The sequence below is a fragment of the Streptomyces sp. 71268 genome (assembly GCF_029392895.1).
Classification (GTDB): domain Bacteria; phylum Actinomycetota; class Actinomycetes; order Streptomycetales; family Streptomycetaceae; genus Streptomyces.
Genome location: NZ_CP114200.1, coordinates 7,534,194 through 7,995,566, shown reverse-complemented (window position 1 = coordinate 7,995,566; position 461,373 = coordinate 7,534,194). Strand labels below are relative to the sequence as shown.

The window sequence follows — 461,373 nt, the reverse complement described above, 5'->3', positions numbered from 1 at the left end:
CGCCCCCGGCGGCTCCCGCCAGGGCCAGGAACCGTGCCCGACTGATCCCGTCGCTGCGCACCGCGCCTCCTTCGTGTCGTCCCGCGATCGGTCCACGCCCGGACCCGCCGGGCGTGGCTCCAGTGTGGGAAGCGCGGGTACGACCCCGCGTCATCCCTCGGGCCAGCGCAGGGCGACCAAGGGATGAGCGGGGTGGGGAGACTCGCTACCTAAGTCGGTCAGGTGGCGCTCAGTACCGGTGGTTCACCCCGCGCTCGGCCTCCAGGCGTGACTCGTGCACGCTGCGGCCCACGGTGTCCACGCGCTCGGTGAGGTCGTCGAGCCGCGCGTCCAGTCGCTCCAGGTGGCGCCGCATCGCGGCGACGGCGTGCACCAGGGAGCGGACCGTGGGGTCCAGCTCCGGATCGGCCACCACGACCCCCGGCGTCAGCAGGTTCTCCAGGAGCACCCCGTCATCGGCGAGCCGCTGGTAGGCGGTGGCGACCGCCCTGGTGAGCACGCCCAACTCGGCGGCCAGTTCCTCGGGTTCCGGTAGGGCGTCACCGGGCCGGTAGACGCCGTCGGCGATGTCGCGCCGCACCCGCGCCACGACCTCGTCCGACCTCAGCAACTTTCGCATCCGCTCCATGCCCCGAACGTAACCCCTCACCCGCCCGCCCGTGCGGGCGCGTTCCGGGTTGACCACGGGGCACGGCGCGAGCGCGCCCCGCGGGCGGGGCGGAGCAGCCGCCGCCGTCCACGCAACCCCCCTCGGGCGTGCTTGGCGCGGGCGGACAGCGGCCTCTCCAGGCTGCGGCTTCCCCTGGCCGCAGCGGCGCGGGCCGCGCCGCTCGTCCTGCTCAGCGGTCGCGGTGGCGCCGGCGCAGTGGGCTGGCCGGGCGTGGCGACCTGGTCGCGTCGTGTCCGCGGACGAAGCGACCGGGCGGTTACCCCCGTGCTCCGGGCCGTGTGGCCCCCTGCTGAACGGCGAGCCGGAGGTGGTGCCTTGAAGACGTGTCCCGCTCCCCGTTCACGGTCCACTGTGCCGCGCGGGCGGTCGGCTCGTCATGGGCTCAGAGTGCACGGTTCCTTGGCATGGCGTGCACCCGGGTCACGACGGGAGGGCAGCCGCCGTGTGGCGTGCGGTCGGCTCACGCGTGGCGCGCGCGTACGGCGAGCGCCGCGGCCAGGGCGGTCGGCAGCAGGAGCAGCGCGAAGGCGGCGGCGTACCCGGCCGGGTCCGATGAGCCGGCGCCCAGGCAGGCGTTGAACAGGGCGGCGGTGAGGCCGAGGACGCCGATCTGGCCCAGGTTCTGGTTGGTCTGCATCGCGCTGCTGGCGTAACCCTGCCGGCCCGGCGGGCTGTGGGCGAGCGAGAGCACGGTGAGGGAGGGGGCGTACATGCCCATGCCGACGGCCGCCACGGGCATGGCCGCCGCGGCGGTGTACGCGGGCACTGCCGCCAGCGTCCCGACGGCGGCGATCACCACGGCCACCATCTGCACCAACGCGCCGGCCACCACCAGCCGGTGGCGGGGGCAGCGCGGAAGCAGGTGGCCCTGCACCCAGGAGGAGGCGGCCCAGGCCAGGGCGGCTCCGGTGAAGGCCAGGCCGATCACCATGGGGGGCGCGTCGCGGTCGGTCACCAACAGCAGCGGAACGAACGCCTCCAGCGTGAAGAAGACGCCCGAACCCAGTCCGCACAGCAACACGGTGGCCGGCAGGCCGCGCGCCGCGCGCCAGGTGCCCGACGGCAGCAGTCGCGGTGCGAAGAGGACGAGGAGTGCGATCCCGCCCGCCGCGAACAGCAGGTGGCGCGGGTCCCAGGCCGAGACGCCGTACTGGGCGAGCGCCGCGCCCACGCTCACGCCCAGGGCGACCAGCAGCGCGGGGCGCGCGGGTTGGTCGGCGTCCGGCTCGTCGGAGCGCGGGCGGGAGTGGCCGCGCAGCGCCGCCATGACGACCAGCGTGGGCAGCAGGGTGAGGCCGGCCAGGCCGAAGAACACGGCGCGCCAGGACCACCATTCGGTGACCAGGCCGGCCAGCGGCGGGCCGACCAGCGACGGGACGATCCAGCAGGCGCTCATCAGCGCGAGCGCGCGCGGGCGCAGGGACTCGGGATACGCCTGGCCGATGGCGGTGTTGATCGCCACCGCGACCATGCCGCCGGCCACGCCGTCCAGGAAGCGTCCGGCGGCCAGTTGCCAGATGGTGGTGCTGGCGCCGGAGACGAGGAGGGTGGCCACGGCCAGCACCAGGCCGACGGCCAGCGGGCGGTGCGCCCCGGCGCGGTCGGCCCAGTGCCCGCCCAGCACGCCGCCGAGCAGGCTCGCGGCCACGAAACACCCGGCGACCAGGGGGTAGAGACTCACCCCGTCCAGGGCCCGGGCCGCGGTCGGCAGGGTGGGCACCACGGCCAGCGCGGCCAGCCCGGTCAGGAACATCACCGCGGCGAAGCTGGCGGTGGCGGTCGCGTACGTCCGGGAGAACAGGCGCTCGTCGGTGGCTTCGGCCGGGGCCAGCGCGCGGTCAGTCATCGCCGCCCGCGCGCCGGATGCCGTCGCCCGCGAGGCGCTCGCGGTGGGGGTCGGCGGGACGCGGCCCGAAGCCCCTCGGGCGCGGGCGGGCCGGCGCGGTGGCAGGGCGGAGGGCGGCGCCGGGCAGGAGGCACCCGAGGCCGTGGTGGGCGTCAGTCACAGCGGGACCCTAGCCCGTGGGTCCGGGGGCGTCGATCGATTTGTGGGGCGGAAGGGGCGGCGGAGCGACGGGCGTGACCCGCGTTGTTCAGGGGGCGCGACGCGGCTTGCTGAACAATCCGCGCGCCGCTGACCTGTGTTGGGCCGGCGCCCCCGGGCGCGGGGCAGGGCATCCGGCGCCGCTGGCTCCGGGGCGCCCCGGGAGGGGGCCCGGCAGGCAGGGTGGAAACAGGCCCACCCCGTACTCCACAGCGTCGTGTGCGGTGTGCTGCGCACCGCCGAGAGGGGTCGTGAACATGCGGAAGAAGGGCAGCCCGGGTATAGCCCGAGGGGTGTTGGCCGCCGTCTCGGTGGCGGCGCTCGTGGTGGCGGTGCCGGCGGACGACGGCACCGCGACGCCGGCCGGGCCGGCGCTCAACGAGGCGGCGCGCACGGCCGCGGTGCGCCACGGCTGGGGCCCACCGCTGGGCAGGTGGTCGGACGAGTTCGACTACGGCTCGGCCGGCAGGCCGGCCGTGCCCGACCTGGACAAGTGGAAGCCGGCGGGCGGCGGGGTCGGCAGGTGCTGGCCCGGGCACGCGGGCAACGGCAGACGGTGCGACAAGAACACCCGGGTGTACGGCGGGGTGTTGCGCCAGATTGGCGAGGCGGACGGCGACAGCGGCTGGCTCGCCTCGCGGTACGGGCAGCGTTACGGCCGCTGGGAGGCGCGGGTGCGCTCCGAGGGCGTCGGCGAGAACAACGGCCGCCAGTACCACCCGCTGTTGATCCTGTGGCCGGACTCGGAGCGGTGGCCGCAGGACGGGGAGTACGACTACCTGGAGAACGGCGCGCCGGGCGAGGAGTGCACGGAGGCGTTCATCCACTACCGCACGATCCCGACGTGCCGGTGCAGCAGGAGTTCGCGCGCAAGTGCGGCGTCGACCTGTCGGCGTGGCACAACATCGCCATCGAGTGGACGCCCGACCACGTGCGCGGCTTCGTCGACGGCGTCCAGTGGTACAGCTTCTCCGGTGGCGCGAACGCCGACCGCGAGTGCGTCCAGTGCGCCCGGTCCATGCACCAGACGATCCAGCTCGACAACGTCTACGGCTCGACCTTGCAGGGCGCGGTGTACGAGGTGGACTGGGCGCGGGTCTACCCGTACTCCCCCGCCTCATCCTGACACCCGGCTCTCCCCGACCCACCCGGGGTAGTCGGCGGCCGGGGCGAGGGCGACCGGTCAGCGGCAGGGTGGGTCGTAGGGCAGGTGGTGGACGTGACGCCGCCAGGTGGCGCGGGTGAGGGTGGCGCCGGAGGCGGCGCACGTGCGGGCGAGCGCGTGGGTGACGGGGAGCAGCCAGACGCGGGTGGTGGCGTCGTAGCTGCCGGTGGCCAGGGCGGTGCCGCTCGGGTGGTAGGCGATGGAGGTCACGGAGTCGTTGTGGCCGGTGATCCCGTCTCCCACGGGGCGCGCGGCGGCCGGTCGGCTGGTGTCCCACAGCCGTACGGCGTTGTCGCTGGCGGCGCTGGCCAGTTGGCGCCCGTCGGGCCTGAAGGCCAGGGCGTGCACGGGTTCCTCGTGCCCGGTCAGCGGCCTACCGACCGGCGTTGGCCGCCGGCGGTCGGTGACGTTCCACAGGCGGATCCTGCGGTCGACACTGCCGGTGGCGAGCGTCGCGCCGTCCGGGCTGAACGCCACGGAGGTGACGAAGCCGTCGTGGTCGGCCAACGGACCGCCCAGCGGACGGGGGCGGTCCGGCGCGGCCACGTCCCACAGGCGCGCGGTGTCGTCCTCGGCGCCGCTGGCGAGGGTGCGCCCGTCGGGGCTGAAGGCCACGGCGGTCGGCTTGTCCCGGTGGCCGGTGAGCCGGCGCCCGGTGCGTCGCGGGTGGCGTGGGTCGGCCAGGCTCCACAGCCGGATCGTGTCGTCATCGCCGGCGCTGGCCAACAGGCGGCCGTCTGGCCGGAAGGCCAGGGCGGTGACGGGGGCGTGGTGGTCGGCGAGCGGCTCACCCGCCGGTCGCGGGTGGGCAGGGTCGGCCACGTCCCACAGCCGCACCGTCTCGTCCTGGCCGGCACTGGCCAGGTAGCGGCCGTCGGGGCTGAAGGCGAGAGAGGTCACCGCGCCCTGGTGTCCGACGAGGTCGGCGGCCCCGCGCGGCCGGGCCGGGTGAGAGGTGTCCCACAGCCGGATGTCGCCCCCCGTGCCGGCGCTGGCCAGCAACCCTCCCCGGGGGTGGAAGGCGACCGTGTTGACGGGTTGGGTGTGCCCGGTCAGCAGCGCGTCGGGCAGGCGCCACAGCCGTACGGTCTGGTCCCGGCCCGCGCTGGCCAGGGTGCGGCCGTCGGCGGCGAACGCGACCGTCCACACTCCGTCGGTGTGGTCGGTCAGCGGCCGGCCCAGTACGCGCGGGTAGTCCGGGTTCCTCACGTACCACAGCCGTACGGTGTCATCGAGTCCGGCGCTGGCCAGGGTGTGGCCGTCCGGGCTGAAAGCCAGCGACCAGACGGCGTCGTCGTGGCCCGTCACCGGCTCGCCCCGCGGCCGTGGCTGGTCGGGGTCGGTCACGTTCCACAGCCGGACGCTCCGGTCGTAGCCGGCGCTGGCCAGCGTGCGTCCGTCCGGGCTGAAGGCCAGGGCCCACACCGGCTCCTGGTGCCCGGTGAGCGGACGGTCGCGCGGGGTCGGGCGGGCGGGGTCGGTCATGTCCCACAGGCGGACGCTCTCGTCGAAGCCGGCGCTGGCCAGCGTCGCCCCGTCCGGGCTGAAGGCCACGGCGCGCACGCCGTCGGCGCCGTCGGCGACCAGGGGCTTGCCGAGCGGGCGGGCCCGCTCCGGCCGGCTGAGGTCCCAGCGCCGTACGGTGCTGTCATCGCTGCCGCTGGCCAGGGTCCGCCCGTCGGGTGAGAACGAGAGCGAGATGACGCCGTCCTCGTGCCCCAGCAGGGGCCGGCCCACCGGGACCGCGCGGGCCGGGTCGGAGACGTCCCACAGTCGCACCGCGTTGTCGTGCCCGGCGCTGGCGAGCAACGCGCGGTCGGGGCTGAACGCCAGGGCGCGCGGCCCCTCGTCGCCGTGTCCGGCCAGCGGTCGCCCCACGGGCCTGCGCCGCCCGTCGGAGACATCCCAGAGCCGGATCGTACGGTCCTGGCTGGCGCTGGCCAGCAGCCGCCCGTCGGTGCTGAAGGCCACGGCGGGGATGAACCCCCGGTGGCCGGTGAGCGGTGCGGACAGCGGGCCGTGGGCGTCGGTGACCAGGCGGGTGTAGAGCCGGTCGCTCGCGCGCCGGTGGTAGGCGGTCGCGTCGAGTTGGGCGGCCAGCGAGGTCCGCGAGCCGCGCAGCGCGTCAGCCTCGGCGGTGATCTGGTGGAAGACGGCGGTGTCGCGCTCGGAGCGTGCCGTGCCGCGCTGTTGGACGGCGACGACGGCGGCGCCGGTGGCCAGCAGGGCCAGGGTGGCGAGGCCGGCGATGGCCGAGCGTCGCAGCCGTAGGGAGCGCCGGTGGTGGCGCACCGACGCGGCGAGGAACGACTGTTCCAGCGCGGTGAGTTCGCGCTGGCCGCCCGCCGGGAACGCCTCGGTGGCGGCGGCCAGCCGGCTGCCTCGGTACAGGCTGCCCGGGTCGCGGTCCAGGTCGTGCCAGGCCCGGGCCGCGTCGGTGAGCCTGCGGTGCAGGCGCAGCCGGTCGCGTTCGGCCTCCACCCAGCGGCGCAGCCGGGGCCAGGAGCTGATCAAGGCCTCGTGGGCCAGCTCGACGGTGTCGCCGTCGATGACGAGCAGCCGGGCGGCGGCCAGCCGCTCCACCACGGCGGTGGCGTCCTCGGCCGCCTCGAAGTCGAGTTCGCCCCAGTCGATGGGTCGGCGGGTGGCCGCCGCGCCCCGTCCCGGAGCCACCATGCGGAGCAGGATCTGCCGGGCCAGCTCGGCCTGGCTGGGGGTGAACCGTCCGTAGGCGTCCTCCGCGGTGCGCGCGATGGCGCCGCGCAGCCCCCCGGCGGCCTCGTACGCGACCTCGTTGAGCGCCGCGCCCTTGCGCCGGCGCCAGGTCTCCAGGAGGGCGTGCGACATCAGCGGCAGGCCGCCCGGCTCGCCCTGGACCTCAGCCAGGACGCGGTCGGTCAGAGAGCGCTGGACGACCAGGCCCCGGCTGCGGGCGGGCCTGGTGATCGCCTCCCGCAGCTCCGCGTCGCTCATCGGCCCCACCAGCACGGTGGCGTCCTGCATGGCGGCGGTCAGCCCCGGGTGTTCGGTGCACCGGTCGAGGAAGTCGGCCCGTACGGTGATCACCACGCCCAGCCGGTGTCGCGGCTCGCGCGCGGCCAGCAGGCGGTCCAGGAACGCGGAGCGTTCGGCGGGGTCGTCGCACAGCGTGAACAGCTCCTCGAACTGGTCGACCAGCAACCAGGTGTCGCCCACGCCATCGGCTGCCTCCAGGCGCGCGGCGTGCGTACGCAGCGGGTGGGCGCCGGGGGTGAGGATGCGGACCGCGGCCACCGGGCGCCGGGCGTCGTCGCCCGCGCGCAGCCGGGGTACGAGGCCGGCCCGCAGCAGCGACGACTTGCCGCTGCCGGACGGCCCGAAGACGGCGATGAAGCGGTGCTCGCGCGCGAGGTCCGCCAGGCGTTCGGTGAGCGCCTGGCGGCCGAAGAACACGTCGGCGTCGTCCACGTCGAAGCGGGTGAGCCCCCGGTAGGGCGCGCTGGTCTCGTCCTGCTCCGCGGAGCGCGGCACCGCCTGGTCGACCCGGCGCCAGCGGCCCTCCCACTCGGCGGGGTCCGCCGCGCAGGCCCGTACGTACGCGAGCGTGACCGCCAGCGACGGCAGCTTCTCCCCCGCGGCGGCCTGCGACAGGGCGGTGACCGAGTAGCCGGCGCGCTGCGCCATGGCCCGGTAGGTGGGGCTCCCCGCCCCGCGCCGCAGCTCGCGGAGCGCGTGCGCGAACCCCTGTACCGGGCCGGCACCGGGGTCCAACGGAATCTCACGACGTCCCACGCTGCCCGCCCACCGCTTCCAACGCACCACGCCCGTCCGCCGGTTGAGCCGCGCGAACGCACCGGACGGCTCTTACGGTAGGGCATCCGCCAGCGCGCTGCGCGACCGAGCGCTCACGCTCCGAGCGCCCCCAACGGAAAGGGCTTCTGGTGTCGCGTCAGGCCCGGCTCGCGTCCGTGCCCGCGGCCTGCCGCGACCGCGCGGCAAGCGCGTGCGCACGCACGCGCCCCCGGGGGTGGGACGCGCGCCCCGACCCGGATCAGCCGGTCGGTGGTCAGGTGTCGCGAGGAACTCCCACAAGATCGGTCGCCGTTCCTGACCTGTCGAATTCCGGCCCGGCGGCGGTAGCCTGGGCCGCATAAAGCGCGGGGACCACGGCACCACGAATACGCTGCAGGGTGACGAAGGCGGGGGAATGACTATGGTGTCCAACGCGGCGGGGTGGAAGACGAGGGCCGAGTTATCGCCGGCGGCCCGGGCCGAAGTGGCCGAGCAATTCTTTCGGCGGCTGCGGATCATCGGCAGCCCCCTGGTCAGCGAGGCATCGCTGAGCGAATTGTTACGCAGACAGGTCCGGTTACTCCTGGGCGATCTCGGTCGCGATGACGCGGCCGGGGACGGGCATCGTTCGCGACCGAGCGAGGAATCGCTGCGGAGCGCCGCCGAATTCAGCCGAAGACGTGCCTCCCTCGAGATCCATCCGACCGAGACCGTGCGCGCCGCCGGCCTCTTCTACGAGCTGACGCTGCCCGTGCTGGTCCGCGAGACGCTGGGCGACGCGGCCGCGCCCGAGGCGGTGCTCGATCTGGCGCTGGACCTGCACGACGCGGTGATGACGCAGATCGCGCTCGGCTGCGTCGGGTACATCACGTTCCTGCGCGAGAAGATCCACAGTTCGCACCGCGACGAGCGCCGCCGCATCGCCCGGGACCTGCACGACCGGGTCTCGCACGAGATCCTGGTGGCGCTGCTCAGCACCGAACTGTGTGACGGGGCGCTGGCCCGTGATCCGGAACTCGTCCGTACCCGGCTCAAATCGACCGAACAGGCGCTCCGCGAGGCGCTGCGGGTGATCAGCGAACTCTCCGGCGAGCTTCGCGATTCGACGTCGGACACGGACTTGGAACGCTCGCTCAAGCAGTTTCTCGAATCCGCAATTCCGGAGGATGTGCGGGTCGATTTCGTGGCCACCGGAGACGTTGGCGGACTGCCCGCGCCGGTGGCGGAAGAGTTGTACTACATGCTGCGGGAGGCGATCAGAAACGCGCTGCGACATTCCGCTCCGCGCCGCATCCGGATCACGCTGCGCGTGTCGGGATTGCTCGTGCGGGCCCTGGTCTCCGACGACGGCAGGGGATTCGACGTACGGACGGCCTCGCGGGCGCGACACGACGGACTCACCTCCCTCCGTGAACGGAGCGAACTGCTCGGCGGAAAGGCGCGGGTACACAGCGCGGTGGGGCGCGGCACCACCGTCGGCGTGTCCATTCCACTGGTCAACTGGTGACCGATGACCGAGACCACCGAACCCACCGAAACCACTGAGACCACCGGCCCTACCGACCGGACGAGGGCCATCGTGGTCGACGACCACACGCTCTTCCGGGAGTTGCTGGCCGGCCTCCTCGCCCAGGAACCCTGGCTCGACGTGGTGGCCCAGGGGGACAGCGGCCCGGCGGCCGTGGCCCTGGCCCGGCGGCACCGGCCGGACATCGCGCTGCTTGACGTGCAGATGCCGGGCCCGGGCATCCGCACCACCGTCCTGGAGATCCACCGACACAGCCCGCGGACCCACTGCGTCGTGCTGACGATGCGCGACGACCCGGCGCTCCTGCGAAGCCTGATCGACGCCGGAGCCGCCGCCTACCTGCTGAAGTCCGTCTCCAGCCGGGAGTTGCTCGCCTCCATCCGCTCGGTGGTCACCGCCCCGGACCGCATCCACCTCTCCATCTCGCGCGCCATGATCAAGGCGTTCGACGCGCCGGACGGCGGCACCCCGCCGCTGTCCACCCGGGAGGTGGAGATCCTGCGCCACGTCGCCCAGGCGCACAGCAACGCGGAGGTCGCGGCGGCGCTGTTCCTGGCCGAGACGACCGTCAAGCGGCATCTGACCAACATCTACCGCAAGTTGGGGGCCACCTCGCGGGTCGACGCGATCCGCCGCGCCCACGAGGCGGGAATCCTGGAGCCCTACCCGTAACGCGGCACGGGCCGGGCGTGCCACCGAGCGGCCGCCACGGCGGCGCGGTGCGTGGCGCACCGCGTCGCCGGGACCGGCGAAGCGCCGCGCGGTGGCGGTCGACGCCGACCGGGCCCCGGCCGCCACCTCAGGACTCGTGCGGGAGGGCGACGGTGAGCCGGTAGCCGCACGCGCCCGTGTGGGCCAGTTGGCACAGCCCGACGCCGGGGTCGATCTCGGCGGGCAGGTCCATGGCCTGCAACCAGCCGGTGAGGCGCTCGCCCGGACCGCAGTGGTAGACCTTCTCGATCCCGGCGCGCTTGACCCCCTTGTACGCGAAGCAGGTGGTCACCTCCAGGTGCTGGACGCCGTCCGCGTACGACTCGCGCGCCGCGAACAGCGAGCCGAGGTAGAGGTCCACCGCCGTCTGGAACAGACGGCGGTACTGCTCGACGGTCTCGACCTTCTCGATGCCGAGGCCGCGCATCAGCCGCACCATCTCCTGCCGCCCGAACTCGCGCACCACCTCGATGTTCGCCTCGTTGGCCCCGTCGATGCCGCGCTGGGTGGCGGTCTGGTAGTACCAGAGCCCGTCGGTGGCCATCCACGAGCGGCGCAGGAGTTCCTCTCGCTGCGTGGCCGTGAGGTGCTCCGGCGGCTGTGCCGCGTCGGTCATGGTCTCTTCCTCCGGTCCGTGGGCCCGCGTCACCGGCTGGCCCGCTCCTCGGCATCCAGCAGGGCCCCGATGCCGTGTCGTTGTAGCTTTCCGCTGGAGGTACGCGGCAGGGCGCCCCTGCGAGCCAGGACGACCTTCCGCGGCGAGATGCCGACCGCGTCGGAGACGGCGTTCCTGAGCTGGCTGACGAGTTCGGCCCGTACCGTCGGATCAGACTCCTTGGTCTCGGCGACCAGGGCAAGCCCCTCGCCGTCGGGCGTGGCGAGGGAGGTGGCCAGAACGGCGTGGTTGGCCACCCCGGGCACTCGGCCGGCGACCAACTCGATGTCGCTGGCGTGGTAGTTCTGCCCGAAGACGATGATCACCTCCTTGGTGCGGCCCACGATGAAGAGTTCGCCGTCGTGCCGCAGCCCGAGGTCCCCGGTGGACACCCACCCGTCCGCGTGCACCACGCCACGGTTGGCGGCCTCGCCCGCCTCGTACGTGCTCATCACCGCGGCGCCCCGGATCTGGACCTCACCCACCCGCCCCTCGCCGGCGGGCTCGCCCCCCGGGCCGGCGACGAGACGTACCTCGGTGTCGGCCACCGGGTACCCGACCGAGACCAGCTCCCGGGCCGTGGCGGCGTCACCGACACCCGCGTCACCCGCGCCACCAGCGCCCACCCCGCCCGTACCGGCGCTCCCGGCGGCCTGCTCGGGCACCGGCTCCACCACTCCGTCGGCGAGCGGCCCGCGGCGTACCCACAGGCTGCGCACCGGACGTCCGAGCGGCGGGAAGGTGACCGCGAGGCTGCCCTCGGCCAGGCCGTACACCGGCAGGAAGGCCGTCGGGCGGAAGCCGACCGGGGCGAAGTGCGCGGAGAACCGGCGCAGCATGTCCGGGTCGATGGCCTCCGCCCCGTTCAGGGCGACCCGCCAGGACGACAGGTCGAGCCCGCGTACCTCGGACGGGGGCACCTTGCGCATCGCGTACAGGTAGCCGGAGTTGGGGGCGGTGGCGGCGGTCGCCCGGTGGCGGCTGATCAGGCGCAGCCAGCGGCCGGGGTCGCGCAGGAAGTCCTCGGGTGGCAGCAGCAGGGTCTGCGCGCCGTGCAGCGCGGGGGTGAGCAGCATGCCGATCAACCCCATGTCGTGGAAGAGGGGCAGCCAGCTACAGGAGACCTCCGCCTCGGTGACGCCGAGCGCCTTGCCGATGGCCGTGACGTTGGCCAGCAGGTTGGCGTGGCTGAGCACCACGCCCTTGGGGTGCGCGCTGGTCCCCGAGGTGTACTGGACGAGCCCGGGTTCCTGGTCGGACACCTCCAGGTGGTGGGCCGTGGCGGCCACGGTGCGCGCCACGTCGAGAACTTCGAACTCTCCTGCGTCTCCGCCGAGTTCGGGCCCGATCAGTCGGCCCAGCGTGGCGTCGGAGAGCACCACGCGCACCTGGGACTGTCGCATGGCCAGCGCGATCCGGCGCAGGTGGATGTCGAGCGAGGCGAACCGTACGGGCGGCGGTAGCGGGACGGCCACCGCGCCCGCCGCCCACACGCCGAACAGCGCCCGGGCGAAGTCGATCGAGGTGGGCAGGGCGATGGCCACCCGCTCGCCCCGCCGCACCCCGCGCTCCAGCAGCCCCTGGGCCAGCCTCCCGGCCTCCTCGTACAACTGGTCGTAGCTGACGTGCTCGGCCTCCGCGTCGCCACGGAACAGCCGGATGCCGTGCCCGGTGTCGCGGCCCGCCACCTCGGCCAGCGCGCGGACCAGGCTCACGCGGCGGCTCGCTGCCGGTACAGCTCGGCGACCAGCTTCTGGAACTCGCCTACGGTCTGGATGCGGAAGGTGACGTCGTCCTCGATCTCGATGTCGAAGGCTTTCTCCGTCTTCAGGATGACCTGGAGCACCCGCATCGAGTCGACGTTGGGCAGGGCCCGGAAGTGCTGGTCGCCCGACAGGTCGGTGACCGGTACGTCGATCTCCTGGGCGATGATCTCAAGGACCTTCTCGTGGACGTCCATCTGGCTCATTCCCCCTGGTTGGCTGGTTGGTTGGCGGTACGTAGCGCGGTGACGAGCCGGCTCGGCAGGTGCCGGCCCTGGTCGGTCAGGACCTGCTCGGTGAGCAGGCGGAAGGTGCCGTCAGCCGCGGCGACGAGGTCTCGGCCGTGCAGCAGTTCGCCGCTGGCCCGCACGGCGTGCTCGTCGCGGCGGGTGATCTCGGCGCGTGCGGTGTACTCGACGCCGGTCTCCATGGGCTTGCCGTAGCGGACGCGCAGGCCGGTGGTGAACGCCGAGATCCAGCCGGCCCGGTAGACGGCCTGGGCCAGGGTCTCGTCGAGGATGGTGGCGACGATGCCGCCGTGGATGACGCCGGGGAAGGACTCGTAGTCGCGGCCGAGCGTGAACCGCGTGCGGAAGCCGTCGCCGTCGGCGTCGAAGTGGAGTCGGAGGCCGATGGGGTTGTGCTGGGCACAGCCGAAGCAGTTGGACGGGTTGTCGGTCCGTGGGTCGAAGGAGGCTGACTCCGGCAAGCGACTCACTCCTCGTCAGGGTGGGTGGTACGGGCTGGCCCGGGCCGTGGGCGCCCGGCCTGTTCCCGCCGGCCCGGGGCCGGGTCGGCGGGTGCGCGGGCGCGGTGGCGCGGGCCGGCGTGGGCCGGTGGTGTCAGATGAGCGAGCGCAGCTTGCGCTTGATGTCCCGCGACGATTCGATCGAGTCGTCCTCGACCAGGCGCCGCAGCATCTGCAACACCTTGCCGTCGGCGGAGTCGGTGGCCTCCTGCTTGACCGACTCGATGCGTCGGATGCCCTTGGCCGAAGTGGAGTGCGGGTAGAAGTGGCCGGCCGGGTGCTTGAGCCCCTCGCTGCGGTCGGCCAGCCAGACGTAGGCCATCTTGAGCGCGGCGATCTGGCTCGCGCGGTTGTCGTCGCACAGTTCCTGGGCGAAGACGAAGAAGGCGCGCGCGTGCCGCGACTCGTCCCGCCCGAGCAGCTTCCAGATGTTGCGGACCACGGGTTCCCTGGTCTCGGCGGCCAGGCACCGGTACAGCTCGGCCGCGCGGGCCTCGGAGATGATGTTCATCATGAGGGTGCCGGTGCGGGTGTCGCCGATCGGGTACGGCTCGCGCTTGTACAGCGCGTGCTTGGAGCGCACCTTGATGCCCAGCTTGTCCAGGCAGCGGGCCTGTACCAGCGAGTGCCTTGCCTCCTCCGCGCCCCAGCTCAGCGCCCAGGAGGAGAAGCTGGTCTCACCCTGCCACTCGCGCAGGAAGTTGTGCGCGCCGGGCAGGGTGCCGAACTCGATGATGGCGGCCTCGGTGAGGAAGTCGACCTCCTCCGGACTCATCAGGTGCGGGTCGAGCCGGTCGAGGTCGAGCTCGCGCCAGTCCCAGCGGGTGGTCTCGAACCAGTCGAAGATCTTGTTCCACGTCATGTCGAGGTAGAAGTCGGTGTACAGCGGGTCAAGGACCAGCGAGTTGTACGCCCGCAGGCCGATCTCGACCGTGTCGGTGAACCCGAACCCCTCAAGGGCGGAGGGGGCCACGATGTCCTCGACGTCCAACGCCTCGGCCCAGCCGGGCACGGGGCCGCCCGCGGCCTCGCCGACGACGAACACCCGGGTCTTGGTGAACTCCGTCTTGCCGCGCAGCGTGCGCACCGCCGACGGTATGGAGGTGCCGTTGCCGCCGACGTACGCCACGGCGAGTTCGGTGCCCGGCTCCAGCTCGTGCAGGTAGCGCTCGAAGGTGTCCGGCTGGGAGCGGTCGAGGCCGATCTCGCCGAAGCGGGCCAGGGAGAGCTGCTCGGCGAGCGTGACGCCGGGCAGGCAGTCGACGAAGACGATGCGTGTCGTGCTCATGGTATTTCCCTTCGGAGTGGAGGTGCTGGGCGCTCCTCGGCGGGCCCGGCGGGCACTCGCCCGGCGGCGGTACGCGGCGCCATGCCGAGGGCGGCCAGGGCACCGAGCAGCATGAGCGCCCCGATCGCGACCCAGGCGTGCACGAAGGCCCGGTGCGTCGCGTCGTAGGTGTGCGGGGTGCCGAGGATCGCGATCAACAGGCTGATGCCGAGCACGCTGCCGATCTGCCGGCTCATGTTGACCACCGCGCTGCCCGTGGAGAACCGGGCCTCGGGCAGGTCCGCCGTGGCCGACGCCAGGACCGTGGGCAGCGCGAGCCCCACGCCGACGCCGCCGATCAGCCAGCCGGGCAGCAGTTCGGTGGCGTAGTGCGGGGTGCGCCCGATGCCGAGCGCCAGCGTCGCTGCGCCGACGGCGCACAGCAGGCAGCCCGCCGCCGTCAGCACCCCGGGCGCGAGACGCGGTGCCAGGCTGCCGGCGACGAGCGCAGCGACGGGCACCATCAGGGGGCCGGGCGCGATGCCGAGCCCGGTGCGCAGGGCCGAGTAGTCCCACACCTGCTGCATCCACAGGGTGGCGGTCAGCAGGTTGGCCGCGAAGGCCGCGGTGAAGACCAGCGCCGTGACGTTCGACCAGGCGAAGGCCCGTACGCGCAACAGGGCCGGCTCGATGACGGGCGCGGGATGGTGGAGCGAGCGCCGCCAGAAGGCCGCGACGCCGGCAGCGGCGGCGACCAGCAGCGTCGAGGTGAGGCCGGCGGACCAGTCGTTGACCTTGACCAGGCCCAGGGCCAGCAGCCCGATCGAGCCGGTCAGCAGGCAGGTCCCGGCCAGGTCGGGCAGGTGGCGCGCGGTGGCCTCGCGCGATTCGGGCAGCACCCGTACGGCCACCAGCAGGGCCAGCGCGCCAATCGGAATGTTGACCAGGAAGACCCACCGCCAGGACGCGCTGACCAGCAGGCCCCCGAAGACGGGACCGGCCGCGGCGGCCAACGCCGCGCTGGCCGACCAGACGCGCACCGCCGCCTGTCGCCGCTCCGCCGGGAAGACCGACAGCAGCAGGCCGAGGCTGGCAGGGGTCAGGGCGGCGGCGCCCACGGCCTGGAGCACCCGGCAGACGACCAGGGTCCACAGCCCACCCGCCAGGGCGCAGGCGGCCGACGCGGCCGTGAACAGCGCGAGGCCCAGCACGAAGACGCGCTTGCGGCCGAGGCGGTCGGAGAGCCGGCCGAGGGGGACCAACAGGGCGGCGAAGACGATCGCGTAACCGTTGAGCACCCAGGAGAGGTCCGCCAGCGCGGCACCGCCGAAGTCCCGGCTGATGGCCTCGAAGGCCACGTTGACGATGAACAGGTCGAGCCCGGCCACGAAGGCCGCCACCGACAGCACGGCCAGCGACAGGCCGAGCCGCTGCGGCGCGACCACTGGCGGCCTCGCCCCCGGCAGCGGGCGCGCCTCGGGCGGCCTCGGCTGATCTGGACCGATCTGGGTCGACACGACGAGCGGCTCCCGGGGCGCGGGGTGATCGGCGGGCCACTACGCCACCCGCCGCGTGCGCCCCCAGCCCATGCGAGGCGGACGTCTCCCGCAACGGGCCGCGACGGGGTCGGTCCCTACCGCCACCCGAAAGCGCCCTTGGTGGGAGCGGGGATTACTACCTTGGTAGTAGCCCCCGCTCCACGTCAGGCCAACCCCGTTGACCGGCCGGGCGTCAGGAGCCCCGCGCCGCGATCCCCTCCCGTACGACACGCGCCGTCGAGGTGGCGCGCCTGGTCACGACCGAGCAGTGACGGGTCCGACCGGTCGTCAGGTGTCGGGCCGAGTCCGTGGGCTCCGTCCGCCGGTAGTCACCGGAAGCCCGCCGGATCGGCGGCCCCGGCAGCCCGCAGTCGCCAGTCGACAGTCGGCAGTCGGCAGTCGGCAGTCGGCAGGAGAGTCCGATGATGGCGATCGCCTCGCCCCGGGCACGGTGCCCACGACCTTCCGCGTCCACGCCCGTACGTCCGTACGTCGGTTGGCCTGGATTCGTCACCAGTCGCGTCGCACTCAGATTCCCGGCCGAACAGGACATTTACATCGGCTGGAAGGTGCGGAAATCACTAGTCTTCCGCCGACCGAGGCGCGAGACGTGGCGGCGGCGACGTCGCGTGCGTACGGTGAGCAGAGCCTCGGCGGGACACCTGAACAAGCGTCGAGACCGGGCAGGCAGGGACCCTGAACGGGCAGACTCGGGCGTTGTGGAGGGACGGTGGCCGTGCCGCAATGCAGGAAGAGTCGAATTCCCGAAAGCCGGTTCCAACGGATTGCTTTTTCTTACGCGCCGTTAACGCGACACATACGCCTCCGCGACGGCACATGGCCAACGGGGGCGGGAACACGGTCGGCCCGCCGGCCGGCGACATCGAACGCGTGTTGGAAAAAGCGTCGATGCCTGCCGACCGGCGAGCCGGTCACGGGGTCACTCGATGAGTTCCGGCCGCACCACGGGAGGCCAGGCGCCGATGGTGAGAACACCGGTGGAGTAGGCGCGCGAAACGAGAGCCGCGCGGTTGGGAACGCGGTGCTTGCGCAACAGCGACGAGACGCGGTACTCGATTCCCTGGCGGCTCAGGTGCAGTCTGGCCGCGAGCTGGATGGTGGACGCACCGGCCGCGATGCCTTCCAGTATCCGAGCGTCGAGCGGGGCGAGTGCCCGCGTCTCACGCACCGGCCTGGAGGGCTGCGTGGCGACGGCGTCCGGCCGCACGATGACGGTCACACCGCTCATCGCCCCGGTGTCGGAGTGAGTGGCTATGGCGGTCAGATGGCCGGTGAACTGGCCGCCTTCGGGGTCGATGCCCACCAGGTAGTCGGTGAAGGCGGAGCGGTGACCGCTGGCGAGCCGGCCGAAGTGGCGGCGGGCCCGCTCCTGCGTGCCGGGGTTGAGAAATGCGAGAAAGCTTTTCCCGGAGTAGCTTGTGGCAGCGCCGGAGAAGTGGTAGATGAATTCCCGATTGGCCTCCAGGAGGCGCAACTCGGGGTCCAGGTTCGCGATGCATAGGCCGGAGTACTGCAGGATGGCGTGCCCGACCTGGGCGTAGTCGACGGCCTTGCTCGACCCTCCTCTGTTCGCCGAGTGCGTCAGCTCGGAAGTGCGGAAACTTACCTCTTGTGTCACTAGACCTTGTCATCCCTTCGCGTGGCCTCTGAGCAGTGCCATGCGGATCGACCGTAAAGCCGATAGAGCGACGCCCGGAATGGCCTATTCCGACGCGGACATATCAAGTGGGCTGGGAATTGCGGTGTTCGTTGTTCGATTCGATCCGACGTTAGCCCCAGCCGCACGGCCCGTTCCACCCCGGCCCGCTGTGGACATTTGCCGTTTTGCCAGGGGATTCACTAGGGGTGTGTTATGCGGCGAGGCACTATGGCGCGAATGTCCAACTATTCGCCGGAGCAAATGCCATGAGCGCTCGCAACCTGGGAGAGTGCTGTGGAAATTGCATAAGCAATTGAAACAATTCGTCATATCGCGACCCGGGCCCCACCGCAGGGCGCTTGAGTGCGCCAGCGATATATCGCGCCCGTTTGTGGTCCAACCATGCCCGATCTATGACCGCTTCGGACACGTCTCCTCCCATACCCCGCGAAGACGCCCTCCGAGCTGTCCACACCTAGTGAGACAACTTGCTCCGTAGCTGATCAGCGGCCTGACCATCGCGATTCTGGCGTGATCATGTGAGATGTCCCTCACCCCGCGAGCGCCCACTCACCCCATGCGAATCAGACAACTTGGCTGGATGTAGCCCAGCGCATGGGTGTGTGGTGACCGCTACTGAGGCCCGCTCGCGCCCCCTGCGGTCGCGATCGGGTGCGGCAGTCGGGCACGCCGGGCACCCGGCCGGAACCAGACACTCCGTCACCCCGCCACACCACACCGTCGTACCGCTCCCCCACCACGAGTGCCCGCGGTAGCCGCCCGTACTCACGAGCGCCCGCACGTCCCGACGCACCCGTGGGTCGGAGCGGGCCGAACCGAGCCACGGTGCGCCGGCCGGCGGGCGCGCTCGGCTCCCGCCATACGACTTTCGTCGTGCGGCGGCGCGCCGAACGGCGATCGTGGCCGGCCTGGGGGTGTGTCTAACGTGACCAGGTGATGCGTGCGCAGGGTGTGGCGAAGGCCCGACAGGCTGGGGCGACAGGATGGAGCGGGGCGGTCAGGTGGTTGGCCGGGCCCGTGCGGCGGCTGTTCACCCGCGGCATGTGGCCGCCCCGACGCGTGGTCGGGGAAGTCCTGTTGATGGTGGTCGCGGCGGTGCTGGCGGCCGGTGCCGAACTGGCGCTGGACGGCAGTGGCCCGCGGGTGACCGCGGTGACGCTGGCCACGGCGCTGGTCGCGCCGTTGCGCCGGGTGCTGCCCGCGACGGTCCTGCTGGCGGTCATCGCGGCCTCGACCGAGTTCGCCGGGCTCGCCCCGCTGGTGCCCGTGCTCGCGTGGTCGGCGGGGCGGCGGATCGCCGGGGTCGGCGCGGCCGTCGGCACCTTCGCCGCCGCCTACCTCACCGGCCTCGTCCTGACAGCGGTGACGGACCTGCCCCGGACGCCGGCGGCCTGGGTGTTCGCGGCCCTCCTGCTGCTGGTCTTCGTCGTGCTGCCCGGCCTCGTCGGCCGCTACTCCGCGCAGCGCCGCGCGCTGGTGGACACCTTCCGGGAGTACAACGCCCAGTTGCTGCGCGAGCGCGAGATGACCGCGGAGCAGGCGCGGCTGCGCGAACGCCAGCGCATCGCCCAGGACATGCACGACAGCCTCGGTCACCAGCTCGTGTTGATGTCCGTGCACAGCGGCGCGCTCGAAGTGGACCGCGAGTTGACGGACCGGCAACGCGAGGCCGTACGCGTGCTGCGCGAGGCGTCGGTGGCGGCGATGCACGAGCTGCGCGAGGTGGTCGGGCTGCTGCGGGACGGCACGCCGGTCCCCGAGTCGCCGGAGGAGGCCGAGGCGGCGACGCGCGGCGTGGCCGGCGTCGAGGACCTGGTGGCCGCGTCCCGGCGGGCCGGGACCACGGTGGAGCTGCGGAGTTCCGGCAGGCCCCGCCCGCTGGCGCCGGCCGTCGACCACGCGGCGTACCGGGTGGCGCAGGAGGGGTTGACCAACGCGCACAAGCACGCCCCGGGCGCCGCCATCACCGTGGCCCTGCGCTACGAGCCGGACTCCCTGATCGTCGAGGTCGCCAACGGCCCCGCGACGTCGGAGGCCGCGCACGGCGTGGTCAGTGGCGGCCAGGGGCTGACCGGGCTGGGCGAGCGTACGCGGCTGGTCGGCGGCATGGTGCACGCGGGCCCGACGGCGGGCGGCGGCTTCCGGCTGGCCGGGGTCCTGCCGTACACCCCGGCGGAGAGCGCCGCACCGGTGCGCGCGGCACGCGGTGCGACGGCGACCTTCGTCGACGCTTCGGGCGACGTTCGGCGGCAGTTCCCGTCCGGCCCCGGCGGTGAGGGTGGTCCGGTCATCGACGAGGACGGTCTGCCGAAGGAGCTGGTGAAGGCGATGAGGGAGAGCAGGCGACGCGGTCGCGTGGCGGTCGGCTGCGGGGTGGCGGTCGGGATCGGACTGCTGCTCGTGGTCGCCGCGGGGGTGGGCGTGTGGTTCCTGGCGCAGGAGGCCGAGAAGGCCATGATCGACCGCGGGGAGTTCGACGCGGTGCGGGTGGGCCAGTCCGAGGCCGAGGTGCGTGACCGGTTGCCCGACGGGAAGTCGTTCCTGGCCGAGGACCTGACCAAGGGCGCGCCACCCGAGCCGGCCGGTTCGACGTGCCTGACCCTGATGTCCACGGAGGTCGGCGGCTGGGACACCGAGCCGGTGTTCCGGTTCTGTTTCAGGGACGGCAAGCTGATCGAGAAGAAGTCCTTCGACGTCGACACGTGAGGCGCGGTGTGGGTGTCGGCACCCCGTATCGGTACCTCGGTATCGACACCCCGGTGCCAGTGCCTGAGTGTCGGTGCCCGGGTGACGGCGGTTACGGCGGGGGGCTTCGCCGGGTGCCCGGCCGGCCCGGCGCCCTGATCGGGGATGATGTCCCGTGGCCGGATGGATGATCGCTTCGAGGGAGCCCGGGAGAGTCGTGATCAAGGTTCTCGTCACGGATGACGAGCCGCTCATACGAGCGGGCATCCGGATGATCCTGGCCTCGGCGGACGACATCGACGTCGTCGGCGAGGCGGCGAACGGGCGCGAGGCCGTCCAGCGGGCCCAGTCCGGTCGCGTCGACGTCGTCCTGCTCGACCTCCAGATGCCGGTGATGGACGGCCTGACCGCCCTGGCCGAGCTGCGGCGGACCGTGCCGGAGACGAACGTGCTGGTCCTCACCACGTTCGGCGAGCAGCAGAACGTGCTGCGCTCGCTGGCGGAGGGCAGTGCGGGGTTCCTGCTGAAGGACTCGGCGCCGGCCGAGCTCATCGGTGCGGTACGGGCCGCGGCGGCCGGCGACGCCTACCTGTCCCCCGCCGCCACCCGACACGTCGTGAACTCGCTGGCCTCGGGCCAGCACGCGCGCCGCGCCGAGCAGGCCCGCCGCCGCCTGGAGGCGCTGTCCGCCCGCGAGGGCGAGGTCCTCGCGCTGCTCGGCGAGGGCCTGTCGAACGCGGACGCCGGCCAGCGGCTACACATGAGCGAGGCGACGGTGAAGACGTACGTGAGCCGCATCCTGGCCAAGCTGGGCTGCGAGAACCGCGTGCAGGCCGCGCTGCTGGCCCGCGACGCGGGCCTGGGTGTGTGAGCCTCACCCGCGACGGGCGGGCCGGGCGCGCGGGCCGACGCGCCCGTCGCGGGCACCGGAGAGTTCAGGGGAGGCGGGCGACGGCGGCGTAGCCGGGGACGTGCTCGTGCTGTTCGGTCGCGGCGTCGGGGCGCCACCGGGGCCAGGTGACCAGCCCGGGTTCGACCAGTTCCCACCCCTCGAAGAAGCGGGCGATGGTCTCCCGGTCCCGCAGGACGTACGGGATCGCGCCGCTCTCGTTGTACGCCTCCTGGGCCGCGACGGCGGCTGGGTCGCCGGGCGTGGCGTGGCTGAGGGCGAGGTAGCTGCCGGTGGGCAGGGCGGTGGCGAGGCGGCGTACGACGGCGTGTGCCTCGTCGTCCGCGACGATGTGGCCGAGCACGTCGGACAGGACCAGGCCGACGGGGCGGCTGAGGTCGAGGGTGCGGCTCGCGGCGCCGAGGACGGTGGCGGTGTCGCGCATGTCGGCCTCGACGTACGCCGTGGCGCCCTCGGGGGCGCTGGTCAGCAGCGCCCCCACGTGCAGCAGGACCATCGGGTCGTGGTCGACGTAGACGATGCGGGACTGTGGGGCGACGCTCTGCGCGATCTCGTGCGTGTTGTACGCGGTGGGCAGGCCGGCGCCGACGTCGAGGAACTGGCGCACCCCCGCTTCCGCCGCCAGGTAGCGCACGCTGCGCGTGAGGAACCCGCGGCCGGACCTGGCGTAGGCGCGGACCTTGGGTATCGCCTCCTCGAAGGCCGCGGCGGCCTGCCGGTCGACGGCGTAGTGGTTCTTGCCGCCCAACAGGCAGTCCCAGACGCGTGCCGAGTGCGGCACGGAGGGGTCCACGCCGGTGGGCACGTGGTGGTCGGAGGGCGCTGGCTGGTGCGGCTCGGCCGGCTGGGCCGGGGCGGCGGATGTCATCGCTGTGCAGCCTTTCCTTCGAGTCCTTCGGGTCCGTCGAGTCCTTGGAGTTCTTCGGGTCCGTCGAGGGTGGGGAGCGGGGTCGCGGGGGGCGGGGCCGAGGCACAGGCGGCGTCCAGGCGTTGACGTAGCGCGCCCACGGTGTCCGGGGCGTCGGTGACCTCCTCGTTCCCGCCGGGTGACTGCCACACCGCGTGGTCGTCGATCTCGGGCGCCGGGATGCGCAGCAGCCGTAGCGGCGGCGTCTCGCTCAGCGGGTGGGGTGGCGCGGCCAGCGGCATGACCTGCACCGTGCAACCCGCGCGCCGGGCCGCCTCGCACAACGCCTGGCGCTGTTCGGCCATCACCTCCGCGTCGCCGACCACGGCGTGCAGGGCCGCCTCGCCGAGCAGCGCCCACACGCGTACGCCGCGCTCGCGCAGTCGCCGCTGGCGTGCCAGCAGGAAGGCGACGGCCTCGTCGGTCGAAGCCGTGCTGGTCCCGGGGCACAGCGCGTGCAGGGCGGCGGCGTAGCGGGGGGTGCGCAGCACGTCGGGCACCAGGCTGGGGTGCCAGAGGCGGATGAAGGAGGCCGACGACTCGATGCCGATCCACCGGTGTTGGCCGGGTGGCATGGCGGCGCGGTGGCGGTGCCACCAGCCCGCCCGGCTCGCCGCCGCGACCTGCGTCAGCGTCGCGTCGATCTCGTGGGGTGGCACGCCGTACAGCCGCAGCAGGGTCTCGATCTGGCCGATGTCCAGGGCGGTTTCGGCGGCCTCGATGCGCCGCACGGTCATGGTGTGCTTGCCCAGTTCAGCGGCGGCGTCGGCCAGTGACTTGCCGGCCACCTCACGCAGGAGCCGCAGTCGTGCGGCGAGCACCCGGTGCTCCACCGTCGGCCCCGACCGTGGCCTGCTCACGTCACTCCTCCACGCTCGCCGGGCCGGTCTCCGCACCACACGAAAACCGATCATCGCGAATCGTACTGTGTGAATTGCATGGCATGTGATTCACACGCATGGTGGTGGCTATGGCTGACGAGGCGTTCACCCCCGAGTCCCCCCGCGATCGTCAACGCCGTCGCGGGGGCGAGGGTGGTGACTGTTCGCGCTGGATTCCGGCCGTGCCCGAGGGGGCGTCGATCGCGCGCGAGCACGTGCGAAGTGCCCTACGCCACTGGCGACTTGACGAGCACTCCGTGGAGCGGGCGGCCCTGTTGGTCAGCGAGCTGGTCACCAACGCGATCGTGCACGGCGCGCGCCACCGGGGCAGCCCGCCGCGCTTGGTGTGGTGTCACATCCAACGCACCACCGACACGGTGCGGTTGAGCGTGTGGGGACCACCGGGCACCACCGTTCCCAGCCCCCGGCGCTCCCCCGAGGTCAGCCCGGGCGAGGTCCGTGCGTTGCCGGAATCCGGGCGCGGGCTGCTGATCGTGGCGGCCATGTCCCGCGCCTGGGGCACCCGGATGGGACGCGTCAACCGTCTGGTCTGGGCCGAGCTGTAACCCCACCCCCCGCGAGAAGGAGCGCCCATGCCGCCCGACCCCAGGCACGATGTGCACGCCGCCGAGATCGAGCGTGCCGTACGCGACCTCCAGGACGCGCTCACCCGCCTGGAGGCCCTGGGCCAGACCCCGTATCCGGTCGGCGACCCCACCGGGTGTGCCCCCTCGCCCGCCATCGGCGGTTGGGGGGAAATGGGTGTGCTGCTGCCCGGTGAGGCGCTGATCTGGTCCCCACCCAGCGCGGACGCGCACGAGCCGGGACTGTGGGTGCGCTGGCCACACGCCTGGACCCCACCCGAACACCGGCCGTGAGACCGTCGCGACTGGCGTGCCACAACTCGCGGCGGATGTGACCCTTTTGGGGCTCGTACGGGACCTGGACGTCGGCCCGTCGCGAGGGGCGGACCGGCGGCGCGGGGCGCGAAGGGTGGGGTCAGGTGCGCGGCGCGCGGCGGGGCAGGGATCATGAGGCCAGTCCGTGCCCCGCGTTGGGCCCGTCCCGAGGAGCCGTTCATGCGCCGTCGCCACCCCGCCGAGCGGCGTGCGGCGCGCGTGTCGGCGTGGCGGAAGGTTGGCGCGTCACTGTCCGGGTTGGCGGATCGCCGCCTCGCTGACCTGCTGGCTGGCGCCACGCCGCTCGGCTCCGGTATCGGCGGCAGGTCGTCCGTGCTGGAGGTCGAGGGGGTGCCGGTGTTCGTGAAGCGGGTACCGCTCACGGAACGCGAACTTCGCCCGGAGCACGCCCGGTCGACGGCCAACCTGTTCGGCCTGCCCACCTGGTACCAGTACGGGGTGGGCCTGGAGGACTGGTTGGCGGGTCGGTCGCGAAGGGTGGTGAGCGCCGAGCACGGCGCGGTCATCGACCGCCACGCGCGGGTCGCCCTGTCGCTGCACGACTTCCACCACGACCTGCTGACGGTCAGCAAGCGCACGCCGTTCCCGGCCACGCTGTCAGGCGGAGAGGAACCGCCGCCATGAGGGCGCGCCACCCAACTCCCGTGCGTTGGGCACGGATGAGCGACGAGCCGTACCCAACCGACCGTAGGATGCGGGACCCTGCACGTGGTCCCTGTGGACGCCGCGTCCACGCGCACGCCGACGAAGGGTCAGGGCCCGGGTGCCCAGGGTTGGTCACCCACCACGGAACACGGAAGACATCGGAAGGCAGACGGACATGACGGGCAACAACGCCGAGCGCATCGACCTCTCCCGGGCACACTCGGCGCGGGTGTACGACTTCATCCTGGGCGGCAAGGACAACTACGAGGCCGATCGGGCGGCGGCGGCCGCGGCGCTCGAAGCCTGGCCCGGGCTGCGGACCAGCATGCACATCAACCGCGCGGTGATGCACCGGATGGCCAACTGGCTGGCGTCCGAGGCGAAGGTCGACCAGTTCCTGGACATCGGCACGGGAATCCCCACCGCCCCCAACCTGCACCAGGTGGTGCAGGGTGTGACGCCCGAGGCGCGGGTCGTGTACGTGGACAACGACCCGATCGTGCTGGCCCACGCGCGCGCCCTGCTGACCGGCACGCCCGAGGGTCGCACGGCCTACATCGAGGCCGACATGCGCGAGCCGGACAACATCCTCTCCGCCCCCGACCTGCACGAGACGCTGGACCTGAGCCGACCGGTCGCGCTCACCATCATCGCGGTGCTGCAGTTCGTGGAGGACGCCGGCGGGCTCATCCAGCGCCTGCTGGAGCCGTTGGCGTCCGGCAGCTACCTCGCGCTCACCCTCGCGACCGCCGAACTCGCTCCCGAATCGGCCGCGTTGGCCGCCACCTACACGCGTCGCGGCATCCCCATGTATCTCCGCACCCGCTCCGATGTCGAGGAGTTGTTCACGGGGGCGGGGTTGGAACTCCTGTCCCCCGGCGTCGTGCCCATGCACCACTGGCGGCCCGAGCCGGGCGAGGAACTGGCGGAGGCGACAGCCGTGAACATGTACGCGGGCGTCGGGCGCAAGCCGTAGCGCGCCGGGGCGGTCGCGACGGCGCGCTACGGGTGCGTCGCCGGCCCGCGCGCCGTGCGGCGGGGGCCGCGCCGGCCGTGGCCGGTCGCGGCGCGGGCGGCTGGGACGCGCGGGCGGGCGCGCGTCAGCCAGGCGTACGGTCGCCCCGGCGCACGCCGGGCGTGATGCTGGGCCGGGTGCGGAGCAGCCGGCGGATCGGACGGATCGCGGCCTCCAGGGGGACGCTCCGCAAGGCGAGGTCGCGGGCCAACGAGTAAGCGCGACCGCCGCGGAACATAAGCTTGGCCAGGTCGCGCGAATTGGTCTGCGCCGCCTCCACCCGGGGGCGCTGGGCCCGCTCGTAGCCGCGCAGTCGGCGCGGCACCTCGTCGCGGGCGGCGCCGTCGAGGTGGGCGGCGAGCACGCCGGCCGACTCCATGGCCATGCAGGCTCCGATGCCGGCGGTGGGCAGGAACCCGGCCGCCGCGTCGCCGACGAGCACCACCCTGCCGTCCGCCCAGCGGGCCGCGCGGCAGTCGGTGAGCGGCCAGAAGTAGGTCTGGTCGCCGTGCGCCACCTGGCGCAGGGCCCGGTCCAGCCGGGCGTCCACCCCGTCGAGGCCGGCACGGGCGTGCGCGACGAAGGGGCGGGGTCCGTGCCGGGTGGTGGCGCGCGGCCCGCACACGATGACGCCGACCCGGTCCTTGACCGGGTAGGTACCGATGAACATCCCCGTCCCCCAGATCTCCCAGCCCAGGTCGGGCTCCGCGTCCGGGTCCGCCCAGCCGACCCAGCCACCCCAGCCGGTGTCGTAGGTGCTGACCTCCGTGGGCGCGAGGACGAGTTGGCGCGTGCTGGAGTGCAGGCCGTCGGCGGCGACGACGAGGTCGAAGGCGCCGGCGTACGACCGCCCGCGTGTGTCGAGGGTGACGCGCGCTGCGGTCGGCGTCTGTTCGATGGCGGTGACCGTGGTGTGGTGGGTGACGGTGCCGCCCGGGGAGGCGAGCACGTCCATGAGCGCACCCCGGGAGATGCCACGGTAGTGGCCGGCCTCGCTCAGCAGGCGGCCCATGGGGTATTCGCGCAGGGGCTGTCCGTGCCGCCCACGGATGCGGTAGCGGCGCATCGGGGTGCTGTGGCGCAGGTACGCGTCCATGGCGCCGAGGGCGTCGAGTACAGGGTCGGCCAGGGGCATCAGGGCCAGCATGTAACCGGCGGCGGCGTGCGGGGCGGCCTTGTCCACCAGGACGGGGTGCAGGCCCTGCCGGCGCAGGAGTTGTGCCAGCGTCAGCCCCGCGGCGCCGGCGCCGACGACCAGCACGCGCAACCGGTCGGTCGCGGCGGCCGCCAACTGACTCTCCAGACTGGCGTGTTCGAGCATGGTGTACCTCCGATGGGCTCCGGCCGACCGACCGGGCCGGCATGGTTCGGCGCGCCGTGGCGCCCGTGCGCCAGGCGGGCGCCCCGTCGCCGCGCCAGGGTGGGCCGGTCACCGCGCCGGGGTGGGCCGAGGGAACGAGACAGCTCAAACACCCTCCCCCGGGGCGCGGGTCGTGGCGCCCAGGCCGACGGCGTAGAGGTCGAGCACCTCCGGCGCCCAGCGGGCCATGCCCTCGCGCGTCAGCGGATCGACGCCCAGCACGTCGGCGAGGCGCTCGCGCAGCAGCAGGACGGCGAGGTCGTTGGCGAGGAGGAGCGCGGCGCGAACCGCCGGATCGGGACCCGGTTCCGCCCGTCCGGCGCGGGCCAGGTCGTCGAGCGCGGCCCGGCTCACCGCGTACAGCCGCCGGAACAGCAGCCGCCCGGCCTCCTCGTCGGACATCAGCAGCCCGCGCAGGTACGCGGGCAGGGGCGAGTCGGGAGGCAGGTGGCGCACCAGCGCCTCGTGCAGCGAGCCGGTCGCCTCCGGGTCCCGGGCCGCCCCGCCCTCCTCGCGGGTGAGCTCGCCGAGCAGGTTCTCGAAGGTCTCCACCGCCCAGCGGTCGCACTCCGCGCGAAGCCCGTCCTTGGACCCGAAGTGGTGCACCACCAGGCCCGGCGAGACCCCGGCAGCGGTGGCGATCTGGCGCACCGTGACCCTGTCCGGGCCGTGTGCGGCGAACAACCGCGAGGCCTCGTCCCGAATGGTCGCCCGAGCGGTCCTGTCATCCGAAGCTGAACACACGTTCAATAGATTAAACGCTTGTTCAGTCGCTGTCGAACGACAACCCGGCCGACGGGCTCGCGCCGGCGCGCGGGGTGGTGCGGGGGCGTGGCGCGACGGCGCGGCTTCGCTGGCGGAATCCGGCCGTGTTCGGGAGACGGAACACGGGGGCGTCGCGGGCGGGCATCATGCCGCCATGACGGCCAAGGGCACACTCTTTGACTTCTCCGGAACCCTCTTCCGCGTCGAGCCGGCCGAGCGCTGGCTGCGCGCCGGACTGGACGCGGTGGGGCTCGACCTGGCGCCACCGGAGTTCGCCCGCGCCCTCCACGAGTTGCGGGCCGTGGGCGCCCAACCCGGGGGCACCGCGCCGCGCGACGTGCCCGCCCACCTGGCCGCCGACTGGCACGCGCGCGACCTGAGCGGCAGCCAGCACCGCGCCGCCTATCTCGCGCAGGCCCGCCAGGTCAGCCTCCCGTACGCGGGGCTCCACGAGGCGCTGTACGAGCGCCACAAGGACCCGGTGGCCTGGGAGCCGTACCCCGACGCCGCCGAGGTGCTGGCCGGGCTGCGGGAGCGCGGGGTACGGATAGCCGTGGTGAGCAACATCGGGTGGGACCTGCGCCCGGTCTTCCACCGGCACGGGCTCGACCGGTTCGTCGACGCCTACCTGCTCTCCTTCGAGCACGGCATCACGAAACCGAACCCCGCCCTGTTCCAGCTCGCCTGCGCCACCCTCGGGACGAGCGCGCCCGAGACGGTCATGGTCGGTGACAGCCGGCGGGCGGACGGCGGCGCGGCGGCGATCGGCTGCCAGGTGCACTTCGTGGACCACCTCCCGGTGGACCAGCGCCCCGACGGCCTGCGGCCCGTGCTCGACCTCGCCGGTTGAGGCCCGAGCCGGTCGCGGCCACCGCCCGGGCCCACCCCGGGCGGTGGCCGGCGGGCACACGCGGGCGCGCGCCCCGGTACGGCACTGGGCCCCGGCCCGGCAGCCGGGCCGAGGGCGTCACCCCTGCCGGCCGCGATGGGCGGGGCGGCGAGGCGGGCTCGCCGCCGGGCGGTCAGCCGGCGGCGTCGTGCCGGGCCTCGTGGGCGAGGATGCTGGCGCGCCAGCGCGCGATGACCTCCTCGCGGTCGGAGCCGGCGTGGTCGGCCTCGGTGACGAGCGCCTCGGCGGCCATCGCGGCCAGCCGGACGACGACGTGGCGCAGGTCACGGTCGTCCAGGGGCTCCAGTAGGGCGCCCGCGCCGTCGCTGTCGTTGGCGAGTGCGCAAGCGATCATGGCCATCGTCGTGCGATCCCACTCGTATGCGTTCACGCGGTCAGCCTTCCCGTAGCCGCCCGGGCGAGAACGCCTACTCGCGGGTAGACCGGGGTCCCGGGGACGGGAGAGTGCTGCGTGGCGGGGGTGCGTGCTGGGTGCGCGGTGCGAGGGTGGGGTCACCGAGGCCGGTGCGACAGCGCGGTCATGTCGACCCGCTTGCCGGCCGGCGGTTTCCGCCGCCGCGGCCCAATCGAGAGCGCCGGGCCGACCGCGAGTCCGCTTCCACCCACGGCTGTGACCACGGTCGCTGGCTGTCTTGCCCTCGTAGCGACCGCCGATTTCGGACGATCCCCCGCGTCGCCCGAAATCGGCGGCCAAACCGGCGTTCGCCCTGTTCAGAAGGGGCGGACAACCGGAGACCCACTGAGTATATTGGCTTCGAGCCAGTCAACGCAGGAGTTACAGCATGTCCCCGCGCAGCGCATCGGTCAATGAGGAGTTGCGCCGACGCTCCCAACAGCGTCTGCTCCAGGCGACCGTCGATCTTGTCGATGAGTACGGCTACGAGGCCACGACGCTCGCGAGCATCGCCGATCGCGCGGGCGCCGCACGCGGCCTGGTGTCGTACTACTTTCCCGGGAAGCGCCAGCTCCTCCAGTCCGCCGTGCACCGGCTGATGCACACCGAACTGGCGGCGGCGCTGGCCCGCGAACCCGTACCGACCGGCGACGACGCGGGGCGCGAGCTGCTGGCCCGGGCCATCGACGCGATCCTCGGCCTCGCCCGGGACCGGCCCCGGCTGATGCGTACGCACATGGCGGGCATCCTGCAGGCGGAGGGCTTCATCCAGTGCGCCGAGCAGCAACGGCTGGCCGAGCTGCTTCGGGAGACGGTGGTCGCGTACGGCAGTGACGACCCCGACACCGACTACCGGCTGCTGCGCGCCCTCCTGATGGGCGCCGTCGTGGCCGTCCTGCTGCCCGGTGCGCCGATGCCGACGGCGCGGCTGCGCGCGGAACTCTTCCACCGCTACGGCCTCGACTGGGAACAGGGTGACCCGCCGGCCTCGGACGACGCGCCGGACGCGCCCACCGGAGCCCCGCAACGTACGTCCGCCCCGCAGGCGTCCGCCCCGCCGACCACGCCGGCCGGCCGGAGCGGGCCCACGCCCGCCTCCGATGACGACGCGGACGCTGCCGGGCCCGCGGTGTCCCACACCTGACCGCCGGGGAGCGTACGCCGGCGCGTGCTCCGAGCGGCGGCCCGTGGGCTCGGGTGAGCTCGGCGGCGGGGCGCCCGGCGCCCGAGCCGCGGTCGCGCCGGTGGTGGGGGCGGTCGGCTCCGGTGGGCGCACGCCTCCCGCCGCGCCCGCGCCGGTGCCATGCTGGAAACCCAGCGGGAAGGAGTTCCGCCGTGCTCCGCGTCGCCGTCGTCGGTTCGGGTCCCAGCGGTGTGTACACCGCACAGGCCCTCCTCCAACAAACCGTCGTGCCCGATATCGTCGTCCACGTCCTCGACCGACTGCCCTGCCCCTTCGGGCTGGTGCGCTACGGGGTGGCTCCCGACCACGAGAAGATCAAGTCGCTCCAGGGCAACCTGCGCACCGTCCTTGAGGACCCCCGGGTCACCTTCCTCGGCCACGTGCGCGTCGGCGACCCCGGTCTGTCGCCACAGCAACTGCGCGAGCTCTACCACGCGGTGGTCTACTGCGTAGGCGCCGCCGCCGACCGCCACCTCGGGGTGCCGGGCGAGGAGCTTCCGGGGAGCCGTTCGGCCACCGACTTCGTCTCCTGGTACAGCGCGCACCCGGACGCTGAGGCGGACGAGTTCGCGCTCGCCACCCCGTCCGCCGTGGTGATCGGCGTCGGCAACGTGGCGGTGGACGTGGCCCGGGTGCTCGCCAGGGACGCGGCGGAGCTGCGTACCACCGACGTGCCCGCGGGCGCGCTCACCGCGCTCGGACGCAGCCGGGTGCGCGACATCCACGTGGTGGGCCGGCGCGGACCGTCGCAGGCCAAGTTCACCACCAAGGAGCTGCGCGAGCTGGGCGCGCTGCCCGGGGCGAGCGTGCGGGTGCGCCCCGAGGAGCTGGCGCTCGATCCGGCGTTCGCCGACCCGTCGGGCCTGCCCGCCGTGAACCGGCGCAACGTGGACGTGCTGCGCACCTGGGCGACCCAGCCTCCGGCCGACCGGCCGCGCCGCATCCACCTGCGCTTCTTCCTGCGCCCCGTGGCACTCCTCGGCCACGGCAGCGCGCCGTCCACCGGCGCGGCGGGCCCGGCCGTCGAGCGCGGGGCGGCCGGCGGCGTCGGGGTGCGCGCGGTGCGCTTCGAGCGCACGACGCCCGACGGCCGCGGCGGGGTGGTGGGCACCGGGCGGTACGAGGACATCGACGCGCGCCTGGTGCTGCGCTCGGTCGGGTACCGCGGGGTGCCGCTACCGGGCCTGCCGTTCGACGCGGAGCGCGGCACGGTACCCCACCGGGCGGGCCGGGTGCTGCGGGAGGGGGAACCGTCACCGGGCGAGTACGTGGCGGGCTGGATCAAGCGCGGACCCACGGGTGTGATCGGCACCAACCGGCCCTGCGCGAAGGAGACCGTCAACTCGCTGCTCGCCGACGCGCCGCGGCTCGCCTCGCGGGAGGTGGCCGCCGACCCGCTGGCGGCGCTGCGCCGGCTGGGCCAGGAGCCGGTGGAGTGGCCCGGCTGGTTGCGGATCGAGGAGGCGGAGGCCGCGCTGGGCCGGGAGTTGGGGCGTGCGCAGGTCAAGATCCCCGACTGGGAGGGGCTGTTGGACGCGGCGCGCGCCCGGCCCTGAGGGCACGGGGCCCCCGCCGTCGGCCCGGTCGGCCGCGGCGGGGCTCGTGGTTCAGCGCGCGGCCAGGCGCTGTTCCTGGTGGTGGGCGGCGGTCAGCACGCTGTCCAACAGGCCGGGGAACAGGCGCTCCAGCTCCTGCTCGCGCAGCAGGCTCATCTTGGCGGTGCCGCGGTAGATCTGCTGGATGACGCCGCTCTCGCGCAGCACGCGGAAGTGGTGGGTACAGGTGGACTTGCTCACCGGCAGGTCGAAGACGGAGCAGGCCAGCTCGCCGCCGTCGGTGGCGAGCCGGCACACGATGCGCAGGCGCATGGGGTCGGACAGCGCGTGCAGCACGTGTTCGAGGCGGATCTCGTCGACGTCCGGGTGGTCGAGTACCCGGCCCGACGGGGCGGGGGCCTGCTGAGTTGCCACGGCTGCTCCTCACGCTGCTCCGAACGGCGGGGCACGGCAGGGGCGCGCCGTATTTTGCCATCCGCCGTACTACGACGGAAATCGTACAACACCGCCCGGGAAAAGCGAAGGGCCTTCGTCGTCTCGATACGGGACCCGCGCTCCTCGCCGCCGACGACGATCGCGCGTGAAAGTCGCTCGATATGCTTTTCGTTTTCGCGTTCCGGGCCACGACTGCAAATGAGTGAAAGATCGCCGGCCGGTTTGTTCATGTCCCGCCCCTGTCGGGACACTTGAGGCCGCGCGCACAGCGCTTTGAGAACGCGCAGCACCACCAGGCGAGGAGTGCACATCGATGAGCGATGCCTTTGGCGTCATCACGGAAATTCTGGCCGAACAGTTCGAGGTGGACCAGGCCGTACTGCGCCCGGAAGCCACGCTTGAGGAGTTGGAGCTGGATTCCCTCGCCCTTTTGGAATTCTCCCTGGTGCTCGCGGAACGCACGGGCCTGCGGGTCAGCGACGAGGACGTCACCCGCGACCTCACCCTGCGGCAGATCGCGGAATGGATCGAGACCGGCCGCGACCTCGCCGAGGCCGGACTGCGGACCTGACAGGGCGCGCGACCGACGCCCGGCGGCCGACTGACAGTGGGCGACCCGGGCGGCGACCCGACGGCGGAGGCGCGGCGTGCGTCGTCGGCGCCCGCCCCGCGCGGTGCCGCGCGGCCCGAGTCGCCGCCGAACGTGCCACCGATCACTCCTGAGGAGAAAGGCGCGGATTCTTGACGCGCAAGAGCACGATGCTCGGCGAAGGCGAAAGCGAAAGCGGGAGCGAGCAACGAACCGGGCACATCCCCGGGGCGGCCGCCCTGCTTTCGAGTCTGTCCGGGCACGCCCCCCTGGCCGTCGCGTTTTCCGGCGGCGTCGATTCCACGGTGGTCCTCGCCGCCGCGGTACGGACCTGGGGTCGTACGGGCACACTCGCGGTCATCGCGGACTCCCCGGCTCTGGCCAGGGACGAACTGCGCGGCGCCCGGCGCGCGGCGGCGGAGATCGGCGCCGAGCTAGTCGTGGTGGCCACCGACGAGTGGACGGTCCCCGGCTACCGGGAGAATTCCGGGGACCGCTGCTACTTCTGCAAGCGCACCGTGCTGGCGCGCGTGGCCGACGTGGCGGCCGAGCGCGGGTTCCACGGCGTCGCGACGGGCACGCACCGCGACGACCGGCGGGCCGCGCACCGGCCGGGGCTGCGCGCGGCGGCGGAACTCGGCGTCGCCGAGCCGCTGGCCGACGCCGGCCTGGGCAAGCGCGAGGTGCGCGCCGTGGCCGCCGCGTGGGGACTGTCGGTCGCGGAGAAGCCGGGCACGCCCTGCCTCTCGTCGCGGGTGGCGGTCGGGGTGCCGGTGACGCGCGAGCGGCTCGCGCTGGTGGAGCGGGCCGAGGAGTTGGTCCGCGCGGAGCTGGCGGCCGGCCGCGTACCGGTCACCGACGTACGGGTGCGACTTCTGGCGGCGGACTTCCGTGTCGAGCTGGGGCCGCCCGCGTACGACTGGCTCGACGGGCGGCCGGAGCGGGCCGGCGCGTTGCTGCGCCGCGTGGCGGTGGCGACGCGGCTCGGCCCGGGCTCGGTGGCCCGCTACCGCTCCGGCGCCGTGAGCCTCGGGCCGGGGCACGCCGGACCTGGTCTTGGGCCCGGCCCCGGGCGGTGCCGTACGGGGCGCGCCGGCCCTCTCGTGCCGCGGCCCGCCGGCCCGCGGCAGGGTGGCGCCCCGCGCGCGGTGGTCGAGGGCGCCTCGTGAGCGAGACCGAGGCCCTGCGGGTGGCCGACTACGCCAGGCTCGATGTGGCGCGGCGCGACCGGACCGGGGTGCCGGAGGTGGTGTTCGCGCAGGCCAAGACGGTGGCCCAGACGTTGCGGCTGCTGGCCGAGCTGCGCGCGGGTGACCCGGGCGCGCCGGCCCTGGCAACCCGGTGCCCGAAGGAGGTGCTGGCCGCCGCGCCCACCGCGTTCGGCACCGACCCCGTACGCGTGGACGAGGTGGCGCGGACGGTCACGGTGGGCCCGCTGCCGCCGCCGCGCGGGAGGGTCGGCGTGCTGACGGCCGGAACTTGCGACCTGCCGGTGGCGCGCGAGTGCCTGGCCACGCTGGCGGCGCTGGGGGTGGGGGCCACGCTCGTGGACGACGTGGGCGTCGCGGGTATCGGCCGGCTGTTCGCGCAGTTGCCACGGTTGCACGACGTCGACTGCGCGCTCGTCGTAGCCGGCATGGACGGCGCCCTGCCCAGCGTGGTGGCCGGACTGTTGCGCGCGCCGGTGGTCGGGGTGCCCACGAGCGTGGGGTACGGGGTGGCGTCGGGTGGCGTCACCGCCCTGGGCTCGATGCTCTCCGCCTGCGCGCCCGGCCTGACGGTCGTCAACATCGACAACGGCTTCGGGGCCGCGGTCCACGCGGCGAAGGTGATCAACGCGGTGCACGGTGACTGAGCCGGGTCCGGCCCACGGCGCGCGGCCGCTGGGCGCGGGGCCCGCTCGGCCCGGGACGGACGAGGCGTACCAGGCGCCACTGGCCCGCGTGGACAGCGGGCCGCGACACGACATGGAGACGCACGCGATGAGCGAACCCCCCGAGGCGGGGCCGGCCTCGACCACGCCCACGGAGCGACCGGCGCCCACCGCGCCGCAGCCGCCGCAGGCTCCCCCGCGCGCCGGGTCCCGCCCGGTGGCCGAGCCCCGGCAGGGCTCCGCGCCACCGGCCGTGCCCGCCGCCCCGGAGCCCTGCGACACGGCCGAGCCGCAGGGGCCGCCGGGCACCGAGGCGGCCCCGGGCGCGTCGGCGCCGGCGGGCGTGGACGGCGCGCCGGTGCGGGCGGCGCACCTGGACTGCACCGCCGGCGTCGCGGGCGACATGCTGCTGGCCGCGCTGGTGGACGCGGGGGCCGACCCGCGCGTGGTGGCCGACGCGGTGGCCGCCCTCGACGTGCCCGGCCTCGCGGTGCGCACCCGGCCCGCGCGGCGCGGTGGGTTCGCCTGCCTGCGGGCCCACGTGGAACAGCCGTCCGTCCCCGATCGGGCCCGGCGTCTGCCGCAGGTGCTCGCGCTGCTCGCCGCCGCGCGCCTCGCGCCCGATGTCGCCCGCTTCGCGCGCCGGGTCTTCGAACTGCTCGCGGAGGCCGAGGCGCGGGTGCACGGCACGACGCCGGAGCAGGTGCACTTCCACGAGGTCGGCGCGCACGACGCGCTGGCGGACGTGGTGGGTTGCGCGGCGGCCCTGGCCGACCTGGGGTTGCTGGCCGCGGACGCCCAGGTGACGTGCTCCGCGCTGGCGGCGGGCAGCGGGCACGTCGACAGCGCCCACGGCCAACTGCCGGTGCCGGTGCCCGCCGTGCTCCGTATCGCCGCGCGGCACGGGCTCGCGCTGGCCGCGGGCGAGCTGACCGGGGAGCGTACGACGCCGACCGGGGCCGCGCTGGTGGCGGCGGTGGCCACGCCGGGGCCCATGCCCGCGATGACGGTGCGCGCGGTCGGCGTCGGCGGGGGCGGCCGGGACACCGCCGAGGGGCCCAACATCACCCGCGTCGTGCTGGGCGAGGCGCTTGACGTGCCGTCGGCCGCGGTCTCGGGTGAGGTCGTGGTGGTCGAGAGCACCGTGGACGACCTGGACCCGCGGTTGTGGCCGTCGGTGCTCGACGCGTTGCGCGCGGCCGGGGCGTGGGACTGCTGGACGATCGGTACCGTCGGCCGCCGTGGTCGGCCGGGTCGGCTGGTGACGGCGCTGTGCGCGGCCGAGGTGCGGCCCGCCGTCACCGACGTACTGCTGCGGCACACCACGACGTTGGGCGTGCGCTGGTCCGTGCAGCGGCGTACGACGTTGCCGCGCCGGGTGGTAACGGTGGCCGTCGGTCCGCCAGGGCGGGAGCAGTACGTGCCGGTCAAGATCGCCGACGTGCCGGGCGGTGAGGTCACGGTGCAGCCGGAGCTGGCCGACGCGGAGCGCGCCGCGCGGGCCCTTGGGTGGCCGGTCCGGCAGGTCTGCGCGGCGGCCATCAGCAACTACCTGCGCGAGCCCCCCGCCCGCGCGGTCCCGCGCCAGCCGCCGGGCCACACCTGATCAGCCACCGGCCCCCCTCACCTCCCCGCGCGGGGCGCACGCCGGCCACCGACCGCACGCGGCCACCACCGCTCGGCCGCTCCCCCACGGCCGCCTCCCGCCGACAGCCTCGCGGCGGGAGGCTGGTGCCCGCGCCGTCGCCATGTCATCCGCCGGCGCGCCGCGCCGTGCCCGCGTCCCCTCCCCGTCCCCCGTCATCGCCGACCCAGAGGAAGCCATGCCGCGCACCTACGCCGTCACCAGCCTGGAGGGGGCGCACGTCCTCCTCACCGGGGCCACCGGGTTCATCGGGCAGGCCGTGTTGGAGCGGCTGCTCGCCGACCATCCCGACACCCGCGTCAGCCTCCTGTTGCGCGGCCGGGGCGGGTGTGGTGGCCGTGACCGCCTGGTGCGGCTGCTCCGGAAGGACGTGTTCCGGCGGTGGCACGAACGGCCGGGCGGTGACGACGAGTTGGCCGAGGCGGCGCGCCGGGTCCAGGTCGTCGAGGGTGACCTGGAGAGCGTGACGGGGCTGCCGGACGACCTGGACACGGTCATCCACTGCGCGTCGGCGGTCACCTTCGACCCGCCCATCGACGAGGCGTTCGGCTCCAACGTCGCCGGGGCCGTCCGGCTCTGCGAGCAGTTGGCCCGCCAGCCCGTGCCGCCGCACCTGGTCTACGTCTCCACCGCCTACGTGTCGGCGCCCGGCCACGGAACGGTGCGCGAGGAGCCGCTGCGGCACACGGTGGACTGGCGGGAGGAGCTGGCCGCCAGCGAGACCGTACGCGCGGAGGTCGAGCGGGACTCGCGGCGCCCCGAGGTGCTGCGCCGGCTGCTGCGGGAGGCGGGCCGGGCGCACGCGCCGTGCGGCAACCAGGTGGTGGCCGGGCACGCCGAGGAGGCCAGGCGGGCGTGGGTGGCGCGGCGGCTGGTCGCCTACGGGCGGGCCCGGGCCAACGCGCTGGGGTGGACGGACGTGTACACCTTCACCAAGGCGCTGGCCGAGCGGGCCACCGAGGAGGGCTGGGCCGGGCGACCGCTGACGGTGTTGCGGCCGGCCATCGTCGAGAGCGCGCTGCGCCACCCGTACCCGGGCTGGATCGACGGGCACAAGATGCTCGACCCGCTGATCATCGACTACGGGACGGGGGCCATGTGGGACCTGCCGGGCGATCCGGACGCCGTCCTGGACGTCATCCCGGCGGACCTGGTGGTCAACGCGATCCTGGCCGCCGCCGCCGCGGTGCCGCCGGCGGACGCGCCGCACTACTTCCACGTCGGCTCGGGCGCCGGCAACCCGCTGACCTACGGGGCGCTCCACGACCACCTGGACGCGTACTTCACCCGGCATCCGCTGCCCGATCCGTCGGGGCGCGGTCACCTGCGGCACGCGCGGTGGCGGTTCCAGAGCCCGGCGCGCGTGCGGACGGCGCTCGACCTCGCCGACCGGGCCGTCGCGGCGGCCGGTAGCGCGCTGGAGTGGCTGCCCGGTGGCGAGCGGGTCCAGGAGCGGGAGCGCGGGCTGCGCCACCGGCGCGGCGAACTCGCCCGTCAGCGGCACTACTTCGAGGTGTACCAGCCGTACACCGGCGCGCAGGGCCGCTATGACGACCGGGAGTTGATGGCCCTGCACCGCTCCCTGCCGCCACGGCTCGCGGCCGAGCGCGGCTTCGACCCGCGCGGGCTGGACTGGCGCGACTACCTGGAGGAGGTGCACTGCCCGGCGGTGACCCGGCGGCTGCGCGACGCCATGGGGTTGCGCGGGGCGGCGGCCGGGCGCGGTCGCGCGGCGCCCCGCGCGCTGCCGCCGGCGGACGACGTCGCCGCCGTCTTCGACCTCGACGGCACCTTCGTGGCCGCCGACATGGTCGAGTCCTACCTGTGGGCCCGCCTCGGCTCCGGCTCGCTGCCCGGCCACGCGGCCGAGCTGCTCGACCTGGCCCGCGCGGTCCCCCGCTACCTGCGCGCGGAGCGCACCGACCGGGCGGCGTTCGTCCGCGCCTTCCTGCGCCGCTACCAGGGCGCCGACGCCGCCGCGCTGCGGGACCTGGTGCGGGACGCGCTGGCGGACGCGATGCTGCGGCGGGCGCTGCCGGAGGCGGTGCGCCGGGCGCGCGAGCACCGCGCGGCCGGGCACCGCACCGTCCTGGTCACCGGCAGCCTCGACCTGCTGGTCGAGCCGCTGCGCCCGCTCTTCGACGACATCGTGGCCTGCCGGATGGAGAGCCGGGGCGGCGTGCTCTCCGGCCGGCTGGTGGCCCCACCGGTGGTCGGCGAGGCGCGCGCCGCGTGGCTGCGCGAGTACGCGCGCGAGCACGGGCTGTCCCTGCGGCGTTCGTACGCGTACGCCGACAGCTACTCCGACCGGCCCTTCCTGGCCTCGGTCGGCCGGCCCTGCGCGGTCAATCCCGACCTGCGGCTGTACCGGTACGCCGCGCGCCGGCACTGGCCCGTCGTGCGCTGGGGCGCGCACGCGGGCACCCGGTGGGAGGCGCTGACCGAGACGGTGCGGGCCGGCGGTGCCAGCACAGCGACAAGGAGCTACGCGTGAGCAGACCCGGACTGGTCCTCGAAGTCGACGAGCGCACACCGCCGTTGCTGGTGTGTGAGGGGGAGGGCTTCCGACTCGAACAGTTGCCGCACGGCGCTCGGGTCGTCTACCCGCCCGCGTGCCTGCCCGGCATCCGGGACCTGGACGCGGCGATCACACGGGCGCTGCACCAGCCGCACGGCAGCGATCCGCTGCCCGCGCTGCTGCGCCCCGGCATGCGGCTGACCATCGTCTTCGACGACCTGTCGCTGCCGCTGCCGCCCATGCGCAGCCCGGACATCCGGCAGCGGATCATCGAGCACGTGCTGGAGCTGGCCGCCGCGCACCGGGTAGACGACGTGGAGCTGATCGCGGCCAACGCGCTGCACCGGCGCATGACGCCGGCCGAGCTGCGGCACGTGGTGGGCGACCGGGTCTTCCGCTCGTTCTTCCCCCAGCACCTGCGCAACCACGACGCGGAGGACCAGGAGAACCTGCTCCACCTCGGCCAGACCGGGCACGGCGAGGACGTGGAGATCAACCGCCGGGCGGCGGAGAGCGATCTCATCGTGTACGTGAACATCACGCTGGTGGCGATGAACGGCGGGCCGAAGTCGGTGTCGGTGGGCCTGGCCAGCTACCGCAGCCTGCGCCACCACCACAACGTGGACACCCTGCGGAACTCGCGCTCCTTCAACGACCCGGCCCACTCGGCCATGCACCGCTCCTACGACCGCATGCAGGACCTGATCGGCGGTCAGGTCAGGGTGTTCACGATCGAGACCGCGCTGAACAACGACGCCTTCCCGCAGCCGCTGGGCTTCCTCAGCAAGCGCGAGTGGGAGTGGAACGCGGCGGACCAGGCGGCGTTCATCGGTGCGCGGCGCGGCTCCCGGCTGCTCCCGCCCGCGCTGCGCCGGCGCGCCTTCCACCGGGTGGCCGCACCCTGGGGCGTGACCAGCGTCGCCGCGGGCGCGCCGAGCGCGGTGCACCCCATCACACTGCGACACGTGCACCGGCAACAGGTCACGCCGGTGTCGGGCCAGGCGGACGTGGGGGTGTTCGGCGTGCCGTACCTGTGCCCGTACAACGTCAACTCGGTGATGAACCCGATCCTGGTGGCCTCGATGGGCCTCGGCTACCTGTTCAACATGTACCTGAACAAGCCCATCGTCCGGCGTGGTGGGGTGGGCATCTTCTACCACCCGCTGCCGAACGAGTTCCACACCGTGCACCACCCGAGCTACCTCGACTTCTACGAGGACGTGCTGACCCAGTCGACCGACCCGGCCGTGGTGGAGGGCAAGTTCGAGGAGCAGTTCGCGACCGATCCGTGGTACGTCCACCTGTACCGCAGGAGCTACGCGTACCACGGGGTGCACCCGTTCTACATGTGGTACTGGTGCGCGCACGCCAGGGAGCACCTGGGCGACGTCATCTTCGTCGGTGCCGATCCGGCGGTCGCCTCCCGCCTCGGGTTCCGCGCGGCCAGCACGTTGGCCGACGCCCTCCAGTTGGCCTCGCACACGGTGGGCGGCAGTCCGGAGATCACCTATCTGCACGCCCCGCCGCTGACCCTGGCGGACGTCTCGTGACGGGCGGACGGGAGGGCGGGCCCGGCAACCGGGCCGCCCGGTGGCTCGGCGGCGCGGCGCGCGGGAACGGCGGGGGCCTGCGCCGTGACCTGGCCCTGTTGCGCCAGGGACGCGACTGGCGGGGGCGGGCCAGGCCGCCGCGCGGACTGCCGCCCGAGCAGTACGCGGCGCGGGCGCCGTTCCGTACCGCCTGGGCCCGGTCGGCGCCGGCCGCGCTGGCTCGTGACGCGCTGCGCACCGGCGTGCTGAAGCCGCTGCTGTGGGCGCACGTCCGGCCCGTGGTGACGGGGCGCGAGCACCTGGCGGGGCTGCGCGGACCGGTGGTGTTCGTGGCCAACCACGCCAGCCACCTCGACACGCCGTTGATCCTGGGGGCGCTGCCGGGGCCCGTCGCGGCCCGGACGACGGTGGGCGCGGCGGCCGACCACTTCTTCGCCTCGCGGCTGACCGGGGTGACGACGGCGTTGCTGTTCAACGCCTTCCCGGTGGACCGGCGCCGCGACCGGGGGGCCGGGCGGCGCGGCCACGGCGCCGGGTTGGCGACGCGGCTGATCGGCAGTGGTTGGAGCGTGTTGCTGTTCCCCGAGGGGTCGCGCTCCCGCGACGGCTGGATGAGTTGGTTCCGGCTGGGCGCCGCGCGGCTGTGCCTGGACACCGGGGTGCCGGCCGTGCCGGTGGCGGTACGGGGCACGTTCGCGGCGCTGCCGCCGGGTGACGTGCTGCCCCGGCGCGACGCCGCGCCGATCAGCGTGCGCTTCGGCCGGCCGATCGTGGCGGGCCCCGACGAGACGGCGCCGGCCTTCCGCGATCGCATGATGCGCGAGGTCAACGCGTTGTGGGCGGAGACGGACGTGGGGTGGTACGGAGCGCTGCGCGGCGCGGTGGAGGCCGCCGACGCGCCGCCGACCCCCGCCTCGGCGCCGCCGACGGCCGGGGTACGGCGCGCGGCGCGGTGGCGCCGGGTCTGGGAGTCCACGCGCGCTGCGGAGCGGCCGGGACGGCGTCGCGTGTGGGGCGGCCCGGTGCCGGCCTGGCCCAAGCAGCGGGGCGCGGGCGGCGGGGCGGCCGACGGGGCGCGGGGCGCATCGCGGGTGTCGTAAGGGGCGCGCACCCGGGGGCGGGCGGGATGGCGTGGGGCGGGGTGGAGGCGTGGGGCCCCACCTCGCCCCACGGCGTTTGTACGAGGGGTCTCGTAATTTGATGAGCGACGTACTACGATCAGCACCGTACAAACCCGCACCCCGTCGCCCCGCGAAGTGGAGTAGTCGTGAGCGCCCTGTTCGAGCCGTACACCCTGCGGACACTGACCATCCCGAACCGCGTCTGGATGGCCCCGATGTGCCAGTACTCCGCCGAGGTCTTCGGGCCGAACGCCGGCGTGGCCGGTGACTGGCACCACACGCACTACACCTCGCGGGCCGTCGGCGGCGCCGGCCTCATCCTGGTCGAGGCCACCGCCGTCTCCCCCGAGGGCCGGATCAGCCCCGCCGACCTGGGCATCTGGAACGACACCCAGGTCGAGGCGCTGCGCCGGATCACCGCATCGCTCAAGGAGCACGGCACCGTCCCGGGCATCCAGATCGCACATGCCGGGCGCAAGGCGAGCACCGACCGCCCCTGGCGCGGCGGCGCCCCGATCACCGACCCCGCGCAGCACGGCTGGCAGCCGGTCGGGCCGAGCCCCATCGCCTTCGACGCCGACCACCCGGTCCCCGACGAGCTGACGGAGGAGCGTATAGACGAGATCGTCGGCCAGTTCGCGGACGCGGCCCGGCGCGCGCTCGCCGCCGGCTTCGAGGTCGTCGAGGTGCACGGCGCGCACGGGTACCTGATCGGCGAGTTCCTCTCCCCGCACAGCAACCACCGCACGGACGCGTACGGCGGCTCGTACGAGAACCGCACCCGCTTCGCGCTGCGGGTGGTGGACGCGGTACGCGCGGTGTGGCCCAAGGAGTTGCCGGTCTTCTTCCGGATCTCGGCGACCGACTGGTTGCAGGAGACCGCGCGGGCGGACGGCGCCGAGGCCGATGGCCCGCTCGGCTGGACGGCCGACGACACGGTGCGCTTCGCGCGCGACCTGCACGCCCACGGCGTGGACCTGCTCGACGTCTCCACCGGCGGGAACGCCACCGGCGTCCACATCCCCACCGGCCCCGGCTACCAGGTCCCCTTCGCGGCCCGGGTGAAGGCGGAGACCGACCTTCCGGTCGCGGCCGTCGGCAAGATCACCGAGCCGGAGCAGGCCGAGAAGGTGCTCCAGTCCGGCGAGGCGGACGCGGTCCTGCTCGGCCGGGAGCTGCTGCGCGACCCGTACTGGCCGCACCGCGCGGCGCGCGCCCTCGGTCGCACTCCGAGCTACCCCGACCCCTACTCCTGGGCCGCCTGACCTCCGCTCCGTAACCGCGCCGACCTGCGCGGGCACACTCCGGGAACGCCGTTGTCAGTGGCCGGGCGCACACTGGCGGCAGCAGGCGACGGCTGGGACGGCGGCGTCCCGGAGGTGAGGACCGGGCCGGACGGGGCCGTTCCGCTGCGTCGGCCGGGGCGGGATCCTCGACGGTGACACCCGGCGCCCGCCCGCCACCTGCCGGTGTGCCGCGCGTACGGGCGGCCACGGTCGGGTGAGCGGGCCCCTCGTGGGCCAGTAGAGTGACGGCCGTGGCTGGACGACCGTTGAACGAAATCGTAGAACCCGGCTGGGCCAAGGCACTTGAGCCCGTAGCCGAACGCATCACGGCGATGGGGACCTTCCTGCGCACCGAGATCGCGGCGGGCCGTACGTACCTGCCGGCGGGCCAGCACGTCCTGCGTGCTTTCCAACAACCCTTCGACGACGTCCGGGTGCTGATCGTCGGGCAGGACCCCTACCCCACCCCGGGGCACGCCGTCGGGCTCAGCTTCGCGGTCGCCCCCGAGGTACGCCCGCTGCCCGGCAGCCTGCAGAACATCTTCCAGGAACTGCACACCGACCTCGGCCACCCCCGGCCCTCCAACGGGGACTTGACCCCCTGGACCGAGCAGGGCGTGCTGCTGCTCAACAGGGCGCTCACCACCGCCCCGCGCAAGCCCGCGGCCCACCGGGGCAAGGGCTGGGAAGAGGTCACCGAGCAGGCCATCCGGGCGCTGGTCGAGCGCGGCAAGCCGCTGGTGTCGATCCTGTGGGGGCGCGACGCGCGCAACCTGCGCCCGCTGCTCGGCAACCTGCCCGCCGTCGAGTCCGCCCACCCCTCACCCATGTCGGCCGACCGGGGCTTCTTCGGCTCACGCCCGTTCAGCCGGGCCAACGACCTGCTGGTGCGGCAGGGGTCGCAGCCGGTGGAGTGGCGACTGCCCTGACCCCGCGCGCCCGCGCGAACCTGCACGCGGCGCGCCCGCGCGTGAACCGCTGCCTGACCGCCCGCGCGCGCACCGCCGCCCGACCGCCCGCGCGTCGCGGTGCCTCACGCCTGGCCGGCCGCGTTCGGAAGTACGAGCGATAGTGTCGGGGCATGACAACGCACAACGCCACGCCCGCCGGCTGGTACGCCGACCCCCAGGGCACCCCTCACCTGCTGCGCTGGTGGGACGGCGCCCAGTGGACCCAGCACACGCACCCGGGCCAGCCCGGCCAGGCCGCCCAGCAGCCGGCCGCCGGGCCGCCGCCCGAGAAGATCCAGCGTCAGGTCCAGCAGCAGGCCGGGCTCGGCACCTCGACCCCGCAGGGCGGCGGGACGCTGTTCACCGAGCCGGTGCTGGTGGTGAACCAGAAGGCCAAGCTCATCGAGCTGACCAACGAGTACAGCGTCTTCGACCAGCACGGCCAGACCATCGGCTCGGTGGTCCAGGTGGGGCAGAGCACGCTGAAGAAGGTGGCGCGCTTCGTCTCCAGCCTTGACCAGTTCATGACCCACCGGCTGGAGATCCGGGACGCCCACGGGCAGCCGCACCTGGTGATGACCCGGCCGGCCAAGTTCATGAAGTCCAAGGTCCTGGTCGCCCGCCCGGACGGCCAGCCGGTCGGCGAGATCCACCAGCAGAACGTGATCGGGAAGATCAACTTCGCGATCATGGCGCAGGGACAGCAGGTCGGCGCCATCAAGGCGGAGAACTGGCGCGCCTGGAACTTCGCCATCGTCGACCACACCGACCGCGAGATCGCCCGGATCACCAAGACCTGGGAGGGCCTCGCCAAGACCATGTTCACCACTGCGGACAACTACGTGCTGCAGATCCACCAGCAGCTCCCCGAGCCGCTGCTCAGCCTCGTGGTGGCGACCGCGCTGACGGTGGACACGGCGTTGAAGCAGGACGCCCGCGGGTTCGGATGAGCCGATGAGCGCCCTCGACCCCCAGCCGGCCCCGGCCGCCGGCCACGCCCCCGAGCCCGGCCCGCGCGCCCCCGCCGTCCACTACGCCCTGGGCATCGACTCCGGCGGCTCGGGCGTACGCATCGCCCTCGGCTCCGTCGGGCCGCTGGGCGCCCCCGCCACCGAGCCGCTGACCTGGCACTCCCCCAGCCCCGCCCTCGTCGGGGAGCACGGCATCGACGCCGCCGGGCTGCTCGCCCGGGTGCTGCCGGCGGCCCAGCGGCTGCTGCGCCAGGTCGGCGCCGAGCGGGTGGCCGCCGTCTGCGTGGGCGCGGCCGGCATGGCCAGCCTCGGCGACGACCTGCGGGCCCACCTGCCCGCCGCGCTCACCGACGCCCTCGGCTTGCGACGGCTCGCGCTGGCGGCCGACGGCGTCACGGCCTACGTCGGGGCGCTCGGCCAGCGCCCGGGCGCCGTCGTGGCGGCTGGCACCGGCATGATCGCCCTCGGCACCGACCTCGGTGACGGCCCGCACGGCGCCTGGCGGCGCGTGGACGGCTGGGGTCACCTGCTGGGCGACTGCGGCGGTGGCGCGTGGATCGGCCGGGCCGGACTCGAGGCGGCCATGCGCGCCCACGACGGGCGGGCGGGCGGCTCGCAGCCGCTGCTGTCCCGCCTCGAGGCCGTGTTCGGGCCGCCGGAGCACCTGCCGGGGCTGCTGTACCCGCGCCCCGACCGGCCAGCCGTGCTGGCCTCCTTCGCCCCGGAGGTCGGCCGTTGCGCGGCCACCGACCCGGTGGCGGCCGCCATCCTGCACGAGGCGGCGGACCACATCGCACGCGCCGCGCAGGCCGCCTTCCCCCACCCGCCCAGCACCGACCAGGCGGCGCGCGGCGACGACGCCGGGGCGCTGGCGCTGACCGGCGGGCTCTTCCGGATGGGGGCGCCGCTGGTCGACCCGGTACGGCGGGAGTTGGCCCGCCGCCTGCCCGGAGTGCCGGTCACGGAGGCGGCCGGCGACCCGCTGGCGGGGGCGCTGCGCGTGGCGTCGGCGCTCGCGGCGGACGCGCTGCGGCTACCGGTGGACGGGGAACTGCTCCAGGTGCTCTAGCCGTTGCCCGCGAGGGCCGGGGCGGTCGCGCCCCGGCCCCGGGACCGGCCCGTAGTCACCGCTGCATTTCGGGTAGCGCGCCACACACGACCCAAAACGCCGGATAAAACGGGACGGATTCGGCCTAGTTATACCCACCTGAACAGCGCTCCTCGTCAAACGGCTAACATGCGGCGCCATGAGTTCCCCCACCGGGCCCGCGTCCGGCCTGCCTGTACGAACGCCACGACCTCGCCAGTCCGGACGGCACCGGCGACCCGAGCCCGCCGCGGCGCCCGTCGGCGCGCCGCCGCTGGTGCTCGCCGTGCCCGGGGCTCCCGACCCCGTGACGCGCGCGGTGGTCGACGAGGTGCTGAGCATCGCGCGCTCCGAGCTGCCCGGCCTCGACGCCCGGGTCGGCTACGTCGGCGGCGCCGACGAGCAGGCCCCGGCCTTGGAGGCGACGCTGGCTCAGGCCGCGCGCGACCGCGCGGCCCTGCTCGCCGCCGCGCAGACCAGCGCCGCGGGCCAGCCGAGCGAGGCGGCCACGGACGCGTCCGACGCCGCGGCCCAGGAGGCGGCGTACGGCGCCCAGCGACAGGCCGCGATCGACGCGGACGGGCCGGCGGCCGTGGTGGTACCGCTCCTCGCCGGTCCCGACAGCGAGTTGGTGGCCCGCGCGCGGCAGGCCGTCGAGGGCAGCGGCTGCGCCGCCCTGTTCACCGACCCGCTCGGCCCGCACCCGCTGCTCGCCGAGGCGCTGCACGTGCGGCTCTCGGAGGCCGGGCTCGCCCGCGCCGACCGCGCCCGCCTGTTCACGGTGGCCACCGCGGCCGACGGCATCATCCTGGCCACCGTCGGTGGTCCGGAGGCCGTGCAGGCGGCGGGCATCACCGGCATGTTGCTCTCGGCGCGCCTCGCCGTGCCGGTACTGGCCGCGCCGCTCGACGAGAAGGGCGCCGTGGCCCGCACCGCCGAGCAGTTGCTCGGCGCCGGTTCGCAGCGCCTCGCGCTGGCCCCGTACCTGATCGGCCCCGAGGTGTCCGCCGAGCTGATCGAGACGGCGGCCAACGAGGCGGGCTGCGCGGCGGCCGAGCCGCTGGGCGCCTACCCGGCCGTGGGCCGCCTGGTGCTGTCCGCGTACGCCGCGGCGCTCGGCCTCACGCTCCCCGGCACGCCCAACCGCTAGCCCGCCGGCCGGCCAGGCCGTGGCCGCCGGCCCGGGCGGTACGCGGACCGCACCGGGCCGACACGGACGGCCCCAGGCTCCTGCCACCAGCGGTGCAGCCGGTCGACGCCGGTGACGGCGCCTCACCGTGCGCCGCCCGTACGCCACCTCGCGCGCGGCTCGCCCGAACCCGGCGTCGGAACCAGGACACATGGAAGGACCCGGCTCGCCGCCCCTCGTGGGCGGGCCGCCCCAGGTGGGGGCGGTACGAGCCGGGTCCTTCGCCGCGTTCCTTCCGAATTCCCCCTGGCCGGCGAACGGGCACCGCACCCCGTGTCCGGGGCGCGGTGCCCGTCGCCGGTCGGCGCGCGGCCGGTGTCAGGCGAGCACCACGCACGACGCCGCGGGGGCGTCGACCGAGCCCGACCAGGTCGGGACCCCCGTCTCGGCGTCGACGGTGAACCAGGCCACCCCGCCGGAGCGTTCGTTGGCCACGTACAGCCGCTCCCCCGTCGCCGACAGCGCGAGGTGCCGGGGCCAGTGCCCGCCGCAGTCCACCGTGGTCCGCAGCTCAAGCTGGTCGCCCGTCGCGTTGAGGGCGAGGACGGCGATGCTGTCGTGGCCTCGGTTGGCGACCCACACGAACCGCCCGTCGGGCGCGACGACCAGCTCGGACGGGTAGTTGCGCGGCAGGTCCTCGCCCTCCCGTGGCGGCAGCACGCTGACCGCCGCGCCGGGGGTCAGCTCGCCCGTGGCGGCGTCCCAGCGGCAGACGGTGACCGTGGAGTCCAGTTCGTTGGTCACGTAGGCCCACTCACCGCCCGGGTGGAAGGCCAGGCTGCGCGGGCCGGCGCCCGGCGTGAAGCGGGCGGCGTGGTGCGGGCGCAGGGTGCCCCGCTCGGCGTCCAGCTCGTAGCTGTGGACCGTGTCCGTGCCCAGGTCAACGGCGAGCACCCAGCGCCCGGACGGGTCGGGCAGCACGGCGTGCGCGTGCGGGCCCCGCTGCCGCTCCGGGTCGGGGCCCGACCCCTCGTGCTGTCGTACGTCGGTGGGCCGGGCCAGGCCACACCAGGTGCCGTGCCCCTCCGGGTCCAGGAGGTAGGGCAGGACGCTGATGGTGCCCGACGAGTAGTGGGCGGTCAGCACGTGGCCCTCGGTCAGCGACAGGTGCGTGGGGTCGTCGCCGCCGACGGCCGCCGGCAGGCCGAGGGGGGCCGGCCGGTCGGGGTCGCCCAGGGAGAAGGCCGCGCCATAGCCGTCGGGCGTCTCGCTCACCGCGTACAACACCCCCTGCTCCCGTGAGAGGGCCAGGTAGGAGGGGTTCTCCACGATGTCGGTCGAGTACTTGACGGTCAGGGCCCCGCTGTCCGGTTCGACCGTGGCGACGCTGACGCCCCAGCCTCCCGCCGAGGTGAACGAGCCGATGTACGCCCGCTGGTCACCGGGGGTCGCCCCGTCGCCGGTCTTGCTCTCATCGCTCGTGGCGCTCGCCATGTCGCACCTTTCTCGGCCCGCCGGATGAGGACGGGCCGTAGCCGTAGGTCCGGACCAGGATGCCCGGTTCACCCGCACGGCTCTAGATGCATGCGACCACGACGGAGATCGGGTAGCACGGAGGGGAGCGGCGGATGGGCGGAAAAGCCTCGGGGGGAGGTCTGCTGAGACCCGAGGAGGCGGCAACGATGCTGTACATGGTGCAGTTGTTCGGCAGTGCCACGCGGTGGGACGAGGAGATCGCCGCGTACTCGCCCGAGGAGTTCCAGGCGATGGTCGAGCACATGGGGCGGCTCAACGAGGAGTTGTCCGCCTCCGGCGAGCTGGTGGAGGCGCGCGGCCTCGGCGGTCCGGCGCTGGTGACCAGCGTGTGGGCCAGGGACGACGGGCCCCCACGGGTCAGTGACGGCACGCACGACGGGCGGGAGAAGCTGCTGGCCGGCTACTGGGTGGTGGACGTCGCCGACCTCGACCGGGCGGTCGAGATCGCCGCCCGGGCGTCGGCCGCGCCCGGCCCCGGCGACTCGCACAACTTCCCCGTGGAGGTGCACGAGCTGCCCACGGACCTGCCGCGCTGACGTCGCCCGGCGAGCGCGTACGCGAACGGGCCCGTACCCGGTACGTGACCGGGTACGGGCCCGTTGCCCTCGGCGGAGGCGGCCGGCGCGTCGGGGCGGCCGGTCAGGCGTCGGCCAGGGGCGCGCGCGGGGAGCTGCGCAACGGGGCGGCGAGCTCGGTCAGCGCCCGCTCCAAGCCGTGCAGGTGGACCAGCGCGGGCTCCGTCGCGACCGGTTGCGCCGCGGCGGCCGGGGCCGGCGACACCACCTCGCGGACCCGGTCCGGGGTGGTCAGCGACTCGACGGCGGCCTCGACGCGCTGACAGGCGGCGGTGAGCCGGGCGTCGTGGGACGCCTCCGGGTCGCCGGCGATGGAGGCGAGGCCGCGCACCTCGCGGGCGCAGTCGTCGAGCAGGGCCAGCACCTGCCGGGCGCGCGCCTTGCGGGCGCGCAGCGGGCTCAGCGGGTGCACCAGCGGGGCGAGCGACAGCCGCACCTTGCCGAGGAGTGCCTCCAGTTCGGCGACGCGCGGCGCGGGGTCGGCGGTGGCCGAGCCGGCCAGGCGCGCCGCCGCCTCGGCGGTGCAGGCGTGCACGCAGCGCACGGCCCGCTGGACCCAGGCGTCGGTGGTGGCGTGCGTGGTGACGGGCAGCACGCACAGCACGGCCAGCGCGGCGCCGAGCGCGCCCACGGCGGTCTCGGTCACCCGCAGCCCGAGCAGCCCCGGGTCCAGCACGCCCAGCGACCCGTAGAGGAGCCCCGCCATGAGGGTCACCGCGAGCATCATCCAGGTGTAGGAGACGGCGGCCGTGTAGAAGATGCCGAACACGCAGAGGGCGACGAGGATCGCGGTGGGGACGGGGGCTCCGTCCAGCGGCACGGCGATGACCAGGCCGAGGGCGACGCCGATGACGGTGCCGAGCGCCCGGCGGAAGCCGCGGACCAGGGTCTCGCCCCGCGACGCGGTGTTCACGAACACCCACCAGGTGGCGCCGACGGCCCAGTACCAACGCTCGTGCGAGAGCACCTGGCCCACGACGAGCGCGAACGCCCCGCCGGCGGTCGCCTGGACCGCCTGCCGGGTGGTGATCCGGGCCAGGCCCCGGCCCTCGGGTGGCGCGGGGGCCGGGACGGCGGGCGGCGGCAGGCGCCGCTCGTAGCACCACAGGCCGAAGCGGACGAGGGAGGCGGCGAGCAGGGAGAGCGTGACGGCCGCGTACAGCTCCGGTAGCTGTCCCGGCACCGTGTGCAGGAACTGCGTCGCGAAGAAGGTCATGAACGCGAACACGCCCAGGGAATGGCCGCGCGGGCCCCAGCGGCGCGCGTACACGCCCGCCCCGACGACGGCCAGGAAGGCGATGTCACGGGCCAGCGGATAGTCGTGCAGCCCGGCCGCGAGGGCCAGCACGGGGAAGCCGGCCACGGGCAGCAGCGCGGTGGTGACGGCCTGCCCGCGCACCGTCGTGTCGAGGACCGTGAAGAGTGCGAGCAAGGCGGCGAGCCCGCCGGTGATGGCGGCCACGAGCGAGTGGCCGGCGAGGCCGCACACGGCGACCGCCAAACCGATGCCGAGGACGGACCGGGCCGCGCTGCGCAGGCGCAGCCGCCCCGGGTCCGGAGCCACGAACATCTTCTTGAGCACGGTTTCCCACCCCTTCTGTCATCCAGCGCGAACAGCGGACGGCGCGCGTTCCCACGGTCCGCGCGCGTCAGCACGAAAAATGACGCCGCGGAGGGTTCCGCAGCGCCATCGACGGGACCATCACAGCATTGACGTCCTCGTTGGCTCAACACACCCCGCGACCGCTGGGCCATTGGCCCACTATCGGCCGCTCCGACCGGGCCAGAAGCGAGCCAACGGACCACAGAGCCGGGCCACGCACGCACCTGTGTCACCACGGCGCCCACCACCCACCGCCGTCACCCACCGCCCCGGCCCGCGACGAGCCCGCGCCGCCCGCGCCCCACCGCGTGGCTGGCGCCCCGCGCGAGCCGGCGGATTCGTCGGGCCCAGGGGTGGTGCGCCCCGGCGAGGGTGGGTACCCGGCCGGCGGGCACGCCTCGGCGCCCGCGCGCCGGGCCCCGGCACCGGGCGCAGGCGTGGCCGGCCGGGTCGCGGGCCCGGCGCCGTACGCCGACCGTCACGGGTCGGCCGGCGACATCCCGTACCCGAGAACCAGGAACCGAGAGCCGGCATCCGGCGCCGGCCGCCCGACACGGGCGAGCCGGGCCCGGTAGCCACCGAGCCAGACGCGACAGCAGCACACGCCGGACCGTCCGGAGGTTTCCCCGGCGGGCGGTCGGGCGGGGTGGGAGGCATCCAGCATGGCGACGACAGCCACCACGACGCAGGCCATCAGCGTGGACGTCGATGACGTGGCGCTGCCGGGCGACCTCACGCTGCCCGCCGAACCACTCGGCGTGGTCGCCTTCGCGCACGGCAGCGGCAGCTCGCGGCACAGCCCGCGGAACCGGGCGGTGGCCGGGACGCTGCACGAGGCCGGTCTCGGCACCGTACTCGTCGACCTGCTCAGCCCGGAGGAGGAGCGCGTCGACCAGGTGACGGCCGAGTTGCGGTTCGACATCCCGATGCTGGCCCGACGCGTCGCGGCGGTCGTGGACTGGCTCGACCGCCGGGCCGACACGCACGAGGTCCCGGTGGGCCTCTTCGGCGCCAGTACCGGGGCCGCGGCGGCGCTCGTCGCGGCGGCCGAGCGGGCCGACCGGGTGGCCGCCGTGGTCTCCCGTGGTGGGCGCCCGGACCTGGCGGGCCCGGCGTTGACCGCCGTACGGGCGCCGGTACTGCTCGTCGTCGGCGGCGCGGACCCGCGGGTGCTGCGCCTGAACGAGGAGGCGGCCGAGCGCCTGACCGCCCCGTGGACCCTGCGCGTCGTGCCGGGCGCCGGACACCTCTTCGCGGAGCCGGGTGCCCTGGAGGTCGTCGCGCACGCCGCCCGGGACTGGTTCCTCGGCATGCGCCGCGGGGACGACCGATGACCGTGCCCGTGCGGCGCCGGGGCGACCGGGCGCCGCACGGGCGGAAGGGAGGAACCGCCATGCTCTTCTCCGATCGCCGGGCAGCCGGCCGGGAGCTGGCCGCCCAGCTCGCCGACCGCGAACTCCACTCCGAGGTCGCCAGCCCCTTCGTGCTGGCCCTGCCGCGCGGCGGGGTGCCGGTGGCCGACGAGGTGGCCAGGGTCCTGCACGCGCCGCTGGACGTCCTGGTGGTGCGCAAGATCGGCCCACCGTTCAACCCCGAACTCGGTGTCGGGGCCCTGACCGGCGAGGACCCGCCGCTGTACGACGAGCGGGCGTTGGCCATGCTGGACCTGACGGCGGACCGACTGGGCGCGCAGGTCGCGCGGGCGCGCACCGAGCTGCACCGCCGCGAGGACCTGTACCGGGGCGGGCGTCCGGCGCCCGACCTGCGCGGCCGCACGGTCATCGTGGTGGACGACGGGCTCGCCACCGGCGTCACGGCCCACGCCGCGCTGCGGGCGGTGCGCCGCATGCGGCCGGCCCGGGTGGTGCTCGCGGCCCCGGTCTGCTCCGTCGAGGCCGCCACCGCGCTCGGCCCCGAGGCCGACGACGTGGTGTGCGCGCACCAGCCACGACCCTTCGGCTCGGTCGGCCAGTGGTACGCGGACTTCGAGCAGGTCAGCGACGACGAGGTGATCGACACCCTGCGGGCCGCCCACGCCCCCGGATGACGGGCGTGACCCCGCGCGGCGCCCGGGCCACCGGGGGCCGTTGGTACAGTCACCAGGCCGCATAGGGGACCTTCTGGGCCCGTGCGGACGAGCGGGACGAGCAACGACGAACAGGAGCCGGTGGCCCGTGGCCGTGGACGCCCTCGACGCGAAGATCCTGCGGCTGCTCCTGGAGCAGCCGCGCACCAGCGTGCGGGAGTACGCCCGGCTGCTCGGCGTCGCCCGCGGCACCCTGCAGGCACGGCTCGACCGGCTGGAGCGCGACGGGGTGATCACCGGTAGCGGGCCACGCCTGTCGGCCGCCGCCCTGGGCCATCCGGTGCTGGCCTTCGTGCACGTCGAGGTGACCCAGGGGCACCTGGACGACGTGGGGGACGCGCTCGCCGAGGTGCCGGAGATCATCGAGGCGTTCTCGATCACCGGCGGCGGCGACCTCATGACGCGGGTGGTGGCGCGGGACGCGGGCCACCTGGAGGACATCGTCCAGCGCCTGATCCAGCTTCCCGGCGTGGTCCGTACCCGCACCGAGATCGCGTTGCGCCAGCGGGTGCCGTACCGGATGTTGCCGCTGGTGGACGCGGTGGGCGCGGAGGCGGGCCGGCAGCGGTAGCCGTGGCGGGTTCCGGTCCGCCCGTGCGTACGCCGCGTCCGCCTGATTGGCATGCTGTGCCCATGAGCACTTCCCCCACCACCGCGGTCATCTTCGATCTCGACGGCACGCTCGTGGACAGCGAGCCGCACTACTTCGAAGCCGGGCGGCGCACCCTGGCCGCGTACGGGGTGACCGACTTCGACTGGGCCGAACACACCCGCTTCATCGGCATCGGCACCCGCGAGACGCTGACCATCCTGCGGTCCGAGCACGGAATCGAGGCGTCCGTCGACGAGTTGCTGGCGGCCAAGAACCGGCACTACCTGGAGTTGGTGGGCGCCTCGACCGGGGCGTTCCCGAAGATGCGCGCGTTCGTGGAGCGGTTGTCCACGCGGGGCCACCCGATCGCCGTGGCGTCCGGTTCGTCGCGCGCCGCGATCGAGGCCGTGCTCGGCGCCACGGGGCTCGACGCGCACTTCGCCACGTACGTCTCGGCCGAGGAGGTGCCGCACGGCAAGCCGGAGCCGGACGTCTTCCTGGAGGCGGCCCGGCGCCTGGGCGTGCCGCCGGCCGACTGCGCGGTGGTCGAGGACGCTCCGCCGGGCGCGGAGGCGGCGCGCCGGGCCGGGATGCGGTGCGTCGCGGTGCCGTACGTGCCGGCGACCGCGGACGATCCGTGGTTCGCCGCCGCGGGGCTCCGGTTCTCGGGTGGCCAGGGTGAGTTCGACGCGGAGCGCGCGTACGCCTGGCTGACCGGGTCCGGCTGACTGCTCGACACCCCCACCTTTCTGGCGTAAATGACCTAATGAGAGCATTCGCTCGCACGATCAACGCGCAAGACGAAGTGGAGCTCATATGGAACGACGTGGGGGACGCGCGGCCTACCGGTGGGGAGCTACGGTGGTCGCCTCTACAGCGGCGCTCGCCGTGCTCGTCCCGACGAGCAGCGCGCAGGCGGCGAGCGGGCCCTCGGGCATCACCGCCCGCGGTGCGTACCTGCTCGACAGTGGCGCCAACAAGCAGTTGTGGGCCAAGGACGCGGACACCAAGCGTCAGATGGCGAGCACCACCAAGATCATGACCGCGATGGTGGTGCTCGACACGAAGAAGGTGAACCTGAACAAGCAGGTCACCATCAAGAAGGAGTACCGCGACTACGTCGCCAAGGAAGGCGCTAGCACCGCCGACCTGAAGGTGGGCGACAAGGTGACGGTGCGCCAACTGCTGTACGGGCTGATGCTGCCCTCGGGCTGTGACGCCGCGTACGCGCTGGCCGACACCTTCGGGTCGGGCAGCAGCATCGCCGCCCGGAAGAAGTCGTTCATCACCAAGATGAACGACCGGGCCAAGGCGCTGGGGCTGAAGAACACCAAGTACGACTCGTTCGACGGCATCTCGGCCAAGGGCTCCAACTACACCACGCCGCGCGACCTGGCGAAGTTGACCCGGCACGCGATCGGCAACAGCACCTTCAAGACGGTCGTGAAGGCGCAGAGCACCAAGCAGAAGGCCACCAACGGCCGCACGTACACCTGGTACAACACGAACAAGCTGCTCGGCTCGTACCAGGGCACGTTCGGCGTCAAGACCGGTACCGGCACGGCCGCCGGTCCGTGCCTGGTCTTCGCCACGACGAAGGGCAAGCGCACCGTGGTGGGCGTCATCCTCAATGACGGCAACCGCTACGCGGACGCGAAGAAGATGCTCGACTGGTCCTTCAAGACCAAGACCAAGGTCGCCTGGCGCGCGCTGCCCAACAGCGCACAGCAGGACTAGGGTCCCTCGGCGCTCCCGCCACCGCGCGCGAACCCGCTTCGAGGCGGATCGCTCGCGACGGTCGGGGCCGACCTCGGGTCCGACCCGGTCGTTCGGTGCCCCGCTCGGTACTCTCCCGGGCGGGGCATCGTGCTGAGCAACCCCTCTTTCGGCATGGTCCAGACCTCTTGACGAGAGGTCTGGACCAACTTACCGTGTGGCCCACCACACACCCATGCCCCATCTTCGGGTCCACCCCCGGCTCAGGAGGTACGCGTGCCTTCCCCCACGCCTCCTCACGTGTCATGTGCACACCCACTGCCGCACACCGGCACGGCTGCGCCCGGCGGTCCCCACGTACGTGCCCGAAGACACGCCACCGCGGACCGCGCGCCCATCCGGTGCCGATGTTCGCGGCCAGAAGGGAGCACAGCATGATCGGTCGGACGTTACGCCTGCTGGGAGTCGGCCTCGCGCTGGCCTTCGCCGCCCAAGTACCCGCCGCCCAGGCGGCCGAGACGCCTGACACCCCACGCGCCGACACCTGCGAGGTCAAGTCCAGGCCCACCGGCAAGGTGCTCCAGGGTTACTGGGAGAACTGGGACGGCGCGGCCAACGGCGTCCACCCGCCCTTCGGGTGGGTCCCGATCAACGACAAGCGCATCCGCGACCACGGCTACAACGTGATCAACGCCGCGTTCCCGGTCATCCGCTCGGACGGCACCGTCCTGTGGGAGGACGGGATGGACGCGACGGTGAAGGTCTCGACGCCGGCCGAGATGTGCGACGCCAAGGCCAACGGCGCCACGCTGCTGATGTCCATCGGCGGCGCAGCGGCCGGCATCGACCTCAGTTCCAGCAAGGTCGCCGACCGGTTCGTCGAGACGGTGGTGCCGATCCTGAAGAAGTACAACTTCGACGGCATCGACATCGACATCGAGACGGGCCTCACCGGCAGCGGCAACATCAACCAGCTCTCCGCCTCGCAGTCCAACCTGATCCGCATCATCGACGGCGTGCTCGCCAAGATGCCGTCCAACTTCGGCCTGACGATGGCCCCCGAGACGGCGTACGTCACCGGCGGCAGCGTCACCTACGGCTCGATCTGGGGCGCCTACCTGCCGATCATCAAGAAGTACGCGGACAACGGCCGGCTGTGGTGGCTGAACATGCAGTACTACAACGGCAGCATGTACGGCTGCTCCGGTGACTCGTACCAGGCCGGCACGGTCCAGGGCTTCACCGCGCAGACCGACTGCCTCAACAAGGGCCTGGTCATCCAGGGCACCACCATCAAGGTCCCCTACGACAAGCAGGTTCCCGGGCTGCCCGCCCAGCCCGGCGCCGGCGGCGGCTACATGTCGCCGAGCCTGGTGAGCCAGGCGTGGGGCAAGTACAGCGGTGGCCTCAAGGGCCTGATGACCTGGTCCATCAACTGGGACGGCAGCCGGTCCTGGAGCTTCGGCAACAACGTCAAGTCCCTCCAGGGGCGCTGACCCGGCCGAGCGCCCACACCAGGGACGGCGCCCCGCCGTCCCCCACACGAGCCGACCCGCGCCACACGGCCCCGGCGCGGGTCGGCTTCGCCGTGCCCGGCGGACCCTCCACGGCGACTCCTCGCCTCACCGCTCCCACGGGACCCGCCCGCCCCACCCGCGAAGACGACTCCCGCCGGAGCACCCCCGGGGATTTCCGGAAAGCGGCCGGAGCGGGAAAAGAGCGCGTCGGAGAACGGGTTCGGGAACATGCCACGGCGACCAGGGAATTCCGTTCCCATTCCCGATCTCCCCTTGCGCGGAGGAATTCCTGGATCACCCTTATTCGGCCACCGCTCATCGGCCGGATATCCGCCGTCGTCGAGCTTTTTCACGGTTACCCAACATGGCGTGTTCCGGCGTGTGTTGGAGCAGGGCGTCGGGTATCGAGAGTTCTTGACACGGTGATCTTTGACATCAGGAGTGGTCCGATGACAGCGAGGTCCGGGGCCGTGCACCACGCCGCGCGGGAATACCGCGGGGACGCGCGATGATCGGCGAATTACCCGAGCCCGAGCCCGAGCGAGGACGGGCCGGGGCGCACACCGCCGCCGAAGCCAACACCATCACCGACACCGGCACGCACACTGGCACCGGCGCCGCCGACACCGCCGACACCGACAGCGATCACCGCGCCGACGCGGCCACACCGCTGCTGGACGGGGAACGGCTGTTCCACGAGCTGGTGGTCGACCAGGCGCGCCGCACCCCGACCGCGCTCGCCGTACGTTGCGGGACTCGCCGTCTGACGTACGCGGAGCTGGACCGGGCCAGCGACCGGCTCGCCGAGCGGCTCGGCGGGCAACCGGGCGGGCCCGGGCAGCCCGTCGCCGTTCTGGTGGACCGCTCGGTCGACCTCGTCGTGGCGCTGCTCGGCGTACTGAAGGCGGGGCACGCGTTCGTGCCGCTCGACCCGTCGTACCCCGCCGCACGGCGCCGGCACATGCTCGCGGACTCCAGGGCCACGGTGGTGGTGAGCGTCGCGCGCCTCGCGGAGCGCGCGGCGGACGCCGCGACCGCCGGGTCCGCCGGCGGCGACGGCGTAGCGAGCCCGGACGTCGTACTGTGCGACGCCCCGAGCCCGGCGCGCGTGCGGTACGAGCGGGCCCCGGCCGGGCCGGACGACCTCGCGTACGTGATGTACACCTCCGGTTCGACGGGCCGGCCCAAAGGGGTGGCGGTCGACCAGCGCTGCCTGCTGCGGGGTGTGTTGGCGATGACCTCGGTGGTGCGGCCGGCCCCGGGTGACGTGTGGGCCTGTGTGACGTCACCGTCCTTCGACCCGCTGATCGCCGACCTGTTCCTGCCCTTGGTCCGCGGCGCGGCGGTGCTGCTGGCCACGGACATCGAGGTGCGCGACCCGCACGCGCTGGCGGACCTGTTCACCGCCGGCGGTGCCACCATCGGGCAGGCGACTCCGTTGGTGTGGCGGGCGCTTCTTGAGGCCGGCTGGGCGGGCGGCCTGCGGGTCGCCCTGAGCGGCGGCGAGCCGCTGCCGGTGCCGCTGGCGACGGAACTCCGCGCGCGCTGCGCGTCGGTGTGGAACCTCTACGGCCCCACCGAGACCACCGTCTGGTCCACGGGCCACCGCTTCGACCCGCGCGACGGGCGCGCGGTGCCGGTGGGCCGCCCGCTGCCGGGCACCACGCTGCACGTGCTCGACACCGAACTACGGCCGGTGCCCGCCGGGCGATTGGGCGAGGTCTGGATCGGCGGCGACAAGGTGGCCCGGGGCTACCACCGACTGCCGGACCTCACTGACGAGCGCTTTCGGCCCGACCCGTACGGGCCGCCGGGCGCCCGGTTCTACCGCACCGGGGACCTCGGCCGGCTGCGGCCCGACGGCGTGCTTGAGCTCTCGGGGCGCGCCGACCGCCAGGTCAAGATCCGGGGCCACCGCGTGGAGCCCGGCGAGGTCGAGGTCTGCCTCACCGAGCATCCCGAGGTCGTGCACGCCGTGGTGGTCGCCCGGCCGGATGCCGACGGGCCACGGCTGGTGGCGCACGTCCAGACGGCCCGCGACACGCCCCCGGTCCCCGACGACCTGCACGCGCACGCGCGGGCGACGCTGCCCGAGCACGCGGTGCCCAGCGCGTTCGCGCACGTACGGCAATGGCCCCGGACGCCCAACGGGAAGATCGACCACGCCGCCCTGGTCAAGGTCCTGGAGGCTCCCTCGGCGGGCCGGGACGCGGAATCAGGTACGGGCGCGGTCGCTGGCTCGGGCTCGGGCGCGGGCGCGGCGGAGGGTGGGAACGGCGGGCCGGTGACGGCGGACACACGGGGTCAACTGGGCTCCCTGTGGCAGGAGTTGCTGGACGTTCCGCGCCCCGGGCTCGATGACGACTTCTTCGCCCTGGGCGGCCACTCCCTCCTCGTCATGCGCATGGTCGCCGCCATCAGGAAGCGGTTCGGCGTGCGCGTCTCCACCCTGGACGTCATGAACCGGCCGACCGTGCGCCAACTCGCCGAGCTGATCGACGCGGAACGGGCCGGCCTCGGTGACCACCCCCACCCACGGTGAGCCACGCCCCGCCCACCTGTGACCCGGCCGGTCAGTCAGCCAACCAGCCAGCCGAGCTGTCCGTCCGGTCAACCGGTCGGCGGGCCGGTCCCGGCCTCCCGTACGCGCCGCCGCCCTCGTCCATCCGCACTGGAGGTGATGCCGCATGACCTGCCCATCGACCAGTCCGCCCGGCACGCCGGCACCGCGCCCCGCCGAGCGGGACCACGCCGGCGCCACGGCGCCGCTGCCCGCGCTGCTGCGCCCGCTCTGGCTCGCCTCCCGCGTGGCGGCGGACAGCGCCCTCTACAACGAGCCCGCCGCCTTCGTGCTGCGCGGACCACTCGACACCGGGGCGCTGCGCCGCGCCCTGGACGCCGTGTACGAGCGGCACGCCGCCCTGCGCACGGTCGTGGTCGGCGACGACCACGACCCGCGGATCGCCGTCCTGGCCCCCCACCCGTTCCCGCTGGAGGAGCGCGACCTGCGCGCCCACGGCCCCGGGTCCGCCCGGCACCTGGCCGAGGAGTGGGCCGCGACCGCCGCCCGGCGCCCCTTCGACCTCGAACGGGGGCCGCTGGCCCGGGCGGGGTTGCTCCGGTGCGCCGACCAGGAATGGGTCCTGGTGGTGGTGTTGCACCACCTGGTCTGCGACGGCTACTCGCTGGGCCTGTTCTTCGCCGAGATCGGGGAGGCGTACGCGCGGGACGCCGCGCCACCCACCGTCGTGGCGGCGCACTGTGCCCAACAAGAGCTGGCGTCGTCCGTGAGCCCCGAGCAGCTCGCCGCCGACCGCGCCTACTGGGAGCGGCGGTTGGCCGGCGTGCCCGCGCGCATGCCGCTGCCCACCGACCGGCCCGAGCCGGCCACGCCGCGGCGCACCGGCCACCGCGTCCCGATCCCGCTGCCGCCCGACTGGTTCGCCTCGGCCCGCGCGGCGGCGGCCGAACTGCGTACCCCGCCGTTCGCGCTGGCACTGGCCGCGTTGGCGCGCGTGGTCGGCGCGCTGGCCGACGCCGAGGACGTCGTGATCGGCACCACGGTCAACGTGCGGGCGGAGGCCGAGGCCGAGGAGGCCGTCGGCTACTTCCTCAAGACCATCCCGCTGCGGCTGCGCGTACCACCGGGGCGCACGGTCGCCGACGCGGTGCGCCACGCGCACGACGTGGTGCTCGCGGCGATCTCGCACACCGGCTGCGAGTTCGACGACATCCTCGCCGCCGCCGAGGCGCGGGGCGGCGGCCGGCCGGCGCTGTTGCAGGTCGCCCTTGAGCTCCAGTACGAGCCGGCGGAACTCACCCTCGCCGGCGCGTCCGCCACCCGGCTGGCCGTGCACACCGGCACCGCCAAGTCCGAACTCACCTTCCACCTCAGCGCCGCGCCGGGCACGCCGAGCGAGTTGGAGTACGCCACCGAGCTGTACGACGAACGGACGGCCACCAGCCTGGCCGCGGCGTTCGCGACGGTGGTGGCCGGCGTGCGGGCGGGGGCGGCGCTGGACGCGTTGGTGTGGGACGAGCTTCCGCTGACCGACGGGGAGGCGCGGCGCGAGGTGACGGCCCTGGCGGAGGGCGAGCCGCTCAAGCCGCCGCGCTGGGCCCTGCTGCCCGAGGCCGTGCGCGAGCGCGCCCTGCTCCACCCCGAGCGGCCGGCCGTGGTAGCGGCCCCGGGCAGCGGCGCCCCGACCGTGCTCACGTACGCCGAACTCGACGCGCGGGCCGGAGCGTTGGGCCGACGGTTGCGGGCAGCGGGGGTCGGCCGGGGCACGGCGGTCGGCATCCTCGCCGCCCGCCCGGAGCGGCGGATCGCCGCCGTGTTCGGGGCGTGGCGGGTCGGCGCGGTGTGCGTGGCGCTCGACCCGGACCTGCCGGCCCTGCGGCTGCGGCACCTGGTGGAGGCGGCGGAGGTGCGGGTGCTGGTCCTTGAGGAGGAGCAGGACGACGCGTTCGCTCCGCCCGGCGTACGACGGCTGCGCTGGACGGAGCCGCCACGGCCCGACGCCATGGCCGACGCGGGCCCGGAGTCCGTCGATGCCACGCCGGACGACACCGCGTACATCATCTTCACCTCCGGCAGTTCGGGGCAGCCCAAGGCGGTGGCGGTGCGGCACGGCAGCCTCGCCGCCTTCGGCCAGGCGATGCGCCAACTGGCCTTCGCTGACTTGGAGAACGTCTCGCGGGAGGAGGCCGACGGCACCGGAGCGCGGGCGGACGGGGAGCCGCTGCGCGTCGCCCAGAACGCGTCGCCGTCCTTCGACGCCTCCTGGCAGTCCACCCTGCTGCTCGGCTCGGGCCACACCCTCTACCCCGTGCCGAGCGCGCTGCGCTCCGATGGCGAGGCGTTCGTGGCCTTCCTGCGCGCCCACCGCGTCGACCTGCTGGACGCCACGCCCACGCACGCCCAGCACCTGGTCCGCGCCGGCCTCCTCGCCCCCGGCAAGCCGGCCCCGCGACTCCTGGTACTCGGCGGCGAGGCCGTCCCGCAGGGGCTGTGGGACCGGCTGGCCAGCGGCCCGGTGCGGGCCGTGAACGTGTACGGGCCGACCGAGTTCACCGTGAACGCCACGGGCTGCCCGATCGGGCCCGCCCACCCACGACCCGTCATCGGCCGGCCGCTGGCCGGGGTCACGGCCCAGGTGATGGACCGCCACCGGCGCCCGGTGCCGCGCGGCTTCCCCGGCGAGCTGTACCTGTCCGGGCCGCAACTCGCCGTCGGTTACCACGGGCGACCGGACCTGACCGGGGAGCGCTTCGTCACCCTGCCCGACGGCCGCCGGGCCTACGCCACGGGCGACCTGGCCCGCTGGCGGGCCGACGGGACCCTGGAGTTCCTGGGCCGCCGCGACGGCCAGATCAAGCTGCGCGGGCACCGCATCGAACTGGACGAGGTGGCCGAGACGCTGCGCGGCGCGCCCCTGGTGGCCGACGCGGCGGCCACGGTGGTCGACACGTCGACGGAGCGGCCGGTGCTCGTCGGCTGCCTGGTCCCGGCCGGGCCCGGCCTGGCACCGGAAGCGGTGCGCGCCTACGCCGCCGCGCGCCTGCCGGCGTACATGGTGCCGGCCGCCTGCCACGTCGTGGACGCGCTGCCCCGCACCGCGGCGGGCAAGCTCGACCGGCCGGCGCTGCACGCCCTGATCGCCGCGCGGCGCGAGGCGGGCGGGCCCACCGCCGACGCGGGGTCGACGGCCGGCCCGGCCGACGGTCCGCTGGCCGCCCTGTGGTGCCGTCTGTTGCGGCGCGAGAGCGTGTGCCACGACGACGACTTCTTCGCGTTGGGCGGCCACTCCCTGCTGGCCACCCAGTTGGCCCGGGAGGCGCGGGCGACGCTCGGCGTGCGGCTGCCGTTGCGCGTCATTTTCGAGCACCGCACCCTGGCCGCGATGGAGGCCGCGCTCGCCGGCACCGCCCCGGAAGCGACGCCCGACGCGGCCCCGGGCCCGGACTCCGGGCCGGGGGCGACGGCCGCGCCGCGCCCCGACGGCCGGCAGACCACACCCGCCGGGCGGACGCGGACCCCCGGCCGTGGACTGGTCGTACCACTTGCGCCGACCGGGCCCGCCGGCTCGGCACCCGACACCGTCCCGCTGGTGCTGGTCCATCCGCTGGGCGGCACCCTGCACGCGTACGAACCGCTGCTGCGCCTGCTGCCGCGGACGCTGCCGGTGTGGGGCGTGCGGTCGCCGGCGATGTCCGGCGCGGGGGCAGAGCCCGACACCGTCGACGACCTGGCGCGGCGCTACGCCGCCGCGTTGGTCGAGCGGCCGGGGGTGGGCGCGCTCGCCCTGTTCGGCTGGTCCCTGGGCGGGCTCGCCGCGCTCGCCGTCGCCGACGCCCTGGAGCGGCGCGGGGTCGAGGTCACGGCGGTGGAGCTGTGGGACTGCGGGATCGGCGGCCGGGAGCCGGAGGGCGACCGGGAGTCGCTGCGGCTGGCCCTCAACGCCACCTACGGTGCTGTCGACACGCCGGCCCTCCGGCGCGTCCTCGACGTCGTCCCGGAGGGCGCCACCGCGGACGAGGCGGCGCTGCGCCGGGCCTGGGACCTCGCGGGGCCGCTCGGCGAGGCGGACCGGAACGCCCTGGAACACAACTTCCGCACCATCCGCCACCAGAGCGACCTGTTCCGCGGCTGGCGTCCCTCGTTCCGGCTGCGGGCGCCGGTGCACGCCGTCTACGCCCGGGAGACCATCCGCACCGACACCGTCGCGGACACGGACTGGGCGCTCTGGACGCGCGGGGGCTGGAGCACCGACACGGTCGAAACCGACCACTACGGCATGATGCGTCCGCCCCATGTCGCGCTGGCCGCCCGGCGACTACTGAGCCGACCGCACATCGGGAGGACGCCATGAACGCGCGCGACGAGATGGGCGCCGAGACCACACGGCAGCCGGCGGCCGAGCGGGACGCGGGGCGGCCGGCCGCCGAACAGGGCGCGGGGCGGCCGGAAGTGCGGGAGGCGGAGACGCGGAGGGCGGAGGTGCGCCGCCTGTACGAGCGCTTCCCCTATCCCTCCCCCACCGCGGAGTCCGGGCTCCTGCACGACGTGGCCAACGCGATGGGGTTCCTGCTGGCGGACGGGCGGCTCGGCGAGCGGCGCGTCCTGGACGCGGGCTGTGGCACCGGCCACCGCCTGGTCGCCCTCGCCAAGGGCCACCCCGAGGCCCGGTTCGTCGGAGTGGACGCCTCCGCCGCGTCGCTCGCCGTCGCCCGCGCGTTGGCCGACCGGCACGGGGTGCGCAACGTGGAGTTCCGGCAGGGCCTGGTGCCGGGCCTGACCTTGCCCGAAACGTTCGACCTCGTCGTGTGCACCGGCCTCGTGCACCACCTGCCCGACCCGCGGGCCGGTCTGCGCTGGCTGGTCGAGCGGCTCGCGGACGACGGCCTGTTGTACCTGTGGCTCTACCACGCGCTCGGCGAACACGACCGGTTGCTCGACCGGGAGCTGGTCCGCCTGCTCGACGACGCCTCGGGCACCGGGTCGGGGCTGGAGACCGTACGGGCCCTCGGGCTCACGCTGGCCGAGGGGCGTTACGGCGCCAACAGCGAGAGCGCCGCGACCGCCGAGACCCGGCACGTCATCGACGCGGACGCCTACCTGCACCCCGTCGTGCACGCCTGGCGCTTCGGCGACCTGCCCGGGCTGCTGGCCGGTCTCGACCTGGACTGGGTGTCGGCGTTCAGCGTGAACTACGAGGGCGGCAGCCGGTTCGTCGACCTGGCCGGGCTGGAGGACGACCCCTACCTGTGCGTGACCGGCGCGGAGTCCCTCCCGTACGAGCTGGCCGACCGGCTGACCGGACTGTCGAACCCGCGCCAGCTCCAGGTGCTGGAGCTGAGACTGCGCCCGACCGGGTTCAGCCTGGCGGCCGGTCGGGGCGACAGCCTGCGGCAGTGCGCGCCCCGGGTCGCCGGCAGCCGCTTCCTGGACCGCCGAACGACCGCCCCCACCGAACCCACGGCGGCGGGCCCGCGCGGCGACCGGGGCCGATGATTGCGGGAGAACGCACCAGTACCGGACGCCCAGCGAGGAACGCATGCCCACCGCCGCCCCCTTCCAGCTCCATCCGGGAGCACCCGACTCCCCCGTGCTCCTGCACGTCCCGCACTCCTCACGGACCGTGCCCGCGGCCGTCCGCGCCGGGATCGTGCTTAACGACCGGGAGTTGGCGATCGAGTTGGACCACATCACCGACGCCCACACGGCGCGCGTCGCCGCCCGCGCGGCCGAGAGGGCGCACCCCGCCCCCTGGCGGTTCGTCAACCAGCTCTCCCGCCTGGTCGTCGACCCCGAACGGTTCCCCGACGAGCGCGAGGAGATGCTGAGCCGCGGCATGGGCGCGGTCTACACCCGCACCACGCACCAGGCCGACCTGCGCCCGGCCGACTTCGACGGGCGCCCCCTGGTCGAGCGCTACTTCCACCCGTACGCCAAGGCCATGACCGACGCGGTGGCCGACCGGCTGGCCGCCGTCGGGCGTGCCGTGATCATCGACGTCCACTCGTACCCGTCCAGGCCCCTGCCCTACGAACTGCACGGCGCGGGTCCGCGCCCGCCGATCTGCCTCGGCACGGACGCCTTCCACACGCCGGCCCCGCTGCTGGCGGCGGCCCGGCGGGCGTTCGCGGGGTTCGGCGGCGTCGGCCTGGACAGCCCCTTCGCGGGGACGTACGTGCCGCTGCCGTACTACGGGAAGGACGCGACGGTCAGCGCGCTCATGGTGGAGATCCGGCGCGACCTGTACATGGCCGAGCCGGGCGGGCCCGCGGGCCCCGGCCTGGACGCGCTGGCCGAGGCGCTGGCCGACCTCGTCGCGCGGGTGTCCGCCTGACGGGCGGGTGTAGTGGAGCGCCGCCCGTCGGCCCGCCCCGAAGGCGCGGGGCGGGCCGACAGGCGGCACGGGCGGTCAGCGGTGGCCGCTCACGCGGCGTTCGGGCCGACGTCCGCCGGGGTGAGGGGGGCGCGTACGGGGGCTGCCGTCGCGTACTCGTCCGCACCGATGTCGCGCTTGTCGCCGCGCGGGTGGCCGTCGATGTCCTCGGCCACGGCCGGGCTCTTGAGCGTGGCGGCGCCGATCGCCGGGCTGCCCGCCGCGAGCCGGTAGATCCCGTCGGACGCCTTGCGCAGCCGGGGGTCGACGCGGGTGTAACCGCCGGTGGGAACGGTGCCGTTGGACGCCGCGCCCCACAGGATGTTGCTCTGCCAGGTGAAGCCGGTGGACTTCGGCACCGCGACGAGGCTGCCCACGTCGCCCACCAGGAGGTTGTCGGCGACCACCACGTCGCGGGGCTCGTGCGGCTTGCCGTCGCTGGAGAGCGTGCCGCGGTTGTTCAGCAGGGTGTTGTGCGCGATCACCGCGCGGTCGCAGGCGTCGTGGCCGCGCCGCTCGTCCTCGCTCTCGCCGGGGTGGTGGTCGCGGGTGCTGCCGCTGCCGATCACCAGGGCGTCGTCCGACAACCCACTGAGGTAGTTGTTGACGATCAGGTGGTCGTTGCCGTAGACGCGCACCCCGTCGGCCCCGCCGATCAGGTAGTTGCCCTCGACCGTTGAGCGGTTGCCGTGGCGCAGCACGATGCCGCCCCGGCTGTCGCGGATCGTGTTGTATCGGATGGTGTTGTCCGACGACTTCACCGAGATGGCCTCGGGGTCCCCGTCGCACCGCTCGAAGAGGTTGTACTCCACCACCGCGTTCGCGCTGGCCAGCGCCCGGCTGCTGACGCCGAGCCGGATCGCCTCGCCGCCGTTGAGGCCGCTGAAGCTGTGGTCGGAGAAGTGGTTGCGGAAGATGTGCGACCGCTGGGCCATGGTGGCCTCGTCCGGCCCGTCGATCACAACGAAGATGCCCGAGGTGGTCTTGTGGTGGAAGTGGTTGCGGTCGATCTTGGTGTCGTCGCCCCGCACCACCACCCAGTACAGCTTGGTCAGGTCCGCGAGCTGGAAGTCGTTGCGGGTCAGCCGGATGCGTTGGCAACTCCCCGGGATCTCCAGGCTGGTGGACTGCCGGAAGGCGAAGCCGCTGACGGTGACGTTGCTCGACGCGTCGAAGACGAAGCCGCGCTCCCCCTTGAGCACCACGCCGCCGCGCGACTCCGCGGTGATGGTGATGGGCGCGCTGGTCGTGCCGTGCTTGCCGGACACCCGGATGCCGCCCGAGGGAACGGTGTACGTCCCGTTGGCCACGACGATGCGGGCGCCGGGCGCCGCGCGGTCGATCGCGCTCTGCAGCTCCTTCAGGGAGGTGACCGGCGCCGCCGACGCGCTGGCCGGCAGCACGGCCGTGAGGACCGCGGCGCCCAACACGGTGCCGGCGAGAAAGGTGCGTCTGTGCATGGTGCCTCCTGGGGGAACGGGACGGTGCGGGTCGACGGGGTGGCCGAGCCCGCCACTGAGCGGCGGGTACGGGCCGCGACCGAGGGGACGTGGGTGGGCGCCGGTCACCCGGTGCCCATCCACGTCCCACGGCCGAGACCTGTCTGACCACAGCTTCGGGCCCGGTGCTGCCGTTCCGCTGACGTGCCGCTAACGCCGGCGACATCTCGGGCGCCGGGGCCGCGCGCGCCGCCCTGCCCCCGCCTCGCGCACGCCGCCCCCGACGCCGCGCGCGGCGGGACCATCCCGCGCCGGGGCTCGGCCGTCCGACGGATTCGCTCCTCGGGCGGGCCGCTGAGCGGCTGGGTCACCGGGAGGTTCCCGAGTCACCGAAAAGTGCGTTCTCCCATGTCAGCGGCCACTCTCCTACAGTCATCCAGTAACCACGAGAGACCAAGGGCGCCGTGGATCGGCGGACGTGCGTCCGCGGGGCCCGTACGACGAGGAGACGCGCACCATGGCCATCACCCTGACCAACCCCAGCGGACTGCCGGCGGTCGACGCGTACCGGCAGGTGTCCATCGCCACCGGGTCGAAGCTGATCTCCGTCGCGGGCCAGGTCGCCTGGGACGCCGAGGGCAACACGGTCGGCGTGGGTGACCTCGCCGCCCAGGTCGAGCAGTGCTACCTCAACGTCAACACCGCCCTGGCCTCGGTCGGCGCCACCTTCGCCGACGTGACCCGGCTCACCGTCTACGTCGTCGACTGGACGCCCGACAAGATGCCCCTGTTCCTGGAGGGCGCCATGCGCGCGGGCGCGCGACTGGGAGCCACCCCGGTGCCGCCGGGCACCCTGCTGGGCGTCGCGGCGCTGGACGTGCCCGAGCACCTGGTGGAGATCGAGGCCACCGCCGTCATCGACTGACCGACGCCGCGCTCACCCGGCGCGCCCACCCCTCCCCCGCGAACCGGCGCCCGAGCGCCCGGTCAGTACGGGTGCTTGTCCGGCTTGTGCTTCCACGCCGCGTAGGGGATGGCGCCGAGTTCGGGGAGGATCTGCCTGATCGGGATGAGGCGCTGGTCGAGCGGCTTCTTGAAGTCCTCGTACTGGTAGGCGTCGCTGAAGCCGATCTCCGCGGTGGCCTTGAGGTCGCAGGCGAAGTAGACGGCGTCCAGCCGTGCCCAGTAGATGGCGCTCATGCACATCGGACAGGGCGCGCCGCTGGTGTAGATCGTGCACCCCTTGAGCATGCGGGCCCGCCTGGGGAGCGGGTCGGGCGACCCCTCCTCGCGCGGGATGAGCTTGAGCGTGCTGGCGTCCTGACGGTTCTTGGCGACCGAGGGTGCCGACGGGTTGAGGATCTGGATGGCCTTGCGGATGGCCTCGACCTCGCCGTGCGCGGTGGGGTCCGCGGTCAGCAGGACCCGGTTCTGGCCCCGGGCGACGATCTTCCCGTCCCGGACGATGACCGCCCCGAACGGGCCGCCCCAGTTGTTCTCCACCGACTCCGTCGCCAACCGCACGGCCTCGGCCATAAAACGCAGGTGCTTTGACATGCCCTGTCTCCGTCCCGACGCGCTCAGCCCGTCGCACAGATGCCCGGTAAGCCCCTTTTACGACCATATGCGATGGGGTCGGGACGGCAACTTCGTCGGCCTGCCCCGGCCCCGGCCCAACGCCCCCGCCGCTCGCGGGTGCGAGACCGCCGGGAGCCGGGGTGCGCCCCGGCCAGGCCGCCCCCAACGGGTGTCCGAAACCCACCCCTGGGCGCCGGCTTGTGGGAGCACACGGCCGGCGCCCGCCCGGCGCCCGTAGCATTCTCGTGCGTCGGCGCGCCCTCGCCCGAGGGGTGGCCCATGCCAGGGGCAGGGGCCAGAGTTCACGGTGCTCTGTCCAAGCTGTCGAAACCCGGGAGGACATGGTGTCCGCACGACCGTACGTGACGGTGATCGCCGCCCTCGGACTGCTCGGTGCCGCCGCCGGCGCCACGCAGGCCACAACGAGCCACCAGCACAGCGCGACCAGCACGACGAAGCCTGCCAGCCAGACCCGCGGCGTCGACGACGGGAGCTTCGAGTACCCCACGGTGCCCGCGAACAGGTTCACCAACGTGACGACGGGCGGGACAATAGGCCCGTGGACCGTCACTCGTGGCAACGTGGACCACATCGGACGCGGATTCTGGCAGGCGGCGGAGCGGAACCAGTCCGTCGACCTCAACGGCGGGGCGCCGGGAACGATCAGCCAGACGTTCCCGACCACCCCCGGCACCACGTACTCGATCACCTACGCCCTCGCCGGCAACCCCGGCGACTCGCCGGTCAAGACGGGTCGCGTCCTTATCGACGGGCAGACCATCCAGGACTTCACCTTCGACATCACCGGCAAGACCAGGACGAACATGGGTTACGTGGGACGCCAGGTCACCTTCGTCGCCCGGTCCACCTCCACCACCCTCTCCTTCGCCAGCACCACGGCCAACAGCGCGCAGGGCCCGGTGATCGACGACGTGGTGGTCCGGGCCGCCTGCTGTTCCTGCTCCTGCGACCGGGGAGCGACCGACAAGCACTGACCGGACTCGCGCGGCCCCGCCCCACCGGGGCCGCCCAACCGACGACCAGCCATCAACACCCCAACTGACCAGCACGACCCAGCGGGGCCCCGGCGTCACCGGACGCCGGGGCCCCGCGCGCTTCCCTGGCCGAACCACGGCGAACCGCCCCCGGCCCACCCGGACAAGCGCCTCCGTGTCGTCAGCCGCCCTCACGACGTCAGCCGTCCTCGGTCGCCGGGTCGGGCAACAGCGGGAAGAGTCGGGCGATGAGGGCGACCGGCTCGGCACCGGCGGGACGCGCCGCGGGCCGCTGCTCCCGGTCCTGGTACGGGGCGAGCGTCCGGCGCACCGCATCGGCGACCGCGCCCATCTCCTCGGGCGTCAGGTAGGCCACCGCGCTGAACGCCTCGTCCCGCCGCCACGCCGGCGGGGCCAGGTCGCGCCGGGCCAGCCACCGCTGGTAGCTCTCGTCCTCCAACCCACGGGCGAGTTGCCCGAACCCCGCCACGGGGGACGGATCGGCCGGCGCCGCCTCCTGTCGCAGGCGCCAAGGCCGGGCTCGCCCGCCCGCCCGGGGGACCTCCTCGATGTGCCCGTAGCGCGCGAGTTGGCGCAGATGGAACGAGCACAGGCCGGAGCTGTAACCGAGCCGCTCGGCCGCCTCGGTGGCCGTGACGGTGCCCACCTCGGCGAGCAGGTCCAGCAGGGCCCGACGCACCCGATGCTCGGGCAGACCGCCGGCGGTGGGGGCGGGGCCGCCGGCCGTCACAGACGCCGGCGCGTTGACACCTTCTTCAGTCACTTTGCAAAGTCTGCTACTTTGCAAAGCCCTTGGCAAGCAGCCACCGGCTTCGCCACTCACCCCCAGGCGTTCTCACGCTGAGGAAGGATGATGTCCACGGTGTCCGTACGTGACGACCAGCCCGGCCCTGTCGACCGTCGGGTCCGGGTGCAGGGTCAGCCCGTCGACTCCTATCCGGCGCTGCCGCCCGAGGCGGAGCGCGGGGCGATCCGGCGCATCACGGTGCTGGGCGAGGAGGTGCTGCACCGCCCGTGCCGGGAGGTGACCGACTTCGGCACGCCCGAGCTGTCGGCCCTGATCGACGACATGTTCCTGACCATGCACGCCGCCGACGGCGCCGGCCTCGCCGCCAACCAGGTCGACGTGGACCTGCGGATCTTCGTCTACGACTGCCCCGACGACCACGGTGTTCGCCACGTCGGACACATCTTCAACCCGGTGCTCGACGAACTCCCGTCCACCGGGCGGCAGTTGATCGACGAGGGTGAGGGGTGCCTGTCCGTACCGGGGGCGACCATGAACGTCCCCCGCCTGGACCGCGCCGTGGTCCGCGGCGTCGACCGGGACGGCAAGCCGCTGGTCATCGAGGGGACGGGGTACTTCGCCCGGTGCCTCCAGCACGAGAGCGACCATCTCGACGGGCGGCTGTACGTGGAGCGCCTCGCCAAGCGGGACCAGAAGGACGCGCTGCGGCAGATGGCCGACCGCCGCGAGCGGGTCTTCGCCCAGCGGGCCGCCAAGGCGGCCAGGCTGGGTCGCGCGCCGGGCGCAGCGCCCACCACGCCGGCCGCGCCGGAGCGCTGAGCCGGCCCGGCAGCCCCTCTCCCCTGCCGTCCCGTTACCGGGTCCGCAGGCTCATCGCCGGGCTCCGTCCGGCGGGTCGGATGGCACGATCGCGTTCAACTTGACTCGCAGATGGGCGTGTTCGGGCTTGCTGCCGGCCAGGGCGAGGGCCCGCCGGTAGGCCGCTGCGGCTTCCGGCAGCCGGCCGAGCCGGTGCAGCAGGTCCCCACGGGCGGCCTGGTACGGGTGGTACGCCTGGAGCTGTCGTTCGCCGGCCAGGCCGTCGAGCAGCGCCAGGCCCGCCAGTGGTCCGTCGCGCATCGCCACCGCCACCGCCCGGCCCAGCGCCACCACGGGGGACGGCGTCAGCGCGAGCAGCACGTCGTAGAGCGCCACCAGTTGTGACCAGTCGGTGCTGGCGAGGTCGGCGGCCTCGTCGTGCAGGGCGGCGATGGCCGCCTGGACGCCGTACGGTCCGGGCGGCCCGCCTCGCAGCGCGCGCACCACCAGGTCCCGGCCCTCTTCGATCATCGGCCGGTCCCAGCGCGTGCGGTCCTGCTCGTCGAGGAGGACGAGCGCGCCGTCCGGGCCGGTCCTGGCCGCGCGCCGGGCGTGGACCAGCAACAGCAGCGCGAGCAGGCCGGCCACCTCGCGCTCGGCCGGCAGCAGTCGGCGCAGGATGCGCGCCAACCGGACGGCCTCGCTCGCCAGGTCGAGCCGCTGCAACGCGGGGCCCGAGCTGGCCGCGTACCCCTCGGTGAAGACCGAGTAGATGACCTGGAGCACGCCGGGCAGGCGCTCGGGCAGTTCGTCGGGGCCCGGCACCCGGAACGGGATGCGCGCCTCGCGGATCTTCTTCTTCGCCCGCACGATCCGTTGGGCCATCGTCGCGGGCGGCACCAGGAAGGCCCGCGCGACCTCGGGTGTCGTCAGGCCGGCCAGGCAACGCAGGGTGATCGCGACGCGGTCCTCGGCGGCCAGGGCAGGGTGGGCACAGGTGAAGAACATCTGCAACCGCTCGTCGGGCAACTCCCCGTCGGCGTCGGCGGGCGGGGCGGGATCGGCCCGCTCCGCCTCCACGTGCAGAACGGCAAGCCGGGCCGCGTACGCCTGGTCGCGGCGCAGGCGGTCGACGGCCTTGCGCCGCGCGGTGGTCAGCAGCCAGGCGCCGGGGCGGGTGGGGACACTCTCGGTCGGCCAGTGCAGCAGTGCCGCTTCGACGGCCTCGGAGGTGACCTCCTCGGCCAGGTCGAGGTCGCCGAAGCGGCGGACGAGGGAGGCGAGCAGCCGTCCGCGCTCTTCCCGGAAGACCGCTTCCACGGACGCCCGCGCGGCAGACCGCTGGGTCGTGGCGATTGGTGTGCCGTTCTCGGCACGCTGCTCGTCTCCCACGGTCAGGCGCCGAAGTCGGCGATCGGGCGGACGACGACCGAGCCGCTGCCGCGCGCGCCGGGACAGCGGGCGGCCCAGTCGAGCGCGACGTCCAGGTCGGGTACGTCGATCACGTAGAAGCCGCCGAGCACCTCGCGGGTCTCCGCGAACGGCCCGTCGGTGATCGTGCGCCTGCCGTCCGGTTCGACCCGCACCGCCGTGGCGGTGACCAGGTCCGCCAGCGACTCCCCGGAGACGAAGATCCCCGCGTCCCTGACCTCCTTGTCGTAGCTCATCCAGTCCTCGACGGTGCATTCGGCCGCCGTGCCGTCCTCGCCGATCGTGCCCGCGTTGATCAGCAGCATGTACTTCATGGTTCGACTCCTGTCATTCCGTGGTCCGTGCGTGCGGCGAGTCGCCGTACACCATGACGACGAACGGACAGCGGCCCGATCGACACCGCCCCGAAAGATTCTTCCGCGCGCGCTCGCGCCCCCGCCGCGGGCGGCCCGCGCCGAGCCGCCCCCGTCCCACCCCACCAGCGACGATACGGGCTCCGCCACACCGCCGCCGGCGAACCGGGGCCGCCCGCACAGCGGAGGCGGGCGGGGGACGCGATCGCGGGTGGACCGGCCGGCGCCGTGCCGTACGCGCGACCGTCGTCTACTCGGAACCGGCTCGCACGGCGCGAGGGTGCGGCGGACTCAGCGGAACGCGGCCACGTTCTCCGCGACCCACTGCTGGAAGGAGCGGCCCGGCGCGCCGGTGAGCCGTGGCACCGTGTCCCGGACGCGGAGCAGCTCGTCGGTGACGTCACCGCCCGTGACGTCGAGCACCGCGTCCGCGGCCTCGGGGCCGAAGGCCGCGACCATCCACGTGCGGGCCTCGCGCCGGCTGACCTCGGCGAACGGCACCTGCCTGCCCAGGGCCGCCGCGATGGTCGCCACCTGTTGCCGGGCGGAGACGGGCGCCGGGCCCGTCAGCTCGTACGTCTTGCCATGGTGGCCCGGCTCGGTCAGGGCTACCCGGGCCACCGAGGCGATGTCCGCCGGGTGGATGGTGGGCAGCGCGGTGTCCGCGTACGCCACGCGCACGGTCCCGGACTCGCGGATGGTGTCGGCCCACAGCAGGGAGTTCGAGGCGAACTGCGTCGGCCGCAGGATCGTCCAGGCCATGCCGCTGTCCTGGAGGAGCCGCTCGACCGCCAGGTGCTCGGCGGCGGGGGCCAGGTGTGGGTGGGTCCGCACGGTGATGGAGGAGACCGACACCACGTGCTCCACACCCGCCAGCCGGGCGGCCCGCAGGATGTCGGCGTCCGGGCCCAGATGCGGGACGAGGAACAGCGAGCGCACCCCCTCCAGCGCGGGCCGCAGCGACGCCGGGCGCGCGAGGTCCGCCTCCACGACGGCGATGCCGTCGGGAAGGGTGGCCCGCGCGGCGCTCCGGGTGAGCCCCCGCAACGGCCCGACGCCGCTCGCGTGCAACTCCTCCAACAGACGGCTGCCGATGTTTCCGGTGGCTCCGGCGACGAGGATCATGAGCGTGTGTCTCCCGTTGTCAGGTGATCGACTGCCGGGAACGCTAGAAGTTCAATCGCGCTTGAAGTCAAGGCGGCGCTCTCCCTCGTCACGCGGCCGAACACGCCCCCGGCCGGGTCCCGGGGCCGTGACGAACCCGCCGTGACCGGCGGACCGTACCGAGGGGCCGGAAACAGTCCATGCCGAGGGACCGCGATCGGTCCGTACCGAGGGGCCGGAAAGACGAGGGCAGGGGGAGAAAAAGAAAAGGGAAAGGAGGTCACCGCTCCTTTCCACTCTCAACGTATAGCGCACCGGGGGGCTTGCGGCAAGGGCCAGGTCGTCCTGCACAATCACCCGCCGAAGGAAGAACCGGACGATCTGGGAGTCACATGGCACGGGTGTGGGGGCGGGACGCATGGGTCGCGCCCGATGGCGAGCAGGGTGACACCGTGACCGACGGTGCGCCGTGCCGGGCGCGTCCGAGCGGACACCGCGCGGGGTGACGCGGGCGCCGGGCCATCCGTGGCCCACCCGGGCCCGGAACACGAGATCCACCCCTGGCACCCCGCCCGGACCACGGGACCACATCAGGCGGGACGTCGCTCACCAGGGCTGACCCAGCCACCACCTCGATCCACACGTCGTACCGCGAACCCCCCGTCGTACCGCGCGCCCACGGGCCGCGAGCAACCTGACATCGGAGACATGCCGTGCACCCCCTGAAGACCAGTGTCTTCAACCTTCCCGACCGCCTCTCCGCCAAGGCCGACCCGGCCCTGATCGCCGCCGACGAGCGGCACTTCGCGGCCATCGCCGACTGTCTCGAGCAGGCGATCGCCGAACTCTCCGCCCAACTCGACGCCGAGCGCAGGGCGCCCGGTGGCGTCGGGCGCGAGGCGATGGACCGGGACACGGAGATCCACCGGTTGACCGCCCGACTGCGCGCCCTGCGCCGCTTCGGCCTGGATCTGTGTTTGGGACACATGGTCAGCGCGGACGACCCCGAGCCGGTGTACGTGGGGCGGCTCGGCCTGACCGACAGCGCGGGGCGCCAACTGCTGCTCGACTGGCGCTCCCCCGCCGCCGAACCCTTCTTCGGGGCGACCCACGCCAACCCGATGGGGTTGGCCAGCCGCCGCCGGTACCGGTGGTCCCACGGCCGGATCGGGGACTACTGGGACGAGGTGTTCGCCTCGGAGGGGTTCGCCGGCCATGCCGCGCTCGACGACCAGTCAGCCTTCATCGCCAGCCTGGGTGGCAACCGGTCGGCCCGCATGCGCGACGTGCTCGGCACCATCCAGGCCGACCAGGACGCCATCATCCGCGCGGGCTCGCGCGGCGCCCTCGTGGTCGACGGTGGCCCGGGCACGGGGAAGACCGTCGTCGCCCTGCACCGCTCCGCCTACCTGCTGTACTCCGACCCCCGCCTCGGGCACCGTCGCGGCGGCGTGTTGTTCGTCGGTCCGCACCAGCCCTACCTGGCGTACGTGGCCGACGTGCTGCCCAGCCTGGGTGAGGAGGGTGTGCGAACGTGCACCCTGCGAGGCCTGGTCACCGAGGGCGCCGACGCGACGGTCGAGGCCGATCCGGCGGTGGCCCGGCTGAAGTCGACCGCGGACATGGTGGGTGCGATCGAACCGGCCGTCGGCATCTACGAGGAGCCACCCACCCGCGGGATGACGGTCTCCACCCCCTGGTCGGAGATCTGGCTCGGCCCCGACGACTGGGCCGCCGCGTTCGACGCGCCGGAGCCGGGCACCCCGCACAACGAGGCGCGCGACCAGGTCTGGGACGAGCTGGTCACGATCCTGTGGGACAAGTACGAGGGTGAGGAGGTCTCTCCCGAGTTGTTCCGCAGGGCGCTCGCGCAGGATCGGGAGTTGGTCACCACCCTCAAGCGCGCGTGGCCGCTGATCGACGCGGCCGACCTGGTCGGCGACCTGTGGTCGGTCCCCGCCTACCTGCGCAAGTGCGCTCCCTGGCTCAGCCCGGACGAGGTGCGCGCGCTCCAGCGCGCGGACCCGCAGGCGTGGACGCTGTCCGACCTGCCGCTCCTCGACGCGGCCCGGCACCGGCTCGGCGACCCGGAGGTGGCGCGGCGCCGGCGCGCCCACCAGGCCGCCGTGGAAGCCGAACGCCGGCGCATGGCCGACGTCATCGACAACGTGCTCGCGGCCGAGGACGACGGTGAGGGCGCGGTGACGATGCTGCGCGGCCAGGACCTCCAGGACACCCTGGTCGACCAGAGCGCGCTGCCCCGCACCGACCCGGACCAGCTCGCCGGCCCGTTCGCGCACGTCGTCGTGGACGAGGCCCAGGAGTTGACCGACGCGGAGTGGCACATGCTGCTGGCGCGCTGCCCGTCCCGCAGTTTCACCATCGTCGGGGACCGCGCCCAGGCACGGCACGGGTTCACGGAGTCGTGGCGGGAGCGGTTGGAGCGGCTCGGGCTCAGCCACATCAACGTGGCGTCCCTCAGCATCAACTACCGGACGCCGGCCGAGGTCATGGCGGAGGCCGAGCCGGTCATCCAGGCCGCGCTCCCGGACGCCAACGTGCCGACGTCCATCCGCGCCAGCGGCATCCCCGTCACGCACGGCCACGTCACGGAGTTGGACGCGGTACTCGACGGCTGGCTCGCCGAGCACGCCGAGGGCGTCGCCTGCGTCATCGGCGCCCCCACCTTCCGGGCCACGCCCCGCGTCCGGTCGCTGACCCCGGAGCTGGCGAAGGGGTTGGAGTTCGACCTGGTCGTCCTCGTCGACCCACAGGCGTTCGGCACCGGCATCGAGGGGGCCGTCGACCGCTACGTGGCGATGACGCGGGCGACCCAGCGACTGGTCATCCTGACCAGCGCGTAGCACGCCGCCGTGGGCCCGGCTCCCCCACCTGGTCGCGGTCTCGTCAGGGTGGGGGGGCGGCCTCGGCCGGGCGCCGCGAGGAGGGCGGGGTCAGGTGCCGACCAGCGGCGCGGACTCGCCGGCCCGCGCGGTCACCGGCTGGTGCGGGTAGGCCGGCGAGCGGCCCTGGTACGACAGGATGCCGAGGTTCAGGACGACGCCGTGCCGCATCTCGACGGCCCGCCGGACCGTCTCGTGGGTGTGCCACTTCTCGCGGTCGACGATGACCGGCAGATACGGCAGGGTGCTCTGGCTCTGTTCCCAGGTGGCGGAGTCCCACAGCAGCGAGGGGCTGTGGTCCACGGCGTAGTAGTGCACGTTCCCACCCACCGTGATGGTGGGTTGGTCGAAGGAGGTGGGACGCGCCCATCCGAACCCCATGCCCTTGTCACACGAGACGTCCACGATGAGGGACCCGGGAGCGAAACGGTCGAGGTCGTCGGTGGTGAGGTACACCTCGGGGGCGGCGATGTCCTGCAACGCGCAGTTGACGACGATGTCGTGCTCGGCCAGGAAGGCGACGAGGGGCACCTCGCCCTCCGCGAGCCGTACCGTGCTGTCGCGCGAGCGGGACGGGTCGTAGTGCAACTGGCCCATCCGGGTGGTGCCCGCCGGCGGGCTGACGGCGGCGCTGGGGCGCCGGGTCACCACGCTCAGCTCCGACACACCCTGGGCCCTCAGCGCCGCCACCGCGCCCCGCCCCGTGGAGCCGTAGCCGATGACGACGGCGCTGAGCGGACGGCCCCACGCCCCGGTCCTGCCCACGCACTGGGTGGCGTGCTGGACGGAGCAGTAGCCGGCGATCTCGCTGACCCGGTAGAAGGCGAAGCGGTCGCGCGTGCCGTCCGTCGGCCAGTGCCGCATGGCCTCCAGGGAGATCACGGTCAGCCGCTTGTCGATGGCCAGTTGGGTGGTCTCCATGTTCTGCGCGAAGTGCGGGGCGCCCACCAGGACCTGTCCCTCGCGCAGTTCGGCGACGTCCTGGGGTGTCACCTTGAACAGCATGACGGCCTCACAGTCTCGGATCAGTTCCGCCCGGGGTACGACGCCCGCGACGTGCGGCCTCAGATCGTCGTCCGAGAAGCCGAACCACCTGCCGTAACCGCGCTCCAGGTACAGCCTGGCGCGAATGTCGGCGTCCAGGAGCGGCAGATGGGCGGGGTGCAGCGGTACGCGCTTCTCGTGCTTCTTGCCGGTGGTCGCCACCACGCCCAGGCTCAACGTACCCATGACCCACCTTCTTCTTACGCGACGCGTTCTTGTGATTACGCTAACGTGACACGAATGAAGCAGACATTTGAGACAGCAAAGAGCAACTTGGACAGTCATGGATATGCGCTGGTGGAGGGCCCCCTGGAGCCCTCCGAGGCCACCGCCCTGCTGCGGCATCTGGGGGAGCTGGTTCCGCAGACCACCGGGGAGGTGGCCTACGACATCAAGGCCCACGCGGGGTTCGAGGCGCTGCGGGACACCAGGAGCCCCCACACCCTGCGGCCGCACACGGAGGCGCCGGGCCAGAGCCTGCCGCCGCGCTACCTGGCGCTGCACTGCCGGACCCAGGCCACCTGCGGCGGCGGTCGCACCCTGCTCGCCGACGGGCGCCACTTCCTCACCACCCTGGACGAGGACCTCCAACGCCTCGCCCACCAGCACCCCGTCTACTGGCCCTCGTACGAGGAGCGCCCCGACGCCGTGGGCGTCCGCAAGCCGGTCGTGGACCGCACCCCCTCCCGGACCGTCATCCGCATGAGCTCCACCCTGCTACGGGTCGGGGCGTACTCGGAGACCCTCGACCAACCCACCGCCGACTCCCAACCCCTGGGCTCGGGTGGCGTCGCCCTCGCCGAACGAGCCGTCGACTTCGTCGAAACCGGCGGCACCTCCGTGCTCATCCCGGAGGACGCGCTGCTGATCTGGGACAACCACCGGATGTTCCACGCCCGGACCGGCTTCTCCGACACCCGCCGACGCCTGACCCGCTACTGGGTCGCCGAGCCGACGCGGGAGGGCGCGCCGTGACCATGCCCGGGCACTGTCGCGTCCCCATGTCTCGCGCGCACCCACCCTCCCGCACGCTCACAGCCTCACGGCTTACGGGTGGCTGACAGTTGACTGCCGACCGTCCGGTGGGAGCGGGGGAGCCGTAAGCGGTCTGCCACTCCCGGTCAGCCCAGTACGCTCGTCAACAGCCCGACCTTCTCTCCCAGTCAGGCGCGACGACGAACGTAGGAGTGAACATGTCCTTCCATGATGTGGAGATCGGCGCCCTCGGCGGCGGTTCGGCCGACCTCGCCCAGTACCGCGGCAAGGCCGTCCTGGTCGTCAACGTGGCCTCCAAGTGCGGCCTGACCCCGCAGTACGCGGCGCTGGAGAAGCTGCACGAGCGTTACGCGGCGCGCGGCTTCACCGTCCTCGGCGTGCCGTGCAACCAGTTCGCGGGCCAGGAGCCCGGCAGCGCCGAGGAGATCGCCACCTTCTGCTCCAGCACGTACGGCGTCACCTTCCCGCTCACCGAGAAGACCGACGTCAACGGCGCCGAGCGGCACCCGCTGTACGCGGAACTCGTCGGCACGGCCGACGCCGAAGGCCACAGCGGCGACATCCGCTGGAACTTCGAGAAGTTCCTCATCGCCCCCGACGGCACCGTCACCGCGCGCTTCGGCCCCCGCACCGAGCCGGACGCCCCGGAGGTCACCACCGCCATCGAGGCCACCCTGCCGGCCTGACACCCGCGCGGCGCGGCGGCCCGAGCCGTCAGGGGCTGGCGACGAGCAACCCGAGTCGCCTGGCCAGCCACGGCCTGCGCCCGCCGGCTCGCAGGTGGCCGCGTGCCACCGCCTTCCAGATGGGGGTGCGCCGGAAGGAGACCAGCAGGAACGCGGTGGGGGTCGCCGTGATCCGGCAGTCGTAGGCGCGGGGTGGGGCGTCGCGGGTCACCGTCATCGTCCCGTCGTTGACGACGGCCGCGAGCCGTGGGCCGCCCTTGATCGCGAGGTCGAACGCGATGCTCACACCCCGCGCCCGCGACGTGTCCAGGGCCATCCGCATCATCGTCGGCATCGACTGCCCGAGCACCAGGCGCGCCTCGTCCTGTCCGATCGGCCAGGGGAGCCTGGCGCCGCGCGCGATGTCCAGGCCGTGTACGAGGGTCTCGCTGAGCACGAGCCCCGTGGCGGTCGCCACCGTGATCTCCCGCCCCAACCAGGGTGCGTGGACGAGGGTGTCCGGGGCCAGGCCCTCGGTGTCCCGCAGGAACATCTCGCCCCGCTCGGCGAGGAGTTCGCCCAGGCGGGCGCGTTCCTCGCGGCTGAGCAGGCCGATGGACGCGGCGTTCACGGCCCCGACGCGTTCACTGAGCGACGTCTCGCCCGGCGGCACGATCCGGTCCCACTCCACGGGCGCGTCGGGGTGGGCGATGGCGTGGTAGGCGAGGTACACGGCCGCCAGGTGCGCCCCGACGTCGCCGACCGTCCACACCGGGACGCCCGAGGCCGCGTCGAGGTCGGGCACGTCACGTACCAGCCGGACCAGTCGCGGAAGGGCGTCACCCAGCGCGGCACGGGTCCGCGTGTGCTCGGCGACGGGATCGAAACGCGTGACGGCGCCCATGCCACTCCCCCTTGCGGTCGGGACCGCAGATTACCGCCGGGTAGCGAGGTGGCGACAGGCATCGTCGCCGCCCGATCGCGGCGGCCCACCCGACGCGCCGCGTCCGCCGCCGCGGCACCCGTACGACCGAAGGACTCTGCCCCCTTCAGCCGTACGAGGATGCCGACCAGCGGCATGGCGTCACCCTGCGTGTGGGTCAGGGCTTGGGGCACTGCTTCCAGGCGAGCCGGTAGACGGTGTTGATGTCACCGTCCGTGGAGTCCATGGTCATGAAGCTGGTCTTCTTCGGGTCCGAGGTGCCCGCGTTCACGCGCAGTTCGGTGTTGATGTTGAAGTTGCGCCGCGCGCCGCACGGCGCCCAGACCATTTGGCCCCAGTCGGTCTTGTCGGTGACCTGCCAGTTGTCGTCCTGCGGGCCCTTGAACGGGTGGGAGCGGGCGGCCGTGTCCGGTGATCCCTGGAAGTAGTACGACGCCTTCTGCTCGCTGGTGGCGCCGGGTTGCAGAGACGCGTAACCACGGTAGTCGGCGCTGGCGACGGCGTAGGTGAAGCCGCTGGGGACGTACACGACGAGGCTGAGCTGACAGTTCTTCCGGTATTCCGTTGGATCGGAGGTGCCGCCGACTCTCGCCAGGTAGCGGCTGTACGTCACGGTGAACGCGGTGTTGTCCGGGGAGACGGCCACCTCGGCCGTCCCCTTGGGGCATCCGGAGCCGTTCACCGTCGCGACCTCGATCACGATCTTGTCGGCGGGCGGGTTCTCGATGGTGGCGGGGCTCTGGGGCGAGAGGGTCGCGCCGAACAGGCCAACTACCGCGCTGGTTGCGAGTATGCCGGTGTGCATGGTGATCCAGTCCTTTGCCTTGGGGATCGGGGCAGTCAGGGCAGGCAGGGGTCGCCGAGGTGTGCTGGGGACGTGCTGTGCGCGAGAGGCGACCGCCGGAACCCGTGACGGGCGGAGCGATGAGGCGGAGGCGCATGTGATCCGATCGGACATGCGCATGCCAATTGAGCGAGATGTTAAGGAACCGTGGAGGCACCGCCTAGGGCGAACTCAGGCCAATACTCGGGTTACCTCCGTGACCTGGCGTGACGCGCCCCCACCACGCCCCAGGCGCCACATGCCGCACCTCACGCCCCACGCCTCGGCACACGGGGTTCGCCAGGTGAGCCGATACGGGTGCGGTGAACGTGGCGGCCCCGCGCGCCGCGCGCGGCGAGTGTCACCCACGAGCCGGGCTACGACATGACATAACGTCAGATTCCTGTACACGCTTGGTCGTTACGCCAGTCCCACTCGGCGATCGTGGTGCGCATCAGTTGGGCCGCCGTCGACAGGTGACCGTCGGCGGCCCAGCACAGGGTGACGGTGCGGCGGCAGTCCGGGCTGTCGACGGGCACCCATACCAATGGCGTACGCGGGTTCTTGCGGCGGGCGAAGGAGGGGACCAGGCCGATGCCGAGGCCCGCGCCGATCAGGTCCGCGATGGCGCTGTGCTCGTCGCTCTCACAGCCGATCCTCGGGGCGAGGCCCTGGGTGGCGAAGAGCTGGTCGAGCAATCGACGCAGCCAGTGCCCCGCGCGGGCGGTGACGAAGGGGTACGCGGCGAGTTCGTGGAGGCTCACGGGCGCACGGCCCGCGAGCGGGTGGTCGGGTGGCACGGCCACCCCCACCACGTCCTCGAAGAGTCGCGCCGTCGCGACACCCTCGGCGCGGATCGGCTGCGAGGCGACACACAGATCGACGTCCCGGGCCCGCAGCCGGCGGGCCATGTCCTCGGCCGGCGACCACTGGAGTTCCAGCTCCACGGCGGGGTGGTCACGCTTGTAGGCCGCCAGCGGCCCGGTGAGGGTGAGGAAGGTCTCCGATGCCAGCCGCACGGTGCCCAGGCCCTCGCTGGTGGCCTGGGCGACGGCGAGCTGTCCGGCCCGCAGCTCGCCGAGGGCGCGTTCGACGTACGCGCGAAAGAGCCTGCCCGCGTCGTTGAGTCGCAGCCGGCCGCTCCGGTCGAACAGCGGGGTACCCAGTTCAGCTTCCAGGCGCGCGATGGTGCGGCTCAACGACGGCTGTGCCACGCGCAGTTCGTCGGCCGCCCGGCTGAGGTGCTCCAGTCGCGCCACCACCAGGAACTGCCTGAGCGCGTTCAGCTCCATCACGCCTCCGAGAAGATGACGCCATAGCGGTAGTGACCCTAGACAAGGCGACGCGGGAATCACGGCGGCGGGGTGTGTGCGCGGAGGTGGCCGCGGCGAGGGGCCACGGCGGGGCGGCATCGCGATCGTCGGCGCGGGCAGCTCGCCCAGGCGGCGAGAAGGGTCGAAGGATCTTCCGAGGGCGGCGGGAATGAGTCAGGGCGCTCGTACCGCCACCCGGGGCGGACGACGCGGGGCCTGACCACGGCAGGGCTCACGCACGGGGTGGTGACGGCGCGGTCGCGAGCGGTAGGGGCCCGCCGCTTGCCCCGGCCGTCACCAGGGTAGGTGCGGTATCACCCCGTGTGGGGTCTCACATGGTGGGTGGCCGGACCCAGGTACTAGTCAAGATGTTTATATGGGCGTCACACTTACTTTGCCCCGCGTGCGGCAATGGCGCCGAGCGCTCACCGATGGACCGGGCCCGAGCGAGTCACACTCCTGCCGGCACCGGTCACAGCCGCGCCAGAAAGGCATTCTGTGGCGACGCGATCCGACATGCAGAGCGTACTCGGCACCCTCCTGACCGAGATCGAGCAGCGCAACCCGGCCCAGCCCGAGTTCCACCAGGCCGTACACGAGGTCCTGGAGTCCCTGGCGCCGGTGCTCGCGGCCCACCCCCGGTACGCCGAAGCGGGACTCATCGAGCGGCTGTGTGAGCCGGAACGCCAGGTCATGTTCCGCGTGCCGTGGCAGGACGACCACGGACGGGTCCAGGTCAACCGGGGGTTCCGCGTCGAGTTCAACAGCGCGCTTGGCCCGTACAAGGGCGGCCTGCGCTTCCACTCGTCGGTCAACCTCGGGGTCATCAAGTTCCTCGGCTTCGAGCAGATCTTCAAGAACGCGCTGACCGGTCTCGGCATCGGGGGCGGCAAGGGCGGCAGCGACTTCGACCCGCACGGGCGCAGCGACGCCGAGGTCATGCGGTTCTGCCAGTCCTTCATGACGGAGCTGTACCGGCACATCGGCGAGCACACGGACGTGCCGGCCGGTGACATCGGCGTCGGCGGCCGGGAGATCGGCTACCTCTTCGGCCAGTACCGGCGCATCACCAACCGCTGGGAGGCCGGCGTGCTGACCGGCAAGGGACAGGGTTGGGGCGGCTCGCTGATCCGTCCGGAGGCGACCGGGTACGGCAACGTGCTGTTCGCCGGGGCGATGCTGCACGAGCGCGGCGAGGACCTCGAGGGCCAGACGGTGGTGGTCTCGGGCTCCGGCAACGTCGCGATCCACACCATCGAGAAGCTGCGCGCCCTCGGCGCGAACCCCGTGACCTGTTCGGACTCCTCCGGGTACGTCGTGGACGAGAAGGGCATCGACGTCGAGCTGCTCAAGCAGGTCAAGGAGGTCGAGCGCGGTCGCGTCGACACGTACGCCGAGCGGCGGGGCGCCTCCGCCCGCTTCGTGCCCGGTGGCAGCGTCTGGGACGTCCCCGCCGATGTCGCGCTCCCGTCGGCCACGCAGAACGAGCTGGACGAGAACGCCGCCGCCGCGCTGATCCGCAACGGCGTGAAGGCGGTCTCCGAGGGCGCGAACATGCCCACGACCCCCGCGGCCGTCCACCTGTTCCAGCAGGCCGGCGTGGCGTTCGGCCCCGGCAAGGCGGCCAACGCGGGCGGCGTCGCGGTCAGCGCGCTGGAGATGGCACAGAACCACGCCCGGACCTCGTGGTCGGCGCGGCGGGTCGAGGACGAGTTGACGCACATCATGAACGACATCCACGCCACGTGCCACGAAACCGCCGAGCGCTACGGCTCCCCCGGCGACTATGTGACGGGCGCCAACATCGCCGGCTTCGAGCGGGTAGCCGACGCGATGCTGGCGCAGGGCGTCATCTGACACCAGGTGCCCGGCGGACCCAGGCGCCTCGCGCCGACCGCCGGGCACGGTCGTCCGATCCGTGGCCCCGGGGCGCGTCAGCGCGCCGCGCGGGTCACGGAACGGTTGGCCTTGCGGATGGCGTCGAGCAGTCCGGCCTTCGTCATGCGCGACCGGCCCTCGACGCCCAGGCACCGCGCGACGCCGTAGAGGTGTTCCTTGGTGGCGCTCTCGTCGACGCCCTCACCGCTGCGTCCGCCCCGCTGCCGGGGCCGCGCCTGAAGGTGGCGGCGGCTTCCCCGTCGCGCCGCGCGGGTCGCCCGGGCGGCCGAAAGCGGCGCGCCTGCCCGTCCGGGCCGGCGCTGTCGCGGCATAGTCCTGGTGAGGTCCGGCCACACGGCGACCGGATATCGGTGCGCGCGGGGGCGTGCTCGCCGGTCCCACAGCGGCGGGTCGGCGGCACCGACCGTCCCCTGGTCGCCCCTCCCCCGCCCCGCCCGAGATCGGTGAAGGAAGTACGCCATGAACGATGAGAGCCCGAGGCGTCACGAGCGCCCGGTGCCGCGCGGGCGTTCCGGCGTGATCGGCCGCCGCTTCGCCCGATCCGGGACCGAGCCCGTCACCGCGCAGAGCGCGCTCGGGCTGCGGCGGGTCCTGTCGACCGTGTTCCTGCCGTTGTTCGGCGGGGCGGCCGTGGTCTTCGGGGTGTGGGCGGCGATGTCGGACGCCGACGACAACCCCGGACGCGGCCCGCTCGTCACCCTGGCCGCGGTGTGCGCGGCCCTCACCCTCTTCGCGGCGGCCGACCTGCTGGTCGTCACCCGCAGGCTCAGGCGCGAGCGCGACACCCGACCACCGGCCGAGTGAGCGTGCCGCGCGCCGAGTGAGCGTGCCGCGTGTCTTCGACCGCCGCGCACCGTCAGCGGTGGTAGAGCGCCACCAGGTTGCCGCTGGCGAGCTGCCGTGGGTCGACCGCCTGGTGCACCTGTTCGGCGCTGGGCGCGTCGGGCAGGACACACGGTTCCGCGAGCGCGTAGAGACGGAAGAAGTAGCGGTGCGCCTCGTCTCCGGGAGGCGGGTGTGGCCCGCCCCAGCCCCGTTCGCCGAAGCCGTTGACCAACTCCGTGCCGCCGGGTGGCGTCTGTCCCGCCTCGACGCCGTCGCTGCGGGGATCGATGCCGACCACGACCTGGTGCACGAACGTGCCCGAGGGCGCGTCGGGATCCTCACACAGTAGGACCAGCTCGGAAGCGTCGTCCGGGACACCGCGCCACGTCAGGGGCGGCGAGGTGTTCGCGCCTTCGAACGCGTACTGACGGGCCAGGAAGGCGTGGTCGTTGAACGCGTCGCTGATGAGTTCGATGCCAGCCATGGCCTCCGGGTTACCTCCGTCGCGTCCGGGCAAACGCGTCGATCACCCGAGCTTTCCCCGACAGGGTTGCTCGCCCCCACCGCGCGCACGTCGAGGCGGTCCGACGCCGCGGACACCTCCCGTACGGAAGCGCGGAACGCGGTGGGCGCGGTGCCCGACGAAGCGCCGCCCGCGCCACCGGCACACCGAGCCACCGGGCTACGGCACACCACACCGAGCCACCGGCACACCCGGCCACCAGCTTCATGGCACTCAGCCGGTATGCGCGATCTGCGAGTTGACCGCGCACCACTGGCCCTTCTCCATGTTCCCGGTCTTGTTGTCCGGTACGTCGAACGCGGCCACGGCACCCGGCTGGAAGACCAGGACCATGCTGGAGCCGCCATAGCTGAAACGCCCCAGCTCGTCTCCCTTGTTGACCTGCTGCCCGGGGGTGACCCCGATGGTGAGCGAGGAGATCTCGGTGATGCCGACGGGCATCACGCACACGACGCCGATGGGGTCGGCGCTCTGGATGAAGATCAGGGCCCGGGCGTTGACCGAGGCTTCGTAGATCTGTGACTGGGTTCCGGCGTCCGGGTCGAAACCCGCCGATTCGAGTTCGGTGAACGTCAGCCCCTCGACCACCCGGGCGCTGATGACCGTGCCGCTGACCGGGGCGCGCCAGCGGTGGTAGTCGCTGCCGGCGAGGAAGGACTGGTAGACGTCGCCTCCGACGAAGCCGGTCGTCAGGTCACTGCCGTCCAGCATGTCGTGGAGGGAGTAGCGCTGGCCCTTGATCCAGAACTCGTCGGTGCGCCGCACGTTTCCCTGAATCTTTACCACCCTGCCGTCGTTGGGGGCCACGATGATCCTGGGGTCCGCTCCGCCCGCGATCGGGCGCCTGTCGGGCTTGATCTCCCGGTGGAAGAAGTCGTTGAACGAGGCCAACCCGCCGTAGGGCAGCGTGAAGTCGATCTCGAAGTCGTCGAGCTTGAGTTCCTCCCGGGCGCTCTGCGACAGCCACTGGTCGGCGGTCAGCACGTCGCGGCTGGCGGGGCTGTCCAGATACGTACACCACTCCCGAAGGATTCCGACGAGCGCCTGGTTGAGGCCCCTGTCGCGGAAGATCGCCAGCCCGGCCGGCGTGTACATCATGTAGACGAACAGGGCGGACATCGGGAAGTGGATCTTGTCGGTGTAGCGCGGGGCCCAGGTGACGATGGTGTCGAGGTGGTCGAGCAGGTCGGGGATGTCGCGCACCCCGCCCTTCCAGCGGTCCCGAGCCTGTTCGATCATCAGGCTCACGTACATCCGCGTCACGGGGTCCCGGTCGATCAGCCTCGCCAGGCCGGCCACGGAGTCGTGCCGTACGAGGGCGTTCTGCGCCCGCTTGCGTTCGACTGCTCTGCCGATCTCGTCCAGCCAGGCGTGGACGACGGCCCTGTCCGCTGGCAGATACCCGGCGATCCGGCCGAACGAGTTCTGGTAGCTGGCCTCGATGGACCGCTCGGTGGGTTGGCCACCGCTGACGTGCGTCACTGGATTCCCTCCGCCCTGGATGGCGAACTGACCGCGGCTTGAGGGTCTGACGCAGCACCCGCGCTCGGAGGCGCACGATCTCGCTCCGTGAAACGCGGTTCCGCACGGGCCGGACGAGGCTCTGTCGAGACGACGTGAACCGGCCCACCCTCAAAGCATTATTTGTTCACGATCTATTCGATGTCCACTCGAACAGCCACAAACACACCACCTCCCGCGACGACGCGAGCTGTCACGCGTCGCCACCCCGAGCGCCACGCCGACGACGGGGACAACTGCGCCGCATTGATGATCGTTTTGCTTCAGCAACATTGCGGCAGCCACGCCAAGATTGCAGCCGCGTGGCGAAACGAGCCAAAAGATGGTGTGGGCATCTACTTCGGGCCAAGCTGACATCCGCCCCTCGTGGCACCACCCCACGCCCGTACGCCTCAGAAAGTCCCACCTCACATGCGTTCAACCTGTCCCTCAAGCGTCGTCCCGGCGCATCCCGCGCGTGTGGTGAGGGGGCGGTCCGCGTCATGCGCTACGTAGCGCGCAAGGCGGGCGGCTGGCTCCTGATGATTGCGATCGCGACCAACGCGACGTACTTCCTGGCCAGTTGGTTCCTGGACCCGCGATCGAACTACAAGGAGCTGCGGCCCGCCCGCAGCGAGGAACAGATCGCCCACTCCCTCGCCCCGTACAACCTCGACCCCGGGGTGCCGCTCGTGCAGCGGTGGTGGAACTGGCTCACCTCGGTGATCCTCGACTTCGACTGGGGCAGGTCACCCACCGGCGTGTCCGTCGGCGACGAGGTGGGCTACCGCGCCCTGGTCAGTGCCGAGTTGGTCGTCACGGCGACCGTTCTGTCCGTCGTCATCGGTGTCGCGCTCGCCGTCTACACCGCCGCGCGCCAGTACGGGGTGGCCGACCGCGTGACCCAGGCCATCTCCATCGCGGTGTTCAACATCCCGACGTCTGTCGCCGCGCTCGCGGTGGTCTACGTCGCCATCTGGCTCAACCAGCACGCGGGGTGGGACTTCCTCTACGTCGCCGGGGAGAACTCACCCAATGTCGAGGGGCTGCTCCCCACGATCGGCGACCGCCTCCTGCACCTGATCCTGCCGACCCTGACCCTGACCCTGATCGGTTACGTGGGTTACCACCTGACGCAGCGCTCGCTGCTGCTCGACACGATCAACGCCGACTTCGTGCGCACGGCCCAGGCCACCGGACTCACCCGGGGCCAGGCTGTCCGTCGGCACGCCCTGCGGGCCGCGCTGATTCCGACGGCGGCCTCCGTGGCGTTCAGCGTGCCCGCCATCTTCACCGGCGCCATCATCACCGAGACGATCTTCGGCTGGAACGGCATGGGGCGCTACTTCATCCAGACCATCAGCAAGAACGACGTGCACGGCACGGTCGCGGTGGCCGCGTTCGCCGCGGTGCTCACCGCGATCGGCGCGATCCTCGCGGACATCGCCACGGTCTTCCTCGACCCGAGAGTGCGGGTGAACTGACATGGCGACAGCAACCGACGCCACCGCCGCCCGGGCGCCAGGCGACCTCGGCCGCGGCCGGCTCTACCTGCGACGCTTCCTGCGCAACCGGCTCGCGGTCGCCGGAGTCGTGATCTTCGTACTGCTGGTGCTGTTCAGCCTTATAGGCGGCCTGCTCACCCCGTACGCACACACCGACGCCGACTTCGCCGCGCTCACCCAACCGCCGAGCGACGTGCACTGGTTCGGCACCAACCAGGGTGGCAACGATGTCTACGCCAGTGCGGTGCACGGGCTACAGCGCTCGTTGGTGATCGCCGTGAGCGTGTCCGTCCTCACGGTCCTGGTCGCCGCGGTCATCGGTTCGAGCGCCGCGTACTTCGGCGGCCGGGTGGAGCGGCTGACGCTGGCCGTCATCCACTTCCTGCTGATCGTCCCCTCGTTCCTCATCCTCGCCCTGGTCTCCAACCGGGTGGCCGGCGACTGGCGCGTCCTGATCATCGTGCTGACCGTGTTCGGCTGGATGTCCACCGCCAGGATCGTGTGGTCCGTCTCGACCTCGCTGCGCGAACGGGACTACGTGACGGCCGCGGAGTTCATGGGCGTCCGCCCGCTACGCATCATCCTGCGCCACATCATCCCCAACCTCGGCTCCCTGCTCATCGTCAACCTGACGCTCGGCGTCGTCGCGACCGTACTGAGCGAGACCGCGCTCTCGTTCCTCGGGTTCGGCGTCCAGACCCCGGACGTGTCCCTGGGCACGATGCTCGCCGACGGGGCGACCACCGTCACCAGCGCCCCCTGGCTCTTCGCCTTTCCGGCGGGCCTGGTCGTCCTGCTCACCGTCTCGATGACGTTCATCGGCGACGGGTTGCGCGACGCCCTGGACCCCACCTCAGTGACCGGCGCGACGGGAGGCCGACGATGACCCTCACCACTGCCCTACGGGACGACCCGGCCACCCCCGCCGGCGCCACCCCCGTGCTCTCCGTACGGGACCTGCGGGTCTCCTTTCCCTCCGAGGCGGGCCCGGTCGAAGCGGTGCGCGGCGTCAGCTTCGACCTGCTGCCGGGCCGGACCCTCGGCATCGTCGGCGAGTCCGGCTCGGGCAAGTCGGCCACCGCGATGGGTGTGATGGGCCTGCTGCCGCCCACCGCAGACCTACGCGGCCAGGTCCTGCTCGACGGGCGGAACCTGATCGGTCTCGACGACCGGGCGCTGTCGCGGGTCCGGGGCGCGTCCATCGGCATGGTCTTCCAGGACCCGCTGTCCGCGCTCACCCCCATCTTCTCCGTGGGCAGGTTGCTGTCCGACGCGCTCCGCGTCCACCAGGACCTGTCCAGGAAGGCGGCCTGGGAGCAGGCCGTCGAACTGCTCGACCTCGTCGGCATCCCCGACCCGCGCAACCGCGCCGCGGCCTTCCCGCACGAGTTCTCCGGCGGCATGCGCCAGCGCGTGGTCATCGCCCTGGCGATCGCCAACCGGCCCAGCGTGCTGGTGGCCGACGAGCCCACCACCGCGCTCGACGTCACCGTGCAGGCCCAGATCCTGGACGTCCTGCGGCTGGCGCAGCGGGAGACCGGCGCCGGGCTCGTCCTGATCACCCACGACCTCGGGGTCGTGGCCGGCCACGCGGACGACGTCGCCGTGATGTACGCGGGCCGCTTCGTGGAGAAGACGGACGTGCGCGCGCTGTTCCGGCGCCCGACGATGCCCTACACCGCCCGGCTCCTGGCCGCGGTGCCGACCGTGGACGGCGGGGTCCGGCGCCCCCTGGTACCGATCGGCGGCGAGCCACCCGCCCTGTCCGGCCTGCCGACCGGCTGCCCCTTCGCGAGCCGGTGCGCCGTCGCGCTCGACGCGTGCCGCTCCGATGAGCCGGAGCTACGCCAGATCGCCGGGCACGGGGATGTGGCCTGCCTGCGCGCGGCCGAGATCGCCGACGGCACGCTGGACCCGGCCGGGGAGGCCGCGCCCGGGGACGTGCTTCCCGGGGGCGAGGAGACGGGCACGCGGCAGCCCGCGAGCGGCGATGTGGTGCTCCGCGTCGAGGACCTCGTCAAGACGTTTCCCGTCACCAAGGGCGCGTTCGTCAAGCGTCGGGTCGGGACGCTGCACGCGGTCAACGGGGTCAGCTTCGAGCTGCGGACGGGCGAGACGCTGGGCCTGGTGGGCGAGTCCGGCAGCGGCAAGACGACGACGCTGATGGAGATCCTGCGGCTCAGGCGGCTCGAGGGTGGCCGGATCGAGATCGCGGGTCGGGAGATCGGGGCCACGGCCGGCGGGGACGCCGGTGCCAGGGGCGGCACCGCCGGCGGCCCGGCCGGTCCCGGCCAGGGTGGGCGTACCCTGCGACACGACGTGCAGATGGTCATGCAGGACCCGCTGGGCGCCCTGGACCCGCGCCTGCCCGTCTACCAACTGCTCGCCGAGCCCCTGCGCGCCATCGGCCGTGACCGGGCCGCGATCCGCTCCCGCGTCCACGAACTGCTGACGCTCGTGGGGCTGGACTCCTCGGTGAGCGACCGCTTCCCCGCCGCGCTCTCCGGCGGGCAGCGCCAACGCGTCGGCATCGCCCGCGCCCTGGCCACGGGCCCCAGGCTGCTCGCCCTCGACGAACCGCTCTCCGCCCTGGACGTGTCGGTCCAGGCCGGGGTGATCAACCTGCTTGCCCGGCTCAAGCGTGAACTGGGGCTCGCCTACCTGATGGTGGCCCACGACCTGGCCGTGGTCCGCTACCTCTGCGACCGCGTCGCGGTGATGTACCTGGGGCACGTCGTGGAGAGCGGCGACACGGAGTCCCTCTTCTCCCACCCGAAGCACCCCTACACCCGAGCCCTGCTGTCGGCGATCCCGGTACCCGACCCGGAACGCGAACGCGCCCGCGAGCGCATCGTCCTGCACGGCGAGCAGCCGAGCGCCACGAACCTGCCGCCCGGCTGTGTGTTCGTCGACCGCTGCCCGCTGTACCGCCTGGCCGACCCGGCCGTCCGGGAGCGCTGCCGCACGGAGCGCCCCGCGCTCAGGCCGGCGCCGGGGCAGCCGGGCCACGCGTACGCCTGCCACGCCGCGTGACCGGGTCCCAGGCCCCCTGCCACACGCCACCGACGACCGACTCCCACCCTCACCCCCTACCACCCACACAAGGACGCTCTCCCATGCGCGCACGACTGGCCCTGCCCATCGCCCTCATCGCAGCCATCTCCGTCACCGCCACCGCGTGCCAGTCATCCTCCGGTTCCGGCGCCGGCGGCTCGGACGGGAAGGACACCCCGTCCACCGCGTCGGGAGCCGCCGACTACAACCCGACGCCGTACGACAAGGTGAGGGACGGCGGGACCTACACGACGGTGGGGACCTTCGACGAGCAGGGCAACCCCTTCAACGTCAACGGCACGCTCACGGCGTCCCGGGTGTGGGCCTGGTACAACGCGAACGCGATCACCTACTCCCCCACCGGCGAGGTGCGGTACAACCCCGACTACTTCAGCGACGTGAAGGTGTCTGTCGAGGGAGGCAGGCAGAAGGTCGTCCTGACCATCAACGAGAAGGCCACCTTCAACGACGGCACACCGATCGACTGGACCGCGATCAGGGCCACGTGGCAGGCCAACAACGGCTCCGACAAGGACTTCGCGGCCTCCACCACCGACGGCTACGACCAGATCACCGACGTCGCGCGCGGCGAGGACGACAAGCAGGCCGTCATCACCTTCAAGGGCGTCTACCCCTTCTGGTCGACGCTGTTCTCCACGTTCCTGCACCCGAAGGCGGCGACGGTCGACAACTTCAACCGGGCGTACGTGAAGAAGGCACACCCCGAGTGGGGCGCGGGCCCGTACACCGTCGGCAAGTGGGACACCCACTCGGGCAACATCACCTTCGTCCGCAACCCCAAGTGGTGGGGCAAGAGAGGCAAGCTCGACAAGCGCGTCTACGTGAACCTGGAGTCGACCGCGGGGATCAACGCCTTCAAGAACGGTCAGCTCGACTACGTCTCCGCGGTCGACGCCGAGAGCCTGAAGCAGGTGAAGGGGCTGGACGGCACCGAGATCCGCCGCGGTGGCAGCCCGTTCGAGTACTCGCTCCACTTCAACACCAGGTCGCCGATCCTGGCGGACAAGGCGGTACGCAAGGCGATCCAGGAGAGCATCGACCGCACCCAGATCGCGAAGATCCAGTTCCAGGGCCTGGACTACAAGGAGCCGCTGCCCGGCTCGGCCGTACTCTACAGCTTCCAGAAGGGGTACCAGGACAACGTCTCAGCCGTCCTGAAGTACGGCCCCGACCAGGCGAAGAAGGAACTCGACGCGGCGGGCTGGAAGCCGGGGAGCGACGGCGTCCGCGAGAAGGACGGCAAGAAGCTGGAGATCGGGTACACCCTCCTGGGCGACGGCCCACTGGACAAGGCCACCGCCGGCGCGTTGACCGCGATGCTGAAGCCTATCGGCGTACGCCTCACCATCGAGAAGGCCGACGACGCGGACTTCGCCAACATCCTCAACGAGCGCAAGTTCGACCTGATCCTCTCGGGCAACCGCTCCATGGACCCCTTCGGAACCCGCTACCTGTGCGACACCTACTGCTCGCACCGTGACTCCAACCTCACGGGCGCCGGGTCGCCGGCGCTGGACAAGGAGATCCGCGCCACGGCGAACATCGCCGACCTGGACAAGCAGACGGCGGAGGTCAACCGGGTCGAGCGGAAGGCGCTCCAGGAGTACGCCCAACTCCCGCTGTTCAGCGGCCCGTCCACGTACAGCGTAAAGAAGGGCCTGGCCAACGTGGGCGCGACCATCTTCCACAACCCGCTTCCGGAGACGGTGGGTTGGGAGAAGTATCCCCCGGGGCCTGCCGCCCCTCGGTGACGACTGGCGTGCCGTAACCCCCACGAGTGTCGGGTGACAGGTGCCGGGTATCGGGTGTCGGCGGAGGGTTGGAGGGGTCGGCAGGCCCGGTGGGCCCGCACGGTGTCGACGGCGGCGACGTCGACACCGTGCGGGCCGTTGGCCGCCAGCAGCACGCTCCACCGCGGGGGCCCGCCCTCCCCCTCGGCGCTGCCGGCCGCGTTCCTACGGTCGGGGCGAGGTCGTGGTCAGGAAGTCCAGGACCAGGGGGCTGGCGTGGGTACGGGCTTCCTCGAAGTAGGCGTGGCGGGTGCCGGGTATCAGGTGGAGTCGGGCGCCGGGGATGCGGTCGGCGAGCAGGGGCGCGTTGGCGGTGGGGTTGAGCAGGTCGTCGGTTCCGTGGAGGACCAGGGTGGGTGCGCTGATGCCGGGGAGCAGGTCCCAGGCGTCGTGGCGGTTGCTGGCCGTGAGGTGGTGGCGCCGGGAACGGGCGGGCATGCGGGGGTCGCCGAGGGTGTGGTGCGGGCCGGGATGGTCGGCGAGCCAACCGGGCGTGTACATGAAATTCAGCAGGGCTTGTCGCGCGGCTGCGGGGTGTGGCTGGGCCAGTGCCTGCCGGACGTCGTTGCCGCGTTCCACGCTGTGCGGGCCGCCGGGTGAGGTGCAGCCCAGGACCAGGGCGCGGACTCGGTGCGGATGGCGGGCGGCGAGTTGCTGGGCGACACGCCCGCCCATGGACGTGCCGTAGACGTCGGCCCGCTCAATGCCGAGATCGTCGAGGACGGCGATGACGTCCTGGGCGAACAGTTCGGTGCTGTGAGGCGTGTCGGGCTTGTCACTGTCGCCGGTGCCCCGGTAGTCGAGCGTCAGGGTGGAGCGGGCGGGGTGGAAGTCAGCGCGCACCGCCTCCCACCAGAGGTGGCTGTTGGCCTGACCAGCCAGCAGCACGAGTGGCGGCCCCTCACCTTCGAGTTGGTAGGCGATGCGGGCCCCGTCGGGTGCCGTCGCGTACGTCATCGGCCTGGCCTCCTCAACTCCGGTGCGGGCGGGGCGCAGCGCTCCGCGCGGGCCGCGCGTCGCGGGGGCCACGGGCGCGGGGGAGGCTGGCCACGGCTCATCCGCGGAAGCGTACCGAGGGTTGGTGCTCCCGCACGGTGCCGAAACCTCCCCGCTGCGCGACCTCTACCGCGCGCGGGACGCGGCCGTACCGCGCCGGGCGTGATCTCCCGGTGCGGTATTCGGGTCGCTCGGTCCCCGGTCGGCGACGACGATCAGGCTCGGGAGGCGTCCTCGTACGGCGTGCCGTCCCAGTCGCCGTAGCTGGTGGCCGTGGCGAAGCCGGCTTCGCGGCACAGGGCGGTGAACTCCTGGGGAGAGTAGATCCGCATGTCGTAGGGGGTCATCGGATGTTGGGTCCCGTCGCTGTCCACGATCATCCACTCGCCGAACTCCCTGCCGGTGCGCGGGTCGAGTCGGCGGCGCGAGACCAGGGTGCGGCCACTGGTCAGACGGCGCCGCTCACGTCGAGGAAACCGGGGTTGATGTCGAGGCCGACCACGTCCATCCCGTGGCGGGCGAGTGCGACGCTGTGGCGGCCGTAGCCGCACGGGCAGTCCAACACCCCTGCCCCCTCGGCCAGTTCGCACAGCCGGATGACGCCGTCCACCTCGGCCGCCGTCCGCTCGTCCAGTCCGGCTTCGTCCCCGAAGAACGTACGCAGCGAGTCGTCGGCCTCCCGGTACAGGTCCCCGAAGAACCCACCCTCCGGTTCCCACCACGACTTGCCGGGCTGCGCCGCGTCCGCGATCGGTTCCGTCCCGTTCCACTCCTTGAGCACACGCGCCCCGGAAGGACGCACCGACCATCACCCACATGACAGTAGGTGGCTGTTTTGTCATGGTATGGAGTGGTGGGCGGATCGACGTGGTGCCGAGGGTTGCCCGGGTGTGTCCGGGTGCGTCCGGGAGGCCGCCTCATCCCGTACGCGGGGCAGGGGACCCGGGGGCGGGTTGCGCCGTGCGGGTGAGCGCCGGGTCCGATACGGAGGAGGGGGCGGACAACTCGGGCGGGGCCTTGGTGCGTGCGACCAGGTCGTCGACCACGGCGCGCGGGGAGCCCTCTCGGGCGAACGCGGCACGCTGCCGCTCCGCGCCGCCGCCCTCGCGGGCCAGACCTCCCAGCACACCGGCGACCCAGCACCACTCCCCCCGGGCCTCCATGCCGGGTCGCACCAGGTTCAGCAGTCGCCGGGCCATGTGCGCGGCGGGTACCGGTCTGCCGCTGTGCTGGTCGACACCCTGCCCCGACCAGCCGTCGCGCGCGCTGCGCCAGTACGCCGCGCGCAGCCAGGCTTCCTCGACCGCCGGTCCCGGGTCTCCCAGCTCCACCCGCTCCAGGGCCTCCATCACCAACGCCCGCACCAGCAGCGCGAACGCCACCGTCTCCGCCAGGCCGGCGTTGACGTCCATCGCCCGGACCTCCACGGTGCTCAGGCGGTCGCACGGTCGGACGTCCCAGAAAAGGTTGTGTTCGTCGAGCGCGGCGCCGGTGTCGAGAAGGCGCGCGACGAGACGGTCGTGATCGGCGGCGTCACGGAAGAAGGGAGGCGGGCCCGCGATCGGCCACTGCGCCAGGGCGACGGCCCGCCAGCTCGCGTACCCGCTGTCGCGCCCGGCCCGGAAGGGTGAGTTCGCCGCGATCGCCACCAGCGTCGGCAGCCAGGGCCGCAGGTGATTGCCCACCAGCACCGCGGCCTCGCGCCCGGGCACCGCCACATGCGTCTGCAGGGCGGAGAACGCGAACGATTCCTGTAGGCCCCGATACGCCCGGACGCCGGCGTCGTACCGCGGGTCCGCCCGCACCGGCACCGGGTCCGCGGCCCCCAGGACCGGCGTTCCCGAGGCCATGACGCACAGGCCCTCGGCCCCCGCGGCCGCCGACAGGGCCGCGCGCACGCGGGCGACCTGCGACAGGAGACCGGCCCCGTCCGAGCAGGGAGGCGTCTTGCCCTCGACCTGGTACTCGCTGAACTCGCCGGAGACCAACTCACCCACCGCCGCGCCCGCTCCGGCCAGTACGCGTGAGCCAGCCTCGCGCACACACCCGTCGTCCGGGTCGACGAGGAAGAACTCCTCCTCGACGCCCAGCGTCGGGACCGGTCCACTCCTGGCCGACATGCGCACCCCGTGCTCCACCGAGTCCAAGGCGGTGGGACGCACCACCCGGCGCCCAGCATGCCTCGCGCGCGGACGAGGACCGACCCGACACGCCCACCTCACACCGCCCCCACCCGGGCTGGAGTCCCACGGCCTCCCCCTCGCACACCGTGGACAGACCCGTCACGCGAGGCATCGTCGTCTCCCCCACCCGCCCTCTTCTGCGTCCGCGGGCAAGGGGCAGTGCGCTGCCTGACAACCGGCGACGCGCCATGCGGCATAGCGTGACCGAGTCCGCTTCGCACCCATCACTCGTAAGCGAGGAAGCAACACATGCCGTACATCACCGTGGGCCAGGAGAACTCCACCACCATCGACCTCTACTACGAGGACCACGGAACCGGGCAGCCGGTCGTCCTCATCCACGGGTTCCCGCTCGACGGCCACTCCTGGGAGCGGCAGAGCGCCGTGCTGCTCGACGCCGGCTACCGCGTGATCACGTACGACCGCCGCGGTTTCGGGCAGTCCAGCCAGCCGACGACCGGATACGACTACGACACCTTCGCGGCCGACCTGAACACCGTGATGGAGACCCTCGACCTGACCGACGCCGTCCTCGTCGGCTTCTCGATGGGCACCGGCGAGGTCGCCCGATACGTGGCCCGCTACGGTTCCACCAGGGTGGCCAAGGTCGCCTTCCTGGCCTCGCTGGAGCCCTGCCTGCTCAAGAGCGACGACAACCCGGACGGGGTGGCCCCCAAGGAGTTCTTCGACGGTGTCGTCGCGGCCGTCAAGGCGGACCGCTACGCCTACTACACCAACTTCTACAAGGACTTCTACAACCTCGACGAGAACCTCGGCACCCGCATCAGCGAAGAGGCCGTCCGTAACAGCTGGAACGTCGCGGCGGGCGGCGGCTTCTACGCGGCGGCCGCCGCGCCGGCGACCTGGTACACCGACTTCCGCGCCGACATCCCGGCCATCGACGTGCCCGCCCTGATCCTGCACGGCACGGGCGACCGCATCCTGCCCGTCGAGGGCACCGCGCGGCCGTTCCGCAAGGCGCTCCCGTCCGCCGACTACGTGGAGATCGAGGGCGCCCCGCACGGCCTGCTGTGGACCCACGCGGAGGAGGTCAACGCGGCGCTCCTCACCTTCCTGGGGAAGTGACCGAACGGGAGCCGGGTCGCCTTCGAGGGCGACCCGGCTCCCGCGCGTTCGCGGCTGTTCAGCCCCGTCCATCGCGCACCCCGGGCCGGATAGCAAGCGGGAATGAAACGACGGGGAATTACCTCATGCGCTCTCCAACAAGGCGCGCGCGTCGTCCGATCCAGGGTATGTCACAGGGAACACCCACGAGAGGCCAACGAACGGGGCGCGAATGAGCAAGCCTTTTCCCGTTCCGCTGACGAGATCACGATCAGCCACGGGGTAGTGGCGCACCCCAGCATTACCGCCATCAGACTCGGTGCGAGGCGTCGTCACTGAGACCAGGTAGGGCACTGACGGACAAGTCCCGCTGCGCGCACAGGCACGGTGGTCGCCCCCCTGATGCCTACATTTCTGAAAACCCCTTATCGCTGAATAAAGAGGTCCTCATGCAGTTCGGAATATTCTCGGTCGGGGACGTGACCCCCGACCCGACCAACGGCCGTACCCCGTCAGAGAGCGAACGCATCAAGGCGACGGTCGCCATCGCGTTGAAGGCGGAGGAGGTCGGCCTGGACGTCTTCGCGACCGGCGAGCACCACAACCCGCCGTTCGTGCCCTCGTCCCCGACCACCATGCTTGGGTACATCGCCGCCCGCACCGAGAAGCTGATCCTCTCCACCGCGACGACCCTGATCACCACCAACGATCCGGTGAAGATCGCCGAGGACTACGCGATGCTCCAGCACCTAGCCGACGGCCGGGTCGACCTGATGATGGGCCGCGGCAACACCGGCCCCGTCTACCCCTGGTTCGGGCAGGACATCCGGCAGGGCATCAACCTCGCCAAGGAGAACTACGCGCTGCTGCGCCGGCTGTGGCGGGAAGACGTCGTCGACGGGGAGGGCACATTCCGTACCCCCCTGCAAGGGTTCACGTCCACGCCCCGGCCGCTCGACGGCGTGCCGCCGTTCGTGTGGCACGGCTCCATCCGCTCACCGGAGATCGCCGAGCAGGCGGCCTTCTACGGTGACGGCTTCTTCCACAACAACATCTTCTGGCCCGCCGACCACACCAGGCGGATGGTCCAGCTCTACCGGCGACGGTACGCCTTCCACGGCCACGGCCTGCCCAACGAGGCCGTCGTGGGTCTCGGCGGCCAGGCGTTCATACGGAAGAACTCGCAGGACGCCGTACGGGAGTTCCGCCCCTACTTCGACAACGCGCCCGTCTACGGACACGGGCCGTCGCTGGAGGAGTTCACCGAGCAGACCCCGCTCACCGTGGGTTCGCCGCAGCAGGTCATCGAGCGGACGCTGTCGTTCCGCGAGACCGTCGGCGACTACCAGCGGCAGTTGTTCCTGATGGACCACGCGGGGTTGCCCCTGAAGACCGTCTTGGAACAGCTCGACATCCTCGGTGAGGAGGTGGTGCCCGTGCTGCGTGAGGAGTTCGCGGCCGCCCGCCCGGCCGGCGTGCCGGACGCTCCCACCCACGCGTCGCTGCGGGCCGTCCAGGAGGTGTCCGCCGCATGAGAATCGTCGCCGTTTCCGGGGGGCTGAGCAACCCTTCTTCCACCCGTCTCCTCGCCGACCGTCTCACCGAGTCCGCCCGCGACGCTCTCGTTGCCTCAGGTCACGAGGTGGAGACGGAGGTCATCGAGTTGCGGGGCCTGGCCGTCGCCGTCGCCAACAACCTCGTGACCGGCTTCCCCCCGCCCCAACTGGCCACCGCCATCGACGCGGTGACGGGCGCTGACGGGCTGATCGCGGTGACCCCCGTGTTCACCGCCTCCTACAGCGGGCTGTTCAAGTCCTTCTTCGACCTGATCGACCCGGACGCCCTGGCCGGCAAGCCGGTCCTCATCGCGGCCACCGGCGGCACGGCCCGCCACTCGCTGGTCCTCGAACACGCGCTGCGCCCGCTTTTCGCGTACCTGCGCACCACGGTCGCCCCCACCACGGTGTTCGCGGCGTCCGAGGACTGGGGCACCGGCGGCGACGAGTACACCACCGGTCTGCCCTCCCGCATCCGGCGGGCGGCCGGCGAGCTGGCCGCCCTGGTGGCCGCGCGACCGGCCCAGGAGACGCCGCGGGACGACATCACCGCCCTCGAACGGCAGCTTTCCGACCTGCGCTTCGACTGAGCCGGACCGGGCCGTGCGCGCCCCACGGCCCGGTTCGACCGAGCCGGACCGGGCCGTGGGGCGCGCACATCCGTTGGCCCCGCCGCGCCACCAGCCTGACGACGCGGAGCCCTCACTCAGCCGGGCGCCGCTCGTCGGACAGGCCGTGCAGTTGCCAATCGCGGGGAGACACACCGTAAGCGGCACGGAAGACACGACTGAAGTGGCTGGGGCTCACGAAACCCCAGCGTCGGGCGACGGCCGCCACCCCGGGTCCCTGGGCCGGGGAGCGAAGAAGGTCCCGACGGCACCGCTCTAGGCGCTGCATCCTGACCCACTCCCCGGCGGTGGTCCCCTCCGACTGGAACAACTTGTGCAGGTAGCGCACCGAGATGAAGTGGGCGGCGGCGATCGCGGTGGGTGACAGGTCCGGGTTGGAGAGGTTGCGCAGGATGTGGTCCTTCACCCGCACCATCATGGCCGCCGCGGTATCGGGCGTCTGGGGCCTGTAGCGGCCGCTGCGCTCGTCGATGAGCAGTGCCAGCAGGTCGAGCCCGGTGGCGACAGCCTGACGGCCCACGCAGTCGTCGAACCCCGCTGCTTCGCGCGCCATGGACGAGAAGTAGGTCGCCACCAGTGCGGCACTTCCGTCGCTACCCGAGAACGCTCTCGCGGTCAGCGTCCGCAGGTCCTCGTCCCGCACGCGGAGCTCCTTGCGCGGGAACTGAAAGGAGGTGAAGCAGAACTCGCCCCGCACCTTCTTCCTGAACACCCGGGACGAATCAGAAACGGAGAAGTCCCCCGGCTGTATCAGGCACTGTCTCCCGTCCTGCTCCTTGACGGCGCTGCCCCTGCGCTGAACGGTGAGGATGACGAATTCTTTTCCGTCCCGGGCGATCAGGCGCTTGCTGCGCGTCACCTCCTGGGGCCCGGCCTGGACGTGCGACACCTGCGTGGCACCCCACTGGTAGGTGACGATGCTTCCCGGCGACGGGTCCTCCTCCAGAGTTTTGACGTCGAGCGGTATGAACGTCCGGGACACCGCTTCATGCCAGCGCTCCATGCGGTCGGCCGCGGACAGCGACGCGGTGGAAAGGACGGTGGACATCTGACTCCCTTGACATCCTGATCAACAGGCGGTTCGGCACCGGTCACCCGACGGCCTGGTGACCGAGACCCGGTGTGCTTCCAGAACACCGTGCCAGCCGGCTCGGGCCGGCACATCGCGTGAATCCGCTAGATCAGGGACGCCGGACGAAGTGGCCCCCGCCTGAGGGCTCCGCCGCGTGGGACCCCAGCGGTGCGCCGACGGCGACGTAACGCCGTCGTTGGTCAGGGCTCCGCGCGGAGGTGTGTGGTCACCTCTTTCCCCCCGCTCACAAGGGCTGCCGCGACGGGTAGCCGTCGCCGCGGCCCGTGCTCTGTTCGGCGGCTTCCCGGATCATCGCGACCACGGCGTCGGGCCGCGACAGGGCGACGGCGTGTGAGCCGTCCAGCACGTGTTCGGTGGCCGCCATGCGTTGTGCCATGAAGCGCTGAGCGGTGGGGCTGAGCATCCGGTCGGCGGTCGCGATGGCGTACCAGGACGGTTTGGAGGCCCATGCCGGCGGGCCGGATCTGCTGGTCAGCGCGCGGTGGGCGATCGGGCGCTGGGCCACGGACATCACGTTCCGCACGTGGAGCGGCAGATCGGCGGCGTACACCTGGGGGAACCGCCCCTCGCTGATGTGGAGCTCGCTGTCCGGGCCGCCGGGAAGGTGGGCCGGGAAGTCGACGGCGCACGTCGCGTCGGCCGCCGGCGTGGGCGGAAACCGGCTCGTGATGTCCAGGACGCACTCGCCGATGTCGAGGCCGAACGCCGCGACATAGCACAGCGCCACGACGTTGTCGGCGTCGGTGGCGGCGTGCGTGATGACCGCGCCGCCGTAGCCGTGGCCCACCAGCACGACAGGGGCATCGATATCGCGCACCACGTTCCTGAGGGAGGCGGCGTCATGGGCGAGGTCGCGCAGCGGGTTCGCCGGGGCGCGCACGGTGGAACCCGTGGCGTGCAGGAGGCTGATGACCCCCGCCCAGGACGAGGCATCGGTGAACGCCCCGTGCACGAGCACGATGGTGGGCGGTGGGGAGATCGATGGCATGGCGGTGCCCTCCTAGTGGGTTCGCCGACCCAGCCAAGTGGGTCCGGGCGCGGAGAGGCATCGCGTGAACGTACCAATCACTCACCGGTTCGCTCGGTGTCGGGCAGGGCCGTGACCAGGTTGGCGAGCTGGACCCGGGAGTTCACCCCCAGCTTGCGGAAGGCGGAGGTCAGGTGCGTGTTGACGGTGTGTGGGGAGACGAAGAGCAGATCGGCGGCCGACCGGTTGGTGTGGCCGTCGGCGACCAAACGCGCGACCTTCTGCTCCGAGGCCGTGAGGGCGCCCCATCCCTGGACGGGGCGCTGCCTGGCCACCACCCGGCCGCCGCCGGCCCCCGCACCATCCAGGTCGCGCTGCAGGCGGGCCGCCACGGCGTGGGCGCCTGACTCGGCGAACACGGCACGGGCCCGCGTCAGGGCGGCCACCGCCTGGGGTCTGTGCCCCGCCGCCAGGAGTGCCTGTCCGAGGTCGGCGTCGGCGGCGGCCCGGACCAGCGGGCGCGGGCTCGCCGCGAGCAGTGCCACCGATTCCTCCAGCAGGGCGAGATCGTTTGTGACGAGCCCGAGGGCCTGCGCCGCGATGCCCGTGGCGGTCGGCACGGTGGGGTTGCGCGCGGCGTGTGTCCGCGCCTGTGAGGCCAGGTCCTCGGCGAGTTCGTGGTCCGCTCCGCGCAGGGCCATGCGTATCGCGGTGTCGACCCAGTCGCGCAACAGCCGCCAGCGCATGAGGACACCTTGCTGCTGCACCTGTCGGATCTTGTCGACGGCGAGTTCGGTGTCCCCGTCGGCCTCGGCGTGGACGGCCTCCAGGAAGCGCACCGCGGCCGTGTTGCCCGGGTTCGGTTTGGCCGCCAGCCTTCTCCGCGCCGCGACCAGGTGCTCCCGGGCCGCGTCCCGGTCGCCGCGCAGCAGGGCGATCCGGGAGCGGATCACGCGGGCGTTCACCTGCTGGACGGGGACGTGTACGTCGTCCTCCAGGCGCTCCATGGTGGCGAAGCCGGCGTCGGCGTCGTCGAGCCGGCCCAGCCCCAGATCGTGCTGGCCCTGTGCCCAGAGCAACATCGCCTGACGCGTCTTACCGGCGTTGTCCGCCGCCCGCAGGAGCAGCCGGTCGCCGGAGGCGAAGTCGTCCATGTGCAGGTGCGCGACGATCTCTTCGGGCAGGAAAGCGGGTTCGATGGTGCTGAGCCTGGCGAAGTGCTCCAGCGCGACGGCGTTCTCCCCCGCGTTCTGCGCGATCTCACCGAGCCCGGACAGGGCCAGGACGTGTGCCTCCCGGTCACCGATCGCGGTGGCGGCCCGCAGTGCGGTCTCGCCGGCCTCACGCGCCGCGACGAGGTCATGTCCCCGGGACAGGGCCAGCGCCCGCAGGGCGGCCAGCCTCGCCGCCGCCTCCGGGGCCGCGCCTTCGACGGCGAGGGCCGATTCGGTCCGGCGGCGCAGCTCCTCGGCGAGGTCCATGTTCCACAGCGCCCCGCCGAGGGCGGCCTGCAACCGGCTGAAGACGTCCAGCGGCGGTCGGCAGGCCAGCAGCCGATCGCCGGTCGACAGCGCTTCCCGACTCCTGCCGGCCTGGGTCAGGTAGCGGATCGCCTGCTCACCCACCTCGAACCGCAGCGGCGAGGCGGGCGGCACCAGTTCCAGGGCACGCGTCATCAGGTCGGCCGCCAGCCCCGGCGTGACCGGCAGCACGTCCTCGGCTGCTCGCCGCAGCAGCGCCACGCATTCCACGTCTCCGACCTCGGCGCCCCTGAGGATGTGCGGCACCGCGTCGATCGGCCGGCCGCCCGCGGCCACGAGGTGGCTGGCGGCCTCCCGGTGCAGGACCTTCCGGGCTGAGGGTGTGATGTCGACGTAGACGGCCTGGCGCAGCAGGTCATGGCGGAAGACGAGGTCGTCACCGTCGTCGTCCAGAAGCCCGGCACACATCGCCTCCTCCAGCGCCGGGATCAACGTGGCGGGCGGCTGGCCGCACAACGCGGCGGCGTCGTGGAGGCTGAACCTGCGCCCGAGCACGGCTCCCATCCGCAGGAAGCGCAGGGTGTCGGGTCGCAGGGATCTGAGCCTGCCGCGCACGCCCACCACGAGCGTGGAGGGTACGAGATCGCCCGACGTCTCGGCGGCCCCCAGTCCCGCGAGCATCTCGACCGCGAGGAAGGGGTTCCCGCCGGCCCCGTCGAGCAGGTCCCGTACCCGCTCGTCGACGGCTGCCCCCAGGGTGTCATCGGTCAGTTGACGGATGGCCGCGCCGGACAGCGGTCCCAGGGGCACGGTGACCGTCGCCAGCGCTTCGGCCGCGGCCGCGAGGATGTCCTCCGCCGGGCCGGCGGGGTCCGGTCGTCCAGCCAGCAGCCACAGCACCGGCGAGGTCCGCAGTCGTGCCGGGAGCTGTCTCAGGGCGAACCGGCTGAGCGGGTCGGCCCACTGCACGTCGTCCAGACCGATCAGGACCGGCGCGCCGCATGCTCTGGCTTCGATCGCCTCCGCGAGCCGCTCCACCAGCCAGATCCGCTGGTCCTGGTTCCGCGTGAGATCGGCGAAGGCGTCGCCGGAGAGCAGCGGCTGTTCGCCGTGCAGGAGGGAGGCCGCCAACGAGGAGAGGGGCACGATGTGGTGCAGTTCGTCGGCCTTGCCGAGGCCGACGGAGAATCCCGCCGCCCTGGCCGTGGTGACGGCCTCGGCGAGCAGCGTGGTCTTGCCGATGCCCGGCTCCCCCTGGATCAGGGCCAACGCGCCGCTCCCGGTGCGGGGCACCTCGGTGATCAGGGTGCGCAGTTCCGCGAGTTCGGCCTCTCGGCCACGCAGGCCGCTACGGGTCAGCGATTCGCCCGACCCCACCACTCATGCACCTTTCCAACCCGCACCGTCCGTCGGAGCCGGGCCCACCCCGTGTCGCCGGATGACCGCACCCGTCGGTAGCGGTCCTCCTCCCCCGAAGCGGCGGCCCCGCCGGTGGGCGGTCGGACGCGCGCATCACACGGGTCCGGCCGCCCGCGAGGGTGGCGTGGCACACGAGCCAGTCACCCCGCGCGTTCGCGGGCGACCACCAGACGGGCGAGGTCGGCCCGGAAAGTGATGCCGAGTGCGCGGCTGGGAGGAGCCGGAACGCGGAGGACCAGGTGAGTGGCGCCACAGCGGGCCATGGTACTTCACCTGCGAAACAGCACCGTTCGTCGGACGAGGTGCCTCCTGTCCGCACGGCTGGCCTGGCTCCCCGAGCGCCTGTCGGACGCCGGCCGGCGTGACGGGCTCGCGGTATCCGGCTTCGCGGGGCCGCTGTCCGGGCGAGCGCGGGGCTCGCCGTTCACGGCCAGACACCGCCGCGGTCCGTTCTGTGACCGACCCGGGCGCGGAGGCCTCCTCTCGTGCGCTTAGTCTGACCGAGTTGTCCCGGGATCAGGATCTCGCCATCAGCCCCCGAGACGGAAACAACGGATTCGCAGGTCACGCACGTCGCTCGGAAACAGGCCCCACCATGATCTTTCCGGTCAGACCGCCGGCACGGCGGCTCACCGCCCTCCTCGCAACCGTCGCCTTGGCCCTGGCCGCCAGCGGATGCGGTGACGGAACAGGTAACGGGTCCGCCACGGGCAAGGTCACATCCATCACCGCACTCGACTACTACACCGACGAAGTCGAACACGCCCAGTGGAGCGAGCGGCTCAGCGAGTGCGGCAGGACCGTCGGCGTGAAGGTCGAGCACTCAAGCGTTCCCGGGCCGTCGCTCGTCCCCAAGGTCCTGCGACAGGCGTCGTCCCGTACGCTCCCCGACCTGCTGATGCTGGACAACGCGGACCTGCAGCAGATCGCGCGGACCGGCGCGCTGACCCCACTGGACCAGTACGGCGTCGACTCCAGCGGCTTCGCCGAGGGCATCCTCTCGGCCGGCACGTACGAGGGGAAGGTGTACGGGCTGGCGCCCACGGTCAGCACGGTCGCGCTCGTCTACAACAAGGACATGCTCGCCGAGGCCGGTGTCGCGGTGCCCAGAACCTGGGAGCAGCTCAGGGCGGCGGCGGCCAAGCTGACCCGCCCTGGTCGCTACGGCATGGCGGTCGACGCGAACGCCACCTTCGAGGGGAGCTGGCAGTTCCTGCCCTTCCTGTGGTCCAACGGCGGGGACGAGCGACGCCTGGACACCCCGCAGGCCGCGCAGGCACTCCAGCTGTGGGCCGACCTGGTCGAGAGCGGATCGATGTCGAGGTCGGTGCTGAACTGGAACCAGGCCGACCTCCACGACCAGTTCGTCGCCGGCAAGACAGCCATGATGATCAACGGTCCCTGGCGCATCCCGGCCATGAACGAGGCCGAGAACCTGCGCTGGGGGGTGGCCCCCGTGCCCGTTCCCCGGGCGGGGCAGGCCCCTGTCACCCCGCTCGGCGGCGAGGTGTGGACCGTTCCGCGGAGCGCCTCCGCGGCGAAGCGGGAGAAGGCGGCGCGGGTGGTCGCCTGTCTGAACGACTCCGCGAACATGCTCGCCCAGGCCGAGCAGAGGTTCACCGTGCCGTCCCGTGCCGTGGTGGCCGCCCGGTACGCCCAGCGGGTCCCGTCGATGGCGGCCTTCGTCGAGAGCGTCGAGAAAGCCCGGTCCCGTACCGGCGAACTGGGCGTCAGGTGGCCCAGGGCGGCGACCGGTATCTACACCGCCGTCCAGTTGGCGCTGACGGGTGAGCAGACGCCACGAGAGGCGCTGAAGCGTGCGCAGCGGATCGCGACCAGTTCCTGAGAAGGGCCTGGGCGGCACAAGCCGGAGTGCGGCCCGGGCACGCCTTTGGCAGTCGCTCACGCGGTGGATGTTCGTCGTGCCCGCTGGGACGTACCTGCTGCTGTTCTTCGGTTACCCGAGCGTCAAGAACGTCGTGATGAGCTTCCAGCAGTACACGACCACGACCTTCTACACCGGTGCCGCGCCGTTCGTGGGACTGCGGAACTACGCGACGGTCCTGTCGTCGGAGCTGTTCTCCCAGGCGCTGGTGACGACGGCCCTGTTCGCGGCCGGTTCGATCATCGGGCAGTTCGTGCTCGGCCTGGCCATGGCCCTCTTCTTCCAGCGCCGCTTTCCGCTCAACGGCGTTCTGCGGTCGCTCCTGATGTTGCCGTGGCTGCTGCCGCTGGTCGCCTCCGCCACGACGTGGAAGTGGATGCTCGACACCGACTCGGGAGTCGTCAACGACGCACTGGGCGGACTCCACCTCGTCTCGTCCGGCGTCCCCTGGCTCACCGGCACCTCCGAGGCGCTGGTGTCGGTGATCCTCGTCAACATCTGGGTGGGCGTGCCCTTCAACACCGCGATCCTGTACGGCGGTCTGCGGGACATCCCGCCCCACCTGTACGAGGCGGCGAAGCTGGACGGCGCCGGCCCGGTGGCGTCGTTCCGCCACGTCACCTGGCCACTGCTGCGCCCTGTGGTCGGCGTCGTGCTGGTGCTGGGCGTGGTCTACACGCTCAAGGTGCTGGACATCATCCTCGTGGTGACGGGCGGAGGGCCGGCCAACGCCACGCAGACCCTCGCCACCCAGTCCTACGAACTGTCCTTCCAACAGTTCGACTTCGGACGCGGCGCCGCGATGAGCAACGTGCTCATCGTCCTGTCGCTCGTCTTCGCCCTCGTCTACCTGCGCGCCCACCGGCGCGCCCTGCACGCCTGAGAGGGAGTTCGTGAAGCGCGCACCGAGCCGTGGCTGGCCGTCCACGATCATCGGCGTCCTGCTGCTCGCGGTGATGCTGTTTCCCGTCTACTGGATGGTGAACGCCTCCCTGCAACCGGCGGGGAACACCCTGCGGGGAGGCTGGTTCCCCCTCCACCCGGACTTCAGCGGTTACGCCACCGCGCTGCGCGACCAAGGCACCAACCTCGTCACCAGCCTGGTGGTGGCGCTGGGCAGCGTGGCCCTCAGCCTCGGCCTGGCCGCGCCGGCGGCCTACGCGCTGGCTCACTTCCCCCTACGAGGTACCGACCTCGTCCTCTTCGGCGTCCTGGTCACCCAGATGGTGCCAGGCATCGCCGTGGCGAACGCGCTCTACGGCTCCTACAACGACCTGGGGCTGCTGAACTCCCACCTCGGGCTGATCCTCGCCGACTCGACCGCGGGGGTCCCCTTCGCGATCCTCGTCCTGCGTTCGTTCATGCGGAGCATCCCCAAGGAGATCATCGAGGCCGCGCGGGTGGACGGTGCGGGCAACTGGCGTGCGTTCCGCTCCGTGGTGCTCCCGGTCAGCGCCAACGCGTTGATCACGGCCGGCGTCTTCACCTTCCTCTTCACGTGGAGCGACTTCCTCTTCGCCCTCACGCTGACCACCACGGAGACGGTGCGGCCGATCACCCTGGGCATCTACGAGTACATCGGCGCGCACACGAACCGGTGGAACGCCGTCATGGCCACCTCGGTTCTGGCGTCCGCCCCGGCAGCCGTGCTGCTCGCCGTCGCTCAGCGCTATGTCGCCACCGGGACCACCAGCGGAGCCGTCAGGTGAGAGGCGGGGAATGGTTATGCCGGGGGCCTCGGCCGTGACCTCAACTCGCTCTCCAGCCATTCCTGGACCTCCGGGGTGACCGGGTCGGTGATGTCGTCGCACTCCTCGTGCCGGGTCAGGTACTTGGCCACGTAGGGGCAGACCGGCACGACGCGCTTGCCTGACGCGCGTACGTCGGTGAGTGCCTCCTGGATCAGCCGCGCGGCCAGACCCTGGCCGGCGAACGCCTCGTCGATCTCCGTGTGGAAGAAGACACGCTGCTCACCGCGGTCGCGGTAGGCGGTCAGACCGGCGCGTTTCCCGTCGACGAGGATGACGTATCGGTGCCGCTCGTCCACTCGCTCGACGGTGGGGGCGGCGGAAGGCTGGGTCATGGGGTAGGTCCTTTCGGGTGGGTGCGGGTCAGCGGCGCGGGGGGTTTCCGCGCGGTGCGATGACGGCGTTCGGCAGGGCCGGGGCGGGGAGGCGGTCACCGTCGTAGCCCTCGACCGTGCCGAACCGGTCGGAGGCGTTCCGCCAGTCCTCCCGGGCCCGCACGATGTCCTCGTGGCTACGGCCGATGAAGTTCCACCACATGACGATCCGCTCCTCGAACGGTGTCCCGCCGAGCAGGACGGTCCGGGCCGGGCCGTCCGATGCGTTGGTCAACGTCAGGGTGTCTGTTCCCGGGCCGGCGTACCCCAGTTCCGCCGGTCGCAGCAGCGTGTCGGCCATCCGGACCGGGCCCGTGTCGACCAGCAGGCCGTGCTCGAAGCCGGGCTCGACGGCGAGCGTGACGGTCGCCCCGGGCCACAGGACGATCTCCGCACCGAGCAGGGGGGTGAACGTCGCCACGGGGGACACGTCCCCGGCGAGGGAGCCCAGGAACACCCGCACCTCGGCCCCGGCGATCCGCACCGGCTCGGGCACGTGGTGCTGGAAGTCGCGTTCGGTGTGTCTGTGTCGTTCGGGCAGCGCCACCCACAGCTGCACGCCGTGCAGGATCGTGGCGCGCGCGGTCGAGACCTCCGAGTGGCTGATGCCGTACCCGCCCGTCATCAGGTTCAGCTCGCCCGGTCGTACGAGCGCGTGGCTGCCGAGACTGTCGCGGTGCTCGATCTCGCCGCTGAACAACCAGCTCACCGTCTGTAGTCCGGTGTGCGGGTGCGGGGCGACGTCCATGCCGCCCGTGTCGGCGACATCGTCGGGGCCGTAGTGGTCGGCGAAGCACCAGGCGCCGATCAGGGTCCGGGCGCGCTGCGGCAGCGTGCGCCGTACCCGCATCGCCCGTGGGCCACCGAGAGGGACGTCGCGTGGGGCGAGTACGTCGACGTGCGGGGCCCGCGTGCTCCGTTCGCCCGCGACCGGCGCTCCGCCGTGTTGCTCGCTCTGCTCTGTTTCGACGTTGCTCACCGGGCATCGTCTCCTTTCTCCAACTGGTTCGTCGCCTGCTGGTGGTGACCCTCCACCGTGCCACGGAGGCCCGGGTACGGGGTCACACCCTCCCCCGGAACGACGGGGCCCGAGGACGCGTCGAAGGCATGGGTGACTTCTGGCCGGGTGCCCGGGACGAGGAGACGGCGTGCCCGCTCCTCGTGTCGGCGGTCGGTGAGGGTGAGTCTGTCACTGTGCTGGGCGAGGTGCTCGGCCCAGGAGGCGACGAGGTAGTTCTCGATGAAGTGCCCGGGGTCCTGTCCGTCCTGGTACAGGCCCCAGGTAAGGGCTCCGGTGCGCCGCCGGGAGCGGGCGACGTGCTCCATCCGGTCGCTGAAGGCGGTCACGTCTCCCGGGGCTACGCGGTAGGAGACGGTGACGAGCACGGGGCCGGTGGTCGGTCCCGGCTCGAACACCAGGGGTGGGACCGGCCAGTGCGCGGAGGGGGAGGGGTCGACCCCCTCCGCCCCGTACAGCGGCCAGCGGCGCAGGCTGAGGGCGCTGACGAGCAGCAACCCACTACCGGCCAGCAGCGGCACGGCAAGCCCCAGCCGCGCGGCGAGGGCACCCCACAGCGGCGCCGCCAGCCCCTGGCCACCCTGGAAGACGAGGAGGTAGACGGCGAGCCCGCGGGCACTGACCCAGCCGGGAAGCCGCGTCTGCATGGCCGCGTTGAGGGTGGACAGCACACCGATCCACGCCACACCCGCGAACAGCAGCGCCACCGCCACCAGCCAGGTGTCGCGTACGGCGACCAGTACCACCAGGACGCCCGCGAAGACCAGGGCCCCGCCGCCCAGGGTGCCGTTGGCGCCGAGCACCCGGTTCGTGTGGGGCAGCGCGAAGGCGCCCGCGACCGCTCCGACGCCGACGGCACCCAGCAGCAGTCCGTAGCCTCCGGAGCCCAGGTGCAGGGAGCGGCTCGCGACCAGCGGCAGCAACGCCCACAGGGCGGCGCCACCGGGGACGAACAGGACCACGCGCAGGAGGACCCGGCGGATGCCCGGCGCGTACCACACGTAGCGGCGGCCCGCGTCGAGGGCGGTCAGCAGCTTCTCCCCTCCCGTCGCGGGGGCGACCGTCTTGGGGCGTCGCCAGAGCAGCAGGACGGCGGCGATGCCGAGATAGGAGGCTGTGTTGAAGGCGAAGACCCACCCGGCGCCCGCCGCGGCCACGACCACTCCGCCAAGGGCCGGCCCGAGGGCGCGGGCCAGGTTCATGTTCACGCCGCCGAGCGCGGCGGCCTGGCCGAGCTGGTGGCGTTCCACCAGCTCCGGCTGGATCGCCTGCCAGGCCGGGCCCATCAGGGCGGTGCCGCACCCCAGCAGGAAGGTGAGGAGGAGCAGCGGCGTCGGGGTGAGGGCGTCCGCGAACGCCAGCACCGTCAGCGTGCCGGAGACCGCGAGCATGGCGAACTGCGCGGCCAGGAGCACGCCCCGACGCTCGTAGCGGTCGGCGACCACGCCCGAGGGCAGGGCCAGGAGCACGACGGGCAGGCTGGAGGCCGTCTGGACCAGCGTCACCAGTGCCGCGTCGTGCCCGATCAGCAGCCACTGCGCCCCGATCATCTGCATCCAGCTACCGATGTTGGAGACCAACTGGGCGATCCACAGCGCCCGGAAGAGGCGTGCCGCGAGCGGCGCCCATGCCGAGTCCGACCTTGGCGGCTGTGTAGGCGGGGAGGGAGGTACGGGGCTCATGCTGGTCCATGCGGGGTGAGTACGGACGCCTCCACACCGGCAGGTGTCGAGGTGCCTCAGGCGGCTGGTGTCGTGGTCGGGCTGGGATCGGACCAACGGTGGCTGTCGCCGCTCGGCGCGCCGGTTGTCGTTCGTCGGTGCGGCCGGCCACCGGTGGGCCGGTGTGTCGTTCGGGGTGTGTTGTTCGGGGTGTGTTGTTCGGGGGTGTGTCGTTCGGGGCCGAGGTCGGAGCCGGGTCGCTTCGGCGATCGAGAGCGGAGGCGTTGCCCGCGCGCCGCGTAGCTGACGGCGTCGACCTGCCCGACGCACCGGGTCGGGATCAGTGACCAGCCCGGCGCACCGGGTCGGCGTCAGCGGCGGAGGCGGCGGGCCGGGACGGCCCGCCGCGCGCGGCGCCAGGGTGTCCGAACGCCTCAGTCAGCGGCCTTCGCGTACCGCGTCCCCTGGCCCGCGAGGGTGGGCCGGTGCAGCACCACCCGGGTGAGCAGGCCGCTGACCGGCCCCACGATGACCGCGGCGACGCAGACCCACACCGGCCACGGAGTGACGGTCAGCGCGTGGTCCACGGACCATCGCCCAGGCCCGGTGAGGGCCAGCGCGGCGGAGGCCGCGACCAGGACCAGGGGGTATTCGTAGCCGTCGTTCTGCACCCACAGCCCCTTGGGCCACTTGACGGTGCCAGCGACCGTCATCACGCCCATGGCGGCCATCGCCGCCATGGGCGTGAGCAGGCCGGCGGCCAGGAACAGGCCGGAACCGATCTGGCTGGCTCCCGCGACGACGGCGGTCAGTCGGCCGCCGCGGAACCCGTCGTGGCGGAACTCCTCGGTCCCGCCCGCGAGGCCGTTGCCTCCGAGCCGGAAGCTCACCTTCTGCACCCCGTGCCCGGCGATGAGCAGCCCCACCACCAGCCGGAGGACCAACAGTCCAGCGTCCATCGTCCCTACCTGTCCCTGACGTTCGAGTACCGGTGTGTGGGTCAACCGGCGGCGTGGGCGCCGATGATGGCCTGCGCGTACACCATCCCGAGCCCGTAGGTGCCGCCGTGCTCCTTGACCACGTCGCCCACGGCGGCGTAGGTCTCCGTGCGGGCCCAGTCACGCTGGAGCTCCAGCAGCACCTGCACCCAGGTGACCGGGACGGCCCCGGCCTGGATCACGCGCTGGACGGCGTGCTCGTGGGCCTGCGGGCTGACCCCACCGGACGCGTCGGTGACGACGTAGACCTCGTAGCCCTGGGCGATGGCGGACAGTGCGGGCAGCACGACGCAGACCTCGGTCCACAGACCCGCGATGACCAGCTTCTTACGGCCGGTCGCCTTGACCGCCTCGACGAAGTTCTCGTCCTCCCAGGCGTTCATCGTGGTGCGGTCCACGATCTGCTGCTCGGGGAAGACCTCGGCCAGCCGCGGCATGAGCGGGCCGGAGAAGGACTCGGCGGCCACGGTGCTCAGCACGACCGGCACGTCGAACACCTTCGCGGACTTCGCCAGGCCCACGGTGGAGTTGAGGATGGCGGTGCGGTCGCCGCTGCCGGTGCCGAAGAACATCTGCGGCTGGTGGTCGATGAAGAGCACCGCGCAGTTGTCCGGGGTGAGCAGGTCGGGGCTGGGGGCAGCGGTGACCTCGGAGATGTTGACCATGATGGTGAGCCTTTCTCGGCGATGGCGGCGCGGATCGCTGTCCGTGCCGTGGTGGGAAGAACCGTCCGTCGGGACGGAGTTGGTGGGTGGTGTCCCGGAACGGGCGGCTCGGTGTCCGTGCCCTTCCGGGAGTTCACAGGTCGAAGCAGGGATCGAAGGGGGTGCTCGCGGTGTCGGGAGCCAGGCCGCGCGCGACGCGCCACTGGCGGTGCCGCTCCGACTCGGCGACGACCTGGCCGAGTGCCTCCGCCTGGTCGGCGCCGGAGCGGGCCGTCCGGCGGGAGGCCAGGTAACCGCCGAAGTGCGCCACGGGGCTCCACGCGGGGCTGACGGGTGGCAGTTCCTCGTCGAGTCCCTCGTACTCGGCGGCGGCGTACACGATGCGGCCACCGGCCACCGTCAGCAGCGACTCGATGTGCGCGATGTCCGGCTCGGGCACGCTGAAGAAGTCCTCGGACAGCACCGCCAGGTCCGCGTAACAGCCCGGCCTGAGGACGCCCTTGACCTCGTCCTCGCCGGTCAGCGCGGCGCCGGCGCGCGTGAACATCGCCAGCGCGGTCCCCCGGTCGACGCGGTTCGCCGGCGGGCGCAGCGCCAGGTCGCCGACCGAGCGACCGCTGAAGAGCCAGTGCAGGGCGACCCAGGGGTTGTAGGAGGAGACCCGGGTCGCGTCGGTGCCGGCGCCCACGGTCAGGCCACGGTCCAGCATGGCGCGAATCGGCGGGGCGTCCGCGGCGGCGCCGGGGCCGTAACGCCGCAGGAACGCTTCGCCCTGGAAGGACAGTCGGTTCTGCACGGACATCGCCCCGCCGAGCGCGGCGATACGGTCGAGGCTGTCCGCGGAGGCGGTCTCCGCGTGGTCGAACAGCCACCGGTTCCCAGCCGGGAAGAGCCCTTCCGCGGCGAGCTTCTCGAACACCGCGAGGTCACGGCGGATGGTCTCGTCGTAGGTGGCGTGCAGCCGGAACCCCCACCCGTTCTCCATGAGCAGGCGCACCGCCTTCTCGAACTCCGACTCGTAGTCCGGGGCGAGTTCCGGACGCGGCTCGGCGAAGTTCTCGAAATCGGCAGCCGACCAGGTGAGGTTCTCACCCGCGCCGTTCAGCCGCAGCCATGCGTCCCCGTCGCCGGGGCGGGCCGTTTCGACCCAGCGGGTGAGATCGTCGATCTCCTGCCCCGGAGTCTGCGGAAAGAGGTGGTAGGCGATACGCAGCGAGAGCTGGCCGGCCTTGGCGAGTTCGATGACGGTGGCGTAGTTGTCGGGGAAGTTCTGGAATCCGCCGGCGGCGTCGATCGCCGAGGTGAGCCCGAACCTGTTCAGCTCGCGCAGGAAATGCCGCGTGGAGGTCTTCTTCTCCTCCTCACTCCGCAACACCGGCGCCTTGGCCAGGGTCGAGTAGAGGATGAGGGCGCTGGGCGCGGCCAGCAGCATGCCGGTGGGCTCCCCGCCCCGGCCCCGCACGATCTGCCCTCCCTTGGGGTCGGGCGTGTCCTTGGTGAAGCCGGCGGCCTTCAGCGCCGCCCGGTTCAACACGGCCGACTGGTACAGGTGCAGGACGAACACCGGCGTGTCCGGGGCGGCGGCGTTCAGCTCGGCGACGGTCGGCAGCCGACGCTCGGCGAACTGCTCCGCCGACCAGCCTCCCACCACCCGCACCCACTGGCCCTTCGGGGTGCGAGCGGCCTGCTCACGCAGCATCGCCAACCCCTGACGCAGGCTACGCACACCGTCCCAGCGCAGCTCCAGTACGTAGTTCAGGCCCCCTCTGATCACATGCAGGTGGGAGTCGTTGAGGCCCGGGACCACCCGCCGCCCGAGCGCGTCGACCACCTTGGTGCCCGGGCCGATGTGTCCGGCCACGTCCCTGTCGTCACCGACGACCGTGATGAGGCCGTCGCGGATGGCCAGCGCCTCGGCGTACGGGCGGCCCGGGTCTCCCGTGTGGATCTTCGCGTTGCGGACGACGAGGTCCGTGGCATTGTCGACGGCATGCGGAACCAGCCCGCCGACGGGCATTGTTGACATTTACGTGAGACTCCCTGTGGGAAAACGACTTCGCTACGAGTCACGGGCCGGCACTGGCGAACTTCGGCGATTCAGCCACGCTCGGATGCCCCGTTACCCGAATCGGATCGAGTGGCCTTCCACCGACATCGTCGTGCCTGAGAAAGAGGGTCAACCCTGTTCGCGAGGGGGGGCTCGACCGCTTCGCCATCACAATAGGCACGGCAGGCACGCGCCCATGCCCCGTCAGCGCACAGGGATTTGCCTCACCGCGCACCGGTGTCGCGTGCGCCCGGTCCGGTCCGGTCGACCACCGTGACGACCACGACCAGGGCCGCCGCCGACAGACCGGCCACCAGAGCCGGTGCCGGGGAGAGAGCGGCCGCCAGGACGGCGACCGCGCCGACGGGAATCGCGAACTGCCCGACCCCGCTCTGCCGGTGCGGCCGGACGTGTACGGCCCACACGGTCATCAGGAAGGTCGCCAGTGGCAGGGTGACCGCCACACCCGCCGCCACCGACGGGACATCGGTGCGCCGCGTGACCAACCCCGCGTACGCCGCCAGACCGGCTCTCTCGGCTCCTGCCGAGGCGAAGACCAGGTAGTGGCCGTACGCCCAGGTGAACCTCCTGCGATGGCTCTGGTGCGTTGAGGTGAGCAGCGTGTACGCCGGCCTGGCGAAGTACAGCCACCACATGGCGAAGACCATGAGCAGGCCGCCCGCGGCCAGCAGGTACAGCGCACCCGCGTTGTGGCCCCGGTCGAAGGCGCCGCGGACCGCCGCCGCGGCGGCCGCGACGGACTCACCGAGCACGATGAGGGTGAACAGTTCGTAGCGTTCCGCGATGTGGTGTGGATGCCACGGGGTCATTCCGGCGGACTGCGCCCACACCGGGACGGAGATCTCGGCGATGATCAGCACGATGATGGCCGGCAGTCGCGCCGACTCGGGCAGGAGGAGCGTCCCGACCCAGCCGACCTGGCAGCTCGTCACCCCGACGGCGAAGCGTAGTGCCGTCCGCCGCCGGCCGGGGTCCGATCGTGCGGCACGCAGCCACAGGACGGCCAGGGCCGTGCGCAGCACGGCGTATCCCAACGTGATGACGCGCAGGTCACCTTCCTCGAACGCCCGGGGCACGCCGGCGGCGAGGATGAGGGACCCCGTGATCTGGACCAGCACCACCAACCGGTAGGGGATGTCGTCCGGGTCGTAGGCCGAGGCGAACCACGTGAAGTTCATCCACGCCCACCAGATGGTGAAGAACACCAGCGCGTAGCGCAGGAGGCCGGTGACGTACTGCCCGTCGATCACCGCTGTGCACAGGCTCGCGGACGCCTGTGCCACCGCGATGACGACGCACAGGTCGAAGAGGAGTTCCAGCGACGTGGCGGTCCTGTGCGGTTCACCGGGGTCCCGACCCGACATACTGCCCCCGGGTCTCCCCCGCCACCGCCCGGTCTTCCGCATGCCCCCGGGCGCGAGGCGGTTCGACGCGGAACCCGTGTACTCGCCTCCGTGTTCCACGCCACGCACAACCACGCCGGCCTGCTCGCTCGCCCTCATACCTCTCCTTGCCGCTCGTCGGCTCACACCATCCGCGAGAGGCTAGAAGCGGCGAGGCAGCGGGACGTGCCCGTCAGCGCACGCGGACTCGCCCAGGAACGAACCACGGGGCCCAGCCGCGTCCACTGTGCGCTGCCGCGCACCATCGCGTGCGCTCCCGGGCAACCAGTCCGCCGCACCGGCTCATAGCGTCGTCCGCACACAGAGAGCGGATCGCCGGAGGCGGAACATGACCACCAGCTCGCGACATGGGAGCAGCCAGCCACGGTCGCGGCAGACGGGCGAGAGCGTCCAGGAGTTCGGGACCGTCAGGCAGTTCCCGCTCGGCCTGTCCCACGAAGCCCGTATGTACTCCTGTCAGCGGCTCGACAAGGCCCTGGCCGACACACAGATCCTCTACGGCCGCTAGTCGAGCTGCGGGCCGCAACCGCCGCCGCATGCCGACTGTCGCGGTGGTCGGTCCCCGCTCCCTCACCAGAACGACTTACAGGAGAGTTCACCATGACAGACAGTCCCGAACAGCTGGGGGAGCAGGCCGCGCCGACAGGCGTACATTTCGAACCGTCCCTGCGCCCGATGACCCGCATCAACCTCCACCCCATCGCCTCCCCCATGCCGGTCGGTTTCTTCGCGGTGGCGATCGCCTCCGTGGTCGTCGCCAGCCTCCAGTTGGGCTTCCTGGGCGACGACGCTCATCGAGCCGTGGCCTTGACGATCTTTCCGGCCTTCATCCTGCAACTGATCGTCAGCATCCTGGCGTTCGGGGCACGGGATGTCCTCGCGGCGACACTCATGGCCTGTTTCTCCGGTACCTGGCTGGCGAGTTCCCTGGTGCTGGCCATCGATCCGCCGTCGGGCACCGAGGTGCTTGGCGTGCTCAACCTCGTGTTCGCCGTCTTCGCCCTGATGATGGCGACCATCGCGTCCCGCAAGCGGGTGATGTGGGTCGTGCTCTGTGTGGCGGTACCGCGCTTCGCCGTGGCCGCGTTCTCCAACTTCACCGGTGCCACATGGCTCGGCTACACCTCCGGTGCCCTCGGCCTGCTCCTCGCGGCGGTGGCCATGTATGCCGCGTTCGCCCTCCTGCTGGAGGACATGAGGGGCGAGGAGCTTCTGCCCGTAGGACGTCTCGGCCCGGCCCACGACGCCGTGGCCGGGGACCTGTCGGTGCAGCTGAACAACCTCGAACGTCAGGCGGGCGTGCGCCGGACCCTGTGAGGCGGCTGGGCCTCGGCTACGGCCTGCCGGACACGCCGCTGCGCGCGTGCGCCGACGCCCCTTCCGAGGGGAGCGGCCTGTCCGCTGGTCAGGAGCTTTCGCGACGGTGGCGATGGCCCCCAGGCACGGGCCACGTTGGGAATCGGTCGGTAGCGGAGGGACCGTACCCGCCATGCGGGAATGGCCCCACCGCGGCCCTGACGCGGCCGGTGAACCCGGAACGACGGCCCGTGCTGGTCAGGCGTCGCTGGTGTCAGCGGGCGTCAGTGGGTGTCGCCTCGCCGAGCATGGCGAGGGTCAGCACGGTGCCGGAGATGCCCCAGCCGCCGTCGGCGACCTCTTCGATCAGCACCATGGTGTTGTCGCGGGCGCGCTCGCCGTAGATCTCGACGTACAGCTCGGTGGTGCGGGTGACGATCTCCTCCTTCTGCCTCGGGGTGAGGGTCTTCTCGGGGACCTTGAAGTTCGCGAAAGGCATGACTGGTTGTTCCTTTTCTCAGTGGGGTCTTACAGAGGCTGTCTACGGTGAGCAGGCTGTCCCGCAGGCGGCTCAGACGATTCCGCCGTTGGCGCGAATGACCTGTCCGTTGATCCAGTGGCCGGCCGGGGAGGCCAGGAACGCGACGACCTCGGCGATGTCGGCCGGGGTACCGAGGCGCTCCAGCGGGGGCTGGGCGGCCAGGCGTGCGATGGTCTCCTCGTCCTTGCCGTCCAGGAACAGGTTGGTGGCCGTGGGGCCGGGCGCGACGGTGTTGACGGTGACGTCCCGGCCCCGCAGCTCCCGGGCCAGGATCAGCGTCAGCGCCTCGACGGCACCCTTGCTGGCGGCGTACGCGCCGTAACCCGGGAAGGCCAGTCCCACCACGGACGTGGAGAAGGTCACGATCGCGCCACCGGGACGCACCCGACGAGCGGCCTGCTGGGCAACGACGAACGTGCCGCGGATGTTGGTGCGGTGCAGGTCGTCCAGGGCGGCCAGGTCCAGCTCGGCTATCGGCGCCAGGTGCATTCGCCCGGCCGCGTGCACGACGACGTCGACCCCGCCGAACTCCGCTTCGGCCGCGTCGAACAGGGCCGCGACCGCGCGTTCGTCGGCGACGTCCGCGCGCACCGCGATCGCCCGGCCACCGACAGCGGCGGCCTCCCGCACGGCGACCTCGGCCTCGTCCCGGTTGCCCGCGTAGCCGACCACGACGGCGTATCCGTCGGCGACCAGCCGGCCGACAGTCTGGCGGCCGATGCCGCGCGAGCCGCCGACGACGATCGCGACACGGGGTGAGTCGGAGGGTTGGGCCGGGGACGCGGTCCCGTCGGGGGACGTGGGGAGGGGCATGGCTGTCTCCTGTGGTGGATGGGGGGCGGGCCACGGCCTCGCCGTCGCCCTGCTGTGGCCTCCACGATCGACCGGCCCGCCGCCCCCAGCCAGGGCTGTGTCTACCCAGGGGTTGCCACCCCCTGGCTGCGCTCTGTCCTACGAGCGACGATGGAGGGGTGAACCTTCCAGAACTCGGCGCCTTCCTCAGGACCCGCCGCGACCGCATCCGCCCCGGCGAGGTCGGCCTCCCGCAAGGCCCGCGCCGACGCGTCCCCGGGTTGCGCCGCGAGGAGGTCGCACAGCTGGCAGGGCTGTCCGTCGACTACTACACCGAGCTGGAACGCGGCAGCGCCAAGAACGGCGTGCAACCCTCGGCCCAGACCCTGGCCGCCCTCGCCCGCGCCCTGCGCCTGAACGGCGACGAGCGCGACCACCTGTACCACCTGGCCGAACGGCCGATCCCGCCGTCCGCACACGGAACGTCAGCACACGTGCAGCCCGCGCTCCTCGGGCTCCTGGACCGGCTCTCCAACACCCCGGCACGCGTCATCACCGACCTGCACGAGACCCTGGTGGAGAACGACCTGGCTCGGGCCCTGCTCGGCAGGTCCCCGGCACACCGTGGCCCGGCGGCGAGCTTCGTGTACCGCTGGTTCACCGACCCGCGGGCGCGCGAGATGTACCCGCCCGAGGACCACCCGCACCACTCCCGGGTGTTCGTGGCCGACCTCCAGGCTGCGGCCGCCCGGCGCGGCCGGGACGCGGAGGTCACGAAGATGGTGGCCGTGCTGCGTCGCCGCAGCCAGGAGTTCGCGGACCTGTGGGACACCCACGACGTCGCGGTGCGCCGCATGGACCGCAAGCGGATCGTCCACCCCCTGCTGGGCGTCGTCGAACTCGACTGCTACAACCTCTTCAGCGAGGACGGACGGCAACGACTGCTGTGGTTCACCGCCCCACCCGGAAGCCGGGGGGCCGAGCAGTTGGAGCTGCTGTCCGTCATAGGGGCGCAGGAACTGGGCGCCACGGAGGGCCTGGCATCGGAGAGGCTGTCATCGGCGGAATCCGGATCACAGCGCTGACCCGCGCCGCCGGAGGACCGCCTCCCCGGCGGCGTGGCGGCCACTCCCCCGGTAAGTCGCTCATGCTGGTCAGACCGCCTGTCCGTGACTTGGCTGGGTGTCGCGTCCGCCGCTGACCGGGCACACGCCGCGATCCGCAGTTCCGCCTGTTGGGCGCCACACGCCGTTTCCTCACCCGCCGCCCTCGTCACCTGTGCGCGGGGTCGGCGAGGAAGCCGTACGCGGCACTGGGCACGCCGGCTGTCAGACCGTCGGCGCCCAGGCCGCTCGCGATACGGAGTGCGACACGGATTGCTACCGGTCCCCGCACACCGTCAAGGTAGGCCCGTCAGCCGGCGCCGTCGTACCTCCCACACTCCCGACGGCGTTGGTGGCGGACTCCTCGTTCGGCTCGACCACACATCGGGCCGGACGGCGCCTCCGACCGGGGGCGATGGACAGCGGCACGGGCCAGGCGGCGGGCGACGCCGTGTCGGGTCGCCGCCGCCGCGACAGTGTCCGCGACGGTCGGCACCGGTTCGGCGAGCGCCACCACCGGTGACGGCGACCTCGCCCAGGCCGTGAGCCTCGGCGCGGGACGGGCAGAGGCGTTACGCACCGTCGTCTCGTCCCACCGGGTCCGCTCGCGCCGGGCGAGTGGTCGAGCACCTCGCGACGGCGGCGGCCGTCTGGTCGCGGCCGCCGATCGGAGCCGGGGCACGTCCGTCTCCCATCGCGGACGCGTCCCTCCCGCCGACGCTCGTGGCGAGCGGCACGAACGGGCTCCGGCACCTCTCGCCTGCCATCGGTTGTCCGTCCGTTCCCGCCGGCTGTGCGCCGTGTACCGCCGGCGTTCCACCGACGTACCAGGCACCCCACACCAAGACGGAAAGGCAGACACACCCACGATGAGAACCGCGACAAGGACCTACCGCTGGTTGACGGCATGTTGTACCGGGCTCGCCGTCACCGCCGCGCTGGCCGTGGCCGGCGCACCCGCCCAGGCCACCGGGGACAGCGGCGGCACGGCCGCCGAAGGAAGGGTCGTCAACGCCGGGGTCCCCGGTGCCATCGACGGCCTGTACATCGTCTCGCTCAAGGGCGCCACCTCGGTCTCCGCGGCTGCCGAGACCGCCGTCACCGACCAGGCCGACCGGCTCACCGATCGCTACGGCGGCGTCGCCGATCGGGTCTACACCGCGGCCCTGCGCGGTTTCTCGGCCAGGATGACGCCCGGCCAGGCCAAGCGGCTGGCGGCGGACCCCGAGGTCGCCTACGTGCAGCAGTCCTTGCTGGTGCGCGCGACCGGGGGCGGCAGCCAACCCAACCCGCCGTCCTGGGGCTTGGACGCCGTGGACGGCAAGCAGGACAAGGCGTACGACTACCCGGGCACGGGCACGGGTGTCACCGCGTACGTCATCGACTCCGGCGCCCGGTTCTCGCACCAGACCTTCGAGGGCCGCGCCTCGTCCGGCTACGACTTCCTCGACGACGACAACGACGCCGCCGACTGCTACGGCCATGGCACGCATGTGGCCGGCACCGTCGCCGGCAAGGAGTACGGCGTCGCCAAGCAGGCCAAGATCGTCGCCGTACGGGTGCTCGACTGTCAGGGCAGTGGTCCCGACGCGGACACCATCGCGGGCATCGACTGGGTCGTCAAGAACGGCAAGAAGCCCGGCGTCATCAACATGAGCCTGGGCTCCGGCGGTCCGAACGCCGACCCGCAGGGCATGCGGGACGCGACCAAGCGAGCCGTGCAGGCCGGGTTCCCGACCGCGATCTCGGCGGGCAACGCCAACCAGGACGCGTGCGGCACCTCGCCCGGCGACACACCCGAGGCTTTGTCGCTCGGCTCCACCGACAGCAACAACGCGCGGTCCAGCTTCTCCAACTACGGGCGTTGTATCGACCTGTTCGCCCCCGGCGGCAACATCACCTCGGCCAGTAACAGCTCCGACACGGGCAAGACCACGATGGGTGGCACCTCCATGGCCGCGCCGCACGCCGCCGGCGCGCTCGCTCTCTACCTGGAGAACAACCCGAAGGCGAGCAGCGCGCAGGCCACCGACGCGGTGATCGCCGCCGCGCGGGACGGCGTGGTCACCAACCCGGGCACGGGCTCGCCCAACAAGTTCCTCGACGTGACCAAGCTCGGTGCCCCCGCCGACCCCGGCAAGCCGACCGCGGAGTTCACACCCACCTGCTCGCAGACCAGCACGACGTGCGCCTTCGACGCGTCCGCGTCGAAGGACCCGGACGGTTCGATCTCCTCGTACGCGTGGGAGTTCGGTGACGGCAGGACCGGCGAGGGCGCCAAGCCGTCGCACACCTACGACAAGGCCGGTTCGTACGAGGTCAAGCTGACGGTGACCGACAACAGCGGCAAGACCGGGACCGTCACCAGGAAGGTGGCCGTCGGCAAGCCTGCGGGCGAGCCGCCGGTGGCACGGTTCACCGTCTCCTGCCGGAACGACGCGTGCGCCTTCGACGCCTCCCGCTCCACCGACAAGGACGGTGACATCTCCTCGTACGCCTGGAAGTTCGGCGACGGCGAGACCGGCGAGGGCAGGACCGCCAAGAACACCTACCCGGCGGGTCAGAAGACCTACACGGCGGAGCTCACGGTCACCGACCGGGCAGGCAACGCCGGCACCGCGACCAAGCAGATCCAGTGCCGCGACTACGGCAGCCAGACCGTCTGCTTCGGTAACTGACCCCACCACCGCTCGACAGGCCAGCTGACCCTCCCACCCACCACGGCTGACTGCCTTCCCGCACCAGCCGCCGAGCCTCCCAATCATCGACGGCTACCGCTCGTCCCTCGGAGGTCGGGCCGTCCCACACCCGACCTCCGAGACAGACCACCCGCAGCGTGCGGGGCCCCCAGGGGCCCCGCACCGACGTGTGGCGGCGTACGCGACCCGCGACGCTCCGGTCGGCGTACGCGAAGCAGTGGGCGCGGAAGTCAACCACCCCACGACCACGCCGCACGGACCGGCGAGGCCAACAGAGGCGACAGTGGTCAGTAGGCGTCCGTTGGCACCTCGCTTCGGGAGGTGAGGTTGAGCTTGTGCAGCACCCGCGCCACGTGCTGCTCGACCGTCCGTGGCGACAGGAAGAGCACGTCGGCGATCTCCCGGTTCGTGCGCCCCGTGGCCACGAGGCGGGCCACCTCCTTCTCGCGCGGCGTGAGTTGGTCGCCGTAGCCGCGCCGACCGCGTCGCGCGGAGATGCTGACACCGTTATCACGCAACACCCGACGGCACCGGGCCGCGTCCCGCGTGGCGCCCAGTGCGGCGAAGCGCTCGGCGAGTTCGGTCAGCTCCCTGGCGATCCGCGCCCCGGACCTACCCTCCGCGCGGCCGGCACCGCCGCGCCCCGCCGTACCGGCAAGGCCGGCCTTGCCCCCAAGGCCCCCCGTAGCGAGACCGCAGCGCAGCGCGGCTTCAGCGGCGCGGGCCGCCGAGTACGGTCTGGGCAGCGCCGCGTACCGAGCGCTCGCCGTCTCGTAGGCCGCGATGGCCGTGGCCAGGTGGCCCTGTGCGTACGCCACCGCCCCCCGGCATGCCTCCAGTGCGGCGGCGGCCAGCGGCGCGTCGCGGCCGGCGATGCCCGCGGCGTACTCCGCGACCAGGGCGTCCGCCTCCGGCACCCGTCCGTGACGTACGAGCACGGCGACCGCCGTCGGCATGAGGTCCGCGCCCCAGACCCACATCCCCTTGCGTCGGACCCTGGCAACGGCCCGTTCCGCCTCCGTCCGGGCCGCCCCCATCTCGCCACGGGCCATCCACACCCGGATCATCGCCCCCGTGGCGGCGGCCAGGACGGGGGCCCGGGCGTTGACCGGGTCACCGAGGGCGGCGGCTTCGAGTGCGTCGGCGGCCTCGTCCCACTCACCGCGTGCGATGGCGAGGAGGCCGAGGACCAGGTACGCGTCGGCCGCGGTGCCGGACACACCCTGCACCATGTCGAGCACCTGGCGCGCACGCGTGGCCAGGTCACGCCAGTTGCCCAGGCTCCATTCCAGCCGCAGCGAGGTGCCGTCGACGATCCCCTGGAGCCAGGGCGACCCACACTCGGCGGCGAGTCGCTCTCCCACCCGTCGGAACCGCTGCGCCGCCGCGTAGTGGCCGAGCCAGGTGGTGGCCTCGGCCAGGTTGCCGGACAGCCGGGCGAGCTGGAGGCACTCTTCGGGGCTCCGCCCGGTGCCCATCATCTCCTCTGCCTCGGCCCAGACCGTGGGATCGCCGGCCATCATGCGCAGGACGACGTGGTTGCCCCGTACGGCCAGCCGCAGGGCCGGGTCCGACCGGTCGGTGAGGAGCCCCTCGGCGCGGGCGATCCACCGCTGGTACGACCCGTACGGCTGCTCGCCGGAGCTCGCCATGGCCAGCGCGGCCATGGCCCGGGCGGCGAGTTCGGGCGAGTCGCGCAGCTCCCGGACCGCGATCTCGGTGTCCAGCCAACCCTGCTCGTACTGTCCGGCCTGGTTCCTGAGCAACAGCCCGAGGTTGAGCCGGACCTCGCCGCGTACGACGTCGGGGAGGTCGCCGTCGCGCACGATGTCGCGCAACAGCGCGACGGCCCTGCGGTAGGCGAGGCCCAACACCGCGACCCGGCTGAGCTGGACGGCGAACCTGGCCCGGTCGCTGTCGCGCAGTCGAGGGTCGGACAGCAACCCCTCCAGTATCTCGGCCGCGACGGCGGTGTCGCCCAGCTCGCGGGCGGCGTCCACCGCCGCCTCGCTGTACCGCAACCAGGCATCGAGGTCGCCGACCTGCCGTGCGTGGTAGGCGAGTTGCACCAGCGGCGGCGGATCGACGTCGACGAGCACGGCCATCACACGGCGGTGCAGTCGCCGCCGGTCCAGGCTCGGCAGTGCGTCGTAGGCCGCCTGCTGGGCGAGGGAGTGCCGAAAGCCGTAGCGGTCACCGCCGAAGTCGTGGAGCACGCCCGCCAGCAGCGCCTCCCTGATCCCACCGCCCGCGTCGACGCCGCTCGGGGGCCGGGGCACGCGGGGGTACGCGCCACCGCCAGCCCCGCCAGCACCGTGCCCCGACAGCGCGCCCGGCGCGTCCCCGCGCGTACCCGCTCGGCCGGCGCTCGCGAAGGACCGAGGGTCATCGGCTTCGGCGAGAGCGGGCTCGGCGCTGGCGACAGCGGTGATCAGGTCCTCGGCGGCGGGGACGCGCAGCACGGCAGCCGCACGCACCACGGCCATGGCGTTCGCCGAGAACCCCGTCGTCTGGTCCACCATCGCCTCGCGCAGCAGCCGGGGCACCTCCATCGCGTCGAGTGTCTCCCGCTGCGCGCCCCAGCCCGCCGGTAGACCGCCGACGGTGAGCGCGCGGACGACCTCCTCCAGGACGAACGGGATGCCGGCGGTGCGTTCGTGCAGTTCGGCGGCGAGGTCGGCGGGTACGGTCTCGCCGCCGGTGATGGCGGTGGCGAGACTACGGACGGCCGACACGTCCAGGGGCCCGAGCGGGATCAGGGCGGAGGTGGTACCGGGCGGGTGCCGATAGGCGCGGCCTAGTTGCAGCCCGATGTTCGCGAGGTCCTCGCGGCGGTAGCTGAGCACCATCGCCAGGTCGGCGGGCGGGTCCTCGACGAGGAAGCCGACCAGGTCGCGGGTGCCGTCGTCCGCCCAGTGCAGGTCCTCCACGACCACGACGACCTGGCCGAGCGAGGCGAGGAGTGCGCGCACCGCGCGGAAGAGCCGGTGTCGGCGAGCCTGGTGGTCGTGCAGTGTCTCCGGCGTGGGCGGCAACGCGTCGGCCAACTCCGGCAGGTAGGGCCGCAGCGCGCCGCACACCGGGTTGAGAGCGCGGGGTAACTGGCCTTCGAGTTGCCGTAGCAGGTCGAAGAACGGGCCGTAGGGGAAGGGTTCGCGCAGCGGCTGGCATGTGCCGAGCAGCACGCGGCGGCCTCGTACGGACGGGTGGCCCAGCGTCTCCCGGATCAGCCGGGTCTTGCCTATCCCGGCCTCTCCCTCGACGAAGGCGACCGCGGGAGGGTGGTTGATGGCGTCGAGCAGCGCGCGCAGTTCTCCGGTGCGCCCGACGAGGGCCGGAACGCCCGAACGGCGAAGAAGTGGACTGGTCATGGGGGACTCCGTGCCCGAGGGAAGGCCGAGGCCGTGGCTCACGGTGGCAGACGGACGGCGACGCACCCGGACTGGCCGTCTCGGTCGTGGCCGTAGGTCTGTGGAGACTGCACCGGTGTTTCCGGTCGTCATCCATCGGCGGAGACCGCACCGGTGTTTCCGGTCGTCACCCATCGGCTGTCTCTTCCGGCTCGCCCGTAGCCAGTCGGCCACCGCGGTAACGCGAAGCTACTTTCCGTGGGCCGCCGGAGCAAGAGGGGAAGACTCCGCCGGTATGCGGTACGGCCGAACCTGTGACCGGTGCACGGCGTGGGACGCGGCTGTCTCACAGGGGCGCCGCGCGGGCTGTGCCGCGAACTCCCGGGTGTGTCCGGGCCGCTGGTCGGGGGCGGTGTCAACGCCCGTGCGGGGTGGCGCGCCTGGCGCGTCCAGGTACGGATGAAATCACGGATTGTCCCCCTCCCGTGCCGCCTCTACGGTCCCTTCATCCCCCCACCACGACATGCACCCGACAAGGTTCCCCGTAGCGAGCCGGGCCCAGGCGTCCTGAGACCGGGACCAGACGCCAGAGCCCGTACCGCGACGGGAACCAGGACCTCACAGCGCCTACAGCGCGCCACGCACCACGCGGCTCGACGCCACACCAGCGCGACGGGTCCATGGAGCCGGGGTCAACGGGTGCGGTCAGCCGGTCGGGGGCCGCCCGCCCCATGGCGGGCATCCACGGAGAGAGGAACAGCATGAGCACAGCCAAGCGGCTGACCCAGGTGGCCAGCCTCACGGTCGCGGCCCTCGCCTTCGCACCACTGTTGTCCGGGGGCGCTCAGGCGGCGACCGACGACACCACCCACCGCACGCGGGCGGTCAACCCGACCGACACGGCGCCCGCGCCCAGCGAGGCGCACACCAGAATCGTCGGGGGCCAGCCGACCACGGTCGCCGAGTACCCCTACATCATCGCCGCGCTGCGCGAGGGCGGGCAGCGCCCGATGGGCCAGACCTGTACGGGATCGGTGATCGGCCCGAAGACGATCCTGATCGCCGCGCACTGCAAGAACGGCGACGGTGCCAAGTCCTTCTTCTACGGAGCCGACGACCTCACCAAGCCGGAAGGAGGCGTGAAGATCGACGTCGAGTCCTACACCCAGCACCCCAAGTACTCGTCGCCGGACGGTCGGCCGACCGGCTACGACGTGGCCGTCGTCAAGACCAAGCAGACGATCCCGGTCAAGGGCGGCCAGTACGCCAGGTTCGCCACGTCGGCCGACAGCGGCCTGTCCAAGCCGGGCAAGACCGGTACCGCGGTCGGCTACGGCCGCGTACGCCTCGGTGAGAACCAGTACGCGCGGGTGAAGAAGGCCAACCTGCCGATCGTGGACGGGCGCAACACGTGCGGCTCCTTCGGTGACTTCAAGGACGCGACCATGGTCTGTGCCGGGTACGCGAACGGCCGCGACGGCATCTGTCAGGGCGACAGCGGTGGCCCGCTGGTCGTGGACGGTGTCGTGGTCGGCGTCGCCTCGTGGGTGAAGACCGGCTGCACGAGCTACGGCGCGTGGGGACGGCTCACCAACGAGATGGGTGACTGGGTCAAGACCCAGTTGGCCAGGGGCTGACCGCGGGGCCCGTCGCTCACACCTGCCCGGCTGACCGGAACGGTCACCCGAAACCGCCCACCGCCGGACGGGTGGCGGGCACAGGCCCCATCCCACAACGACGCCACCTCCAGCGCCCGGGCCGCCGCGCCTGTGGGCCGGCGGTCGACTCCACGGTCACATCGCACGGTGCGGGGCCCTTACCCGGGGCCCCGCACACGCGCGGGGCGGCGCAGGGTGTTCCTGGTATGCGGCTGGGTGTTGAGACCGGTGATGCGCCGGAAGGGCGGCTGCTGGTGGTGCGCACGGGAGGTGGCGGCGAGGGTGCCCGCGCGCTGTCGTATCACGAGGGCGAGGAGCTGGTCCTGCGGCCGCGCCTGCGCGCATGGGGCACCGCCAGGCTGAGTACCTGGCCGAACATGATCTGGAGCTGTGCCGCGAGGCGGTCGTCGGCCGGGCCGCCCTCGGCGTCGAGCGCGGCGGACGGGCCCGTGGCCGCCACGCCCAGCGGTGTCGGCCAGGCCCGCAGCGCGTGGGCGATGGTGCGCAGCGTGGTCAGCGTGGCGGTCGCGCCCTGGTCGCCCGCGGCCACCGCGACGCAGCCGACGGGGCGGCCGTCGAGGAACGGGCGGGGTTCGCCGATGAGGTCGTTCACGTAGTCGAGGGCGTTCTTCAGTAGGCCGGACACGGTGCCGTGGTACGTGGGGGAGATCAGGACGACGCCGTCGGCCTCCTTGAGGTCCTCCAGGTAGCGCTGTAAGGGCTTGTCCCGCTCGGCGGGCAGTATGCGGTAGTGCGGGAACTCGATGTCGGCGCCTCGGTAGAGGACCACGTCCGCGCCCAGGTCACCGAGGGCCGTGGCGCACCACAGCGCCAGGCGTTCGGTCTTGGAGTCCGGCGGCAGCGAACCGCTGACGCACACCACCTTGGGGCGGGGGCTGCTCATGGCCATGGTGTTCCGTTTCCCTTCCACGCATGTCTGGCTGCGCCGTCCGCGCCCCTCAACTCGCCTGCTCCACCGGCTTCTCCGGCGCCGCGCCGGCGCTTCGCCACGGGCCCTGGAACGCCGCCGCGACGAGGCAGCCGAGGAGGCACATGCCCGCCGCGAGCAGGAAGCCGGGCTCCGCGCGCTCCGAGACGAGGAGACCGGCGAGCGTCGCACCCGCCGCCGAGCCCGCCGAAGTCATCGCGTTGAGCCAGCCGAACGACTCGGTGATCATCTCCGGTGGCGCCACGTCGTCCATGGCGGAGAACTGCGCGGTGATCGCGGGGTTGAGCACCAGACCGGCGAGCAGCAGCAGACCGCCGAGGACCCAGGGGTTCCGCGTCACGGCGAGCAGTCCCCAGCCCGCGCCCAGGGCGCCGAGGAGGACGACGAGCTGCTGGACGTGCGTGCCGGGTTGGCGCCGTGCCCCCCAGTAGAGTCCGCCTGCCACACCGCCCACCGAGAGCACCGCGATCAGCACGCCGGACAGGCTGGGCGTGCCCCTGATGTCGGCGAAGGACACGAGCGTCACCTCGATGGCGACGATGCTGCCGATCAACAGGAACCCGACGGGCAGCAGGCCGAGTACGGCGCGGAACCGCAGGGGTCCAAGCCAGTGCCGGTCGCCCTGCTCGGCGGGTGGGACGGCCCTGGCCTGCGGGCTGACGGCCACCAGGACGCAGCCGACGGCCGTCGCCACCGCGGCCGCCACCAGCGCGAGGCCGGGGTCGGCGACCGCCATCACGGCGGCCACCAGGAAGGGGCCGACGATGAAGACCAGGTCGGTGACGACGGATTCGTACGCGAAGGCCGTCGTCTTGAGCTCGGACCCGCTGAACATCCGTGACCAGAGGGACCGCATCACGGCGTTCAGCGGCGGAAGCAGCACCCCGCACAGGGCGGCGAGCAGCACCAGGAGTACGGCGCTGCGGTCCTCGCCGGTCAGTACGGCGGCGGCGACGAGGAGCAGGGCGCTCTGCGCGATGCCGGTGCCGGCCAGCACGGCGCGCGCGCCGAGGCGGTCGACGCCTCGGCTCCACAGGGGGTTGCCGAGGGCGGTGCCCACCGTGTAGCAGGCGGCGGCGGCCCCGGCGATGGCGTAGGACCCGGTGCTTTCGGCGGTGGCCAGGACGAAGACCAGGCTCAGCATGCCGTTCGGCAGCCGTCCCACCAGGCCGAAGGACGCCAGCCACGGCACGCCGGGGCGGGCGAAGAAGGTCCGGTAGTGGCCGATCACGGTGCCGTCCTCTCGCCTGCCGAGTCGGTGTGGCCATCCGTCGCGCCGTCGCGGTCACCCGCTTCGTCGACGTGGCCGTCCACCGCGCGCAAGAACTGTACTCGCAGCTCGCACGTGTAGTGCCCGCGCTCGTCTCGGAGCCAGAGGTCCTCGGGTGCCGGATACATCTCCTCGGCCCGGCAGCGGTCGACGTCCCGTGCCAGGTGGCAGAGCACGTCCACGGCGAAGGGCGACCAGGAGTCGATGAGGAGGGGTTTGCGTTCGCTCTCCGCGCGGACGAAGAAGAACCGGGGCAGCCCGGTGCGGCGCGCGGTGCGGCGCAGCCACCGGAAGGCCGCGCTGCCGCGCAGGCCGCGCAGTTCCGTCAGCTCCAGTTCCCAGCGGGCCCGTTGGTAGACGGCGTCGCCGACCCGCACTCGCCCGAGGGCCCGCCCCGGGTCGGCCTGCCGGACCGGCAGGTGCAGGACGGGGGCGTCCGTCAGGGCCGCGATCGGCGGGTACGTGGTGAGGTCGGCGAGCATCGGGTACAGCAGCACGCGGTGCCCGTCCGGGTCGGTGAGCTGCGGCGCGCCGTCGCGCAGCCGTACGGTCAGCCGGTCGCCCGCCACCGTGTCGGTGCCGCCCTCGTGGTCGACGTGCGCGATGAGGACGCGTCGCCCCGGGAACCGGTAGAAGCCCTTGTTGCGCCGGGTGGTGGCGAGCGCGGCGAGCTGCCGTCCGGGGGCGGTGCCGGTGAGCCAGGTCCGTACTTGCCGGGTGATGCGGTCGGGGTCGTCCCAGAAGGTGGTGAGCCAGCCCTCCAGGAGCAGGTGGTGGTGCACGCGGGCGAGCAGGACACCGGGGCGGGGGCCGAACGGGGAGGTCAGGCAGATGTCGGGGAGTGCGTAGCGCTGGGGCGCCGCGAGCTCGGCCGGGGCGGGCAGGGTGACGTCGTCCCCCGGCGGCACGTCGACGGTGGTGGTGTGCTGGTGGCCGCCGAAGCTTGAGCTCATCTCCCCCTGGGGCTTGGCGGCGGCCGCGTACTCGGTGAACCGCGCCGAGCCCCCCAGCTCCCGCAGCACGGCGGCCATCCGCTCCTGGTAGTCGCGCTGGACGGCGGTGCCCGCGGCGGCGGAGAGGTCGAGTCCGTCGGCCACCTGGCGTTCGACACTCCGCGCGAGGTCGTCTCCGACCCTGAGGTGGAAGGGGGAGGACGCCTCCTCGAAGAGGATGAGGCGGTCCGCGTAGACGTCTCCGGCCCCACGGCGGGCGGGGACTCCGGTCAGTTCCGTGAACCTGGTCTCCAGCGCGGTCAGGAGGCGTGCGCGTTGGTCCACCCCGGCCGCGGCGAACGCCCGCAGGCCGTCGGCGAAGGCGTCCAGCTCGGCCAACCAGACGTCACGGCCCGGTACTTCGGGCAGCGCCGCGACCGCGTCGCGCAGCCCGGCGAGGCCGTCGACGACGTCGGCGGGGAACAGCAGCCCCCGGTGTAGCCGTCCGTCCGCGAGCAGCGGGCGCAGTTGCCGTCCGGTCTCGGCGACGGAGGTGCCGAGGCGGTCGGCGAGCGCGGCGGGCGACAGCGGGCCGTCGGCCAGCGCGTCCCACAGGGCCCGCTCCGGTGGCGTGCGCGGCGTCCGGTCCGAGTCCGCCGACGTGGTCAGGAGGGGGCGGCGCACCGGGATGTGACGGCGCAGTGCGGCATCCCGTGCCAGGGCGCGGGCCAGTTCCTCCAGTGCCCAGCGCGCGGGCAGGACCTTGCGGCGCTGTGCGCGCCGCTCGACGCGCAGGCCCTCGCCGTCGTCCCGTTCGCCGTATCCCATCGGGCCGAAGGTGCTGGTGGTCTCGTTCTTGCCGCAGAACCGCTGGAGGTAGAGGTAGATCTGTCGCTCGACGCGCCGGAAGCGCGCGTTGTCCGGTATCTCGTCCCGGTCCAGGTATCCGCGCAGCATGCCCTCGTACATGCCGGGGTTGGAGAGGAACACGGCGGCGCGGAACTCCTCGTGGCGTGCCCGCCGGTGCAACTCCGCGCGCAGGCGGGCACGTTCGGTCGCGTACGCGTCGTCGAAGCGGGCGGTGGCGTCGGCGTCGTCGTCCTCCGCGTGGTCGGCGAGCCGCACCAGTTCGGCGGGGAAGGCGACGTCGGCCAGCCACTCCCAGGGCATCCCCGCGTGGCGCAGCACGAAGACCGGCGACATGCGCCACGCCCCGCTCACGCGACCCCCACCAGGACGTCGCCGTCGCGCAGCGCGGACAGCTGCGGCCCGGGCAGCGCCGCGAGGACGGCGCGGACGGCGTCCGCTCGCCGCGCGGGGGGCCGGGTGAGGAGTGCGGTCATCTCGCTGCCGATCTTGGTGCAGGCGCCGGTGCGCAGGTTGACGGCGATGCCCTTGCCGGTCCGGGCGCTGTGGGCGCCGAGCACCACGTCGGGGTCGAGCCCGAGGCCCGGGCCGGTGCGGGCGGGCGGGGCGCTGAGGTAGGCGGCCGCGACCCTGCCGGGAACCAGCTCTCCGGCGCGTGCCAGCGGTCCGGCCAGGGCGGTGACGAGTGCGGTGAGTTCGGCCGGCGGCGGCTGTCCGCGCAGGCTGTGGTGGCGGGCCAGGTCGTGGCCGGTCTTCTCGTACGTCACCGGGTACGGGCCCCAGCGGGGCGTGGTCCAGCCGACCGGCCAGTCGAAGACGCAAAGTCCGGCGACGCGGTCCACGGTGTCCGCCACGGCCCGCAGGCCCCGCGTGGCTTCGTCGGGTGCGCAGCCCGGGGCGCCGATCCACACTTCGGCGAGGACGCGGGTGCCCTGGGCGCGCAGCACCTCCACGGCCCTGGCCAGCTCCGGCCAGGTGGCGGTGGAGCCGCCGCGGCCGAGGACGCGTTCGCCGCTGGCGCACAGTCCGAGGACGGCCGTGCGGGCGCCCGCGGCGTCCCCCGCGAGGACGTGGCGCAGGGCGACCCGGCCCGCCCAGGGGCCGTGCGGCCGTGGGTCGGCGGCCCGCTCCCGCCAGCGGAGGCCGGGCGGGGCATCGGGCCGGAAGGGGTCGACGACGAGCCAGGGCAGCCCGCGGGGGGTGGGGGCGAGCGTCGCGTCCGCGCAGGGTGGCAGGGTGCGCAGCACGGGCCAGCAGGCGGTGGCGTAGCGACCGGTCACCCGCACGGTGCGGGGTGGTGCCGCGCGCAGTTCGCCGAGGAGCCACAGCGCGGCGGGCAGTTGTTGGTCGCGTTCGATGACGACGGTGACCTCGCGATGGGTACGGGCGTGGTCGGCGGCGCGGGCCAGGGCGGCCTGGTAGGGGGCGGGTGCGGCGGCGGCGCGGAGCACGTCGGCGCTGCTCTGGGTGGTTCCCTCGGTCAGTTCGAGGTCGTCGAGGCGCAGGTGTACGCCGTGTGCCGGGGTGGCGAGGCTGGCGAGGACGGGGCCGAGGCCGCGCAGCCGGTGCACGGTGTCGGCGTGTCTGTTGCCCAGTGCGGCGGTCCCCGCCGTCCGCATCAGCGCGGCGCCCCGGTCGGCGGGTTCGGCGCCGTCGAAGGGCTTTCCGTCCTCTGCCGCCGCCACCAGCTCGGCCACGAACTCGACGGTGATGTCGAGGAGTTCACCGTCCTCGGGGTGGTGGGCGAGGCGGAGGCTGGGGTCTCCGTACGGGGGCACGACCGTGATCACGCGCGGCCTCCCGTCACCCGGGACATGGACAGGCGCAGCTCGCTGGTGAAGGCGCCGGTGGAGCGGCGCAGCCAGAGCTGGTCGGGCGCGGGGAGCATCTCCACCAGGGACAGGGGCCCGCGTTCGGCTTGCTGTCGCAGCGCGTACTGGCTGTGGACGCAGTCGAGGTCCAGGTAGAGGGGCTTGATCTCGCCCGCGCCGAGGGAGAAGAGATGTCTGGGCAGGCCGAGGGCGCGGCGCAACGAGGCGACGGCCACGGGCAGTTGCTCGGTGGTGGCCGCCACGAGGGCCTCACGGTGGGTGTCACCGGGCCGCCAGGCCGCGCGCTGCACCACGACGTCACCGACGACGACCCTCGGGGTGCGTTCGCCGAAGGCTAGCCGGGCCACTTCGACCTGGGCGGGGGCGAAGACGCGCAGGTGCGGGTGGTCCGCCTCGCCGACGTACAGCTCCAGCGGGCCGTCCGGGCCGAGCAGCGTGGGCTCGCCGTCGCGCAGGGTGACCCGCAGGTCGTTGATGGGCACGCGGCGGGGTGCGCTGCGCGCGGTGCCGGTGACCTCGATGAACGTGCCCGGGAAGCGGTTGGTGATCAGACCCTTGTGGCGCCTGCGGTGCAGCACGGTGGCGAGCCGGTCGGGGCCGCCCCAGGCGGGCAGGAGCCCGGCCAGTTCCTGCCGCAGCGCCTCCGGGTCGGGGGCGAAGCCACCCTGGAGGCCCCAGCCGAAGACGTACGGGTGGATCTCGCCGAGCACGAGGGGACCTTCGCCGTGCCGGGCGCCGGTGAGCAGCAGGTCCGGGCTGACGAAGGCGGGGGTGTCGTCCGGCCGCCCGAGTGCGGCCAGCCGGTCGGGGTCGAGGCGGGCGGTGCGGCCGTCGCTCGCGTCGGTGACCAGGCTCCGGTAGGCGTCGTGGAGCCGTTCCACCGGGGCGAGCGCCGGGCGCAGGCGGCCTTCTTCGACGGCGCGGGTGAGCCGCGCGGCGAATTCGAGGAAGGGCAACTCGCCCGTATCGGCGAGCAGTTCGGTGGCAAGCTGGCGGTGGGCGGTGCGCACCCGCTGTCCGACGGTGAGGCCGAAGTCGAGCACGGGGCGCAGTTCGTGCTGGATGCGCTGCCGCAGGCGCTCTGGGAGGATGAGGGGCTGGCCGTCTCCGTGGCAGTCCTCGAAGAGGACGAGCCGGTCGGCGTAGGTGCCGCCCGCGTTGCGTCGGGCGGGAGTGCCCGTGAGGGTTTCGAAGGCCCGCTCGGCGCGGCGGAGCGCGGCGCGGCGCGCGTCGGGCGGGCTGGTGGCGAAGGCGGCGACGAGATCGGCGAACTCCCTCGCCGCGGCGGTGAACGCGTGCAGTTCGGGGGTGTCGGGGAGTTGGTCGAGTACGTCGTGCAGCGGGTCGAGGTTGGTGGAGCACGGCTCGCAGCGCCGCTGGATGAGCGCGGAGCGCTCCAGGGCGGCGAGGGCCGTGCGGGTGGCGGCGATGTCGAGCCGGGTGGCGTCGGCGACGCCCCGGGCGTCGCGGGTGCCGTCGCAGGCGTGCAGCACGCTCAGCTCGGTCTCGGAGAGCTGGACGGGCGGGCGGCCGGGCAGGGTCGCCAGGTCGCCGGCGAGGTGGACGGCGGGCAAGCGGCGCGCCGGGACGAGGTCGCGCACGGCCGCGCTGCGGGTCGCGGCGCGGCCGATGGCCACGGCGGCCCAGAACGAGACGAAGGCGACGCGTTCGCGTACGCCGGCGGGGAGTTCCGCGCCCGTCTCCGGTGCGTCGACCGCGCCGAAGGAGCCGAAGGTCACGGGACCGAAGGCGCTGGTGGTCTCGTTCTTGGCGGCGAGGCGCTGCAGGTAGGACCACAGGCGCCGGTCGTGCGCCCGGGACGCCGCGTCGGCGCGCCGGTCGTCGGCGAGGTGGCGCGTGGTGGCTTCGTGGAAGTCGGGCGAGAGTTGGAGGAGGGCGTCGGAGATGTCCTCGCGCTCGGCGAGTTCGCGCAGGCCGCGGCCCGCGCTCTCCCAGGCGGGCGCCACGGCGCGTCGCGCCTCCGCGGCCAGCTGAGTGGCTTGGTCGGCCTGTTCCGCCCAGGCGCGGTGGGCTTGGGTCAGCTCGTCGTCGAGGCCCGGTGGTGCGGGGCGGACCCGGCGGCGGCCGACCGAGCGGCGCAGCGCGGACAGGCCGCGCAGCGCCGCTCGGTCCTCGCGCTTGCGGGCCCGTTCCACGGCGGCGGGGAACAGCTCGCCAAGCAGTGTCCGGCGCCGCCGCTCGGCCTCCTCCGTGACGTCGGCCCAGCGCAGGGCGATGCGGGCGAGGTCGGTGGCGGCGAACCCGTCGAGCAGGTCGAAGGGAAAGCCGGCCCGCCGCAGCAGGAAGGTGTCGCTGAGCTTCCAGCTCATGCGCGCTCCGGGAAGGCCAGCCGCACGGTGGCGAAGGGCCGGTTGAGTTTGGTTCTGGGAGCGGGCAGGAAGGCGCGCAGTTCCTCGTCGGTGCCGTCGGTGAGCGCGGCGGCGAGCCGGGCGCTCTGCTCGGGGTACGAGGTGGAGGCTTCCAGGAGTGCCGCCGCTTCGTGTCGGGGCGCGTCGCCGATCTGTCCGGCCGCCGCCGCGCCGCCGACGACCGCGAGCGCGCGCAGGTAGGGGTCGCCGAGCGCGATGGCGTGGTCCCTCGCGTCGGCGAAGGCCCGTGCGGCTTGGTCGGGGTCGGCCGTGAGCAGCAACGTGCCGCGTTCCAGGGCCATGTGGGCGCCGTAGAAGTCGTCGTGGGCGAGTTCGGCGAGTCGGCGGGATTCGGCGAGGAGGGGCCGCGCCTGCTCGACGTCTCCGGCGGCGACCAGGAGTCCCGCCTCGCGGTAGGCGTGGTGCTTGAAGAAGGTGTCGCCCCATTCGGTGCTGCGCCGGGAGAAGCGGCGCCACGCCTGTACGGCGGCCTCGGGCTGGCGCGCGTACTCCTTGAGGACGCTGATGTTCGAGATGAGGTTGACCTTGAGGTGGGTGGCGTCGGTGTTGGTCAGCTTCCCGATGAGGCGGACCGCGATCCTCTCCTCGGCCATCGCCGCGCTCCCGTCGCGGAGCTGGACGTGGCCGAGCGCCTTGACGTTGTGCAACCAGGCCGCCTCCACTACGGCGGCCGGGGAGGTGTCGCCCGCCAGGGCGGCCAGGCCGGCGTCGGCCGCGGCGAAGCCTTCCGGGACCCGCCGCACGCGCTTGATGAGCAGGAGCGCGAGCAGCAGCTGGGCCCGGGCGCGCACGACGGCCGGGCCGAGGTCGGCGGCGCGGCGCAGGTGTGCGGCGCCGGTGCGGTAGTCGAGTACGAAGACGTGCACCATGCCCAGGTAGCGGTGGGCGAGGCTGCGCAGGGCGTCGGCGCTGGTGACGGCGCTGGCGTCGACGCCGACGGACCCGGGGTCGTCGCCGAGGTCCCACTCCTCCAGCAGGAGTTGGACGGCGCGGGTGTCCAGCACGGGGTGCTGGTCGGCCTCGGCGAGGAGCCGGTGGGCGGCGAGGACGCCGATGTCGTGGTGGGTGTTGAAGAACGCGGCGCGCATCAGGGCGATGGCCGCCGCGACGGCGGCTTCGGGTGAGGCGGCGGCCCGCAGGGCGTCGAGGGCTTCGCGTTCGCGGCTCGGTGGTCGGACCGCTGGTGCGGCCGGCGTGCTGGTTGCCAGGGCGGGGTCACCGGGTTCCACCGGGACGCCGAGGCGGTCGATGAGGGCGGTGAGGTAGAGGCGGCGGATCGCGGAGCGTTCCCGCGCGGCGTCGCCGAAGCCGTCGGGGACCGCGTCAGGCCCGTCGGCGCTCAGTTCGGCACCGTCGGCGTTCGCGTCGGGCCCGTCGGGGTCGAGTTCGGCGAGGACGAGGCGCAGCGGGGCTCCGCAGAGCGCGGCTCTCTCCACCAGATGCGGAATGGCCCGCAGGGTCGGCAGGTCGAGGGCCGCGGCCCGGCGGAGTACCAGCGTGAGCGGCTCGGCCTGGGCGGCGGCTGTCACCGCCTGGCCGACCGCTGTGATGACCCGGAATACCTGCTCGCTTTCGGCGTGCAGGCGCCGCTCGGAACAGGTCGCGGCGATGACGGGAAGTGGGGCGGCGTCGGGGAACTCTCCGGGAAAGAGAATGTTCCATTCAGCGGCGCGCCGTTCGGCGACTTTCCGGATCGCAGCCGCGCGGTTCGCGTCCGATGCGGTCAGTTTCAGCAGGATGTGACGCATGCCGTCCAACCCGGCAGGGAGGCCGGGGCCGATATTGATTTCCGCCACGTCACCTTCATAAAGGGATACTGGCGGTGCGCCCAGCAACAGAAGCGTCGGCGGTACCTTCACGCCGTTCTGCCTTCGCAGCATATGGGGAATGTTCTCAGGCCAGCGGGGCGATGCGGTTCTCGATCTCGTCGAGCATGAATTCCATGTCGTCGAGATCGTCGTCGAGGCCGTCGTCAAGACCGTCCTGCTGTGCCGCTTCAGTGGGCTCGGTGGCTGCCGTAGGGGTTAACTCCTCGGCATTGTCCACTTCGCCCGTAGCCGATTCGGCCCCCTCGACCACATCGGCGGTGCTCGCGTCCAGGACCTTCTCGCTGTCGGACATGACGATCCTCTCGTTGTATCCGGTGTTTTATCGATTCCCGCCCCGACGCCCTGACGTTATGCGGAACCGCTCGGACCAGTCAGGGCGCACTCCGGTCAGGGCGCACTCGAAGAAGACGAGCAAGGCGTAGCCGAAGAAACTGTAGGGGCCGTCACTATTGACACGCAAGGCCCCCAAATGAAATCTTTCCGATCATGGAGTGGTTCCACGCTGACCTCGTGGCTCCCGAGGGAGGGCAATGCCCGAGATCATTACGCCCGGGATTACAGGAAAGTGGCGTCCCGTATTCCGTTTTCTTATTCGGAGCGCTGGATTCCCGATTGAGCTGACGGAATGCGGTGCGGCCGAGGTCGTCGAGGCCCTGGATCGCGTAGCGAAACCCCGTGCGCGGGCGGCCCAGTTGCTGCGGCAGTGGCCGGAGCGGTTCGATGCCGCCGTGGACCGGCTCGAACACCGGCCGGACGGCGCCCCGCGGGCCGACCGCCCCTTGTTCAGGGCCGTGTACAAGGCGCGGCGGGAGGTCACGTCCCTGCGCCCGGTCCCCGAGGCCGTCGCCGAGCACTTCGACGCCGCCTGGGTCCGCGACTGGCACGCCTGCCTCGCTCTGCTCGACAGCGCCGAACAGGAGTTGGACGACGCGGTCCGTCGCGCCGCGCAACACGGCCGCGACGCGCTCCGCGCGCTCCTCGCCGACCGCCGCTTCGCCGCCGCGCTCACGGTCTCCAATCCGGGGGCCGCGGCCATCATGGCCCGCACCATGCGGGCCGACCCCCAGGGGCGCCGCTCGGCCACCCGGCAGGCCGAGCGGACGGTGTACGCGTACGCCCAGCGCTTCGCCACCAAGAACGAGACGGTCAGCTTCTTCGGCCCCGTCGATTACGGCGCCTTCGACACGGGCGACACCCGCGACACCGGTGAGAGAGCCGCGAAGGCCGAGAACGGCGACAGCGGCGAAGCGGCGACCACACGGCTTCGCTACGCCCGTCGGCCCGTACAGGCACGCAGCGTCCGGCTCGCCCACTGGGCGGTCCAGGCGCTCGCCGACCGCGCCGCCCGGGACCCCGCCCTCGCGGAGCGCCTTCCGGTGCGGCTGCGCGACGGTTGCGCACTGACCCCTGACGGGCAACTCCTGATCGCCGCGACCGACCGTCGCGTGCGCCTCGGCGCGCACCACGCGGCTGTGCTGCGCCGCGCCGCGCCGGGACGGTACAGCTGTGCGGAGCTTCGGTCCTGGTGCCCCGACCCCTCGGTGGTGGAGGAGTTACTGACCCACGGCCTGCTCACCTGCCGCCCGCTGGTCCCCACCGCACTGGACGACCCGGGCGCCTGGCTCCTCGGCCAACTGGACGACCTCGTGCGCTCGGGCGCCACCGTGGCCGAGCCGTGGCGCGACACGGTGGCCGCGCTGGTCCGCGAGGCGACGGAGTCGACCGGAGGGGCTGAGGCCGAGCCCGGCCACGTTCCCCACCTCGACGCGCTGGAAGCCGCCTTCACCCAGGCCACCGGTGAGCCCGCCCGGCGCGGGGCCGGGGACCACTTCGCCGATCGGCTGCTCGTCACCGAGGACTACCGGGGCGGGGTGACCGAGTGCGCCGTGCCGGCCGGGGAGACCGAGACCCTCATCCGCAGGCTCTCCCCCGCGCTGCTGCTGTGCGCCTCCTACAGCACCGTCGTGCAACGCGCGGTCCACGACCGGGCATTGGCGCTCCACGCCGAGCTGTCCCGCGGCGGCCCGGTGAGCTATCTGCGGCTCGTGGCGGAGCTGGACGCCGCGCTACCGGTCGCCGACGCCCAGGCCGCCCCCGGCCCCATCGCCTGGCTCGACCGGCTCGACGCGCTGATCGACTCCCGCACCATCGACGGCACCGCCCACCTCGAACCGGCCGCGCTCGCGCCCCTGTTGACCGAGCCGCCGCCCGGCCTCGTCGTCTCCCCCGACATCTTCCTGTGCGCCGACCCCGCCCGTACGTCCATGGCGGACAACCCCCTCGTCATCGGCGAGGTCCACCACGGCGCCCAGGTGTGGTCCCAGCTGTCCGTGCTCGACCCCGAACCGTCGGCCACGGAGGCCGCGGTGGCCGCCGTGACCTCGGGGACCATGGGGACCTCGTCGGCCGGGGCGGGCCCCGAGGTCGCCTCTCTCGTCTGCCGCCGCACCCAGGGCAAGGCCTTCGAACGGGAACTGCCGGGTCCCGCGGTGCGGTTCCGCGCCGCTCTCGCCCAGCCGCACCCCCGCGTGTGGGACGCGGCACAGCTCACCGTCCACGAGAGCGGCGGTGTCCTGCGCCTCGCCGCCCCGGACGGCACTCCCGTACGACTGCGCGCCAGGCACCCGCGCAGCCCCGCCAACTGGCTGTTCGGGCCGCCGCCGGTGATCGCCCCGCTGCCGCTGCGCGAGGCCGCGTACGCGCCCCGCGTCCTGGTCGGCGACGTGGTGGCCTGGCGTCGCCGGTGGCGTCTCGACGCCGACCGGACGCGCGAGTTGGCGGCGGCCCGCGACCCGGTGCCGCTCGTGCGGGCGGCGGCTGAAATGAGGGAACAACTGGGCCTGCCCCGACGGGTGTTCGCCAAGTCACCGGCCGCCCGCAAACCCGTCTTCGCTGACCTGCACTGCCCCACCAGCCTGCTGCACCTCTCGCACTACCTGCGCAAGTCCCCGACCGTCGACCTGACCGAGATGCTGCCCGAGCCCGGGCAGTGGTGGCTGCGCCCCGCGGGACGACCCGTCAGCTGCGAGTGGCGGTTGACCGTGGGTTGGGAAGCCTCCTCGCCCGCCTCTGATCCGACTGTCCCTGGCTCGACCGTCCCTGATGCGGAGCACCATGTCTGACAAGAGCGCTGCCCGGCGGCCGGACGTGATCGTCGTGGGCGCCGGTGTGGTCGGCGCCTCCACGGCGCGCGAACTGGCCCACGCGGGCGCCCGCGTACTGCTGATCGAGCGTGACCAAGAGCCGGGAGCCGGTTCCCGCGCCGCCGCCGGGGTGGGCGTACCCTCCGTGCGGCTCCTCCAGGACCCGCCCATGCTCGCCTTCGCGCTCCGCGGTCAGCGGACCCTGGCCAAGGACCTCGACCGACTCGCGACGCCGGCACGCCCGCTGTCGGGGGCCTGCGGAGTGCTGCGGCCCGTCGCCGACGAGGCGGCCGCGGACCGCCTGGCCGCGCTCGCGGCCGAGCACCCCGGATTCCTCGGCTCCTGGGCCTCCCCGGACGAGGTCGCCGCTCTGGAGCCCACGATGCGGAAGGCCGCGCACGGCGCCTACGTCGATCCCGGTGCCACCGTCGTCGACGCCCCCGCCTACGTGGACGCCCTCGTCGCCGAGGCACGCCGGGCCGGTGTCACCGTGCGCACCGACTGCCCGCTCCTCGGCCTACGCTCCGACGACCAGGGCGTGACCGCCGAGCTGCCCGACGGTCCGGTCCGCGCCGACACCCTGGTCCTGGCGGCGGGCGCCTGGGCCGGCGCGCTGCCCGGCCTGCCCGCGCTTCCCGTACGACCCCTCAGGGGCCAGATGCTCCGCCTCGCCCCCGAGTCGGCGGACCAGCGCCCCCGCCACATCGTCTCCGGCCCGCTCTACCTCGCCCCGGCACCCGACGGACGCACGGTGCTGGTCGGGGCCACGGAGGAGGACACCGGTCTCACGCCGGGGCCCACGGTCGAAGGCACCCTGATGCTGCTCGCCCACGTCGCCCGGAACTGGCCCGCGCTCCGCACGGCCCGGGTGGTCGACACCTGGTACGGCTTCCGCGCCGCGACCAAGGACGGCCGCCCCCTGATCGGCGGACTGCCCGGCCACCCCCGCGTCGTCGTCGCCACGGGCCACGGCGGCCAGGGCATCCTCACCGGGGGCCGCACCGGCGAGCTGGTGGCCGCGCTGGTCTCCGGTGAACAGCCCGCGGAACTGGTGGACTTCGACCCGGCGAGGACCACCTTATGAGCGGTCGATGGCTGCTCCACGACCACGCGATCCTCCGCAGCACGGGCTTCCCCTGGCAGCTCGTCGAAGCCCTCGACTGGCCGCGCACCGACGCCGCCCTCGCTGACCTCGACCGGGCCGAGTCGGACCTCGCGGACGCGGTCACCGGGGTGGTCGCCGCCATACGGGCCGACCCGTCGGCGGTGGAGCCGCGCCTCTCCCGCAAGCTGCGCAAGGCGCTGAGCCGCCACGACGACGCACCCGACGAGCTGTACACCGCCGTCGACAGCCAGCCGGTGCGCTCGGCCCTCCAGGAGTACGCGAAGCGCCTCGCGGCCGTGCGGGACGCGCGGCACACCGCCGGGTGGTGCGCGGACGAGGAGACCGGGGAGAGCCACCGGGCGCTCGTCGAGGCCGTCGCGGACCCCGCCCTGCGCGAGGCCGTGTGGCTGTCCAGCCCCTCGATGCACGACCGTGGCATCGGCGAACTGTCCGCCCTGGCGGCACGCCCCTCCCGGGGCCCCGCCCGCAGACTGCGCCGCCAGTTCGCCGCGTACCTGCAGCGGCTGTCCGCCAAGAACGAGACCACGTCGTTCTTCGGCCCCGTCAACTACGCCGAGTTCGGCCAGGAGCCGACCGGCACCGAGCCCCTCGTCTCGGCCCCGGCGCTGCGTTCGGCCTCGCTCGCGTACTGGGCGGTGGTGGTCCTCGCCGACGCGGTCGCGGCCGATCCCGCCGTCCAGCCGTACCTGCGCCCGCGCACCAGCGGCCTCGTCTCCCGCGCGGAGCCGCTCACCGTCGCGGGCAAGCGGCCGAGCCTGCCGCCCGCCACCCTGGCACTGCTGCGCGCCGCCGACGGCCGCCACACGGTGACGGAACTGGCCCGGTCGCTCGGCGCCTCCCCCGACACGGTCCTCGCGACGGCGCGGCACGCGGCGGACCGCGGCCTGCTCCTCCTCGACTGCCGCCCGCCGGTAACCGTCACCGACGCGCTCGGGTGGCTGCGCGCGGAGGTCGCCTCGTTCCCCACCGGGGCGGACTGGCTCCACCTTCTGGACCGTGTCCAGGGGCGGTTGGCGGCCTTCGGCACGGCGGGCCTTGAGCGACGGCGGGAGCTGCTCGCCGAGCTGGAGCGGGAGATCGCCCGCCAGGGAGACGGAGCGGTGCGCCGTGGCGGCGGCGAGTGGTACGCGGACCGCCTGGTGGTGCACGAGGAGGCGCTGGGCAGTGTCAGCCCGCTGCCGCTCGGGCGCGCGCTGCGGGACCGGCTGCGCGATCGGCTCGCACCGGCGCTCGACCTGCTCGCCGCCGAGGCCGTGGCCCGCCACGCCCGGCTCACCCGACAGTTCCTGGAGCGCCACCCCGAACTCGCCTCGGGCGCCACGGTCCCGCTGCTCACCCTGCTGCGTACGCCCGCACCAGACGCGACAGACGCGGCACCACCGGACGACGGGCCGCTCACGCCCGCGGGTCTGCGCCTGGCGGAACTCGTGGAGCGGGCGGCACACACCGATCCCGACCGCCCGCTGCGCGTCGACCCGGCCGACCTCCCCCCGGTGGACCTCGGTACCGACCCGCTGATCGCCTCGCCCGACGTGATGTTCCGGGCCGAAAGCCTCGCCGACGTCCTCGCGGGCGACGGCGACCTGGTGCTCGCCGAGTGCCACGACACCCTGCTGATCTGGGGGTGGGCGCTGCAGTTCCACCCCCAGCGGCAGCAGGTCCAGGAGGCGGGCGCCGACCTCCTGCGCCGCGCCTGCGCGGACACCACGATGGCGGTCGTGCTCGGCTCCCGCCGGGCGAAGATCGTGCCGTTCGACTTCCCCGGCCCGGTGGTCGACCTCGGCAGTACGCCGCCGCACGGCGACCGGCCGCGCCTGCCGCTGGCCGACGTGGGGGTCGTGCTGCGCGGCGGCAGGCTGGTGTGCACCGCGCCCGGCGTACCGCACTTCCTCCTCCATCACGGCGAGTTGGACTCCGACGTGCACAACGTCCTCGCCCCACCCCGGGTCCGTCCCGTCCGCTTCGGGCAGTCCCCTCGCACACCGCGCGTGGTGCTCGGCGATGTCGTCCTGGCGCGGGCCCGCTGGGAGGTGGACCGCGCCGAGCTGTTCCCACGGCAGGGCGAGGCGGTCGACGAACTGCGGCTTCTTCGCACCGCCCGCGCGGCGGCCACCGCCCACGGGCTGCCGCGCCGTGGCTTCCTCAAGGTGCCGGGCGAGCGCAAGCCCGTACTCCTCGACCTGCGGGCGCCCGCGCTGCTCGACCTGGGCCGCCACCTCTCGGCCCGGGCGGTGCGGGACCACGTGGTCCTCACGGAGCTGCTGCCGGGACCCGACGGGCTGTGGTTGCGCGGAGAGCGGGGCAGACACTGCGCCGAACTGCGTACGACGATGGTGCTCGACCGGACGAACGGCCCGGGACAACCGGGACCACCAGGAGTGTCGGCGCGCCTGGGAGAGACCGGACGAGGGGACGCGGAGTGAGCCCCGCCGAGCTGTTCGGCGACGGCGAGCACGCCGCGCTGGCTCCGGTGCTGCGCGAACTGGGCCCGGCCACCCTCGCGTTGCTGCGCCGCGGCGCCACGCAGCAGACCGCCCTGCGCGGTGACGCCGTCACCTCGACCCGGCACAGCACCGCGGGCTCGGCCCTGGAGACCGTCGGCCCCGGCGCGCGCCGCCACACGTTCACCGGCGCCTGCTCGGCCGCCGCACTGCACCGCCTCGCCGAGGCCGCCCAGGGCTCCGGCGCGGCCGCCGCTCCCGAGGCCGCCGGGCGGGAGGCGCTGGACGCCGGGGACGAGCTGCCCGCCGAGGTGGCGGCGGCGCTGCCGCGCCTCGCCGGACAGCTGGCCGACCGCATGCTCAGCGGTGGCCACCCGGGGCTCGTTCCGCTGATCAACGCCGACGCCACCCGTACCCGTATCGCCGTTCTGCGCGCCGACGGGACCCTGGCCACCGACGACCGGCTGTATCTGGAGCTGCGCGTTGGGGCGCGGATCGCCGGCGCCCCGGCGACCGCGCGCGGCCTGCGCATCGTCTCCGCCACGTCCCTGGAGCTGCTGCTCAAGGGCGACCGGCACCTGGCCGCCGCCGACGAGGTGGTACGCGCCGCCCTGGCGCGGACCGACGCGGTCGACCCGCCCGAGGGCGAACTGCCGGTGGTCCTCGGGCCCGCCGGGCCCGCCGCGCTGCTGCACGAGGTGTGCGGGCACGGCCTGGAGGCCGACGTGGCGTGCGCGCCCGGGGGCGCCTACCAGGACCTGCTCGGCCGACGCGTGGCCTCGCCCCTGGTGACCGTCGTCGACGACCCCGGCATGCCGAGCTGGGCGCCGCTGTACCGGGTCGACGACGAGGGCCGGGCCGCCGGGCCGACCCCCCTCATCGACCGGGGCGTGCTCGCGGGATACCTCGCCGACGGCGAGGTGTCCCGGCGTACCGGCCACCCCGCGACCGGCAACGGCCGACGCCTCGACCACGCCCACCCCGCGCTGTCCCGGATGAGCTGTACGTATCTCGCGGCGGGCCAGGCCCCGCCGGAGGAGGCGCTCGCGGGCATCCGTCGCGGGCTGTACGTGCGGTCCGTCGTGACCGGCGAGACCGACATGAGCGGCGGCGAGTTCACCGCCGACGTCACCGAGAGCTTCCTCGTCGAGAACGGCCGCATCACCGCTCCCGTACGGTCGGCGACCCTGCACGGCTCCGGCACGGACGTCCTGCGGCGGATCGACGTCGTCTGCGACGACCTGGACTTCCTGGCGTACGGCTACCACTGCAACAAACAGGGGCAGTTCCCGCTCAAAGTGTCGGTCGGGCAGCCCACCGTCCGCATCCGTGCCCTGGGGGTCACCGGCGCATGACCGACATCCCGCCCGCCGACCGGCTCGCCCGGCGGATCGCCGCGCACCGGGCCGCACACGACGCGGACGAGGTACGCGTCCGCGTCACGGACTCCGTCACCTCCGCGTACCGCACCGGCTACGACGGGGCGGTCTCCCAGCGCGGCGGCACCCACCGCTCCGTCGTGGTGTCGGTGCGGACCGGCTCCCACTGGTCCACCGACCTCACCGACGGCGCCGCGCCGCCGCTACCGCACCCACCGCCGACGGACGCGGCGGAGCGGGTGTCCGCGTGCCTCCTCGACCCCGCCACCGGACAGCCCTGCCCCGAGGTCGTCGACGCCGAGTACGCCGAGACGTCCAGCGAGGTCACCGTCCTGGACGCCGACGGGCTGACCCGGTGGGAGCACACGCACCGGCGGCTGCGGCACTGGGTCGGCGGCGCCGGGGGGCAGCACCTGGAGGGCGCCGTCACCTGGGGGGATCGGCTGCCCGACCCGCTGGTTCCGCGCGAGGAGCGCCTCGGACTGCTCGCGGTGCGGGACGCCGGGTCGGGGCTACGGGGCACGATGCCGGTCCTGTTGCGCCCGGCCGTCGCCCTGCACCTGGTCAACCTCCTCGCCAGCATGGTCAACGGCACCAACGTGCTGGGCGGCATGCGGGCCCTGCGGGAGCGGGTCGGCCGCCGGATCGCCGCCCCGGCCGTCACGGTGGTGGACGACGGGCGCCTGGACGGGCCGTACGGCTCCCTCGTCGACGACGAAGGCGTGCCCACGGCGCGTAACGTCCTTCTGGAGTCCGGCGTCCTGCGCGGGTTCCTGCACTCGCGGGCGACGGCCGCCGCCTTCGGGTGCCCGCCCAACGGCTGTGCGGTGCGCAGCCAGCCGGACGGCCCCACAGGGCCCGCCGTCCGCGGCTTCGCGCTGCTGCCACAGGGCGGTGGCGGGGCCGGTGCGAGCGGTGGTTCCGACGGAGTGGACGAGCTGCGCACCCTCCTCGGCACCGGGCTCGAAGCGGTCACCGTGTGCCGCCCCGCCGTACGGACCGACGGCGGCCGGAAGATCCGCCTGGAGCTGTTCGGCTGGCACGTGCGCGCCGGCGAGCGCGACCGTCCCGTCGGCCCGGTCACGTTGGAGGTGGGGCTCTTCGGCTGGCTCCGTACGGTGGTGGCGTGCGGCCCGACGCTGCACCACTCGGCGGTCTTCCGCGGCCTGGCCGCCCCCGCCGTGCTCCTTTCCGAGGGGAGCGTCGGGTGACGGACACGACGGGCGGCTGGTCGGTGTACCCGGAGGCCGCCCTGCGGATGGCCGGATTCCCCTTCTCCTGGTGGGAGCGGCTGTCCCCTCCCCCGCTGCTCGCCGCGCAGGCCGAGCTGGACGCGCGCTGGGCGGCCGCCCGTCAGCACCGGGCCGAGCTGCTGACCGCCGCGTTCCCCGCCGCCGTCGACGCGGCCGGTGACCCCGAGACGCGCCGCGTGCTCAGCAAGTGCCGTACGGCGGTGGGCAAGAACCGCCCGGTGGCGGCACCGGAGGCGGCACCGGCCGGCGTACGAGACGCGCTGCGGGAGTGGAACGGACGGCTTGAGGCGGTACGGGAAGCCGAGTCCCGCCTGTCCGGGAGTTGGACCGAAGGCGTCCCGACGCTACGGCGGCGGCTGCACGAACTTGCCAGCGGGGAAACGCTGTTGGAGGCCGTCGGCCTGCTCAGCCCGTCCTTCGGCGAGGCGCTCCACCGCTTCGCGCACGCCCCGCTGCCCCCGACGCGCACCAGCCGCGTCCGCAGCCTGGAGCACCGGTTCCTGCTGTATCTACAGCGCCTGGTCGCCAAGAACGAGACCAACAGCTACTTCGGACCGATCGGTGCCGCCACCTTCCGCCCGGACGCGCCGGAGCCGCTGCGCGTCGACGGCACGCCCGGGCACGGGCCTCCGGTGGTGTTCAGCAGCCCCCGAACGGTCCGCGAATTGGCCGAACTAATCGCCGCCGAGCCGGAGTTCGCCCACCACCTGGTGCTGCGCAGGTCGCCGATGTTCACGCTGACGGAGGGGCGGCTGACGCATCTGCCGAGCGGGCGCTCGACGCGGGTGAGCCCGAGCGAAGCGGAACTCTGGTCGGCTCTCCGCCCCGGCGCGGACGCCCCACCCCCACCCGTCCCGGACCCGCCGCCGGACCGGCTTCTCGGGATAGGGGCGCTCGTCCGCCAGGTGCCGCTCGACCTGTGGACCGCCGACCCGCTCGCCTCGCTCGAAGCCTGGCTGCGGGACCTGGGGCCGCGAGCCGCGGCGCGGGAGTGGCTGGCACGGCTGGGCGAACTGCGCGCGGACATGCGGGCGTTCGGGACGGCCTCGGGAAGCGTCGCCCGGCGCGCGGCGCTCGGCAGGGCGGAGAACCGCGTCGCCGCGCTGACCGGCGGGACTCCCCGGCAGGGCGGCGGTCGGATGTACGCCGACCGCAGCGTGCTGTTCGAGGAGCGCGAGAACCGTCTCTCCCTGACCGTCGGCGGCCCGGCCGCCGCGGAACTGCCCGACGACCTCGCCCCCGTCCTCACCTACTGGGCCGCGGTCGCCTGCCAGCGGCACCGGCAGCACCAGCGGGCCGCCGCCGCGCTGTACGACCGGGAGTGGCCCGGCAGGCCCGCGGTTCCACTGCCCACCTTCCTCCGCGCCGCCGCGGCCCTGCCTGCCGTGTCGGCCCCGACCCCGGCCGAGACGGAGATGGCCGCGCTCGTGGGTGAGTCCGCCGATGAAGTACGCCTGAAGCCGGCGGAGTTGATGTCGCTCACGAACGCCGTGACCGGGCCGGTCTTCACCTCCGTCGACCTCTTGCTCGCGGCCCCTGACGCGACGGCCGCGTTCCGGGGCGACCTGCGCTGGGTCCTCGGCGAGGCGCACGCCGGGCATCTGCTGTCCGTCTTCCCGACGGACCACTTCGCGCGCCTGCGGGACCCCGGGGCCCACGCGCGGCGGGACAGCTGGCTGTTCGGCGCGCTCCAGCGCACCGGGCGCAGGGCGGCCTGGCTGGTCACCGGCCGCGACACCAAGATCTTCCAGTACCGACAGCCCGCCGTCGCGGTGCAGCTGCGCCCCCATCTACCGGACCACGCGGCCCTGCCCGCCTCGCAGCTGACCGTACGGAGAGAATCGAGCCAATCGAACGAGGGCGACGAGGGGGGCAGCGTCACACTCTGGGACTCGCACGGTCCACTGTGGCTGCTGCCCGCCGTCCGTCCCGCCACCGCCACCTTCGACCCGCTGGCCGCGCTCTCCTTTCCCGCTGTGCAGAGCGTGCCGTTCGGCCTGGGGCCACTGCGGCCCCGCGTCGTCGTCGGGCGCACCGTGGCGCAGCGGGCCACCTGGCGGACGCCCGCCCCCGCCATCGGCGGACTGCGGGACGCCGAACAGCTCCTGGCCGCACGGGCGTTCCGGTTCGAGCAGGGCATGCCTGAGCTGGTCTTCGTACGCCTGCCGTGGGAGCCGAAGCCCACCCTGCTCGACTTCCGCAACCCGCTGTCCGTCGGCGCGTTCGCGGGCCTCCTGCGCCACGCCCCGAACGGCACGGACCGCCCCGTCGTGACGTTCAGCGAGATGCTGCCAGGCCCTCAAGATCTCTGGCTGGCCGATGGGCGCACCTTCGAGGTGCGGGCGTTGGCCGTGCGAGGGTGAGAATTGAGGAGTTCCGTGAGTGAGCCGGCCCCGGCCTCGGCCCCCAGAGCCCTTTGCAAGATCGCTTGATGTCCCGGTTGGTCGGCAGTGTGAATAACGTGCCGCCAGCCGCGCGCCGGAGTGAGGATGTCGTCCGAGAAGCGTGGCACCTCGGCGTTCTCCTGCCGGCTTCCGTTCTCCTCGTAGATCGACTCACCGGCCAGCGCCGGGATCCTGTCTTGCAACGGGCCGTGCGCAAAGCGTATGCGCCCTTACGGTCCTCTTCGCGGCTCGGCCGGCCCCACTCGACCAGGCGCCTGCCGGGCGCGTTGATGTCGTAGCCCGTGTAGTTGATGGACATGCCGTCCACCGCGCTGCCGTCGCCGTTGGAACCGTCGGGTTCCTTGGGCTGAAAGGAGTACGTGTCGTAGCGTGCGGTCCCGCCTGTGGCGAGCTCGCGCTTGAACCCTGAACGCGCCGGTGTTCACCATGAACATCCGGTCGACGCCCTCTGGTGTCGACACGCCGTCGGCAATGGTCCGCGACCGGCACTACGGCATCCGAAGAACCCCTCTCAGGCCGACCGGGCGCCGGGTGGGACCAGGACGACGGGGGCGTGGGAGTGCTGGAGCAGGGCGTGCGTGACCGGGCCGAGTTGCATGCCCAGGCCCGTGGTGCGGCGGTGCACGGCGATGACGATGGCCGTCGCCGCTTGTGTGACCTCGACCAGGGTGCGTGCCGGGTCGCCCCGTACCGTCCGCGCTTCCACGTCCACGTGCGGGTACGTCGCCCGCCACTCGGACACCGCCCGGTCCGGCGGCTCGGTGGCCTGCTCGGCCGGCGCCGGGGAGTCGCCCGACTCGCTTCCGGCGGGGCCGGGCCGGGCGTGCACGGCCAGCAGTCGGGCGTGCTGCCGTACGGCTTCCTCGAAGGCGAAGGCGGTGGTGGCCGAGTCCGCGGCGGACCGCACGCCGAGCACCACCGTCGGCTCGCGGGACTGCTCGGGCCGGTCGGCGGTGCCTCGTACGACGAGCAGCGGGCTGTGGCAGTGGGCGGCCACCCGGAGTGTGACCGAACCCAGCAGGAGCCCGGTGAATCCGCCGCGTCCGCGCGTGCCGAGCACGGTCAGGCTCGCGTCGCCGCTGCGGCGCACGAGTACGCTCGCGGCGTCCTCCGGTACGGAGGTCGTCACGACCGGTAGGTCGGGGTGCTGGCCGGCCACCCGCCGCAGGGCCGCGTCCAGGATGGCCGACGAGTCGTCGGTGGGCTCGTAGGCCCCTCCCCAGGACCAGCCGTGCACGATCTCCAGCGGTACCGCGCGGCGGAGGGCCTCGGTCGCCGCCCGGTCCAGGGCCGCCATCGCGGGAGGCGAACCGTCGGTGCCGACGACCACGTGGTCACGGAGAGCTGTGGCGGGTGCGTTCATGGTGGCCTTCCCATCCGAGAGTGGCTGGCCGGGGCGGCACAGCCGCGTGGTCGTGTCGGTCGGCCCAGCCACGGCGACCGCCCGCACCGCCGTACCCGGTGCCGGGCCGACGCTGTCCGGCGAACCGCGTCACCGGAATTGGACCACAGGCGCGCCGTCCTCGTCGCACGGGTGAGGGAGTCGGGACGTTCGGCGCTCGGCGGGGGTGACCTGGGGACCCGTGGCCCTGGGGGCGGGACGGGTAGCCGCTGTGCGGGTGGTGGTGGCCGGCGCAGGCTCGGAGGTGGAACGGAGGGTTGGAAGAACACCGACTCTCCGCGCGGTCGCAAGGAGGGCACGCCATGAAAGCAGCCGTCGTTCGCGCCTTCGGTCAACCGCTGGTGATCGAGGCGCGCTCTAGTAACAACCATCACCGGTGGACGTGGGAGGGTCGGCTCGGTTCCCACAGATCGTACGGACGCGGGGTGACCGCCATCTGGTGACTGGAGATGGCCGGGCTCCTGGGCGCGAGCGGTGCGGCCGGGAGATCCGCCTGCGGCGCAGCGCCCGGCTGCAATAGCCGCGCTGTCATGACCGCTCCTTGCCCCGCGCGCCACCACTCCCGCTCCGCTGCCCGCGCCGGTCACGTACCGCCGTGCCGGTCCGTACGCGCCGCCGGAGAGGCAGCGGCCTTGCCGGCTCCACCCACCCGGGGGCGGAGCCGGCAAGGCGTCAGGCCGAGGGCTGTGAGGTGGCCTCGGTGCCTCGCCCCAGTGCCTCCATGAGCTCCTGGGCCAGTTCGACGACCGTGAGCTCGCCGACCAGGAGATCGCGGCTCAGGGTCACCCCGGACCACCGCTCCAGGTCGTTGATCAGCACCGTGCCGTTGACCGAGTCGATGCCGAACGCGCTCAGCGGGAGTTCGGGGTCCACCGACCCCACCTCCATCTCCACCGTGTCGGCGAGCAGCCTCCGCAACCGCTCGACGGCACGGTCCACCGTGATCACCGGTGTTGCCCCCACGATGTGTCCCCCTCTGCTTTCTGCTGGACCACCTGCGCTGTGCTGGACCACTGGCCGAGCGGCGTCAGTTGTCCCGCCCTTGTCTGCCGGCCGCACTCACGGCGCCGGACCTTGCCGCTGGTGGTGCGTGGAATCTTGTTGCGGGCCACCGCGTACATCGTGATCGTGGCCGGGATCGCCTTGGCCACGGCGATCCCGGCGGCGCGCAGTGCCACGGCCAGCCGCTCCGGGTCGCGCTCGGTGGTCTCCACCACCACGGCCACCTCACGGTCGTCCGCGCCGCGCGACCAGGCGGCGGCGCGCTGATGGGCGAACGCGGGGTGCGCCTGGGTGGCCACCGCCTCGGCGTCCTGCGGGAAGTAGTTCTCCCCGCCGATGATCAGCAGGTCCTTGATCCGCCCGGTGATGAATAGCTCACCGTCCTCCAGGAAACCGAGGTCGCCCGTGCGCACGAAGACCGCTTCGGGGTCCGCGCCCTCGATCCGGGCGGCGAAGACCTCCTCGGACTCCCGCGCCCGGCCCCAGTAGCCCCGGCAGTTTCCCGGCGCGTGCACCCAGATCTCGCCGACGCCCCCTTCGGGCAGCGCGCTGCGGGTGTGCGGATCGACGATGCGGATGTCCGTACGCTCCAGTGCCGGGCCGCAGCCGACGAGTTCGACGCCGTCGTCGGACGGGGCCACGGGGACCGCCTTGCCCTCGGCGAGCGCGTCCCGGTCGTAGTGCGCGACCACCGTCGGGACCAGCGACGGGCTGAGGCTCACCCCGAGGGTGCACTCGGCGAGGCCGAACCCGGGCGAGAACGCCGCGGCGCGGAAGGAACTCGCCTCGAAGGCGGTGGCGAACCGGCGCTGGGTCGCGGCGCGTACCGGCTCGGAGCCGTTGATCGCCACCCGCCAGGACGTCAGGTCGATGGCCGCGCGTTCCTCCGCGGAAACGCGGTTGACGCACAGGTCGTACGCGAAGTCGGGGGCGGCGGTGAACACGTCGTCCTCGCCGGCGATGGCCCGCAGCCACACCCGGGGGTCACGGACGAAGGCCGCCGGTTCGATGCTCACGGTGCGCGCCCCGGACACCAGGGGCAGCACGACGGCGGTGCACAGTCCCATGTCGTGGAAGCACGGCAGCCAGGACACGATCGTGGTGGCCGGCCCGACCTCGCACCGGTCGCGCATCGCGGTCTGGTTGGCCACCAGGTTGCCGTGGCCGACGATGACGCCGCGCGGGTCACCGGTCGATCCCGAGGTGTACTGCAACAGGGCCGTTGTGTCCGGGTCGAGGGCGGCGGGGTCGGGCAATGCCGGGGTGGCCGCGGCTTCTGCGGATTCCGCGGCTTGCGTGGGCCCGGCGGCCTCCCGTATGGCGACCCAGGCCACCGAGGGCAGTCGGTCTGGGTCCGCCGCCTCGGCCGCCTCCGGGGAGGACACCAGCACGGCGCACGGGGCGCAGTCCCCGCAGATGGCCGACAGCCGGTCGGCGCGCGCCGACCCACGGGTGGCGGAGGCACGGAAGGCGGGGACGGGCACGGCGATCATTCCCGCGTACAGGCAGCCGACGAAGCCCACGTGGAAGTCGAGGCCGGGCATGGCCGGCACGATCACCCGGTCTCCCACGCCGCCCACCGCCAGCAGTGCGGCCGCCACCGCCCTGGCCCGTGTGTCGAGCCCGGCCGCTGTCAGCCGCTCGACGGGTTCGCCGCCCGCGTCCAGTGCGGTCAGCAGCGGTTCGTCGGCGTGCGGCCCCGTGGCGCGGATCAGCAGTGCCTCAACGATCGTACGGGCGTCTAACGGACGGGCGTCGCGGTGGCCGGACGCCCGCGCCGCCGGTGAAGGTGCGGTGTTCACGCTGGTGTTCTCCTCATTCGGCACGTCCTGGGAACGCGAGGGCGGAGTCGGAGTCCGGCCGCACGGCAGGGAGCGGCAGACTGACGGGGGAGGCGGGAACAGCGGTCGGGTAGCGGCCGGTGAGGCACGCGGCGCAGTAGTTACCGGGGTCCCCGCCCGTCGCGGCGATCAGCCGGTCGAGCGGCAGGAAGGCCACCGTGTCGCAGTCGAGCTGCCCGGCGATCGCGCTGACCGGCAGCCGGGCGGCGAGCAGTTCGGCGGGGTCGCCGGTGTCGATGCCGTAGAAACACGGCCAGCGGTACGGCGGCGAGGCGATGCGCAGATGAATCTCGGCGGCCCCGGCCCGGCGCAGCATTCCCGCTACGGTACGCATCGTGGTGCCGCGGACGAGCGAGTCGTCCACGAGCACCACCTGCCGCCCGGCGACCGCGGCGGGGACCGGGGAGAGCTTCCTGCGGACCAGCGCCTCCCGGGAGCGCTGGTCACGTTCGATGAAGCTGCGCCCGGTCGCCCCGGAGCGCGACAGGCCCTGCACGGTGCTCAGTTGGGCGCGCTGGGCGTAGCCGTCCGCGGCCACCCGGGCCGAATCGGGCGTGGCGACCACCACCGGCGGCTCGGCTCCGCGCCGGGGCGGCGGCGGGGCGTAGTCGGCCAGTGCCTGCCCGGCCCGGTAACGGGACCGGTAGACGCTGCGGCCCGACAGCTCGGAGTCGGGCCGGGCGAAGTACACGTACTCGAACAGGCAGGCCGCCGTCTTGGCGTCGGGCGCGGCCAGCCGGGAACTGCGGCTGCCCCGGGCGCCGATGGCCAGCACCTCGCCAGGCTCCAGCTCGCGGACGACGTCACCGCCCACGGCGGTGATGGCGGCCGTCTCCGAGGCCAGCAGCCAGGTGTCACCGAGCATCCCGAGGGCGAGCGGCCGGAAGCCGTGCGGGTCGCGCACGCCGATCAGTTCCTGGCCGTCCGACAGGACGAGCGCGTACGCGCCCTCCAGCCGGGGGAGCACTGTGTGCAGGGCGGCGTGCAGATCGCCGCCGGTGGCCGCCGTCTCGTCGGCCAGGAGGTGGGCGAGGTGCTCGCTGTCGGTCGTTCCAGACCCGTGCCCCGGGCCCGGCGCGCGGGGGTCCGGGCGGCTGTTGACGAGGGTGCCGTTGTGCGCGACGGCCAGTGCGCGCCCGGGCAGCACGATGGGCTGCGCTCCGGCCAGACCGCCCCGCGCGCCGTCGGTGGAGTAGCGGACATGGCCGACGGCCAGCGGTCCCGAGGGCAGGGCGGTGATGTCGGCGAGTGCTTCGGCCACCAGCCCGGCGCCATGCTGGGCGACGAGGGAGTCGCCCGTGCCCACGGCGATGCCGGCCGTCTCCTGGCCCCGGTGCTGGAGCGCGAGCAGCAGTTCGCGCACCAGGTCCGCGTGCCGGCCCGTCGGCCCGCGGGCTCCGGCGACTCCGCACGCCTCGCGCGGCTTGTCCGCGGTGGGCCCGTCGCTCATGGGGCGTCACCGACGGCACTGGCGTCACCGGCGTTGTCGAGCCACGCGGTGAAGGCGTCCAGGTCCGGCAGGATGAGGGTCGAGCAGGACAGCACGGCGAGGTTCTGCCGCATCTCGGTGATGGTGACGACGGTGGTCCTGGCACGGTAGGCGGACAGCATCTCGGCGGCCGTTCCCATGCTCGGCTCGTGCCCCGGCAGCCACGCCACGCAGACGTCGCTGTCCGCCGCGAGCTGGGTGAGCTGGTGGAACAGGTCGGTCAGCTCGATGAGTTCCGGGCCGAGTTCGCGGCGGTGGATGGTCTGCCGTGCGGCGAGGGCCGCGTGGGCGGCGCGTACGTCGGCCGGATGCCCGGCGAGCCAGTCGCGCATCATCACCCCGGGGTCGTGGACCAGCGCGTCCGGCCTGCGCTCGGTGATGGCGGCTGTCAGTGCCGCGCGGTACGACTGATCGGTGACGTGCGCGCCGGGGCGGGCGCCCTGCATGGTCCCGGCGAGGAAGAACGAGCGGGCTTGGCGGCGTGCGGCGGGTGGCGCGGTCATTCGTCCTCCAGGGAGTACGCGGCCAGTTCGAGTCCGGCGGGGGCCACGGCTCGGTGGATCGCGGCAGCCTCCAGCAGGAACGCGGTGACGTCCGCCTCCGTGGCTTGGACCGCGTCGGCCACCAGCTCGGCGTCCCGCTGGAAGGCAGCGCTGCCGTACGCGCTGACCACGCCCTGGTTGTCCTTGGTCACCAGCGCGGAGGCCCCGGCGGCCGCCCCGCCGTGCGCCCGTGCCAACGGCAGGATCAGCTCCGCCATCCGCCGGGTGTCGGGGTGGACGACGCGCACCGAGACGCTGTGCTGTTCGGGGTGGACGAGCAGCGGCCTGACCCATTCGGCGGGTGGCGGTACGGCGGCGAGCCGGACGTCGGGCCGCAGCGTGAACGAACGCGACAGGACGTTGTGGCCGCGCCGCGGGCTGTACCGCACGTAGTCCAGGCGTATCGAGTCGTCGTCGAGCAGCCAGGTCGCCCGCATCCGGGCGGGCGCGGGCGAGCCGTCTGCCCGGACGCGGAGCGGGTACGCGTCGACCGTGACCCGCACCTCGCCGTCGACGGCCGCCGCGCGTTCCAGGCGCGGCGGGCGCTGGTGCAGCAGGTACGGGTCGAGCAGCGTGACGCACTCCGGATCGCGGTAGACGGCCGCCACATGGCGGCCGTCTATGAGGTAGTCGGCCTCGACCCCGGTGCGTTCGGCGACCGCGTGGCCCGCGGCGAACGACTGCCACGCGCAGGAGGCGCCGAACCGTTCGGGGGCGGCCCGGGTGCCGTAGTACTCGTGGAATTGGGACGCGCTGTTGTACGGCATGCCGACGAGGACGTCGTCGAGCACGCGGTCCTGGACATCGGACAGCTGTGCGGTGGCTTGCTGGGTGGTCATGACCGGCCTCCTTGACCGGCGCGGCGGCCCGGGCCGGATGGCTGTGGCGAGGCCGACGCGCGTACGAGGTGGTGCGTCCGTCGGCGTCAGCAGAGGCGCACGCGGACGGTGGAAAGGGCTGTGGTACTGGGCGAATCGGGCGGGAGGGGCCAGACGGGGAGACCGCGGAGGCGGTTGCCGCCGCCTGGCCCAAGCGTGTCCGGCGCGGCGCCGGGATCACCGCCGGGGGTCGCGCTATCCGGGGCGGGCGCACATGAGGCGGCGGAGAGCCAGGACATGTCCGTCGGCGTGGGAAAGCTGGGGACGCCGAGCGTGGACGAGAGACCGGCGGGAAAAAGGAAGGCAGGTGGGTGGGCCGAGACGAACACCGTAGGGGTGCCGTCTTTTCGCCGTCGGCTAAGCGGAGCTTCCGCCGGACGCGCGGAATTCCTCAAACGCCGGGCTGGTCACCATGCTGAGGGCCCGTTCATCGCTTCTGAAACGGTGGCCGGGTGAGGGTTTTCACGCGGTGTTCTTGCATCACAACTCCAACGGAAAGTCAGCGATGGCCTGAAAGCGCCGGGTGCTGGCGGTTGCGAACACGGATATCACGTCCGTGCGAAGGGCATGAGGAGTGTGGTGAGGCGATGCGCCCGAGCCCCCGCGAACACCCGCCCAGAATACCGAACGGGGCATCCGTTGGACGGCTGTGGAAGTCGCAGCAATGCCCCCGTGCTGCGACCTGTAAGTCAACGCCCCCGTACTGGTATGTCCTTCAAGTTTCCGGTGCGTAACGCAGGAGAGCCAGCCTTACGAAGAATCTCAAAGTGACAAGCGGCTCTCCGAATTGGCACCGTCTTGACCTGCCCGGCCGCCGTAAGCGACAAGAGTGCTGCTCTGCGCACCTGACAACCCTTGCCAATAAACGCGGACGGCGGACTTGCCGGATGTGACACGCGTCTCGCCCGTAGAGGGGGCGACTGCGCGATAACAGTCGGCCGGATGGAGCGGACACGCTCAACGCCGACTACGCGTCGGATACGCAGGCGGGTCCCACCCCGGGTACCCAGGACGGCCCGCCGCGGCTGCCGGACCCCTTCGAACTGTACGAACCCAGAACGAGAAAGGGGGCCTCACGCCGGTTGTCCCGGCGCGAGGCCCCCTTACCTGTGCGTGTCAGTCGACGCCGGGCACGGCCACGGGGTTGCCGCCGCCGCCAAGGTCGCCAAGGTCGCCAAGAAGTCCTGCTCCGCGCGCGGGGATGGCCCCGAGCTGAGAGACGGATGGCTCGGCACCGTGCACTGCTCCCCGCGCGCTGGGATGGACCCCTTCCGCTCGCGCTACACCGCGACCACGGGCGCTGCTCCGTCAGACCCCACAAGTGGACTTCTCCTCGGTTACCGCGTCGGGCTGGGAGGGTTGGCCGGAGATGTGGTGCGCCAGGCTTCGCGAGGCGCCTGGTCGAGCCGGCCGGCGGCCCAGACAGCGGCGCGGCGCGTTCCGGTCGAGCGGTGGCGCGGCCCGGGCTCGTGGGTGCGGTCCGCCGGCGCGAAGAGTTCGGGGAGCTGGAGCGTGTGAGCCGGTTTACCTGTCCATCGATAGTGCGCCGGGGTGTCGTTCGGGGCCGTTGCTGGCATGGAAGGCCGGCCGCGTCGGCCGCTTGCCGGTGGTCCCGTGCCGTCGCGTCGCGATCGGTCTTCTCGTGCCCGCCATGATGATGATCTTGTGGTCTGCGATGGCTGACCGGCCTGCCACGGCTCATCGCTGGTGGGCGTGGGTGACCTCGTCTCATAGGGTGCGGGGGCCGTACTGGCTGTGACGGTGGCTGAACTGAACGCCATGGCCTTCAGGTGAGATCCGCGAACCGCGCCAAGCCGGCCGGGGACCAGCGCGCCGATCGCCGCTGCGAGATGGTCGCGGTGTGACAGCCCCATCCGCGAGGTCATCCGGTTGAGTGACTGCGAGGTCACCGAACACGGCACCGTCACCGTCGCCGCGATCCGCCTGTGTCTCAGGTCGTGACGTGACCAGCTTGGCCCCCGGTTCCTGGACGGCTTCAGGACCGCGGCAGGAAGCGAGCGATCTCCGCCGCCACGGCTTCGGGGACAACCGAGGGCGCGAAGTGCATCTGGCCGGGGAACGTCGTGTAGGTGACGTGGGGCAGTGCGGTCGCGAGCCGGTCGAGCGTCGCCGGCATCGGCTGCCAGGTGTCGGCGCCCCGCATCAGCAGTGTTGGGACGCTGATCGCGGACCAGCGCTCCACGTCCACCGAGTCGGCGGCCATCGACTCGAGGTCACGGAGCCAACCGGGCGCGTCATCGGGTTCGTTATCGGCGGGCTCGCCCGCATTCATGAGGTCCAGAAGCACGGCCGGAACGCGGGCTACCTTCTCCGCCAGCAACCGATCGGCTTGCCGCCGGTCACCGTTCGCGGTCAGCGCCGAAAACTCGCCCAGTACAGGTGTCAGTTCTTCGCCGGCCGCGTACAGAGGTGGCTCCCACAGCACCAGCGAGCGAACCGGCAGTCCAGCTGCCGCAGCGTGCAGGGCGACGGAGGCTCCGTAGGACATACCGACCAGGTGCACGGGACTGCCGATCTTAGCGATCAGTGCCTCAAGATCCCCCACCTCGTCGGCAAAGCGTTTCGGCGATCGGCCCGGCCCGCTCGGGGCATACCCGCGGCGGGCGGGTATCCAAAGCTTGAACTGGTCGGCGAGGTGCTCGGCCACCGGCTGCCAGGAGTGCAGTCCACCGCCGGAGCCGTGGACCATGACGACCGGTGGCCCCGAGCCGAGCTGTCGATAGCTGATGTCGGTGCCGTCGAAGGACTCCAACGACGCTGTGGCTCCGAAGAACTCTGACGGGGATATCTCGCTCGGCATGCCAGGAACGTTGCACAGTGCATCAAGGCCAGTCCACCCAATTTCTGCAGCTGAAGCAGCCGGCACATCCTCCGCTCGTAGGACCCCCGGGGGACGCGTCCGGTGCCCTGGCAAGAAGGAGCCCGGGGCGGAGCGGGCGGGCCCACGCCCGCTGCCATTGAGTCGACGGGGTGATCGGGGCCGGGCTGAGGTCGTACGTGGTGTGTGCGCCCGGGACCGGGTGACGGGCCGGAGCCTGTGCCCGGCGGAGTGTCGCGTCGGCTACCACGGTGCGGCCGGGGCGCCCGCCGGATAGCGCGCGCCTGGGCGAACGCCCGGCCTGGCTGGACGCCTTCTCCCTCGGCGAACCACCTCGCCCCCGCGGGATGGCCTCCGCGGGCTGGCCACTGCAGCGCCCGCCGGGTCGAGGGTTACAGCCAGACGGTCAGGCGCTGCGGTGCGCCGGCTCCCGGCGGGCGCTATCGCCTCGCCAGCACCCGCGCGCGAGCGGAAGCGCCAGCCACGGCCAGCTGAAGCCGCACGATTCGGCGGGTGACCGCCGCCCTCCCGGTCGGCAGTCCTACCCGCTCAACCGGTCAAAGTGGCCTGGTGGAAGTACATCCGCCAGCCCGTCTCCGTCAGGCGCCACAAAGAGCTCCGCCATGCCCGACGGCCCTGGTTGTCGGCGAAGTACGTCAGATGAACGACGCCCGGAGCGAGGACGATGCCGGACATCTCGCTGACCTTGACCGGAGACTCTGGGGAGACCGAGCCGCCGCTCGTCACCGTGAGGATCGACTCCACGTCCCACCGGCGTCCGGAAGCCCCGATCTCGGTGAACTCCGGGTCCAGAAGCTCCAGGACATGGGCCGGGGAGGCACGCACCTCGGGATCGAGAAGCCGCAACTCCCCGTCGATGGCCGCCTGCACGGCCTGCTCACTCTCATCCGTCATGCACAAACCCTACGGACGCTGCTTGCCCAGGCACAGTGAATTGACCACTCACCGCGACGACGGCACGACGGCACGACGGCGCCATCAAAACTCGCGAACATCTCTCGATGGAGTGATCACCAACTGCCTCCGAAAAGCATGCACAAGTGCTGCCGCCAAACGTGAACGAAGCCAACCCCGTGCGCTGCGAAACCGGCGACTGTCGCGGCGCTGCTCCGTGCGTGGGGATTGGCCCCAGCATCACCCCCGGGACCGGGTACGCGGCGAACTGCTCCCTGCGCGCGGGGATGGCTCCCGCCGCGCCGCCGGCCAGGTCGAGCACCAGTTCTCCCCACTGCGGGGGTGGACCCGGCGGGGAGTGGATCCCGACCGCCATCCGCATCTGGTCCCCGCGCGCGGGGATGGACACCAGGACCCAGTCATCGAATGGTGGTGCTCCCCGCGAGCGGGGTGGGCCCTGCACCGCGCGCGGAGATTCGGCCTCGAAGGGCACCCCCCGCCCGGCGCCTGGTGCTCACGCTGGGTTCGGCATCATCACCTGAGATGGTGCCCTCCGGCGGGACCGGTCACAGCCAGGGCTGCTGCCGCCTCGTAGGCTGCGGCCATGACTGCGACCCAGACGCCCCGCGAGGCCTTCGAGCTGCTCATGGCCGGTAACCAGCGCTTCGTCTCCGGCACCCCCGATCACCCGAACCAGGACGCTACCCGCCGCACCGAGACGGCACCGTCCCAGCAGCCCTTCGCCGTACTGTTCGGGTGCTCCGACTCCCGGCTGGCCGCCGAGATCATCTTCGACCGCGGCCTGGGCGACCTGTTCGTCGTCCGCACCGCCGGCCACGTCACCGGCACGGAGGTCCTTGGCTCCATCGAGTTCGGCGTGAGCGTCCTCAAGGCGCCCCTGGTCGTCGTCCTCGGCCATGACTCGTGCGGCGCCGTCGCCGCGGCCTGCTCCGCTCTGCAGGACGGGCAGACGCCGGGCGGCTTCGTCCGGGACATCGTTGAACGGGTGACCCCGAGCGTGCTGGCAGCCCGCGCCGCCGGGCGCGAGACGGCCGAGGAGATCCTGGCCGAGCACATCGAGCACACCGTGGACCTGCTCCTCGAACGCTCCCGCGTCCTGGCCGATGCGGTGGCCGACGGCCGCCTGGCGGTGGTGGGGCTGTCCTATCGCCTGGCCGACGGCAGCGCACAACTCGTCGCCGCCCGAGGTCTGGACGCGGTGGCCCCCGCCGCGTCCTGACCGATCCGGCCGCGCCGCTCACCGAGGGGAGCGGGGCTGAGCCCGCCGGCCTGGCCCATACGCTGACCGCGCGGTGGGTCGACGCGATGGTGCAAGGCTTGCTCCACGGCCCTCTTCCGTGAACGGGTTGAAGCCGGCCGGCGCCTTGGTAGTCAAGACGCTGATGGCGGGGGACGACGAAGCGGATGCGGTGGCCGCAGTCACCGCCGAGTTCGACACCGACCCCGGCCGGGCGAGACAGAAGGAAGCGTGTTAGTGGGGCTCGTCGCTAGGCTGTGTGGTCTGGCTTACGGGGGGAGGGGCGTTGCGGGTGGCGTGTGAAGTTTGTGTGACAGGTCGCGTTCCGAGGTTGCAAAAATCGAGGTCCAACGCGTCCAGCGTCACTCCGCGTACCTGCCCCCCCGCGCGGGGATGGCCCATCATGGATGTATTCCACATCCTGATGTGGGGCTGATCCCCGCGCGCGGGGGTGGAGGCTGCCGTAGGTCAGCTCGCTCTGGAGTTCGCCGACGGCGGCGAGGTCTGCACCGTGTACTTCACGGGGGACAGCAGGTGGTGGGCGGTGAGGTCCATCGCGGAGAATGCCCTGTCGTGAATGGAACTCCGAGCGCGCCGAGCGCCCAGCTCCATATGCCATCGACCCGCCGCATGACTTCTTCGGCATCAGATTCCAGCAGTCAGTGCGCCAGTGGCAGCGATGGCTGGCTGCTCCGGAACTCTTCGGCCCTCAAGCGGCCGACCGGCTTACACGCTGGCGGGCACCCCATCACGTACGTACCGGAAGCCGTACAAGGGTTTGCCCTTGGGGCGACCAGCCGCGCGAGTCTTGACCGTGCCGTCCCGGATACGGCGCTGGATGGCCGGCAACTCCATCTGGGCGCCCCACGCCTCCATGGTGAAGCGGTTCTCGTCTTTGAGATCCCACGGGCCGTCGTGTCCGTGGGTGAGGAGGAGCTTGCCCTCGTCCCGCATCCTGTAGCCGGTTTTCAGGCAGTCGACGATGTTGCGCCGGCGGACGCCCAGCAGGCACTGCCCGCAGCCGTCGTAGGGTCGTTCGATCATGTTCTGGTCCGTACGGCGCAAGGTCTCTCCGTTTCGAACGCGCAGAGTACGGAGATTGGGCGGTCAGGCCCAGGATGATCTTGATCAACCCAGGAAGCTCAGTCGAACCTGACGGTTGACGTTATCCACGTTCGTATCCGCCAACCTCCGTTAAGGCAACTGCCAGCGTAGTCGCACCCTAATACTGACCGTCAACTCCGAACTTCCTTCCTCAACGCCGCCGGCCTGGTCATCCTGTGAGGCCGGAGGGGCGCCTGCGCTCGAACGAGGGGAGGTCGGACGGGGCGCCATGCGCGAGGAGCGACGGCCAACCGAAAGGCTGCTCGGCGGTAGGTCCCGAAGCGACGTTTGCCGCCCATGGGGCGCAATACGTCAGTTGAACTCACGACTGTGTTGCGGAGTGCATCACCTGAACCGTCAGGTACACAAGATGCCGCGCCTCGGCGGGACAACTGCCTGGCTGAACCCAGCAGCCGCAGCATGGCTGACCGCCGCAGCGTGGGCTGTAATGACCGACAGCGGTGCGGTGATGCGACAGCTCGCGTCGCACCACCGCACCGCTGTCTACAACCGCAAACCTACGGTCACATACCATCTCCCGCTGACGCCTGCCAGGCGCGAACGAATGATCGGACAGACGAGAACCGGTGCTCTGGGTCAGCCGCGGTCGCCGTCTTGATGATGTCCAGTTGTTCCCCTGTCCCACGCCAGAGCTTCTCCTCGTCACCCGCGTCCAAGAGCAAACGGAGCATCCGGCCGAGAGCGAACACCGTAGTGCGCGTGTCAATCAGCGATCCGCGCACAAACTCCTCTGGCGCCATGTACGCCTCGATCCAGGAAGTCGGTCGGCCTCCAAGACAAATGGACCTACCCGGTATTCATCCAGGTCGATCAGCTTGATGCGGTGCTGATCAAAGTCGTAGAGCATGCATCCGTCATAGAAATCGATTGCGACAAACCCAGCTTCTTCCACGCCCACATGCGCAGAGAGCATGACGTTGAGTGCAGCGTAAATGCGAGGGAGAGGAAGGCTCCTGAACCTAGCCATCGGACTTCCCGACGTTGCACGCCCTCCCACACGCGAAAGCGTTGGGTGATATAAAACATCACCACTCGTCCATGGATAGACCAGCACCAGACCATCCTCAGTGGCGAACGAGCTCGCCAAAGGCACTATGGCCGGGTGTGAAATGCTGCGGTGAAGTGCAATCGCACGCCGTAGAGCAGAGATCCCTTGCGGGGTTGTAGCGCCTTGCACGAACCAGCGCTGCCCCGAGGCCAATAACCCGTAGGAGACACAGCCGGAGTCCTGTTCTTCGAACTTCCGAAAAACCACACCCAGGCGGTCAAGGGCAGCTCCCAGCGCAGCGGCGTGCCTCACGTGATGAAACAAGTGCGTAGCCATCTACTCATTCTTCCATTTGCTCGCTGCTCAGCGTACATCTCGCAATGCTTACCGCGTTCGGTCAGAATTCTATCGACGGCGCTACGGCATAGCAGCAGGACCTATCTGGGTGCTGTCCCCAGCAGCTCGTTATCCAGTGCTGACGGAGAACCCTCCCGCTGGGCCCGCGCTCGGTCCCGGGCCCAGCGGTCAGGTCAGCTCCCGTAGCGAAGGGCGATGGTGTCGCCCAGGTTGATCACCTTGTTACGGGCAGCCGTGTTGGCCGGCGCTCCGTCCACGCTCACCTTCCAGGTGGATGTCGCGTTGTTCGTCTTGCCGTTGAGGGAGGTGACGGTGCCGTCGCCGGTGGTGGGGGTGAGGCTGGTGACGCAGCCGGCAGGGGCGGCGGAGCTGGTGGCCGCGTCCAAGACCGCTCCCAGGGTGGTGGTCGTTCCAGTCGGGGTGAGGGTGACGGCGCAGACCTTGAGCGAGGTGCCGTCATCCACGGTCACGGCCAGCCGGGCTGCCGTGCCCGGGGCGAACTGGGTGGTCGCCACCCAGCGGGACGCGCCGGTGGTAGGTGTGGGAGGTGCGGTCGCGAAGCCGCCACCGGCGACGGCGCGCAGGCCGTCGATGGAAGCGTAGGCGGAGGGGCTGGTGTCCGTGGGCAGGTACTTGAAGCCGCCGCCGGGCTTGAACTGTTGGGCTATCAGGAAGTCGATCGGGGTCTTGCCGGCCTTGGTGAGGAAGTCGCCGGTCTGCGGATTGATGCCACACGCGTTGAGGCCGGATACGGCCCAGCCGTTGGAGTCGGTGTTGACACCGAACATGGCGTCGAAGGCCCCCGAGCCGTTGATGAGCTTGGACTTCAGGAAGGCTTTGGCCTTGGTGATCGCCGGATCGGAGGCGGGGACGCCGGAGACACACAGGGAGGCCATGGTGGCGCCGGTCATGTCGATGTCGCTGGCGGCGGCGAGCTTGGCCGGGTCGCCCTCGGCCTTGCTGTAGTTCCAACCACCGTCGTCGTGCTGGTTGGCCCGTACGGTGGCGACGGAGCGGTCGAGCAGGGCTTGCGGTACGCGCTGGCCGCCCGACTGGGTCTTGGCGCCGGCCAGGGCCAGCAGAGCGAAGACCGTGCCGTTGAAGTTGGTGGGCGAACCCCAGTACCCGGGGGCCGAGTTCTGCCAGTGTCCGTAGGTGTCGGCGATCAGGTTGCGTCCGGCTGAGACGCGCGCGGGGTCGATGCCGGCGGAGTAGGCGTTGATGGTGCCGCGTTCGTAGTCGGTGACGACCGGGGAGGTTCCTGGCCACCCCGGGGCGGCCAGGTGGTTGCGGTAGACGGTACGGGCGTTCCTGGTCGCGTCGCCCCCTGGCGCGACGTCGACGGCGGCGGTGCCGGCCGCCGCGAAGGCGGAGAACGCCCACTCGTTGGACAGGCCGGCGCCCGCGTACGAGCCGTCGGCGGCCTGGAGCGATCTGAGGTAGGACACCCCGTTGGTTGTGGAGGTGGATATCTGGGCGGGTGTCGAGGTCGCGGTGGCAGGGACGGCGGCCATGGTGAGGGCAGTAAGAGCCGCCGGCAGGGCGAACAGAGCGCGACGGTTGCCCGTGAGGCCGTGCGGGCGCGGGGTGTGGATCGGTGACATGTCGGTGAGCTCCCGGCAGAAGGGGGAGACGGCCTCGCGCTTTGCCTGTCGGGCCCCTTGGGCGAGCTGGGCGACCTCCGGCAGCGGCGCGGCCGTCGCCCAAGCGCGTGGTGCGACGTCCGTGATGACGGGCCGGGCGGGCATTCGGGCTCGGATCGGCCACCGACCGTTCCACACCGCTGCGCGTCAGCTCTGGGTTCGCACCAGATTCCCCCGCTCGGCACGGTGAGAGACGGTACTCGCCCCGGGCCGGCCGAGACACCCCCTTGTCATCCATTTCGCACCTGTGCTCTAATTCGGCAGATTCCAGCCTCAGTTACCAGGGGAAGCCGGTCCAAGTCCGGCGCTGACCCGCAACCGTAGGCTCATCGAGCACCCCAAGTGTTCGATGGGCGAGCCGGATTACCTGGTCCGAGGCCGAGCGACTGACGCCGTCGCGGACTACGGCGTGGTACGGCAGGCACGACCCCGGGATCTTGGGTCGGGCCCACCGCGTCACGCGGGCCTCCGCCACGGCCGACTGGCCAGGGGAGCAGCGGTGAGGTTGCGGTACGGGAACCGAGCGGTCCGGCGTGATGGCCGCAGACCAGTGCGTGGTAGGCGTGCCCGCCTCGCCGCATCGGCGTGTGCGCTCGCGGTGATAGCGGGCCTCGGGCCCGGCCCGCTCACCCTGGCCACACCGGCGGCGGCCGATCCGATCGCCTCCTGCACCCCGACCAAGGGCGCCGTGGTCGCGGTGGACTTCAGCGACTGGGGCGGTGGCATCGTCCGCGGCTGTGACGCCACCCCGACTACCGGCTACGACCTGCTGCACGAGGCGGGCTTCAGCACTGTCGGTACCGAACACGACGGTCCGGCCTTCATCTGCCGTCTGGGCCACGCCCAGTTCCAGGACGGCAAGCAGTACCCCACGCCCGACCGCGAGGCGTGCAAGCTCACCCCGCCCGCCTCGGCGTACTGGTCGTACTGGATCGCCCCACCCGGCCAGGACTACTGGACCTACAGCCCGCTGGGGGCGATGAGTCAGCGGCCCAAGGACGGCTCGGTCGAGGCGTGGGTGTTCGGCGCCACCGCCCCGGGCGGCTCGACCGGCGGCCCCACGTTCACGCCCGCCCAGGTGCGGGCGGGAGGTGGGGGCGACGGGGGCGACACTCCGCCCGATGTCGAGCCAGGTGAGGTGGACCTGCCGGCACTGCGGGACTGGCTCACGAGCCGCCTCACCGACGGCGACCACGTCCAAGACGAGGCGGCGCAGGCCCCGCACCTCTACCAGTCGGCGCAGACCGCGCTGGCGGTGGCCGGGGCCGGCGGCCGGAGCGAGACGCTGACGAAGATGACGTCCTGGCTCGCCGCGCATACCGAGGAGTTCGCCTACCCCGAGGGAACCGATCACGCTCCCAGCGTGATCGGTGCCGCTCTGCTGGCTCTGTTGGCGGCGAGCACGGAGGGCGATCCGCGCGCGTTCGGCGGCCATGACCTGGCCGGCGACCTCGCCGGGAGCCTCTGCACGGCTGGTGGTGAGGGCTGTGCGGCAGCGGGTGACTTCGTCGGCGTGGACGACGTGGAAACCCAGGCCCTGGCCGTACTGGCGCTGCACCGGTCGGGTGTGCCGGTGCCGAAGGCGGCGGTCGACCGGCTCGCCGCTCACCAGTGCAAGGACGGCGGGTTCAGCGCGACGCTGGTCCGCGCGGGTGAGACCTGTGCGTACAGCGACCCGGCCACCACCCCGTATGCCGTCATCGCGCTCCACCAGGTCGGTGGGCACGCGGATGTGGTGGCCAGGGCTCGTAAGACGCTGCGTACTTCGCAGTTGTCCAGCGGGGCCTTCGCCGCGTACCCGGGTGTGACCAGCGGCGATGTGACCGCCAGCGCCCGCTCGGCGCAGGCGCTGCGGTTGTTGGGTGACACCCGCCGGGCGGATGCCGCCGTGTCGTGGCTGTCTCGGCAGCAGACCGCCTCGGGTGGCTTCGGGTTCGACGAGGGCGCCGCGGACCCTGAGCTCTTCCCCACCTGGAGCGCCGCGTTGGCGGGGGCACGGACCAGTCTCGCCTCGCTGACGACCAAGCGACCCGATCTACCGAAGCCGCCGACCACCCACCCGACGGAGCCCTCCACGCCGCCGACGAGCGGCCCCAAGCCGCCGTGGCGCCCCGGGGAGGGCCCTGACCTGAGGAAGGGGACGGCCTACCTGGTCGACCGCTCCCGTCTTCAGCAGGGGCACTTCTACGAGAACGTGGTCGGCAGCGGGTTCGCCGACTTCGGTCTGACCATCGACGGGGCGTACGCCCTGGCAGCGACGGGGTACGACAACGGCGCGCTGCGCGGCATCGTCGACTTCCTCGACGGCAGGGGGAAGGACACCACCTCGTCGGGGCGGACCGTCAACGACTGGACGGGGGTGGGCACCCGGCACGCCGCCGGTGGATCGATCGGCAAGGTGGCGGTGCTCGCCCAGATCGTCGGGCGTGACCCGCGGGACTTCGCGGGCCACGACCTGATCTCGGCGCTGGCGGCGGCGGTGTGCGAGGCGCCGAGCCAGGCGCCGGAGCGTAAGTGCGCGGCCAAGGGCGCGTACGCCTACGCCCCCTCGGTGTTCGGCCAGTCCCTGGGGGTCATCGCCCAGTTGCGGGCCGGCGAGAAGGCGGCGGCCAGCGCTCCGGTCGCCTACCTGCGCGGCCTGCAACACGCCTCCGGCGCCTGGCCCAGCCTGATTCCTTCCACCGGGGACTCCGAGGTCGACTCCACCGCAATGGCGGCCATGGCGCTCGACCTGGTACCGGACGCCGCGTCCCGGCAGGCGGTGGAGAAAGCCCTCGCCTGGATCGCGAGCAAGCAGTTGGCTGACGGCGGCTTCCCCGGTGCCTCGGGCAACTCCGTGAACTCCGCGGCCCTGGCGGTGCAGGGACTGTCGTTGGACGCGTCGAAGTACCAGGCGCAGATTGCCAAGGCCCGGAAGTTTCTGGCCCGCCAGCAGAACAGCGACGGCGGCTTCAACGTGGCGGCCGACGGCCAACGGGGCTCGGACGTACGCGCCTCCACGCAGGGGCTCGGCGGTTCGGTCGGCACCTCGTTCGCCACTCTGGTCCGGGATCTGAACGGGACCCGGCCGCAGCCGCCCACCGGCACCCAGCCCACCCCCACGCCGTCGGGTGACACGCCGCCGGGCAACGGTGGCCTTCCTGACATCGTCACCCCGGGCGATGGCGGCCCAGGCATCGCCGACGGCTCGACCGGCTCCGTCGGCGGCGCCGGTACCGGCGGAACCAGCGGAGGCGGGCCCGGCGTCGACACGTCGAACGGTGCACTGGCGTCCACCGGCGTGCAGGCCGGCGGGCTGGCGCTGGCCGCCATCCTGCTGTCGCTGGCCGGCTGGCGCACGGTCGTCATCGCGCGGCGGCGGGCCGCGACGGACACGGGAGAGAGCGCGTGAGGGCCCGCGTGCCACAGGCCGTCGCACGCGTGGTGGGTGCCCTGACACTGGTCGCGGGCACCGCGTTCGCCACCTCCAGTCAGGTAGCCGCTGCGCCGCGGCCCATCGGCCAGTGCACCACCTCGTCCGGGGCGGTGCTGGCCGTCGACTTCAGCGACTGGGGCGGGCCGATCTTCCGCTCCTGCGGCACCACCCCCACCACCGGCTACGAGCTGCTCAACCAGGGCGGCTGGCGCACCACCGGCACCGGCCACGACGGCCCGGCGTTCATCTGCCGCATCGGCTACAGCGGCTACCAGGGCGGCAAGCAGTTTCCGCCGCCCGCGCAGGAGGACTGCGTCCTGACTCCGCCAGCCTCCGCCTACTGGTCATACTGGCACGCCGATCCGGGCCAGAACGACTGGCAGTACAGCCAACTCGGCGCGATGCTCTACAAGCCCAAGCCCGGCAGCGTGGACCTGTGGATCTTCGGCGGGACCAACATCGGCGGGACCGAGGGCCGGCCGACGGTGACCCCCGACCAACTCCGGGCCCACAACGCCCGGCCCAGCGGCGCGCCCGCGCCGCGCGACACCCGCACTGCCACACCGCTGCCGCCCGACGTGGACACCGGCCCCGCTCCCGAGCAGCCGGCTCGGGAGCGCCCCGCTCCCCCGCGGGGCCGACCCGACGCGCCCTCGCGCCCGTCGGACCCACCCGCCTCGGCGAAGCCCACCTCCCCACCACCGTCGCCGTCCACGTCGGCCAGCGCCACGGCCTCCCCCTCGGCGTCAGCCTCTCCCTCGGCCTCGGCGTCCGGCAGCGCCAGCCCGGGTGCCGCGCTCGCCGCTCCCGCGCCGTCGGTGACCATCGCCGATGCCGCACCGGCACGGGATGCCGCACACGACACGGGCTCGATCGTGCCCGCGGCCGTCACCGCCGGTCTCGTCATGGTGATCGGCGGTGCCGCCTGGTACGCGGTCAAGCGCCGGCGTGCCGGGTAGCCCGGTGACGAACAGCACTGTCACTGAGCGGCGGGCGGGGCCCGGGCAGCGGCCCGCTGTGGCGCGCCGGCTGCCGCGCACCCTGCACCCGGTGGCCTGGTGGGTGTGGGCACTGGCCCTGGCCACCGCGGTCAGCAGGACGAACAACCCCCTGCTGCTCTTCCTCGTCCTTGCCGTCCTCGGCTACGTGATCAGCATGCGCCGCACCGAGGCGCCCTGGGCCCGAGGCTTCAAGTACTACCTGTACCTGGCGTTGACCGTGGTGGCGATCCGCGTACTCTTCCGCGCGGTCTTCGCCACCGGCATCACTCCGCACGATCACTTCCTCTTCTCCCTCCCGCGCATCCCCACCCCCGACTGGTACGCGGGCATCGAGATCGGCGGTCCGGTCTCCCTGGAGGCGGTGCTCTCCTCGGCCGTGGACGGCCTGCGGCTGGCCTGCATGCTGTGCTGCATCGGCGCCGCGAACACCCTGGCCAACCCCAAACGGGCGCTGCGTGTGCTTCCGGGCGCGCTCTACGAGCTGGGAGTCGCGGTCACCGTCTCCATCAGCGTGGCTCCACAACTCGTCCAAAGTGTGCAACGCGTGCACCGAGCGCGCCGGTTGCGCGCCGGCCGTACCAAGGGACTCCGTGCGCTGCGCGGCATCGTGGTACCCGTCCTGGAGGACGCCTTGGAGCGCTCGCTGCGGCTGGCGGCTGCCATGGACTCCCGTGGCTACGGCCGCGCCGGGCGCGCCACTGCCGCCTCCCGTCGACTGACCGGCGCCCTGCTGCTGCTCGGCATGTGCGGCCTGTGCGCCGGAGCCTACGGGCTGCTGGACGCCACCACTCCCGCGTTCCTGGGAATGCCGGCGCTGGCGGTGGGCGCCGTGCTGTGCGTGGCCGGGCTACGGCTGGGCGGCCGGCGCATCACCCGTACCGCCTATCGGCCGGACCCGTGGCGGCTGGCGGAGTGGGCGGTAACGGGCTGCGGGGTGTTCTCGTGCGTCCTGCTCTTCACCAACGCGGGCTTCGACGCGGCCGAACTCAACCCGTCGCTCTACCCGTTGAGCTGGCCCACCCTCCCCGCCGTGCCGGCCATCGCGATCCTGCTGGCCGGAGCGGCCGGGTTCCTGGCACCTCCGCCACCATCCACTACTGCCCCACCAGTCACACCCGCCGCACCGCGCGAACCCGTGCGGCAATCTCGGAAGGCCGCCGCGCAGTGATCACCTTCGACCACGTCAGCGTGGCGTATGACGAGGCGCCCCAGCCCGTGCTGAGCGACATCCACCTGACCATCGACGAGGGCGAGCTGTGCCTGGTCGTCGGTCACACCGGTGTGGGCAAGTCCACTCTGCTCGGCACCGTCAACGGCCTCGTGCCCCACTTCACCGGCGGCACCCTGTACGGCAGCGTGACCGTGGACGGCCGCGACACCGCGACCCACCCGCCCCGGGAGTTGGCCGACGTGGTGGGAGTAGTCGGCCAGGACCCGATCGACGGGTTCGTCACCGATACGGTCGAGGAAGAACTCGCGTACGCGATGGAGCAGTTGGCCATCCCGCCGGAGACCATGCGCAAACGTGTCGAGGAGACCCTCGACCTGCTGGGCCTGGCGGACTTGCGCCATCGGGCGCTGCACGAACTCTCCGGTGGCCAGCAGCAGCGCGTGGCGATCGGCTCCGTCCTCACCGCACACCCACGTGTCCTGGTCCTGGACGAGCCGACCTCGGCCCTCGACCCCACGGCCGCCGAGGAGGTGCTCGCGGCGATCACCCGACTCGTCCACGACCTGGGCGTCACCGTGCTCCTGGCAGAGCACCGACTGGAGCGGGTGGTGCAGTACGCGGACCGCGTTCTGCACCTGCCGGGCGACGGCCGCGTGGTGTCGGGACCGCCCGCCGAGGTCTTCCGGACCACTTCGATCGCGCCCCCGGTGGTGGAGTTGGGGCGCCGCGCGCAGTGGGCTCCGCTGCCCCTCTCGGTACGCGACGCGCGCCGCGCGGCTCGCCCACTGCGCGACCGCCTCGCCCGCCTCCCCGTACCCGCCGCACGGCCCCCTCGACCGCTGGCGGACCCGCGTGAGCTGCTGCAGGCCCACGCGGTCAGCGTGCACTACCGAGGCCAGCCGCTACCTGCGGTACGCGAGGCCGGACTACGGCTACGCGGCGGCGAGACCACGGCACTAATGGGCCGCAACGGCTCCGGCAAGTCCTCGCTGCTGTGGGCGCTGCAAGGCTCGGGACCACGCTCCCAGGGCTCCGTACGCGTGGCGCCCTGGAACCTTCCAGCCACAGCCGTGGGCCCGGCCCACGACCCCGCGGCGGTCTCGGCCGCCAGCGCCCGCCGCCTGGTCGGCCTCGTCCCCCAGACCCCCACGGACCTCCTCTACCTGGAGAGTGTGCGGCAGGAGCTCGACCAGGCCGACGCCGAGTCGACCCCGCGCGCCGGCTTCTCGGCCCGCGAGATCCTGGACCGCCTCGCCCCCGGCATCGACGACCACACCCATCCGCGCGATCTCTCCGAAGGCCAGAAGCTGGCCCTGGTGCTGGCCATCCAACTCTCAGCCGCACCCGGCGTCGTCCTGCTCGACGAGCCCACCCGGGGCCTGGACTACCGGGCCAAGGCCCGGCTGACCGAGGTGCTGGACGCCCTGGCCGCCGAGGGACGAGCGGTGGTGGTCTCCACACACGACGTCGAGTTCGTGGCCCGCACCGCGGACCGCGTCCTGGTGATGGCCGAGGGTGAGATCGTCGCAGACGGTCCGGCGGCTGAGGTCGTCGTGGCCTCACCGGTGTTCGCCCCGCAGGTGGCCAAGGTCCTCGCGCCGCTGCCGTACCTGACCGTGGAGCAGACGGCCCTGGCCCTGGACGAGACCGAACCCACCCCCGCCACCGAGGGGAGCGGCACTCGATGATCCGCCGCGGGCGAGCGCGCGTCACCGCTCCGAGCCCAGGAACCGGCAACGCCACCGCCATCCGCATTACCCCACGTGCCGGCCTCGTCATCGCGATGGCCGCGTTCTTGGGTGTCGTGGCGTTCTTCTGGCCGTTCGTGGTCGCCCCGGGCACCTTCGGATCGACCTACGCCCCACTGCTGATCTTCGGTGTGCTGCTCATCCTCGTGCTGTGCGTGGTCATATCGGAGATCGCCGAGGGCGGCATCAACTCCAAGGCGCTGGCCATGCTGGGCGTGCTGTCCGCCGTGAACGCGGCGATCCGTCCCCTGGGCGCGGGCACCGCCGGCATCGAGACGGTCTTCTTCATCCTGGTCCTGGCCGGCCGCGTCTACGGTCCCGGCTTCGGCTTCACCCTCGGGTGTACGTCACTGTTCGCCTCCGCCCTGATCACTGGCGGGGTCGGCCCATGGATGCCCTACCAGATGTTCGGCTGCGCCTTCGTCGGCCTGCTCGCCGGACTACTCCCGCGAGCCACCGGTCGGCGCGAGGTACTGCTGCTGGCCACCTACGGCGCCTGCTCCGGCTACCTCTTCGGATTCCTGCTCAACCTCTCCTTCTGGCCCTTCTCACTCGACCCGAACAGCTCCATCGCCTACCTGCCCGGCCTGCCCTTCACCGAACAGTGGCAGCGCTACGTCGCCTTCGACATCGCCACCTCGCTGGGCTGGGACACCGGGCGGGCCATCACCAACTTCGTCTGCATCACCCTCGCCGGCCCGGCCGTCCTCACGGTCTTCCGACGCGCCGCGCGCAAGGCCCGCTTCCAGGCACCGGTCGCCTTCGCGACCCGGCGACCCACCGACACGGGCGAGAAGCCAGTCGACACGTAACCAGCCCTTCCCCACCGGGGCCCGGGCAGCACTCCATGCCCACCACCCCAACCCTTCTCACCGAAAGGCTCACTGATGGACCTCACCCTGCTGCGCCGTGCGGCCCTGCCCGCCGCCGCTCTCGCGCTCGCACTCCAAGCCACCCCGGCCTTCGCGGCCTGTCCCCCGCCCGGCCCCAACGCACCCGTCTCCGTGTCCGTCACGGTCCAGGGGCCCGACACCACGCTCTACCAGGGGACGATAAGAACCAAGGGCCACGATGTCACCACGGCCACCGGGGGCACCCACAGATGTGACGGCACCAACGCAGGCAAGAACCCGGCCCCGGTACCCACACCCACCGCAGCCCTCGACGACGCCGCACGTAAGGCGCAGTTCGTCTGGGATGGCACGTGGTACGCCTCCTTCGACGACTTCTCGGTAGACACGATCAAGAACGTCACCGGTGGCTCGTCGGCGTACTGGAACATCTCCGTCAACGGCACCTCGATCCCCGTCGGCGGCTGCCAATTCGCCCTCAAGGCGGGCGACAAGGTCGCCTTCACCTGGACGGCACTTTAGGCAACCCGCGGTTGGCTCGCTGTGTCACGGCACAGCGAGCCAACCGCCCAACTGCCCCCTGGGGCGGGTGGCCGGGACGCCAGAAGCTACGCGAGGCCGGGCATGTCGTGACGCTGCCATCACCGCCTCAGCCGGTCACGAGGCGTCGACTCCCTCAGTGACGGTCCGGTACTTCACGCTTCGACCACTCCGCCAACTCTTCTGCCAGTTCCAGGCCACACGAGGGCCGAGAAGGGATAGGCCATGGCTGTTCTCATCGCCGGCGGAGCCGGTTACATCGGAAGCACCGTCGCTTCGGCGTGCCTGGACGCGGGGGTTACCCCAGTGATCCTCGACAGCCTTGTCACGGGCCGCAGGGAGTTCACCGATGGCCGGATCTTCCACGAGGGCGACATTTCAGATGGGGCCGTGGTCGACAGGGTCTTCGCCGAGCACCCGGACATCTCCGCTGTGGTGCACTGCGCGGGGCTGATCGTGGTGCCGGAGTCCGTGGCGGACCCGATCGGCTACTACGAGGCGAACGTCGGCAAGAGCCTGGACTTCGTCCGCCACCTCCATCGCAACGGCTGCGACCGGCTCATCTTCAGCAGCTCGGCCTCCATCTATCAGGTCGAGGACGGCTCCCCCGTCACCGAGGACTCACCGCTGGCGCCGCAGAGCCCCTACGCGCGAACCAAGGCCGTGTGCGAGGAGATGTTCGCCGACATCGCCGCCGCCGGGAAGATGCGGGTCCTGTCGCTGCGGTACTTCAACCCGGTCGGCTCCGACCCCCTCCTGCGGACCGGTCTCCAACTCAAGCGACCCAGCCATGCGCTGGGCAAACTCATCCAGGCACACCAAGAAGGCACGGCGTTCCCGGTCACCGGCGTGGACTACCCGACCCGCGATGGAACGGGCATCCGCGACTACGTGCACGTCTGGGACCTCGCCGCAGCCCACATCGCGGCGGTCGAGCGGTTCGACTCCATCCTCACCGCATCGCAGCCGTCGGACGTGATCAACCTGGGCACCGGCGCCGGCACCACCGTCCGCGAGCTGTGCACCGCGTTCAACAATGTCGTGAGCACCCCCGTCGCAACGATCGACACCGACCCTCGCCCTGGCGACGTAGCCGGCGGGTACACCACGAGCGATCGGGCCCAACGCCTGCTGGAGTGGACACCGAAGCTGTCTCTGGAGGAGGGGATCCAATCCGCCCTCGACTGGATGACGGTACGCGACAAGGTACTCGAAGGTTGATACGCCCCTCTTCCTCTGCCCAGGTAAGGCCATGACCGCGATCGGGCTCCAAGGGCAGCAATGGGCGCAAGCCCAACGGGTTGGACGCGCCGTCACGGAGCGCCGTTTCCCTCCCCGTACGGGACGCAGGTAGAAGACGAGGGCCGTGTACAGAGGCGGCGTTCGCAGACGCGGTCTCCGAACCGATGTGCGTCAGAGAACGCGAGTGGCCCCGGAACAGTTCCGGGGCCACTCGCGCTCCGCGTGGTTCAGCGATGCCGGAACGTGGGGGGCCGCTTGTCGGCGAAGGCGGCCATGCCCTCCTTCTGATCGGCGGTGGCGAACACCGCGTGGAAGAGCCGGCGTTCGAAGCGGACACCCTCGGCGAGCGTGGTCTCGAAGGCCCGACCAACAGCCTCCTTCGCCATCATGGCCACGGGCAGTGACATACCCGCGACCGTTTCGGCGACCGACAGTGCCTCCTCGACCAGTTCGCCGGCGGGCACGATCCGTGAGACCAATCCGGCCCGTTCGGCCTCGGTGGCGTCCATGGTGCGCCCCGTCAGGCACAGCTCCATGGCTTTGGCCTTACCCACCGCGCGGGTCAGTCGTTGGGAGCCACCGATGCCGGGAATCACCCCGAGCTTGATCTCCGGTTGGCCGAAGACCGCGGTATCGGCGGCGAGCAGGATGTCGCAGAGCATGGCCAACTCGCAGCCGCCGCCGAGGGCGTATCCGTGGACGGCCGCCACTGTCGGGGTCCGCAACTGTCCGAGCCGGTCCCATGCGGCGAACCAGTCGCTGAGGTACATGTCCAAGTACCCCTGCGGGTGCATCTCCTTGATGTCAGCGCCGGCCGCGAACGCCTTCGTTGAGCCGGTGATGACGATGCAGCCGCAGTCCGGGTCGCGGTCGAGGGCCTCGGTGGCGGCGACCACTTCGTTCATTACCTGGAGGTTCAGCGCGTTGAGGGCCTTCGGCCGGTTGAGAGTGAGCAGGGCGGTACGGCCCTTCCGCTCGACCAGGATGGTCTCGTACTCACCCGCGGGATCGATGGTCACGCTCGCTCTCCACTCTGCTTCCTGACGGTGCGCACAATGCCGGAGAAGTCCTCGGAGTCACCGACACGTTCGGCGTAGGCCGCGTACAACTCGGCCGCTCGGACGCCGAGGTCCACCCGCACGCCACCCTCGCGGACGGCGTTGGCGGCCAGGCCGAGGTCCTTGGCCATCAAGGAGGCGGCGAAGCCTGGACGATAATCGCGGTTGGCGGGGCTGGTGGGCACCGGACCAGGCACGGGGCAGTTGACGCTGAGGGCCCAACACTGGCCGGATGCTGTGGAGACCACGTCGTACAGCGCTTGGTGGGACAGGCCGAGGCTCTCGCCCAGGACGAAAGCCTCGCTCACGGCGATCATGGAGACGCCAAGGATCATGTTGTTGCAGATCTTCGCGGCCTGGCCGGCGCCCGGCCCGCCGCAGTGGACGGCCTTGTCGCCCATGGCCTCCAGCAGGGGGCGTGCGTCGGCGAACTCGTCCTCGCCCCCACCCACCATAAAGGTCAACGTGGCGGCCTCGGCTCCCACCACGCCACCTGACACGGGCGCGTCCAGAGCACGCACGCCGGCGGCGAGGGCTTGCTGATGAGCCACGCGCGCGTCCGCTACGTCGATGGTGGAGCAGTCGACGAAGAGGGTTCCAGGGCGGGCGGTCGCCAGGGTTTCCTCATAGAGGCCGCGGACGTGGCGCCCGGTGGGCAACATGCTGATGACCACGTCGGCGACCTTGACGGCCTCGGTCACGGACACGGCGGGCTCCACGCCGGCACGGCCGGCAGCCTCCACGACCGCCGGCACCAGGTCGTAACCGAGCACACGGTGTCCGGCTCTGGCCAGGTTGGCGGCCATCGGGCCACCCATGTGCCCGAGTCCGACGAACGCGATGGTCCGGCTCACCAGGCCACCTCCTCGGTGGTGTGGGATGTGGCGAGGCCGAGTTCGCGCTCGCCGAGGGAGACGAAGAAGCGCTCGACATCCGCCGCGGTGACCTCGGCGAGGCTCGCCGGCGACCACGTGGGGTCGCGGTCCTTGTCGATGACCTGGGCGCGGATGCCTTCGACAAGATCAGGACTGTGCAGGCAGGCGCAGGAGACGCGGTACTCCTGGTCGAGGACCCGCTCCAGCGGGCCGAGCCGACGGGCGCGACGCAGAGCCGCCAGTGTGACCTTGAGCGCGGTCGGGGACTTGGTGAGCAGGGTCTCCGCGGTCTCCTTGGCCTCCGGGGTGTCTTGGGCGAGGAGCCGCTGGAGGATCTCTTCGACGGTGTCCGCGGAGAAGCACTGGTCGATCCAGCCTCGTCGGCCGACCAGTTCCCCGGGGGGCGCGTCCCGGACATGGCGTTCGAGAGCCTCGCGCACCGGCAGATGGGCGAGATCGTCAATGAAGGCACGGAGCGACGCCGAGGGCATGTAGTGGTCGGCGAGGCCGCACAGCAGGGCGTCGGCGGCGGCGATCGGTGCACCCGTCAGGGCGAGGTGAGTACCCAGTTCTCCGGCAGGCAGGGCGAGCAGGTAGGTGCCGCCGACGTCGGGGACGAAACCGATGCCGGTCTCGGGCATGGCGATCCTGGACCGCTCAGTGACGATACGGACACTGCCGTGCGCCGAGACGCCGACACCGCCTCCCATCACGATGCCGTCCATCACAGCGACGTAGGGCTTGGGGTAGCGAGCGATCCGGGCGTTGAGCCGGTACTCGTCGCGCCAGAAGGCAGCCGAGGCGGTGCCGTCGCCGTTCCGCACGTCGTCGTGAATAGCCCGGATGTCACCACCGGCACACAGACCGCGATCCCCTTCGCCACTGATGACGACGAGCTTGACGGCCGGATCGCGCTCCCAGTCCGTGAGTGCCTCGTCGATGCGGAGCACCATCTCGTGGGTGAGGGAGTTCAGGGCCTTGGGTCGGTTGAGGACGATGTGAGCGGAGTGGCCACTCGTCAGGAACTGGACGTCGCTCATCGGAACGCCTCTGTCAGTCCGCGGGCCACAATGACGCGCATGATCTCGTTGGTTCCTTCCAGGATCTGGTGGACACGCAGGTCACGAACGATCTTCTCGACGCCGTACTCGCTCAGGTAGCCGTAGCCGCCATGGAGCTGCAGCGCACGGTCGGCGACCGAGTAACCCGTGTCGGTGGCGAACCGCTTCGCCATCGCGCACAGGTACGGTGCCTGCGCATCGCCTCGGTCGAGTGCTTGCGCGGCCTGCTGGACCAGGGCACGGGCGGCGGCGAGTTCCGTCGCCATGTCGGCCAACCGGAACCGCAGGGCCTGAGCGTCGAGGAGGCGCCCGCCGAACGCCTCTCGGTCGGCGAGATGGGTCAGGCTGCGGTCGAGGGCATTGCGGGCGCCGCCCAGGGAACAGGCGGCAATGCCGAGGCGACCACCGTTGAGGCCGTTCATGGCGATGCGAAAGCCCTCGCCCTCGCGGCCGAGGAGCCGGTCGGCGGGCAGCCTGACATCGTTCAGGACCACCTGGCGCGTCGGCTGGGCGTTCCAACCCATCTTGCGCTCGTCGGGTCCGAAGTCCAGACCCGGGTCGTCCTTGTCGACGACGAACGCGGAGATGCCGTCGGCGCCCTCACCACCGGTACGGGCCATTACGACGTACAGCTGGGAGGACCCGGCACCGGAGATGAACTGCTTGACGCCGGTGAGCACCCAGTCGTCACCGTCTCGTACCGCGCGGCTGGTCAGGGCCGCGGCGTCCGAACCGGCTCCCGGCTCGGTCAGGCAGTAGCTGGCGAGGTCGTCCATGGAGCACAGGCGTGGCAGCCATCGCTCACGCTGGGCGTCGTCGCCGTAGTGGTCGACCATCCAGGCGACCATGTTGTGGATGGACAGGTATCCCGCGATGGACGGGCAGCCGGAGGCGAGGGTCTCGAACACGAGGACGCCATCGGCACGGGTGAGGGCCGAACCGCCGGCTTCTTCCCGGACGTAGACGCCGCCGAGACCGAGCCCGGCCGCCTTGCGCAGCACGTCGACGGGGAAGTGCTTGTCACGGTCCCAGTCCAGCGCGTGCGGCGCGAGGTGGTCTTGGGCGAAGTCGAGCGTGGTCTCCACGAGGGACCGCTGGACCTCGGTGAGCAGAGTGCTGGTCATGATCGCTCAGCCCATCGTGGGGATCGTGAAGCTGGCGCCTTCCCTCAGGCCGGCGGGCCAGCGCGAGGTCACCGTCTTCGTGCGGGTGTAGAAGCGGATCGAGTCCGGGCCGTGCTGGTTCAGGTCGCCGAAGCCGGAACGCTTCCAGCCGCCGAAGGTGTGGTAGGCGACCGGCACCGGGATGGGCACGTTGATGCCGACCATGCCCGTGTTCACGCGCCGCGTGAAGTCGCGCGCGGTGTCACCGTCCCGAGTGAAGAGCGCCACACCGTTGCCGTAGAGGTGTTCGCTGGGCAGGCGCAACGCCTCTTCGTAATCGGCGGCGCGCACGACGCACAGCACCGGGCCGAAGATCTCCTCCTGGTAGACACGCATGGAAGGGGTCACCCGGTCAAGGAGAGAGGCCCCGGTGAAGAAGCCCTCCTCATGGCCTTCCATAACGAAGCCCCGCCCGTCCACGACGAGTTCGGCTCCTTCTTCGACGCCCAGCTCAACGTAGGAACGGACCCGCTCGACGGCGTCACGGCTGACCAGCGGGCCGAAGTCGGCTTCGGGATCGTCGCTGCGGCCGATCCGCAGCGTGCCGATGCGCTCCTTCATACGGGCCACCAGCGCTTCAGCGGTGTCCTCGCCTACCGGGACAGCGACGGAGACGGCCATGCACCGCTCACCGGCCGAGCCGTATCCGGCTCCGAGCAGTGCATCCACCGCTTGGTCCAGGTCGGCGTCCGGCATCACGATCATGTGGTTCTTGGCACCGCCGAAACACTGCGCGCGCTTGCCGTGAGCTGCGGCGGTGGCGTAGACGTGGGCGGCGACCGGGGTGGAGCCGACGAAGCCGAGTGCTGCCACCCGGGGGTCGGTGAGAAGGGTGTCGACCGTCTCCCGGGCGCCGTTGAGGACGTTGAGGACGCCGGGTGGCAGCCCGGCCTCCAGAAACAGTTCGGCGATCCGTAGGGGAACGGACGGATCGCGCTCCGACGGCTTGAGGATGAAGGCGTTGCCGCAGGCCAGGGCAGGGGCGGCCTTCCACAGAGGAATCATGGCCGGGAAGTTGAACGGGGTGATGCCGGCCACCACACCGAGCGGAGAACGGAGCGAGTGGACGTCGATGCCGGTGCCGGCGTTGTCGGTGAACTCGCCCTTGAGCAGGTGCGGGATACCCGCCGCGAACTCGACGACGTCCAGACCGCGTCGGATGTCACCGTGCGCGTCGGCGACCGTCTTGCCGTGCTCTGCGGACAGCAGCCGGGCCAGCGCGTCCTTCTCCTGCTCGGCGAGTTGAAGGAAGCGCAGAAGGACCCGGGCGCGGCGCTGGGGGTTCCATTCGCCCCACTGGCGTTGGGCTTCGACGGAGTTGGCGATGACCGCCTCCGTCTCGGTACGGCTCGCGAGGGGGACCAGAGCCTGGACCTCGCCTGTGTTGGGGTCGTACACATCACCGAAAGACCCCGAGGTTCCCGGGGTGTGCCTGCCGTTGACGAAGTGCGTCAACTCGCGCACGGGGGCGCGTTCGTGCTCGCGGACCATGACTGCCTGCTCTCGTCAGGAGGATCCGGGGATGGCGCGTCCCCCCTGCGTACGGACGTGGATGCCGTACGGGTGCAGGGGGTGCGAGATCACATATGGCCGAAGCCCCGTCAGACGGCGGGCCCACTCGGGTCGTGGAGACAAACCGGTGCCATGCGTGTCAGCTCCATCCTCGTGGACAACACGGAACATCCCGCGGCCGGTATCCTGACTCCCGGATCAGCGCGCGCCATCCGCCTTCCCGACATCCAGCTCGTCAGTGGCGTTACCTGTCGACGGCGTACTCCCCGGTCACAGTGGCGGGACCGTGCCGGATTCACACCGGCTTCCCTGCACCGCGGGCCTTGTGGTCCCGACTATATAGTTGGACGTCCTAGTAAATCCACTACTCCAAGCCGGCCCCCCGAAGTTGCCCGGTCATCGGTGTTCGGGATCGGCCGCCCGGTGTTTGACGGAGCCGGGGCACGGGCCCGAGCCTGGCGCGCGGCCCGCCGAAGGGCCGTCAGCACCGCCAACCCGGCTGGCATGACCCACACACGTGGTTGGCGGCTACCCGAGCGGTGTCCCCGTCCAGGGACGAGGCGATGTCCATGGCAGTGCGGCACTGGCACTGCTCGGACTCGGACAGAACGGCCAGAAGGAGAGACCGAGCCGGAAGTCGAAGAAGTCGCCGGACATGGCCCATCGACGGTCGGCACGAGCGCCTCACACCGGCCCGCCCTACCGGGGTGCGTCATCGTGCCTCCTTCACACCCCTCTCGCACCGCCAGCGAGAACCGCATCGGGCGATATCAGACCTGTTTCAGAGGGGCGGGAGCTTCGCCATCCAGGTGTCGAACAAGTCCAGGTCGTACCGTTCACGCCGACCAACCCAGTGAGATACATCCGGCCATTCCCAGGCCACGCGACCAGGGTCGACGGAATTCAGCGTGGCATACCATTCACGCAGCGGTTCAGCCAGCCGTACGTGCACCTCGAAATTGCGGCGCCGCCGGGAGATATCCCGCTTCCGCTGCTCCCGCAGAACGTCCTCGGGTAGCGTCACACAGGCGATCAGGTCCGCGACGCCTAGGGTCTTCCTGGTGATGGCCGACCGAGTGAGCTCCAACTGGCGCGTGAATTCATCGGCGGTGGCGGACAAGCCGGCACGCGCCAGGGTCCAGGATAAATGGAGCTTCAGAGGGTCGGTGTCGCAGACAGCGCGCCCTTGGTCATTTTCACGATCGAGCGCCCTGGCCCAGCGCTCCTCACTGCGCCTAGTCCAGAAACGGCTCACCCCGTCGATATCCGCAACGTCAGGCGGGCGTACGTGACCCGGTTTCTCGCCGACAATTTGAGCAGACGGAAAAGTGGCCACATAGTGGCTCTTGCCTACAGCAGTAGGGCCTTCAGCGACGATAATCACTCGCCGATTTTCTCACGGCGCGCGCTTTGACTTAACAGCACTGATCGCCTGCGCAGCCCGTTGAGGACGACCGCTCGGACGCTGTCGCCGCACGGCTGAGGCCGAGCGTGACGCACCGCGGAGCACGCGTACTGCTCGAGTTCGGCGGCAACGGGCTCGCCGGAGGGTCGCACGTGCCGCAGGCCGACGTTGGGCCCCGGGAATCCATGTGAAGCGATCGACACGCCCCTTTTACCGTCGGCTTGGGGGAACGTAGGATCACCTGGTCATCGCCGCGACGGGAGACGGGAAGCCGGTGCGAATCCGGCGCGGTCCCGCCACTGTGACCGTGGAGCGTCCCTGCAACACGCCACCGCGCACCGCGCGGGAAGGCGAAGGGGACGCCAACCCCGGGAGCCAGGACACCGGCCTGTCGCGGGCCCACCCCGAGGAGCGCGGACTCCAGGAGGCACCACGTGTCCCAGTTGTACCCCTATGCCCGCACGCGCGGGTTCCTTCGTGTCACGGCCGCTGCCGTGGCTCTGACATCAGTGCTGCTGACTACGGGATGCGGTTCGTCCGGCGAAAGTGGTGCGGACGCGAGGGCCACCACAGCCGCGCCTTCGGGCTTCCCGGTCACCGTCGACAACTGTGGCATGGAGACGACATACGACAAGCCGCCGTCGCGAGTGGTCACCATCCACCAGCACCCGGCGGAACTCATGCTCGCCCTCGGCCTCAAAGACCGCATGGTCGGCACCGCGTTTCCCGACTCCGCCGTCCTGCCCGAGTTGAAGAAAGAATACGAGGCGATTCCGGAACTAGCGAAGAAAGAGCCGTCGTTCGAGAGAATTTTGGACGCTGAGCCCGACTTCGTCTACGGCGGATACGGCAGCGCCTTCGCGGAGAACGAGGGTCGTTCCCGCAAGGCGTTCGCCGACGCTGGCATCGACACTTACCTCAACCGCGAGTACTGCGGCAAGAAACAGGTGACGATGAAGGACACCTACGACGAGATCCGGGCCATCGGTACGATCTTCGGCGTCCCGGGCCGGGCCGACAAGCTGGTCACGGACCTGAAGAGCCGCGTCAGCAAGGCCGGTGCCGAGGTTGAGGGCGAACCCAAGGTATCCGTCTTCGTCTACGACAGCGGCGACAAGAGCGCCTTCACCGCCGGTGGCAAAAGCTTGGGCACCGACTTGATCCGCCTGGCCGGCGGCGAGAACGCCTTCGCCGACCTGGACGACGTCTTTGGTGACGTCTCGTGGGAGCAGGTTGTCGAGCGCAAGCCGGAGGTCATCGCTATCTACGACTACGCCGGCGCCGGAAGCGTCGAGGAGAAAAAGAAGTTCCTGGTCTCCCAGCCCGCGCTCGCCGACGTACCGGCCATCAAGAACAGGCGGTTCGTCGTCCTGCCATTGACCGCCACACTGGTCGGCATCCGCTCGGCCTACGCGGTCGGCGACCTGGCCCGCGGACTACACCCCGAGAGCTTCCGGTGACCCAGGCCGCTCCTGGTACGTCCGACGAGCGGCCTGTCCCACGGCGGAAGGCCACTGGTGCAGCAACAGGACGTACGCGGCTGGCTGTCACGCTGCTGATACTCGCCGCTCTGCTCGTCGTCTCCGGTACGGCGGGCCTCGCGATCGGCTCTGTGCATATACCGCCGAGCCAGGTGTGGGGCATCGTGACGCACGCACTGGGCGCCGACTGGCAGCAGACGGACTGGACAAGGGCCCGGGAGATCATCGTGGTGGACGTACGAGCACCACGGGTGCTGCTCGGCGCGGTCACCGGCGCCGGCCTCGCGGTGATCGGCACCGCTCTGCAGGCCCTGGTACGCAATCCGCTCGCCGAGCCGTACCTGCTCGGCGTCTCCTCCGGGGCGTCGCTCGGCGCTGTCTCGGTGATCGTGTTCGGAGTCACCCTCTTCGGACCGGCCTCCCTCTCGGTGGCCGCCTTCGTAGGCGCCCTGGGCGCGCTCCTGCTCGTGTACGCCACCGCCCGCACCGGTGGTCGCATCACCTCGTCGCGGCTAGTGCTGTCCGGAGTAGCGATCGGGGCGGTACTGACCGCCGTGCTCGACCTGCTGCTGCTCACCACCGACCGAGGCAACGAGGCCCGCGCGGTCCTCGCCTGGACCCTCGGCGGTCTCGGCGGCGTCAACTGGGACACCCTGTGGTTGCCGAGCATGGCCTTGCTGCTCGGCGTCGGCGTCCTCATGGTGCAGGCCCGCAACCTCAACCTGTTGCTGGCCGGCGAGGAGGCGGCAACGACGATGGGGCTGGATGTAGCCCGCTTCCGCGCCCGGCTGTTCGTCCTGCTTTCCCTCGTCACGGGGGTGCTGGTCGCGGCGGCCGGCCCGATAGGCTTCGTCGGCCTGATGATGCCTCACATCGTGCGTCTGTTCGTTGGCGGCGACCACCGCCGGGTCCTGCCGACGGCGGCACTCGGCGGAGCAATCTTTCTCATCTGGGCCGATATCGCCGCCCGGACGGTCGCCGCGCCGACGGAGATACCCGTCGGCGTGCTCACGGCCCTGTGCGGCGGGCCCTTCTTCCTGTGGCTGATGCGCCGGGACGCCCGGCGCGGCACCGGCCGAGGAGTGGCATGACCGCGACCGAACTGAGCGTCGACGGCGTCACGCTGACCGCCGGAGCCCGCCACCTCGTGCGCGACGTCTCGCTGACTGCCCGTCCGGGCGAGACCATCGGTCTCGTGGGCCCCAACGGCAGCGGCAAGTCCAGCCTTCTACGCACCGTTTACCGCGTCCTGCGACCAGACACCGGCCAGGTCCGGGTCGACGGAGGCGACGCCTGGTCAGTGCCAGTGCGACAACTGGCTCGCACCGTGGCGGCCGTGGTGCAGGATTCGGCCGCCGACTTCGATCTGGCAGTCCGCGAGGTCGTCGCCATGGGCCGCACCCCGCACAAACGGCTGCTCGCCGGTGACACCCCCGAGGACGCGGCCCTCATCGACTCCGCGCTCCTCGCGGTCGATGCCGCCCACCTGGCTGACCACCCCTTCGACCGTCTCTCCGGCGGCGAGCGCCAACGCGTCCTCATCGCGCGCGCCCTCGCTCAGCAGCCCACCCTCCTCGTCCTGGACGAACCCACCAACCACCTCGACATCCGCCACCAACTGTCCGTGTTGGGCGCACTGCGCCGTCTTCCCGCGACCGTGCTGCTCGCCCTGCACGACCTCAACCTGGCCGCCTACTACTGCGATCGCCTCTACGTCCTGCACGCTGGCGAAGTCACCGTTTCCGGAGCGCCCGCCGACATCCTCACCCCGCGCCTCCTGGCCGAGGTGTACGGAGTGACGGCGGAAGTCACCACCCATCCGCGCACGGGCACCCCGCAGATCATCTTTCTCCCCGACGAGCCACCTGACTGAAACGGTCTGACGGGGGCCTCGACTCCCCGAAGTCGCCGCGCACGCCCTGCAGAATTGCACTTACATTGTGGGCGGATTCCACAACGCTCGGCTCGGGGTCACGATGGGCGGCTTGATCAACACCCTCGAACGCACCATGAGTAGCTAATGTCACGGCTCGTCGTGTCCACCCTCGCACGAGCATGGGCTAGGAGCTCCATCAAGCGCACTCTACGCACTCCAAACCGACCTTTGCGCGCACATCCGGGCATGCGTGACGTCGCATTCGAACCACGCCCTTCTCAGCGCGTTCGACTCCCTCCGTATAGAATACCCGCCTCACTATCTCGCTTCTCTTAATGTACTGACCACGGACGGGGGGCGATGGTGGCCGAGCTGTTGTTGTTCCGACAGAGCTCCACTGGTCGGGATATCGAGCTCCGGGGCTCGACGGTGGCGTTGGAAGTGGATCTGCAGCGGCGGGTCGAGGCGGGGCTGGAGGCGATGCTCGGCGTGCGGTTCCTGGCGTCGGAGTACCCGACCGGCCCGTGGCACAGGGGCCGGATCGACACCCTCGGGCTGGATGAGAACGGCAGCCCGGTAGTAATCGAGTTCAAGAAAGGGTCCGACAGCGGGATGCTGTCGCAGGCCGTCTCCTACCTGTCCTGGCTGGAGTCGGCGCACCACGAGTTCGAAGCGCTCGTGCGGAAGGTGCTGGGTGCGGAGGCTGCCGAGTCGATCGACTGGCGCCGTCCGCGGATGATCTGCATCGCGGCCAGCTTCTCCCACCACGACCGTGTGGCCGTGCAGCGGCTGCCCGAGCGGATCGACCTGGTGCGCTACCGGATCTTCGAGGGCGGTCTGCTCAGCCTGTTGCTGGTCGACTCCTCGCCCGGTGCCTCGGCCGCTGCTTCGTCTCGACGAAGTCGGCGGCGGGAGACGGCGGTCGACGTCGCGGTGACGGCCCCGATGGCTCCTTCGTCGGTGAGTGCCGGCCTCGTACCGGAGTGCCTGCGGGACCTGTACGCGGAGGTAGACGAGGCGCTCACGGCGTGGGGCGAGGTCGAGGTAGCGCCGCTGCGCCACTACATCGCCTACCGGCGGCTGGTGAACGTGGCATCAGTGATCTTCCGTCCGAAGCGCGAGGCGATCCTGGTCTATCTCAGACTCGACCCGGAGACGGTGGAGCCGGTGGAAGGTTTCACCCGGGACATGCGCGGCATCGGGCACCTCGGGACCGGAGACCTGGAGGTGCGCCTCACCTCGGCCGCCGACCTGGAGAAGGCGGCACCGTTGATCCGGCGGGCGTTCGAGGCGGTTTGACACCAACAGAAGGGCGGCTGGCGCATCGGCTACTCGATGCGCCAGCCGCCCTTTGGCCGTCTGCGATCCGCCTGCATGGGGCTCCCCTTTCTCGTGATCACTACTCCGGTCCGGCCAGGACGAGGTCGTCCTGCGTCAGCTCCGCGCGGAGCCGCTGCTCTGCCACGTCGGCGTAGTGCGAGGACAGCTCGACCCCCACGAACCGGCGTCCCTCGCGGAGGGCAGCCACCCCTGTGGTGCCGCTGCCGGTGAAGGGGTCGAGGACGATTCCGCCTTCGGGGCAGATCTGGACGAGCTGCCGCATGATCTCGACGGGCTTCTGGGTAATGTGCACGCGGTCCTTGCGTGGTTGGGAGGCGATGAAGTGGCCGGGCAGGTAGAGGTCGCGGTCCTTGGCCAGGCTGCCCTTGACGCCCCAGGTGATGAACTCGGCTGACTGCTTGAACCCGCCCTTGCGGGGACGACTGGCGGGCTTGACCCACGGGATGGTGCCGGTCCAGGTCCAGCCGGCCATCTGGAGAGCGTCGGAGGTGGTCGGCTCCTGGCGCCAGTCGGAGAAGACAACGGCGACCGCGTGCTCGGTGGAGGCCCGGTACGCCTCGGTGAGCAGGGTGGTCAGCCAGCTTCGGTAGCTGCGTTGGTCGCGGTTCTCGCCGGGGAAGTTGCGCAGGTCGTGTGCGCTGTCGCCGCTGACGTACTTGGCTCGCGCAGTGCGGCTGGTGCGTTCAGAGCTGGTGCGTCCGCCGGAGTTGTACGGCGGGTCGGTGATGACGGCGTTGACGCTCTCGTCCGGGAGGGTCTTAAGCACGGTGAGGGCGTCGCCTCGGTGCAGCGTGTAGCTCATGTGCTGGCCTCGTTTCGGGTGCGGCTGGTCCCGCTGTCGTCAGTGCGTGGCGGCGCTGGTTGGGAGCGGGGTTGCGCCGGAGGTTAGCTGCGAAGTCCGGCCATGCCCAACGAGCTGTGTAACTGCCCGAGGGCCGTTTGGCGCGGCCGGAATCCAGATCTACTGTCTCGCCACGTCACCGGGCCAGAACAATGCTCAGCCTCAGCTGACCTGCACTTATCCGTACCGTCTCGTCAGCCGAGCAGTCGTGAGGGGAACCGATGTACCTCCTGAGATTACGAGCGCGGCTGGCTGCCGCGCATGACCTGAGACCGGCGTCCGGGAGCTACCAACTCCCCTGACCCTGGGGCCTGCCCGTAGGGGCGGGTGCACTGCGGCGCGGTGCCGGCGGCTTCGCACGAGAAGCCGGCACCGCGCCTCCTACGAACCCGTAAGGAGACGCTGCCATGCCGCATGCCCGGATACCCCCGCCCGCCGCCCCGGCACCGTTGCCCGGTTGCTACCTGCGCCCGGCGAGGCGGCGGAGGCGGTGAAGAAGACCACCGGGGCCGTCCTGGGGCTCTTCGCGTGCGGTCCGCTCCTGCTGATCGTGCCGATCCTCGCCATTGGCGCCGGCACCGCCACCGCCTCGTGCTCCAGCACGGACACACGAGGCGTAGACAGCTCGGCCGTCTCCGCGCAGGTGAAGAAGATCCTCGACGGTGGCAGCGCGGAGGCGGTGTCCGTGCCGGGGTTGGATGATCCGGCCGAGCAGGTGCCCCACGCGAAGGCGATCCAGGCCACCGGCGTCGCGATGAACATCCCCGCCCGAGGCCAGATCGTGGCCCTGGCCACGGCCCTACAGGAGAGCGGCCTGCGCAACCTGACCTACGGCGACCGTGACTCACTGGGCCTCTTCCAGCAGCGCCCCTCCCAGGGCTGGGGCACCGCCGAGGAGATCCTGAACCCGGTGCACTCCTCGACCACGTTCTACGAGGCGCTGGAGAAGGTGCCGGGCTGGCAGTCGCTGTCGGTCACCCAGGCCGCCCAGGCCGTGCAGAGGTCGGGCTTCCCCGAGGCTTACGCCAGGTGGGAACCCTTGGCCACCGCCCTGCAACAGGCCATCGAACCTCTACTCTCCAAGGCCGGCGAGGCGTCGCCCGACCCCTCACCTTCTGGGTCTGCCGGCTCCAACACCTCTTCGCCCGGCGCCCCAGGTGGCTGTGCGGCGGACGGAGACGGGACCGACTTCGGGACGATCCCGCCCGGCGCGGTGCCGGCCGAGTACAAGATCCCCGCCGATGCTCCGGCGACGGTGCAGACAGCGATCCGCTGGGCCTTGGGCCAGCTCGACACGCCGTACCAGTGGGGCGGGAGCTGCACCGACTCCCACGGGCCCGACCCGATGGGGCGCTGCGACTGCTCGTCGCTGATGCAGCAGGCGTACAAGGCCGCCGGCATCACCCTGACGCGTACGACATACACACAGGTCGGAGAGGGCAAGGCGGTGTCGGCCGACGCGCTGCGGCCAGGTGATCTCCTCTTCACCCGGGGGACGGCCGAGGTGCCCGAGCACGTGGGCATGTTTATCGGTCAAGGCTTGATCATCAACGCGCCGCACACCGGGGACGTGGTGCGCATCGCGACCCTCGCGTCCTGGAAGTCGCAAATCCTCGCGGTCCGCCGAGTCGTCTAACCCGCCCCTCCCGCCTCTTCTCGCCTCGCCCAGTCGTGCTTCAGCACTCATCGATTCGAACGGACGTTCGCCATGTTCTCTGCCTCGCAATCCATTCAGCTCGCCTACGATCCCGCGATCACACCCAGCGGAGGTGGTCTGCCGGGCCTGTTCGTCCTTCGGCAGGTGATCGGCTCCGTGAACCTGTTCTGCCTCATCGCCGTGGTCGGAGCGCTCGCCGTCAGCGCAGGGGTGTGGGCGTGGGGGCACCACTCCGGTGGTCACCAGGCGGAGGCCAACGGCAAGAAGGGCGTGCTGGTCAGCGCTGGCGCGGCCCTGCTGCTCGGGGCGGCCAACGGCGTCGTCTCGTTCTTCAGCTCGCTGGGGGCGCAGGTCTAGTGAAGCCCTCTGAACCTGCCAAGACGGGCACCTTCGCCTCTTCGGTCGTACGCCGCCGGGTGCTGCTCGGCACCACGGTCCTGGCCATCCTCGTCACCATCGCCGGGCTCGCCGCCTACCTCACCCGCGGCGACAGGACGCCCCAGGAGGCAGGGACACCGAAGTCGACTGCGACGTCCCCCACCTCACCAACGCCGACAGCCTCAACACCCAACAGGCGTGCCGGCGTCCTGCCCACCCCGCCGAAGACGCATGACCCGATCGCTTTCGCGAAGGCGGCGGCAGCCGCGTTGTGGTCCTACGACACGCGGACCTCCTCTCAGGTCGAGGCGCTCCGGGCGATGCGTGCGTGGTTGACCAAGGAGTCCAGGTACGCCGATGCCGCGTCGGTCGAGGCACTCGTCCCCACGCCAGCGCTGTGGAAGCAGATGGCTGCCAACGGCCAGTTCGCCACCGCCACCGTGCACGAGGGGCACTTCCCCGCCTCCTTCACACGGGCCCTTCAGACGGACCCCGGGGCGATCACCGACGCCTACCTCTACGCCGTCACGGTCTCCGGCAAGCAGTCGATCGCCTGGAAGGGCTCGCCGGCAGGCGGCGCCGAGAGCCGCGCCACCACCCTCGCGGTCCAGTGCCGTCCCTCCCGCCCGTGCGCGTTGGCCGGTGTGCTGCCGGCCGTCGCGCCCTGACCCGCACCTACGAACGGAGGTAGCGCCATGGGAGTCTGCGAGATGCCCCTGATGGGCAGCGTCTGCGACGCCGTCGACTTCGTCACCAATCCGGCCGGGACCGTCACCGACGGCATCGGGGCGTGGATCGCGAAGTCCGCCGGCGAACTGGCCGCCAGCGCCGCGGACCTGGCCGTGAAGGCAGTCGACACGACCACGGCCATCGATCTCAACGCTCGCTGGTTCCGCGAGAACTACGAACTGCTGCTGCCCATCGGTCTCACCCTGACCGTCGGCACCTTCTGCATCCAGTTGCTCTCAGCCGCCTGGCGGCGCGACGAGCGGGCCCTGGCCCAAGCCGGCATGGGCACAATGATCGGGGTCCTGTTCTCCTTCTGCGCCATCGCGTTCACCTCGGTGGCGATCACGGTGGTCGACGCCTTGTCCGCCGGGTTGTTCCAGGCAGCCAACACCTCGCTTCCCGACGCGATCCGCCGGGTCGTCAAGGTCAGCCAGTTGGGGGCGATGTTCGGCCTAGGCTGGGCCGTGCCGGCGGTGGTCGCGGTCGGCTTCACCATCGGGGCATTCCTGTACTGGGGTGTCATGGTCGCCCGCAAGGTCGGCGTGCTCATCCTCGTGGCCCTGGCGGTCTTCGCCGGCTCGGGGGGCGGCTGGGAGGTCGCCAAGCGGTGGCGCCGCGGGTGGATCGAGGCCACCGCCACCCTGGTCGTCTCGAAACTGCTGATGAGCGTGGTCTTCCTGATCGGCGTCAGCGCGATGGGCCAGTCGGACAGCGACGACGGTATGGCCGCGTTGTCCGACGCCATGGCCGGCATCGTCGTCATGGCGCTGGTGCTCTTCTGCCCGTACATCACCTACAAGTTCGTGCACTGGGCCACCGACAGCGGCGGCCACGACGACCTGCACCGCTCCGGCATCGCCGGCTTCGCCGCCCCCGCCGCAGCCGCGAAGGGCGCGGCCACCCTGGCGCTCCAGGCCAACATGGGCGCCCCCGCTCCACAGGGTCCGAGCAAAGTCCCGGGGGCCGGTGGGAACGGTGTTGCCTCCGGCATCAACCCGGCCGGCGCCCACCTCAGCAAGGAAGGCATCAACACCGGTCCTGGCAAGCCGCCGACCAGCTTCCGATACGGCGAGAATTCCAACGCCCCCGGTGACAGGGGCCGGTCCCTGATCCAGCGTCCCGGACTTCCCCCGCTGATCACCCATCCCGGCGCGACCACGCCGGGAGCGCAGGCGGGCGCCGGGGCAGGCTCCGCCGATGCGCCCGCAAGCGCCTCGCTTCCGGGCAGCGAGATGGAGCGCACGGGCGCCGCAAGCACTGATGGCCCTGCTTCCGGCTCGGTGATCGATCCCGTCGCACCGGCGCCACCGGCCACTGGGACGACCGGCTCCGCCGCCTCGTCGAACTGGGTCTACCCGAACCCGCCGCCATCGGGGCCCTGACCGACCACGTACCTGGGGTGGGCCGCTACCGCGCGGCCCGCCCCAGGAACAGGGCCGCTCCGTGCCCACTTCTCCGTTCGCTCTCGCCGTCTGGAACCCTCATGTCTGACAAGACCCCGGCCACGGCCACCGTGAAGTTCCCGCACCGCAGCAGGCGCGGCATCCTGCTGGGCCTGACCGTCCCCCAGCTCGTCCTCGCCGCTCTCGCCGGCCTTCTCCTGCTCATCGTGATCATCACCGGTGGCGTGGTCAGCGCTCTCCAGCTCGTACCGCTGTGGGCGGTCATCGCGTTGGTGGTGTTCGTACGTCACCGCGGTCGGTCGCTGGCAGACTGGGCGCCCGTCGTAGCCCGCTACCTCCTGCGCCGCATCCGCGGTCAGCTCATGTGGCTGACCCGCCCCTCCCACCGCCCGACCCGCGAGGGACTGCTCCACCTACCGGGTACGGCAGCCAGCCTGCGCGTGGTCACCGCCCCGGGCGGCCGGTACGGCGCGGTCCACAACCCCCACGCCGGCACGCTGACCGCCGTCGTCAAGGTCACCTCTCGCGCCTACGCCCTCCTGGACCCCGGCACCCAGAGCGCCAACGTGGCCGGCTGGGGCCGTGCGCTGGCAGCGCTCGCCCGCACCGGTCAGGTCGCCCGCGTCCAGGTCATCGAACGCACCGTCCCCGACTCCGGTGACGCGCTGCGCCGGTACTGGGAAGAACACGGCAACCCCGACACGCCCGTGGCCGGCGCCATCTACAGCGAACTGATCCAGAGCGCGGGGCCGACCGCGGCACCGCACGAGGCGTACGTCGCGGTGTCGCTGGACTCCAAGGCCGCGCGACGCCTGATCAACCAGGCAGGAGGCGGCCTGACCGGAGCGTTCAGCGTGCTCGCCCAGTTGATCTCGACCTTCGACCAGGCCGCGCGCACCGCCGGCCTCAACCCCACCGGCTGGCTCAGCGCCCGCGAGATCGCGGCCGTGGTGCGCACGGCCTACGACCCCAGGGCCAGCACCGCGCTGGACCGCTGGTCCACCACCGGGCGCCCCGAGGCCGAGCCGTCCGCCGCAGGCCCCGTGGTGGTGGTCGAGAAGGCGGACCACCTCGCGACCGACTCCGCCGTCCACGCCACGTACTGGGTGGAGAACTGGCCCAGGGTCGAGACGTCGGCCGGCTTCCTGCACCAGGTCCTGTTCACCGCCGGGGTCCGCCGCACGCTCTCCCTCTCCTACGCCCCCAAGGCGCTGGACGCGGCCCTGCGCGACGTACAGCGCAAGAAGGCCAGCGTGATCGCCGACTCCGCGGAGCGGGCCCGGCGAGGGCAGGTCGACTCCGAGGCGAACGCGATCGAGTACCAGGACATCAAGTCCCGTGAGCGTGAGCTCATCGCCGGCCACGCGGACGTCGCCCTGACCGGCCTGCTGACCGTCTCCGCCGACACCGAGGAGGAACTCCGTGCCGCGTGCGCGGTCGTGGAGACCGCGGCCGTCGGGGCCCAGCTCGACCTTCGACCGCTGACCTGGCAGCAGGCCGAGGCGTTCACCGCCGCCGCCATGCCCCTCGCCCTCGCCGTCTGATGCCCGCCGTACGCCCCGTCGAAAGAGCACCGCCCATGTCCCGCACCGCCAGTACAACCGCGCAGGACTTCGTGCCCTTCGCCACCGCAGCGCTCGACTTCCATCGCGCGCTCAACCTCCCCGGCGGCCCGCTCGTCACCACCCGCGCCGAGTTGGACGCCCTGCACGACCACCTCATCTCACTGCACGGCCTCCTCGACGCCCACACCCTGCGCGTCGGAGGGCTCGTACCGGCTGAAGGCGAGCAGCTCAGCGTCGCCCGCACCCGCATCTGGCAGGCCGCCGACCACCTCCACGCCGCCTTCCACGCCGCACCTCACCCGGACTCCGGGGACATGCCTGGCCCCGAGGCGTGCCGGGTGGGTCTGCCCGAGGGCGCGCCCCAGTTGACCATCTGTCAGCGCCACCAACGCGCCGCGCACCTGGCACGCCGCCGCACCACCCCCACCGACCTGCACGCCCCCTTCACCGGCCTCCTCCGCCGCTGACCGACCGCATTTCTGGAGAATCGTTCATGCCGCGTATCCGCGCCAGTGCCTCCCACCTGTTCGTCCCCCATGGGGCCTCGCGTGCCGAGCAGCGCGCGGCCCGTGTCGGATGCGCCGAGGCCCGTCGCCAAGCCCGCCTGGCCGGCGCACCGCCCAAGCGCCCCGTCGAGGAGGCCCTCGACCCGCGCCTGCGCCCTGTCTACCCGCCCTCCGGGCGCTCCGGCCCGTCTGCGGCCCGGGGTGGCAAGCTTCGGCTGCCTGCCCATCGCATGACCACCGCCACCGTCAGCGGCGCCTACCCCTTCCTCGCGGAGGGTGGTCTGGGTGCCGAGGGGATCTTCATCGGCCGTGACGTCCACGCCGAGGCCGCGTTCTGCTACGACCCCTTCTCCCTCTACGGCAGCGGGCGGATCGAGGGCTTCACCAACCCCAACGCCGTGCTCGCCGGGATCATCGGGATGGGCAAGTCCGCTCTGGCCAAGTCGATCGCCACCCGCGCCATCGCCCACGGCTACCGCGTCTACGTCCCCTGCGACCCCAAGGGCGAATGGACGGCGGTCGCCCACGCGCTCGGTGGATACAGCATCGCGTTGGGTCCGGGCCTGCCCGGCAGGCTGAACCCTCTGGACGCTCCGGCCCGGCCCACCTCGGTAAGCGAGGTCGACTGGTCGACTGAGGTCCGTAAGCGCCGTCTCCTGCTCCTGGCGGGTCTGGCGCGCACTGTCCTCAAGCGGGATCTGCTGCCCATGGAGCACACCGCGCTCGACCTCGCCCTCGACCTGGTCGTTGCCGAAGCCGACGCGCGTGGCACGGTGCCCTTGCTGGGCGAGATCGCGCACACGCTCGGCTCGCCCGAGCGCCTCGACCGGGCCCTCGGCGATCACGCAGGGCGCATGGGTGGCGCCGCGCAGGACCTCGCGCACGCCCTGCGCCGGCTGGTGCACGGAGACCTGAGCGGCATGTTCGATGCCCCCAGCACCGTGACGTTCGACCCGAGCACGCCGATGCTCTCCATCGACCTCTCCCGCCTCGGCGGCTCCGGCGACGACACCGCACTCGTCCTCGCCATGACCTGCGCCAGCGCGTGGATGGAGTCCGCACTCGCCGACCCGACCGGGGGCCGACGCTGGGTGATCTACGACGAGGCGTGGCGCGTCATGCGCCACGTCGGCCTGCTGGAACGCATGCAGAGCCAGTGGAAACTCTCCCGTGGACTCGGCATCGCGAACCTGATGATCATCCACCGGCTCAGTGACCTGCTCAGCGCGGGCGACGCCGGCTCCCGCGGGCGAGTACTCGCCGAGGGCCTCCTCGCCGACTGCTCCACCCGCATCATCTACCGCCAGGAACCCGACCAACTCTCCGCTGCCGCTTCGCTGCTGGGACTGACCGGAGTTGAGACCCAGGCGGTGTCCGCCCTCACCAAGGGCCGAGGACTGTGGAAGGTCGCCGGCAGGAGCTTCATCACCCAACACATCCTGCACCCGACCGAGCGCGAACTCTTCGACACCGACGCCCGCATGACCGCCTGAGCCAGCAGCACATACCGGAAACAGGAACCCCGCTATGCCCACTCCACACCGCCCCCCTACGCCTGACGAGAACCCTCTGGCGTGGCGGCGGCACATCCCGACGCTGGTGGTCGCCGCAGCCCGGATCAAGCAGGTCTCCGACGCCTGGGACACGGCCACGCCCGCCTTCCGCAACCACGGGGGCCGGTTCGCCGATATGCGGCACGGCGCGAGCGAAGCCGAGGTCAAGCGCAACGCGCAAGCGTGGGAGCACATCGAGGTGTTCCTCGACCACGGCCCCGAGGTTCTGGTCGGCGTCCGTCACACCACCAAGGGCGCCGACTACGTCGAGGCACCGATCAGCGAAGACCTTCGACGGCTATGCGGAATCGACACCACCCTGAAGCGGGCAGGCCAGATCCGCACCGAATGGGACCAGGTCATGGCACTCATGGACGCCTCGCTCCCCGGCTCGCGAGAGCTGTACGCCAGTCGAGCCCAGGAGATTCGCAACGCCGAAGGCTGGAGGTACGCGAAGGAGCTTGCCTACCGGGGGCCAGCACTGGTCCGAGTCGCGGACTACCTGGCCGGTCGGGCGGACTCCGAACCGTCGTCGCGAGCCGAACGCGCCCAGGTGGCGCTGAAACGTTCAGGCCCCGATTCAGGCAATCACGCGGTCTCAACCGCTGCGATCCCCACGCCACCCACGGCGAGCCCGGCCGTCGCACGCCGTTCCCGTTGACACCCCCAGCACCGAATGCCGGCAGAGCCAAACCGCCCGATCTCCAGATCCTTATCCGGCCCCGCGCCTCCTCCTCCTCCCCCCCCCGCATTTCCCGCCCCCCTCGGCCGATGACCGCCAACCACCTCGGAGTTCCTCATCTCCCGCACCAGAACCATCCCCGCTCCTGACCGCCCGTATCCCCGAGCCCATACCGGATGGATTCACCATGCCCAGCCCCGATCACGACGCCGTACCCGACATCGCACTCGGCCACCACCCCGACTACGGCATCGTCGCCACCAACCCCAAACGCCTCGCGGCCGGCGCGTGGCTGTTGGAAGGGTTCGGCTTCCGCCCTGTCCCGGGTGAGCCGACGCTGTACGCACTGACCGCCCAGCAGGACGACGGTCCCAGCCGCGCCACCCAGACCGTCGCGCTGCTCCGCAAGGCCGGCTACCAGGTCCACACGGACGCCGCGTTTGACCCCGCGCTGGTCACCGTCACCGCTCCCGTCAAGGACCGGCCCCTCCTCATGGAACCCGACGTCGCCTTCGCGGAGCATCCGCAGCTCGGGATCGTCGCGGCCATCGATGACCGGCCCTCCGCCCTCGGCGGCGGACCCATCCTCGAAGAGCACGGCTGGCGGCACAGCCCGCCGCTGGACATCTACCTGCTGCCCGCCGCCATCGATCGCGGCGAGGCAATGGAGAGGCTCGCCAGCGCCACGCTGTCGATGCAGCGATCCGCTCTCCACGTCGCAGTGGACCCCCGCCTCGCCCAGGACGTGATGGCCCGCCACAGTCCCGCGCCCGGCGCAGCCGCAGCCCACGGCCACAGTCAGGGCCTCATCCAGGAGTCGCCTACCGGCGCCATCGCGCGCGCCGCTCCTCGCGCCTCCCGCACCGGCACCGCGGCCACCGCCCCGGCCCCGGTAGCCGCGGTGAGCCGGCCGGTCGACCCACGCATCGCCTTCTCCCGCAGCCGCTGACCCATCCCCGTAAGGACCCCCCTCATGGCCGTGAAGACCACCTGGACGATCACTCACTCCTGCGGCCACCAGGTCGACCGTGACCTCGCCGACCGGCCGGCCGACTGCCGCGCGGGCTTCGCCCGGTGGCTCACCCGTCAGGAGTGCACCACCTGCTGGCGGGCTGCCAGGAACGAGAGCGAGCAGGACCGGGCTGCCTGGCTGGCGGCCAAGCGGGCGCAGGAGCAGGCCGAAGCCGAAATCTGGTCGAAGCAGTACCGGATGCCCCCGCTGGAAGGGAGCGAGCGCGCCATCTCCTGGGGCGTGTGCTGCCGCCACCAGCTCATGACGGCCGCGTACGCCGCGCTGGTCTCGGAGGGCGAGACCAGCGAGGCGCAGTGGGAGGGCGTCGAGGAGGCCGCTCGCACCGTCTCCCGCGCCGGCTGGTGGATCGACCAGCGCTCCTCCGAACCTGAGGACCTCGCCGAGTTGCTCCGGGCCACCACCGACAGCGACCGCTCAACGGAGAACCCGTACCTCTGACCGTCCCAGGAGTTCCACGTGCCCGCTCCCTCTATCACCATCACAGCCGAGCCCAGCGGCAGCGTCGTCGCGCGGGGCGCCAGCGACGACCTGTCCGCCATGCTCCTCAAGCACGCCGGCTTCCAGCAGATCCAGGACTGGTACGGCCGGCGCCACCGCCTGCCCACCACCACCCCGCCCACCGACCGGGCCGCCATCGCCTCCCACGCGGCCCAGATGCTGCGCGCCGCCCGCTACGACGTCAACCTCGCTCCCACTCTCGACACGACCCGCCTGAACACTCCCGCCAACCCCCTCGGGCCCTACACCGCCGGAGCGGAGATCCTCCGCATCACGGACCGCATCAGGGCAGCCGAGAGCGGGCCCGAACTCCAACAGGCCGTCGACCACCTCCTACACCCTGAGCACGGCGCCGTCGAGCGGGTCCGTGAAGCGCTGGAAGCGGTGTACGAGCAGATCTCCGACCTCGACGACGCGGCGTACGTGCTCGCCGATCAATTCGGGCAGGCCGCGGAGTTCGTCGGCATGGCACAGCCAGAACTCGCCGGCTACCAGGACGAGCTGCACGGCGTGGGCGCGGCCCAACAGTTCGCGCCCGACACACGGGCGCCATCGGCACAGCTACCTGGTTCCCGAAGTGCCGCCCTGGCCACCTCTCCCGCGGCCGGCAAGGCCAACGTCGCCTCGCCACGCAGTACCGAAGCGCCGCGCATTGGCCCGTCCGCGCCCCCGGCCCCTCCTTCGCGCGCCCGGTAGCTGGGGCCGCCCCTTCCGCCCCGCCCGTCTCTCCCGGACAGGAGTCCTCGTCGTGATCACCACAAGAGCGTCGCGTGCCCCGCCACCTCGATCGCCCGCGCTCATCTCCAGGACCTTCTCATGCCCCCACCACGCACCAGCGCTCCCTCAGCCACCACCGGGACCGACGCGCTCCTCTACCTCCTCTTCGCCAGCCTCGGGCTCGCGTTCGCCTTCGCCTCGCTGGCCTGGCTGACCGGCAACATCAGCAACACCCTCCTCGGCAGCGGATCTTGGGCACCGTTCCAGGTCACTAACACACTGCTACACCCCGGGCGGCTGTGGCCCCACCTGTCCCCCACCGGGCTACTGGTCGGCGCACGGATCATCCCCGCCCTGCTGGCCCTGGCCCTCCTCGCCTTCAGCCTGACGCTGTGGGCACGGATACGCGGTGGCACGCGCAGCGGCCTCGCCCGCAAGCGCGACCTGGCCCCGCTGTTGGACAAGGAGATCACCGCCAAGGCCACGAGCCTGCGGCCCTCGCTCGCCGGCCGGGAGCGTAAAAGAGGTCGCGCCCGCCGATCGCGGCATCCTGCTGGGCACCCTGCCCCCGGGCCGGGCGCAGGTTCGTGCGTCCTGGGAGGACGTGATCGTCGCGATCATGGCCCCGCGCAGCGGGAAGACCTCGGGGCTGGCGATCCCCGCGATCCTCGCGGCCCCCGGCCCGGTGTTGCTGACCTCGAACAAGGCAGCCAACGACGCCTTCACCGCAACGGTGGACGCTCGCGCCGAAGTCGGCACAGTGTGGGCCCTGGACCCGCAGCAGATCGCCCACCACCCACGCCGGATGTGGTGGGACATCCTGGCCGACGCCCGCGACCTGGCAGGAGCCAAACGCCTTGCGGGTCACTTCGTCACCGCCAGCGTGGACGAGTCCAACAGCTCCGACTTCTGGTCCGCCGCCGCCAGCAACACCCTGGGCGCCCTGTTCCTGGCCGCCGCCAGCCACCGGCGCCCGATCACCGACGTCCTGGCCTGGCTCGCTACCCCCGCCGACCGCACCCCCGTCGACCTGCTCACCGACGCCGGCCACCACGCGGTCGCCGCACAACTCCAGGGCACCGTCTCCGGCGCCACCGAGACCCGCGACGGCATCTACGAAACCGCCCGGCAGTACGCGAGTTGCCTGCTCGACCCCGACGTCGCCGCCTGGGTCACACCCAGCCAGGACCTTCCCGAGTTCAAGCCGTTTGCGTTCGCCACCTCCCGCGACACCCTCTACCTCCTGAGCAAGGACGGCGGCGGCAGCGCGAGCGCGATCATCGCCGCGGCAGCGGATGCCGTGATGCGCGCCGCCGTGGTCGTCGCCGAACGCTCCGGCGGGCGCCTGGACCCTCCCGCCCTGTGTGTCCTCGACGAAGCCGCGAACGTCTGCAAAATCTCCGACCTGCCGGACCTCTACAGCCATCTGGGCAGCCGCGGCGTCATCCCGATGACGATCCTGCAGTCCTACCGGCAGGGCCAACGGTGCTGGGGCGAGACCGGCATGGACGCCCTCTGGTCCGCTGCCACCATCAAGATCGTCGGATCGGGCATCGACGACGCCGACTTCGCCGACCGGCTCAGCCGACAGGTCGGCGACCACGATGTGCAGACCACCTCGGTGTCGACCAGCGAGGGCGGCAAGTCCACCTCGGTGAGCATGCGCACCGAGCGGATCCTGCCGCCCGACGCCATCCGGGCCCTCCCCAAGGGCAAGGCGCTGCTCCTGGCCACCGGCATCCGCATCGCCATGCTCGACCTCCGGCCCTGGTACGAGGAACCCTCCGCCAAGGTGATCGGCCCGGCCTCCGCCCGCGCGACCAAGGCGATCACCGAACGGGCTATCGCGAAGACCCACGGCCACGACGACTTCGGGCTCTCGGCATGAGCACACCCACCCCGCGCCCCGGACGGTTCACCCGCTCACCGGTCGTTCTACGCGACGGACAGTGGTGGCTGGTCAGCCGGGCCGGCTCGATACTCGCCACCGACCCCACCTTCACCAGCGCGCTGGACGGCTACGCACAGGCGATAGTCGCCGCCGATCAAGCGGTCGCCGACCTCCGCGCCCGGGAGAGCGAATCTCCCCCGCGTGATACAGGGGGGCAGCGATGACCCCGCTGCTGAGCGCGGAGCAGGCGCTGATCGGTTCCGTACTGCTCGACCCGGGTCAGCTCTCGCACCTTGACTGGCTCGCGCCAGATCACTTCTACCTGCCAGCCCACCAGGCCCTGTTCGCCGCGCTGCGCAAGCTCCGGGACGATGCCCATCCCGCGCTGTATCAACAGCCCGTGCCGTTGTCCTGGATGAGCGATGCGGTCGACGAGGCCAGCACCCACGTACGGGGGCTGACCTCAACGTACGCCCACACCCTGGTCGCGGCCTGCCCGCGCCCCGCGCACGCTCCGTTATACGGCCGCATGGTGCTGGAGGGCGCGATCCATCGCAGCATCACCGAACACGCGATCCGCCTTCACCAGGCGGCCCGCGCCGACGCCCTGCAGGGCAACGTCGAGGGAGCCCTGCACTACGCGGACGTGCTTGCCGGCGTGCTCAGCGATCTCGCACAGCGGTGGGGTACCGAACCTCGCCCGACCACGCCTTCCACTCCGCCGGCCAACGTCCCGGCCATGCCACCGCCAATCCGTGTAGACCAGGTCGCCGAGGACGAGCGGTTCCTTCTAGCCGTCCTCACCGAGCAGCCGAAGGCCATGGACGAGGTGGTCGGCTGGCTGCGGCCTGGCGACTTCGCCGACCCCGCCCACGGGCAGCTCTACCGCTGCCTCGGCGCGCTGCACCACCGAGGTGAGCCCATCGATCGAGTCACCTTGCTCTGGGAGGCCCAGCGGCGCGGGCTTCTGGCCGACGGCACACTGTCCGGCGACCAGTTCACCGCCATCTGCGACAGCGTGGGACCGGGCAGCGCCGAGTGGCTCGGCGAGTTGGTTATGCGCTCGTCGGTCACCCGTACAGCAGCCACCTCCGCGCATACCATCAGGGCCCTGGCAGAGAACGAGGCTCTAGCCCCCGGGCGGCTCATCAGTCACGCACTGCACGCACTCGGTCCACTCGACGAAGTGCGGGCCCGCTGGCAGGCAGCGGACGGCCGCCCCGCACCGACGCCCACCACACCGACTCCCTCGCCAGCCGGACCGCCCCCCGCGCGGGTACACGCCGCGCTCGCCCGCAGCACACCGCGCCCATTCACGCCTTCCCCGGCCCGGCCTCCTTCTGCCCCCAGCCTCGCCGCCATGCGACCGCTCTCTCGCGGACACGGCTGAACACTCCCCTCGCTCGACCTCTCCCTTGGGATACACCGTGAACAAGACAGAGCACCTCCGCCACCAGCCCGATGCCCGGGAAGCTGCGACGCGGGTGGCGGATGACGCGCTCAGCATGGCGAGCACCGCCCTACGCGAAGCCACCGACCCCCTGCACGCCGCGTCGGTGACGGTCTCGCCCGCGTTCGCGCGGCTGCGGGGAGCCCAAGGCCGATCCGCGACCGCGGCTCCCCCGTTCGCCGCGCCTCCGCCGACTGCCCCGGGAGCAGCAGCTCCTGCGGACCGGATCGTTCGGGGGCGGTGACATGCGGACCGCCATCGCGCGCCCTCCGCTGATCGGCTCGCTCTGCTCGGGGTACGGGGGGGGCTGGACCTGGGCGTCCAGTCCGCGCTCGGCGGCACGCTGGCCTGGCACGCGGAAGTCGATCCGAACGCCTCCCGCATCCTGGCCCGCCACTGGCCCGACCTCCCGAACCTCGGCGACATCACGGCTGTCGACTGGACCGCCGTTCCCCGGGTGTGCGTCCTGACTGCGGGTTTCCCCTGTCAAAGACGTCTCGGTCGCCGGCCGCCGGGCCGGACTCAACGCCCAGACCCGCTCCGGGCTGTGGTCGCACGTCGCCCGTGCGGTCGAAGCCCTCCGACCTTGCCTGGTGGTGATCGAGAATGTGCGCGGCCTCCTCACCTCCCCCGCCGGTTCCCCTGGCGACATGGAACTCTGCCCGTGGTGTCTGGGAGACACCCCAGGTCAGCCTCCTCTGCGGGCACTCGGTGCCGTACTCGGATCCCTGGCCGGCCTCCGGTACGACGCGAGGTGGCTCGTGCTTCGCGCCTCCGATATCGGAGCACCGCACCGCCGCGAACGCGTCTTCCTCGCCGCCCGGCCCGCCGAACGCTCCGTGCAAGACGCCGACCAGCAACATCGCGATGAACGCAGGCTCGCAACACCCCTCCCAGGGGACGAGCGAAGGGCACGACCCGAACCTGGCCGACGAGGTGATGCGGCTCCTGCCCACACCGAAGGCGTCGGACGGGACCAAGGGCTCGCCCAACCAGCGGCACGGCAACGGGGACATGACCCTGCCGAGCGCGGCGGCGTCGTTGCTACCCACACCACGCGCCCTCGACACGGGCACCCCAGGACGCCGAACGGGCACAGGACGGCGCCCTCCCCCGACAGCAGTGGCCCTGCCGCCCTGGACGGCATCGGCCCCGGAAACCGGGGAGCCAACCAGCGATGGGGGCCGTACGCAACCGCCATCACCCGGTGGGAGACACTCACCCGCGCCGCGCCTGCGCCCACCGATGCGGCCGGACGGCTTCGTGCCGACTTCGTGGAGTGGATGCAGGGCCTGGAGCCCGGCTGGGTCACCGCGACGCCGGGGCTCGGACGACCAGCTCAACTCACCGCACTGGGCAACGGGGTCGTGCCTCAACAGGCGAGTGAAGCAGTGCGGTTGTTGGCACCGCCCTTCCCGCGCTGCTTCCACCGTACGACGGCGTAGCGCCCTAATACCGGCATTTCCCGGCCGGACCAAATCGCGGTTCCTCCGGATCCTCTTCCTCATGTCGCCGTCTCACAGAGGGAGCAGGCCCCCATGTCCGACACCAGCCCGCCCACCCCCGACCAGGAACCGTTCCGCGTCCCCGACGGGGATCTCGACGACCTCGCCAGCACCCTCGCCAAGACCATGGCCGAGGTCAGGCAGCACGGCGTCATCCTCGACCGCCTCGGCTCCGAACCGCCACCCGCAGCCACCGCCACTGAAGCGGCCGGCCCCGCTCCGATCCCGGAATCGGTTGACGCCGAGGGCGAGGACGAAGGACCTGCTTCGGTGTTCATCGTCGCCCTGGGTGGGGAGGCGTACGCGGCGGAGATCGCCGCGCTCACCGACTGGGTGAACTACCTGTTCCTGCCCGTGTACGGCCGGGAGATCAGCAGCACGCGCCCATGGTGCGCGCAGTGGCACGAGCACCCGGAGGCCGTCGCCCGGCTGCACGCGCTCTGGCTCGCCTGGCAGCAACTCACCGACACCGAAGCTGGCTTGGCCGGCCCCGCGACCTGGCATCGCGATCACCTGGACCACACGCTGGCGCACCTGCGGGCTCCGGACGGACCGTTCGCCGCGTGCACCACCAGCCCGAGCCGGCCCCACCACCGAGTGCTGGCCACCCCCGCGCCCCAGCCGCTCACGGCGGAGGGGGCGGCATGAGCCATGCACTCGACCTTCGCCTCGACGACCTCGTGGTCGCCGACGCGGCCTCCCGGCAGGCGGAGCAGGCGTTTTGGCCGCAGGACCTGACCGTCCTGGCAGAGCACCACAGCGGCCCCGACCGCGCCCACAGTTATGTCGTCGCGTACGACCGGTCGATCACCTGGGGTCTGCCAGGGCAGCCGCAGATCGCCGCGATCAAGGTCGCGCGCGACCTGGCCCAGGCCACCTACACCCTGGAGATGGCGTACCACGCCACGGTGCCGTTCGCGCAGAACTGGCTGATCGAACGCGGGTGCCGCGCCGAGCCGATCTCCGCGCTCGACGGCGATCTGATGCAGCCGGCCGATGACCGCACCGTCCGGGTCGAGCAGCAAATCCGCGACTCGGGCACCCGGTATGAGGTCCTGGGGAGTTGGACCTCGGACTTCGCGCCGTGTGAGACGTGGACGCTGACGCGGGACTCCGACAGCGAACAGGCGCCGATTCGCCTCTTCCTGCAGGAAGGGGACTTCGACACCCACTCCTACACGGTGCACGAAGGCGCCTTCCCTGACGAGGAGAGGGCTCGTCGCTGGTTGGACGAGCGCAGTGGGCCCCTGCCGCAGCCGCCGGAGTACTGCGGTGAGGCCGCCGGCCACCGGGCCCGTGCCGCGCTCCGTCGATCGCCCGGGGTCGCCGCGCTCCCCAAGGCCGGCCCCGATGCCCACCAAGCGCCGTCGCCTGGAACTGCTCAGCGGCCGGGTTCCGGGAGGTCGCTGTGAGTCGGGCCCGCTTCGCCTTCGCCGCGCACCCCGACGCCATCGCCGATCTTCGGGCGCTCCCGGATCGCATACGGGACTTGGCGCTGTTGGAACTACAGAACCTGGTGCACGGGAGTAACGACTGCCTGCCGCTTAAGGGTCGCCTTGCGGGCTTCCACAAGGTCTACGTCGACCCTGCCGTCTCCTACCGGATGGTCATCCAGTTCCGCCCGGCCCCACTGAGTTCTACCCACGACCGTGAGATCTACCTCGTCGCCGCAGGTAGCCGCCAGGATTACGAGGTCTACCGCTCGGCGCAGTTGCGTACCGCACCTGAGCAGGCCGATGCGCGTCCTGCTGCCGCGGCTCGGATGCGGGCCGCCCAGTCCCGCTCGCCTGGCGCGGCCAGCTGGCAGACGGCCGTCCCGGCGCTCTCTGCGGCGTCGGTCCAACCTCCAACTGCCGCGGCACGAAGGGTCACCCAGCGATGAACCCCCACCCCCACCGGCTGGTCGCTCACCCGGCTGGAGACGACTGGGTGAACTCCCACGATCCCACCGAGCGGCCCGGCGCCCATCTCGTCGCCGAGCAGCTCGGCGTCACAGACCCCTACACCCTGAACATCGCCTATCGGCCGGGCGACCCGCTGTACCGCGCCGCCACGCACGTCATCGGGGCCGCCCACGAACTCGACGAGTTGCACAACCGCGTGTCGCACGCGGCCCGTGCCACCCTCGAAGTGCTCGAACCCGTCGCACGCGGCGAGTTCACCGGCGCACCTGACGCGTACGAGCCTGTGCGGTCCGCAGTGCGGCAGGTCGAGCAGCTGGCCTCGCGACAGAACAGGGCCTACGAGCGCCTCACCGAGGTGATCTTCGTGTACCGCCGTCTCCTCCCCGAGGCGAACGCTGCCCAGCCCTCACGCGAGGAGGTTCGCGGTCACGGTCGAAGCGATGTCTGGGCCGTTGCCGGCGAGCGCGGGCTCGATGCCCTGCGTGCGGTGGAGGCAGGTGAACTGCGTTTCCACCGCAGTGCGGTCTACGGCTACGCCTATCTCTCCGACGGGCACGGCCAACGTCCCAACCCGGGCGTGTGGCCCGAAACCGTCCAGCAACTGGTCACCGAAGGGCTGCTGGAACAGGACACGCGCGAGAGTATCTACCGGCCCGGACAGCTCCTGTCGCTCACCGCGCTGGGCCAGGCCGCCCTGCGCGACGCTCGCACGACGCAGCCCCGCGTCTTCGCCGCCCTCAGTCGCAGCAACGCGCCTTCGCACCACGCCGCCACCGGCGATGGCCCTCGCGCACCCGTACCCGAACCACCTAGCAAGCCCTCTCGCTCCCGCTGACCCTTCGCCGAAAGGACGCCCCCCCATGCCCACCCCCACGCAGCCCTCCGACGCATCGCTCAGCTCCCTCGACGCTCAACACGTTGAGGACACGCTGTCTCGCATAGCACCGAAATGGACCACCTGGTCGACGCAGACCCTGGCACACCACGGCCCGCTGCGCACGCGTGAACTCGCCGCACATCTCCCGTTCGTCCACGAGACGGCCCTCAGCCGACGCCTGGGGCAGATGCATGCCGATGGCTTGGTCACCCGAGCAGGCGACAGCCAGCGCTCTCCCTACCAGCTAAGCGCCCTCGGCGCGGCGCTGTCTCCAGTTCACCGGGCTCTCTCGGACTGGTCTCAGCACCATCTGTCGCTGGGCACGGTTGCCGATGCCGAGCGCGTCGAGGACGCTCTGCGCCGACTTCACCTGCGGCATTCGACCGCTGTCATTCAAGTCCTCGGTACTGGAGGTCCCACGCGGTTCGTCCACATCGCCGAGGAGGTCGGCCTGTACCCGAGCCTCGCCCGGCATCGGATCAACCGGCTTCAACTCGACGGCCTGGTCACCCGCGTCGGACCACGCCACGGCGACCCCTACGCCCTGACCGACGCCGGGCAGGCGCTGGGCCCCGTCTACACAGCCGTCGAGCGCTGGAGCAACCTCACCACAGAGAGGCTTTCGACTCCCCCGGCTTCCGCCAGGTCGGCGGCGCAATCTCACTCCCGCGTGCCGCTGGGAGCCGGTGACGTGCGTACGGCAGCGGCCCTGCGGCGGAGCACCGTCGTACCGAGCGCCGTCTTCAGTCACCCACCACAGCCTCAACCGCGAGTGCCGGCGGCTGTCATCCATCAATCCGCCCCCAGCCGGGGCCGGTAGCTCGCGTGCCGCCAAGAGCCCGCCGCGCATCTCTCGCTACCACCGCGCCCGCGTCCGGCCGAGTAGCCGCTCGGCTGGTCACGCGGGCACGTGCTCCTCCCCTCACTCCCGGAGCTGACGCATGCGCCACCCGCGCCCCGACGGCCAGGACCCCTACCAAGAAGTCCTGGTCAGCCCCCGCTACCTGGCCGGCTCTAACGGGAACGGCGAAGCCGGCTTCGCCCCCGTCGCCCACTGGCCACACCACCACCTCGACGACGGGCCCTGCCAGCTCCTGGTGACCTCGCCCGACCAGCGGGTCCGTATCGGCTGGTTCGGTGACGACTTCGAACTGTGGAAGATCACCGCGGCCCAGGACGCCCTCTCCGCTCCCCGCTGGACAGCCACCTTCAACCACGTCACCCCAGCCGAGATCGTCGCCGGCCTCACCACCGCCCTCGCCCACGACTACGCCGAAGCCGACCCCTACGAGGACGACGCTCTCTTCCTGACGAACCCGCCGCACCGATGGTCCGACGCCGTTCGGCCCCTAACAGATGCCGGCTGGACCCGCGACGGCGGTGCCGAGCGGGGTACCGTCGAGATCATCGCCCCGGACGGACAGGCAGGCATCCTCATCGACAACCGCCGCTCCCGCCCGGACGGTGAGGCCGTAGAACTCTGAGCCGGTCCGCCCGGCTGGGGCACCCGCGCGGAGGTCCTCTTCTCCGCCCGCACACCCGACCACCTGATCGCCGCGACCGCCGCCGCCATGGCCGACCCCACCCCGGTCGTACGAGAGCGCCACCAGCTCCACCGCAGGATGCAGCACCTGGTCACCCTCACCCCGATCAACCCGACTGCCGAACCGCTCCCCCCAGTGCCCCGAGCGCCACGCGCTCCCACGCCCCTGGACGTGCGTCGCACCGCTGTCACCCAGGCCCTCCACCGCGCCGCCCACCTCCCGCGGACAGCCGCAGACCTGCGCGTCACGGCTGCCCGCAGCCGCACGGCGACCACGACACGCGGCCGGTCGAGCGGCCCGGAGCCCGCGCTCACGGCCAAACCGCTGGCGAACCCGTCAGTCCCACGCCGCAGCCGCTGACCTTCCGGCCTCGGGGCTCCAAGGCAATACCTCTAACCGCCTTCGAATCCCTCATGCTGCCCCCGGGCTGTCACGTGCGGCCCAAGTCGTCAGAGTCGATCGACTGGTACCGCCACCTGAACCTATGGCGCAGCCGGCCTGATGCATCTCACGTACTCGGCGAGCACCAGGCCAACGGCGCAGCTTGGCGCGTCCAACAGCGAGCACACCGACCGATACGTTCCAACTATTTTCGCACCTGCCTGGTCACTGAGCGCTAGTATCCGCAGATCCATGGCCTGGGAGAAGGGGTGCACTCGGTGCTACTGGACTTACGCAGCTTGAGCAGAAGCTGGCGGGATCGCTGCCTCGGCTGGTTTCTCGACGCCGCCGAGCCGGATGAAGCCGAGATGTACAAGAGGCGTGCGCTGGCGGCGCTGGAAGACACAAAGGTGCAGCCGCTTCTTGGCAAGCGTCCGTCGGCAACCGTAGACACGGCCCTCAGAGAGTTAGAGAGACCGCAGTTCCGGCAGTTCCTGATCAGCCAGTGCCCTCCAGCCGTACGTAGAAGGTTTACGGACGCAGAAGCTGCTCTTGCGGAGGTTGCGGAGAAGCGCCGAAGAGTTGCTGCGGAGAGCGAGTGGGAGTGGCGGATCACCTGCTCACTGCTTGTGGTCGCGAGCCTCGCGCTCTGGGCTACGGCAGGCGCACTGTGCCTGTTGCTCGCATACCTCGCTACATCTGTCATGGTCTTCGTCCTGTTCTGGCGTGGCACAGCCGTGTGGTTCAACCTCCGACAGAACCTGTTGGCTGCCGCGCTCGGAGTTGTCTGGCTGGGCCAGCGAGGACGATTGAGTCTCCGCGCTATTCAGTGGTCCGAAGCCATATTGCGTGACGGCATCGAACCGGTCATTAATGCCCTGGTCCGCCATCTCCTGGGAGATGACCCGGACTCCGTGTTCATCCCCGCAAGGCACCGCGGGCTCAGAGCACCGCGTGCCCCGGGATTCGTCGTCGAGAACCACGCTCTCCAGCAACTCCAGCGCAAACTCTCCCACTTGGAAGACGGAACAATCGCCATCTGCGGGCCACGAGGCGTAGGCAAGAGCACGCTCCTTGAGCAGTCCGTCAACAGTGCCGATTTCGGGGTTCTCGTTCAAGCACCAGCCACCTACAACCCACATGACTTCCTCTTAGCGCTATCGGTGCAACTGTGTCAAGAATACATCGGTCACGAAGGCTACGAGGCCCCCCAACTCACCCGACTGTCCATGGCACACCAGTTGCTCCGTCGCCTTCTCATGTGGCTCAGACGCTGGGGGCGGTGGGCCGCATACGCCCTGCCAGCCGCGGCGCTGATAGCCCTGGGCGTGTACGCCAAAGCCCGCGGCCTCCAACATCAGTACATAGGAACTGTCAGAGACTCCGCAGACTCCTATGAGCAGACACTTCTCGGAAATCTTCAGCGAATCTGGGACGGCCGCACTGCAGGAACAGCAGTCGTTGCAATCATCATCGGAGTTGCCTGGTGGGAGTCACGAAGTAAACCGTGGCTGGCCCGCGCCGCCGCCAAGGCCGCGAGAGGCACTGTGTGTCTCCTGGGCATGAGCCTCGTCGGCTGGTCCCTATACACGCTGTTCCGTGATCCACAACTTTCCCCACGCATCGAGGCCGTCCTGAACCTTCCTCTCCTCCAGCAGACTTTAGTGGTGATCCTGCTATTCCTGTGGGCAGACTTAAGGGGGCGGAGCACAACGGCGATCGTTACCGCGGGGACAGGACGTAAAGCCATTCATCCGAAGCAGGCATACGCCACCGCAGCTTCGGCCACAGGTCTCGGCCTATTGCTGTTCCTCATTTCCACGCCCGCGACCTACGAGGTCCTCGACTTAGAGGACAACCCGCTGCGCATGGCAGGCATCATCGCCGGCACCTTGCTGATCAAACTGAGCCGTTGGAAACCGCGCCCCAGCGAGCCACCTTTGGTCACTCAGTGCCGCAACCACCTCTACCGACTGCAGACGCTCCAGATGACGACCAACACCATCACTCCAGCCGCAGTTCAGATGGTCGCTTTAGGCGGCTCCCACGCCAGTTCGGTGTCCACCCTCCCGCCCAACTTCCCTGAATTGGTCAGCGACTTCCGCCGCCTCCTGCGCCTGATCGCACGTGAGGAAGCCCTCGCCGGGCACACCGTCGTGATCGCCATCGATGAAGTCGACCGACTGGGGTCTGACATTCAGGCCCGTGCCTTCCTCAGCGAAATCAAGGCGATCCTCGGCGTTCCCCACGTCTACTACCTGATCTCCGTTTCCGAGGACGTCGGCGCTGCCTTCGTCCGTCGCGGCCTTCCCCATCGCGACGTCACCGATAGCTCCTTGGACGATATCGTTCACGTCCAACCCAGCACTCTGGACGAATCCCGAAAGGTCCTCACCGAACGCGCCCCCTCACTGAAAGATCCCTACCGCATCCTTGCTCACTCTCTGTCGGGTGGCATCCTTCGCGACCTGCTGCGCTACGCCCTCCAAATCGAAGAGATACAGGACAAGATCAGAGCATGGGAACTTACCGAGATCTCTGAACGACTCATCGTGGAAGAGCTCGCAGAAACCCTCGCCGGTTTCCGAACTCTACTCAGCAAGCATCGGTGGAACGTCGATACTAGCCACATACTCACCGAATTCCGCTCTCTGTGCGGCCTACTACGTTCCCCCTGCACTTGCGAGCAGCCCTCCAAACGTCGCGCCTTAGAGGAGTTTTCCTTTCAAACGTTTGCCGACCAGCATACATCCAGCGCGCTCGCTGATATCAACGACGATGTCCGCGAACTGCTCGACGAAGCAGCAGCCTATGCCTACTTCTCGCTAACCCTTCTTGACGTCTTCTCCACCAGATCCCTTGAACGCCGAATCCAGACCGCCGCACGGCAAGGAGGGAACGGAGATCTCGAACGGCTCGCAGAAGCCCGTCAGGAACTGAGTATCTCTCCCTACAGCGCCCGCCCCCTCATCAACAACATTCGAATAGCCTGGAATCTACCTCAAGCCCCGGCCCCCGCTCTCAGCCATCTCAGGGTTTTCGGGGAGCGCCGCCCTTGTCCTCTTCACACTGAAATCAACAGTTCGTCGAGGGGACGCAGGTAAGCGACCCAGAGGGTTTCGCATCGCAGCCCACGAAGTGCCCCGCGATTCGTAGCCACCCCCTGTTCCGGGCTTACCAACGTTCGAAAGAGCAGCCACCCGCAGGCGCGCAGCGCTCCGCATGCTTGGGCCGGACGCCCATCAACTCGCCCTACGCCCGCGCGGCCGGGCGTCAGCCGAACCCGGGCCGCACCTTTGGTTAGTCACACAAAGCCCACCATCGCAGCAGTCGTCACCAGTGCCGGCAGGCACCGCGCGAGCCAACTCCTTCAATGTCAACGCCATGCGCCGCCCATCCGTGACCCGCTCCTCCGCCACCACGCCCTCCTCCCGCTCTCCGTCGCCCTGCATACCGACAGCCCATTGACCGGCCCTCGGACAGCCGCCGACCTGCGGATCATGGCCGCTCGCAGCCGCACAGGGGTCTCGGCGCAGAACCGACCGAACAATCCCGCGCCCGCTTCGGGGGTCAGGTCGCCGGCCGCCCCGACGCCCTCACGTCGTAGCCGCTGACCTTCGGCCCCGGTTCCCCTGCGACAGCCCCGCCCCCGAGGCACCATTCCGAAGACTGGGAGTCCTGCATGCCCGATGCCACCGCACTCGATCAGGCCACGACCATGATCGAGAAAGCCTGGGGCCGCCCGATTGAGGTTCTGGAATCCATCGCGGTCCGCAGTCCCTGCGACGCCCCGCTCCTACGTTCGGCCATGCACATCCGCGCGTCCTTGGTCGTCACCGACAACACCGTGATCGTGCACCAAGATCGCCTGCACGCGCTCACTCGGCCCGACCGGGTGCCTGCCTTCTACGACCTGGAACGGATCACCGGATCGGCGGCCAACCTTCGCGTCGCTCAAGCCGAGAGCCGGACTTCCCTCCAGGCCATCGGCCACGTGATCGAAGCACGTGAGCATGCCGCGACCGCGGTCCAGGCCCCGGCGGCCCGACTCACCCAGGCCGCTATCGCCCGTTCGGGCCACGCTCCACGCCCGCTGAGCCAGGCGCCCGATCAGCCCGCTCCTTCGGCGGCTTCGAGCCCGTCGACGAGCGCCCTGGGGCCGCACCGCTGATCAGTCAGCCGAGGCCCTCGTCGCGGTGGGCCTCCCCGATGCGGGAGCCCACCGCGCGGGCCAGGTCCTCCAACGTCAACTCGACGCAACGGCCTTCCGCGACCCGGCCCTCCATCATGGCGTCCTCGTCCCGCCGTCCATCGGGCTGCACACCGACAGCCCACTGGCCGTCAGCGACCATCGCGATGTCGCCCACCGTCCGCGGCCGCCCGGCGGCACGGACCTTGCGCTCCAGCCCGGCCCCGTCCCAGTGTCTGCACGGCTCCGTCACCGACTCCCCCTTCGGTCCCGTGCGGCCCGTTGCCGCAACCCGGCTACGACAACCGCGCCCACCGATCCATTCCCGGCGTCACGGCCCCCACCGACGCCCGCCAGTTCGCCCACGGCAGACGCCACTCCTCCGGATAAGGACTACGCACTCCGCCAGGCCCCATGCCAACGTACGGGTACGGGAAACCCCAGCTCAACGAAGGGACCTCCACCCGTGAGCACCTCCGCCACCTACCTGCCCGCCGCCACTCACCCAGTCACTGCCGGCTTCGTCAACGACCTCGTCGCTCCCCCTGACCGGCAGGGAGAAGACCTTGCGCATGCTCTTGGCCACCCGCCCCGGATACCGCCGTAAGTGCGCCTACGCCCGGCGCTGCACCTGCTTCTACCTGCCCGGCCAGTACGGCCGGCGCGCGAAGACCCTCCGTCGCCGTACCGCCCGCCGTATGGAACAGCGCCAGTGGCAGCACGCCCTCCTCAAATGACCACGCATCCCCGGCCAGCACTGACCTCGGCCAACACACCGCTGCGCAGGGCCCCCTCCGGCACCGGGCCGGTCTCGACCACCAGCCGCGTGCAGGGGCTGGACAGCTCGACGTACCACCGCCAACGCCCAACTCGGCGTTCTCCCCCGCTCCTGGAAGGTTCACGTGTCCGCATCTCAGACCGTCGGCCACCTACTCCGCCAACTCAACGGCCTCGACCCCGAACTCCCCATCCGTCTCGCCATCAACCCCGACTTCCCCTTCACCCACTACCTCGGCACCAAGGTCGTGGTCCAGGACGGTACGGCGTTCATCGCCGACGACGGGCAGGAGGACTATCTCCCAGCAACAGTTAAGAACGCTCTCGGCTGGCACTGAACCAACCCGACGACCTCGGAGAGATTCCCATCCCGCCACACGCCCATCCGACACGTCCCCTTCCGCTGCACAGCCTCGCCGTACGGCCCATGCCGCACGACGTACGGGGCGTGCTGGTCCAGCGCGTCTCCGCCCTGCCCAACGGACCGCTCGACGTCACCTGGCTCGCCATAGCAGCTCCGAGAACCCCCCTCGGCCGCATTCGCCTTCACTGGGAGCCCGCCTCCCCCGCAGGCTGGGACGTCACCGCCCACTTGGGCCTGGCCACCATCGAGGCACATCTCGCCTCGTGGCCCACTGCCCCGGACGACTGGCCGCGCCTGGTCCGCCCCACTCTCCACGAAGTGCTCGGCCTCTGCTCCGCTCTCGCGGTCGCGACCGCTGCCCTCGACCTCTCGAACCGCCTCGCCAGGTCTAACTGAACACAGAAGGCCGCCCCACGCTGATCAGACAGGGGCGGCCTTGCCGCATACCCCGCCGCGCGTTGCGTACGCTCGTCACCAACGGCCGCCGACCAGCCACTCTGGACGTACGCCGAAGTTGCCGCCCACCTGGGCACCAGCGTTGGGGCTGCCCGTAACCGCAAGAGCCGGGGCAGCCCGCCCGCACCTGACGACACCACCGTGCCGGACCGGTCACGCTGGCGACTCGCCACGTTCCAGAGCTGGATTCCGGTCGGTCGGGGGCTCCGTGGCGACCTACGCCACCCCTCCTCAGAGGGGACCACGCCATCCGGCTGACCGGCGCTCGCGCCCGCCCGTAGGCTGCGGCCATGACGTTCGATTCGCCGATGCCCTCCCCACCGTTCCCTCCGCCCGACAACGCCGTCCTCCGGGTGGTCGTCGGCAACGCCATCGCATCAGTCCACAACGGCGAAGCCTCGGTGGAAGAGGCGATCCTCCACGCCGCCGTCCACGGCTGGTACGAGGGCCACATCCAGGGCGAGGACGAGTGCCCAGGCTGCGACTTCCGGGGAAAGCTCCCCAAGCACAGCAGAAGCTGACCGGCGCACAATGGCGCGCCGCTCCACCTTCGCGCCAGCGCACATGGTCAGGCCGCAGCGTCGACAGCGGCAGAGGGGCGATCGACGCCCACGACTTCGTAGAACGAATCTCCCCAAGTGGCCCATTTACGCAACTGTTCGGCGTCCACGAGGTGGATCGCGTGATCGCTGGCGAAATCACAGGCCGGTTTGGAGAAGGTCCCATTAGTGACCATCACAGCGACGTCAGCCTTGTGCACAGGCCGAGCCGTGCCATTGAACCGTTGGACAAGCTCGCTCCCTATGGCTCGTCCGGGCAGGGTGCTGGTCTTCTTACATTGCGCCACGACTCGACGGCCGTCCGGCATCAGAAATATGCCATCTGCACCCAAATCCCCGGCCCCACCCGTCTGCTGGCGTATCTCCATTCCGTCCCGGCACGCCAGCCACGCGACGAAAATCTCGAAATCCTTGGAGTCGAATCGCAGAATGTCTTCCGGCGTATAGCTGTTGTCGCTCTGGGAAAAGGTCAGCCGCCTGTCATCAAGGTCTGCCAGACGGTCAATCTCCGCCGTCAAGTCGGCAACAAGAGCACTGCGCTGCTCTTGGAGCGGCTCGATTTGCTTCCAACACTCGACGATCCTGTTCAGCGGGGAATTATTACTACCCGGCACGTATCGAGGTGCCAGATCTTCCTCGGGCAAACGACGCAACTCGTCAAGGGCCTCAGCCGAAACTCGCAGGACCCCTTCGAGGTGAGCGGCTGCCTCACCAAAAGCGACGCTGGCGCTATCGAACGCCGCGTCGAGTTCGACTCGCGTGAACTCCCACGACAATCCCTGGAACTCAGGATCAGCCTTGAACTCCCGGAGCACTTCGATATCGCCGCGTAGACCGTCTCTCAGACTCTCCAAATCGGAGTGGGCTCGTCTGCCTATCGCCCCTTCCTGCACCCACAAGTAGGCGGCGAGAAGGTCAGCTTGGTCAGCCTTTCCCAAAGCGTCGCCCATCAGCCTGCGTACCTCACGGTCACGGTAGCGGGGAGGGACAACACGGGCGTTACGGTCTATGATCACCGCAGGATATTAACCACGGTCTCCGACACACCGGACGGCCAGGGCAGGGCCGGTCTGTTCGCTCACGACCAGCCAGACACCGCTCATCATCCCAGGTAGGTGCCGGTGAAGGTTCCGTCGAAGCCGAGCGCGGTGAGCCCCTGCTCGACACTGGGGTAGATCGTTCCGTCCGGAATGACAACCAGAGCGTCGAAGTCGGCGCGGTTGATCTCGGGTTCGAGCCACTGGTTGCTGCAGCGGCAGCAGATCCAGACGTCTCGGCCGTGGTTGATGAGCAGCCAGTCGCGCCGGGCACGGCAGGCGGTGCACATCACCGGGATGCCTCGGAGGGTCAGTTCGCGCGGGTGGCTCAGGCAGCGTGTCGCGCTTGGTCCGTTGGACGGTTGCCTCTCGTGTTCGGGCTGCGGCGGAGGATCGGTGCCGGCGGGGAGGACGGGCACGGGGGACGGACCTGTGGGGCGGTCGGTTGTTCTGAGCACGAGCGTCATCTCCGGGTTGAAATCCATCTGTTTCCATCCGTAACAGCCGACGGAACTGGCTGTCCAGGAGTTTCTCGAAGGTCGGCGGCCAGGTGAGTCGCCCCGCTGGCCCCCCGTCAGCGGCGAGGTGGGTGGTTGCGCGGGGCAGAGACGGCGGGGCGAGCTGCTGCTGTGGGCGCCGTACGGTTGTTGGTGCGATGGGTCGTGGCTTTCGGCTGGTTGGCGCCGGCCTGGAGCTGGCGCGTCGCTTCACCGGGGTGAGCGGGAAGCTGGGCGAGTCGGCGCAGTCGCCAGACAAGCACGTCGTTCACGTCGTCGGCAGTGTCGAGTTCGCGCATGTCGATGGCCTGCTGGAGGAGGGACTTGGGGTCGTGGCCTGCTTGCTCGACCTGGGCAAGCGTGGCGGTCAGGGCGTCGACCTTCCTGGACGAGCTGCCTCCTCGCATCGCCGTTTCGGGCAGTGCTGCGCGGATGGTGACCTGGTGGGTGCGGCGTTCGGCTGCGGGCAGGGCACGGCCTTGGTCACGCAGTGCCTGCATGGGCGTGGCGGCGGCCTGGCGGTAGGCGGCACGCAGATGCTCGGCAGCCTGTCGGGAGGCATGGGCCTGCTGGGCATGTCCACGAGCGGAGTGCCAGCGGGCGGCGGCGAGGGTGACCAGGACCAGGGTGGAGAGGAGCATGGCGGTGGCCCCGCCGTCCTCGCCGCGGCCGAGGGCGCTGCCGGCCCGGATGATGCCGCGAGCCGCCGAGCGGACCGCCCGGGTGTCGGCTCGCTGCGCTCGGATGTGGCTGCGGGTGGCGCGCTCGAAGGATCGGGCGGCGGCGGCCAGCTCGGCGCGGGTGGCGGCTGGGGAAGTCTGTGCTACCGCGTCCAGGAGTTCGCCGATCCCCACCAGTTGAGCTGCGGCTTCGTCATCGTCGCTGTCGAGCAGGGTGGCGGCGCGCTCGGCGATGCCGGTGGCGCTGCGTCGTTCCCGGGCGGGTGGAGACCAGTCCGTTCGACCGCTGATCGTCACCGGGTGCGTCGTCCCGTCAGCGGTTCCGCCGGCCAGGCGTCGGCGGATCTTGGGGAGCGAGAGGTCAGGGGCCAGCTTGGATCCGGAGTACCAGATCGGTGAGCCTTCGCGGTTGCGGTCGCCAGGAAGTGCGACGTTGTAGCCGATGGCGTCGCCGGAGGGGGCATTTCGGACCTTCACACGGAGGCCCGCCTCGCGGAGCCGGGTGAAGAACTCCCCCTCGGTATCCGCCCCGGCTAGTGCTTGGCGCACGGCTTCGCGGAGGCTTTCGCGAGGGGCTTCCGGACGCCCGGTTCGCTCGGCCTTGAAGCGCTCAGCGCTGGTGGGTGATTTGGCTCCGCTGCCGTCGCCGGGCCTGAGCTGGCGCAGGCCCATCTCCTTCTCGATGCGTCGGCACTCGGCCTGGGCCTTCTTGAAGTCGTAGTTCATCCGCGGGCGGCGCAGGTCGCCCCGGACCATGGTGGCCAGGATGTGGATGTGGTCGTCGGCGTGCCGTACGGCGACCCAGCGGCAGCCGTCCGGATCGCCTTCGGGAGCGAGGTTGACGGTCTGGACCAGGCGGCGGGCGACGGTGTTCCATTCGTCGTCGGTCAGATGGCGGTCGCCGGGGTCGGTGCGGACCGAGCAGTGCCAGACGTGCTGGGCGGGTGCCGTGGTGCCGGCCTGTTTGACCCGCAGGTCCAGCGCTGCGGACAGGCGGGCGAGGGTGGCCTTGGGGTCGGGGTCGGGGCTGGTGTCTCGTCCCGGGTCGGGGGCGAAGCCGTCCCAGCTTCCGACGAGGTGCGCGTCGGTGTGTTCGTCGCGTTTGCCGGGGCCGTACAGGTAGACGAGCAAGCCGTGGGTTCGTGAGCCTCGCCGGATCTTGGGGACCATCAGAGCCGTTTCTTCACCAGGGTGTCGGCCGCGTCGTCGATGCGGGCCAGGAGCCGGGTCAGAGTGGTGAGGGCGTGTTCGAGTTCGCGGGGCTGGGGCTGCCCTCCGGCGTTGTGCACGTAGGCGATCTGGTTGATGTTGTTGCCGATCCGGGAGAGGGCGGTGCGCAGGGCGGCCAGCTCGTCGATGGCGGTGTCGAGTTGTTCGTTGGTGTGCAAGGTAGTGGAACCGCGGGCGGCGGCGAGGCCGGCGGCTGCGAGGAATCGCGCGACGGTGACGCTGCGCTGCGTGGCGGCGGCAACGATCTCGGCTTTCTCGTCGTCGGAGAGGCGGGTGGTCGTCTTACGGGCGCGCTCGGTCGGGTTGCGGTCGCGGCGGCGCGGCTTGCGGTCGGGGAAGGGGGACGCGCTCGGCGTCGGCTGCTCGGGGGCGCTGTGGCATTCTGCTTCTCCCCCCGCGCCCGGCACCCCCTGGTGCCGAGCATCCGGTTGGTCCCCGAGCGCCCTCGCTCGGGAACCAACCGGACTGCCTCCGCCCTCTTGGGCGGGGGCAGGTGCGTACGACGGGCCGTAGGACCGTCGTAGGCGACAACTTGCTCCGCCAGGAGCCGTCGTGGGCTCACGCTGCTCTGCGGCCGTGGTGTACGCCGGGTCGGGGGAGGTCACTGGCGCATCTCCGGTTCTTCCTGTCGGAGTTCCCGGAGGAGTTCTGCGATCCAGTCCAGCGCGAGGACCGGGTGGTGCAGGGTCCAGCGGGGACCGTGTGGGGTTCGTTGCACGGTCCAAGTGGTCTCGGGGCCCGGTTGGGCGTGATGCAGGTGACCTCGTTGGTGCAGGACGGTCAACCAGGCATCGACCTCGGCGGACGTGGCCGGGCAGGTGCGCATGGGGTGGTCTCCGCTTCGCTTCGGCAGTGGGTGGGGTACGTGTGCCGGGAGCGGGTGACCGGCCGGGGCAGCGGCTCGGTCACCCGCGTCGTACTGTCCGGTCAGTCCCGGATGGTGGTGACCGGCTGTCCGTGCTGCTCGCGGAGCTGGGCCATCAGGACGGTCAACCGGTCGCTGGACAGCGGGATCTGCCGACCTCGGATCGCCTGGGCGACCACCTTGCGGGTCAGTTTGTCCTGGGCTCTGACCGCCGCCCGGGCGATCTCCAGCAGTTCCTCGGTGTTCGGGTCAGACCGCCGGGCGCCGCCAGTCGGGGCGCCCTGACCGCTGACCGGCGATCGACTGTCCTGGTGACCGGTGACCTCCCCCGTGCGCACTGCGGGGCCAGTAGACGGTGAGGGAACCGGCTGTCTCGGCATGTCAACAACCTTGTGCGGCTGCCTGGGGCGGACGGCGGACGGCGGCTCGCTGCCCACCGAGGCACTGTCCCCGGTCAGTGACCGCAGACCAGTCGGCTGTCGGCACAGGGTTGGGCTGGGCCGGTCGGTCAGGCCGGTGACCGGCTGACCGTCGCAGTCCTGACCGACCTTAGGTGGCTGCTGACCACTCGCGCCCGTCTGGGTGACCTGTCCGAGGACACTGACTTGTCCGTGGCCCTGGCGTTCACCGCCCTTGACCGCTCCCCGGGCGATGAGGATGTAGAGGTGAACCGCGCCGGCCAGGGCGAGCGGAGCGATGGTGGACAGCACCGCGACCACCGTGTCCCCGAGCCGGAGCCCGGCGCCTGTGACCGTCTCGTCGTTGAGTCGCACCGCGTGGAGCGCGTTGGCCCAGATGCTGGCGGCCGTGGCCGTACCGAACAGCACCCAGAGGTAGAGCCGCGCGCGCAGGGGTGCGTCGCGGAGGACCAGGAGCGCGCGGACGCCGTAGGCGATGAACCCGTCGATCACCAGCGGGAAGAGGTAGGTCAGGAATCCGCGGACGTGGATGGCGACGGCCATTTGCTGCAGGGCGTCGTAGGACAACGCGCAGCCCGCCCCGCCCAGGGCGACGACGATCGCGCGGTCCCAACCGGTGATGTGCGCCGCCTTCGGCGCACTGGTCGTATTCACGCCGCCGTTCCGAGACCGTCGCGGCCCAGCCGTTCGCTGTCCGCCCCCGCCAGCGGGGTGGACTTCGTGTCCAGGTTCAGGTTGCGCAGGGCTCGTCGGGTTTCGCGGTACAGCTTCTGGGCGTGCTCTTCGGTGACCTTCAAGAGCGTGGCCAGGCGCTGCTCGGTTACTCCGTGGCGGTAGGCGGCGTGGACGACCGCGCGGCGCTCGGCCTTGGTGAGGTGGACGTCGCGTCCGGCGATGGTGGCGTTGACGCGGCTGTAGTCGAGGCGGTGGGCGAGCTTCTCGTGCAGGGGGCGTCGTTCCTCTTCGGTCATGCCGCCCCGGATGCCGTCGGTGTCGCCGCCTTCCAGTGCGGCGTCGAGGCAGGTTCGGCGGACGGGGCACTGGCGGCACAGCGATTTCGCGGTGGTGATCTTGTCGGTCTCCTCGGGCTTGGGGAAGAAGGTTTCGGGGTCTACCGGGTTGTACTCGGTGTTCTGGCAGACAGCCTGGTCCTGCCAGGTGTGGTCGCCGAGCGACCGGTGGCGGGCGGGGCGGTTCGTCCTGATAGTCATGCGAGGTGCTCCGATCGCTCTCCGCGCGCAGGGGCGCCGGCGGAGAGGTGCGCTGGGTCGGCGGGGTGCACGGGGGCGCGACGGACACGTGGCCCGGCAGCGTGCGGCAGGTCAGGTCGCGGCGCGGTGGCGTCTACGGTCGACCGGGGCGAACTCGACCCGCGTGGTCATCTGTGCGAGGCGGCTGGTGACACGGTCGCCGAGGTAGACCCGCAGGTCCCTGATCGCCAGGTTGGTGGTGATCAAGGTGGGGAGCATGTGGTTGTACCGGCGGTTGATCAACCGGTACGTCACTTCCTCGACCCACTCGCTCGCCTTCGCCGCACCGAGGTCGTCGATGATCAGCAGCGGGCAGCGGCTGACGGCCGCCAACTCCTGCTCGCTGTCGGTGCCGGGCCGGGGCCGCAAGGCGGCGTACAGGTCAGCGGCGGTGGTCGCGCGCCAGCGCACGCCGACCCCGCGCTGCCCCAGCCACCGGACCGCGCCGTACGCCTGGTACGTCTTGCCCGCGCCGACCACCCCGGCCATCAGGAGGCTCGGTCCGGTCGCGACCTGTCGCCGGGCCCCCGGGCTGGGGGCGACAGCTGCCTCGGCGACCTCGCGAGCCCACGCCAGAACCTGGGGGTGATCGGCGACGGCACCTTGGTAGCGCGGCGGCATGCCGGCTGACAGGGCGTCCAGCGGAGAGCGAGGCTCGGGTGTGTCGTCTGGTGTCTCGGTGGAGGTGGGGCTGATGCAGCGGGCGGCCAGGATGCGTGCCATCCGGTCCAGGGTGCCCTCGCCGAGGGGCTGTGGTTCGCGGTTACGGGTGCGCATCACAGCTCCTCGGCGTAGGCGGCGCTGGCGTTGACGGGGTTGGTCCACGCCCGGTGAGCGGGCAAGTTAGGCCCCGTCGCCGGCCGAGCCAAACCGCCGGAGGCGTTCATGGCCTCGTTGACCATGCTGGTCAGCACGCTCGGATGCTTCGGGCTGGCTGCGAAGTGCCGCAGGCCAGCCCGGACGTGCTCGGGGTCGATGCCCTCGCCCAGCAGCTTCTTGACGATGCGTCCGAGGTGTCCGATCACGTCGCTCGGCGGGCGCCGGACGCAGGCCGCGACGTACTCGCCGACGAGCTGGTTGACCGAGGCGGTGGCTACGGGCGCCGTGCGCCCCGTAGGGAAGAAAGATCCAGGATCCAAGATCCTAGATCCAGATGCCGAGTCCTCACCGAGGCTTCGGTGAGAGTTCGACGGGGACTCGGCAAGCAGCCCCTCACCTGCGCTTTTCGCGTCAGCGCGAGCGAGGGGATCGATCGTTCCGTCGAACGTTTCCTGCCGGGTGGCAGGGGCCCCGCTCACGTGACCGGGAGGTGTTGCGCCGGGCAGGGCGAGGGTTCGGCGAACGTTCGGCGAAGCATCGGCGAGCTCTCCCGGAGGGGTGGGTGTTCCCTCGGCCCGCTTGGTGCAGGTCCCCTTGCAGGGGCCGCACCGGTCCGCAGCGTGGTGCTGCGTGCAGGAGGGCATGCGGGACTGGCTCGGTCGGTCGATCTTCTGGTGCTCGAACCAGGTCACGATGTGCAGGTAACGGCGGCCGTCGCAGCCGGTGTACCGGCAGACCAGGCCGGCATTCGCAAGCTGGTCCAGGTCGTCTTCGACGTGGACCGAGGTGTGCTCGGCGCGCAGCGGCCAGAGCACTCCGGCGATGATCGCGGCGTTGTCGCGGTGACGGCCGTGGTCGTCGGCCTGGGTGAGCAGTCCGAAGAAGGTCCGCTCCGCCTCGACGCTCACCTCGGCGAGCGACTCCGAGACGTACGCTTCAGGCTTGATGGTGCGTATCCGGGCCATGTCAGCGACCCCGACCAGCGTTGGTCGACTCGCCGTGGGTGAGGGTCGCGTCGACAAGGTGGAAGATGTGCGGCCGTGTCCAGTCCGCCTCCGGCCAGGTCCGAAGAACCCAGCGGGCCGCGACCGTGGTGGTCGTTCGGCCGAGCGCCATCGTCTTCCCGGCCTCGTCCTTGACGGTGGCGTACGGATGGGGCCACCGCCGCTGCGGGTCGGTGAGGTCGACTCGGACGGTAGCGGCGCCCGGAATCATGTCGGCGAGTTGTGCGGCGAGGCGGCGATGGCGGTCAATGTCCGGGCATGCCTGTGTTCCGCTCGACGTGGCGAGCATGCGATACTCCGTTGTTCGTAGGAGCGCGGCGCGGCGGTTCTCGTGCAAGAAGCCCCGTCGCCCGCGAGATGTGAATCGGCGCCTTTCGAGATGCCGGCCCGGCGCTTGGGAGTTGGTAGCTCCCGGGCGCCGGTCTCCTTCGTCCCCTGCGGGCGTCATGGCCCGCGTGCGTGCATCACCCCTCCCCTCGTTCCGAGCTCCCCAGCCGGTGCTTCGCCCCAGCGGGGACCAGGACCATATGGCGACCCACGGCACAAGTCCAGCTTCGCCGCACCACTCCCGAGCAGGCATGGAACACTGCACTGGACGGCACTAACCGCTAACGTACAGTGCAGTGGCACGCCGAAGTCAACTGCAATGTCGGCAAACGAGGCTGACCGCGCCGGAGATCACCACTGAAGTGGATAGGATGGTGGCCCTGATGGAGGGCTGGAGATGACCGAGAAGAACGAGCGCACCTTCGCGGAACTGCTCGACTACCTATTCCGAAACGTGCACCCGAAGGGGCGCGGCCCCTACACGTACGCGGAGGTATCGCAGGGCATCCGCGACACTTCCGGCGTCACCATCTCCGCGAGCGCCATCCAGCAGCTTCGCACCGGCACCAACACGAACCCGAAGATGCAGACCATCCGGGCCCTGGCCGGATTCTTCGGCGTGAGTGCGGGCTACTTCTTCGACGAGGCCGAGGCCGAGCGGCAGCGCGCGGAGATCCAGGTGATCACCGCCATGCGCGACCAGGACGTGCGCCGGGTCGCCCTGCGCGCCAACGGACTCAGCGCATCAAGCCTGCACATGCTGAGCACCGTGATCGAACAGGCCCGCCGGCTGGAGGGCATGCCGACGAGGTCTGAGGACTCCGAACTGCTCGACGACGAGTAAGCCCCCTCCGCGTACCGCGCACAACCCCTGCAGATGCGCCTCGCTCTGACCGTGCGGGGAGGCCGAGGTGGCTGCTCAGGGCCATGTTGCGGGACCTACCGACCAACGGGGATGCGGGCCGCCTGGTGCTGCTGCAGGCTGAGCTCCCGAAACAGACCAACAGGCCATGCGGCTCTCCGTCCGTGACCAAACCGACCGCACCCCTCACATCGCCACTGCCGCCACAGGCCCCGCACCAGCGCGAAGGTTGCTGCACCTGGATTCCCGTCGCTCGGCAGGAAGGCTTCGCCCGTGATCCGTGCGGGTACTGGAGCGGGTCGCGCGGGACCGGTCGACCGCCCACCGTCGCCGCCAGCGGCCGGCCTCGCCTACCTCTCACCTGCTGGTCAGCCAGAAGAGCGCGATCGATCCTGGCCGCCTGGCCGCCAATCGACACCCCGAGCGGAGACCTTCTCCGCAGGTTGACGCCAAGCGGCCTGAAACCTCAACGAAGCAGCCGAAACCGCCCACCACTCAAACTGATGCCAGCCCGAGCGAACCACCAAGCGGCCCCTGTGACGGCACTTGTATCAGCGCGGGCCGCCGGTTGCGGCGTGGCATTGGCCGCCGGGCGGCAGAGGCATAGAGCCCAGTGATCGGCGAAACCGGAGCCACCAGGCGAGTACCTTATTGCACATAGGTTGCAGTAACGACTGATGTGCGAGAGGGGCCAGTGTGGGGACTCCGGTGGTGCTGGGGGTCGAGTCGTCGTGCGACGAGACAGGGGCAGGGATCGTCTCCGGCGGCCGGCTGCTGGCGCATGTCGTGGCGTCGAGCATGGACGAGCACGCCCGCTTCGGCGGCGTGGTCCCGGAGATCGCCGCCCGTGCTCACCTCCAAGCGTTCAACCCCGTCGTGAAGGAGGCTCTCGGACAGGCAGGGCTCGGCATGCACGACATCGATGCCGTAGCGGTGACCACCGGCCCGGGTCTGTCCGGTGCCCTCCAAGTCGGCCTGGCCGGCGCGAAGTCCCTGGCCTACGCCGCGGGAGTACCTCTCTACGGGGTACACCACCTAGCCGGGCACGTGGCGGCAGACACCCTGGAGCACGGGCCGCTGCCCGACCCGTGCATGGTCCTGATCGTCTCTGGCGGTCACACCTCGCTGCTGTTGGTGCGCGACCTGGTGCGTCATCCGATCCTGCACCTGGGCGACACCATCGACGACGCCGCCGGCGAGTGCTTCGACAAGGTCGCCCGAGTCTTCGGCCTCCCCTACCCGGGCGGCCCGGCGATCGACCAAGCCGCCCGGGCAGGCAATCCGTGTGCCGTCGCCTTCCCCCGTCCACTGTTGGGGTCGAAGGAGCACCCGTACGGGTTCTCCTTCTCCGGCCTGAAGACGGCAGCCGCTCGCTGGGCCGAGCAGCACCGCCAGCGAGGCGAGAAACTCCCCCTGGCCGATGGCGCTGCCTCCCTCCAGGAGGCCGTCGCGGATGTCCTGACGCGCAAGGCGCTGACTGCCTGTCGCCAGTACGATGTGCGCACCTTGGTCGTGGTGGGCGGTGTCGCGGGGAATTCCCGAGTGAGGGCCCTGGCCGAGGAGCGGTGCGCCGCCGCGGACGTGGAGCTACGGGTACCACCGCTGACGCTGTGCACCGACAACGGGGCGATGATCGCAGCCGTCGGCGACCTACTGGTGCGGGCTGGAGCCGACCCAGCACAGTTGGATGTGTCAATCGACCCGTCGGCACCGCTGGAGTACGCCGCCCTGCACCCCGCTGCCAAGTCGGTGAGGGTTGCGTGAGCGGCTTGCTACTGCGCCGCCTGTCCGGTGTCGAGCTCCTCGCCCGGCGGACGGACGTGCGTCGCGTCTACGCGGAGGCGTTCAACGGGCCACCTTGGTCTCAAGGTGCCTTCGCTGCGGATCGGTTCATAGCCAGGCTGGTTGACGACACCGCCCGGCCCGGTTTCACGGCGGCCGGCGCGTTCCAGGACGCCGCCTTGGTCGGGCTGGTCACCGCCTGGACCACGCCCGCACCATTCCCCTCTGACCGCTGTTACCCCCAGGCTCAGGCCGCCCTCGGACCGGACCGCACGGAGCAGTGGCTGTGCGGGGGCCGGGAAGTGGACGAACTCGCTCTCGCCACGACAGCACGCGGGCAGGGAGTGGGCGCGGCTCTCCTGGACGCAGTCACCTCGGACGCGCCCGATGGCCGGTGCTGGCTGCTGACCACCGTGCGAGCCCTAGACGCGGCCCGCTTCTACTAACACCTGGGCTGGATTCCTGCCACCCATCTCGCCCCCGAGGGAGAAGGCATCGTGGTCTTCCTCGGCCCCAGGCATCCGGCGCGCACCGCCGTCGCCCGCCCGCTCTGATCCACCGAAGGACACCCTGTGCGTACCTCCGACATCCGTAGCAGATTCCTCGACCACTTCGCCGAGCGCGGCCACACGGTCGTCCCCAGCGCGCCCCTGCCCACTCCGGACCCGACGCTGCTGTTCGTCAACGCCGGAATGGTGCCGTTCAAGCCGTACTTCACCGGTGAGGCAGCCCCTCTGTGGGAGCGGACCACCAGCGTGCAGAAGTGCGTGAGGACCCTGGACATCGAGGAGGTCGGGAGGACAACCCGGCACGGCTCGTTCTTCCAGATGAACGGCAACTTTTCCTTCGGGGACTACTTTAAGGAAGAGGCCATCGCCTACGCCTGGGAGTTGTCTACGAGCCCCCAGGCAGATGGCGGGTACGGCCTGGCCCCAGACAAGATCTGGATCACGGTTCACCACTCCGACACCGAGTCGCGCGGGATCTGGCGTCGGGTCGCGGGCCTACCCGACGAGCGGATCGTGGAACGGGGAGACGAGGACAACTTCTGGTCCATGGGCGTTCCCGGCCCCTGTGGACCGTGCTCTGAGCTGTACTACGACCGTGGCCCCGAGTTCGGCCTCGAAGGCGGTCCCGCGATTGACGAGGACCGGTACATGGAGTTCTGGAACCTCGTCTTCATGCAGTACGAGCGCGGTGAGGGGCCCGGCAAGTCCGGCTATCCGATCCGGGGCGAGCTCCCGCGCCGCAACATCGACACCGGCATGGGCCTGGAGCGCATGGCCACCCTCCTCCAGGGCGTCGACAACCTCTACGAGATCGACGAGACCCGCCCCATCCTCGACCGAGCCGCCGCCCTCGCAGGAATCCGGTACGGGGCCGACACGCAGGCCGACGTGCGCCTGCGCGTCGTGGCCGACCACGTCCGCACCGCGCTCATGCTCCTCGGGGACGGTACAGCTCCCGGCAACGAGGGCCGCGGCTACGTCCTACGCCGCATCCTGCGCCGCGCGGTGCGCTCCATGCGCCAGCTCGGCTACCGAGACCCGGCCCTCCGCGAACTGCTGCCCATCGCCCGAGACTGTATGGCCCCCAGCTACCCGGAGATCGCCGAGGCGTTCCCTCGGATCACTGGCCAGGCGTACGGCGAGGAGGACATCTTCCGCGCCACGCTGAAGCAGGGCACCACCGTCCTGGACACGGCCGTCACGAAGGTCAAGGCTGAAGGTGGGCGTTCGCTGCCCGGCGCCCAGGCGTTCCTGTTGCACGACACCTACGGCTTCCCCATCGACCTCACCCTGGAGATGGCCGCCGAGCAGGGCGTGGAGGTGGACCGGGAGGGCTTCACCGCGTTGATGAACGCCCAGCGGGAGCGGGCCCGCGCGGACGCCAGGGCCCGTAAGTCGGGCAGCGTCGTCGACACCTCAGAGCTGCGCTCCGTCCTGGACGCGAACGGGCCGACCGACTGGGTGGCCTGGGAGGCCCTGACCACCGAGTCGCGTGTCCTCGCGGTCCTTGGCACCGAGGGCGCGTTGCAAGTAGCCCGCACCGGGGACATCGCCACCGTCGTCCTCGACCGCTCACCCTTCTACGCCGAATCCGGCGGTCAGGACAGCGACGCGGGCATTCTGTCCGGCGCCTCCGTCGAGGGCGAGGTTCTCGACGTCCAGCGGCCCCTGCCCGGCCTCGTCGTCCACCAGGTACGCATCACCGCCGGCGAGCTCGCGGTCGGCGACGCCGTGCATGCGGCCGTCGACCCCGACTGGCGGCTCGGAGCCCGCCAGGCCCACTCCGGCACCCACGTCCTGCACGCCGCCCTGCGCGAGATCCTCGGCCCCGCCGCCCTCCAGGCCGGCTCCTACAACCGCCCCGGTTACCTGCGCCTGGACTTCCCCTGGCGCGGCGGCCTCTCGTCGACCGTCCGCAGCGAGGTGGAGGAGGCGGCGAACCGGGCCCTGCGCCGCGACCTGCCCGTCGGCGTCCGGTGGATGCCCCTGCCCGAAGCCAAGGAACTGGGTGCGCTCGCCCTGTTCGACGAGACGTATGGGGAGAAGGTCCGCGTCGTCGAGATCGGCGGGGCCTGGTCGCGCGAGCTGTGCGGCGGCACCCACGTCGAGCACGCCTCCCAGATCGGCACAGTCGCCCTGACCTCCGAGGGCTCCGTCGGTGCCGGAATGCGCCGCCTTGAAGCGGCCGTCGGCATCGAGGGCTTTGCCTACCTCGCCCGCGAGCGCGACCTTGTCGCGCGGATCGCCGAACAGCTCGGCGCCCCCCGCACCGAGCTCTCCGAGAAGATCGCCAGCCTGTTGGACCGCCTCAAGGCGGTCGACCGGGAGAACGCTCGCCTCAAACAGCAGGCCACCACCACCCGCGCCGCCGAACTCGCCGACGCGGCCACCGACGCGAACGGAGTGCAGGTCGTTACCACCACCGCCGTCGGCGGTAGCGCCGATGATGCTCGTGCGCTCGCCCTGGCCATCCGCAACCGACTGCCCGCCCATGTGCCTGGCGCGGTCGCCGTCGGCACGGAAGACGGCGTCCTCGTCCTCACTCTCAACAAGACGGCACGCGAAGCGGGCCTGCACGCTTCCCAGCTGGTCAAGCAGCTCCTCGACGGCCGAGGCGGTGGCTCTGCCGAGCTCGCCCAAGGCGGTGGCCTTGAACTCGACGGAATCGCCGACGTCCTCACGACACTGCCCGCTGTGATCGCCACTCGCTGACGCCCGCCTGCAGCACCCTCTCCTCCCGTCCCCGTGCCCCCGTCGCCGGACAGGGACACGGGGACGGGCGCTACACAAACCTCCGGCCCGAACAAGCAGGCTGAGGGGACTGCACCGCCGATGGGTGAGGATCCCGCGTGGCGGCGGCTGGGGCAGGGCGGGAAGCGCGTGTGCGCCGCTCCGCCCCTCGCCTGCCTGTCTCGACACCCTGCCCCTCACCTTCCGGATTCTGGACGCCGCTCTTCCTTCCGCGGCACCACCCCGTAGGCTGACCGCAGCAGCTGGTTCGCCCCGTCCGCCAGGCGGGGTGTCGTAAGAGGGAACCCGGTGAGAATCCGGGACTGCCCCGCAGCGGTGAGTGGGAACGACCGCCGTCAACGCACTGGGTTCGACGTACCGGACCTGGGAAGCGACGGCCACTAGGTGTCCTCCGTCAGAAGGACGTGCCCGCAAGTCCGAAGACCTGCCAACTGCCCGCGTGCGGACCGTTTCGTGCGCGGACATCCCGGTGACCTCGAGGGCGGGTCGGCGTACACACCAGAGAGAACGACCGTGCCTGCGCCGCGCGGAGTCGTTGCCCTCCGGTTTGTCATTCCCTTCGCGCTCTCGTCCCGTCACCGGGATCTCAGGGATTCATCTCGCGAAGGAGATCTCCGTGACAGCGAAGTCCGCAGCTGCGGCAGCACGGGCCACCGTGTACGGCTTCCCCCGCCAGGGCCAGAACCGGGAACTGAAGAAGGCCATCGAGGGCTACTGGAAGGGTCGCGCCACCGCCGACACCCTCCACACCACCGCCGCTGAACTCCGGCGGAGCAATTGGCAGGCGCTGGCCGAGGCAGGCATCCACGAGGTGCCGACCGGCGACTTCTCGTACTACGACCACGTCCTCGACACCACCGTCATGGTGGGCGCGATCCCCGAACGACACCGCGCCGCCATCGCGGCAGACGCGACGGACGGTTACTTCGCGATGGCACGCGGTACCCAGGAGGTCGCACCGCTGGAGATGACCAAGTGGTTCGACACCAACTACCACTACCTGGTCCCCGAACTGGGCCCCGACACCGTCTTCGCGGCCGACTCGACCAAGCAGGTCGCCGAGTTGAAGGAAGCCCTCGACCAGGGGCTCACCACCCGGCCCGTGCTGGTCGGTCCGGTCACCTATCTCCTGCTCGCCAAGCCCGCCCCCGGCGTGCCCGCCGACTTCGAACCACTGACGCTCCTGGACCGCCTGCTGCCGGTGTACGCCGAGGTGATCGCCGACCTGCGGGCCGCCGGCGCCGAGTGGGTGCAGCTCGATGAGCCCACCCTGGTGCAGGATCGCACCCCGGCCGAGCTGAACGCCGCCGAGCGCGCCTACCGCGATCTCGGCGCCCTCGCGGACCGGCCCAAGCTACTGGTGGCCTCCTACTTCGACCGACTCGGCGACGCCCTGCCGGTGCTGGCCAAGGCGCCAGTGGACGGACTGGCGCTGGACTTCACCGAGGCCGCCGCCGCCAACCTGGACGCGCTGGCCGCCGTCGGCGGGCTGCCCGGCAAGCGCTTGGTCGCCGGTGTCGTGAACGGCCGCAACATCTGGATCAACGACCTGCAGAAGTCACTGTCCACCCTCGGCACCCTTCTCGGGCTCGCCGACCGCGTCGACATCGCCGCCTCCTGCTCGCTACTGCACGTCCCACTGGATGCCACGGCCGAGCGGGACATCGACCCGCAGATCCTGCGCTGGCTGGCCTTCGCGAAGCAGAAGACCACCGAGATTGTCACCCTCGCCAAGGGCCTCGCCCAGGGCGTCGACGCCATCACCGGCGAACTCGCGGCCAACCGCGCCAACCTGGTCTCCCGCGCCACCTCGCCCATCACCCGCGACCCTGCCGTCCGGTCCCGTGCCGAGGCCGTGACGGACGCTGACGGGCGCCGCTCTCAGCCGTACGCCGAACGCGCCGCCGCCCAGCGCGCCCACCTCGACCTGCCGCTGCTGCCGACCACGACCATCGGCTCGTTCCCACAGACGACCGAACTGCGGACCGCCCGCGCCGATCTGCGCGCCGGCCGCGTCGACACCGCCGGGTACGAGGAGCGCATCAGGGCTGAGATCCAGGAGGTGGTCTCCTTCCAGGAGGAGACCGGGATCGACGTCCTGGTGCACGGCGAACCCGAGCGCAACGACATGGTCCAGTACTTCGCCGAACAGCTCACCGGCTACCTCGCCACCCAGCACGGCTGGGTCCAGTCGTACGGCACCCGGTACGTCCGTCCGCCGGTTCTGGCCGGTGACATCTCCCGTCCCGAGCCGATGACGGTGCGCTGGACGTCCTACGCCCAGTCGCTGAGCGACCGCCCGGTCAAGGGCATGCTCACCGGGCCGGTCACCATGCTCGCCTGGTCCTTCGTCCGCGACGACCAGCCGCTCGGCGACACCGCCCGTCAGGTCGCCCTCGCCCTGCGCGACGAGGTGGGCGACCTGGAGGCCGCCGGCACCTCGGTCATCCAGGTCGACGAGCCCGCGCTGCGTGAGACGCTGCCGCTGCGGGCGGCCGACCACGCCGCGTACCTCGCCTGGGCGACCGAGGCGTTTCGGCTCAGCACTTCCGGTGTGCGGCCGGACACCCAGATCCACACCCACATGTGCTACGCCGAGTTCGGCGACATCATCCAGGCCATCGACGACCTCGACGCCGATGTCATCAGCCTGGAGGCCGCACGGTCCCACATGCAGGTCGCCCGGGAACTGGCCGCGCACGGCTACCCACGCGAGGCCGGGCCGGGTGTCTACGACATCCACTCCCCGCGCGTCCCGAGCGCTGAGGAGGCCGCGGACCTCCTGCGCACCGGACTGAAGGCCATCCCGGCCGAACGGCTGTGGGTCAACCCTGACTGCGGCCTGAAGACCCGCGGCTGGCCCGAGACCCGGGCCTCGCTGGAGAACCTGGTCGCCGCCGCCCGCGCCGTCCGGGGCGAGCTGCCCGCCTCCTGACCGAGGAACTCAGTGGGCCGGGACGCCGCAAGCGTCCCGGCCCGGTTCGAGGGCCTGCTGGCCATGGGCGACAGCTCGGCAGTCAGTCCGTCAAGCCGCTTCGAACGGGAAGGCTGACGGCGGCTCGAACATCTGGAAGGTCAGCCTCGACGGCTCGCTCTTCGCCACTGCCGCCGGGGGGGATCGTCGGTGTCGACGATCCGATCACCATGCGCCGGGGCGCCGGAAGCGCTCATCGCAACCGTAGGGTCGCCGCATGTGCGTCGTCTCCCTGCTGCCTGCCGCGACCGACGTGGTCGCCGAGCTCGGCCTGTCTGCCCGGCTCGTTGGCTGAACCCTCGAATGCGACTGGCACCGCGACACGTCGCGTCCGTCCAGTGGTCACCGACTCCGAGCTGGAGCAGAACCAGCTCACCAACCGGGAGATCTCTGACGCCGTCGGCGGGTCGGTGCACTCCGGATCCTTCGCTCTACACCTAGGACACCGAGGCACTGGGGGCACTGCGCCCCTATGTCGTGCTCACCCAGGATCTGTGCGGTGTGTGCGCCGTCTGTCGAGAGCCGCGGGAGGCGTGGGGCGGTGCTGGGTGGACGCTGAGGGTTACCCGTCACTTCGGGAGATCGGGACCATGACATGCGCCACAGCTTGCCCTGAATCGACCCCGAAGGCACCGGGCCTAAGCCCCCTGAACAAGCGGACGTAGTGGACATCAGCTGGCTTACCTTAGCCACTGCCTCAGCCACATTGCCCTTGTCACACAAGGCGTGACCCCCTCCCTCAAGGTCGAAGCGCACACCCTCATCTGCGAAGCCCTCGTTGCCCGCCTCACGGGGCCCACTTCCTCACGCTGGAACTTCGAGTTCCGGTGGGCGTGAGGTTTTCACTCGCTTCTGGCATCCTCCCCGCTGTCACTCACGACGGATTGCGAGACGTAGCCGAAGAGGGAGGTTGTTGCCATGTCATTGCCCGTAGCCGCCGGCATTCGACTGCGCGAATCGTGCGAGAAGCAAGTTGAACTTCTACGCCTGCCCTATCGATTCAGTATGCGCGAACTACGTGACGCGGTGGCCGAACTGCGCGGAAGGCCGATCGTGCTGAAGCCGTTGAGCACACTCGGCACCATTGACGCGCCTTGCGGTATCAGGATCGAAACCCCTTCAGCCGATCTCCTCTATTACGAGGAGGGGACTTCCGTACACCATCAGCGGCACATTCTCGCGCACGAACTGTCTCACGTGTACTGCGATCACCCAGGAAGCCTGGGAATCGACGCAGATACGGCGCAGGCCATCGGCGTGAGCCCCACACTGGTTATGCGCATGTCAGGGCGCACCAGCTACTCGTCAACTGACGAACGCGAAGCGGAGATGATGGCGACGGTCATCCGTCAGCGCATCTACCGCGAGCGCGAACTCCCTTCGCACCGACCGGAGAAGGGAACGGATAGCTGGGACGCGCTTTTTGCCCAGCCCACCAAGAGAGGCCGGTTCCGTTCGCGATGAACGCCGTATTCCTGAGCATGGCATGCCTGCTCGCGGCGGCTGCCCTCTACTGGATCTTCGGCCGTGGCGCTCCTCGGCCGACAGGCACCTGGACGATGGGTGCTCTCCTCGGCTCCTTCACTCTGGCATTCGCCTCGTACGCGCCGCTGTTTGAGAACGCCATCGAAGCCGTTGTGCCGCACGTGGCCCGACTAGTAAGTAACTGTTCCTCGCTGGCCGCTGCCACCGCAGTCGTGGCTATCTCTTTCCAGCTCAACCTGGAGGCGTCGGAAGCACGGCGGCAAATCCGCCTGCGCCTCCTACTCTTCGCCGCGTCCGCCTGCGGAATGACCGCCCTCTTCGTTTACGAGCAGATGTCGAACCGCTCCGCGCGGGTGTACGCGCTGTACGTGCTCCTGTTCATCTCCTACCTCGGCTTCGCCGTCGTCGACTTTCTGATCCAGGCCGTGCGTCAGTCGAAGACGAGTCGGCGCATCAGCCTGCGAATAGGGCTGCGAACGGCGGCAGGAGGCTGCGTCTTCGCGCTGGTCTACGTGGCGTACAAGCTGACGGTCCTGGTTTCGCTCGGCCTGGGCTACCAGCTCGTACCCGCCGGCTCGAAGTGCTCGTCGCTCGTGGCCACGCCGTGCGTCTTCAGCGTGACCTCTCCGGCGCTGGCCGTCCTGCTGATCTGCCTCGGCCTCACGTTGCCCGCCGTCGTCTACCCGCTCAGCCAGGCCCGCCGCCGACGCTGGGAGACGCGGTCCTTCGATGCACTTGGCGCTCTGTGGCGCGACCTGACCGCCGCAGTGCCCGAGGTCGTCCTCTCGCCTGCGGGCTCCGCCGGTCACGACACGGACTTCTTGCTCCAGCGACGGGTCATCGAGATCAGCGACGGCATCCTCGCGCTCCGGCCGTACCGGTCACGCGCGGTCCAGGAAGCGGCCCTACGGGTCTTCGACACCAGAACGGAGGCGGGTGGCGCCGCGGTCGAGGCGGCTGTCGTAAAGGCGGCCCTGGCCGCCTTTACGACCGGCGAGCTTCCCGAGGAAGTCGCTCCTCCCTTTGCGGGGGCCGGCCCCCGCAAGGACCTCCGCGCGGACACGGAGTGGCTCCTCCTTGTGGCTACCGCCTATGTCGCCCATCCTGGACGCGTCGCCGACGCCGGGCGGCCAAAACCCGTTGGAAATTGAAGGCATGCCCGACTCGACTGATGACCCTCGCTTCCTGCGGAACCCCTATCCCACCTACGCGGCCATGCGCTCCGCATGCCCAGTGCAGCTCGTATCCGCAGATTCCGGTCGCCACACCAGCTACCTGGTCACCGGCCACGCGGAAGCCAGAGCTGCTCTCGCCGACCCGCGGCTGTCGAAGGACACGGCCGCCTTCTTCGCAGGCAAGGGCTCACGGCGACGCCTGCACCCCGCGGTGGCACACAACATGCTGGCCAGCGACCCACCTCAGCACACCCGGCTGCGCAGGCTGGTGACCAAGGCATTCACCACGGGCGCCGTCGCCAAGCTGCACCCCTTCATCGCCCAGACCGCTGACGAACTCCTGGCGCAGTGGCGCGACGGTGAGTCCTTCGACTTCGTCGCCGGACTGGCAGTGCCGTTGCCAGTCATCGTTATCTGCGAGTTGCTCGGCATCCCCAAGGCTGACCGGCCTGCCGTCCAGCGCTGGTCCGGGGAGCTGTTCGCGGCAGGCCAGCCGGGCATCATCGACGCGGCCTCACACCACATGGCCGACTACATGACGACCCTCATCGCCGCCAAACGGCTCGCACCCGGCGACTCCCTACTCGACCGGCTCATCTCGGCCCGCGACGACGACTCCCACCTCACCGAGGAGGAACTGACCTCCCTGGCGGTGCTCCTGTTCGTCGCCGGACACGAGACCACCACCAACCTCCTCGGCAACGCCATCCTGGCGCTCCTCCAGAATCCGACCGCCCTGCACCGCCTACGGGAAAACCCGAACGACCTCCCGGGCGCCCTCGACGAGCTGCTCCGGTTCGATGCCCCACTCAGCCTCGCCACGTTCCGGTACACCACGGAACCCATCACGCTCGGCGACACCGCCATTCCGGCCGGCGCCCCGGTACGCATCGCCCTGAGCGCCGCCAACCGTGACCCCCAGCAGTTCCCAGCGCCCGATGTGCTCGACATCGACCGCGACGCCACCACCCACCTCAGCTTCGGCCACGGCATCCACCGCTGCCTCGGTGCGGCCCTGGCAAAGGCCGAGGCGGAGATCGCCCTGCGCACCGTACTCACCCGGTTCCCCGGGATTCGGCTCGCCGTGCCGCCTGATCACCTGGAGTGGCGGCGTACCCGCCTCGTCCGGGGACTCGCTTCGCTTCCGGTCGTCGCGTAAGCGCATCGCCGCCCCACGTCTGCGGCCTTTTCGTTGACGCGGTGCAGTTCCTCCGGCTCGCAGCCAGGGTTCGCGGCGACTACGGATGCGGCATCACCCCAACCGGCTCACAGGGCTCCCCCACTGCGACCATTCCGACCTGTTCTCACAGGACAGGAACTAGCAGTTCCACACCGTACGAACCAAACGCGTGAGCACCGTATAATTTCGCCAGAAAAATCCGCCACGAAGGAAAGGTGCGAGTGGGCGCTTGAGTTTTGAGTCATGTTCGGGGCGTGACTCAATTCACGATCGCTCCATTGCTTCTGCCATGAATGCTCGACCAGGAACCCCGAACATGATCACTCACGTCCTCCGCGCGGCCCGCGAACGCAACGGCCTCTCCACAGACCAGGCCGCAGAGCTCTGTGGTGTCTCCGGGCGCTGGTATCGCGCGCTGGAAAACGGAAACTCGGGCCGACACTCGAACGCCCTCCTGACGAAGATCAGGAGGGCTCTCGACCTGAGTGAGGAGGAGTGGCTCGTCCTCTACCGTCTCGTGGGCGCACAGGACCTTCCCGAAGAAATCATGGCACCGAAGAGCAGCACGCCAGTGCCACCCCGCATCCGCACGTTCGTTGAGGGCGTCGAGCCCTGGGGCGCCTACCTCTGTGACTACCGCTGGGACGTACTCGCGCACAACCGCGCGATCACACATCTCTTCCCATGGGTCAAAGAAGGCGTCAACGTCATGGAGTGGGCGCTGACCAACCCGGACGCTCCCACGAGCCTGATCCGCTGGGAAACCGATTGGGCCCTGCCGATGATGGCCCAACTGCGCCTTCATGATGCGCAGTGGAAAGACGACCCCCGCATGCAGGCCGTTACACAATCCATACTCTCAACAGCGGCGGGTCGACGATTGTGGAACTCCCCGAACCTGCCGCCTCTCTCCTACCCGGCCGCCGAGACGACGCGCCAACTCGTAGGGTCCGACACGCGGCTCTACGCAGTGTTTTTCGTGCCGCTCATGCCCCTTCAGCTCCCCTGGTATCGCTTTATGGCCGTCATGCCTGCGTGACGAGCTAGCTGGCGCCTGCGCGGGAACGACGTACGAGAAGTGTTCCGGGCTCGTGTGTTTCCGTAGCGAGGTGTCAGACCAGGTGAAGATCAGACCCGCTCGTTGCCAAGATCGATCAGGTCAACACCATTACGGAAGGCATAGGCCACCAAGTGTGCTCGGTTGCGAAGGCCGAGCCGCGACAGGGCTTTGCCGATGACGTGCTTGACGGTGTTCTGAGACAGACTCAGTTTCGTGGCGATAGCAGTGGTGTTCATTCCCTTCGCGACCAGGATCAGTACCTGCAACTCTCGGTACGTAAAGGCACTGCCGCGTCGGAGGGTAGAGGAGGGTTGGCACCCTAAGAGGTCGGGAGACACGCGTGGTTCGCCTTTCGAATGGCTTGTATGAGGGCCGCTTGCTTGCCGGAAGCGGTCGCAGACAGACGGGCGTACCCGCCCGATGTTCTGATGCGTCAGCAAGTTGTTGGTTGGCTCAGGGCACGCGCTGCGGACTCGTGACGTCGCGCGGCCTCGCTGCTGCCGAGCGCGCGAGCCACGTCCGCCAAAGCTCGATGATTGCGGGCCGCCTCCTGACGGAGGACGATCTCGCCGCCAGCACCGACGGTGCGTTCCAACGCGCGGGTCAGCGTGTCCCGGGACTCGTCGTACTGGCCAGCCCGGTGATGCACCACGCCGATCAGCCGCAGGATCATCGCCTCGTACGGACGTGGGGTGCCGGCGACGAGGGCCGGCACCCGGCACGCCTCTCGGTGCGCCTCGGCGAGCAGGCCCAACGCGGTGCCGTGGTACCCCGCGAGGGATTCGACCTCCGCCCAAGCCGCCAGCTCCCACATGATCGTGTCACCGATAGCCTGGCGCAGCCGGATGGCGTGCAGAAGGGCTTCACGGGCCAGCACTCCGTGTCCGAGGGCCTGGTGGGCCGCGGCTCTGATGTCGGAGATCACCGCCAGTCCCCACACGTGGTCGAAGTTACGGCGGTCATACAGCCTGGTGGCCTGGTCCAGCGTGACGAGAGCCTGCTGCTGGTCGCCCGCCTCGCACAACAGTCGCGCACGCGCCGTGAGAAGACGCGCCTGCAGAGGGCGATCGCCACTTCGCTCGGCGCTGTCCCAGCCCGACCGTTGGCTGTGGTACCAGGCGTCGGTGCGTCCCAACAGGCCCGCAGCCCAAGCGGCATCGGCGAGCTGACCGGCGAGGTGATGCAGCCCGGCGGCACGCGCCAGTTCCTGTACAGCGCTCAACGCCGACCGTTCCCGCTCCAGCCAGCGTGCCGCCGATTCGGCGTCCCGCACTGTGCTCTCGACCTCGGGGGTCGAGAGCGTGAAGGCCGGCTCGGCCACTCGGTGCACAGGGAACAGGGCGTTGGTCGCCGCGCCGGTCGTAGCCAGGTAGTAATCGCCCAGGTGAGCTACGGTCTCCACGCGCGCTGCTGTGTCCCGGCCCCGCACTTGGCCACGCAGCTGCTGGTGCGCCTCCTGCCCCAGGGCATAGCGGCTCGGGCCGATAGGAGTAAGCCGCCGCCGCACATGCTCAACGGCGGTTGTGCGCTCCGCGGACGGCATGCTTCGCAGCAACGTGCGCAGGACGGCCTCGGTGAAGTACGGAGTGGGGTGCATCCCCAGCCTCCAGTTCAAACCACCGCCTCCCGTCTCGGGGACCACGGATAGTTGCTCTGGCTCTTGGTTCACGCGAACCCGCCGTCCTGCGCGAGCCTGATCTGGCGAGCCAGCACGTCGGCATCCACCAACCTCTGCGGTGTGGGCTCGCGCACCCACTCCAACCGGTCCAGCAAGTGGTGGAAGTCGGTCATCGCCATGCACCGACCAGCTCGCGCCGGCCACCGCCGGCTGGTGCCGGCAGGCACCACCCACACCAGCCAGCCCGACACAGTTGCCACGGGCCCGCTCCCACCCGGCACGTGATCCATGCTCCGCAGGACCGCATCCGACGTGGGCCCTCCCTCTGTGATCACCACGTCGCAGGTCCCCCAATGCGCGGGCGTTCCTTGGCGCCCCTCGGCAAACGACTTGGTCACGGTCACGCGGTAGCTCCGCTTCCTGGCGGCAGGGCGAAGGTGCACCACACCTGCTTGCCGCGTGATGTACGCGTGCACCCCCATCGCGTGGACAGGCCGGCGACCAAGATCAGCCCTCGTCCCGCCTCTTCAGTCGCGGTCGCCTCGCGCAGGCACGGTTCCGCCAACGACGCGTCCTCGATCGCCACGGAGATCGCCGTCGGCGACGGTGCGACACGCACCGTGACCGCATCGCCGGACGGCGCGTGCTGCACGGCGTTGGCGAACAACTCGGTCACGCACACGTTCACGCGCAGCGAGAGATCGCTCGCTTCCGGCGCCCAGTCACTCACGCATGCGCTCACCCACTCCCGCACCGCCGCTGCCTGGGCGAACCGTGCCGGCACTTGCCATTGCTGCGACATCAAGCCCATTCCTGCCAACGACGTCGGCGAGATGACGAACGGCGGGTGCGGGAAGCCGCGTTGCCACTCGATCAGCGCTCGCCGCTCACGAGCGGACCTGGCCACCATGTGTTCCGCCGGGATGGCGATGCCCGCCGCGCCGCCGGCCCCCACCGCGTCGAGCGCCTGTCGCAGGCCGGCTCGCTGCAGCGGCGTCGACGCTTCCACACCCACCCGGTCGACGAACTCATCGACCACGACCCAACCGCAGGCCGTCACGTACTCGCGCACCGTGCTCAACGACTCGGTCCGCGCTCCCTCGTGGGTGTGCGCACCGGGCAACAGGCAGGCGTAGATCACCACCGCGGTGCCCGGTGGGGCTACCGCAGGTGGCGGCGCCGGGGCGGAAACGAGCGGACCTTCCGTGGGGGACATCGGGGGATTCCTCGTCATCGTGGGATGGCTACGGGGCCGTGGAGAGTCCCGTGTAGGTGGGGACGTCGCGACGCGTCGTCTCTGGGGGCACGGGCGGTTTCTGGAGCTGGTCACAGGCAGCGACGCAGGTGGAGCACAGGCGCGAGGCGCTGCCCAGAGCACGAACTCACTGGCGGGCCGAGGGCGCCAAGCTGGCGTCGTTGGTCCAGCTCACGCATCAGGCGTTTCTGATGCCGACGAGCACGCGACCGATGATGTTCGTGTCGACCTCAGCAGCTCTCGGCATCCCTAGGGTGCTCGTAGAAGACCGACTTGGAGGGTGCGACGGTTTTCCGCCTCCGCTCGCGTGTCCGGTGGGAGTCAGGCCGACTTCGGCCCACACCACCTTGCCGGCCGTGCCGCGAGCCGGATGGTGACCCCAGCGCCTGCTCAACGCTGCGACGATGAAGATGCCGCGGCCCCCTGTAGCCTCGACACCGACCTCCTTCAGCACTGGCGGCCTCGTGTCGCGGTCCCACACCGACACCCGCACCACGTCGCCGACGATCTCCAGCATGAACTCGAAGGTCTGCGCCCTGTTCCACGACGAGAATGGAGAAGCTTGCGCCTCGTCCTGCTTGGGGTACCGCACGGCGTTCGTGGCCAGCTCCGACACAAGGAGCTGCACAGTCTCGATCGTGTCGGAGTGCACACCCCAACGGGACAGAACGTCTGCCGTGTGCAACCGTGCCAGGCCGACGGCATTGGGGGTATCGGCCAACGTGAGCCTGTTGCGCGGATGTGGTGAATGGGACATGTGTGCCTCCCGAACTGGGAGAGGAGCGCGAGGTGTGTTCGCTGGCTCTCGCTCGTTTGGTGGGATTGCCGAGCCGGGATCAGCGGTTCGAACAGCGGCAGGCGGCATCCCGGGTTACCGCCCACCCTCCCCGGGCCCGGGACGCCCATGCCGCCTGATCTCCGACCGCCGGCTGCCCGGACCGGGTACGCCCATAGGAAATCCGCTCCGGCGCCCCGGTAAAAAGGGAGCACGAGGGGTGTCTTGGCCCACGGGGGTTGGCACGGTTGGTGAAGGGTTGGACAGATGACGAGTACAGGGCTGGACCAGACGCGGGAAGCAGTGACGGGGCGTTTCAGGGGCCGCCGGATGGTGGTGACGGGCGGTTCCAGGGGGCTCGGCGAACACGTCGTGCGCTTGCTCTTGGCGGAGGGGGCAAAGGTGGCGACGTGTGCCCGTAAGCAAGAGCCACTGGAAACACTTCGTCGTTCAATCAGTTCTTCCGAAGCTCTGTTCACCCAGACTTTGGATGTCTCGGTGCCGGAGTTGCTCGAACGGTTCGTGGACAACGCCGCAACAGCGCTCGGGGGCCTGGACGGCGTGGTCGCCTGTGCCGGCAGCGCGCGCGGGCGGGGCATCGACGAGGCGACAGCGCAGGACTGGTCGGCAACATGGGAGATGAACGTCGGCCATGCCGCGCGGCTGGTGGCGTCGAGCGCACCGCATCTGCGCGAGGCTGGTGGCGGTCCGGTCGTCGTGGTGGCTTCGATCTCCGGCTGGAAGCCGGGGCCACAGGCTCAGTACGGCGCGGCGAAGGCGGCGCAGATTCACATGGTGTCGTCGTTGGCCAGGGAGCTGGCCGTGGACGGAATCCGGGTGAACGCCGTCTCGCCCGGGTCCATGCTCATTCCGGGCAAGCGGTGGGACCGGATGCGTCGCGAGGACCCGGCGGCCTTCGACCGCTTCCGTGCGGAGTTCCCGGGAGGCGACTTGGTGCAACCCGAGGAGGTGGCCGACGTGATCGCGTTCCTGCTGTCAGACCAATCCCGAGGAGTGACGGGCGCGAACATCCCCGTCGACAAGGGTCAGAACGCTCCGACTCCGGATGGCTACTGAGCGAGCTGGTCAGGCCGCAGCGCCGAGTACTGGCCTGGCCCTGAGCTCGAAATCGCGCACGATCCGCTCGCCTCGGTGCGGAGTAAGGCGTGCGCGGAAGTCGCGCAGGGCCTGTACCGATCGCTCGCTGTGAACACCACTGAGCTGGTCCAGGGCGTTGGTGGCCGCGTCGACCGCCTCGTCCAGTCGGTCCTGTTGGAGGTACGCCGTGGCGAGTACGGAGCGGCTGATCGCCTGGCGGCGGCGGCGATCGCTGTTCGCCTCCACCGACGCGTTGGCGAGGCGCTCTGCTTGTGGTGCTTCGCCGAGGTCGCGGTGGACCAGGGCGGCCTCGGCCTCCAGGTAGTGGTGGTCCAGGAAGCGGACCCATGGCGATTCCTCGATCGGCCCCCGGCTGGCGTCCAGGCTTTTGCCGGCCGCGTGCAGGGACGCCGTGGCCTGCCGCGTGTTGCCGAGAGCGGCGTAACCGCGGGCGGCCATGGCGTGCAACCGCATGAGCCCCAGCGGGCTGCCCGACGACTTGGCAGTCGCGATGCCCGCACGGGCGAGCGAGACTCCTTCGGCAGGGTTGCCGAGGCTGGTGGCGAGGTGGGACATGCCCGCCAGGATCTGTCCGCCGAGCACCCTGTCGCCGCCCTCGGCGCACAACCGGAGCGCCTGGATCATGTACCGCTCGGCGAGCCCGTAGTCGGCGGTGTCGTACGAGCACCAGCCTGCCGTCGCCGCCATCTTCGCCGCCGCGGTGTAGAGAGGCCGGCGCTGGTGTGCGGGCAGGTTCCGCTGCTGCAACATGGGCGCGAGCTGGGTGCTGAGGTAGTGCACGATGCTGGCCCGGACTCCGCCTCCGCCGAAGCGGTTGTCCATCTCGTCGAACATTTCGATCATGGCCTGGACCTGCTCGGCAGGACCGCCATCGGCGACAGCGGCCAGTCGAGGAGCCTGGTCGTCCTCAAGGAGCCAGAGGAGCCACTGCCGCTGCGGGTCCATCAAGGCCGTCGCGACGAACGGCGTCGCCCCGAGGAGGCTGCGCCGTGAGATATCGGTGGAGCCCAGCTCCGCAAGTGTGTGCAGCGTTTCACCCACATCTTCACGGTACGTCAACGCTCGCGCGACCACCGGCCGCTGCTGCTGCTCTGTGAAGCCGAGGTCAACCGGTGCGATGGGGCGCCCTAGGAAGTCGGCCAGGGCCGCGGCGATGAACTCTGGAGCGCGATCCCGAGGGGTCATCCCTTGCAGCCAGCGGGTCACCGACGCCTTGTCGTAGCGCGTGACCACGCCCTGCAACGCGGCCAGTTCGTTGACCTTGCGAGCGAGGGCCGCGTGCGAGCGACCGGCTTCCAGGATCACAGCCCCGAGCGCGGTGTTCGTCTCGCCGGCCTTCCTCGCGCTTCCCATGGCTAGATAATGCCTTGTCGATCACCCTCAGTCCCAGCCCCAAGACACAGTGCGATGAAAGAACAACCTCCGTACAACCGAACAACCCCGCTGCTCCCTCCTCCGGAGCCCGTTCCAGCACTGAGACTGAGAGGGCTGCGGGCCGCCGACGGGCCTTCCCGGCAAGGACGCCGTGGAACGTCGCCGATGCCCTCAGTGCCGGAGGGAGAGCACATGCAGCCAGTAGTGGTCTTGGACTGCTTCACCGTCGAGCCGAGCGGTCTCGGCGTACCGCCATACCTCTCGACCTACGTCCGTAACGCCTGGTCGGCACTGCGACGAGCACGGCCGGAGGCCGACGTTAGGTACCTGACCATCGACGATGTCCGCTGGTGCCTGGCAGGCGGCAAACCTGCCGTCGAGCCGCCCCAGAGCGATCCACTCACGTACTCGACCACCGTCAACCGGGACACCGCTATCCAGCTCCTGCGAGATGCCGAGATCGTGGTCGTCATCGCCGGAGACGCCGTGCCGTCAGTCCATCTACACGCGGTGAACGGGTCGTTCGAGGAGATCGCTCGCGCACTCGCCTGCACGCGAGGCCGCCGGTACCTCCTTGGACCGCTGTCCACCTACGCCGTGGCCGGCCCCGCGCAATACGCCGGACTGTTCGACGCCGTCCACACTCACACCGTGACGTCCGGCGATCTCCACCTCGGCAGTCATCGCCCAGCCGCCTACGCCCAGATGCAACACGAGCGCGACTCGTTCACCGGTCTCGTCGAGCAAATGCCCTGGCGTCCGATCGCCGAGTTGGAGCTGTACCGCGGTTGCACCCGGCGCAGGTTCTGCGACTTCTGCAACGAGCCGGCGAAGTCGCCCCTCGTCGCCTTCCGCGAGGTCGACGACGTCGTCGCCGAGGCTGCCCAGCTCTACTCGGCCGGCGTGCGGAACTTCCGGCTCGGCCAGCAGACCTGCTTCTTCTCCTACCGCAATCGGGACGAGGAGGCGATCCGCGCCCTGCTCGGCGGTATCCGGGAGCACTGCCCCGAGTTGGAGGTGCTTCACATCGACAACGCGGACCCCCTCGCGGTGGCCGCGCCCGTCGGTTTACGCATCGCGAAGCTGGTCGCGGACTACTGCACCGAGGGCAACTGCGCGCCGATGGGCATCGAGAGCTTCGACCCGGCGGTCATCGACAGGAACACCCTCACCTGCACGCCTGAGATCCTGATGCGCGCCGTCGAGCACGTCAACGAGGCAGGAGCTGCTCGCGGTCCTGGCGGGCTGCCGTTGCTGCTCCCGGGCCTGAACCTGATCTACGGCCTGCCCGGCGAGACCCACGGCACGCACGTGGCGAATCTCCGGGGCCTGGCGAACATCCTCGACGCCGGCCTGCTGTGTCATCGCACGAACGTCCGCCTGGCGCGAGCCTTCCCCGGCACTCCGCTGGCGGCGCTCGGCGAGTTGGACCCGCTGCCCTCGGCGGAGCACTTCCCGTCGTGGAAGGCGGACATCGACTTCGCCTGGGACCAGCCGATGAAGGAGCGGGTCTACCCGACCGGACTGCGCGTGCCCGGTCTCCACTCGTACTTCATCGGCCAAGGCGGCACCTGGTGGCGGAGGTTGGGCTCGTACTCCATCCAGATCGTCGAGCGCGACACCGCAGTTCCACTCGGCACCACCGGCGACCTGATGGTGACTGGCCATGCGCCACGCATGATTTACGGAGAGCACGTTGCCTCCGCCTCTTGATGGGACACTCGCGACGTTGGCCGCCGTGGACGCGGCGTCGAACCGCACCGTTCGCGCGGGTCTGCTGCTCCCCTGGGCCAACGTCGCGGTGGAGGCCGAACTCGCTCGCCTGGGACTGCGCCACACCGTCTTCCACCACGCGCGGCTCGTGCCCGCCTCCAGGACGACGGCGATCGACGCCTCGTTCTGGCACGGCCTACGCGAGGCGTCAGCGCAGGCACTGGACTCGTTGTCGCACATACCGCTCGATGCGGTGATGCTGGCGTGCACGTCCGCGGGCTTCACCGGAGGACCACCGCTACCGGGCGGCGTCCGCACCGCCTTCGACGCCCTCGTGCAGGCCCTCGCCAGGGCGGGCACAAGCCGCGTGGTACTGGCCACGCCCTACCCTGCTCCGGTGAGCGAAGCAGAAGCCGCAGCGTTCGCCGAGGCCGGAGTGGAGGTACTGGCTCACACGAGCCTGGGCCTGACCGACGGCTACCCCGAGATCCCTCCGGCTCGGGTTCTCGCCCTAGTGGACCGGCTACCACAGGACGCGGTCGACTCCGCCGAGGCGGTAGTCCTGTCGTGTACCGGATGGCACACCCTCTCGGTGGTCACGGAGCTGGAGCGCCGGTACGGAAAGCCAGTGCTCTCCTCCAACCTCGCCATGGCACTTTTGGCCGCCCGAATCCCTACCGGAGTAGATGCGTGAAGATCGAACGCGCAAAGGCAACGCCCCTCGACATACGGCGTGTTCACCGGTTGATCGAGCGCGCCGCCAGCCTGCCGGACGTGCGAGCGGAGGTAGAGGCCAACCACGACGAGAACCGGTGGTGGCCGACGACGATCAGCGACCCGCGGATGCGGATGCTCGCCGCTGGCTGGTCCACCCGGGTCTCCTACCGAATGATCGAGACGTACGCCCGGGTGATCGCGTCAGCGGACGCCTATGGCTTTGACAGCCTCGTCGCGGCCACTGACGCCGAGCTGGCCACGTTGGCGCGTCCCCTCGGCCTGCCGCGGGCCCGCATCGACTATCTACGCTCGCTCGCCGAGCTTCTCGGTTGCTGGGAGAAGGAGGGGACCGATCCGACTGCGGAGTCAGCCGACTGCGACGCCCTCGTCTTCGACTTCGCGGCGCGGGTGCGAGGTGCCTCCTACAAGGTGGCTCAGTGCGCACTGCTCACCGCTCGCGGGTATCACTGCGGCATCATCCCGGTGGACTCCGGCATGGTCACCAAACTGGCCCCCGCCCTGGGCCTCACTCTTCCGCCAGGCGCTGTGGCTCACGAACGTATGCGGCACGTCCTGGAGGCGGCCGTGCACGCTCGCTCGGCCGAGTTCCGGTTGCTGATCACCAACAACGCGTACGAGGTCACGCTCCCAAAGGGGGCACCGCCAACCTGGTTCGCACACCTCGTCCTGATCTATTTCAAACGCCTGTACCTCAACGGCCCAGCCCCACGGCTCTGTCGCCGGCGACCGGTCTGCTCACAGGTCGTCGACTGCGCACACCCCACCCGCCGTGCTTGACCTGCCAGGGGGAGAAAGTGGAACGGCTCGACGTGATCGGCAACATCAGCCGTGACCTGACCCGCTACCCCGACCATCGCGGTGGCCCCCAGCTCGGCGGCGCGGCTCTGTTCGTGTCGTTGGCGGCAGCGCAGGCCGGTTGCCGTGCGGCCCCGGTCTGCGTTCTCGGCACCGATCTCGCCCACCTTCCGAGGGCGCCGGGACTGGACGTGCTCGACTGGTCGGCCCGGCTCCAGGCGGACGGCACATCCACCTCCTTCGACTTGGAATACGACCCGCAAGGCGAGCTGGTGACCGTAGGCGTGGACTACGGCGTCGCCGAGGGCCTGACCGAGCATGCCCTCCGACACGTGGGCCTGCACCCGCACAGCACCTACCACGTCTGCTGCCGCCGCCCACTGAACGTGGCGGCGGTGCTCGGCCGACTCGCGGAGCACGCCACCCACTTCAGCGTGGACTTCTTCCTGCCGAGTGCGCAGGAGATGATCCGTGCCGCCGCTCCATGGCTGCCGAGGGCGAGCACCTTGTTCGTCAACGCCATGGAGTACCGATTACTGGAGGCGGTGATCGACTGCGGCACGCTTGCGGAGGTCATCGTCTCCGACGGCCCCCGGCCGGCAGTGGTCCGCTGCTTCGGACGTCAGGTCGCCCTCACCATTCCGCCGCCGCATCCTCCGCGCGAGGTCACCGGCGCCGGAGACACCCTGGCCGGAACGTATCTGGCCCGTCGCTCGCTCGGGGCGACAACCACTCAGGCCCTGGCGGAGGCGACAGCCGCCGCAACCAGGTTCGTCGCGTCCCCACCCCTGCCCATCCCTGCGCCCCGACGCGGCTAGCTGACCGACTTGGAGGTCCCCTGCGGTGTCCGTTTACGTCGCCCACCGACTGTTCGCCGCCCACGACCGTGCTCTCGCCGCCGACCTCGCCGATCGACTCAGCGCCAAGATCGGCGCCCATCGCGTCTTCCTGCCGTTCTGCGACACCGACGAGGAGGACCTGGTCGCCGAGGTCAAAGGCCGCCGCCTGTTCGAGTTGGACCGCGCCCGACTCGGCGGCCTCGACGCTATGGTCGCCATCCTGCACGGCCCAAGCCTCGACGACGGGGTCTGCATGGAAATCGGATACGCCGCCGCCTCCGGCGTCCCCATCATCGTGCTCACCACCGACTTCCAGACCTACTCACTGAGCGAGGCCGGCCTTCACATCGAATTTCCCGACCCCCTCCTCCAGGCCGTGGCCACACGCGTCGTGCGCGTCACCAAGCTCGGACCACCCAACCTGCCGTCAGGTCCGCCACGGTCCCGTTTCGCAAGCTTCCGGGCGCGCAACACCGCACAGACGAGCACAGCTCTCGACGCTACCGTCGACGCTCTGCTCAACCTCCCGGCTCACGCTCCACGTCTCCCCAGCTTGCCTTCGCCTCGCGGTACCACCGTCCACGTAGAGTCGTCACCGTACGCGGTCTGGAGCCAGGACCACCTGGCCCGAGCCTGCGCCAAGGCCGGGCACACCACGACGATTCCCCAGCGCTTCACGTCAGCGAACCCCGTCACGGGAGCCCTGGCTGACCTGTCCGCGGCGTGCTCGGCCACCCGGCTGCTCGCCGACGTCTCGGGCCCCGAAACACCACCGGGAACAGCCCTCCTCATCGGCGCCGCTGCCGCCGGCGGCACACGCATCGCCGCCTACCAGCCTCGCCCGACGTTCACGCACGCCCACGGCCGCGAGCCCAACTGGCGCAACCTCATGATCCAGTACGCCGCCGAAGCCCACCTCGACACCGATGACGCCCTCCGGTCCTGGCTGGCCACGTGAAACTCGACCAGATCGCCGGCGAGTACCAGACCTTGGCCCTGGAAGGCTGCGACGGAGTAGGCAAGAGCACGCTCGCTGCGCGGCTATCGACGCACTACGGCTTCACAGTGGTGCACTCCCCCAAGACACCCGACCACCTCGACCTGGTCAGCCGCTACAGGGAGATCCTCACCCAGACCGGCCGGCTTCTCTTCGATCGGTGCTTCATCAGCGAACTCGTCTACGGCCCCTTGCACCGGGGCCGTTCCCGGATCAACTGGAGCCAGGCGATCGACCTCGCCGAAAGCGTTGTCCAGCGCAGCGGCACGTTCGTTCACCTGACCGCGCCACCGACCGTCATCCAGCAGCGCCTGCTCTCTCGCGACGGCGAAGCGAACCGCTTGGAAGACATCTCCGCCCTGGTGGAGGGGTACAGGAAGGTCTTCTCTACTCTCGCTGACTACACTCGCGTGCTCACCCTCGACACGATGCCCCCCGAACTCCCCACGGCGGGGTGACGGCCCGAATACCGACGCCGACACACTGATCCCGCTAGTCTGCGAAGGCACCTGCTGCACCACCGCTGGAGGAGCCTTGGAGATCGGTGCCGCCCAGAAACTCGCCTGGGAAAACAAGACCCTCAAAGGGTTCAACACCACCGACGTAGCCCTGGAGTTCGGCCTCCTGACCGCCGAGGTCGGCGAAGCCTTCACCGCCTGGCGCAAGGGACTACCCGACCTCGGAGAGGAACTGGCCGACGTCTTCCTCTACCTGACGGCCCTGGCCGAGATGAACGGCGTGGACCTGGACGCCGAGGTCGCCCACAAGATCGAGAAGAACACGCGACGAACGTACGAGCACAACGAGCACGGGGCGCTGGTCCGGACGAGCGAGACGTAGGCTCTCCCCGCTCAGCGCGAGGACACCGCCCCCTGTTGTGATTGAGTGCTTCAACTGGCAGGTGAACCCGCGATTTGACAACCGGGGCGCTCGGCGCTGTGGTCAAGTAATGCTCAGACCGATCCGAGTAGGGGCGCGTATTCTCCATGGATCACAGTGCGGGAACCATGGAGGGACCCTGATGGCCGTTTATGTCGCCGGAGCGGATGACGGTGAAGAGGACGAGACGCCAGACACCGGAAAGGATTTCGGGTCGACGCCCCTGCCGTCCGATGTGGCAGCGGCGACAGTGGCGAAGATCATCGATGCCAGTCGGATCTATGGTGACCTCTACCGGACGCTGCAGCTCGGACCGGCACTTCCGGATATGAAGGGGATGCAGCAGGACTTGCTGGGGGTCGGAAAGGTCGTCGCCGACTTGCAAAGGAACATGGTCCCGTCCTCGGTCACTGCGTACGTCGCCGGCTTGCGGTCGATGGACCAGCTCGCCGGCAAGCAGCGTCTTCAGTACCTGCAGGCTACGACTGCACTCAGTGACGCAATCGTCGGTTCACGCACTCTGTCGGCCTGGCGGATGTCCCTGCAGATCGAAAATGTCATGGGCGAGATCATCAAGAGCCCTGCCTTCACCATGCCGACGCCGTGGGCCACGGAGAGCTTTCGGAGGGCGCTCGGAGGCACCATCCACCGTCAGGTTTACATGACGGACTGGCTGGCACAGATCGACACCGGGCGAGGACTGCTTTCAGAGGTCAGTAGTCGCCCCCTGACGGAGTATCGGGAATACCTGGGCGGTCTCGGAGACAGCCCAGCTCGCTTTGAGCTTAATTCTTCTCTGCACACCGGTCTCGGCGTGAACGGACTTTTGGGGGCTGATGCGCTCAGTTCCCCTGCCGTCCTGGACGACGTCGAACTGCAGGTGGAGGTTGCCGACCGGGTCGAGGATCTCCTCACTCCGCAGCAGGCGGGGAGGTTCGATGCACTCGAGGACCTCCGTGAGATAATGACGTGCGTCGACGCCAAGGTTGTAGAGATGCTCGAAGGCGGTTGGCATGTCGTTCGCGAGGCCCCGCCAGCTGCTGCCGAAATGGCCGCTCAGTGCGCGGTGGAGGCCATTGACCGGGCCATCCGCGCGGGCGCGCCTGACAGCGAAGTAGAGCAGTGGCTTCCCACTTCAGGGCGGCCCCAGAGGGAATGGCGTTCTGAATCCGGCCGACTCACCCGATCCGTGAGGATCCGGTACATCATGCGCGGCTACAAAGACGAGGCAAAAATGACGTGCACCGTAGCGGACAACCTCATCGCCCTTCAGGCGCATGCGACTTCACGCGCCCAAGCCATCAAGCACGCGTCAGCAGGCGATTTGCAGCTGGCCCGCTGTCTGCTGAGCACCGCAGAGCACATTCTTACGATGCTGTTTGTCGTCAAGAGGAGCTAGCCCGGTTGGGCACCGAAGGCTTGTTACTGTCCCAGGTTAGGCAACGAAACCCAAGGGAACAGTAGCGGCCGAAGCGCTCAGTCATACCTGTCTGTGAGCGGCCCTGCTCAGGTTGGACAGCGCGTCTCAAGACCACCGTAGTGCTGCCGAGTAGGGCAGGAGCGCGTCGCGACAGCTCACGACCGAGTCACCGACTCCGGCAGCGCCACCTGGGCTGCATCATTGGGCGTGGACTAGGGTTGCCGGTCAACAATTCACGTCCGGCAACCCTAGTTGACTACAGCGTCCTCGAAGCTGAAGGAACAATCTCGATCCTCGGGGAAACGAGAACAACGTCAACTCCGGAGCGTGTGCTCAACCACCGCTTTTCCAAGGTCAGCCGAAGAGAACAAGGGCTATGCACCTGCCCCATCTGAGTTCGGACGGCTGTCAGCGACTCAGAAAAGCTCTGTGAAGTCGTCTCGAAAAGCAGCGGCCCGATGTGTGGGTCCGAATCGAGAGCCATCAGTAGCCGCGTCCGTGGGCGATCCTGCGGGGCGCGCTCTACGGTTTCCTCTCCTATGGGCGCGAGGTCAGCCACGAAGATCGGTATGTGGTCGTCACGTATGACTTTTCGAATGGTCCCGTTCGGGGACCGGCTGAACGGATCGCCCGCAAATATGCCATCGACCCGCCTCATGACTTCGTCGTCATCAGATTCCAGCAGCCAGTGCGCCAGTGGCAGCGATGGCTGGCTGCTGCGAAACTCTTCGGCCCTCAAGCGGCCGACCGCTTTACGCGCTGGCGGGCGCCCCATGTCCTCGACCTTTCGTTGACCCTGAGCGAGCAGACACGAGGATGGTCGGACTTCTGGGTTTGGCTATGCCGGGTAATTCGGATAGTGCGCACAGTGTGGTCGGGCCGTTCCCGTGCGGAACGGGAACGGCCCGCCCCCCTCGCTATCGCGCGGCGTCGGGATGGCGATCAGGTCCGTGCATCAACCCCGCGACATACCGCGCGGGCCTGCTCACAGGAAAGAGAGTGACTCGTACCCGGAAGTCCATGAGAATCTCCTTGCGGGCCTGGACATCGGGCGCTTTGTGCCAACGGTCCGCCACCGTCTCTCCGGTGGGCCGGTGGATCATGCCCGGTACGCGCTGTGGCTCCCGCTCCAGCGTCGCCAACTCCTGGCTCAGGGAGGCGTACCGCTCTCGGAACCACGTCGCGTCATCGGGTGAGTCGTACAGCCCGGCTTCTCGGTCGCTACGAAGCCGCTCACGCGTCGCCCGCACCTCGGCCATGCGCTCGGCGACCCCGTTCCCTGGGTCGAAGACCGTCTCGTAGATCAGGCCGCCCCCGAACTCCTCCAAGAACCACGTTTCCACGTAGGAGTCGAGTTTCTCAGCCCAGACGAGGGGCGCGGGCCGGCAGTTCCGCGCGCTCTGCCATCCCTTGTTCCGCGCGGTGCAGACGTAACGGGGCGGGACGTCTTCGGAGGTCTGGGTGTAGAGGCGGTTGGCGCATTGTCCGCACACGGCGATCTCTGTGAGGAGGTACTCGCGAACCGAGCGTCGCCCCTTGAACGGCGTGTCGCGCGCGGCCAATGCCCGTTTCAGCGCCTCGTGCGTGGCCCGGTCCCACAACCCCTCGCACAGGCGGACCGGGTTGCCCTCCTGGTCGACGACAGGCCGTTGCTTGTGCATCAGGTAGCCCAGGGCTGCCTCGGACAGGAGGATGTTCTTCAGACTCGTGGGCTGCCACGGGCGGCCCCCAGCGCGCTTGCCGTACATCACCGCCAGGTGGTCCGCCGGCGACAACTCCCCCGCACGGTTCAACCGCGCGGCCTCGCTGCTGGGCGTGACGCTCTCGGGATCGGCGAGTATCCGGCGGGCGACCTCGCGGATCACGATCGAGGCATGGGGGTGAAGTGCGACGTGGTCGATCTTGCCACCCATTACGACACGTACGTACCGGAAGCCGTATGAGGGCTTGCCCTTGGGGCGACCGGCAGCCCGTGTCTTGACCGTGGCGTCCCGGTTACGGCGCTGGATGGCTCGCAGTTCCATCTGGGCGCCCCACGCTTCCATGGTGAAGCGGTTCTCGTCCACGGAATCGTTGAGATCCCAGGGGCCGTCGTGCCCGTGAGTGAGAAGGAGCTTGCCCTCGTCCCGCATCTTGTAGCCGGTGTTCAGGCAGTCGACGACGTTGCGCCCCAGGCGGTCCACGGCGGCGGCCACCAAGCCGTCGTACGGACCGCGCTCGTCCCTCAGCCACGGCCCGAGCTTCGGACGGGTTACCGGGTCCGTGGCTCCCGATACCTCCCAGTCATCAGCCCAGCCGATGATGTGGCCACCGATCGAAGCCGCCGCCGCCAGTACGTCGGCGCGCTGCCGCTCCGGGGAGGTCGTCACGAGCTTCATACGGGACAGCCGGCGGACGCCTAGCAGGCACTTGCCGCAGCCGTCGTAGGGTTGTTCGATCACGTTCTGGTCCGTACCGCGCAAGGTCTCTCCGTTTCGAACGCGCAGAGTACGGAGATTGGGCGGCCAGACCCAGGATGATCTTGATCAACCCAGGAAGCTCAGTCGAACCTGACGGTTGACATTAGAGATGTTGGTGTCCACCAGACACACCGACTGCCAGGTCCCCAACGCCAGCTCCCCACCCACCACCGGCAGCGTCGCGTGCGGTGCCACCAGGGCCGGGAGGACGTGGTCGCGGCCGTGGCCCGGGGTGCCGTGGCGGTGGCGCCAGCGGTCGTCGGCGGGGAGGAGGTCGCGCAGGATGGCCAGGAGGTCGTCGTCGCTGCCGGCGCCGGTTTCCAGGACGGCGACGCCAGCCGTGGCGTGCGGGACGAAGACGTTCAGCAGGCCGTCCCGGCCGTTGGCCGCCTCGTGGAGGAAGGCGGTGCACTCCGAGGTCAGGTCGGTGACCGTCTCCCGGGAGCCGGTGGTGAGGTCGAGTACGCGGGTGGTGAATGGGCTCATGGCTTCATCCTGCCGCTCCTCGCCCGGCGCCGTGGGGGTGGGTCACAACTTGCGGGTGTCGCGGGGCTCGACGTACGGCTCCTCGGTGGGTGGGTGGCCGCTGTGGATGGCGCGGCTGCGTTCCAGCTCGGCGTTGAACTCCAGGCCCAGCAGGATGGCCAGGTTGGAGATCCACAGCCACACCAGGAAGATGATGACCGCGGCGAGGCTGCCGTAGGTCTTGTTGTAGCTGCTGAAGTTCGCCACGTACACCGCGAAGCCGGCCGACGCGACGATCCAGATGAGGACGGCGATGACGCTGCCCGGGCTGACCCAGCGTATGCTGCGCTTCACGTTGGGGGCGGCCCAGTACAGCAGGGCGACGATCACGCTGAACAGCAACAGCATCACCGGCCACTTGGCGATGTTCCAGACCGTGACGGCGGTGCCGCCGACGCCGATGACCTCGCCCGCCTTCTTGGCCAGCGTGCCGGTGAAGACCACGCCCACGGCGATGGCCGCGAGCAGCAGCACCACCACGATGGTGATGCCCAGGCGCGTGGGCAGCGTCTTCCACACCGGGCGCCCCTCGCCGATGTCGTAGACCGCGTTGGAGGCCCGCATGAAGGCGGCGACGTAACCCGAGGCCGACCACAGCGCGACCAGGACACCGATGGCCAGCGCGATGCCCGCCTTGCCCTGGCCGTCGCGCATCTGCTCCAACATGCTCACCAGGGTGTCCTGTACGGCACCGGGGGCCAGCTCGCGCACGTTGTCGATCAGCGAGTTGACCTGTGAGGTGCCGAGCAACCCGACGATCGACAGCAGGGCGATGACGGCGGGGAAGATCGACAGGATGCCGTAGTAGGTCAGGGCGGCCGCCCAGTCGCTGAGGTTGTCGTTCTTGAACTCTTTCACCGTGCGCTTGAGGACGGCCTTCCAGGACCGGCTGGGCAGGTCCGTGGGCGCCTTGGCGGGTTGGTCCCCGTGCGGCGCCTGGTCCGACCGGTCCGCCGCCGGCGGCTCGCCGGCAGCCGCGGGGCCGCCTCCCACGGAGGCGCCCGCGCCCTGCGGCGGCGCGTACTCGTCCGGCCGCTGGGGCCTGGGTGAGTGCCGTCGCTTCGGTCCAGCCTTGTGCAACGCCATGGTGGTTCACCAGCTCCGTTCCGCGCCGCCGCGGGGTGGGGGCGCTCGCGCTTGGTCGGGGGGCTCGCCGTTCTCGCCACGCCTGTCCGCTACGTCTGACCGCCGCCCTCGCGGGCCTCGTCGGCCACGTTCGCTCCGGAGCGTCGGGCGTGGTCGGTGACGTCGCCCGCCTGTTCGCGGGCATGTTCCTGGGTGGTGCGGGCGGCCTTGGTCGCCGTCCCCTTGACCTCCTCGGCGGCGTGCTTCGCCGTGTCGGTGGCCTCCTCCTTGAGGTGCTGGGCGGACTCGGTGGCGGCCTGCTTGACCGGTTCGATCACGCCGCTGGCGTGCTCGGTGAGTTGGGCCGCCGCCTGCTCCTCGGCTCGGGACGCCGGTGCCAGCGAGGCGACGAGCAGTCCGGCGCCGAAGGCGATCAGGCCGGCCGCGAGCGGGTTGCCCTGTGTCTGGGCCACCGCCTGTTCGGGCGCCTGGCGGACCGCGTCGCTCGCCTGGCCTGCCGCCTGCTTGGCGGTGTCCGCCGCCTGGCCCACACCCTCGCGGGCCGAGTCCGCCGCCTGTTGGGCCCGCTCGCTCGCCTGCTGGGCGCGGTCCCCGGCCTGGTCGGTGGCGTGCGAGGCGGTTCCCATGACGCGTTCTCGCATGCCGGATACCGAGTTGCGCATCCGGCGCCCGCGGCGGTGGGCCATGCGGCGGGGGCTGGTGCGGTCAGCGAGGCGATCGAGGTCCGCGGACAGCTTGGCCCGGGTGGTCTCGATGTCGGCCCTTATCCGATCGGGTGACGTGCCCATCGCGCGTCCTCCTTGAGCGTTTCCATGGTGCGTTCCGGCTTCGGTGACACGGTCCGCATCTGAGAGCGGGCCCGCAGGAACAGGACTGCTCCGATGACCGCCCAGATGCCGGTGACGATCAGCGCGGCCCAGGCCAGGTCCATCACGTTGGCCAGGGCGAACACCGCCGTCAGCGACAGCAGCACGGCGACCATGTACCCGGCGAACCCGGCGCCGCCGAACATGCCCGCCGCCTTGCCCGCCTTCGTGGCCTCCTCCCGTACCTCGGCCTTCGCCAACTCCAGTTCCTGCCGGAAGAGTTGTTGGACGTCCGAGGTCACGTCGGACATCAGCTCGCCGACCGACCGGTTCTTCGCGGGGCGGTACGGCTCGTACGGCTCGTGCCGGGTGGCGCCGTGCCCGTCGAGGTCCGGCGTCCGGTCCTGGGCCGCGCGGGGGTACTGACGCGGCCGGGTGGATGTGGAAGTGGAAGTCGACATGTCACCTCTCCGGGTATCCGAGCAGTTCCGGGTGGTCGGAGCCGCGCGGCAGGGCCTGCCCGTCCTCGGGCGATCCCCGGCCGCCGGTGGCCAGCGGGCGGTCGGCGCCAGGACGGCGGTCGGCGTTCCGGGCACCGTCGGACGAGGTGCCACCGCCGCTGGAGGCCCGGCCGTTCGAGCCACCGCCGGCCTTCACGAGCCTGCCGACGACCACGCCGGCCAGCACCGCCCCACCCAGGAACGCCCCGGGCCGCCGCCTGGCGAACCCCTGGAGGTCGTCGACCAGGCCGCTGACCCCCTGTCGGTCCAGGTAGTCGGCCGCGCGGTGGCCGCCGTCGGCGGCCTGCGAGACCAGGCTCCGGGCGGGCGAGTCGTCGGGCGCGTTGCGCGCGAGCCCCGCCAGGTCGTCCGACCACTGCCGCAGGGTGTGCGCCATGCGGTCGGCCTGACCCTCCGCCTCGTCGGCGATGCGCCCCTTGAGGTCGTGCACCGCCGCGCCGGCCTGTTGCTTGGCCTCGTCCGTCACGGCCTTGGCCTGTCGTGTCGCGGTGCCCGCGACCTCGCCGGCGGCCTCCTTGGCGTGCCCGGCCGTCGCTGACGCCTCGTCCTTCGCCGCCTGCCCGGTCTGCTGCACACGCTCCGTACCAGTGTTCGCGGGCTCACCACTCACGAGTCCTCCTCTGTCGCCTCTCGCGGCCGTTCAGCCGGTGAGAGCTGTCGGCTTGGCTTGTCGGCTTGGCTTCGCTTCGCTTCGGTTTGGCTTGGCCTGTTCGGGTCCGCGGCTTACCCGGGCGTCCGGCCCGGGTGCGGATCGGGTGTGGCCTCCTTCGGGCTTCTTCAGGCTTCTTCGGGATCCCGGCCGCCCTGGCGGACGGCCGGTGCGGCGCCGGCCCCTGTGGGGTGGGGCAGCGATGCCGTGCCGTGGCGCGGCCGCCCGCCTGCCGCGCGACCCGGTCACCCGGGCCCCGTCGGCGCGCCCCGGGCACGGAGCGCGGGCCCGCACCCTCGCGGGCCGCGCCCGACCCGAGGGGCCACCGTGGCGGCGGTGCCGGCCGCTCCCCCATGTCGTTGTTCGGATCGTCCGGGTAACCCACCCACGGAGGTACGAAACAACCGCGCCGCGACGGAAGGGCCCGCGACCGCCCTACGGCCTCGGCGCGGCGGCCCCGCGGGAGGCCGGGCGCGGGGGCTCCCGGAGCGCCCGTGCCCGGTGCTGCCTTGGCCGCCCGAGATCAGTGCGCACGACCGTGCGGTCGGTACACGCCGCCGCAAGGCCGTCGCAACAAAGGTCCGGCAGGCGAGACGGGCGTTGACCCGTACGAGGGGCGTCGCTACGTTCGAGCGCATGTCTACGTCAGCCTTGCTCACCACGCGCGGTCACATCGACCTGCTGCGGGTGGTATCCGCCGCGTGTCGCCACGCCCGCTGACGGTTCTCCCCCTCCTTCTCCTTTCCCGCTTCCCCGCGCGCCTTCCTCGGCGCTCCTCCGCACGCTGACGGCCCGGCCGCATCACCCAACTGATCCCTGAACGGGTCGAGGCGGGCCGGCCTGCCGGGCACCCGCGCGCTCGTCGGCATCGGTCGGCGTCGGTCGGCCTCGGCGTATACGGGTCGCCGCCCTCTCTCCGCTCGCCCGGGCGCCCGGGTGCGTGCCTCGCGCACCGCACGCGGCGGGTCGCCCCGGCCTACCCACTTCCGTGGAGCCCCCATGTCTCCGGTCCTCGAACCGGTCGTTCCCCTGTCCACACGCCGCCGGCCCGTGCCACGCTGGCTGCGCCGCGCCACCGGTCCGCTCGCTCTGCTCGCCCTGTGGCAGGTGTGCAGCGCGACGGGAGTCCTCAGCCCCGACACGCTCGCATCGCCCGGCACCATCGCCAGCACCGCGGCCGACATGACCCGGGACGGCACCCTGCCCGACGCCATGGCGGTGTCCGTACAGCGGGTGGCGATCGGGCTCGCGCTCGGTGGTCTCGTCGGCATCACCCTCGCCCTGCTGTCCGGGCTCTCCCGGCTCGGCGAGGACCTGATCGACGCCAGCGTGCAGATGCTGCGCAGCATCCCGTGGGTCGGGATGATCCCGCTGTTCATCATCTGGCTCGGCATCGGCGAGGCGCCGAAGATCGCGCTCATCGCGCTCGGCGTCGCCTTCCACCTCTACCTCAACGTCTACGCGGGCATCCGCGGCGTGGACGCCGGGCTCATCGAGGCCGGCACCGCCCTCGGGCTGAACCGGTGGGGCCTGGTGCGGCACGTCGTGCTGCCGGGCGCACTGCCCGGCGCGATGACCGGGCTGCGGTACTCGTTGGCCACCGCGTGGTTGGCGCTGGTCTTCGGCGAGACGATCAACGCCGACGAGGGCATCGGCTTCCTGCTCAACCGGGCGCGCGAGTTCTTCCAGACCGACGTGATCGTCGTCTGCCTGCTCGTCTACGCGGTCCTCGGGCTGCTCGCCGACTTCGTGGTCCGTACTCTCGAAAGGCTGTTGCTGCAATGGCGACCGACGTTCACGGGCGCGTAGGCCCCCTGGAGAAGACGGCCGCCGACCGGGCCCCGGCCCCGGAGTCGGACGTGCCCCACGCGGACACCCCGGCGCGTGGCCTTCGGCCCGATGGAGCGCGCGGCCTCGGCGGCGACACGGCCGGCGAGAGCGCCGGTGGTGGCCCCGGTGACGGTGTGGCCGTCGCCATCGAGGTCGCCGGGCTCAGCCGGTCCTTCGGCGGCCGGCGAGTCATCGATGATCTCGACCTGACCGTGCGCCCGGGCGAGTTCGTGGCCCTGCTCGGCCGGAGCGGGTGCGGCAAGTCCACGCTGCTGCGCGTGTTGGCCGGCCTCGACCGTGAGATCGAGGGGCTGGTGCGGGTGCCACGGGCCCGCGCCGTCGCCTTCCAGCAGCCCCGGTTGATGCCGTGGAAGCGGGTGTGGCGCAACGTGCTGCTCGGCCTTCCGGGACGTCCCGACCGGGCCACCGCGGAGCGCGCGCTGGCCGAGGTGGGGCTCACCGAACGGGCCACCGCCTGGCCCAAGACGCTCTCCGGTGGCGAGGCCCAACGCGCCTCACTGGCGCGGGCGTTGGTGCGCGAGCCGGATCTGCTGCTGTTGGACGAGCCCTTCGGCGCGCTGGACGCGCTGACCCGGATCACGGCGCAGCGGCTGGTGGCCGACGTGTGGCAGCGGCGCGGCTGCGCCGTGTTGCTCGTGACGCACGACGTCGACGAGGCGGTGTCGCTGGCCGACCGCGTGCTGGTGATGGACGGCGGGGTCATCGCGTACGAGACGCCGGTGGGCCTGGATCGGCCGCGCGACGCGGGCGACCCGGCGTTCACCGCGCTGCGCGCCGAGCTGCTCGACCGACTCGGTGTGGCGACCCCGACCGCCTCCGCCGCCTCCTCGCGGGCCGTGGCGGACGCCGTACCGGACGGCGCCTCGGGCCTCGTCCGTAAGGAGGGGTGAGCCACATGGACCTCACGGACCGCATGAGCCCGACGTCGGGCCCGGCCCGCGTGCCGCCGAGGGGACGCGGGCCGCACTGCCCGCGCGGCGGCACCCGCCGCGACCACGGCGGCGCTTCGCGCGCCGCCACCCCCACCCACCCCCGGATCGCCGACCGCCGCACCCGAACGGACTCGCTGACATGAGCGCGCGCACCGCCATCGCCCTCCCCGCCCTGCTGCTCCCACTGGTCCTGCTCCTCACGGGCTGCTCGGGCTCCTCGTCCGCCGACTCGGGCGGGGGCAACACCGACGGCAAGGGCTCGGTGACACTCAACGTGGGCGACCAGAAGGGCGGCTCGGAGGCGGTGTTGCGGGCCGCCGGTGAGCTGGACGACCTGCCGTACAGGATCCGCTGGTCGACCTTCACCTCGGGTCCGCCGCTCCTTGAGGCGGTCAACGCGAAGGCGGTGGACATCGGGGCCGTGGGCAACACCCCGCCGGTGTTCGCCGCCGCCGCGAAGTCGAAGATCAAGGTGGTCGCGGCGACGCACGGCACCTCGTACGGCGAGGCGATCGTGGTCAAGAAGGGCTCGGAGCTGCGGACGGTCACCGACCTCAAGGGGAAGTCGGTCGCGGTCGCGCAGGGCAGTTCCGCGCACTACCAACTGACCGCGTCGCTGGCCAAGGCCGGCCTGTCGATCGACGACGTGAAGGTGAGTCTCCTCCAACCCGCCGACGCCCTGGCCGCGTTCACCCGGGACAAGGTGGACGCCTGGGCGATCTGGGACCCGTACACCTCGCAGGCGCTGCGGCACGCCGACGCCCGGGTGCTCACGACGGGGCAGGGCGTGGTGAACGGGCTGGGCTTCCAGGTGGCCGCCCCGGCGGCGCTCGACGACAGCGAGAAGTCCAAGGCCATCGCCGACTACCTGCGCCGGTTGCGCCGCGCCCAGGACTGGGTGTTCAAGCACCCCGAGGAGTGGGCCAAGGTGTGGGCCAAGGAGACCGGGCTGCCGTACGAGACGGCGCTCGACTCGGTGCGCCGCTCGCACGGCACCCGGGTCACCGTCGCCGTGGACGAGGCCGCGGTCGCCTCCGAGCAGAAGATCGCCGACACCTTCGCCGAACTGGGTCTGACCCCGCGCCGGTTCTCCTTCCGGGACTTCGTGGACACCCGGTTCAACGCCGGGCTGCCGCCGTCCACCGCGGCGCCCCGCTCCTACGGAAAGGGCCACTGATGTCCATCCACCTGCACTGGTTCCTGCCCACCGGCGGCGACGGCCGCACCCTGGTGGATCGGCACGCCTACGCCGCCACCGAGAAGGGCCGCTCGGGCATCGGGCCGGTGAGCGGGGTGCGCGCGCCCGACATCGACTACCTGACGCAGATCGCCAAGGCCGCCGAACACCTTGGCTTCGAGGCGGTGTTGACGCCCACCGGCACCTGGTGCGAGGACGCCTGGCTGACGACGGCCGCCCTGGCCCAGCACACCAGGCGGCTGAGGTTCCTGGTCGCCTTCCGGCCCGGGGTGCTCTCGCCGGTGCTCGCCGCGCAGATGGCGGCCACCTACCAGCGGATCACCGGCGGGCGGCTGCTGCTGAACGTGGTGACCGGCGGCGACTCCACCGAGCAGCGCCGGTTCGGCGACCACCTCGACCACGACCAGCGGTACGCGCGCACGGCGGAGTTCCTGTCGGTGGTGCGCGGCGCGTGGCGCGGCGAGCCGTACGACTTCACCGGCGAGCACTACCGGATCGAGGGCGGGCTGACCGCGCTGCCGCCCGACCCGCTGCCGCCTGTCTTCTTCGGGGGCTCGTCCCCGGCGGCGGGGCCGGTCGCGGCGGAGCACGCCGACGTGTACCTGACCTGGGGCGAGCCGCCGGCGCAGGTGCGGGAGAAGATCGAGTGGATCAGGGGCCTCGCCGAGCGCGCGGGGCGCGAGGTCCGGTTCGGCATCCGGTTGCACACGATCTCGCGGGACTCGGCGAAGCGGGCGTGGGCCGTCGCCGACCGGCTGCTCGACGACCTCGACGCGGAGACGGTCGCCGCGGCCCAACGGGCCCTGGGGCGCAGCGAGTCGGTGGGCCAGCAGCGGATGCTGGCGTTGCACGGCGGCTCGCGGGAGAAGCTGGAGATCGCGCCGAACCTGTGGGCGGGCGTCGGCCTGGTGCGGGGTGGCGCGGGCACGGCGCTGGTCGGCAGCCACGCGGAGGTCGCCGACCGGATCGAGGAGTACCACGCGTTGGGCATCGACCACTTCGTGTTGTCGGGCTATCCGCACCTGGAGGAGGCGTACTGGTTCGGCGAGGGTGTCGCGCCCGAGCTGGCCGCGCGCGGGCTGCTGGCGGCTCCGACCGGGGGCGCGCGGGCGCCCCTCACCCACGGCCACCCGGTGCCCACGCCGGGTGGCGCACCGCTGCTGATCGCCGGGGGGCGGTGAGGGGCGGCGGTGCTCCCGTCCGGCCTCGCCAGCGAGTGGCGGGGCCGGGCGGGCTCTCTTCCGGGGTGCTCGCGGCGTCCCTTCCGGGGCGCACGCGGGCTCTCCCGGGGCGCGCGGGCCGTCGAGGCGCGGCCCCGCCACGGAGCGCGTCGCGGCGGCGCGCGCGGGGCGGCCGTGCTGGAGACGCGTGCTGCCGTACGGCGCGTGCCGTACGCTGTACGGCCCGTGCCGCGCGGGAAGATTTCTCGGCTCGCCCAAGTTAGTAGAAGCGTGAACAACACTGGGGTGGTACGGGAGCGAGGGACCGGAGTCGGCCGGGCGGCGGACGGCGGCCTCGGCGGGAGCGGCGACGTGCGGCCCACGGCGCCGACGCCGCTCGACGTGCTCGTCATCGGCGCTGGTCAGGCCGGCCTCTCCAGCGCGTACCACCTGCGCAGGCGCGGTTACGAGCCGAACACCGGCTTCGTCGTGCTCGACCACTCCCCCGCGCCGGGCGGCGCCTGGCAGTTCCGCTGGCCGACCCTGACGTACGGCAGGGTGCACGGGATGCACGCGCTGCCGGGCATGGAACTGACCGGGGCCGACCCCGAGCGGCCCTCGTCCGAGGTGATCGGCGCGTACTTCGCCGCGTACGAGCGCGCCTTCGAACTGCCGGTGCGCCGGCCGGTGGACGTCAGCTCGGTGGGCGACGGGGCGGACGGGCGGCTGCTGGTGCGCACCTCGGTGGGCGACTGGGCGCCCCGGGCCGTGATCAACGCGACCGGCACCTGGGACCGCCCGTTCTGGCCGCGCTACCCGGGCCAGGAGACGTTCGCCGGCCGCCAGTTGCACACCGCCCAGTACCCGGGGCCGGCGGCGTTCGCCGGGCAGCGGGTCGTGGTGGTCGGCGGCGGCACCTCCGCCGTGCAGCACCTGCTTGAGATCGCCCAGGTCGCGGCCGCGACCACCTGGGTGACCCGGCGCCCGCCGCTGTTCCGCAGCGGCCCGTTCGGCCCGGAGGAGGGGCGCGCGGCGGTGGCCATGGTCGAGGAGCGGGTGCGGCGCGGCCTGCCGCCGCGCAGCGTGGTCTCCGTGACCGGGCTGCCGATGACGGAGGCGATGGAGCGGGCCCGGGCCGCGGGCGTCCTGGACCGGCGGCCCATGTTCGACCGGCTCACCCGCTCCGGCGTCGCCTGGGACGACGGCCGGTTCGTCGAGGCGGACGTGGTGCTGTGGGCCACCGGCTTCCGCCCGGCCGTCGAGCACCTGGCCCCGTTGCGACTGCGCGAGGCGGGCGGCGGCATCGCCCTGGACGGCACCCGGGCCGTCCGCGACCCCCGGATCCACCTCGTCGGGTACGGCCCGTCGGCCAGCACCATCGGCGCCAACCGGGCCGGCGGCGCGGCCGTACGGGAGATCCACCGGCTGCTCGGCCAGCCCACGCCGGTCGCCGCCTGAGCACGGGGCGCGCGCTCCGGCGGCGGTCCGCCGACCGGGCGAACGGCGCCGGTCAGCGCGCGGGGGTGGCGGCCCGGTCATACTTCACACCGCCCATCGGCTGCGGCAGGATGACCACCGCGGTTGATCACCTTCCGGGCCCGCCCCGGTGGTCGGCCGGCGCCACCGGCCGAGGCAGGCCGAACCCGAAGGGCCGGGGCACCTCGCGAGGCGGGCCGGAAGGAGCGTCCGTGCGCGTTGCCCTCTTCGTCACCTGCGTCAACGACACCCTCTACCCGCGCACCGGCCAGGCCGTCGTCACCCTCCTGGAGCGGCTGGGCGTCGAGGTGGACTTCCCCGCCGCCCAGTCCTGCTGCGGCCAGCCGCAGTACAACACGGGGTACCGGCACGAGAGCGAACCGCTGCTGCGTCACTACGCCGAGGTCTTCGCGGGCTACGACCACATCGTCACCCCCTCCGGCTCCTGCGTCGCCATGGTGCGGGACAACTATCCGCGCCTGGGAGCCAGGGCCCGGGCCGAGGGGCGCGGCAGCGCGTTGGCCGAGGCGGCGGCGAACGTCGTGCCACGGACGTACGAGCTGACGGAGTTCCTGGTGGACGTCCTCGGGGTGACCGACGTCGGCGCGTACTACCCGCACACCGTCACCTACCACCCCACCTGCCACGGGCTGCGCATGCTGGGCCTGGGCGACCGGCCGCTGGCCCTGCTGCGCCAGGTACGGGGGCTCAAGCTGGTCGAGTTGGCGGGGGCCGACGAGTGTTGCGGCTTCGGTGGCACGTTCGCCGTCAAGAACGCCGCCGTCTCGACCGCCATGGGCGCCGACAAGGCCCGCGCCATCGAGGCCACCGGGGCCGACGTGGTGTGCACCGTGGACAACTCCTGCCAGACGCACATCGGCGGCACCCTGTCCCGCCGGGGCTCGGCCGTGCGCCCCGTACACCTCGCGGAGATCCTGGCCAGTACGGAAGGAAGGGTGCTGTGACCCGTATCCACCTCGGCATGCCCACCCCGCCCGGCGCCGCCCCCGCGTTCCCGGACGCGGCCGAGCGCTCCACGCGCGACACCACGCTGCGGAACAACCTGCGGCGCGCCACGCACACCATCCGGGCCAAGCGCGCCGCGGCCGTCGCCGAACTCGCCGACTGGGGCGAGCTGCGCGCGGCGGGCGCCGCCATCAAGGACCACACCCTGCGCCACCTCGATCACTACCTGGAACAGGTGGAGGCCGCCGTCACGGCCGCCGGCGGCCAGGTGCACTGGGCCGTCGACGCCGCCGAGGCCAACGCCATCGTCACCCGGCTGGTTCGGGAGACCGGCGAGCGCGAGGTGGTCAAGGTCAAGTCGATGGCCACCCAGGAGATCGGCCTCAACGAGGCGCTGGCGGCGGCCGGGATCACGGCGTACGAGACGGATCTGGCCGAGTTGATCGTGCAGCTCGGACACGACCTGCCCTCGCACATCCTGGTGCCCGCCATCCACCGCAACCGCGCCGAGATCCGCGACATCTTCCGCACCCAGATGGGCCGGTGGGGCCGCCCGGCGCCCGCCGGGCTCACCGACGAGCCGGCCGAACTCGCCGAGGCCGCGCGGCTGCACCTGCGGGAGAAGTTCCTGTCGGCCAAGGTCGCCGTCTCCGGCGCCAACTTCATCGTCGCCGAGACCGGCACCCTGGTCGTCGTCGAGTCCGAAGGCAACGGCCGGATGTGCCTGACCCTGCCCGAGACGCTGATCTCGGTCGTCGGCATCGAGAAGGTCATCCCCTCCTGGCGCGACCTCGAAGTCTTCCTGCAACTGCTGCCGCGCTCCTCCACCGCCGAGCGCATGAACCCCTACACCTCCATGTGGACCGGCACCACCGACGGCGACGGCCCCGCCGCCTTCCACCTGGTCCTGCTCGACAACGGCCGCACCGACGCGCTCGCCGACCAGGTGGGACGCCAGGCCCTGCGCTGCATCCGCTGCTCCGCCTGCCTCAACGTGTGCCCCGTCTACGAGCGCGCCGGCGGCCACGCCTACGGCTCCGCCTACCCCGGGCCGATCGGCGCGATCCTGACGCCGCAGCTCCGCGGCACCGTCAGCGCGCTGGACGCGTCCCTGCCGTACGCCTCCTCGCTCTGCGGCGCCTGCTACGAGGTCTGCCCGGTCGCCATCGACATCCCCGAGGTCCTGGTGCGGCTCCGGGAGCGGGTGGTCGAGGGCGGCCCGGTGACGGTACGCGGCACGCGGGCGGTGATCCGGCCGGCCAGGGGGCACGCGGCCGAGCGGGCCGCCATGCGCGCCGCCCGCTGGGCGTTCGAGCACCCGCGCGCGCTCCGCGCGGGCCAGCGGTTGGCCTCGCGTACCCGCGCGCTGCACCCCAGGCACCTGCCGGGCCCCGGTCGCGCCTGGACGCGCGGCCGCGACCTGCCCGAGGTGCCGGCGGAGTCCTTCCGCGACTGGTGGCAGCGCACCCGTGGCGAGCGGGGGACGGCATGAGCAGCAGGGAACGGGTCCTCGGCCGGGTGCGCCGGGCGCTGGCCGACGTGCGGGAGGAGCACCCCGACACGGGGGCTACGGGCGGCGCGGCGCACACCGACGGCGGGCCCGCGCGGGACGGCGTGGCCCGGGACTATCTGCGGGTGCACGGCGAGCGCACGGCGGCCGAACGGGTCGAACTGCTCGCGACGCACCTGGCGGACTACCGGGCCCGGGTGCACCGGACCGACCCGGCCGGGCTGCCGGACACCGTCGCGGCGCTGCTCGCCGCGCGGGGCGCGCGCCGTGTGGTGGTGCCCGAGGGGCTGCCGGCCGACTGGCTGTCCGCGTCCGCCGCCACCCCGGTCCCCGACACGCCCGCGCTGAGCGCCCGCGACCTCGACGCGGTCGACAGCGTCGTGACCGGATGCGCGGTGGCGATCGCCGAGACCGGCACGCTCGTCCTCGACGCGGGCCCCGGGCAGGGGCGCCGTCAGCTCACGCTCGTACCCGACCACCACGTGTGCGTCGTACACGTTCCGGGGCAGGTGGTGGACTCGTTGCCACAGGCGTTGGAACGCCTGGTGCCGCACCGCCCGTTGACCTGGATCTCGGGCCCGTCGGCCACCAGCGACATCGAACTCAGCCGGGTGGAGGGGGTGCACGGCCCGCGCGCCCTGGACGTCGTCCTCGTGACGACCGACGCGCCATCCACCGCCTCGTCAAGCCCCCGCTGACCGTCCGCGCCCCGCCCGCTATGGGCGCGCGGCACGGCGGACGGACGGGCCACGCGGCGGGCGAGCAGGCAGTGCGGCGGGGCAGGGCGCGGCGGACGAGCAGCGCGGCGGGCGGGTCAGCCGGTGCCGGCCGCCGCGTCGGTGGCGGTGGTCGTGGCGGTGGCGGTGGCGGTCTCGGTGGCCGTGGCCGCCTCGATCGCCGGCGCCCAACCCAGCAACTCCTCGTCGGCGCCGGCGCGGGCCACGCACTGCACGCCGAGCGGCAGCCCGGGGGCCAGGCTGCCGGCGGGCACGGTGAGCGCCGGCACCCCCGCGTACGACCACGGCAGGCACATCACGGAGTTGCCGGTGGTGGCCAGCCCCCGGGGCGCCGTGCCGGTGGCGGCCGGCGTGATCCACAGGTCGATGCCCTCGGCGGCCAGCGTGGCGTGCACCCGGTCGCGGAACGCCCGCTGGTGCTCCCGGGCCGCCGCGTAGTCGGCCTCCGTCACCGCCTGGCCCTGCCGGATGGCGGCGACGGTCTCGGGGCGGTAGAGGTGGCCGAAGCGCGGGAACCACTCCGCATGCGTGCGGGCCACCTCGTACCGGTTGACGACGAACTGCTGGGCGTAGACGGTGTCGAAGTCCGGCATGAACGGCACCCGGCGCACCGTGAACCCGGCCGCCCGCAGGCGCTCGACCCGCGCGTCGAACGCCGCCACCGCGTCCGCGTCCGCGCGGTCAAGGTAGGGCCCCGTGGGCACGCCGAGCACGGGTAGCGCGCGCCCGGCGCCGGTCGCCTCCCGCGCCGCCTCGGGGCGCCAGTCGTCGCACACCACCGCCGCCGCGTGGGCAACGCCGGCCACGTCCGTGGCGAAGAGGCCGAGCGTGTCCAGGCTGGGCGCGTTGGCGATGACGCCGGCCACGGGGATGCGGTCGTAGCTGGGTTTGAAGCCGACGACGCCGCAGTAGGCCGCCGGCCGGATCATCGAGCCCACGGTCTGGGTGCCGATCGCCAGCGGCACCATGCCCGCCGCGACGGCCGCCGCCGAACCACTGCTGGAGCCGCCCGGCGAGTGGTCGAGGTGGTGCGGGTTACGGGTGGGGCCGGGGGCCGTGACCGCGAACTCGGCGGTCACCGTCTTGCCCGCCACCACGGCCCCGGCCGCGCGCAGCCGCGCCACCACCGCCGCCTGCTCCCCCGTCAGCTCCCCGGCGGGCACGGCCGAGCCGGCGCCCGTGGCCAGCCCGTCGGCGTGCATGATGTCCTTCACGCCGACGGGTACGCCGTACAGCGCGGGCCGTTCGGCGGGCTCGGGCCAGCGGGCGCGGACCTCGGCGGCCTCGGCCCGCAGCCGCCCGCGCCGGTCCGGCTCGGCGACGAACGCACGTATCCGGCCATCGATCGCGGCAATCCGATCGCAGGTCCGCTCGACGTGCGCGAGCGGGTCCCACTCCCCCGAGCGGAGCGCCGCGGCCTCGGCCACCAACGGGCGCCGCCTGATCAGCTCGTCTCTGTCTGCCATGGCGGACAGCGTACGGCGGCGCCCGCCACCGGCCGGCTCGCGCGCGGCGGTCGCCGCGGTGCCCGAACGCCCCGCTCGGAGGGCCGTTATCAGCCAGCGCGAGGCTGTGCCACACCGAGCTGGACCGGACTCGGCGCGGCCCGCCGCCAGCCGCCTGCCCTCACCCCTCGGTGAACAGCCCCACCAGGTCCGGGCGGCCGAAGACCTGGGCCGCCTCAAGCGCCGACGGCGTGCCGGCCGACGGGTTCGCGCCGTGCCGCACGAGCAGCCGGACGACCGCGTCCTCGCCCTTGAACACCGCGCCCGCCAGCGGCGTCTGGCCCCGGTCGTTGGCGCGGTCCGGGTCGGCGCCGCGCTGGAGCAGCGCCTCCACGGACTCCGCGTGGCCGTGGTAGGCGGCGAGCATGACCAGCGAGTCGCCGCGGTCGTTGGTGAGGTTGGCGGGGACCCCGGCGTCCACGTACGCGGCCAGCGTGTCCGTGTCGCCGTGCCGGGCCAGGTCGAAGACCTTGGCCGCCAGTTGCAGCACCTCCGGATCGTGCGCCGGCTCGGCGTTCGGGTCCACCCCGCCCTGTGTGCTGGCACCGCCGTGTTCGGTCATGAAATCCGCCCTTCGCTCTGTCGAGGAGGGCCCACCCCAGGTGCGGGAGAGCCCCGATCGCCGCATCGAGGCGCCGCGGTTCCGGTCCGCGCCGCACTCCCACCCTACGGATCGATCATCACTCACGCGCGAATGAATTGACTGATAAATCACCCATTCGCAACTTTCTCCCTTTCGCACTTTCTGTGAGTCTTGTGCCACTCGCGGTGATCGTCCACATTCTTCAGGAGACCCGTCATGATCTTTTCCATCTCCGGCGTCGTGCTGCTCGGCGTCATCGTCTTCCTGTTCTTCCGTAAGGACGGCCTCAAGGCATCACACGCCATCGTCTGCGCCCTGTTCGGCTTCTACCTGGCCGGCACGGCGATCGCGCCCAGCATCCAGGCCGGCAGCGCCAGCCTCGCCGACCTGCTGGGCGACATCAGGATCTGACCGCCCACCGCCAGCCCTGGAGGCCGCCCGTGGCCCGCCCCGCGCTCCCCCGCCCCCCGATCACCAAGGCCCCACTCGCCCGCGGGCGCGCCCTCGCGCGCACCGCCGCCGGCGGCGTGGCCGACGTCCTGCACCCGTTGCTGATCGTGGCGCGCGGCCTGCGAGTGCTCGCCACGGCTGGTCGCCGTAGGTGGGAGCAGACCCCACGGGAGCGACGCGGTCCCACGCTGTTCTTCGGCGCGGCCGGCGCCCTGGCCGTCGCCCTCGCGCCGTACGGGCCGCTGTTGGCGCTGGTCGGCCTGCTGGCCGCGGCGGGCTGGGCCGGCCGCGACCGGTCGGCGCTGCGCAACACGCCCACCGGGGCCGAGGCCGCGCGGCTGCGCACGCTGTACGAGGCGCTCGTACCGCACTTCGGCGCGCCCGAGGACCCCGACCCGCTCTACGCGTACGCCCGTAGCTGGGAGACGGCGTTCGAGGAGTACGCCTTCGCGGACGACGGGCGGCCCACGTACCTGGTGCTGCGCTACCCCGGCTACTTCGCGGATGGCGACCCCGTGGCGCGGTGGCACGTGGAACGGTTGCTGGCCGCGAAGTGCGGGCGGGGCCGCGAGTACCGCTTCGACTGGGACCAGGAAGCGGGCCGGCTCACCCTCAGCGTGTTGCCCGCCCTGCCCACCACCCTGTGCGCCCAGCGCTTCGTGACGGCGCCCGGCGAGGCGGTTCTCGGCTTCACCGACCCGGACGCGGTGCGGCGCACCGTACCGGTGACCGACCTCGACGGGCGGGCCGACCAGCACGCGGCGCCGGTGCTGTGGCGCACCGGCCCCCGGTCCACCGAACCGCACCTGCTCGCGCTCGGCCGGCCAGGCAGCGGAACCACCACCCTGCTGCGTTCGCTGCTGCTCCAGGCCCTGCCGTACGCCGACGTCCTGGTCGTCGACGGCGCGGGCAGCGGCGGCTACGGCTTCCTGCACGGCCGGTCCGGCGTCCTGGCCGTGGAGAGCGACCCGGCCGGCGCGCTGGCCGCCCTGGAGTGGGCCGCGCACGAGACCGAACGGCGACTCGTCCGCGCCCACGAGGCCCGACGGCTCGGCCACCCCGCCCCCGACGACATCCGCCGGCCGCTGTGGCTGGTGGTGGACCGGCCCGCCACCCTCACCCACCTGACCTCGACCGACGGCCGCCCCGGCCCCCAGGAGCTGCTGCGCGGCCCGCTCCGACACGGCCGGCCCGCGCACATCAGCGTCGTCATCGCCGAGCAACCCGACGGGGCCGAGACCCTCGGCCCGTACGTCGCCGCCGCCACGCGCGCCCGCGTGGTGCTCGGGCCCGCCTCGTACGAACAGCTCCACCGCACGCTCGGCGCGCCGCCGCCCACCTCGCCGGTGCCCGACACGCCGCCGGGCCGGGGCTTCGCCCGGCTCGGCGACGGTCCGGTCTACCGCCTCCAGGTCCCCGCCACGCCCGACCCGTACGACGACGCCACCAGCGAGGCCCAGCGCGGGGCGGTGCTCGCCCTCCTGCCGGGCTACGCGGCGGCTCCGTCGGCGACGGAGGCCGTGCCGTCGGCCGCGCCGCCGGCGGCCCCACGCTGACGTCCGGCCACGGCGGCCGGGCGGCGCCGTACGACTACGCCACGAACAGCCGCGTCGACTCACCCTCGGCGCCGGCACCCGTCGCCACCAGGCGTGCCGCGGCCGCCAGCCGGACGGCGGCCTCGTCGGCGATCGCGCCGCTGACGGTGAACGGCAGCCGCACGTACCCCTCGAACGCCCCGTCGATGCCGAAGCGCGGCCCGGACGGGACGCGCACCCCGAGCCGTTCGCCGGCCTCGGCGACGCGCGATCCGGACAGTCCCCCGGTGCGCACCCACAGCGTGAGCCCGCCCCGGGGGATCGTGAACTCCCAGTCCGGCAGGTGCCGTTCGAGCGCGGCGACCAGCGCGTCCCGGTTCTCCCGCGCGCCGGCTCGCCGCACGGCCACCGCCTCCTCCCAGCCGCCGTTGCCCAGCAGCCAGTTCACGGCGAGCTGATCGATGACGGGCGTGCCGAGGTCGGCGTACGCGCGGGCCGCGACCAGCGTGCGGATCACCTCGGGCGCGGCCCGCACCCAGCCGATCCGCAACCCGCCCCAGAACGCCTTGCTCGCGCTTCCCAGGGTGATCACGGCATTGCCGGCGGGGTCGAACGCGGAGACCGGCTTGGGCATCCGCACGTCCGGCTCCAGCGGCAGGTCGGCCATCGTCTCGTCCACCACGAGTACGGTGCCGGCCGAGCGCGCGGCCTCGACCAGGTCGCGCCGCTGCTCGTTAGAGGCGAGCGCGCCGGTCGGGTTGTGGAAGTCGGCGACGACGTAGGCCATCCGCGGCGCAGCGTCGCGCAGCACCTGCCGCCAGCCCGCGACGTCCCAGCCCCGCAACCCGTCGGCCATGGCGACGGGCACCAGCCGGGTGCCCATCTCGCGCATGAGCTGGAGGACGTTGGCGTACGAGGGGGACTCGACGGCCACGCGTTCGCCGGGCCTGACCATGAGGCGACAGATGGCGGCCACGGCGCCCATCGCCCCGGTGGTGACCATGATCTGCTCCGGCATGGTCGGGATGCCGCGCTCGGTGTAGCGGTCCGCGAGCGCCTGCCGCAGGATGGGAAGACCGGCGGGGTAGTCGCCGTGGGTGTGGGCGTACGGCGGCAGCGCCTCCATCGCGCCGCCCACCGCGCGGGTCAGCCACGGCTCGGGTGCGGGAAGCGCCGCGCAGCCGAGGTCGATCACCGAGCTGGCGGCCTCCGGCGGCAGCGGCTCCAGGGCCCGGGTGGGCAGCGGGTTGCCCGCCGGCACGGCCGTCCAACTGCCCGACCCGCGGCGCGAGGCGAGGAAGCCCTCGCCTCGCAGCGCCTCGTACGCGGCGGCGACGGTGGTGCGGCTGACGGCGAGGGCGGCGGCGAGTTCCCGCTCGGCCGGAACCCGCGCGGCCACCGGCAGCCGGCCCTCAAGGACGAGCAGCCGCACGCCGTCGGCCAGCGCCCGGTAAGCGGGCACCCGGCGCCCCGGCACCTCGGCGACGGCCCCCGCCGGACGCTGCGACGCCAGGAGCCGCGCCAACTGCGGAGCCCCCACCGCAGAGGTCCACTCGCCCATGATCACCAGTCCACCTTTCCGAGATTGGCTCTGGAAGTGGCCTACTCCCGGGCCACAGAGTGTCATGAGACAGGCCACTGGCACCACCTCAACGCCCGGTAGGCCACGGCCAGCCGGAGCGAGTGGCACGCCCCCGCCACCGGCGGAGGCCGCGCCACCCCGCCCTCGCGAGCGCCCACGCCGGGCGCCCCGCACACCGTCACCACCGAAGGAGCACACCGTGCCGATACCGAGGGGGTCGCACCTCACCCGCCGCGTGACGCAGTTGTACGTCGGCCTGACGCTGTACGGGGTGAGCATGGGGCTCCAACTCCGCGCGGGCCTCGGCCTCGACCCCTGGGACGTGTTCCACCAGGGCGTCTCGGAGCACACCGGCCTCTCCATCGGCACGGTGGTGATCCTGGCGGGCGCGGCGGTGCTGGCCCTGTGGATTCCGCTGCGCCAGCGCCCGGGCCTCGGCACGATCTCCAACGTCGTGGTGATCGGCCTCGTGATGGACGCGACGCTGGCCCTCACCTCTGACCTCACGTCACTCACCGCGCGCGTTCCGCTGCTGGTGTTCGCCATCGTGCTCAACGGAGCGGCCACCGGCCTGTACATCTCGGCGCGCTTCGGCCCCGGCCCCCGCGACGGGCTCATGACCGGCCTGCACCGGCGCACCGGGCGCTCCATCCGCCTGGTACGGACCGGCATCGAGGTGGCGGTCCTGGCCACCGGCTTCGCCCTGGGCGGCTCGGTCGGCGTGGGCACCGTGCTGTACGCGGTGGCGATCGGCCCGCTGTCGCAGTTCTTCCTGCGGGTCTTCGACATACCGGGCCTGGAGCAGGGCCGGCGGGGCGTGGTCGCCAGCGGCTCGGGGCGGCCGAAGGCGGCCGAGGAGGCGCCGGAGGCCGGGGCCTCGGGCACCGCGCCGCACGCCGGGCCCGCGAGCCGGCCCGGCGCGGCAGCGGAGACCCCCGAGCCGGGGCCCGTGGAGCCCGGCGGGCCGGCACGGCGGAGCGGGGTCGCCAAGGGTGACGAAGGCCCACGGGGTGACACGGCGCGAACCGGGACCGGTCCGGCTGGCAACCATCGGCCGACTTGACGCGTCCAGGGTAGGAGAGGGCGCACTAGGGTACGAAAGGGCTAGGCCCTCGATCAGTGAACGTCAATTTCTGACCGCACAGTGGACCGGATTTAGAGCTGACGCATGAGGGCGAGTAGTGTACGCCCTCGACCTACCAGGCGGACCGTTACTGCGCGCTAAAGGACGGCAAACGCTGGGTGACATCTACTGTCAGATGTGACAAACCGGGCGCCGGTGGGTAGAACAACGGGGCGGCACGACGGGCGACGCATGTCCCACTACGGGAATCTTCACCGCCGACCGGACGTTGAACGGATGACGACGACAGCGACACCTGTCCTGTGGGCGACAAAGCCCGGGAGGCACGATTCATGAGTGAGCGAGCTCTCCGCGGCACGCGACTCGTGGTGACCAGCTACGAGACCGACCGCGGCATCGATCTGGCCCCGCGCCAGGCGGTGGAGTACGCATGCCAGAACGGACATCGATTCGAGATGCCCTTCTCGGTAGAGGCGGAGATTCCGCCGGAGTGGGAGTGCAAGGCGTGCGGCGCCCAGGCGCTCTTGGTGGATGGCGAAGGGCCTGAGGAGAAGAAGGGCAAGCCTGCGCGTACGCACTGGGACATGCTCATGGAGCGACGCACTCGCGAGGAGTTGGAGGAGGTGCTGGCCGAACGGCTGGCCGTCCTGCGCTCCGGCGCCATGAACATTGCCGTGCACCCGCGGGACAACCGCAAGTCCGCCTGACGGACGAGGCGCCGGGCCCGCCCGGCGCGCAAGGCAGCACGTATCGGAGGCCGGGGCCACTGCTCAGCAGTGGCCCCGGCCTCCGTTTGTCCTCTCACCCGCTCCCCCGCCGGCCGGCCGCCCCGCGGCGACGTACGCCATCGGAAATCGGGGCCGTCGGGACGGGCGGGGCGAGTGGGGAAGAGGGCCGCTTCACGGCCCGCGCCGGCCACTACGGAAGGCGGCCGGCGCACGGCTTCGCCGCCTCGGTGACGGCGTCGCCCGTCAGCGGGGCAGCGGCGGGTCCTGGCGGCCCGGGCCACGCTCGTCGCCGGGGCCCTCGGCCCTCGGCGGCTCGTCGTCGCGGACGACCTCACCCGGCACCACCTTGCCGCCGCCGGGCCGGTGACCCTGTCCCCGCCCCGCCTGCTGGAAGGCGTCGCCGAGCGAACTGGTGGCGTACCCGATGCGGCGGGACAGGGCGCGCTCGGCGCGGCGGCCGAGCAGGGCCCGCACCGGCGGGAGGAGGAGCACCAGCCCCAGCACGTCCGAGACCAGGCCGGGCAGCATCAGCAGCAGCCCGCCGAGCATGAGCAGCCCGTTGCCCAGGCCCGCCGTCGGATCGTCGTCCGGGGTGTCGGCTCCGGGACGCAGCCCGGTGGTCAGCGTCTGCCACGCCCGGCGCCCGGCCCGCTTGATGACGTAGCCGCCCAGCACGGCCCCGGCCACCAGGAGCGCCAGTACGGTCAGGGCGCTCGAAGCGTCCGCGACCAGGACGAGCAGCCAGATTTCCAGGACCAGCCAGGCCGCGAGGGCGAGCGGGACGATCCGCCTGGCCCGCGAGCGCTGAGCGCGCGGTCGGGGGTGCGGTGATTGGGGTGCGCCGAACGTCATGTCTTCAGTGTGCCTGCGCCGTGTGGTGAATGTGCCTGTGCGGTGTCGTTCGTACGCCGGCGCTAGGGCTGCTGCTTGCGGCCGGTCACCCGGTTCACTCGGGAGCCCACGCCCCAGGCGGTCACCCGCCACAGGGCCTCGACCAGGATGTCGCGGCTCATCTTGCTGTCGCCGTACTCCCGGTCCACGAAGGTGATGGGCACCTCCACGACGTGGAAGCCGGCCTTGACGGCGCGCCAGGCCAGGTCGACCTGGAAGCAGTAGCCCTGCGAGGCGACGGCGTCCATGCCCAGGCCCTCCAGGGTCTCCCGGCGGAAGGCCCGGAAGCCGCCGGTGACGTCGCGGATCGGGACGTCGAGCAGCAGCCGCGAGTAGGTGCTCCCGCCCCGGGAGATCAGCTCGCGGGACTTCGGCCAGTTCACCACGCGCCCACCCGGCACCCAGCGCGAGCCGAGGACCAGGTCGGCCCCGCCGAGCGCGGTCAGCAGCCGGGGCAGTTCCTCGGGCTGGTGCGAGCCGTCCGCGTCCATCTCCACCAGGACGCCGTAGTCGTGCTCGATCCCCCAGCGGAAGCCCGCCAGGTAGGCGGCGCCGAGACCTTCCTTGCCCTTGCGGTGCAGGACGTGCACCTGCTCGTCCTGGCCGGCGATCTCGTCGGCGATCTTGCCGGTGCCGTCGGGGCTGTTGTCGTCGGCGACGAGCACGTGTGCGTCGGGGACGGCCTTGCGCACCCGTTCCACGATCGGCTTGATGTTCTCCGCCTCGTTGTAGGTCGGAATGATCACCAAGGTCGTGCCGAGCGGACCGTACTTCCTCTCCTGAGTCTCGCCACGCACAACCTCAACGCCGTCGTTCACTGCATCCCCTTCTCATCCGTACGTCCTCGCCGGCTCACCATGATCGCGGCGGCGCAGGACAGAACGCCCACCATAGCGAGCACCCACTCGGGCACCGCACCGATCCGATCGGCGACGGTGATGTCGTCGCGCAGGGGAATCCGCGCGCTGAGCACGTCCTGGGTGAATTCCTTGGTGCGCTGCTCAATAGTCCCATCGGGGGCGACCACGGCGCTAATTCCGCTCGGCGCCGCGGTGACCACGGCCCGACCGTGCTCGATGGCGCGCAGCTTGGACATCACGAGCTGCTGCTCGGGCTGGCCGCTGCGGCCGTAGGTGGCGTTGTTCGTCTGGATCACCAGCGCCCGGGCCCCGGCGTTGACCGTGTCGCGCACGATCTCGTCGTAGGCGACCTCGAAGCAGATCACGTCGCCCAGCTTGGCCGGGCCGACCTGCATGACCCCGGTGTGGTCACCGGGGTAGAAGTCCCGGGGGACGCGGTCGAGCCGCGAGATGACCTTGCTGAGCTGGTCACGGAAGGGCACGTACTCGCCGAACGGCACCGGGTGCTGCTTGGTGTACGAGGCGCCGGGTCCGGTCTTTGGGTCCCAGACGATGCCCTGGTTCTCGACGTAGCCCTCCTTGGTCGGGTGGTCCACCAGGGCCCCGACCAGGACGGGCACGCCGATCGACTTCACCGCCAGGTCGATGCGCGCGTACGCCTCGCGGTACTTGTACGGGTCGAGGTCGGAGGCGTTCTCCGGCCAGATCACCAGGTCCGGCTTGGGCTTGCGGCCCGCCTTGACGTCCTCGGCCAGTCGCAGGGTCGCCTCGACGTGGTTGTTGAGGATCTTCATCGGGCGGCCGAGGAAGTCCATCCCCGGCTGCTGCACGTTGCCCTGCACGACCGCGATGTTCACGGTGTCGTCGGCGTCGGTGGGCACCGGCACCAGGAGTCCGGCCAGCGTCACGGCGCCGGCCAGGGCGATGGCCTCGACGGCCGGCAGCGCGCCGCGCAGCAGCCGGGGGCCGCTGGCCCGCGCGGCCGGCGCGGGCTCGCGGCCCGCCGTGGCGTCCTGGTCCGCCTCGCTCCCGGCGGCGTCCGCCGGCGCGGCGGGGTCCGCGTCGGGCGAGTCGGTGTCGAGCGGGGCGTTGGTCGCGGCGCTCGGCGTGGCCCCGGGGGCGGTCGCGGCGCGGCCGCCGGCGAGCGCGTACACCCGCCACAGGGCGACGACGGCGGCCGCGAGCAGCGTGCTGGCCAGGGCGACGCCGAAGGTCACCAGTGGCGCGCCACCGAGCGCGGCCAGTGGCGTGAACGGCGAGCCGGTGTTCGCGAACGCCAGCCGCCCCCAGGGGAAGCCACCGAACGGCAGCCGGTCCCTGGCCCACTCCTCGGCCACCCACAGGCAGGCCACCCACAGCGGCCAGCCGGGCAGCCTGGAGGTCAGGGCGAGGCCGGCACCGAGCGGGACGAAGAACAGCGACTCGGCCAGCGAGAGGCCGATGACCGCGTCCCAGCCGACGACGTCCAGCCACTTCAGCAGCAGCAGGAAGAACGGGAGCCCGAAGGCGAACCCCGTCCACGCCCCCTGGCGGGCCGTCCTGCCCCGGGTGAGCAGCGCGAGCGCCGCGACGGCGAGGAGCGAGAGGGGCCACAGGTCGTACGGCGGGAAGGCGAGGCCGAGGGCGAGTCCGCTGGCCGCGGCCAGCGCGGTACGCCGCGCCTCGCGGCGGGACCACCGCGCCAGGCGCTGGCGGCGCGTGGCCCGTACGGCCGGCTCGCTCGGCGTCGTGGCGGGCTCGGGAGCGGTCGTCGGCGGCTCGGCTGGTCTACTGACCGGCGCGTCGGCTGCCTCGCCGCTGGCGGTGGCACCAGCGGAGGTGTCGGAACCGGGGTGCAACGTCGCGGCCTTCCTGCAGGTCGAGCTGTGGTGAAGTGACGGTATACCGCGAGCCACCACGAGCGGCCCGCTGGGTGCGTAACGGGTGTGCGACGTCCGGGGTGCCCGGGCCCCGCCACGGCCCGGCGGGAGAATGGGTGGCCCGGGGCGGGCGGGGCGCGAGGTGCTGGAGCGGTGCGGTCCGCGGCATGACCCGTGGGAGGGCCTGGCGGCGAGCGGGAAGGCACGAGGCGCGGGTCGGCGAGCGAGGCCGGGGCGCCGTGGCGGCCCGGAGTGGGCGCCGGGGAGTGGTGCGCGGAGTGCGGATAGGGGCCCGTCGCCCTTCGGGCCGACCTGGGGCCCGCTGGCTGCGGGTCGACCGAGAGCCGTTGTCTACTGAGCGTCCGGGCCCCACCCGGGTCGCACCTGCCGACCCGGTGAGCGCCTCCCCCGCCCCCGTGCGCTGGACCTGGCTCCCATGGGCGGCGAACCGGTGTGGCTCGCCACCCCATGGCCCAGCGGCGCTCGACGACTGCGTGGAGAACCCATCCCCGGCCGGACGTCCTGTGGTGGACTCGGCCGAAACTACCCGCCGTCTCCCGCTTCCTGTCAACAGCCGCGCCACCTGCGGCGTTGCGCCAAATCAGCAGGTCAGTACGGAGGGTGTCGGAGTTGGTCGACAGGCCGATGGCACGTCGTTCGGCGGTACGCGGCGCGGTCGCGTCACTCGTTCGGCCGCTCGTAGACGGTGCGCCCGCCGACCATCGTGCGCACGCACACCGGCAGCGGCAGCCCCGGCGTGAGGTCGGGCAGGCCCGGGGTGCCGGAGCGGGGGTCGGTGGACCAGTTGGCGACCCGCTCGTCGGGGACCTGCACGACGAGTTCGCCGTGCTGCCAGACGGCCAGGTCGGCCGGCGCGCCGGGGACCAGGACGCCCGCGTCGTCGCGGCGTGCGGCCCGCCAGCCGCCCCGGGTGTGGGCGGTGAACGCGGCCCGTACCGAGACCCGGTGTTCGGGCGTCCGGTGGAAGGCCGCGGCGCGCACGGTGCCCCACGGGTCGAGCGGCGTGACGGGGCTGTCCGAGCCGAGGGCCAGCGGCACTCCGGCGCGCAGCAGGGCCGCGTACGGGTTGAGCGAGCGGGCCCGCTCGACGCCGAGCCGCTGGGCGTACATGCCCTCGTCGCCGCCCCAGGCGGCGTCGAAGGCGGGCTGGACTGAGGCGGTCAGGCCGAGTTCGGCGAACGCGGCGATCGTCTCGGGAGTGAGCATCTCGGCGTGCTCGACCCGGTGCCTGGCGGCGCGGACCCGGGCGAGCCCGACCTTCTCCGCCGCGACGCGCACCCCGGCGATGACGGCCGAGACGGCGGCGTCGCCGATGGCGTGGAAGCCGGCCTGCAACCCGGCCTCGGTGCACAGCGCGACGTGCGTGGCGATGGCGGTCGGGTCCAGGTACCGGGTCCCGGTGCTGGGCGCGGCGTCGGCGTACGGCGCGTGCAGGCAGGCCGTGTGGGAGCCGAGCGCGCCGTCCACGAAGAGGTCGCCGGCGGCGCCGATCGCGCCCAGCTCGCGCACCTTCTCCAGGTCGCGGGCGCTGCTCGCGGCCTCGGCCCAGTAGCCGATGACGCGGGGCCCTGGCTCCTGGGCGGCGATGCTCAGCAGGCCGCTCAGGTCGGCCTCGCTGGAGATGTCGGGGCCCGCGCACTCGTGCAGGGTGCCGATGCCGAGCGCGGCGGCCTGTCGGAGCGCGGCGCGCTGTGCGTCGGCCCGCTGGGAGTCGGTCACGTTCGCGAACGCCGCCGCGCGGACGGCGTGGTGGGCGTCGGCGGTCAGCGGCGCGTCGCCGTGGTAGCCGGCGCGCCCGGTCAGGTCGCCGACGCGGTCGAGCAGGGCGGTGGTCGCGACGGCGGAGTGCACGTCCACACGGGTGAGGTAGAGCGGCCGGCCGCCGGTGGCCTGGTCCAGCTCGGTGCGGGAGGGGGCGCGTCCTTCGGGCCAGCGGGAGGAGTCCCAGCCGTGGCCGAGGAGCACCGCGTCGCCCGGGTGCGCCGCGGCGTGGGCGCGCACCAGCTCAAGCGCCTCGGCCAGGGTCGAGGTCGCGGTGAGGTCGAGGCCGGTGCGGGCGAGCCCGGTGGCGGTGGTGTGCACGTGTGCGTCCGTGAACGCGGGCGTGACGAGCGCGCCGGCGAGGTCGATGACCTCGTCGACGCCGTCGGCGAAGGAGTCGGCCGCGCCCTCGGAGCCGACCCAGGCGACGCTGCCGCGCTCGACGACCATCGCCGTCGCGAAGGGGTCGGCGGGGCTGTGCACGGTGCCACCGCGCAGCAGCACGGTGCCGCCCTCGGTCGGCGGGATGCCGGCGCTGGTGCCTGCGGCGGGGATGAGGTCGCTCACGGGGTTCGCCTCGCGGTGTCGTTCGTTGGGTGGACGGCGGCGGCACGCCGGGGAGGTCGCTCCCCCGCGGGCCGGCGCCAGGGTGTCAGTGTCGCCGGGCCGACTTCGGCTCCCGCGCCGGGGGTCGGCCGCGCGCCCGGGCACCGGCGTGCGCCGCGGCACGCGGAGGCGTCCGGCGCCCGCGGCGCGTACGCCGGGTCGGCTGGGCACCCGGCCCGGCCGCCCTGGGGCGTTTCGCTGGGCGCTCGCGCGGCCGGCGGGTCAGATACGGGGCGGGCGGGCCTCGTACGGCGTGGACAGCACGACCGTGGTGCGGGTGGAGACGCCGGCCAGCGAGCGGATGCGGGTCAGGAGGTGCTCCAGTTCGAGCGGGGTCTCGACGCGCACCTTCAGGATGTAGTTCTCGTCGCCCGCCACGCTGTGGCACGCCTCGATCTGCGGCACCTCGGCGAGCCGGTCGGCGATGTCGTCGGGCGCGCTGGGGTCGAAGGGTTTGACCGAGATGAAGGCCGTCAGCGGCAGCCCGACGGCCTCGGGGTCCACGACGGCGGCGTAGCCACGGATGACACCGCGCTGTTCCAGGCGTCGGACCCGCTGGTGCACCGCCGAGGTGGACAGGCCCGTGGCCTTGCCCAGGTCGGTGTAGCTCATACGCCCGTCATTGACGAGCAGTTCCACGATCTGTCTGTCCAACTCCTCCACCCCGTCACCCTATGGGGTAGCGGGGGTTGAGGCACAGCCGAGGAGCACCCGGGCGCGCGCCGCACCTGCACGGGGCATGTGACGAATGCCACAGCCAGGGGCCGGGGGCATGGGCGCGCCGGCGATTACCGCCACCGCCGGACGGGAAATGCTTGCTGTGGTCGAGGCTGCCTTGTCGCCTTGTCGACCTGACCCGAGGGGGAGAAACACCATGCCCGGTCTTGAACGCCTGGACAGTGGCGATAGCGATGTCTACGAGACGTACGAGATGTTCCGGGTGACGTGCCCGGACTGCGCACGCCCCATTGCCCTGCTCGCGGACGAGGATGTGCTGCCCGAGCACGCGCTGTGCCCGTCCCCGTGGAACCCGTTCGGGCTCACGGTCTGCCCGGGCACCGGCCGGAGCGTCACCGACGCGGTCCCCGCCGACGACGCCTCGGGCTCCCAGGAGCAGGACGCGGCCCTGCTCCTGACCCTGCCGGAGAGCCTGGACTGGCGCACGCAGCCGTTCTCGCACATCGGCGGCCACGTCTCCCGTCCGGTGCAGGTGCCGCGCCAGCCGACGCGCGGACACTAGCGCCTCGGTCGGGCGCCCCGGGGGTTCGCCCCGTCAGCGCCCGACCTCACCTCTGCCCCGGCTCGCGGCGAGCGGCGGTGGACCACCCGCTGCCGATCAGCCCCGGCCAGCCCCGCCAGCCCCCGTCGCGACCGGCCGGCCGTCGATCAGCGCGGCGCCTGACGGCTCGTCACAGCTGAAGCTGGGCCTGCACCGGCAGGTGATCGCTCGGGAACTGCCCGTCGAGCGAGAAGGTGTTGATCGAGGCGTAGCTGGTGTGGACGCCCGGCGAGGTGAGGATCCAGTCGATGCGCTCGCCGTCCGGGACCAGCGGTCGATAGCCGTGGAAGGTCGCGTACAGCTTCCCGCGCTCCTCGGCGCGGTCCCAGGTGTCCACGAGGCCGCCCGAGCCGAGCAGCGTGTCGTAGACCGGGTTCTGGTGTGCCGGCACGTTGAAGTCCCCGGTGACGATGCGCGGCACGGCCGGGTCGAGGCCGCGCAACCGCTCGGCGATCAGGTCGGCGGAGCGTTCGCGCGCGCTCTGGTTGCGGTGGTCGAAATGGGTGTTGAGGGCGTAGAACTGGCCACCGCTACGCAGATCGCGAAAGCGCACCCAGGTGGCCATGCGCACGACCGCGTTGCCCCAGGTGTTGGAGCCGATCACGTACGGAGTGCCGGACAGCCAGAAGTGGTCGTACTCCAGCGGGGCCAGTCGCTGGGTGTCGTAGAAGACGGCCATGAACTCGCCCCGGCTGCCACCCTCACGGCCGGTGCCGATCCAGTCGTAGCGCGGCCCCAAGTCCTGTGCGATGTCCCGGAGCTGGGAGTACAGGCCCTCCTGGGTGCCGAGCAGGTGCGGGCGCTCGCGGCGTAGCAGCGTACGCATGACGGGACGGCGTTCGGCCCAGGAGTGGGGGCGGGTGTCCGAGGCGTAGCGCAGGTTGAACGTCATGGCGCGCAGGTGGCTGGGGCTGCCGCCGACGGCCGCCGGGGCGGCGGCGGTTGACGGGGTGGCGGCAGTTGACGGGGTGGCGGCGGTTGGCGAAGGGGCGGAGGCTGACGGGGTGGCGGCGTGGGCGACGCCGGCGGTCAGGGGGAGGGCCAGGGCGGCGGCTGCCGCCGCGCGCATTCCGTCGCGGCGGCTGAATCCGGTCGCCTCGGCGGGGCTGGTCGGTGCGGTGGGGGCGACGGCGGGGGAATCGGTCATGGTTGCTCCAGTGGTCGACTGCTACGCACACCTGCCCGGGCGCGGCCCGGGCACAGCGAAGTGTGCGGGCGACCGGTGTGCCGCGTGTGGCATGCGGACGCCGGGGGCGCGAACGGCCGGTGACTCCCCCGGGTTACGCCGCCACGCGCCCCCGCACACCCTCACGTGGGGACGCCGTGACCCCATTGCCACGGCACGGCCCGGCAAGCGGGCACGCGGGCCCACGCGCGGCCGACGGCCGCTGGGCGGGCGAACAGCGAACGGCGCGGCACCCCGCGTCCGGGGTGCCGCGCCGAGACGGTGCGCCGCGGGCACTCGCCACCGCTGCCGGCCGCGACCGCCGCCGCGGGCGGGTCAGCGGGACTCGCGGCCCGCGATCTGGCGGGCGATGACCATCCGCTGGATCTGGTTGGTGCCCTCGACGATCTGGAGCACCTTGGCCTCGCGCATGTAGCGCTCGACGGGGAAGTCGAGCGTGTAGCCGTAGCCGCCGAGGAGTTGCACCGCGTCGGTGGTCACGCGCATCGCGGTGTCCGTGCAGAACAGCTTGGCCATCGCGGCCTGCTTGGAGAACGGCTGGCCCGCGTCGCGCAGTCGGGCGGCCGTCAGGTACAGCGAGCGGCCCGCCTCGATCTGGGTGGCCATGTCGGCCAGCATGAAGCGCAGGCCCTGGAAGTCGGCGATCGGGCGGCCGAACTGCTGGCGCTCGGCGGTGTAGCGCAGGCCCTCGTCGAGGGCGGCCTGGGCGACGCCGATGGCGCAGGCGGCGATGCCGAGGCGGCCGGCGTCCAGCGCGGCCAGGGCGATCGAGAAGCCCTGCCCCTCCTCGCCGATGCGCCGCTCGTCGGCCACGCGCACGCCGTCGAAGTGGACCTGGGCGGTGGGCGAACCCTTCATGCCCATCTTGCGCTCGGGCACCGCGGCCGAGAGTCCCTCGGCGTCGCCCGGCACCAGGAAGGCGCTGATGCCGCGCGGGCCCTGGTCGCCGGTGCGGGCGAGGACGGAGTAGAAGTCGGCGACGCCGCCGTGCGTGATCCACGCCTTGGTGCCGTCGATGGTCCAGTCGTCGCCCGTCCGCGCGGCGCGGGTGACCAGCGAGGCGGCGTCGGAGCCGGAGGCCGGCTCGGAGAGGCAGTACGCGCCGAGCACGCCGCCGCCGAGCATCACGGGCAGGTGCTCGGTGCGCTGCTGCTTGCTGCCGAACTCGGCGAGCGCGTGGCAGGCCAGGGTGTGCACGCTGACACCGAGGCCGACGGTGAGCCGGGCCGCCGCCAGCTCCTCCAGGACCTGGAGGTAGACCTCGTACGGCTGGCTGCCGCCGCCGTACTCCTCCGGGTAGGGGAGCCCGAGCAGGCCGGAGGTGGAGAGCAGGGCGAAGACCTCGCGCGGGAAGTGCCCGGCGTCCTCTTCTTCCGCCGCCTGCGGCCGGATCTCGCGGTCGGCCAGATCGCGTACCAGCGCGAGCAGGTCACGGGCCTCTTCGGTGGGCAACTGTCGCTCCACCGGCTGCGGGCCGGGATGGGTCATGGCGGCGCTCTCCTCCCTGTTGGGGTGCTCATCGGCGCGGCGGCGAGGACGCCCGGGTACGGCGGCTCCACCGGAATGTGCGGCTCAACCGATCTTCCCTCGCCGGGTTGCGAACCGGGATGACCTGCGGCTGTAGCGGGTTGGAGTATGCCCGATCAGCGGCTCCACGTCACCGGTCGACGATCAGGTTCCGTCACACGGGAAATGGTCCGAACCATTGACCGCAGTGGTCTAGTCCTTCTACGGTTTCCCCGCAGAAGAGAACGCGTTCATGTCAAATCTGCGTTCTTCGCAGTCCTTCGCACTGATCCCCCCACCTCTCCCCCACCGAGGAGACTCCATGGTCAGATCACAGCGCACCCGTACCCGGCTCCCCGCGATGGCCACGGCCTTCGCCGCGTCGGCCGCGGTTCTGGTCGGCACGCTGTTCACCGGCGCGGGACCGGCCACCGCGGACGCCTCGGGCGCCCCGCAGGGCGACAAGCAGGCGCAGTCCACGGTCACCGCGCAGCGCGACCAGGCGCCGCGGACCGCCCCCGCCACCACCCCCACCAAGGCCGCCGCTGGTAGCAAGGTGGTCGGCTACTTCACCAACTGGGGCGTCTACCAGCGCAATTACCACGTCAAGAACATCGAGACGTCCGGTGCCGCGAACAAGCTGACCCACATCAACTACGCCTTCGGCAACGTCCAGGGTGGCAAGTGCACCATCGGTGACAGCTACGCCGACTACGAGAAGGCGTACACCGCCGACCAGAGCGTCGACGGCAAGGCCGACACCTGGGACCAGCCGCTGCGCGGCAACTTCAACCAGCTCCGCAAGCTCAAGGCCAAGCACCCCAACCTGAAGGTGATCTGGTCCTTCGGCGGTTGGACCTGGTCCGGCGGGTTCGGGCAGGCCGCGCAGAACCCGGCCGCGTTCGCCGAGTCCTGCTACAAGCTGGTCGAGGACCCGCGTTGGGCCGACGTCTTCGACGGCATCGACATCGACTGGGAGTACCCGAACGCCTGCGGTCTCACCTGCGACACCAGCGGCAAGGACTCGCTGACCAAGGTGCTCTCGGCGCTGCGGTCGAAGTTCGGGCAGAACAACCTGATCACGGCCGCCATCTCCGCCGACGCCTCCAAGGGCGGCAAGCTGGAGGCGGCCGACTACAAGTCCGCGGCGGCTGTCACGGACTACATCATGCCGATGACGTATGACTTCTTCGGCGCCTGGGACGCGAAGGGCCCGACGGCCCCGCACTCCCCGCTCACCTCCTACCCTGGCATCCCGAAGGAGGGCTTCAACTCCGACGCCGCGATCCAGAAGCTGAAGGGCTTCGGCATCCCGGCCAACAAGCTGCTGCTCGGCATCGGCTTCTACGGCCGCGGCTGGACCGGTGTCACCCAGAAGGAGCCGGGCGGCACCGCCACCGGTCCGGCGCCCGGCAAGTACGAGCAGGGCATCGAGGACTACAAGGACCTCAAGACCCGCTGCCCGGCCAACGGCACCGTGGGTGGCACCGCGTACGCCCACTGCGGCACCCAGTGGTGGAGCTACGACACCCCGGCCACCATCGGCGGCAAGATGAACTACAAGAACCAGCAGGGCCTGGGTGGGACCTTCTTCTGGGAGCTGAGCGGGGACACCTCGGGCGGCGAACTGATCAAGGCCTTCAACTAACCACCGTCGGGTGACCGTGGCGCGCCACGGCCCCCACGACACAGGGCGGGAAGCCGGACCACCGGCTTCCCGCCCGCTCGTTGTGCCCGTGCGCCCCGGGCGCGCCGCTACAGTGGCGGTGCCGTCGGCGCCGGGCACTGCGGCGCGAACGCCTCGATGGCGCACAGGGTGTCCCGTAGCCCGCGCTCCAGCAGCGCGCGCACCTCGTCCCGGGCCAGCTCCGGGCGTTGCAGCCAGTCGAGCGTGACGCCCTCAACGCCGGCCATCCACCCGACCAGCGCGAGCCTGGCCACCGCCGGCGGCTCGCTCATGTCCCACGCCAGCTCGCCGATGGTCGAGATGAGCCGCTCCCGCACCGCGTCGCGGATGCCGAGCACCTGGGAGTCGAAGCCGACGCCGCCGGTGACGATGGCCCGGTAGGCGGCCTGGTGGTGCTGGGCGTAGCGCAGGTAGCCGTCGATCGTCTGACGCACCCGCTCGCCGGGCGGCAGGTCCCGGGTGCGCTCGGCGCGGGCGACGAGTTGGGCGACGGAGTCCTCGATGATCGCCAGGTAGTAGCCGCGCTTGCTCTTGAAGTAGTAGTAGATGAGCCCCTTGGCGACGCCCGCGTGCCGCGCGATGTCGTCCATCGACAGGGCGTCGTACGAGGTGTCGGCGAACAACCCGCGTCCGATCGCGATGAGTTCGGCCCGCCGCGCCTGGGAGCGCTCGGAGCCGCCCTCGGTCTCGGAAGCCCCACGTCCGACCCGTTGACTATTATTCAAAATCGCGCCTACTCTCCAACTGCCGTGAGATTTCCGCAGTATGGCAGAGGGACACCGGATGGCGGATCGCTCTCACCACGGCTGCGTCGTGCCGCGTTCGGAGACGCCCCCGCCATGGGCATCCGCTCGCCCCGGCCGCAGTGCAGTGCCTCCGTACCGACGCGCGACCGCTCCCGCGACCGCGTGCCGCCCCTCCCCCACTGCCCGCGGGGAGGCTCATTCCTTGTGGAGGGCGCCGTGAAGGCATCTCAGGAACGGCTACCGGAAGGCAGGACAGCGTGGAAGCGGACTGCCGTGGTGGGGTTGCCCGCCGTGCTCGCGGTCGGCGCGATGGCGGCCATGATGGCGCAGGGCGTGCTGGCCGCGTCCTTCGCCGTCTCCGGCACGAGCTTCCAGGTCGCCTCGTCCAAGCTGACCAGTGACGGGCTCGCCTCGTACGTGGAGACCGACCGCTCCCTGGACGGCAAGGGGCACCCCGTCTCGCTGCTCGGGCTCGACCGGGCCACCCTCAACGACATCTGCCAGGCCGCCGAGGTCAAGACGCCGCTCGGCACGGTGACCTTCAAGCTGACGGCGGGCGGCGACGCCGGCGAGGTCACCGCCAGCAACCTGGTCATCGACGCGGAGGACCTGGCCGGCGACGCCCGGTTCGGCACGGTCGAGCTCGGCCGCGACGCCTCCACCCTCGACGAGACGCCCGGAGTCCGGGGGGAGAAGGGGAAGTTCGGGCTCCAGGCCGGGAACATCGAGGTGGCCGACGTCAAGTCGCACGCCTGGTCCGCCACCGGCGGCAACTTCCGGCTCAAGGGGTTGAAGCTCGGCGTCAGCCTGGGCGGCGACAAGTGCTTCTGAGCCGCCGGGGCCGAGCGCGCGGCGCGCGCGGCGGGGCCCTGGCCACCGCCGCCGTCGGGGCCCGGCCCGACGTGACGGGCTCGCGCGCGCGGTGGCGGGCGGCGCTCCAGGGGCTGCCGCTGCCCCGCCAGCGCGCGGCCTTCCGTGGCTGGCGGCGCACCCGGCCGTTCTGGGCGGGCCTGCTGCTCGTGCTCGGCGGGCTCGAACTCATGGCCATTCCGCTGTCGCCGCTGACCGTCCTCGTCAGCCTCGGCCTCGGCGGGATCGCGGCGATCGGCATCGGCATCGCGCTGGTCGTCGCCGGCCTGTTCCTGTGGTTCGCGCCCAGGGCCCGGCACTACGTCAGCATCAACGCGCTGCTGCTCTCCGTACTCTCCTTCGCCGCCACCAACCTCGGCGGCTTCCTGATCGGCATGGTGCTGGGCATCGTCGGCAGCGCCATGGGCTTCGGCTGGACGCCACGCGAAGAGCCCGAGGCACCGGCCGGCCCGCCACCCGGGCCACCCTCCGGACACACCGCCGGCCCGGCCCCGGGCGACGCGGCGGCCCCTGGCCCTCCGTACGGCGGCCCGGGCGCTGAACCCGACGTCCCGGCCGACGGCACCCCGGCCGAGGGCGCTGGCTCCCCCGGCGCGGCAAAGAACGCGAGGTCGCCACGGTCACCGGGCGGGGCCGGCGACGGGGCGGCGGGTGCGGCCGGGTCGGGCACGGCCGGGGCGAAGAGGGCGGAGGGGGCCGGCGCGGATCCGGCCGGCGCGCCGGGGTCCGCCCGGCGTCCAAGCGGCGGCCGGGCGCTGCGGGCGCTCGCGCCGCTGGTGCCGGCCGTCGCGCTGCTGGCCGCCGTGGGGGTGCCCGCACGCGGCGCGCCGTTGCCCGGCGACGCCGGTCCGCCCCCGCGCGCCGCGACCGGCGTGGCCCCGGCCGAGGCCGGGACCGGCCCACCCGGAACGGCAGGCACTCGGTCGCCCCGCGAGCTGACCGCCGCCCTGGCGCCGGCGCTGCGGCAGGGCCCCGTCGCATCTGTCCCGCAGGCCGCACCGACGCCCGGCCCCGGGGAGCGGGCGTCGGCGGCCGACGGGCCCGGGTTCCCGGTGGCGGCCACCCCTCCCACCATCACCACCACCCGGTTCACCCCGCACGGCTTCATCGTGACCGGCGTGACCGAGCTGCCCACCGCTCGCGGGCCACTCAGGGTGATGGTCCTCAAGATGCGGGCCGCCTCGCTCACCGACTACCGGATGCGGACCCGCGACGGCTCGCCCGAGCTGGATCTGGCGGCCGACTCGCTGGAGCTGTCCGGCCACGTGACGCTCTACCTCAGTCGGTTCAAGGGCTGCGTCGAGGGCCTGCTGTGCCTGACCTTCACCCCGGACCGGCTGCCGGTACCGCCCCTCGTGCCGCCGCTGGTCTTCCTCACCGACGTGGAGGCCGACCAGGCGCTCGTGACCGCCGACTCGATCACCACCGACGGGCTGACCCTGACCCCCCGCGCCTGACGGGCGCCCGGCGGGCCCGGCCCAGCGCACCCCGCTGCCCCGGTGCGGTGGCCGGTGGCACGGGTCCGTGCCAGCCTGAGACCATCCGCGGCCCCACCGGGAGGTCTCACCACAGTGCCGTGGCGACTGCGAAGCCCGAGGTTCACCAACGGCCTCTTCGTCCTGCTGCTCGGGTACCTGGCGATGATCGTCGTCATCGACGAGCTGACCTCGCGCTACCTGCGCCTGGACGTCTACGCGGCGGTGGCCCCGATGGTCGCCGCCGCGCTGTGCGCCTACCGCCACGCGGTCGTCATCGGGGCCCTGGACTTCGTCGCCATGACCGTCATCTACGGCGTGCTGCCCTCCAGCGTGCCGACGGTCGCCCGGGCCGGCGCGATCCTCAGCAACGCGCTGATGGTCGGCGCGAGCATCGCGGTGGCCAGGCTGCTGCGCGACCGCGAGGAGCTCCTGGAGCGCGAGCGCGCCACCGGCGAGGCCGCGCAACGGGCCCTCCTGCGCCAGCTTCCCCTGCGGACCCAGGACGTCGTCGTCGACGGCTTCTACGTGTCCGCGCAGCGGGACGCCCTGGTGGGTGGCGACCTGTACGAGGCGGTGCAGACCCCGTACGGCACCCGCGTGCTGATCGGCGACGTGCGCGGCAAGGGGCTGAGCACGCTGGGCGCGGGCGCGGCCGTGCTGACCGCCTTCCGCGAGGCCGCCTACCACCGCCGCAACCTCACCAGCGGCGTGCTCGCCATGGAGCAGGGCCTGGCCCGCTACAACGCCTCCCGTGAGGGGCGGGAGCCGGTGGAGGCGCAGGAGCGGTTCGTCACGGCCCTGGTCCTCGGCACGGACGGCGGCGCCGGGGGCCCGGCGGACGTGGCGGCGAAGGAGGAGCCGCTGGCACTGCTCGTCGTGGACTGCGGCCACATCGCGCCGTACGTCATCGACCGCGACAACACCGTACGGGAGGTGGAGCTGGCCGAGCCGGGGTTGCCGCTGGGCCTGGGTGAGCTGGCCGATCATCCGCGGGCCGTCCAGCGGGTCGTACTGCCGCCCGGGTGCCGGCTGCTCGCCTGCACCGACGGGGTGACCGAGGCGCGCGGCGCGGATGGCTCGTTCTATCCGTTGGCGGCCCGGCTGCGCCGGTGGGCGGCGCTGCCCACCTCCGAGTTGCTGGTTCGGTTGCGTGCGGATTTGGACGCGCACACCGGTGGCCAACTGCAGGACGACGCCGCCGTGTTGATCATGGAGCGGCTGGCGGTGCCCGACCGGCGGGCGCCGGAGGCGACCCGCGACTGACGGCCGGCCGCGCGGCCCGCGCCCCGCCGGCATTGGTTCAGACCAGGTCAGGGCGGCGGCCGGGCCGGGACCGCGCCGCACGCCGACACCGCGTCGGCGGCGCGTACAGGCCCCGTCATCCCTATGAAGTCGGCTCCGCGCGGGCGCCAGTTCCCGGTGCGCGCCGGGAGAAACCTCACGTGCCGTGCGGCCGGATCAACAGGGCCGAGATGGGCTAGACCCGTGTCACGATGATGCCGCGTCACGATTCCGTCACCACTGTCGTACCGCATCCGACGTCCCCTACCGCCCACCCGCGCCCTGTGTCACATCCGTCCGTCCAGCACCACCGCCGGTCGGCCCCGGGCCCCGTACCCGGCCTCCGGCGCCCGTCGTCCGTTCGTCCCCGTCCGACCCGCTTGCCGCCCGTGCCACCCCGCCAACCCGGCTCCGCCCGCCGCACACCGCCCGGCCCGCTCAACGCCGGGGCGCGCGTGCCACTCCCCACCTGTCCGCCTTCGTCCGTCTTGGAGCGGCGATGACCTCACGTCAGTACAGTCCAGCGCTCATGCTCACCGGCTTCGTCCTGTTGCTCGGTGCCATGTTCGGCATCGCGTACGCCGTCGGCTCGGCAGCCGGCCCGGTCGCCCCCGGGCTGCACCGGTCCGACGACGGAGGTTCCGGCGGCGACATGGGCGACATGGGCGGGATGAACAACCACGGGATGGGCGTCGTCTCACCGGCGCCCGTCGGCGGGGTGCCGGCCGCGGTCGGAGGCGCCCAGTGACCACGCCAGCCCCGGTCACCACCGAGCTGACCATCGGCGGCATGACGTGCGCCGCCTGCGTCGGCCGGGTCGAAAAGCGCCTCGGCCGCCTCGAAGGCGTCACCGCCACCGTCAACCTCGCCACCGAACGCGCCCACATCACCCACCCCGCGACCCTGTCCACCGCCGAGCTGATCGCCACCGTCGAACGGGCCGGCTACACCGCCGAGCCGCCGCCCCCGCCGCGGCCCGTCGCCACCCACACCACCGAGCTGACCATCGGCGGCATGACCTGCGCCGCCTGCGTCGGCCGGGTCGAAAAGCGCCTCGGCCGCCTCGAAGGCGTCACCGCCACCGTCAACCTCGCCACCGAACGCGCCCACATCACCCACCCCGCGAGCGTCTCCGTGGCCGAGCTGACGGCCACCGTCGAGAAGGCCGGCTACACCGCCGAGCCGGTACCGACCTCGGCCGGGCGCGGCGCCACGGGCGACGACGGCGCGGAGCCGGACGCCGACGGCGCACAGGACCAGCGGGAACAGAAGAAGGCCGCCGTCGCCCGCGAGGAGCGGGACCGGCTGCTGATCACGGCCCTGCTGTCGATCCCGGTGCTGGTCATCTCGATGGTGCCGGCCCTCCAGTTCCGCAACTGGCAGTGGGTGTGCTTCGTGCTCTCCACGCCGGTCGCCGCCTGGGGCTCGTGGCCCTTCCACGCGCGGGCGGCCCGCGGGCTGCGCCACGGCGCGGCCACCATGGACACGCTGGTCTCGCTCGGCGTCATCGCCGCCTTCTCCTGGTCCACGTACGCGCTCTTCTTCGGCGGCGCGGGCGAGCCTGGCATGGAGATGCCGTTCACGCTGCTGCCCTCCGCCTCGGGCGACACGCCGCACGTGTACCTGGAGGCGGCGGTCGCCGTACCGCTGTTCGTGCTGACCGGGCGGTGGTTGGAGGCGCGGGCCCGACACGGCACCGGCTCCGCGCTGCGCGCGCTCGCCAACCTGGCCGCCAAGAACGTGGTCATAAGGGTGGACGGCGCCGAACGGCGCATCCCCATCGAGCAGTTGCGGGTCGGCGACCTGTTCGTCGTACGGCCGGGAGAGCGCGTCGCCACCGACGGCGTGGTCACCGAGGGCGGCTCCGCCCTGGACATGTCGCTGGTGACCGGCGAGAGCGCGCCGGTCGAGGTCAGCCCCGGCTCCGCGGTCGTGGGCGGCGCCGTCAACTCGGGCGGGCTGCTTGAGGTACGGGCCGAGGCCGTGGGCGCCGACACCCAACTGGCGCGCATCACCCGCCTGGTGGAGGACGCGCAGGCCGGCAAGGCCAAGGCGCAGCGCCTGGCCGACGCGGTGGCCGGCATCTTCGTGCCGATCGTGCTGACCATCGCCGTCACGGTCCTGGGCTTCTGGCTCGGCGCCGGCGCCGACCCGCAGGCGGCGGTGACCGTCGCCGTGGCGGTCCTGGTCGTCGCCTGCCCGTGCGCCCTCGGTCTCGCCACCCCCACCGCCCTGCTCGCCGCCACCGGGCGCGGCGCCCAGCTCGGCATCCTCGTCAAGGGCCCGCAGGCCCTGGAGGGGCTGCGCCGGGTGGACACCGTCGTGCTGGACAAGACCGGCACGCTGACCATCGGCGAGATGGGCGTCACGCAGGTCACCTGCCGTACGGAGGGGCTGGACGAGGAGACCGTCGTACGCCTGGCGGGTGCGGTCGAACAGGGCTCGGAGCACCCGGTCGGGCGTGCCGTGGTGAGCCACGCGCGGCGCGCCGCCGCGGAGGGCGCCGGGCTGCCGGCGGTCATCGGCTTCGCCGCGACCGCGGGGCACGGCGTCAGCGGACGCGTGGACGGGCACCAGGTGACGGTCTCCCGTCCGGATGCCGAGCCCACCGACGGCGCCACCACCCAGGACGGCCAGGCCACGCTGCCCACGGAGTTGGCCGACGCGGTACGCGAGGCGGAGAGCACCGGGCACACGGCGGTGCTGGTACGCGTCGACGGCGCGCCGGAGGCCGTCCTCGCGCTGGGCGACAGCCTGCGCCCCGGCGCCTTCCGGGCGGTGGACCACCTCCGTCGTCTCGGCCTGCGCACCGTGCTGGCGACCGGCGACAGCGAGGCGACCGCGCGGGCCGTCGCCGACCGGCTGGGCATCACCGAGGTACACGCCCGGGCCACCCCCGAGGGCAAGGCCGAGCTGGTGCGCTCGCTGCGCGAGCACGGCCACCGGGTCGCGGTCATCGGCGACGGTGTCAACGACGCGGCGGCACTGGCCAACGCAGACCTGGGCATCGCCATGGGCGGCGGCACGGACGCCGCGATCGGCGCGGCCGACGTGACGCTGGTACGCGAGGACATGGGCGCACTGCCGGACGCCGTACGGCTGGCCCGGCGCACGCTGGGCATGGTGCGCTCCAACCTGGCCTGGGCGTTCGGCTACAACGCGGTCACCCTGCCGCTGGCGGCCGTCGGCTGGCTCAACCCGATGGTGGCCGCCGCCGCGATGTCCGCCAGCTCGGTGATCGTGGTCGGCAACAGCCTCCGGCTGCGCGGCTGGCAACCCACCTCGTCCACCGGAGCGCCGGGGCGCCCCCGGCCCAGCAACCCCAGGCCGGGCGGGGGTCGGCCGGCGAGCAACCGTCCCAGCAGGTCGCGCGCGCGAGCCACGGCCGCATCGGAGCAGTCATGAGTGAGAAGTCCGTGTCCCAGGCGACCGACGCCGTACCCGAGCCCAGCGCGCCCACCTCGGCTGTCTCGACCACGGCTGACCCCACCACGACCGCGGCCGGCACCGGCGGCCCCGCCCCCCGGAAGTCACGCCTCACGCTCAACAAGGGCGCGCTGACCGCCGTCCTCGCGCCGGTCATCGCCTGCGCCGTGACGCTCGGCGCGCTCACCGCGTGGACGGCGTCCGGCGCGGCGGGCAGCCCGGCCGAACCCACCCTGGTCGACGCGCGCATCATGCTCCCGTCCAACCCGGAGGCGACGGCCGCGCTGTTCAACCTGACCAACGAGGGTGGCGCCGACGACGCGCTGGTGCGCGTCTCGACGCCGGCGAAGGCCGGTCGGGTGATGCTGAGCCGCAACGTGCACGAGAACGGCGTGGGCACCATGCAGATGGTCTCCGCGGCCTCACTGCCCGCCGGGGGCAAGCTGGAGATGTCGGCGACCGGCCTCGACGTCATGGTCGAGAACCCGCCGCCGATGCGGCTGGGCGAACGCGTGCCGTTCGTCCTGCACTTCCGCGACAGCGAGCCGATGCGGGTCAACGCCCTGGTGGTACGACCGGGCAGCTAGAGCACGGCGCGCATCCGCTGCCCCTCGGCGAACGGGGGCAGCGGCTCCGGGCGACTCCCCCTCCGCCGCGCGCGCCCCAAGGGCCCCGCCACGACCCGTGGCGGGGCCCTCTGGCGTCCACGGCCGGGCCTCGGGGCCCCGGTCGGTCGGCCGCGCCGTAGGCGTCGGGCGGCCATGTGGGCGTACGGGCGTACGGGCGTACGGACTCAGCGCACGCGGCGAGCGAACACCCGTCGAGCGGCCGTACGCACCGTGTGACCGCCCGCGCCGTGTCACCGTACGCGTCGGGCGGGGGCCCGCGAGTCGCCCCGCGAACCCCCGCCCGGCCGGCTACCTCAGCGCGCCCCGGCCAGTTCCGGAACGCGCGCCCGCGTCCCGCCGCCGGTGCCGGCGCCCACCACCGAGCGCCCGGAGGCCACGCCGGGGCCGGGGCGCGTGGCCGTGGGGGCCGTGGCCCGCGGCGGCGCGCCACCCGGGCGGGCGGCTGCCCGCGCCCCCCGGTCCGCCGCCCCACGCGCCGGCGCCGCCGGGGTGGCCGCCGCTTCGGCGCCGGCCTGTGCCACGGCCGGCGACGACCCGTGACCGGCACGCTCCGCGCTCGCCAGTTGCTCGATCAGCGCCTCGCGGGCCCGCGCGACGCGCGAGCGCACGGTACCCACCGGGCAGTTGGCCACGAGCGCGGCCTGCGCGTAGGGCAGCCCGAGGAGCTGGGTGAGCACGAACGCCTCGCGCCGCTCGTACGGAAGCTGGCCCAGGAGTTGCGACAGGGCCACCCCCTCGTCGAACCCCGGCAACTCGCGGGACTGCGCCAACTCGGCCGCGGTCTGCCAGTCGTCGGTGTCGGACAGGCGTGGTCGCGCCGCGTTCCAGCGCAGCCGGTCCACGACCGTGTAGCGGGCGATCGACAGCAGCCAGGTACGGGCCGACGACCGGCCCTCGAACCGGGGCAGGCTGCGCAGCGCCCGCAGGTACGTCTCCTGGACGAGGTCGTCGGCCGACTGCGGGTCGTTGCTCAACCGCGAGACGTACCGCCACACATCGCGTTGGGTGGCCCGGATGAACTGGTCCACCGCCTCGGCGTCACCGCCGCGCGCCGCCAGCGCCCACGCGGTCACCGCCTCGTCGTCGCGCTCATACACGGGCACCACCGTGCTCCGCGTCGCGCTGCCCCACGGAACGGACGACACCGGCCCGCGGGCCACGGGCGCGGGGGGCGCCGCACGGCCCGGGCACGGCAGCGGGGACCATGGCCGGGTGCACTGTTCCGATTCCCGTACCGCGCTCTCCGCCAGGGTCGACGGTGAGGCGCTGCCGCCCGGTGTCACCGGGCCGGTACTCGACGCCCATCTGCACGGCTGCGACGACTGCAGGCTCTGGGAACGTCGCGTGCTGGCCCTGCGCGAGTGGACCACCCGCATCGGCGGCACGGCGCACTAGCCGCGCCCGGCCGGCCACGGCGGCGAGCGCGCCGCCACCCCACCGCCACGCGCTGACCGGCGGCGTTCGGCGCGCTCGGCGCTGTGGGCTCGTACGGCCCGTCGCACGGGCCCCGGCGCGCGTCGCGCCGCACGCGCGGAGGGCGCGGCGCGGCGGTACGGGCACGGCGGCGCGGGCGTACGGGCACACCGGGGCCGTCGCGGCGCGACCGGCGGCCGAACCAGCCGATCGGCGGACGGCCGTACGGGGCACGGCCTCGACCGCGCGCACGCACCGCACGACCGGGGCGCCGGCTGCCGCGTCGGCCGCCACGGGCGGCGTGCAGGCGCGGGCCGGTGCGACGGCGGTCGGCCGGGCCACGGCGCGGGCGAGCGACCGGGCGCGGGTGGGCTGACTGGGCCGGCTGCCGCCGGCCACGGGGGCGGGGCGCGGCGCCACGCGCCGGGCCGGTGCTGCCCGGAAGAGGGCAGGGTTCATCGCCATATGTCCTTCCTGGGTTCCGGCGCGTCGCGGGGGCGCGCCGGCTCCGGCCGCCGGTGGGGCGGGCCGGGAGGTGATCTGCCAAAGGGAGGTGGCCGTCAGGCGACGGCGATCCCCGGTGGCGGACCACGGGTGGCGATGACGTGGACGAGCAGCAGGAGCCGCGGGCGGCGGGCCTCGTGGGACCCACGGGAGCGGCCGTGCTCGGGCTGCGGTCCGGGCGCGGTGTCGCCGAAGAGCACGTACAGCGGCGCGAACAGCCGCACGGCCAGCGCCCGCCCGACGCGGAAGGCCGCCTGTTCGCCGCCGCACAGCCAGACCCCGCAGACCAGCGCGACCAGCAGGTGGGCGGACCACATGCCGAGTCCGCCGTGCCCGTCGTGCAGGGCCATGGTGTGCGCCGAGGAGAGCACGTCCTGACCTAGCCCGGCGACGTGCTGGCCGAGGCCGTCGCCGCCGGCCGCCGAGCCCTCGCCGCTGACCAGCGGGTTGGGCAGGCCACAACTGGGGGGCAACACGGCCTCGCCGGCCGCGATGCGCTCGCGGAGGGCGTCGGAGGCCCCGGTCGCGGACGGGGCGGCGTGGGCGTGCTGCCCGTGCCCCGCGCCGTGCCCGCCGACGCCGGTCTGCGCGACGCTGAACAGGGTGTGCAGCGCGAGCTGGGCCCCGGCCGTCAGCGACATGATCAGCAGCGGCCCGCGCTCCCGGCCGGCCGCGCACCAGGCCGCGCCGCCGGTGCCGAGCAGGGCGACGCCGACGGCCCAGAGCGGAATGGGGGTGGCGGACATGACGACGTGCCCGGCGGCGGCGAGCAGCACGCAGACCGCCGCGAACACCGCTGCTCGCAGCCCCCGTAGAACGTGCCCCGCTTCCATGACGCACACATCGTTGCACCCGCGGTCAGAGCGGTGACGTGCGGGGGCGCGAATCATCGAGGAGGGCGCGAAGCGCCGCCCCGCACCTCGGCCCGTGGGTACGGGGTGGTGGAGGGCCGCCGGCTCGGGGGGAGGAGCCGCGGCCTGGTCCGTCGCGCTGTCGCTGTCCTGGTTCCGCTCGACTCCCCGGGGCGCCACGCGCCGCGGGAGCCATGGTGCACGCACGGTCGGCGATCGCCCCCGGGGGCGCCGCGACCGCGCTTTCGGCCGTTCATAACGCCCCATACTGGCGCGTACCGGCGGCGGTTCCCGCGCACTGGCCGCGCGCGTCGCCGCGCCGTGGTGGCCGCCGCGCGCCGGGCCGCCCCGACTCGCCTTCCGCCAGTCAACCGCCTGCGGGCGACTGGTGGCAGCGTGTGCGCGCCGCGATGATGGGTGCGCCGCGCACACCCCGTGTGAACGCCGGTGGCGACGGCCGCCGTTCGCAGGCGTGTTCCTCCGCATCCGGGGCATTCACCTGGCGGGGGGCATTGGGTACCGCAGAACGGACGAGGAACATGAGAACGAAGAGTGGCGTAGTGCCCGACACGACGGACGGCCGACGGCCGTCCCCTATGGCCCCGCGAGCCGAGCAGTGCCCGAACTGCGGGGGTCAGCTGGCCGTCAACCAGGACGGTTGGAAGATCTGCCACACGTGCGGATACGCCTCTCCACCGTAGATCGTCCGGTGCGAGTGCAGGAGGCAGGCCCCGTGGTCAACCCGTCGCTCAACGCGTCCGTCAACCCATGGCTGGCGATGACGCCCGGCACCGACCCCGCCGACAGGTCCCGGGCGGTGCGCGCCGGCTGGGAGGAGTTCCTCGCCCACGGCGCCGTCACCCCGTCGGTGCGGCCGGTGGTGGCGGACTCGTGGCGACGGTCCGCCGACGCGCGGGTGGCCAGGGACGGGGTCGCGCCGATCGCCCTGGAGGCGGGCGACCTGGAGGCGTACCGCAGTGAACACCCGCTGGCCCGGGTGCTGCCGCTGTTCCGTGAACTGCTGGGCGCCGTCGCACACGACGGCGCCCACCTGTTCGCGGTCTGCGACGAGCTGGGCCGCATGCTCTGGGTCGAGGGTCACCGTGGCGAGCTGCGGCGTGCCGAGCGCATGAACTTCGTGGCGGGCGCCCGCTGGGACGAGCGGCACGCGGGCACCAACGCGCCGGGCACGGCACTGACCGTCGGCCACCCGGTGCAGATCTTCTCGACCGAGCACTTCAGCCGCCCGGTGCAGCCGTGGACCTGCGCGGCGGCGCCGGTGCGCGACCCGTACACCGGCCGGCTGCTCGGCGCCATCGACATCACCGGCGGGGACCACCTGGCCGCCCCGCACAGCCTGGCCCTGGTGCAGGCCACGGCGCGGGCCGCCGAGGCGCAACTCGCCGCCCTCGATCGCCCCACGAACAGCGCCGACACGGACCCCGGCGTGTCCGTGAGCGCGCTGGGGCGGGACGAGGCGTTGCTGGTCACGCAGGGGCGACGGTTGCGCCTGAGCCGTCGGCACAGCGAGATCGTGGTGCTCCTGGCCTGCCACCCCGACGGCCTGACCGGCGACCGCCTGGCGACGCTGCTGTACGGGGAGCGGACGGTGGACCCGGTGACGCTGCGGGCCGAGCTGTCCCGGCTGCGCCGGCGCGTGGGCCCGCTGCTCGGCTCACGCCCGTACCGGCTGTGCTCCCCCGTACGGTGCGATGTGCTCACGGCGGCCGACCAGTTGACCGCCGGCTGTCCCCACAGCGCGCTCCGCACCTACCAGGGTCCGCTGCTCCCGCTGTCGGAGGCGCCGGGCATCCGTCGGCTGCGGGCGGTCCTGGACGACCGATTACGACGCGCCGTGCTCGCCAGCGGGGACGCCGAACTCCTGCGCCGCTGGGCGGAGGCGCCGTGGGGCGAGGGCGACCTGGAGGTGCGCGAGGCCCTGCTCGCGGCGCTGCCCGCGCACAGCCCCGACCGCGCCTCGGTGGCCCGCGGCGCGCAGCGGCTGCGCCTGGCGTACGGCCTGCCGGACGGCGACCTGGCGGGGTGAGGACGAGCGCGCGGCGAGGCGGTGGGCGGGGCGGGCGGCCGCGTGGTGGCCGGCAACGTCCGCGCAACGTGCCGGTGCCTAGCCTCCGCCCAGCGCTGCCCGCGACGGGAGCGGGCCGCATGTGATCGGGAGGTCGCGCCATGCCCCGCTACGCGAATCCGGGCTCCGATGACGCCGTGGTGAGCTTTCAGTCGCGCTACGACCACTGGATCGACGGCGCGTACGTGCCGCCGGCCCGGGGCCAGTACTTCGAGGACCCCACCCCGGTCAACGGCCAACCCTTCACCGAGATCGCCCGGGGCACGGCCGAGGACGTGGAGCGGGCACTGGACGCCGCCCACGCCGCGGCGCCGGCCTGGGGCAGGACGTCACCGACCGAGCGGGCGGTGTTGCTGAACCGGATCGCGGACCGCATGGAGGCCAACCTCGAAGCCCTCGCGGTGGCGGACAGTTGGGACAACGGCAAGCCGGTCCGCGAGACCCTGGCGGCCGACATCCCACTGGCCATCGACCACTTCCGGTACTTCGCCGGTGCCATCCGCGCGCAGGAGGGCAGCCTGTCCGAACTCGACGCGGACACCGTGGCGTACCACTTCCACGAGCCCCTCGGCGTGGTGGCGCAGATCATTCCGTGGAACTTCCCCCTCCTGATGGCGGCCTGGAAGCTGGCCCCCGCGCTGGCCGCGGGCAACACGGTCGTCCTCAAGCCCGCCGAGCAGACCCCGGCGTCGGTGCACGTGTGGCTGGACCTGGTCGCCGACCTGTTGCCGCCGGGCGTGGTCAACGTCGTCAACGGCTTCGGCGTGGAGGCCGGCAAACCCCTGGCGAGCAGCCCCCGCGTCGCCAAGATAGCCTTCACGGGCGAGACCACCACGGGCCGGCTGATCATGCAGTACGCGGCCGAGCACGTGAAGCCGGTGACGCTGGAGTTGGGCGGCAAGAGCCCGAACATCTTCTTCGACGACGTCTCCTCCGCCACGGACGACTTCCTGGACAAGGCCGTCGAAGGCTTCACGATGTTCGCCCTGAACCAGGGCGAGGTCTGCACCTGCCCGTCCCGGGCTCTGATCCAGCGGGGGCACTACGCGGACTTCCTCGCCGCCGGCCTGGCGCGCACCGAACAGATCGTCCAGGGCCACCCGCTGGACACCACGACGGCGATCGGCGCCCAGGCGTCCAACGACCAGTTGGAGAAGATCCTCTCCTACCTCGACATCGGCCGCCAGGAAGGCGCCAAGCTCCTCACCGGCGGGGCCAGGGCCGAGCTGGGCGGCGAGTTGACGGGCGGCTACTACGTCCAGCCGACGGTCTTCGAGGGCGCCAACCGCATGCGCGTCTTCCAGGAGGAGATCTTCGGCCCGGTGGTGGCGGTGGCGCCGTTCAGCGACTTCGACGACGCGATCGAGATCGCGAACGACACGCTGTACGGTCTCGGCGCGGGCGTCTGGACCCGCGACGGCAACACCGCCTACCGCGCGGGCCGCGCCATCCAGGCGGGCCGCGTCTGGACCAACTGCTACCACGCGTATCCGGCGCACGCCGCGTTCGGTGGCTACAAGCAGTCCGGCATCGGCCGCGAGAACCACAAGATGATGCTCAACCACTACCAGCAGACCAAGAACCTGTTGGTGTCGTACTCGCCGAAGGCGCTGGGATTCTTCTAGAGGCGAGAAATGGGCGCCTGGCCTGAGTTTCCATCCGTCAGGTGCCCTTCGGGGCGGGCAGCACCGTGATCGGTCCACTCCTTGCCGGCCATCACGACGCCGCCCTTCGGGTTGAGCAGCCCCCAACCTCTAACCGGTAGACGGACAACGGTGCGTTCGCGTGGGTCATGGTGCCGTCGAGGCCGTACGGGACGTGTCGTGTCATGCACTGGTGACGATGAGCGAGACGTTCTGCCCACCGAAGCCGAAGGAATTGCTGAGCACGGCTTCCTGGGGGACGTCTCGTCGCTCTGTGACGACATCGAGAGCGATGTCGGGACCGACGCCGGCCGCGGTGATGTTGCGGGTCGGCGGGATGACGCCGTGCTTCACACTGAGGACGGCGATGAGCGCTTCGATCGCGCCGGCGGCACCGAAGAGATGACCGAGCGCCGCCTTGGGGGCCGTCACGGTGGCGCGGCCGAAGACCTCCCTGATCGCGTGTGCCTCGGCGACATCGCCGACCGGAGTTCCGGTGGCATGGGCGTTGATGTGGCTGATCTGCTCGGGAGCCAGACCGGCTTGCGCGAGGGCCTTCCACATGGCTGAGATCTGACCGGAGCCGTCGGGAGCGGGCGCCGTGATGTGGTGAGCGTCGGCGGCGATGCCAGCACCCGCGAGCACCGCGTGGACGCGCGCGCCTCGGGCGCCGGCATGCTCGGCGCTTTCGAGCACCACGACAGCAGCGCCTTCGCTGAGGACGAATCCGCTGCGGTCCGCCGCGAACGGCCGGGACGCGGAAGCGGGTTCGGCGGTATGGCGCGACAGTGCTTGTGCCTGAGCGAAGCCGGCAATGGTGATCGGGGTGATCGCGGCCTCGGTCCCGCCCGCGATCACCGCGTCCGCCTCGCCGGCACGGATGAGCCTGGCTCCCAGGGCGATCGCCTCGGCGCCGGAAGAGCACGCCGAGACGGGTGTGTAGACCCCGGCTCGCGCACCGTATTCGATGCTGATCAGCGCCGCCGCCGCGTTGGGCATGAGCATCGGGACCGTACGTGGCGAGACGCGCCGCGTCCCGGCCGCCTCCAGCGCGTCGTCTTCCTTCAGCAGCGTCCTTACGCCCCCGATTCCCGTGCCGATCGCAGATGCGAGCCGGCCCGGGTCCACCTCGGGAGCACCGGCGTCGGCCCAGGCCTCGGCCGCCGCGACGAAGGCCGCTTGCTGCGAGCGATCGAGCCGTCTGGCTCGCACCGGTGGCAGCAACTCGGCGGGGTCGATCGCCATCGTTCCCGCGACGGTGTCGGGAAGGTCAGTGTCCTCATGGCCGGGTAGGACGTCGCCGCGGATGCCGGACTCGCCGGCAAGCAGGGCTTTCCAGGTGGACGCCACGTCTACCCCGAGTGGTGTGATCGCGCCGAGTCCGGTCACGACGACCTCAGTCCGGTGCATGCACCTCAACCTTTCTTGTATGCGATACAAGCGAACGCCCATGTTGTATCACATACAATTCCGATGTGGAGAAGAAGCGAACCAAAGCTCAGTCGACGTCGACTCGGCCGCGTGACCGCGGTCGCGCGACGAGACATCGGCTGATTGAGGCAACTGCCCGGCTCTGCAAGGAGCGACCCGGCGCTGAGGTGAGCGTCGCGGAGATCGCGAACGCGGCAGGCGTCTTCCCCAATCAGGTCACCTACTACTTCGGCTCCAAGGACTCGCTGCTCGTGCACGCCGCCTTCCTCGGCTTGTTGCACGACGCTCGACGGGTTGAGCGCATCGGTCGCCAAGCCCCCGATGCGGCGACTTTCCGGCGCAACATCGCCCGCGCCGTACTGGCCATGCCCTCGCTTCCGTCGGTCGCGCGAGCACTGGCTTCCGGGATCTCCAAGCCCGAACTCGCCCCCGTGGTCGACCAGCACCTCCGGTTGCTGTTCCGGCAATCCGAGCGCTTCGCGAGTCAGCTCCTAGACAGTCGCGGCTGGAGGGCCCGACGACCGCTCAGCGTGGAAGCCAGGACGTTCTGGAGCACCGCGCTCGGCGCAGTGCTACTCGTCCGCGCCGGCGCACACGGCACCAACGCCGACCTCGACCTCGCCGGAGCGTTGACCATCCACGACGAACCCGATCCCGGTTAGCTCAGTCGGACAGGCCGGTGACGATGTGCGCGGTTACCGCGCGACAGTGGGTCTTGTCGCGGTCGACGTGTCTGCCGTCGCCGACGAACTCACTGCTGCGGCTGGTTGTATTGATCGCGAGTGTTGTTGACGCCGATCAGGCTTGATCACGACGAAGACCCGTCACGACACACGAGTGGGTTCGCCGCTGGCGGGCCGAAGACGAACAAGGACTGCACGACCGCTCCAGCCGGCGGCCTCGTTCGCCGCGGCCTCCGCCGCCAGGACCACTTCGCCATAGCTTCGGGATATGAGGGCTGGCACCACGGACTGCACCCCGGCTGGAAAGGGAAACAGCGGTGCCGCCGGCTGTCGTCGCACAGCTGATCAGCGGCTGTTGCTCGGGTGGTAGACGCTGAGGTCGCCGTAGGCCGACAGAACGTCGGGCAGGTCGCCGGGTTTGTGCCGCAGGGTGGTGTCCAGGAAGGCGAGAGTCGTCGCGGCGACGACGCGGGGGCTCTTGGTGCGGCCCAGGGAGCCGACTATCGAGGGCACGGGCGGCAGGTACAGGGGGCCGTCCATGAAGGTGAGGTGGGCGGCGCCGGGGATGGTGAGCCGGTAGCTCGTCGCGGTGTTGAGCTTGAGGGCCCTGGTGAGGCGGGGCATGTACCGCGGGTCGGTTGCGGGGGTGATGGCCTGGGTGAGCGCGAGCGTCGGCTGACGGAGGGAGGGCGAGACGGGGCCGTGGGGGTAGCCGTCCAGATCGATGACGGCGTCGAACCGGTGGTCCTGCCGGGCTGCCTGCAGGGCGGCAGGACCACCCATAGAGTGGCCGGTGACCGCTGCCCGGCTGGTATCCAGGCGTCCGGTCAGCGGGCCGGCGATCTCGCCTCGGCCCAGACGGTCCAGTTGCGTGAGGACGAAGCTGAGGTCGGCACTCCGAACACCCGTCCAGTCGGCCGCCAGCTTGTCGTCCTTGTCCCGGTCGCCGGTGGAGGTGGTCTTGCTGCGAAGCGTTCGGCCGTCGGTGAGGACGACGGCGGCGGAGTCGTAGGGGTGGTCGAGGGCGGCGACCAGATAGCCGTGGCTGGCCAGTTCCTCCGCCCAAGCGGTGTTCTGGGTGCGCACTCCGCCGGATCCGGGAGAGAACAACACGACCGGGAAGCGTCCACCCCCACCGGCCACCGGGGCGTTGAAGACCGAACGGGTGCGGGCGCGTGGGATGCCGTCGATCAGGAAGCCGGGCAGCCCGACCTGGCGGGCGAGGGCGTCGGCGACGGTGCGAGCCTCGTGCTCCGTGCGTCCGAGGTACTGGGCCCGCCGCGCGCCGGAGGGGCTCTTCCGCGCGGGATACCAGAGCTGGACCACGACAGTGCGCCGGTCGTGCGGATCGGCGGTGAAGATCTCGGGGCGGCGGGGGTCAGGCCACTGCACCACACGGGTACCGACCGCGAAACGGCCCGACGGCTCGGGGAACTCGGGTACGGGAAAGGCCCAGGCGGCCACCGGGCCCGTGGCGATCAGGCCGACGCAGGCCACCGACCCGGGCAGGGCCAGCCACCAATGGGCACGCCACGTCGGCCGGCCGGTACGGCGTCGCAGCAGGGGAAACAGGGCGAACGGCAGCGCGAGGGCGGCGCCTGTCAGTACCGGCAGCATCTGCCAACGGATCCCCACCACGCTCAGCACGATCGCGGACAGCACGAACACCGCCCCCGCCGCGATCGTGGCGCGTGGGCGAACGGTAGGCGGCAGCCAGCGCACCACCACCAGCGCGAGGGCACCCAGCAGGACAAGGACTTCCAGAAGGGACATGTGCAGCCCCATGAGGTTCTCGGTCACCAGGCCATGCTCGGCGCGGGACACGCGCTGCCACATCGCCCTCGGGTCGCCATCGCGTACAGCCGGGAGTCGCAACCCAAGGCATGGCCATGTGAGCGGCCTTGCGACCGAGGGCGGTAACCGGGCTCCTCCTGTGGTCGTACTTCCGCGCGATTTCTTCCGACGGTGGACTCATGCGTGCCGCTGGATCGCGGCCTACCGTGACAGGGCCGCCGCGGCACGTGCGGGCAGCGTGGGTTCTACGTCCCCCTGCCCGACCCGGCTCCGGTTGTACGCGAGAGTCGCCTCGGCTGAGGCCACCATGACGCTCAATCGACAGGGACGTGTGATGACCGAGGCGGCCACGGAAACCGGCAGTGCCCACCCGACGCGCTACCGGGACCGGGACCAGACGCCACGGGCTGGGACAGCCGTATGGCTGACGAGATACGCCGACCTGGCCTCCGCACCAGCAGCGCGGCCGATGAGAGCCGTCCGGCGCTGGGGCCGCCGGTTGCCGCCCGTGGTGTGGGACTCGCTGTTGCCGGCGCTGCTCCTGCTCCACATCGTGACCACGCACGCCCCGCAGGAGCTCCCGGTGGCCCTGACCCTCACCGCCGCCATCGCGCTGCCCCTGGTGTGGCGGCGCCGGGCCCCGCTCACGACGTTCGGCGCCGTGGCCGCCGCGGCCTTCGTCCAGTGGCTGATGGACGTCCAACTGCCGGCGGACATTGCCTTGTTGGTGGCCCTCTACACGGTGGCCGCGCACTCGGGCCGGTGCGGCACGCTTGTCGCCGGTGCCATCGTGGAGAGCGGGGCCCTGCTGGCCTGTCTGCGCTGGGCGACGGAAGGCGCGTTCCTGACCCCCGTCGTCGCGGTGACCGCGATGGTCGTCGCCGCCGCCGTCCTCGGGGCGAACGTGCGGACCACACGGGCCTACCTCGCGGCCTTGGAGGAACGCGCCGCACGCCTGGAGCAACAACAGGACCAGCAGGCGCGGCTGGCCGTCGCCGAGGAAAGGACACGTATCACCCGGGAGATGCACGACATCGTCACCCACAACCTGTCCGTCATGGTCGCCCTCACCGACGCCGCCGTCTACGCACAGCACCGGTCCCCCGCCAAGGCCACCACCGCGATGCTCCAGATCTCCGAGACGGGCCGACAGGCCCTGACCGACATGCGACGCTCCTTGGGCATCCTGCGGACCGACGAGCCCGACGCGGAGCGCCACCCGCTGCCCGGCATCGCGCAACTGGCTGCCCTGGCCGACCAGATGTGCGCCGCCGGGCTGCCGACCCGCGTCGAGGTTCAGGGCGGCCACACCCACGTACCCGCCACCGCACAACTGACCGTCTACCGCCTGGTACAGGAAGCCTTGACCAACACCCTCAAACACACACCCATTGGCACACACGCGAGGGTCCGGGTGCTGTGCTCAGCCGAGACCGTCACAGTGGACGTCACCGACAGCGGCCCGCCCCTGCCACTCCCCGGCGCCACACCGTCCGGCCACGGCATCCCCGGCATGCGCGAGCGCGCAGCCGCCTACGGGGGGACGTTGCAGGCCGGACCGCTCCCGGGTGGCGGCTGGCGAGTCCACACCCGCCTCGACCTCGGCAGCAGCGGAGCGGCGTCCGCATGACGATCCGCATCCTGGTCGCCGACGACGAAGCGCTGCTCCGTATGGCCTTCAGCACGGTCCTGGAGACCCAGCCTGACATGGCACCGGTCGGCGAAGCCGCGGACGGCATCCAGGCCATACGCCTCGCCCGGGACCTGCGCCCCGACGTCGTCCTCATGGACGTCCGGATGCCCGGGACCGACGGGATCGAGGCGACCCGACAGGTCATCCGGGTCTCCCCGCGGAGCAGAGTACTGATTCTCACCACCTTCGACCTCGACGAATACGCCTTCACCGCACTCAAAGCCGGAGCCTCGGGCTTCCTGCTGAAGAACACCAGGCCCGAGGAACTGCTCACCGCGATACGCAGCGTGGCAGCGGGCGACGCGGTGGTCTCCCCCCGGATCACCCGCCGCCTGCTGGAGAACCTCCGCCCACACATCCCCGACGGCAGCGGTGCCGACCGTGATGAGCGGCTGAGCCGCCTCAGCGCCCGCGAGCGCGAGGTGCTCATCAAGGTGGGCTGCGGCCTGTCCAACACCGAGATCGCGGCCGCCCTGCACCTTGCGGAAGCGACCGTGAAGTCCCATCTGGGGCGCATCCTGCAAAAGCTCGAACTCCGCGACCGGATACAGGCCGTGATCTTCGCTTACGAAAGCCGCCTCATCCACCCGGCATGAGGTCGGCGGTCAGCGATTCGACACCGAGTTCACCAAGGCGGTCGAGGGCACCGCCATCGAGCCGCGCTCTCAATGAACGGACCACGACCGCCGCGAAGCCGGCCCGCGAACAGCACCAGGGTGCGGTCCGGGCCCGGTCGACGGCGCCGTGCTGACCCAAGGCGGCAGCCCGCAAGCCGATCAGCGCGCGGGCAGGTACCTGATCTGTGCGGCACCGTCTGACCGCTGCTCACCCGACGGCCTGACGGAGCCTCGCACCCAAGGCGGTCTGAGCACGCAGTCGCGCGTCCTCGCCGCCGTCCGTCTCGCCGTCACTGTTCGGATCGCACAGCCTCCGCAGGCCCGACACCGGCGGCCGAGTGAAGGCGTACCGGCCCAGAAAGTCGATGTGATCGAAGTGGAGCGGGGGGAGCCGGGCGGGCAGCTCGGGCGGCGGAACTCGACCCCACAGGGCAGTTGTCCGAGGCCGGGGCAACGAGCCTCAGCCCATGGCCAGCCGACCACAGACCCTTTTCTTGAGCGCACGATCCAGATACGTTACGGTGAAGGCATGGCAAGGACCCGGGAGTTCGACACGGAAGCGGCGGTGAGCCGCGCGATGGAGCTGTTCTGGACGCGCGGCTACGAGGCCACCTCCGTGCGCGACCTGACGGGACATCTGGGAATCGGGCAAGGGTCCTTGTACGCCGCGTTCGGCGACAAGGACGGCCTATACCGGGCGGCACTGGAGCACTACCGCACCTCCCTCGCGGCGGCTGCCCTGCGCAGCCTGGAGGAGGGGGCGGACGCCCGGTCGGTGATCCGCACGATGCTGGTCGAGCGGATCCGGATCGCCGTGGAGGACAACGGTCGGGGTTGCCTGGCGGTCAACGCCGCCTGCGAGCGCCTGCCGGGGGATGCGGCAACCCGGCGCACCGTGCGCGACATGCAGGACGCCAGCCGGGACGCGCTCGCCGAAGTACTGCGGGCCGCGGCGGATCGGGGCGAGATCGCGAAGCGGTACGACCCGTACAGCCTCGCCGCTTTCCTCGTCACCTTCCTCAACGGACTGCTGGTCTCCGCGAAGATCACGCCGGACGCCCGCGCCCTCGAACCCCTTGTGGAGGTCGCACTGGCCACTCTCGACTAGGTTTTTCATGCCCAAAATCTGTATCAGTCGATCCAGAAAAATCGCCGATACCTGCTCGGACACAGGATCAGCGCCCCTGCCCCGCTTCAATCGAGAACTTCGGAGGACCCATGCCCCCGCACCCGCACGCCCGCCCTCGGTGGAAGCCGCTGGAACACCTTCCCCACGGCCGGCACCACCCTGCGAGGCGGGTGGCGGCACCGCCCTACCCGCCATCCTCGATCAGCCACCCTCAACCGGCCCCGGCACCTGCCGACCTGGCGCCCCGACCCGGCCGTAGGTGAAGCTGCCGCGTAAATCGCTGAAACACAGGACTACTACGCCGCTCCCGCACCGTCGTCGAGGACCCGCCGCGCGCCACCACTACGTCCGGCCCGCTCTGCGCCCGTACCGTCACCGCGCCAGTCGCCGACGGGTCCCGCACCTCCCGCACCGCAGTCACCCACGACGGCACCACCCCCCTCGCCGACCTGGGCCAAGCCCTGCGCGGCCACCAGTTCACCCAGTGTGAGGCCCCCGCCACACGCGACGCATCAGGCATCACCGAGGCCTGGCCCGCGCGCCGCGCGCCGGGACTGGTGTGGACGCACAGCGGCGACGTCACCCTGGACGCCACCGGTCAGGAGGGCCTCGCCGCACCGGCCCTGCTCGGCTGGCATCACCCGGAGAACGTCACCCTGCGCCCGCCGGTCGTACCGCTGCCCGAACAACCGCGCACGGCACCGGACCGGGCCACCTGGCGCCCCTCGTCGACCCCGCGCAAGCCCACCGACACCCGCATCGCGACGCACACCAAGAAGGTTGAGAAACATGATGTTCGACCATGAAGGAACGCCCGTCCGCACGGGCCGAGCCTCCGTGAACGGAACGAGTCTGCACTACCGCACAGCGGGGTCCGGCCCCGCGGTGGTGCTCCTGCACGGCGTACCCAAGACCAGCTACCACTGGCGCCACATCGCTCCCAAGCTGACACCCCGCTACACCGTTGTCGCGCCAGATCTTCGCGGGCTCGGCGACTCCGCCCGCCCATCGGACGGCTATGACTCCGCGACCATGAGCGATGACATCGCCGAGCTGATGAACCACCTTGGACACCAGACGTACGCCGTGGTGGGTGAGGACTGGGGAGCGGTGATCGGCTACCAGCTCGCCGCCCGCCACCGCGACCACGTCACTGCCCTGGTGTTCGCAGAGGCACTGTTCCCCGGATTCGGCTTCGAGGACCACACGGCCCTCACCCCCGAGAACGTCTCCAGCGGCATGCACCTGTGGCATCTGGGCTTCTACTTCCAGCCCGACATACCCGAGATGCTGATCACCGGACACGAGCGCGAGTTGATCACCTACATGATTAAGTACGAGCGCAGCCGGCCCGACAGCGCCACCCCCGACGCGGTCGACGAGTACGTGCGCTGCTACTCCATGCCCGGCGGCATCCGCGCGATGCTCTCCATCTACCGGGCCATGCTCGTCGACGCCGAACAGAACCGGCAGGCCGCACAGAAGAAGCTGGACATCCCGGTCCTGGCGCTGGGTGGATCCGCGTTCATCGGCGACCGCAACAAGTCCCAGATGCGACTCATGGCTCACGACGTCACCGGGCATGTCTTCGACGCTGGCCACGACCTCGCAGAGGAGGTACCCGACGAGATGGCCGACATCCTCCTGCCGTTCCTGGCCACGCACCAGTAACGGCATCCGGCCGCCAAGGTCGGCGATGTGAAGCGGCCCGGCACGGCGAGGACCTCGTGCCTGCACGAATCCGCAGCCTGCTCGCCGAGGACACCCAGGACCAGGCCGCGCTCCCCACCCGGCGACTACTCCGAGGCGGGGGGCGCGCGCCACGCTCCCCGCCTCCTGGCGCTCGTCCTCGCAGGCCGCAGTACAGCGTCGGCAACAGTGGCGGCTTTCGTCAGGCCTGCGGGTGTGGTCTCGTACGCGTAAGGGGACCGGTTGGGCACCGGCCGGAGGCTGGCTGACTATCTTGCTGACCCGGCCTCAGCCCCCCGTGGCGGGGGTGCGGTGACCGGTTCAGCAGACGGTACGGGGCTCACAGGGACCTGGGCCGCCACCACCTCGACGACCCGCCGACTCACCCGCAGGCAGAAGAGCCTGTCCCGCCCGCCTGTCGCTCCGCCCCGGCTGCCGCAAGCCGCCTGACCGAACCGATGCATAGAGATACGATAGAGCGCATGGAGATTCGTCACGTCTCTTTCGATCATGCCGATTCCGTAAAGCTCAACGCTCGCGTGCAGTTGGAGTACGCCGAGCGATACGGACACGACGGAGACGAGGGCGACGTCACGCCCCTGGACCCGTCCATGTTCGAGCCGCCGCAGGGCCTCTACCTAGTCGTCTATGACGAGGGCATCCCGGTGGGCACAGGTGGCTGGCGCAGCCAAGACCAGAACGACGAGGGGTACGCGAACGGCGACGCGGAGATCAAGCGCATGTATGTGATCCCGGAGGCTCGCGGCCGCGGCCTGGCTCGGAGAGTGCTGACCGCTCTTGAAGACAACGCCCGAGCAGTGGGCCGCGCCCGAATGGTGCTGGAAACCGGCATCAACCTGACGGAGGCCATCTCTCTCTACATCTCCAACGGCTACGAGCCCTGCACCAAGTTCGGCCACTACCGCTTCGATGAACTCAGTCGCTGTTATGCGAAGCCGCTAGTTGCCGCCGTCACCGTGCCGAACATCGTGCCTCAGCCCTGTTCCAGTTCGTAAGCATCATCTTCACGGTGGCCGCATGCAGGATGACGTGATCGTTCAGGCTGCCTGGTCGAAACCGGCCGCAGCCGGATTCTCCTCGCGTAGCGCGGAAGACCCATAATGTCTCGTCACCGTCAACCGCGACTCCAGCCGTAGCTTCCGTGATTGGCCACCACATCGGTGCATATCAGCAGCAGGTCGTCAGCACCGTGGCCCTGGAGGGTTCCGCGCATGATCGACCCGGCCAGGCTCAGCGCTTCAGGACTTGTCCGACCGAGCGCCACGGGCCGTGGAAGCGCGACGAAGCTGGCCGGAACCACGGTCGCACCTTCGAGGCACAGTGCGTCACAAAGGTGATCCTATGCCTCGGCGCCTTCATCATGTTCCACTTGGTCCAGAAGGGCGGGCCCTCGGCCGGCAGTCCCGAGGGGGTCGAGTACCTGCACCCAGTCGATCACTTGGGTATTCCGTCCCACAGCAGACCATGGTCAAGCATGGCGGCCGCCCCGCCGCATCCGACCGGTCCGCGCCCGGCCCCGCCCCGCCGGGCCGTCGTCCGGACCAAAGCTGACCTTCCGGTCACTGGTCGGCGTACGCACGTGTGACAGGGGCACGCGTGTCCGGTGACCTCAGTTGATTTTCTCTTCGCCGTCTTCGGGGCAGGCACGCTGGCCGCGGCCGCGCTGCCGCGCCTGGTGGCCGGGCGTCCGCTCTCGATGCCGCTGATCTTCCTGCTCCTGGGCATCGGCCTCTACCTGCTGCCGACGCCTCTTCCGGACGTGGACCCGGTGGCGGACCGCGCGTGGGTGGAGCACCTCACCGAGGTCTGCGTCATCGTCTCCCTGATGGGTGCCGGACTCGCCCTCAACCGCCCCATGGGCCGCCGCCGGTGGCGTGCCACCTGGCGGCTGCTGGGCGTCACCATGCCGCTGACCATCGCGGCGGTGGCCGTGCTCGCCTGGTGGCTGCTGGACTGGCCTCCGGCCGCCGCACTGCTGATCGCAGCTGTCCTCGCGCCCACCGATCCAGTGCTCGCCTCCGAGGTACGCGTTGGTGCCCCCACCGAGTCCGAGCACGACGAGGACGAGGTGCGCTTCGCGCTGACCAGCGAGGCCGGGCTCAACGACGGTCTCGCCTTCCCCATTGTCATGGCGGCCATCGGCCTGGTCGCCGCCTCGGGCACGGGGCTATCCGGCGATTGGGTCGGGCACTGGCTGCTGGTGGACGCCGGGTACCGGTGCGTGGTCGGTGTGCTCGCTGGGATCGCCGTGGGCAAGCTGCTCGGCTGGACCTTCTTCCGCGCCGGCTGGCAGGCGATGCGGCTGTCCGAGCACCAGGAGGGCTTCGTCGCCCTGAGCGCCACGTTCCTCGCCTACGGCCTCACCGAACTCGTCCACGGCTACGGCTTCCTCGCCGTGTTCGTCACCGCCTGCCAGATCCGCGCCGCCGAGCGCGCCCACGGGTACCACGCCGTGCTGCACGACTTCGTCGAACAGATTGAGCGGCTGCTGACCGTCGTCCTGCTCTTCCTGCTCGGCGCGTACGTCGCGCAGGGCGCCCTGGCCTCCCTGACGTGGGGCGGGGCGGCCGTCGGCCTGCTCGCCCTGCTCGTGGTGCGCCCGCTCACCGGCTGGGCGGCCCAGCTCGGCACGGTCGCGGGACCGCGCGAGCGCGTGGTCACCGCGTTCTTCGGCATCCGTGGCGTCGGCTCGCTGTTCTACCTCGCGTACGCGCTCGGAGAGGAGGACTTCCACGTTCCGGCCGAGGAGCTGTGGGCGGTGGTGATCTTCACCGTGCTCTGCTCCGTCGTCCTGCACGGGGTCACCGCCTCTCCTGTTATCTCCCGCCTCGACCGACTGCGGCTGCTCCGTGCTCGGCGCCACCGGGGCGCCGAGCCGGAGCCGAGCGACCACCAGTTGGCGAACGAACGGCTGTGAGCGGGTGGCCGCCGCACGCCACCGGCCCCTCCCCCGCTCCCGCGCGGGCGCGCCCGGGCCGGGGTCCTGGCGCAGGGCTCGGCCGTCACGGCGGGCCGTCATGCGCGCGGGGCCGGGGGGTCGCCGCGCTCGCGGGCCGCGTGCCCGCCCGGGCCCAGCGGGCCTGTGGCCGCCAGGTCCGACTCCCGTTCCAGCCGGGGCAGTTCCCGCCGGGAGATCCAGGTGACGACGGGGGGCAGTGCGGCCCGTACCACCTGCACGGCCCGGAGCCAGGCAGGGATGTACACCGTGGCCGACCGCCGTTCGATCTGCCCCACCAGCCGTGCGGCGACCACCTCGACGGGGTAGACCCGCCTGGCCGGGCGCGGCATGTGGGCCCGCAGTTCCCGCAGCACGGCGTGCCGGTCAGCGTCGTGGATCATGTCGGTGTCGGTCCAGTTCAGGTAGGCGATGCCCACGTCCACTCCGCGATGCGCGAGTTCCGCGCGCAGTGCGTGCGTCATGGCCTCCACGCCGGCCTTGGAGGCGCAGTACGCGCTCATCAGGGGTGAGGTGCCGAAGCAGGCCAGGGAGCCGATCTGGAGGAAGAAGCCGCGGGTGTCGAGCAGCGCGGGCAGGAACACGCGGGCGGTGACGGCGCTACCGATGAGGTTGACCTCGACCGTGCGGCGCCAGGTCGCCGGGTCGGAGACCGTGAACGGTCCGCCCTCGGCGATCCCCGCGTTGGCGACCACCACCGAGGGCGGGCCCATCTGGTCCCGGATGTCCTGGGCGACATGTGCCATGGCGTCGTCGTCGGTGACATCCACCTCCCAGCACCGCACATCGCCCGGCAACGGTCCGGTCACCGCCGCCAGTGTCGCCTCCTCGCGGCCCAGCAGCGCCACCCGGGCGCCGCGGTGCGCCAACGCGCTCGCGGTGGCGGCCCCCACACCGCGCGCGGCACCGGTGACCACGGCCAACCGCCCCCGCAAAGGGCTCACGTTCGTCACCGGCGACTCCACTCCACGCTCCGCGACCGGGCCACCCGGCCCCGGCGGCACACGACCACCCTGGCCACACCGGGCAAGGCCCGCATCGCGGCATCCGCCGATTGGCCCCGTCCGCGCCCGGCATCGTCTGCGGTCGCCGGCGCCTGGCCTGGGTGTCATCCGTGGCCCCGGCGTCCCACCGCATGCCCGGCCGGAGGTGCGCGGCGGCCGATCGGCCGCGATCGTGGAGCGCGAGGGCGTACGGCTACGACGGATCGGGAGCGGGTGCCACGGATGGACAAGGCCCAGTTGGTCAGCACCACCACGGATGAGACAGCCGGGGATGGCGGCGGGCAGCGGCTCGCTCCGGAAGAGGTTGAGCGGGTGCTCGACACGGTCTTCGGGACCATGGACCGCCCGGGGGTCATCGCCGGCGCGCTCAGAGAGGGTGAGACGGTCACCCTCGGAAGCTTCGGCAGCTTCCACGGCCAGGACGGAACCGCCACCTTCCGCCCCGGCAAGGCGCTCACCGAATACCTGCACGACGAAACCGGCTGACCCCGCGCGCACGACCGCGCTGTCCCGGGCCGGCAGCCCAGCCGCCAGCCTCCGTTGCACGCCGCCGAGCGGTGATCGGGCGCCGGCGCGGCCGGGAGCTGTACCCGTGGGGCAGCGAAGCGGTGCGATCGCCTGATGCCAGCCGTCGCAGACCGTCTCGCGCGTCCTGGCCGCAGCGGGGCGCCGTGGGCGAGTCCGGCGTCAGGCTCCGCCACCCGGCTTACAAGAGGTCGCGACCTCCGTCAGTGCTTACCGGTGTCGATGACGCAGAAGCGGTTGCCTTCGGGGTCGGCGAGCACGACGAAGTCGGCGTCGTCCGGGTAAAGATCCCAGTCGACGCGCTGGGCCCCCAGGGACACCAGTCGCTCGACTTCGGCGGCTTGGTCGGCCGCGTCTCCGGCATACAGATCCAGATGAACGCGCGGATGCTCCTGGACCGGTGTCTCACTGCGGTCGAGGGCCAGCTGCACCCCGGTTCCCGCCGCCGGAACCAGGATCACCCAGTCGTCCTTCATCTCCTCGCGCGGGACGTACCCCAGGGCCTTCATCCAGAACGCGGCCGCACGTGGCACATCCGAGACACCCAGTACAACGGAACCAACTCTCAGCATGCGCCGATTCTGGGGGACAACACCGAGCCCACCAAACCAACGACATCCCGACAGCGAGTCGGGGGTTGCCATGTGGCGCCAAGTCAGGACTTCGCATCGGGCGAAAGGACATCACGCCCGATCCTCGCCCACGTCGAGCCGGTACCCGGCGGCCTGTACGGCGGCCAGCCCTACGAGGTGGCTCTGAGCGACCTGCGCGCGGCCCTGGCCGAGGTCTCCGCCACGCTGAGCGGCGCCGACAGCCCCGCCGTCGCCCGGCTCACCGACTACAAGCAGGACCTCAACCGGGCCCAACTCCAACTGCGCCCCAACGACATGGACGCCATCCTGCGCGCACACGCCCCGTCCAGAGCGAGGAACAGCGCGTCCTCGGACGGGGCCTCGAAACGGTCGCCGTTCTCACTGTCGGCGCCGTAGTAGCAAGCTCCCATCAGCGGCCTCCCCTCGCCCTGCCCAGTTGGTCGCGGTCAGCATGGCGTGCTCGGGTGGCGCCTTCGGCAGGTCGCGGCCATGCGCCGATCGCGGCGACCAGGACGGTGGCCTCGAAACGGACCGGACCGTGATCTTGTCGAATCGCGTGATCACCGCCCGGTCGCGCCTGTGCCGCTTGACCCGCACTCCACCGCGTGACGAGTACGCCTTGCCCCTGCGTCAGTCCGACCGGCTCGACGACCTAAAGAAGGCACACGCGCGGGAGCGCGAACGGGGCGGCACGACGTCGTGGACCCCGCGCTGTTGGGCCGCTGGGGTGACCCGGCCCGGCTCCGGCGTCAGGCCGGGCAGGAATGAGCGCATACATGCCGGGCACTCGGCGAGAGCACTGACGTGCGATCACCGAGAGTGAGAAGGAGTTGCGCATGCTTGGAATGCCAGCGAAGGCGGCTGAACCCGTCGACGATGCTTTCTCCCCGTCCGAGGTCGCCCACGCCGCTGGCATCGTCCTTGAGCGCGCCCTTGACGTGCGACTCCGTCAGTCCCGCGCCGTTGACGCCGTCTTCGCCCAGGACCTGGCCGGCCGGCTGGCCACCCTGATCGAGCACGGCGGCAAGCGGCTGCGTACGGCGTTCGCTCACTGTGGGTGGCAGGCCGCGGGCGGCTCAGGTGATCCCACGGCGGTGCTGCACACGGGGGCCGCCCTGGAGCTGCTCCAGGCGTGTGCCCTGGTGCACGACGACGTGATGGACGAGTCCTCGCGCCGCAGAGGTGCCCCGGCCATGCACGTCGAACTCGCCCGCCAGCACTGGGCCGCGGGCATGCACGGCTCCGCGCGGTCGTTCGGGACGTCCGCCGCCGTACTCGCCGGAGACCTGGCGCTGGCCTGGGCGGACGACGTGCTGACGGAGACGGCGTTGAGCACGCCGCACGGCGCGCGGCTGCACGAGGAGTGGCGGGCGATGCGCACCGAGATGGTCGCCGGACAGTACCGCGACCTGTACGCCCAGGCCGCGCGTTCCTCCGGCGTCGACGAGGCGCTGGAGATCGCCGTCCTCAAGAGTGCCCAGTACACCGTCGCCCGGCCCCTTGCCCTGGGCGCGATGCTGGCGGGAGCCGATGACGACGTGCTGGACGCGCTGCGGGCGGCCGGCCGGTGCGCCGGTCTGGCCTTCCAACTGCGTGACGACCTCCTCGGCGCCTTCGGCGTGCCGGCGCTGACCGGCAAGCCCGCCGACGATGACCTGCGGTCGCGCAAACTCACCTATCTGCTGGCCGTCGCGCTGCGACTGGCCGAAGCCACCGGGGACGACGACGCCGCCGCGGTGCTTGCGCCGGATGCCGATCCGGGCTCCGCGCGGGCCGTGGAGCGGATGCGGGCGGCGCTGCGGCGCACCGGTGCCCGGGACCTGGTGGAGGCCAAGATCGAGGAACTGACGGGCCTGAGCCTCGGGCACTTCGAGCGCACCGGCGCGCCCCCGGCCGTGCGGCGTGCGTTCGAGGCCCTGGTCCGACGCGCGACGGGTGCCGACCCGCGCCGTGCCGACGAGGTCGCGTGAAGCGGGTACCGGGGCCCACCGACCACGTCGTCGTGGTCGGTGCCGGCCTGTCGGGGCTCGCCTGCGCGCTGCACCTGCTGGGCGCCGGCCGCCAGGTCACCCTCGTCGAACGGGACGCCGGCCCGGGCGGTCGGGCGGGCCGTGCGCGGCTGGGTGGGTACCAGGTGGACACCGGTCCCACGGTGCTGACCATGCCGCACCTGGCTGACGAGGCGTTCGCCGCCGTCGGTGACAGCCTCCACCGACACGTGGAACTGACGGCCCTGCACCCGGCCTACCGGGCGTGTTTCGCGGACGGGTCCTCGCTCGACGTACACACCGACGGCGCGGCCATGGAGGCGGAGGTCAGGCGCTTCGCCGGGCCCGCTGAGGCCGCGGGCTACCGCGACCTGCGGCAGTGGTTGGAGAGGCTGTACCGGGCGCAGATGGACCGGTTCATCGACACGAACTTCGACTCTCCCTTCCAACTGCTGCACCCGGACCTGGCTCGGCTGGCGGCGCTCGGCGGCTTCGGGCGGCTGGACGGCCGGATCGGCCGGTTCCTCTCCGACGAGCGCCTGCGCCGCGTCTTCTCCTTCCAGGCGCTGTACGCCGGCGTGCCACCGGCCCGGGCCCTCGCGGCCTACGCGGTGATCGCGTACATGGACACCGTGGCCGGCGTCTGGTTCCCCAAGGGCGGCGTGCACGCGCTCCCCCGCGCCATGGCCGATGCGGCGGCGCGGGCCGGCGCCGACCTGCGCTGGTCGGCCGAGGTGAGCGAGCTGGAACGGTCGGCCGGCCGGGTACGCGCCGTCCGCCTGGCATCCGGTGAGCGCGTCCCGTGCGACGCGGTGGTGCTGACGTGTGACCTGCCCGCCGCGTACGAGCTGCTGGGGCGCACGCCCCGGCGCCCGGTACGGCTACGTCACTCGCCCTCGGCCGTCATCCTGCACGCGGGCACCGACCGCACCTGGCCCCACCTCGCCCACCACACGATCTCGTTCGGCTCCGCGTGGAAACGCACGTTCCGCGAGCTGACCCGCACGGGCGAGCTGATGAGCGACCCGTCCCTGCTCATCACCCGCCCCACCACGCACGATCCCGCGTTGGCACCGCCGGGGCGCCACCTTCACTACGTCCTCGCGCCCTGCCCGAACACCACGGTCGGCCCTTCGGCCGCCGCCTGGCGGGACCTCGGCCCGCGCTACCGCGAGCAGTTGGTGAGCGAGCTGGAGCGCCGGGGCCTCGACGGGTTCGCGGCCAGCGTCGAGGAGGAACTCCTGGTCACGCCGCTCGACTGGACCGAGCAGGGCCACGCCGCCGGCAGCCCCTTCTCGGTCGCGCACACCTTCGCCCAGACCGGGCCGTTCCGCCCGCGCAACCTCGTACGAGAGGTGGAGAACGTGGTGCTGGCGGGCTGCGGGACCACACCGGGTGTCGGCGTACCGACCGTGTTCGTCAGCGGGAAGCTCGCCGCCGCGCGCGTCACCGGAGGCGTCGCTCCCCGACCCGTCCGAACGCGTCCGCCCGTGGCAGCGGCCGACGGCCCCCGCGTCCCGACCCCGGCAGGCGCCGATGACCCGGCGTGAACTGGACGCGGCCGGCATCACCGACCCAGCGCTGCGCGCCGCCTACACCCGGTGCCGGCAGCTCAACGCCCGCCACGGCAGGACCTACTTCCTGGCCACCCGGCTGCTGCCGCCCGAACGCCGGTCCGCCGTGCACGCCCTCTACGGCTTCGCCCGTTGGGCGGACGACATCGTCGACGACCTCGACCAGCGTCGGACGCCCGAGCAGCGCGACCGGGAACTGCGCCGCTTGGAGAGCGACCTCGCCAGCTCCCTGCGTACCGGCGTCAGCGCCGAGCCGGTGGTGTGGGCCGTCGCCGACACCGCCGAGCGGTACGGCATCGGGCACCTGCTCTTCGCCGACTTTCTGTCCTCGATGCGTGCCGACCTGTCCGTGACGGACTATCCGACCTACGCCGACCTGCGGGGTTACATGCGCGGTTCGGCGGAGGTGATCGGCCTGCAGATGCTGCCGGTCCTGGGCACGGTCGCGCCCCTGGAGGAGGCGGCCCCGCACGCCGCGGCGCTCGGTGTGGCGTTCCAGCTCACCAACTTCCTGCGGGACGTGGGCGAGGACCTCGACCGGGGCCGCGTCTACCTGCCCGGCGACCTGCTCGCCGCCCACGGCGTGGACAGGCCGCTGCTGGAGTGGAGCCGGCGTACCGGACGCGCCGATGCGCGGATCCGCGCCGCCCTGGTCGCCATGGAGGCCATGACGCGGGAGGTCTACCGGACGGCGGTGCCGGGACTCGCCCTGCTCGACCCGCGCGTGCGCCCCTGCATCCACGCCGCGTTCACCCTCTACAGCGAGATCCTGGACACCATCGCCGCACAGGACTACACGGTGTTGCGGCGTCGCGCGGTGGTCCCCCGTCGGCGTCGCGCGACCATCGCCGCGGTCGGCGCGCTACGGGTGACCGGGGCCCGGTGGCGCGCTCGCGCCCCGCGCCACCGGGCGGCGCCGGGCGCTTCGGTGGTCGAGCGGAAGGGGTCGCTGCGGTGAGCGGGCGAGGAAACGGCAAGCGCTGGTCGATCCCGTTGCGGTGGCGGGGTGCTGGCGCGGGTTGGGCGGCGCAGACGCCGACCTGGCGGCAGGCGCGGCCAGCGCTCATCGCCGACGCCCTCAAGCGGGCACAGGCCCGCCCGTCCGGCAACTGGTTCGTCGTCGCCGCTTCTCGGGAAGTGCGCGCGGGTGGTCGCCCGTACGGCAGGACGATCGGGGGTGTGGAGGTCGTGCTGTGGCGCTCGGACAGCGGCGCGCCGCACGCCGGCTCGGGCATCTGCCCGCATCTCGGCGCCCCGTTGCGCGACAGCCGGGTGGTGTGCGGGCGGTTGGTGTGCCACTGGCACGGCCTCGCCCTGGACGGTTCCCCGTTCGCCGGCTGGCAGCCGTTTCCCGTGTACGACGACGGCGTGCTCGTCTGGGTACGGCTGGACGAGGTGGGTGGCGAGGAGCCCACCGAACGCCCGTTGGTGCCCTCGCGACCGGCGTCGGGCGCGGGGGTGGACGCGGTGTTCACGGCGGTGGGGCGGTGCGAACCGGAAGACGTGGTGGCCAACCGCCTCGACCCGTGGCACGGCTCGTGGTTCCACCCGTACTCGTTCGTCGACCTGTCAGTGGTGCGGGAGCCGTCCGGTGAGGGGGACGACGCCTTCGTCGTCGACGTCTCCTTCCGGGTGGCCGGGCGCGTGGTGGTGCCGGTGCGGGCCGAGTTCACCGCGCCCGGCCCGCGCACGGTCCTCATGCGCATCACCGAGGGCGAGGGGGCCACGTCCGTGGTGGAGACACACGCGACTCCGCTCACCGCGCCGGATCACGCGCACCCGCGCACCGCGGTGGTGGAGGCGGTCGTCGCCGCCTCCGACCGGCCGGGCTTCGCCCTCGCCCGGGCCGCGGCTCCCGTGCTGCGCCCGCTGATGCGGCGTACGGCCGGGCGGCTGTGGCGCGACGACCTGGCTTACGCCGAACGCCGCTGGACGCTGCGCGGCACCGGTCGCTTCCCCGGGTGAGCGGGCGTCCGCGGCCTCCCCCTGGCGGGCGCGGGACGACGGTCAGGGGGAGGGCCGGGGCGCCACGGCCGCCCCGAGCGCCCGCAGTATGCGGGAGCGGCCCGACCGTGGGACGGTCCACAGGGTTTGTCCCCGCACACCCCAGCCGGCGAGCAGGGCGTTGGCCGCCAGGAAGCCGGTGGTGGCGGCTCGTTCCATGAGCGCGACCGGCAGATCGCAACGGATCGCGTCGCCGGCCAGGGTCAGCCAGGCGTGGGGGGTGCGGACGGTGGGGCGCCGTCGGTGGGAGCCGACCGCGAAGAGCGGGCAGTCGGAGCGCCACTCGTGCCGGGCACTGACGACGCGTGCCCCACGGGTTTCCGGATACACCTGGTGCAGTTGGTCGACGAGCATGTCCTGCACCCGCTGAGGGTCCGACGCGGGTTCGACGGCGTAGCCGTGCAGTTCCACCACCGAACCGCCGGTGCGTGCCGCCCAGCGGGCTGCTTCGCCCTCGTACCGTTCCAGGACGCTGACGTTGTCCAGGCCGCCGTAGCCGCTGGTGCCGAGGAATCCGGGGCGGTCGGCGTGGACCGGTCGGTCGAGCCACAGCCGGGAGACGAGGAACGGCGGAGCGGTACGCAGGGTGGCGACGTCCTCGCGCCACGCGGGGGTACCGAGGTCGCCGGACGCGGCGACGGTCTGCCTCAGCCCGCCGGGGTCGAGGGCGAGCACCACGGCCTGGTGAGCGCTGGTGCCAGCGGCGGTGCGCACGTCCGCGCCTCCGCCGTCGCGGGGGCGCACCTCGTGGACGGCGGTGCCGGTGCGCACGGTGGCTCCCAGGCGGTGCAGGTAGTCGCCGATCGGGTCCCACAGGGCCTGCGGGAACGGCTCGGTCGGTACGTCGAAGAGGAGTCCCTCGGCCGACCCGAGGAAGTAGATGTGGAACATCAGGAGCAGTTCGGCCGCGGACAGTTCACGGGGGTCGACGAAGAAGCTGCGCGAGAAGACCTCGAACGCCAGGTGGTGCGCGGCTTCCGGGAAGCGCACGCTGTGTAGGAAGTCGCTGGCGGAGGTCTCGTCGAAGCGCTCGTACACCTCGGGCACCCGCACGTCGAGCAGGGGGAGGGCGGCCCGGACGTCCATGGCGGCCAGGTCCCGCCAACCGAAGGTGGGGCTCAACGCGACGAACCCGAGCGCGCTGAGCGGCGGTGTCCTCGGCACGCGGGCGAAGCTGTCGGTCAGGCCGGCGCTGTGCCGCAGGGGGTAGTCGGGCAGCGGGGTCAGTCGCGCGAGGGCGGGGTCGGTGCGGCGGAGCAGGCCGCGAAGGTTGTAGTACTGCCGGAAGAAGGCGTGGAACCCGCGGGTCATCGTCACCCGCGAACCGTCCGACAGCCTGGTGGGCCAGCCGGAAAGCCGGCCGCCGAGTGCGCTGTCCTTCTCGTACAGGGTGACGCGGGCGCCGCGTTCGGCCAGCAGGGTGGCCGCCGCGAGTCCGGCGATGCCACCGCCGACCACCGCGACGGACGGCTCGTCCCCGCGCCGGAAGCGGTCCCTGCCTGGCGGGGGTGCCAGGATCTCGGCCTTGCGGTCGCGGCCTCGGCGGGCGGCGCTGGTGTGGCGGGCCGTCATTCGGCGCCCTCTCCCGTGGTGGTCGGATGTCCCGTGGTCGATCCACTGCCGGGGGTGCGGCCGTCCTCGGCATGGGTGGTGTGGTCGACAGCGCGGACCAGGTCGTGGCGGTGCGGCGGGTTCATCGGTGGTGATCTCCGGTTCTCGCGTCGGGTGGGGGGCGACGGGGCACGAAGGGCAGTTCGATCGCCGTGCGGAGCATCGTCCGGACGGGGGTGCGCAGTCCGATGCTCCACTCCTCACGCGGCGAGGTGGCGCCGTCGAGGAAGCGCAACAGACGCTCCGTCGGGACCTGGCGGAACAGGTCGGTGAAGAAGGCCGGGCCGTTGACCCGCCCGGTGTCCAGGGAGCGCAGCAGCATCGCGTCCATGGCCAGCGCCCGCCGCCCGTGCGGGGCGGGGATGGTCTCCCGCCCCTCTCTCAGCGCGGCGGCGATGGCCCTGCTCTGCCGCTGCACCGCGGCGAACGTGTAGCCGGTGGCCGGGCGGGTGGCGCCACCCGCCGTTCCGACGCGGGCGACGGCGGTCCCGGTCCGGCGCGGAAAGCGGGCGTCGGTCATGGGGATGACGCCCTGCTCCGCCCGTTCCACGGTGAGCGCGCCAAGCCCGAGGACGTCGCGGCAGTAGTGGCCGAGTGCCGACTCGTACGCCTCGGTGGTCAGCGCGCTGCCGGAGAACTCGGTGTACTCCACGAGCGCCCGGTCGGGCGCCAGCGGCAGGACGTAGCCGAAGGCCAGACCGTGCGCCGGCTGGGGGACCCGGAAGTCCATCAGATCGGCGACCCCGGGGTCGAACCGGTGGGTGGCGGTGCGCACGAACCAGCCGCGGAAGTGCTGCAGCAGGTGCGTGCGGGCCGGGGGCAGCGTGCGCAGCGGCCGTGAGTCGAACACCCGGCGGGCGCGCAGCGTCAGCGACCGGCCGTCCGGCGACGCGCACCGGACCTCGGCGCCGCCGGGAACGCCGCGCACCGATTCCGCCGTCGCGCGCAGCACACGTCCGCCGCCCGAGCGGGCCAGCCGGCCGTGGACCAGTCGTTCGAAGTCGGTGGAGCGCACCATGCGGTAGGTGAGCGGCGCCGGTTCGACCGTGACCGGGCGGCCGTCGGCGCCGTGCACCCGCAGCACGGGCCAGGAGGCGCTCACGGCCTCGCCCAGGCCGTCGTCGCCCGCGTGCCAGTAGCACCAGGTACGCTCCGCCGGGCGCGGCGGGCCCTGCGGCGGCTCGATGACCGTCACGGGGGCGATGCCGGTCAGGTGGTGCGCGAGGCTGAGGCCGGCAGCGCCACCCCCGATGATGACGATGTCGGAGGCCTCGGCGGCGGGGGGCGTCACCGGAGCCGCCGTGGCGCCGGGTGGGTGGCCGCCATCGGGCGCTCCACGCGCTCTCCGTCGGCGGCGTCCGCCGCGCCGCGGGCCACGGCCCGCCCGTGACACGTCATCTCCGCCTCCCGAGGTCGGCGGACACCTCCCGCGCGGCGCGCGCCCCCGAGGCCAGGGCACCCTGTACCGAGCCGGTCGCCCGGTAGTCGCCGCACACGTACCTGCCCGGGCCGAGGCGAGTGGTGCGGCTCAGCGGCCAGGGCGGCAGCATCGCCGGCAGGGCACCCTCGACGGTGTAGGTGGCGACCCGCCTCCAGCCGCCCGTGTCGGTGTCGTACAGCTCGGCCAGCCGCCGGAGCACCGCCTCCGCTCTGCCCGGGCGGTCCGTTCCCAGCACGGAGGTGGAGACCAGTGCGGTGCCGGGGGGCGCGTAGCCGGGAGCGACCGCGCTGAGGACGCAGGTGTTCAGGATCGCTCCGGAGCTGTCCACCATCAGGGTTCGCCCGGCCGCCCGAAGGGCGTCGGTGGCGTGGTAGTAGGTGGTGACGGTACGGGTGTCCGGCGCGGTCAGGGTGGGCACCAGGCGGGCGGCTGTCGCCGGGTCCGTCGCCACCACGACGGCCCTCGCCGGCACCTCGCTTCCGTCGCCCAGCAGCACGCCGGCGTCGGTGAGCCGCACGACGGGTGTGTCGAGGCGCAGGACGCCGTCAGGCAGGCCGTCGGCGAGTTGGTCGGGTACGGCGCCGATGCCGCCCGCCGGCAGACACAGGGTCCCGCGGGCCATGCTCCGCCAGACCAGGTGGAAGAAGCGTGCGGAGGTCTCCAGCCGGTCCTCCAGGAACACACCCGCCAGGAACGGCCGCAGGACGTCGGCGACCACGGCGTCCGACAGCCCTGCCCGCGAGAGGGCCGTCGAGGTGGGCCGGTCCCGGCCCCGCCTGATGGCCGACGCGGGCAGGACCGTGTCCCGCGCGCTGAGGACGGCGAGCGCGGCCAGATCGCGCGCGGAGAGGAACCGTCCAGGCAGCAGAGCACCCGCCGCGCGGGGCTCCCTGGTCGGATCGGCGAGGCGAACCGGCCCCTTGGGCGTGTGGGCGACAACTCCCGCGGCGAAGGGACGCAGTCGCAGGCTCCGGAGGTTCACCCGCTGCTTCACCTGCGGGTACGAGGTGTTGAACACCTGAAAGCCGCGATCGAGCAGGAACCCCTCCCGCCGGTCCGTCCGCATCCGGCCCCCCACGCCGTCGGACGCCTCCAACAGGGCCACCCGCCATCCGGCGCGGCGGGCGTCCAGCGCACACGCCAGGCCGGCCAGGCCCGCCCCGACGACGACCACGTCCGCCACCCGGCGATCCTCGGTCATGCTCCTCCTCAGTCAACGCCGCACGCGCGGCACGCACCCGGAAGGCCGGGCCGGCCACTCGGCCACGCGTTGGCCAGTACCCTGATCAGGCCGATGCAGGCCCGTCACGGCAGGTGGGCGGGATCGTCGCCGAGCGATACGACCACGGCAGCCAGGCCAGCGGACCACGTTCGCGGGCCGACACTCAGGCGCCACGACCAAGCACGGTCGTACGACAACACCTCACGAGGACAACGGCAGCTCCACGTGGTGGCCTTTCAGCACGCCACGCCCTCGGCCGGGGCGGCCCGGCCCTCCTCGACCGACGTCACGGTCAACGCTCGCCCCGCAACCGCGTCCGCGCTCCACCCTGGCTAACCGTTCAGCGGCCCCTCCTCGGCTGGGCCCGCGGGGCGTCGGTCGGATGCGGTTCGGGTGGTAGGAGCAGGCAGAAGGGGTGCCCCTCCGGGTCCAGCAGCGTGGCCCACGGCGGATGCCCTGGCCAGTCGGGTGAGGCACCGGGCTGGTGCCCAGGCACGGTGGCCCCGAGCGCGACGGCCCCGGCCGTCGCCGCCTCCACATCCCTGACGAAGAAGTCCAGGTGGGCACGCTTGGGTTGGGCCGGACTGTCCGGCCAGGGCGCGGCCTCGTGCCCGGCGACGCGCGCGAAGCACAGCGTGGCGCGCCCGTCGCTGATCGACGTGTACTCATCGGTGCGCAGGAGCGTCGACCAGCCGAGCAGCCGGGCGTAGAAGTCGGCGAGGCCGGGCGGGTCGGCACAGTCCAGCGTGACGGCCGCGAGAACGAACGGCGCGGGCTCGGCGCGGGGTTCGTCGGGCAAGCGGTGTTCATCGGGCACGGCGACTCCCTGGGGGCCTGGGCGTACGGGACGACCGGCGCAGCACGGAAAGGCGCGGCAGAGGCGACTTGCAGCTTTCCATTCCCGGACCGCGCGTCAAACCCCACTCATCCCCGAGCGCCCGGGGGCCCGAGCGAGTACCCCCGGTGGACGGCGACACCGGTCACCGCGCCATTCGCGGGCCGCCGGGTGGAGCCGCCCCCGCTCTACCCGACTAGGTGCGCCCGCCGCGCGCGGAAGCCCGGTTCCTCGATCCGCTCAGCGGCCCCCGCTGAGCGGAGGAAGCCGCATTCCGAGGCGCCGACGGTCGCCACTGACGCGGGAGGGGTGGAGTCGATCATGCCGACTCTCACCCGTGCCCGGTCTCCGTAGCCGCGTAGCCGTCGAGGAAGGAGCGCACGCGGTCCTTGTACGGCTCCCGGTCGTAGGAGGCGACGTACGCGGCGGCCATGCGGACCGGGTCGCCGAAGAAGTAGTACTCGTAGAGGGCCTGTCGGCCGGAGAAGGCAGAGAGGCAGGTGTCCCACACCAGGCGGAACAGCTTCACGCGTTCGGCCCCTGTCAGCGTCGCCGCTTGCAGGTAGGCGTCGATGTCCGCGGCGGCCGGTCCCGTGACGTCGAGGGTGGTGGGGGTGGCCATCAGCCCGGATGCGCCGAGCTTGCGCAGGATCTGCGGGAACCGCTGGTAGAGCTTGGGGTAGAGATTGCGGGCGGCGTTCAGCGGAGCCCAGGCGGGTGTGAGCACCCCGAACTCATTGACGGCGGCGTCGGCCTCGGCCGCGCGCAAGAACGCCCGCAGCGTCTCCAGAGCGATGGCCACCTCGGCCACGTCCTCCTGGACGTGCTGGTACCCCTCGATGCCGATCGCCTCGGTCAGCAGCGAGACCAGGCCCAGGACGTACTCGGTCTTCGCCACCGTGCGGGCGACGACCTGGTGCGACATGTGCACCACAGCCGATGTCCGGGTGAAGAGTTCGTTGCACCGCTCGACGTCCCCCAGCAGGAAGCACCGCTCGTAGGGCACGTGCACGTCATCGAAGACGACGACGCAGTCCGGCTCGTCGAAGCGCGAGGCCAGCGGATGATCGTGGCGCGGCAGCCCCAGGTCGAGCGGCTCGCGGGCGACGCAGCGTAACCCCTTGGTGTCCATCGGGACCGTGAAGGCGTAGGAGTACGGCCTGTCCTGCGGGGTGCCGCGCAGTACGGTCGAGGGCAGGACGAGGAGGTCGTCCGCGAAGGGCGCGATGGTGGCCAGCATCCGGGCGCCCCGAATCACCACGCCGTTGTCGTCCTCCCGCACGATGCGCGCGGCGACGCTCCCACCGGCCTGCCTGGGACCTGGCTGGGCCCGGTTGACCTGCGGCGGGATGAGCGTGTGGCTCAGTAGCAGGTCCTGCTCGCGGGCCTGTGCGTAGTAGCGGCGGACGTTCTCACCGAAGGCCGGGTCCGCTTCGGCGAACCAGTCCGCCGCGGCGCCCATGGCCATCAGCGCGCTGTTGAGGTAGTCACCGGTGCGTCCGAGCATGCCGTTGCTGTGCTCGGCCCGGATGGCGAACGCCTCGCGGCGCTTACGGAGTTCGGCGGGGGTGGTGGGGGTGAGGAACGAGGTCGCGACGCGTTCGCCGGAGGTGGGAGAGGTGTAGGTGAGCACGTCCTTGTGCGCGTCGGAATGCTGTAGGTCGTACAACTCCGCATAGCTACGGACGACGTTGCGGAACGCGGGATGGTCCCCCACCCCTCCGGTCAGGGTCTCGCCCCGCACGTGCACGGTAGGGCGCGAGCGGGCGAGCCGATCGAGGAAGTCCTTGCCGGTACGTGCTGCCACGCGGGCTCCTTGACGTAGTCCGACACGACCGGACTCCGGTACGCGTCGGCGCCGGGCCCGCTCGCGGTTCCCGCACCACTCTGCCGTACCCGGGAGGCCCCGAACATCCGGAAAACCGGCCTGATCCGCGCCGGGTGATCCAGCGCCCCTCGCCCGACATCGACCAGGGCCTCGTCACGCTGCGACACCCGGCAGCGAACGAGCGCGCCGCGACCGTCGCCCCGCTCGGGCTCACGCCGACGATCCGCATCCGACCGACGCACCGCTGATCGCCACACCCGGCACACCACGCATGCTGGTACCGGTCGACGCTGCTCCGGATCCCCCCACACCTCGGCAGGCTGGCAGCGGCATGCCAGCGGTACGGGCTCCTCGGCTGTTTCGTGTACGTGCCTCCGGTGGGCGGCCAGCCGGGTGCGGCGCGGATGTTCGCGCCGGCGATCGGCGTCGACGAGGAAGTCGCCAACGCCGACAGCACCGGTTGTCTGGCCGCCCACCTGCTCGACACGGCAGGGGCGCGGACGGTAGCGATCGAGGTGAAGCGGGGCGACACCCTCGGTCGACCGGCCAGCGTGCTCGCTTCGGCCCGACGCAAACCAGTGGGTGTCACCGCGCGGGTCGGCGGGTCGGCGATGGTCCGCGACGGGCGCTGAGGTGGCGGCTACACCGCCCTCCTCCGCGATCCGCATGCGCGCCTCGCCGGTACCGGCCGCGCTTTCACAGTGGCCGACCGCCGCCTCGGTTCAGGTCCGCCGTCGCATCCACACGGGGGTGAGGGCGGCGATCAGGACAGCCGCGATGCCGATCTGGAAGAAGTGGCGGATCCAGTCGATGCCACCGGTGTCGCGCACTCCGAAAGCGGAGGCGAGTCCGTTGCCGGCGAGACCGCCGACGATGCCCAGAATCAGCGTGAGCCACAGGGGAATGGGCTGGCGGCCGGGGATGACGAGCTTCGCTAGCAGACCGATGATGAGCCCCGCGATGATGGCCCAGAGAAACGACACAGTAATTCCTTTCGCGCAGTTCATCCTGATATAAGGCTGTCCCCCTGCACGTGCCCGCGCGCAGGCTTCGTAAGCCTCCGCTTCCGCTTCCCGCGCGCGGGGCCGGGACACTGCGAGTCACACACCTGCCCAACCCGCTCGCCCATGCCGCTTTCCCTCCCCCACCGCCTCCGGCAGCACCCGCCTCGCGCGGTGGCGCGCTGACATACCGTGGCGTGGTGATCGTCACGTCGCGCAGCGCCAGCAGCGCTCGATCGCTATACGACCTGCGAGGGTGCCCCGGCACCAGGGTGTCCCAGGCGACGCGACTCCCCTGGACGGGACCGTGACGGGCGTCGCGGCCACGTGTCGCGGCGGCCCCGCTCAGAGGTGACTGTCCAGGAGTCCCCGTACCTCGGCGTGGGTCATGGGGCCCGTGCCCTGCGCCACCGTCTCCCCGTCCTTCAGCAGGACGTAGGACGGGGCTCCGGTGCCGTATCGCTCGGTCGCGGCCGGACACCGCGTGATGTCGGCGCGGACGACCGTCAGGCGGCCCGAGTAGTCGTCGGCGACGCCGCCCACGACGAGGTCCATCGCCCGGCAGGGCTCGATCGCCTTGGGCCACGTCCCGGTGAAGTACGCGAGGACCGGAACTCCGCTCATCCCGAGGATGAAGTCGAACTCGGCGTCCTCTCGGGGGCGGTGCACCCGCTTCGCCATGGAAGCTCCTGACCTCACGTTCCGTTGTTCCCTCCCCATCATCCCTCGCGCGGTGTGCCAGGCCGGCCCGACCAGTCCTCCGGTTGGCAGCCGACCCGGAGACCGACCGCCAGCGTCAGTTCGAGGACCCGCTGCGGTGATGCGAGATCCGGGAACAGCTCCCGTAGCTGCGACATCCGGTACCGGACCGTCTGGGGGTGGACGAACAACGCCGCCGCCACCTCGTCCCGTCTGCCCTGGTGCAGCAGCCACGCCCGCAACGTCTCCTCCAGCCGCCGTGCGGTCGCGACGGGCAGGGTCCCCAACGGCGCGAGGGCCCGGGCACGCAGGTCCGCGAACGCGTCCGCGTCAGCGCTCAGCACCAGCTCGGGCAGGTGGTCCTCGGTGTCGCGAATACCGGCGGAGAGGGAGCGCGCGTGTACGGCTCGTGCGTACGAGGCGGACGCGCGAGTCCACGGCCGGGCCGGGCCGACCACGGCGGTGCGGTCGGTGAGCTGGCGCAGGAGACGTGATCGGTCGGCGTCGGGGACGAGCAGCACACCGGTGGCGTCCGGCAGGTCGTCGAGGACCAGGGTGCTCGGGTCGAGCGCGCGGTAGGCGGGCCGGGCCTGGGCAGCGGGCAGCAGGACCGCGGTCAGCGAGACCGGGGGCTGCCACCCGGCCCGTTGGGCGGAAGCCAGCAGCGCGTCCGGGCTCGCGCCGGCGAGGAGGTCGCGGGCCAGGTGTTCCAGGTGGCGCTCGTGAGCCCGGCCCTGGGCGGCCAGTTCGTCGGCGTGGCCAGCGGCGCTCGCGGCGGAGAGTTCGTCGATGTAGGCGAAGGTCAGCTCGGCGAACTTGGCGACCTCGGCGGCGGGCAGGCCCGCGGGTACGGCACCCGCCGCCAGACATCGCCAGGCCACGCGGGCGCCGACGCGGTAGGCGCTGAGCAGGGCGTCCATCGAACGGCCGTCGCGCACCTCGCCGCGGCCCAGCTCGTAGGCGGCGTCACCGGCGTCGCCACCCGTGACGTCCCCGCTGGCGAGGTCCAGGTAGTGTCCCAGGGCGGTGCGCACGGCCCTGCGGATAGTGCTGCCCATGTGGCCCGAAAGGGCGTTGGCGTAGGAAGGGACCTCGTCGATGATCGCCTGGACGATCTCGTCGGCGGTCGTCGTCACCGCGGCCCGAAGCGCGGTGACCGTCGTCTCGTCCAGGGCCAGTTCGCTGGCCCTCCGGATTGCGTGACTCATTCTTTTGTTTCCTGCGAACAATTCGGCCGGCCAGATTTACGTCCTACGGTCAGGACTTTACGCCCTGAGGCACAGCAAGCTGGAGTCATGACGAGTGCAGCCCTCCGCAGCAGGGCGTGGAAACTGTTGGAGATGGTCACGACGCCGTTGGCGCCGTCGGACTACCTCGACCTGGTCAGCCCGCTGCGCGCGGGCGCTGACCTGCGTGGGCGCATCGATGCCGTGCGCCCCGAGACGCGTGACGCCGCGACCATCGTGATCAGGCCGGGACGGGGCTGGCGCCGCCACGTAGCCGGCCAGTACATGCGGATCGGCGTCGATGTCGACGGGGTGCGCCTGTGGCGTGCCTACTCCATCACCTCGCCGACGAACCGCCGGGACGGCCGCGTCACGATCACCGTGAAGGCGATCCCGGACGGCAAGGTCAGCAACCACCTGGTCCGTAGGGCCAAGCCGGGCACGCTGATCCAGCTCGACCAGCCGACCGGTGACTTCGTACTGCCGCGGGCCAAGCCCGCCAAGGTGCTCTACCTGACGGCCGGCAGCGGCATCACGCCCGTGATGGGCATGCTGCGCGACAACCGGTTCGACGACGTCGTCATGGTCCACTGCGCGCCACGGCCGCGCGACGTGATCTTCCGCGACGAACTGCACCACCTGGTCGCGGACACGAAGCTGCGGCTCACCGAGGTGCACACCGACACGGACGGCATGCTCGACATCGCCCGTCTCGACGAACTCGTCCCCGACTGGACTGAGCGCGAGACCTGGGCCTGCGGGCCCGCCGGCCTGCTCGACGCCGTCGAGGAGCGCTGGGCCGCGCACGGCGTCCGAGAGCGTCTGCACACCGAACGCTTCCGCCCCAGCGTCGTCGTCGCCGGCGACGGCGGCGAGGTGACGTTCAGCACCACCGGCAAGACCGTCAACGCCGGCGGCGCCACCCCGTTGCTGGACGTCGGCGAGGAGGCCGGCGTGCTCATGCCCTCCGGGTGCCGGATGGGCATCTGCTTCGGCTGCGTCACGCCACTCAGGGCGGGCGCCGTCCGCGACCTGCGTACCGGCGAGATCACCGAGGCCGAGCCGGGCGTCCTCATCCAGACCTGCGTGTCCGCCGCGGCGGGCTCCTGCGACATCGAACGGTAGGAAAACCTTGACCGCTATCGACCCCACCGCCCACCTCACCGCGGAGCAGATCGAGGAGCTTGGGCGCGAGCTGGACGCGATCCGCGACGAGGTGATCGCCAGCCGTGGTGAGAAGGACGCCGCCTACATCCGTAAGGTCATCTCGGCGCAGCGCAAGCTTGAGCTGGCCAGCAGGGGTGTGCTGCTGTTCTCGCGCTTCCGGCCCGCGTGGCTGATCGGCACCGCCGGTCTGTCCGTGGCGAAGATCATGGACAACATGGAGATCGGCCACAACGTCCTGCACGGCCAGTGGGACTGGATGCGCGACCCGAAGATCCACTCCACCACCTGGGACTGGGACCACGTCTCGCCCGCCGATCAGTGGAAGCACTCGCACAACGAGCTGCACCACACGTACACCAACGTGATCGGCAAGGACAACGACCTCGGTTACGGCATCATGCGCGTCGACGAGGACCAGAAGTGGCATCCGGTGTACCTCGGCCAGCCGCTGTGGAACTTCGTCAACGCCTGCTTCTTCGAGTACGGCATCGCGGCGTACGACCTGGAACTCGGCAAGAACCTGAGCAAGCACCGCCGCAAGAGCCCGGAGTTCCGCGCGCGGGCCAGGGCCGTGGGCCGCAAGATCCGCAAGCAGGTGCTCAAGGACTACGTGATCCACCCGGCACTCTCGGGCCGCTCGTTCCTCCCCACGCTCGCCGCCACGTTCACGGCGAACCTGGTCCGCAACATCTGGTCCCACTCGGTGATCATGTGCGGACACTTCCCCGAGGGCGTGCAGGTCTTCGAGCGCCGATCGATCAAGAACGAGACGCGCGGCCAGTGGTACCTGCGCCAGATGATGGGCTCGGCGAACATCAGCGGCAGCAAGGCCATGCACTTCATGACCGGCAACCTGTCGCACCAGATCGAGCACCACCTGTTCCCGGACCTCCCGAGCAACCGATACGCCGAGGTCGCGGTCAAGGTACGCGCCCTGTTCGAGAAGTACGAGCTGGAGTACGTCACCGGGCCACTGCCCAAGCAGGTCTTCTCCGCGTGGCACAAGGTCTTCCGGCTCTCGCTGCCAAACAAGAAGCCCACGCTCAGGACGCCGGTCCGCGAACGGGAGATCCTCGCGGCCTGATCAGCGGCACGGGCGCGGGCCGCGCGGCCTGATCAGCGGTACGAGCGCGGGCCGCGCGGCCGTACGGGCGGCAGCGCGGGGCCCGGGGACATCCGAGCGCGACGGTTCTCGTGGCTACCCACGCCGGCGGGCGCAGGCCAGCAGCCACGCGGCTTCGACCCGGAAGTCAGAAAGCGCCAGCCGAACGCGTCCGACCCTCTCCGGCTGGGTTAACCCCTCAGCCTGCACGACGAAGGCCTGAACCTCGGCGGACCGTCGCCGTTCCCCACCGCCCTCGTTCGCTGACGCTGGCGTCCATTACTGCCGTCACCTCGCGCAGAAGCCCCGCCAGGGCACCCGGCGGGGCTTCTGTTGTGCTGGCGTAATGGGGCGGCCAACTCGACGACCCTGTCGTCGAAACGACAGGACCAGAGTCGAGAAATCCCCATTTTAACGAATTTGCGTCACGCGCACCCGTCAACACCCCAGGTGCAACATTGGGTCCGCTAGGTGGAATATGGGTGACACAACGACCCTGAGTTCACACTTGAATCCAGGAACGTCCACTTCCACAACAATCCCGCGCTCCCCCTCGCGCGAGTACAGGAGAATCCGATCCACTTGTTCGCGGTAAATTTCGATATCGCACTTTCCCATCGACTCTCTGGTCAAGCGTACAGACCTTGCTCCGATATCAAAGCTCAGTGCCACAAGGTCGCCAGCACCGCCCACCGGAGTCTCGACCCGCCACACATCAGGGTCATATTCCGTAGGCTCGGGAGCCGAACCAAGGACTTCGATGAAGTCCAAATCCTCTGGAATCTCCATGATGTCACTTGCCATAGCCCCTCCCCCCGATGGGGATCATCGTAGTGAGCCGTACTCCCTTGTCGGTCACTTCGAAGTTGGCGCGAATCATGAGGGCACCACGCGGCCCATGCAAGAGTGACTCCGTTCGCATGTTCGTGAGTCCAGACTTCGCATTCACGTAAGTCTCCACAACCCCGCTCCTCGCCGCCTCATCGAAGTGCCCGGTCAAAACTTCGCGCCCCTCAGCGTTGTCGCGGATTCCGATCGATTCCAGCTGATAGGCGTTCTGAGCTGACCTTTCCGCGTTGTGCGGATTGGAGTTAACGCGCCGGAAGAAGTAATCCCACTTGCCGTCATCGATGGTTACGCCGCAGTTGCTGTTGTGCACCAGGACCGGCGTCTCGCCCGCCAGCACATAGTACGTGTGCTACGCGAAGCCTTCGACCTGCTTTTTCGCAGGTCAAGTGCGGTTTGCTGGTCCGGTGAGGTGCGTGGGTGTCCGTGGTTGTGCGGGGTTGTTGCCGTCGCTACTGCCGTCAGACGGTTCAGCCCAGGTACGGCTTCTCGCGCTGTTCCAGGAAGTGCTGGAGCCTGAGTCGTTGGGTGTGGTGCATCGGCAAGTGTTCGATCTCTTCCGGCGGCACGAACCGGAGTTCGGTGGACTCGTCGGAGATTGCCAGTTGGCCGCCGGTGATGCGGGCGGTGAAGCAGACGTTGAACTGTCGGCGGACCTCGCCGTCGGTGTAGGCGATGATGTGTTTCGGGTCGGTGTAGGTGCCGACCAGGCCAGTGATCTCGACGTCGAGGCCGGTCTCTTCCTTGACTTCGCGGACGGCCGTGCCTGGCAGGGAGTCGGTGAGGTCCATTCCGCCTCCGGGCAAGGCCCATAGGCCGTTGTCGCGGCGGCGTTGGAGGAGGATGCGCCCGTGGTCGTCGGTGACGACGGCGGAGGCGGCGACGACCATGCGGTTCGGCTTGGGGGCGTTGGGGTCGTCGTAGTACTCGGTGCGGGCCACGGTCAGTCTTCCTCTCGTACGGAGGTCGCCGTCGCCCACACCGCGTCGAAGCTCTCGGCATAGGTGTCGAACATGCCGTCTGTCTCGTGTCGGCGAAGATGCCATACGGGGGCTGCGTAGGCGTTGACGCCCCAGACGTGTGCGTTGACGAGTTGCTGGTCGTCGGCGCGGTAGAGGGAGTTGTAGAGCGTGGTTTCGTGGGTGCGGACTTCGATGCCGGGGGTGTCGGCGAGCGGCTTGTAGTGCATGAGGGCGAGGCGGCAGCGGGATTCGATGCCGTGGCCGAACCGCTCCTCCTGGCCGCGGGCTTGGACGTTGTCGCTGTCGGCCTCCCCGATCGCGATGCGGACGGTGCAGCCTTCGGCGGCGCGTTCGGTGAGGAGTTCGTTCAGCCGCGGGTACGCCTCGTGGAGGAAGACGGCCGCGTACACGAGGATGTCGATCCGCTCCCGGGCCTGGGCCATCAGGGCGGTGAACGCCGAGACAGGGAGGTCGGCCCGCTGCTCGTAGAGCGCCACCAACTCAGGGCTGATGGCGCGGGCGGGGCGGGCCTGGCGGAGCGCCGGCCAGAGTGCGTGCACGTCTTCTCCCAGGGCCTTGGCCGCCTGGAGGGCGGTGGCACGACGTGGGACACGCCCGAGGTTCACCCAGCGCTCGATCGACTTGGGGTCGACCTCGACCTGCTGGGCGAGTGCGGCGTACGTCCAGCCTCCCGCCGCCATGACGGCTCGTAGTCTCTCGTTCGGCATGAGTCTCCCCCTTCGTCTCAGGACGGCACCAGGGACGTTCTACACGGTGCGGGACGTCCCGGAGTGGGGTTTGGTGGAGGTTCCTTCGTCCCGGTGACCGGCGTGAGGATCGGTGCCGACCCTGCGGCACCGACAGGCCCAGGGGCCCGCATCAACGCCGCCGAGGAGCGTCACCGTGCGAGTGAGCGCCACCCCATGTGTTCCCGCCCTGCGACTGGACGCCCGGTCGCGCGCCGCCTCGCCGGGGTGGTCACGATGACGGTCCCCACCCCTGATGTCGACGGGCACACCGTCTCGCCCGATGCCGGCGCCCTGGTGGTCGACCGGCGGAGCGGCAAGGTGGGCGTGGTGATGGGGCATGTGGGGCCGTACGTGCAGCTTCGGCCGCCGCGCGGTGGCCGGGAGTGGGATGTGCCGCCCGAGGACGTACGTTCGCCGACTCCGACGGAGGAGTTGAGCGCGAAGGTGGCCGTGGCCAACCGGAGGTGGGGACGGTGACCCCTCGCTCGGTCCTGCGCTACGAGACCTGGACGCTCCAGCCCGACCGCGAGCCGGACGCGGAGCCGGCCCTGTACGCGATGCGGTGCGCCGTGGACGGCGAGACCTCACCGACGAGCGAGGACTTCGCCGAACCACAGGACTGGGTCCTGCGGCACAGCGGCCAGAACCCGTCCCACCACACCTACCGGGAGATCATCACCCGCCCCTGGCGGACCTGGCGCCAGACGTGACCCGCGCCTCGGACGGAAGAAGGTCGCAAAGCTCACCGCCAAAGACGTCCGCACCTGGCTCAACCAGCTCCGCACCACCTGCCAGTGCTGCACTCGCCGCCTCGACGCCGGCCGAGATAAGCCCCGCTGCTGCGCCGCCGGAAACTGCTGTTCCAAGCGGCTCTCGCCCCTGACCCTGGCCTACGTCCACTCCGTCCTCAAGTCCGCCCTGGAGCACGCGGTACGAGAGGAGGAGATCCCGCGCAACGTCGCCCGCAACGTCCGCATCGGCACACCCCGGCCCCGACGCTTCGAACCCCTCACCGCCGGAGAAGCCCGGCAGTTGCTCGCCGCCGCCCAGGGCCACCGGCTGCACGCGCTGTTCGAACTCGCCCTCTACACCGGACTCCGCAAGGGCGAGCTCCTTGGCCTGCGCTGGGAGGACCTCGACCTCGACGCGGGCACCGCCGCCATTCGCCGCACCCTGCAGCGAACCGCCGCAGGCGGGCTCACCACGCTGCCCACCAAGACGCGGGCCTCCGAGCGCCGCATCGCCCTCCCCACCCGCTGCGTCCAGTCGTTGAAGCTCCACCACGAACAGCAGAAGCGCGAGCGTGAGGCCGCGGGCACCACATGGCAGCACGACGGGCACGTGTTCACCACAGCGCAGGGTCGACCGATCGACCCGACCAACCTCACCCGCGCCTTCATCACGCTCCTCCACAAGGCCGGCCTCCGCCGCATTCGCTTCCACGACCTCCGCCACTCGACCGCCACCCTGCTCCTGGAACAGGGCGTCGAACTCGTCGTGATCAAGGAACTCCTCGGCCACGCCCACATCGGCGGCACCGCCACCGTCTACGCCCACGTCCGACTCCGCCTCCAGCGCGACGCCATCAACACCCTCAGCACCGCACTCGGCAGCCCGGAGACCGCCGAGACGGCAAGCGGCGACGGCGACGAACCGCCGCCCTGCGCCGCCCTCGTCCGCTGACGTTGCCGTCAACTACTGCCGTCATGGCCCACGGGAGCCCCACCTACGGGGCTCTCGTTTTGCTTTAGCGATTTACAGGTCAACTCACGTCGACACCCGGCATGTAGCGCATAATGTCTCACATGAACTCTCTCGCCCCCACGGACAACCCGGGCCTGCTGCGATTTCTGCGGAGGTGGTACGGCGCCCCACAATCACCCAATGTGAGACTGGGAGAATCACCTGAAGCGCCCAGGGAGCTTGTCGAGTGGCATGAAATCTCTGCCCAGTGGGGCGGGGAGATCACCTCGCACAACTACGCCATCCCCCTTTCGGAACTCGCGGTGGAAGACGGAAAGATTCCGTTCTGGGTTGAGAACCAAGGAACTTGGGTCTGGGCATTCGACCCGGCCAGTGAAGATCGCTCTGTATACGAGCGAGAGCCGTCCGACGAACCGACCCCATGGCGACGGACTGACGAGCAGCTCTCAGATTTCTTGATTCATGCCACGATCCTAGAGGCAATCCTGGGGGCTCCTGCGACGAAAGTAGCGCAAGGAGTCCCGGCAGATTGGCTCTGGTCTCGGGAAGGAAGTCATGAGCTCCCCTTCCCTGCGTGGAACTGGCCAGCCAACGATTCGCGCATCCTCTTCGGCGAGAGCTGGCTGGCGCTCGTCCACCCGAGCGATGATCCCGACGAAGGTCATGACGTCACCCTGGCGGCGAGGGCGCCAGGCGATCTCTCCTGGGCGGAGAATATGCCAGGAGTCAAGTGGCGCTCATACTCCGGCGCTCAGGACCACACAACCGATGAACCACTGCCCTGGTAGACAGGGAAACACGAATCGGCGGCCGATCCACTTGGATGGGCCGCCGATTCCTTTCCTAACTCAGTCAGGAAGTCCCGTGAATTTTTCAGTCCTACGCGGTGAGATCACCCACAGCTGAGCACCTTTGGGCAGCATGTCAGGCAATGTACTTCTGCATGTTCCGCAGGCCCCCGTCGGGTAGTCGATGTAGAGCACGGCCTTTCTGACACCCGGGTTCATACGCAAGAACGCTGCTGCGTGAGTCTCCACGTGCTCCCCGTTGGCCTTCGTACGACCTGGGAGGTTCTTGAGGAGTCCAGACTGACCGCCTGGACCACTGATCATCGGCAGCTGATCGCCCCCGACATCAAGAATTCCCACAGTGCGCCGCGGGTAGTCCTTCTGCAAATCCTTCAGGGACGGGCCGCAGTTGCTGTTGTGAACAAGGACCGGAGTTCGCCCCGCCAGCACATAGTACGTGTGCTACGCGAAGCCTTCGACCTGCTTTCTCGAAGGTCGAGCGCGGTTTGCTAATCCGGCGAAGCGCGTGGTTGTGCGGGGTTGTTGCCGTCGCTACTGCCGTCAGACGGTTCAGCCCAGGTAGGGGCTTTCACGGTGTTCCAGGAAGTGCTGGAGCCTAAGCCGTTGGGTGTGGTGCATCGGCAAGTGTTCGATCTCTTCCGGCGGTACGAACCGAAGGTCGGAGGACTCGTCGGAGATCTCCAACCGGCCGCCGGTGATGCGGGCGGTGAAGCAGACATTGAACTGCCGACGAGTTGCTGGTCGTCGGCGCGGTAGAGGGAGTTGTAGAGCGTGGTTTCGTGGGTGCGGACTTCGATGCCGGGGGTGTCGGCGAGCGGCTTGTAGTGCATGAGGGCGAGGCGGCAGCGGGATTCGATGCCGTGGCCGAACCGCTCCTCCTGGCCGCGGGCTTGGACGTTGTCGCTGTCGGCCTCCCCGATCGCGATGCGGACGGTGCAGCCTTCGGCGGCGCGTTCGGTGAGGAGTTCGTTCAGCCGCGGGTACGCCTCGTGGAGGAAGACGGCCGCGTACACGAGGATGTCGATCCGCTCCCGGGCCTGGGTCAAGAGGTCGGTGAACGCCGAGACAGGGATGTCGGCCCGCTGCTGGTAGAGCGCGACCAGTTCGGGGCTCATGGCGCGGGCGGGGCGGGCCTGGCGGAGTGTCGGCCAGAGTGCGTGCACGTCTTCTCCCAGGGCTTTGGCCGCCTGAAGGGCTCCGGGGCCGGCCCGATGTCAGCGTTGCCGTCAAGATGCTGATGGGCCTCTTCCGATCTTCGGAAGAGGCCCATCTCTATTTACTCTGCGGAAGACCCTTACTGGCCAGGATTTCCTCAGTAAGAAACGCGGGAGAACTGGAATCCAGCACGCCAGGACGTATCCCCGGACAAGAATTTCCGAAAGGCGTCAATAACTCTTGGGAGCTCTCCAACTACGGCCCGGAAGTGCTTATCCTCGGCACCTTCTTTGAACTCCAGGGCATAAGCCCCAGCGGGCACTCCCGCAGCAACACCAAACCCCACTTGAATGAACCAGTCTGACCGGGTTTCAAGGATGGCATACCAGTCTTCCGGTGAAAGTTCACCCAACGCCTGGATCACGTCGCCTTGACTTGGACCATCGATGATGGACCCGTCGGCAAGTTCCAGCGTAGCCGAGCTTGCACCTTTCGGGACATAAACCTTCCCGGACTGCGGATCGTAGCAAGTTACCCCACTCCTACTGGCTAGCCCTAGCAGGTACTCGGAAGTTTCCGACTGCTGCGAATGCGAGATTGAGGCGATCAGGCATTCGCTAGTCCGGTACAGGGGTGCCGCCCACGGGGGAGATTCGAAGTTCTCCTCCGTCAAGTCCGGAAAACGACTGGTCAGCTCAGCGTAGAACGCCTCCAACGCGGGGTGCTCATCCGCGATTCCAACGCCACCCTCAATCATGGCTCCGTACTTTCGGGCCGCTTCGGCGGGGGAAATGGACTCCTCCTCCCACCAAAATCCAAGATCAAAGCTCATGAGATCACTCCTGAAGGGGGAACACCCTGCCGACGCTGTCGGGGGCAGCCTACAGAGACAGGCTGCCCCCGACCAATCAGCGAGGAACCCAAGCGTTGAAGGCCCCCTCCAGGGTGATACCTCCGCCAGTTGTGACGGAGTTCCCCGGCGTATTGAGCCAGTCGTCAAATCTTCTCTGCGGAGGGGTCAGGGGTGAAGATCCCCCCTTTGTCTCCACTCCGAGCCAGCGCCCGTCGATCTGAACCGCTCCGTCATATTTCCGCAGCGGAAAACCGGGGAACCCGCGCATGAACCTGACCTCGGATGATTGGAGCGCCATTCAATTCGAGCTGATCCATGACGGTTCGCTCATCGAGCGAACCGTCCGTTCCCGGTTCTCCATTCCGTTTGGCGAATTTCCCGTCAGGCGTGCGCGGCGCCTTCCCTGGCGGGCAGTTGGAGTTGTGGACAAGGACCGGCGTCTCGCCCGCCAGCACATAGTACGTGTGCACATCCGCCACGGTCAGGTTGTGGGTGCGCTGCCGTTTCTCGTAGTGGCGGGTGGCCTGGACCTGGACGGTGTCACCCTTTGGGGTGCGCAGGGTCATGCCGGGCTTCAGGTCGCCCGCATCGATCCACGCCTTCTGGCTGGGGCTCCAGAAGGGGTGGTGGTCGGTGGCGATGAGGGAGGTCGTAGCGCCGGCCGCAGCGACCGTCAGGTCGGTGAAGTGCTTGTCATCCTCGGTGACGATCGCGGCGACGACCTCACGGGTGGTCGTCTGGCCCGTCCGCGGGTCGGTGACCGTGACCCGGTCGCCGGTCCGGACGTCCTCGATCTCCTTGCGGGTGCCGTTGGCCAGCAATACGCCCGTGCCCGGGAGGAAGCTGTTGGTCTCGCACGCTTCTCTGCCGCGTGACGGCGCTCGTTCCTTGGACTTCGGTGCCTTCTTGAAGAACTTGAGCGGCTTGAGGAGCTTGCCCCAGGGCAGGTCGGTCGCCGCCCACGCGCACCCTTCCGCGTCGGCGCGGGAGCACTTCTTCCACTGCTCGACGTCCGGCAGCACCAGGCTCTTGACGAAGTTGAAGAGGTTGAACCCCTTCAGGGCCCCGTCGGTCTTCACCTCGGGCGCAACGGGGTAACTGTGACTGGAACGGCTGCCGCCACCGCGACCACCGCCGCCCTTTCCGCAGCCATAGCTCGCGCCCATGGCGTAGTAGCAGGTACCACCGCCCCCGGAACTGGCGGTGCGTACGTATCCGCCGCCGCGCGGGGCTTGGCCTCCTCCAGCAAAGCTCGACCAGGACCTTCTGACGATGCGCTCCGAATCTCGACGCAGATCCTTGCCCATGCGGACAAAGGAATCCCTCACGTCGCTGATCCACGACAGACCGGTGGGGTCCGAGAAGGTGAGGGGACTGTTGTTGCCGTAGATGTAGCCGTGCATCTGCTGGGGGTCGTTCAAGTCCATCAGCGGGTCGACGGAGATGAAGCGCCCCGTGGCGGGGTCGTACTCGCGGGCGCCCAGGTGCGTCAGGCCCGTGCTCGTGTCGATGGTCCCGCCCACGAACCCCTTCGTGCCCGGCCAGGAGACGGGTTCGGTGCCGCGTAGCGCCCCGAAGGGCGTGGTGCGTCGCTGGGTGAGTTCGAACGTGGGGCCGTCGATCGCGAGTTGGCCGGTGCCGTGGTGGTCCGCGACGGTGAGGGAGATCGTGTCGTCGTCTTCGCGTACGGCCTGGTGCCCACCACCGAGGTCGAGATAGCGCGTGGCCTTGGCAGAGTTGGCTCCCTTGGCGACGGTGATCTCGGTGTGACCGAGGTGGAGCGTGGTCTGTGACGGAGTACGGCTGATGAGCCGGTTACCGTCAGCGTCGTAGAGGTAGCTCGTGACCTCGTCCGTGCCGTCCGGGCCGGGCTCCGTGGCGGTGGCGAGGTGGCCCTCCGCGTCCCAGGTGAGCGTTTGGGTGTCGCCGCCCAGGGTGCGCGTGCGGGTGTTGCCGACCTCGTCGTATCCGCAGGTGTCCCTGGCGGTACCGGTGGGCGACTGGGTGTCGACCTGCGTGAGGGTGTGTGGCCGCGGGCTGCCTGGTGCCGGGTAGGTATAGGTCCGCTTGGTGTTCCTGGCCGGGTCACCCGCGGGATCGTGCTGGGTTTCCGTGCGACGGTTTCCCGACACGTCGTAGGTGTAGGAGAGCCAGTAGGGGGCCGGGCCGCCGATGCCGTCGGCCGGGGGCGTGGCCTGGCAACTCTTCGCCGGTTCGGTCCACGCCTCGGTCAGGCGTCGCAGGTAGTCGTAGGTGAAGCACTGGGTGTCGGTGCCGGAGCGGGAGGTGTCGGATACGGAGGTGACATTGCCGATCTGGTCGTAACGGTAGGTGGCGTGCTGGTCCACTCCGGGGACGTCCTGGCGGTCCACCCGACTGGTGGCCAGGCGTTGGGTGCCCCACTCGTAGGTGTTGGTCACCCAGGTCTTCTTGTCACCGGTGCTCGCGCCGCCCAGCTCGTACTGCAGGGGCTTGCCGGTCAGGCTGTAGCTGGTGGTCGCCGTCATGCCCCGGCCGTCGAAGACCTTGTTGGGGCGCAGCGTGCCGTCTTCGTCGTCGTAGCTCGCGCCACCCCCCGGCAGGGCGCCCGCCGCCGAGTAGCTGATGCCCGCCGTGAGGCCGTTGGCGTGATAGGCGGTCCCCGTCTGATGGGTGCCGGCCAGAGCGCCTTCCTTTTCGGGGATGACGATGGAGGTCTTCATCGGTTGGTAGAGCTGGTCACGCATGGTGACCTTGCTGGTGTAGGCCGCGCCGTCGACGTAGCGCGTGGACTCGGCGAGGTGTCCCTTGGCGCCGCTCAGGGTGTCGTAGACCCATGTGGCGCGGAGCTTCCCGGCCCGGTCGCCCTCGCGGACACCGGTGCGGCGACCCAGTCCGTCGTAGTCGTAGACGAGGGTCGTGTCGCGGGCGTCGGTGGTGGAGGTGAGCTGGCCGCGATCGTCGTAGGTATGGGTGGTGACGGTTGGCCGCGGCCTGCGCCGACTTCACGACCAGGAGCTGGGAGAAACCGTCGGCCTGCGCGGAGAGTCGCAGATCCACCTCCGGCAACACGTTGGGGTACGTGGCCGTCGCCCCGTCCAACACCGGGGTGAGCAGCGGAGTGGGCCAGGAGAGAGACAGCTCCCGACCCGACCGACACAGCCGCACCATGGGGGTGTCGCCGCCGCCCGAGAACGCCATGTCCAGCGTCGCGGCCTGCGGCGCGACCATGCCTGCGCCGGTTCTCGACAGTTCGGTGTCGATCGGGCGCCAGGTGCCGCCGGAACGGGCCCGAACGGGGCGCAGGTACTCACGCGCCTCCAAATAGCCGTCCGGCGTGGCGAAGACATCGCGACTCTCGCCGCGTAGCGCGGTGACTTCGACGTTCTTCCCGGAGCGCCCTGCTTCTGTCAGTGCCTCGTCCTCGGTTAGCGGGCCGCTTCTGTCCGGGACCGCGAGGGCAGGCCACTCAAGCACCGCCGGCGCAAGCGCCGGGCTACGGCGAAAGAACGAGCCCGTGCCGGGCCTGACTGCGGCCGGAGCACCGTGACGTCCTCCCCGAGCGGGATGACGCGCAGGCGTGGGTAGTGGCCACAACGTCGTCAGGCGGGGCGGGTTCGTGGCGTACGTGACGTCCTTCGGGATGGCGCCGAAGCCGCCTATCGGTTGGCGGCTTGGCCGGATCGCCACTCCCGTGGCGCGCGGATCGCGGTTCTTCGACCCCCCTCGCCCCGGCCGTACGGAAGTCGCCCCTCGCGCGAGGCGATTCGCGGGAAGGCGGCCCTTCCTGACGCCCCGCGAACTCGACGCGCGGCTCCGGCCGTTCTCGTGTTGCGCACATGGTCAGGCTTGAAGGTAAGCGTCGGGGCCGGCACGCGGCTCTGTGCGGCGACGGGTTCAGGCAATGCGGGCCGCGGGGGCGCGGCAGGGTTTTGGCTACTGGCGACAACAGCAAGCTTGGCCGCATCCGCCCGTCCTGTCGCTTCGGCCCCGAAAAGTACCGTGGCTGCTCAGGCTCGGCGACCAAGCGCCCTTTTACCTCGGAGTGACACCCGAGCACGGTCCACGAGATTTCGAGCGGCGTCCGATGCCGAAACGGGGATTGCGCCGGTGGAGGTACGCACAAGCGATACCGTTGCCGCTTCGTCGGGTCACATAAAGCACAGGCGGAGGGCAATTGCCTCCTTGTCTACGCGAATTGGGTCACCCGTACGGCAACGGGGCCGCATTACCTCCACGCGGGTTCGCCGGCCAACCCGCAACCCTGTGGAATGCCGAGCCTCGTACATCGCCTCACCCACCAGGCCACCAGCAACTCGCTCACCAACCGACACAACGGCCGCCAGGCCGCACCGGCCGGCGTCGCGATCCTGCCTCTCTCCCCGCCGCCAGCGCACGACGAAGTACCGGCGCGACAGACCGATCGACCACGACGTGAAAGCCTCGCCGCGATCAACGAAAGAGGCGAGGCGTCGACGCGGTGGAGGCGAAGCGTACGTCTCCCCCCGGCCAGACCCACACGTGGCAATAAGCGAGGGCGGGGGCGGGGGGATTCCGGCCGTACGATCGGCTCACTCGCCGGCGAGCCTCCGTTCGGGTCCGCCCTCATCCGCACGTCGGAATGCCCCCGCGGCTCACGCGTTTGCCTCTTCCCCGCTTTTCCGTACCGGAACAGCGGAGCATTCCGCGCTGGAAACTCTCGTGGGCAGCGAGAGGAAAGCAGCGGGGAAAGCAGCCATCCCGTCCACTTCGCGTTCCCCCGGAAAAGCGTTTCGCTCCGCCCTCCGCCACACGAGCGGAATGTTCACGGGGGATGGAAACGCCCAAGCCACGCACTATGCCAAGCGCACTTCCCAGGTGTCGTGAAAGCACACCGCGCCACGCGAGGCCTTACCGCAGGCGTCAGAACCCTCCAGGAAACCCGCCCTCCCGACACCGGACGCTCCGCCCTCAAGCCTGACCGCAGGCGGCACGGCGGGCTACTCACCAGCCCCTGCCCGCGGTACAGACCAGGCACTCGGGGACATCCGAGGCGCGGGGGCCCGGCGTGACCCAGCCCGAGCGCCGCGCCCCGGCCCTCGGGGTACGGGCCCGCGAAGGCCGCGAGGAGTAGGCGTTTTTGCGCCAAGCTGGAGGCGCCCCGCCCCGCCAGCGCGTTACTCCCGAGTAAACGCGTGAGGCGTTACCGGCGGGATGCCCGACGCCGTGGCGAAACAGTTCCCCGAACGTGGTTCGGTGCGGCGCCGGGGAGCCTCAGATCCAACAAATAAACAATTCTTCTGCACATCGATGTTTGATCGCGCAAACGCCGTTCACCATGCCTGACGGTGGCCCCCGTCCCGCTCCCCGCCACCTGGCCGAGCCGGTGAAACAGCAGGTCAGCGAGGTGGGAGAGCATGTGCGTCGGACGGCCGCCGACAGTCAGCGCGTCGCGCCATATCAGCAGATGAGCGGCAACTCCAGACCTTCACTTTCACGCCCCCGTCAGTACGCTGGCAGCCATTGGGGAAGAACACGTGACCAGACGTTCCAGACGTTACAGCGTTGCTGTCTGCGCGTCGCGTTACCAGGTTCCTATGGACTACATTCGGGGGTCTTTTCGACCGTGGATTATCCAGTGCATTTCCACGTCCTTGGTCCGGTCGGAGTAAGTGTTCACGACAGTCCGGTAAACCTCGGCTCGGCCCGTCAGCGAGCCGTACTCTCCGCCCTGCTTCTCACGCCGGGCCACCCGATGACGGCGGAACAGCTCACCGAGGCCGTCTGGCCGCGCAGGGCGCCCAGTGCGGCCATGACGAACCTGCACAGCTATGTGTCCAACCTGCGGCGGACGTTGGAACCGCACCGACCACCCCGCAGCCGGGACAACGTCCTACGACGCGAGGCGACGGGCTACGTCCTCGCGGCCGACCCGCAGAGCATCGACGCGGTGCGCTTCGAGCAGTTGATGCGGGAGGGCCGGCGGCTGCTGGCGGTCGGTGCGCCGCAGCAGGCGTGTCGCACGCTGGAACGGGCCTTGGCCCTGCGGCGTGGGTGCGCCCATCCGGAGGTCAGCGACTACTCGCTCGGGGCGCAAGTGGCCGCCCGGTACGAGGAATTGTGGTTGCTCGCCCTGGAGGGTTACTGGGAGGCACGGTTGGCGGAGCCTGGTGACATCTCGGTGATAGCGGCCGAACTGTCGACCCTGAGCACCCGGTTCCCGACCCGCGAACGCTTCCACCTTTTACTGATGAGCGCGCTGTGCAGCGCTGGCCGCCGTGCCGAGGCGATCGACACGTACCATCGCGCGCGCCGGGTGTTGGCCGACGAGTACGGCATCGACCCCGGCGACGAGTTGCAGCGGCTGTTCCGACGGGTGTTGTGTGGCGAGCCGACGTCCGAACGGCGTAGCTCCAGTCTCACTTCCCGAACATCGGACGTCTCCGTGTTCCCGGCTCCGTAAGCCCTCCGCTTCCCACGCGGCCGTCCCCCACGCGGGCCGCGAACGACGCTGGCCCGTCCCGGCCGACCCGCCTCCCGGCAGGTCCTCGGGGCGGGCCAGCGTCGTTCGCGCCGGACGGGCCCAAGATCGCTCCAAGTTGGTTCCAAGGTCACTCCAAGAGCGCCGTGGCAAGGTGTCATTCAGCGCTTGGGAGCGACCCGGGGAGCCCCGGGCTCGCCGTCGACACCCACGCGCCAGGCGAGTGATCGCCGCAGGCGACGGGGGTGGACGTGCGACGGGGCACGGCCCGGAAATCGGGATTCTGACAAGGACTCAGAGCTCCTCCCAGTGGTCACGGCTGGCGCCGACGCCGTTTGACCTGTCAGGTGACAGGCCGGCCCCGCCACCGGCTCCGCCACGGAATCCACTGCTCAGGAACCAGCACCTTGCCCGGTGCGCCGGATGGGTGAGACGAGTCGATGAGGAAGCCCGTGCCCCAGAGAAGCCGTCAAGTCGATCCCGTCGTCATCGTCGGACTCGCCACCCACCAGAGTGTCGGGGGGCCGCTCGCCCTGGACGACGACCGCGCGTTCTTCGGCCTCCCGGCGACGGCCGAGCTGACCGCCGACCGGTCGCTGGCCCTGCGGCTCGCGTGGGCCGCTCTGGAGGACGGCGGGATCGTGCCCGGGGCGCTCTCCGGTGACCGGACCGGGGTGTTCCTCGCCGCGGCCGGGGACGGGCTCGCGGAGTTCGTTGCCCGCGCGCTCCACCTGGGCGGCTTCCACGCCACGGTGGTCTCGGCCGACTCGGGCGCCTGGGACCGTCACACCATCCGTACGGCCGTCGCGCACGCCACCGACCGGTTGCGGCGCGGCGACATCGATCGGGCCCTCGTCGGCGCTATCCCGCCTGACGCCGCCGGGGCGGGTGGTCTCGCCGTGGTGCTCAAGCAGCGCTCGCGGGCGATCCGGGACGGGGACCGGGCGTACGGTGTCCTGCTCGCCGATGACACGGCCGGGGACGCCTCCACGGGGGGCAGGACCCAGGGCGCTGTGGGGACCGGGGACCTCACCGGGGTCGGGGCAGCGCGCACCCCGCCAACCGAGCCTCCCGCCGGGGTCGGCGCGCGGGGCGCCGTGGAGGAGGCGCTCGCCCTGGTCGGCGCGCTCCCGGCACCCACCTGGCCCCAGCCGGCCGCCGCCCCGGTGGGCCCGGGCGGCGTCACGCTTCGGACCGCGCCGCTGGTCCCGCTCGTTCTCTCCGGGCACAGCGACGCGGCTCTACGGGCCAGCGCCAGGGCCCTGCACCATCTGGTCGACAGCTCCCCCGCACTCGATCTCGCTGACCTCGGCCTGTCGCTGGTCAGCACCCGGACCGTCCTCGCGCGGCGCGCCGTCGTCCTGGCCGCCAGCCGCACCGACGCTCTGCGCGGGTTGTGTGCGGTGGCCGACGGAACCTTCGACGCCACGGTGGTCAGCACCACCGCCCACGGCAGTGGCGAGCAGGTGGAGGGCGGGGCGGACCGGCGCCCGGTCTTCGTCTTCCCCGGGCAGGGCCCCCAGTGGCAGCGGATGGCCCTGGACCTGCTGGAATCCTCCGAGGTCTTCCGCCGGCACCTGCGCGCCTGCGCGGACGCGCTGGAACCGCACGTCCCCTGGGACCTGCACGAGGTGCTGCGCGAGGCGCCCGGCGCCCCCGCGATGCGCGCCGTCGACGTCGTCCAGCCCGTGCTGTTCGCCGTCATGGTCGCGCTCGCCGAACTGTGGCGCGCCTGTGGCGTGGAACCGGCCGCGGTGGTGGGGGCTAGCCTGGGCGAGATCGCCGCGGCCCATGTCGCCGGGGCGCTCACGTTGGAGGAAGCCGCCCAGGTAGTCGCGGTGTGGAGCCAGGCGCAGGCCGGGGCGACCGGTGACGGCGATCTGGCCTCCGCCCTGGCGCCCCGCGAGGAGATCGAGCGACGGCTGGCCCGGTGGGGTGGCGACCGGCTGCATTTCGCGGGCTCCAACGGCCCCCGCTCGGTCCTGTTCAGCGGCGACCGCGAGGCCGTGACCGAACTGCTGGCCGAGCTGGTCGCCGACGGCGTACGCGCCAAGCGGCTCAGCAACGACCTCCCGGCGCACTCCCCCACGCTGCGCCTCGACGGTGAACTGCTGCTCGGCGGTCTGGCCGGGCTCACCCCGCGCACGTCGGCGGCGCCCTTCTACTCCTCCCTGACCGGGGGCGGCCACGACACCGCCGGCCTTGACGGCCCGTACTGGCAGCGCAACATCACCCGGGAGATCCGGTTCGAGCAGGCCACCCGGGCTCTGCTGGCCGCCGGGCACCGGACGTTCGTGGAGGTCAGCCCGCACCCGGTGCTGCTCGCCGGGGTCCAGGAGACGCTGGAGGGCGAGGGGCTGAGCGCGCACGCCACCGTGGTGGGCTCCCTGCGTCGACACCAGCCTGGCGTGCCCACCTTCCTGCGCTCCCTGGCGGAGCTGCACGTACGCGGGGTCACGGTGGACTGGAGCGCCGTGTTCCAGGGCTCGGGCGCCCGGCGGCTGAGGCTGCCCACGTACCCGTTCGGAGCGGACGCGGCGGACGCGGCTGACGGCCCGACCACGGTCGATGACGGCGGACCCGCCGACCGGCTCCGGCGGATGCTGGCCGCACGACCGGCCGACGGACAGCGCGCATGGCTGACTGAGTTGATGTTCTCCCAGGTCAGCGCGGTGCGTGGGGGTTCTGCCTCGGACGTCAACGACGCCCGACGGTCGTTCAGGGAACTCGGGCTCGACTCGGCCGGCGCCATCGAGGTACGCAACCGACTGGTGGCGGCGACGGGGCTGTCGTTGCCGATGACCCTGCTGTTCGACCACTCGACGGTCGAGGCCGCCGTTGCGTACCTGCACGGCGCACTGCTGCGTCCGGGGGCCGAGGAGTCCGAGGCCGTTGACGTCCACACCACCCCGGTCGCGGCTGACGCCGCCGAGCCGATCGCCATCGTCGCGATGAGCTGCCGGTTCCCCGGCGGTATCAGCACACCGGAGGACCTGTGGCGACTGGTCACCGACGGTACGGACGCCATCTCCCCGTTCCCCGTGAACCGAGGGTGGGACGCGGCGGCCCTGCACGACCCCGACCCGGACCAACCCGGCACGACGTACGTCAGCGAAGGCGGCTTCCTGCACGACGCCGACCAGTTCGACGCGGGCTTCTTCGGCATCGGACCGCGCGAGGCACTGGCCATGGACCCGCAACAGCGGCTTCTCCTGGAGGCGGCCTGGGAGGCGCTCGAACGTGCCGGCATCGATCCGACGACACTGCGCGGCAGCCCGAGCGGGGTGTTCATCGGCGCGATGACACAGGACTACGGCGAGCGGATGCACCTGGCATCCGAGGAGGTCAAGGGCCATGTGCTGACCGGCAGTACCGTCAGCGTCATCTCCGGGCGGCTGTCGTACGTGTTCGGCCTTGAGGGCCCGGCGATCACCGTGGACACCGCGTGCTCCTCCTCACTGGTCGCCCTGCACCTGGCCACCCAGTCGCTGCGTCGCGGCGAGACCACCATGGCCCTGGCCGGCGGAGCCACCGTCATGGCCGCGCCCGGCATGTTCATCGAGTTCAGCCGACAACGCGGCCTCTCCCCCGACGGCCGCTGCAAGGCATTCGCCGCCTCGGCCAACGGCACCGGGTGGAGCGAAGGCGTCGGCCTCCTGGTACTGGAACGCCTCTCCGATGCCCGACGCAACAACCACCCTGTGCTCGCCGTACTACGCGGCTCGGCCACCAACCAGGACGGCGCCTCCAACGGACTCACCGCACCCAGCGGCCCGGCCCAACAACGGGTCATTCGGCAGGCGCTGGCCGATGCGCGACTGGCCGCACACGAGGTGGACGCGGTGGAGGCGCACGGTACGGGCACCACGCTCGGTGACCCGATCGAGGCCCAGGCCCTGCTCGCCACCTACGGCCAGAACCGCCCCGACGACCGACCCCTGTGGCTGGGCTCGGTCAAGTCCAACATCGGCCACACCCAGGCCGCAGCCGGCGTCGGCGGCGTCATCAAGATGGTCCAAGCCATACACCACGGCATACTGCCCCGCACGCTGCACGTGGACGAGCCCACACCCCACGTCGACTGGGACTCCGGCGCCGTACGCCTGCTCACCGAACAGCAGCAATGGCCCGAGACAGACCGGCCACGCCGAGCGGCCGTCTCCTCCTTCGGCATCAGCGGCACCAACGCCCACGTCATCCTGGAACAAGCCCCGGAAGTCGAAGCTCTTCCGGAGGACAGGGACGCACCGGTGGAGACGGGTGTCGTGCCCATCGTCCTCTCCGCCCGTGACTCCGCTGCCCTACGTGCCCAGGCGGCGCGGCTCGCCGCGTATGTCAAAGCGCATCCGGAGACTGACCCGCGAGCCATCGCCCACACCCTGCTCACCGGCCGAGCCACCCTCGAACACCGCGCCGTCCTCCTCACCCACGACCGCGACCACCTCCTCGACGCGCTTCACGCCCTCGCGAACGATGAGGAGCACCCGAGCGTGGTGACGGGGCAGGGAAACCACAGCCAACCCGTGTTCGTCTTCCCCGGTCAGGGCTCGCAGTGGACGGGCATGGCCACCGACCTCCTGAACACCTCCGAGGTCTTTCGACAGTCGATAGCCGAGTGCGAGAACGCCCTCGCGCCGTACGTCGACTGGTCCCTGACCGACGTACTCACCAACGGCCAACCCATCGAACGCGTGGACATCGTCCAACCCGCGCTGTTCGCCGTCATGGTCTCGTTGGCCCGAGTGTGGCAGTCGCTGGGCGTCCAACCCACCGCCGTCATCGGCCACTCGCAAGGGGAGATTCCCGCGGCCGTCATCGCGGGTGCCTTGACCCTTGAGGACGGCGCCCGTGTCACCGCCCTCCGCAGCCAAGCCATTCACACCACCCTCACCGGCCACGGCACCATGGCCTCCCTCACCCTCACACCTCAAGCAACCAAACAACTCCCCGGTGCATGGGGGCGAGAGCTCCACATCGCCGCACACAACGGACCCCACACCACCGTCATCGCCGGCAACAGCGCAGCAGTCGAAGACCTGCTCCAACACTGCGAAGAACATGGCATCCACGCCCGACGGATCAACGTCGACTACGCCTCCCACAGCCCCCACGTCGAAACCATCCGCGACCACCTGCTCACACAACTCGCCGACATAAAGCCCACCGCCAGCGACATCCCGTTCTACTCCACCACCACCGGCGAAGCCCTCGACACCACCCAACTCACCGCCCACTACTGGTACACCAACCTCCGCCAACCCGTACTTCTCACCCACGCCACCACCACCGCCCTGACCAACGGACACACCACCTACATCGAAATCAGCCCCCACCCCATCCTCACCACCCCACTCCACGACATCACCGACGAACACGACCAACCCGTCACCATCACCGCAACCCTCCGCCGCGACCACGGCACCTGGACCCAACTCCTCACCCACGCCGCCCACCTCCACACCCACAACACACCCATCAACTGGACCACCCTCATCCCCAACCCAACCCACCACCACCTCGACCTCCCCACCTACCCCTTCCAACGCCAGCATTACTGGCTCCCTGCTTCCTCACCCAGTCGCCACCTAGGCGATGACTCAACTGGTCACCCGTTCCTGCTCACCCGTACCACCCTCGCCACCAGCCAAGAAACCCTCTACACCGGCCACATCTCCACCCACACCCACCCCTGGCTCACCGACCACGCACTCTGGAACACCCCACTCCTCCCCGGCACCGCACTCCTCGAACTCGCCCTCCACACCGCACACCACACCGGGCTCCACCACCTCGAAGAACTCACCCTCCATACCCCACTCACCCTCACCCACCACCAACCACACCAACTCCAAATCCACATCGGCACCCCCAACACCACCGGACAACACCCCCTCACCATCCACACCCGACCACAAGGCACGGATGAAAGCGCGTGGGTGCAACACGCGGTGGGAGTCGTGTCAGCGAAGGGGCGAGCGCCGCAGGACGGGGCGCGGCCGGGGCAAGGGGTTGCACTCGTCGAGGCTGAGGGGGTCTACGAACGTCTCGCCGAGGTCGGTTTTGACTACGGGCCCGCGTTCCAGGGGTTACGGCGGGAAGGGCGGGCGGGCGATGACATTATCGCGGAGGTCGAGCTGCCCGAGGCACAACAGGCCGACGCTGACCGCTTTGACCTGCATCCCGCCTTGTTGGACGCGGCCCTGCACGCGACGCTGTTGGAAGGCACGGACCGGGTGCGGGTGCCGTTCAGCTTCAGCGGGGTGACCCTGCACGCCACCGGCGCCACCGACCTGCGCGTGCGACTGACGCCGACCGGGATCGACACGGTCTCGCTGCTGGCGACAGACGCCGGGGGCCAGCAGGTCGTGTCCATCGACGCGCTGACGTTGCGTGAGGTGTCCGCGGAGCAGTTCCGGGCCATGGCCAGTGGGCTGAACAACCCGCTGTACCAGGTGGAGTGGGTCCCGGCGGAGTCGGCGGAGTTGGCTGAGCCGTCACCGGTGGGCAGCGGGCGGTTGCCCGTGCTCGTGGGCCCCGCGACATTGCTCCCCGACCTCGCGGACGGGGCCCCGGCGTGTGTCGCGAGCGATCTCGGGGCGCTGATCGCCGACGTCACCGCGGGCGGTCCGGTGCCGGACACGGTCCTGATGCCCTGCCTGCCTGGGGATGGAGAGCCCGGCCCGGACGACCTGGCGGAGGCCGCGCACGTGGCCGCGCGCGATGTGGTGGAGCTGGTGCGGACCTGGCTGGCTGAGGAGCGGTTCGCGACCTCGCGGCTGGTGCTGCTCACGCGTGCGGCGGTGGCCGTACACGACGAGGACGACCTGAGGGACCTGGCGCGGGCGCCGTTGTGGGGCCTGATCAGGGCAGCCAGCTCGGAGCACCCCGGCCGGCTGGCGCTGGCTGACCTGGATGACGATCCCGACTCGTACCGCGTGCTGCTGCGCGCGCTCGCGACGGGGGCGATCGACGAGCCGCAGCTCGCGGCACGTGCGGGTCGGTTGTACGCCCCACGGTTGGCGAGGGTGGCGCACTCCGCCGGGGAGGGTGTGAGCCCGTTCGACGGCACGGGCACGGTGTTGGTCACCGGAGGCACCGGTCTGCTCGGCGGCATGCTGGCCCGCCATCTGGTCGCCGAGTACGGCGTTCGCAGTCTGTTGTTGCTCAGCCGTCGTGGCCTTGAGGCCGAGGGGGCGGAGGGGTTGCGCGCGGAGTTGGTGGAGCGGGGCGCGCGGGTGGCGGTGGTCGCGTGCGACGCGGCGGACCGTTCGGCGCTCGCGGCGGCCCTGGAGGCCGTGCCCGCCGAGTTCCCGCTGACCGGTGTGGTGCACACGGCCGGGGTGCTCGACGACGGTGTGATCGCCTCGCTGACACCCGAGCGTCTCGCGGCGGTGTTGCGGCCCAAGGTCGACGCGGCGTGGAATCTGCATGAGCTGACGCGCCCGTACGACCTGCGGGCCTTCGTGCTCTACTCGTCGGCGGCCGGCACGCTCGGTCAGGCGGGACAGGCGAGTTACGCGGCGGGCAACGCGTTCCTGGACGCCCTGGCGTGGCACCGCCGCGCGACCGGGCTGCCCGGCCTCGCGCTGGCCTGGGGGCTGTGGGCCGAAGCTGGCGGGATGACCGGCCATCTCGGCGAGGCGGACCTGCGGCGGTTGCGTCGCACGGGGCTGGCTCCCATGGCGTCCGAACAGGGGCTCGCGCTGTTCGACATGGCCGTGCGTGCCGATGCGGACGCGCGGGCCACGACCGGCCCGACGGGCTCCGGCGGGTCGGCCGCCGGGCGGGCCGCGTTGGTCCCCGCGGTCCTGGACTTCGCCACCCTACGCGCCCAGCCGGAAGTGCCCGCGCTGTTGCGGCGGTTGGTCCGTGCCGCGTCCCCGGCTCCGCTGCGGGCGGCGGCCGGCAGGTCGCGGGCGGTGACGGTCGAGCGTCGGTTCGCGGAGTTGGCGCCCGATGAGCGTCGCCAGGCACTGGTTGACCTGGTACGGCGCCAGGTGGCGACGGTCCTGGGGCACCCGACGGTGGATTCGATCGACCCCGGGCGCGGCTTCCTGGACCTCGGCGTCGACTCGCTCACCGCGCTCGACCTCCGTAACCGGCTCGGTACCGAGGTGGGGCGGCAGTTGCCCGCCACCCTCATCTTCAACCACCCCACCCCCCTCGCCATGGGGCGCTACCTGGCGGCCGAACTCTTCCCCGGCGATGACGCCGCCGAGTCCGGTGCCGACGGGCTCGGCCCGGCCACGGCCGGTGGTCAGCCGGACGAGGCGGAGTTCCGCCGGGCGCTGGCGACGATTCCGCTGGCCCGGTTCCAGGAGGCCGGCCTCGTACGGACCCTGCTGGATCTCGCCGAGGCCGGGCGTGAGCACGGCGAGCACGGCGAGCAGGGCGAGCACGCCGCGGAACCCGTGGCGGAGCGGCAGGGCACCGCGCTCGATGCGATGGACCTGGACGACCTGGTTCGGGTGGCCCTCGGTGACAACTAATCCTTCAGTCCATGAGGTTCGGAGTTATCGATGACCGCATCGAGCGAAGAAGTCGTCAAGGCACTGCGGGCCTCCCTCAAGGAGGTCGAGTCCCTGCGACGGCGCAACCACGCGCTGACCACGGCGGCCTTCGAGCCGATCGCCATCGTCGGCATGGCCTGCCGCTACCCCGGAGACGTCAGCTCGCCGGAGGAGCTGTGGCAGTTGGTGGCCAGCGGGGGCGATGCCGTATCGGGCTTCCCCGAGGACCGTGGCTGGGACGTCGCCGGGCTCTACGACCCGGACCCGGACGCCGTCGGCAAGAGCTACACGCGCTCCGGTGGCTTCCTGAGCGGCGCCGCCGAGTTCGATCCGGAGTTCTTCGGGATCAGCCCGCGCGAGGCGACCGCCATGCACCCGCAGCAGCGCGTCCTGCTGGAGGTGGCGTGGGAGGCGCTCGAGCGGGCCGGCGTCGACCCCACAGCGGTACGGGGCAGCCGTACGGGGGTGTTCGCCGGTGTCATGCACCAGGACTACGCCGCCAGGCTGCACAAGACGCCGGACGACCTTGAGGGCTACCTGATGACGGGCAGCCTGGGCAGTGTGGTCTCGGGCCGCGTCGCGTACACCCTGGGGCTTGAGGGGCCCGCCGTCACGGTGGACACGGCGTGCTCGTCGTCGCTGGTCGCGCTGCACCTGGCGGGCCAGTCGCTGCGGGCGGGTGAGTGCTCCATGGCCCTCGTCGGTGGCGTCACGGTGATGACCACGCCGATCGGGTTCGTCGAGTTCAGCCGGCAGCGCGGGCTCTCCCCCGACGGCCGCTGCAAGGCGTTCGCCGCCTCGGCCGACGGCACCGGGTGGGGCGAGGGCGTCGGTGTGCTGGTGCTGGAACGCCTCTCCGATGCGCGGCGCAACAACCACCGGGTGCTCGCCGTACTGCGCGGCTCGGCCATCAACCAGGACGGCAGCAGCAGCGGTTTCTCGGCCCCCAACGGCCCGGCGCAGGAGCGCGCCATCACCCAGGCGTTGGCCGACGCGCGGCTGGGCCCGCACGAGGTGGACGCGGTCGAGGCGCACGGCACCGGCACCCGCCTCGGCGACCCGATCGAGGCCCAGGCGCTGCTCGCCACCTACGGGAAGGGACGGCCCGCCGACCAACCCCTGTGGTTGGGCTCGCTCAAGTCCAACGTCGGTCACACCCAGGCCGCCGCCGGCGTCGGCGGCGTCATCAAGATGGTCCAGGCCATGCGCCACGGCGTACTGCCCCGCACGCTGCACGTGGACGAGCCCACTCCCCACGTCGACTGGGAGGCCGGCACCGTACGGCTGCTCACCGAGCAACGGGAGTGGCCCGAGGCTGGCCGCCCGCGCCGGGCCGCGGTCTCCTCGTTCGGTATCAGCGGCACCAACGCCCACGTCATCCTGGAACAGGCCCCCGAGCAGGAGGTTGCCCCGGGGGACCGGGGGCCGGCCGTTGACACGGGTGTGGTGCCGGTCGTCGTCTCGGCTCGCGACCCCCGGGCGCTGCGTGCCCAGGCCGCGCGGCTCGCCGCGTACGTCGAAGACCACCCCGACGCCGACCCGTACGCCATCGCGCGCACGCTGCTCACGGCGCGGGCCACCCTCGAACACCGCGCCGTACTCCTGGCTCACGACCGGGGTCACCTGTTGGAGGCGCTGCACGCCCTCGCCAAGGGCGAGGAACACCCCAGCGTGATCACCGGCGACGCCGACCACGCCAGGCCCGTCTTCGTCTTCCCGGGGCAGGGCTCGCAGTGGGCGGGCATGGCCACCGACCTCCTGAACACCTCCGAGGTCTTCCGGCGGTCCGTAGCCGAGTGTGAGGACGCCCTGGCGCCGTACGTCGACTGGTCGTTGACGGACGTGCTGACCAACGGCCAACCCATCGAACGCGTGGACATTGTCCAACCAGCGTTGTTCGCCGTGATGGTCTCGCTGGCCCGGGTGTGGGAATCGCTGGGCGTCCAACCCGCCGCCGTTATCGGCCACTCACAGGGGGAGATTCCCGCGGCCGTCATCGCGGGCGCCTTGACGCTCGAAGACGGCGCCCGTGTCACCGCGCTCCGCAGCCAGGCCATCCACGCCACCCTCACCGGCCACGGCGCCATGGCCTCCCTCACCCTCACACCCGAAGCGACCCAACAGCTCCCCGGAGCCTGGGGGCGGGAACTCCACATCGCCGCGCACAACGGACCCCACACCACCGTCGTGGCCGGCGACGCCGTAGCGGTGGACAACCTCCTCGCACACTGCGAGGAACGGGACATCCACGCCCGGCGCGTCAACGTCGACTACGCCTCCCACACGCCACACGTCGAGGCCATCAGCGCCCGGCTCACCGACGTACTGGCCGAGGTGAAGCCCCGCAAGGGCCGCATCCCGTTCTACTCCACCACCACCGGCGAAGCCCTCGACACCACCCAGCTCACCGCCGACTACTGGTACACCAACCTCCGCCAACCCGTACTCCTCACCCACGCCACCACCACCGCACTGGCCAACGGACACACCACCTTCGTCGAGATCAGCCCTCACCCCATCCTCACCACCGCGCTCCACGACATCGCCGACGAGGTCGGCCAACCCGCCACCATCACCGCAACCCTCCGCCGCGACCACGGCACCTGGACCCAACTCCTCACCCACGCCGCCCGCCTCCATGCCCACAACACACCCGTCAACTGGGCCGCTCTCCTCCCCGCCGGCGGGCCGCAACTCGACCTCCCCACCTACCCCTTCCAACGCCAGCACCTGTGGATCTACGACGAGGCGGCCGGTGGCGGGGCGGGCGACCAGGCGTCGGGGGACGAGGCGGACGCGAGGTTCTGGGCGGCGGTGGCGGATGGGGACGTCGGCGCGCTGGCGGAGACGCTCCAGATCGAGGACGAGGACGGGCGCTCGTCGTTGTCCGCGCTGTTGCCGACACTGTCGGCATGGCACAGGCAGCACCGCGACCGCGACGCGGTCGACGGGTGGCGCTACCGGATCGCCTGGAAGCCGGTGGCGCGGGTGACACCCGCGCCGCTGGCCGGCACCTGGCTGGTGGCCCTCGCCGCCGGGCAGGGCATGGACCCGTGGGTGACGGAGGCGCTGCGCGTACTCGGTGGCCACGGTGCCCGGATCGTACCCGTGGAGCTGACCGAGGCGGACGCCGACCGAGACGCGCTCGCCGCCCGGTTGCGGGAGGTGCTCGCTGAGGCGCGAACCACGGAAGGTGAGACCGAGGCGGCGGGTGTGCTGTCGTTCGTGGGGCTGGACCCTCGTCCGCATCCACGGTTCGGCGCGCTGGCGACCGGGGTGGCCCTGACGCTGACCCTGGTCCAGGCCCTGAGCCAGCTCGGGGCGCGGGCGCCGCTGTGGAGCGTCACCCGGGGTGCGGTCTCTACGGGAGACTCGGATGCTCCGGCCGATCCGGCGCAGGCGCAGGTCTGGGGGCTCGGCCGGGTGGTGGCTCTGGAGCATCCGGCGTTGTGGGGCGGGCTGGTGGACCTGCCGGAGAGCCTGGACGCGCGGTCGGGCGCGTTGCTGCGGCAGGTGTTGTCCGGCGCGACGGGTGAGGACCAGGTGGCGGTGCGTTCCGCCGGGTTGCTCGCGCGGCGGATGGTGAGCGCGGCGGGTGGCGGGCGAGCGGCGCGCCGGTGGCGGCCTCGGGGCACGGTGCTGATCACGGGTGGGACCGGCAGCCTCGCGCCCCGGCTGACGGACTGGCTGGCCACCCAGGGGGCCGAGCACCTGGTGCTGGTCAGCCGCTCGGGGCCGGCCGCGCCCGGTGCCTCGGAGTGGGTGAGCGACCTCGAACGGCGGGGTGTGGGTGTGACCGTCGCGGCGTGCGACGTCGCCGACCGCGACGCGGTGGTGGCCCTGCTCGACACGCTGCGGGCGGAAGGGCACACCGTACGGACCGTTCTGCACGCCGCCGCTTTCATCGAACTGGCGCCGGTGGGTGAGACATCGCTGACCAGCATGGACGCGGTGCTGGCGGCCAAGGTCGCCGGTGCGGCGCACCTGGCGGAGTTGCTCGACCCGGGTGAGTTGGACGCGTTCGTCCTCTTCTCGTCCATCGCGGGGTTCTGGGGCAGTGGTGACCACGCGGCGTACGCGGCGGCGAACGCGGCCCTCGACGCGCTGGCGGAACAGGGACGGGCCCGTGGGGTGCCGATGACGTCGGTGGCCTGGGGTGTGTGGGAAGACGCCGTGCACACCTGGCAGAACCTCGACGGTGTGGACGTCCAGGAGACCCGGGCGCGGGTACGCCGTCAGGGGCTGCCGCTGATGCCCGCCGCGTTGGCTGTCGCCGCGCTCCAGCAGGCGCTCGACGAGGACGACACATGCGTGGCCGTGGCCGACATCGACTGGGAGCGCTTCGTCCCCCTGTTCACCTCGATGCGACCTAGTCGGCTGCTGGACGCGTTGCCGGCGGCTCGACGGCTGCTGGAACGGTCCGACACACACGACGCCGAGGAAGCCTCGGCCGGCACCGACGCCGCCGCGGAACTACGCGACCGGCTGACCACGCTGACCGCCACGGACCAGGAAGCGGCGCTGACCGAGCTGATCACCCGGCATGCCGTGGTGGTGCTCGGGCTGAGCACGGCCGAGTCCGCTCGGGCGGACCGGGCCTTCAAGGACGCCGGGTTCGACTCGCTGACCTCGCTCGCCCTGCGCAACCGGCTCGCCGAGGCGACGGGGCTTCGGCTGCCGGCGACCCTGGTCTTCGACTATCCGACGCCTCTCGTGCTGGCGAGCCACCTGCGCGAGTTGCTGGTGGCCGCTCCGCACGGGCCCGCGGCCGACCAGGGGGCGGCACCGGCGGCCACGGTGGCTGCCACGGACAACGCGGCCACGGACGATGATCCGATCGCCATCATCGCCATGGCCTGCCGCTTCCCCGGCGGTGTCGCCAGCCCCGACGACCTGTGGCGGCTGGTCAGGAGCGGTGGGGACGCCATCTCGGCGCCGCCGACCGACCGTGGCTGGGACCTGGCCGAGTCGTTCGGCATCGGCGGTGCCGACGATGACGACACGGGCCGTCGGCGTACCAAGGAAGGTGGCTTCCTGCGGGACGTCGCCGGGTTCGACGCGGCGTTCTTCGGCATCGGCCCGCGCGAGGCGCTGGCCATGGACCCGCAACAGCGGTTGGTGCTGGAAACCGCCTGGGAGGCGTTCGAGCGCGCGGGCATCGACCCGGCGACGCTACGCGGCAGCCGTACCGGGACGTACATCGGCGCGATGTCCCACGGGTACGGGACCCGGTCGGCCGACGCGCCGCCCGCCGTCCAGGACTACGTCATCACCGGCGGCGTCACCAGCGTCATCTCGGGCCGCCTGGCTTACACGTTCGGTCTTGAGGGCCCGGCGGTCACGGTGGACACGGCGTGCTCGTCGTCGCTGGTTTCCCTGCATCTGGCCAGCCAGGCGCTGCGTACGGGCGAGTGCACGATGGCGCTCGCGGGCGGTGTGGTGGTGATGCCCACGCCGGACGTCTTCACCGGGTTCGGCCGGATGGGGGCGCTGTCGGCGAGCGGGCGTTGCATGGCGTTCTCCGACGAGGCGGACGGCTTCGGCCTGTCCGAGGGCGCCGGCATGGTGGTGCTCGAACGGCTCTCGGATGCCCGGCGCAACGGGCACCAGGTGCTCGCCGTCATCCGGGGCTCGGCAACCAACCAGGACGGCGCCTCCAACGGGCTCGCCGCCCCCAACGGCCCCTCGCAACAGCGTGTCATCCGCGCGGCGCTGGCCGATGCGCGGCTGGCACCGAACGAGGTGGACGCGGTGGAGGCACACGGCACGGGCACCCGCCTCGGCGACCCGATCGAGGCCCAGGCCCTGCTCGCCACCTACGGCCAAAACCGCCCCGACGACCGGCCCCTGTGGCTGGGCTCGGTCAAGTCCAACATCGGCCACACCCAGGCCGCCGCCGGCGTCGCCGGAGTCATCAAGATGGTGCAAGCCATGCGCCACGGGGTGCTCCCCCGCACCCTTCACGTGTCCAAGCCCACCACTCACGTGGACTGGTCAGCCGGCGCGGTCGAGCTGCTGACCGAGGAACGCGCCTGGGTACGCGGTGAGGCCGGGCCCCGCCGGGCCGCCGTGTCCGCCTTCGGCATCAGCGGCACCAACGCCCACGTCGTCCTGGAAGAGGCCCCCGAGCCACAGGCCGCCCCGATTGACGAGAGCACGCCGGACGAGACGGGCGTCGTGCCGATCGTCCTCTCCGCCCGTGACTTCCATGCCCTACGTGCCCAGGCCGCGCAGCTCGCCGCGTATGTCGAAGCGCATCCGGAGGCCGACCCGTACGCCATCGCCCACACTCTCCTCACCGGCCGAGCCACCCTCGAACACCGCGCCGTCCTCCTCACCCACGACCGCGACCACCTCCGGGAGGCGCTCCAGGCCCTCGCCAACGGTGACGAACACCCCAGCGTGGTGACGGGCAACAGCAACCACACCAAGCCCGTCTTCGTCTTCCCCGGTCAGGGCTCGCAGTGGACGGGCATGGCCACCGACCTCCTGAACACCTCCGAGGTCTTCCGACAGTCGATAGCCGAGTGCGAGAACGCCCTCGCGCCGTACGTCGACTGGTCGTTGACAGACGTACTCACCAACGGCCAACCCATCGAACGCGTGGACATCGTCCAACCGGCGTTGTTCGCCGTGATGGTCTCCCTGGCCCGGGTGTGGGAATCGTTGGGCGTCCAGCCCACCGCCGTCATCGGCCACTCACAAGGCGAGATCCCCGCAGCCGTCATCGCGGGCGCCTTGACCCTTGAGGACGGCGCCCGCGTCACCGCGCTCCGCAGCCAAGCCATCCACACCACCCTCACCGGCCACGGCACCATGGCCTCCCTCACCCTCACACCCCAAGCAACCAAACAACTCCCCGGAGCCTGGGGGCGAGAACTCCACGTCGCCGCGCACAACGGACCCCACACCACGGTCGTGGCCGGCGACGCCATCGCGGTGGACAACCTCCTCGCACACTGCGACGAACACGGCATCCACGCCCGACGCATCAACGTCGACTACGCCTCCCACAGCCCCCACGTGGAATCCGTACGCGAGCAACTACTCAGCCAGCTGACAGACTTGAAGCCCACCGCCAGCGACATCCCCTTCTACTCCACCACCACCGGTCAGGCTCTCGACACCACGCAGCTCACCGCCGACTACTGGTACACCAACCTCCGCCAACCCGTACTCCTCACCCACGCCACCACCACCGCCCTGACCAACGGACACACCACCTTCATCGAGATCAGCCCTCACCCCATCCTCACCGCCCCACTCCACGACATCGCCGACCACACCAACCAACCCGCCACCATCGCCGCAACCCTCCGCCGCGACCACGGCACCTGGACCCAACTCCTCACCCACGCAGCCCACCTCCACACCCACAACACACCCATCAACTGGACCACCCACATCCCCAACCCAACCCACCACCACCTCGACCTCCCCACCTACCCCTTCCAACGCCAGCACTACTGGCTCACCACCCCCTCCACCACGCATCCCAACGCCCACACCGCCGACCACTCCTTCCTGCTCACCCGCACCACCCTCGCCACCAGCCAAGAAACCCTCTACACCGGCCACATCTCCACCCACACCCACCCCTGGCTCACCGACCACGCACTCTGGAACACCCCACTCCTCCCCGGCACCGCACTCCTCGAACTCGCCCTCCACACCGCACACCACACCGGACTCCACCACATCGAAGAACTCACCCTCCACACCCCACTCACCCTCACCCACCACCAACCCCACCAACTCCAAATCCACATCGGCACCCCCAACACCACCGGACAACACCCCCTCACCATCCACACCCGACCACAAGGCACAGATGACGGTGCATGGGTGCAACACGCGTCCGGGTCGTTGTCGGCGAACGCGGAGGCCGATGCGGGCGCAGAGGCGGAAGCGGCGTCGAGCTGGGAGGAAGCGGCGAGTTGGCCGCCGGAGGGAGCCGTGCCTGTGGAGGTCGAGGGGATCTATCCACGGCTGGCGGAGGGCGGGCTGGTCTACGGGCCCGCGTTCCAGGGGCTGCGGGCCGCTTGGCGGCGTGGCGCGGAGGTGTTCGCGGAGGTGCGCTTGCCCGAGCCGCAACACGCCGACGCCGATCGCTTCGACCTGCATCCCGCACTGCTGGACGCGGCCCTGCACGCGACGATGCTCGACGGTGTGGAGCGGGTCGTGCTGCCGTTCTCCTTCCGTGGGGTGACCCTGCACGCCACCGGCGCCACGGACCTGCGCGTACGGCTGACGCCGACCGGGCCCGACACGATGTCGCTCGCGGTGGCCGATGGGCGGGGAGCGCCGGTGGCCACGGTCGCCGCGCTGGCGGTACGACCGGTCGACCAGCGGCAGTTGGCCGTGTCGGGCCGGCCGGTGGCGGACTCGCTGTTCCAGGTGGCGTGGCACGCGGTGTCCGCCGACGCGCCGGGGGCGGGTCGGGTGGCGCGCTGTGCGGTGGTGGGTGTGGACGGGCTCGGGGTCGGCCCGGCGCTGCTGGCGGCCGGGTGCGCCGTGGAGGCCTACGCGTCGCTGGCGGATCTCGCCCGGGCCGTGGACGAGGGTAACGCTGGTGTGCCGCCGGTCGTGGTGGTCCCGTGGCCGCTGTCGCGTGACGCGGACCGGCATTCGGCCGACGCGGCCAGCGACGCGGTGGTGCGCATGCTCGGCCTGTTCCAGGAGTGGGTGCGCGATGAGAGGTTCGGGGACGCGCGCCTTGTCCTGGTGACGCGGGGGGCCGTGGCGGTGGCGCCCGCGGCGGAGGGTGGGCCGGCGGAGTCCGTGTCGGACCTGGCGGCGGCCTCCGTGTGGGGGATGGTGCGGTCCGCGCAGGCCGAACATCCGGACCGGTTCGCGCTGGTGGACCTGGACGCGGACGCCGGCTCGCAGCGGGTGTTGGCGGATGTGCTCGCCGGGGCCGAGCCGCAGTGCGCCGTGCGGGCGGGGCGGGTGTGGGTGCCACGGTTGGAGCGGAGTCGCCCGCCGGCCACGGCTGGTGCCCCGGCGTCGCGGTCGGAGGGGACGGTGGTGATCACGGGCGGTACCGGAGTCCTGGGCAGCCTCGTCGCTCGCCACCTCGTCACCCACCACGGCATACGCCACCTCCTCCTCCTCTCCCGCCGCGGACCCCACGCACCCAACGCCACCCAACTCCACCACCAACTCACCCAACTCGGCGCCACCCCCACCATCACCACCTGCGACACCAGCAACCCAGAACAACTCGCCACCGCACTCGCCACCATCCCACCCCAACACCCCCTCACCGGCATCATCCACACCGCCGGAACACTCCACGACGCCCTCCTCACCAACCTCACCCCCCAACACACCCACACCACCCTCCAACCCAAAACCCACACCGCCTGGCACCTCCACCAACTCACCCAACACACCCCCCTCGACTTCTTCATCCTCTTCTCGGCGGCCGGGGGCGTGCTCGGCAGCGCGGGCCAGGCCAACTACGCGGCGGCCAACGGCTATCTGGACGCGTTGGCGGACTTCCGCAGGGGGGCAGGGCTGCCGGCGGTGTCGATGGCGTGGGGGTTGTGGGAGGAGGTCAGTGAGATGACCGGTGGGCTGGGCGAGGAGGGCCTGGCGCGGCTGCGGCGAGCGGGTGTGCTGCCGTTGTCCTCGGCTGACGGGTTGGCGCTGTTCGACCTCGCGCTCGGGCAGGACCGGCCCCTGGTGCTCCCGGTCCGGCTCGACCTGGCCGCGCTGCGCGCCAGGCCCGGTGCGCGTCCCGCGCTGCTGCGGGGCCTGCTCGGCGCCGCGCCGTCCCGTACGGTCGCGAGCAGCGCGTCGACCGCGCCGGCCGGCACGGGAGACTCGGCGGAACCCGGTGCCACGCTGGCTCTCTCCGGGCTGCCGGCGGACGAACGTACGCACGTGTTGCGGGAGTTGGTCAGGACACAGGCCGCGTTGGTCCTGGGCTACGCGACGGCCGACGCCATCGAAGACGAGCGTGGCTTCCTCGACGCCGGCTATGACTCGTTGCGGGCGGTGGAGCTGCGGAACAGGTTGAGCGCGGCCACCGGCCTGCGGCTGCCTTCCACCCTGGTCTTCGACCACCCCACGCCGGCGGAGGTGGCGGGCCGCCTCGACGAGTTGCTCCGGGAACGTGAACGTCCGGACGCGCGAGCGTTGTTGGCCCGTCTCGACGGCGTGGCGGCGGACCTGTCAGCGGTGGCGGCGGACGACCCGGCACGCGGGCAGGTGGTGACGCGACTGCGCGCGTTGTTGGCGGGCGTGGTGGGCCCGGCCGACGGCGAAGGCGGGGCCGGAGGGGAGCGGCTCGCTGTCGAGGGTGACGAGTTCGCTGACGTGTCCCTGGACGAGCTGCTGGACATCGTCGACGACGAACTGCGCGGCTGACGTGAACGAACTGGACCACTCGCGGGGGGAGACACACACCGGCATGACGAGCGACGAGAAGGTTCTCGACACCCTCAAACGGCTGACCTCGGACCTGCGCCGGACCCGGCAGCGGCTGCGGGAGGTCGAGGAGGCCGGCGCCGAGCCGATCGCGATCGTGGGGATGGCCTGCCGCTTCCCCGGCGGGGTGACGTCACCCGAGGGGCTGTGGCGGGTGGTCACGGAGGGGCAGGACGTCATCTCCCCGTTCCCGACCGACCGAGGCTGGGACCCGGACCTGTACGACCCGGACCCGGCCCGGCGCGGCAGCGTCTCCGTACGCGAGGGTGGCTTCCTCCACGACGCCGCCGCCTTCGACCCGGCGTTCTTCGGGATGAGCGCCCGTGAGGCGCTGGCCACCGATCCGCAGCAGCGGCTGCTCCTGGAGACGTGCTGGGAGGCGGTCGAGCGGGCCGGCATCGACCCGGTGTCGTTGCGTGGCTCCGATACCGGGGTGTTCGCCGGTGTCATCTACCAGGACTACGCGGCCCGGCTGCGGCAGCCGCCGGGCGAGTTCGAGGGCTATCTCGGCAACGGCAGTACGGGCAGCGTGGCCTCCGGCCGGGTGGCGTACGCGCTGGGTCTGCGGGGGCCGGCGATCAGCCTCGACACGGCCTGTTCGTCGTCGCTGGTCGCCGTGCACCAGGCGGCGCGTGCGCTGCGTGCGGGTGACTGCGCGCTGGCCCTGGCGGGTGGGGTGACGGTGATGGCCTCGCCGATGGCGCTGGTCGAGTTCAGCCGGCAGCGGGGGCTGGCGGGCGACGCGCGTTGCAAGGCGTTCGCGGCCGGGGCCGACGGCACCGCTCTGGGCGAGGGGGTGGGCATGCTCCTGCTTGAGCGGCTGTCGGACGCGCGACGTGCCGGGCGTCGTGTCCTGGCGGTGGTCCGGGGCAGCGCCGTCAACCAGGACGGCGCGAGCAGCGGGCTCACCGCGCCGAGCGGGCCGGCGCAGCAGCGGGTGATCCGGCAGGCGCTGGCGGGGGCCGGCCTGGCCGCGTCGGACGTGGACGCCGTCGAGGCGCACGGCACGGGCACCACGCTCGGCGACCCGATCGAGGCCCAGGCCCTGCTTGCCACCTACGGCCAGGACCGACCGGCCGACCGGCCGCTGTGGCTGGGTTCGGTGAAGTCCAACATCGGCCACGCGCAGGCCGCCGCCGGGGTCGCCGGGCTGATCAAGATGGTGCTCGCGCTGCGGCACGGCGTCCTGCCCCGCACGCTGCACGTCGACGCGCCGAACCCGCATGTGGACTGGTCCGCCGGTGCCGTGCGGCTGCTGACCGAGCGGCGGACATGGCCGGAGATGGGTCGCCCGCGCCGCGCGGGGGTCTCCTCGTTCGGGGTCAGCGGCACCAACGCGCACGTGGTCCTGGAGCAATCCCCGGAGCCGCCCCGGGAGGACGCCGGTGCCGATGCCAGGGACCCGCTCGCGCCGCTGCCGGGCGGCGTGCCGTGGGTGGTCTCCGGGCGTGGCGCCGAGGCGCTGCGGGCCCAGGCCGACCGGCTGGCCGCGTACGTGGCGGAGCACCCCGAGCTGTCCACCGTCGAGGTGGGCGCGGCGTTGGCCCGTACCCGTTCGGTCTTCGACCACCGGGCCGTGGTGTGGGGCACCGACCGTGACGCGCTGCTGGCGGGGGTACGGGCGCTCGCGGCGGACCGGGACGCGCCGGGCGTGACGCGTGGGTGTGTGCGTACCGACGCGCGCGCCGTGTTCGTGCTAACCCCGCCGGAGCGGCTGGACTGGGCGGACCGGCTGGCTGACGCCTCGCCCGCGTTCGCCCGTCGCCTCGCCGAGTGCGACGAGGCGCTGAGTGGCTTCGCTGACTGGTCGGTACGGGATGTCCTGCGCCGCGCCCGACCCACGGCCGACGCGGGCCCTGGCCGGCCCGTGCCCACGGCGGATGGCGTGGCCGCCGACCGGGCGGCGCGGTGGGCGGTCGTGGTCGCGCTGGCCGGGCTGTGGGAGGAGTACGGCGTACGGCCCGCCGCGGTGATCGGGGTGGGGGCCGCCACGGTCGCCGGGGCGTGTGTGGCGGGTGCGCTGTCGCTGAAGGAGGGGGCCCGCGCGGTGACCTCGACGGTCGTGGCGCCGGTCGCTCCGGCCGGGGCGCGCGTGCCGTTCCACGCGGCGCCCGACGGCCCGGCCGCCGCCGTCCGGGAGGTGCTCGGGCGCGGCCAGACGCTGTTCGTGGAGGTGGGCGAGGGCGCCACGGCCGCCCCGGACATCGCGTCGGTCGCCGCCGTGGCCGGGCACGAGGTCCACGTGATCGCCTCGCCGGCCGGGGGCGTCAGTGGCGCCGACGGGCTGCCCGCCGCGCTGGCCGAATTGCACGCCCGCCACCTGACGGTGGACTGGTCGGCGGCGTTCCCGGTTGGGGCGCCGACGGTGGAGCTGCCCACCTACGCCTTCCGCCGCCGCCGCTACTGGCTGGACGACGGTCCGAAGGTGGCCGACGTGGCGGCGGCCGGGCTGGCCCCGGCCGGCCATCCGCTGCTCGACGCCACGGTGGAGCTGCCCGACGGCGGCGGGTGGTTGCATACCGGGCGGCTGTCCGCGCGCTCCCATCCGTGGCTCGCCGACCACCGCGTCCTGGGCCGGGTGCTGTTGCCCGGTACGGCGGTGGTCGAGCTGGCGTGCTGGGCGGGTGCGCGGGCCGGGTGTGGGCACGTCGCGGAGCTGACGCTGACCGCCCCGCTGGAGCTGCCCGGTCCGGACGCCGGCCCCGACGAGGGCAGCGCCCTGCGCCTGTGGGTGAGCGCTCCGGACGCCACGGGTCGCCGCGGGTTCGAGCTGTCCGCCCGCCCGGCGGCCGAGCCACACGGCCAGTGGACCAGGCACGCCATGGGCACGTTGGCCCCCGTCTCCGATGGCGTCGACGCTGCGGCCGAGCCGGCACACTGGCCACCGCGCGGGGCCGAGCCGGTGGCGCTTGACGGCTTCGCGGAGCGCTCGGCGCGGCTGGGCATCGGTGCCGGCCCGGCGTTCGACGGTTTGCGGGCCGTGTGGCGGCGGGGTGACGAGGTGTTCGCCGAGGCGTCCTCGCCGGCCGCCCTCCAGGCTCAGGCCGGGCAGTTCGGGGTGCACCCGGCGCTGCTGGACGCCGCGCTGCGGGCCGTGGTCGCCGCGTCGCCGGAGGGCGCATCGGAGTTGCTCGTCCCGTACGCCTGGCACGGTGTGACGGTGGCCGCCACCGGGGCGGAGACCCTGCGCGTGTCGATCACGCCCGAGGGCCCGCACGCCGTGCGGGTGACGGCCACCGACGCCGCCGGGGCACCGGTCCTGTCCGTCACACGCCTTGAGTCCCGACCGTTTCGGGTGCCGGTGCCCGCCGCGTCGGGTTCGCTGTCGCGCACGCACTGGGTGCCGGCCGACCGCACCGATCGCGGGCCCGGCCCGCTGGCGGTGCTCGGCGGCGCGGACGCGCTGCCGCTGGCCGTCGACGCGTCCTACCCCGACCTCGCGACGCTGGTCGCGGCGGTGGCCACGGGCGCGCCACCGCCCGGGGCCGTCCTGTGGCCGGTGCCCGTGCCGGGAGGTACGTCCGCGACGCCGCCGGAAGCGGTGCGCACCGCGACCGGTGAGCTGCTGGGCCTGGTACGGGCCTGGTTGGCCGAACCCCGGCTCGCCGACGCGCGGCTGGTCGCCGTCGTCACGGAGCCCACCGGGGCCGGGGAGCCGGGCCGCCGGCTGGTGGGCGCGGCCGTGCGGGGGCTGCTGCGCAGCGCCCGATCGGAGCACCCGCGCCGGTTCGGCCTGCTGAACCTGGCCGACGCGACCGCCACCGCACTGGCACCCGCGCTCGCGCTGCTGGACACCGAGCCGGAGGTGACCCTGCGCGACGGCCGACCGCTGGTGGCCCGGCTGACACCGGTGACTCCGGTGGCGGGTGCCGAGGCGGGCCATCCATCGGGCTCCGGGCACGGCACGGTCCTGGTCACGGGTGGCACCGGCACGCTTGGCGGGTTGGTCGCCCGACGGCTGGCGGAACAGGGCGCGCGGCGGCTGCTGCTGGTCAGCCGCAGCGGCGAGCGAGCGCCAGGAGCGCGCGAACTTGCCGCTGAGATCGGCGGGTTGGGCACGGAGGTCGCGTTCGCCGCGTGTGACGTGACCGACCGGCGGGCGCTGGCCGCCGTGGTGCGCTCGGTACCCGACGGGCGACCGCTGACGGGCGTGGTGCACGCGGCCGGAGTCGTCGACGACGGTCTGGTGGCGACGCTGACGCCGGAGCGGCTCGCGGCGGTGCTCCGGCCCAAGGTGGACGCCGCCTGGCACCTGCACGAGCTGACAGCCGACCTGGGCCTACGGGAGTTCGTCGTCTTCTCCTCCGCGTCCGGCGCCTTCGGCCCCGCGGGCCAGGCGGGTTACGCCTCGGCCAACGCCTGCCTGGACGCCCTGGCCCGACACCGTCACACCCTGGGCCTGCCCGCCCTGTCGCTCGCCTGGGGCCCGTGGGCCGAACGCAGCGCGCTGACCGGCGCGTTGACCGACCGCGAACGGGAGCGCATGGGCCGGGACGGGGTGCGGCCCCTGGCGACACCGGACGCGCTCGACCTCTTCGACGCGGCACGCGGGATGGCCGGAGAGCCGGTGCTTGTTCCGCTGCGACTTGACCCCGACCGGCTACGGGACCGCGCTCAACGCGGCAACGTCGCTCCGCTCCTGATCGGACTGGTCACCCCATTCGCCACTCCCCCGACCGTCGACCAGTCCACCCCCGAGACTGCCGCGCCTCCCACGACACCAACGCCCGCACCGGTTACGGCAGCGCCAGCGTCCCCGACCGGCGGCGGTGCGCACCCGGCCGAGCAGCGGCTACGGGCCATGCCGGAGCCGGAGCGGCTGCGGGTGCTCACCGAACTGGTGCTGACCCAGGCCGCGGTGGCGCTCGGCGAGGCACCGGAGGACGGCATCGACCCGGACCTCGGCTTCGTGGACCTGGGCTTCGACTCCCTCGCCAGCCTCGATCTCCAGGCCGCGCTGCACGAGGAGATCGGGGTCGAGCTGCCCAGCACGTTGATCTTCGACTATCCCAACGCCACCGCGCTGGCCGGCCACCTCTGCGCCGAGCTGAGCGGGCGGCAGGGCACCGAGGTGGCTCCGGCACTGGCCGAGTTGGACCGTCTGGAGGCATTCCTCACTCCCTTCGCCGCCGACGACCAGGCGCGGGGTTCGATCGCCCACCGGCTGCGCGACCTGCTGTCCCGCTGGGCGGACGAGCCACAGGACGCCCCGGACAAGTCCGACCTCGCGGTGGCGAGCGACGACGAACTCTTCGCCGCGCTCGACCAGTTGCGCGGCCCGGAGCGCGGCACTCCCCCGAACCCGAACTCGAACTCGAACCCGAACCGGCTTTAGGAGCAGGCGCAAAGTGTCACAGGAAGACAAGTTTCGCGAGCATCTGCGCTGGGCCACGGCCGAACTCACCGAGTCGCGGCGTCGGGTGGCCGAGTTGGAGGAAGCCGACCGCGAACCGCTCGCCATCATCGGGATGAGTTGCCGGTTCCCCGGCGGCGTCGACACCCCGGAAGAACTGTGGCGACTGGTGTCCACGGGTCGGGACGCCATCGGCGTACCGCCCACGGAGCGTGGCTGGCACCTGGAGGACTTCTACGATCCGGACGGGACGCGCCCCGGCACCTCGTACGTGTGCGAGGGCGGCTTCCTGGAGGGCGCGACCGGCTTCGACCCGGCGTTCTTCGACATCAGCCCGCGCGAGGCGCTGGCGATGGACCCGCAGCAGCGGCTGCTCCTGGAGACGGCGTGGGAGGCGTTCGAGCGGGCGGGCATCGTCCCGGCGACGCTGCGCGGCTCCCGGGTGGGCGTCTTCGCCGGGCTGATGTACCACGACTACGCCGCGCGGTTGGGCGACGAGGTGGACGAGCCCGTCGCCGGGTTCCTCGGCAGCGGCAACGCGGGCAGCGTCGCCTCGGGCCGGATCGCCTACGTGTTCGGCCTGGAAGGGCCGGCGGTGACGCTGGACACGGCGTGCTCGTCATCGCTGGTCGCACTGCACCTGGCGGCCCAGGCCGTACGGCGCGGCGACTGCGCCATGGCACTGGCGGGCGGGGTCACCGTGATGGCCACACCGACCACCTTCGTGGAGTTCAGCCGCCAGGGTGGTCTGGCCAGGGACGGCCGCTGCAAGTCGTTCGCGGCGTCGGCCGACGGCACGGCTTGGGGCGAGGGCGCGGGCATGCTGTTGATCGAGCGGCTCTCCGAGGCCCGCAGGGCGGGGCACCCGGTGCTCGCCGTACTCCGCGGGTCGTCGGTCAACCAGGACGGCGCGAGCAGCGGCCTCTCCGCACCCAACGGCCCCGCGCAGCAGCGCGTCATCCAGCAGGCGCTGGACGCGGCCGGCCTCTCACCCGACCTGGTCGACGCGGTGGAGGCGCACGGTACGGGCACCACGCTCGGTGACCCGATCGAGGCCCAGGCCCTCCTCGCCACCTACGGCCAGAACCGCCCCGACGACCGACCCCTGTGGCTGGGCTCGCTGAAATCCAACATCGGCCACACCCAGGCCGCCGCCGGCGTCGGCGGCGTCATCAAGATGGTCCAAGCCATGCGCCACGGCGTACTGCCACCCACCCTGCACGTGGACGAGCCCACACCCCACGTCGACTGGGCCTCCGGCGCCGTACGCCTGCTCACCGAGCGACAGCAGTGGCCGGAGACAGGTCGCCCACGCCGAGCCGCCGTCTCCTCCTTCGGCATCAGCGGCACCAACGCCCACGTCATCCTGGAACAGGCTCCCGTGTCCGCTACGACACCGGAGCCGAGGCCGGAACCACGCGAGGCGGCTCCCGCAGTGGCTCAGGCCGTGGCCTGGCCGCTGTCCGCTCGATCCGCCAAGGCACTACGCGCCGCCGCGAGCCGGCTACGAGCCGCCGTGGACGCCCACCCGGAGTGGACGACGGCCGCCGTCGCGCGGTCCCTGACGACCGAGCGCTCGATGTTCGAGCACCGTGCCGTCGTCATCGGCACCGACCGCGCCGAACTCCTCACCGGCCTCGAGGCGCTGGCCGACGGCCAGGAGCACCCGAGCGTGGTGACGGGCCAGGGAAACCACAGCCGACCGGTCTTCGTCTTCCCCGGTCAGGGCTCGCAGTGGACCGGCATGGCCACCGACCTCCTGAACACCTCCGAGGTCTTCCGACAGTCGATAGCCGAGTGCGAGGACGCTCTGGCGCCGTACGTCGACTGGTCGTTGACCGACGTGTTGACCAACGGCCAACCCATCGAACGCGTCGACGTCGTCCAACCCGCGCTGTTCGCCGTGATGGTCTCGCTAGCCCGCGTCTGGCAGTCCCTGGGCGTCCAACCCACCGCCGTCATCGGCCACTCACAAGGCGAGATCCCCGCAGCCGTCATCGCGGGCGCCTTGACCCTTGAGGACGGCGCCCGCATCACCGCGCTCCGCAGCCAAGCCATCCACACCACCCTCACCGGTGGCGGTGCCATGGCCTCCCTCACCCTCACACCCGAAGCAACCCAACAACTCCCCGGAGCTTGGGGACAAGAACTCCACATCGCCGCACACAACGGACCCCACACCACCGTCATCGCCGGCAACACCACCGCAGTCGAAGACCTCCTCACCCACTGCGAACAACACGACATCCACGCCCGACGCATCAACGTCGACTACGCCTCCCACAGCCCCCACGTCGAAACCATCCGCGAACAACTACTCACACAACTCGCCGACATAAAACCCACCACCAGCAACATCCCGTTCTACTCCACCACCACCGGCGAAGCCCTCGACACCACCCAACTCACCGCCCAGTACTGGTACACCAACCTCCGCCAACCCGTACTCCTCACCCACGCCACCACCACCGCCCTCACCAACGGACACACCACCTACATCGAAATCAGCCCCCACCCCATCCTCACCACCCCACTCCACGACATCACCGACGAACACGACCAACCCGTCACCATCACCGCAACCCTCCGCCGCGACCACGGCACCTGGACCCAACTCCTCACCCACGCCGCCCACCTCCACACCCACAACACCCCCATCAACTGGACCACCCTCATCCCCACCACCGCACCACAACTCGACCTCCCCACCTACCCCTTCCAGCGCCAGCACTACTGGCTCACCGCCCCGGAGGCGGTCGGGGACGTGCGGTCGGCTGGGCTGGACGCGGCTGGACATCCGTTGCTGGGGGGTGTGTTGCCGCTGGCGGGTGAGGGCGGTGACGCGGTGCTCGTCGGCAGGGTGTCGGTGCGGTCGCATCCGTGGTTGGCCGACCATGTGGTGTGGGGCACGGTGTTGGTGCCGGGCGCGGCGCTGGTGGAGTTGGCCGTACGGGCGGGCGACCAGGTCGGCTGCGATGTGCTGGAGGAGTTGACGCTCGCGACGCCACTGGTCGTCCCGGACGGGGAGGCCGTTCGGTTGCAGCTCACCGTCGGGGCTCCGGAGGAGGGTTCCGGGCGGCGGCCGGTGACGATCCACTCCCGGCCCGACGCGGCCGGGGCCGACTCCGCGTGGAGCTGTCACGCGACCGGTTTCGTCGGTACGGGTGCCCGGCAGCCGGACTGGGATCTGGCGGAGTGGCCGCCGGTGGGCGCCCAGCCGGTGGAGCTGGACGGGTTCTACCCACGGCTGGTGGCGAACGGTCTTGGCTACGGACCGGCGTTCCAGGGCTTGCGAGCCCTGTGGCGGCGCGGTGACACGTGGTTCGCCGAGGTCAGGCTGCCCGATGACCAGTCGGCGGACGGGTTCGGCCTGCATCCGGCGCTGCTGGACGCCGCGCTGCACGGGGCCGTCGACCCCGACGCTCCGATGCGGTTGCCCTTCTCGTGGACGGGGGTGCGGCTGTACGCGTCCGGGGCGACCGCGCTGCGGGTCAGGCTGACGGATGACGGGCAGGGCGGCCTCACGCTCGCGCTGGCCGACGGCGGCGGGGCTCCGGTGGCCGAGATCGACTCGCTGGTGGGTCGGGTGGTGACCGAGGAGCAGGTGCGGGCGGCGGGCACCGGTGACCTGAACACCGCGCTGTGGGTGGACTGGCTGGAGATGCCCCCGCCGGGTGGCGCGTCGGGGTCCGGCGTGCCCTGGGCCCTGGTCGGCCCGGACGACCTCGCGTTGGGTGGGCCCGCCGTGGGTTCGCCGCTCGCCACGTACCCGGACCTGACCGCGCTGGCGGATTCCGGTGCGGTGCCGGACACCGTTGTGGTGACCTGCGCTGGTGCGGAGCCCGCCGAGGAGGGTGTGCCGGACGCCGTGCGGGAGGCGGTCGACCGGGTGCTCGGGCTCGCCCAGGCGTGGCTGGCCGACGCGCGGTTCGCGGGCAGGTTGGTGGTGGTCACCCGAGGCGCGGTGGTAGCCGGGGACGGCGAGGCCGTACGGGACCTGGTGCACGCGCCGGTGTGGGGGTTGCTGCGGTCGGCGCAGACGGAGAACCCGGACCGGTTCGTACTGGCCGATCTCGACGAGCACGAGGCGTCGCGGGCCGCGTTCGCCGGTGCGCTCGCCTCGGGTGAGCCGCAGTTCGCGTTGCGGGCCGGGCGGCTGTTGGTGCCCCGGCTGGTGCGGGACGAGCCCGGGCAGGCGTTGGAGCCGCCGGCGGGCGGGGGACCCTGGCGGTTGGACACGCGGGGCAAGGGCACGCTGGAGAACCTGGCGCTGGTGCCGTATCCGGAGGCCGCCGCACCACTGGCGCCCGGGCAGGTGCGGATGGCGGTGCGGGCGGCGGGGGTGAACTTCCGGGACGTGCTGCTTGGCCTAGGCATGGTCGATCAGGACGTGATGGGCGGGGAGGCGGCGGGCGTCGTCCTGGAGGTGGGGTCCGACGTCACGGACCTGGCGCCTGGTGACCGGGTGATGGGCATGGTGCCCGGCTCGTTCGGGCCGGTCGCGGTCGTCGACCGGCGGCTGCTCGTACCGTTGCCCGCGCACTGGACGTACACCGAAGGCGCCTCGGTGCCCATCGCGTTCCTCACCGCCTACTACGGCCTGGTGGAGCTGGCCGGGCTGCGGGAGGGCGAGTCCGTCCTGATCCATGCGGCGACCGGTGGCGTGGGGCTGGCCGCCCTGCAACTCGCCCGCCATCTCGGCGCCGAGGTGTTCACGACGGCGAGCCCCGCCAAGTGGCCGACGCTGCGGGCGTTGGGTGTGCCGGCCGAGCGGATCGCGTCCTCGCGGTCGCTGGACTTCGAGGAGCACACGCGCGCCGCGTCCAACGGGGTGGACGTGGTGCTGAACTCGCTGGCCAACGCGTACGTGGACGCCTCGCTGCGGCTGCTGAAGGAGGGCGGCCGGTTCGTGGAGATGGGCAAGACCGACATCCGCGACGCCGCGCGGGTGGCGGTGGACCATCCCGGTAGGTCGTATCTGTGGTTCGACCTGATCGACGCCGGTTACGAGCGGATCGGTCGGATGATGGGCGCGCTGATGCCGCTGTTCGCAACGGGCACCCTCCGTCCGCTGCCCACCGCCACCTGGGACGTGCGGCGCGGGTTGGAGGCGTTCCGCTTCATGAGTCAGGCCCGGCACATCGGCAAGGTGGTGCTGACCATGCCTCCCGCGCCCGCCGCGACGCGGGACGGAACGGTGGTGATCACCGGTGGTACCGGGGTCCTCGGCAGCCTCGTCGCCCGCCACCTCGTCACCCACCACGGCATACGCCACCTCCTCCTCCTCTCCCGCCGCGGACCCCACGCACCCGACGCCACCCAACTCCACCACCAACTCACCCAACTCGGCGCCACCACCACCATCACCACCTGCGACACCAGCAACCGCGAGCAACTCGCCACCGCACTCGCCACCATCCCACCCCAACACCCCCTCACCGGCATCATCCACACCGCCGGCACACTCCACGACGCCCTCCTCACCAACCTCACCCCCCAACACACCCACACCACCCTCCAACCCAAAGCCCACACCGCCTGGCACCTCCACCAACTCACCCAACACACCCCCCTCGACTTCTTCGTCCTCTTCTCCTCGTCCGCCGCTGTGCTGGGCGGTCCCGGGCAGGGCAACTACGCGGCGGCCAACGCCTTCCTGGACGCGCTCGCGCAACACCGGCGTGACCGGGGTCTGCCGGGTGTCTCGGTGGCGTGGGGGCTGTGGGAGCGGGAGAGCGGGATGACGGGGCATCTGGGCGCGGCCGACCAGTCCCGGCTGCGCCGGGCCGGGACGACACCGCTCTCCGACGCCGTGGGCCTCGCCCTCTTCGAAGCGGCGCTCGACGCCGACCGGGCCGCGGTGGTGGCGATGGGGTTCGATCCCGCCGCGGCGCGCGTGGCGCTCGGGGCGCAGCGGGTGCCGCCGCTGCTGCGGCGGTTGGTGGCGGCTCCGGCGCGGCGGGTGGCCGCCGCCGGTCCTGACCCGGCGGCCGGTGGCGCGCGGGCGCTGGTGGACCGGCTGGCCTCGGTGCCCGAGGCCGAGCGCGGCCGGTTGCTGCTCGGGTTGGTCCGGGAGCAGACCGCGCTCGTGCTGAGTTACGCGTCGAGCGGGGAGGTCGGTGCCGACCAGGCGTTCAAGCAGTTGGGCGTGGACTCGTTGACCGCGGTCGAGTTGCGCAACCGGCTGAGCGCGGCCACGGGCCTGCGGCTGCCCGCCACGTTGGTCTTCGACCATCCCACGCCGGCCGCGTTGGCCGGGCGGTTGCGTGCGGAGCTGGCCGATGCGCTGGGCGGTCCGGCCACGGGGGCCGAGGTCGGCGAGGTGGACGACGCGGAGATCCGTCGGCTGTTGGCTACGGTCGCCCCGGACCGGCTCCGCGCGGCCGGGTTGCTCGGCGCCCTGTTGGAGCTGGCCGAGCCCGCGCCCCGGGTCGACGGGGCGGCCGGCGCGGACCCGGGTGACCTGGAGTCGATCGACGCGATGGACGCGGACGACCTGATCGGCCTGGCCTTCGGCAGTACCGACCTCTGATCGCGTTCGGACGGTGGAGAAGACGATGACCGCAGCACAGACACCCGCGTCACACGACCGCGTCCTGGCGGCCCTGCGGCACTCGGTGAAGGAGAACAAGCGCCTTGAGCAGCGCAACCACCAGCTCACCGAGGAACGACACGAGCCGATCGCGATCGTCGACATGGCCTGCCGGTTCCCCGGCGGCGTCACGTCGCCCGAGGACTTCTGGCAGTTGCTGAGCGAGGGCCGGGACGCCGTCACCGAGTTCCCCGCAGAGCGCGGCTGGGACACCGAGGCGCTGTACGACCCGGACCCGGACCGGCCGGGCCACAGCTATGTGCGGCACGGGGCCTTCCTGCGGGACGCGGAACGCTTCGACGCCGCGTTCTTCGGGATCAGCCCGCGTGAGGCGCTGGCGATGGACCCGCAGCAGCGGCTGCTCCTGGAGACGGCGTGGGAGGTCTTCGAACGGGCCGGCATCGATCCGACGTCGGTGCGTGGCAGGCGGATCGGCGTGTTCGTCGGGGTGTCTCCGCTGGGGTACGGGGCGGGCTCGCAGGCGGCGTCGGAGGGCACCGAGGGCTACCTGTTGACCGGGACGACGGTCAGCGTCGCCTCCGGGCGGCTGGCCTACGCCTTCGGCCTTGAGGGGCCCGCGCTGACCGTGGACACCGCGTGCTCCTCGTCGTTGGTGGCCCTGCACCTGGCGGCGCGGGCGCTGCGGGCGGGCGAGTGCACCGCGGCGCTGGTGGGCGGGGCCGCCGTGATGGCGGCGCCGCACATGTTCGTGGAGTTCAGCCGCCAGCGTGGGCTCGCGCCGGACGGCCGTTGCAAGGCGTTCGCCAGCGCCGCCGACGGCACCTCCTGGGGCGAGGGCGTGGGCCTGCTCCTTGTCATGCGGCTGTCGGAGGCTCGCCGCGCGGGGCACCGGGTGCTGGCCGTGCTGCGGGGCAGCGCCGTCAACCAGGACGGCGCGTCCAACGGGCTCACCGCGCCGAGCGGGCCGGCACAGCAGCGGGTGATCCGGCAGGCGCTGGCCGACGCGCGGCTGGCCCCGGACGAGGTGGACGCGGTGGAGGCGCACGGCACCGGCACCCGTCTCGGCGACCCGATCGAGGCCCAGGCCCTGCTCGCCACCTACGGCCAGGACCGACCGGCCGACCGGCCGCTGTGGCTGGGCTCGGTGAAGTCCAACATCGGCCACACCCAGTTGGCCGCGGGCGTCGCCGGGGTCATCAAGACCGTGCTCGCGATGCGGCACGGCGTACTGCCACCCACGCTGCACGTGGACACCCCGGCCGAGCGGGTCGACTGGTCCCGGGGCGCGGTGGAACTCCTCACCGAGGCGCGCTCGTGGCCGGCGGCCGACCGGCCCCGCCGAGCCGCGGTGTCCTCCTTCGGCATCAGCGGCACCAACGCCCACGTCATCCTCGAAGCCGCCGACCCCGCCGACACCGGAACGGACGGCGCTCCCGTCTCCTCTCCCGGGTCGACCGTCGCCACCGCGTCGATTCCGGACGGCGACGCGGCCGCGACCCCGGGCAAGGGCGCGGTCCCGGGCAGGGACGCGGCCGTGGGCGGCGGTGTGGCGGGCGCGGAGCGGCCTGTGGTCGTCACCCCCTGGCCGTTGTCCGCCGCCAGCCCCGAGGCGCTGCGCGCGCAGGCCCTGCGGGTGCGGGAGGCCGTCGCCGCGCGTCCCGACTGGGAGCCGTCCGCCGTGGCCTGGGCGCTGGCCACCACCCGGGCCGACCTCGCCCAGCGGGCCGTGGTCGTCGGCGCCGGGCGTACCGAACTGCTCGCCGGGCTCGACGCGCTCGCCGGGGGCACCACCACGGCACACACCGTCGTGGGCGAGGCGGCGCGGGGCGGCGGGCTGGCGTTCCTCTTCACCGGGCAGGGCTCGCAACGCCCGGGTGCCGGGCGGGAGTTGCACCAGCTCTTCCCCGTCTTCGCCGAGGCGCTGGACCGCAACTGCGCGCTGCTGACCGAGCGGACCGGCCTGCCGCTGCGCGAGGCGCTGCTCGCCGAGGAGGGCTCGGCCGGCTACCCGGAACACGCGCGGCTGCTGCGGGGGACGGCCTGGGCCCAGTGCGCGTTGTTCGCCCTCGAAGTGGCCCTGTTCCGGCTGGTGGAGTCGTGGGGGGTACGCCCGGACTTCCTGCTCGGCCACTCCGTCGGCGAGTTGGCCGCCGCGCACGTGGCCGGGGTGTTCTCGCTGGAGGACGCGGTGACCGCGGTGGCTGCCCGGGGCCGCCTCATGCAGGAGTTGCCGGAGGGCGGGGCGATGGCGGCCGTGGAGGCGACCGAGGAGGAGGTCGCGGCCCTGCTGGCCGGGGGCGACGGGACGGCGGAGATCGCCGCGGTCAACGGCCCGACCTCGGTGGTGGTGTCGGGTGACGAGGACGGCGTGGGCCGGGTCGCCACCGCGCTACGCGACCGGGGCCGGCGCACCAGGGAGCTGAGCGTCAGCCATGCCTTCCACTCGCCGCGTATGGACGGCATGTTGAGCGCGTTCCGTACGGTCATGTCCCGGCTGGCGACCCACGAGCCGACGCTGCCGCTGATCTCCAACGTCACCGGGCTGCCGGTCACCGGCGAGCAGGTCCGCTCGGCCGACTACTGGGTGCGCCACGCCCGAGCGACCGTGCGTTTCCACGCCGGCGTCCGGCACCTGGCGGCACAGGGTGTCCGCACCTTCCTGGAGCTGGGCCCCGACAGGGTGCTGTGCGCGGCGGCCCGCGACGGCGCCCTGGACGCGCTCGGCGCGAGCGCCGACGAGGTGGCCGCCGTGCCGCTGCTCCGCGGCGGCCAGCCCGAGTCGACGACGGTGCTCACCGCGCTGGCCACGCTGCACGTGCGCGGGTGCGGGGTGGACTGGCGAGCCTGCCTGGGCGATGTCGCCGGCCGTCCGGACCCGACGGCGCGGGTCGACCTGCCCACCTATCCCTTCCAGGGCGAGCGCTACTGGCTGCCGCCGCGACCGGCCGCGGCCGAACCCGCCGACCTGGGCCTGGAGGCCGCCGGGCACCCGCTGCTCGCCGCAGCCCTCACCCCGGCCGACGGTGACGGCCTGCTGCTGACCGGCCGGCTGTCGGTCAGCTCCCATCCGTGGATCGCCGACCACGTCGTCCTGGACACGGTGGTCGTGCCCGGCACGGCGTTCCTCGAACTGGCCCTGCACGCGGCGCTGTTGACACGGTGCCAGGGCGTCGACGAGCTCGACCAGGAGAGCCCGCTGATCCTGCCCGCCGACGGCGCGGTCCGGGTGCAGCTCAGGGTGGGAACGCCCGAGGAGGACGGCCGCCGGCCCCTGGCCGTGTACTCCCGTCCCGACGGCGACGACACCGAGCCCTGGACCCGGCACGCGAGCGGCCTGCTGACCGCCGCGGTCGAGGCCAGCCCCGCCGCCGACTCCGCCGGGCTCGACGGAGCCTGGCCCCCGCCGGGTGCCGTGCCCGTCGACATCGCCGACTTCTACCGCACCGTGGCCCTGGACGGCTTCGCCTACGGGCCGTCCTTCCAGGGCCTGCAGGCGGTGTGGCACGTGGGCGACGACGTCTATGGCGAGGTGGAGCTGCCGGAGCCGTACCGGGCGGAGGCCCTCCGGTACGGCGTGCACCCCGCCCTGCTCGACGCCGCGCTCCACGCGGGCCTGGTGGGCAGCACCTGGGAGCAGGTGCTGCTGCCCTTCGCCTGGAACGGCGTACGACGCTCGCGTACCGGCGCGGCCCGGCTGCGCGTCCGCCTCTCCCCGGCCGGGCAGGACGCCATGTCGCTGCTGGTGACCGACGAGTCGGGCGCACCCGTCGTGACGGTGGCCGCGCTGCGGGCGCGGCCGGTCTCCCCGGCCCAGTTGCGGGCCGCAGGCCGTACGCCGGCCGGGGACGCGTTGTTCCGCGTCGAGTGGGCCGCCGCCGGCCCGGGCACGGCGGACGCCGCCGGGGCGGACGAGGCGGAGTGGGCCCTGGTCGGGCCGTACGATCCGCTGGCGGACTCGGCATCCGAGGCCACCGGCGGCCCGCTCGACCGCTATCCGGACCTGGCGGCTCTCGCGGAGGCCGTAGCTGGGGGGCGGCCGGTGCCGACGACCGTCTTCCTGACCTGCCCGCACGCCGCGCCCGGCGCGGCCGTGCCCGAGGCGGCCAGGGAAACGCTGGCGTGGGCCAGCTCCGCGCTCACCTCGTGGGTCGGCGACCCGCGCTTCGCCGCCTCCCGGCTGGTCGTGCTGACGCACGGCGCGGTGGCCGCCGGGCGGGACGAGGACGTGCCGAACCTCGCCCAGGCGCCGCTGTGGGGGCTGGGTCGGGCGGCGCAGGCCGAGCACCCGGGCCGTTTCGTCCTGCTCGACCTCGGCGCCGGCGCCGACGTCCGCGCGGCGCTGCGGCGGGCGGCCGGTTCCGACGAGCCACAGCTCGCCGCGCGACCCGCCGGCCTCCACACACCCCGGCTGGTCCGGGCCAGGCCGACCGCCGTGGACCCCGCGCTCCCGACTCCGCGCCTGGGCGACCGTGCCGGAACGGTCCTCATCACCGGCGGCACCGGCGCGCTGGGCTCGCTGCTCGCCCGGCACCTGGTCGCGGAGCACGGCGTACGGGACCTGTTGCTGCTCACCCGGCGTGGCCCGCGGGCGCCCGAGGCCGAGCGGCTGACGGCCGAACTCGCCGCGGCCGGAGCGCGGGTGACGGTCGCGAGCTGTGACGTGTCGCGACGCCAGGCCCTGGCCGACGTGTTGGCCGGGATTCCGACGGAGCGGCCATTGACCGCGGTCGTGCACGCGGCGGGCGTGGTGGACGACGGGGCGCTGGAGGCGCTGACGGCGGAACGCTTCGACGCGGTACTGCGGCCGAAGGCCGACGCGGCCTGGCACCTGCACGAGCTGACCCGGGGCATGGCGCTCGACGCGTTCGTCCTGTTCTCCTCGGCGGCGGCCACCCTCGGCGGCGCCGGGCAGGGGAACTACACCGCCGCGAACAGCCTCCTCGACGCGCTGGCCCAGCACCGCGCCGCCCACGGCCTGCCTGCCCGCTCCGTGGCCTGGGGACCCTGGGAGGAACGGGCGGGGATGGCAGGGGAGTTGGACGAGGCGACCCAGCGCCGGATGCGGCGCGCCGGCGTCCTCCCGCTGGCCCCGCACGACGGACTCGCGCTCTTCGACGCCGCGCTGGCCGGGGACGATCACACCCTGCTCGCGGTCCGGCTGAACCTGGCCGCCCTGCGCGGCACGGCCGACGCCGCGCCACCGCTGCTGCACACCCTGACCGGCACACCCACGACACCGGGGGCAGCGCCTGCCGTGGCCGGGTGGCGTGGACGGTTGGCCGGATTGGCGGCCGACGAGCGCGAGGACGCCCTGCTCGACCTGGTACGTGACGCGGTGGCCACCGTGCTCGGCCACGCGGACCCGACGGCCGTGCACGGTGAACGGGCCTTCAACGACCTCGGGTTCGACTCCCTGACCGCCGTGGAGCTACGGAACCGGCTCGCCACCTCCACCGGGCTGCGGCTCCCGGCCACCCTGGTCTTCGACCATCCGACATCCCGGGCCCTGGCCCGCTATCTGGATGGCGCGCTCCCCCAGGACGGGGCGCCCACCGCCGGCGTGCCGGTACTCGCCGAACTCGACAGGTTCGAAGCCACCCTGACCGCCATCGGCCCCGACCACCCCGACCAGCCACGGATCGCCACCCGGCTCCGTGCCGTCCTGGCCCGCTGGGAGGGCCGGCCGGTCGCCGCCGTTCCCGACACCGACAGCGGGCTGGCGGACGACGCCGCGGACGACGAGGTCTTCGACTTCATCACCAACGAACTCGGGATCTCCTGACCGGCCCCGGGGCCACCACTCAATCGAGCCTCACGCCTTCTCCGTCCCTCCCGACCTGCCGAAAGGGTGGCACCACCGTGGCGAGCGAGACCGAGGAAAAGCTGCGTTACTTCCTCAAGCGGGTGTCGACCGACCTCCAGGAGACGCGCCGCCGCCTCCACGACCTGGAGTCCGTCGAGGGCGAGCCGATCGCCGTCGTGGGCATGGCCTGCCGCTACCCCGGCGGTGCCGACTCCCCGGAGAAGCTGTGGCGCCTCCTCACGGAGGGCCGGGACACCGCCACACCGTTCCCCACCGACCGGGGCTGGGACGTGGAGGCGCTGTACGACCCCGACCCGGACCACCCCGGTACGACGTACGGGCGCGAGGGTTGCTTCGTCGACGACGCGGGTCACTTCGACGCAAGCTTCTTCGGGATCGGACCGCGCGAGGCGCTGGCCATGGACCCGCAACAGCGACTGCTCCTGGAGACCACCTGGGAGACGTTCGAGCGGGCCGGCATCGACCCGACCACGCTGCGCGGCAGCAGCACCGGCGTCTTCATGGGCACCGGCCAACAGGACTACGCCTCCCTGGTCCAGCGGGCGACGGAGAACCTGGAGGGATACCTGCTGTCGGGCGGCGCGGCCAGCGTCATCTCCGGGCGGCTGTCGTACGTGTTCGGTCTTGAGGGCCCGGCGATCACCGTGGACACCGCCTGCTCCTCCTCACTGGTCGCCCTCCACCTGGCCACCCAGTCGCTGCGTCGCGGCGAGACCACCATGGCCCTGGCCGGCGGAGCCACCGTCATGGCCGCGCCCGGCATGTTCATCGAGTTCAGCCGACAACGCGGCCTCTCCCCCGACGGCCGCTGCAAGGCATTCGCCGCCTCGGCCAACGGCACCGGATGGGGCGAGGGCGTGGGCGTCCTCCTTCTCGAACGCCTCACCGACGCGCAACGCAACGGCCACCAGGTACTCGCTGTCGTGCGCGGCTCGGCCATCAACCAGGACGGCGCGTCCAACGGGCTCACCGCCCCCAACGGTCCGGCCCAACAGCGCGTCATCTGGCAGGCGCTGAGCAACGCCAGGCTGACCACCGACGACATCGACGCGGTGGAGGCTCACGGTACGGGCACCACCCTCGGCGACCCGATCGAGGCCCAGGCCCTCCTCGCCACCTACGGCCAGAACCGCCCCGACGACCGACCCCTGTGGCTGGGCTCGATCAAGTCCAACATCGGCCACACCCAGGCCGCAGCCGGCGTCGCCGGCGTCATCAAGGCGATCCTCGCGCTGAACCACGGGACGCTGCCCAAGACCCTGCACGTGGACGAGCCCACACCCCACGTCGACTGGGACTCCGGCGCCGTACGCCTGCTCACCGAGCAGCGACGGTGGCCCGAGACAGACCGGCCACGCCGAGCCGCCGTCTCCTCCTTCGGAGCCAGCGGCACCAACGCCCACGTCATCGTGGAGCAGGCCCCCGAGCCGCAGGCCACTCCGGATGCGCAGGCCGCCGCAGAAGGCACGGGCGCCACAGTCGAGACGGGCATCATCCCGATCGTCCTCTCCGCACGAGGCCACCGGGCTCTCCGTACCCAGGCCGCGCAACTCGCCGCGTACGTCGAGGACCACCCCGAGACCGACCCGTACGCCGTCGCGCACGCCCTGCTCAGCACGCGAGCCACCCTCGAACACCGGGCCGTCCTGCTCGCCCGCGACCGCGACCACCTCCTGGACGCGCTCCGCGCCCTCGCCAAGGGCGAGGAACACCCCAGCGTGATCACCGGCAACGCCGACCACGCCAAGCCTGTTTTCGTCTTCCCGGGCCAGGGCTCGCAGTGGACCGGCATGGCCACCGACCTCCTGAACGCCTCCGAGGTCTTCCGACAGTCGATAGCCGAGTGCGAGAACGCCCTCGCGCCGTATGTCGACTGGTCGTTGACGGATGTGCTCACCAACGGCCAACCCATCGAACGCGTCGATGTCGTCCAACCCGCGCTGTTCGCCGTCATGGTCTCGTTGGCCCGAGTGTGGCAGTCGCTGGGCGTCCAACCCACCGCCGTCATCGGCCACTCGCAAGGGGAGATTCCCGCGGCCGTCATCGCGGGTGCCTTGACCCTTGAGGACGGCGCCCGCGTCACCGCGCTCCGCAGCCAAGCCATTCACACCACCCTCACCGGCCACGGCACCATGGCCTCCCTCACCCTTACGCCCGAGGCAACCCAACAGCTCCCCGGAGCCTGGGGACAAGAACTCCACGTCGCCGCGCACAACGGACCCCACACCACCGTCATCGCCGGCAACACCACCGCAGTCGAAGACCTGCTCCAACACTGCGAAGAACACGACATCCACGCCCGACGCATTAACGTCGACTACGCCTCTCACAGCCCCCACGTGGAATCCGTACGCGAGCAACTACATAACCAGCTTGGCGACATAAAGCCCACCACCAGCGACATTCCCTTCTACTCCACCACCACAGGCGAAGCCCTCGACACCACCCAACTCACCGCCCACTACTGGTACACCAACCTCCGCCAACCCGTACTCCTCACCCACGCCACCACCACCGCCCTCACCAACGGACACACCACCTTCATCGAAATCAGCCCCCACCCCGTCCTCACCACCCCACTCCACGACATCACCGACCACACCAACCAACCCACCACCATCACCGCAACCCTCCGCCGCGACCACGGCACCTGGACCCAACTCCTCACCCACGCCGCACACCTCCACACCCACAACACCCCCATCAACTGGACCACCCTCCTCCCCACCACCGCACCACAACTCGACCTCCCCACCTACCCCTTCCAACGGCGGCGCTATTGGGTGGACGCCAGGGCGTTGGGCGTCGCGCCGCTGGCCGCGTCGGGTGAGGACGCGGAGGAGGGTGACTCGGCGGGGGCGGAGCTGCGGCGGGAACTGGCTGGCCGGTCCGAGGTGGAGCAGGAACGGATGCTGCTCGAACTGGTACGGACGCACGCCGCCGTGGTCCTCGGCCTGGAGGGGCCGCTGGATGTCGGGCGTTCCTTCAACGAGTTGGGCTTCGTCTCGCTCACCGCCGTGGAACTGCGTAACCGACTGATCGCGGCGGCCGGTGTGCGGCTTCCCGCGACCGTGGTCTTCGACCACCCGACGCCACGGGAGCTGAGTCGGCGGCTGCGCACCGAGTTGGCGGGTGCCGAGTTGGCGGGTGTCGGGGGCCAGCGTGCGCCGCGACCAGTGGTGGCGGCGCGGACGGCGCCCGAGGGTGGCGACGATCCGATCGCGATCGTCTCGATGGCCTGCCGGTTTCCGGGTGGTGTGGGCAGCCCGGAGGACCTGTGGCGGCTGGTCGCCGAGGGTACCGACGCCATCTCGGCCTTCCCCGAAGACCGTGGCTGGGACGTGGCGGGGATCTACCACCCCGATCCGGGCCGCAGTGGCCGTACGTACACGCGGGAAGGCGGGTTCGTCGCCGACGCGCACGCGTTCGACGCCGCGTTCTTCGGGATCGGGCCGCGCGAGGCGCTGGCCATGGACCCGCAGCAGAGGTTGCTGCTGGAGACCGCGTGGGAGGTGTTCGAGCGCGCGGGCATCGACCCGACGAGCACGCGCGGCAGCCGTACCGGTGTCTTTGCCGGCTCCAGTGGCCAGGACTATCCGCAGCTCGTCCTCGGGGCCTCGGCTGACATCGAGGGGTACCTGATGACCGGCAACGCGGCCAGCGTGTTGTCCGGCAGGTTGGCGTACGCGTTCGGGCTCGAAGGTCCGGCCGTCACGGTGGACACCGCCTGCTCGTCGTCGCTGGTCGCGCTGCACCTGGCCTGTCAGTCGCTGCGGTCGGGCGAAAGTGAGCTGGCGCTGGCCGGTGGGGTGACGGTGCTGTCCACGCCGCAGGCGTTCATCAGCTTCAGCCGGCAGCGCGGGCTGGCGCCCGACGGCCGCTGCAAGCCGTTCTCCTCGGCCGCCGACGGCACCACATGGGGCGAGGGGGTCGGGTTGCTCCTCCTGGAACGGCTGTCCGACGCCCGGCGCAACGGCCATCCGGTGCTGGCCACGGTACGCGGCAGCGCCACCAACCAGGACGGTGCGAGCAACGGCCTCTCCGCGCCTCACGGGCCCTCACAACAGCGCGTCATCCGGCAGGCGCTCGCCAACGCCCGGCTGGCTCCGGCCGAGGTGGACGCGGTGGAGGCGCACGGCACGGGCACGCCGCTGGGTGACCCGATCGAGGCGCAGGCCCTGCTCGCCACGTACGGCCAGGACCGGCCGGCCGACCGGCCGCTGTGGCTGGGTTCGGTGAAGTCCAACATCGGTCACACGGCCGCCGCGGCGGGGGTCGCCGGGCTGATCAAGATGGTGAAGGCGATGGAGCACGGGGTGCTGCCCCCGACGCTGCACCTGGGCGAGCCCACCCCGCACGTGGAGTGGGACAGCGGGCGGGTCGCGCTCCTCGCCGAGCCGGTGGCCTGGCCGGACACCGGCCGACCGCGCCGGGCCGGGGTGTCCGCCTTCGGCATCAGCGGCACCAACGCGCACGTGCTCATCGAACAGGCGCCACCCGAACCCGAGCCCGAGCCGACGGCGGACACGGCGGAGCCGGTTCCGGAGCCGGTCCGCGCGGCGGTCCCGGAGGGTGCGGAAGCCGCCCCGGCCGGGCACGTGCCACCGGTGGTGCTGTGGCCCCTGTCCGCGCGCGGCGAGCGGGGCCTGCGGGCCCAGGCCGAGCGGTTGCGGGAGCACCTGGTCCGGCGGCCCGAACTGGACCCGGTGGACGTCGCTCGCGCGCTGGCGGCCTCCCGGGCCGGGCTGTCGCACCGCGCGGTGGTCCTCGCCGACCGGCAGGGCGCCGACGGCGGGCGTGCTGGCCTGCTCGCGGGGCTCGCCACGCTGGCGGCGGGCGAGGACGCGCCGGGTGTGGTGCGGGGCACGGCCACCGGCGGCCGGACGGGGTTCCTGTTCCCCGGTCAGGGCAGCCAGCGGCCGGGGATGGGGCGCGGCCTCTACGACGCCTTTCCGGTCTTCGCGCGGGCGCTTGACGAGATGTGTGGCTTGCTGGACGAGCACGCGGACGACGCGGGGCGGCCGGGACTGCTGTCGGTGTTGTTCGCGGCTGAGGGCACCGCGAGGGCGCGGCTGTTGGACGAGACGGTGTACACCCAGCCCGGGCTGTTCGCGGTGGGGGTCGCCGCGTACCGGCTCCTTGAGTCCTTCGGTGTCGTACCGGACTGTGTCGGCGGGCATTCCGTCGGGGAGTTGGCCGCCGCGCACGTGGCCGGGGTGTGGTCGGCCGATGACGCCTGTCGGTTGGTAGCGGCCCGGGCCCGGCTGCTCCAGGCGACGCCGGAGGGCGGCGCGATGACCGCCCTTGAGGCGAGCGAGGACGAGGTGCTCCCGCTGCTGGCCGGGTGCGCCGACCAGGTCTCCGTCGCGGCCGTCAACGGGCCTCGCGCCACCGTGGTCTCCGGGGTCGCCGAGGCGGTCGCCGAGGTCGCCGCCGTCTTCGCCGGCCAGGGGCGCAGGACCAGGGAGCTGCGGGTGGGACGGGCCTTCCACTCGCCGCTGACGGAGGGTGTGTTGGCGGAGTTCGGCGAGGTCGCGGCCTCGCTGACGTACCGGGCGCCGCGCGTGCCGGTGCTGTCCAACGTGAGTGGTGCGCTGGCCACCGCCGAGGAGTTGGGCACACCGGCGTACTGGGTGCGGCATGTGCGCGAGACGGTCCGGTTCCACGACGGGGCCCGCCGGTTGGCCGCCGACGGGATCACCAGTGTGCTCGAACTGGGGCTCGGCGGTGTGCTGTCGGCGTTGGTCCGCGAGGTGCCGGTGGAACGGGGCGGCTCCATGGCGGCGGTGCCGCTGCTGCGGCGCGGCAGGCCGGAGCCCGAGAGCGCCCTGGCGGCGCTGGCCCACGCGTACGCCCACGGGACGCCGGTGGCGTGGGACGCGGTGTTCGGCGGCGCGGGGGGCCGTCGGGTCGAGCTGCCGACGTACGCGTTCCAGCGACGGCGGTTCTGGCCGGTTGGCTCGCTGGGCCCGCGCCAGGACGAGGTCCACGAGCCGGTCGGGGCGACGGGGGACGACGGCGCGGCGGGGGGTGGCGGCGCGGCCGTACTCGGGGCGCGGCTCGCGGGGTTGGACGGGGCGGGGCGCCGTACGGAGTTGCGGGCGTTGGTGGTCACCCAGGTGGCGGCCGTACTCGGGCACCCGGCGACCGACGAGGTCGAGGCCGCCCTCGGCCTGCCGGAGCTGGGCATCGACTCGCTGGCCGCGACCGAACTGCGGGACAGCCTGCACCGTGCGACGGGGGTGTCCCTGTCGAGTACGGCCGTCTTCGAGCACCCCACCCTGGACGATCTGGCGGCACACCTCCAGGCCGGGTGGGAGGCGCTCGGCCCCGAGGCCCGGACCGCCGCCCCCGCGCCGGCGCCCGCCGGGCCGGAAGCGGAGGCGCCGCCGACCGAAGAGACGACGGCCGAGAAGCCGGCGGTCGCAGGGCCGGCGGCCGACGGTGCGGCGGTGGCCGAGCCGGTGGGCCTGCTGGGTTCGCTGGCCGTGCGGGCCGCCCGGGCGGGCCACTTCGCGGAGTTCGATGTCCTACTGCGGGACGCGTCCCGCTTCCGGGAGACCTTCGCGGCGGCGTCCGACCTGACCCGGCGCGCGGCCCCGGTCCGGCTCGCGCACGGGCCGGCCTTCCCCCGGCTGGTCTGCTTCCCGTCCTTCGCCGGCAGGTCGGGGGCCCACCAGTACGCCCGGCTGGCCTCGGCCGCCCGGGGTCAGCGGGACCTGTGGGCGGTGCCGGCTCCCGGCTTCGTCGACGGTGAGGCGCTCCCCGCCGACCTGGGGGCGCTCGTGGACCTGCACGCGTCCGATGTCGGCCAGATACGCGGGGACGCCCCGTTCGCCCTCGTCGGCCACTCCGCGGGCGGCTGGATCGCGCACGCGGTGACCGAGCGCCTGGAGGAACTCGGCACCCCGCCGGTGTGCCTGGTGCTGCTGGACAGCTATCCGCCCGGCAGCCCGGTGCTCCCCCGTATCCAGGCGGCGCTCGGCGCGGGCCTCACCACCGGCGACGGCGGGCTCGCGCCGGCCGGTGCGGCGCTCGACGACGTCTGCCTCACGGCGATGGGCGGTTACGGCGCCCTGTTCGCGGACTGGCTGCCGCGTGCGCTCGCCACCCCGGTCCTCCAGGTCAGGTCCACCGCGCCGCTCCCCGGGTTCCCCGCGACCGACTGGCAGCCGGCCTGGCCGGGCGAGCACACCGAACTCCAGGTGCCGGGCGACCACTTCTCCGTACTCGGCGACCACGCCACGGCCACCCTGCGGGCCGTCGGCGACCACCTCGGGGAGCCGCACTGACCGCGCCACGGCCCGGCCGCGCGCCCCGCCCCCGTACGACCACGACTCCGCACCACGTCCAGCCGAACCGCGACCAAGGGTGACCAGCGATGACCAGCACACACGACCAGCAGCCCGGACCGGTGGACCAGGAGGTCCTGGACGGCCAGTCCGCCTACCACCCGCGTGCCCTCGCCTTCTACGACCTGGTGGTGTTCCGTGGCAGCGCCCCGCTCTTCTGGCGCTGCTCGCCGCGGAACTTCCTCCGGATGTACGCCACCAGCGTCGGGGCCAGCCACCTGGAACTCGGCGTCGGCACCGGCTACCTCCTGAGCCGCACCCGGTTCCCGGTCTCCAACCCGAAGATCACGCTGGCCGACCTCAACCCCAGCACCCTGGACTTCACCGCGCGGCGGCTGGCGTTCTACGAGACCACCAAGGTCGTCGCCAACGCGCTGGAGCCGCTCCCGGTGCCGGCGGAGAGCCACGACTCGGCCGCCCTCAGCTTCCTGCTGCACTGCGTGCCGGGCAGCCTGCGGGAGAAGGGCGTGGCCATCCGGCACGCCGCGGCGGCGGTCAGGCCCGGCGGCACGGTGTTCGGCAGCACCATCCTGTACGCGGGGGTCCCGGTGACCCGGTCCGGGCGGTGGCTGATGAACAACCTCAACGACAAGGGCGTCTTCCACAACTCCGAGGACAACCTGGAAGACCTCCGCGACCAGTTGAAGCAGAACTTCGACGACTTCGACCTGGTGACCCGCGGCAGCGTCGCGCTCTTCCGGGCCCGTAAGCCCGCGTGAGCCCGGTCCCGCACCGGGCCGACACCCCGCGTGGCCGCACCCCGCCGCCCAGCACCGCCCCCCGCTCCCACCCCCGACAAACGTGCCCGTCCTGCCCGTCCCGCCGCGACGACGCCGTGGGCCCACCACACGGAAGAGGAACCACACCCATGACCGCACGCTGGTATCCGATCGAGGAGGCCGACGACACCCTGTTCGCCACGGCCCCGCTCTACCACGCCCGCTCGGTGGAGGTGCCGTACTCGGCACAGGAGACCTGGGAGGCGCTGACCGGGGACGGGGTGTCGAGCTGGACCAAGGGCATGCGGCGACTGACCTGGACCTCGCCGCGGCCGTTCGGCGTCGGAACCACGCGAGAGATCGAGATGGGCGGTGACTTCACCCTGCGCGAGCGCTTCTTCCGCTGGGAGGAGGGGCACCGCAAGACGTTCACCGGGGTGGCCGGCACCCGGTCGATCTTCCGGCACCTGGTGGAGGACTACGTCGTGGAACCGACCCCGTACGGCGCCCGGTTCAGTTGGCGCTGGGCGGCCGAACTCAACCGGCCCTGGTCGTTCTTCGGTCCGGCCCTGGACAAGCTCTCCTTCGCCCCGGTGGGGCGCTCCCACATCGACGGCCTGCCCGGCTACATGGCCACCCAACGGGCCGCCGCCGGCCGCTGACGGGCCGGCCGCCAGCTCGCCGGGCTGCCCGGCCCCTGCCCAGCCATCGCAGAACCGTCACGGGAAACACCACAGGAAACACCACAGGAAAGAGGACGTATGTGCGGGATCACCGGGTGGATCGCCTTCCGGCGGGACCTGAGCGCTGAACAGGCCGCGTTGGACGCGATGACGGCCACCATGCTGTGCCGGGGCCCGGACGCCGAGGGAACCTGGCTGTCACCGTCCGCCGCGCTCGGGCACCGTCGGCTGTCCGTCATCGACCTGCCGGGCGGCGTCCAACCCATGGTCGCGCCGACCCCGGACGGCCCGGTGGTCCTGACGTACAGCGGCGAGGCGTACAACTTCGTCGAGCTGCGCGACGAACTGCGCCGGCGTGGGCACGCGTTCCGCACCGCGAGCGACACCGAGGTGGTCCTGCGCGGCTACCTGGAGTGGGGCGAGGGCGTCGCGGACCGGCTCACCGGCATGTACGCGCTGGGGATCTGGGACGGGCGGGCGGACAGGCTGGTCCTGCTGCGTGACCGGCTCGGCATCAAGCCGCTGTACTACTACGAGACCGAGGACGGAGTGGTCTTCGGCTCGGAGGCCAAGGCCGTCCTCGCCCACCCCGAGGTCGAGCCGGTGGTGGACACCGACGGCATGCGCGAGCTGTTCGCGTTCGTCAAGGAGCCGGGGCGCTCGGTGTGGGCCGGCATGCGCGAGGTGAAACCCGGCAACCTGGTCGTGCTGGACCGCTCGGGCCTGCGCGAGCGCGCGTACTGGAGCCTGGAGGCCGCCGAGCACCGCGACGACACCGAGACCACCGTACGCCGCGTGCGCGAGCTGCTTGAGGACAGTGTGCGGCACCAGGTGGTGGCCGACGTGCCGCAGTGCGTCCTGCTCTCCGGCGGGCTCGACTCCAGCGCCCTGACCGCCCTGGCCGGGCGCCACCTGGCCGAGCGTGGCGAGCGGACCCGTACCTTCACCGTCGACTTCGAGCAGCCCGAGGCGTTCCGCCCCGACGAGCTGCGCGGCTCGCAGGACGCGCCGTTCGCCCGCGAGGTGGTCGAACACGTCGGGACCGTGCACCACGACATCCGGCTCGACCACCAGGAGTTGGCCAATCCCGAGGTGCGGCGGGCCACGGTCACCGCCCGCGACCTGCCCTTCGGCTTCGGCGAGGCGGACAACTCGCTGTACCTGTTGTTCAAGGCGGTACGCGAGCACTCTACGGTAGCCCTTTCGGGTGAATCGGCGGACGAGATCTTCGGCGGCTACCCGTGGTTTCACCACCCGACGGTGCAGCAGGCCCCGATGTTCCCGTGGGTGACGGCCTCCGGGCTCAGCCCCAAGTCCCACCCCACCAAGCTGATCAGCCCGGAGCTGCTGGTCGGCACGCTGGATGTGCCCGGCTACTGGCAGCACCGTTACGCGCGGTCGGTGGCCGAGATCCCGGCGGTGCCGGGCGAGGACGAGCACGAGCGGCGGATGCGCGAGTTCTGCTACGTGCACCTGACGAGCCTGCTGGGGATGCTCCTGGACCGCAAGGACCGGATGAGCATGGCGGTCGGTCTGGAGGTACGGGTGCCGATCTGCGACCACCGCCTGGTGGAGTACGTGTACAACACGCCCTGGTCGATGAAGACGTTCGACGGCCGCGAGAAGAGCCTGCTGCGCGCGGCCGTCCAGGACCTCCTGCCGCGCTCGGTGGTGGAGCGGGTGAAGGCCCTCTACCCGCACACCCAGGAGACGCGGTACGTAAGCGAACTCCAGCGCCAGGTGGCCGAGTTGCTGACCGACGACCACCGCGCGGTGGAGTTCTTCGACCGGGACGCCCTGACCAAGGCCGCCCGCGGCCTGCCCGAGGCCGTCGAGCCCGACGAGCGGGAGGCGTTCGAGCGGGTGCTCGACCTGGCCGTCTGGCTCGACGTCCGCCGTCCGACCATCAAGCTCTCCTGAGGAGCCACCGACCATGCCAGTCGACAACGACGTGTACAACCACCTCTCGTGGTGGGACGACAACCAGCCGTTCGCCACCCTGGAGGCGTTCACCCCGCCCCGGTTCGACTACTTCCACGAGGTGCTGACCAGCCGGCTCGGCCTGGACCTGACGGGCCAGCGGATGCTGGACATCGGCTGCGGTGGCGGACTGCTCGCCGAGCGGTTCGCACGGGCGGGCGCCCAGGTCACCGGCGTGGACCCGTCGGGCCCCTCGCTGAAGGCCGCCGCCGAGCACGCCCGCGCCGAGGGGCTGAGCATCCGCTACCAGGAGGGGTTCGCGGAGCAGCTCGACTTCCCCGACGCCTCCTTCGACCTGGTGTACTGCTGCGACACCCTGGAACACGTCACGGACACCGACCGGGCGATCAGCGAGGCGGTCCGGGTGCTCAAGCCCGGCGGCTACTACCTGTACGACACGATCAACCGCACCTTCCGGTCCAAGCTCGGCATGATCAAGATGGCGCAGGACTGGAAGTCCGTCCGCTTCGCGCCCAAGGACCTGCACGACTGGAACGGCTTCATCAAGCCCGCCGAGCTGCACGCCCTCTTCCGCACCCACGGCCTGCGCAACGAGGACCTGGTCGGCTTCGCCTCCAGCCGGCCGCCGCTGGAGCTGCTGCGCGCGATGCGCAGCCGGGCGCGCGGCGAGATCACCTACGGCGAGTTGGGCCGCAGGTTCCAGCTCAGGGCGGCCAAGGACACCTCGGTCATCTACGGCGGCTACGCCAGGAAGGTCGCCTCGTGAGCACCGGCGAGAGCGCCACGCATCCCACCCGCACCGCGTTCCAGGAGGCTCCGCACGTGCACGTACCGGTACTGATCGTGGGCAACGGCCCGGCGGGACTGACGGCCTCGCTGGCGCTGTCGCGTTACGGCATACGGCATCTGGTGGTCGGCAAGTACGAGACGAGCGCGAACACCCCCCGCGCCCACCTGCTCAACCAGCGCACCGGCGAGATCCTGCGCGACCTGGGTGTCGAGGAGGCGGTGCTGGAGGCGGCGACGCCCAGCCCGCTGCTGGCCAACCACGTGTTCATGTCGACCTTCGCGGGTCCCGAGGTCAGCCGGCTCGACGCGTACGGCAACGGCCCGGACCGGATCGGCGACTACCGCGCCGCCAGCCCGAGCCAGATGTGCAACCTGCCGCAGCACCTGCTGGAGCCGATCCTGGTCCGGGAGGCGGAGCGGGCCCACGTGGGCGAGTTGCGCTTCGGCCAGGAGTTCCTGCGCATGACGCAGGACGCGGACGGGGTCACCGCGGTGATCGCCGACCGTCGAACGGGCCTGGAGTACGAGGTGCGCTGCGACTACCTGATCGGCGCGGACGGCGCCAACAGCCGGGTGATGGAACAGGCGGGGCTCACCCTCGCGGGGCAGACCGGCCTGGCGAAGGTGGCGTCGATCTGGTTCGAGGCGGACCTCTCCCGCTACTGCGAGGACCGTCCCGCGATCCTGTACATGGGCGCCGTGCCGGGCAACCCGCCCGAGGACGGCCGGGTCTTCGTCAGCATCAGGCCCTGGAACGAGTGGGTCTACCTGCGCTTCTTCGGCCCCGACGAGGAGTTCGACCCGGACGACCACGAGGAGGTGGTCGGCCACATCCGGGAGAGCGTCGGCGACCCCTCGGTCAACGTCACGATCAAGCACGTCTCGCCGTGGGAGGTCAACGCGGTCGTCGCGCCCCGGTACGCGTCGGGGCGGGTGTTCTGTGTCGGGGACGCCGTGCACCAGATGCCGCCCACCAACGGCCTCGGCCTGAACTCGGCGGTCGCCGACGCGTTCAACCTGTGCTGGAAGCTGCGGCTGGTGCTGGAGGGGACCGCCGGGCCCGAGCTGCTCGACACCTACCAGAGCGAGCGGCTGCCGGTGGGCGGCCAGATCGTCGACCGCGCGGTCCGCAGCATGCTGGACTTCCTCGCCATCCCGGCGGCGCTGGGCTTCACCGCCGAGCAGAGCGCCGCGGAGCAGTCCGCGCTGCTGCGCGGCCTCGCCGACGACACACCGGAGGCGGCCGAGCGCCGGGCGGCCCTGGCCGCCGCGACCCACCAGATCAACTACCAGGTCAACGCGCACGGCGTGGAGATCGGCTACCGCTACCGCGCCGGGGCCCGAGTGGACGACGGCACGCCGGAACCCACGCAGGAGACCGACCCCGAGCTGTACTACCAGCCCACCACCTGGCCGGGCGCCCGGCTCCCGCACGCCTGGCTGGAGGACGGCCGGCGCCGGGTCTCCACGCTCGACATGGTCGGCCGGGGCCGGTTCGTCCTGCTCACCGGCCGCGGCGGCGAGGCGTGGCACGATGCGGCCGGCGAGGCCACGCGGCTGACCGGGGTCACCGTCACGGTGCGCACCATCGGCGCGGCGGAGGGCCTGCGCGACCCGTACGGCACCTGGGAGCGGCTGCGCGAGGTCGACTCGGACGGCTGCGTCCTGGTGCGCCCAGACGGCCACGTGGCCTGGCGCGCCCAGACCAGTGAGGTGGCCACCGAACTACCGAAGGTGCTGGCCCGCCTCCTCGGCGCGACCCCGGAGCGGGCCCAGCGCTGACCCGCGTACCGCTCGGAGTACGGGTGCGGGGGTACGGCCGCCACGGCGGGCCGCGCCCCCGCACGGCCGTGCCCGCTCCGTGCTTTCGGCCCGTCGGCACGACGCGCCCACTCGGTGCGAGGGCGGAACGCACCGGCTCGCGCGGTCACCCGGGAGGCTGGTCAGGGGCGGGGTCGGGTGGCCGTGTCGAGGTAGAAGGCGTCGATGCTCTGGACGGCCTGCTCGAACTCCTCGAGGTTCACGGGCTTGGTCACGTAGGCGTTGGCGTGGCTGCTGTACGCGCTGGTGACGTCGTCCGGGGCGGTGGACGTGGTGAGCACGACCACGGGGATGGTCTGCAGGTCCTCGTCGCCCTTGAGGATCCTCAGCAGCTCGCGGCCGTTCATCCGGGGCATGTTCAGATCGAGAACGATGAGGTCGGGCCGCGGGGAGTCGGGGGCGCGCAGGTGTTCCAGCGCGGCGACTCCGTCGGTGACCCGGACCAGGTTGCGGGCTCCACGCTCGGAGAGGGCTTCCTCGATGAGCATGGCGTCGGCGACGTCGTCCTCGACGAGCAGGACGTCGAGGGGGCGGGCGGGGGTGGCCATCATCGGGTGCTCCGTGGGTTTCTCGTCTGAGTGGTGGAAAAGGCCCGGCCAGCGACGCCGGGCGCCCTGGCGGGTCATGCCGCACGCGGAGCCGAGCTGCGGATAGCTGGCGCCCGCGCGGGCGGCCGCCACGGCCGCCTCACGCTGGAGCCGTTCGGTGGCTTGCTGGAGATGGTCGAGCACGTGGAGCAGGGCCAAAGCCTCCGGTAGCTCGCCCGATGCCCAGCGTGGGGAGCCTGTCTCCAGCAACTGTTGGGTAAGGCGCCGTGCAAGGCCGTCCACCGCCACGTCAGCGATGGCGGCTGTCTCGTGCGAAGTGGTCCGCAGGTCGAAGTTCTTGCCTGGCATGCCTCGCACCCTAGGCCCCCCAGGCCGCCCGCGACAACAACAGTTGTCGCCCCCTACAGTGTGCTGGCCATACTTACCGAGGCCCGGGGCGGCTTGTCCCAGCGAATCGAGGAGTGCACGAGATGACCGGCGAAGAGAGACCGCCGCGCCCGCGTGGACTGGCCGGGTGGACGACCCGCCGGTGGCTCCGCGTGGGGGTGTCCGTCTCCCTGGCGGTACTGGCCGTGCTCGGCGCGACGGGAGCCTGGGTCCTGGCGCGGACCGAGACGATCAGCGAGGACCTCGTGGACGTGCGGTCCCCCGCGCTGATCACCGCGGTCCGCCTGGAGTCGGCCGTGCTCAACCAGGAGACGGGAATCCGCGGCTACGGGATCACCGGCGCGCCGGAGTTCACAGCGCCCTACCGGCAGGGGCTCACCGAACAGCGGGCGGACCTGGAACGGCTCGCCGACCTGCTCGCGGACGACCCCGACGGCCGGGCCAGGCTGGAGGCCGTACGCAGGGCCGTGGCGCGGTGGCAGGAGAGGGTCGCGCGGCCGATCGCCGACGCGCCGCCGGACGCGGTCTCGGCCCTGGCGGCCGAGCGGGCGGCGGAGGGCAAGGTGACCTTCGACGTGGTCCGCGCCGCGCTGAGCGACCAGGAGCGGCACCTGCGCGCGGACCAGGCCCGGTCCAGGGACGACCTGATGACCACGCTGACCGTGCGGAACTGGGTGTTCAGCGCCATCGGCGTGCTCATCCTCGCCCTCGCGGCCCTCATCTTCGAGGGGCTGCGCCGCGGCATCACCAGGCCGCTGGACCGGCTCGGCGCGGATGCCCGCACGATCGCCGGCGGTGACTTCGATCACCCCATCCACCCCTCGGGACCGGCCGATCTGCGACGGCTCAGCGGCGAGATCGACTCCATGCGCCGGCGTCTCGTCCGGGAACTGGCCTTCAAGGAGGAGGCGCGGTCGCGGCTGGACGCGCAGGCCGCGGACCTCCAGCGCTCCAACGCGGAGCTGGAGCAGTTCGCGTACGTGGCCTCGCACGACCTCCAGGAGCCGTTGCGCAAGGTCTCCAGCTTCACCCAGCTCCTCCAGCGGCGCTACGGGGGGCAGCTCGACTCCCGGGCCGACCAGTACATCGACTTCGCGGTCGACGGCGCGAACCGCATGCAGGTCCTCATCAACGACCTTCTCGACTTCTCCCGGGTCGGGCGGCTGCACAACACCCACCAGAGCGTCGACCTGGAGCAGGTCCTTGAGCGCACCCTGTCGACGCTGAGCGTCGGCATCGAGGAAGCCGGCGCCACGATCACCCACGACCCCCTGCCCACCCTGACCGCCGACCCCACCCAGATGGGCATGCTCTGGCAGAACCTGATCGGCAACGCCGTCAAGTTCCGCCGCCCCGACCAGGCGCCGGAGGTGCACGTCACGGCGCGCCAGGAGGGCGAACTGTGGCGGTTCACCGTCACCGACAACGGCATCGGCATCGATCCCGAGTACGCCGACAAGGTCTTCGTGATCTTCCAGCGGCTGCACACCAAGGACGCCTACTCCGGAAGCGGCATCGGCCTGGCCATGTGTAAGAAGATCGTCGAGTTCCACGGCGGCACCATCGCCGTGGACACCTCGTACCAGGAGGGCGCACGCATCAGCTTCACCCTCGCCCCCGAGCCGCCGGAGGCCGCCGACGCGCCCATCGCCACGGACGCCGACCGCTCCGAGGAGGAGCAGGCCCGATGACCGCGCCGGTGACCACCACGGACCGATCGTCCGCCGACGAGCAGACGTACCACATCCTGCTGATCGAGGACGACGAGGGCGACACCCTGTTGGTCGAGGAACTCCTCCACGACACGGGGTTGAGGTTCGAGCTGACCACGAGCACCACGTTGGCCGACGCCCGTGCCGCCCTGACCGACAGGCGGATCAACTGCATCCTGCTCGACCTGCACCTGCCCGACGCGTCGGGCACCGGTGCGGTCACCGCGATCCGGGCCCTGGCCCCACACACCGCTGTGATCGTCCTCACCGGCCTCTCCGAGGCCCAGGCGGGCACCGACGCCATGGCCGCCGGCGCCCAGGACTACCTGGTCAAGGGCAAGGTCGAGGCGGACCTGATGCACCGCACGGTGCGCTACGCCGTCTACCGGAGCCAGACCGAACGCGCGAACGCCGAAGCCCAGGCCGCCCGCCTGCGGGCGGAGGAGAACGCCCGTCTGGAGCGGGGCCTGCTGCCCCAGCCCCTCCTCGACACCTCCGCCGTGCGCGTCACATCCCGCTACCTGCCCGGCGCCGAGATGACCCTGCTCGGCGGGGACTTCCTGGACGTGGTGGAGGGGGACGACGGTCTGCTGCACGCGGTGGTGGGCGACGTCAGCGGGCACGGCCCCGACGCCGCCGCCCTGGGTGTCTGCCTGCGCATCGCCTGGCGCTCCCTGGTGCTGGGCGGGCACCGGGGGGACGACCTGTTGCACCTGATGGAACGCATCCTGATCGCCGAGCGCGGCAACCAACAGCTCTTCGCCACGTGCACCCTCCTCACCCTGGACCAGGAGGCGGCCACCGCCACCCTCCACCTCGCCGGCCACCACGAGCCTCTCCTCACCACGGCCGACGGGACCCTGGAACTGACCGCCGCACACGGCATCGCCCTGGGCATCGTCCCGGGGGTGGACAGTTGGCCCGCCACGGTCATCGACCTCCCCGCCGCCGGAGCCCTCACCCTGTACACCGACGGCCTCACGGAGGGACACAACGGCCCCGGGCGCGAGCGGCTCGGCGTCGAAGGGTTGCTGACCCTCATCGACGGCCTGCCACCGACACCCCCGGCCGCCCACGTCGACCTGCTCATCAAGGAAACCCACGAGCTGAACGCCGGTCGGCACTCCGACGACGTCGCCGTACTGCGCCTCGACTGGGGCAGCCTGCCAGCCAACGGCTGAGACCGAGGCCGGCTCGTCCGGCTCCCGCACGGCGCGTACGGGCACGCGGCCGGTCGCCGGGCCGGCCGCGCGTCGCGCGGTTCCCCGTCGCCCCCAGCCCTGCTCGTGCTGGGCTAGCCGTGCTGTCCGGGGAGGTTGGTGCCGGTCGGTGTAGGGGACTGCGGATGTCGCCCTCGGACAATCCGTCCAGCGTCCAGACGATGGCCGCGCGGGCGGTTCTCAGGTAGCGGTGCGGGTCGTCTTCGGGACCATGGGGCGTTATGGGAGCCGAGTCCCGCGCCACCGGCATCTACCCAGCGCGGCGCGGCCCGCGCGATCATCGGCACCGTAGCCACCGTCGGGTGCTACAGCGTGTGCCCAACGCCGCGATCACCATCGCTTCCGGTACCTCCGCCCGCGCGCCGCCGGGTGCCACACGCGTTCAACGGCCCAACCCACCCTGACAGCCGCACGCAGGAAGGCCCACCCCACGATGACCGACAGCCCGAGCATGCGGGTCCCCGATGTCTACGCCGGGATTCTGGGGGCCAGCTCTGAGGAGCCCCACCGTCGCGATCAGGAATTGGCCCACGCCCTCCTCACCGCGGTCCCCTCGGCCACCCTGGTCGCCCACCACACCCGCGCCTTCGTCCTCTCCGCCGCGGAAGCCTGCGTACGCCAGCACGGCATGACGCAGATCCTGGACCTCGGCGCCGGTCGCCCCACCGCGCGGAACGTCCACGATGTGGCCCATGCCGCCGACCCGGCGGTGAACATCTGCTACGTCGACCACTCCCGCGCCGCCGTAGCCGCCCTGGAAGAACAGGGTCCCACCGACAGCGAGGGCACGGTGTCCTACCTCGTGGCCGACATCAGCGACCCCTACACCGTCCTGCGCTCCCCCGCCGTACGCGAGACCATCGACCTCGCCCGCCCCGCGGCCGTGCTCCTGGGCGCGGTCATCCCCTACCTCACCAACGTCGACGTCCCCGACATGCTGAAGACGTACACGGACGCGCTCGCCCCCGGCAGCATCCTCGTCCTCTCCCACGGCACGTACGACTTCGACCACTCCAAGACGCGACGGATGCAGGAGGTCTACGACAACTTCGGCATCCCCTCCCGCATGCGCGGCGAGAACGAACTCCGCGCCCTGATGGACCACGCGGGCGTCACCGTGCTGCCCCCGGGCATCGTGGCCACCAACCAATGGCGCCCCGACGGGGCGATCGAGGCCGACGCGAGCGAGGCGTGCATGTACGGCCTGTGGGGCCGCACCGGGTGAACCACTCGAGGGCGATGCGCCCACGGCGCCTTGATACGAGGGCGTCGCCAGCGCGACGGGCGCCACCCAGCGCCCGGGGCGCAGCACCCAGCACCCAGCACGAGCTTCGGCAACGGCGGCGTGGCCGAAACCGGGTAACCCACTTGCGCCTCAGGCGTCGTGCGCCGCGGGGCTCCGGCGTCTCAGCCTCGGTGGACGCTCACGGCGTAGCCGCCGCCGTCGTACGGGTGGGCGTCCCACGTCGCGAAGCGGTCGACGAGGGTGAGGCCCGCCGTGGCGCAGTAGGCGTCGTACTCCGCCAGGGTGATGCTGGGCGGCACCGGCAGGTGGGCCTCGTCCAGGCCGAACCCGGCGACCAGGAACCCGCCCGGGCGCAGGGTCGCGGCCAGCCGGCCCACCACCGCGGCCTCGGTGCCCGAGGCGAGCAACGGGAAGATGTTGCCGGCGGCGACCACCAGGTCGAAGCCCGGGGTGACGCCCAACTCAGCCAGGTCGAGATCGACCAGGTCGGCCTGGTACCACGGTAGTTCGGGCGCCTCGCGACGGGCTACCGCCAGCATGGACGCGTCGCGGTCGACCCCGACGCAGTCGTACCCCAGCTCCGCCAGCCGGATCATGACGCGCCCGGTGCCGCACCCGGCGTCCAGCACCCGCGCCCCGGCGGGGACCAGCGTGGCGCAGAACCGCGCCTCCCCGTGCATGTCCTTCCCGCTCTCGGCCAGGGCCGCGAACCGGGCGGCGTAGCCCTCTCCGGACGTCCCACCAGTGAGTTCTTCCCAACGGCTCATGCGGGACAGCGTAGGCGAGGGTCACGGAGCGTGGAGCAGCGCGCCCGCGCGAGCCGCTTCGGCCGCGCGGCCGGAACGGGGCACGGCGGGGGCCGGGGCGCTCACCGGGAACGCCGCCCGCCGCGTGCGCGCCGTACGAGGTCGTCGGCGGCCCGCGGCCACTGGGCATGGTCGAAGGTGAAGCCCGCTTCGAGGAGCCGGCCCGGGACGACGCGACGACTCTTCAACAGCAGCTCGGTGTCCGAGCGCAGCGCGAACGCGCCGATTTCGGCCATCCACCTGGTCGCGGGCAGTCCCACCGGCACGCCCCAGGCGGTGCGCAGCGCACGCATGAACGCGCGCTGCGGCAGCGGGGCGGGGGCGGCGAGGTTCACCGGGCCGCTGAGGTCGTCCCGGTCGACCAGGAACTCGACCGCGCGGACGAAGTCGTGATCGTGAATCCAGGACACGTACTGGGCGCCGCCCGCGACCGGGCCACCGAGCCCGAGCCGTGCCAGCCACGACAGGACGTCGAAGACGCCACCCCGGTCGGGGCTCATCACCATGGCGGCGCGCAGGGCGACCTTGCGGGTGTGCGGGGTGCCGGCCTCCTCCTGAGCCTGCTCCCAGTTCCGGGCGATGTCGACGCTGTAGGCCCAGTAACCCGGGACGCGGGGTTCCGTGCCGCCGAGCGCGCCGGTGGCCTCGTCGTTCGGCGCGTCGAAGCGGTGGGCGTAGATGGTGGCGGTGCTCATCTGCAACCACACCCGAGGGGGCCGGGAGGCGGACGCGATGGCCTTTCCCACCACCCGTGCGGAGTCCACCCGCGAGTCCATCATGGCCCGCAGGTTCGCCGCGGTGTAGCGGCAACTGACGCTGCGTCCGGCGAGGTTGACCACGACGTCACTGCCGTCGATCGCCTCGGCCCACGGCCCCAGCGTCCTGCCGTCCCACCGGACCTGCCGCTCGCGCACCGGCCGTCTGGTGAGCACCACGACCTCGTGACCGGCGGCGGTCAGCGCCCGATCCAGGATCGTGCCTACCTGTCCGGTTCCCCCAGGTATCACTATCTTCATGAGATTCCTCCTCGGCGTGGCACCGAGCTTAGGCCGCCCCTCGCCGCGCCGAGTGCGGGGGGCCTCGTGTCGTAGCCCGCGGTGATCCCCCTGCTGAGGCCGGCCTCCCCGGCACCCTGCCGCCAACTCCCCGGAGCCGGCCATCGCATGAGCCCATGGGATGGGGGTGAGCACGGTCGCGGGGGCGCGTGCGCGAGATCGCCACCGCGTCCCGGGGAGGGTGGCCCTCCGCATCACGTCCGTCGTCCGGGCTGTTGAACTCACGTGGTGCGGGCGGCACAGTCGAACCGCTACGGAGCGCTGAGCTCTCCCGCCTCATTCGTCGAGAGGTTCTCCATGATTGCAAGCCTGTCCCTGCCGCGAATCCTGCGCGTCGGCCGCGGCGCCGCCGGCGAGTTGGGCGACGTCATCACCGGGCTCGGTCTGAGTCGCCCGCTCGTCGTGACGGACGGGTTCCTGGTCGGGACGGGCGCGGTCGAGCGCCTGACGGGGCCGCTGCGAGCCGCTGGGCTGCACCCTTACGTCTTCTCCGGCACGGTGCCCGACCCGACGACCGAGTCCCTGACCCCGGGGTTGAAGGCGTTGCGCGAGCACGAGGCGGACGTGGTGGTCGGGTTCGGCGGTGGCAGCCCGATGGACACCGCCAAGGCGCTGGCCCTCCTCGGCGTCCAGGGTGGCTCGATGCGCGACCACAAGGCCCCGCGCGTCAACCACGGGCCCGCCCTACCGGTGATCGCCGTGCCCACCACGGCCGGCAGTGGGTCGGAAGCGACCCAGTTCACCATCATCACCGACAGCGCCAACGACGAGAAGATGCTCTGCATGGGCCCAGCGTTCCTGCCGCTCGCCGCCATCGTCGACGTGGAGCTGACCATATCGATGCCGCCCCGGCTGACCGCCGACACCGGCATCGACGCACTCACCCACGCGGTCGAGGCGTACGTGAGCCGCAAGGCCAACCCCTTCTCGGACGGTCTCGCGCTCACCGCGATCACGACCATCGGCCGCCATCTGCGGCGCGTCTACGCGGACGGCTCCGACATCGAGTCCCGCGAGGCCATGATGCTCGCCGCCACCCAGGCCGGTATCGCCTTCTCCAACTCCAGTGTGGCGCTCGTGCACGGCATGAGCCGCCCGATCGGCGCCCACTTCCACGTCGCCCACGGCCTGTCGAACGCCATGCTGTTCCCCGCGGTGACCGCCTTCTCGGTGTCCTCGGCGCCGGGCCGGTACGCCGACTGCGCCCGCGCGCTCGGCGTCGCGAGCGACGCCGACGGTGACGTACGGGCCGCCGACAAGCTCGTCGACGCCCTGCGCACGCTCTGCCACGACCTGGACGTGCCCACCCCGCGCGGCTACGGCATCGACCGGGACACCTGGACCAGCCTGACCCCCCTCATGGCCGAGCAGGCCCTCGCCTCCGGCTCCCCCAACAACAACCCCGCCGTGCCCACCGCCGAGGAGATCCAGAGCCTGTACGCCCAGATCTACGGCTGACGCCCAGCACCCGTGACAGCGCGCGTGGGGGCTGTGCGCGGCTCCCACGCGCGCGGCGTCGCCGGTGCGACAGCCGGCGGGGCCCCGACCTTCACCCGCGTGGAAGGCGCGACCCTTCGAAGTGGCCTGCCAGGTCGGCGAGTTCCAGGCTCCGCCTGATGCCGGCGTGGTCACTCCGGGGTGCGCCATGGCCAGCGGCGCGGGGGCGTGGCCCAGGTGCTGACGTGGTCGTGGGGTCGCCGACCCGGTTGGCTAGGCTCACCACCAGGTCGTGTCGGGCAGCGTCGGTCGCCGCGCGTCGCGTGGTTCGTTGGCTGAGCGCCTGCCTGTCGTGGCGGACCCGGTCGGCGCGGTGCCCGCCGGGAGGTAGGCGGTCGCGCCGGGGCCGGGTGGCGGAGGCCGCCCGTCGCGACGCCGAACCGACTTCGTTCCTGGAGACGACATGAGCAGCGCCCTTCTCGTGATGGACGTCCAACAGGCCATCGTGAACATCGCCGACGACGGTTCCGGGTACCTGCCCCGGGTGCGCAGGGCGATCGACGCGGCGCGGGCCGCGGGGATACCCGTGATCTACGTGGTCATCGCGTTCCGCCCGGGCTTCCCCGAAGTCGGCACGCGCAACAGGGCGCTGGCCGCCATCGCCGATGCCGGTCTCTACGTCGAGGGCGCCCCGGGCACCGAGATCCACCCGGCGCTCGCGCCCCGGCCGGGCGAGGTGGTGGTCACCAAGAGGCGGGCGAGCGCGTTCTCGGGCAGCGATCTCGATGTCGTACTCAGAGCCCGCGGCATCGACCGGCTCGTGCTCAGCGGCATCGCCACCAGCGCCGTCGTGCTGTCCACCCTGTGCCAGGCCAACGACCTGGACTACGGCCTCACGGTCCTGTCCGACGGCTGTCTCGACCTCGATCCGGAGTTGCACCGGGTCCTGGTCGAGCGGCTGTTCCCGCAGTGGGCGGACGTCGTCACCGTCGACGAGTGGACCACGGCCATCGCGAAGCAGTGACCCTGGGCGCCCGTGCCGAGCGCCGGTCCCGGGTGTGGGCTCAGGTCGCGGGGCCGGCGGCGGCGCGCACGGCGTGGTGGACCGCGCGTGCCAGACGCGCGCCCCACAGGGAGCGCGGGCCGGCGAAGGCGTGGGGCTCGGTGTCGGGTCGCGGGGAGCGGGCGGCGACGCACACGGCGTCGGTGGGGGTGCCGGAACAGTCGTAGCCGGCGTCGATGAGGGCCTGCACCTTGGCCTCGGTGGCGGTCGCCACCGCGTTGACCAGCGCCGCGTCGGTCAGCGCCGCGGGTACGGCCACCACGATGTTGATCGTGCCGGGGCGCGCGGGCGTGGGTGTGCCGGGGTCCGGAGAGGCCGCCCACCCTCGTACGCCCAGGCCCGTGGTGGCGATCGCCGCCACGCCACCGTCGTGGGCGCGTCCGTACGCCCGGACGTCGGCGGCCGTCATCAGCCCCACGCCGGGCCCGTGGACGCCGGCGGCGCGGGCCAGGTCGGCGAGGTGCCGCTCGGGGTCGGTACGGCGGTAGCCGTGGGAGACCTGGGCGTTGAGGACCCAGGCCCGTTCCCCGATGCCGCCGCCGAGCACCGAGCTGCTGATCATCCGCCAGCCCGGGCCGGCCCGCCACAGCAGGCTGGCCAACTCCTCGCCGTCCTCGTCGCGGACGAGTCGCCGCACCCGCAGCGGCTCGGGGGCGGTACGGGACGGTGGGACGACGGCGGTCACCTGGGGGTCGCTCCTTGTGAGGCTGGGACCGGGTGATCGTACGCCCCCACGGCCCAGCCATCGGCCCGGGCCCTCCCGCACGCGGGCGTGGACCGCCGGCTGGGTGGCCCGGGGCTGCTCAGCCGGCCCATCGGCCGGTGAGGAAGGTCAGGGCGAAGACGGTCGTCACGGGTGCGACGAGACAGACGTAGGCGGTTTTGAAGCGGGGCACGCGTATGCTCCACGCGGCCAGGGCCACCCACAGCGGCCACCACAGGAGGGTGGCGCGCGGTATGGACATGTACCAGTACGACGTGCCGAGGGCCCACAGGTTGAGCGCCACGTACGTGGCCTCGGCCCAGTGCCGGCGCAGCACCAGCAACCCGAGGAGGAGCAGCCCGACCACCATGGCGACCAGCTCGGCCTGGAACATCAGGCTGTAGCCGGTGGTGGAGTGGGCGGGGGTGAAGGCGGCCTGCCAGGTGTGGGCCCAGGCGTCCCAGGGGGCGTGGAAGTCGCGGCGCCAGCCGCGTTCCTGGGCGTGCTGCCAGGCCATCCAGTCGCCGGTCCGCGCCTGCAGGTACCAGGTGTAGAGGGCCACGGGCAGCACGGGCAGCGCCAGCCACGGCAGGGAGCGCCACCTCGCGCGGGCGCGGGCCGTCAGGAGGAACTGCACGACGATGGCGGCGGCGAGGAAGAGTCCCGTGACCCGCACGGTGGTGGCCAGCGCGGTCAGGACGGCGGCCAGGGCCCAGCGGTCGCGTTGGGCGGCGAGCCACGCGGGCAGCGCGAAGGCGAGGAAGAGGGCTTCGCTGTAGCCGACGGCCAGGAAGATCGCGCACGGCGAGAGCAGCAGGAACAGGACCGTACGGCGTCCCGCGTCCGCGTGCGACAGGCGCGACCGGGCTATGCGGGCCAGCGCCACGACGGCGACGGCCCCGGCGACGAAGGAGATCAGCAACCCGGACGCGCCCCAACTCGGCACCACCCAGTGCACGGCGCGCAGCAGGAGCGGCAGGCCGGGGAAGAACGCCTCCCGGTTGTCTCCGGCGCCCACCTCACCGGCCGGCTCCGCGGGGAAGTAACCGTCGCGGGCCACCTTGAGGAAGTGGCCCCAGTCCCACTGCTGGAACGGGGCGAGCACGGGGCCGGCGTCGTGGGAGCGGGCGTCGGACGGGAACGCCCACCGGGCGCAGTAGGCCGTGGTCCACACGCCTATTCGGGTCAGCAGGTACAGCCACAGCACCTCGCGGTCGGCCGCGCCCAGCCGCTGCCACCAGGTCACCGGCCAACGGCGCGGGCCGGACGCGCGTCCCGAGGCGCTTGGGGAGGCGGACTGTTCGGCGGGCTCGGAAGGCGGGTCCGTGGGGGAACTGGCGGACGTGGCGGAGGACTCGGGCGCGGGTTCCGCGTCGGGCGACCGGGTAGGCGAAGGCGGCATGCGGGGCTCTCTGGGGTGGGGAGGGCGTGCGGGCGACTCCCGGTGGCGCGCGGCCACGGAAGTGGGGGCTTGGGTACGGGACGGGCGGGGCGGCTCAGCGCGCCGCGTCGCCCGTTTCGTGTCTCGGCGGGTGGTTCGGCGGCAGGGTCGCGGAGGCATCGGCGCGATGGGTGCCGTCCGGTGGGGACGGGCCGTCGGAGCTGTCCGCCGTGCTCCCGCCCGACGGTGCCCTCGGGGGTGGCGCGGTGGTGCGTGCGCCGCCTCGTGTGTGGGGGGCCGTCGAGCCGCCCGGGAGGTGTGTCGCCTCGCGGGTCGCCGGTGGGTGGGTCGGCGGTGGCGTGGTCGTGGGTGACGGCGTGATCGTGGGCGACGGCGTGGGGGCGGGTGAGGGTGGGCGGGTGGCCGGCCCGGTCGGAGCGGCCGGAGAGGGCCCGCCCGGCAGCCACGCCGCCGTGGCCGCGGTCCCGCAGCTGAGGACCAGGCAGGCGCCGGCCGCCAGGGCGGCGACGCGCAGCCGGTGCGCGCGTCGGCCTCGCGCGCGCACGTGGGCGACCGGCGCCGTGCGCGCACGGGCCTGCCCTGCGGCGGCTGCCTGCTGGAAGAGGGTCCGCAACGGGTCGTCTGGCTCAGGCACCGGGGGCCTCCTTGATACGCGGGTCCTGCAGGTGGTGAGCGAGAGCGGCCCGGCCGCGGGCCAGGTGGGTCTTGACGGTGCTGGCGGACACGCCCGTCTCCCGGGCGATCTGCTCGACGGTGAGGTCGCACAGGTAGTGCAGCGTCAGGCTCCGGCGCTGCTGGGCCGGCAGCTCGCGCATGGCGTCGACCAGCACGATCTGCTCGGGGCTCGGCCCCTCGACATGGGGTGGCGGCGCGCTACGGTGCCGCCAGGCAACGGCCGAACGCCGCCGGACGCGCCAGCGGCTCACCGCCAGCCGCCAGGCGACGGTACGTATCCACGCCTCGGGCTGCCCCGCGCTGTCGAGTTGCCGGCGCCGGCCCCACCCCTTGACGAAAGCTTCCTGCACAACGTCCTCCGCCTCGTGCAGATCGCCCAGCATCACGTAGAGCTGCCCCGTGAGACGCGCGACCGTCTGGGCGTAGAACTCTTCGAACTCCTCGACGGTCAACAGCCACTCCCGGGTCTCTCGCTTCACCGGGCATACGCCCGCCGTGGGGCGTCTGGTTGACACCACATACGAACGAACAACGTGACGGTCGTCACTACGCCGGAACGGACGGGCCGCTCGCGACACCGGGCGCGGGCGCGCCGCACGGCACGCGCCCGGTGCACATGGTCCCCCACCCGCCGGCCGTCCCCGCCGCCAGGGTGACCGGGGCCCGCTCGAAGACGCCGGGCGTCATCGCGTGTCCGGTCGGCTGTCGCCACGGGGCGGCAGGCGGCCCGTGAGCCCGGGAGTCAGCGCGAACGCGCAGCTCGGGAGCTATGCGACGGGCCGTCTCCGGCCAAGCCGGGTGGCGGGCGGCGCCAGCTCTCGGCGTCGCTACGCGAGAAACTGACTTGCCCGTCGGCTCGGGTGCGAGAAGACTCCCGGGCATGTCCCTCACTGCGCGTGATCTCGCCCTTACGTCCTTGCGGTGGATCGACGGCCATGCGGATGTCTGGCCCATCTTCCGGGATGCGCGGACGCTGGCGGCCGTCGTGGCCGAGTTGGCCGAGCCCTTCCGGAACGAGCGGCTCACGGCGGTGTGCGGGGTCGAGTCCCGTGGGTTCCTGTTGGGTGGGGCCGTGGCCGTGGAGCTCGGCGTCGGCTTCGTCGCCATCCGGAAGGACGGTGGCCTCTTCCCCGGGAACAAGGTCGTCCGCGAGAGCGAGCCCGACTACCGGGGGTTGCGCCACCGCCTGCGGGTCCAGCGGTCCTCACTGGGTGCGGCCGACCGCGTCCTCATGGTGGACGACTGGCTGGAAACCGGCAGCCAGGCCCGCGCCGTCCGGGAGGTGGTCGAGGAGTGCGGTGCCACCTGGATGGGATGCGCCGTCATCGTCGACGAACTCGCCGACGCGGCCCGCCCCCGACTCGGCACCGTGCACAGCCTGCTGCCCGCCCGCGACATCCCACCCTGCCCCGCCTGACGCCGACAGACTGGCCAGGACGTGCCGGCGGCGCCGCCCGCCGGCCGCAGGGTCCGCGACACCTCTTGTTCCGCGAGTTCCACGACACCGCCTGGTCGAACTCCGAGGTGCGGGCGGCGAGGCCGGGGACCGCGCTGTACAAGGAAGTTGCGCGAGATGCCTCGCGCGGAGGGCGAGGAGGAGGGCAGCCGGCGGCCCTGGTCTAGCTCCCGCCCTCGCGTCGCAGCCGCGCCGACAGGTGGTACTGAAGTGGCTGGCCGACCGCCGCGAGGTCGTGGACGAAGTCGAGCGTTCCCTCGTCGCTCAGCGTGTAGCGGCGGCGGGTGGCGGTGACCTCCTTGGCGGTGGGGGTGATGGCCACCTCATGCGTGCTGAGGTCGACCGCGCCGGTGCTGGCGTGGCCGACCAGGATCTCCGCGATGCCGGTGGGCTGGGTGATCAGCGCCTCCACCCGCCCCTCGGGTTGGAGCCGCCACCAACCACTCTCGCGAGCCGACGGCCGCAGCGGGGCGTCGTCCGCGTCGAGCAGCCAGGCGCGCGCCTCGTACCGGAGGAACGGCCGCCCGTCATGGCTGAAGGTGACTTCCTGCGCGTACGCGAACTCTTCGGCGAGCGTCGGGTAGCTACCGCGTCCCCGGCCGACCCAGGTGCCCAGGAAGCCGAGCAGTGGGGAGAGTTGGGCGTGCGGCGCGGGGGCGGCGTCCGGTCGCAGGGCGTCGGGGTACGGGTTCTGGTGGGCGGGGTCGAACATGGGTGCGCGCTCCTGGATCGAGGCCGGTACCGGTGGCGGTGCCGGGTGGCAGCCTAGGCCGTCGGGCCGGCGGCGGCGCGCAGCGGCGGGAGGCCGACTGGCTGGTTCCGGACCCGAGGCGCGGGGTGTCCGCACGGCCCGTCACGAGACGGGCATGAGTACGCGCGCCTCGCGAGATGAGTACCAGGACCGCCCCTTCGGGCATGTGGACGTGGTGGACTCGGCGCCATGCCTCAGGACACACCCCCTGTACCCGGCACCACGCCGTGGAAGGCGCCGCTGGCGGTCTCACTGGTCGGCCTGTCGCTCTTCGCCCTGGAGTACGCCTGGCTCTGGAGAAGCGCCAGCGGCGGGCTGGAGACGATCATGATCTTTGCCGCGGCCCTGTTCGCGATCGGCTGGGCCCTGCCCCCCCTTCGCTGCACGGCCTGCGCATGGGACTGCTCAGTTCCGCGCTGGTGTTCGCGGCGGTTCCCCTGGTACTGGTCGCGCTGCTGGGGTTGGCGATGGCCGCCGGGTGACACGGCGCAGTGGCCTCCGACGACGTGGCGTGAACCCGTACGCCGGCCCAACCGCCCAACGGCCCAACCGCCCAGCGACCCAGCGACCCAGCGACCCAGCGACCCAGCGGCAGATTGGCCCGTTGTGTCCTCACCTCGTCGCGGCCGGTGGTGGTACTCGTAGTGCGGGCGGTGCTTCGCCGCCCGCCTCGGCCCGCGTCGGCGAGGCTGGCCGCGTCCGTCATCGGGGGGACCAAGTGGTCTCGGCCCAACTCACCCATCTCCGCCACGTCGACCTGGCCGTACCCGACCTCGGCAGGCAGCTCGCGTTCTACACCGATGTCTGGGGTCTGACCCGTACCGCTGACGACACCGGTGTGGCCTTCCTCGCCGCCGAGGGGTCGCCGGAGCAGTACGTGGTCAGGCTGCGCGGGGCCAGGGAGAAACGGTTGGACCTGGTGGCCTTCGGGGTGGCCGCGCGGGTGGACGTCGACGTCCTGGCCGAGCGGCTGGCGGGCGACGGCGTGGTGCTGGTCAGCGAGCCCGGCGCGCTGTCCACCCCGGGCGGTGGCTACGGGTTCCGCTTCTTCGACGTGGACGGCCGCACCGTGGAGGTCTCGGCGGAGGTCGCGCCGCGCCGGCACCGGCGGATCGAGGCGCGGGAGCCCGTACCCGTGCGCCTGTCCCACGTGGTGTTCAACGCTCCCGACATCGCCCGCACCCGGGCGTGGTACGAGCGGCATCTGGGCCTCCGGCTCACCGACACCGTACGCTCACCGCGCGACGGCGACCTGATGCACTTCCTGCGGATCAACCCCCAACACCACTGTGTGGCGTTCTCCGGGGGCCCGCACACCTCGTTGCACCACGTCTCCTTCGAACTCCGGGGCGTGGACGAGTACCTGCGGGCCTCCGGCCGTGCCATCCGGGCGGGCGCTCACAAACTCTGGGGGCCCGGCCGGCATCTGACCGGTGACAACGCCTTCACGTACTTCCTCGACCCGCACGGCAACACCCTGGAGTACACCACCGCCATGGAGCAGGTGGACGAGGACACCTGGCACCCGCACGTCTACGACGCCTCGCGGGCGGAGGTCACCGACCAGTGGGGCACCTCCAACCCCTGGGACGAGCAGGTCGCCAAGGAGTCGCTCAACGACCCTGACGGTGGGTGCTTCGTCGCTCCCCCGCTGTGAGAACCCGCCTGCGAGAACCCGCCCGCCCCGAAGTCCGCCTGTCTTGAAGCCCACCCGGGGCTCGGGCCTGCGGGCCCGCCCGCCTACTCGTCCGAGGCGCGTGCCATCGGCGGGAGGCGGCGTCAGGCCGGTGTCAGGGGTTCGAGGGCCGCTATGTCCGCCAGCGACATGTTCATCCGCTGGTGGAGGAAGCGCACGATCGTCCAGTGCGGCAGCGCGCCCTCGTCGAACGGGCCGAACTCCCGGCAATACAGCGGGATCCAGCGCAGCGCCTCCTCCATCGCCTGCTCGCGGCCGGGGGCCTGTTGGTAGCTCTCGTAGGCGATGCTGCGGTGTTCGATGAAGAAGCGCCCCGGCAGCCGCTCCTCGCACAGCGCACGGTACTCGCGGGTCTGGAGGATCAGGTAGTGCCAGATCTCGTCGATGTCCTGCTCGACGGGGAGGAACAGTCCGCTGAGCTGCTCACGGTGGCGCGAGACGAGGTACAGGTACCGCAGGCACTCGGTGACCTGGCGTTCGACGTAGTCCGGCGCGGCGGCGGTCTTGTCGGTGAAGTGCGCCACCACCTCGGCGTGCAGATCCTCACCGAGCAGGACCCTGAGGTCGCCGGTCGATACGTACGGCTGTGTGGTCATGGTTCTCCCCTGCGCAGGGTCCGGGCCGGGTCGGCGGTCAGTGGTGGGTGGCGTGCGGCGGTCAGTGGTGGGTAGCGAGCCAGGCGTACTTGCCGGACTTCCCGATGGGCAGGTGCGCGCGGTGCTCTACCTGGCACCGGCGCCCGGTCAGGTCGCTGACGGAGTCCGCCAGGGCGTCGGCCTCGGCGGGTGGCAGGGCGTCGCCGTCGAAGGTCGTGTACCGCAGGTGGGCCTCCTCGTCGTCCGTGACCAGCAGTTGGTGGACGAAGACGCCGGGGGCGGTGGCGCTCACGCGGTCGCTCAGGTCGCCCTGGGCTATGGGGCCGGACCCTGGGGCGGCTGCCGCGCCGGGGGTGAGGAGTTCCTTCTCGCGACCGCAGAAACGGGCGATCCGGTGCGGGTCGGGGGTCCCGTCGAGCGTGCGGACGCAGTCCCCCGAGCGGTAGCGGATCAGCGGCATGTGCGGGTTGCGGACGCTCGACACGATGAGGCTGTACAGCTCGCTGCCCGGGGCCACCGGGAGGAGTTCGACGCTCATCTGGTCGAGGTGGGGGTGGTACCGGCCATGGCGGTCGCTGTAGTAGAGGTAGCCCAGCTCGGTGCTGCCGAACAGGTCGATGACCGGGCACGCGAAGTTCTCACACAGGAAGCGCCGGACGTTCGCCGGGGTGTACTCGTAGGCGTGGATGATGCTCGCGGGCTGCGGGAAGTCCTCCCACAGGCCCCACTGTCTGGCCTTGAGGACGAGGTGGGCCAGGTGGTAGCTGGAGCAGTCGAGGTGGTACCAGCCGCGCGGGTGGGTCGCTCGCGCCGAGCGGATCTCGCCCAGCATGCGCTCGACCTCGTCGCGCTCCCACAACGCCGGGTCGAGCCGCAGGTTGAGGTAGACGGTGCGGGCGTCGAGGCGCCGCTGCTCCAGCTCCGGGACCGCGTCCGGCTGTGTGCCGCGCTTCTTCGCGTTGACGCGCGCGACGTGCTCGGTCGCCAACACCGTGGTGAGCGAGACCCGTTGGCAGCCGGCTTCCCAGGTGGAGGCGATGTCCGGGTGCTCGCTCCACAGTTGGTAGTAGGAGTTGAGCAGGAAGTACGGGGGGCGGATGATCTGCATGCGGGCGTGGTTGGTGCCCGTGGACAGCACGTACTCCGCCTCGCCCGCCTCCAGGGCGGCGGCCAGGCGCGGCGTCATCCAGTTGTCCGGGAAGCCCCGCGCGATCTCGGGCTTTTCGAGGACGGGGAAGTGCCCCCGCTCGATCGACGTGCGGTAGATCGGTATGTCCTTGACCTGGTCGACGACTTCGGCCGTCGGCTGACCACGCATGTGCACCCTCTGTGCGCTAGGCGAAACGGAGATCCCCGGGGCGCCCCGGGCCGGAGGAGCCGGAAGAGGGCCGGGCGCCCGCGCGTACGCGCCCCCGGCCCGCTCCCGTGCCTCAGTCAGCGGCCGGTCAGGATATGCAACCGGCCTTGGGCGCCGCGCTGATGCAACCCGTCTTCGGGGCCGCGCTGATACACCCGTCCTTCGCGGCGGCGCCGGCCGAGTTCGCGGCGACCCAGTTCCGCCAGACGTCGTCCTGGGTCATCGCCTTGATCAACTTCTCCATCATGAACCTCCGAGGGGTGACATATGGGGTGGTGATCACGCGGGTTGTCGCGTCGTCAGACGGTAAAGTCGCCGCCAAGTCAGTGTCAAGCAATGGCAAAAGCCCCTGGTGGGAAACAGGACACGCGGCTCGCGTGAACGAGCTGTTTTCAGACAGGGCAGGCCCGGGGCATGGTCCGCGCGAGGCCGCCGCACCCCGCTGCCACGAAGGGTCCAGCGCGCTGGGGGCGGCGAGATGACCGGCCGAAAAGAGTGGCGAAAGATCGTCACGGGCACGGCGCGAAAGAGCGCCCGCCGACCATCGGTACGGGCCGACTCCCCGCCCCGCATGGCCGCTCGGCGCGCTCGGTGCCGCGTGTGGGGCCCGCACGCGCCCGCCAAGGTCGTCCGTCCCGCCCGTGTGGCACGATCGAAGCCGTGACCAGTACGCCCGCCGCCGCGCGGCACCTGAGCGACCTCGCCCGGCTGCGTCGCGTGCGCGACCGGATCGACCGGGAGTACGCGCAGCCGTTGGACGTGGACGCGCTCGCGCGCGGGGCGAACATGTCGGCCGGGCACCTCAGCCGCCAGTTCCGGCTCGCCTACGGGGAGTCACCGTACGCCTATCTGATGACGCGGCGCATCGAGCGGGCGATGACGCTGCTGCGGCGCGGCGACCTCAGCGTCACGGAGGTCTGTTTCGCGGTGGGCTGCGCCTCGCTGGGCACCTTCAGTACGCGCTTCACCGAGTTGGTGGGCATGCCGCCCAGCGCCTACCGGCGAGCGGCGGCCGACGCGACGGTGGGGATGTCTCCGTGCGTGGCGAAACAGGTGACCAGACCGGTCAGGAATCGAGAAGCGTCGGCCTAGTGCCAGGGCTAGCGTGATCGGCATGAGCGACCTCACCATTCACCACAGTTTCCTTCCGCACCTCGACGCGGAGGCGTCCCTGGCCTTCTACCGCGACACCCTCGGCTTCGAGGTGCGCAACGACGTCGGGTACAACGACATGCGCTGGATCACGGTCGGTCCGGCGGGCCAGCCCGACACCTCCATCGTGCTCCAGCCGCCGGCGCCGCCCGGCTGCGGCATCACGGACAGTGAGCGCGACACCATCGTGGAGATGATGGCCAAGGGCACCTTCGCCGCCGTCAACCTCGCCACCCCCGACCTCGACGCCACCTTCGAGCGGCTCCAGGCCAGCGACGCCGAGGTGGTCCAGGAGCCGACCGACCAGCCGTACGGGGTACGGGACTGCGCCTTCCGGGACCCCGCGGGCAACCTGATCCGCATCCAGGAACTGGCCGCCTGAGCCACCCCGTCATCGCGGGCCCGGTCCGCGCGGCCGGCTCGTACGGGGCCGGGCGGACCGGGGCCTGGCGGGCCCGAACGACACGTGGAGAGACGAGAGACGATGAGCACGACCCCGCGCAGGCGCGCGCCTGCGCCTGCGCCGGCGCCGCACGTTGCCGACGGCCACGACCTGATCCGCGTGCGGGGCGCCCGCGAGAACAACCTCAGGAACATCAGCGTCGAGATCCCGAAGCGCCGGCTGACGGCGTTCACCGGCGTCTCCGGCTCGGGGAAGAGTTCGTTGGTCTTCGCCACCATCGCCGCGGAGTCGCAGCGGATGATCAACGAGACGTACAGCGGTTTCGTGCAGGGGTTCATGCCCGCGATGGGCCGACCCGACGTGGACGTACTCGACGGGCTGACCGCCGCGATCATCGTCGACCAGCGGCCGATGGGTGCCGATCCGCGCTCCACCGTCGGCACCGCGACCGACACCCACGCCATGTTGCGCATCCTCTTCAGCCGGCTCGGCACGCCGCACGTCGGCTCGCCGCAGGCGTTCTCCTTCAACGTCGCGTCGGTGCGGGCCAGCGGCGCGTTCACGGTGGACCGCGGCGCCGAGAAGAGCACCACCGTCAAGCGGACCTTCACCCGCACCGGCGGCATGTGCACGCGCTGCGAGGGGCGCGGCGCGGTCTCCGACATCGACGTCAGCCAGCTCTACGACGACTCCAGGTCGCTCGCCGAAGGGGCGCTCACCATCCCCGGCTACAAGGCGGGCGGCTGGGGCTACCGGCTCTACCTCTCGTCGGGCTTCTTCGACCCGGACAAGCCGATCCGCCGGTACACGAAGAAGGAACGGCACGACCTCCTGCACCACGAGCCGGTCAGGATGAAGATCGAGGGCATCAACATGACGTACGAGGGGCTGGTCCCCCGGCTGCGGAAGTCGCTCCTCGCCAAGGACCGGGAGGCGATGCAGCCGCACATCCGGGCGTTCGTGGACCGGGCCGTCACCTTCGCCACCTGTCCCGAGTGCGACGGCACCCGGCTCAGCGAGGCGGCCAGGTCCTCGCGGATCAACGGCACGAACATCGCCGACGCGTGTGCCATGCAGATCAACGACCTGGCCGACTGGGTGCGTGGCCTGGACGAGCCGTCGGTGGCGCCGCTGCTGGCCTCGCTGCGCCACACCCTCGACTCGTTCGTGGAGATCGGCCTCGGCTACCTCTCGCTCGACCGGTCGGCGGGCACGCTGTCGGGCGGCGAGGCGCAGCGCGTCAAGATGGTGCGCCACCTCGGTTCCTCGCTCACGGACGTGACCTACGTCTTCGACGAGCCCACCATCGGCCTCCACCCGCACGACATCCAGCGGATGAACGCGTTGCTCCTGCGGCTGCGGGACAAGGGCAACACGGTGCTCGTCGTGGAGCACAAGCCGGAGACGATCCAGGTCGCCGACCACGTCGTGGACCTCGGGCCGGGCGCGGGCGCGGCGGGCGGCACCGTCTGTTTCGAGGGCACCTTCGAGGAGTTGCGGGCGAGCGACACCCGCACCGGTCGCCACCTCGACGACCGGGCCAGCCTCAAGGAGACGGTGCGCGAGCCCACCGGCACGCTGCCGATCCGCGGCGCGCGTACGCACAACCTGCGCGACGTCGACGTCGACATCCCGCTGGGTGTGCTCACCGTGGTCACCGGCGTCGCCGGGTCCGGCAAGAGCTCGCTGGTGCACGGGTCGATCCCGGCCCACGCGGGTGTGGTGTCGGTCGACCAGGCCCCGATCCGTGGCTCACGGCGGAGCAACCCGGCGACGTACACCGGTCTGCTCGACCCGATCCGCAAGGCGTTCGCGAAGGCCAACGGCGTACAGCCGGCCCTCTTCAGCGCCAACTCCGCCGGCGCCTGCCCCGGCTGTGACGGGGCCGGCGTCGTCTACACCGACCTGGCGATGATGGCCGGTGTCGCCACCGTCTGCGAGGAGTGCGAGGGCAGGCGGTTCGAGGCGTCGGTGCTCGACCACCACCTCGGCGGGCGCGACATCAGCGAGGTGCTCGCGATGTCGGTGGCCGAGGCCCGGGAGTTTCTCGGCGACCAGACGCGGGTCTCGGCGGACTCGGCTGGCAGGGCGAACCTCACGGCCGCGCGCCGCGTCCTGGGCCGGCTCGCCGACGTCGGGCTCGGCTACCTCACCCTCGGCCAGCCGCTGACCACGCTGTCCGGGGGCGAGCGGCAGCGGCTCAAGCTGGCCACCCACATGGGTGAGAAGGGCGGCGTGTACGTCCTCGACGAGCCGACCACCGGCCTGCACCTCGCCGACGTCCAGCAGCTTCTCGGCCTGCTCGACCGTCTCGTGGACGCCGGGAAGTCGGTCATCGTCGTCGAGCACCACCAGGCGGTCATGGCACACGCCGACTGGATCATCGACCTGGGCCCCGGGGCCGGCCACGACGGCGGCCGGATCGTCTTCGCCGGCACCCCCGCCGACCTGGTGGCCGCCCGGTCCACCGTCACCGGCGAACACCTGGCGGCGTACGTCGGCGCCTGACGGCGCCTGACGGCGGCGCGGGGTGGTCGGAGTAGCGTGGGGTTCCCCAGGCCGGCCACCCGTGTGGCCCCCGCGTCGGACGGGGCCGGCCGGCCCTCACCCGTGGCCGGCCGCCCGCGACGCGCCATGGCGTACGCCCCACAGCCGGCCAACGCCCGGCGCCCGGTCGGCGCCCAGCCCTCGTCCGGGAGCGGCCTCGCGCCGGGCGTTGGCCGGCGTCCCGCACCGCGTCGCTCGTCGATCTTGAGTAGGCTCAGCGCCCGGGAGAGCGCGGTTCGCGAACCGCCCCCCGTCCTGATCCTGTTGAGGAGAATCGTGCGCCTGACCATCGACCGACGCCTCACGCTCGGTGCCGCCGTACTCGCCGTCGTGGTGAGCGCGGTGCCGGCGACCGCCGCCGCCTACGCCCCGTCAGCCCCGGCCGCCCCGGCGGCCAAGACCGCCGCGCCCCCGCTGGCGGACTCGAACAGCAAGGCCATCACCGAGGCCCTGCGGAACACCCTCAAGGCCGGAGCACCCGGCGCCATGACCCGCTTCACCGGCCCGAACGGGACCCAGACGCACACCGAGGGGGTGCGGGACCGGAAGTCGGGGGCGCCCATGGACCCGCGTGCCCGCTTCCGCATCGGCAGCGTCACAAAGACGTTCTCCTCGGTCGTGCTGCTGCAACTGGTGGCCGAGGGCAAGGTCAAGCTGGACGCGCCGGTGACGAAGTACCTGCCCGGCGTGCTGCCCGACGACCGCATCACGATCCGCCACCTCCTCACCCACCGCAGCGGCCTGTCGGACTACACGAACGCGATGTTCGCCAAGACCGTCCCGGGCTTCGAGGCCGTGCGCAACCGGGTCTTCACCAACAAGGAGCTGGTCGACCTCTCGCTGCGCGAGCCCAGGACGACCGAGCCCGGTGGCGCGTACCGCTACTCGAACACCAACTTCGTGCTGGTCGGGATGGTCATCGAGAAGGTGACGAAGAACCCGGTGGCCAAGGAGTACGAGCGGCGCGTCATCAAGCCGCTGAAGCTCAAGGACACCTCGTACGTGCACCCCGCCACGGCCATCAAGGGCCTACACGTGCGCGGCTACCTGCACCCGGACGAGGCCGGCGCGCCGCTGGTCGACTCGACCGAGCAGACCGTGTCCTGGGCGCAGGCCGCGGGGGCGATGATCTCCAGCGAGGCCGACCTGAACACGTTCATGTCCGCGCTGCTGCGCGGCAAGCTGCTGCCGAGCAAGACGCTGAACGCCATGCTCACCGTGGTTCCGGCCGACGCGTCGGGCACCCGCTTCTACGGGCTCGGGCTGCGCCGCTACGACCTGTCGTGCGGCACCTCGGTCTACGGCCACACCGGCACCGTGCAGGGCTTCTACACGTACGCGTTCACCACCCGGGACGGCAAGCGCACGCTGTCGGCGATGGCGAACACCTCCAACCGGGGTTCGGCCAACACGGCGCTCGGCGGCAGCCTGGAGGCGGCGTTCTGCGGCAAGCAGCCCGCGTCGGCGGCCAAGCGCGGTCTGGCGGCGCCGCTCGGGGCCGAGGCGGACCTGCCGGAGAACCGCTGACGTTGACCCCACTCACCGGGCGCGGCACGGACCGCGGTGGGTGAGCGCTGACGTCGGCTTGTGCCAGGGCGGGGCCCGGGACGGATGGTTCGTCCCGGGCCCCGCCCGCGTGCTGTCCGCCGGTCGCCGAGGTGGGCGCCCGGCGGGCCGGACCGCTCGTGTCGCCTGGTCCAGTTGGCGGTGGGGCGGTTTAGGCGGCGGGCCACGGAGTGATCCATGGAACCGGACGCCGGAGCGGCCGACGCCGCCGGCCCACCCCCTTGGTCGGGTAGCACCGCCACGCGGGCCCGGGGCGGGCAGCCGTGGCTGGCCGGCACGAGAGTGTGGAGGTCTTCCGTGGAGTGGCAGGCGCGCACGGCCCGAGCAGCGCGGCGGCGCTGAGCGATGGTGGAGTTCGACCGCGGGCCGACGGCCCGGCTCGCCGAGTTGTTCGCCCAGGTGCCGGCGCCGCCGGACGCGTCGGCGTTCTGGGCCGACTGGGGCCCGGTCTTCTACCGTGGCCGGCTGGACGGCTCGGCCCGGGTGCTCGTCGTGGCCTCGGACCCGGGGCCCACCGAGCGGATCGCCGGCCGCGGCCTGGTCGGCGACGCCGGCCAGCGCGTGCAGGGCTTCCTCGGCAAGCTCGGCCTGACCCGCTCCTACGTCTGCCTCAACGCGTGGGCGTACGCCGTCCACCCCAAGCGGGCGCTCGCGATGCGGGACCGGCTGGAAGACGCGGAACAGCGGCGGTGGCGCAACGCGGTCTACGACCGGGCGACGGGCGACGCGCTCCAGGCCGTCCTGGTGTTGGGGTTCATGGCCCGGGAGGCGGTGCGCCTGTGGACGCCACGGCCCGACGTGCCGCTCGTGGACGCGCTGCACCCGTCCAACCCTGAGGCCGACGAGCTGCTGGAGTCCTGGCGCGCGGCCCTGGCGCGACTGCGTGCGATCGTCACGCCGGACGACGACGGGGACAACACCGGGCCCACCTACGGCACGGTGTTCGCCGAGTCCGACTACGCGGCCATCCCCCGCCGCGACCTGCCGTTCGGCGCGCCGGCCTTCCTCGGCGACGACGCCTGGGTCCGCGCCCTGCCGGGTGAGGCGCACAACGCCGTCAGCCGCCCGCGGCCGGACGACGAGCACACCCTGGTCTGGAAGGCGCCGCGCTGATGGCGCTCGTCCTCACCGGCACGGTCGTCACCTTCGACGAGGACCACCGGACCCTGGACCCCGGTGTCGTCTACGTCGGCGACGACGGCCACCTGGCCGCGGTGCGCTCCGTCACGCAGGACGCGCCAGCGGGGTTCGCCGCCGCGCCGCGGATCGACACCGGCGCGCTGATCCTGCCCGGCCTCATCGACCTGCACAACCACCTGACGTACAACACGCTGCCGCTGTGGGAGGCGCCCGGTGTGCCCTACCTCCACCACGACCGGTGGGTGGACGAGGACAGGCCGCCGGACTACTCCACCACGGTCACCTGGCCCGCGAAGGTGCTCGCGCGGGCCGCGCCCGAGGCGCTGATCAAGTACGTCGAGGTCAAGGCGCTGATCGGCGGGACCACCTCGATCCAGGGCGCGCCGGTGGCGACGCGGCCGGTGGACGGCTGGCTGCTGCGGATCATCGACAACGAGCGGCTGCCGGCGGGCCGCGACATGGTGATGACGGCGGCGCTGCAACTCGACGCGGAGGAGCTACGCGAGGTGCGGGCGCCGAAACTGGACGGGACGCGGCTGCTCATCTACCACGTCGCGGAGGGACGGACCGGGTCGATCGTGCGCCGGGAGTTCGAGGAGCTGGAGCCGTGCTGGCGGCCCGGGCTGATCGGCGTCCACGGCACCGCGCTGACCGGCGCGGACTTCGCGCGGTGGCAGGGCGCGGTGCGGGCGATCAACCCGGCGGAGCGGGCGACCCTCGTGTGGTCACCGTTCTCCAACTACTGGCTCTACCACGAGAGCACGGACGTGGTCGCGGCCGACCGGAAGGGGTTGCGCGTCGCGCTCGGCTCCGACTGGGCGCCGTCGGGGACCAAGCACGTGCTGGGTGAGCTCAAGGTCGCCGACGCCGTCAACCAGCACCGGCTCGGCGGGCGGTTCAGCGACCGGGAGCTGTGCGACATGGTCACCGCCAACCCGGGCGACGCGCTGGCCACGGCCTGGGGGCCACGGGTGGGACGGCTGGCCCGGGGCGCCGCCGCCGACCTGCTCGTCCTGGAGCGCCACGCCCCGGACGCGGACCCGTACCGCAACCTGATCGACGCGACCGAGCGGCACGTGCGGCTGGTGCTGGTGCGCGGCCGGCCGTTCTACGGCACGCCGGCGCTGATGACCGCCGCCGGGGCCACGCACACCGACCCGATCACGGTCGCCGGCCTGCGCCGCCGGGTCGCGGTGCGGCAGCCGGACCGGGCCGACGCCCAGTTGGACTGGCCCGGCGTGCGGCGCGCCCTGGAACGGGTGCGCGCCGACCCGGTGGCGGCCTGGCGCGCCGCGCAGGACGCGCTGGCCTCCTGGGGTGGGCCGCTGGACGACCCGGACGCGCCGCTGGTCCTCTTCGGCGACATGCCCGAGGGTGACGTGGGGGCGTTCGCCGCCGCCGGTGAGGTGCCGTCGGGTCTTGTCATCCCGCCGCTGGACACGCTCACCCACGACGCGGCCTACTTCGCCGCCGTGGCCCGTGGCGGCGTGCCCGAACTCCAACACCTCGCGGGGTACTACCGGTGAGCCGGGCGGTCGGCCAACCGGCCCGGACGCTGCCGGACTCGGTGGGCCTCGCGGAGTTCCTGCGGCGGGTGGAGGCCGACCCGCTGCCGCTCGCGGGGCGCTACCAACTGGTCTCCGCCGCCCGGGTGTTGCTCGACGAGCTGTACGTGCACCTGCCGCTGAAGCGGGCCATGCACGCCACCGATCCGGTGCAGCGGCTGCGCCTGCTGGAGCGGCGTCTCGCGCCGCTCAGCGAGTCCCAGTTCCACGCCGAGCTGGTGGACGTCTTCCGGGCGCTGCGCGACCTGCACACCGTCTACCAGCTCCCGGCGCCCTACCGTGGCCACGTGGCCACGCTGGGCTTCCTCGTCGAGCGGTACACGGACGCCGAGGGGGCGACGCACCACATCGTCTCCAAGATCGACCGTTCGCTGGTGCACGCGGGCTTCGACGTCGGCGCCGAACTGGAGTCCTGGAACGGCGTCCCGATCGAGCGGGCCGTCGAGCGCAACGCCGCCACCCAGGCGGGCTCCCACCTCGACGCGCGGCTGGCGCGCGGTCTCGAGTCGCTGACGCTGCGCCCGCTGCGTACCACTCCCCCGCCGGACGAGCTGGAGGTGCTGCTCGCCTACCGCACGCGCGGCGGGCGCCGCCGCGAGACACGCCTCCCGTGGCGGGTGTGCGCGGCCGAGCGGTACGCCGGGCGGGCCCAGGACCCGGTGCCCACGCTCGGCACGAGCCTGGGCATCGACGTCGGGAGCGAGACCGCGCGCCAGGTCAAGCGCGGCCTGTTCGCCCCGCCCCAGGCGCGGCGCTCGCCCCCGCGCTCGCCGCGCGGCGTGCTGGCCCACCGCACGCTGCGGCTGGGCGGTCGCTCGTACGGGTACCTGCGGCTGTTCTCGTTCAACGTGCCGGGCGCGCGCTCGTTCGCCGAGCAGGTGGCGCAGATCGCGGCGCGCGCGCCCGCGGCGGGGCTGGTCGTGGACGTGCGCGGCAACCCCGGGGGGCACGTCCCGGCCGCGGAGTCGGCGTTGCAGGTGCTGAGCGAACGGCCGGTCACGCCGGTGAGCTTCTCGCTGTCGACCACGCGCGGCGCGCTCACGCTCGCCCGGGCGCACGCCGACTTCCGTACCTGGAGCAGCTCGATCCAGGCGGCCGTGGAGACGGGCGAGGTGTACTCGCAGGGGTTTCCGCTGACCGACCCGCAGGCGCTCACCACCGGGCTGCCGCGCTACGCCGGTCCGAAGGTGCTCATCACCGACGCGCTGTCGTACTCGGCCGCCGACATCTTCGCCGCCGGCTTCCAGGACAACGCCCTCGGGCCTCTCCTGGGGACGGCGCGCCGCACCGGGGCCGGCGGAGCCAACGTGTGGACGCACGAGCTGCTGCGGGTCTGGCTGCCCGAACTCCTCGGCGACCTGCCGCGCGGCGCCGGGTTCCGCGTCGCGCTACGGCGGGCCACGCGGGCCCGGGGCAACGTCGACGTGCCGCTTGAGGACTTGGGCGTGCAGGCGGACGCGCTGCACGACCTGACCCGGCGCGACGTCACCGAGCACAACCAGGATCTGCTGGCGGCGGCCGTCGCCCTGCTGGACTGAGGACGGTGACGGCGGTGCCGGCGGTGTCACGGGCTATATCACACCCCCTCAGCACGCCGGGACTAACGGCCCTGACCTGCGGGTAGCGGCGTTTGCGATGCTGATGATCGAGAGGGCGCATCCCCGCCCTCGTTCACCGAACGCTATGGAGGCCGACCATGACTCGTCCGATCACCGTGGGAGTGGACGGCTCGCCCGAGAGCCAGGCGGCCGTCGACTGGGCGGCCGGCGAGGCGGTGCGCCACGGGGTGCCGCTGCGCGTGGTGCACGCCTGGCACTGGGAGCCGCTGTCGACGCCCGTGCCCAACAGCGGCGACGAGCAGGCCAAGTGGGCGCGGGAGCTGGTGCGCGAGACCGAGCGGCGGTTGGCCGACCGCCACCCTGGCCTGTCGATCGTCGCGGAGGTGCTGGACGCCGAGCCCGTGCCCGCCCTGGTGCGGGCGAACGAGGAGGCGCGGATGCTGGTCCTCGGCTCGCGCGGGCACGGCGCGCTGCTCGGCTTCCTGCTCGGCTCGCACGCCCAACAGGTGCTCGCCCGCGCCAGCCGGCCGGTCGTCTCGGTCCGCGCCCCCGAGGACGCGAAGGAGGGGTCGGCGGACGCGCCGGCGCAGACGACGGCGGCCCGGGAGGCCGCGGACGGCGAGGTCGTCGTGGGCCAACAGGGCTCGGCCGAGGACAGCGACGCGGTACTGCGCTTCGCGTTCGAGGCGGCCGCCGCGCGCGGGGTGCCGGTGCGCGCCGTACGGGCCTGGAGCCTGCCGCCCATCTACGCGTACACGCCCGGCTCCATGCGGCTCGCGGACGAGGCCGGTGGCCTTGAGCCGTACGAGAAGGAGCAGCTCGCCGAGGCGCTGGCGCCCTGGCGGGAGAAGTTCCCCGAGGTGCCGGTGGCCGAGCACGTGGAGATCGGCAGCGGTGGGCAGGTGCTGCTCTCGCAGACCGCGCGGGCCCAGTTGCTGGTGGTCGGGCGGCGGGTGCGGCGCTCCCCCATCGGCTCGCGCATCGGGTCGGTGGCGCACGCGGCGCTGCACCACGCGCGCTGCCCGGTCGCGGTCGTCCCGCACGACTGACCGCTCGCCCCACACGACCGAGCGGGCGTCCCGTACGAATGACCGGGCGGGTGGCACGCGTGGCCCCGTGACGGGCTGGGTCGCCCGTCACGGGGGCGCGGTCACATCGCCATGCCGCCGTCGACGCACACGACCTGGCCGGTGATGTACGAACTCTCGTCGCTGGCGAGGAAGGCGACCAGGTTGGCCACCTCCTCCGGGCGACCGAAGCGGCCCATGGGCACGGGGCCGAGGCGCTGGTTGTCGTCCTGCAGGTGCTCGGTCATGTCGGTGCTGATCAGGCCGGGCGCGACGGCGTTGCAGCGCACGTTGCGCTCGCCCAGCTCCTTGGCGATCGTCTTCGTCAGACCGATCAGGCCCGCCTTGGCCGAGGCGTAGTTGGCCTGTCCCGCGCTGCCGAAGACGCCGGCGACCGAGGATATGTTGATGATCGAGCCGCTGCGCCGGCGGATGAAGCCGAAGTAGCAGCTCTTGATGAAGTAGAACGCGCCCTTGAGGCTGGTGTTGAGGACCGCGTCGAAGTCCTCGTCCTTGATGGACACGGCGAGGCCGTCCCGGATGATGCCGGCGTTGTTGACCAGGACGTCGACCGGGCCCAGCTCGCCCGTGATGGCCTTCACGGTCTGGGTGACCTGTTCGGAGTCGGCCACGTCGCAGCGGTAGATCCGCGCCGTGGCGCCCAGGTCCTCGGCGTCCCGCAGGGTCTGCTTCGCGCTCGCCTCGTCGTTGGCGTAGACGATGGCGACCGTCGCGCCCCCCTTGGCCAGCCGCAGGACGGTGGCGCGCCCGAGGCCGCGGGAGCCGCCGGTGACGACGGCCACCTTGCCGCTGAGCGGGCCGCCGGGGTTGGCGTCCGGGGTGGCGGTCACGAGCGGGCCTCGTCGATGATGCGGACGATGTCGCCGATGCTCTGCGCGTCGGCGAACTTCACCATCGGCAGCGAGACCCCGGCCGCCTCCATGGTCTCGGTGATGATGTCGGCCCGGTCGATCGAGTTGGCGCCCAGGTCGCGCAGGCTGTCCTGCGGGGTGGCCGCGCTCACGTCAACCTCCGGGATGATCTCCGAGAAGACGGAAATCAGGGCCTTGAAGATCTCTTCCTGGGTCATGCTCTCTTCTCTCTCTCGCGCTGTTCGTATCGCGTGCCGCTGGCGCGGCAGGGCTGACGTGCCGCTGGCGCGGCGGGTTGGCGTGCCACCGGGTGTGGCTAGGCGCCGTAGCGGCTCAGGAGGAGTTCCTTGACCTCGGGCTGGTGGAAGGTGACCTCGTGCATCGCCAACTCCTGCTCGATCACCGCGGGAAGCTGCTCGCGCAACTCCCGGGCGAGGTGCTCCTTGAGCAGGACCAGGGAGCGCCGCGGCTTCTCCGCCAGGCTCTCGGCCAGTTCGAGGGCCGCCGCGAGGACGTCCTTGCGGGGCCGCACCGGGTAGGGCACGCCTCGCTCGGCCAACTCCGCGCCCCGGAAGGTGCGGCCGGTGAGCAGGAACTCCTGGGCCAGGGCCAGGCCCAGCTTCGCGGGGAAGACGCGGGTCGACCCGAAGCCGGGAGTGAAACCGTACTTCATGAAGTTCGCGGTGTAGATGCTCTCCCTGGACAAGATCACGAAGTCCGCGAACAGGCCCATGGACAGGCCGCCCCCGATGGCGTGGCCCTGCATGGCCGAGATGACCGGGATCGGGCATTCCAGCGGCAGCGAGTACGCGTTGGGCGTCCCCTCGTCCTTGGCCTGGAAGGTGGACTCCCCCGCGTGGATGTCGAGGAGGACCTCACGGGTGCCGCCCGAGCAGAAGAAGCTGCCGTAGCCGGTGAGGATGACCGCCTTGTACCGCTCGTCGGCCTGGACCCGCGTGAACGCCCGCCCGAGCCCGGCGAGCAGGTCGCCGGTGAAGGTGTTCTTGTTCTCCTGGTCGGCCATCGTGATCTGGGCGACCCCGGGGCGGGGTTCGGTCACGGTGACGACATCGGTCACACCCACTCGTACTCCCGGTGGAACTCGTTGACGCGCTTGAGGAAGAGCCGTCCCGTGCCCGAGACGGTGTCGAGCACCTCGGGGACGAGGTCGAGTCGCAGCTCCACGTTGCGGGTGCCGAACTCGATGACCTCGTTCTCCTTGGTCAGCCGCAGGTACTGCTCGATGCTCAGCTCGTACCGGTCGTCGAGCACCTTGCCGGTGCCCATGGCCCGCACCCGGTCCTGGCTGTCCTGGGTGACCACGCCGCTGTAGAACTCCGAGCAGCAGCCGGAGCCGTAGGAGAAGATGCCCACCCGCTTGGGCGTGCTGAAGTCGCCGTGGGCGATGGTGCCAAGCAGGTTGAGGAAGACGGTGCCGCCGAAGACGTTGCCCACCCGCTGGCAGTAGGAGAGCCCGGGCAGCACGCGGCGCTCGAAGTCGGCCTCGATGGCGGGGTTCTTCGCCTTGCACATGCGGCGCATCATCGTGCGGTGCGCGCCCTTGACCATGCCGCCGAAGGGGGTGTGGAAGGAGAGGTAGTCGAAGGTGGCGGCGTAGTCGACGCCCTCGACCTTGTCGGCGTACGCCCGGTAGGCCGCCTCGCAGCAGTCCAGGTAGGACATCAGCGACAGGTCGGCGTTGCCGGCCTCGCTGTCCGGCACGGGCCGGCAGGTGTCCATCACCTCGTACCCGTAGTAGCCGTTGGCGCCGACGTCCACGCTGAAGACGTGTGGGGTGTCGCTGACCAGGATGGCCATCGCCCCGGCGCCGCCGCTGGGTTCGGCGAACGACCAGTCCTCCTGGAGCGCCTCGCCGCCCTCGGTGGCCTTGAAGCGGGAGATGTCGGTGGTCACCACCAGGCCCTTGGCACCCGGGGAGACCTGGGAGAGGACGAAGTTGACGGCGTTCTGGAAGCCGGCGGTCCCCGCGTAGCAGGCGTTCTTGACCTCGAACAGCCGGCAGCCGCGGTTCAGTCCCAGGTAGTCGTGCACGTAGGTGCTGAGCGACTTGCCGAAGTCGATGCCGGACTCGGTGCAGGTGATCAGGACTTCGATGCTGTCCCGCTCCTCCTGGCTGAGCGCGTCCACGATCGGCTTGGCGGCGTTGACCGCGAAGGAGACCGGGTCCTCGAAGGGCAGGGCCACCGACTTCTCGTGCATGAGCAGGTTGGCGAACCGCTCGTTGTCCAGTCCCCGGTACTCGGCCAGGGTCTGTACGTCGAGGTAGGTCGAGCCGCCGTAGAAGTTGATGGCCTCGATACCGGCCGCGCGGGGTTGCATAGTGTCTCTCCTCGTGTTCATGGTCCCGTCCCCGTACATCCCGCCGCTCACGACTGGCCCACCGCGCTCAGCAGTTCCTGCCGGATGATGGCCAGCAGGCGGTCCTGGGACTGGTGCGCGTCGATGAACTGGTGGTCGCCGGCCATGGTGTGCAGCAGGAAGGGACCGGTGGTCAGCCCCTCCCACAGCTTGGTCTCCTCCGATGCCACCCAGTCGTCCACGCCGTGGAAGGCCGTGATGGGGGCGGAGAAGGTCTCCTCGGGGTCGTAGGTGTAGCGGTCGATGAGGCTGCACGCCGCCAGCAGCTGGGGCAGCGTCGCCCGGGTCTCCACCTCGCCGTAGCTCCAGGCGTCCCCGTACGCGCGGACCACGACCTCGACGGCCTCGGGGTCGTGCCGGATCTCGTCGTAGGTGGGGATGCGCTTCATGCCGTTCTTCGCCAGCTCGTCAAGGATGTCTTGGATGCTGGGGTTGGGCACGCTGGGTGCGGCGAAGCCCGAGACGAACGTCTTGACCAGGCGGGCGTCCGGGTTCAGGCCGAGCCGGTGGGCCAGCCGGAAGGAGAACAGCGCGCCCCAGCTGTGCCCGAAGGTGGCGCAGGGGATGTCGAGCAGCTTCGGGTCGATGACGCGCTCCATGGTCCGCATGAAGGCGTCGAGGTCGGAGGGGGCCCGCTCGTCCAGTCGCTTGGTGTCCATCCCCGGCAGCTTGATCGCGCACACGTCGATCTCCGAGCCCAGGCGCTCGCGCCAGTCGTCGAACAGGTCGGCGTCGCGGTAGCCGTTGGGGAAGCAGAACAGGCGCACCTTGGCGTCGGTCCGTGGCTCGTAGCGGTGCACCCAGTGCGCCGGGGACAGGTTCTCCTCGTACGGCTTGGTCTGGGTGGCGCGCAGTCCGCTGCCGCCGGGGAGCAGGTCCGTCAGGCCCTGCGCGAGTCCGCGCAGGGTGTCGCTCTGGACCATGTCGGCGAAGGAGATGTCGACGGAGAGCAGGGTGCCGGTCTTGTGGAAGAAGCGCAGGCCGGTCATGGAGTCCAGGCCGAAGTCGCTCATCGGCTGGTCCGGGTCGACCTCCTCCGGCTCCATCTCCAGGATGTGGGCGAGCAGCCGGCTCAGGTACTCCAGGACCATCTCCTGCTTGCGTTCGGCGTTCGCGTAGCCGTAGCGCTGGAGGAAGTCCCGGTCCTCGCCCTCCTTGTCCAGGGTGGTGGCGTCCATCATGGCCTTGAGTTCGCCGAGCTTCTTCTCGTCGAACTCCTTGAGCCGGATGTGCCCGACCGAGGCCACGGTCGTGCCCGAGCCGTCCACGAGCCGGATGCTGCCGGTGATCTCCCCGCGCTCCGCGTCGTAGTCGGGGACGGCCACGCTGGCGAACAGACCCTCGGCCGTGGAGCACGGGCGCAGGAGCACCTCGTCCATCTCGGCGACCATGTACTTGCGCCCGCTCGGGGTGCGGTCGACGGCCACGTAGTTGCAGGTCTGGGCGCAACTGTCGAGGACACCGGGGTGGAAGCCGAGGGCGTAGGCGCGGCTCGCGGTCGCTCCCTCGGGCGCCGCGAAGCCGACCAGCACCTCGCTTTGGCCGCGCCACCAGGCCCCGTTCACGTAGCGTACGGCCGGGCCGAAGTAGAAGCCCCGGTCCTGTTCCAGCGGCTCGTAGAACTCCTCGCGGGGCACGTGGCGGTCGCTGGCGCGCTGGGCGGCGGCGACGTCCAGCGGGGCGGCGTCGGCCACCTCGTCGGCGGGGCCGACCACGCCGTGGACGTTGAGGCTCCACTGCGCGGCGTCGGCCTCCTTGCTGTGGAACTGGAAGTCGAACGAGCCGTCGCCGTCCTCGCGCGGGTCGAGGACGAGCAGGACCTCCTTGGTCTCCTCGGCGAAGACCATGATGGGGGCCGTGAACCGCATCTCGCGCACCCGGCACAGCCGGCCCGGGTGCCGCTCGGCCAGCACGGCCCGCAGCATCTCCAGGTAGTAACCCACGTGCACGACACCGGAGTTGTCCACCAGCTCGGGGAAGTTCTGGTGCGCGAAGGTGTACAGGTACTGCTTCTGCCTGACCGGCAGCCCCAGCTCCTCGCCGCGCAGCCCCTCCCGGCTGAGCCGGCCGCCGAGGCGGCCGGTCAGCTCGGCCGACTCCCGGTCGGCGCCGGAGTGTGTCAGCCAGTGGCGGGTCGGCTCGAAGGGGTAGTTGGGCAGCATCAGCTTGCGCCGGCCCTGGCCCGCGTAGTGGTCCTGCCAGTTCAGCGACGAGCCCAGGCAGGAGAGCCGGGCCAGCGCGCGCAGCAGCGCGTCCAGCGCGGGGCCCGCGTCGGTCAGCCGCAGCACGACGACGTCCTCGCGGCGCAGGACCTCGGCGTCGCGGGGCGCGCCCAGCTCGACGAAGAAGCGGTAGCCCTGGTCGTACAGCTCCCGCAGGCCCTCGTCGTAGCGGATCGGCGCGGTCAGCGCGTGGTCGCCGAAGTCGGCGCGCAGCGCCTCGGGGTTGTGGCTGGTCGTCAGGGTGTGCGGCGACTGGTAGCGGCTGTCGGGCTGCTGGTACGCGGCGTCACGCACGGTGCGCTGCCAGGTGTCCGCCTGGCCCTGGTAGGCGGCGGAGGGCCAGGTGCCCTCCCGCTCCTCGGTGATCTCGGCGCCGGCGGCGGCCAGCGCGTCGGTGACCTGGGCGAGCGCCGCGGGGGCGCCGGAGAGCACCCGCTCGTTCGGCCCGTAGACGGCCGACAGGTGGGCCTGGCCCTGCCAGTCGCGCAGCACACCCTCGAACGCCTCGCGCTCCAGGCGCACCCGGGCGAAGGCGACCGGCTCGGCCGAGCCGCGCGCCCGCTCCAGCGCCAGGTGGTGGCCGACCGCGGCCTCCAGGCTGAGCACGCCGGAGATGACGGCCGCGACCAGCGAACCGGTGCGCTCGCCGAAGGTGATCTCGGGCAGCACGCCGTAGGAGGCGAGCAGCTCGCACAGGGCGTACTCGGTCGCGAACAGCCACGCCTGCCGGGCCTGGCCGGTGGCGGGCTCGGCGCCCTCGGTGGTGAGCGCCGCGAGCTGCGGACCACAGGCGGGTTCGAAGTGCGCCAGGCACTGGGCGAGTGCGGCGCGGAAGACGGGGAAGTCGGCGGCGAGCGCGCGGGCCACCTCGAAGGTGTGCCCCGCGTCGCCGTGGAAGAGGAAGGCCAGCTTGGGCTGGATCTTCTCGTCGGTCTGCGCGGCGAAGGCCCGGCCGCCCGCGTGCGGGGTGAACAGGGTGCGCTTGGCGTTCCAGCGGTCCCGGCCGTGGCTGCTGCCCAGGATGACCGAGGTGTCGGAGTACAGCGTCCCCTGCTCCTCGTACGCGGCGAGTACGGCGCCGAGGCTCTCGCGCAGCTCCGCCACGGTGGTGCCGAGGAAGACCGCGCGATGGGTGAACGCGGTGCGGCAGGCGTTGGCCGTGTAGCACAGGTCCTCGACCGGTACGTCGGGGTGGCTGGCGAGGTAGGCGTCGAAGCCGCGGATCTGGCGGACCAGCTTCTCCTCGTCGGTGGCGCTCAGCGTCAGCAGCGAGGAGGCGAGCCGGGGGCGGGCCGGCTGGTTGGCCGGGCCGGGCGCCGGTGCCTGCGGCGCCTCGGAGAGGATCAGGTGGGCGTTGGTGCCGCTGAACCCGAAGGAGCTGATGGCGGCGTGCCGCGGCCGGTCGGGGTCGGCTGGCCAGTCCCGGACGGCGCGCGGGAAGTCGAAGGACTCCTTCAGCGGCTCCAGGCGCGGGTTCAGCTCGGTCAGCCCGGCGATGGGCGGGATCTGGCCGTGGTGCAGGCACAGCACGGTCTTGATGAGGCTGGCGATGCCGGCGCCGGCCTCCAGGTGGCCGATGTTCGCCTTGACCGCGCCCAGCGTCAGGCGGCGCGAGGCGTGGCCGTAGACGTGGTGGATGGCGTCGATCTCGATCGGGTCGCCGAGCAGGGTGCCGGTGCCGTGCGTCTCCAGGTAGTCGACGGCCTCGGGGGCGACACCGGCGTTGTGCAGCGCCCGGGCCAGCACGGCCTTCTGGGCCTGCCCGTTGGGCATGGTCAGGCCGCTGCTCTCGCCGTCGTTGTTGATGGCGCCGCCGCGGATCACGGCGTAGACGGTGTCGCCGTCGCGCTGGGCGTCGGAGAGCCGCTTGAGGACGACCATGCCGACGCCCTCGCCTCGGCCGTAGCCGTCCGCCGACGCGTCGAAGGGCTTGGACCTGCCGTCGGCCGCCAGGGCGTTCATCATGCACAGCGAGGACATGACGCCCGGCGCGAGCATCATGTTCACGCCGCCGGCCAGCGCCGTGTCGCACTCCCCGCGGCGCAGCGCGTCGACGGCCAACTGGGGGCCGACCAGCGACGAGGAGCAGGCGGTGTCCACGGAGAGCGCGGGGCCGTTCCAGCCGAACGCGTACGAGACGCGACCGGAGGCGATGCTGGAGGTGGTGCCGGTGCCGATGTACTCGTTGACGTCGGCGGAGTCGCGTACGAGCTGGGCGTACTCGGAGTTGCTCGAGATGCCGATGAACACGCCCGTGGAGCTGCCGCGCATCTCCTCCGGGTGCTGGCCGGCGTTCTCCAGCGCCTCCCAGGCCACCTCCAGCAACTGCCGCTGCTGGGGGTCCATCGCGTTGGCTTCCAGCGGTGAGATCTTGAAGAAGCGGGCGTCGAAGGCCGCCACGTCCCGCGCCAGGAAGTTGCTCTGCCGGATGTACATCTTGCCCGGCTTGCCCGGCGTCGGGTCGTAGTGGTCCTGGACGGGCCAGCGGTCGTCGGGCACGTCGCGGACGCCGACGCCGGCCTCCCGCACGAAGTCCCAGAACCGCTCGGGTGTGTCACACCCACCGGGGAAGCGGCAGGCCAGGCCGACCACGGCGACGGGTTCCCGACCGGCCTCGCGGCTCCTGGCCAACTGGCGGCGCAGGTTCTGGATCGTCAGGACTGACTGTTTCAGTACCTCGGTGGTGCTGCTCTTCGCCTGCTCACTCATGAAACATCCAGCCCCTCGTTCTCACTCAGCTCGATTTCCTTCCGCAGCAGGGCGACGAGGTCGTCCTCGCCCATGCCGTCCAGGCCGGACGACGCGGCGTCCAGGCCCTCCAGGCCGTCCCCACCGGCCAGGCCGTCCAGGCCGTCCGGGTGGGTGGGGACCGGCGCCTCGTCGACGGAGGCCGCGCCGGCCGGCGCCTCGGCGCCCTGCTCGGTCGGCGCTCCCACCGGCAGCGTGGCCTCGACCTCCCGGGCCGGGACGCCCAGCATGCGGGTGATCTTCTCGATGTCGCCCTTGACCGTGACGACCTGCGGATGGTCCAGGCCGACGCCGGTACGCAGCGCCTGCCAGCCCTCGGGGCCCTCCAGGACGACCGTGCCCAGCGTGTTGCGCATCCAGGTCAGGATCGTCTCGCTGGTCTCCATGCCGCCGGTGCGCCAGAACGACCAGTTCAGCGAGAGCGTGTCTCCCGCCCGCTCGCCGCGCTCGCACTGCTTCGCGCGGTACTCGGCGAAGGCGTCCAGGTAGCTGTTGGCGAAGCAGTAGTCGCTCTGCCCGAAGTTGCCGAGGACCGCCGCCAGCGAGGAGAACATCACGAAGAGTTCCAGGGGCTCGTCCCGCAGCGCCTCGTCCAGGTACCGGGTGCCGAACACCTTGGCCCTGAAGACCTCGGCCATCTCCTCGGGGCGCTTGTTCTGGAGCGAACCGTCCCGCAGCGCGCCGGCCGAGTGGATCAGGCCGGTGATCGGTCCGAACCGCCCGCGCACCTCGGCGACCAGGTCCGTGACCGCCCGCCGGTCGCCGATGTCGGCCCGCAGGTAGACGGCCTCGCCGCCGTCCCGGCCCCAGGAGGCGAGTTCGGCCAGCTTCTCGGCGTCCGCCTCGCGGCGGCCGACCAGCACGACCCTGGCCCGGTGCTCCTCGCTCAGGTAGCGGGCGAAGAGGCCGGCCAGGCCGCCGGGGCCACCGGTGATCAGGTAGACGCCGCCGGCGCCGAACCGGGGCCTGGCGGCCTCGATCTCGCCGGCCGGCACCGGGTGGAAGCAGCGGGTCCAGCGGCGGGTGCCACTGTGCCGCAGCTCCACGTCCGCGTCGTCGTGGCCGAACTCGGCCATCAGCGCGGCGGCCATCCGGGCCCGGCTGAGGTTGGCGCGGGTGAACTCGACCGTCTTGTAGACCAGCAGCGGGCTCTCCATGCGGGCGGCCCGCGCGAAGCCGCCGATGCCCTGACTCTCCGGCGCCGCAGCCCCGGCGCGCGAGGCGTACGCGTACACCAGGCGCACCCGCTGCCCCGGCAGCTTGGCAAGCACGGCCTGGCTGAGGGCGGTCAGGGCGTAGACGCCCTGGTGCAGGCCGGCCTCGATGCGGTCCGGGTCGGCGTCGGAGCCGGCGGCCGACCAGTGGTGGATGATCCGGTCCACGGTCAGGTCACGCTCGGCCAGCGCCGCGAACAGGCGCTCGTAGCCGTCCCGCGCCAGCGGGTCCAGCTCGAACTCGTCCGGGCCGACGGCGCGGAACCCGCGCTCGCCGGGGCGGACCAGGACCACGTGCTCGGGGCGCTCGCCGGCCGGCAGGCCCAGCAGGGCCGAGCGCAGCTTCTCGCCGGTGTCCAGGAGCACGACCGTGCCCCCGGCCTGGCGCGCCGCGCTGGCGTGGGTCTCGACCCAGTCCCGGGTGAACAGCCACACGGGCGCGTCCGTGTCCTCGGCGGCCCGGGGCGCGGGGGACCGCTCGCCGGCCACCTGTCCGCCGGCCTGGTCGAGCAGGTCGAGGAGGTAGGCGGCCACGTCGTTGATCGTCGGGTAGTTGAAGATGAGTTGCAGGTCCAGGCTCTGGCCGAACAGGCGCTCAAGCAGGTTGTGCATCTGCGTGGACGTGATGGAGTCCATGCCCAGCTCGAAGAAGCCGCGGTCGGTCTCGGGCAGCCGGCCGTCGGCGAAGCCGAGCAGGCCGGCGACCCGGTGCTGGAGGTAGCCCGCCATCAGCTCCAGGCGCTCACCCCGGAACGCCTCGGCCAGTTGGCCCAGGAACGCGTGGTCCACGCCGCCGGGCTCCGCGTCGGCCGGGGCCGGCAGCGCGGCGGCCGGCTCCGTCGCGGTGACCCGCACCGCGCCCTCGTACAGCCAGTGGGTGTCCCGCTCGAAGGGGTAGCCGGGCAGCGACACGCGGCGGGCCGGGCGTCCGCGCCAGGCGGCCTCGAAGTCCACGTCGGCGCCGTCGAGCCACTGCCGGCCCGTCTCGTCGAGCCGCTCGCGCGCCGTCTCGGCCCGCCCGTCGGCCACGAAGCCCTTCAACTGGGCGGCGAGGTCGGCGTGGTCGGTGGCCGAGAAGGCGACGCGGTGCCGCTGGGGCCGGCGGCCGGTCTGGAGCGTGTACGCCACGTCGGCCAGCTCGGGCCGCGCGTCCGGCGCACACCCGTCCAGGTGGGCGTGGAGGGCGGCGGCGTAGCGGGCCAGCGCCTCGGGGGTGCGGGCGGACAGCGGCACCAGGTGCGGTCCGCCGGTCGCCGCCGCGGGGCGCGGCTGCCCGGTGTACTCCTCTAGGACCAGGTGGACGTTGACGCCGCCCACCCCGAAGGAGCTGACGCCGGCGCGTCGCGGCTGGCCCTGCGGAGGCTGCCAGGGCTCGGCTTCCAACTGGACCCGGAACGGCGTGCGGTCGAAGTCGATGTCCGGGTTGAGGCGCTCGGAGTTGAGCCGGCTGGGGAACAGCCGCCCCTCGCGCATCTGCAACAGGACCTTGGTGACCTGGGAGATGCCGGCGGCGGCCTCCAGGTGGCCGATGTTGGACTTGACCGAGCCGATGGCGCAGTGCCGCCCGTCCTCGGGGAAGCCGTCGAACGCGGTGGCCAGTGCCTCGATCTCGATGCTGTCGCCGAGTGAGGTGCCGGTGCCGTGCGCCTCCAGGTAGCTGACGCCGCCCGGCTCCACCCCGGCTCTGGCCAGGGCGGCCCGGACCACCTCGGCCTGGGCGACCGGGTTGGGCACGGTGTAGCCGTTGGTCTTGCCTCCGTGGTTGACGGCGGTGCCCTTGATGACGCCGTAGACGTGGTCGCCGTCGGCCTCTGCCTGGGCGAGGGGCTTGAGGAGTACGGCGCCCACGCCCTCGCCGGGCACGTAGCCGTTGCCGCCCTCGCCGAAGCTCTTGCAGTGGCCGTCGGCGGAGAGGAAGTTGAACATGCCAAGGGTCAGGTACTTGCTGGGGTGCAGGCTCAGGTTGACGCCGCCGGCGATGGCGACCTCGGCCTCCCCGTGCCGCAGCGCCTCGCAGGCCAGGTGGATGGCGTACAGCGAGGAGGAGCAGGCGGTGTCCACGACCAGGCTGGGGCCGCGCAGGTTCAGCAGGTAGGAGACGCGGTTGGCCACCGAGTACAACTGCGAGTCGATCGGCACGTCCTTGCCGGCGGCCAGGTCGGCCGCGCCGTACAGCCCGTACTCGTTGAACGTGACGCCGGCGAAGACGGCCACGTTGCCGCGCCGGTCGCCGGCCTCCGGGTCGGCCAGGGACTCGGGGGTGTGACCCGCGTCCTCCAGGCAGTGCCAGACGGCCTGGAGGAACAGCCGCTCCTGCGGGTCCATGTAGGCGGCGGCGCCCGGCGAGAGGTTGAAGAAGCCCGGGTCGAAGGCGAGCGCGTCGTCGAGGAAGCCGCCCCAGCGGCAGTCCACGTCCGGGAAGTCGCGGTGGTCCCAGCGCTCGGCCGGGATCTCGGTGATGGCGTCCCGGCCCGCGGCCAGGTTGGCCGCGAACTCCGCGAGCGTCGGCGCCTGCGGGTAGCGCCCGCTGAGGCCGATGATGGCGATGTCCCCGGAGCCCGCCGGGGCGGCGCCTGCCTGCGCGGGCGGTGCGGCGGGCGCCGGCGAGAGCGGGGCCGGCGTGGTGGCCACGGCGGCCGGCGCGCCCAGTTCCCGCGCGGCGCTGGTGGTCGCCAGGTGGCGGGCCAGGGACTCCAGGTCCTTGTAGGTGAACAGCAGTGACGTGGGCAGCGGGCCGTAGTGCGCCTCAAGGGCCCGGTTGAGCTGGGTGATGCGCACGGAGTCGACGCCGTAGTCCTCGAACGTCGAGTGCGCCCTCAGCCGACCGACGGGGATCTTGAGCACCTCGGAGAAGCGGCGCTTGACGTCCTCCAGGACGATGGCGTGCAACGCGTCGCCGCTCAGCGGCGCGGCCACGGGCGCGGCGGCCGGCGCGGGGCGCGGGACCACGGGCAGCGCGGGCGCGGGCGTCGCGGCCGGGACCGCGACCGGCCCACCGGACGCGGCGGCCAGCGCCGTGGCGGGCACCAGCGGGTCGTCCGGGCCGACCGGGATCACCCAGTGCACCTCGCGGGCGAACGGGTAGGTCGGCAGCGGCAGTCGGCGGCGCCGCTGGGCCTGCCACAGCGGTGCCCAGTCGGCGTCGGCGCCCATGACCCACATCTCGGCGGTCTCGTCCAGCCGCCCCTCCGCGAGGAGTTGGCGGGTGTACTTCTGGGTGACGTCATGCCGCAGGAGTGAGTGCAGCCGGCGGTCGTGGTCCTCGGTCGAGCCACTCCACACGCCGGGCGCGTCCGGCCGGCCTTCCAGGTAGGCGCGCAACCCCTGGCGCAGCCCGGCCAGGTCGCCGGCGCGCACGGCCAGTCGCTCGGCCATCGCCGCGCGCCCGGTCTGCAACGTGTACGCCAGGTCGGCCAGGGACAGCGCCGGCGCGGCGGCGGCCGGCCGCGCGGCGGGCTCGGGTGCCTGCCGCGCGCCGCACAGGTCGGCCAGGTGGGCGGCGGTGCGGGCGACGGTGGGCTGCTCGTGCAGCACCTCGGTCGGGAAGCTCAGCCCCAACCGCTCCTGTAGTTCCTCGTGGCAGGCGACCAACTCGTAGGCGCCCAGGCCCTGGTCGGCGTACGGCTCGTCGTCGGCGACGTCGGCGGGGCGCAGGCCGAGGGCGTTGGCCACCGCGGCCCGGGTCTCCTCGCGCACCGCGTCGGGCGTCAGGGCCGTGGGGATCTCGGCCGCCGGCCTGGCGGCCGGGGCCGGGTCGACCTGCCGGTCCAGGTGGGCCAGGAGTCGCTGGGCGGCGGCCCGCAGCCCGTCCTGCTGTTGCGCGGAGAGCACGAAGAGGTGCTCGCGGGGCGCGTCGTCGGGGTGCGCGGGCTGGGCCGGGGGCTCCTCGACGATGAGGTGGGCGTTGGTGCCGCCCGCGCCGAAGGCGCTGATCCCGGCGCGGCGCGGCAGGCCGCGGCCGTCCGGGCCCACCGGCGCCTGCCAGTCCTGGAGCCCGCGTTGGACGGCGAAGGGCGTCTCGGGGAAGTCGATGAGCGGGTTCAGGGGCGTGGTGTGCAGCGAGGGGACGAGCTGGCGGTGCCGCATCTGGAGGATGACCTTGGTCAGCGCCGCGATGCCGGCCGCTGACTCCAGGTGGCCGATGTTCGACTTGACCGAGCCGATCGCGCAGAACTGCTGGTCCTGGGTGAACCGCCGGTACGCCTTGGTCAGCCCGGTGATCTCGATGGGGTCGCCGAGGGACGTGCCGGTGCCGTGTGCCTCGACGTAGGAGATGGAGCGTGGGTCCACGTCCGCCCGGGCGAGCGCCTCGCCGATCACCTCGGCCTGCGCCTGAGGGTTGGGCACCGAGTAGCCGCTGGTCCGGCCGCCGGCGTTGACGGCTGAGCCCTTGATGACGGCGTGTACGTGGTCGCCGTCGGCGATGGCCTGGTGCAGCGGCTTGAGCAGTACGGCGCCGACGCCCTCGCCCGGTACGTATCCGTCGCCGCCCTCGCCGAAGGCGCGGCAGCGGCCGTCGCTGGAGAGGAAGCCGCCCTGGCCGAGTTGGATGTACTTGGCCGGGTGGGACATCACGTTGACGCCGCCGGCCAGGGCGAGTTCGCACTCGCCGCTACGGATGGCGGCGCACGCCTGGTGGATGGCGACCAGCGAGGACGAGCACATGGTGTCGACCGTCATGCTCGGGCCGTGGAAGTCGAAGAAGTACGAGACGCGGTTGGCGACCGAGGCGTACGAGGAGTTGCCGTTGAGCCAGCCGCCGTGCTTGTCGGTGGCCAGGAGTTGGTAGAGGCCGAACATGACGCCGGCGTAGACGCCGACCTTCTTGCCGGCGAGCGCCTCGGGCGCGTACCCGGCGTCCTCGATGGTCTGGTAGGAGGTCTCCAGGAACAGGCGCTCCTGCGGGTCGAGGAACTCGGCCTCGATCGGCGGGATGTTGAAGAACAGCGGGTCGAAGAGTTCCACGCCGTCCAGGAAGCCGCCCCGCCGGCTGTAGGTGGTGCCGGGCCTGCCGCGCTCCGGGGCGTAGAGGGCGCTGTGGTCCCAGCGGCGGCGCGGGACCTCGGTGACGCTGTCGGTGCCGGTGCGCAGGTTCTCCCAGAAGGCGTCGAGGTCGTCGGCGCCCGGGTAGCGGCCGGCCAGGCCGATGATGGCGATGTCCTGCTGGGTGAGGTCGCGCTGGGCGCTGTCCCGCCGGGCGTCCGGTCGCGGTGCGACGGGGCGGGGGCGCTCGGCCACGGGGTGGTCGGCGGCTGACGGTTCGGCCACGGGTTGCTCGGCCCGGCCGCGCGCCTGGAGCAGGGCCCACTTGCCGGACAGCGCCTTGGCGGGGGTGGCCGGGGCCGCCGGGGCGGTGGGCTCGGGGGCGGCGGCCGGGGCCGGGTGCGGCGCGGGCTCGGCGGGGGCCGCCGGGGCGAGCCCGAAGTGGGCGCGGAGCTGGGGCGCCCTGGTGCGTACGAGGTGGTCGGTGAGGTCGTTGACGCTGTCGTACTCGAAGAACAGCGTCTTGGCGAGCGGGCCCAGGTCCTCCTCCAACTCCTGGGTCATCCCGATGATGAGGATGGACTCGACGCCGTAGCGGCCGAACGAGGTGTCCGGCCTGATCTCGGAGGTGGGCAGCTTGGTGTAGCGGGAGACCAGGCGCACCAGGTGGTCGCGGGTGCGGCCGCGCAGCACCGGGTCGGTCTCCTCGGCGGCCGCGACGGGCGCCGGGGCCGCCTGCCGGGCGCTGGCCTGCGGGGCCCGAGGCCCGCGCTCCAGCGCCTCCCAGGTGCGCGGTTCGCCCTTGACGACCACGACCTGCGGGGCGTCGCTGGTCAGCGCGGTGAAGAAGGCGTCGACGCCCTCGCCGGCGGTCAGCGGGTGCAGGCCCAACTCGTCCCTGGCCCGCTCCTCGGCGCCGTCCGCCGCGTGCATGGCGCCCACGCCCTGCCACAGCGGCCAGCCGATGGCCAGGCTCCGGCCGGAGCGCAGCCCGCGCCGGCGCAGCGCCTCGCGCCGGCGCGCGTACTGGTCGAGGTAGGCGTTGGCGAAGCCGTAGTCGGCCTGGCCGAGGTTGCCGAGCGTGCCGGCGAGCGAGGAGAAGAGCACGAAGAAGTCGAGCGGCTCGTCGCGCAGCGCGGTGTCGAGCAGGGCCGTGCCACGGACCTTGGCGGCGAGCACGGCCGCCGCCTCCTCGTGGGTCTTCTTCAGCAGGAACGAGTCCTGGATGACGCCCGCCGAGTGCACGACGCCGGCCAACGGCCCGAACGCGCTGCGGGCCTGGCTCACCAGCGTCGCCACGCCGTCGGCCGAGCTGACGTCGGCCTGGACGTACTGCGCCTGCGTACCGCCGCTGGCCAACTGGGCCAGGGCGGCGCGACCCCGCTCGTCCAGCGGGCGGCGCCCGCTGAGCACCAGGCGCACCGGCGCGCGCCGGGCCAGTTCGCGCGCGAAGATGAGGCCGAGCCCGCCGAGCCCGCCGGTGATCAGGTACGTGGCGCCGGGGCGCACCGGTCCCGGGCCCACGGTGGCGGCTGGCGGCGTGGGCAGTGCGACGAGGCCGCGTACGGTGCGGTGTTCGCCGTCGTAGCGGACCTGCGCCGCCTCGCTCGGCCGGTCGAGCTCGGCGAGCAGCGTGGTGGCGGCGGCATCCGCCGAGCGCGGGGTGAGGGCGACGCTGCGGTAGTCGAAGGTGGGCTTCTCCAGGGCGACGACCCGGGCGAAGGCGCCGACGGCGGCGTGCCGGGGGCTGGCGCCCTCGGTGCCGTCGGTGCCCTCGGTGAAGGCGTGTACGAGTCGCACGTCGTGTTCCGGCCGCGCGCGCAGCAGGGCCTGGGTCAGCTCGTGCAGCAGGAAGTACTCCCGCTCGGCGGCGTGCGCGCCCTCGACGTCACCGGCGTCCTCGGCCGTGGCGGGCCCGTGCCAGATCAGGACGCGGCCCGGCAGCGGGTGCGTGCGCAGCGCCGGCACCAGTTGGTCGGCCGTGCGCACCACGTGCAGCGTGGCGTCGGCGTCGTGCCGGGCCACCGCTCGGCGGAGGGCCTGCTCGGCGTCCTCCCGCGGGGTGAGGGCCAGGATGTGGCCGCTCGCGCGGGGGGCGTCGGCCCGCGCGGGGTGCGCGGCAGGGGTGGGCTGCCACTGGGGGGTCCAGTACCGGACGTGCTCGGTCATTTCCTCATTCACCTGTCTCGGCCCCGGTCACGAACGACTTCAGGGCGTAGTCCTTCACGACCACGAGGGCCTTGCCGGTCAGGTCGGTCAGCGTGATGTCGAAGCGGTCGATGCTGCCGCCGGGCGTGGCGTCGCCGGCGCGACGCAGGTGCGCGACGCACTCCTCGGGCAGCGGCTCGCGGATGTCGATGGCGGCCACCGAGAACGGCAGCAGCAACCGGTTCGCCCGGGCCTGCCCGGCCGGCTCCGCCATGAGCGCGATGACGGCCTGGAAGGCGCCGTTGACGAGCGCGGGGTGCAGGACGTCCGCCGGGTCCCGGTCGGCCGCCGGTGGTAGCGCGAGTTGGGCCACCGCGTGGCCGTCGCCGTACAGCACCTCCTCGATCGCCTGGAAGCCCGGCCCGTTGTCGAGGCCGACGGCGGCCATGGCGGCGTACCCGGCCGGCCCGTCGAGCTTGTTCTCGCAGCGGGCGATGACGCCGGACAGGTCCAGCGGTCGCGAGCCGTCCGACCGCGCGCCGGGCCCGGCGTCCAGGTCGATCCTGGCCTCCATGCAGACGCGGGCTGCCTCCGGTCCCTGGTCGAGGCCGACGCGGACCAGGACGGACTCCTCCTCGGGGACGAGGCGCACCGTCACCTCGACCGGCTCGTCCCCCACCTCGATGGGGTGCCGCCACATCACGTCCCGTACGGAGCGCACCTCCCGCTCCAGGCTGAGCGCCCCGGCCAGGCGGGCCATCTCCAGCGTCACGGCGCCGGGCAGCACCTTCCGGCCGCCGACGCGGTGGCCGTCCAGGAAGGGTTCGTGGCCGGTGAAGGTGGTGGTGAAGCGCTGCTCGAAGAGGGAGGAGCGGTTGTGGTGCAGCAGCGGTGCCACCCGCCCGCTCGGCAGCGCGGCCGTCGCGGGTGCCGGCGCGGCCAGTGGCGTGGCCGTGTCGCGGGGCGGCAGCCAGTGCCGCAGCCGGGCGAAGGGGTAGGTGGGCAGGCTGACGCGGCGGCGGGTGCCGGGCGCGGTGAACGCCTCCCAGTCCAGGTCCTGGCCGCCCACCCACAGGTCGAGCAGCGCGCCGTGGTCGCCGGCCGCGTAGCGGGCGCGCAGCTCGTCGGCGGCGGGCCCGCGCGGCGGCGGCACAGGGGTGGTGACGGTGCCCTGGTACGGGGCGGGGCGGCCGGCGACGAAGTCGGCCAGGCCCGCTTCGAGGTCGGCCTGCTGGCTGACGACGAAGCCGATCCGCTCCTCGTACGCGTCGCGGCCCACCTGGAGGGTGTAGGCGACGTCGGCCAACTCCGCCGCGCTCAGGCGGCGTTCGCGCAGCCAGTCCAGCAGGCGCTGGGCCAGGGAGCGCAGTTGGTCGGCGCGCCGCGCCGAGAGGCGAACCAGGACCGGCCCGGCCGCCCGCTGGCCGCCGAGGCCGTCGGAGGTGGGCGCGGCGGGCGGCTGGTACTCGGCGATCACCACGTGCGCGTTGGTGCCGCCCGCGCCGAAGCTGGAGATGCCGGCGACGCGCGGCCCCTCGGGCGCCTCCCAGGCGGTCACCTCCTGCGGCACCGTGAACGGGGTGGCGGCGAAGTCGATCTCCGGGTTCAGCGCGGTCGAGTGCAGCGACGGGACGATCTCTCCGTGGCGCATCTGGAGCAGCACCTTGCTGATCCCGGCGATGCCGGCGGCGCTCTCGCAGTGGCCGATGTTCGACTTGACCGAGCCGAGGTAGCAGCGGCGGGCCTCGGTGGCCTCGCCGCCGAACGCCTTGGTGAGCGCGGAGACCTCGATCGGGTCGCCGAGGCGGGTGCCGGTGCCGTGTGCCTCCACGTAGGAGACCTGGCGGGGTTCGACGCCGGCCCGGTCCAGGGCGCGCCGGATGACGGCGGTCTGGGCGTGCGGGTTGGGCACGGTGTAGCCGTTGGTCTTGCCGTCGTGGCTGACGGCGGTGCCCTTGATGACGCCGTAGACGTGGTCGCCGTCGGCCTCGGCCCTGGCGAGCGGCTTGAGCAGCACGGCGCCCACGCCCTCGCCGGGCACGTAGCCGTCGCCGCCGCTGCCGAACGACTCGCACCGGCCACGGGTGGAGGCGAAGTGGTTCTTGCCGAGCATCAGGAACTTGTTGGGGTGCAGGGACAGGTTGACGCCGCCGGCGACGGCCGCGTCGCACTCGCCGGAGAGCAGGCTCTGCGCGGCCAGGTGGATGGCGACCAGGGACGAGGAGCACATGGTGTCCACGGCCAGGCTCGGCCCGTGGAAGCCGTACTGGTACGAGACCCGGTTGGCGATCGAGGCGGCGCTGCCGGTGAGGGTGACCATCTCGCCGCGCACCTGCTGCTGGGCCGCGTAGAGCTGGTACTCCTCGTACATCACGCCGACGTAGACGCCGACGGCCTGTCCGGTGAGCGAGCGGCGGCTGTAGCCGGCGTCCTCCAGGGCGTGGTGGACGCACTCCAGGAAGATCCGCTCCTGCGGGTCCATCACCTCGGCCTCGCCGGGCGAGATGTTGAAGAACAGCGAGTCGAAGCTGGCCGCCTCGTCGACGAACCCGCCCCAGCGGGCGTAGGTCCGCTCGTTCCGGCTGGTGCCGGCGGTCAGGTACGGGGTGTGGTCCCAGCGGTGGGCGGGGATCTCGGTGACGGAGTCGCGGCCGGAGCGCAGGTTCGTCCAGAACTGCGCCATGTCGTCGGCCTGCGCGTACCGCCCGGCCAGGCCGACGATGGCGATGTCCAGGCTGCCGCCGGCCTCGGGCGCGTGCGGGGTGCTGGCCGTGGCCGCGCCGGTGAAGGCTCGCGACCAGTTGGCGGGCAGCGCGACGGGGGCGCGCCCGACGGCCGGTTCGGTGGCGTGTGTGGCCTCCGGGGCCCGCGCCGGGGCCGGCGTGCGCGGCCCGGCCAGTTCGGCGGCCTGCCGTGGGTGGCTCTGGCACAGCGCCTCGGCCAGCTCCATGACGGTCTGGTTCTCGAAGAAGATCGTCTTGGGCAGGGGCCCGAAGTGCTCCTCCAGCTGCTGGGTGAGGTTGATGATGAGCACCGAGTCGATGCCGTAGTTCTCCAGCGGTACGTGCGCGTCCACGCGCGCGGCGTCGAGCTTGATCTCCTCGGCGACGATGCCCTTCAGGGCGACGGCCAGCAGGTCGGCCAGTTCCTCGGCCTCCGCCGCCGGCCGGCTCGGGGCCACGGCCGCCGCGTCGGTGACCGTCGCGGCGGGCGCCTGCGGGGTGTTGCCGGTCTGGGCGCGCAGGTAGTCGCGGAGCTTGGCGGCGTCGCCGATCAGCGGCAGGACCTGGTCCTCGCCGGTGGCCACGCAGGCGGCGAGCGCGTCCAGGCCGGTGGCCCGGTCGAGGACGGCCAGGCCCGCGACCTCGGTCGCGGCCCGTGCCTGCTCGGCGCTGAGCCCCATGCCGCCGTCCTGCCAGAGCTGCCAGTTGACGGACAGCGTCCGCCCGCCGCGCTCGCCACGGGCCACCAGCGTGTTGCGGTGCGCGGCGTAGTGGTCCATGAACGCGTTGCCGGCCGCGTAGTCGGCCTGGCCCGCGTTGCCGAGCGCGCCGGCAGCGGAGGAGAAGAGCCAGCAGAAGTCCAGCGGCAGGTGCGCGGTGGCCTCGTCCAGCGCGATGAGCCCGGCCGTCTTGGGGGCGAGCACCGCCCGGGCGTCCTCGGCCGTCTTGCCGGTGATCAGGCGGTCCCGGGTGACGCCCGCGCAGTGCAGGACGCCGTGCGGGCCGCCGTGCTCGACGGCGACGCGGGCGACCAGCGCGCGGCAGGCCGCCGGGTCGGTGACGTCGGCCTGCGCGTACACGGCCACCGCGCCGTGGGCCCGGAGTTGTTCCAGGGCCGCCTCGGTCCGGGCGCTCGGCGCGGAGCGGCCGGTGAGGATCAGGTGTGGGGCGCGGACGCCGCGGGCGATCTCGTCGGCCATCAGCAGGCCGAGGCCGCCGGCGCCGCCCGTGACGAGGTAGACCCCGCCGTCGCGCCACAGCGGCGCGCGCTCACCCGCCGGCGCGGGCAGCTCCGTCCACTGCCGGGTCTCGCGCCGGCCGTCGACGTAGCGCACCACCTGGTCGGCGGGCCAGGCGCGCTCGGCGCGTAGCCGCTCGGCCAGCTCGGCCGGGCGCGGCGCGTCCTGGCAGCGCACGAGCTGGGCACTGGCGGCCGGGTGTTCGCCGCGCAGCGACTGGAGGAAGCCGGCCAGCCCGTACGAGGCGTCGTCGGCGGCCACGACCTGCACCAACAGGCTCTGCCTGCGGGTGTCGTGCAGGAGCTGGGCGGTGTGCCGCAGCAGGTCGAGGACGTGGTCCTGGTAGCGGTCCACGGGCCGGGTCGCGGCCGAGGCGAGGGCCCGTACGTCGGCCTCCGGCAGCAGCGCGGCCAGCTCGTCGAGCAGGCCGGCGGCGGGCTCGCAGACCAGCACGGTCCACCGGTCGAGGTGGGCCGCCGCCGTGGGGGCCGGCCGGGGCGCGACCTGCCACCGGGGGGCGAACAGCAGGCGCTCCGTCGGCGCGGCGGCGCCCGCGCCCGCGCTCGCGTCGAACGCGTAGCTCTTGAACGCCACCTGGTCCAGGCGGACCGCGACCCGGCCGGCGTCGTCGCACAGCGTGATGTCGATCTTCTTGAGCCGGTCCCCGCCGCCCGCGCTGTGCGCCGGGCGCAGGTGGGCCCACATCACGGGCGACGTGGCGCCCGCGACGGCGACCGACTGGACGGCGAACGGCAGTTCGGCCGACCTGCCCTCGGCCTCCGGCAGCGTGGCCGGGTCCTCGGGGGCGTCGGGCAGTGACAGCGCCAGCGTGGCCTGGAGCGCCGCGTCCAGGAGCGCGGGGTGCAGCGTGTAGCGGTCGGCGTCGGCGGTGACACCCGCCGGCAGGCGCAGCGCGACCAACGCCTCGTCGGTTCCCCGGTAGACGGTCTGGATGGCCTGGTGGGCGGGCCCGTAGGCGATGCCCATCCGGGTGAACGTCTCGTACGCCCAGGCGCCCTCGACGCTCGGGCGGGTGCAGCGGGCCCGGAGGGCGGCCAGGTCGAGGGTCTCGGCGGGCGTCGCGGCCGGCGCGGCGAGTTGGACCTCGCCCTGGCAGTGCGTGTCGTCGCCGTGCACGCGGAACGCGATGGCGTCCGTGCCCTGCCCCGGGGTGAGTGTGACGTGCACGGTGCGCGGCTCGTCGGCGACGGTGCACGGCCGCAGCCACACCACGTCGCGCACCCGCAGCTCCGCGTCCCGCGCCTGCTCGGGGAGGGCGGCGCGCACCGCGGCGAGCGCCATCTCCAGGTAGGCCACGGCGGGCAGCAGCTTCTGGCCGCCGACCCGGTGGTCAGCGAGGAAGAACTCCCGGCCGGTGAAGGTGGAGCTGAAACGGAGCCCTTCGAGGTTGGAGCTGTTGCGGTGCAGCAGCGGGTGGAGCTGCTCGGCGCCCGTGGCCGGGCGGGGCGTGGCGGGGCCGGTGACCCAGCAGCGCTCCCTGGCGAAGGCGTAGCCGGGCAGCGGCACCCGGCGCGGCCGCCGGTCGTACAGCAGCGACCAGTCCATGGCGATGCCCTCGACCCACAGCTCGGCGACCTTGTCCAGGCGTCGGTCGCGCAGCAGGCCGGACATCATGTCGGAGTCCTCGAAGAGGCCGACCAGCAGCTTGGACTGGCGCCCCGCGCCCCGGCTGTTGCCGGTGTGGACCCGTGCTGCGCCCGCGTCGCCGGCCAGGTAGGCCGCCAGCGCGGACGTCAGCTCGCCGAGGCCGTCGGCGACGATCGCGAGCCGCTGCTCCATGGCCTCGCGGCCGACCTGGAGGGTGTGGGCGACGGAGGCGAGGTCCGCGCCGTCGAAGCCGTCCCGGGCCGCGGTGAGGTGGTGGGCGACCAGTTCCCGCAGCCGCTCCTCGTCGCGCGCGGAGTAGACGAACAGGTGCGGTCCGGCGGTCTCGGCCGGCCGGGGGCGCTGCTCGACGTACTCCTCGACGATCAGGTGGGCGTTGGCCCCGCCCGCGCCGAACGAGCTGATCCCGGCCCGCAGCGGCTGGCCCGCCGGCGCCTGCCAGGGGGCCAGTTCCTGCTGGACCACGAAGGGGCCGCGGTCGAAGTCGATGTACGGGTTGAGGGTGGTCGAGTGCAGCGACGGCGCCAACTGCCGGTGCTTGAGCTGGAGCAGGACCTTGGTCAGGGCTCCGATGCCGGCGGCGGACTCCAGGTGTCCGATGTTCGACTTGAGGGAGCCGATGGCGCAGAAGCCGGTGTCGTCGGTGTGCTGGCGGAAGGCGTTGGTGAGCGCGGTGATCTCGATCGGGTCGCCGAGCGAGGTGCCGGTGCCGTGTGCCTCGATGTACGAGACGGTGCGCGCGTCCACGCCCGCGCCCGCGAGCCCCGCGCGGATCAGGTCGGCCTGGGCGTTGGGGTTGGGCACCGTGAAGCCGGAGGTCTTGCCGCCGGCGTTGATGGCGCTGCCCTTGATGACGCCGTAGATGTGGTCGCCGTCGGCGACGGCGCGCTCCAGGGACTTGAGCACCACCGCGCCCACGCCCTCGCCGGGCACGTATCCGTCGCCGCCCTCGCCGAAGCTGCGGCACCGGCCGTCGGTGGAGGCGAAGTTGCCCTGGCTGAGCAGGATCAGCTTGTTCGGGTGGATGGTCAGGTTGACGCCGCCCGCGATGACCACGTCGCTCTCGCCCCGGCGGATGCTCTCGCAGCCCAGGTGGATGGTGGTCAGCGACGAGGAGCACATGGTGTCCACGGCCATGCTCGGGCCGTGGAAGTTCATGAAGTACGACACGCGGTTGGCGATCGCCGCGAACGAGGACGGCACCGGCACCGGCTCGCCCTTGATCTCGCCCTGGAACAGCTCGTACATCCCGTACATGACGCCGACGTAGACCCCGACGGTCTGGTCGGCCAGCGCGGTACGGGTGTAGCCGGCGTCCTCGACGGCGCGCCACGCGGTCTGCAGGAAGAGGCGGGCCTGCGGGTCCAGGAAGTCGGCCTCGCCCGGGGAGATGTTGAAGAACAGCGGGTCGAACTGGTCGACGCCGTCCAGGAAGCCGCCCCACTTGGCGTACGCCTTGCCGGGGGTGCGGCCCTCGGGCGCGAAGTACTGGGCGTGGTCCCAGCGGTCGGCCGGCACCTCGGTGACGGAGTCCGTCCCGGATGCGAGGTTGGCCCACAGTTCCCGCAGGTCGGCGGCGCCCGGGTAGCGGCCGTCGACGCCGATGACGGCGATGTCCAGGGCACCGGCGGAGGCGGGCGTCGCGCGCGGGGAGGTGGCCGTGGCGGCCGTCGCCCGGAAGCGCGGGGCCGCGTGCCGGGTGGCCCCGGCGGGCTCCGGCGTGGCGGGCCGCCGTGCCGGTTCGGCGACCTCGGCCTCGGAAGCGGCCCCGGGCCTGGTCGCGGCCCCGGCCTCCGGCGCGGTCTCGGGGGCGCCGAACAGGCGCTGGAGGTCGGCCGCGCGGTCGGCCACGAAGTGGTCGGCCAGCTCCTCGATGGTGCCGTACTCGAAGAACAGGGTCTTCGGCAGCTCCCCGAAGTCCTCCTCCATCCGCCGGGTCAGGCTGATCATGACGATCGAGTCGATGCCGAAGACCTCGAAGTCGTCGGTGGCGTCGATCTTGTCCGGGTCGCTCTTGATGCGCTCGCTGATGACGCGCGTGAGGTACCCGACCATCCGCTTCCTCAGCTCACCCGTCGCCGCGCTCGGCGCGGCCGACGCGGGCGCGGGGGCTTCGGTGGCGGCCGGGGCCGGGGCCTGGGCCGGAGCCGGGGGCTCGATGCCGAAGGTGCGGCGGATGGCCACCGCGTCGCCGCTGGCGTACACGAGGTGCGGCTCGGGCAGGCGCAGCGCGCGCTCCAGGGCCCGGCAGCCCTCGTCCGACGCGAGGGGGGCGATGCCGAGCTGGTCGCGCAGCGCGCGGGCGGCCTCCGGCTGGATGGCCATGCCGCCCTCGGCCCAGAACGGCCAGCCGATCGAGACCGTACGGCCCCGGCGCAGTCCCTGGCGGCGGCGCTCCTCGCGCTCGGCGGCGAAGGCGTCCTGGTAGGCGCTGGCGAAGCAGTAGTCGCTCTGGCCCAGGTTGCCCAGGACCGCGGACATCGAGGAGAACAGCACGAACAGGTCGAGCGGCTCGTCCCGCAGCACCTCGTCCATGTGCCGGGTCCCGGCGACCTTGGGGGCGAGCACGGCGGCCACGTCGGCCGCCGACTTGTTGCGGATCAGCGCGTCGCGCAGGGTGCCGGCGGAGTGCAGCACGCCGTCGATCCGGCCGAAGCGCTCCTTGGCCCGGACGACGAGCGCCTCGACGTCGTCGCGGCGGGAGACGTCGGCCGGCACGTAGAGGGTGTGCGCGCCGGGCAGTTCGGCGTCCGGCTCCAGCTCCCGGCGCCCGGTCAGGACCAGGCGGGCGTCGTGGGTCCGGCTGAGGTGGCGGGCGACGGCCAGGCCGACGCCGCCGAGCCCGCCGGTGATCAGGTACACGCCACCCGTGCGGAAGGCCGGCGCGTCCTCGGCGCCGGTGGCGACCTCCGCCGTGCGCAGCGCGCGCCGGGTCGCGCCGTCCCACCACAGGTCCACCGCGTCCGCCGGGTCCGCGGCCAGTTCCTGGCGCAGCCGGTCGACCGGATCGGCGTCGGTCGCGAGGCCCACGGCACGGGCCGTGACGAACCGGTCCTCCTTCAGCAGGCTGCGCAGGTAGCCGCCGACGGCCCGGTGCTCGGGGTCCGGCCGGGCGCCCGGGACCGGGTACGCGTACACCAGGTCGACCTGCCAGCGGGGCCCGGCGGTCGCCAGGGCGCCGGCCAGGGCGTGCACGGCGTACGGGCCCTCGGCCGGCTCGGCGGCCACGAGCACGACGCGGTCGGGGAGCCGGTCGTGCCGGCGCAGCGCGTCGAGCAGCAGTGTGTGGTCGTCCCGCTCGGTCGGGCGCAGCGTGAAGCGCGTGCCGGCGTCGTCGGCGGCGAAGGCATCGCCCGCGACGGCCACCACGTCGGCCAGGTCGGCGATGCCGGCGAGCGGGCCGGTCGTGGTGGCGCCGGCGCCCGCGAACAGCACCAGGGTGCGGGCCCGGTCGGCGGCGCCGTGCTGGCGGGCGGGGGCCTCCTGCCAGCGCTGGGTGACGAAGACCGGCTCGGGTGCCTCGGCGCGGCCGGCGGCCCGCACCGTGAAGCCGGTGACCTCGGCCGCCACGGCGCCGTGCGCGTCGGTGATCGTGACGTCGAAGGCCCGGCTGCCGGGCGCGTCGGCCCCGGCGGGGCGCACGTGCGCGTGGGCCGGCGAGGGCAGCGGGGCGAAGCAGCGCAGGCGGTCCACCGCGAAGGGCAGGTAGACGGCGCCGTCGGTGGCCAGGAACGGGCGGATGGCCTGCCAGGCACCGTCGAGCAGCGCCGGGTGCAGGGCGAACCCGGGCCGCTCCGCGTCCAGTTCGAGGGTGGCCAGCGCGTCGGTGGGCCCGTAGGCCAGCTCGCGCAGGGTACGGAAGGCCGGCCCGTAGTACACCCCGGCGCCCGGCTCGTCGGCGCTCGCGCCCTGCTCGGGGTACAGGTCCGCGTGGTCGAGCCGGGTGGCGCAGCGCGCGCGCAGCGCGGCGAGGTCCAGGGGGGGCGGCGGGGTCACCGGCTCGAAGCCCAGGTGTCCGCTGGCGCACACCGTGCCGTGCCCGTCGTGCACCTCGAAGCCGGCCGCGGTGCCGTCCGTGGGGAACAGCGCGACCTCCACGCGCTGGTCGATCACCGGCCGGGCCCAGACGACCTCGCTGACCTCGGTGACGGGCTGGCCGCCGGACAACTCGCCCGCCGCGCGCGCCATCTCCACCACCGCGGCGCCGGGCAGCACGGGCGTGCCGTCGACGCGGTGGTCGGCGAGGAAGAACTCCTGGCCGGTGAAGTGAGAGCGGAAGCGCTGCCGGGTGAAGTCGGAGACGTTCTCGTGCACCAGCGGGTGCGGCGCGGCCACCCGGCCGGCGGCCGGCGCCTCGCCCGCCGCCCGCTCGTCGGTCGGGGCGGCGGCCGACTGCGGGTACCAGTGGCGCGACTTCTCGAAGGGGTAGGTCGGTAGCGGTACGCGGCGCGGGGCCAGTCCCGCCCACTCCCCCGACCAGTCCGCGGGCCCGCCCTCGACCCAGTCGCGGCCGGTCGGCCGCTTGGCGACGCGCCCGCGCCGGACGCCGGGCCCGCTCTCGCCGAGCCGCGCGAACGCGTCCAGGGCCGCCAGCAGGGTCTGCCGGTCGCGCGCGGTGATGGCCAGCCGCTCGCGCATCGGCTCCCGGCCGTTCTGCAGGGTGTACGCGACGTCGTCCAGGTGCGTCTCGGGGTGCGCGGTGAGGTGGTCGGCCAACCGGCGCGCCATCTCCCGCAGTTGGGGTTCGGCCTTGGCCGACAGGACGAAGGTGTGCTCCCGGTCGCCGGCGCGCCGGGGCGCGGGGCGGGCGGCGGTGGGGACGTACTCGTCCACCACCACGTGGGCGTTGGTGCCGCTGAAGCCGAACGCGCTCAGGCAGGCGCGGCGCGGCGCGCCCGGCGCGGGCTGCCACGGTCGCCCCTCGGTGGTCAGTACGAAGGGCGAGCGCTCGAAGTCGAAGTGCTCGTTGGGCGTGTTGACGTGCAGCGTCGGCGCCAGCTTGGCGTGCCGCAGGGACAGCAGGATCTTGTGCAGCCCGGCGACGCCCGCCGCCGCCGACATGTGGCCGACGTTGGACTTCACCGAGCCGATGGCGCAGAAGTTCCGCTGGTCGGTCCAGGCCTGGAACGCCGCTGCCAGCGCCTCCAGCTCGATCGGGTCACCGAGCTTGGTGCCGGTTCCGTGCAGTTCCGCGTAGCTGATGGTCGCCGGGTCGATGCCGTGCCGCTCGTACGCCGCCTTGACCAGCTCGATCTGGCTGCCGAGGTTCGGCGCCGTGATGCCGTTGGTGCGGCCGTCCTGGTTGATGCCGCTGGCGGTGATCAAGCCGTAGATCTGGTCGCCGTCACGCTCGGCGTCCGCCAGCCGCTTGAGGACCACGGCCCCGGCGCCCTCGCCCGGCACGAACCCGTCGGCGCCGTTGTCGAAGGTCTTGCACCGGCCGTCCGGCGAGAGCATGCCGGCCGAGCACATGTGCATGTACGAGTCGGGGCTCAGGTACAGCGAGGCGCCACCGGCGAGGGCCATGTCGACCTCGCCGCGCTGTAGGGCCTGCACGCCGAGGTGCACGCTCACCAGCGAGGAGGAGCAGGCCGTGTCGACCGTGAGGGCCGGGCCCTTGAGGTTGAGGAAGTAGGCGAGGCGGCCGGCGGCGATGGCGTTGCTGACGCTGGTGACGCTCGGCAGCTCGTCGCCCTCCTGGAGCGCCTCGTGCGCGAGGGTGTAGTAGTCGCTGCTGGCCAGCCCCAGGTAGACGCCGCAGTTGCTGCCGTCGAGCCGCTGCCGCGAGTACCCGGCGTCCTCGAAGGCGCGGTACGCCTCCTCCAGGAAGATGCGGTGCTGCGGGTCCATCATCTCCGCCTCGGAGGGGGAGATCTCGAAGAAGAAGGAGTCGAAGGCGTCGATGTCGTCGAGCAGGCCCATCCACCGGCAGTAGATGGAGCCTTCCTTGCCGACGGTCGGGTCGTAGTACCGGTCCATGTCCCAGCGGTGGGGCGGGATCTCCCGCACCGCGTCCTGGCCCTGGTCCAGCAACTGCCAGTACTGGTCCAGGTTCTCGGCCGTGGCGTACCGGCCCGACATGCCGACAATGGCGATCGGCGACGGCCGCCCACCCTGGCCCGCCGCCTCTCCGGCGGCGGGCACGCTGGCGAACGCGCTCGCCGGCACGCCGGCGGGCCTGGCCGCCGGCGCGGTGGCGGGCTTGGTCGCCGGCGCGGTGGCGGGCTCGGGTGTGGGGTGGTCGGCCGGCCGCGCCGGGGTGGACGCGGCGGCGGGCGCGGCGGTTCCGGCACCCGACCCGGCCTGTAGCAGCTTGCGGGCCTCGTCCGGGGTCAGCCGCTTCTCGCGCAGCGCGGCCAGAATCTCCTGGCGATTCATCGGTCAGCTCTCCTTCGCCTGGGCGGACAGGCGGGCCTCGGCCTGCCAGATGTCGATCTCGCCCTCGTACACCTTGGCCAGCACGTCATCGAGGTCGTCATCGACCGGCGCGGGAAGCTCGCCGGCGAGGAACTCCGCGAACTCCCGGAGATTCGGGTACTGGTAGATCTTCGTGGTGCTGACCGAGGTGCCGAACTCCTGGTTCACCGCACGCACCCACTCCACACCCACCACCGAGTCCAACCCCAACTCCGTGAAGTTACGACCCGCGTCGATCTCCTCCACCTCGACGAACAACTCCCGAGCCAGACTCACCCGCAACGCGTCCACCAGGCCGTCGACCGTGGGGCCGGCGGGGACGGAGTCGGCCGTCGGCCGCACCACCGCGTCAGGGCGCTCGGCCAGCGCCGACGCGCTCGCCGGCCGCTGCTCCACGGCCGGGGTGGCCACCGACAGCTCGCCGGCCAGGAAGTCGGCGAACTCCTTGAGCGTGGGGTACTGGTAGATCTTCGTGGTGCTCACCGAGGAGCCGAACTCCTGGTTCACCGCACGCACCCACTCCACACCCACCACCGAGTCCAACCCCAACTCCGTGAAGTTACGACCCGCGTCGATCTCCTCCACCTCGACGAACAACTCCCGGGCCAGACTCACCCGCAACGCGTCCAGCAGGTCGTCGGTCACGTGCCCTGCGGGGGCGGCAGCCGCCGCCGGCCGCGCGACCGGCTCGGGTGTGGTCGCGGGGGCTGGTGGTGGTGACACAGGGGCGGGGGCCGCGACCGGCTGCGCCGTACGCGGCGGCGTCGTCGCGGTGGGTGTCGCCGTCGCGAGTTCGCCGGCCAGGAAACCGGCGAACGCCGCCACGTTCGGGTACTGGTAGATCTTCGTGGTGCTCACCGACGTGCCGAACTCCTGGTTCACCGCACGCACCCACTCCACACCCACCACCGAGTCCAACCCCAACTCCGTGAAGCTGCGGTCGGCGTCGATCTCGTCCACCTCGACGAACAGTTCGCGGGCCAGGCTCGCCCGGAGCGCGTCCACCAGGCCCTCCGCCGCGTCGGCGGCGGGTGTGGGCCGGGCAGCGGTGGTCGGCTCGGGGGCCGGCGTGGCGGCCGGTGCGGGCGCCGGCTCGACCCGTGGCGGGGCCACCGGCGCGGGCGTCGGGGCAGGCGCCGGGGTGGGTGCCGCGGCCGGGGCCGCCTGGGTCAGCGGCCGCAGGGTGACGCGCTGCCGCGCCACGGGAGCGAGCTGGGCCGTACGCGCCATGTCGGCGGCCATCTCATCCACCGGGCGCAGGCGTACCGCGCCGCCCTGTCCGGCGTCCGCGATTCCCCGCGCCGGCACCGGCAGCACGCCGGGGACGACCGGCCGGGGGCTGGTCACCGGCTGGGGTGCGGGGGCCGGGCGGGGAGTGCTCGCCGCTAGCCGCGGGCTGGCGGCCGGGGCGGGCTCGGGAGCCGGGCTGGGCTCGGGAGTCGGACGCTGGGTCGGCCGGGCGGCGGGTGCCGCCGGCGTGACAGGTGACGCGGACTCCACGGACGCCGCCGGCGCCGCCGCGGCCTCGGCCGCCATCCGTGCCCGGTGGCCGCCGACCCACAGGTGCCGGGCGGCGAAGGGCTGGGTGGGCAGGCTGACGTGGGCGGGCCGCTGGTCGAACAGGTCCTGGAGGCGCGGGTCGTAACCCTGGCAGTAGAAGTCGGCGAGCGCCAGCAGGAGTTCCTGGTACCGGGCCGGGTCGTGGTGGCTGTTCGCCGCCTCGTCGGTCATGTCCTGCACGACCGTGGTGACGGCCGCGTTCGGGGTGAACTCCCGTGGCACGGCGCCCCGGTAGACCTTGCGCGGCTTGTCACCCTGCGCGGCCTGGCGCAGCAGGCGTACCGCGTCGTCACGGTCGTGGACCACCACGGCGCACCGGTGCGCGAAGTGGTGCCGGCCCGTGGTCAGGGTGTGGCTGACCGACGCCAGGTAGCCGAGGCCGGCCTCGGGGCGTGCCGCCAGGTGGTCGGCCAGGTCCGTGAGCGCCTGGGCCAGCGCCTCGGCGGTCTTGGCCGAGAGCGGCAGCAGGTACGCGGGGGCGGTCGGCTGGGCCTCCACGGCCGCCTCGTCCTCGCGGGCCGTGCCGTGCGCCTCCAGGATGACGTGGGCGTTGGTGCCGCTGAACCCGAAGGCGCTCACCCCACCACGGCGGGGCGTGCCGTCGGGGCGCGCGGGCCAGGGGCGCGGGGCGCGGTTGACGAAGAAGGGGCTGTCCTCCCAGCGGATGTAGTCGCTCAGCTCCTCGCAGTGGATGCTCGGCGGGATCACCTCCTGCTTCATCGCCCAGGCCAGGGCCATCACGCTGACCAGCCCCGAGGCGGCCTGGGTGTGACCGATGTTCGGCTTGGTCGACGTCAGCGCGCAGAAGCCGGTGCGCTCCGTCTCGCCGCGGAACGCCTCCGCCAGCGCGTTGATCTCGATCGGGTCGCCGAGTCGGGTGCCGGTGCCGTGCGTGACCAGGTACTCGACCGAGTCCGGCGAGACCTGGGTGCGCTCGTACGCCTCACGCAGCAGACGGGCCTGTGCCGCGCCGCTGGGCGCGGTGATGCCGTTGGTCTTGCCGTCGTAGTTGACGCCGCTGCCCAGCACGGTGGCGTAGATCCGCTGGCCGTCCGCCTCGGCCGCCGGCTGCTTGCGCAGTACGAGGACCGCGACGGCCTCGCCGGGCACCATGCCGTCGGCCCGCCGGTCGAACGCCCGGCACACGCCCGCCTCGGAGAGCATCCCGGCCCGCGCCATCGCGTCGTAGGTGCCCGGGAAGGCGAGGATGTTGGCGCCGGCGACGATGGCGGTGTCGCAGTCCCCGTACCGCAGGCTCAGGCACGCCTCGTGCAGCGCCACCAGACCCGACGAGCACGAGGTGTTGATGGCCAGGCTCGGGCCCGACAGGTTCAGGAAGTACGCCAGGCGCGAGGCGAGGATGGAGGTGGCGTTGGAGGTGACGCTGCCGTCCTCGCCGGTGAGGAAGACGTAGTCCGCCTCCTCGACGCCGACGAACACGCCCACCTTCTCGCGGTTCAGCCGCTCGGGGCCGTAGCCCGCGTCCTCCAGGGCCTTCCACATCTCCTGGAGCAGCAGTCGCTGGCGCGGGTCCATGTTCTCCGCCTCGCGCGGCGAGATCTCGAAGAACAGCGGGTCGAACTCCGCGACGCCGGGGATCGCGCCCATCCGGCGCTCCGTGCCCCAGCCCGGGCGGTCGGCGGGCACCGGGCCGACGACCGAACGGCCCTCGGTCAGGAGCTCCCACAGCTCGTCCACCGTGCGCGCGCCGGGGAACCGGCCGCTCATGCCGACGATCGCCACCGGCTCCGGGCCCGTGTCACCGGGGAGGCCGGCACCGGCGCCCTGGCGTACGACGCGTCCGGAGACCGCCCGGCGACGCTTGACCTTCTTGGTCACCGCGCGCCTGACGACCGCCGCGCTGCCGCTGCGGCCCTCCCGGTAGAACGCCTCCAGCGTCTCGGTGTGCGCCTCCATGAGGTGGCTGGCGAGGCCGTCGAGGGTGGGGTAGCTGAAGAACACGTCGGGGGTCAGCTCGATGCCGAGCCGCTCGGCGAGCACACCGGCGAACTCCACCAGGCTGATCGAGTCGAACCCGTAGTCCTGCAGGTTGGCCGACCCGTCCAGCTTGTCGAGCGGCAGCTTGAGCAACTGCGACACGGCGTCGCCCAGCTCCCACTCCAGGCACTGGGCCACCGACCAGCCGATCATCTCGGCCCGCCGCCCCGGCCCCGCGGGCACCTCGTCGGTGTCGGCCGTCGCGGGCTCCTCGACCTCCTCCACGACCTCCTCGTACTCGTCGACCTCCTCCGGCGCGCCGGCCCCGTCGGTCGCCACGGCCCGGGCGAGCGCGCGGCGGGCCAGGCTCTCGTCGGACGGCCAGTACAGCTCCCTGGCGAAGGGGTGGTGGGGCAGGCTGATACGGATCGGCGCCTGGTCGAAGAGACCGTCGAAGCTGAGGTCGTAACCCTGGCAGTAGAAGTCGGCCATGGCCAGCAGGAGTTCCTGGTAGCGGCCGTGGTCCTGGCGGCTGCGGGGTGCCTCGGCGACCAGGTCGCCCACCAGGCTGTTCGGGGTGAAGTCCCGGGTGACGGTGCCCCGGTAGACCTTGCGCGGCCGCTCACCCTGGGCCGCCTGGCGCAGCAGGCGCACCGCGTCCTCGCGGTCCTGGACCACCACGGCACACCGGTGCGCGAAGTGGTGCCGACCCGCCATCAGGGTGTGACTGACCGACGCCAGATAACCCGCGCCCACCTCGGGCCGTGCGTCCAGGTGGTCCGCCAACTCGCCGAGCAGTTCCGTCAGCGCCTCGGGGGTCTTGGCCGAGATCGGCAGCAGGTACGAGGAGCCGGCGGGCTGGCCGTCCAGGGTGGCCTGGTCGGTGCGGGCCGTGCCGTGGGCTTCGAGCACGACGTGGGCGTTGGTGCCGCTGAACCCGAAGGCGCTCACCCCACCACGGCGGGGCGTGCCGTCAGACGGCTCGGGCCAGGGGCGCGGGGAGCGGTTGACGAAGAACGGGCTGTCCTCCCAACGGATGTAGTCGCTCAACTCCTCGCAGTGGATGCTCGGCGGAATCACCTCCTGCTTCATCGACCACGCCAACGCCATCACACTCACCAGACCCGAAGCGGCCTGGGTGTGACCGATGTTCGGCTTCGTCGACGTCAACGCACAGAAACCAGTCCGCTCCGAACCACCACGGAACGCCTCCGCCAACGCGTTGATCTCAATCGGATCACCAAGCCGCGTACCCGTGCCATGCGTGACCAGGTACTCCACCGAATCGGCGGCCACCCCAGCCCGCTCGTGCACATCCCTGAGCAACCGCACCTGCGCCGCACCACTGGGCGCCGTGATCCCGTTCGTCCTACCGTCGTAGTTCACACCACTGCCCAGCACCGTGGCGTAGATCCGCTGACCCTCCGCCTGAGCGGCAGGCTGCTTGCGCAGTACGAGCACCGCGACAGCCTCACCCGGCACCATGCCATCAGCCCGCCGGTCGAACGCCCGGCACACGCCTTCCTCGGAGAGCATCCCGGCCCGCGCCATGACGTCGTAGGTGCCGGGGTAGGACAGGATGTTGGCACCGGCGACGATGGCGGTGTCGCAGTCCCCGTACCGCAGGCTCAGGCACGCCTCGTGCAGCGCCACCAGACCCGACGAGCACGAGGTGTTGATGGCCAGGCTCGGGCCCGACAGGTTCAGGAAGTACGCCAGGCGCGAGGCCAGGATCGAGGTGGCGTGAGCCGTGACGCTGCCGTCCTCACCGGTGAGGAAGACGTAGTCACCCTCCTCGACGCCGACGAAGACACCCACCTTCTCGCGGCCGAGTTGCTCGGGGCCGTAGCCGGCGTCCTCCAGGGCCTTCCACATCTCCTGGAGCAGCAGTCGCTGCCGCGGGTCCATGTTCTCCGCCTCGCGCGGCGAGATCTCAAAGAACAGCGGATCGAACTCCGCCACCCCGGGGATGGCCCCAAGACGCCGCTCCGTACCCCAGTCCGGCCGGCGATCGGCGGGCACCTCACCCACCACCGACCGACCATCGGCCAGGATCTGCCACAACTCCTCGACCGAACGCGCCCCCGGGAACCGACCACTCATCCCGACGATCGCCACCGGCTCGGCGGACTCGGCGGTGGCGCTGGTCCCCCGGCGCAGCACGCGGCCGGTCTTCGCACGGCGGCGGGCGCCGCGTGCCGCCGTGGCGGGCTTGGTCGCCGTGCTCGCCGGGCGCTTGACGACCGCCGTCCCGGCGGTGCTGCCGCCCTCGCGGTACAGCGCCTCCATCGCGTCGGCGTACGCCGCGAGGAGGTGGCCGCTCAGCGCCTCCAGGGTGGGGTAGCTGAAGAACACGTCGGGGGTCAGGTCGACGCCGAGCCGTTCGCCGAGCACGCCGGCGAACTCCACCAGGCTGATCGAGTCGAACCCGTAGTCCTGCAGGTTGACGCCGTCCTCCAGGCGGTCGGCCGGCACCTTGAGGACGAGGCTGATGACGTCCTTGAGTTCCCACTCCAGGCACTGGGCCACCGACCAGCCGGCCATCTCGGCCCGCCGCCCGGGCCCCGCCGCCACCTCGACGGCCTCGGCCACCGCGGCGCTCGGCTCGACCGTCTCGGAGACCTGCTCCTCGGCGGCGTCGGTGCCGTACGCGAGGCCGCGCACGCGCAGCAGCACGGTGCCGTCGGCGGCGCACACGGTGGCGTCCAGCTCGTCCGTGCCGTGTTCGACCACCGCCCAGGCGGGGGCCGGGGCGGTGGTGGGCGCGAAGACCACCTCGCGGGCCGTGTGGGCCTGTGCGCCGGCCGGCAGGCACGCCTCCAGCGCGTGCACGAGCGCCAGGGCCGCGCCGTCCGCCCCGGCGGGGGCGGCCAACTCGATCACCGGCTGGTCCAGGGCGTTCCGGTCGACGCGCTCGACGGCGTCCGTCTCGGTCACCGTGCCAGCGGCGACGATCCGCGCGCGGCCCTCGCCGGCCACCAGCTCCTCGTCGGGGGTCTCGCCCTGGTCGGCGTAGACCGTCCACTCGATGGAGCCGCCCGACGTGGGCAGCAGCGAGAGGTGGACGGTGAGCACGTCGCCGGCCGGCGCGAGGGCGCCGTGCCAGGTGACGTCGGTCAGCCGCACCGCGTGCGTGTCCCGCTCGACACCCGGGCTGGCCAGCAGCAGCGCCGCGCGGGCCATCTCCAACTGGGCGGCCGGCGTCGGCGCCGTCGGCAGCTGCGAGGTGAAGCGCTGGCGGGTCAGGTCCGAGGTGTTCTCGTGGACGAGCGGGTGCAGGCGGGCGAGGCCGCCGCCGGCCCGGGTCGGCTGCCGGTCGCCGCCCGGCAGCCAGTACGTCTCCTCGGCGAACGGGTAGGTGGGCAGGCTGACGCGGCCCGGGGTGCGCCCGGCCGCTCCGTGCAGCCCGCGCCAGTCGACGTCCAGGCCTGTGACCCAGGAGGCGACCAGGGACTCCAGCGGGGTCTGGCCGTCGCCGCCCACCGCGGTGGCGCTCTCGGTGCCGCCCGGCCGGGCCTGGCCGGTGACGACGTCATCGGCCGCGCCGGTGCCGTCCAGGTAGGCGGCCAACTTGCGGTCCGCCGTGGCCAGGTCCTGGGCCAGGAAGCCGAGCCGGTGGGGCATCGCCTCGCGGCCCACCTGGAGGGTGTGGGCGATGGCGGGCAGGTCGGCGTCCACGTACCGCCCGCCGCGCAGCGCCGCGCGCAGCCGCTCTGCGCTGACGCGCAGCCGCTCCTCGGTCTTGGCCGACAGCACGAGGGCCACCGGCTCGGTGGGCTCGCCGCGCGTCGGGGCGGTGGCGGACGGCCGGTACTCCTCGATGACCAGGTGGGCGTTGGAGCCGCCCGCGCCGAAGGACGACAGCCCGGCGATACGGGGGAACTCGCGCGCCACCCCGTCGATCTCCACGACCGGCGGGCGCCACTCGGCCACGGTCCGCTGCACGGTGAACGGCGT

Annotated in this window: 334 protein-coding genes, 11 pseudogenes and 5 riboswitches (2 of these 350 running past the window's edge); of the genes and pseudogenes, 194 read left to right on the top strand and 151 right to left on the bottom strand. The window is 72.0% G+C overall.

Annotation, left to right across the window (positions count from 1 at the left end; all coding sequences use genetic code 11):
• From OYE22_RS31850 to OYE22_RS31840, 3 genes are all read right to left on the bottom strand, one after another.
• Nucleotides 1-61: the start of an abortive phage infection protein gene (locus OYE22_RS31850; RefSeq protein ID WP_277323666.1), read on the bottom strand. 1,115 nt of this gene lie to the left of the window's left edge; the window shows 61 of its 1,176 coding nt (coding positions 1-61); it begins with the start codon at nucleotides 59-61; the stop codon falls past the left edge of the window.
• Nucleotides 62-229: 168 nt separating this feature from the next.
• Nucleotides 230-628, bottom strand: coding sequence for a GntR family transcriptional regulator (locus OYE22_RS31845; protein ID WP_277323665.1), 399 nt, complete (start codon nucleotides 626-628; stop codon nucleotides 230-232).
• A 502-nt stretch (nucleotides 629-1,130) separates the two neighbouring features.
• On the bottom strand, nucleotides 1,131-2,516 hold the full coding sequence (locus OYE22_RS31840) for an MFS transporter (RefSeq protein ID WP_277323664.1): 1,386 nt from the start codon (nucleotides 2,514-2,516) through the stop codon (nucleotides 1,131-1,133).
• A gap of 1,042 nt (nucleotides 2,517-3,558) precedes the next feature.
• On the opposite strand from OYE22_RS31840, the gene OYE22_RS31835 reads away from it, so the two are divergent.
• On the top strand, nucleotides 3,559-3,840 hold the full coding sequence (locus OYE22_RS31835; protein ID WP_277323663.1) for a hypothetical protein: 282 nt from the start codon (nucleotides 3,559-3,561) through the stop codon (nucleotides 3,838-3,840).
• Between the two features lie 57 nt (nucleotides 3,841-3,897).
• Here OYE22_RS31835 and OYE22_RS31830 read toward each other — a convergent pair whose 3' ends face one another.
• Nucleotides 3,898-7,650, bottom strand: a complete 3,753-nt coding sequence (locus OYE22_RS31830) for a WD40 repeat domain-containing protein (protein WP_277323662.1) — start codon at nucleotides 7,648-7,650, stop codon at nucleotides 3,898-3,900.
• Between the two features lie 415 nt (nucleotides 7,651-8,065).
• Here OYE22_RS31830 and OYE22_RS31825 point away from each other — a divergent pair, with 415 nt between their 5' ends.
• Together OYE22_RS31825 and OYE22_RS31820 are read left to right on the top strand one after the other, a co-directional pair.
• The gene (locus OYE22_RS31825; RefSeq protein ID WP_277323660.1) at nucleotides 8,066-9,157 is read left to right on the top strand and encodes a histidine kinase; all 1,092 of its coding nucleotides are present in this window, start codon (nucleotides 8,066-8,068) and stop codon (nucleotides 9,155-9,157) included.
• A gap of 3 nt (nucleotides 9,158-9,160) precedes the next feature.
• The gene (locus tag OYE22_RS31820) at nucleotides 9,161-9,850 is read left to right on the top strand and encodes a response regulator transcription factor (protein ID WP_277323659.1); all 690 of its coding nucleotides are present in this window, start codon (nucleotides 9,161-9,163) and stop codon (nucleotides 9,848-9,850) included.
• A 127-nt stretch (nucleotides 9,851-9,977) separates the two neighbouring features.
• Here the strand turns inward: OYE22_RS31820 and OYE22_RS31815 are convergent, their stop codons facing one another.
• The 7 genes from OYE22_RS31815 to OYE22_RS31785 all read right to left on the bottom strand — a co-directional run bounded on the left by OYE22_RS31815 (nucleotide 9,978) and on the right by OYE22_RS31785 (nucleotide 17,499).
• Complete coding sequence (locus tag OYE22_RS31815; protein WP_277323658.1) at nucleotides 9,978-10,505, bottom strand: DUF6125 family protein; 528 nt, start codon at nucleotides 10,503-10,505, stop codon at nucleotides 9,978-9,980.
• A gap of 29 nt (nucleotides 10,506-10,534) precedes the next feature.
• Nucleotides 10,535-12,259 carry a fatty acyl-AMP ligase gene (locus OYE22_RS31810; RefSeq protein WP_277323657.1) on the bottom strand — a complete coding sequence of 575 codons (1,725 nt, stop codon included), beginning with the start codon at nucleotides 12,257-12,259 and terminating at the stop codon, nucleotides 10,535-10,537.
• On the bottom strand, nucleotides 12,256-12,513 hold the full coding sequence (locus OYE22_RS31805; RefSeq protein WP_277323656.1) for an acyl carrier protein: 258 nt from the start codon (nucleotides 12,511-12,513) through the stop codon (nucleotides 12,256-12,258). Before OYE22_RS31805 ends, OYE22_RS31810 begins: the two co-directional genes overlap by 4 nt.
• On the bottom strand, nucleotides 12,510-13,016 hold the full coding sequence (locus OYE22_RS31800; RefSeq protein ID WP_277323655.1) for a PaaI family thioesterase: 507 nt from the start codon (nucleotides 13,014-13,016) through the stop codon (nucleotides 12,510-12,512). The genes OYE22_RS31805 and OYE22_RS31800 overlap by 4 nt, the downstream gene beginning before the upstream one ends.
• 133 nt (nucleotides 13,017-13,149) lie before the next feature.
• Entirely contained in the window at nucleotides 13,150-14,343 is a 1,194-nt protein-coding gene (locus tag OYE22_RS31795; protein WP_277323654.1) for a ferritin-like domain-containing protein, read from the bottom strand.
• Nucleotides 14,340-15,839: an MFS transporter gene (locus OYE22_RS31790; RefSeq protein WP_277323653.1), complete on the bottom strand. Its 1,500-nt coding sequence runs from the start codon at nucleotides 15,837-15,839 to the stop codon at nucleotides 14,340-14,342. Before OYE22_RS31790 ends, OYE22_RS31795 begins: the two co-directional genes overlap by 4 nt.
• Before the next feature lie 961 nt (nucleotides 15,840-16,800).
• Nucleotides 16,801-17,499 (bottom strand): PAS domain-containing protein, encoded by a 699-nt coding sequence (locus OYE22_RS31785; protein WP_277323652.1) that lies wholly within the window; start codon nucleotides 17,497-17,499, stop codon nucleotides 16,801-16,803.
• Between the two features lie 1,101 nt (nucleotides 17,500-18,600).
• On the opposite strand from OYE22_RS31785, the gene OYE22_RS31780 reads away from it, so the two are divergent.
• Both OYE22_RS31780 and OYE22_RS31775 read left to right on the top strand, forming a co-directional pair.
• The gene (locus OYE22_RS31780) at nucleotides 18,601-20,247 is read left to right on the top strand and encodes a histidine kinase (RefSeq protein ID WP_348652261.1); all 1,647 of its coding nucleotides are present in this window, start codon (nucleotides 18,601-18,603) and stop codon (nucleotides 20,245-20,247) included.
• A gap of 196 nt (nucleotides 20,248-20,443) precedes the next feature.
• Entirely contained in the window at nucleotides 20,444-21,097 is a 654-nt protein-coding gene (locus tag OYE22_RS31775) for a response regulator transcription factor (protein ID WP_277323651.1), read from the top strand.
• Nucleotides 21,098-21,161: 64 nt separating this feature from the next.
• Here OYE22_RS31775 and OYE22_RS31770 read toward each other — a convergent pair whose 3' ends face one another.
• Both OYE22_RS31770 and OYE22_RS31765 read right to left on the bottom strand, forming a co-directional pair.
• On the bottom strand, nucleotides 21,162-22,004 hold the full coding sequence (locus tag OYE22_RS31770) for an SAM-dependent methyltransferase (protein WP_277323650.1): 843 nt from the start codon (nucleotides 22,002-22,004) through the stop codon (nucleotides 21,162-21,164).
• Nucleotides 22,001-22,903 carry a helix-turn-helix transcriptional regulator gene (locus tag OYE22_RS31765; protein ID WP_277323649.1) on the bottom strand — a complete coding sequence of 301 codons (903 nt, stop codon included), beginning with the start codon at nucleotides 22,901-22,903 and terminating at the stop codon, nucleotides 22,001-22,003. Before OYE22_RS31765 ends, OYE22_RS31770 begins: the two co-directional genes overlap by 4 nt.
• Before the next feature lie 110 nt (nucleotides 22,904-23,013).
• On the opposite strand from OYE22_RS31765, the gene OYE22_RS31760 reads away from it, so the two are divergent.
• The 4 genes and pseudogenes from OYE22_RS31760 to OYE22_RS31745 all read left to right on the top strand — a co-directional run bounded on the left by OYE22_RS31760 (nucleotide 23,014) and on the right by OYE22_RS31745 (nucleotide 25,465).
• The gene (locus OYE22_RS31760) at nucleotides 23,014-23,490 is read left to right on the top strand and encodes an ATP-binding protein (RefSeq protein WP_277323648.1); all 477 of its coding nucleotides are present in this window, start codon (nucleotides 23,014-23,016) and stop codon (nucleotides 23,488-23,490) included.
• Between the two features lie 27 nt (nucleotides 23,491-23,517).
• Nucleotides 23,518-23,802, top strand: coding sequence for a hypothetical protein (locus OYE22_RS31755; RefSeq protein ID WP_277323647.1), 285 nt, complete (start codon nucleotides 23,518-23,520; stop codon nucleotides 23,800-23,802).
• Nucleotides 23,803-24,003: 201 nt separating this feature from the next.
• Nucleotides 24,004-24,288: pseudogene (locus tag OYE22_RS31750) on the top strand (protein kinase family protein); the annotation flags it as partial.
• A 376-nt stretch (nucleotides 24,289-24,664) separates the two neighbouring features.
• The gene (locus OYE22_RS31745; protein ID WP_277323646.1) at nucleotides 24,665-25,465 is read left to right on the top strand and encodes an SAM-dependent methyltransferase; all 801 of its coding nucleotides are present in this window, start codon (nucleotides 24,665-24,667) and stop codon (nucleotides 25,463-25,465) included.
• A 124-nt stretch (nucleotides 25,466-25,589) separates the two neighbouring features.
• On the opposite strand, the gene OYE22_RS31740 is transcribed toward OYE22_RS31745, so the two are convergent.
• Nucleotides 25,590-26,825 carry an NAD(P)/FAD-dependent oxidoreductase gene (locus tag OYE22_RS31740; protein WP_277323645.1) on the bottom strand — a complete coding sequence of 412 codons (1,236 nt, stop codon included), beginning with the start codon at nucleotides 26,823-26,825 and terminating at the stop codon, nucleotides 25,590-25,592.
• Between the two features lie 144 nt (nucleotides 26,826-26,969).
• The gene (locus tag OYE22_RS31735) at nucleotides 26,970-27,548 is read right to left on the bottom strand and encodes a TetR/AcrR family transcriptional regulator (RefSeq protein WP_277323644.1); all 579 of its coding nucleotides are present in this window, start codon (nucleotides 27,546-27,548) and stop codon (nucleotides 26,970-26,972) included.
• Between the two features lie 235 nt (nucleotides 27,549-27,783).
• Between OYE22_RS31735 and OYE22_RS31730 the strand changes: the two genes are divergently transcribed.
• Nucleotides 27,784-28,479 carry an HAD-IA family hydrolase gene (locus OYE22_RS31730; protein WP_277323643.1) on the top strand — a complete coding sequence of 232 codons (696 nt, stop codon included), beginning with the start codon at nucleotides 27,784-27,786 and terminating at the stop codon, nucleotides 28,477-28,479.
• Between the two features lie 172 nt (nucleotides 28,480-28,651).
• Here the strand turns inward: OYE22_RS31730 and OYE22_RS31725 are convergent, their stop codons facing one another.
• Nucleotides 28,652-28,873: a hypothetical protein gene (locus OYE22_RS31725; RefSeq protein WP_348652260.1), complete on the bottom strand. Its 222-nt coding sequence runs from the start codon at nucleotides 28,871-28,873 to the stop codon at nucleotides 28,652-28,654.
• Between the two features lie 448 nt (nucleotides 28,874-29,321).
• On the opposite strand from OYE22_RS31725, the gene OYE22_RS31720 reads away from it, so the two are divergent.
• Both OYE22_RS31720 and OYE22_RS31715 read left to right on the top strand, forming a co-directional pair.
• The gene (locus tag OYE22_RS31720; RefSeq protein WP_277323642.1) at nucleotides 29,322-30,077 is read left to right on the top strand and encodes a TetR/AcrR family transcriptional regulator; all 756 of its coding nucleotides are present in this window, start codon (nucleotides 29,322-29,324) and stop codon (nucleotides 30,075-30,077) included.
• 191 nt (nucleotides 30,078-30,268) lie between these two features.
• Nucleotides 30,269-31,672 (top strand): FAD-dependent oxidoreductase, encoded by a 1,404-nt coding sequence (locus tag OYE22_RS31715; RefSeq protein WP_277323641.1) that lies wholly within the window; start codon nucleotides 30,269-30,271, stop codon nucleotides 31,670-31,672.
• Nucleotides 31,673-31,723: 51 nt separating this feature from the next.
• On the opposite strand, the gene OYE22_RS31710 is transcribed toward OYE22_RS31715, so the two are convergent.
• The gene (locus tag OYE22_RS31710; protein WP_277323640.1) at nucleotides 31,724-32,086 is read right to left on the bottom strand and encodes a helix-turn-helix transcriptional regulator; all 363 of its coding nucleotides are present in this window, start codon (nucleotides 32,084-32,086) and stop codon (nucleotides 31,724-31,726) included.
• A 334-nt stretch (nucleotides 32,087-32,420) separates the two neighbouring features.
• Here OYE22_RS31710 and OYE22_RS31705 point away from each other — a divergent pair, with 334 nt between their 5' ends.
• The 12 genes from OYE22_RS31705 to OYE22_RS31650 all read left to right on the top strand — a co-directional run bounded on the left by OYE22_RS31705 (nucleotide 32,421) and on the right by OYE22_RS31650 (nucleotide 46,847).
• Nucleotides 32,421-32,678, top strand: coding sequence for an acyl carrier protein (locus OYE22_RS31705; RefSeq protein ID WP_277323638.1), 258 nt, complete (start codon nucleotides 32,421-32,423; stop codon nucleotides 32,676-32,678).
• Between the two features lie 170 nt (nucleotides 32,679-32,848).
• The gene (locus OYE22_RS31700) at nucleotides 32,849-33,865 is read left to right on the top strand and encodes an ATP-dependent sacrificial sulfur transferase LarE (protein WP_277323637.1); all 1,017 of its coding nucleotides are present in this window, start codon (nucleotides 32,849-32,851) and stop codon (nucleotides 33,863-33,865) included.
• A complete protein-coding gene (gene larB / locus OYE22_RS31695) occupies nucleotides 33,862-34,551 on the top strand; it encodes a nickel pincer cofactor biosynthesis protein LarB (RefSeq protein ID WP_277323636.1) in 690 nt (229 codons plus the stop codon). Before OYE22_RS31700 ends, larB begins: the two co-directional genes overlap by 4 nt.
• 127 nt (nucleotides 34,552-34,678) lie before the next feature.
• Nucleotides 34,679-36,175: a nickel pincer cofactor biosynthesis protein LarC gene (larC, locus tag OYE22_RS31690; RefSeq protein WP_277323635.1), complete on the top strand. Its 1,497-nt coding sequence runs from the start codon at nucleotides 34,679-34,681 to the stop codon at nucleotides 36,173-36,175.
• Between the two features lie 217 nt (nucleotides 36,176-36,392).
• The gene (locus tag OYE22_RS31685; protein WP_277323634.1) at nucleotides 36,393-38,708 is read left to right on the top strand and encodes an HAD-IB family hydrolase; all 2,316 of its coding nucleotides are present in this window, start codon (nucleotides 36,393-36,395) and stop codon (nucleotides 38,706-38,708) included.
• Nucleotides 38,705-40,282, top strand: a complete 1,578-nt coding sequence (locus tag OYE22_RS31680; protein WP_277323633.1) for a lactate racemase domain-containing protein — start codon at nucleotides 38,705-38,707, stop codon at nucleotides 40,280-40,282. The genes OYE22_RS31685 and OYE22_RS31680 overlap by 4 nt, the downstream gene beginning before the upstream one ends.
• The gene (locus OYE22_RS31675) at nucleotides 40,279-41,382 is read left to right on the top strand and encodes a lysophospholipid acyltransferase family protein (protein ID WP_277323631.1); all 1,104 of its coding nucleotides are present in this window, start codon (nucleotides 40,279-40,281) and stop codon (nucleotides 41,380-41,382) included. The genes OYE22_RS31680 and OYE22_RS31675 overlap by 4 nt, the downstream gene beginning before the upstream one ends.
• 167 nt (nucleotides 41,383-41,549) lie before the next feature.
• A complete protein-coding gene (locus OYE22_RS31670; protein ID WP_277323630.1) occupies nucleotides 41,550-42,668 on the top strand; it encodes an NADH:flavin oxidoreductase/NADH oxidase in 1,119 nt (372 codons plus the stop codon).
• A 272-nt stretch (nucleotides 42,669-42,940) separates the two neighbouring features.
• Nucleotides 42,941-43,618 (top strand): uracil-DNA glycosylase, encoded by a 678-nt coding sequence (locus tag OYE22_RS31665; RefSeq protein WP_277323629.1) that lies wholly within the window; start codon nucleotides 42,941-42,943, stop codon nucleotides 43,616-43,618.
• Between the two features lie 152 nt (nucleotides 43,619-43,770).
• Nucleotides 43,771-44,589 carry a phospholipid scramblase-related protein gene (locus OYE22_RS31660; RefSeq protein ID WP_277323628.1) on the top strand — a complete coding sequence of 273 codons (819 nt, stop codon included), beginning with the start codon at nucleotides 43,771-43,773 and terminating at the stop codon, nucleotides 44,587-44,589.
• Between the two features lie 4 nt (nucleotides 44,590-44,593).
• Entirely contained in the window at nucleotides 44,594-45,679 is a 1,086-nt protein-coding gene (locus tag OYE22_RS31655; protein ID WP_277323627.1) for a BadF/BadG/BcrA/BcrD ATPase family protein, read from the top strand.
• A gap of 178 nt (nucleotides 45,680-45,857) precedes the next feature.
• Nucleotides 45,858-46,847: a hypothetical protein gene (locus tag OYE22_RS31650; protein WP_277323626.1), complete on the top strand. Its 990-nt coding sequence runs from the start codon at nucleotides 45,858-45,860 to the stop codon at nucleotides 46,845-46,847.
• A gap of 357 nt (nucleotides 46,848-47,204) precedes the next feature.
• Here OYE22_RS31650 and OYE22_RS31645 read toward each other — a convergent pair whose 3' ends face one another.
• Nucleotides 47,205-48,320 carry a lactonase family protein gene (locus tag OYE22_RS31645; RefSeq protein ID WP_277323625.1) on the bottom strand — a complete coding sequence of 372 codons (1,116 nt, stop codon included), beginning with the start codon at nucleotides 48,318-48,320 and terminating at the stop codon, nucleotides 47,205-47,207.
• 188 nt (nucleotides 48,321-48,508) lie between these two features.
• On the opposite strand from OYE22_RS31645, the gene OYE22_RS31640 reads away from it, so the two are divergent.
• Nucleotides 48,509-48,898, top strand: a complete 390-nt coding sequence (locus OYE22_RS31640) for a YciI family protein (RefSeq protein WP_277323624.1) — start codon at nucleotides 48,509-48,511, stop codon at nucleotides 48,896-48,898.
• 103 nt (nucleotides 48,899-49,001) lie between these two features.
• On the opposite strand, the gene OYE22_RS31635 is transcribed toward OYE22_RS31640, so the two are convergent.
• Entirely contained in the window at nucleotides 49,002-50,519 is a 1,518-nt protein-coding gene (locus OYE22_RS31635; protein ID WP_277323623.1) for an FUSC family protein, read from the bottom strand.
• A gap of 683 nt (nucleotides 50,520-51,202) precedes the next feature.
• Here OYE22_RS31635 and OYE22_RS31630 point away from each other — a divergent pair.
• The 10 genes from OYE22_RS31630 (at nucleotide 51,203) to OYE22_RS31585 (ending at nucleotide 65,303) form a co-directional block, all read left to right on the top strand.
• On the top strand, nucleotides 51,203-51,874 hold the full coding sequence (locus tag OYE22_RS31630) for a dienelactone hydrolase family protein (RefSeq protein WP_277323621.1): 672 nt from the start codon (nucleotides 51,203-51,205) through the stop codon (nucleotides 51,872-51,874).
• Between the two features lie 59 nt (nucleotides 51,875-51,933).
• Nucleotides 51,934-52,587 carry a phosphoribosyltransferase family protein gene (locus tag OYE22_RS31625; RefSeq protein ID WP_277323620.1) on the top strand — a complete coding sequence of 218 codons (654 nt, stop codon included), beginning with the start codon at nucleotides 51,934-51,936 and terminating at the stop codon, nucleotides 52,585-52,587.
• A 127-nt stretch (nucleotides 52,588-52,714) separates the two neighbouring features.
• Nucleotides 52,715-53,197 (top strand): Lrp/AsnC family transcriptional regulator, encoded by a 483-nt coding sequence (locus OYE22_RS31620; protein ID WP_277323619.1) that lies wholly within the window; start codon nucleotides 52,715-52,717, stop codon nucleotides 53,195-53,197.
• A 62-nt stretch (nucleotides 53,198-53,259) separates the two neighbouring features.
• Nucleotides 53,260-53,946 carry an HAD family phosphatase gene (locus tag OYE22_RS31615; RefSeq protein ID WP_277323618.1) on the top strand — a complete coding sequence of 229 codons (687 nt, stop codon included), beginning with the start codon at nucleotides 53,260-53,262 and terminating at the stop codon, nucleotides 53,944-53,946.
• Between the two features lie 88 nt (nucleotides 53,947-54,034).
• Nucleotides 54,035-54,955 (top strand): serine hydrolase, encoded by a 921-nt coding sequence (locus OYE22_RS31610; RefSeq protein ID WP_277323617.1) that lies wholly within the window; start codon nucleotides 54,035-54,037, stop codon nucleotides 54,953-54,955.
• Between the two features lie 413 nt (nucleotides 54,956-55,368).
• A complete protein-coding gene (locus OYE22_RS31605) occupies nucleotides 55,369-56,430 on the top strand; it encodes a chitinase (protein WP_277323616.1) in 1,062 nt (353 codons plus the stop codon).
• Between the two features lie 529 nt (nucleotides 56,431-56,959).
• The gene (locus OYE22_RS31600; protein ID WP_277323615.1) at nucleotides 56,960-58,993 is read left to right on the top strand and encodes a non-ribosomal peptide synthetase; all 2,034 of its coding nucleotides are present in this window, start codon (nucleotides 56,960-56,962) and stop codon (nucleotides 58,991-58,993) included.
• Nucleotides 58,994-59,138: 145 nt separating this feature from the next.
• Entirely contained in the window at nucleotides 59,139-63,323 is a 4,185-nt protein-coding gene (locus OYE22_RS31595) for an amino acid adenylation domain-containing protein (RefSeq protein ID WP_277323614.1), read from the top strand.
• Nucleotides 63,320-64,465 (top strand): class I SAM-dependent methyltransferase, encoded by a 1,146-nt coding sequence (locus OYE22_RS31590; protein WP_277323613.1) that lies wholly within the window; start codon nucleotides 63,320-63,322, stop codon nucleotides 64,463-64,465. The genes OYE22_RS31595 and OYE22_RS31590 overlap by 4 nt, the downstream gene beginning before the upstream one ends.
• 43 nt (nucleotides 64,466-64,508) lie before the next feature.
• Complete coding sequence (locus OYE22_RS31585; RefSeq protein ID WP_277323612.1) at nucleotides 64,509-65,303, top strand: N-formylglutamate amidohydrolase; 795 nt, start codon at nucleotides 64,509-64,511, stop codon at nucleotides 65,301-65,303.
• Nucleotides 65,304-65,392: 89 nt separating this feature from the next.
• Here OYE22_RS31585 and OYE22_RS31580 read toward each other — a convergent pair whose 3' ends face one another.
• A complete protein-coding gene (locus OYE22_RS31580) occupies nucleotides 65,393-66,802 on the bottom strand; it encodes a polysaccharide lyase 6 family protein (protein ID WP_277323611.1) in 1,410 nt (469 codons plus the stop codon).
• Nucleotides 66,803-67,298: 496 nt separating this feature from the next.
• Here OYE22_RS31580 and OYE22_RS31575 point away from each other — a divergent pair, with 496 nt between their 5' ends.
• On the top strand, nucleotides 67,299-67,706 hold the full coding sequence (locus OYE22_RS31575) for a RidA family protein (RefSeq protein WP_277323610.1): 408 nt from the start codon (nucleotides 67,299-67,301) through the stop codon (nucleotides 67,704-67,706).
• A 62-nt stretch (nucleotides 67,707-67,768) separates the two neighbouring features.
• Here OYE22_RS31575 and OYE22_RS31570 read toward each other — a convergent pair whose 3' ends face one another.
• Complete coding sequence (locus OYE22_RS31570; RefSeq protein ID WP_277323609.1) at nucleotides 67,769-68,338, bottom strand: nucleoside deaminase; 570 nt, start codon at nucleotides 68,336-68,338, stop codon at nucleotides 67,769-67,771.
• A gap of 362 nt (nucleotides 68,339-68,700) precedes the next feature.
• On the opposite strand from OYE22_RS31570, the gene OYE22_RS31565 reads away from it, so the two are divergent.
• Nucleotides 68,701-69,354 carry a choice-of-anchor C family protein gene (locus OYE22_RS31565; RefSeq protein WP_277323608.1) on the top strand — a complete coding sequence of 218 codons (654 nt, stop codon included), beginning with the start codon at nucleotides 68,701-68,703 and terminating at the stop codon, nucleotides 69,352-69,354.
• Between the two features lie 199 nt (nucleotides 69,355-69,553).
• Here OYE22_RS31565 and OYE22_RS31560 read toward each other — a convergent pair whose 3' ends face one another.
• Nucleotides 69,554-70,069: a winged helix-turn-helix domain-containing protein gene (locus OYE22_RS31560; RefSeq protein WP_277324412.1), complete on the bottom strand. Its 516-nt coding sequence runs from the start codon at nucleotides 70,067-70,069 to the stop codon at nucleotides 69,554-69,556.
• Between the two features lie 168 nt (nucleotides 70,070-70,237).
• Here OYE22_RS31560 and def point away from each other — a divergent pair, with 168 nt between their 5' ends.
• A complete protein-coding gene (gene def / locus OYE22_RS31555; RefSeq protein ID WP_277323607.1) occupies nucleotides 70,238-70,942 on the top strand; it encodes a peptide deformylase in 705 nt (234 codons plus the stop codon).
• A 51-nt stretch (nucleotides 70,943-70,993) separates the two neighbouring features.
• Here the strand turns inward: def and OYE22_RS31550 are convergent, their stop codons facing one another.
• From OYE22_RS31550 to OYE22_RS31540, 3 genes are all read right to left on the bottom strand, one after another.
• The gene (locus OYE22_RS31550) at nucleotides 70,994-72,277 is read right to left on the bottom strand and encodes a DUF6596 domain-containing protein (RefSeq protein WP_277324411.1); all 1,284 of its coding nucleotides are present in this window, start codon (nucleotides 72,275-72,277) and stop codon (nucleotides 70,994-70,996) included.
• A 38-nt stretch (nucleotides 72,278-72,315) separates the two neighbouring features.
• The gene (locus OYE22_RS31545) at nucleotides 72,316-72,666 is read right to left on the bottom strand and encodes a YciI family protein (RefSeq protein WP_277323606.1); all 351 of its coding nucleotides are present in this window, start codon (nucleotides 72,664-72,666) and stop codon (nucleotides 72,316-72,318) included.
• 330 nt (nucleotides 72,667-72,996) lie between these two features.
• On the bottom strand, nucleotides 72,997-73,830 hold the full coding sequence (locus tag OYE22_RS31540) for an NAD(P)H-binding protein (protein WP_277323605.1): 834 nt from the start codon (nucleotides 73,828-73,830) through the stop codon (nucleotides 72,997-72,999).
• A gap of 692 nt (nucleotides 73,831-74,522) precedes the next feature.
• On the opposite strand from OYE22_RS31540, the gene helR reads away from it, so the two are divergent.
• Entirely contained in the window at nucleotides 74,523-76,673 is a 2,151-nt protein-coding gene (gene helR / locus OYE22_RS31535) for an RNA polymerase recycling motor ATPase HelR (protein ID WP_277323604.1), read from the top strand.
• 90 nt (nucleotides 76,674-76,763) lie between these two features.
• Here the strand turns inward: helR and OYE22_RS31530 are convergent, their stop codons facing one another.
• Nucleotides 76,764-77,942 carry an alanine dehydrogenase gene (locus tag OYE22_RS31530; RefSeq protein WP_277323602.1) on the bottom strand — a complete coding sequence of 393 codons (1,179 nt, stop codon included), beginning with the start codon at nucleotides 77,940-77,942 and terminating at the stop codon, nucleotides 76,764-76,766.
• A 54-nt stretch (nucleotides 77,943-77,996) separates the two neighbouring features.
• Between OYE22_RS31530 and OYE22_RS31525 the strand changes: the two genes are divergently transcribed.
• Together OYE22_RS31525 and OYE22_RS31520 are read left to right on the top strand one after the other, a co-directional pair.
• The gene (locus OYE22_RS31525) at nucleotides 77,997-78,731 is read left to right on the top strand and encodes a TauD/TfdA family dioxygenase (RefSeq protein ID WP_348652259.1); all 735 of its coding nucleotides are present in this window, start codon (nucleotides 77,997-77,999) and stop codon (nucleotides 78,729-78,731) included.
• A 218-nt stretch (nucleotides 78,732-78,949) separates the two neighbouring features.
• On the top strand, nucleotides 78,950-79,438 hold the full coding sequence (locus OYE22_RS31520) for a glutathione peroxidase (protein ID WP_277323600.1): 489 nt from the start codon (nucleotides 78,950-78,952) through the stop codon (nucleotides 79,436-79,438).
• A gap of 28 nt (nucleotides 79,439-79,466) precedes the next feature.
• On the opposite strand, the gene OYE22_RS31515 is transcribed toward OYE22_RS31520, so the two are convergent.
• The 3 genes from OYE22_RS31515 to OYE22_RS31505 all read right to left on the bottom strand — a co-directional run bounded on the left by OYE22_RS31515 (nucleotide 79,467) and on the right by OYE22_RS31505 (nucleotide 82,475).
• The gene (locus OYE22_RS31515) at nucleotides 79,467-80,321 is read right to left on the bottom strand and encodes a maleylpyruvate isomerase N-terminal domain-containing protein (protein WP_277323599.1); all 855 of its coding nucleotides are present in this window, start codon (nucleotides 80,319-80,321) and stop codon (nucleotides 79,467-79,469) included.
• Between the two features lie 196 nt (nucleotides 80,322-80,517).
• Complete coding sequence (locus OYE22_RS31510; RefSeq protein ID WP_277323598.1) at nucleotides 80,518-81,165, bottom strand: DUF4360 domain-containing protein; 648 nt, start codon at nucleotides 81,163-81,165, stop codon at nucleotides 80,518-80,520.
• A 413-nt stretch (nucleotides 81,166-81,578) separates the two neighbouring features.
• A complete protein-coding gene (locus OYE22_RS31505; RefSeq protein WP_277324410.1) occupies nucleotides 81,579-82,475 on the bottom strand; it encodes a LysR family transcriptional regulator in 897 nt (298 codons plus the stop codon).
• Nucleotides 82,476-82,994: 519 nt separating this feature from the next.
• On the opposite strand from OYE22_RS31505, the gene gdhA reads away from it, so the two are divergent.
• Nucleotides 82,995-84,353 carry an NADP-specific glutamate dehydrogenase gene (gene gdhA, locus OYE22_RS31500; RefSeq protein ID WP_277323597.1) on the top strand — a complete coding sequence of 453 codons (1,359 nt, stop codon included), beginning with the start codon at nucleotides 82,995-82,997 and terminating at the stop codon, nucleotides 84,351-84,353.
• A 77-nt stretch (nucleotides 84,354-84,430) separates the two neighbouring features.
• On the opposite strand, the pseudogene OYE22_RS31495 reads toward gdhA, so the two are convergent.
• A pseudogene (locus OYE22_RS31495) lies at nucleotides 84,431-84,610 on the bottom strand (cation transport regulator ChaB); the annotation flags it as partial.
• Nucleotides 84,611-84,854: 244 nt separating this feature from the next.
• Here OYE22_RS31495 and OYE22_RS31490 point away from each other — a divergent pair.
• On the top strand, nucleotides 84,855-85,199 hold the full coding sequence (locus tag OYE22_RS31490) for a DUF6343 family protein (RefSeq protein ID WP_277323596.1): 345 nt from the start codon (nucleotides 84,855-84,857) through the stop codon (nucleotides 85,197-85,199).
• Nucleotides 85,200-85,251: 52 nt separating this feature from the next.
• On the opposite strand, the gene OYE22_RS31485 is transcribed toward OYE22_RS31490, so the two are convergent.
• Both OYE22_RS31485 and OYE22_RS31480 read right to left on the bottom strand, forming a co-directional pair.
• On the bottom strand, nucleotides 85,252-85,704 hold the full coding sequence (locus OYE22_RS31485; protein WP_277323595.1) for a YbhB/YbcL family Raf kinase inhibitor-like protein: 453 nt from the start codon (nucleotides 85,702-85,704) through the stop codon (nucleotides 85,252-85,254).
• Nucleotides 85,705-85,956: 252 nt separating this feature from the next.
• Nucleotides 85,957-87,225, bottom strand: a complete 1,269-nt coding sequence (locus OYE22_RS31480) for a phosphatidylserine decarboxylase family protein (RefSeq protein ID WP_277323594.1) — start codon at nucleotides 87,223-87,225, stop codon at nucleotides 85,957-85,959.
• 521 nt (nucleotides 87,226-87,746) lie between these two features.
• Between OYE22_RS31480 and OYE22_RS31475 the strand changes: the two genes are divergently transcribed.
• From OYE22_RS31475 to OYE22_RS31460, 4 genes are all read left to right on the top strand, one after another.
• Entirely contained in the window at nucleotides 87,747-88,727 is a 981-nt protein-coding gene (locus OYE22_RS31475; RefSeq protein ID WP_277323593.1) for an ABC transporter permease, read from the top strand.
• A gap of 1 nt (nucleotide 88,728) precedes the next feature.
• Nucleotides 88,729-89,634 carry an ABC transporter permease gene (locus OYE22_RS31470; protein ID WP_277323592.1) on the top strand — a complete coding sequence of 302 codons (906 nt, stop codon included), beginning with the start codon at nucleotides 88,729-88,731 and terminating at the stop codon, nucleotides 89,632-89,634.
• The gene (locus tag OYE22_RS31465) at nucleotides 89,631-91,781 is read left to right on the top strand and encodes an ABC transporter ATP-binding protein (RefSeq protein WP_277323591.1); all 2,151 of its coding nucleotides are present in this window, start codon (nucleotides 89,631-89,633) and stop codon (nucleotides 91,779-91,781) included. Before OYE22_RS31470 ends, OYE22_RS31465 begins: the two co-directional genes overlap by 4 nt.
• A gap of 83 nt (nucleotides 91,782-91,864) precedes the next feature.
• Entirely contained in the window at nucleotides 91,865-93,574 is a 1,710-nt protein-coding gene (locus OYE22_RS31460) for an ABC transporter family substrate-binding protein (protein ID WP_277323590.1), read from the top strand.
• Nucleotides 93,575-93,778: 204 nt separating this feature from the next.
• On the opposite strand, the gene OYE22_RS31455 is transcribed toward OYE22_RS31460, so the two are convergent.
• The 4 genes from OYE22_RS31455 to OYE22_RS31440 all read right to left on the bottom strand — a co-directional run bounded on the left by OYE22_RS31455 (nucleotide 93,779) and on the right by OYE22_RS31440 (nucleotide 96,774).
• Nucleotides 93,779-94,570 carry an alpha/beta fold hydrolase gene (locus OYE22_RS31455; protein ID WP_277323589.1) on the bottom strand — a complete coding sequence of 264 codons (792 nt, stop codon included), beginning with the start codon at nucleotides 94,568-94,570 and terminating at the stop codon, nucleotides 93,779-93,781.
• A gap of 254 nt (nucleotides 94,571-94,824) precedes the next feature.
• Nucleotides 94,825-94,989 carry a hypothetical protein gene (locus OYE22_RS31450; protein ID WP_277323588.1) on the bottom strand — a complete coding sequence of 55 codons (165 nt, stop codon included), beginning with the start codon at nucleotides 94,987-94,989 and terminating at the stop codon, nucleotides 94,825-94,827.
• A gap of 68 nt (nucleotides 94,990-95,057) precedes the next feature.
• Nucleotides 95,058-95,411 (bottom strand): class I SAM-dependent methyltransferase, encoded by a 354-nt coding sequence (locus OYE22_RS31445; protein ID WP_277323587.1) that lies wholly within the window; start codon nucleotides 95,409-95,411, stop codon nucleotides 95,058-95,060.
• 115 nt (nucleotides 95,412-95,526) lie between these two features.
• Complete coding sequence (locus OYE22_RS31440) at nucleotides 95,527-96,774, bottom strand: glutamate--cysteine ligase (protein WP_277323586.1); 1,248 nt, start codon at nucleotides 96,772-96,774, stop codon at nucleotides 95,527-95,529.
• A gap of 267 nt (nucleotides 96,775-97,041) precedes the next feature.
• Between OYE22_RS31440 and OYE22_RS31435 the strand changes: the two genes are divergently transcribed.
• From OYE22_RS31435 to OYE22_RS31425, 3 genes are all read left to right on the top strand, one after another.
• Nucleotides 97,042-97,878 (top strand): alpha/beta hydrolase, encoded by an 837-nt coding sequence (locus OYE22_RS31435; RefSeq protein ID WP_277323585.1) that lies wholly within the window; start codon nucleotides 97,042-97,044, stop codon nucleotides 97,876-97,878.
• Between the two features lie 428 nt (nucleotides 97,879-98,306).
• A complete protein-coding gene (locus tag OYE22_RS31430) occupies nucleotides 98,307-99,392 on the top strand; it encodes an LLM class flavin-dependent oxidoreductase (RefSeq protein WP_277323584.1) in 1,086 nt (361 codons plus the stop codon).
• The gene (locus tag OYE22_RS31425; protein ID WP_277323583.1) at nucleotides 99,389-100,003 is read left to right on the top strand and encodes an FMN reductase; all 615 of its coding nucleotides are present in this window, start codon (nucleotides 99,389-99,391) and stop codon (nucleotides 100,001-100,003) included. Before OYE22_RS31430 ends, OYE22_RS31425 begins: the two co-directional genes overlap by 4 nt.
• A 112-nt stretch (nucleotides 100,004-100,115) precedes the next feature.
• Here OYE22_RS31425 and OYE22_RS31420 read toward each other — a convergent pair whose 3' ends face one another.
• The 3 genes from OYE22_RS31420 to OYE22_RS31410 form a co-directional block, all read right to left on the bottom strand.
• Nucleotides 100,116-101,090, bottom strand: coding sequence for a helix-turn-helix domain-containing protein (locus OYE22_RS31420; protein WP_277323582.1), 975 nt, complete (start codon nucleotides 101,088-101,090; stop codon nucleotides 100,116-100,118).
• Between the two features lie 268 nt (nucleotides 101,091-101,358).
• Entirely contained in the window at nucleotides 101,359-102,123 is a 765-nt protein-coding gene (locus tag OYE22_RS31415; protein WP_277323581.1) for an alpha/beta hydrolase, read from the bottom strand.
• Between the two features lie 77 nt (nucleotides 102,124-102,200).
• Nucleotides 102,201-104,960, bottom strand: coding sequence for a LuxR family transcriptional regulator (locus OYE22_RS31410; RefSeq protein ID WP_277323580.1), 2,760 nt, complete (start codon nucleotides 104,958-104,960; stop codon nucleotides 102,201-102,203).
• Nucleotides 104,961-105,597: 637 nt separating this feature from the next.
• Here OYE22_RS31410 and OYE22_RS31405 point away from each other — a divergent pair.
• The 3 genes from OYE22_RS31405 (at nucleotide 105,598) to OYE22_RS31395 (ending at nucleotide 108,596) form a co-directional block, all read left to right on the top strand.
• Nucleotides 105,598-106,848 (top strand): sugar ABC transporter substrate-binding protein, encoded by a 1,251-nt coding sequence (locus tag OYE22_RS31405; protein ID WP_277323579.1) that lies wholly within the window; start codon nucleotides 105,598-105,600, stop codon nucleotides 106,846-106,848.
• Nucleotides 106,849-106,915: 67 nt separating this feature from the next.
• A complete protein-coding gene (locus OYE22_RS31400; protein ID WP_277323577.1) occupies nucleotides 106,916-107,770 on the top strand; it encodes a sugar ABC transporter permease in 855 nt (284 codons plus the stop codon).
• A 10-nt stretch (nucleotides 107,771-107,780) separates the two neighbouring features.
• A complete protein-coding gene (locus OYE22_RS31395) occupies nucleotides 107,781-108,596 on the top strand; it encodes a carbohydrate ABC transporter permease (protein WP_277323576.1) in 816 nt (271 codons plus the stop codon).
• A gap of 14 nt (nucleotides 108,597-108,610) precedes the next feature.
• On the opposite strand, the gene OYE22_RS31390 is transcribed toward OYE22_RS31395, so the two are convergent.
• The 7 genes from OYE22_RS31390 to OYE22_RS31360 all read right to left on the bottom strand — a co-directional run bounded on the left by OYE22_RS31390 (nucleotide 108,611) and on the right by OYE22_RS31360 (nucleotide 116,783).
• The gene (locus OYE22_RS31390; protein ID WP_277323575.1) at nucleotides 108,611-108,970 is read right to left on the bottom strand and encodes a GNAT family N-acetyltransferase; all 360 of its coding nucleotides are present in this window, start codon (nucleotides 108,968-108,970) and stop codon (nucleotides 108,611-108,613) included.
• Between the two features lie 28 nt (nucleotides 108,971-108,998).
• The gene (locus tag OYE22_RS31385; RefSeq protein ID WP_277323574.1) at nucleotides 108,999-109,988 is read right to left on the bottom strand and encodes a pirin family protein; all 990 of its coding nucleotides are present in this window, start codon (nucleotides 109,986-109,988) and stop codon (nucleotides 108,999-109,001) included.
• Nucleotides 109,985-111,709 carry an MFS transporter gene (locus OYE22_RS31380; protein ID WP_277323573.1) on the bottom strand — a complete coding sequence of 575 codons (1,725 nt, stop codon included), beginning with the start codon at nucleotides 111,707-111,709 and terminating at the stop codon, nucleotides 109,985-109,987. The genes OYE22_RS31385 and OYE22_RS31380 overlap by 4 nt, the downstream gene beginning before the upstream one ends.
• 413 nt (nucleotides 111,710-112,122) lie before the next feature.
• Nucleotides 112,123-112,647 (bottom strand): DoxX family protein, encoded by a 525-nt coding sequence (locus OYE22_RS31375; RefSeq protein WP_277323572.1) that lies wholly within the window; start codon nucleotides 112,645-112,647, stop codon nucleotides 112,123-112,125.
• A gap of 41 nt (nucleotides 112,648-112,688) precedes the next feature.
• Entirely contained in the window at nucleotides 112,689-113,351 is a 663-nt protein-coding gene (locus OYE22_RS31370) for a hydrolase (protein ID WP_277323571.1), read from the bottom strand.
• Between the two features lie 133 nt (nucleotides 113,352-113,484).
• Entirely contained in the window at nucleotides 113,485-115,377 is a 1,893-nt protein-coding gene (locus OYE22_RS31365) for an amidohydrolase (protein WP_277323570.1), read from the bottom strand.
• 245 nt (nucleotides 115,378-115,622) lie between these two features.
• On the bottom strand, nucleotides 115,623-116,783 hold the full coding sequence (locus OYE22_RS31360) for a low temperature requirement protein A (RefSeq protein WP_277323569.1): 1,161 nt from the start codon (nucleotides 116,781-116,783) through the stop codon (nucleotides 115,623-115,625).
• A 367-nt stretch (nucleotides 116,784-117,150) separates the two neighbouring features.
• Between OYE22_RS31360 and OYE22_RS31355 the strand changes: the two are divergent.
• Nucleotides 117,151-117,324: pseudogene (locus tag OYE22_RS31355) on the top strand (DNA starvation/stationary phase protection protein); the annotation flags it as partial.
• 98 nt (nucleotides 117,325-117,422) lie between these two features.
• Nucleotides 117,423-118,139 (top strand): GPR1/FUN34/YaaH family transporter, encoded by a 717-nt coding sequence (locus OYE22_RS31350; RefSeq protein WP_277323568.1) that lies wholly within the window; start codon nucleotides 117,423-117,425, stop codon nucleotides 118,137-118,139.
• 253 nt (nucleotides 118,140-118,392) lie between these two features.
• Here the strand turns inward: OYE22_RS31350 and OYE22_RS31345 are convergent, their stop codons facing one another.
• Together OYE22_RS31345 and OYE22_RS31340 are read right to left on the bottom strand one after the other, a co-directional pair.
• The gene (locus tag OYE22_RS31345) at nucleotides 118,393-118,617 is read right to left on the bottom strand and encodes a tautomerase family protein (protein ID WP_277323567.1); all 225 of its coding nucleotides are present in this window, start codon (nucleotides 118,615-118,617) and stop codon (nucleotides 118,393-118,395) included.
• Between the two features lie 72 nt (nucleotides 118,618-118,689).
• Nucleotides 118,690-119,472, bottom strand: a complete 783-nt coding sequence (locus OYE22_RS31340; protein ID WP_277323566.1) for an SDR family oxidoreductase — start codon at nucleotides 119,470-119,472, stop codon at nucleotides 118,690-118,692.
• 158 nt (nucleotides 119,473-119,630) lie between these two features.
• Here OYE22_RS31340 and OYE22_RS31335 point away from each other — a divergent pair, with 158 nt between their 5' ends.
• Both OYE22_RS31335 and OYE22_RS31330 read left to right on the top strand, forming a co-directional pair.
• Nucleotides 119,631-120,536 carry a helix-turn-helix transcriptional regulator gene (locus tag OYE22_RS31335; RefSeq protein ID WP_277323565.1) on the top strand — a complete coding sequence of 302 codons (906 nt, stop codon included), beginning with the start codon at nucleotides 119,631-119,633 and terminating at the stop codon, nucleotides 120,534-120,536.
• Between the two features lie 887 nt (nucleotides 120,537-121,423).
• Nucleotides 121,424-123,232, top strand: a complete 1,809-nt coding sequence (locus OYE22_RS31330) for a S8 family serine peptidase (RefSeq protein ID WP_277323564.1) — start codon at nucleotides 121,424-121,426, stop codon at nucleotides 123,230-123,232.
• Nucleotides 123,233-123,540: 308 nt separating this feature from the next.
• Here OYE22_RS31330 and OYE22_RS31325 read toward each other — a convergent pair whose 3' ends face one another.
• Nucleotides 123,541-126,624 carry a LuxR family transcriptional regulator gene (locus OYE22_RS31325; protein WP_277323563.1) on the bottom strand — a complete coding sequence of 1,028 codons (3,084 nt, stop codon included), beginning with the start codon at nucleotides 126,622-126,624 and terminating at the stop codon, nucleotides 123,541-123,543.
• 740 nt (nucleotides 126,625-127,364) lie between these two features.
• Here OYE22_RS31325 and OYE22_RS31320 point away from each other — a divergent pair.
• Entirely contained in the window at nucleotides 127,365-128,240 is an 876-nt protein-coding gene (locus OYE22_RS31320) for a serine protease (protein WP_277323562.1), read from the top strand.
• Between the two features lie 322 nt (nucleotides 128,241-128,562).
• Here the strand turns inward: OYE22_RS31320 and OYE22_RS31315 are convergent, their stop codons facing one another.
• From OYE22_RS31315 to OYE22_RS31285, 7 genes are all read right to left on the bottom strand, one after another.
• On the bottom strand, nucleotides 128,563-129,165 hold the full coding sequence (locus tag OYE22_RS31315) for an NAD(P)H-dependent oxidoreductase (protein WP_277323561.1): 603 nt from the start codon (nucleotides 129,163-129,165) through the stop codon (nucleotides 128,563-128,565).
• A gap of 55 nt (nucleotides 129,166-129,220) precedes the next feature.
• Complete coding sequence (locus OYE22_RS31310) at nucleotides 129,221-130,441, bottom strand: MFS transporter (RefSeq protein ID WP_277323560.1); 1,221 nt, start codon at nucleotides 130,439-130,441, stop codon at nucleotides 129,221-129,223.
• Nucleotides 130,438-132,615 (bottom strand): lantibiotic dehydratase, encoded by a 2,178-nt coding sequence (locus OYE22_RS31305; protein WP_277323559.1) that lies wholly within the window; start codon nucleotides 132,613-132,615, stop codon nucleotides 130,438-130,440. The genes OYE22_RS31310 and OYE22_RS31305 overlap by 4 nt, the downstream gene beginning before the upstream one ends.
• Nucleotides 132,616-132,629: 14 nt before the next feature.
• Nucleotides 132,630-134,069: a hypothetical protein gene (locus tag OYE22_RS31300; RefSeq protein WP_277323558.1), complete on the bottom strand. Its 1,440-nt coding sequence runs from the start codon at nucleotides 134,067-134,069 to the stop codon at nucleotides 132,630-132,632.
• Complete coding sequence (locus OYE22_RS31295) at nucleotides 134,066-136,441, bottom strand: lantibiotic dehydratase (protein ID WP_277323557.1); 2,376 nt, start codon at nucleotides 136,439-136,441, stop codon at nucleotides 134,066-134,068. Before OYE22_RS31295 ends, OYE22_RS31300 begins: the two co-directional genes overlap by 4 nt.
• Nucleotides 136,438-138,297 (bottom strand): hypothetical protein, encoded by a 1,860-nt coding sequence (locus tag OYE22_RS31290; RefSeq protein WP_277323556.1) that lies wholly within the window; start codon nucleotides 138,295-138,297, stop codon nucleotides 136,438-136,440. The genes OYE22_RS31295 and OYE22_RS31290 overlap by 4 nt, the downstream gene beginning before the upstream one ends.
• A gap of 97 nt (nucleotides 138,298-138,394) precedes the next feature.
• Entirely contained in the window at nucleotides 138,395-138,622 is a 228-nt protein-coding gene (locus OYE22_RS31285; RefSeq protein WP_277323555.1) for an ammosamide/lymphostin RiPP family protein, read from the bottom strand.
• 400 nt (nucleotides 138,623-139,022) lie between these two features.
• Here OYE22_RS31285 and OYE22_RS31280 point away from each other — a divergent pair, with 400 nt between their 5' ends.
• From OYE22_RS31280 to OYE22_RS31255, 6 genes are read left to right on the top strand one after another with little or no spacing between them, the layout of a single operon-like run.
• On the top strand, nucleotides 139,023-141,452 hold the full coding sequence (locus OYE22_RS31280) for a hypothetical protein (RefSeq protein WP_277323554.1): 2,430 nt from the start codon (nucleotides 139,023-139,025) through the stop codon (nucleotides 141,450-141,452).
• Entirely contained in the window at nucleotides 141,445-142,557 is a 1,113-nt protein-coding gene (locus OYE22_RS31275) for an FAD-dependent oxidoreductase (RefSeq protein WP_277323553.1), read from the top strand. The genes OYE22_RS31280 and OYE22_RS31275 overlap by 8 nt, the downstream gene beginning before the upstream one ends.
• The gene (locus OYE22_RS31270) at nucleotides 142,554-145,022 is read left to right on the top strand and encodes a lantibiotic dehydratase (RefSeq protein WP_277323552.1); all 2,469 of its coding nucleotides are present in this window, start codon (nucleotides 142,554-142,556) and stop codon (nucleotides 145,020-145,022) included. Before OYE22_RS31275 ends, OYE22_RS31270 begins: the two co-directional genes overlap by 4 nt.
• Complete coding sequence (locus tag OYE22_RS31265; protein ID WP_277323551.1) at nucleotides 145,019-146,395, top strand: TldD/PmbA family protein; 1,377 nt, start codon at nucleotides 145,019-145,021, stop codon at nucleotides 146,393-146,395. Before OYE22_RS31270 ends, OYE22_RS31265 begins: the two co-directional genes overlap by 4 nt.
• Nucleotides 146,392-147,630 carry a metallopeptidase TldD-related protein gene (locus OYE22_RS31260; protein ID WP_277323549.1) on the top strand — a complete coding sequence of 413 codons (1,239 nt, stop codon included), beginning with the start codon at nucleotides 146,392-146,394 and terminating at the stop codon, nucleotides 147,628-147,630. Before OYE22_RS31265 ends, OYE22_RS31260 begins: the two co-directional genes overlap by 4 nt.
• Entirely contained in the window at nucleotides 147,627-150,035 is a 2,409-nt protein-coding gene (locus OYE22_RS31255) for a hypothetical protein (RefSeq protein ID WP_277323548.1), read from the top strand. Before OYE22_RS31260 ends, OYE22_RS31255 begins: the two co-directional genes overlap by 4 nt.
• Nucleotides 150,036-150,588: 553 nt before the next feature.
• Here OYE22_RS31255 and OYE22_RS31250 read toward each other — a convergent pair.
• The 8 genes from OYE22_RS31250 to OYE22_RS31215 all read right to left on the bottom strand — a co-directional run bounded on the left by OYE22_RS31250 (nucleotide 150,589) and on the right by OYE22_RS31215 (nucleotide 160,985).
• A complete protein-coding gene (locus tag OYE22_RS31250) occupies nucleotides 150,589-151,440 on the bottom strand; it encodes a universal stress protein (RefSeq protein WP_277323547.1) in 852 nt (283 codons plus the stop codon).
• A 711-nt stretch (nucleotides 151,441-152,151) separates the two neighbouring features.
• Nucleotides 152,152-152,442: an acyl carrier protein gene (locus tag OYE22_RS31245; RefSeq protein WP_277323546.1), complete on the bottom strand. Its 291-nt coding sequence runs from the start codon at nucleotides 152,440-152,442 to the stop codon at nucleotides 152,152-152,154.
• Nucleotides 152,424-154,283, bottom strand: coding sequence for a fatty acyl-AMP ligase (locus OYE22_RS31240; protein WP_277323545.1), 1,860 nt, complete (start codon nucleotides 154,281-154,283; stop codon nucleotides 152,424-152,426). Before OYE22_RS31240 ends, OYE22_RS31245 begins: the two co-directional genes overlap by 19 nt.
• 13 nt (nucleotides 154,284-154,296) lie before the next feature.
• Nucleotides 154,297-155,772 (bottom strand): amidophosphoribosyltransferase, encoded by a 1,476-nt coding sequence (gene purF / locus OYE22_RS31235; protein ID WP_277323544.1) that lies wholly within the window; start codon nucleotides 155,770-155,772, stop codon nucleotides 154,297-154,299.
• On the bottom strand, nucleotides 155,769-156,314 hold the full coding sequence (locus OYE22_RS31230; RefSeq protein ID WP_277323543.1) for a hypothetical protein: 546 nt from the start codon (nucleotides 156,312-156,314) through the stop codon (nucleotides 155,769-155,771). Before OYE22_RS31230 ends, purF begins: the two co-directional genes overlap by 4 nt.
• On the bottom strand, nucleotides 156,311-157,192 hold the full coding sequence (locus OYE22_RS31225) for a hypothetical protein (protein ID WP_277323542.1): 882 nt from the start codon (nucleotides 157,190-157,192) through the stop codon (nucleotides 156,311-156,313). Before OYE22_RS31225 ends, OYE22_RS31230 begins: the two co-directional genes overlap by 4 nt.
• Before the next feature lie 2,035 nt (nucleotides 157,193-159,227).
• Nucleotides 159,228-160,052, bottom strand: coding sequence for an alpha/beta hydrolase (locus tag OYE22_RS31220; protein WP_277323541.1), 825 nt, complete (start codon nucleotides 160,050-160,052; stop codon nucleotides 159,228-159,230).
• Nucleotides 160,053-160,619: 567 nt separating this feature from the next.
• A complete protein-coding gene (locus tag OYE22_RS31215; protein WP_277323540.1) occupies nucleotides 160,620-160,985 on the bottom strand; it encodes a DUF4440 domain-containing protein in 366 nt (121 codons plus the stop codon).
• Between the two features lie 604 nt (nucleotides 160,986-161,589).
• Between OYE22_RS31215 and OYE22_RS31210 the strand changes: the two genes are divergently transcribed.
• On the top strand, nucleotides 161,590-162,225 hold the full coding sequence (locus OYE22_RS31210; protein WP_277323539.1) for a carbonic anhydrase: 636 nt from the start codon (nucleotides 161,590-161,592) through the stop codon (nucleotides 162,223-162,225).
• 744 nt (nucleotides 162,226-162,969) lie between these two features.
• Here the strand turns inward: OYE22_RS31210 and OYE22_RS31205 are convergent.
• From OYE22_RS31205 to OYE22_RS31195, 3 genes are all read right to left on the bottom strand, one after another.
• The gene (locus OYE22_RS31205) at nucleotides 162,970-163,287 is read right to left on the bottom strand and encodes a hypothetical protein (protein ID WP_277323537.1); all 318 of its coding nucleotides are present in this window, start codon (nucleotides 163,285-163,287) and stop codon (nucleotides 162,970-162,972) included.
• Nucleotides 163,288-164,074: 787 nt separating this feature from the next.
• Entirely contained in the window at nucleotides 164,075-164,281 is a 207-nt protein-coding gene (locus OYE22_RS31200) for a hypothetical protein (protein WP_277323536.1), read from the bottom strand.
• Nucleotides 164,282-164,886: 605 nt separating this feature from the next.
• On the bottom strand, nucleotides 164,887-166,227 hold the full coding sequence (locus OYE22_RS31195; protein WP_277323535.1) for a DUF4430 domain-containing protein: 1,341 nt from the start codon (nucleotides 166,225-166,227) through the stop codon (nucleotides 164,887-164,889).
• Between the two features lie 207 nt (nucleotides 166,228-166,434).
• Nucleotides 166,435-166,590, bottom strand: a riboswitch (cobalamin riboswitch).
• A gap of 12 nt (nucleotides 166,591-166,602) precedes the next feature.
• A riboswitch (cobalamin riboswitch) is annotated at nucleotides 166,603-166,746 on the top strand.
• A gap of 208 nt (nucleotides 166,747-166,954) precedes the next feature.
• Here OYE22_RS31195 and OYE22_RS31190 point away from each other — a divergent pair.
• The 7 genes from OYE22_RS31190 to galE all read left to right on the top strand — a co-directional run bounded on the left by OYE22_RS31190 (nucleotide 166,955) and on the right by galE (nucleotide 176,303).
• The gene (locus OYE22_RS31190) at nucleotides 166,955-169,747 is read left to right on the top strand and encodes a prenyltransferase/squalene oxidase repeat-containing protein (RefSeq protein ID WP_277323534.1); all 2,793 of its coding nucleotides are present in this window, start codon (nucleotides 166,955-166,957) and stop codon (nucleotides 169,745-169,747) included.
• Between the two features lie 29 nt (nucleotides 169,748-169,776).
• Entirely contained in the window at nucleotides 169,777-170,730 is a 954-nt protein-coding gene (locus OYE22_RS31185; protein WP_277323533.1) for an LPXTG cell wall anchor domain-containing protein, read from the top strand.
• A 4-nt stretch (nucleotides 170,731-170,734) separates the two neighbouring features.
• A complete protein-coding gene (locus OYE22_RS31180; RefSeq protein ID WP_277323532.1) occupies nucleotides 170,735-171,940 on the top strand; it encodes an energy-coupling factor transporter transmembrane component T in 1,206 nt (401 codons plus the stop codon).
• Nucleotides 171,937-173,631: an ABC transporter ATP-binding protein gene (locus tag OYE22_RS31175; RefSeq protein WP_277323531.1), complete on the top strand. Its 1,695-nt coding sequence runs from the start codon at nucleotides 171,937-171,939 to the stop codon at nucleotides 173,629-173,631. The genes OYE22_RS31180 and OYE22_RS31175 overlap by 4 nt, the downstream gene beginning before the upstream one ends.
• A 95-nt stretch (nucleotides 173,632-173,726) precedes the next feature.
• The gene (locus OYE22_RS31170; RefSeq protein ID WP_277323529.1) at nucleotides 173,727-174,503 is read left to right on the top strand and encodes an ECF transporter S component; all 777 of its coding nucleotides are present in this window, start codon (nucleotides 173,727-173,729) and stop codon (nucleotides 174,501-174,503) included.
• Between the two features lie 75 nt (nucleotides 174,504-174,578).
• Nucleotides 174,579-175,064 (top strand): DUF4430 domain-containing protein, encoded by a 486-nt coding sequence (locus tag OYE22_RS31165; RefSeq protein ID WP_277323528.1) that lies wholly within the window; start codon nucleotides 174,579-174,581, stop codon nucleotides 175,062-175,064.
• A 243-nt stretch (nucleotides 175,065-175,307) separates the two neighbouring features.
• Complete coding sequence (galE, locus tag OYE22_RS31160) at nucleotides 175,308-176,303, top strand: UDP-glucose 4-epimerase GalE (protein ID WP_277323527.1); 996 nt, start codon at nucleotides 175,308-175,310, stop codon at nucleotides 176,301-176,303.
• A gap of 248 nt (nucleotides 176,304-176,551) precedes the next feature.
• On the opposite strand, the gene OYE22_RS31155 is transcribed toward galE, so the two are convergent.
• The 6 genes from OYE22_RS31155 to OYE22_RS31130 all read right to left on the bottom strand — a co-directional run bounded on the left by OYE22_RS31155 (nucleotide 176,552) and on the right by OYE22_RS31130 (nucleotide 183,377).
• Nucleotides 176,552-177,343: an enoyl-CoA hydratase gene (locus OYE22_RS31155; protein ID WP_277323526.1), complete on the bottom strand. Its 792-nt coding sequence runs from the start codon at nucleotides 177,341-177,343 to the stop codon at nucleotides 176,552-176,554.
• A complete protein-coding gene (gene mmsB / locus OYE22_RS31150; protein WP_277323525.1) occupies nucleotides 177,340-178,236 on the bottom strand; it encodes a 3-hydroxyisobutyrate dehydrogenase in 897 nt (298 codons plus the stop codon). Before mmsB ends, OYE22_RS31155 begins: the two co-directional genes overlap by 4 nt.
• A complete protein-coding gene (locus OYE22_RS31145) occupies nucleotides 178,233-179,297 on the bottom strand; it encodes an enoyl-CoA hydratase/isomerase family protein (protein WP_277323524.1) in 1,065 nt (354 codons plus the stop codon). The genes mmsB and OYE22_RS31145 overlap by 4 nt, the downstream gene beginning before the upstream one ends.
• Nucleotides 179,294-180,442: an acyl-CoA dehydrogenase family protein gene (locus OYE22_RS31140; protein WP_277323523.1), complete on the bottom strand. Its 1,149-nt coding sequence runs from the start codon at nucleotides 180,440-180,442 to the stop codon at nucleotides 179,294-179,296. The genes OYE22_RS31145 and OYE22_RS31140 overlap by 4 nt, the downstream gene beginning before the upstream one ends.
• Before the next feature lie 6 nt (nucleotides 180,443-180,448).
• The gene (locus OYE22_RS31135; protein WP_277323522.1) at nucleotides 180,449-181,972 is read right to left on the bottom strand and encodes a CoA-acylating methylmalonate-semialdehyde dehydrogenase; all 1,524 of its coding nucleotides are present in this window, start codon (nucleotides 181,970-181,972) and stop codon (nucleotides 180,449-180,451) included.
• 179 nt (nucleotides 181,973-182,151) lie between these two features.
• Nucleotides 182,152-182,334: riboswitch (cobalamin riboswitch) on the bottom strand.
• A 440-nt stretch (nucleotides 182,335-182,774) separates the two neighbouring features.
• Nucleotides 182,775-183,377, bottom strand: coding sequence for a hypothetical protein (locus OYE22_RS31130; RefSeq protein WP_277323521.1), 603 nt, complete (start codon nucleotides 183,375-183,377; stop codon nucleotides 182,775-182,777).
• A 229-nt stretch (nucleotides 183,378-183,606) separates the two neighbouring features.
• A riboswitch (cobalamin riboswitch) is annotated at nucleotides 183,607-183,805 on the top strand.
• Between the two features lie 36 nt (nucleotides 183,806-183,841).
• Between OYE22_RS31130 and OYE22_RS31125 the strand changes: the two genes are divergently transcribed.
• From OYE22_RS31125 to OYE22_RS31110, 4 genes are all read left to right on the top strand, one after another.
• A complete protein-coding gene (locus OYE22_RS31125; RefSeq protein ID WP_277324409.1) occupies nucleotides 183,842-184,858 on the top strand; it encodes an ABC transporter substrate-binding protein in 1,017 nt (338 codons plus the stop codon).
• Nucleotides 184,855-185,970 (top strand): iron ABC transporter permease, encoded by a 1,116-nt coding sequence (locus OYE22_RS31120; RefSeq protein WP_277323520.1) that lies wholly within the window; start codon nucleotides 184,855-184,857, stop codon nucleotides 185,968-185,970. The genes OYE22_RS31125 and OYE22_RS31120 overlap by 4 nt, the downstream gene beginning before the upstream one ends.
• On the top strand, nucleotides 185,967-186,752 hold the full coding sequence (locus OYE22_RS31115) for an ABC transporter ATP-binding protein (RefSeq protein ID WP_277323519.1): 786 nt from the start codon (nucleotides 185,967-185,969) through the stop codon (nucleotides 186,750-186,752). The genes OYE22_RS31120 and OYE22_RS31115 overlap by 4 nt, the downstream gene beginning before the upstream one ends.
• Before the next feature lie 366 nt (nucleotides 186,753-187,118).
• On the top strand, nucleotides 187,119-188,054 hold the full coding sequence (locus OYE22_RS31110; RefSeq protein WP_348652285.1) for a DUF5655 domain-containing protein: 936 nt from the start codon (nucleotides 187,119-187,121) through the stop codon (nucleotides 188,052-188,054).
• A gap of 100 nt (nucleotides 188,055-188,154) precedes the next feature.
• On the opposite strand, the gene OYE22_RS31105 is transcribed toward OYE22_RS31110, so the two are convergent.
• A complete protein-coding gene (locus tag OYE22_RS31105) occupies nucleotides 188,155-188,898 on the bottom strand; it encodes a site-specific DNA-methyltransferase (protein ID WP_277323517.1) in 744 nt (247 codons plus the stop codon).
• A gap of 529 nt (nucleotides 188,899-189,427) precedes the next feature.
• Here OYE22_RS31105 and OYE22_RS31100 point away from each other — a divergent pair.
• The 24 genes and pseudogenes from OYE22_RS31100 (at nucleotide 189,428) to OYE22_RS30985 (ending at nucleotide 213,381) form a co-directional block, all read left to right on the top strand.
• Nucleotides 189,428-190,573: a C40 family peptidase gene (locus OYE22_RS31100; protein WP_277324408.1), complete on the top strand. Its 1,146-nt coding sequence runs from the start codon at nucleotides 189,428-189,430 to the stop codon at nucleotides 190,571-190,573.
• A gap of 72 nt (nucleotides 190,574-190,645) precedes the next feature.
• Nucleotides 190,646-190,951, top strand: a complete 306-nt coding sequence (locus OYE22_RS31095) for a DUF6112 family protein (protein WP_277323516.1) — start codon at nucleotides 190,646-190,648, stop codon at nucleotides 190,949-190,951.
• Nucleotides 190,951-191,640, top strand: coding sequence for a hypothetical protein (locus OYE22_RS31090; RefSeq protein WP_277323515.1), 690 nt, complete (start codon nucleotides 190,951-190,953; stop codon nucleotides 191,638-191,640). Before OYE22_RS31095 ends, OYE22_RS31090 begins: the two co-directional genes overlap by 1 nt.
• 27 nt (nucleotides 191,641-191,667) lie before the next feature.
• On the top strand, nucleotides 191,668-193,083 hold the full coding sequence (locus tag OYE22_RS31085; RefSeq protein WP_277323514.1) for an ATP-binding protein: 1,416 nt from the start codon (nucleotides 191,668-191,670) through the stop codon (nucleotides 193,081-193,083).
• A 101-nt stretch (nucleotides 193,084-193,184) separates the two neighbouring features.
• Nucleotides 193,185-194,648: an SCO6880 family protein gene (locus OYE22_RS31080; protein ID WP_277323513.1), complete on the top strand. Its 1,464-nt coding sequence runs from the start codon at nucleotides 193,185-193,187 to the stop codon at nucleotides 194,646-194,648.
• A 35-nt stretch (nucleotides 194,649-194,683) separates the two neighbouring features.
• Entirely contained in the window at nucleotides 194,684-195,136 is a 453-nt protein-coding gene (locus tag OYE22_RS31075) for a DUF6238 family protein (RefSeq protein ID WP_277323512.1), read from the top strand.
• 26 nt (nucleotides 195,137-195,162) lie between these two features.
• Entirely contained in the window at nucleotides 195,163-196,668 is a 1,506-nt protein-coding gene (locus tag OYE22_RS31070) for an ATP-binding protein (protein ID WP_277323511.1), read from the top strand.
• A gap of 106 nt (nucleotides 196,669-196,774) precedes the next feature.
• Nucleotides 196,775-197,389, top strand: a complete 615-nt coding sequence (locus OYE22_RS31065) for a hypothetical protein (RefSeq protein WP_277323510.1) — start codon at nucleotides 196,775-196,777, stop codon at nucleotides 197,387-197,389.
• Between the two features lie 208 nt (nucleotides 197,390-197,597).
• Nucleotides 197,598-198,359 carry a hypothetical protein gene (locus OYE22_RS31060; protein WP_277323509.1) on the top strand — a complete coding sequence of 254 codons (762 nt, stop codon included), beginning with the start codon at nucleotides 197,598-197,600 and terminating at the stop codon, nucleotides 198,357-198,359.
• 24 nt (nucleotides 198,360-198,383) lie between these two features.
• Entirely contained in the window at nucleotides 198,384-198,881 is a 498-nt protein-coding gene (locus OYE22_RS31055) for a hypothetical protein (protein ID WP_277323508.1), read from the top strand.
• An 18-nt stretch (nucleotides 198,882-198,899) separates the two neighbouring features.
• The gene (locus OYE22_RS31050; RefSeq protein WP_277323507.1) at nucleotides 198,900-199,637 is read left to right on the top strand and encodes a hypothetical protein; all 738 of its coding nucleotides are present in this window, start codon (nucleotides 198,900-198,902) and stop codon (nucleotides 199,635-199,637) included.
• Between the two features lie 120 nt (nucleotides 199,638-199,757).
• Nucleotides 199,758-201,546 (top strand): annotated as a pseudogene (locus tag OYE22_RS31045) (TraM recognition domain-containing protein).
• Nucleotides 201,543-201,773 carry a hypothetical protein gene (locus tag OYE22_RS31040; RefSeq protein ID WP_277323506.1) on the top strand — a complete coding sequence of 77 codons (231 nt, stop codon included), beginning with the start codon at nucleotides 201,543-201,545 and terminating at the stop codon, nucleotides 201,771-201,773. The pseudogene OYE22_RS31045 and the gene OYE22_RS31040 overlap by 4 nt, the downstream one beginning before the upstream one ends.
• Complete coding sequence (locus OYE22_RS31035; RefSeq protein ID WP_277323505.1) at nucleotides 201,770-202,939, top strand: DnaB-like helicase N-terminal domain-containing protein; 1,170 nt, start codon at nucleotides 201,770-201,772, stop codon at nucleotides 202,937-202,939. The genes OYE22_RS31040 and OYE22_RS31035 overlap by 4 nt, the downstream gene beginning before the upstream one ends.
• Before the next feature lie 346 nt (nucleotides 202,940-203,285).
• Nucleotides 203,286-203,429: pseudogene (locus OYE22_RS33515) on the top strand (hypothetical protein); the annotation flags it as partial.
• A 40-nt stretch (nucleotides 203,430-203,469) separates the two neighbouring features.
• Nucleotides 203,470-204,444, top strand: a complete 975-nt coding sequence (locus OYE22_RS31025) for a DNA cytosine methyltransferase (protein ID WP_277324407.1) — start codon at nucleotides 203,470-203,472, stop codon at nucleotides 204,442-204,444.
• A gap of 93 nt (nucleotides 204,445-204,537) precedes the next feature.
• Complete coding sequence (locus tag OYE22_RS31020; RefSeq protein WP_277323504.1) at nucleotides 204,538-205,152, top strand: DUF4913 domain-containing protein; 615 nt, start codon at nucleotides 204,538-204,540, stop codon at nucleotides 205,150-205,152.
• On the top strand, nucleotides 205,149-205,916 hold the full coding sequence (locus OYE22_RS31015; protein WP_277323503.1) for a glycosyl hydrolase: 768 nt from the start codon (nucleotides 205,149-205,151) through the stop codon (nucleotides 205,914-205,916). Before OYE22_RS31020 ends, OYE22_RS31015 begins: the two co-directional genes overlap by 4 nt.
• Nucleotides 205,913-206,386 carry a hypothetical protein gene (locus OYE22_RS31010; RefSeq protein WP_277323502.1) on the top strand — a complete coding sequence of 158 codons (474 nt, stop codon included), beginning with the start codon at nucleotides 205,913-205,915 and terminating at the stop codon, nucleotides 206,384-206,386. The genes OYE22_RS31015 and OYE22_RS31010 overlap by 4 nt, the downstream gene beginning before the upstream one ends.
• A gap of 47 nt (nucleotides 206,387-206,433) precedes the next feature.
• Nucleotides 206,434-207,243, top strand: coding sequence for a large ATP-binding protein (locus tag OYE22_RS31005; protein ID WP_277323501.1), 810 nt, complete (start codon nucleotides 206,434-206,436; stop codon nucleotides 207,241-207,243).
• Nucleotides 207,188-208,105, top strand: a complete 918-nt coding sequence (locus tag OYE22_RS31000; protein ID WP_348652258.1) for a winged helix-turn-helix transcriptional regulator — start codon at nucleotides 207,188-207,190, stop codon at nucleotides 208,103-208,105. The genes OYE22_RS31005 and OYE22_RS31000 overlap by 56 nt, the downstream gene beginning before the upstream one ends.
• Before the next feature lie 121 nt (nucleotides 208,106-208,226).
• Nucleotides 208,227-208,769: a DUF317 domain-containing protein gene (locus OYE22_RS30995; protein ID WP_277323499.1), complete on the top strand. Its 543-nt coding sequence runs from the start codon at nucleotides 208,227-208,229 to the stop codon at nucleotides 208,767-208,769.
• A 719-nt stretch (nucleotides 208,770-209,488) separates the two neighbouring features.
• Nucleotides 209,489-212,314, top strand: coding sequence for a hypothetical protein (locus tag OYE22_RS30990; RefSeq protein WP_277323498.1), 2,826 nt, complete (start codon nucleotides 209,489-209,491; stop codon nucleotides 212,312-212,314).
• A gap of 578 nt (nucleotides 212,315-212,892) precedes the next feature.
• Nucleotides 212,893-213,381: a hypothetical protein gene (locus OYE22_RS30985; protein WP_277323497.1), complete on the top strand. Its 489-nt coding sequence runs from the start codon at nucleotides 212,893-212,895 to the stop codon at nucleotides 213,379-213,381.
• A gap of 4 nt (nucleotides 213,382-213,385) precedes the next feature.
• Here the strand turns inward: OYE22_RS30985 and OYE22_RS30980 are convergent, their stop codons facing one another.
• Nucleotides 213,386-213,652, bottom strand: a complete 267-nt coding sequence (locus tag OYE22_RS30980; protein WP_277323496.1) for a hypothetical protein — start codon at nucleotides 213,650-213,652, stop codon at nucleotides 213,386-213,388.
• Between the two features lie 313 nt (nucleotides 213,653-213,965).
• Between OYE22_RS30980 and OYE22_RS30975 the strand changes: the two genes are divergently transcribed.
• From OYE22_RS30975 to OYE22_RS30965, 3 genes are all read left to right on the top strand, one after another.
• The gene (locus OYE22_RS30975; protein WP_277323495.1) at nucleotides 213,966-214,136 is read left to right on the top strand and encodes a hypothetical protein; all 171 of its coding nucleotides are present in this window, start codon (nucleotides 213,966-213,968) and stop codon (nucleotides 214,134-214,136) included.
• Nucleotides 214,137-214,301: 165 nt separating this feature from the next.
• Nucleotides 214,302-214,514, top strand: a complete 213-nt coding sequence (locus tag OYE22_RS30970) for a hypothetical protein (RefSeq protein WP_277323494.1) — start codon at nucleotides 214,302-214,304, stop codon at nucleotides 214,512-214,514.
• A 772-nt stretch (nucleotides 214,515-215,286) separates the two neighbouring features.
• Complete coding sequence (locus tag OYE22_RS30965) at nucleotides 215,287-215,517, top strand: hypothetical protein (protein ID WP_277323493.1); 231 nt, start codon at nucleotides 215,287-215,289, stop codon at nucleotides 215,515-215,517.
• Between the two features lie 47 nt (nucleotides 215,518-215,564).
• Here OYE22_RS30965 and OYE22_RS30960 read toward each other — a convergent pair whose 3' ends face one another.
• From OYE22_RS30960 to OYE22_RS30920, 10 genes are all read right to left on the bottom strand, one after another.
• Nucleotides 215,565-216,572, bottom strand: a complete 1,008-nt coding sequence (locus OYE22_RS30960; protein ID WP_277323492.1) for a restriction endonuclease — start codon at nucleotides 216,570-216,572, stop codon at nucleotides 215,565-215,567.
• 86 nt (nucleotides 216,573-216,658) lie between these two features.
• Nucleotides 216,659-217,060 (bottom strand): hypothetical protein, encoded by a 402-nt coding sequence (locus OYE22_RS30955; protein WP_277324406.1) that lies wholly within the window; start codon nucleotides 217,058-217,060, stop codon nucleotides 216,659-216,661.
• 107 nt (nucleotides 217,061-217,167) lie between these two features.
• The gene (locus OYE22_RS30950) at nucleotides 217,168-218,940 is read right to left on the bottom strand and encodes a mobilization protein (protein WP_277323491.1); all 1,773 of its coding nucleotides are present in this window, start codon (nucleotides 218,938-218,940) and stop codon (nucleotides 217,168-217,170) included.
• The gene (locus OYE22_RS30945) at nucleotides 218,940-219,407 is read right to left on the bottom strand and encodes a MobC family plasmid mobilization relaxosome protein (protein WP_277323490.1); all 468 of its coding nucleotides are present in this window, start codon (nucleotides 219,405-219,407) and stop codon (nucleotides 218,940-218,942) included. The genes OYE22_RS30950 and OYE22_RS30945 overlap by 1 nt, the downstream gene beginning before the upstream one ends.
• 194 nt (nucleotides 219,408-219,601) lie before the next feature.
• On the bottom strand, nucleotides 219,602-219,826 hold the full coding sequence (locus OYE22_RS33510; RefSeq protein ID WP_348652257.1) for a hypothetical protein: 225 nt from the start codon (nucleotides 219,824-219,826) through the stop codon (nucleotides 219,602-219,604).
• Between the two features lie 101 nt (nucleotides 219,827-219,927).
• Entirely contained in the window at nucleotides 219,928-220,938 is a 1,011-nt protein-coding gene (locus OYE22_RS30940; RefSeq protein WP_277323489.1) for a DUF2637 domain-containing protein, read from the bottom strand.
• Nucleotides 220,935-221,495: a WhiB family transcriptional regulator gene (locus tag OYE22_RS30935; protein WP_277323488.1), complete on the bottom strand. Its 561-nt coding sequence runs from the start codon at nucleotides 221,493-221,495 to the stop codon at nucleotides 220,935-220,937. Before OYE22_RS30935 ends, OYE22_RS30940 begins: the two co-directional genes overlap by 4 nt.
• A gap of 111 nt (nucleotides 221,496-221,606) precedes the next feature.
• Nucleotides 221,607-222,311 carry an ATP-binding protein gene (locus tag OYE22_RS30930; RefSeq protein ID WP_277323487.1) on the bottom strand — a complete coding sequence of 235 codons (705 nt, stop codon included), beginning with the start codon at nucleotides 222,309-222,311 and terminating at the stop codon, nucleotides 221,607-221,609.
• Nucleotides 222,311-223,318 (bottom strand): hypothetical protein, encoded by a 1,008-nt coding sequence (locus OYE22_RS30925; RefSeq protein WP_277323486.1) that lies wholly within the window; start codon nucleotides 223,316-223,318, stop codon nucleotides 222,311-222,313. The genes OYE22_RS30930 and OYE22_RS30925 overlap by 1 nt, the downstream gene beginning before the upstream one ends.
• Nucleotide 223,319: 1 nt before the next feature.
• Nucleotides 223,320-223,646, bottom strand: coding sequence for a transcriptional regulator (locus OYE22_RS30920; protein ID WP_277323485.1), 327 nt, complete (start codon nucleotides 223,644-223,646; stop codon nucleotides 223,320-223,322).
• 435 nt (nucleotides 223,647-224,081) lie between these two features.
• Between OYE22_RS30920 and OYE22_RS30915 the strand changes: the two genes are divergently transcribed.
• From OYE22_RS30915 to OYE22_RS30875, 9 genes are all read left to right on the top strand, one after another.
• Nucleotides 224,082-224,528, top strand: a complete 447-nt coding sequence (locus OYE22_RS30915) for a Secondary metabolite protein (protein WP_277323484.1) — start codon at nucleotides 224,082-224,084, stop codon at nucleotides 224,526-224,528.
• Between the two features lie 726 nt (nucleotides 224,529-225,254).
• Nucleotides 225,255-226,310, top strand: coding sequence for a tRNA (adenosine(37)-N6)-threonylcarbamoyltransferase complex transferase subunit TsaD (gene tsaD / locus OYE22_RS30910; RefSeq protein ID WP_277324405.1), 1,056 nt, complete (start codon nucleotides 225,255-225,257; stop codon nucleotides 226,308-226,310).
• Nucleotides 226,307-226,774 carry a GNAT family N-acetyltransferase gene (locus tag OYE22_RS30905; protein ID WP_348652256.1) on the top strand — a complete coding sequence of 156 codons (468 nt, stop codon included), beginning with the start codon at nucleotides 226,307-226,309 and terminating at the stop codon, nucleotides 226,772-226,774. Before tsaD ends, OYE22_RS30905 begins: the two co-directional genes overlap by 4 nt.
• A 126-nt stretch (nucleotides 226,775-226,900) precedes the next feature.
• Nucleotides 226,901-229,549 (top strand): alanine--tRNA ligase, encoded by a 2,649-nt coding sequence (alaS, locus tag OYE22_RS30900; RefSeq protein ID WP_277323483.1) that lies wholly within the window; start codon nucleotides 226,901-226,903, stop codon nucleotides 229,547-229,549.
• A gap of 265 nt (nucleotides 229,550-229,814) precedes the next feature.
• Nucleotides 229,815-230,035, top strand: a riboswitch (cobalamin riboswitch).
• Nucleotides 230,036-230,204: 169 nt separating this feature from the next.
• Nucleotides 230,205-232,523 carry a 5-methyltetrahydropteroyltriglutamate--homocysteine S-methyltransferase gene (gene metE / locus OYE22_RS30895; protein WP_277323482.1) on the top strand — a complete coding sequence of 773 codons (2,319 nt, stop codon included), beginning with the start codon at nucleotides 230,205-230,207 and terminating at the stop codon, nucleotides 232,521-232,523.
• 957 nt (nucleotides 232,524-233,480) lie between these two features.
• Nucleotides 233,481-234,026 (top strand): regulator component, encoded by a 546-nt coding sequence (locus tag OYE22_RS30890; protein ID WP_277323481.1) that lies wholly within the window; start codon nucleotides 233,481-233,483, stop codon nucleotides 234,024-234,026.
• The gene (locus OYE22_RS30885) at nucleotides 234,023-235,198 is read left to right on the top strand and encodes an MAB_1171c family putative transporter (protein ID WP_277323480.1); all 1,176 of its coding nucleotides are present in this window, start codon (nucleotides 234,023-234,025) and stop codon (nucleotides 235,196-235,198) included. The genes OYE22_RS30890 and OYE22_RS30885 overlap by 4 nt, the downstream gene beginning before the upstream one ends.
• Before the next feature lie 4 nt (nucleotides 235,199-235,202).
• The gene (locus OYE22_RS30880) at nucleotides 235,203-236,381 is read left to right on the top strand and encodes a cytochrome P450 (RefSeq protein WP_277323479.1); all 1,179 of its coding nucleotides are present in this window, start codon (nucleotides 235,203-235,205) and stop codon (nucleotides 236,379-236,381) included.
• A gap of 337 nt (nucleotides 236,382-236,718) precedes the next feature.
• Entirely contained in the window at nucleotides 236,719-237,441 is a 723-nt protein-coding gene (locus OYE22_RS30875; RefSeq protein WP_277323478.1) for a helix-turn-helix domain-containing protein, read from the top strand.
• An 89-nt stretch (nucleotides 237,442-237,530) separates the two neighbouring features.
• Here the strand turns inward: OYE22_RS30875 and OYE22_RS30870 are convergent, their stop codons facing one another.
• The 5 genes from OYE22_RS30870 to OYE22_RS30850 all read right to left on the bottom strand — a co-directional run bounded on the left by OYE22_RS30870 (nucleotide 237,531) and on the right by OYE22_RS30850 (nucleotide 241,092).
• Nucleotides 237,531-237,800, bottom strand: coding sequence for a helix-turn-helix transcriptional regulator (locus OYE22_RS30870; RefSeq protein ID WP_277323477.1), 270 nt, complete (start codon nucleotides 237,798-237,800; stop codon nucleotides 237,531-237,533).
• Between the two features lie 95 nt (nucleotides 237,801-237,895).
• Entirely contained in the window at nucleotides 237,896-238,864 is a 969-nt protein-coding gene (locus OYE22_RS30865; protein ID WP_277323476.1) for a tetratricopeptide repeat protein, read from the bottom strand.
• A 263-nt stretch (nucleotides 238,865-239,127) separates the two neighbouring features.
• On the bottom strand, nucleotides 239,128-239,340 hold the full coding sequence (locus OYE22_RS30860; RefSeq protein WP_277323475.1) for a hypothetical protein: 213 nt from the start codon (nucleotides 239,338-239,340) through the stop codon (nucleotides 239,128-239,130).
• Nucleotides 239,341-239,480: 140 nt separating this feature from the next.
• Entirely contained in the window at nucleotides 239,481-240,296 is an 816-nt protein-coding gene (locus OYE22_RS30855) for an ATP-binding protein (RefSeq protein ID WP_277323474.1), read from the bottom strand.
• A 217-nt stretch (nucleotides 240,297-240,513) separates the two neighbouring features.
• The gene (locus OYE22_RS30850; RefSeq protein ID WP_277323473.1) at nucleotides 240,514-241,092 is read right to left on the bottom strand and encodes an ATP-binding protein; all 579 of its coding nucleotides are present in this window, start codon (nucleotides 241,090-241,092) and stop codon (nucleotides 240,514-240,516) included.
• Nucleotides 241,093-241,377: 285 nt separating this feature from the next.
• Here OYE22_RS30850 and OYE22_RS30845 point away from each other — a divergent pair, with 285 nt between their 5' ends.
• Nucleotides 241,378-242,187 (top strand): SDR family oxidoreductase, encoded by an 810-nt coding sequence (locus OYE22_RS30845; RefSeq protein WP_277323472.1) that lies wholly within the window; start codon nucleotides 241,378-241,380, stop codon nucleotides 242,185-242,187.
• A 9-nt stretch (nucleotides 242,188-242,196) separates the two neighbouring features.
• Here the strand turns inward: OYE22_RS30845 and OYE22_RS30840 are convergent, their stop codons facing one another.
• The gene (locus OYE22_RS30840) at nucleotides 242,197-243,582 is read right to left on the bottom strand and encodes a hypothetical protein (RefSeq protein ID WP_277323471.1); all 1,386 of its coding nucleotides are present in this window, start codon (nucleotides 243,580-243,582) and stop codon (nucleotides 242,197-242,199) included.
• Nucleotides 243,583-243,795: 213 nt separating this feature from the next.
• Between OYE22_RS30840 and OYE22_RS30835 the strand changes: the two genes are divergently transcribed.
• From OYE22_RS30835 to OYE22_RS30800, 8 genes are all read left to right on the top strand, one after another.
• Nucleotides 243,796-245,316: a radical SAM protein gene (locus OYE22_RS30835; RefSeq protein ID WP_277323470.1), complete on the top strand. Its 1,521-nt coding sequence runs from the start codon at nucleotides 243,796-243,798 to the stop codon at nucleotides 245,314-245,316.
• On the top strand, nucleotides 245,300-246,010 hold the full coding sequence (locus OYE22_RS30830) for a hypothetical protein (RefSeq protein WP_277323469.1): 711 nt from the start codon (nucleotides 245,300-245,302) through the stop codon (nucleotides 246,008-246,010). Before OYE22_RS30835 ends, OYE22_RS30830 begins: the two co-directional genes overlap by 17 nt.
• An 80-nt stretch (nucleotides 246,011-246,090) precedes the next feature.
• Nucleotides 246,091-246,831 carry a hypothetical protein gene (locus OYE22_RS30825; protein WP_277323468.1) on the top strand — a complete coding sequence of 247 codons (741 nt, stop codon included), beginning with the start codon at nucleotides 246,091-246,093 and terminating at the stop codon, nucleotides 246,829-246,831.
• A 17-nt stretch (nucleotides 246,832-246,848) separates the two neighbouring features.
• Nucleotides 246,849-247,667 (top strand): PfkB family carbohydrate kinase, encoded by an 819-nt coding sequence (locus tag OYE22_RS30820; protein ID WP_277323467.1) that lies wholly within the window; start codon nucleotides 246,849-246,851, stop codon nucleotides 247,665-247,667.
• A 25-nt stretch (nucleotides 247,668-247,692) separates the two neighbouring features.
• Nucleotides 247,693-248,646 carry a nucleoside 2-deoxyribosyltransferase gene (locus OYE22_RS30815; RefSeq protein WP_277323466.1) on the top strand — a complete coding sequence of 318 codons (954 nt, stop codon included), beginning with the start codon at nucleotides 247,693-247,695 and terminating at the stop codon, nucleotides 248,644-248,646.
• Nucleotides 248,643-249,143, top strand: coding sequence for a hypothetical protein (locus OYE22_RS30810; protein ID WP_277323465.1), 501 nt, complete (start codon nucleotides 248,643-248,645; stop codon nucleotides 249,141-249,143). Before OYE22_RS30815 ends, OYE22_RS30810 begins: the two co-directional genes overlap by 4 nt.
• A gap of 76 nt (nucleotides 249,144-249,219) precedes the next feature.
• The gene (locus OYE22_RS30805) at nucleotides 249,220-249,525 is read left to right on the top strand and encodes a MazG-like family protein (protein WP_277323464.1); all 306 of its coding nucleotides are present in this window, start codon (nucleotides 249,220-249,222) and stop codon (nucleotides 249,523-249,525) included.
• A gap of 181 nt (nucleotides 249,526-249,706) precedes the next feature.
• Entirely contained in the window at nucleotides 249,707-250,963 is a 1,257-nt protein-coding gene (locus OYE22_RS30800) for a hypothetical protein (protein ID WP_277323463.1), read from the top strand.
• A 938-nt stretch (nucleotides 250,964-251,901) separates the two neighbouring features.
• Here the strand turns inward: OYE22_RS30800 and OYE22_RS30795 are convergent.
• From OYE22_RS30795 to OYE22_RS30770, 6 genes are all read right to left on the bottom strand, one after another.
• Nucleotides 251,902-253,446 (bottom strand): recombinase family protein, encoded by a 1,545-nt coding sequence (locus OYE22_RS30795; protein WP_277323462.1) that lies wholly within the window; start codon nucleotides 253,444-253,446, stop codon nucleotides 251,902-251,904.
• Nucleotides 253,447-253,509: 63 nt separating this feature from the next.
• Nucleotides 253,510-253,929, bottom strand: coding sequence for a secondary thiamine-phosphate synthase enzyme YjbQ (locus OYE22_RS30790; protein WP_277323461.1), 420 nt, complete (start codon nucleotides 253,927-253,929; stop codon nucleotides 253,510-253,512).
• A gap of 42 nt (nucleotides 253,930-253,971) precedes the next feature.
• Nucleotides 253,972-255,054, bottom strand: a complete 1,083-nt coding sequence (locus OYE22_RS30785; RefSeq protein WP_277323460.1) for a YihY/virulence factor BrkB family protein — start codon at nucleotides 255,052-255,054, stop codon at nucleotides 253,972-253,974.
• Nucleotides 255,055-255,143: 89 nt separating this feature from the next.
• Nucleotides 255,144-255,842: a DUF3618 domain-containing protein gene (locus OYE22_RS30780; RefSeq protein ID WP_277323459.1), complete on the bottom strand. Its 699-nt coding sequence runs from the start codon at nucleotides 255,840-255,842 to the stop codon at nucleotides 255,144-255,146.
• The gene (locus OYE22_RS30775; protein WP_277323458.1) at nucleotides 255,818-256,321 is read right to left on the bottom strand and encodes a phage holin family protein; all 504 of its coding nucleotides are present in this window, start codon (nucleotides 256,319-256,321) and stop codon (nucleotides 255,818-255,820) included. The genes OYE22_RS30780 and OYE22_RS30775 overlap by 25 nt, the downstream gene beginning before the upstream one ends.
• Nucleotide 256,322: 1 nt before the next feature.
• Nucleotides 256,323-256,991, bottom strand: coding sequence for a hypothetical protein (locus OYE22_RS30770; protein ID WP_277323457.1), 669 nt, complete (start codon nucleotides 256,989-256,991; stop codon nucleotides 256,323-256,325).
• A 1,038-nt stretch (nucleotides 256,992-258,029) separates the two neighbouring features.
• Between OYE22_RS30770 and OYE22_RS30765 the strand changes: the two genes are divergently transcribed.
• The 9 genes from OYE22_RS30765 (at nucleotide 258,030) to OYE22_RS30725 (ending at nucleotide 266,821) form a co-directional block, all read left to right on the top strand.
• Complete coding sequence (locus OYE22_RS30765; RefSeq protein WP_277323456.1) at nucleotides 258,030-258,839, top strand: ABC transporter permease subunit; 810 nt, start codon at nucleotides 258,030-258,032, stop codon at nucleotides 258,837-258,839.
• Complete coding sequence (locus OYE22_RS30760) at nucleotides 258,812-259,771, top strand: ABC transporter ATP-binding protein (protein WP_277323455.1); 960 nt, start codon at nucleotides 258,812-258,814, stop codon at nucleotides 259,769-259,771. Before OYE22_RS30765 ends, OYE22_RS30760 begins: the two co-directional genes overlap by 28 nt.
• 5 nt (nucleotides 259,772-259,776) lie before the next feature.
• Nucleotides 259,777-259,956 (top strand): hypothetical protein, encoded by a 180-nt coding sequence (locus OYE22_RS30755; protein ID WP_277323454.1) that lies wholly within the window; start codon nucleotides 259,777-259,779, stop codon nucleotides 259,954-259,956.
• Complete coding sequence (locus tag OYE22_RS30750) at nucleotides 259,953-260,990, top strand: ABC transporter substrate-binding protein (RefSeq protein ID WP_277323453.1); 1,038 nt, start codon at nucleotides 259,953-259,955, stop codon at nucleotides 260,988-260,990. Before OYE22_RS30755 ends, OYE22_RS30750 begins: the two co-directional genes overlap by 4 nt.
• Entirely contained in the window at nucleotides 260,990-262,192 is a 1,203-nt protein-coding gene (locus tag OYE22_RS30745; RefSeq protein ID WP_277323452.1) for an LLM class flavin-dependent oxidoreductase, read from the top strand. Before OYE22_RS30750 ends, OYE22_RS30745 begins: the two co-directional genes overlap by 1 nt.
• Before the next feature lie 351 nt (nucleotides 262,193-262,543).
• Nucleotides 262,544-263,629 carry an NAD(P)-binding domain-containing protein gene (locus tag OYE22_RS30740; RefSeq protein WP_277324404.1) on the top strand — a complete coding sequence of 362 codons (1,086 nt, stop codon included), beginning with the start codon at nucleotides 262,544-262,546 and terminating at the stop codon, nucleotides 263,627-263,629.
• A gap of 230 nt (nucleotides 263,630-263,859) precedes the next feature.
• Nucleotides 263,860-264,612: a (Fe-S)-binding protein gene (locus OYE22_RS30735; RefSeq protein WP_277323451.1), complete on the top strand. Its 753-nt coding sequence runs from the start codon at nucleotides 263,860-263,862 to the stop codon at nucleotides 264,610-264,612.
• Nucleotides 264,613-264,629: 17 nt separating this feature from the next.
• Nucleotides 264,630-266,105: a lactate utilization protein B gene (locus OYE22_RS30730; protein WP_277324403.1), complete on the top strand. Its 1,476-nt coding sequence runs from the start codon at nucleotides 264,630-264,632 to the stop codon at nucleotides 266,103-266,105.
• Nucleotides 266,102-266,821, top strand: a complete 720-nt coding sequence (locus OYE22_RS30725; protein WP_277323450.1) for an LUD domain-containing protein — start codon at nucleotides 266,102-266,104, stop codon at nucleotides 266,819-266,821. Before OYE22_RS30730 ends, OYE22_RS30725 begins: the two co-directional genes overlap by 4 nt.
• 116 nt (nucleotides 266,822-266,937) lie before the next feature.
• Here OYE22_RS30725 and OYE22_RS30720 read toward each other — a convergent pair whose 3' ends face one another.
• The gene (locus tag OYE22_RS30720; RefSeq protein ID WP_277323449.1) at nucleotides 266,938-268,326 is read right to left on the bottom strand and encodes an amidase; all 1,389 of its coding nucleotides are present in this window, start codon (nucleotides 268,324-268,326) and stop codon (nucleotides 266,938-266,940) included.
• A gap of 160 nt (nucleotides 268,327-268,486) precedes the next feature.
• Complete coding sequence (locus tag OYE22_RS30715) at nucleotides 268,487-268,927, bottom strand: ankyrin repeat domain-containing protein (protein ID WP_277323448.1); 441 nt, start codon at nucleotides 268,925-268,927, stop codon at nucleotides 268,487-268,489.
• A 237-nt stretch (nucleotides 268,928-269,164) separates the two neighbouring features.
• Between OYE22_RS30715 and OYE22_RS30710 the strand changes: the two genes are divergently transcribed.
• Together OYE22_RS30710 and OYE22_RS30705 are read left to right on the top strand one after the other, a co-directional pair.
• Nucleotides 269,165-269,359, top strand: a complete 195-nt coding sequence (locus OYE22_RS30710; RefSeq protein ID WP_176160394.1) for a hypothetical protein — start codon at nucleotides 269,165-269,167, stop codon at nucleotides 269,357-269,359.
• 29 nt (nucleotides 269,360-269,388) lie between these two features.
• Complete coding sequence (locus OYE22_RS30705) at nucleotides 269,389-270,954, top strand: hypothetical protein (RefSeq protein WP_277323447.1); 1,566 nt, start codon at nucleotides 269,389-269,391, stop codon at nucleotides 270,952-270,954.
• A 34-nt stretch (nucleotides 270,955-270,988) separates the two neighbouring features.
• On the opposite strand, the gene OYE22_RS30700 is transcribed toward OYE22_RS30705, so the two are convergent.
• Entirely contained in the window at nucleotides 270,989-272,494 is a 1,506-nt protein-coding gene (locus tag OYE22_RS30700) for a PLP-dependent aminotransferase family protein (RefSeq protein ID WP_277323446.1), read from the bottom strand.
• Between the two features lie 298 nt (nucleotides 272,495-272,792).
• On the opposite strand from OYE22_RS30700, the pseudogene OYE22_RS30695 reads away from it, so the two are divergent.
• A pseudogene (locus tag OYE22_RS30695) lies at nucleotides 272,793-273,308 on the top strand (hypothetical protein); the annotation flags it as partial.
• A 623-nt stretch (nucleotides 273,309-273,931) separates the two neighbouring features.
• Complete coding sequence (locus OYE22_RS30690) at nucleotides 273,932-274,306, top strand: RNA polymerase-binding protein RbpA (RefSeq protein ID WP_176160397.1); 375 nt, start codon at nucleotides 273,932-273,934, stop codon at nucleotides 274,304-274,306.
• A 264-nt stretch (nucleotides 274,307-274,570) separates the two neighbouring features.
• On the opposite strand, the gene fxsA is transcribed toward OYE22_RS30690, so the two are convergent.
• The 5 genes from fxsA to OYE22_RS30665 form a co-directional block, all read right to left on the bottom strand.
• Nucleotides 274,571-275,179 (bottom strand): FxsA family membrane protein, encoded by a 609-nt coding sequence (gene fxsA / locus OYE22_RS30685; protein WP_277323445.1) that lies wholly within the window; start codon nucleotides 275,177-275,179, stop codon nucleotides 274,571-274,573.
• 62 nt (nucleotides 275,180-275,241) lie between these two features.
• Nucleotides 275,242-276,036: a polyprenol monophosphomannose synthase gene (locus tag OYE22_RS30680; protein WP_277323444.1), complete on the bottom strand. Its 795-nt coding sequence runs from the start codon at nucleotides 276,034-276,036 to the stop codon at nucleotides 275,242-275,244.
• Nucleotides 276,033-277,916, bottom strand: a complete 1,884-nt coding sequence (lnt, locus tag OYE22_RS30675; RefSeq protein WP_277323443.1) for an apolipoprotein N-acyltransferase — start codon at nucleotides 277,914-277,916, stop codon at nucleotides 276,033-276,035. The genes OYE22_RS30680 and lnt overlap by 4 nt, the downstream gene beginning before the upstream one ends.
• Before the next feature lie 702 nt (nucleotides 277,917-278,618).
• Nucleotides 278,619-280,169 (bottom strand): amidohydrolase, encoded by a 1,551-nt coding sequence (locus OYE22_RS30670; protein ID WP_277324402.1) that lies wholly within the window; start codon nucleotides 280,167-280,169, stop codon nucleotides 278,619-278,621.
• Between the two features lie 378 nt (nucleotides 280,170-280,547).
• On the bottom strand, nucleotides 280,548-280,988 hold the full coding sequence (locus tag OYE22_RS30665) for an Lrp/AsnC family transcriptional regulator (RefSeq protein ID WP_176160400.1): 441 nt from the start codon (nucleotides 280,986-280,988) through the stop codon (nucleotides 280,548-280,550).
• Between the two features lie 211 nt (nucleotides 280,989-281,199).
• Between OYE22_RS30665 and OYE22_RS30660 the strand changes: the two genes are divergently transcribed.
• Nucleotides 281,200-281,565, top strand: coding sequence for a hypothetical protein (locus OYE22_RS30660; protein ID WP_277323441.1), 366 nt, complete (start codon nucleotides 281,200-281,202; stop codon nucleotides 281,563-281,565).
• Nucleotides 281,566-281,734: 169 nt separating this feature from the next.
• On the opposite strand, the gene OYE22_RS30655 is transcribed toward OYE22_RS30660, so the two are convergent.
• Together OYE22_RS30655 and OYE22_RS30650 are read right to left on the bottom strand one after the other, a co-directional pair.
• Nucleotides 281,735-282,673 carry an endonuclease/exonuclease/phosphatase family protein gene (locus OYE22_RS30655; protein WP_277324401.1) on the bottom strand — a complete coding sequence of 313 codons (939 nt, stop codon included), beginning with the start codon at nucleotides 282,671-282,673 and terminating at the stop codon, nucleotides 281,735-281,737.
• 432 nt (nucleotides 282,674-283,105) lie between these two features.
• Nucleotides 283,106-284,278, bottom strand: coding sequence for an acyl-CoA dehydrogenase family protein (locus tag OYE22_RS30650; RefSeq protein ID WP_277323440.1), 1,173 nt, complete (start codon nucleotides 284,276-284,278; stop codon nucleotides 283,106-283,108).
• Nucleotides 284,279-284,618: 340 nt separating this feature from the next.
• Between OYE22_RS30650 and OYE22_RS30645 the strand changes: the two genes are divergently transcribed.
• A complete protein-coding gene (locus OYE22_RS30645; protein ID WP_277323439.1) occupies nucleotides 284,619-285,944 on the top strand; it encodes a glycoside hydrolase family 18 protein in 1,326 nt (441 codons plus the stop codon).
• A gap of 107 nt (nucleotides 285,945-286,051) precedes the next feature.
• Here OYE22_RS30645 and OYE22_RS30640 read toward each other — a convergent pair whose 3' ends face one another.
• A complete protein-coding gene (locus OYE22_RS30640) occupies nucleotides 286,052-286,708 on the bottom strand; it encodes a TetR/AcrR family transcriptional regulator (protein ID WP_277323438.1) in 657 nt (218 codons plus the stop codon).
• A 237-nt stretch (nucleotides 286,709-286,945) separates the two neighbouring features.
• Here OYE22_RS30640 and OYE22_RS30635 point away from each other — a divergent pair, with 237 nt between their 5' ends.
• From OYE22_RS30635 to OYE22_RS30610, 6 genes are all read left to right on the top strand, one after another.
• On the top strand, nucleotides 286,946-287,560 hold the full coding sequence (locus tag OYE22_RS30635; protein ID WP_277323437.1) for a DUF6230 family protein: 615 nt from the start codon (nucleotides 286,946-286,948) through the stop codon (nucleotides 287,558-287,560).
• Nucleotides 287,561-287,631: 71 nt separating this feature from the next.
• The gene (locus OYE22_RS30630; protein ID WP_277323436.1) at nucleotides 287,632-289,056 is read left to right on the top strand and encodes a DUF6114 domain-containing protein; all 1,425 of its coding nucleotides are present in this window, start codon (nucleotides 287,632-287,634) and stop codon (nucleotides 289,054-289,056) included.
• A 114-nt stretch (nucleotides 289,057-289,170) separates the two neighbouring features.
• A complete protein-coding gene (locus OYE22_RS30625; RefSeq protein WP_277323435.1) occupies nucleotides 289,171-290,340 on the top strand; it encodes a PP2C family protein-serine/threonine phosphatase in 1,170 nt (389 codons plus the stop codon).
• A 517-nt stretch (nucleotides 290,341-290,857) separates the two neighbouring features.
• Nucleotides 290,858-291,106 carry a hypothetical protein gene (locus OYE22_RS30620; RefSeq protein WP_277323434.1) on the top strand — a complete coding sequence of 83 codons (249 nt, stop codon included), beginning with the start codon at nucleotides 290,858-290,860 and terminating at the stop codon, nucleotides 291,104-291,106.
• Complete coding sequence (locus OYE22_RS30615; protein ID WP_277323433.1) at nucleotides 291,103-293,763, top strand: heavy metal translocating P-type ATPase; 2,661 nt, start codon at nucleotides 291,103-291,105, stop codon at nucleotides 293,761-293,763. Before OYE22_RS30620 ends, OYE22_RS30615 begins: the two co-directional genes overlap by 4 nt.
• Entirely contained in the window at nucleotides 293,760-294,371 is a 612-nt protein-coding gene (locus OYE22_RS30610; RefSeq protein WP_277323432.1) for a copper chaperone PCu(A)C, read from the top strand. The genes OYE22_RS30615 and OYE22_RS30610 overlap by 4 nt, the downstream gene beginning before the upstream one ends.
• Nucleotides 294,372-294,961: 590 nt before the next feature.
• Here OYE22_RS30610 and OYE22_RS30605 read toward each other — a convergent pair.
• Nucleotides 294,962-295,519 (bottom strand): annotated as a pseudogene (locus OYE22_RS30605) (sigma-70 family RNA polymerase sigma factor); the annotation flags it as partial.
• A 106-nt stretch (nucleotides 295,520-295,625) separates the two neighbouring features.
• On the opposite strand from OYE22_RS30605, the gene OYE22_RS30600 reads away from it, so the two are divergent.
• Entirely contained in the window at nucleotides 295,626-295,808 is a 183-nt protein-coding gene (locus OYE22_RS30600; RefSeq protein WP_277323431.1) for a zf-HC2 domain-containing protein, read from the top strand.
• 578 nt (nucleotides 295,809-296,386) lie between these two features.
• Here the strand turns inward: OYE22_RS30600 and OYE22_RS30595 are convergent.
• Nucleotides 296,387-297,163, bottom strand: a complete 777-nt coding sequence (locus OYE22_RS30595) for a PE-PGRS family protein (RefSeq protein ID WP_277323430.1) — start codon at nucleotides 297,161-297,163, stop codon at nucleotides 296,387-296,389.
• A gap of 796 nt (nucleotides 297,164-297,959) precedes the next feature.
• Between OYE22_RS30595 and OYE22_RS30590 the strand changes: the two genes are divergently transcribed.
• Together OYE22_RS30590 and OYE22_RS30585 are read left to right on the top strand one after the other, a co-directional pair.
• A complete protein-coding gene (locus OYE22_RS30590; RefSeq protein ID WP_277324400.1) occupies nucleotides 297,960-299,228 on the top strand; it encodes a GAF domain-containing protein in 1,269 nt (422 codons plus the stop codon).
• Nucleotides 299,229-299,368: 140 nt separating this feature from the next.
• Nucleotides 299,369-300,892, top strand: a complete 1,524-nt coding sequence (locus OYE22_RS30585) for an aldehyde dehydrogenase family protein (RefSeq protein WP_277323429.1) — start codon at nucleotides 299,369-299,371, stop codon at nucleotides 300,890-300,892.
• Between the two features lie 201 nt (nucleotides 300,893-301,093).
• On the opposite strand, the gene OYE22_RS30580 is transcribed toward OYE22_RS30585, so the two are convergent.
• The gene (locus OYE22_RS30580; RefSeq protein WP_277323428.1) at nucleotides 301,094-302,320 is read right to left on the bottom strand and encodes a beta-ketoacyl-[acyl-carrier-protein] synthase family protein; all 1,227 of its coding nucleotides are present in this window, start codon (nucleotides 302,318-302,320) and stop codon (nucleotides 301,094-301,096) included.
• A gap of 65 nt (nucleotides 302,321-302,385) precedes the next feature.
• On the opposite strand from OYE22_RS30580, the gene OYE22_RS30575 reads away from it, so the two are divergent.
• Complete coding sequence (locus OYE22_RS30575; RefSeq protein WP_277323427.1) at nucleotides 302,386-303,003, top strand: TetR/AcrR family transcriptional regulator C-terminal domain-containing protein; 618 nt, start codon at nucleotides 302,386-302,388, stop codon at nucleotides 303,001-303,003.
• 366 nt (nucleotides 303,004-303,369) lie between these two features.
• Here OYE22_RS30575 and OYE22_RS30570 read toward each other — a convergent pair whose 3' ends face one another.
• Complete coding sequence (locus OYE22_RS30570) at nucleotides 303,370-304,860, bottom strand: hypothetical protein (protein WP_277323426.1); 1,491 nt, start codon at nucleotides 304,858-304,860, stop codon at nucleotides 303,370-303,372.
• Nucleotides 304,861-305,287: 427 nt separating this feature from the next.
• Between OYE22_RS30570 and OYE22_RS30565 the strand changes: the two genes are divergently transcribed.
• The 7 genes from OYE22_RS30565 (at nucleotide 305,288) to OYE22_RS30535 (ending at nucleotide 312,884) form a co-directional block, all read left to right on the top strand.
• Complete coding sequence (locus OYE22_RS30565; RefSeq protein ID WP_277324399.1) at nucleotides 305,288-306,448, top strand: histidine kinase; 1,161 nt, start codon at nucleotides 305,288-305,290, stop codon at nucleotides 306,446-306,448.
• A complete protein-coding gene (locus OYE22_RS30560) occupies nucleotides 306,445-307,107 on the top strand; it encodes a response regulator transcription factor (protein WP_277323425.1) in 663 nt (220 codons plus the stop codon). Before OYE22_RS30565 ends, OYE22_RS30560 begins: the two co-directional genes overlap by 4 nt.
• 550 nt (nucleotides 307,108-307,657) lie before the next feature.
• The gene (locus OYE22_RS30555; protein ID WP_277323424.1) at nucleotides 307,658-308,236 is read left to right on the top strand and encodes a TetR/AcrR family transcriptional regulator; all 579 of its coding nucleotides are present in this window, start codon (nucleotides 307,658-307,660) and stop codon (nucleotides 308,234-308,236) included.
• A 578-nt stretch (nucleotides 308,237-308,814) separates the two neighbouring features.
• On the top strand, nucleotides 308,815-309,063 hold the full coding sequence (locus OYE22_RS30550; protein ID WP_277323423.1) for a hypothetical protein: 249 nt from the start codon (nucleotides 308,815-308,817) through the stop codon (nucleotides 309,061-309,063).
• Entirely contained in the window at nucleotides 309,047-309,928 is an 882-nt protein-coding gene (locus OYE22_RS30545; RefSeq protein ID WP_277323422.1) for an alpha/beta hydrolase, read from the top strand. The genes OYE22_RS30550 and OYE22_RS30545 overlap by 17 nt, the downstream gene beginning before the upstream one ends.
• A 500-nt stretch (nucleotides 309,929-310,428) precedes the next feature.
• On the top strand, nucleotides 310,429-310,962 hold the full coding sequence (locus OYE22_RS30540) for a GNAT family N-acetyltransferase (protein WP_277323421.1): 534 nt from the start codon (nucleotides 310,429-310,431) through the stop codon (nucleotides 310,960-310,962).
• 608 nt (nucleotides 310,963-311,570) lie between these two features.
• The gene (locus OYE22_RS30535; protein ID WP_277323420.1) at nucleotides 311,571-312,884 is read left to right on the top strand and encodes a cation:proton antiporter; all 1,314 of its coding nucleotides are present in this window, start codon (nucleotides 311,571-311,573) and stop codon (nucleotides 312,882-312,884) included.
• Nucleotides 312,885-312,982: 98 nt separating this feature from the next.
• Here OYE22_RS30535 and OYE22_RS30530 read toward each other — a convergent pair whose 3' ends face one another.
• On the bottom strand, nucleotides 312,983-313,876 hold the full coding sequence (locus OYE22_RS30530; protein WP_277323419.1) for an SDR family oxidoreductase: 894 nt from the start codon (nucleotides 313,874-313,876) through the stop codon (nucleotides 312,983-312,985).
• 273 nt (nucleotides 313,877-314,149) lie between these two features.
• Between OYE22_RS30530 and OYE22_RS30525 the strand changes: the two genes are divergently transcribed.
• Nucleotides 314,150-314,413 (top strand): hypothetical protein, encoded by a 264-nt coding sequence (locus OYE22_RS30525; protein ID WP_277323418.1) that lies wholly within the window; start codon nucleotides 314,150-314,152, stop codon nucleotides 314,411-314,413.
• Between the two features lie 242 nt (nucleotides 314,414-314,655).
• On the opposite strand, the gene OYE22_RS30520 is transcribed toward OYE22_RS30525, so the two are convergent.
• The gene (locus tag OYE22_RS30520) at nucleotides 314,656-315,024 is read right to left on the bottom strand and encodes a VOC family protein (RefSeq protein ID WP_277323417.1); all 369 of its coding nucleotides are present in this window, start codon (nucleotides 315,022-315,024) and stop codon (nucleotides 314,656-314,658) included.
• A gap of 72 nt (nucleotides 315,025-315,096) precedes the next feature.
• Here OYE22_RS30520 and OYE22_RS30515 point away from each other — a divergent pair, with 72 nt between their 5' ends.
• The 5 genes from OYE22_RS30515 (at nucleotide 315,097) to OYE22_RS30495 (ending at nucleotide 320,572) form a co-directional block, all read left to right on the top strand.
• Nucleotides 315,097-315,441, top strand: coding sequence for a hypothetical protein (locus OYE22_RS30515; RefSeq protein WP_277323416.1), 345 nt, complete (start codon nucleotides 315,097-315,099; stop codon nucleotides 315,439-315,441).
• A 440-nt stretch (nucleotides 315,442-315,881) separates the two neighbouring features.
• Nucleotides 315,882-317,015, top strand: a complete 1,134-nt coding sequence (locus OYE22_RS30510; RefSeq protein ID WP_277323415.1) for a polyprenyl synthetase family protein — start codon at nucleotides 315,882-315,884, stop codon at nucleotides 317,013-317,015.
• Complete coding sequence (locus tag OYE22_RS30505; protein ID WP_277323414.1) at nucleotides 317,012-318,583, top strand: phytoene desaturase; 1,572 nt, start codon at nucleotides 317,012-317,014, stop codon at nucleotides 318,581-318,583. The genes OYE22_RS30510 and OYE22_RS30505 overlap by 4 nt, the downstream gene beginning before the upstream one ends.
• Entirely contained in the window at nucleotides 318,570-319,565 is a 996-nt protein-coding gene (locus OYE22_RS30500; RefSeq protein ID WP_277323413.1) for a phytoene/squalene synthase family protein, read from the top strand. The genes OYE22_RS30505 and OYE22_RS30500 overlap by 14 nt, the downstream gene beginning before the upstream one ends.
• Nucleotides 319,562-320,572, top strand: a complete 1,011-nt coding sequence (locus OYE22_RS30495; protein WP_277323412.1) for a DUF5914 domain-containing protein — start codon at nucleotides 319,562-319,564, stop codon at nucleotides 320,570-320,572. Before OYE22_RS30500 ends, OYE22_RS30495 begins: the two co-directional genes overlap by 4 nt.
• Nucleotides 320,573-320,614: 42 nt before the next feature.
• On the opposite strand, the gene OYE22_RS30490 is transcribed toward OYE22_RS30495, so the two are convergent.
• The 6 genes from OYE22_RS30490 to hpaB all read right to left on the bottom strand — a co-directional run bounded on the left by OYE22_RS30490 (nucleotide 320,615) and on the right by hpaB (nucleotide 327,527).
• Complete coding sequence (locus OYE22_RS30490; RefSeq protein WP_277323411.1) at nucleotides 320,615-322,183, bottom strand: FAD-dependent oxidoreductase; 1,569 nt, start codon at nucleotides 322,181-322,183, stop codon at nucleotides 320,615-320,617.
• Entirely contained in the window at nucleotides 322,180-322,308 is a 129-nt protein-coding gene (locus OYE22_RS30485) for a hypothetical protein (protein WP_277323410.1), read from the bottom strand. The genes OYE22_RS30490 and OYE22_RS30485 overlap by 4 nt, the downstream gene beginning before the upstream one ends.
• Nucleotides 322,305-323,513 (bottom strand): lycopene cyclase family protein, encoded by a 1,209-nt coding sequence (locus tag OYE22_RS30480; RefSeq protein WP_277323408.1) that lies wholly within the window; start codon nucleotides 323,511-323,513, stop codon nucleotides 322,305-322,307. The genes OYE22_RS30485 and OYE22_RS30480 overlap by 4 nt, the downstream gene beginning before the upstream one ends.
• A gap of 103 nt (nucleotides 323,514-323,616) precedes the next feature.
• The gene (locus tag OYE22_RS30475; RefSeq protein ID WP_277323407.1) at nucleotides 323,617-324,864 is read right to left on the bottom strand and encodes an NAD(P)/FAD-dependent oxidoreductase; all 1,248 of its coding nucleotides are present in this window, start codon (nucleotides 324,862-324,864) and stop codon (nucleotides 323,617-323,619) included.
• A 361-nt stretch (nucleotides 324,865-325,225) separates the two neighbouring features.
• Nucleotides 325,226-325,684: a VOC family protein gene (locus OYE22_RS30470; protein WP_277323406.1), complete on the bottom strand. Its 459-nt coding sequence runs from the start codon at nucleotides 325,682-325,684 to the stop codon at nucleotides 325,226-325,228.
• Nucleotides 325,685-326,051: 367 nt separating this feature from the next.
• Nucleotides 326,052-327,527, bottom strand: a complete 1,476-nt coding sequence (gene hpaB, locus OYE22_RS30465) for a 4-hydroxyphenylacetate 3-monooxygenase, oxygenase component (RefSeq protein WP_277323405.1) — start codon at nucleotides 327,525-327,527, stop codon at nucleotides 326,052-326,054.
• Nucleotides 327,528-327,661: 134 nt separating this feature from the next.
• Between hpaB and OYE22_RS30460 the strand changes: the two genes are divergently transcribed.
• Both OYE22_RS30460 and OYE22_RS30455 read left to right on the top strand, forming a co-directional pair.
• Entirely contained in the window at nucleotides 327,662-327,796 is a 135-nt protein-coding gene (locus tag OYE22_RS30460) for a hypothetical protein (protein WP_277323404.1), read from the top strand.
• Between the two features lie 42 nt (nucleotides 327,797-327,838).
• Nucleotides 327,839-328,180, top strand: coding sequence for a PhzF family phenazine biosynthesis protein (locus OYE22_RS30455; RefSeq protein ID WP_348652284.1), 342 nt, complete (start codon nucleotides 327,839-327,841; stop codon nucleotides 328,178-328,180).
• A 90-nt stretch (nucleotides 328,181-328,270) separates the two neighbouring features.
• On the opposite strand, the gene OYE22_RS30450 is transcribed toward OYE22_RS30455, so the two are convergent.
• From OYE22_RS30450 to OYE22_RS30440, 3 genes are all read right to left on the bottom strand, one after another.
• Nucleotides 328,271-328,531 carry a GlsB/YeaQ/YmgE family stress response membrane protein gene (locus OYE22_RS30450; protein WP_277323403.1) on the bottom strand — a complete coding sequence of 87 codons (261 nt, stop codon included), beginning with the start codon at nucleotides 328,529-328,531 and terminating at the stop codon, nucleotides 328,271-328,273.
• A 363-nt stretch (nucleotides 328,532-328,894) separates the two neighbouring features.
• Nucleotides 328,895-329,230, bottom strand: a complete 336-nt coding sequence (locus OYE22_RS30445; RefSeq protein WP_277323402.1) for a thioredoxin family protein — start codon at nucleotides 329,228-329,230, stop codon at nucleotides 328,895-328,897.
• Nucleotides 329,231-329,268: 38 nt separating this feature from the next.
• On the bottom strand, nucleotides 329,269-330,456 hold the full coding sequence (locus OYE22_RS30440) for a PucR family transcriptional regulator (RefSeq protein WP_277323401.1): 1,188 nt from the start codon (nucleotides 330,454-330,456) through the stop codon (nucleotides 329,269-329,271).
• An 87-nt stretch (nucleotides 330,457-330,543) separates the two neighbouring features.
• On the opposite strand from OYE22_RS30440, the gene OYE22_RS30435 reads away from it, so the two are divergent.
• Nucleotides 330,544-331,599: a ferredoxin reductase gene (locus OYE22_RS30435; RefSeq protein ID WP_277323400.1), complete on the top strand. Its 1,056-nt coding sequence runs from the start codon at nucleotides 330,544-330,546 to the stop codon at nucleotides 331,597-331,599.
• Nucleotides 331,600-331,606: 7 nt separating this feature from the next.
• Entirely contained in the window at nucleotides 331,607-332,725 is a 1,119-nt protein-coding gene (locus OYE22_RS30430; protein WP_277323399.1) for an acyl-CoA desaturase, read from the top strand.
• Nucleotides 332,726-333,181: 456 nt separating this feature from the next.
• On the opposite strand, the gene OYE22_RS30425 is transcribed toward OYE22_RS30430, so the two are convergent.
• The 4 genes from OYE22_RS30425 to OYE22_RS30410 form a co-directional block, all read right to left on the bottom strand.
• Nucleotides 333,182-333,547, bottom strand: coding sequence for a hypothetical protein (locus tag OYE22_RS30425; RefSeq protein WP_277323398.1), 366 nt, complete (start codon nucleotides 333,545-333,547; stop codon nucleotides 333,182-333,184).
• Nucleotides 333,537-333,902, bottom strand: coding sequence for a hypothetical protein (locus OYE22_RS30420; protein WP_277323397.1), 366 nt, complete (start codon nucleotides 333,900-333,902; stop codon nucleotides 333,537-333,539). Before OYE22_RS30420 ends, OYE22_RS30425 begins: the two co-directional genes overlap by 11 nt.
• Nucleotides 333,903-334,059: 157 nt before the next feature.
• Complete coding sequence (locus OYE22_RS30415; RefSeq protein ID WP_277323396.1) at nucleotides 334,060-334,530, bottom strand: NUDIX domain-containing protein; 471 nt, start codon at nucleotides 334,528-334,530, stop codon at nucleotides 334,060-334,062.
• 2 nt (nucleotides 334,531-334,532) lie between these two features.
• Nucleotides 334,533-335,279 carry a helix-turn-helix transcriptional regulator gene (locus tag OYE22_RS30410; RefSeq protein WP_277323395.1) on the bottom strand — a complete coding sequence of 249 codons (747 nt, stop codon included), beginning with the start codon at nucleotides 335,277-335,279 and terminating at the stop codon, nucleotides 334,533-334,535.
• Between the two features lie 246 nt (nucleotides 335,280-335,525).
• Here OYE22_RS30410 and OYE22_RS30405 point away from each other — a divergent pair, with 246 nt between their 5' ends.
• The 4 genes and pseudogenes from OYE22_RS30405 (at nucleotide 335,526) to OYE22_RS30390 (ending at nucleotide 337,792) form a co-directional block, all read left to right on the top strand.
• Complete coding sequence (locus OYE22_RS30405) at nucleotides 335,526-335,777, top strand: hypothetical protein (RefSeq protein ID WP_277323394.1); 252 nt, start codon at nucleotides 335,526-335,528, stop codon at nucleotides 335,775-335,777.
• Nucleotides 335,765-336,010 (top strand): hypothetical protein, encoded by a 246-nt coding sequence (locus OYE22_RS30400; protein WP_277323393.1) that lies wholly within the window; start codon nucleotides 335,765-335,767, stop codon nucleotides 336,008-336,010. The genes OYE22_RS30405 and OYE22_RS30400 overlap by 13 nt, the downstream gene beginning before the upstream one ends.
• A 7-nt stretch (nucleotides 336,011-336,017) precedes the next feature.
• A pseudogene (locus tag OYE22_RS30395) lies at nucleotides 336,018-336,983 on the top strand (site-specific integrase); the annotation flags it as partial.
• Between the two features lie 122 nt (nucleotides 336,984-337,105).
• The gene (locus OYE22_RS30390; protein WP_277323392.1) at nucleotides 337,106-337,792 is read left to right on the top strand and encodes a hypothetical protein; all 687 of its coding nucleotides are present in this window, start codon (nucleotides 337,106-337,108) and stop codon (nucleotides 337,790-337,792) included.
• A 60-nt stretch (nucleotides 337,793-337,852) separates the two neighbouring features.
• On the opposite strand, the gene OYE22_RS30385 is transcribed toward OYE22_RS30390, so the two are convergent.
• The 6 genes and pseudogenes from OYE22_RS30385 to OYE22_RS30360 form a co-directional block, all read right to left on the bottom strand.
• A complete protein-coding gene (locus OYE22_RS30385) occupies nucleotides 337,853-338,116 on the bottom strand; it encodes a DddA-like double-stranded DNA deaminase toxin (protein WP_277324396.1) in 264 nt (87 codons plus the stop codon).
• A 246-nt stretch (nucleotides 338,117-338,362) separates the two neighbouring features.
• Nucleotides 338,363-338,545 (bottom strand): annotated as a pseudogene (locus OYE22_RS30380) (DNA mismatch repair protein MutT); the annotation flags it as partial.
• A pseudogene (locus tag OYE22_RS30375) lies at nucleotides 338,542-339,009 on the bottom strand (XRE family transcriptional regulator); the annotation flags it as partial. The pseudogenes OYE22_RS30380 and OYE22_RS30375, both read right to left, overlap by 4 nt.
• Before the next feature lie 116 nt (nucleotides 339,010-339,125).
• Complete coding sequence (locus tag OYE22_RS30370) at nucleotides 339,126-339,800, bottom strand: hypothetical protein (RefSeq protein WP_277323391.1); 675 nt, start codon at nucleotides 339,798-339,800, stop codon at nucleotides 339,126-339,128.
• Nucleotides 339,801-340,051: 251 nt separating this feature from the next.
• On the bottom strand, nucleotides 340,052-342,547 hold the full coding sequence (locus tag OYE22_RS30365) for a polymorphic toxin-type HINT domain-containing protein (protein WP_277323390.1): 2,496 nt from the start codon (nucleotides 342,545-342,547) through the stop codon (nucleotides 340,052-340,054).
• A gap of 126 nt (nucleotides 342,548-342,673) precedes the next feature.
• Nucleotides 342,674-342,754, bottom strand: a pseudogene (locus tag OYE22_RS30360) (hypothetical protein); the annotation flags it as partial.
• Nucleotides 342,755-345,117: 2,363 nt separating this feature from the next.
• On the opposite strand from OYE22_RS30360, the gene OYE22_RS30350 reads away from it, so the two are divergent.
• The 12 genes from OYE22_RS30350 (at nucleotide 345,118) to OYE22_RS30295 (ending at nucleotide 396,200) form a co-directional block, all read left to right on the top strand.
• On the top strand, nucleotides 345,118-346,242 hold the full coding sequence (locus OYE22_RS30350) for a BTAD domain-containing putative transcriptional regulator (protein WP_348652283.1): 1,125 nt from the start codon (nucleotides 345,118-345,120) through the stop codon (nucleotides 346,240-346,242).
• A gap of 470 nt (nucleotides 346,243-346,712) precedes the next feature.
• On the top strand, nucleotides 346,713-354,749 hold the full coding sequence (locus OYE22_RS30345) for a type I polyketide synthase (RefSeq protein WP_277323389.1): 8,037 nt from the start codon (nucleotides 346,713-346,715) through the stop codon (nucleotides 354,747-354,749).
• Between the two features lie 30 nt (nucleotides 354,750-354,779).
• Nucleotides 354,780-365,144: a type I polyketide synthase gene (locus OYE22_RS30340; protein ID WP_277323388.1), complete on the top strand. Its 10,365-nt coding sequence runs from the start codon at nucleotides 354,780-354,782 to the stop codon at nucleotides 365,142-365,144.
• Nucleotides 365,145-365,187: 43 nt separating this feature from the next.
• On the top strand, nucleotides 365,188-370,539 hold the full coding sequence (locus tag OYE22_RS30335; protein WP_277323387.1) for a type I polyketide synthase: 5,352 nt from the start codon (nucleotides 365,188-365,190) through the stop codon (nucleotides 370,537-370,539).
• A gap of 13 nt (nucleotides 370,540-370,552) precedes the next feature.
• A complete protein-coding gene (locus OYE22_RS30330) occupies nucleotides 370,553-377,089 on the top strand; it encodes a type I polyketide synthase (protein ID WP_277323386.1) in 6,537 nt (2,178 codons plus the stop codon).
• A gap of 25 nt (nucleotides 377,090-377,114) precedes the next feature.
• Nucleotides 377,115-382,892 carry a type I polyketide synthase gene (locus tag OYE22_RS30325; protein ID WP_277323385.1) on the top strand — a complete coding sequence of 1,926 codons (5,778 nt, stop codon included), beginning with the start codon at nucleotides 377,115-377,117 and terminating at the stop codon, nucleotides 382,890-382,892.
• A 77-nt stretch (nucleotides 382,893-382,969) separates the two neighbouring features.
• The gene (locus OYE22_RS30320; RefSeq protein WP_277323384.1) at nucleotides 382,970-390,226 is read left to right on the top strand and encodes a type I polyketide synthase; all 7,257 of its coding nucleotides are present in this window, start codon (nucleotides 382,970-382,972) and stop codon (nucleotides 390,224-390,226) included.
• 89 nt (nucleotides 390,227-390,315) lie between these two features.
• Nucleotides 390,316-391,005: a class I SAM-dependent methyltransferase gene (locus OYE22_RS30315; protein ID WP_277323383.1), complete on the top strand. Its 690-nt coding sequence runs from the start codon at nucleotides 390,316-390,318 to the stop codon at nucleotides 391,003-391,005.
• A gap of 149 nt (nucleotides 391,006-391,154) precedes the next feature.
• Nucleotides 391,155-391,667 carry an SRPBCC family protein gene (locus OYE22_RS30310; RefSeq protein ID WP_277323382.1) on the top strand — a complete coding sequence of 171 codons (513 nt, stop codon included), beginning with the start codon at nucleotides 391,155-391,157 and terminating at the stop codon, nucleotides 391,665-391,667.
• A gap of 99 nt (nucleotides 391,668-391,766) precedes the next feature.
• Complete coding sequence (gene asnB, locus OYE22_RS30305) at nucleotides 391,767-393,608, top strand: asparagine synthase (glutamine-hydrolyzing) (RefSeq protein WP_277323381.1); 1,842 nt, start codon at nucleotides 391,767-391,769, stop codon at nucleotides 393,606-393,608.
• A 13-nt stretch (nucleotides 393,609-393,621) separates the two neighbouring features.
• Nucleotides 393,622-394,395: a bifunctional 2-polyprenyl-6-hydroxyphenol methylase/3-demethylubiquinol 3-O-methyltransferase UbiG gene (gene ubiG, locus OYE22_RS30300; protein WP_277323380.1), complete on the top strand. Its 774-nt coding sequence runs from the start codon at nucleotides 393,622-393,624 to the stop codon at nucleotides 394,393-394,395.
• On the top strand, nucleotides 394,392-396,200 hold the full coding sequence (locus OYE22_RS30295) for an FAD-dependent monooxygenase (RefSeq protein ID WP_277323379.1): 1,809 nt from the start codon (nucleotides 394,392-394,394) through the stop codon (nucleotides 396,198-396,200). Before ubiG ends, OYE22_RS30295 begins: the two co-directional genes overlap by 4 nt.
• A 161-nt stretch (nucleotides 396,201-396,361) precedes the next feature.
• Here the strand turns inward: OYE22_RS30295 and OYE22_RS30290 are convergent, their stop codons facing one another.
• On the bottom strand, nucleotides 396,362-397,135 hold the full coding sequence (locus OYE22_RS30290; protein ID WP_277323378.1) for a response regulator: 774 nt from the start codon (nucleotides 397,133-397,135) through the stop codon (nucleotides 396,362-396,364).
• A gap of 122 nt (nucleotides 397,136-397,257) precedes the next feature.
• On the opposite strand from OYE22_RS30290, the gene OYE22_RS30285 reads away from it, so the two are divergent.
• From OYE22_RS30285 to OYE22_RS30275, 3 genes are all read left to right on the top strand, one after another.
• Nucleotides 397,258-398,865 carry a sensor histidine kinase gene (locus OYE22_RS30285; RefSeq protein WP_277323377.1) on the top strand — a complete coding sequence of 536 codons (1,608 nt, stop codon included), beginning with the start codon at nucleotides 397,258-397,260 and terminating at the stop codon, nucleotides 398,863-398,865.
• Nucleotides 398,862-400,067 (top strand): fused response regulator/phosphatase, encoded by a 1,206-nt coding sequence (locus tag OYE22_RS30280; RefSeq protein ID WP_277323376.1) that lies wholly within the window; start codon nucleotides 398,862-398,864, stop codon nucleotides 400,065-400,067. The genes OYE22_RS30285 and OYE22_RS30280 overlap by 4 nt, the downstream gene beginning before the upstream one ends.
• Before the next feature lie 472 nt (nucleotides 400,068-400,539).
• Nucleotides 400,540-401,331 (top strand): SAM-dependent methyltransferase, encoded by a 792-nt coding sequence (locus OYE22_RS30275; RefSeq protein WP_277323375.1) that lies wholly within the window; start codon nucleotides 400,540-400,542, stop codon nucleotides 401,329-401,331.
• 182 nt (nucleotides 401,332-401,513) lie between these two features.
• On the opposite strand, the gene OYE22_RS30270 is transcribed toward OYE22_RS30275, so the two are convergent.
• Nucleotides 401,514-402,119 (bottom strand): class I SAM-dependent methyltransferase, encoded by a 606-nt coding sequence (locus tag OYE22_RS30270; protein ID WP_277323374.1) that lies wholly within the window; start codon nucleotides 402,117-402,119, stop codon nucleotides 401,514-401,516.
• 101 nt (nucleotides 402,120-402,220) lie between these two features.
• The gene (locus OYE22_RS30265; RefSeq protein ID WP_277323373.1) at nucleotides 402,221-403,174 is read right to left on the bottom strand and encodes a TIGR01777 family oxidoreductase; all 954 of its coding nucleotides are present in this window, start codon (nucleotides 403,172-403,174) and stop codon (nucleotides 402,221-402,223) included.
• Nucleotides 403,175-403,510: 336 nt separating this feature from the next.
• Between OYE22_RS30265 and OYE22_RS30260 the strand changes: the two genes are divergently transcribed.
• Together OYE22_RS30260 and OYE22_RS30255 are read left to right on the top strand one after the other, a co-directional pair.
• Nucleotides 403,511-404,671, top strand: a complete 1,161-nt coding sequence (locus tag OYE22_RS30260; RefSeq protein WP_277323372.1) for an iron-containing alcohol dehydrogenase — start codon at nucleotides 403,511-403,513, stop codon at nucleotides 404,669-404,671.
• A gap of 442 nt (nucleotides 404,672-405,113) precedes the next feature.
• Nucleotides 405,114-405,674 (top strand): cysteine hydrolase, encoded by a 561-nt coding sequence (locus tag OYE22_RS30255; protein ID WP_277323371.1) that lies wholly within the window; start codon nucleotides 405,114-405,116, stop codon nucleotides 405,672-405,674.
• 40 nt (nucleotides 405,675-405,714) lie between these two features.
• Here the strand turns inward: OYE22_RS30255 and OYE22_RS30250 are convergent, their stop codons facing one another.
• The 3 genes from OYE22_RS30250 to OYE22_RS30240 all read right to left on the bottom strand — a co-directional run bounded on the left by OYE22_RS30250 (nucleotide 405,715) and on the right by OYE22_RS30240 (nucleotide 408,972).
• Nucleotides 405,715-406,398: an adenosylcobinamide amidohydrolase gene (locus OYE22_RS30250; RefSeq protein ID WP_277323370.1), complete on the bottom strand. Its 684-nt coding sequence runs from the start codon at nucleotides 406,396-406,398 to the stop codon at nucleotides 405,715-405,717.
• 118 nt (nucleotides 406,399-406,516) lie between these two features.
• A complete protein-coding gene (locus OYE22_RS30245; protein WP_277323369.1) occupies nucleotides 406,517-407,662 on the bottom strand; it encodes a mannosyltransferase family protein in 1,146 nt (381 codons plus the stop codon).
• 782 nt (nucleotides 407,663-408,444) lie between these two features.
• Entirely contained in the window at nucleotides 408,445-408,972 is a 528-nt protein-coding gene (locus OYE22_RS30240) for a SigE family RNA polymerase sigma factor (RefSeq protein ID WP_277323368.1), read from the bottom strand.
• 401 nt (nucleotides 408,973-409,373) lie between these two features.
• On the opposite strand from OYE22_RS30240, the gene OYE22_RS30235 reads away from it, so the two are divergent.
• Nucleotides 409,374-409,910: a phosphoribosyltransferase family protein gene (locus OYE22_RS30235; protein ID WP_277323367.1), complete on the top strand. Its 537-nt coding sequence runs from the start codon at nucleotides 409,374-409,376 to the stop codon at nucleotides 409,908-409,910.
• Between the two features lie 202 nt (nucleotides 409,911-410,112).
• Here OYE22_RS30235 and OYE22_RS30230 read toward each other — a convergent pair whose 3' ends face one another.
• Nucleotides 410,113-410,661: an FABP family protein gene (locus tag OYE22_RS30230; RefSeq protein WP_277323366.1), complete on the bottom strand. Its 549-nt coding sequence runs from the start codon at nucleotides 410,659-410,661 to the stop codon at nucleotides 410,113-410,115.
• 757 nt (nucleotides 410,662-411,418) lie between these two features.
• Between OYE22_RS30230 and OYE22_RS30225 the strand changes: the two genes are divergently transcribed.
• Nucleotides 411,419-412,357, top strand: coding sequence for a VOC family protein (locus OYE22_RS30225; protein WP_277323365.1), 939 nt, complete (start codon nucleotides 411,419-411,421; stop codon nucleotides 412,355-412,357).
• Between the two features lie 122 nt (nucleotides 412,358-412,479).
• On the opposite strand, the gene OYE22_RS30220 is transcribed toward OYE22_RS30225, so the two are convergent.
• From OYE22_RS30220 to OYE22_RS30210, 3 genes are all read right to left on the bottom strand, one after another.
• The gene (locus OYE22_RS30220) at nucleotides 412,480-412,992 is read right to left on the bottom strand and encodes a hypothetical protein (protein WP_277323364.1); all 513 of its coding nucleotides are present in this window, start codon (nucleotides 412,990-412,992) and stop codon (nucleotides 412,480-412,482) included.
• 61 nt (nucleotides 412,993-413,053) lie between these two features.
• On the bottom strand, nucleotides 413,054-414,310 hold the full coding sequence (locus OYE22_RS30215) for a hypothetical protein (RefSeq protein WP_277323363.1): 1,257 nt from the start codon (nucleotides 414,308-414,310) through the stop codon (nucleotides 413,054-413,056).
• A 127-nt stretch (nucleotides 414,311-414,437) separates the two neighbouring features.
• A complete protein-coding gene (locus OYE22_RS30210; protein WP_277324447.1) occupies nucleotides 414,438-414,596 on the bottom strand; it encodes a hypothetical protein in 159 nt (52 codons plus the stop codon).
• A gap of 413 nt (nucleotides 414,597-415,009) precedes the next feature.
• On the opposite strand from OYE22_RS30210, the gene OYE22_RS30205 reads away from it, so the two are divergent.
• The 8 genes from OYE22_RS30205 (at nucleotide 415,010) to OYE22_RS30170 (ending at nucleotide 425,330) form a co-directional block, all read left to right on the top strand.
• On the top strand, nucleotides 415,010-415,441 hold the full coding sequence (locus tag OYE22_RS30205; RefSeq protein ID WP_277323362.1) for a helix-turn-helix transcriptional regulator: 432 nt from the start codon (nucleotides 415,010-415,012) through the stop codon (nucleotides 415,439-415,441).
• A gap of 22 nt (nucleotides 415,442-415,463) precedes the next feature.
• A complete protein-coding gene (locus OYE22_RS30200; RefSeq protein WP_277323361.1) occupies nucleotides 415,464-415,883 on the top strand; it encodes a VOC family protein in 420 nt (139 codons plus the stop codon).
• 102 nt (nucleotides 415,884-415,985) lie between these two features.
• A complete protein-coding gene (locus OYE22_RS30195) occupies nucleotides 415,986-418,412 on the top strand; it encodes an excinuclease ABC subunit UvrA (RefSeq protein ID WP_277323360.1) in 2,427 nt (808 codons plus the stop codon).
• Between the two features lie 315 nt (nucleotides 418,413-418,727).
• A complete protein-coding gene (locus OYE22_RS30190) occupies nucleotides 418,728-419,978 on the top strand; it encodes a serine hydrolase domain-containing protein (RefSeq protein ID WP_277323359.1) in 1,251 nt (416 codons plus the stop codon).
• A gap of 384 nt (nucleotides 419,979-420,362) precedes the next feature.
• Nucleotides 420,363-421,130 carry a hypothetical protein gene (locus OYE22_RS30185; RefSeq protein ID WP_277323358.1) on the top strand — a complete coding sequence of 256 codons (768 nt, stop codon included), beginning with the start codon at nucleotides 420,363-420,365 and terminating at the stop codon, nucleotides 421,128-421,130.
• A complete protein-coding gene (locus OYE22_RS30180) occupies nucleotides 421,130-422,683 on the top strand; it encodes an amidohydrolase family protein (protein WP_277323357.1) in 1,554 nt (517 codons plus the stop codon). The genes OYE22_RS30185 and OYE22_RS30180 overlap by 1 nt, the downstream gene beginning before the upstream one ends.
• Nucleotides 422,680-424,260, top strand: a complete 1,581-nt coding sequence (locus OYE22_RS30175) for a S41 family peptidase (protein ID WP_277323356.1) — start codon at nucleotides 422,680-422,682, stop codon at nucleotides 424,258-424,260. Before OYE22_RS30180 ends, OYE22_RS30175 begins: the two co-directional genes overlap by 4 nt.
• Nucleotides 424,261-424,418: 158 nt before the next feature.
• On the top strand, nucleotides 424,419-425,330 hold the full coding sequence (locus tag OYE22_RS30170) for a universal stress protein (RefSeq protein ID WP_277323355.1): 912 nt from the start codon (nucleotides 424,419-424,421) through the stop codon (nucleotides 425,328-425,330).
• 101 nt (nucleotides 425,331-425,431) lie between these two features.
• Here OYE22_RS30170 and fabG read toward each other — a convergent pair whose 3' ends face one another.
• From fabG to OYE22_RS30130, 8 genes are all read right to left on the bottom strand, one after another.
• Entirely contained in the window at nucleotides 425,432-426,199 is a 768-nt protein-coding gene (gene fabG / locus OYE22_RS30165) for a 3-oxoacyl-[acyl-carrier-protein] reductase (RefSeq protein ID WP_277323354.1), read from the bottom strand.
• Nucleotides 426,196-426,438 carry an acyl carrier protein gene (locus OYE22_RS30160; protein ID WP_277323353.1) on the bottom strand — a complete coding sequence of 81 codons (243 nt, stop codon included), beginning with the start codon at nucleotides 426,436-426,438 and terminating at the stop codon, nucleotides 426,196-426,198. Before OYE22_RS30160 ends, fabG begins: the two co-directional genes overlap by 4 nt.
• 98 nt (nucleotides 426,439-426,536) lie before the next feature.
• Nucleotides 426,537-427,298 carry a polyketide synthase gene (locus OYE22_RS30155; protein ID WP_277323352.1) on the bottom strand — a complete coding sequence of 254 codons (762 nt, stop codon included), beginning with the start codon at nucleotides 427,296-427,298 and terminating at the stop codon, nucleotides 426,537-426,539.
• Entirely contained in the window at nucleotides 427,295-428,560 is a 1,266-nt protein-coding gene (locus OYE22_RS30150) for a hydroxymethylglutaryl-CoA synthase family protein (protein WP_277323351.1), read from the bottom strand. Before OYE22_RS30150 ends, OYE22_RS30155 begins: the two co-directional genes overlap by 4 nt.
• A 47-nt stretch (nucleotides 428,561-428,607) precedes the next feature.
• Nucleotides 428,608-433,530 (bottom strand): type I polyketide synthase, encoded by a 4,923-nt coding sequence (locus tag OYE22_RS30145; RefSeq protein WP_277323350.1) that lies wholly within the window; start codon nucleotides 433,528-433,530, stop codon nucleotides 428,608-428,610.
• The gene (locus OYE22_RS30140; protein WP_277323349.1) at nucleotides 433,527-441,935 is read right to left on the bottom strand and encodes an SDR family NAD(P)-dependent oxidoreductase; all 8,409 of its coding nucleotides are present in this window, start codon (nucleotides 441,933-441,935) and stop codon (nucleotides 433,527-433,529) included. The genes OYE22_RS30145 and OYE22_RS30140 overlap by 4 nt, the downstream gene beginning before the upstream one ends.
• 4 nt (nucleotides 441,936-441,939) lie before the next feature.
• Nucleotides 441,940-453,879: an SDR family NAD(P)-dependent oxidoreductase gene (locus OYE22_RS30135; RefSeq protein WP_277323348.1), complete on the bottom strand. Its 11,940-nt coding sequence runs from the start codon at nucleotides 453,877-453,879 to the stop codon at nucleotides 441,940-441,942.
• Between the two features lie 3 nt (nucleotides 453,880-453,882).
• Nucleotides 453,883-461,373, bottom strand: partial view of an SDR family NAD(P)-dependent oxidoreductase gene (locus OYE22_RS30130; protein ID WP_277323347.1) — the 3' portion only. 6,735 nt of this gene lie beyond the right edge of the window; 7,491 of the gene's 14,226 nt are visible here — the last part of the coding sequence; its start codon lies beyond the right edge, outside the window; it ends in the stop codon at nucleotides 453,883-453,885.

What these genes read in the sequence shown, in the direction of transcription:
- OYE22_RS30340 (WP_277323388.1), top strand. Translation starts at nt 354,780, where the DNA reads ATGACCGCATCGAGCGAAGAAGTCGTCAAGGCACTGCGGGCCTCCCTC.
- OYE22_RS30880 (WP_277323479.1), top strand. Translation starts at nt 235,203, where the DNA reads ATGCCCGACTCGACTGATGACCCTCGCTTCCTGCGGAACCCCTATCCC.
- OYE22_RS30145 (WP_277323350.1), bottom strand. Translation starts at nt 433,530, where the DNA reads ATGAGTGAGCAGGCGAAGAGCAGCACCACCGAGGTACTGAAACAGTCA.
- OYE22_RS30185 (WP_277323358.1), top strand. Translation starts at nt 420,363, where the DNA reads ATGGTGGAGTTCGACCGCGGGCCGACGGCCCGGCTCGCCGAGTTGTTC.
- ubiG (WP_277323380.1), top strand. Translation starts at nt 393,622, where the DNA reads ATGCCAGTCGACAACGACGTGTACAACCACCTCTCGTGGTGGGACGAC.
- OYE22_RS31040 (WP_277323506.1), top strand. Translation starts at nt 201,543, where the DNA reads ATGAGCACACCCACCCCGCGCCCCGGACGGTTCACCCGCTCACCGGTC.
- OYE22_RS30590 (WP_277324400.1), top strand. Translation starts at nt 297,960, where the DNA reads ATGACGCCCGGCACCGACCCCGCCGACAGGTCCCGGGCGGTGCGCGCC.
- OYE22_RS31840 (WP_277323664.1), bottom strand. Translation starts at nt 2,516, where the DNA reads ATGACTGACCGCGCGCTGGCCCCGGCCGAAGCCACCGACGAGCGCCTG.
- OYE22_RS30410 (WP_277323395.1), bottom strand. Translation starts at nt 335,279, where the DNA reads ATGCCGAACGAGAGACTACGAGCCGTCATGGCGGCGGGAGGCTGGACG.
- OYE22_RS31210 (WP_277323539.1), top strand. Translation starts at nt 161,590, where the DNA reads ATGACTGCGACCCAGACGCCCCGCGAGGCCTTCGAGCTGCTCATGGCC.
- OYE22_RS31320 (WP_277323562.1), top strand. Translation starts at nt 127,365, where the DNA reads ATGAGCACAGCCAAGCGGCTGACCCAGGTGGCCAGCCTCACGGTCGCG.
- OYE22_RS30585 (WP_277323429.1), top strand. Translation starts at nt 299,369, where the DNA reads ATGCCCCGCTACGCGAATCCGGGCTCCGATGACGCCGTGGTGAGCTTT.
- OYE22_RS31600 (WP_277323615.1), top strand. Translation starts at nt 56,960, where the DNA reads ATGATCGGCGAATTACCCGAGCCCGAGCCCGAGCGAGGACGGGCCGGG.
- OYE22_RS31490 (WP_277323596.1), top strand. Translation starts at nt 84,855, where the DNA reads ATGAACGATGAGAGCCCGAGGCGTCACGAGCGCCCGGTGCCGCGCGGG.
- OYE22_RS31200 (WP_277323536.1), bottom strand. Translation starts at nt 164,281, where the DNA reads ATGCTCTCTGCGCATGTGGGCGTGGAAGAAGCTGGGTTTGTCGCAATC.
- OYE22_RS30760 (WP_277323455.1), top strand. Translation starts at nt 258,812, where the DNA reads ATGGCGACCGACGTTCACGGGCGCGTAGGCCCCCTGGAGAAGACGGCC.
- OYE22_RS31060 (WP_277323509.1), top strand. Translation starts at nt 197,598, where the DNA reads ATGCCCAGCCCCGATCACGACGCCGTACCCGACATCGCACTCGGCCAC.
- OYE22_RS30750 (WP_277323453.1), top strand. Translation starts at nt 259,953, where the DNA reads ATGAGCGCGCGCACCGCCATCGCCCTCCCCGCCCTGCTGCTCCCACTG.
- OYE22_RS31230 (WP_277323543.1), bottom strand. Translation starts at nt 156,314, where the DNA reads ATGACCGCGCCACCCGCCGCACGCCGCCAAGCCCGCTCGTTCTTCCTC.
- OYE22_RS31450 (WP_277323588.1), bottom strand. Translation starts at nt 94,989, where the DNA reads ATGATCGTGGACAGCGACGGGACCCAACATCCGATGACCCCCTACGAC.
- OYE22_RS31655 (WP_277323627.1), top strand. Translation starts at nt 44,594, where the DNA reads ATGAGCGCCCTCGACCCCCAGCCGGCCCCGGCCGCCGGCCACGCCCCC.
- OYE22_RS31725 (WP_348652260.1), bottom strand. Translation starts at nt 28,873, where the DNA reads ATGATCGCTTGCGCACTCGCCAACGACAGCGACGGCGCGGGCGCCCTA.
- OYE22_RS31640 (WP_277323624.1), top strand. Translation starts at nt 48,509, where the DNA reads ATGCTGTACATGGTGCAGTTGTTCGGCAGTGCCACGCGGTGGGACGAG.
- OYE22_RS31275 (WP_277323553.1), top strand. Translation starts at nt 141,445, where the DNA reads ATGTCTGACAAGAGCGCTGCCCGGCGGCCGGACGTGATCGTCGTGGGC.
- OYE22_RS31070 (WP_277323511.1), top strand. Translation starts at nt 195,163, where the DNA reads ATGCCGCGTATCCGCGCCAGTGCCTCCCACCTGTTCGTCCCCCATGGG.
- OYE22_RS31545 (WP_277323606.1), bottom strand. Translation starts at nt 72,666, where the DNA reads ATGAAGTACATGCTGCTGATCAACGCGGGCACGATCGGCGAGGACGGC.
- OYE22_RS30670 (WP_277324402.1), bottom strand. Translation starts at nt 280,169, where the DNA reads ATGGTCGTCGAGCGCGGCAGCGTCGCCTGGGTCGGCTCCGAGGGCGCG.
- OYE22_RS31095 (WP_277323516.1), top strand. Translation starts at nt 190,646, where the DNA reads ATGTTCTCTGCCTCGCAATCCATTCAGCTCGCCTACGATCCCGCGATC.
- OYE22_RS30135 (WP_277323348.1), bottom strand. Translation starts at nt 453,879, where the DNA reads ATGAATCGCCAGGAGATTCTGGCCGCGCTGCGCGAGAAGCGGCTGACC.
- OYE22_RS31225 (WP_277323542.1), bottom strand. Translation starts at nt 157,192, where the DNA reads ATGACCACCCAGCAAGCCACCGCACAGCTGTCCGATGTCCAGGACCGC.
- OYE22_RS31080 (WP_277323513.1), top strand. Translation starts at nt 193,185, where the DNA reads ATGTCTGACAAGACCCCGGCCACGGCCACCGTGAAGTTCCCGCACCGC.
- OYE22_RS30510 (WP_277323415.1), top strand. Translation starts at nt 315,882, where the DNA reads ATGCTTGGAATGCCAGCGAAGGCGGCTGAACCCGTCGACGATGCTTTC.
- fxsA (WP_277323445.1), bottom strand. Translation starts at nt 275,179, where the DNA reads ATGACGTTCGGCGCACCCCAATCACCGCACCCCCGACCGCGCGCTCAG.
- OYE22_RS31085 (WP_277323514.1), top strand. Translation starts at nt 191,668, where the DNA reads ATGGGAGTCTGCGAGATGCCCCTGATGGGCAGCGTCTGCGACGCCGTC.
- galE (WP_277323527.1), top strand. Translation starts at nt 175,308, where the DNA reads ATGGCTGTTCTCATCGCCGGCGGAGCCGGTTACATCGGAAGCACCGTC.
- OYE22_RS31260 (WP_277323549.1), top strand. Translation starts at nt 146,392, where the DNA reads ATGACCGACATCCCGCCCGCCGACCGGCTCGCCCGGCGGATCGCCGCG.
- OYE22_RS31215 (WP_277323540.1), bottom strand. Translation starts at nt 160,985, where the DNA reads ATGACGGATGAGAGTGAGCAGGCCGTGCAGGCGGCCATCGACGGGGAG.
- OYE22_RS30210 (WP_277324447.1), bottom strand. Translation starts at nt 414,596, where the DNA reads ATGATGGAGAAGTTGATCAAGGCGATGACCCAGGACGACGTCTGGCGG.
- OYE22_RS31760 (WP_277323648.1), top strand. Translation starts at nt 23,014, where the DNA reads ATGGCTGACGAGGCGTTCACCCCCGAGTCCCCCCGCGATCGTCAACGC.
- OYE22_RS31020 (WP_277323504.1), top strand. Translation starts at nt 204,538, where the DNA reads ATGTCCGACACCAGCCCGCCCACCCCCGACCAGGAACCGTTCCGCGTC.
- OYE22_RS30800 (WP_277323463.1), top strand. Translation starts at nt 249,707, where the DNA reads ATGGCCGTTTATGTCGCCGGAGCGGATGACGGTGAAGAGGACGAGACG.
- OYE22_RS31575 (WP_277323610.1), top strand. Translation starts at nt 67,299, where the DNA reads ATGGCCATCACCCTGACCAACCCCAGCGGACTGCCGGCGGTCGACGCG.
- OYE22_RS31510 (WP_277323598.1), bottom strand. Translation starts at nt 81,165, where the DNA reads ATGCACACCGGCATACTCGCAACCAGCGCGGTAGTTGGCCTGTTCGGC.
- OYE22_RS30655 (WP_277324401.1), bottom strand. Translation starts at nt 282,673, where the DNA reads ATGCGCGCGGCGGCAGCCGCCGCCCTGGCCCTCCCCCTGACCGCCGGC.
- OYE22_RS31055 (WP_277323508.1), top strand. Translation starts at nt 198,384, where the DNA reads ATGGCCGTGAAGACCACCTGGACGATCACTCACTCCTGCGGCCACCAG.
- OYE22_RS30270 (WP_277323374.1), bottom strand. Translation starts at nt 402,119, where the DNA reads ATGAGCCGTTGGGAAGAACTCACTGGTGGGACGTCCGGAGAGGGCTAC.
- OYE22_RS31370 (WP_277323571.1), bottom strand. Translation starts at nt 113,351, where the DNA reads ATGGTCAACATCTCCGAGGTCACCGCTGCCCCCAGCCCCGACCTGCTC.
- OYE22_RS30725 (WP_277323450.1), top strand. Translation starts at nt 266,102, where the DNA reads ATGAGCAGCAGGGAACGGGTCCTCGGCCGGGTGCGCCGGGCGCTGGCC.
- OYE22_RS31250 (WP_277323547.1), bottom strand. Translation starts at nt 151,440, where the DNA reads ATGAACGCACCCGCCACAGCTCTCCGTGACCACGTGGTCGTCGGCACC.
- OYE22_RS31705 (WP_277323638.1), top strand. Translation starts at nt 32,421, where the DNA reads ATGAGCGATGCCTTTGGCGTCATCACGGAAATTCTGGCCGAACAGTTC.
- OYE22_RS30715 (WP_277323448.1), bottom strand. Translation starts at nt 268,927, where the DNA reads ATGACCGAACACGGCGGTGCCAGCACACAGGGCGGGGTGGACCCGAAC.
- OYE22_RS30215 (WP_277323363.1), bottom strand. Translation starts at nt 414,310, where the DNA reads ATGCGTGGTCAGCCGACGGCCGAAGTCGTCGACCAGGTCAAGGACATA.
- OYE22_RS30150 (WP_277323351.1), bottom strand. Translation starts at nt 428,560, where the DNA reads ATGCAACCCCGCGCGGCCGGTATCGAGGCCATCAACTTCTACGGCGGC.
- OYE22_RS31615 (WP_277323618.1), top strand. Translation starts at nt 53,260, where the DNA reads ATGAGCACTTCCCCCACCACCGCGGTCATCTTCGATCTCGACGGCACG.
- OYE22_RS31285 (WP_277323555.1), bottom strand. Translation starts at nt 138,622, where the DNA reads ATGTCCGACAGCGAGAAGGTCCTGGACGCGAGCACCGCCGATGTGGTC.
- OYE22_RS30850 (WP_277323473.1), bottom strand. Translation starts at nt 241,092, where the DNA reads ATGTCCCATTCACCACATCCGCGCAACAGGCTCACGTTGGCCGATACC.
- OYE22_RS31455 (WP_277323589.1), bottom strand. Translation starts at nt 94,570, where the DNA reads ATGACGTACGCGACGGCACCCGACGGGGCCCGCATCGCCTACCAACTC.
- OYE22_RS30385 (WP_277324396.1), bottom strand. Translation starts at nt 338,116, where the DNA reads ATGATCAGTGGTCCAGGCGGTCAGTCTGGACTCCTCAAGAACCTCCCA.
- OYE22_RS31530 (WP_277323602.1), bottom strand. Translation starts at nt 77,942, where the DNA reads ATGGGTACGTTGAGCCTGGGCGTGGTGGCGACCACCGGCAAGAAGCAC.
- OYE22_RS31205 (WP_277323537.1), bottom strand. Translation starts at nt 163,287, where the DNA reads ATGATCGAACGACCCTACGACGGCTGCGGGCAGTGCCTGCTGGGCGTC.
- OYE22_RS30555 (WP_277323424.1), top strand. Translation starts at nt 307,658, where the DNA reads ATGGCAAGGACCCGGGAGTTCGACACGGAAGCGGCGGTGAGCCGCGCG.
- OYE22_RS30935 (WP_277323488.1), bottom strand. Translation starts at nt 221,495, where the DNA reads ATGACTATCAGGACGAACCGCCCCGCCCGCCACCGGTCGCTCGGCGAC.
- OYE22_RS30845 (WP_277323472.1), top strand. Translation starts at nt 241,378, where the DNA reads ATGACGAGTACAGGGCTGGACCAGACGCGGGAAGCAGTGACGGGGCGT.
- OYE22_RS31470 (WP_277323592.1), top strand. Translation starts at nt 88,729, where the DNA reads ATGGCGACAGCAACCGACGCCACCGCCGCCCGGGCGCCAGGCGACCTC.
- OYE22_RS30885 (WP_277323480.1), top strand. Translation starts at nt 234,023, where the DNA reads ATGAACGCCGTATTCCTGAGCATGGCATGCCTGCTCGCGGCGGCTGCC.
- OYE22_RS30365 (WP_277323390.1), bottom strand. Translation starts at nt 342,547, where the DNA reads ATGCGTGACCAGCTCTACCAACCGATGAAGACCTCCATCGTCATCCCC.
- OYE22_RS30595 (WP_277323430.1), bottom strand. Translation starts at nt 297,163, where the DNA reads ATGGAAGCGGGGCACGTTCTACGGGGGCTGCGAGCAGCGGTGTTCGCG.
- OYE22_RS30710 (WP_176160394.1), top strand. Translation starts at nt 269,165, where the DNA reads ATGATCTTTTCCATCTCCGGCGTCGTGCTGCTCGGCGTCATCGTCTTC.
- OYE22_RS30855 (WP_277323474.1), bottom strand. Translation starts at nt 240,296, where the DNA reads ATGTCCCCCACGGAAGGTCCGCTCGTTTCCGCCCCGGCGCCGCCACCT.
- OYE22_RS30490 (WP_277323411.1), bottom strand. Translation starts at nt 322,183, where the DNA reads ATGACGGCCCGCCACACCAGCGCCGCCCGCCGAGGCCGCGACCGCAAG.
- OYE22_RS31685 (WP_277323634.1), top strand. Translation starts at nt 36,393, where the DNA reads ATGCCGCGCACCTACGCCGTCACCAGCCTGGAGGGGGCGCACGTCCTC.
- OYE22_RS31660 (WP_277323628.1), top strand. Translation starts at nt 43,771, where the DNA reads ATGACAACGCACAACGCCACGCCCGCCGGCTGGTACGCCGACCCCCAG.
- OYE22_RS30620 (WP_277323434.1), top strand. Translation starts at nt 290,858, where the DNA reads ATGACCTCACGTCAGTACAGTCCAGCGCTCATGCTCACCGGCTTCGTC.
- OYE22_RS31415 (WP_277323581.1), bottom strand. Translation starts at nt 102,123, where the DNA reads ATGCCATCGATCTCCCCACCGCCCACCATCGTGCTCGTGCACGGGGCG.
- OYE22_RS31845 (WP_277323665.1), bottom strand. Translation starts at nt 628, where the DNA reads ATGGAGCGGATGCGAAAGTTGCTGAGGTCGGACGAGGTCGTGGCGCGG.
- OYE22_RS30255 (WP_277323371.1), top strand. Translation starts at nt 405,114, where the DNA reads ATGAGCAGCGCCCTTCTCGTGATGGACGTCCAACAGGCCATCGTGAAC.
- OYE22_RS30660 (WP_277323441.1), top strand. Translation starts at nt 281,200, where the DNA reads ATGCCCGGTCTTGAACGCCTGGACAGTGGCGATAGCGATGTCTACGAG.
- OYE22_RS30310 (WP_277323382.1), top strand. Translation starts at nt 391,155, where the DNA reads ATGACCGCACGCTGGTATCCGATCGAGGAGGCCGACGACACCCTGTTC.
- OYE22_RS30610 (WP_277323432.1), top strand. Translation starts at nt 293,760, where the DNA reads ATGAGTGAGAAGTCCGTGTCCCAGGCGACCGACGCCGTACCCGAGCCC.
- OYE22_RS30955 (WP_277324406.1), bottom strand. Translation starts at nt 217,060, where the DNA reads ATGACGCTCGTGCTCAGAACAACCGACCGCCCCACAGGTCCGTCCCCC.
- OYE22_RS30160 (WP_277323353.1), bottom strand. Translation starts at nt 426,438, where the DNA reads ATGACCCAGGAAGAGATCTTCAAGGCCCTGATTTCCGTCTTCTCGGAG.
- OYE22_RS31805 (WP_277323656.1), bottom strand. Translation starts at nt 12,513, where the DNA reads ATGAGCCAGATGGACGTCCACGAGAAGGTCCTTGAGATCATCGCCCAG.
- OYE22_RS31135 (WP_277323522.1), bottom strand. Translation starts at nt 181,972, where the DNA reads ATGGTCCGCGAGCACGAACGCGCCCCCGTGCGCGAGTTGACGCACTTC.
- OYE22_RS31590 (WP_277323613.1), top strand. Translation starts at nt 63,320, where the DNA reads ATGAACGCGCGCGACGAGATGGGCGCCGAGACCACACGGCAGCCGGCG.
- OYE22_RS30370 (WP_277323391.1), bottom strand. Translation starts at nt 339,800, where the DNA reads ATGAGCTTTGATCTTGGATTTTGGTGGGAGGAGGAGTCCATTTCCCCC.
- OYE22_RS31195 (WP_277323535.1), bottom strand. Translation starts at nt 166,227, where the DNA reads ATGGCCGCCGTCCCTGCCACCGCGACCTCGACACCCGCCCAGATATCC.
- OYE22_RS30780 (WP_277323459.1), bottom strand. Translation starts at nt 255,842, where the DNA reads ATGGGCACGTCACCCGATCGGATAAGGGCCGACATCGAGACCACCCGG.
- OYE22_RS31465 (WP_277323591.1), top strand. Translation starts at nt 89,631, where the DNA reads ATGACCCTCACCACTGCCCTACGGGACGACCCGGCCACCCCCGCCGGC.
- OYE22_RS31740 (WP_277323645.1), bottom strand. Translation starts at nt 26,825, where the DNA reads ATGCTCGAACACGCCAGTCTGGAGAGTCAGTTGGCGGCCGCCGCGACC.
- OYE22_RS31405 (WP_277323579.1), top strand. Translation starts at nt 105,598, where the DNA reads ATGATCTTTCCGGTCAGACCGCCGGCACGGCGGCTCACCGCCCTCCTC.
- OYE22_RS31360 (WP_277323569.1), bottom strand. Translation starts at nt 116,783, where the DNA reads ATGTCGGGTCGGGACCCCGGTGAACCGCACAGGACCGCCACGTCGCTG.
- OYE22_RS30540 (WP_277323421.1), top strand. Translation starts at nt 310,429, where the DNA reads ATGGAGATTCGTCACGTCTCTTTCGATCATGCCGATTCCGTAAAGCTC.
- OYE22_RS31390 (WP_277323575.1), bottom strand. Translation starts at nt 108,970, where the DNA reads ATGACCCAGCCTTCCGCCGCCCCCACCGTCGAGCGAGTGGACGAGCGG.
- OYE22_RS30650 (WP_277323440.1), bottom strand. Translation starts at nt 284,278, where the DNA reads ATGACCCATCCCGGCCCGCAGCCGGTGGAGCGACAGTTGCCCACCGAA.
- OYE22_RS31425 (WP_277323583.1), top strand. Translation starts at nt 99,389, where the DNA reads ATGAGAATCGTCGCCGTTTCCGGGGGGCTGAGCAACCCTTCTTCCACC.
- OYE22_RS31815 (WP_277323658.1), bottom strand. Translation starts at nt 10,505, where the DNA reads ATGACCGACGCGGCACAGCCGCCGGAGCACCTCACGGCCACGCAGCGA.
- OYE22_RS30645 (WP_277323439.1), top strand. Translation starts at nt 284,619, where the DNA reads ATGGTCAGATCACAGCGCACCCGTACCCGGCTCCCCGCGATGGCCACG.
- OYE22_RS31435 (WP_277323585.1), top strand. Translation starts at nt 97,042, where the DNA reads ATGCCGTACATCACCGTGGGCCAGGAGAACTCCACCACCATCGACCTC.
- OYE22_RS31340 (WP_277323566.1), bottom strand. Translation starts at nt 119,472, where the DNA reads ATGCCCCTCCCCACGTCCCCCGACGGGACCGCGTCCCCGGCCCAACCC.
- OYE22_RS31650 (WP_277323626.1), top strand. Translation starts at nt 45,858, where the DNA reads ATGAGTTCCCCCACCGGGCCCGCGTCCGGCCTGCCTGTACGAACGCCA.
- OYE22_RS30690 (WP_176160397.1), top strand. Translation starts at nt 273,932, where the DNA reads ATGAGTGAGCGAGCTCTCCGCGGCACGCGACTCGTGGTGACCAGCTAC.
- OYE22_RS30525 (WP_277323418.1), top strand. Translation starts at nt 314,150, where the DNA reads ATGGACAAGGCCCAGTTGGTCAGCACCACCACGGATGAGACAGCCGGG.
- OYE22_RS30325 (WP_277323385.1), top strand. Translation starts at nt 377,115, where the DNA reads ATGACCGCAGCACAGACACCCGCGTCACACGACCGCGTCCTGGCGGCC.
- OYE22_RS30545 (WP_277323422.1), top strand. Translation starts at nt 309,047, where the DNA reads ATGATGTTCGACCATGAAGGAACGCCCGTCCGCACGGGCCGAGCCTCC.
- OYE22_RS30580 (WP_277323428.1), bottom strand. Translation starts at nt 302,320, where the DNA reads ATGCACCGGACTGAGGTCGTCGTGACCGGACTCGGCGCGATCACACCA.
- OYE22_RS31630 (WP_277323621.1), top strand. Translation starts at nt 51,203, where the DNA reads ATGGCGACGACAGCCACCACGACGCAGGCCATCAGCGTGGACGTCGAT.
- OYE22_RS31270 (WP_277323552.1), top strand. Translation starts at nt 142,554, where the DNA reads ATGAGCGGTCGATGGCTGCTCCACGACCACGCGATCCTCCGCAGCACG.
- OYE22_RS31305 (WP_277323559.1), bottom strand. Translation starts at nt 132,615, where the DNA reads ATGTCGCCGGTCTTCGTGCTGCGCCACGCGGGGATGCCCTGGGAGTGG.
- OYE22_RS30265 (WP_277323373.1), bottom strand. Translation starts at nt 403,174, where the DNA reads ATGAAGATAGTGATACCTGGGGGAACCGGACAGGTAGGCACGATCCTG.
- OYE22_RS30290 (WP_277323378.1), bottom strand. Translation starts at nt 397,135, where the DNA reads ATGCCAGGCAAGAACTTCGACCTGCGGACCACTTCGCACGAGACAGCC.
- OYE22_RS30700 (WP_277323446.1), bottom strand. Translation starts at nt 272,494, where the DNA reads ATGGGCGAGTGGACCTCTGCGGTGGGGGCTCCGCAGTTGGCGCGGCTC.
- OYE22_RS30730 (WP_277324403.1), top strand. Translation starts at nt 264,630, where the DNA reads ATGCCCACCCCGCCCGGCGCCGCCCCCGCGTTCCCGGACGCGGCCGAG.
- OYE22_RS30220 (WP_277323364.1), bottom strand. Translation starts at nt 412,992, where the DNA reads ATGACCACACAGCCGTACGTATCGACCGGCGACCTCAGGGTCCTGCTC.
- OYE22_RS30485 (WP_277323410.1), bottom strand. Translation starts at nt 322,308, where the DNA reads ATGAACCCGCCGCACCGCCACGACCTGGTCCGCGCTGTCGACCACACC.
- OYE22_RS30995 (WP_277323499.1), top strand. Translation starts at nt 208,227, where the DNA reads ATGCGCCACCCGCGCCCCGACGGCCAGGACCCCTACCAAGAAGTCCTG.
- OYE22_RS30925 (WP_277323486.1), bottom strand. Translation starts at nt 223,318, where the DNA reads ATGGCCCGGATACGCACCATCAAGCCTGAAGCGTACGTCTCGGAGTCG.
- OYE22_RS31485 (WP_277323595.1), bottom strand. Translation starts at nt 85,704, where the DNA reads ATGGCTGGCATCGAACTCATCAGCGACGCGTTCAACGACCACGCCTTC.
- OYE22_RS30765 (WP_277323456.1), top strand. Translation starts at nt 258,030, where the DNA reads ATGTCTCCGGTCCTCGAACCGGTCGTTCCCCTGTCCACACGCCGCCGG.
- OYE22_RS30520 (WP_277323417.1), bottom strand. Translation starts at nt 315,024, where the DNA reads ATGCTGAGAGTTGGTTCCGTTGTACTGGGTGTCTCGGATGTGCCACGT.
- OYE22_RS31825 (WP_277323660.1), top strand. Translation starts at nt 8,066, where the DNA reads ATGACTATGGTGTCCAACGCGGCGGGGTGGAAGACGAGGGCCGAGTTA.
- OYE22_RS31610 (WP_277323617.1), top strand. Translation starts at nt 54,035, where the DNA reads ATGGAACGACGTGGGGGACGCGCGGCCTACCGGTGGGGAGCTACGGTG.
- OYE22_RS31605 (WP_277323616.1), top strand. Translation starts at nt 55,369, where the DNA reads ATGATCGGTCGGACGTTACGCCTGCTGGGAGTCGGCCTCGCGCTGGCC.
- OYE22_RS31570 (WP_277323609.1), bottom strand. Translation starts at nt 68,338, where the DNA reads ATGTCAAAGCACCTGCGTTTTATGGCCGAGGCCGTGCGGTTGGCGACG.
- OYE22_RS30315 (WP_277323383.1), top strand. Translation starts at nt 390,316, where the DNA reads ATGACCAGCACACACGACCAGCAGCCCGGACCGGTGGACCAGGAGGTC.
- OYE22_RS31475 (WP_277323593.1), top strand. Translation starts at nt 87,747, where the DNA reads ATGCGCTACGTAGCGCGCAAGGCGGGCGGCTGGCTCCTGATGATTGCG.
- OYE22_RS30195 (WP_277323360.1), top strand. Translation starts at nt 415,986, where the DNA reads ATGAGCACGACCCCGCGCAGGCGCGCGCCTGCGCCTGCGCCGGCGCCG.
- OYE22_RS31165 (WP_277323528.1), top strand. Translation starts at nt 174,579, where the DNA reads ATGGACCTCACCCTGCTGCGCCGTGCGGCCCTGCCCGCCGCCGCTCTC.
- OYE22_RS30350 (WP_348652283.1), top strand. Translation starts at nt 345,118, where the DNA reads ATGCCTGACGGTGGCCCCCGTCCCGCTCCCCGCCACCTGGCCGAGCCG.
- OYE22_RS31525 (WP_348652259.1), top strand. Translation starts at nt 77,997, where the DNA reads ATGAAGCAGACATTTGAGACAGCAAAGAGCAACTTGGACAGTCATGGA.
- OYE22_RS30755 (WP_277323454.1), top strand. Translation starts at nt 259,777, where the DNA reads ATGGACCTCACGGACCGCATGAGCCCGACGTCGGGCCCGGCCCGCGTG.
- OYE22_RS31345 (WP_277323567.1), bottom strand. Translation starts at nt 118,617, where the DNA reads ATGCCTTTCGCGAACTTCAAGGTCCCCGAGAAGACCCTCACCCCGAGG.
- OYE22_RS30445 (WP_277323402.1), bottom strand. Translation starts at nt 329,230, where the DNA reads ATGGCGAAGCGGGTGCACCGCCCCCGAGAGGACGCCGAGTTCGACTTC.
- OYE22_RS30260 (WP_277323372.1), top strand. Translation starts at nt 403,511, where the DNA reads ATGATTGCAAGCCTGTCCCTGCCGCGAATCCTGCGCGTCGGCCGCGGC.
- OYE22_RS31565 (WP_277323608.1), top strand. Translation starts at nt 68,701, where the DNA reads ATGGTGTCCGCACGACCGTACGTGACGGTGATCGCCGCCCTCGGACTG.
- OYE22_RS30500 (WP_277323413.1), top strand. Translation starts at nt 318,570, where the DNA reads ATGACCCGGCGTGAACTGGACGCGGCCGGCATCACCGACCCAGCGCTG.
- OYE22_RS31745 (WP_277323646.1), top strand. Translation starts at nt 24,665, where the DNA reads ATGACGGGCAACAACGCCGAGCGCATCGACCTCTCCCGGGCACACTCG.
- OYE22_RS30965 (WP_277323493.1), top strand. Translation starts at nt 215,287, where the DNA reads ATGACGTTCGATTCGCCGATGCCCTCCCCACCGTTCCCTCCGCCCGAC.
- OYE22_RS31585 (WP_277323612.1), top strand. Translation starts at nt 64,509, where the DNA reads ATGCCCACCGCCGCCCCCTTCCAGCTCCATCCGGGAGCACCCGACTCC.
- OYE22_RS30280 (WP_277323376.1), top strand. Translation starts at nt 398,862, where the DNA reads ATGACCGCGCCGGTGACCACCACGGACCGATCGTCCGCCGACGAGCAG.
- OYE22_RS31770 (WP_277323650.1), bottom strand. Translation starts at nt 22,004, where the DNA reads ATGACATCCGCCGCCCCGGCCCAGCCGGCCGAGCCGCACCAGCCAGCG.
- OYE22_RS30565 (WP_277324399.1), top strand. Translation starts at nt 305,288, where the DNA reads ATGAGAGCCGTCCGGCGCTGGGGCCGCCGGTTGCCGCCCGTGGTGTGG.
- OYE22_RS30425 (WP_277323398.1), bottom strand. Translation starts at nt 333,547, where the DNA reads ATGGCAAGTGACATCATGGAGATTCCAGAGGATTTGGACTTCATCGAA.
- OYE22_RS31315 (WP_277323561.1), bottom strand. Translation starts at nt 129,165, where the DNA reads ATGAGCAGCCCCCGCCCCAAGGTGGTGTGCGTCAGCGGTTCGCTGCCG.
- OYE22_RS31325 (WP_277323563.1), bottom strand. Translation starts at nt 126,624, where the DNA reads ATGACCAGTCCACTTCTTCGCCGTTCGGGCGTTCCGGCCCTCGTCGGG.
- OYE22_RS30920 (WP_277323485.1), bottom strand. Translation starts at nt 223,646, where the DNA reads ATGCTCGCCACGTCGAGCGGAACACAGGCATGCCCGGACATTGACCGC.
- larC (WP_277323635.1), top strand. Translation starts at nt 34,679, where the DNA reads ATGAGCGAACCCCCCGAGGCGGGGCCGGCCTCGACCACGCCCACGGAG.
- OYE22_RS30950 (WP_277323491.1), bottom strand. Translation starts at nt 218,940, where the DNA reads ATGGTCCCCAAGATCCGGCGAGGCTCACGAACCCACGGCTTGCTCGTC.
- OYE22_RS31580 (WP_277323611.1), bottom strand. Translation starts at nt 66,802, where the DNA reads ATGCACAGACGCACCTTTCTCGCCGGCACCGTGTTGGGCGCCGCGGTC.
- OYE22_RS30745 (WP_277323452.1), top strand. Translation starts at nt 260,990, where the DNA reads ATGTCCATCCACCTGCACTGGTTCCTGCCCACCGGCGGCGACGGCCGC.
- OYE22_RS31380 (WP_277323573.1), bottom strand. Translation starts at nt 111,709, where the DNA reads ATGAGCCCCGTACCTCCCTCCCCGCCTACACAGCCGCCAAGGTCGGAC.
- OYE22_RS30775 (WP_277323458.1), bottom strand. Translation starts at nt 256,321, where the DNA reads ATGTCGACTTCCACTTCCACATCCACCCGGCCGCGTCAGTACCCCCGC.
- OYE22_RS31145 (WP_277323524.1), bottom strand. Translation starts at nt 179,297, where the DNA reads ATGAGCGACGTCCAGTTCCTGACGAGTGGCCACTCCGCTCACATCGTC.
- OYE22_RS30875 (WP_277323478.1), top strand. Translation starts at nt 236,719, where the DNA reads ATGATCACTCACGTCCTCCGCGCGGCCCGCGAACGCAACGGCCTCTCC.
- OYE22_RS30790 (WP_277323461.1), bottom strand. Translation starts at nt 253,929, where the DNA reads ATGAGCCCATTCACCACCCGCGTACTCGACCTCACCACCGGCTCCCGG.
- OYE22_RS30785 (WP_277323460.1), bottom strand. Translation starts at nt 255,054, where the DNA reads ATGGCGTTGCACAAGGCTGGACCGAAGCGACGGCACTCACCCAGGCCC.
- OYE22_RS31015 (WP_277323503.1), top strand. Translation starts at nt 205,149, where the DNA reads ATGAGCCATGCACTCGACCTTCGCCTCGACGACCTCGTGGTCGCCGAC.
- OYE22_RS30915 (WP_277323484.1), top strand. Translation starts at nt 224,082, where the DNA reads ATGACCGAGAAGAACGAGCGCACCTTCGCGGAACTGCTCGACTACCTA.
- OYE22_RS30985 (WP_277323497.1), top strand. Translation starts at nt 212,893, where the DNA reads ATGCCCGATGCCACCGCACTCGATCAGGCCACGACCATGATCGAGAAA.
- purF (WP_277323544.1), bottom strand. Translation starts at nt 155,772, where the DNA reads ATGAGCGACGGGCCCACCGCGGACAAGCCGCGCGAGGCGTGCGGAGTC.
- OYE22_RS31365 (WP_277323570.1), bottom strand. Translation starts at nt 115,377, where the DNA reads ATGTCAACAATGCCCGTCGGCGGGCTGGTTCCGCATGCCGTCGACAAT.
- OYE22_RS31540 (WP_277323605.1), bottom strand. Translation starts at nt 73,830, where the DNA reads ATGATCCTCGTCGCCGGAGCCACCGGAAACATCGGCAGCCGTCTGTTG.
- OYE22_RS30890 (WP_277323481.1), top strand. Translation starts at nt 233,481, where the DNA reads ATGTCATTGCCCGTAGCCGCCGGCATTCGACTGCGCGAATCGTGCGAG.
- asnB (WP_277323381.1), top strand. Translation starts at nt 391,767, where the DNA reads ATGTGCGGGATCACCGGGTGGATCGCCTTCCGGCGGGACCTGAGCGCT.
- OYE22_RS31595 (WP_277323614.1), top strand. Translation starts at nt 59,139, where the DNA reads ATGACCTGCCCATCGACCAGTCCGCCCGGCACGCCGGCACCGCGCCCC.
- OYE22_RS31420 (WP_277323582.1), bottom strand. Translation starts at nt 101,090, where the DNA reads ATGTCCACCGTCCTTTCCACCGCGTCGCTGTCCGCGGCCGACCGCATG.
- OYE22_RS31755 (WP_277323647.1), top strand. Translation starts at nt 23,518, where the DNA reads ATGCCGCCCGACCCCAGGCACGATGTGCACGCCGCCGAGATCGAGCGT.
- OYE22_RS30720 (WP_277323449.1), bottom strand. Translation starts at nt 268,326, where the DNA reads ATGGCAGACAGAGACGAGCTGATCAGGCGGCGCCCGTTGGTGGCCGAG.
- OYE22_RS30835 (WP_277323470.1), top strand. Translation starts at nt 243,796, where the DNA reads ATGCAGCCAGTAGTGGTCTTGGACTGCTTCACCGTCGAGCCGAGCGGT.
- OYE22_RS30335 (WP_277323387.1), top strand. Translation starts at nt 365,188, where the DNA reads ATGACGAGCGACGAGAAGGTTCTCGACACCCTCAAACGGCTGACCTCG.
- OYE22_RS31295 (WP_277323557.1), bottom strand. Translation starts at nt 136,441, where the DNA reads ATGAGCTGGAAGCTCAGCGACACCTTCCTGCTGCGGCGGGCCGGCTTT.
- OYE22_RS31820 (WP_277323659.1), top strand. Translation starts at nt 9,161, where the DNA reads ATGACCGAGACCACCGAACCCACCGAAACCACTGAGACCACCGGCCCT.
- OYE22_RS31330 (WP_277323564.1), top strand. Translation starts at nt 121,424, where the DNA reads ATGAGAACCGCGACAAGGACCTACCGCTGGTTGACGGCATGTTGTACC.
- OYE22_RS30200 (WP_277323361.1), top strand. Translation starts at nt 415,464, where the DNA reads ATGAGCGACCTCACCATTCACCACAGTTTCCTTCCGCACCTCGACGCG.
- OYE22_RS31140 (WP_277323523.1), bottom strand. Translation starts at nt 180,442, where the DNA reads ATGACCAGCACTCTGCTCACCGAGGTCCAGCGGTCCCTCGTGGAGACC.
- OYE22_RS30435 (WP_277323400.1), top strand. Translation starts at nt 330,544, where the DNA reads ATGACGAGTGCAGCCCTCCGCAGCAGGGCGTGGAAACTGTTGGAGATG.
- OYE22_RS30170 (WP_277323355.1), top strand. Translation starts at nt 424,419, where the DNA reads ATGACTCGTCCGATCACCGTGGGAGTGGACGGCTCGCCCGAGAGCCAG.
- OYE22_RS31400 (WP_277323577.1), top strand. Translation starts at nt 106,916, where the DNA reads ATGTTCGTCGTGCCCGCTGGGACGTACCTGCTGCTGTTCTTCGGTTAC.
- OYE22_RS31075 (WP_277323512.1), top strand. Translation starts at nt 194,684, where the DNA reads ATGTCCCGCACCGCCAGTACAACCGCGCAGGACTTCGTGCCCTTCGCC.
- OYE22_RS31645 (WP_277323625.1), bottom strand. Translation starts at nt 48,320, where the DNA reads ATGGCGAGCGCCACGAGCGATGAGAGCAAGACCGGCGACGGGGCGACC.
- OYE22_RS31115 (WP_277323519.1), top strand. Translation starts at nt 185,967, where the DNA reads ATGACCGCGACCGAACTGAGCGTCGACGGCGTCACGCTGACCGCCGGA.
- OYE22_RS31430 (WP_277323584.1), top strand. Translation starts at nt 98,307, where the DNA reads ATGCAGTTCGGAATATTCTCGGTCGGGGACGTGACCCCCGACCCGACC.
- OYE22_RS31105 (WP_277323517.1), bottom strand. Translation starts at nt 188,898, where the DNA reads ATGAGCTACACGCTGCACCGAGGCGACGCCCTCACCGTGCTTAAGACC.
- OYE22_RS31460 (WP_277323590.1), top strand. Translation starts at nt 91,865, where the DNA reads ATGCGCGCACGACTGGCCCTGCCCATCGCCCTCATCGCAGCCATCTCC.
- OYE22_RS31730 (WP_277323643.1), top strand. Translation starts at nt 27,784, where the DNA reads ATGACGGCCAAGGGCACACTCTTTGACTTCTCCGGAACCCTCTTCCGC.
- OYE22_RS30285 (WP_277323377.1), top strand. Translation starts at nt 397,258, where the DNA reads ATGACCGGCGAAGAGAGACCGCCGCGCCCGCGTGGACTGGCCGGGTGG.
- OYE22_RS31170 (WP_277323529.1), top strand. Translation starts at nt 173,727, where the DNA reads ATGGCCGCGTTCTTGGGTGTCGTGGCGTTCTTCTGGCCGTTCGTGGTC.
- OYE22_RS31350 (WP_277323568.1), top strand. Translation starts at nt 117,423, where the DNA reads ATGACAGACAGTCCCGAACAGCTGGGGGAGCAGGCCGCGCCGACAGGC.
- OYE22_RS30440 (WP_277323401.1), bottom strand. Translation starts at nt 330,456, where the DNA reads ATGAGTCACGCAATCCGGAGGGCCAGCGAACTGGCCCTGGACGAGACG.
- OYE22_RS31220 (WP_277323541.1), bottom strand. Translation starts at nt 160,052, where the DNA reads ATGCCGAGCGAGATATCCCCGTCAGAGTTCTTCGGAGCCACAGCGTCG.
- OYE22_RS31375 (WP_277323572.1), bottom strand. Translation starts at nt 112,647, where the DNA reads ATGGACGCTGGACTGTTGGTCCTCCGGCTGGTGGTGGGGCTGCTCATC.
- OYE22_RS30180 (WP_277323357.1), top strand. Translation starts at nt 421,130, where the DNA reads ATGGCGCTCGTCCTCACCGGCACGGTCGTCACCTTCGACGAGGACCAC.
- OYE22_RS30275 (WP_277323375.1), top strand. Translation starts at nt 400,540, where the DNA reads ATGACCGACAGCCCGAGCATGCGGGTCCCCGATGTCTACGCCGGGATT.
- OYE22_RS31000 (WP_348652258.1), top strand. Translation starts at nt 207,188, where the DNA reads ATGGCCCTCGCGCACCCGTACCCGAACCACCTAGCAAGCCCTCTCGCT.
- OYE22_RS30840 (WP_277323471.1), bottom strand. Translation starts at nt 243,582, where the DNA reads ATGGGAAGCGCGAGGAAGGCCGGCGAGACGAACACCGCGCTCGGGGCT.
- OYE22_RS31505 (WP_277324410.1), bottom strand. Translation starts at nt 82,475, where the DNA reads ATGGAGCTGAACGCGCTCAGGCAGTTCCTGGTGGTGGCGCGACTGGAG.
- OYE22_RS30230 (WP_277323366.1), bottom strand. Translation starts at nt 410,661, where the DNA reads ATGTTCGACCCCGCCCACCAGAACCCGTACCCCGACGCCCTGCGACCG.
- OYE22_RS31035 (WP_277323505.1), top strand. Translation starts at nt 201,770, where the DNA reads ATGACCCCGCTGCTGAGCGCGGAGCAGGCGCTGATCGGTTCCGTACTG.
- OYE22_RS30570 (WP_277323426.1), bottom strand. Translation starts at nt 304,860, where the DNA reads ATGTGGCAGCGCGTGTCCCGCGCCGAGCATGGCCTGGTGACCGAGAAC.
- OYE22_RS31795 (WP_277323654.1), bottom strand. Translation starts at nt 14,343, where the DNA reads ATGAGCACGACACGCATCGTCTTCGTCGACTGCCTGCCCGGCGTCACG.
- OYE22_RS30390 (WP_277323392.1), top strand. Translation starts at nt 337,106, where the DNA reads ATGAACTCTCTCGCCCCCACGGACAACCCGGGCCTGCTGCGATTTCTG.
- OYE22_RS30560 (WP_277323425.1), top strand. Translation starts at nt 306,445, where the DNA reads ATGACGATCCGCATCCTGGTCGCCGACGACGAAGCGCTGCTCCGTATG.
- OYE22_RS30140 (WP_277323349.1), bottom strand. Translation starts at nt 441,935, where the DNA reads ATGACCGAGCACGTCCGGTACTGGACCCCCCAGTGGCAGCCCACCCCT.
- OYE22_RS31720 (WP_277323642.1), top strand. Translation starts at nt 29,322, where the DNA reads ATGTCCCCGCGCAGCGCATCGGTCAATGAGGAGTTGCGCCGACGCTCC.
- OYE22_RS31520 (WP_277323600.1), top strand. Translation starts at nt 78,950, where the DNA reads ATGTCCTTCCATGATGTGGAGATCGGCGCCCTCGGCGGCGGTTCGGCC.
- OYE22_RS33510 (WP_348652257.1), bottom strand. Translation starts at nt 219,826, where the DNA reads ATGCGCACCTGCCCGGCCACGTCCGCCGAGGTCGATGCCTGGTTGACC.
- OYE22_RS31625 (WP_277323620.1), top strand. Translation starts at nt 51,934, where the DNA reads ATGCTCTTCTCCGATCGCCGGGCAGCCGGCCGGGAGCTGGCCGCCCAG.
- OYE22_RS30930 (WP_277323487.1), bottom strand. Translation starts at nt 222,311, where the DNA reads ATGCGCACCCGTAACCGCGAACCACAGCCCCTCGGCGAGGGCACCCTG.
- OYE22_RS31515 (WP_277323599.1), bottom strand. Translation starts at nt 80,321, where the DNA reads ATGGGCGCCGTCACGCGTTTCGATCCCGTCGCCGAGCACACGCGGACC.
- OYE22_RS30475 (WP_277323407.1), bottom strand. Translation starts at nt 324,864, where the DNA reads ATGACCGAGGATCGCCGGGTGGCGGACGTGGTCGTCGTCGGGGCGGGC.
- OYE22_RS30235 (WP_277323367.1), top strand. Translation starts at nt 409,374, where the DNA reads ATGTCCCTCACTGCGCGTGATCTCGCCCTTACGTCCTTGCGGTGGATC.